Origin of the sequence: Staphylococcus argenteus (assembly GCF_000236925.1) — a bacterium.
Lineage (GTDB): Bacteria > Bacillota > Bacilli > Staphylococcales > Staphylococcaceae > Staphylococcus > Staphylococcus argenteus.
Genome location: NC_016941.1, coordinates 230,685 through 692,057, shown reverse-complemented (window position 1 = coordinate 692,057; position 461,373 = coordinate 230,685). Strand labels below are relative to the sequence as shown.

The 461,373-nt window shown below is 33.1% G+C and carries 418 protein-coding genes, 8 tRNA genes, 7 rRNA genes, 1 other RNA gene, 11 pseudogenes, 1 riboswitch and 2 other annotated features (2 of these 448 running past the window's edge); of the genes and pseudogenes, 112 read left to right on the top strand and 333 right to left on the bottom strand.

Translation table 11 applies throughout. The features are described 5' to 3' along the window. The 3 genes in view from graS to graX are tightly spaced (at most 15 nt apart) and all read right to left on the bottom strand, a layout consistent with a single transcriptional unit that may run on beyond the window. On the bottom strand, nt 1–363 hold the start of the coding sequence (graS, locus tag SAMSHR1132_RS03200; RefSeq protein ID WP_001061266.1) for a histidine kinase GraS/ApsS. It extends 678 nt beyond the left edge of the window; 363 of the gene's 1,041 nt are visible here — the first part of the coding sequence; its start codon is at nt 361–363; its stop codon lies off the left edge, out of view. Then, nucleotides 356–1,030, bottom strand: a complete 675-nt coding sequence (gene graR, locus SAMSHR1132_RS03195; protein WP_001166502.1) for a response regulator transcription factor GraR/ApsR — start codon at nt 1,028–1,030, stop codon at nt 356–358. The genes graS and graR overlap by 8 nt, the downstream gene beginning before the upstream one ends. A 15-nt stretch (nt 1,031–1,045) precedes the next feature. Next, nucleotides 1,046–1,969, bottom strand: a complete 924-nt coding sequence (gene graX, locus SAMSHR1132_RS03190) for an auxiliary protein GraX/ApsX (protein WP_000802943.1) — start codon at nt 1,967–1,969, stop codon at nt 1,046–1,048. A 112-nt stretch (nt 1,970–2,081) separates the two neighbouring features. On the opposite strand from graX, the gene SAMSHR1132_RS03185 reads away from it, so the two are divergent. Next, a complete protein-coding gene (locus tag SAMSHR1132_RS03185; protein ID WP_000940136.1) occupies nt 2,082–2,588 on the top strand; it encodes a GNAT family N-acetyltransferase in 507 nt (168 codons plus the stop codon). A 205-nt stretch (nt 2,589–2,793) separates the two neighbouring features. Here the strand turns inward: SAMSHR1132_RS03185 and SAMSHR1132_RS03180 are convergent, their stop codons facing one another. The 14 genes from SAMSHR1132_RS03180 to SAMSHR1132_RS03115 form a co-directional block, all read right to left on the bottom strand. Continuing rightward, a complete protein-coding gene (locus tag SAMSHR1132_RS03180) occupies nt 2,794–3,222 on the bottom strand; it encodes a hypothetical protein (protein ID WP_000197549.1) in 429 nt (142 codons plus the stop codon). A gap of 318 nt (nt 3,223–3,540) precedes the next feature. Next, nucleotides 3,541–4,584, bottom strand: a complete 1,044-nt coding sequence (locus tag SAMSHR1132_RS03175) for an alpha/beta hydrolase (RefSeq protein ID WP_001078079.1) — start codon at nt 4,582–4,584, stop codon at nt 3,541–3,543. Between the two features lie 152 nt (nt 4,585–4,736). Beyond that, complete coding sequence (locus SAMSHR1132_RS03170; protein ID WP_000980135.1) at nt 4,737–5,804, bottom strand: YkvI family membrane protein; 1,068 nt, start codon at nt 5,802–5,804, stop codon at nt 4,737–4,739. 515 nt (nt 5,805–6,319) lie between these two features. Beyond that, nucleotides 6,320–6,817: a hypothetical protein gene (locus SAMSHR1132_RS03165; RefSeq protein ID WP_001164083.1), complete on the bottom strand. Its 498-nt coding sequence runs from the start codon at nt 6,815–6,817 to the stop codon at nt 6,320–6,322. Nucleotides 6,818–6,933: 116 nt separating this feature from the next. Further along, nucleotides 6,934–7,296, bottom strand: a complete 363-nt coding sequence (gene dhaM, locus SAMSHR1132_RS03160; protein WP_001062612.1) for a dihydroxyacetone kinase phosphoryl donor subunit DhaM — start codon at nt 7,294–7,296, stop codon at nt 6,934–6,936. Continuing rightward, nucleotides 7,289–7,873, bottom strand: a complete 585-nt coding sequence (gene dhaL, locus SAMSHR1132_RS03155; protein ID WP_001102074.1) for a dihydroxyacetone kinase subunit DhaL — start codon at nt 7,871–7,873, stop codon at nt 7,289–7,291. Before dhaL ends, dhaM begins: the two co-directional genes overlap by 8 nt. Nucleotides 7,874–7,917: 44 nt before the next feature. Then, on the bottom strand, nt 7,918–8,883 hold the full coding sequence (dhaK, locus tag SAMSHR1132_RS03150; RefSeq protein ID WP_000733756.1) for a dihydroxyacetone kinase subunit DhaK: 966 nt from the start codon (nt 8,881–8,883) through the stop codon (nt 7,918–7,920). Nucleotides 8,884–9,101: 218 nt separating this feature from the next. Then, the gene (locus SAMSHR1132_RS03145; protein WP_000610886.1) at nt 9,102–10,118 is read right to left on the bottom strand and encodes a FecCD family ABC transporter permease; all 1,017 of its coding nucleotides are present in this window, start codon (nt 10,116–10,118) and stop codon (nt 9,102–9,104) included. Then, a complete protein-coding gene (locus SAMSHR1132_RS03140; protein ID WP_000184751.1) occupies nt 10,115–11,119 on the bottom strand; it encodes a FecCD family ABC transporter permease in 1,005 nt (334 codons plus the stop codon). The genes SAMSHR1132_RS03145 and SAMSHR1132_RS03140 overlap by 4 nt, the downstream gene beginning before the upstream one ends. A gap of 31 nt (nt 11,120–11,150) precedes the next feature. Beyond that, nucleotides 11,151–11,948, bottom strand: coding sequence for an ABC transporter ATP-binding protein (locus SAMSHR1132_RS03135; protein WP_000088638.1), 798 nt, complete (start codon nt 11,946–11,948; stop codon nt 11,151–11,153). A 270-nt stretch (nt 11,949–12,218) separates the two neighbouring features. Beyond that, nucleotides 12,219–13,052, bottom strand: a complete 834-nt coding sequence (locus tag SAMSHR1132_RS03130) for a YitT family protein (protein ID WP_001044670.1) — start codon at nt 13,050–13,052, stop codon at nt 12,219–12,221. Nucleotides 13,053–13,227: 175 nt separating this feature from the next. Further along, nucleotides 13,228–13,320 carry a hypothetical protein gene (locus tag SAMSHR1132_RS03125; RefSeq protein WP_031787475.1) on the bottom strand — a complete coding sequence of 31 codons (93 nt, stop codon included), beginning with the start codon at nt 13,318–13,320 and terminating at the stop codon, nt 13,228–13,230. 274 nt (nt 13,321–13,594) lie between these two features. After that, nucleotides 13,595–14,824 carry a NupC/NupG family nucleoside CNT transporter gene (locus tag SAMSHR1132_RS03120; RefSeq protein ID WP_000479287.1) on the bottom strand — a complete coding sequence of 410 codons (1,230 nt, stop codon included), beginning with the start codon at nt 14,822–14,824 and terminating at the stop codon, nt 13,595–13,597. A 367-nt stretch (nt 14,825–15,191) separates the two neighbouring features. After that, nucleotides 15,192–16,919, bottom strand: coding sequence for an ABC transporter ATP-binding protein (locus SAMSHR1132_RS03115; RefSeq protein WP_000817961.1), 1,728 nt, complete (start codon nt 16,917–16,919; stop codon nt 15,192–15,194). Nucleotides 16,920–17,801: 882 nt separating this feature from the next. On the opposite strand from SAMSHR1132_RS03115, the gene pbp4 reads away from it, so the two are divergent. Continuing rightward, nucleotides 17,802–19,097: a penicillin-binding protein PBP4 gene (gene pbp4 / locus SAMSHR1132_RS03110; RefSeq protein WP_000793076.1), complete on the top strand. Its 1,296-nt coding sequence runs from the start codon at nt 17,802–17,804 to the stop codon at nt 19,095–19,097. Between the two features lie 83 nt (nt 19,098–19,180). Here the strand turns inward: pbp4 and tagD are convergent, their stop codons facing one another. From tagD to tagG, 4 genes are all read right to left on the bottom strand, one after another. Continuing rightward, complete coding sequence (gene tagD, locus SAMSHR1132_RS03105) at nt 19,181–19,579, bottom strand: glycerol-3-phosphate cytidylyltransferase (protein WP_000832260.1); 399 nt, start codon at nt 19,577–19,579, stop codon at nt 19,181–19,183. 56 nt (nt 19,580–19,635) lie between these two features. Next, on the bottom strand, nt 19,636–20,703 hold the full coding sequence (locus SAMSHR1132_RS03100; protein ID WP_001241204.1) for a glycosyltransferase family 2 protein: 1,068 nt from the start codon (nt 20,701–20,703) through the stop codon (nt 19,636–19,638). Beyond that, nucleotides 20,700–21,800 (bottom strand): teichoic acid glycerol-phosphate primase TarB, encoded by a 1,101-nt coding sequence (tarB, locus tag SAMSHR1132_RS03095; protein WP_042354780.1) that lies wholly within the window; start codon nt 21,798–21,800, stop codon nt 20,700–20,702. The genes SAMSHR1132_RS03100 and tarB overlap by 4 nt, the downstream gene beginning before the upstream one ends. A 98-nt stretch (nt 21,801–21,898) precedes the next feature. Continuing rightward, nucleotides 21,899–22,711, bottom strand: coding sequence for a teichoic acids export ABC transporter permease subunit TagG (tagG, locus tag SAMSHR1132_RS03090; RefSeq protein WP_001273061.1), 813 nt, complete (start codon nt 22,709–22,711; stop codon nt 21,899–21,901). A gap of 346 nt (nt 22,712–23,057) precedes the next feature. On the opposite strand from tagG, the gene tagH reads away from it, so the two are divergent. After that, nucleotides 23,058–23,852, top strand: coding sequence for a teichoic acids export ABC transporter ATP-binding subunit TagH (tagH, locus tag SAMSHR1132_RS03085; protein ID WP_001103230.1), 795 nt, complete (start codon nt 23,058–23,060; stop codon nt 23,850–23,852). Between the two features lie 63 nt (nt 23,853–23,915). Here the strand turns inward: tagH and tarA are convergent, their stop codons facing one another. Beyond that, entirely contained in the window at nt 23,916–24,680 is a 765-nt protein-coding gene (gene tarA / locus SAMSHR1132_RS03080) for an N-acetylglucosaminyldiphosphoundecaprenol N-acetyl-beta-D-mannosaminyltransferase TarA (RefSeq protein ID WP_000215397.1), read from the bottom strand. A 236-nt stretch (nt 24,681–24,916) separates the two neighbouring features. Between tarA and SAMSHR1132_RS03075 the strand changes: the two genes are divergently transcribed. Next, the gene (locus SAMSHR1132_RS03075; protein ID WP_001108579.1) at nt 24,917–25,669 is read left to right on the top strand and encodes a M50 family metallopeptidase; all 753 of its coding nucleotides are present in this window, start codon (nt 24,917–24,919) and stop codon (nt 25,667–25,669) included. Between the two features lie 74 nt (nt 25,670–25,743). On the opposite strand, the gene SAMSHR1132_RS03070 is transcribed toward SAMSHR1132_RS03075, so the two are convergent. Next, complete coding sequence (locus SAMSHR1132_RS03070; RefSeq protein ID WP_000954658.1) at nt 25,744–26,388, bottom strand: metal-dependent transcriptional regulator; 645 nt, start codon at nt 26,386–26,388, stop codon at nt 25,744–25,746. A gap of 121 nt (nt 26,389–26,509) precedes the next feature. On the opposite strand from SAMSHR1132_RS03070, the gene SAMSHR1132_RS03065 reads away from it, so the two are divergent. The 6 genes from SAMSHR1132_RS03065 to SAMSHR1132_RS03040 all read left to right on the top strand — a co-directional run bounded on the left by SAMSHR1132_RS03065 (nt 26,510) and on the right by SAMSHR1132_RS03040 (nt 32,749). Further along, complete coding sequence (locus tag SAMSHR1132_RS03065) at nt 26,510–27,253, top strand: metal ABC transporter ATP-binding protein (protein ID WP_000894468.1); 744 nt, start codon at nt 26,510–26,512, stop codon at nt 27,251–27,253. Then, nucleotides 27,247–28,083 (top strand): metal ABC transporter permease, encoded by an 837-nt coding sequence (locus tag SAMSHR1132_RS03060; protein ID WP_000889254.1) that lies wholly within the window; start codon nt 27,247–27,249, stop codon nt 28,081–28,083. Before SAMSHR1132_RS03065 ends, SAMSHR1132_RS03060 begins: the two co-directional genes overlap by 7 nt. After that, nucleotides 28,080–29,009: a manganese ABC transporter substrate-binding lipoprotein MntC gene (mntC, locus tag SAMSHR1132_RS03055; protein WP_000733765.1), complete on the top strand. Its 930-nt coding sequence runs from the start codon at nt 28,080–28,082 to the stop codon at nt 29,007–29,009. The genes SAMSHR1132_RS03060 and mntC overlap by 4 nt, the downstream gene beginning before the upstream one ends. Nucleotides 29,010–29,924: 915 nt before the next feature. Next, complete coding sequence (locus SAMSHR1132_RS03050; protein WP_000464786.1) at nt 29,925–30,917, top strand: YqcI/YcgG family protein; 993 nt, start codon at nt 29,925–29,927, stop codon at nt 30,915–30,917. Nucleotides 30,918–30,949: 32 nt separating this feature from the next. After that, nucleotides 30,950–31,591, top strand: a complete 642-nt coding sequence (locus tag SAMSHR1132_RS03045; RefSeq protein ID WP_000277595.1) for an HAD family hydrolase — start codon at nt 30,950–30,952, stop codon at nt 31,589–31,591. Nucleotides 31,592–31,594: 3 nt separating this feature from the next. After that, a complete protein-coding gene (locus SAMSHR1132_RS03040) occupies nt 31,595–32,749 on the top strand; it encodes an MFS transporter (protein ID WP_001285416.1) in 1,155 nt (384 codons plus the stop codon). Between the two features lie 93 nt (nt 32,750–32,842). Here the strand turns inward: SAMSHR1132_RS03040 and SAMSHR1132_RS03035 are convergent, their stop codons facing one another. From SAMSHR1132_RS03035 to SAMSHR1132_RS02995, 9 genes are all read right to left on the bottom strand, one after another. Further along, nucleotides 32,843–34,885, bottom strand: a complete 2,043-nt coding sequence (locus SAMSHR1132_RS03035; RefSeq protein ID WP_000402176.1) for a cation:proton antiporter — start codon at nt 34,883–34,885, stop codon at nt 32,843–32,845. A gap of 331 nt (nt 34,886–35,216) precedes the next feature. After that, on the bottom strand, nt 35,217–35,657 hold the full coding sequence (gene mnhG2 / locus SAMSHR1132_RS03030) for a Na+/H+ antiporter Mnh2 subunit G (protein WP_000406610.1): 441 nt from the start codon (nt 35,655–35,657) through the stop codon (nt 35,217–35,219). Continuing rightward, nucleotides 35,632–35,934 (bottom strand): Na+/H+ antiporter Mnh2 subunit F, encoded by a 303-nt coding sequence (mnhF2, locus tag SAMSHR1132_RS03025; RefSeq protein WP_000616120.1) that lies wholly within the window; start codon nt 35,932–35,934, stop codon nt 35,632–35,634. The genes mnhG2 and mnhF2 overlap by 26 nt, the downstream gene beginning before the upstream one ends. Next, a complete protein-coding gene (gene mnhE2, locus SAMSHR1132_RS03020) occupies nt 35,931–36,413 on the bottom strand; it encodes a Na+/H+ antiporter Mnh2 subunit E (RefSeq protein WP_001071974.1) in 483 nt (160 codons plus the stop codon). The genes mnhF2 and mnhE2 overlap by 4 nt, the downstream gene beginning before the upstream one ends. Continuing rightward, the gene (gene mnhD2 / locus SAMSHR1132_RS03015) at nt 36,414–37,910 is read right to left on the bottom strand and encodes a Na+/H+ antiporter Mnh2 subunit D (RefSeq protein ID WP_000950630.1); all 1,497 of its coding nucleotides are present in this window, start codon (nt 37,908–37,910) and stop codon (nt 36,414–36,416) included. Further along, a complete protein-coding gene (gene mnhC2, locus SAMSHR1132_RS03010) occupies nt 37,900–38,244 on the bottom strand; it encodes a Na+/H+ antiporter Mnh2 subunit C (protein WP_001048984.1) in 345 nt (114 codons plus the stop codon). The genes mnhD2 and mnhC2 overlap by 11 nt, the downstream gene beginning before the upstream one ends. Then, nucleotides 38,241–38,666, bottom strand: a complete 426-nt coding sequence (gene mnhB2, locus SAMSHR1132_RS03005; RefSeq protein WP_000661903.1) for a Na+/H+ antiporter Mnh2 subunit B — start codon at nt 38,664–38,666, stop codon at nt 38,241–38,243. Before mnhB2 ends, mnhC2 begins: the two co-directional genes overlap by 4 nt. Continuing rightward, entirely contained in the window at nt 38,653–41,055 is a 2,403-nt protein-coding gene (gene mnhA2 / locus SAMSHR1132_RS03000) for a Na+/H+ antiporter Mnh2 subunit A (protein WP_000060791.1), read from the bottom strand. The genes mnhB2 and mnhA2 overlap by 14 nt, the downstream gene beginning before the upstream one ends. Before the next feature lie 15 nt (nt 41,056–41,070). Then, entirely contained in the window at nt 41,071–41,631 is a 561-nt protein-coding gene (locus SAMSHR1132_RS02995; protein WP_001044919.1) for a tyrosine-type recombinase/integrase, read from the bottom strand. A 152-nt stretch (nt 41,632–41,783) separates the two neighbouring features. On the opposite strand from SAMSHR1132_RS02995, the gene sroA reads away from it, so the two are divergent. The 4 genes and pseudogenes from sroA to sarA all read left to right on the top strand — a co-directional run bounded on the left by sroA (nt 41,784) and on the right by sarA (nt 44,656). Continuing rightward, nucleotides 41,784–41,987, top strand: a complete 204-nt coding sequence (gene sroA, locus SAMSHR1132_RS02990) for a sigS mRNA-stabilizing protein SroA (protein ID WP_000047746.1) — start codon at nt 41,784–41,786, stop codon at nt 41,985–41,987. Between the two features lie 16 nt (nt 41,988–42,003). Beyond that, a complete protein-coding gene (locus tag SAMSHR1132_RS02985) occupies nt 42,004–42,228 on the top strand; it encodes a DUF2922 domain-containing protein (protein ID WP_000047659.1) in 225 nt (74 codons plus the stop codon). A 181-nt stretch (nt 42,229–42,409) separates the two neighbouring features. Then, nucleotides 42,410–43,339: pseudogene (locus SAMSHR1132_RS13725) on the top strand (DMT family transporter). Nucleotides 43,340–44,281: 942 nt separating this feature from the next. Then, entirely contained in the window at nt 44,282–44,656 is a 375-nt protein-coding gene (gene sarA, locus SAMSHR1132_RS02970; RefSeq protein WP_001018678.1) for a global transcriptional regulator SarA, read from the top strand. Between the two features lie 286 nt (nt 44,657–44,942). Here sarA and SAMSHR1132_RS02965 read toward each other — a convergent pair whose 3' ends face one another. The 20 genes from SAMSHR1132_RS02965 to SAMSHR1132_RS02870 all read right to left on the bottom strand — a co-directional run bounded on the left by SAMSHR1132_RS02965 (nt 44,943) and on the right by SAMSHR1132_RS02870 (nt 63,938). Further along, nucleotides 44,943–45,731: an alpha/beta fold hydrolase gene (locus SAMSHR1132_RS02965; protein WP_001045431.1), complete on the bottom strand. Its 789-nt coding sequence runs from the start codon at nt 45,729–45,731 to the stop codon at nt 44,943–44,945. A 167-nt stretch (nt 45,732–45,898) separates the two neighbouring features. Then, a complete protein-coding gene (locus SAMSHR1132_RS02960; protein WP_001222142.1) occupies nt 45,899–46,615 on the bottom strand; it encodes a hypothetical protein in 717 nt (238 codons plus the stop codon). A gap of 164 nt (nt 46,616–46,779) precedes the next feature. After that, complete coding sequence (locus tag SAMSHR1132_RS02955) at nt 46,780–47,286, bottom strand: SA0570 family protein (protein ID WP_000735552.1); 507 nt, start codon at nt 47,284–47,286, stop codon at nt 46,780–46,782. Between the two features lie 135 nt (nt 47,287–47,421). Further along, nucleotides 47,422–48,222, bottom strand: a complete 801-nt coding sequence (locus tag SAMSHR1132_RS02950) for an alpha/beta fold hydrolase (protein ID WP_000362979.1) — start codon at nt 48,220–48,222, stop codon at nt 47,422–47,424. After that, a complete protein-coding gene (locus SAMSHR1132_RS02945; RefSeq protein ID WP_000365356.1) occupies nt 48,206–48,925 on the bottom strand; it encodes an HAD family hydrolase in 720 nt (239 codons plus the stop codon). The genes SAMSHR1132_RS02950 and SAMSHR1132_RS02945 overlap by 17 nt, the downstream gene beginning before the upstream one ends. Before the next feature lie 54 nt (nt 48,926–48,979). After that, entirely contained in the window at nt 48,980–49,930 is a 951-nt protein-coding gene (locus SAMSHR1132_RS02940) for a FecCD family ABC transporter permease (RefSeq protein ID WP_000145153.1), read from the bottom strand. Between the two features lie 146 nt (nt 49,931–50,076). Further along, nucleotides 50,077–50,961, bottom strand: a complete 885-nt coding sequence (locus SAMSHR1132_RS02935; RefSeq protein WP_000749064.1) for an ABC transporter substrate-binding protein — start codon at nt 50,959–50,961, stop codon at nt 50,077–50,079. A 674-nt stretch (nt 50,962–51,635) separates the two neighbouring features. After that, nucleotides 51,636–52,271: an endonuclease III domain-containing protein gene (locus SAMSHR1132_RS02930; protein WP_000901748.1), complete on the bottom strand. Its 636-nt coding sequence runs from the start codon at nt 52,269–52,271 to the stop codon at nt 51,636–51,638. Nucleotides 52,272–52,611: 340 nt separating this feature from the next. Continuing rightward, nucleotides 52,612–54,273, bottom strand: coding sequence for an arginine--tRNA ligase (argS, locus tag SAMSHR1132_RS02925; RefSeq protein WP_001021156.1), 1,662 nt, complete (start codon nt 54,271–54,273; stop codon nt 52,612–52,614). Further along, a complete protein-coding gene (locus tag SAMSHR1132_RS02920) occupies nt 54,270–54,686 on the bottom strand; it encodes a DUF1934 domain-containing protein (RefSeq protein WP_000359086.1) in 417 nt (138 codons plus the stop codon). Before SAMSHR1132_RS02920 ends, argS begins: the two co-directional genes overlap by 4 nt. Before the next feature lie 92 nt (nt 54,687–54,778). After that, the gene (locus SAMSHR1132_RS02915) at nt 54,779–54,886 is read right to left on the bottom strand and encodes a hypothetical protein (protein WP_000655098.1); all 108 of its coding nucleotides are present in this window, start codon (nt 54,884–54,886) and stop codon (nt 54,779–54,781) included. A 74-nt stretch (nt 54,887–54,960) separates the two neighbouring features. After that, nucleotides 54,961–55,971: an alcohol dehydrogenase AdhP gene (gene adhP / locus SAMSHR1132_RS02910; protein ID WP_001200748.1), complete on the bottom strand. Its 1,011-nt coding sequence runs from the start codon at nt 55,969–55,971 to the stop codon at nt 54,961–54,963. Between the two features lie 499 nt (nt 55,972–56,470). Then, nucleotides 56,471–56,992, bottom strand: coding sequence for a YwhD family protein (locus SAMSHR1132_RS02905; protein ID WP_001788287.1), 522 nt, complete (start codon nt 56,990–56,992; stop codon nt 56,471–56,473). Nucleotides 56,993–57,019: 27 nt separating this feature from the next. Beyond that, complete coding sequence (locus tag SAMSHR1132_RS02900; protein ID WP_000180234.1) at nt 57,020–58,315, bottom strand: HD domain-containing protein; 1,296 nt, start codon at nt 58,313–58,315, stop codon at nt 57,020–57,022. 39 nt (nt 58,316–58,354) lie between these two features. Next, complete coding sequence (locus tag SAMSHR1132_RS02895) at nt 58,355–58,831, bottom strand: GNAT family N-acetyltransferase (protein WP_000477508.1); 477 nt, start codon at nt 58,829–58,831, stop codon at nt 58,355–58,357. 168 nt (nt 58,832–58,999) lie between these two features. Then, complete coding sequence (locus tag SAMSHR1132_RS02890; protein ID WP_000633789.1) at nt 59,000–59,536, bottom strand: flavodoxin family protein; 537 nt, start codon at nt 59,534–59,536, stop codon at nt 59,000–59,002. 211 nt (nt 59,537–59,747) lie between these two features. Further along, nucleotides 59,748–60,686, bottom strand: a complete 939-nt coding sequence (locus SAMSHR1132_RS02885; protein WP_000808887.1) for an aldo/keto reductase — start codon at nt 60,684–60,686, stop codon at nt 59,748–59,750. 452 nt (nt 60,687–61,138) lie between these two features. Then, nucleotides 61,139–61,768: a DUF443 family protein gene (locus SAMSHR1132_RS02880; RefSeq protein WP_000882189.1), complete on the bottom strand. Its 630-nt coding sequence runs from the start codon at nt 61,766–61,768 to the stop codon at nt 61,139–61,141. Nucleotides 61,769–61,907: 139 nt separating this feature from the next. Then, entirely contained in the window at nt 61,908–62,531 is a 624-nt protein-coding gene (locus tag SAMSHR1132_RS02875) for a DUF443 domain-containing protein (RefSeq protein ID WP_000923048.1), read from the bottom strand. Then, nucleotides 62,532–63,938 (bottom strand): T7SS effector LXG polymorphic toxin, encoded by a 1,407-nt coding sequence (locus SAMSHR1132_RS02870; RefSeq protein WP_000020784.1) that lies wholly within the window; start codon nt 63,936–63,938, stop codon nt 62,532–62,534. A 601-nt stretch (nt 63,939–64,539) separates the two neighbouring features. On the opposite strand from SAMSHR1132_RS02870, the gene hypR reads away from it, so the two are divergent. Together hypR and merA are read left to right on the top strand one after the other, a co-directional pair. Beyond that, the gene (gene hypR / locus SAMSHR1132_RS02865) at nt 64,540–64,980 is read left to right on the top strand and encodes a redox-sensitive transcriptional regulator HypR (RefSeq protein WP_001047234.1); all 441 of its coding nucleotides are present in this window, start codon (nt 64,540–64,542) and stop codon (nt 64,978–64,980) included. Further along, entirely contained in the window at nt 64,967–66,289 is a 1,323-nt protein-coding gene (gene merA / locus SAMSHR1132_RS02860) for a hypothiocyanous acid reductase MerA (protein WP_000860605.1), read from the top strand. Before hypR ends, merA begins: the two co-directional genes overlap by 14 nt. 53 nt (nt 66,290–66,342) lie before the next feature. Here the strand turns inward: merA and SAMSHR1132_RS02855 are convergent, their stop codons facing one another. The 6 genes from SAMSHR1132_RS02855 to pta form a co-directional block, all read right to left on the bottom strand. Next, complete coding sequence (locus SAMSHR1132_RS02855; RefSeq protein ID WP_000798967.1) at nt 66,343–66,684, bottom strand: DUF1450 domain-containing protein; 342 nt, start codon at nt 66,682–66,684, stop codon at nt 66,343–66,345. A gap of 176 nt (nt 66,685–66,860) precedes the next feature. Then, nucleotides 66,861–67,937, bottom strand: a complete 1,077-nt coding sequence (locus SAMSHR1132_RS02850; protein ID WP_000616887.1) for a phosphomevalonate kinase — start codon at nt 67,935–67,937, stop codon at nt 66,861–66,863. 12 nt (nt 67,938–67,949) lie between these two features. Then, entirely contained in the window at nt 67,950–68,933 is a 984-nt protein-coding gene (mvaD, locus tag SAMSHR1132_RS02845) for a diphosphomevalonate decarboxylase (protein WP_000597322.1), read from the bottom strand. A gap of 4 nt (nt 68,934–68,937) precedes the next feature. Beyond that, entirely contained in the window at nt 68,938–69,858 is a 921-nt protein-coding gene (gene mvk / locus SAMSHR1132_RS02840) for a mevalonate kinase (RefSeq protein WP_000197037.1), read from the bottom strand. 579 nt (nt 69,859–70,437) lie between these two features. Then, on the bottom strand, nt 70,438–71,274 hold the full coding sequence (locus SAMSHR1132_RS02835) for a lipoate--protein ligase family protein (protein WP_014373789.1): 837 nt from the start codon (nt 71,272–71,274) through the stop codon (nt 70,438–70,440). 2 nt (nt 71,275–71,276) lie between these two features. Beyond that, the gene (pta, locus tag SAMSHR1132_RS02830; RefSeq protein ID WP_000774292.1) at nt 71,277–72,263 is read right to left on the bottom strand and encodes a phosphate acetyltransferase; all 987 of its coding nucleotides are present in this window, start codon (nt 72,261–72,263) and stop codon (nt 71,277–71,279) included. A gap of 166 nt (nt 72,264–72,429) precedes the next feature. On the opposite strand from pta, the gene hemQ reads away from it, so the two are divergent. From hemQ to SAMSHR1132_RS02815, 3 genes are all read left to right on the top strand, one after another. Further along, nucleotides 72,430–73,182, top strand: coding sequence for a hydrogen peroxide-dependent heme synthase (gene hemQ, locus SAMSHR1132_RS02825; RefSeq protein WP_000075707.1), 753 nt, complete (start codon nt 72,430–72,432; stop codon nt 73,180–73,182). A 544-nt stretch (nt 73,183–73,726) separates the two neighbouring features. After that, nucleotides 73,727–74,491 (top strand): threonine/serine exporter family protein, encoded by a 765-nt coding sequence (locus SAMSHR1132_RS02820; RefSeq protein WP_000354093.1) that lies wholly within the window; start codon nt 73,727–73,729, stop codon nt 74,489–74,491. A 13-nt stretch (nt 74,492–74,504) separates the two neighbouring features. Beyond that, complete coding sequence (locus tag SAMSHR1132_RS02815) at nt 74,505–74,957, top strand: threonine/serine exporter family protein (RefSeq protein ID WP_000498576.1); 453 nt, start codon at nt 74,505–74,507, stop codon at nt 74,955–74,957. A gap of 140 nt (nt 74,958–75,097) precedes the next feature. Here SAMSHR1132_RS02815 and SAMSHR1132_RS02810 read toward each other — a convergent pair whose 3' ends face one another. The 4 genes from SAMSHR1132_RS02810 to SAMSHR1132_RS02795 form a co-directional block, all read right to left on the bottom strand. Further along, nucleotides 75,098–76,582, bottom strand: coding sequence for an APC family permease (locus SAMSHR1132_RS02810; protein WP_000412507.1), 1,485 nt, complete (start codon nt 76,580–76,582; stop codon nt 75,098–75,100). 120 nt (nt 76,583–76,702) lie between these two features. Beyond that, a complete protein-coding gene (locus SAMSHR1132_RS02805) occupies nt 76,703–77,071 on the bottom strand; it encodes a DUF423 domain-containing protein (RefSeq protein ID WP_000765185.1) in 369 nt (122 codons plus the stop codon). 108 nt (nt 77,072–77,179) lie between these two features. Then, nucleotides 77,180–77,554 carry a DUF5327 family protein gene (locus SAMSHR1132_RS02800; protein ID WP_000247404.1) on the bottom strand — a complete coding sequence of 125 codons (375 nt, stop codon included), beginning with the start codon at nt 77,552–77,554 and terminating at the stop codon, nt 77,180–77,182. Next, a complete protein-coding gene (locus SAMSHR1132_RS02795; protein WP_000455263.1) occupies nt 77,555–78,211 on the bottom strand; it encodes a uracil-DNA glycosylase in 657 nt (218 codons plus the stop codon). Between the two features lie 302 nt (nt 78,212–78,513). Between SAMSHR1132_RS02795 and SAMSHR1132_RS02790 the strand changes: the two genes are divergently transcribed. The 3 genes from SAMSHR1132_RS02790 to vraX all read left to right on the top strand — a co-directional run bounded on the left by SAMSHR1132_RS02790 (nt 78,514) and on the right by vraX (nt 81,700). Then, nucleotides 78,514–79,713 (top strand): IS110 family RNA-guided transposase, encoded by a 1,200-nt coding sequence (locus tag SAMSHR1132_RS02790; RefSeq protein ID WP_304363309.1) that lies wholly within the window; start codon nt 78,514–78,516, stop codon nt 79,711–79,713. Between the two features lie 490 nt (nt 79,714–80,203). Then, on the top strand, nt 80,204–81,034 hold the full coding sequence (gene thiD / locus SAMSHR1132_RS02785) for a bifunctional hydroxymethylpyrimidine kinase/phosphomethylpyrimidine kinase (protein ID WP_001185454.1): 831 nt from the start codon (nt 80,204–80,206) through the stop codon (nt 81,032–81,034). A gap of 498 nt (nt 81,035–81,532) precedes the next feature. Next, nucleotides 81,533–81,700: a C1q-binding complement inhibitor VraX gene (gene vraX / locus SAMSHR1132_RS02780; RefSeq protein ID WP_000587957.1), complete on the top strand. Its 168-nt coding sequence runs from the start codon at nt 81,533–81,535 to the stop codon at nt 81,698–81,700. Between the two features lie 202 nt (nt 81,701–81,902). Here vraX and SAMSHR1132_RS02775 read toward each other — a convergent pair whose 3' ends face one another. The 9 genes from SAMSHR1132_RS02775 to nagB all read right to left on the bottom strand — a co-directional run bounded on the left by SAMSHR1132_RS02775 (nt 81,903) and on the right by nagB (nt 90,245). Beyond that, entirely contained in the window at nt 81,903–82,172 is a 270-nt protein-coding gene (locus SAMSHR1132_RS02775) for a hypothetical protein (protein WP_001211992.1), read from the bottom strand. Next, on the bottom strand, nt 82,162–82,539 hold the full coding sequence (locus tag SAMSHR1132_RS02770; RefSeq protein ID WP_001165049.1) for a hypothetical protein: 378 nt from the start codon (nt 82,537–82,539) through the stop codon (nt 82,162–82,164). Before SAMSHR1132_RS02770 ends, SAMSHR1132_RS02775 begins: the two co-directional genes overlap by 11 nt. Beyond that, nucleotides 82,514–83,653, bottom strand: a complete 1,140-nt coding sequence (locus SAMSHR1132_RS02765) for a thiolase family protein (RefSeq protein ID WP_000806448.1) — start codon at nt 83,651–83,653, stop codon at nt 82,514–82,516. The genes SAMSHR1132_RS02770 and SAMSHR1132_RS02765 overlap by 26 nt, the downstream gene beginning before the upstream one ends. After that, the gene (locus SAMSHR1132_RS02760) at nt 83,654–85,030 is read right to left on the bottom strand and encodes an AMP-binding protein (protein ID WP_042354742.1); all 1,377 of its coding nucleotides are present in this window, start codon (nt 85,028–85,030) and stop codon (nt 83,654–83,656) included. Nucleotides 85,031–85,567: 537 nt separating this feature from the next. Continuing rightward, nucleotides 85,568–86,968: an MFS transporter gene (locus SAMSHR1132_RS02750; RefSeq protein ID WP_000347077.1), complete on the bottom strand. Its 1,401-nt coding sequence runs from the start codon at nt 86,966–86,968 to the stop codon at nt 85,568–85,570. 500 nt (nt 86,969–87,468) lie between these two features. After that, complete coding sequence (locus tag SAMSHR1132_RS02745) at nt 87,469–88,116, bottom strand: HAD family hydrolase (protein WP_000667391.1); 648 nt, start codon at nt 88,114–88,116, stop codon at nt 87,469–87,471. A gap of 111 nt (nt 88,117–88,227) precedes the next feature. After that, complete coding sequence (gene hxlB, locus SAMSHR1132_RS02740; protein WP_001051608.1) at nt 88,228–88,776, bottom strand: 6-phospho-3-hexuloisomerase; 549 nt, start codon at nt 88,774–88,776, stop codon at nt 88,228–88,230. A gap of 1 nt (nt 88,777) precedes the next feature. Beyond that, complete coding sequence (gene hxlA / locus SAMSHR1132_RS02735) at nt 88,778–89,410, bottom strand: 3-hexulose-6-phosphate synthase (protein WP_000422873.1); 633 nt, start codon at nt 89,408–89,410, stop codon at nt 88,778–88,780. Nucleotides 89,411–89,486: 76 nt separating this feature from the next. Continuing rightward, a complete protein-coding gene (gene nagB, locus SAMSHR1132_RS02730) occupies nt 89,487–90,245 on the bottom strand; it encodes a glucosamine-6-phosphate deaminase (RefSeq protein WP_000866406.1) in 759 nt (252 codons plus the stop codon). A gap of 277 nt (nt 90,246–90,522) precedes the next feature. Here nagB and SAMSHR1132_RS02725 point away from each other — a divergent pair, with 277 nt between their 5' ends. The 4 genes from SAMSHR1132_RS02725 (at nt 90,523) to sdgB (ending at nt 94,490) form a co-directional block, all read left to right on the top strand. Further along, on the top strand, nt 90,523–90,885 hold the full coding sequence (locus SAMSHR1132_RS02725; protein WP_014373787.1) for a YojF family protein: 363 nt from the start codon (nt 90,523–90,525) through the stop codon (nt 90,883–90,885). A 13-nt stretch (nt 90,886–90,898) separates the two neighbouring features. Further along, nucleotides 90,899–91,564, top strand: coding sequence for a bacillithiol biosynthesis deacetylase BshB2 (gene bshB2 / locus SAMSHR1132_RS02720; protein WP_000129077.1), 666 nt, complete (start codon nt 90,899–90,901; stop codon nt 91,562–91,564). A gap of 12 nt (nt 91,565–91,576) precedes the next feature. Beyond that, nucleotides 91,577–92,455 (top strand): GTP cyclohydrolase FolE2, encoded by an 879-nt coding sequence (gene folE2 / locus SAMSHR1132_RS02715; RefSeq protein WP_000134237.1) that lies wholly within the window; start codon nt 91,577–91,579, stop codon nt 92,453–92,455. A gap of 544 nt (nt 92,456–92,999) precedes the next feature. Beyond that, nucleotides 93,000–94,490: a serine-aspartate repeat adhesin O-glycosyltransferase SdgB gene (sdgB, locus tag SAMSHR1132_RS02710; RefSeq protein ID WP_001106094.1), complete on the top strand. Its 1,491-nt coding sequence runs from the start codon at nt 93,000–93,002 to the stop codon at nt 94,488–94,490. Between the two features lie 115 nt (nt 94,491–94,605). Here the strand turns inward: sdgB and sdgA are convergent, their stop codons facing one another. From sdgA to tadA, 7 genes are all read right to left on the bottom strand, one after another. Beyond that, a complete protein-coding gene (gene sdgA / locus SAMSHR1132_RS02705; protein ID WP_001106746.1) occupies nt 94,606–96,072 on the bottom strand; it encodes a serine-aspartate repeat adhesin O-glycosyltransferase SdgA in 1,467 nt (488 codons plus the stop codon). A 118-nt stretch (nt 96,073–96,190) separates the two neighbouring features. Next, nucleotides 96,191–99,736, bottom strand: a complete 3,546-nt coding sequence (gene sdrE, locus SAMSHR1132_RS02700) for an MSCRAMM family adhesin SdrE (protein ID WP_000610339.1) — start codon at nt 99,734–99,736, stop codon at nt 96,191–96,193. 475 nt (nt 99,737–100,211) lie between these two features. Then, a complete protein-coding gene (gene sdrD / locus SAMSHR1132_RS02695) occupies nt 100,212–104,489 on the bottom strand; it encodes an MSCRAMM family adhesin SdrD (protein ID WP_000934504.1) in 4,278 nt (1,425 codons plus the stop codon). A 357-nt stretch (nt 104,490–104,846) separates the two neighbouring features. Next, nucleotides 104,847–107,999, bottom strand: coding sequence for an MSCRAMM family adhesin SdrC (gene sdrC / locus SAMSHR1132_RS02690; protein WP_001060522.1), 3,153 nt, complete (start codon nt 107,997–107,999; stop codon nt 104,847–104,849). A 453-nt stretch (nt 108,000–108,452) separates the two neighbouring features. After that, a complete protein-coding gene (locus tag SAMSHR1132_RS02685) occupies nt 108,453–109,019 on the bottom strand; it encodes an NADPH-dependent FMN reductase (protein ID WP_000677254.1) in 567 nt (188 codons plus the stop codon). Nucleotides 109,020–109,038: 19 nt separating this feature from the next. Further along, a complete protein-coding gene (locus SAMSHR1132_RS02680; RefSeq protein ID WP_000593374.1) occupies nt 109,039–109,908 on the bottom strand; it encodes a Cof-type HAD-IIB family hydrolase in 870 nt (289 codons plus the stop codon). A gap of 147 nt (nt 109,909–110,055) precedes the next feature. Continuing rightward, nucleotides 110,056–110,526: a tRNA adenosine(34) deaminase TadA gene (gene tadA / locus SAMSHR1132_RS02675; protein WP_000180285.1), complete on the bottom strand. Its 471-nt coding sequence runs from the start codon at nt 110,524–110,526 to the stop codon at nt 110,056–110,058. 66 nt (nt 110,527–110,592) lie between these two features. Between tadA and SAMSHR1132_RS02670 the strand changes: the two genes are divergently transcribed. Continuing rightward, a complete protein-coding gene (locus SAMSHR1132_RS02670) occupies nt 110,593–111,210 on the top strand; it encodes a deoxynucleoside kinase (protein WP_001039515.1) in 618 nt (205 codons plus the stop codon). Beyond that, nucleotides 111,203–111,865 (top strand): deoxynucleoside kinase, encoded by a 663-nt coding sequence (locus SAMSHR1132_RS02665; RefSeq protein WP_001067251.1) that lies wholly within the window; start codon nt 111,203–111,205, stop codon nt 111,863–111,865. Before SAMSHR1132_RS02670 ends, SAMSHR1132_RS02665 begins: the two co-directional genes overlap by 8 nt. Nucleotides 111,866–111,981: 116 nt before the next feature. Here the strand turns inward: SAMSHR1132_RS02665 and SAMSHR1132_RS02660 are convergent, their stop codons facing one another. The 6 genes from SAMSHR1132_RS02660 to SAMSHR1132_RS02635 form a co-directional block, all read right to left on the bottom strand. Continuing rightward, a complete protein-coding gene (locus SAMSHR1132_RS02660) occupies nt 111,982–112,665 on the bottom strand; it encodes an HAD family hydrolase (RefSeq protein ID WP_000454776.1) in 684 nt (227 codons plus the stop codon). 250 nt (nt 112,666–112,915) lie between these two features. Next, complete coding sequence (locus SAMSHR1132_RS02655) at nt 112,916–113,992, bottom strand: branched-chain amino acid aminotransferase (RefSeq protein ID WP_000082513.1); 1,077 nt, start codon at nt 113,990–113,992, stop codon at nt 112,916–112,918. A gap of 334 nt (nt 113,993–114,326) precedes the next feature. After that, nucleotides 114,327–115,292 (bottom strand): NAD-dependent epimerase/dehydratase family protein, encoded by a 966-nt coding sequence (locus SAMSHR1132_RS02650; protein ID WP_000723309.1) that lies wholly within the window; start codon nt 115,290–115,292, stop codon nt 114,327–114,329. A gap of 232 nt (nt 115,293–115,524) precedes the next feature. Then, complete coding sequence (locus tag SAMSHR1132_RS02645; RefSeq protein ID WP_000122330.1) at nt 115,525–117,159, bottom strand: ribulokinase; 1,635 nt, start codon at nt 117,157–117,159, stop codon at nt 115,525–115,527. Nucleotides 117,160–117,315: 156 nt separating this feature from the next. Further along, the gene (gene hchA / locus SAMSHR1132_RS02640) at nt 117,316–118,194 is read right to left on the bottom strand and encodes a glyoxalase III HchA (RefSeq protein ID WP_000189894.1); all 879 of its coding nucleotides are present in this window, start codon (nt 118,192–118,194) and stop codon (nt 117,316–117,318) included. A 258-nt stretch (nt 118,195–118,452) separates the two neighbouring features. Next, entirely contained in the window at nt 118,453–119,640 is a 1,188-nt protein-coding gene (locus SAMSHR1132_RS02635) for a glycine C-acetyltransferase (protein ID WP_000250811.1), read from the bottom strand. Nucleotides 119,641–119,810: 170 nt separating this feature from the next. Here SAMSHR1132_RS02635 and SAMSHR1132_RS02630 point away from each other — a divergent pair, with 170 nt between their 5' ends. Further along, nucleotides 119,811–120,983 (top strand): M20 family metallopeptidase, encoded by a 1,173-nt coding sequence (locus SAMSHR1132_RS02630; protein WP_042355870.1) that lies wholly within the window; start codon nt 119,811–119,813, stop codon nt 120,981–120,983. 230 nt (nt 120,984–121,213) lie between these two features. Here SAMSHR1132_RS02630 and tuf read toward each other — a convergent pair whose 3' ends face one another. The 28 genes from tuf to SAMSHR1132_RS02495 form a co-directional block, all read right to left on the bottom strand. Next, nucleotides 121,214–122,398: an elongation factor Tu gene (gene tuf, locus SAMSHR1132_RS02625; RefSeq protein ID WP_001040566.1), complete on the bottom strand. Its 1,185-nt coding sequence runs from the start codon at nt 122,396–122,398 to the stop codon at nt 121,214–121,216. 218 nt (nt 122,399–122,616) lie between these two features. Next, nucleotides 122,617–124,698, bottom strand: a complete 2,082-nt coding sequence (gene fusA / locus SAMSHR1132_RS02620; RefSeq protein WP_000090313.1) for an elongation factor G — start codon at nt 124,696–124,698, stop codon at nt 122,617–122,619. A 122-nt stretch (nt 124,699–124,820) separates the two neighbouring features. Continuing rightward, nucleotides 124,821–125,291 carry a 30S ribosomal protein S7 gene (gene rpsG / locus SAMSHR1132_RS02615; RefSeq protein ID WP_001137495.1) on the bottom strand — a complete coding sequence of 157 codons (471 nt, stop codon included), beginning with the start codon at nt 125,289–125,291 and terminating at the stop codon, nt 124,821–124,823. A gap of 65 nt (nt 125,292–125,356) precedes the next feature. Further along, the gene (rpsL, locus tag SAMSHR1132_RS02610; protein ID WP_001142337.1) at nt 125,357–125,770 is read right to left on the bottom strand and encodes a 30S ribosomal protein S12; all 414 of its coding nucleotides are present in this window, start codon (nt 125,768–125,770) and stop codon (nt 125,357–125,359) included. A gap of 98 nt (nt 125,771–125,868) precedes the next feature. Beyond that, on the bottom strand, nt 125,869–126,123 hold the full coding sequence (locus SAMSHR1132_RS02605) for a ribosomal L7Ae/L30e/S12e/Gadd45 family protein (protein WP_000031894.1): 255 nt from the start codon (nt 126,121–126,123) through the stop codon (nt 125,869–125,871). A 136-nt stretch (nt 126,124–126,259) separates the two neighbouring features. Further along, complete coding sequence (rpoC, locus tag SAMSHR1132_RS02600) at nt 126,260–129,856, bottom strand: DNA-directed RNA polymerase subunit beta' (protein WP_078377644.1); 3,597 nt, start codon at nt 129,854–129,856, stop codon at nt 126,260–126,262. 165 nt (nt 129,857–130,021) lie between these two features. Next, nucleotides 130,022–133,573, bottom strand: coding sequence for a DNA-directed RNA polymerase subunit beta (gene rpoB / locus SAMSHR1132_RS02595; protein WP_000918683.1), 3,552 nt, complete (start codon nt 133,571–133,573; stop codon nt 130,022–130,024). Between the two features lie 214 nt (nt 133,574–133,787). Beyond that, complete coding sequence (locus SAMSHR1132_RS02590; protein ID WP_000020309.1) at nt 133,788–134,396, bottom strand: class I SAM-dependent methyltransferase; 609 nt, start codon at nt 134,394–134,396, stop codon at nt 133,788–133,790. A 187-nt stretch (nt 134,397–134,583) separates the two neighbouring features. After that, the gene (gene rplL / locus SAMSHR1132_RS02585; RefSeq protein ID WP_001273586.1) at nt 134,584–134,952 is read right to left on the bottom strand and encodes a 50S ribosomal protein L7/L12; all 369 of its coding nucleotides are present in this window, start codon (nt 134,950–134,952) and stop codon (nt 134,584–134,586) included. A gap of 43 nt (nt 134,953–134,995) precedes the next feature. Further along, nucleotides 134,996–135,496: a 50S ribosomal protein L10 gene (gene rplJ / locus SAMSHR1132_RS02580; protein ID WP_001273087.1), complete on the bottom strand. Its 501-nt coding sequence runs from the start codon at nt 135,494–135,496 to the stop codon at nt 134,996–134,998. Nucleotides 135,497–135,533: 37 nt separating this feature from the next. After that, nucleotides 135,534–135,680 (bottom strand) — a sequence feature (ribosomal protein L10 leader region). Nucleotides 135,681–135,767: 87 nt separating this feature from the next. Beyond that, a complete protein-coding gene (gene rplA, locus SAMSHR1132_RS02575; RefSeq protein ID WP_001074615.1) occupies nt 135,768–136,460 on the bottom strand; it encodes a 50S ribosomal protein L1 in 693 nt (230 codons plus the stop codon). 207 nt (nt 136,461–136,667) lie between these two features. Beyond that, nucleotides 136,668–137,090 (bottom strand): 50S ribosomal protein L11, encoded by a 423-nt coding sequence (rplK, locus tag SAMSHR1132_RS02570; protein WP_001085792.1) that lies wholly within the window; start codon nt 137,088–137,090, stop codon nt 136,668–136,670. Between the two features lie 180 nt (nt 137,091–137,270). Further along, on the bottom strand, nt 137,271–137,819 hold the full coding sequence (nusG, locus tag SAMSHR1132_RS02565; protein ID WP_001288299.1) for a transcription termination/antitermination protein NusG: 549 nt from the start codon (nt 137,817–137,819) through the stop codon (nt 137,271–137,273). A 12-nt stretch (nt 137,820–137,831) separates the two neighbouring features. Continuing rightward, the gene (gene secE / locus SAMSHR1132_RS02560) at nt 137,832–138,014 is read right to left on the bottom strand and encodes a preprotein translocase subunit SecE (RefSeq protein WP_001074473.1); all 183 of its coding nucleotides are present in this window, start codon (nt 138,012–138,014) and stop codon (nt 137,832–137,834) included. A gap of 55 nt (nt 138,015–138,069) precedes the next feature. Then, complete coding sequence (rpmG, locus tag SAMSHR1132_RS13705) at nt 138,070–138,213, bottom strand: 50S ribosomal protein L33 (protein WP_014373786.1); 144 nt, start codon at nt 138,211–138,213, stop codon at nt 138,070–138,072. A gap of 115 nt (nt 138,214–138,328) precedes the next feature. Further along, the gene (locus SAMSHR1132_RS02555; protein ID WP_000817291.1) at nt 138,329–138,898 is read right to left on the bottom strand and encodes a sigma-70 family RNA polymerase sigma factor; all 570 of its coding nucleotides are present in this window, start codon (nt 138,896–138,898) and stop codon (nt 138,329–138,331) included. Nucleotides 138,899–138,978: 80 nt separating this feature from the next. Then, the gene (locus SAMSHR1132_RS02550) at nt 138,979–139,503 is read right to left on the bottom strand and encodes an NYN domain-containing protein (protein WP_000664733.1); all 525 of its coding nucleotides are present in this window, start codon (nt 139,501–139,503) and stop codon (nt 138,979–138,981) included. Next, nucleotides 139,503–140,249 carry a 23S rRNA (guanosine(2251)-2'-O)-methyltransferase RlmB gene (gene rlmB, locus SAMSHR1132_RS02545; RefSeq protein WP_000390335.1) on the bottom strand — a complete coding sequence of 249 codons (747 nt, stop codon included), beginning with the start codon at nt 140,247–140,249 and terminating at the stop codon, nt 139,503–139,505. The genes SAMSHR1132_RS02550 and rlmB overlap by 1 nt, the downstream gene beginning before the upstream one ends. Nucleotides 140,250–140,256: 7 nt before the next feature. Next, nucleotides 140,257–140,661, bottom strand: a complete 405-nt coding sequence (locus SAMSHR1132_RS02540; RefSeq protein ID WP_000370188.1) for a Mini-ribonuclease 3 — start codon at nt 140,659–140,661, stop codon at nt 140,257–140,259. Then, a complete protein-coding gene (cysS, locus tag SAMSHR1132_RS02535; protein ID WP_000631959.1) occupies nt 140,654–142,054 on the bottom strand; it encodes a cysteine--tRNA ligase in 1,401 nt (466 codons plus the stop codon). The genes SAMSHR1132_RS02540 and cysS overlap by 8 nt, the downstream gene beginning before the upstream one ends. Beyond that, nucleotides 142,038–142,685: a serine O-acetyltransferase gene (gene cysE, locus SAMSHR1132_RS02530; protein WP_014373785.1), complete on the bottom strand. Its 648-nt coding sequence runs from the start codon at nt 142,683–142,685 to the stop codon at nt 142,038–142,040. The genes cysS and cysE overlap by 17 nt, the downstream gene beginning before the upstream one ends. A gap of 416 nt (nt 142,686–143,101) precedes the next feature. Next, complete coding sequence (gene gltX, locus SAMSHR1132_RS02525) at nt 143,102–144,556, bottom strand: glutamate--tRNA ligase (RefSeq protein WP_001283783.1); 1,455 nt, start codon at nt 144,554–144,556, stop codon at nt 143,102–143,104. Between the two features lie 489 nt (nt 144,557–145,045). Continuing rightward, nucleotides 145,046–146,119 carry a PIN/TRAM domain-containing protein gene (locus SAMSHR1132_RS02520; protein WP_001028364.1) on the bottom strand — a complete coding sequence of 358 codons (1,074 nt, stop codon included), beginning with the start codon at nt 146,117–146,119 and terminating at the stop codon, nt 145,046–145,048. A 24-nt stretch (nt 146,120–146,143) separates the two neighbouring features. Beyond that, on the bottom strand, nt 146,144–147,508 hold the full coding sequence (gene radA, locus SAMSHR1132_RS02515) for a DNA repair protein RadA (protein WP_001085214.1): 1,365 nt from the start codon (nt 147,506–147,508) through the stop codon (nt 146,144–146,146). A gap of 476 nt (nt 147,509–147,984) precedes the next feature. Beyond that, entirely contained in the window at nt 147,985–150,441 is a 2,457-nt protein-coding gene (locus SAMSHR1132_RS02510) for an ATP-dependent Clp protease ATP-binding subunit (RefSeq protein ID WP_000897144.1), read from the bottom strand. 14 nt (nt 150,442–150,455) lie between these two features. Next, nucleotides 150,456–151,463, bottom strand: coding sequence for a protein arginine kinase (locus SAMSHR1132_RS02505; RefSeq protein WP_014373784.1), 1,008 nt, complete (start codon nt 151,461–151,463; stop codon nt 150,456–150,458). Continuing rightward, a complete protein-coding gene (locus tag SAMSHR1132_RS02500; protein ID WP_000882064.1) occupies nt 151,453–152,019 on the bottom strand; it encodes a UvrB/UvrC motif-containing protein in 567 nt (188 codons plus the stop codon). Before SAMSHR1132_RS02500 ends, SAMSHR1132_RS02505 begins: the two co-directional genes overlap by 11 nt. An 18-nt stretch (nt 152,020–152,037) precedes the next feature. Beyond that, nucleotides 152,038–152,499, bottom strand: a complete 462-nt coding sequence (locus SAMSHR1132_RS02495) for a CtsR family transcriptional regulator (RefSeq protein WP_000551760.1) — start codon at nt 152,497–152,499, stop codon at nt 152,038–152,040. A 158-nt stretch (nt 152,500–152,657) separates the two neighbouring features. Here SAMSHR1132_RS02495 and SAMSHR1132_RS02490 point away from each other — a divergent pair, with 158 nt between their 5' ends. Continuing rightward, nucleotides 152,658–153,872 carry a NupC/NupG family nucleoside CNT transporter gene (locus SAMSHR1132_RS02490; RefSeq protein WP_000547791.1) on the top strand — a complete coding sequence of 405 codons (1,215 nt, stop codon included), beginning with the start codon at nt 152,658–152,660 and terminating at the stop codon, nt 153,870–153,872. 193 nt (nt 153,873–154,065) lie between these two features. On the opposite strand, the gene pdxT is transcribed toward SAMSHR1132_RS02490, so the two are convergent. After that, on the bottom strand, nt 154,066–154,626 hold the full coding sequence (gene pdxT, locus SAMSHR1132_RS02485; RefSeq protein ID WP_000690443.1) for a pyridoxal 5'-phosphate synthase glutaminase subunit PdxT: 561 nt from the start codon (nt 154,624–154,626) through the stop codon (nt 154,066–154,068). A gap of 3 nt (nt 154,627–154,629) precedes the next feature. Next, nucleotides 154,630–155,517 (bottom strand): pyridoxal 5'-phosphate synthase lyase subunit PdxS, encoded by an 888-nt coding sequence (pdxS, locus tag SAMSHR1132_RS02480; RefSeq protein ID WP_000034728.1) that lies wholly within the window; start codon nt 155,515–155,517, stop codon nt 154,630–154,632. A 103-nt stretch (nt 155,518–155,620) separates the two neighbouring features. Between pdxS and pdxR the strand changes: the two genes are divergently transcribed. Next, nucleotides 155,621–157,000, top strand: a complete 1,380-nt coding sequence (gene pdxR / locus SAMSHR1132_RS02475; RefSeq protein WP_000799260.1) for a MocR-like pyridoxine biosynthesis transcription factor PdxR — start codon at nt 155,621–155,623, stop codon at nt 156,998–157,000. A gap of 319 nt (nt 157,001–157,319) precedes the next feature. On the opposite strand, the gene rrf (SAMSHR1132_RS02470) is transcribed toward pdxR, so the two are convergent. The 63 genes and pseudogenes from rrf (SAMSHR1132_RS02470) to gltB form a co-directional block, all read right to left on the bottom strand. Further along, nucleotides 157,320–157,434: ribosomal RNA gene (gene rrf / locus SAMSHR1132_RS02470) — 5S ribosomal RNA — on the bottom strand. A gap of 72 nt (nt 157,435–157,506) precedes the next feature. After that, nucleotides 157,507–160,429 (bottom strand): 23S ribosomal RNA (locus SAMSHR1132_RS02465). Nucleotides 160,430–160,720: 291 nt separating this feature from the next. Beyond that, nucleotides 160,721–160,797: transfer RNA gene (locus SAMSHR1132_RS02460), tRNA-Ile, on the bottom strand. Between the two features lie 96 nt (nt 160,798–160,893). After that, nucleotides 160,894–162,445: ribosomal RNA gene (locus tag SAMSHR1132_RS02455) — 16S ribosomal RNA — on the bottom strand. 120 nt (nt 162,446–162,565) lie between these two features. Then, nucleotides 162,566–162,641: transfer RNA gene (locus tag SAMSHR1132_RS02450), tRNA-Ala, on the bottom strand. A gap of 22 nt (nt 162,642–162,663) precedes the next feature. After that, a tRNA-Pro gene (locus SAMSHR1132_RS02445) sits at nt 162,664–162,737 on the bottom strand. A gap of 20 nt (nt 162,738–162,757) precedes the next feature. Beyond that, nucleotides 162,758–162,834 (bottom strand) — tRNA-Arg (locus tag SAMSHR1132_RS02440). Nucleotides 162,835–162,839: 5 nt separating this feature from the next. After that, nucleotides 162,840–162,928: transfer RNA gene (locus tag SAMSHR1132_RS02435), tRNA-Leu, on the bottom strand. Between the two features lie 7 nt (nt 162,929–162,935). Next, nucleotides 162,936–163,010, bottom strand: a tRNA-Gly gene (locus SAMSHR1132_RS02430). Nucleotides 163,011–163,043: 33 nt separating this feature from the next. Continuing rightward, nucleotides 163,044–163,116: transfer RNA gene (locus SAMSHR1132_RS02425), tRNA-Lys, on the bottom strand. Nucleotides 163,117–163,304: 188 nt separating this feature from the next. Continuing rightward, nucleotides 163,305–163,419: ribosomal RNA gene (gene rrf / locus SAMSHR1132_RS02415) — 5S ribosomal RNA — on the bottom strand. Together the 16S, 23S and 5S rRNA genes with 7 tRNA genes alongside form the textbook arrangement of a ribosomal RNA operon. A 604-nt stretch (nt 163,420–164,023) precedes the next feature. Continuing rightward, entirely contained in the window at nt 164,024–165,511 is a 1,488-nt protein-coding gene (gene lysS, locus SAMSHR1132_RS02410; RefSeq protein WP_001288209.1) for a lysine--tRNA ligase, read from the bottom strand. Between the two features lie 511 nt (nt 165,512–166,022). Continuing rightward, nucleotides 166,023–166,502 carry a 2-amino-4-hydroxy-6-hydroxymethyldihydropteridine diphosphokinase gene (gene folK, locus SAMSHR1132_RS02405; RefSeq protein WP_000613713.1) on the bottom strand — a complete coding sequence of 160 codons (480 nt, stop codon included), beginning with the start codon at nt 166,500–166,502 and terminating at the stop codon, nt 166,023–166,025. Then, nucleotides 166,499–166,864 (bottom strand): dihydroneopterin aldolase, encoded by a 366-nt coding sequence (folB, locus tag SAMSHR1132_RS02400; RefSeq protein WP_000389574.1) that lies wholly within the window; start codon nt 166,862–166,864, stop codon nt 166,499–166,501. Before folB ends, folK begins: the two co-directional genes overlap by 4 nt. Further along, complete coding sequence (folP, locus tag SAMSHR1132_RS02395; RefSeq protein ID WP_000167712.1) at nt 166,842–167,645, bottom strand: dihydropteroate synthase; 804 nt, start codon at nt 167,643–167,645, stop codon at nt 166,842–166,844. The genes folB and folP overlap by 23 nt, the downstream gene beginning before the upstream one ends. A gap of 238 nt (nt 167,646–167,883) precedes the next feature. Next, a complete protein-coding gene (gene cysK / locus SAMSHR1132_RS02390; protein ID WP_000057598.1) occupies nt 167,884–168,816 on the bottom strand; it encodes a cysteine synthase A in 933 nt (310 codons plus the stop codon). Nucleotides 168,817–168,994: 178 nt separating this feature from the next. Continuing rightward, nucleotides 168,995–169,876 (bottom strand): Hsp33 family molecular chaperone HslO, encoded by an 882-nt coding sequence (gene hslO, locus SAMSHR1132_RS02385; protein ID WP_000148609.1) that lies wholly within the window; start codon nt 169,874–169,876, stop codon nt 168,995–168,997. A gap of 242 nt (nt 169,877–170,118) precedes the next feature. Further along, the gene (gene ftsH, locus SAMSHR1132_RS02380; RefSeq protein WP_001167894.1) at nt 170,119–172,212 is read right to left on the bottom strand and encodes an ATP-dependent zinc metalloprotease FtsH; all 2,094 of its coding nucleotides are present in this window, start codon (nt 172,210–172,212) and stop codon (nt 170,119–170,121) included. Nucleotides 172,213–172,470: 258 nt separating this feature from the next. Further along, nucleotides 172,471–173,010: a hypoxanthine phosphoribosyltransferase gene (hpt, locus tag SAMSHR1132_RS02375; RefSeq protein WP_000551279.1), complete on the bottom strand. Its 540-nt coding sequence runs from the start codon at nt 173,008–173,010 to the stop codon at nt 172,471–172,473. Nucleotides 173,011–173,014: 4 nt separating this feature from the next. Further along, on the bottom strand, nt 173,015–174,310 hold the full coding sequence (gene tilS / locus SAMSHR1132_RS02370) for a tRNA lysidine(34) synthetase TilS (protein WP_001176734.1): 1,296 nt from the start codon (nt 174,308–174,310) through the stop codon (nt 173,015–173,017). A gap of 178 nt (nt 174,311–174,488) precedes the next feature. Beyond that, nucleotides 174,489–174,890, bottom strand: a complete 402-nt coding sequence (locus SAMSHR1132_RS02365; RefSeq protein ID WP_000021446.1) for a S1 domain-containing RNA-binding protein — start codon at nt 174,888–174,890, stop codon at nt 174,489–174,491. A gap of 104 nt (nt 174,891–174,994) precedes the next feature. Continuing rightward, on the bottom strand, nt 174,995–175,387 hold the full coding sequence (gene divIC, locus SAMSHR1132_RS02360) for a cell division protein DivIC (RefSeq protein WP_000792416.1): 393 nt from the start codon (nt 175,385–175,387) through the stop codon (nt 174,995–174,997). A gap of 17 nt (nt 175,388–175,404) precedes the next feature. Continuing rightward, nucleotides 175,405–175,668, bottom strand: a complete 264-nt coding sequence (locus SAMSHR1132_RS02355; RefSeq protein WP_001234984.1) for an RNA-binding S4 domain-containing protein — start codon at nt 175,666–175,668, stop codon at nt 175,405–175,407. Continuing rightward, a complete protein-coding gene (locus SAMSHR1132_RS02350) occupies nt 175,665–176,858 on the bottom strand; it encodes a MazG nucleotide pyrophosphohydrolase domain-containing protein (protein WP_000024110.1) in 1,194 nt (397 codons plus the stop codon). The genes SAMSHR1132_RS02355 and SAMSHR1132_RS02350 overlap by 4 nt, the downstream gene beginning before the upstream one ends. After that, nucleotides 176,858–178,384, bottom strand: coding sequence for a polysaccharide biosynthesis protein (locus tag SAMSHR1132_RS02345; protein WP_000680758.1), 1,527 nt, complete (start codon nt 178,382–178,384; stop codon nt 176,858–176,860). The genes SAMSHR1132_RS02350 and SAMSHR1132_RS02345 overlap by 1 nt, the downstream gene beginning before the upstream one ends. Beyond that, nucleotides 178,374–181,880, bottom strand: a complete 3,507-nt coding sequence (gene mfd, locus SAMSHR1132_RS02340; RefSeq protein WP_000154207.1) for a transcription-repair coupling factor — start codon at nt 181,878–181,880, stop codon at nt 178,374–178,376. Before mfd ends, SAMSHR1132_RS02345 begins: the two co-directional genes overlap by 11 nt. Further along, on the bottom strand, nt 181,880–182,452 hold the full coding sequence (gene pth, locus SAMSHR1132_RS02335; RefSeq protein WP_000649796.1) for an aminoacyl-tRNA hydrolase: 573 nt from the start codon (nt 182,450–182,452) through the stop codon (nt 181,880–181,882). The genes mfd and pth overlap by 1 nt, the downstream gene beginning before the upstream one ends. A 309-nt stretch (nt 182,453–182,761) precedes the next feature. Beyond that, complete coding sequence (locus SAMSHR1132_RS02330; RefSeq protein ID WP_000157650.1) at nt 182,762–183,415, bottom strand: 50S ribosomal protein L25/general stress protein Ctc; 654 nt, start codon at nt 183,413–183,415, stop codon at nt 182,762–182,764. A gap of 149 nt (nt 183,416–183,564) precedes the next feature. Continuing rightward, on the bottom strand, nt 183,565–184,530 hold the full coding sequence (locus SAMSHR1132_RS02325; RefSeq protein ID WP_000933774.1) for a ribose-phosphate diphosphokinase: 966 nt from the start codon (nt 184,528–184,530) through the stop codon (nt 183,565–183,567). A gap of 150 nt (nt 184,531–184,680) precedes the next feature. Continuing rightward, a complete protein-coding gene (gene glmU / locus SAMSHR1132_RS02320) occupies nt 184,681–186,033 on the bottom strand; it encodes a bifunctional UDP-N-acetylglucosamine diphosphorylase/glucosamine-1-phosphate N-acetyltransferase GlmU (protein WP_001252513.1) in 1,353 nt (450 codons plus the stop codon). 22 nt (nt 186,034–186,055) lie between these two features. After that, nucleotides 186,056–186,127 (bottom strand): annotated as a pseudogene (locus SAMSHR1132_RS14205) (hypothetical protein); the annotation flags it as partial. Between the two features lie 434 nt (nt 186,128–186,561). Then, nucleotides 186,562–186,864 carry a septation regulator SpoVG gene (gene spoVG, locus SAMSHR1132_RS02310; RefSeq protein ID WP_000868993.1) on the bottom strand — a complete coding sequence of 101 codons (303 nt, stop codon included), beginning with the start codon at nt 186,862–186,864 and terminating at the stop codon, nt 186,562–186,564. Between the two features lie 69 nt (nt 186,865–186,933). After that, nucleotides 186,934–187,314 carry a RidA family protein gene (locus SAMSHR1132_RS02305; RefSeq protein ID WP_000691764.1) on the bottom strand — a complete coding sequence of 127 codons (381 nt, stop codon included), beginning with the start codon at nt 187,312–187,314 and terminating at the stop codon, nt 186,934–186,936. A gap of 18 nt (nt 187,315–187,332) precedes the next feature. Next, nucleotides 187,333–188,157, bottom strand: a complete 825-nt coding sequence (purR, locus tag SAMSHR1132_RS02300; protein WP_001269645.1) for a pur operon repressor — start codon at nt 188,155–188,157, stop codon at nt 187,333–187,335. 13 nt (nt 188,158–188,170) lie between these two features. Further along, nucleotides 188,171–189,019 (bottom strand): 4-(cytidine 5'-diphospho)-2-C-methyl-D-erythritol kinase, encoded by an 849-nt coding sequence (gene ispE / locus SAMSHR1132_RS02295; protein ID WP_000638880.1) that lies wholly within the window; start codon nt 189,017–189,019, stop codon nt 188,171–188,173. 307 nt (nt 189,020–189,326) lie between these two features. Further along, on the bottom strand, nt 189,327–189,590 hold the full coding sequence (gene veg, locus SAMSHR1132_RS02290; protein ID WP_001126664.1) for a biofilm formation stimulator Veg: 264 nt from the start codon (nt 189,588–189,590) through the stop codon (nt 189,327–189,329). 99 nt (nt 189,591–189,689) lie between these two features. Further along, nucleotides 189,690–190,601: a 16S rRNA (adenine(1518)-N(6)/adenine(1519)-N(6))-dimethyltransferase RsmA gene (gene rsmA, locus SAMSHR1132_RS02285; RefSeq protein WP_072292039.1), complete on the bottom strand. Its 912-nt coding sequence runs from the start codon at nt 190,599–190,601 to the stop codon at nt 189,690–189,692. Beyond that, nucleotides 190,594–191,130, bottom strand: a complete 537-nt coding sequence (rnmV, locus tag SAMSHR1132_RS02280; RefSeq protein ID WP_000700070.1) for a ribonuclease M5 — start codon at nt 191,128–191,130, stop codon at nt 190,594–190,596. The genes rsmA and rnmV overlap by 8 nt, the downstream gene beginning before the upstream one ends. Nucleotides 191,131–191,298: 168 nt before the next feature. Further along, complete coding sequence (locus SAMSHR1132_RS02275; protein WP_000904318.1) at nt 191,299–192,072, bottom strand: TatD family hydrolase; 774 nt, start codon at nt 192,070–192,072, stop codon at nt 191,299–191,301. A 28-nt stretch (nt 192,073–192,100) separates the two neighbouring features. Continuing rightward, a complete protein-coding gene (gene metG, locus SAMSHR1132_RS02270; protein WP_001051125.1) occupies nt 192,101–194,074 on the bottom strand; it encodes a methionine--tRNA ligase in 1,974 nt (657 codons plus the stop codon). Between the two features lie 283 nt (nt 194,075–194,357). After that, on the bottom strand, nt 194,358–195,197 hold the full coding sequence (rsmI, locus tag SAMSHR1132_RS02260) for a 16S rRNA (cytidine(1402)-2'-O)-methyltransferase (RefSeq protein ID WP_000279916.1): 840 nt from the start codon (nt 195,195–195,197) through the stop codon (nt 194,358–194,360). A 1-nt stretch (nt 195,198) separates the two neighbouring features. Continuing rightward, nucleotides 195,199–195,447 carry a GIY-YIG nuclease family protein gene (locus SAMSHR1132_RS02255; RefSeq protein ID WP_000377062.1) on the bottom strand — a complete coding sequence of 83 codons (249 nt, stop codon included), beginning with the start codon at nt 195,445–195,447 and terminating at the stop codon, nt 195,199–195,201. Then, nucleotides 195,440–196,165, bottom strand: a complete 726-nt coding sequence (locus SAMSHR1132_RS02250; RefSeq protein ID WP_000917704.1) for a tRNA1(Val) (adenine(37)-N6)-methyltransferase — start codon at nt 196,163–196,165, stop codon at nt 195,440–195,442. Before SAMSHR1132_RS02250 ends, SAMSHR1132_RS02255 begins: the two co-directional genes overlap by 8 nt. A gap of 283 nt (nt 196,166–196,448) precedes the next feature. Then, nucleotides 196,449–196,796: a DNA replication initiation control protein YabA gene (gene yabA, locus SAMSHR1132_RS02245; RefSeq protein ID WP_000375684.1), complete on the bottom strand. Its 348-nt coding sequence runs from the start codon at nt 196,794–196,796 to the stop codon at nt 196,449–196,451. 16 nt (nt 196,797–196,812) lie between these two features. Continuing rightward, complete coding sequence (locus SAMSHR1132_RS02240) at nt 196,813–197,616, bottom strand: PSP1 domain-containing protein (RefSeq protein ID WP_001134202.1); 804 nt, start codon at nt 197,614–197,616, stop codon at nt 196,813–196,815. After that, the gene (locus SAMSHR1132_RS02235) at nt 197,617–198,543 is read right to left on the bottom strand and encodes a DNA polymerase III subunit (protein ID WP_000344320.1); all 927 of its coding nucleotides are present in this window, start codon (nt 198,541–198,543) and stop codon (nt 197,617–197,619) included. Between the two features lie 214 nt (nt 198,544–198,757). Beyond that, nucleotides 198,758–199,087 carry a cyclic-di-AMP receptor gene (locus SAMSHR1132_RS02225; protein WP_000781981.1) on the bottom strand — a complete coding sequence of 110 codons (330 nt, stop codon included), beginning with the start codon at nt 199,085–199,087 and terminating at the stop codon, nt 198,758–198,760. A gap of 27 nt (nt 199,088–199,114) precedes the next feature. After that, entirely contained in the window at nt 199,115–199,732 is a 618-nt protein-coding gene (tmk, locus tag SAMSHR1132_RS02220) for a dTMP kinase (protein ID WP_001272121.1), read from the bottom strand. Nucleotide 199,733: 1 nt separating this feature from the next. Next, nucleotides 199,734–201,071: an aminotransferase class V-fold PLP-dependent enzyme gene (locus tag SAMSHR1132_RS02215; protein ID WP_000812826.1), complete on the bottom strand. Its 1,338-nt coding sequence runs from the start codon at nt 201,069–201,071 to the stop codon at nt 199,734–199,736. 777 nt (nt 201,072–201,848) lie between these two features. Then, nucleotides 201,849–201,963, bottom strand: a 5S ribosomal RNA gene (gene rrf / locus SAMSHR1132_RS02210). Nucleotides 201,964–202,035: 72 nt separating this feature from the next. Continuing rightward, nucleotides 202,036–204,958, bottom strand: a 23S ribosomal RNA gene (locus SAMSHR1132_RS02205). 380 nt (nt 204,959–205,338) lie between these two features. Next, nucleotides 205,339–206,890, bottom strand: a 16S ribosomal RNA gene (locus tag SAMSHR1132_RS02200). Between the two features lie 851 nt (nt 206,891–207,741). Beyond that, the gene (gene recR, locus SAMSHR1132_RS02195) at nt 207,742–208,338 is read right to left on the bottom strand and encodes a recombination mediator RecR (RefSeq protein ID WP_000559158.1); all 597 of its coding nucleotides are present in this window, start codon (nt 208,336–208,338) and stop codon (nt 207,742–207,744) included. 6 nt (nt 208,339–208,344) lie between these two features. Then, the gene (locus SAMSHR1132_RS02190; protein ID WP_001213992.1) at nt 208,345–208,662 is read right to left on the bottom strand and encodes a YbaB/EbfC family nucleoid-associated protein; all 318 of its coding nucleotides are present in this window, start codon (nt 208,660–208,662) and stop codon (nt 208,345–208,347) included. A 90-nt stretch (nt 208,663–208,752) separates the two neighbouring features. After that, complete coding sequence (gene dnaX / locus SAMSHR1132_RS02185) at nt 208,753–210,450, bottom strand: DNA polymerase III subunit gamma/tau (RefSeq protein ID WP_001109030.1); 1,698 nt, start codon at nt 210,448–210,450, stop codon at nt 208,753–208,755. A 68-nt stretch (nt 210,451–210,518) separates the two neighbouring features. Next, nucleotides 210,519–211,043 (bottom strand): GNAT family N-acetyltransferase, encoded by a 525-nt coding sequence (locus SAMSHR1132_RS02180; protein WP_001167836.1) that lies wholly within the window; start codon nt 211,041–211,043, stop codon nt 210,519–210,521. A 323-nt stretch (nt 211,044–211,366) separates the two neighbouring features. Then, nucleotides 211,367–211,636: signal recognition particle sRNA large type (gene ffs, locus SAMSHR1132_RS13695), an RNA gene on the bottom strand. A 61-nt stretch (nt 211,637–211,697) separates the two neighbouring features. Beyond that, nucleotides 211,698–212,426, bottom strand: coding sequence for a trehalose operon repressor (gene treR, locus SAMSHR1132_RS02175; protein WP_000977610.1), 729 nt, complete (start codon nt 212,424–212,426; stop codon nt 211,698–211,700). Nucleotides 212,427–212,450: 24 nt separating this feature from the next. Then, nucleotides 212,451–214,091 carry an alpha,alpha-phosphotrehalase gene (gene treC, locus SAMSHR1132_RS02170; protein ID WP_000931228.1) on the bottom strand — a complete coding sequence of 547 codons (1,641 nt, stop codon included), beginning with the start codon at nt 214,089–214,091 and terminating at the stop codon, nt 212,451–212,453. Nucleotides 214,092–214,154: 63 nt separating this feature from the next. Then, the gene (gene treP, locus SAMSHR1132_RS02165) at nt 214,155–215,582 is read right to left on the bottom strand and encodes a PTS system trehalose-specific EIIBC component (RefSeq protein ID WP_000279383.1); all 1,428 of its coding nucleotides are present in this window, start codon (nt 215,580–215,582) and stop codon (nt 214,155–214,157) included. A 469-nt stretch (nt 215,583–216,051) separates the two neighbouring features. Further along, nucleotides 216,052–216,144: transfer RNA gene (locus SAMSHR1132_RS02160), tRNA-Ser, on the bottom strand. A 276-nt stretch (nt 216,145–216,420) separates the two neighbouring features. Further along, nucleotides 216,421–217,884: a glutamate synthase subunit beta gene (locus SAMSHR1132_RS02155; RefSeq protein WP_000503603.1), complete on the bottom strand. Its 1,464-nt coding sequence runs from the start codon at nt 217,882–217,884 to the stop codon at nt 216,421–216,423. 17 nt (nt 217,885–217,901) lie between these two features. Then, the gene (gene gltB / locus SAMSHR1132_RS02150; RefSeq protein ID WP_000551333.1) at nt 217,902–222,401 is read right to left on the bottom strand and encodes a glutamate synthase large subunit; all 4,500 of its coding nucleotides are present in this window, start codon (nt 222,399–222,401) and stop codon (nt 217,902–217,904) included. A gap of 180 nt (nt 222,402–222,581) precedes the next feature. Here gltB and gltC point away from each other — a divergent pair, with 180 nt between their 5' ends. The 3 genes from gltC to SAMSHR1132_RS02135 all read left to right on the top strand — a co-directional run bounded on the left by gltC (nt 222,582) and on the right by SAMSHR1132_RS02135 (nt 225,464). Then, complete coding sequence (gltC, locus tag SAMSHR1132_RS02145) at nt 222,582–223,466, top strand: glutamate biosynthesis transcriptional regulator GltC (protein WP_000403901.1); 885 nt, start codon at nt 222,582–222,584, stop codon at nt 223,464–223,466. A 100-nt stretch (nt 223,467–223,566) separates the two neighbouring features. Further along, nucleotides 223,567–224,685, top strand: a complete 1,119-nt coding sequence (locus SAMSHR1132_RS02140; RefSeq protein ID WP_096001306.1) for a YibE/F family protein — start codon at nt 223,567–223,569, stop codon at nt 224,683–224,685. Continuing rightward, entirely contained in the window at nt 224,682–225,464 is a 783-nt protein-coding gene (locus SAMSHR1132_RS02135) for a YibE/F family protein (RefSeq protein WP_000994682.1), read from the top strand. The genes SAMSHR1132_RS02140 and SAMSHR1132_RS02135 overlap by 4 nt, the downstream gene beginning before the upstream one ends. Nucleotides 225,465–225,645: 181 nt before the next feature. Here the strand turns inward: SAMSHR1132_RS02135 and SAMSHR1132_RS02130 are convergent, their stop codons facing one another. Next, nucleotides 225,646–226,131 carry a GNAT family N-acetyltransferase gene (locus tag SAMSHR1132_RS02130; RefSeq protein ID WP_001133487.1) on the bottom strand — a complete coding sequence of 162 codons (486 nt, stop codon included), beginning with the start codon at nt 226,129–226,131 and terminating at the stop codon, nt 225,646–225,648. Continuing rightward, nucleotides 226,118–226,516 (bottom strand): NUDIX hydrolase, encoded by a 399-nt coding sequence (locus SAMSHR1132_RS02125; RefSeq protein ID WP_000588515.1) that lies wholly within the window; start codon nt 226,514–226,516, stop codon nt 226,118–226,120. The genes SAMSHR1132_RS02130 and SAMSHR1132_RS02125 overlap by 14 nt, the downstream gene beginning before the upstream one ends. Before the next feature lie 144 nt (nt 226,517–226,660). Here SAMSHR1132_RS02125 and SAMSHR1132_RS02120 point away from each other — a divergent pair, with 144 nt between their 5' ends. Further along, on the top strand, nt 226,661–226,930 hold the full coding sequence (locus tag SAMSHR1132_RS02120) for a hypothetical protein (RefSeq protein ID WP_001129538.1): 270 nt from the start codon (nt 226,661–226,663) through the stop codon (nt 226,928–226,930). A 132-nt stretch (nt 226,931–227,062) separates the two neighbouring features. On the opposite strand, the gene aaa is transcribed toward SAMSHR1132_RS02120, so the two are convergent. The 10 genes from aaa to SAMSHR1132_RS02070 form a co-directional block, all read right to left on the bottom strand. Continuing rightward, nucleotides 227,063–228,070, bottom strand: a complete 1,008-nt coding sequence (gene aaa / locus SAMSHR1132_RS02115) for an autolysin/adhesin Aaa (RefSeq protein WP_001170278.1) — start codon at nt 228,068–228,070, stop codon at nt 227,063–227,065. Between the two features lie 332 nt (nt 228,071–228,402). Beyond that, the gene (gene gmpC / locus SAMSHR1132_RS02110) at nt 228,403–229,245 is read right to left on the bottom strand and encodes a dipeptide ABC transporter glycylmethionine-binding lipoprotein (protein WP_000733358.1); all 843 of its coding nucleotides are present in this window, start codon (nt 229,243–229,245) and stop codon (nt 228,403–228,405) included. 40 nt (nt 229,246–229,285) lie between these two features. Continuing rightward, nucleotides 229,286–229,945, bottom strand: a complete 660-nt coding sequence (locus SAMSHR1132_RS02105) for a methionine ABC transporter permease (RefSeq protein WP_000468000.1) — start codon at nt 229,943–229,945, stop codon at nt 229,286–229,288. Nucleotides 229,946–229,948: 3 nt separating this feature from the next. After that, complete coding sequence (locus SAMSHR1132_RS02100; protein WP_000569291.1) at nt 229,949–230,974, bottom strand: methionine ABC transporter ATP-binding protein; 1,026 nt, start codon at nt 230,972–230,974, stop codon at nt 229,949–229,951. 326 nt (nt 230,975–231,300) lie between these two features. Then, nucleotides 231,301–232,443, bottom strand: coding sequence for a bifunctional cystathionine gamma-lyase/homocysteine desulfhydrase (locus SAMSHR1132_RS02095; protein ID WP_001036656.1), 1,143 nt, complete (start codon nt 232,441–232,443; stop codon nt 231,301–231,303). Continuing rightward, complete coding sequence (locus SAMSHR1132_RS02090) at nt 232,427–233,341, bottom strand: PLP-dependent cysteine synthase family protein (RefSeq protein WP_000634116.1); 915 nt, start codon at nt 233,339–233,341, stop codon at nt 232,427–232,429. The genes SAMSHR1132_RS02095 and SAMSHR1132_RS02090 overlap by 17 nt, the downstream gene beginning before the upstream one ends. A 218-nt stretch (nt 233,342–233,559) precedes the next feature. Then, nucleotides 233,560–234,897: a sodium-dependent transporter gene (locus SAMSHR1132_RS02085; protein WP_000744676.1), complete on the bottom strand. Its 1,338-nt coding sequence runs from the start codon at nt 234,895–234,897 to the stop codon at nt 233,560–233,562. Nucleotides 234,898–235,154: 257 nt separating this feature from the next. After that, nucleotides 235,155–235,889, bottom strand: coding sequence for an alpha/beta hydrolase (locus SAMSHR1132_RS02080; RefSeq protein ID WP_001220800.1), 735 nt, complete (start codon nt 235,887–235,889; stop codon nt 235,155–235,157). Between the two features lie 35 nt (nt 235,890–235,924). Continuing rightward, on the bottom strand, nt 235,925–236,599 hold the full coding sequence (locus tag SAMSHR1132_RS02075) for a phosphatase PAP2 family protein (protein WP_000565827.1): 675 nt from the start codon (nt 236,597–236,599) through the stop codon (nt 235,925–235,927). A 150-nt stretch (nt 236,600–236,749) separates the two neighbouring features. Further along, the gene (locus SAMSHR1132_RS02070) at nt 236,750–237,436 is read right to left on the bottom strand and encodes a GNAT family N-acetyltransferase (protein ID WP_096001304.1); all 687 of its coding nucleotides are present in this window, start codon (nt 237,434–237,436) and stop codon (nt 236,750–236,752) included. 12 nt (nt 237,437–237,448) lie between these two features. On the opposite strand from SAMSHR1132_RS02070, the pseudogene SAMSHR1132_RS14200 reads away from it, so the two are divergent. Further along, nucleotides 237,449–237,855 (top strand): annotated as a pseudogene (locus tag SAMSHR1132_RS14200) (hypothetical protein). Nucleotides 237,856–238,117: 262 nt separating this feature from the next. Here the strand turns inward: SAMSHR1132_RS14200 and SAMSHR1132_RS02060 are convergent. The 3 genes from SAMSHR1132_RS02060 to SAMSHR1132_RS02050 form a co-directional block, all read right to left on the bottom strand. Next, nucleotides 238,118–238,480 (bottom strand): DUF2294 domain-containing protein, encoded by a 363-nt coding sequence (locus tag SAMSHR1132_RS02060; protein WP_000831497.1) that lies wholly within the window; start codon nt 238,478–238,480, stop codon nt 238,118–238,120. 154 nt (nt 238,481–238,634) lie between these two features. Further along, nucleotides 238,635–241,346 carry a DUF2309 domain-containing protein gene (locus SAMSHR1132_RS02055; RefSeq protein ID WP_000211522.1) on the bottom strand — a complete coding sequence of 904 codons (2,712 nt, stop codon included), beginning with the start codon at nt 241,344–241,346 and terminating at the stop codon, nt 238,635–238,637. A gap of 12 nt (nt 241,347–241,358) precedes the next feature. Then, on the bottom strand, nt 241,359–242,843 hold the full coding sequence (locus SAMSHR1132_RS02050; protein WP_000950176.1) for an NADH dehydrogenase subunit 5: 1,485 nt from the start codon (nt 242,841–242,843) through the stop codon (nt 241,359–241,361). A 518-nt stretch (nt 242,844–243,361) separates the two neighbouring features. Between SAMSHR1132_RS02050 and SAMSHR1132_RS14085 the strand changes: the two genes are divergently transcribed. The 4 genes from SAMSHR1132_RS14085 to SAMSHR1132_RS14070 all read left to right on the top strand — a co-directional run bounded on the left by SAMSHR1132_RS14085 (nt 243,362) and on the right by SAMSHR1132_RS14070 (nt 243,770). Next, nucleotides 243,362–243,427 (top strand): phenol-soluble modulin PSM-alpha-1, encoded by a 66-nt coding sequence (locus SAMSHR1132_RS14085; protein ID WP_014373781.1) that lies wholly within the window; start codon nt 243,362–243,364, stop codon nt 243,425–243,427. Nucleotides 243,428–243,458: 31 nt separating this feature from the next. Then, the gene (locus SAMSHR1132_RS14080; RefSeq protein ID WP_014373780.1) at nt 243,459–243,524 is read left to right on the top strand and encodes a phenol-soluble modulin PSM-alpha-2; all 66 of its coding nucleotides are present in this window, start codon (nt 243,459–243,461) and stop codon (nt 243,522–243,524) included. Nucleotides 243,525–243,575: 51 nt separating this feature from the next. Further along, complete coding sequence (locus tag SAMSHR1132_RS14075) at nt 243,576–243,644, top strand: phenol-soluble modulin PSM-alpha-3 (RefSeq protein ID WP_014373779.1); 69 nt, start codon at nt 243,576–243,578, stop codon at nt 243,642–243,644. Nucleotides 243,645–243,707: 63 nt separating this feature from the next. Further along, complete coding sequence (locus SAMSHR1132_RS14070) at nt 243,708–243,770, top strand: phenol-soluble modulin PSM-alpha-4 (RefSeq protein ID WP_014373778.1); 63 nt, start codon at nt 243,708–243,710, stop codon at nt 243,768–243,770. A gap of 406 nt (nt 243,771–244,176) precedes the next feature. On the opposite strand, the gene SAMSHR1132_RS02045 is transcribed toward SAMSHR1132_RS14070, so the two are convergent. Further along, nucleotides 244,177–245,379: a GTP-binding protein gene (locus SAMSHR1132_RS02045; RefSeq protein WP_001062980.1), complete on the bottom strand. Its 1,203-nt coding sequence runs from the start codon at nt 245,377–245,379 to the stop codon at nt 244,177–244,179. 133 nt (nt 245,380–245,512) lie between these two features. Between SAMSHR1132_RS02045 and SAMSHR1132_RS02040 the strand changes: the two genes are divergently transcribed. After that, nucleotides 245,513–245,773 (top strand): hypothetical protein, encoded by a 261-nt coding sequence (locus SAMSHR1132_RS02040; RefSeq protein ID WP_072507918.1) that lies wholly within the window; start codon nt 245,513–245,515, stop codon nt 245,771–245,773. A 292-nt stretch (nt 245,774–246,065) separates the two neighbouring features. On the opposite strand, the pseudogene SAMSHR1132_RS02035 reads toward SAMSHR1132_RS02040, so the two are convergent. From SAMSHR1132_RS02035 to SAMSHR1132_RS01980, 13 genes and pseudogenes are all read right to left on the bottom strand, one after another. After that, nucleotides 246,066–246,303 (bottom strand): annotated as a pseudogene (locus SAMSHR1132_RS02035) (hypothetical protein). Nucleotides 246,304–246,405: 102 nt separating this feature from the next. Beyond that, nucleotides 246,406–246,525: pseudogene (locus tag SAMSHR1132_RS13685) on the bottom strand (tandem-type lipoprotein); the annotation flags it as partial. 2 nt (nt 246,526–246,527) lie between these two features. Then, on the bottom strand, nt 246,528–247,328 hold the full coding sequence (locus tag SAMSHR1132_RS02030) for a tandem-type lipoprotein (protein WP_000455741.1): 801 nt from the start codon (nt 247,326–247,328) through the stop codon (nt 246,528–246,530). Nucleotides 247,329–247,360: 32 nt separating this feature from the next. Then, complete coding sequence (locus tag SAMSHR1132_RS02025) at nt 247,361–248,155, bottom strand: tandem-type lipoprotein (protein WP_072467298.1); 795 nt, start codon at nt 248,153–248,155, stop codon at nt 247,361–247,363. Between the two features lie 183 nt (nt 248,156–248,338). Then, complete coding sequence (locus SAMSHR1132_RS02020) at nt 248,339–249,115, bottom strand: tandem-type lipoprotein (protein WP_000649615.1); 777 nt, start codon at nt 249,113–249,115, stop codon at nt 248,339–248,341. 68 nt (nt 249,116–249,183) lie between these two features. Next, nucleotides 249,184–249,975 carry a tandem-type lipoprotein gene (locus SAMSHR1132_RS02015; protein WP_000540320.1) on the bottom strand — a complete coding sequence of 264 codons (792 nt, stop codon included), beginning with the start codon at nt 249,973–249,975 and terminating at the stop codon, nt 249,184–249,186. Between the two features lie 51 nt (nt 249,976–250,026). Then, nucleotides 250,027–250,806 (bottom strand): tandem-type lipoprotein, encoded by a 780-nt coding sequence (locus SAMSHR1132_RS02010; RefSeq protein WP_001256625.1) that lies wholly within the window; start codon nt 250,804–250,806, stop codon nt 250,027–250,029. An 18-nt stretch (nt 250,807–250,824) separates the two neighbouring features. Further along, nucleotides 250,825–251,625, bottom strand: a complete 801-nt coding sequence (locus SAMSHR1132_RS02005; protein WP_014373775.1) for a tandem-type lipoprotein — start codon at nt 251,623–251,625, stop codon at nt 250,825–250,827. Nucleotides 251,626–251,685: 60 nt separating this feature from the next. Further along, the gene (locus SAMSHR1132_RS02000) at nt 251,686–252,465 is read right to left on the bottom strand and encodes a tandem-type lipoprotein (RefSeq protein ID WP_000540910.1); all 780 of its coding nucleotides are present in this window, start codon (nt 252,463–252,465) and stop codon (nt 251,686–251,688) included. Nucleotides 252,466–252,512: 47 nt separating this feature from the next. Beyond that, entirely contained in the window at nt 252,513–253,307 is a 795-nt protein-coding gene (locus tag SAMSHR1132_RS01995; protein WP_000540882.1) for a tandem-type lipoprotein, read from the bottom strand. A gap of 30 nt (nt 253,308–253,337) precedes the next feature. Next, nucleotides 253,338–254,111 carry a tandem-type lipoprotein gene (locus SAMSHR1132_RS01990; RefSeq protein WP_042355860.1) on the bottom strand — a complete coding sequence of 258 codons (774 nt, stop codon included), beginning with the start codon at nt 254,109–254,111 and terminating at the stop codon, nt 253,338–253,340. A gap of 28 nt (nt 254,112–254,139) precedes the next feature. Beyond that, nucleotides 254,140–254,925, bottom strand: coding sequence for a tandem-type lipoprotein (locus SAMSHR1132_RS01985; protein ID WP_000540883.1), 786 nt, complete (start codon nt 254,923–254,925; stop codon nt 254,140–254,142). A gap of 47 nt (nt 254,926–254,972) precedes the next feature. Then, the gene (locus tag SAMSHR1132_RS01980) at nt 254,973–255,755 is read right to left on the bottom strand and encodes a tandem-type lipoprotein (protein ID WP_042355858.1); all 783 of its coding nucleotides are present in this window, start codon (nt 255,753–255,755) and stop codon (nt 254,973–254,975) included. A 365-nt stretch (nt 255,756–256,120) separates the two neighbouring features. Between SAMSHR1132_RS01980 and spn the strand changes: the two genes are divergently transcribed. Next, nucleotides 256,121–256,429 carry a myeloperoxidase inhibitor SPIN gene (gene spn / locus SAMSHR1132_RS01975; protein ID WP_000669519.1) on the top strand — a complete coding sequence of 103 codons (309 nt, stop codon included), beginning with the start codon at nt 256,121–256,123 and terminating at the stop codon, nt 256,427–256,429. A gap of 106 nt (nt 256,430–256,535) precedes the next feature. On the opposite strand, the gene SAMSHR1132_RS01970 is transcribed toward spn, so the two are convergent. The 10 genes from SAMSHR1132_RS01970 to SAMSHR1132_RS01920 all read right to left on the bottom strand — a co-directional run bounded on the left by SAMSHR1132_RS01970 (nt 256,536) and on the right by SAMSHR1132_RS01920 (nt 268,198). Then, entirely contained in the window at nt 256,536–258,041 is a 1,506-nt protein-coding gene (locus tag SAMSHR1132_RS01970) for an FKLRK protein (protein ID WP_001208889.1), read from the bottom strand. Nucleotides 258,042–258,062: 21 nt separating this feature from the next. Next, nucleotides 258,063–258,755 carry a superantigen-like protein SSL11 gene (locus SAMSHR1132_RS01965; protein WP_000769148.1) on the bottom strand — a complete coding sequence of 231 codons (693 nt, stop codon included), beginning with the start codon at nt 258,753–258,755 and terminating at the stop codon, nt 258,063–258,065. Between the two features lie 399 nt (nt 258,756–259,154). Continuing rightward, entirely contained in the window at nt 259,155–260,333 is a 1,179-nt protein-coding gene (locus tag SAMSHR1132_RS01960; RefSeq protein WP_000072614.1) for a restriction endonuclease subunit S, read from the bottom strand. Next, nucleotides 260,326–261,882, bottom strand: coding sequence for a type I restriction-modification system subunit M (locus SAMSHR1132_RS01955; RefSeq protein ID WP_000028593.1), 1,557 nt, complete (start codon nt 261,880–261,882; stop codon nt 260,326–260,328). The genes SAMSHR1132_RS01960 and SAMSHR1132_RS01955 overlap by 8 nt, the downstream gene beginning before the upstream one ends. Nucleotides 261,883–262,139: 257 nt before the next feature. Next, entirely contained in the window at nt 262,140–262,823 is a 684-nt protein-coding gene (locus SAMSHR1132_RS01950) for a superantigen-like protein SSL10 (RefSeq protein WP_000425389.1), read from the bottom strand. 339 nt (nt 262,824–263,162) lie between these two features. Further along, complete coding sequence (locus SAMSHR1132_RS01945) at nt 263,163–263,858, bottom strand: superantigen-like protein SSL7 (protein WP_000769810.1); 696 nt, start codon at nt 263,856–263,858, stop codon at nt 263,163–263,165. Between the two features lie 465 nt (nt 263,859–264,323). Continuing rightward, nucleotides 264,324–265,028, bottom strand: coding sequence for a superantigen-like protein SSL5 (locus tag SAMSHR1132_RS01935; RefSeq protein ID WP_000784259.1), 705 nt, complete (start codon nt 265,026–265,028; stop codon nt 264,324–264,326). Nucleotides 265,029–265,385: 357 nt separating this feature from the next. Further along, on the bottom strand, nt 265,386–266,246 hold the full coding sequence (locus SAMSHR1132_RS01930) for an exotoxin beta-grasp domain-containing protein (RefSeq protein ID WP_000784041.1): 861 nt from the start codon (nt 266,244–266,246) through the stop codon (nt 265,386–265,388). A gap of 288 nt (nt 266,247–266,534) precedes the next feature. Further along, nucleotides 266,535–267,218, bottom strand: a complete 684-nt coding sequence (locus SAMSHR1132_RS01925; protein ID WP_000782830.1) for an exotoxin beta-grasp domain-containing protein — start codon at nt 267,216–267,218, stop codon at nt 266,535–266,537. Between the two features lie 299 nt (nt 267,219–267,517). Next, complete coding sequence (locus SAMSHR1132_RS01920) at nt 267,518–268,198, bottom strand: exotoxin beta-grasp domain-containing protein (protein WP_000673432.1); 681 nt, start codon at nt 268,196–268,198, stop codon at nt 267,518–267,520. A 461-nt stretch (nt 268,199–268,659) separates the two neighbouring features. On the opposite strand from SAMSHR1132_RS01920, the gene SAMSHR1132_RS01915 reads away from it, so the two are divergent. The 4 genes from SAMSHR1132_RS01915 to SAMSHR1132_RS14195 all read left to right on the top strand — a co-directional run bounded on the left by SAMSHR1132_RS01915 (nt 268,660) and on the right by SAMSHR1132_RS14195 (nt 271,111). After that, nucleotides 268,660–269,505 carry an SDR family oxidoreductase gene (locus SAMSHR1132_RS01915; RefSeq protein ID WP_001024394.1) on the top strand — a complete coding sequence of 282 codons (846 nt, stop codon included), beginning with the start codon at nt 268,660–268,662 and terminating at the stop codon, nt 269,503–269,505. A gap of 18 nt (nt 269,506–269,523) precedes the next feature. Continuing rightward, entirely contained in the window at nt 269,524–269,883 is a 360-nt protein-coding gene (locus SAMSHR1132_RS01910) for a DUF1304 domain-containing protein (RefSeq protein ID WP_001021617.1), read from the top strand. A gap of 549 nt (nt 269,884–270,432) precedes the next feature. After that, nucleotides 270,433–270,585 carry a hypothetical protein gene (locus SAMSHR1132_RS01905; protein WP_000248846.1) on the top strand — a complete coding sequence of 51 codons (153 nt, stop codon included), beginning with the start codon at nt 270,433–270,435 and terminating at the stop codon, nt 270,583–270,585. Next, nucleotides 270,566–271,111 carry a hypothetical protein gene (locus SAMSHR1132_RS14195; RefSeq protein ID WP_014373774.1) on the top strand — a complete coding sequence of 182 codons (546 nt, stop codon included), beginning with the start codon at nt 270,566–270,568 and terminating at the stop codon, nt 271,109–271,111. The genes SAMSHR1132_RS01905 and SAMSHR1132_RS14195 overlap by 20 nt, the downstream gene beginning before the upstream one ends. A gap of 642 nt (nt 271,112–271,753) precedes the next feature. On the opposite strand, the gene SAMSHR1132_RS14350 is transcribed toward SAMSHR1132_RS14195, so the two are convergent. Then, nucleotides 271,754–271,888, bottom strand: a complete 135-nt coding sequence (locus SAMSHR1132_RS14350; protein ID WP_014373773.1) for a hypothetical protein — start codon at nt 271,886–271,888, stop codon at nt 271,754–271,756. 731 nt (nt 271,889–272,619) lie between these two features. Here SAMSHR1132_RS14350 and SAMSHR1132_RS14060 point away from each other — a divergent pair. From SAMSHR1132_RS14060 to SAMSHR1132_RS01880, 3 genes are all read left to right on the top strand, one after another. Then, nucleotides 272,620–272,877 (top strand): hypothetical protein, encoded by a 258-nt coding sequence (locus SAMSHR1132_RS14060; RefSeq protein WP_160149168.1) that lies wholly within the window; start codon nt 272,620–272,622, stop codon nt 272,875–272,877. A gap of 124 nt (nt 272,878–273,001) precedes the next feature. Continuing rightward, nucleotides 273,002–273,481 (top strand): hypothetical protein, encoded by a 480-nt coding sequence (locus tag SAMSHR1132_RS01885; RefSeq protein ID WP_000705124.1) that lies wholly within the window; start codon nt 273,002–273,004, stop codon nt 273,479–273,481. A 21-nt stretch (nt 273,482–273,502) separates the two neighbouring features. Beyond that, a complete protein-coding gene (locus SAMSHR1132_RS01880) occupies nt 273,503–273,895 on the top strand; it encodes a hypothetical protein (protein WP_000888762.1) in 393 nt (130 codons plus the stop codon). A gap of 313 nt (nt 273,896–274,208) precedes the next feature. On the opposite strand, the pseudogene SAMSHR1132_RS01875 reads toward SAMSHR1132_RS01880, so the two are convergent. The 5 genes and pseudogenes from SAMSHR1132_RS01875 to xpt all read right to left on the bottom strand — a co-directional run. After that, nucleotides 274,209–274,561 (bottom strand): annotated as a pseudogene (locus SAMSHR1132_RS01875) (terminase small subunit); the annotation flags it as partial. Nucleotides 274,562–274,626: 65 nt separating this feature from the next. Further along, a complete protein-coding gene (guaA, locus tag SAMSHR1132_RS01870; protein ID WP_000366938.1) occupies nt 274,627–276,168 on the bottom strand; it encodes a glutamine-hydrolyzing GMP synthase in 1,542 nt (513 codons plus the stop codon). Between the two features lie 24 nt (nt 276,169–276,192). Next, nucleotides 276,193–277,659: an IMP dehydrogenase gene (guaB, locus tag SAMSHR1132_RS01865; RefSeq protein ID WP_000264071.1), complete on the bottom strand. Its 1,467-nt coding sequence runs from the start codon at nt 277,657–277,659 to the stop codon at nt 276,193–276,195. Nucleotides 277,660–277,696: 37 nt separating this feature from the next. Next, nucleotides 277,697–278,965, bottom strand: coding sequence for a xanthine permease PbuX (gene pbuX / locus SAMSHR1132_RS01860; RefSeq protein WP_000793030.1), 1,269 nt, complete (start codon nt 278,963–278,965; stop codon nt 277,697–277,699). Beyond that, nucleotides 278,965–279,543: a xanthine phosphoribosyltransferase gene (xpt, locus tag SAMSHR1132_RS01855; protein WP_000421410.1), complete on the bottom strand. Its 579-nt coding sequence runs from the start codon at nt 279,541–279,543 to the stop codon at nt 278,965–278,967. The genes pbuX and xpt overlap by 1 nt, the downstream gene beginning before the upstream one ends. 233 nt (nt 279,544–279,776) lie before the next feature. Then, nucleotides 279,777–279,879: riboswitch (purine riboswitch) on the bottom strand. A gap of 179 nt (nt 279,880–280,058) precedes the next feature. Between xpt and SAMSHR1132_RS01850 the strand changes: the two genes are divergently transcribed. From SAMSHR1132_RS01850 to SAMSHR1132_RS01835, 4 genes are all read left to right on the top strand, one after another. Continuing rightward, nucleotides 280,059–280,466 carry a general stress protein gene (locus SAMSHR1132_RS01850; RefSeq protein WP_000763776.1) on the top strand — a complete coding sequence of 136 codons (408 nt, stop codon included), beginning with the start codon at nt 280,059–280,061 and terminating at the stop codon, nt 280,464–280,466. Between the two features lie 144 nt (nt 280,467–280,610). Continuing rightward, nucleotides 280,611–281,273, top strand: coding sequence for a hypothetical protein (locus SAMSHR1132_RS01845; RefSeq protein WP_000394708.1), 663 nt, complete (start codon nt 280,611–280,613; stop codon nt 281,271–281,273). A 117-nt stretch (nt 281,274–281,390) separates the two neighbouring features. Then, complete coding sequence (locus SAMSHR1132_RS01840; RefSeq protein WP_000956129.1) at nt 281,391–282,326, top strand: prolipoprotein diacylglyceryl transferase; 936 nt, start codon at nt 281,391–281,393, stop codon at nt 282,324–282,326. An 849-nt stretch (nt 282,327–283,175) separates the two neighbouring features. Then, a complete protein-coding gene (locus tag SAMSHR1132_RS01835; RefSeq protein WP_001091366.1) occupies nt 283,176–284,564 on the top strand; it encodes an L-cystine transporter in 1,389 nt (462 codons plus the stop codon). A 79-nt stretch (nt 284,565–284,643) separates the two neighbouring features. Here SAMSHR1132_RS01835 and nfsA read toward each other — a convergent pair whose 3' ends face one another. Beyond that, nucleotides 284,644–285,399 (bottom strand): oxygen-insensitive NADPH nitroreductase, encoded by a 756-nt coding sequence (gene nfsA / locus SAMSHR1132_RS01830; protein ID WP_001279736.1) that lies wholly within the window; start codon nt 285,397–285,399, stop codon nt 284,644–284,646. Between the two features lie 490 nt (nt 285,400–285,889). Here nfsA and ahpC point away from each other — a divergent pair, with 490 nt between their 5' ends. The 5 genes from ahpC (at nt 285,890) to SAMSHR1132_RS01805 (ending at nt 291,089) form a co-directional block, all read left to right on the top strand. Next, nucleotides 285,890–286,459, top strand: coding sequence for an alkyl hydroperoxide reductase subunit C (ahpC, locus tag SAMSHR1132_RS01825; RefSeq protein WP_000052780.1), 570 nt, complete (start codon nt 285,890–285,892; stop codon nt 286,457–286,459). Nucleotides 286,460–286,474: 15 nt separating this feature from the next. Continuing rightward, complete coding sequence (gene ahpF / locus SAMSHR1132_RS01820; RefSeq protein WP_000930491.1) at nt 286,475–287,998, top strand: alkyl hydroperoxide reductase subunit F; 1,524 nt, start codon at nt 286,475–286,477, stop codon at nt 287,996–287,998. A 114-nt stretch (nt 287,999–288,112) separates the two neighbouring features. After that, nucleotides 288,113–289,732: a hypothetical protein gene (locus tag SAMSHR1132_RS14055; RefSeq protein WP_000567596.1), complete on the top strand. Its 1,620-nt coding sequence runs from the start codon at nt 288,113–288,115 to the stop codon at nt 289,730–289,732. Between the two features lie 72 nt (nt 289,733–289,804). Beyond that, complete coding sequence (locus SAMSHR1132_RS01810) at nt 289,805–290,431, top strand: NDxxF motif lipoprotein (protein WP_000746684.1); 627 nt, start codon at nt 289,805–289,807, stop codon at nt 290,429–290,431. A gap of 274 nt (nt 290,432–290,705) precedes the next feature. Continuing rightward, a complete protein-coding gene (locus tag SAMSHR1132_RS01805) occupies nt 290,706–291,089 on the top strand; it encodes a hypothetical protein (RefSeq protein ID WP_000868258.1) in 384 nt (127 codons plus the stop codon). 65 nt (nt 291,090–291,154) lie between these two features. Here SAMSHR1132_RS01805 and SAMSHR1132_RS01800 read toward each other — a convergent pair whose 3' ends face one another. Continuing rightward, nucleotides 291,155–291,736 carry a histidine phosphatase family protein gene (locus SAMSHR1132_RS01800; protein WP_000158386.1) on the bottom strand — a complete coding sequence of 194 codons (582 nt, stop codon included), beginning with the start codon at nt 291,734–291,736 and terminating at the stop codon, nt 291,155–291,157. A gap of 181 nt (nt 291,737–291,917) precedes the next feature. Here SAMSHR1132_RS01800 and SAMSHR1132_RS01795 point away from each other — a divergent pair. Next, nucleotides 291,918–292,126, top strand: a pseudogene (locus tag SAMSHR1132_RS01795) (hypothetical protein). A gap of 41 nt (nt 292,127–292,167) precedes the next feature. Here the strand turns inward: SAMSHR1132_RS01795 and SAMSHR1132_RS01790 are convergent. Then, complete coding sequence (locus SAMSHR1132_RS01790; RefSeq protein WP_000466751.1) at nt 292,168–292,419, bottom strand: GlsB/YeaQ/YmgE family stress response membrane protein; 252 nt, start codon at nt 292,417–292,419, stop codon at nt 292,168–292,170. A gap of 298 nt (nt 292,420–292,717) precedes the next feature. On the opposite strand from SAMSHR1132_RS01790, the gene SAMSHR1132_RS01785 reads away from it, so the two are divergent. Next, nucleotides 292,718–292,981 carry a helix-turn-helix domain-containing protein gene (locus SAMSHR1132_RS01785; RefSeq protein ID WP_001055897.1) on the top strand — a complete coding sequence of 88 codons (264 nt, stop codon included), beginning with the start codon at nt 292,718–292,720 and terminating at the stop codon, nt 292,979–292,981. A gap of 135 nt (nt 292,982–293,116) precedes the next feature. On the opposite strand, the gene SAMSHR1132_RS01780 is transcribed toward SAMSHR1132_RS01785, so the two are convergent. The 3 genes from SAMSHR1132_RS01780 to selX all read right to left on the bottom strand — a co-directional run bounded on the left by SAMSHR1132_RS01780 (nt 293,117) and on the right by selX (nt 295,221). Beyond that, nucleotides 293,117–293,689, bottom strand: a complete 573-nt coding sequence (locus SAMSHR1132_RS01780; protein ID WP_000769717.1) for a PepSY domain-containing protein — start codon at nt 293,687–293,689, stop codon at nt 293,117–293,119. A gap of 177 nt (nt 293,690–293,866) precedes the next feature. After that, nucleotides 293,867–294,238, bottom strand: coding sequence for a YxeA family protein (locus SAMSHR1132_RS01775; RefSeq protein WP_000644325.1), 372 nt, complete (start codon nt 294,236–294,238; stop codon nt 293,867–293,869). Nucleotides 294,239–294,609: 371 nt separating this feature from the next. After that, nucleotides 294,610–295,221, bottom strand: a complete 612-nt coding sequence (selX, locus tag SAMSHR1132_RS01770; protein ID WP_000473145.1) for an enterotoxin-like toxin X — start codon at nt 295,219–295,221, stop codon at nt 294,610–294,612. Between the two features lie 478 nt (nt 295,222–295,699). Between selX and SAMSHR1132_RS01765 the strand changes: the two genes are divergently transcribed. The 3 genes and pseudogenes from SAMSHR1132_RS01765 (at nt 295,700) to SAMSHR1132_RS01755 (ending at nt 298,689) form a co-directional block, all read left to right on the top strand. Then, nucleotides 295,700–296,899: an IS110 family RNA-guided transposase gene (locus SAMSHR1132_RS01765; RefSeq protein ID WP_304363310.1), complete on the top strand. Its 1,200-nt coding sequence runs from the start codon at nt 295,700–295,702 to the stop codon at nt 296,897–296,899. Between the two features lie 387 nt (nt 296,900–297,286). Continuing rightward, nucleotides 297,287–297,712 (top strand): annotated as a pseudogene (locus SAMSHR1132_RS14190) (hypothetical protein); the annotation flags it as partial. Between the two features lie 38 nt (nt 297,713–297,750). Continuing rightward, nucleotides 297,751–298,689 (top strand): Abi family protein, encoded by a 939-nt coding sequence (locus SAMSHR1132_RS01755; protein WP_096001338.1) that lies wholly within the window; start codon nt 297,751–297,753, stop codon nt 298,687–298,689. A 264-nt stretch (nt 298,690–298,953) separates the two neighbouring features. On the opposite strand, the gene rpsR is transcribed toward SAMSHR1132_RS01755, so the two are convergent. From rpsR to rpsF, 3 genes are read right to left on the bottom strand one after another with little or no spacing between them, the layout of a single operon-like run. Continuing rightward, complete coding sequence (gene rpsR / locus SAMSHR1132_RS01750) at nt 298,954–299,196, bottom strand: 30S ribosomal protein S18 (RefSeq protein WP_000897044.1); 243 nt, start codon at nt 299,194–299,196, stop codon at nt 298,954–298,956. 51 nt (nt 299,197–299,247) lie between these two features. Continuing rightward, nucleotides 299,248–299,751, bottom strand: coding sequence for a single-stranded DNA-binding protein (gene ssb, locus SAMSHR1132_RS01745; protein WP_000934799.1), 504 nt, complete (start codon nt 299,749–299,751; stop codon nt 299,248–299,250). Between the two features lie 20 nt (nt 299,752–299,771). Then, a complete protein-coding gene (gene rpsF / locus SAMSHR1132_RS01740) occupies nt 299,772–300,068 on the bottom strand; it encodes a 30S ribosomal protein S6 (protein WP_001261459.1) in 297 nt (98 codons plus the stop codon). Nucleotides 300,069–300,311: 243 nt separating this feature from the next. Here rpsF and SAMSHR1132_RS01735 point away from each other — a divergent pair, with 243 nt between their 5' ends. After that, entirely contained in the window at nt 300,312–300,503 is a 192-nt protein-coding gene (locus SAMSHR1132_RS01735) for a hypothetical protein (RefSeq protein ID WP_001046951.1), read from the top strand. Between the two features lie 85 nt (nt 300,504–300,588). Here the strand turns inward: SAMSHR1132_RS01735 and ychF are convergent, their stop codons facing one another. The 4 genes from ychF to SAMSHR1132_RS01715 form a co-directional block, all read right to left on the bottom strand. Continuing rightward, complete coding sequence (gene ychF / locus SAMSHR1132_RS01730) at nt 300,589–301,686, bottom strand: redox-regulated ATPase YchF (RefSeq protein ID WP_001218728.1); 1,098 nt, start codon at nt 301,684–301,686, stop codon at nt 300,589–300,591. Between the two features lie 11 nt (nt 301,687–301,697). Next, nucleotides 301,698–301,901, bottom strand: a complete 204-nt coding sequence (locus SAMSHR1132_RS01725) for a DUF951 domain-containing protein (RefSeq protein ID WP_000157345.1) — start codon at nt 301,899–301,901, stop codon at nt 301,698–301,700. Between the two features lie 29 nt (nt 301,902–301,930). Next, nucleotides 301,931–302,812, bottom strand: coding sequence for a mechanosensitive ion channel family protein (locus tag SAMSHR1132_RS01720; RefSeq protein ID WP_000373078.1), 882 nt, complete (start codon nt 302,810–302,812; stop codon nt 301,931–301,933). 145 nt (nt 302,813–302,957) lie between these two features. Further along, nucleotides 302,958–303,803, bottom strand: a complete 846-nt coding sequence (locus tag SAMSHR1132_RS01715; RefSeq protein WP_014373770.1) for a ParB/RepB/Spo0J family partition protein — start codon at nt 303,801–303,803, stop codon at nt 302,958–302,960. 229 nt (nt 303,804–304,032) lie between these two features. Continuing rightward, nucleotides 304,033–304,403: a binding site (T-box leader), on the top strand. Nucleotides 304,404–304,466: 63 nt separating this feature from the next. On the opposite strand from SAMSHR1132_RS01715, the gene SAMSHR1132_RS01710 reads away from it, so the two are divergent. The 5 genes from SAMSHR1132_RS01710 to SAMSHR1132_RS01690 are packed head-to-tail and all read left to right on the top strand — an operon-like array spanning nt 304,467 to nt 311,557. Then, on the top strand, nt 304,467–305,570 hold the full coding sequence (locus tag SAMSHR1132_RS01710; RefSeq protein ID WP_000655711.1) for an aminotransferase class I/II-fold pyridoxal phosphate-dependent enzyme: 1,104 nt from the start codon (nt 304,467–304,469) through the stop codon (nt 305,568–305,570). Then, complete coding sequence (gene metC, locus SAMSHR1132_RS01705; RefSeq protein WP_000175840.1) at nt 305,567–306,727, top strand: cystathionine beta-lyase MetC; 1,161 nt, start codon at nt 305,567–305,569, stop codon at nt 306,725–306,727. Before SAMSHR1132_RS01710 ends, metC begins: the two co-directional genes overlap by 4 nt. Beyond that, nucleotides 306,696–308,537 (top strand): bifunctional homocysteine S-methyltransferase/methylenetetrahydrofolate reductase, encoded by a 1,842-nt coding sequence (locus SAMSHR1132_RS01700; protein WP_000077332.1) that lies wholly within the window; start codon nt 306,696–306,698, stop codon nt 308,535–308,537. The genes metC and SAMSHR1132_RS01700 overlap by 32 nt, the downstream gene beginning before the upstream one ends. Further along, the gene (gene metE / locus SAMSHR1132_RS01695) at nt 308,534–310,762 is read left to right on the top strand and encodes a 5-methyltetrahydropteroyltriglutamate--homocysteine S-methyltransferase (protein ID WP_000207635.1); all 2,229 of its coding nucleotides are present in this window, start codon (nt 308,534–308,536) and stop codon (nt 310,760–310,762) included. Before SAMSHR1132_RS01700 ends, metE begins: the two co-directional genes overlap by 4 nt. Before the next feature lie 42 nt (nt 310,763–310,804). Then, nucleotides 310,805–311,557, top strand: a complete 753-nt coding sequence (locus tag SAMSHR1132_RS01690; RefSeq protein ID WP_000195905.1) for a cyclase family protein — start codon at nt 310,805–310,807, stop codon at nt 311,555–311,557. Nucleotides 311,558–311,650: 93 nt separating this feature from the next. Here the strand turns inward: SAMSHR1132_RS01690 and SAMSHR1132_RS01685 are convergent, their stop codons facing one another. Continuing rightward, nucleotides 311,651–312,829, bottom strand: coding sequence for an acetyl-CoA C-acetyltransferase (locus tag SAMSHR1132_RS01685; RefSeq protein ID WP_000170233.1), 1,179 nt, complete (start codon nt 312,827–312,829; stop codon nt 311,651–311,653). Between the two features lie 522 nt (nt 312,830–313,351). Between SAMSHR1132_RS01685 and SAMSHR1132_RS01675 the strand changes: the two genes are divergently transcribed. Then, nucleotides 313,352–314,485, top strand: a complete 1,134-nt coding sequence (locus tag SAMSHR1132_RS01675; protein WP_000248404.1) for a low temperature requirement protein A — start codon at nt 313,352–313,354, stop codon at nt 314,483–314,485. A gap of 397 nt (nt 314,486–314,882) precedes the next feature. Here SAMSHR1132_RS01675 and SAMSHR1132_RS01670 read toward each other — a convergent pair whose 3' ends face one another. From SAMSHR1132_RS01670 to SAMSHR1132_RS01655, 4 genes are read right to left on the bottom strand one after another with little or no spacing between them, the layout of a single operon-like run. Next, nucleotides 314,883–315,512 (bottom strand): ABC-2 transporter permease, encoded by a 630-nt coding sequence (locus SAMSHR1132_RS01670; RefSeq protein ID WP_000677806.1) that lies wholly within the window; start codon nt 315,510–315,512, stop codon nt 314,883–314,885. After that, nucleotides 315,512–316,354: an ABC transporter ATP-binding protein gene (locus SAMSHR1132_RS01665; protein WP_000209545.1), complete on the bottom strand. Its 843-nt coding sequence runs from the start codon at nt 316,352–316,354 to the stop codon at nt 315,512–315,514. Before SAMSHR1132_RS01665 ends, SAMSHR1132_RS01670 begins: the two co-directional genes overlap by 1 nt. A gap of 24 nt (nt 316,355–316,378) precedes the next feature. Continuing rightward, nucleotides 316,379–317,092, bottom strand: a complete 714-nt coding sequence (locus SAMSHR1132_RS01660; RefSeq protein ID WP_000698748.1) for a DUF3169 family protein — start codon at nt 317,090–317,092, stop codon at nt 316,379–316,381. Next, nucleotides 317,089–317,292: a helix-turn-helix transcriptional regulator gene (locus tag SAMSHR1132_RS01655; RefSeq protein ID WP_001246008.1), complete on the bottom strand. Its 204-nt coding sequence runs from the start codon at nt 317,290–317,292 to the stop codon at nt 317,089–317,091. The genes SAMSHR1132_RS01660 and SAMSHR1132_RS01655 overlap by 4 nt, the downstream gene beginning before the upstream one ends. Nucleotides 317,293–317,565: 273 nt before the next feature. Here SAMSHR1132_RS01655 and SAMSHR1132_RS01650 point away from each other — a divergent pair, with 273 nt between their 5' ends. From SAMSHR1132_RS01650 to tatC, 3 genes are all read left to right on the top strand, one after another. Then, a complete protein-coding gene (locus SAMSHR1132_RS01650; protein ID WP_000886006.1) occupies nt 317,566–317,955 on the top strand; it encodes a DUF1398 domain-containing protein in 390 nt (129 codons plus the stop codon). Nucleotides 317,956–318,054: 99 nt separating this feature from the next. Then, nucleotides 318,055–318,282: a twin-arginine translocase TatA/TatE family subunit gene (locus tag SAMSHR1132_RS01645; protein ID WP_096001300.1), complete on the top strand. Its 228-nt coding sequence runs from the start codon at nt 318,055–318,057 to the stop codon at nt 318,280–318,282. 19 nt (nt 318,283–318,301) lie between these two features. Next, complete coding sequence (gene tatC, locus SAMSHR1132_RS01640) at nt 318,302–319,003, top strand: twin-arginine translocase subunit TatC (RefSeq protein ID WP_072467280.1); 702 nt, start codon at nt 318,302–318,304, stop codon at nt 319,001–319,003. Between the two features lie 91 nt (nt 319,004–319,094). Here tatC and SAMSHR1132_RS01635 read toward each other — a convergent pair whose 3' ends face one another. The 4 genes from SAMSHR1132_RS01635 to SAMSHR1132_RS01620 form a co-directional block, all read right to left on the bottom strand. Beyond that, entirely contained in the window at nt 319,095–320,807 is a 1,713-nt protein-coding gene (locus tag SAMSHR1132_RS01635; RefSeq protein ID WP_000683613.1) for an FTR1 family iron permease, read from the bottom strand. After that, on the bottom strand, nt 320,788–322,017 hold the full coding sequence (efeB, locus tag SAMSHR1132_RS01630; RefSeq protein WP_000186233.1) for an iron uptake transporter deferrochelatase/peroxidase subunit: 1,230 nt from the start codon (nt 322,015–322,017) through the stop codon (nt 320,788–320,790). The genes SAMSHR1132_RS01635 and efeB overlap by 20 nt, the downstream gene beginning before the upstream one ends. After that, nucleotides 322,014–322,868 (bottom strand): iron uptake system protein EfeO, encoded by an 855-nt coding sequence (gene efeO / locus SAMSHR1132_RS01625; protein ID WP_000736705.1) that lies wholly within the window; start codon nt 322,866–322,868, stop codon nt 322,014–322,016. The genes efeB and efeO overlap by 4 nt, the downstream gene beginning before the upstream one ends. Before the next feature lie 265 nt (nt 322,869–323,133). After that, complete coding sequence (locus SAMSHR1132_RS01620) at nt 323,134–323,679, bottom strand: GNAT family N-acetyltransferase (protein ID WP_000467647.1); 546 nt, start codon at nt 323,677–323,679, stop codon at nt 323,134–323,136. A 282-nt stretch (nt 323,680–323,961) separates the two neighbouring features. Between SAMSHR1132_RS01620 and SAMSHR1132_RS01615 the strand changes: the two genes are divergently transcribed. Continuing rightward, nucleotides 323,962–324,957, top strand: a complete 996-nt coding sequence (locus tag SAMSHR1132_RS01615; protein ID WP_001218506.1) for a YeiH family protein — start codon at nt 323,962–323,964, stop codon at nt 324,955–324,957. A gap of 58 nt (nt 324,958–325,015) precedes the next feature. On the opposite strand, the gene SAMSHR1132_RS01610 is transcribed toward SAMSHR1132_RS01615, so the two are convergent. From SAMSHR1132_RS01610 to SAMSHR1132_RS01600, 3 genes are read right to left on the bottom strand one after another with little or no spacing between them, the layout of a single operon-like run. Continuing rightward, nucleotides 325,016–325,582, bottom strand: a complete 567-nt coding sequence (locus tag SAMSHR1132_RS01610; protein ID WP_001028437.1) for an NADPH-dependent FMN reductase — start codon at nt 325,580–325,582, stop codon at nt 325,016–325,018. A 13-nt stretch (nt 325,583–325,595) separates the two neighbouring features. Further along, nucleotides 325,596–326,657, bottom strand: a complete 1,062-nt coding sequence (locus SAMSHR1132_RS01605; protein ID WP_001086057.1) for an LLM class flavin-dependent oxidoreductase — start codon at nt 326,655–326,657, stop codon at nt 325,596–325,598. Between the two features lie 13 nt (nt 326,658–326,670). Continuing rightward, entirely contained in the window at nt 326,671–327,597 is a 927-nt protein-coding gene (locus SAMSHR1132_RS01600; RefSeq protein ID WP_001028197.1) for a VOC family protein, read from the bottom strand. 312 nt (nt 327,598–327,909) lie between these two features. On the opposite strand from SAMSHR1132_RS01600, the gene glpT reads away from it, so the two are divergent. Further along, entirely contained in the window at nt 327,910–329,268 is a 1,359-nt protein-coding gene (gene glpT, locus SAMSHR1132_RS01595; RefSeq protein WP_001010117.1) for a glycerol-3-phosphate transporter, read from the top strand. Between the two features lie 112 nt (nt 329,269–329,380). Here the strand turns inward: glpT and SAMSHR1132_RS01590 are convergent, their stop codons facing one another. From SAMSHR1132_RS01590 to SAMSHR1132_RS01580, 3 genes are all read right to left on the bottom strand, one after another. After that, a complete protein-coding gene (locus SAMSHR1132_RS01590) occupies nt 329,381–329,821 on the bottom strand; it encodes a MepB family protein (protein ID WP_000278295.1) in 441 nt (146 codons plus the stop codon). 102 nt (nt 329,822–329,923) lie between these two features. Next, nucleotides 329,924–331,279: a multidrug efflux MATE transporter MepA gene (gene mepA / locus SAMSHR1132_RS01585; RefSeq protein WP_000651064.1), complete on the bottom strand. Its 1,356-nt coding sequence runs from the start codon at nt 331,277–331,279 to the stop codon at nt 329,924–329,926. A gap of 107 nt (nt 331,280–331,386) precedes the next feature. Continuing rightward, nucleotides 331,387–331,806 (bottom strand): MarR family winged helix-turn-helix transcriptional regulator, encoded by a 420-nt coding sequence (locus SAMSHR1132_RS01580; protein ID WP_000456871.1) that lies wholly within the window; start codon nt 331,804–331,806, stop codon nt 331,387–331,389. A 210-nt stretch (nt 331,807–332,016) separates the two neighbouring features. Here SAMSHR1132_RS01580 and SAMSHR1132_RS01575 point away from each other — a divergent pair, with 210 nt between their 5' ends. Genes SAMSHR1132_RS01575 through SAMSHR1132_RS01560 form a run of 4 tightly spaced genes read left to right on the top strand, consistent with a single transcriptional unit; the run spans nt 332,017 to nt 336,067 of the window. After that, nucleotides 332,017–333,972, top strand: coding sequence for a BglG family transcription antiterminator (locus tag SAMSHR1132_RS01575; protein ID WP_000948612.1), 1,956 nt, complete (start codon nt 332,017–332,019; stop codon nt 333,970–333,972). Between the two features lie 4 nt (nt 333,973–333,976). Further along, complete coding sequence (locus tag SAMSHR1132_RS01570; protein ID WP_001162341.1) at nt 333,977–334,420, top strand: PTS sugar transporter subunit IIA; 444 nt, start codon at nt 333,977–333,979, stop codon at nt 334,418–334,420. 1 nt (nt 334,421) lies between these two features. Further along, nucleotides 334,422–334,706, top strand: coding sequence for a PTS sugar transporter subunit IIB (locus SAMSHR1132_RS01565; protein ID WP_000699543.1), 285 nt, complete (start codon nt 334,422–334,424; stop codon nt 334,704–334,706). A 14-nt stretch (nt 334,707–334,720) separates the two neighbouring features. Continuing rightward, nucleotides 334,721–336,067 carry a PTS ascorbate transporter subunit IIC gene (locus tag SAMSHR1132_RS01560; protein ID WP_001190702.1) on the top strand — a complete coding sequence of 449 codons (1,347 nt, stop codon included), beginning with the start codon at nt 334,721–334,723 and terminating at the stop codon, nt 336,065–336,067. Nucleotides 336,068–336,151: 84 nt separating this feature from the next. Here the strand turns inward: SAMSHR1132_RS01560 and SAMSHR1132_RS01555 are convergent, their stop codons facing one another. From SAMSHR1132_RS01555 to SAMSHR1132_RS01530, 6 genes and pseudogenes are all read right to left on the bottom strand, one after another. Continuing rightward, nucleotides 336,152–337,177 carry an SDR family oxidoreductase gene (locus SAMSHR1132_RS01555; RefSeq protein WP_001060931.1) on the bottom strand — a complete coding sequence of 342 codons (1,026 nt, stop codon included), beginning with the start codon at nt 337,175–337,177 and terminating at the stop codon, nt 336,152–336,154. A 315-nt stretch (nt 337,178–337,492) separates the two neighbouring features. Further along, nucleotides 337,493–338,515 (bottom strand): lipoate--protein ligase, encoded by a 1,023-nt coding sequence (locus tag SAMSHR1132_RS01550; protein WP_000280835.1) that lies wholly within the window; start codon nt 338,513–338,515, stop codon nt 337,493–337,495. A gap of 1 nt (nt 338,516) precedes the next feature. After that, nucleotides 338,517–339,421 (bottom strand): annotated as a pseudogene (locus SAMSHR1132_RS01545) (SIR2 family NAD-dependent protein deacylase). After that, nucleotides 339,408–340,211, bottom strand: a complete 804-nt coding sequence (locus SAMSHR1132_RS01540; protein ID WP_000854323.1) for a protein-ADP-ribose hydrolase — start codon at nt 340,209–340,211, stop codon at nt 339,408–339,410. Before SAMSHR1132_RS01540 ends, SAMSHR1132_RS01545 begins: the two are co-directional and overlap by 14 nt. After that, entirely contained in the window at nt 340,212–340,544 is a 333-nt protein-coding gene (locus SAMSHR1132_RS01535; RefSeq protein WP_000731881.1) for a glycine cleavage system protein H, read from the bottom strand. Between the two features lie 34 nt (nt 340,545–340,578). After that, nucleotides 340,579–341,580, bottom strand: a complete 1,002-nt coding sequence (locus tag SAMSHR1132_RS01530) for an LLM class flavin-dependent oxidoreductase (RefSeq protein WP_000229980.1) — start codon at nt 341,578–341,580, stop codon at nt 340,579–340,581. A 299-nt stretch (nt 341,581–341,879) separates the two neighbouring features. Here SAMSHR1132_RS01530 and SAMSHR1132_RS01525 point away from each other — a divergent pair, with 299 nt between their 5' ends. Both SAMSHR1132_RS01525 and SAMSHR1132_RS01520 read left to right on the top strand, forming a co-directional pair. Next, complete coding sequence (locus tag SAMSHR1132_RS01525; protein WP_000286457.1) at nt 341,880–343,079, top strand: NADH-dependent flavin oxidoreductase; 1,200 nt, start codon at nt 341,880–341,882, stop codon at nt 343,077–343,079. Between the two features lie 73 nt (nt 343,080–343,152). Then, nucleotides 343,153–343,980 (top strand): alpha/beta hydrolase, encoded by an 828-nt coding sequence (locus SAMSHR1132_RS01520; RefSeq protein WP_000136029.1) that lies wholly within the window; start codon nt 343,153–343,155, stop codon nt 343,978–343,980. A gap of 244 nt (nt 343,981–344,224) precedes the next feature. Here SAMSHR1132_RS01520 and lip read toward each other — a convergent pair whose 3' ends face one another. After that, entirely contained in the window at nt 344,225–346,300 is a 2,076-nt protein-coding gene (gene lip / locus SAMSHR1132_RS01515; RefSeq protein WP_000617616.1) for a YSIRK-targeted triacylglycerol lipase, read from the bottom strand. Between the two features lie 410 nt (nt 346,301–346,710). Between lip and SAMSHR1132_RS01510 the strand changes: the two genes are divergently transcribed. Further along, the gene (locus SAMSHR1132_RS01510; protein WP_001064755.1) at nt 346,711–348,024 is read left to right on the top strand and encodes a YjiH family protein; all 1,314 of its coding nucleotides are present in this window, start codon (nt 346,711–346,713) and stop codon (nt 348,022–348,024) included. 119 nt (nt 348,025–348,143) lie between these two features. On the opposite strand, the gene SAMSHR1132_RS01505 is transcribed toward SAMSHR1132_RS01510, so the two are convergent. Further along, the gene (locus SAMSHR1132_RS01505; protein WP_000936730.1) at nt 348,144–348,815 is read right to left on the bottom strand and encodes an N-acetylmannosamine-6-phosphate 2-epimerase; all 672 of its coding nucleotides are present in this window, start codon (nt 348,813–348,815) and stop codon (nt 348,144–348,146) included. Nucleotides 348,816–348,954: 139 nt separating this feature from the next. On the opposite strand from SAMSHR1132_RS01505, the gene rpiRa reads away from it, so the two are divergent. Continuing rightward, entirely contained in the window at nt 348,955–349,755 is an 801-nt protein-coding gene (gene rpiRa, locus SAMSHR1132_RS01500; RefSeq protein WP_000667376.1) for a pentose phosphate pathway transcriptional regulator RpiRA, read from the top strand. A gap of 342 nt (nt 349,756–350,097) precedes the next feature. Here the strand turns inward: rpiRa and SAMSHR1132_RS01495 are convergent, their stop codons facing one another. Continuing rightward, on the bottom strand, nt 350,098–350,958 hold the full coding sequence (locus SAMSHR1132_RS01495) for an ROK family protein (RefSeq protein ID WP_000291448.1): 861 nt from the start codon (nt 350,956–350,958) through the stop codon (nt 350,098–350,100). 157 nt (nt 350,959–351,115) lie between these two features. Between SAMSHR1132_RS01495 and SAMSHR1132_RS01490 the strand changes: the two genes are divergently transcribed. Then, the gene (locus tag SAMSHR1132_RS01490; protein ID WP_001030731.1) at nt 351,116–351,997 is read left to right on the top strand and encodes an N-acetylneuraminate lyase; all 882 of its coding nucleotides are present in this window, start codon (nt 351,116–351,118) and stop codon (nt 351,995–351,997) included. A 39-nt stretch (nt 351,998–352,036) separates the two neighbouring features. Then, the gene (locus tag SAMSHR1132_RS01485; RefSeq protein ID WP_000665717.1) at nt 352,037–353,569 is read left to right on the top strand and encodes a sodium:solute symporter; all 1,533 of its coding nucleotides are present in this window, start codon (nt 352,037–352,039) and stop codon (nt 353,567–353,569) included. Between the two features lie 146 nt (nt 353,570–353,715). Here the strand turns inward: SAMSHR1132_RS01485 and SAMSHR1132_RS01480 are convergent, their stop codons facing one another. The 4 genes from SAMSHR1132_RS01480 to SAMSHR1132_RS01465 all read right to left on the bottom strand — a co-directional run bounded on the left by SAMSHR1132_RS01480 (nt 353,716) and on the right by SAMSHR1132_RS01465 (nt 358,299). Next, nucleotides 353,716–354,936, bottom strand: a complete 1,221-nt coding sequence (locus SAMSHR1132_RS01480; RefSeq protein WP_000025421.1) for a NupC/NupG family nucleoside CNT transporter — start codon at nt 354,934–354,936, stop codon at nt 353,716–353,718. A 10-nt stretch (nt 354,937–354,946) separates the two neighbouring features. Continuing rightward, complete coding sequence (locus tag SAMSHR1132_RS01475) at nt 354,947–355,870, bottom strand: pseudouridine-5'-phosphate glycosidase (RefSeq protein ID WP_000002058.1); 924 nt, start codon at nt 355,868–355,870, stop codon at nt 354,947–354,949. Then, on the bottom strand, nt 355,845–356,963 hold the full coding sequence (locus SAMSHR1132_RS01470) for a carbohydrate kinase (RefSeq protein WP_001283982.1): 1,119 nt from the start codon (nt 356,961–356,963) through the stop codon (nt 355,845–355,847). The genes SAMSHR1132_RS01475 and SAMSHR1132_RS01470 overlap by 26 nt, the downstream gene beginning before the upstream one ends. A 349-nt stretch (nt 356,964–357,312) precedes the next feature. Then, entirely contained in the window at nt 357,313–358,299 is a 987-nt protein-coding gene (locus SAMSHR1132_RS01465) for a PTS sugar transporter subunit IIC (RefSeq protein ID WP_231845228.1), read from the bottom strand. Between SAMSHR1132_RS01465 and SAMSHR1132_RS14185 the strand changes: the two are divergent. Further along, nucleotides 358,253–358,407: pseudogene (locus tag SAMSHR1132_RS14185) on the top strand (hypothetical protein). The gene SAMSHR1132_RS01465 and the pseudogene SAMSHR1132_RS14185 sit on opposite strands and share 47 nt — an antisense overlap. 142 nt (nt 358,408–358,549) lie before the next feature. Here SAMSHR1132_RS14185 and SAMSHR1132_RS01460 read toward each other — a convergent pair. The 3 genes from SAMSHR1132_RS01460 to SAMSHR1132_RS01445 form a co-directional block, all read right to left on the bottom strand. Beyond that, nucleotides 358,550–359,227, bottom strand: a complete 678-nt coding sequence (locus SAMSHR1132_RS01460) for an ABC transporter ATP-binding protein (RefSeq protein ID WP_000911026.1) — start codon at nt 359,225–359,227, stop codon at nt 358,550–358,552. A 12-nt stretch (nt 359,228–359,239) separates the two neighbouring features. Beyond that, nucleotides 359,240–360,289 (bottom strand): ABC transporter permease, encoded by a 1,050-nt coding sequence (locus SAMSHR1132_RS01455; RefSeq protein ID WP_000477922.1) that lies wholly within the window; start codon nt 360,287–360,289, stop codon nt 359,240–359,242. Between the two features lie 248 nt (nt 360,290–360,537). Further along, nucleotides 360,538–361,428 carry a 5'-nucleotidase, lipoprotein e(P4) family gene (locus SAMSHR1132_RS01445; RefSeq protein WP_001033946.1) on the bottom strand — a complete coding sequence of 297 codons (891 nt, stop codon included), beginning with the start codon at nt 361,426–361,428 and terminating at the stop codon, nt 360,538–360,540. A gap of 584 nt (nt 361,429–362,012) precedes the next feature. Here SAMSHR1132_RS01445 and brnQ2 point away from each other — a divergent pair. Both brnQ2 and SAMSHR1132_RS01435 read left to right on the top strand, forming a co-directional pair. Further along, complete coding sequence (gene brnQ2, locus SAMSHR1132_RS01440; RefSeq protein WP_000745097.1) at nt 362,013–363,320, top strand: branched-chain amino acid transport system II carrier protein BrnQ2; 1,308 nt, start codon at nt 362,013–362,015, stop codon at nt 363,318–363,320. Nucleotides 363,321–363,555: 235 nt separating this feature from the next. Beyond that, nucleotides 363,556–364,380 (top strand): formate/nitrite transporter family protein, encoded by an 825-nt coding sequence (locus tag SAMSHR1132_RS01435; RefSeq protein WP_000659770.1) that lies wholly within the window; start codon nt 363,556–363,558, stop codon nt 364,378–364,380. Nucleotides 364,381–364,628: 248 nt separating this feature from the next. Here the strand turns inward: SAMSHR1132_RS01435 and SAMSHR1132_RS01430 are convergent, their stop codons facing one another. The 30 genes and pseudogenes from SAMSHR1132_RS01430 to esxA form a co-directional block, all read right to left on the bottom strand. After that, nucleotides 364,629–365,027 carry a DUF4064 domain-containing protein gene (locus tag SAMSHR1132_RS01430; protein WP_000415778.1) on the bottom strand — a complete coding sequence of 133 codons (399 nt, stop codon included), beginning with the start codon at nt 365,025–365,027 and terminating at the stop codon, nt 364,629–364,631. 153 nt (nt 365,028–365,180) lie between these two features. Next, nucleotides 365,181–365,555: a DUF4467 domain-containing protein gene (locus tag SAMSHR1132_RS01425; RefSeq protein WP_000822166.1), complete on the bottom strand. Its 375-nt coding sequence runs from the start codon at nt 365,553–365,555 to the stop codon at nt 365,181–365,183. A 619-nt stretch (nt 365,556–366,174) separates the two neighbouring features. Continuing rightward, a complete protein-coding gene (locus SAMSHR1132_RS01420) occupies nt 366,175–366,663 on the bottom strand; it encodes an antitoxin YezG family protein (RefSeq protein ID WP_000142088.1) in 489 nt (162 codons plus the stop codon). A gap of 10 nt (nt 366,664–366,673) precedes the next feature. Continuing rightward, nucleotides 366,674–367,174, bottom strand: coding sequence for a TIGR01741 family protein (locus SAMSHR1132_RS01415; RefSeq protein ID WP_001008481.1), 501 nt, complete (start codon nt 367,172–367,174; stop codon nt 366,674–366,676). A gap of 10 nt (nt 367,175–367,184) precedes the next feature. Beyond that, entirely contained in the window at nt 367,185–367,685 is a 501-nt protein-coding gene (locus tag SAMSHR1132_RS01410; RefSeq protein WP_001008480.1) for a TIGR01741 family protein, read from the bottom strand. A gap of 500 nt (nt 367,686–368,185) precedes the next feature. Next, complete coding sequence (locus SAMSHR1132_RS01405) at nt 368,186–368,578, bottom strand: DUF5084 family protein (RefSeq protein WP_014373767.1); 393 nt, start codon at nt 368,576–368,578, stop codon at nt 368,186–368,188. Nucleotide 368,579: 1 nt separating this feature from the next. Beyond that, nucleotides 368,580–368,969 carry a DUF4064 domain-containing protein gene (locus SAMSHR1132_RS01400; RefSeq protein ID WP_000413095.1) on the bottom strand — a complete coding sequence of 130 codons (390 nt, stop codon included), beginning with the start codon at nt 368,967–368,969 and terminating at the stop codon, nt 368,580–368,582. Nucleotides 368,970–368,986: 17 nt separating this feature from the next. Next, nucleotides 368,987–369,361 (bottom strand): DUF4467 domain-containing protein, encoded by a 375-nt coding sequence (locus tag SAMSHR1132_RS01395; RefSeq protein WP_014373766.1) that lies wholly within the window; start codon nt 369,359–369,361, stop codon nt 368,987–368,989. Nucleotides 369,362–369,375: 14 nt separating this feature from the next. Beyond that, nucleotides 369,376–369,849, bottom strand: a complete 474-nt coding sequence (locus tag SAMSHR1132_RS01390; protein ID WP_000411370.1) for a DUF5083 family protein — start codon at nt 369,847–369,849, stop codon at nt 369,376–369,378. Between the two features lie 10 nt (nt 369,850–369,859). Next, entirely contained in the window at nt 369,860–370,105 is a 246-nt protein-coding gene (locus tag SAMSHR1132_RS01385) for a hypothetical protein (protein WP_042354692.1), read from the bottom strand. A gap of 43 nt (nt 370,106–370,148) precedes the next feature. Then, nucleotides 370,149–370,640 (bottom strand): TIGR01741 family protein, encoded by a 492-nt coding sequence (locus tag SAMSHR1132_RS01380; protein WP_000141991.1) that lies wholly within the window; start codon nt 370,638–370,640, stop codon nt 370,149–370,151. A 10-nt stretch (nt 370,641–370,650) separates the two neighbouring features. After that, nucleotides 370,651–371,151 carry a TIGR01741 family protein gene (locus tag SAMSHR1132_RS01375; RefSeq protein ID WP_000141992.1) on the bottom strand — a complete coding sequence of 167 codons (501 nt, stop codon included), beginning with the start codon at nt 371,149–371,151 and terminating at the stop codon, nt 370,651–370,653. Between the two features lie 358 nt (nt 371,152–371,509). Next, a pseudogene (locus tag SAMSHR1132_RS14050) lies at nt 371,510–371,623 on the bottom strand (DUF5080 family protein); the annotation flags it as partial. A gap of 104 nt (nt 371,624–371,727) precedes the next feature. Next, complete coding sequence (locus tag SAMSHR1132_RS01365; protein ID WP_000201519.1) at nt 371,728–372,411, bottom strand: DUF5079 family protein; 684 nt, start codon at nt 372,409–372,411, stop codon at nt 371,728–371,730. 206 nt (nt 372,412–372,617) lie between these two features. After that, nucleotides 372,618–373,109 (bottom strand): TIGR01741 family protein, encoded by a 492-nt coding sequence (locus tag SAMSHR1132_RS01360; protein ID WP_001008479.1) that lies wholly within the window; start codon nt 373,107–373,109, stop codon nt 372,618–372,620. 10 nt (nt 373,110–373,119) lie between these two features. After that, complete coding sequence (locus tag SAMSHR1132_RS01355) at nt 373,120–373,620, bottom strand: TIGR01741 family protein (RefSeq protein WP_000575673.1); 501 nt, start codon at nt 373,618–373,620, stop codon at nt 373,120–373,122. A gap of 198 nt (nt 373,621–373,818) precedes the next feature. After that, a complete protein-coding gene (locus SAMSHR1132_RS01350; RefSeq protein ID WP_000394917.1) occupies nt 373,819–374,430 on the bottom strand; it encodes a DUF5080 family protein in 612 nt (203 codons plus the stop codon). Between the two features lie 145 nt (nt 374,431–374,575). Next, nucleotides 374,576–375,259, bottom strand: a complete 684-nt coding sequence (locus tag SAMSHR1132_RS01345; protein ID WP_000208408.1) for a DUF5079 family protein — start codon at nt 375,257–375,259, stop codon at nt 374,576–374,578. Between the two features lie 207 nt (nt 375,260–375,466). Then, a complete protein-coding gene (locus SAMSHR1132_RS01340) occupies nt 375,467–375,970 on the bottom strand; it encodes a TIGR01741 family protein (protein ID WP_000142164.1) in 504 nt (167 codons plus the stop codon). 10 nt (nt 375,971–375,980) lie between these two features. Next, nucleotides 375,981–377,825, bottom strand: a complete 1,845-nt coding sequence (locus tag SAMSHR1132_RS01335; protein ID WP_042355851.1) for a DNA/RNA non-specific endonuclease — start codon at nt 377,823–377,825, stop codon at nt 375,981–375,983. Between the two features lie 9 nt (nt 377,826–377,834). Continuing rightward, nucleotides 377,835–378,152, bottom strand: coding sequence for a type VII secretion system extracellular protein EsxD (esxD, locus tag SAMSHR1132_RS01330; RefSeq protein WP_000175722.1), 318 nt, complete (start codon nt 378,150–378,152; stop codon nt 377,835–377,837). Beyond that, entirely contained in the window at nt 378,152–378,826 is a 675-nt protein-coding gene (locus SAMSHR1132_RS01325) for a DUF5081 family protein (protein ID WP_000655876.1), read from the bottom strand. Before SAMSHR1132_RS01325 ends, esxD begins: the two co-directional genes overlap by 1 nt. Continuing rightward, on the bottom strand, nt 378,826–379,140 hold the full coding sequence (gene esxB / locus SAMSHR1132_RS01320; protein ID WP_000509668.1) for a WXG100 family type VII secretion effector EsxB: 315 nt from the start codon (nt 379,138–379,140) through the stop codon (nt 378,826–378,828). Before esxB ends, SAMSHR1132_RS01325 begins: the two co-directional genes overlap by 1 nt. 15 nt (nt 379,141–379,155) lie before the next feature. Further along, entirely contained in the window at nt 379,156–379,548 is a 393-nt protein-coding gene (gene esaC, locus SAMSHR1132_RS01315; protein WP_001010289.1) for a type VII secretion substrate EsaC, read from the bottom strand. Between the two features lie 29 nt (nt 379,549–379,577). Continuing rightward, nucleotides 379,578–384,017, bottom strand: a complete 4,440-nt coding sequence (gene essC / locus SAMSHR1132_RS01310; RefSeq protein WP_000549314.1) for a type VII secretion protein EssC — start codon at nt 384,015–384,017, stop codon at nt 379,578–379,580. Between the two features lie 21 nt (nt 384,018–384,038). After that, nucleotides 384,039–385,373: a type VII secretion protein EssB gene (gene essB, locus SAMSHR1132_RS01305; protein ID WP_000240332.1), complete on the bottom strand. Its 1,335-nt coding sequence runs from the start codon at nt 385,371–385,373 to the stop codon at nt 384,039–384,041. Nucleotides 385,374–385,385: 12 nt separating this feature from the next. Next, entirely contained in the window at nt 385,386–385,628 is a 243-nt protein-coding gene (gene esaB / locus SAMSHR1132_RS01300; protein WP_001071606.1) for a type VII secretion protein EsaB, read from the bottom strand. After that, nucleotides 385,600–386,058 (bottom strand): type VII secretion protein EssA, encoded by a 459-nt coding sequence (gene essA, locus SAMSHR1132_RS01295; RefSeq protein WP_000928940.1) that lies wholly within the window; start codon nt 386,056–386,058, stop codon nt 385,600–385,602. Before essA ends, esaB begins: the two co-directional genes overlap by 29 nt. Then, nucleotides 386,058–389,087: a type VII secretion protein EsaA gene (esaA, locus tag SAMSHR1132_RS01290; RefSeq protein WP_000728925.1), complete on the bottom strand. Its 3,030-nt coding sequence runs from the start codon at nt 389,085–389,087 to the stop codon at nt 386,058–386,060. Before esaA ends, essA begins: the two co-directional genes overlap by 1 nt. 83 nt (nt 389,088–389,170) lie before the next feature. Next, on the bottom strand, nt 389,171–389,464 hold the full coding sequence (gene esxA, locus SAMSHR1132_RS01285) for a WXG100 family type VII secretion effector EsxA (protein ID WP_001240826.1): 294 nt from the start codon (nt 389,462–389,464) through the stop codon (nt 389,171–389,173). Between the two features lie 247 nt (nt 389,465–389,711). Here esxA and SAMSHR1132_RS01280 point away from each other — a divergent pair, with 247 nt between their 5' ends. Next, nucleotides 389,712–390,605: a CHAP domain-containing protein gene (locus SAMSHR1132_RS01280; RefSeq protein ID WP_000751194.1), complete on the top strand. Its 894-nt coding sequence runs from the start codon at nt 389,712–389,714 to the stop codon at nt 390,603–390,605. Between the two features lie 142 nt (nt 390,606–390,747). On the opposite strand, the gene SAMSHR1132_RS01275 is transcribed toward SAMSHR1132_RS01280, so the two are convergent. Together SAMSHR1132_RS01275 and SAMSHR1132_RS01270 are read right to left on the bottom strand one after the other, a co-directional pair. Then, nucleotides 390,748–391,335 (bottom strand): DUF5080 family protein, encoded by a 588-nt coding sequence (locus SAMSHR1132_RS01275; protein WP_000583201.1) that lies wholly within the window; start codon nt 391,333–391,335, stop codon nt 390,748–390,750. Between the two features lie 33 nt (nt 391,336–391,368). Continuing rightward, entirely contained in the window at nt 391,369–392,016 is a 648-nt protein-coding gene (locus tag SAMSHR1132_RS01270; RefSeq protein WP_000403079.1) for a DUF5079 family protein, read from the bottom strand. Between the two features lie 269 nt (nt 392,017–392,285). Between SAMSHR1132_RS01270 and SAMSHR1132_RS01265 the strand changes: the two genes are divergently transcribed. The 4 genes from SAMSHR1132_RS01265 to SAMSHR1132_RS01250 all read left to right on the top strand — a co-directional run bounded on the left by SAMSHR1132_RS01265 (nt 392,286) and on the right by SAMSHR1132_RS01250 (nt 396,633). Beyond that, on the top strand, nt 392,286–393,809 hold the full coding sequence (locus SAMSHR1132_RS01265) for a DUF6583 family protein (protein ID WP_000038509.1): 1,524 nt from the start codon (nt 392,286–392,288) through the stop codon (nt 393,807–393,809). A 67-nt stretch (nt 393,810–393,876) separates the two neighbouring features. Beyond that, on the top strand, nt 393,877–395,043 hold the full coding sequence (locus SAMSHR1132_RS01260; protein WP_000848775.1) for an ABC transporter permease: 1,167 nt from the start codon (nt 393,877–393,879) through the stop codon (nt 395,041–395,043). Further along, entirely contained in the window at nt 395,040–395,960 is a 921-nt protein-coding gene (locus SAMSHR1132_RS01255; protein ID WP_000806129.1) for an ABC transporter permease, read from the top strand. The genes SAMSHR1132_RS01260 and SAMSHR1132_RS01255 overlap by 4 nt, the downstream gene beginning before the upstream one ends. Before the next feature lie 13 nt (nt 395,961–395,973). Next, entirely contained in the window at nt 395,974–396,633 is a 660-nt protein-coding gene (locus tag SAMSHR1132_RS01250; protein WP_000570083.1) for an ABC transporter ATP-binding protein, read from the top strand. 55 nt (nt 396,634–396,688) lie between these two features. Here the strand turns inward: SAMSHR1132_RS01250 and SAMSHR1132_RS01245 are convergent, their stop codons facing one another. Then, nucleotides 396,689–397,651 carry a M23 family metallopeptidase gene (locus SAMSHR1132_RS01245; RefSeq protein WP_000736807.1) on the bottom strand — a complete coding sequence of 321 codons (963 nt, stop codon included), beginning with the start codon at nt 397,649–397,651 and terminating at the stop codon, nt 396,689–396,691. 303 nt (nt 397,652–397,954) lie between these two features. After that, nucleotides 397,955–398,947 carry a choloylglycine hydrolase family protein gene (locus tag SAMSHR1132_RS01240; RefSeq protein ID WP_000337358.1) on the bottom strand — a complete coding sequence of 331 codons (993 nt, stop codon included), beginning with the start codon at nt 398,945–398,947 and terminating at the stop codon, nt 397,955–397,957. A 234-nt stretch (nt 398,948–399,181) separates the two neighbouring features. Between SAMSHR1132_RS01240 and SAMSHR1132_RS01235 the strand changes: the two genes are divergently transcribed. Beyond that, a complete protein-coding gene (locus SAMSHR1132_RS01235) occupies nt 399,182–400,558 on the top strand; it encodes an MFS transporter (protein WP_001016949.1) in 1,377 nt (458 codons plus the stop codon). A gap of 127 nt (nt 400,559–400,685) precedes the next feature. On the opposite strand, the gene SAMSHR1132_RS01230 is transcribed toward SAMSHR1132_RS01235, so the two are convergent. Beyond that, nucleotides 400,686–401,078 carry a hypothetical protein gene (locus SAMSHR1132_RS01230; protein WP_001159762.1) on the bottom strand — a complete coding sequence of 131 codons (393 nt, stop codon included), beginning with the start codon at nt 401,076–401,078 and terminating at the stop codon, nt 400,686–400,688. 358 nt (nt 401,079–401,436) lie between these two features. Between SAMSHR1132_RS01230 and rbsR the strand changes: the two genes are divergently transcribed. The 5 genes from rbsR to SAMSHR1132_RS01205 all read left to right on the top strand — a co-directional run bounded on the left by rbsR (nt 401,437) and on the right by SAMSHR1132_RS01205 (nt 406,681). Continuing rightward, complete coding sequence (gene rbsR, locus SAMSHR1132_RS01225; RefSeq protein ID WP_042354681.1) at nt 401,437–402,435, top strand: ribose utilization transcriptional repressor RbsR; 999 nt, start codon at nt 401,437–401,439, stop codon at nt 402,433–402,435. Nucleotides 402,436–402,662: 227 nt separating this feature from the next. Further along, the gene (gene rbsU / locus SAMSHR1132_RS01220; RefSeq protein WP_000029213.1) at nt 402,663–403,544 is read left to right on the top strand and encodes a ribose/proton symporter RbsU; all 882 of its coding nucleotides are present in this window, start codon (nt 402,663–402,665) and stop codon (nt 403,542–403,544) included. Nucleotides 403,545–403,558: 14 nt separating this feature from the next. Beyond that, nucleotides 403,559–403,963: a D-ribose pyranase gene (rbsD, locus tag SAMSHR1132_RS01215; protein WP_000753818.1), complete on the top strand. Its 405-nt coding sequence runs from the start codon at nt 403,559–403,561 to the stop codon at nt 403,961–403,963. Nucleotides 403,964–403,990: 27 nt separating this feature from the next. Beyond that, on the top strand, nt 403,991–404,908 hold the full coding sequence (rbsK, locus tag SAMSHR1132_RS01210) for a ribokinase (protein WP_000792456.1): 918 nt from the start codon (nt 403,991–403,993) through the stop codon (nt 404,906–404,908). Nucleotides 404,909–405,316: 408 nt separating this feature from the next. After that, nucleotides 405,317–406,681 (top strand): amino acid permease, encoded by a 1,365-nt coding sequence (locus SAMSHR1132_RS01205; RefSeq protein ID WP_000180596.1) that lies wholly within the window; start codon nt 405,317–405,319, stop codon nt 406,679–406,681. 114 nt (nt 406,682–406,795) lie between these two features. On the opposite strand, the gene SAMSHR1132_RS01200 is transcribed toward SAMSHR1132_RS01205, so the two are convergent. Together SAMSHR1132_RS01200 and SAMSHR1132_RS01195 are read right to left on the bottom strand one after the other, a co-directional pair. Next, the gene (locus SAMSHR1132_RS01200; protein ID WP_000208604.1) at nt 406,796–408,253 is read right to left on the bottom strand and encodes a 6-phospho-beta-glucosidase; all 1,458 of its coding nucleotides are present in this window, start codon (nt 408,251–408,253) and stop codon (nt 406,796–406,798) included. Nucleotides 408,254–408,265: 12 nt separating this feature from the next. Then, entirely contained in the window at nt 408,266–409,057 is a 792-nt protein-coding gene (locus tag SAMSHR1132_RS01195) for a PTS sugar transporter subunit IIA (RefSeq protein WP_000037453.1), read from the bottom strand. A 142-nt stretch (nt 409,058–409,199) separates the two neighbouring features. On the opposite strand from SAMSHR1132_RS01195, the gene SAMSHR1132_RS01190 reads away from it, so the two are divergent. Then, complete coding sequence (locus SAMSHR1132_RS01190; protein WP_000922314.1) at nt 409,200–409,904, top strand: GntR family transcriptional regulator; 705 nt, start codon at nt 409,200–409,202, stop codon at nt 409,902–409,904. 110 nt (nt 409,905–410,014) lie between these two features. Here the strand turns inward: SAMSHR1132_RS01190 and lrgB are convergent, their stop codons facing one another. The 21 genes from lrgB to SAMSHR1132_RS01085 form a co-directional block, all read right to left on the bottom strand. Then, nucleotides 410,015–410,716: an antiholin-like protein LrgB gene (lrgB, locus tag SAMSHR1132_RS01185; RefSeq protein WP_000607066.1), complete on the bottom strand. Its 702-nt coding sequence runs from the start codon at nt 410,714–410,716 to the stop codon at nt 410,015–410,017. Next, entirely contained in the window at nt 410,709–411,152 is a 444-nt protein-coding gene (gene lrgA, locus SAMSHR1132_RS01180; RefSeq protein ID WP_042354677.1) for an antiholin-like murein hydrolase modulator LrgA, read from the bottom strand. The genes lrgB and lrgA overlap by 8 nt, the downstream gene beginning before the upstream one ends. Nucleotides 411,153–411,264: 112 nt before the next feature. Beyond that, nucleotides 411,265–412,005, bottom strand: coding sequence for a response regulator transcription factor LytR (locus tag SAMSHR1132_RS01175; protein WP_000645458.1), 741 nt, complete (start codon nt 412,003–412,005; stop codon nt 411,265–411,267). Nucleotides 412,006–412,007: 2 nt separating this feature from the next. Continuing rightward, nucleotides 412,008–413,762 (bottom strand): sensor histidine kinase, encoded by a 1,755-nt coding sequence (locus SAMSHR1132_RS01170; RefSeq protein WP_014373763.1) that lies wholly within the window; start codon nt 413,760–413,762, stop codon nt 412,008–412,010. A 344-nt stretch (nt 413,763–414,106) separates the two neighbouring features. Then, nucleotides 414,107–415,831 (bottom strand): poly(ribitol-phosphate) beta-N-acetylglucosaminyltransferase, encoded by a 1,725-nt coding sequence (gene tarS, locus SAMSHR1132_RS01165; RefSeq protein ID WP_000238285.1) that lies wholly within the window; start codon nt 415,829–415,831, stop codon nt 414,107–414,109. A 32-nt stretch (nt 415,832–415,863) separates the two neighbouring features. Continuing rightward, on the bottom strand, nt 415,864–417,552 hold the full coding sequence (gene tarL, locus SAMSHR1132_RS01160; RefSeq protein WP_000240929.1) for a teichoic acid ribitol-phosphate polymerase TarL: 1,689 nt from the start codon (nt 417,550–417,552) through the stop codon (nt 415,864–415,866). 21 nt (nt 417,553–417,573) lie between these two features. Beyond that, nucleotides 417,574–418,599, bottom strand: a complete 1,026-nt coding sequence (locus SAMSHR1132_RS01155; protein WP_000610199.1) for a ribitol-5-phosphate dehydrogenase — start codon at nt 418,597–418,599, stop codon at nt 417,574–417,576. After that, nucleotides 418,592–419,308 carry a D-ribitol-5-phosphate cytidylyltransferase gene (locus SAMSHR1132_RS01150; RefSeq protein WP_000872487.1) on the bottom strand — a complete coding sequence of 239 codons (717 nt, stop codon included), beginning with the start codon at nt 419,306–419,308 and terminating at the stop codon, nt 418,592–418,594. Before SAMSHR1132_RS01150 ends, SAMSHR1132_RS01155 begins: the two co-directional genes overlap by 8 nt. Nucleotides 419,309–419,585: 277 nt before the next feature. After that, nucleotides 419,586–420,755 (bottom strand): teichoic acid glycerol-phosphate transferase TarF, encoded by a 1,170-nt coding sequence (tarF, locus tag SAMSHR1132_RS01145; protein WP_000598271.1) that lies wholly within the window; start codon nt 420,753–420,755, stop codon nt 419,586–419,588. A gap of 428 nt (nt 420,756–421,183) precedes the next feature. Beyond that, nucleotides 421,184–422,878, bottom strand: a complete 1,695-nt coding sequence (gene tarK, locus SAMSHR1132_RS01140; RefSeq protein ID WP_000161454.1) for a teichoic acid ribitol-phosphate polymerase TarK — start codon at nt 422,876–422,878, stop codon at nt 421,184–421,186. A gap of 21 nt (nt 422,879–422,899) precedes the next feature. Beyond that, nucleotides 422,900–423,925, bottom strand: a complete 1,026-nt coding sequence (locus tag SAMSHR1132_RS01135) for an alcohol dehydrogenase catalytic domain-containing protein (protein ID WP_000610194.1) — start codon at nt 423,923–423,925, stop codon at nt 422,900–422,902. Next, nucleotides 423,918–424,634, bottom strand: a complete 717-nt coding sequence (locus tag SAMSHR1132_RS01130) for a D-ribitol-5-phosphate cytidylyltransferase (RefSeq protein WP_000638461.1) — start codon at nt 424,632–424,634, stop codon at nt 423,918–423,920. The genes SAMSHR1132_RS01135 and SAMSHR1132_RS01130 overlap by 8 nt, the downstream gene beginning before the upstream one ends. Before the next feature lie 503 nt (nt 424,635–425,137). Next, on the bottom strand, nt 425,138–426,181 hold the full coding sequence (locus tag SAMSHR1132_RS01125) for a galactitol-1-phosphate 5-dehydrogenase (protein WP_000645591.1): 1,044 nt from the start codon (nt 426,179–426,181) through the stop codon (nt 425,138–425,140). Between the two features lie 23 nt (nt 426,182–426,204). Beyond that, on the bottom strand, nt 426,205–426,351 hold the full coding sequence (locus SAMSHR1132_RS01120; protein WP_000230468.1) for a hypothetical protein: 147 nt from the start codon (nt 426,349–426,351) through the stop codon (nt 426,205–426,207). A gap of 13 nt (nt 426,352–426,364) precedes the next feature. Beyond that, nucleotides 426,365–427,408 (bottom strand): zinc-binding dehydrogenase, encoded by a 1,044-nt coding sequence (locus SAMSHR1132_RS01115; protein ID WP_000646189.1) that lies wholly within the window; start codon nt 427,406–427,408, stop codon nt 426,365–426,367. A 17-nt stretch (nt 427,409–427,425) separates the two neighbouring features. Next, entirely contained in the window at nt 427,426–428,685 is a 1,260-nt protein-coding gene (locus SAMSHR1132_RS01110) for a PTS galactitol transporter subunit IIC (protein WP_000120103.1), read from the bottom strand. 117 nt (nt 428,686–428,802) lie between these two features. Continuing rightward, nucleotides 428,803–429,081 (bottom strand): PTS sugar transporter subunit IIB, encoded by a 279-nt coding sequence (locus tag SAMSHR1132_RS01105; RefSeq protein WP_000815795.1) that lies wholly within the window; start codon nt 429,079–429,081, stop codon nt 428,803–428,805. Nucleotides 429,082–429,103: 22 nt separating this feature from the next. After that, nucleotides 429,104–429,571 carry a PTS sugar transporter subunit IIA gene (locus tag SAMSHR1132_RS01100; protein WP_000509972.1) on the bottom strand — a complete coding sequence of 156 codons (468 nt, stop codon included), beginning with the start codon at nt 429,569–429,571 and terminating at the stop codon, nt 429,104–429,106. Beyond that, nucleotides 429,556–431,652 (bottom strand): BglG family transcription antiterminator, encoded by a 2,097-nt coding sequence (locus SAMSHR1132_RS01095; protein WP_001012719.1) that lies wholly within the window; start codon nt 431,650–431,652, stop codon nt 429,556–429,558. Before SAMSHR1132_RS01095 ends, SAMSHR1132_RS01100 begins: the two co-directional genes overlap by 16 nt. Before the next feature lie 130 nt (nt 431,653–431,782). Beyond that, a complete protein-coding gene (locus SAMSHR1132_RS01090; RefSeq protein WP_042354669.1) occupies nt 431,783–431,881 on the bottom strand; it encodes a hypothetical protein in 99 nt (32 codons plus the stop codon). 113 nt (nt 431,882–431,994) lie between these two features. Continuing rightward, the gene (locus SAMSHR1132_RS01085; protein ID WP_000726945.1) at nt 431,995–432,930 is read right to left on the bottom strand and encodes a nucleoside hydrolase; all 936 of its coding nucleotides are present in this window, start codon (nt 432,928–432,930) and stop codon (nt 431,995–431,997) included. A 370-nt stretch (nt 432,931–433,300) separates the two neighbouring features. Between SAMSHR1132_RS01085 and SAMSHR1132_RS01080 the strand changes: the two genes are divergently transcribed. After that, nucleotides 433,301–434,830: a PTS transporter subunit EIIC gene (locus SAMSHR1132_RS01080; protein WP_000838213.1), complete on the top strand. Its 1,530-nt coding sequence runs from the start codon at nt 433,301–433,303 to the stop codon at nt 434,828–434,830. Nucleotides 434,831–435,154: 324 nt separating this feature from the next. Here the strand turns inward: SAMSHR1132_RS01080 and SAMSHR1132_RS01070 are convergent, their stop codons facing one another. Then, nucleotides 435,155–436,108 carry an L-lactate dehydrogenase gene (locus SAMSHR1132_RS01070; protein ID WP_001031876.1) on the bottom strand — a complete coding sequence of 318 codons (954 nt, stop codon included), beginning with the start codon at nt 436,106–436,108 and terminating at the stop codon, nt 435,155–435,157. 561 nt (nt 436,109–436,669) lie between these two features. Between SAMSHR1132_RS01070 and SAMSHR1132_RS01065 the strand changes: the two genes are divergently transcribed. From SAMSHR1132_RS01065 to nikA, 4 genes are all read left to right on the top strand, one after another. Further along, nucleotides 436,670–437,815, top strand: a complete 1,146-nt coding sequence (locus SAMSHR1132_RS01065) for a globin domain-containing protein (protein WP_000954796.1) — start codon at nt 436,670–436,672, stop codon at nt 437,813–437,815. 25 nt (nt 437,816–437,840) lie between these two features. Then, complete coding sequence (locus SAMSHR1132_RS01060; RefSeq protein ID WP_000867784.1) at nt 437,841–438,014, top strand: hypothetical protein; 174 nt, start codon at nt 437,841–437,843, stop codon at nt 438,012–438,014. Between the two features lie 110 nt (nt 438,015–438,124). After that, nucleotides 438,125–438,481, top strand: a complete 357-nt coding sequence (locus tag SAMSHR1132_RS01055; RefSeq protein ID WP_000150971.1) for a DUF488 domain-containing protein — start codon at nt 438,125–438,127, stop codon at nt 438,479–438,481. Between the two features lie 197 nt (nt 438,482–438,678). Further along, nucleotides 438,679–440,157, top strand: a complete 1,479-nt coding sequence (gene nikA / locus SAMSHR1132_RS01050) for a nickel ABC transporter substrate-binding protein (RefSeq protein WP_000669673.1) — start codon at nt 438,679–438,681, stop codon at nt 440,155–440,157. A 371-nt stretch (nt 440,158–440,528) separates the two neighbouring features. Here the strand turns inward: nikA and SAMSHR1132_RS01045 are convergent, their stop codons facing one another. Next, the gene (locus tag SAMSHR1132_RS01045) at nt 440,529–441,431 is read right to left on the bottom strand and encodes an alpha/beta hydrolase (RefSeq protein ID WP_000416914.1); all 903 of its coding nucleotides are present in this window, start codon (nt 441,429–441,431) and stop codon (nt 440,529–440,531) included. 12 nt (nt 441,432–441,443) lie between these two features. Then, nucleotides 441,444–442,088 carry an SDR family oxidoreductase gene (locus SAMSHR1132_RS01040; RefSeq protein WP_000412505.1) on the bottom strand — a complete coding sequence of 215 codons (645 nt, stop codon included), beginning with the start codon at nt 442,086–442,088 and terminating at the stop codon, nt 441,444–441,446. Nucleotides 442,089–442,241: 153 nt separating this feature from the next. Between SAMSHR1132_RS01040 and SAMSHR1132_RS01035 the strand changes: the two genes are divergently transcribed. Continuing rightward, the gene (locus tag SAMSHR1132_RS01035; RefSeq protein WP_000361244.1) at nt 442,242–442,799 is read left to right on the top strand and encodes a TetR/AcrR family transcriptional regulator; all 558 of its coding nucleotides are present in this window, start codon (nt 442,242–442,244) and stop codon (nt 442,797–442,799) included. Between the two features lie 120 nt (nt 442,800–442,919). On the opposite strand, the gene SAMSHR1132_RS01030 is transcribed toward SAMSHR1132_RS01035, so the two are convergent. Both SAMSHR1132_RS01030 and SAMSHR1132_RS01025 read right to left on the bottom strand, forming a co-directional pair. Next, nucleotides 442,920–444,179 (bottom strand): PrsW family intramembrane metalloprotease, encoded by a 1,260-nt coding sequence (locus SAMSHR1132_RS01030; RefSeq protein WP_000398696.1) that lies wholly within the window; start codon nt 444,177–444,179, stop codon nt 442,920–442,922. A 135-nt stretch (nt 444,180–444,314) separates the two neighbouring features. Continuing rightward, a complete protein-coding gene (locus tag SAMSHR1132_RS01025) occupies nt 444,315–444,989 on the bottom strand; it encodes a type 1 glutamine amidotransferase (protein ID WP_001222414.1) in 675 nt (224 codons plus the stop codon). Nucleotides 444,990–445,361: 372 nt separating this feature from the next. On the opposite strand from SAMSHR1132_RS01025, the gene fadX reads away from it, so the two are divergent. The 5 genes from fadX (at nt 445,362) to SAMSHR1132_RS01000 (ending at nt 453,435) form a co-directional block, all read left to right on the top strand. Further along, nucleotides 445,362–446,924 carry a fatty acid degradation protein FadX gene (gene fadX, locus SAMSHR1132_RS01020; RefSeq protein ID WP_000810057.1) on the top strand — a complete coding sequence of 521 codons (1,563 nt, stop codon included), beginning with the start codon at nt 445,362–445,364 and terminating at the stop codon, nt 446,922–446,924. A gap of 25 nt (nt 446,925–446,949) precedes the next feature. Continuing rightward, complete coding sequence (gene fadD / locus SAMSHR1132_RS01015) at nt 446,950–448,458, top strand: long-chain-fatty-acid--CoA ligase FadD (RefSeq protein WP_001008413.1); 1,509 nt, start codon at nt 446,950–446,952, stop codon at nt 448,456–448,458. Between the two features lie 102 nt (nt 448,459–448,560). Further along, nucleotides 448,561–449,772, top strand: coding sequence for an acyl-CoA dehydrogenase FadE (fadE, locus tag SAMSHR1132_RS01010; RefSeq protein ID WP_000667220.1), 1,212 nt, complete (start codon nt 448,561–448,563; stop codon nt 449,770–449,772). 187 nt (nt 449,773–449,959) lie between these two features. After that, entirely contained in the window at nt 449,960–452,221 is a 2,262-nt protein-coding gene (gene fadB / locus SAMSHR1132_RS01005; RefSeq protein ID WP_000154500.1) for a 3-hydroxyacyl-CoA dehydrogenase/crotonase FadB, read from the top strand. 29 nt (nt 452,222–452,250) lie between these two features. Then, the gene (locus tag SAMSHR1132_RS01000) at nt 452,251–453,435 is read left to right on the top strand and encodes a thiolase family protein (protein ID WP_001154641.1); all 1,185 of its coding nucleotides are present in this window, start codon (nt 452,251–452,253) and stop codon (nt 453,433–453,435) included. A gap of 635 nt (nt 453,436–454,070) precedes the next feature. Here the strand turns inward: SAMSHR1132_RS01000 and coa are convergent. Next, nucleotides 454,071–456,044, bottom strand: a complete 1,974-nt coding sequence (gene coa, locus SAMSHR1132_RS00995; protein WP_000744051.1) for a staphylocoagulase — start codon at nt 456,042–456,044, stop codon at nt 454,071–454,073. 189 nt (nt 456,045–456,233) lie between these two features. Between coa and SAMSHR1132_RS00990 the strand changes: the two genes are divergently transcribed. After that, entirely contained in the window at nt 456,234–456,578 is a 345-nt protein-coding gene (locus SAMSHR1132_RS00990) for a complement inhibitor SCIN family protein (RefSeq protein WP_000207187.1), read from the top strand. Nucleotides 456,579–456,690: 112 nt separating this feature from the next. Here SAMSHR1132_RS00990 and SAMSHR1132_RS00985 read toward each other — a convergent pair whose 3' ends face one another. From SAMSHR1132_RS00985 to pflB, 3 genes are all read right to left on the bottom strand, one after another. After that, the gene (locus SAMSHR1132_RS00985) at nt 456,691–458,454 is read right to left on the bottom strand and encodes a glycerophosphoryl diester phosphodiesterase membrane domain-containing protein (RefSeq protein WP_000822239.1); all 1,764 of its coding nucleotides are present in this window, start codon (nt 458,452–458,454) and stop codon (nt 456,691–456,693) included. Between the two features lie 313 nt (nt 458,455–458,767). Then, nucleotides 458,768–459,523, bottom strand: a complete 756-nt coding sequence (gene pflA / locus SAMSHR1132_RS00980) for a pyruvate formate-lyase-activating protein (protein ID WP_000911654.1) — start codon at nt 459,521–459,523, stop codon at nt 458,768–458,770. Between the two features lie 22 nt (nt 459,524–459,545). Continuing rightward, nucleotides 459,546–461,373, bottom strand: partial view of a formate C-acetyltransferase gene (gene pflB, locus SAMSHR1132_RS00975; protein WP_000894657.1) — the 3' portion only. It continues 422 nt past the right edge of the window; only the last 1,828 of its 2,250 coding nucleotides appear in the window; its start codon lies off the right edge, out of view; it ends in the stop codon at nt 459,546–459,548.

The window sequence follows — 461,373 nt, the reverse complement described above, 5'->3', positions numbered from 1 at the left end:
TTCATGCATATTCAATTGTAACTGTTGATCAACAACTTTATCTTTATGCGCTAAAATTTGACGATATAAATAATCCACAGTATGACGTTGAAATGGTGTCTCTGCTAAATCTTTATGTTTAATCTCCTCAATTTCTTTATCTTTATCAAAATGCTTATATAATTTTACTTCTTTAAAATACGTTATGATTAAAAAAATCAATGTCAAACTTAAATTAAGCGAAACAATATAAAACACACTATCAATTGGAAAATCATAATCAATTAGACTAATACCTAACATTATAAAATTCAAAAATAATATCCAAAATATCCAATTCATACGTGATTTAAGGAAATATCCTACCCATTTCAAATTATTCATGTGCCATATACCCTTTTCCTACTTTTGTTTCAATCGCACTATCCATTCCTATTTCAGACAATTTCTTTCGTAAACGATTCACATTAACCGTTAAAGTATTATCACTGACAAACGCTTCATCATCCCATAATGCAGTAATAATTGTATCTCTAGAAACAATTTGATTCTTTTTAGTAATCAATATTTCTAATATAATCATTTCCGTTTTTGATAAAAATATAGTTTCATCACCTTTTTGAATACTATCTTTTGATAAGTCTACTACTGCATCTTGCCATGTAAGTGTACGTTTTTCTTCTGCAGTAAATTCGTAAACGCGACGATAAATCGCTTGTAATTTAGCGATTAAGACATTGGTATAAAAAGGCTTTTGCATGTAATCATCTGCACCTAATTCCATGCTCATCACTTGATCCATTGGATTATCACGAGATGATAGGAATAATATTGGCACATTGGATACCTCTCTCATTTTTCGGCACCAATAAAATCCATCATATTTAGGCAATTGAACGTCTAATATCACAATTTCAGGATTGAAGCTTTCAAATGTATCCATCACTTTACCGAAATCTTCTATACCTGCAACGTTAAAATCCCATTGTTCTAATTCTTTTTTCAATTCTTGAAATAAAGTATTGTCATCTTCAACTAATAATATTTGCATTCATACCACCTGATATCATTTAGTATATTTCATATTTTCTCCTGATTTTAAACGACTTTGAAAATCTTTAATACGACAATCTACTTCAAAGCCATGTATCATCATTTTTTGCATTGGTGCTTGTATAAAATAATAAATTGGCCAAAATACGCGAGGAATATAATCATACAGATGGATATAAACTACTGCAGATTCTTTAATAAACCTAAACTCAAGTTTTCCTTGCGTGACTGCTTTATTTTTAACTAGGCTCCCGTTTATTAATTTTAAAGTTATTATTCCTTCTGCCGTTTCAATTATTTTAAATACCGCAAGCGGTCGTGCTTTATTCTTTATATAAACTTTAACTAAATCTTGTACTTTCTCCGTTTTCACAAATGTTCCTTTTGTATATCCCATCCATGCGATAAAGTGATTAACCAAATGTTGTAGTGTCCATCCTTTTGGCAACGGCACTTTCATTGTTGACCTAACATCATCATATTTAGATACTTGTAACTCTACATTGACCAAAGCGCGTTTAAAAACTAAGTTTGTTGTTTCAACAGTAATACCATATGCCCCTAAACGTTCAATCGTTTCATTATCATATCGACTTCCAGGAATATATATCACTTTTTTAACTTGATTTATAGCAGCTGCTCGACCAAAATTATCTGCTGCAATTAACGTTAAGTCTCTTGCTGAAGACTGGGTTATCTTAGCAGAATTTTTCGTTGGATCTATAAAAAATACTGCAATATCTATTTGATTCATTGCATTTACGACTTGATCGTAGTGATAAATATCACATTGAATCCAAGTCATATCGACATCGTCTGTTTTTTTATTTTCAGGATATTTTGAAATAACATAAAGATCCGCATCGTTTTCAATAACTTCACTTAAATATTTACCGATATATCCCGTTCCACCTGCTAATAAAACTTTAGGTTTCATATAAAATACTCCTTTAAACTGTAACCAAAAAACATATTACTCCACCTTTTAGTCACATATATATTATAATAGTAGCAAATGTTTTAAAATTTCAAAATACTGGAGGCTTTTCATGGCCCATATCATACGAAGAGTTAGTATCAAAGATGTTGAGAACTTTATTTCAATGTTATCAAAAATTTACGACGAATCTCCATATATGTTTTATACACCTGGAGAATATGACCCTAGTGTCACGTCAGCTAGTAAACAATTAGAAGAATATATTACTTCTCCGCATAAAGTCATATTTGTAGCTGAGAGTGATGAACAACTTGTTGGCTTTGCATTTGTTAACACGATGCATTTCAAACGAATTAAACATGTTGCTAAAATCGATTTAGGTGTTAAAAAACTTTACCAACATCGCGGTATTGGTCAAGCGCTTTTAGATGCTATTATGGCATGGTGCTTAAACAATCAAATACATCGCATTGAAGCAAATGTACCACTCAATAATCAGCCTGCACTTGAACTTTTTAAAAGTGCTGATTTTCAAATTGAGGGTGTTTTGAAAGATAAATTATTTATCGACGGTAAATATTATGATGACTACATGATGGCTAAAATTCTTAATTAAAGCTATTTTATCATAATCTTGAATTAGAATCGCATAACAACAATTGTCTATTCACTTTCTACATTCAATTTAAAATGCTAAATTTCAAATTAGAAAATACTTGAGGATTTCGACATGACAAATCAATATATAATAATAAAGCACCACTAATGTGTAATTGATTTATAATCAAATACCTTTAGTGGTGTTTTGCTATTTTTTATTTTTAATTTTCTTTACTAAAGAAATCTTCAAGCTTAAAATCTATATTTGGTAATTTTTCGTAAATCGAACCCTGTCCTTGATTATTTTGATTGTATTTCTCTTCAGATATCAATTTACTTTTACGTTTAATTCCATAATCTTGTACAAAAAGATTATTACTTTTATTAATCTTATAATACGGCACAACATGAGCGCTAAATTTCACACGACGATAAATGAGTTCCATTGCCAATGCGTAATATTTATTTGTTTCGTATAACCATATATGATCTATATAAACCCCTGCGATGACCACATCTTTTAATAATATTCGTACATTTGGTTTAAATGTACTATGCCGATCTAAATAATTTTTATATACCACTCGCTGAATACGTCCACTTACTATTACACGTTTATTTTTAAATGGTTTTAATGATAATCTAGTCATTTCCTTTCACTACCTTATTTCAAATCACTTTGTACTCAATCTATATTTTTATATTTTCGTTTTAAATTCATTTCATATTATCAATTTATTATATCACGTCTGCGATATTTTTTGATTATTTAGTTGTAAAAAGTTATTTTATGTAAAAATACGTATTCCTTCCGAATAAAAAAACTACGTCATCTTAATTGAAATTAATTAAAACGACGTAGCTATGTTCATATGCGTAATCCTAACTGACAACAGTATTTTCTATTAATATGTCTAGATATTGTTAAATGTAATTAATGAGAAGAGATTTGAAAATCTATCTCTATTTTAATTTAACGGATTTAATGGCACCTCATTACCTGGGCTTTCTATTTGAGGCTTCTCTTCGGTTTGAACTCCTGAAGAAGAAGTATTACGACTTAGGAAAAGTAATACTTTTTTGATGTTTTCAATTGATTCAGGTTTATCCAGATGAAATTGGTATTGATGATGTAAATGATGCGTACCATCATAAAACAATGTATCTACAGGCACTCCTAATTCGTCTAACCTTTTACTAAATTCAACGTTTTGACTCTCAAAAGGATCGCTATCTCCTACAGATAAATATGTTGGTGGATAATCACTTGTAGCCTGTTTAACTGTCGACATTTGAGAAATATTTTTAAATCCTTTTTCCCAGTCCTGTTCACCAGTATAGCTTTTCATAAATAACTCTATTCTAGGAAATTCAGTTTTTCTAACAGTTTGCATGTTATAAAAACCACCGAAAAATATAGCTCCTTTAATTTGTGATGGTTTAAAAGCTTGATCAAATTGCATTGCTTTTCTTAAATGATTGTTTGTTTGAATAGCTGTAAATTGACTAGCTAACTGAGCCCCTGCTGAATCACCACCTATGATTACTTGGTCAAAGTCGATTGGTAAATTCATCTTATTTTCTTTAATAAACTTAGTGGCTTGGCTCATTTGGATTAATGGTGTCGGATATTTATACTGTGGTGCTAAAGCATAATTTACATTAACTACGATATAACCTTGTTCAGCAATTTTTGCTAGCAATGGATTTTTATATTGCTTATCACCTGCAATGTACCCACCGCCATGCATCCAAAAAATGACTGGCAATTTAGTATTAGAGGACATATCAGATGGCGTAATAATATCTAACTTGCTATTTGGAAATACTCTGCTATATGTAATATTTTGATAAATGTGCACATTTTTATTCTTAATATTGATTTTATCTTTATTGGATTGATTCTCTATTGTAGCTTGATCATAATGTTGTTTTAAATGAAGTGCTAACAATACACCTACGACAGCTATAATGAGTGCTGTAATTATCGTCCATTTGTTATCTCTATTCATTACATCTTACCTCTCTATTTCTATAGACACTAATGTTAGAAGACTTAGTAAAAATAAAAAGCAATTCGTCTAATATTGAGTAGAGACGAATTGCTTTTAAGGTTAAAACAAAGTGATTCAATTGTAAAGTTTGGAACATCAATCATACACTGTTAAGCAATATGTTTTTTGTCCGCATTTTTACGTTTGAAATATTTTATTATTACAGCTACAACAATAAATAGACCTACATATCCCATTATTGTGTAAAGCTTATTAATTAATTCAGCAAATCCTACGAAACTTAATAAATAACCTGCTACCATCATTACTATAATAAAAATATGATATTTTTTACTATATGGTTCTGTAAAACGCGCAGCAAATGAATACATAAGCCCTAAAATAGTATTATACATAACTGCAAGCATAATAACTGATAGTACCGTTGCTATTAATGGGTGAATGTTATTTGCTAATGTCAAAGTTGGAATTGAAGCATTTTTAATTGTAGGATATTCACTTTGTAAAGCAAAGTTAATTAATGCTAGCAATACAGTATAGATAATACCGCCAAACATTGCACCTGCACCAGACACTGTACGTTTTTCAGTATCTCCACCAATTGCAACAATAGTACTAAAACCTACAGAAAATGCTAAACCACCATAGATTGTACCAAACCAAATACCTTTCCAAATACTTGCATCAGGAACTACTTGATTCACTTCTGCTAGTGACACATGGCCTTTAAATAAATAAACGCCAGCAATTAGTACAACGAGCACAATTAAAAATGGTGTAACAATACCAAGTGCACGTACTATTTTGTTAAAGTCCAATAGCAATGTAATATATATCGCTACTGTCATAATTAAAGCACCTAGCCAAGTAGGTATGTTATAACTTTCTTCAAATGTTGCACCAGCACCTGCAATCATAGTTACAGCGATACCAAATAAGAAGAAAATTAAAATATAATCAAAGATTTTACTAAACTTTTCACCGAATACGTATTGTAGCGTCGATTCATGGTTAGTCGCTTCAAATGCGGTACCAATTTTTGCTACTTGGCGCCCAATAAAAGCTAAAATAAAACCAGATATAATCACACCTAAATAAGCCCACAAGCCATATTTAGTGAAAAATTGCATAACTTCTTGTCCTGTTGAAAATCCTGCGCCCACTACAATGCCGACGTAGGCAAATCCAATTTTTGTTGCTTCCTTATTCATCATCATGTGAAGAATAGACCTCCTTAATTTTGCACAGTGTGCATTATAACGTACTCAAAATTAATTGCAAGTCGCATATGTTCATTTTTATTTTTATAAAATCGCTCAATCCATTCACATTATCACGTTCAATGACATTTAAAATTTTTATAAATTTTTCCTTTTATAATGCTGTCATGCGAAATTTTTATATCCACAAACCTTTCAGAAAAACACTATTTTGAAACCTAATTCAAGATATATTTTCAAATTGATTATACGGCTAAATGATAATCACTTTACCACTACTATTATCTAAATTGACAAAAAAACATTCCATTTATACGGGTTTCATTAAATTCATATCATTGATTTATATCAATTGGATAGCAGTTGTATAATCTTTTAAAATATTGCATAAAAACATTTTAGGATTCATGTTTTTCTAATATCAGGATTTGGGTATTAAAAAAGGCTGGAACCAATGTCCCAACCCAATCAAATGTTAAAACTATTATTAAGCTAATATAATTGAAATAAGATTAACGTGCATTACGTTGGTGCAATTCATTTATATCAACAACAACGTTGTCCATACGTTTGGCAGTATCTTTTAAGACGTTACGAGCAACATTATTATTAGGATCTAATTTTAAAATTTGTTTGGCGATATCAAAAGCCTTCTTATCTGAAATAACAGGTGTTGGTATCGCATGCAATAATAACATTTGTAACAAACTTTTAACTTCTTTGCCGTCAGTAAGTTTTATGGAAGCGTCTGCATGGTAATAAGCAGAATCCAAAGCACCTTCATATTCACTTAGTGGATACACAAGCAATAAAAATGCTAGGTCATGCATTTCAGATGATTCTTCATGTTTAATCATATCTAAAATACATGTATAAAACATCATACTTTCTACTTCATGCGCACTTGAAATATATGCTTCTTCAAATTCCATAAAATCTGTTTCGGACATCAATTGTCGTACTAAATCAAACTCGCCATTCAATACATGTTTTTTTATAAGGTGTTGCATGGCAATGTCCTCCTATTTTCTCCAGATTTTATTAAACATTTACATATATACTATCATATTTTTTATAAAGTTTCATTTGAAAAAGGTTTACTTTTTTCATTATTAGTAAGATTTAACTAAAATGATTGTTTAATTTCGGCTAATGCATCATCGACAGTACCACCAACAGACAATCTTACAGCTGCAATAAAACTTCCTTCAACAATTGGTGCATCAACTTTAATTACACGATAGTCTCCGTCATACATTTCAATTGCCATATCAACATTCATCTCAGATGACCCAATATCGTAAAAACATAATGCATCATCGTCTAAGTCAGTCAAAGCTTCTTGAATTAAATCAAATGAAGTACCAATAGATCCATCTGTCAATCCTCCAAGTGCTAAAATATCAACGTCACCTGCCATTTGTTGTAACAATGCTTTCGTACCATTTGCTATGTCTTTACTATGACTCACTAATATGATTTTAGCCATTATTTTCATCTCCAATCAAAGCGTTTAGTACAAAAACCATACTTTGCGCACCTGGATCAATATACCCTTTTGATTCTTCACCAAAATATGCTGCTCTTCCTTTAGTTGCAACCATATCTTTAGTATTATCAGCTAATTGCTGTAATTGATTCAGCGATAATGTTTCGCCATTTTCAAGCTTTTCAGCAGCACGAGCCACAACATCATACATTGTCTTTTCATTTAAATTAACTTTTCCACGCGCCGAAATTGCTTCTGCAAATGTTTTAATTAAGGTGATAATGTCCTGGTGATTCATATCATCTTTTGCAACGGAAGCCATTTTCACAAAGCTAAATCCATATAATGGTCCTGAAGCCCCTCCTACATTAGATATTAATGCCATACCTGTTGACTTTAGTAGTGCTTGCATTGAACTATCATCAATTTTATCTTTAACATTGCTAAATCCACGAACCATATTTACACCATGGTCACCATCACCTATTGCTCTGTCTAATTCTGTAAGTTCTGATTCATGTGTTTTAAATGTTTCTTCTAATTGTAATAATCGTGTTTTCATATCGTTAACATTCATTTGTGACACCTCGTTAATGTATATTTATTCATTCATATTTGATATCATTTGAAATATCGACTAGTTGTTGGCGCTAAAAATGCTTCTAAATATTCTGGTTTATTAGGTAATATAGTAATTGAAAAGCCTTGCATATCTAGTGATGTCATATAATCACCAACAAACCATTTTGCAACATTAACTTTTCTCGTTACTAAATGATGTTGTATATATTTAGTAACAATATTTAATTCAGATAATGGCGTTCCACCCATACCATTAACCATTAAAATAACATCATCGTAGTTTACTTCTTTAAATAATTCATTAAACAGCGCTTCTACAATATGTTCAACATCTTTCATTTCTTCTCTATGAATACCTTTTTCACCATGTATACCAATTCCAATTTCCATTTTGTCATTTTCAATATCAAAACCATATTTTCCAGTTGTCGGAACAAGTGGTGGTTCAATTGCCATTCCTATACTTTTTATTTCTGGTAAAAATGCTTCCACTCGAGTTTTAATATCTGATAAAGAATGACCTTTCTCGGCAAGGTAACCTGCTAATTTATGCACAAATACTGTACCTGCTACACCTCGACGCTGTTCTTCATTTGCAACAGCGATATCATCTCGAACAATCACTGTCTCTACTTTAATACCTTCCATTTCAGCAAGCTCTTGTGCCATCTCAAAATTCATGACATCTCCAGCATAATTTTTCACAACAAGTAGCACGCCATCTCCAGTATCTACTGCTTTAATCGCTTCTAATATTTTATCTGGAGTAGGTGATGTAAATACTTCGCCACATACTGCTGCATCTAACATTCCTTCAGCAACGAATCCAGCGTGTGCAGGTTCATGTCCGCTTCCACCGCCAGATACAATTGCAACACCATTTTCTTTTTTGGCTTTTTTTACTACAACTGTATTTGCCACCACATCTAGTTCTGGATGTGCAATTAATAGTCCTTCAAGCATATCAGTTAAAAATGTTTCTTTTTTGTTGATTAACTTTTTCATCTTGTTGTACCTCCTTGATATTGTCAGTCATAGTATAAAACAGAATAAATGAATGCGCTATCATAACGAGTTGTAATCCTACCCTTTGTCTTTAAAAGTTTTCTGATATCAAACTACTAACAATTCGTTTTAGTTTCTATACTTCATCATTTGCAAACTAAAAAACTATGAAAAGTCTTTTGATAAAGACCTTTCATAGTTTTATTGTTTTAATGACACTATACATTTTTTGTTTTGTACATTAAATATAAGAAATATGGTGCACCAATGATTGCTACAACAATACCGGCTGGTATTCCGCCCGGTTGCAATGCAATTTTACCAATTGTATCTGCTATAACTAGTAGACATGCACCAACTAAAATTGCTATAGGTAAAAACAATTGATGGCGTGGTCCAACGATACGCTTCGCTATATGCGGTCCCATTAAGCCAATAAATGAGATTGAACCTGCCACTGCAACAGCCGCAGATGATAGCGTTACTGCTATAAAGAATAAAATTAACCTTTCTCTGCTTAATTTTACACCTAGTCCACGTGCAATGTTATCACCTGTATGAATAATATTAAGTGTATTAGATTTAATTAATAGATATGGAATAATGATGATAATCCAAGGTAAAAAAGCAATAACGAACGGCCATTCATCACCCCAAATATTACCAGCAAACCACGCAGCAATAAATTCAGATTGATTGTCATCAAATTTAGACATAATTGTAATTGAGCCGCCATATAATGCGGTTTGTAATCCTACACCGATTAATACCATACTTGCAGGTGTTACGCCTTCATTTTTATTAAAACTGAAAATAAAAATAATCAGGGCTGTAGTAATTCCACCTAATATACTAATTAGAGGTAATACATAGACGAAATTATCAGCATTAATTTTACCAATCGCAATAAATAATGCAATGGCAAAACCACCACCTGCATTGATACCTAGTATTCCAGGTTCAGCGATTGGATTCTTCGTAACACTTTGCACAATAGCACCACTTATACTCAGTGCAGCACCAGCTAAAATTGTAATTAACATTCTAGGTAATCTAAAATCTAGTAAGATTAATTCATCTGTAGGATCACCTTGTCCAATTAATGTTTTGAAAAATCTCTCGACAGGAATATTGTATTCCCCAGAAGTAATACTCCAAGTGCATCCTAAAAACAGCAGAACGCTAAATACAACTAGAGCAATCCATTGCTTACGTATATTATTTGAATTTATCATATTGTGCGTCCTCCTTTTTTAACTAAATATAAAAAGTAAGGAACGCCAATAAATGAAATAATTGCACCAACTGGCGCTTCTCCTAGATAGCGAGCTATAACATCAGCAACTAATACAAGTAATCCACCTAATAGTGCTGTTAATGGAAGTATTTTAGTATAATCTGTTCCAATTAAAAATCGTGCTATATGCGGTACCATTAAGCCTACAAAAGCGACTTGACCCGCAATTGCAACTGAAATGCCTGCAAGAATCATAGCAATAATCAAGCATATCCCTCTTATTACTGTTACATTTTGACCAAGTCCTGTGGCTAATGATTCACCAAGATTTAAAATAGTTAACTGCTTGCTAAACATTAATATAACGAGTAGCGCTACACCTATTAAAGGGATTGCCCACTTAAGGTGCGTCCATGTCGTGCCTGCTACACCACCAGCAGTCCAGAATGTGACAGTCTGATTTAGTCTAAATGCTAATGCAATACCTTGACTTAGCGCAGTTAACATTGCACTTACAGCTGCACCTGCTAAAATTATTCGCATCGGGTTAAACCCGTCACGTCTCGAACGTCCCATCATTAAAACGATGGCACCACCTAAAATTGCGCCTAAAAATCCTGCAAACATCAGTACTAAAAACGAAGTACCTGGTAAAAGTGCATAGGTTAATGCTAGCGCAAAGGATGCCCCCGAATTTAAACCTATTAGTGCTGGATCAGCAAGACCATTTCGAGTAACACCTTGTATAATTGCCCCAGAAACCGCCAATGCCATACCTACAATGACTGCTGCAATATTTCTCGGAATTCTAATTTCATTGATAACATTTTGTTGCTGATTAGTAGGATCATAATTAAAAACAGCCTCTAAAATTGTAGAGGCTTGAATTTTGGCATCACCTAATAATGTGGAGATAAATAATGCTATTACTAATAAAATGCTCAAACCTATTACATAGGTTATGAACTTTAATGAGGTTTGATTCTCTCTATTTGTCATTTTTATTTTCCTTTTAATCATATTAACTTATTTAAGAATAAGCTCTGCGACATAAATCATAAGTTACAAGTAAAGGTTTACCAGTTTTTGGATCTTTACTTAATACGACATCAATGTTGAAAACTTTTTCTAAAATCTCTTGTGTTAATACGTCTTCTGTAGAACCATGCGCAACAATATCACCAGATTTCATTGCAATAAGATGGTCTGAGAATCGAATGGCTTGATTAATATCATGCAATACCATGACTATTGTACAACCTTGCTCCTGATTTAACTTTTGAACTAATTCAAGGATTTCTAACTGGTGACAAATATCTAAATAAGTTGTTGGTTCATCTAAAAAGATAATGTCAGTTCTTTGAGCTAAAGCCATCGCAATCCACACGCGTTGTCTCTGACCACCACTTAAATCATTAATTGAACGATGACGAAACGCATCCGTACCTGTCACTTCCATTGCCCAATCAATTTCTTTTTTATCTTCTTCTGTTAACCTACCAAATCCTTTTTGATGAGGGAAGCGTCCATATGACACTAATTCTCCGACTGTTAAGCCATCTGCTACTTCAGGTGATTGAGGTAAAATAGCAATTTTTTTAGCAATTTCTTTAGTAGATTGTGTATGAATGTTTTGTCCATCTAAAAATACTTCGCCTTCTTTAACTGCTAATAGACGTGACAAAGCTTTTAATAAAGTTGATTTTCCACAACCATTAGGACCAATAATGGACGTAACTTTTCCATCTGGAATTTCAACATCTAATTTATTTATAATCGTGCTATCCCCATAACCAATTTTAACTTGTTGTCCATGCAAGCGACTCATAATTTCCCTACTTTCATTAAAAATACTTTATCTTTATATAATGATTTCTATTTAAATTTTTATATTATCAAGGATACCCCAATTGATAATGATTATCATGAACATCATTATAACATTTTTCATTCTTAATGACTAACATTACTTTTTAACTTGATAAATCAACTTGCATTATACTTTTCTAATAATTGTATATACAAAGAAGCCACAGCAAGTTGATTGCATATGATAACTTTGCTGTGGCACTATATTTAATATGATTCGAAATTTTATTTATTCATCTGCAAGAAAACCATTTCCATAAACATCACGTACATCATGTATAACTAAGAAGGCATCTTTATCAATGTTTTTAATCAAACGTTTAGCTTTTGATACTTGCGTTTTAGAAATAACAACATATAATACATCTTTTTCTTCACGAGTATAGTATCCGTGGCCGTTTAAAATTGTTAAACCTCTACCAATTTGTTCATCAATCGCTTTAGCTAGTTTATCAGGATTTGTAGAGATAATTGTCATCGCTTTTTTCGTATTTAAACCTTCAATGACATATTCCATTACTTTTGTACCTATATAAAGTGAGATTACAGTTACTAATACTTTGTCGAGTGGAATAACTGTAAGTGAAATTGCTACAACAATCATATCAAAAAAGAGCAAGGCATATGGTGTGCTTACATCTAGATATTTCGTAGCAATTCTCGCCAAAATCGTTGTTCCAGCTGTAGTACCTCCTGCTAGTATAATCACTCCGATTCCTAATCCAACACTTAAACCACCAAAAATAGCATTTACAATACTATTCCCAGTTTCGACTTGCCATGATTCGGTTAAACTCAAGAAGATCGAGATGAGTACTGTAACTAAAATTGTTAAATACATACTTCTTTTACTTAAAAATTTGTAACCAATTGCAATTAATACTGCATTTACCACAAAGTTTGTGATGGCTGGCGAAAGATGAAATGCATAATATAAAATAATTGCTAAACCGGTAACCCCGCCTTCACCTAAGTTACCAGAAATAATAAATGCATTCACACCAGCAGCAAAGATAAATGAACCTAAGACAACTAGAATTAAATCTTTAACTGTTTTATTCACGAAACCATCCCCTTTGTTTTTATTAGACTATAAAAATAGTAGCACATCAAAAATACTGTCACAACTCTATTAAAGTAGTTCCTTGAAATAGAGGCAACTTAATTTAATTTTGTTTTGTATGTTTGAATCAATTAAATATGACGTGCAATATAATAATTGAAAATATTCTGAATTTTTAATTTACTTTCATTTCATTCTCTGCTATAATGTTTTTAACTTCTTCAATAGAGAAGTTATCTCCTTTGTGTTGTTTATAATAACAAAACAAATTTTGCTCGAAGTACTATGACTGTACCTAGTCCTTACTGTCATATGTACAATAATATTCATTTCCCATAAAAGCCAAGTGTATTACCATGTACACTTGGTTTTTATAATGTTTAATTTAAATACTTTTAAGAATCCTCCCACCTATTCTTAAACTGTTATTCCACATAAAAAACCCAAGTGAAATCATCTATATCAATGTCTGATTACACTTGGATTTGCTTATTTTTTAATATGCATTAACGCCGTAATACATTAATTAATTCATCAATACATTACCATGCAAATAAACCAACGAATGCTGCTGTTAATAATGAAACTAGGATACCTGATAACAACATCATAGGAACATATTTAGATACAAAATCTGATGTCTTCTTATCGACTATACCTTTCAATGTACCAATTATCATACCAATCGTTGAGAAGTTTGCAAATGAAATTAAGAATGTTGTAATAACTGCACGATGGTGTGGTGTATATGAAGCGATATCTTTAGATATTTCGCCCATCACAACAAATTCATTTGTGACAATTTTCTTAGCCATTTGTTGTGCTACTAACCACGCTTCATCAAATGGTAAACCTAGTAATAGCGCAAATGGATACATAAATACACCTAAAATTTGATCAAGACCAAAACTTCCTTTTATGCCAATCCATCCAGCTACTAATCCTGTAATCAAGTTTATAAGTCGATCAAAAAGATCGGCTAATGCTACAAAACTGATAACAAATGCGATGATAATTAATACTAATTTACCCGCTGCTAGAACTGAATCACCTAAGAATGAGAAGAACGGCTGACGTTCTATTTCATTATTTTTAAGGCTGTATATTATATCTTCTTTTTCTTCTACGCTTACAGGGTTTAATAAACATGCCACAATAATCGCGTTAACGATATTTAGTGGTATCGCTGTTAATACAAGTTCGCCTGGTACCATTTGCACATATGCACCTACAATAGCCCCAGATACAGAACTCATCGACATCATTGCAATAGTTAACACACGCATTTCATTCATGCGCTTTAATTGTTCACTTGATACTGCTAAAGCTTCTGTATTTCCTAAAAACATCATTTCTATCCCAAAGAATGACTCAAATTTAGGTTGTCTTGTTACTTTAGCTAGTAACCAACCGATACCCCCAATAATTTTCGGTAAAATATTAAAGTACATTAAGATATCGAATAATGGCACAATTAATAAAATTGGAAACAAAGCTGTAACTGCCATATCCATCATTTTAACGTTTATAAAACTTGCAAATGCGAAACCTGTGCCGGCATGTGCAGATTGAACTACCCATGCGATACCATTAGCTGCACCTTTAACTACTATTTGACCCCACTCAAAATAAATAAAGAACCATGCTAAAAACAGGTTTAAAACAACTAAGATCCCAATTGATGTCCATTGAATATTTTTGCGATCTCTTGAAAAGAGTACCGCAATACCAAGAAATACAATTAGACCAATAATGTTGATTAATAAAAACATTTGGCACCCACCTATGATTTAATTTTTTAAAAATTTAGAAACATTGAAATATCAAATATCTGAACCTTGAACTATATAATCGGTTGATTTACACGTGCTATGTAATTTATGAAAAATTACGACATTGGGTTACAGTTTTAATATATGTATGTTTGCTTACAACTTGTATTATACCACGCGTCATTTTTTCTTAAAATAACGATTTCATTTATTTAATAATTAAAATGTCACTCTACTTAAAAATATTTAAAACAGACAAAAGCTTGAAGCAAATTGTAAACATTTTCAACCAATAAAGTTTAATAACTTTACTATATTAGTTGTATTCATGCTTTTGCTCCAAGCTTAGTATTATAATTATATGAAATTAATCTGTTAATTTTTGAGACACAACGAAGTTTTTATATTTATCATGTGATGCCATTAACTCTGAATGTGTACCTTTACCAGTAACTTGTCCTTTATCCAAGAATATAATTTGACCTGCTTTTTTAATTGTAGATAAACGATGGGCAATAACAATTGTCGTTCTACCTTCCATTAATGTTTCTAATGCTTCTTGGATTTTCAATTCACTTTCACTGTCGAGATTTGCTGTTGCTTCATCGAGCAGTAAGATGTCTGGATTTTTCACAAAACTTCTAGCAATATCAATACGTTGACGTTGACCCCCTGAAAGTTTCAAACCACGTTCACCCACGAGTGTGTCGTAACCTTCATCAAATTGCATAATAAAATCATGACAGTTTGCTAGTTTAGCATAGTTAATTAGTTCCTCATCAGTTACATGTCGATTGATACCGTATAAAATATTATCTCTAATTGTGCCATTCATCATCGAATTAGATTGCATAACATATCCAATTTTACGACGCCATTTAGATAATGGAATATCATATACACTTTCAAGTCCATATTTAATATCTCCTGATTCAATTTCATACATACGTTCTATCAAATTGAATATTGTACTTTTACCAGAACCTGATGGTCCTACAAAAGCACTGACTTGTCCTTGAGGAATTTGGAATGATACGTCATCCAAAATTTTCTTAACATCATATTTAAAGTCTACATGTTCAAATGACAATACGCCATCATCTATTAAGACATTTTTAGAATCCTCAAGATCTTCCGTTGGTTCTATTGGCTCTTGCATTATTTCATAAATTCTACTACTTGCACCAACAGCTTTTTTATAATCTGTAACTAATGTTGATAAATTAATCAGCGGCATAGACAATTGAATAACATAAAATATCATTGCGATTAAAGTACCTGCAGTGATAGCCCCTGTCGCAATTTCTAATGCACCAAACCCTAAAATAATCGCAATGGTTAATAGCATAACGATTCCTGAAATTGGTTGTACAACTGCTGCAATTTTAGCCTGTTTTAAACCTAATTTATAGATTTCATTAAGATTTTTATGGGCATTATCCAATTCAAGTCTCTCTGTATTTGATATTTTAACTAGTCTCATTTCAGTAAGCACTCGACCTAGCAACCCACTAAAGTTTGCAATTTCTGATTGTGTACTTGTTGAAATCTTTTGCATTACACGACCCAAAGGAATCATAATAAGCACAAAAATCGGAATTGTTATAAATGTTAATAGTGTCATTTTCCAATCTAAAATAAACAACATAATTAACGATCCAATTAAAGTAACAATTGATGGTAACAAGTTAGGAAGCTTTTGCGAAATAAATTCGTTAATCACTTTTGTATCGTCAGTTAAACGACTCATTAATTGTCCACTTTCATTTTTATCAAAAAATGGCATTTTTAATTGTATAATATGTTCCCATAAAACTGAGCGAATTGCATAAATAATCTTTTCACCAATTTTACTTAATAAATATAAACCTAATCCACTTAATAACGCATTGAGGACAAAGATACCACCAAACAATGCGATTAGATTCCAATTGATATGACTCACGGAAAACTTATCTACAATTCGTCCAGTAAACAGTGGTACTAATAGTCCACTTAAACTCCCTAGTGATGAAATAGTGATAGCTGCAACGATAAGACCCACTGGCCATGTAAGTTTTTTAAATAAGAAAAACAATGGATTTTCTCGTTTCATAGTAATACCTCTTCTGTTTGAAATTTATAGTTCATTAATGTTAGATAGATACATGTAATCCTATCAATTTCTTTTCTCCCAATAATTTTTTAAAAATACAATAAAGCGTTGCCCCAAAATACCGTTCATAACATTTATATGGTAGAATATTTCTATTGCAATTTTTGTAATACAACATACATAGCTGTTATTACTATATGAAAATTAATCGCTTTTAAGTAATTTTGTTCTTCGTATAAACATTATAACACCTTTAGCTACACGAGTAATATAATTGAATTATTTTTTCAAATTAACTGTAAAAAACTTAATTTACAGCAATTTAATTTACGGGGAGTAACATCACGTCTAGGACATAAAGCAATGTTCTAAGCTCTACAATATATTTGAGCAGTAGTTGACTGAATAAAAACGTACTTGTAACAAGCTATTTTCAATACAAGCGGGGCCCCAACACAGAGAAATTAGATCCACAATTTCATCAGGCAATGCAAGTTGGCGGGGCCCCAACACAGAAGCTGACGGAAAGTTATCTGACATTAATGTGCAAGTTGGCGGGGCCCCAACACAGAAGCTGACGAAAAGTCAGCTGACATTAATGTGCAAGTTGGGGTGCGGGCCTCATCATAGAGAATTTCAAATAGAATTCTACAAACAATGCAAGTTATTGGGGTGGGACAAAGATAAAGAAATACTTTTTCTTTAGAAATTAGGATTTCTTATGCATGAGTTTTACTCATGTATCCCTATTTTTAAGTACACATTAACTGTGGCTAATGTGTAAGAACCACTACATAATAAATCATTAGTGGCTCTTTATCGTTTCTGTCCCACTCCCCATAGGGAATATTTAAAGAATGGAAAAGGGAAGATTAACGTTTTATGAAAAATTTAATATCAATCATTATAACCATATGTTTAATAGTAAGTATTATGACACCAAATGCACAGGCTGCTAATAGTACGGAAACACCAGTACAAGTAGCAAATCAATATGGTTATGCAGGCCTATCAGCAGCATATCAACCAACTAGTGCTATCAACGTAAGTCAAACTGGACAACTGTTGTATCAATATAATATAGATACAAAATGGAACCCAGCTTCTATGACAAAATTGATGACGATGTATTTAACATTGGAAGCTGTAAATAAAGGGCAACTTTCATTAAATGATACTGTTACAATGACAAACAAAGAATATATTATGTCTACATTACCTGAGTTAAGTAACACGAAACTTTACCCTGGACAAGTTTGGACAATTGCAGATTTATTACAAATTACAGTATCTAATTCAAGTAATGCAGCAGCATTAATTTTAGCTAATAAGGTATCAAAAAACACAAGTGATTTCGTTGATTTAATGAATAATAAAGCTAAAGCTTTAGGTATGACGAATACGCATTTTGTCAATCCTACAGGTGCTGAAAATTCGAGATTACGTACATTTGCTCCAACGAAATATAAAAATCAAGAGCGTACAGTTACAACAGCTAGAGACTATGCAATTTTAGATTTGCATGTATTAAAAGAAACACCTAAAATATTAGATTTTACTAAACAATTAGCTCCAACTACACATGCAGTAACGTATTATACATTCAACTATTCACTAGAAGGCGCAAAAATGAGTTTACCAGGTACAGACGGTTTAAAAACCGGATCAAGTGACACAGCAAATTATAATCACACAATAACAACTAAACGTGGTAAATTTAGAATTAATCAAGTAATCATGGGTGCAGGTGATTATAAAAATCTTGGCGGTGAAAAACAACGAAATATGATGGGAAATGCATTGATGGAACAATCATTTGACCAGTACAAATATGTAAAAATACTATCTAAAGGCGAGCAAAAGATTAACGGTAAGAAATACTATGTTGAAAATGATTTATATGATGTTTTACCAAGTAGTTTTAGTAAAAAAGATTATAAATTGGTAGTTGACGATGGCAAAGTACATGTCGACTATCCAAGACAATTTATTAATAAAGATTATGGACCTCCTACAGTAGACGTTCATCAGCCTATTATTCAAAAAGCAAATGCTGTTGCTAAAAATATGTGGACAGAGCATCCTATATTCACCATTATTGGTGGTGCTTGTCTTGTCGGCGGTTTAGCACTTATCATTCATATGCTTATCAAGCTTATATTTAGAAAAAGAAAATAATAACGTCAAAAAGGACGAGTTGCACATTTAAAAGTGTAACTCGTCCTTTTGGATTATATCTTCGATAAAAAATGAATAGATTATTATTTTGCGTCTTTTCCATATAATTCTTGCTTAATTTTTGTAGTTGAAATACCTTCTGTTCGTTTTAAATAAATTACTTCACATTTATCTTTTAAGAAATCGAATTCGCCTTCCCAATCATGGCCCATCACGAAGACATCTACATCAAACTTTTCTACATCATCTTCTTTTTGTCCCCATCCTTTTTCAGGAATAACTAAATCGACGTAACGAATTGATTCAAGCATCATTTTACGTTGCTCATAATCATAATATGATTTTTTATGCTTAATTTGGTTAAATTCATCAGTAGATAGTGCCACGATTAAATAATCGCCCATCTCTCTTGCGCGACGAAGTAACTCAATATGACCATAATGAAGTAAATCATAGGTGCCGTATGTTATTACTCGTTTCATTAAAATGTCCTCCTCTTATTGCTACATCATTTAATTGGTAATGTATATCATCAATTTTAATTTAGTATTTTTAAAATTGATTTTGTTTGATGAACAATCTTTCTCCCTTTAAGTTGTATTAAAAACTTTCTATATCTAGGTCTATTAATCCCTACTTGAATTAACATTTCACGCCACTTTTCATAAGTTTCTTTATTCCAATTAACACCTAAAAATTCTACAGTATTTATTATTTCAAACATATTGTGTGATAAATAATCTGAATGTTGCATTGACATGATGTAGTCACTAACTAATGAAATCATTGTTTCCGTCATCTCTGGATGTAACAATAAGTATCGTTTTAAATGTGCATTAAATAATTGTCGATCAACCAAATCACTATAAATCAATCTTTGTTCAAGTAATAACAACATTTCCATGACACGCTGTCTTACTGACATTATTTCCTTCGAATATTGATAAAGCTCTATAGTATTATTAAAATCCGCTTCATTCACTTGATTATCACCAATAACAAGTTGGCTTACTAATTGAATATCCGTAGCCTTTTGTAATGCTTTAACAAGCATCTCATGGTTATAAACATTTTCAACACTTTCATCACAACGTAAATCAGCAAATTTTACACTTAATAATTTATTATCGAATGTCAAAGATGATAATAACTCAGGTTGTTGTGGCAAAGTAACTATATGATTATTTTTAATATAACTGTCAATATCATTTAATTTCCATTCTCCATGATAATCAATTGCTCTTTGCCCTATAACTATATCAATATTCTCATTATTTTTAAAAGTTGAAGTTAACAAGTCTAATTTATTAGGTAATAAGATTGAGGTTGGATTTAAAACAATAAAAGCGTCACTATAATGTCCTTCAGTTATTTCAATTTCTTTTATGCCTTTATTAATACAACTTGCTTTTGAAGCATTTTGTAATTGGATTAATGTAATATGCTTTAATTCTTTTTGTAATTTTTCAATTAAGGGTATTGTTTGATCTGTAGATCCCCCATCAATGCACAAGAAACGGTAATGCTCTTTACTATCGATTGATACCAACAATTGTCGAATCGTTGTTTCATTATTTAATGTTGGTATGATTATCGTTAATCTCATTTTGTCACCATCTTATCTATATATTCTAACAATTGAGGAAAACTATGTTCAGTATTATAAATATGCCAATCTTTAAATAACGGTTTCAACGTATGCTTATTTGCTTTAATCGCAGTAATTAAATCGGCCTCAGAATATACTTTATAGTTTTCAGGTATGCCAAAATAATATTTATTTAAGCCTCTTACTTTATCATATGTTGATTCATCGTACACATAAAAAATAGTTGGAATATTTAACAAACTTGCTTCAATTGGTAACGAACTATAGTCACTAATGATTAAATCTGCCATCAGCATAAGCGTAGACGTATCAATTGAGGTCAATTGATCACTTTCTGAAACTTCAATCGATGGGTGTAATTTATTCAATAAGGTATATCCTGGAAGTTCATTTTCAAAATACGTTTTATTTATCTCCCTATTATCCGCACTATCTTCTCTATACGTTGGAACATATAATGCTAGTTTATTCTTTATTCCATATTGTTCTTTCAATTGTGTTTTTATCGCTTCTCTATCTACTGTAAAATATTTGTTAATTCTTGGAATACCAAAATATAGCATTTGATCATCACGTGCAGCTAAAGACTGTTTAAAACAATGCGCCATATACGGACTGCCTACTAAGTAGAAATCCGTTGCTTGATAAACTTGACGATATTGTTGGATCATCGCTTTATTAGATAGATCTACCTGATTATCAGTTAAACCAAAATTTTTCAATGCGCCACTTGCATGCCATGTTTGAATGACACGTTGGTGTGGCGCTTTTTTATATCCACCTAATAGCAAGTAGTAGTTGTCGATAATTATGAGTTGTGCGCTTTTTAAAGCTTTAATTTGTTTTACTAGAGTCTTATTTGACATTTCTACAACATTAAGATTATTAATTGCCGATAAATGAAATTTATTTTTTGGTGCTGTTAAAACAGTTACATCATACAACGATGTATTTAAAGACTTAATGATAGGTAAAATATCTTCTGGAAAAGTCATCATGAAAACAATATGCGGTTTATTACTCTTTTGAGTCGAAATTATTTTACATAGCAATCGAATTAGCAAATGATACAATCTCTTTATTAAAACGTTCATAATACACCAACTTAATATGTTATTTTATTAAATTATAAACAAAAATGTACCCCACTTCCATTTATTAATGGTTAGTAGGGTATCATCTTGTATTCATTTTATAAGAAATCTGCAAATTGATCTCTATATTTCATGTGTAAATATGAACCAATCGCGAAGAAAATGGCAACAATACCGAAATTGTACAACATTAATTTCCAGTGATCCATAAAGTACCATTCGTGATATAAAATCGCAGCACGGTATGACTCAGCAATGAAATAAACCGGATTGTATTTCATAATTTCATGAATTACACCACTTATACCATGGTTTTTCGGTAGCCATAAAATTGGTGAAAAGTAAAATAATATTCTTAATATCGCTTGCATTAACATTTGCGTATCTCTAACTAACACACCTAGTGTTGATGTTAATAACGTCACTGAAGCAGTTAAGAAAAAACAAAACGGTACATATATCAATAATTGAATGATATGTATTGATGGATAAATACCTGTAAACATACATGCGATGATAACAAGTAAAAGCAAACCTAAATGTCCATAAAATCTACTTGTAACAATATATGTAGGTATAATTGATAAAGGGAAATTCATTTTCGAAACTTGATTAAACTTTTGCGTAATAGCTTTTGTTCCCTCTAAAATACCTTGGTTGATGAAGAACCACATACTAATACCAACCAATAACCAATATACAAAAGGTACGCCATGAATCGGTGCATTACTTCTTATTCCTAATCCAAAAACCATCCAGTAAACCATAATTTGCATAACTGGGTTTATTAATTCCCACGCTACACCTAAATAGTTACTATGATTGATAATTTTAACTTGAAATTGCGCCAGTCTTTGAATTAAATAAAAGTTCTTTACGTGTTCTTTAAAAACTGTTCCTATTGCTGACATTCCATTAAACCACACTTTCAAATGTTTAACTATTTCTCTACTTAACTTAATAGTATTATAATAATTGTTGTAAATACTATCACTATACATTGGTGTTATCAAAATTATTGTCTAGTTCTTTAAGATATTAGTTTATTACAAGTACATTATAGTATACAATCATGTAAGTTGAAATAAGTTTAGTTTTTAAATATCATTGTTGTCACTAATGATTAAAACTTTGTGTCATATTACCAACTTTGATAATAACAAAATCTTCTATACACTTTACAACAGGTTTTAAAATTTAACAACTGTTGAGTAGTATATTATAATCTAGATAAATGTGAATAAGGAAGGTCTACAAATGAACGTTTCGGTAAACATTAAAAATGTAACAAAAGAATATCGTATCTATCGTACGAATAAAGAACGTATGAAAGATGCACTTATTCCCAAACATAAAAATAAAACATTTTTCGCTTTAGACGATATTAGCTTAAAAGCATACGAAGGTGATGTGATTGGGCTCGTTGGCATAAATGGATCTGGTAAATCAACGCTAAGCAATATTATAGGTGGATCATTATCACCTACCGTTGGAAAAGTTGACCGTAACGGCGAAGTAAGCGTAATTGCCATTAGCGCTGGATTAAGCGGACAATTAACAGGTATTGAAAATATTGAATTTAAAATGTTATGCATGGGGTTTAAACGCAAAGAAATCAAAGCAATGACACCTAAGATTATCGAATTTAGTGAACTAGGTGAGTTCATTTATCAACCAGTTAAAAAGTATTCAAGTGGTATGCGTGCAAAGCTTGGATTCTCGATTAATATTACAGTAAACCCAGATATCCTAGTCATTGACGAAGCTTTGTCTGTTGGTGACCAAACGTTTGCTCAAAAATGTTTAGATAAAATATACGAATTTAAGGAACAAAATAAAACCATTTTCTTTGTTAGTCATAATTTAGGCCAAGTTAGACAATTCTGTACAAAGATAGCGTGGATTGAAGGCGGTAAATTAAAAGATTATGGTGAACTTGATGATGTTTTACCTAAATACGAAGCTTTCTTAAATGACTTTAAAAAGAAATCAAAAGCTGAACAAAAAGATTTTAGAAACAAACTTGATGAATCACGCTTTGTTATTAAATAGAAAACAAACCGAGAATCCACCTCTTCTCTAGGTAATTCTCGGTTTATTTTTTATATTCCAATCTTATTTTGACTTTTTATTTTTTCTTTTTATCTTTGCTATTTTATACATAAATATTGGAATGCTCTTAAGTCTACCAATTCGTTTCCAATCAATTAATGCTCGGTACACCCACTCAATGTTTAATTTTCTGAAGATAAATGGTGCTCTCTTTTTAGCTCCTGCAAATACTTCTAAAGAACCACCAACTCCCATCATAACAGTAGAAACAAATTGTTGTTCATGTGTCATAATCCACTCTTCTTGTTTAGGGAATCCCATACCTACAAATATATAATCTGGTTTAAATAATTCAATGCGCTTAACCACAGTTTCATCTTCTAAATCAATATATCCATGATGATGTGCAAACGTAATATTTGGGTATCTTTGTTGCAATGCATATTGCGCCGCTTCAACAATTTCATTTGTTGCCCCAAGTAAAAATACTTTTTGATGATTTACATGTGCAATTTTTAAACATTCATCCATCAACTCAATACCTGGTATACGTTGAGATAATGAACGATTCAAGCGATGTGAGGCTTTTACTACACCTGTTCCATCGGCAACAATATAACTTGCTCGATTAATTAATTCTAAATATGCTTGATGTGTTGTTGCATAATTAACTATTTCAGGGTTAGCTGTCACTATAAAAAGATTATTTGTTGATTGATGCGCAAAAAATGTTTTAATGTTTTCGACCATCTGTAACATTGTTGTATTATCAAAATTGACCCCTAAAATATCAACTTTAGATGTGTTGCTTGTTTCTTCAACAGTCATAAAAGGAATCTCCTATCTTTTATCATTATTATATTAGTGTAATTAAAATTAACAAGAATCATACTTATCCCATTTATATCGAAATGATTTTGCTTTATTTTAACACATTATTTCCTTCACAAAAATTAAAATTAGTTTAACTAACGTAAGTCTAAAGTCTAACGCCAATTATGACATTTTCCTTTATAATAAGAGAGCATGAATTTCTAATCTATAATCTTATATGAGGTTACACAATGAATTACTTAACAAATTTTCTTAATACAACAACAGAACTAAATATATACATTATTGTTTTCGTTGCAATAATCTATATCGTCATCCACCATTTTAGACATAAACCTTTATTGAATTATTTGGATATCATATTAAATTATATCCCTGTGCTTACACACGAGTTTGGACATGTGCTATTTAATAAAATAGCTGGAGGACGAGCAAAAGATTTAGTTATTGTTACAAGCCCAAGAGAACGGCAACAAACGCTACAACAAGGATTTGCTGTTACGCAATCCAGACATTTAGCAGGTCAATGGCTTACAACGCTAGGTGGTTACTTAATGCCCCCATTGATGTTGCTCATAGGTTTAGCATCAAGTCACTATCAAATACCTAGTATATTTATTTTTAGCTACTTATTGATATTTATCTATTTTCTAATATTAACATCTAGAAAAGGTTCACCTATTATTGTTATTACATTAATTTCAATTATGCTTTACTTTATATTAAAAGATGACAATATATTAGCAATCCAAATGATTGTCACTATTAGTTATCAATTTATATTAGGTGTTTTACTAGGCGAAGTCCTTCAATCTAGTTGGACAATTGCAAAATTAACTATACAGCGTCCAAGCCCACAATGGGACGGAAGTGCACTTAAAGATCTTAGTCATGTTCCAATCTTTATTTACAGTACAATTTGGATTATCTTTAATCTTTATGCAGTAAATATTTTACTTAAATACACTCATCTAATAAGTTAATAAAAAGAAGCCTTAAATTATAATCCGTCAATGTCTACTAGTTCATTAACGTATAACTTTAAGGCTTCTTTATTTTATTTTTCAGCGAACATGTTCATAGCATTTTCATAGCTAATAATTATAACATTGTCGTTGCGTTTAATAATAATCACTTTATTCATTTCATCTTTAGAAACGATTTCAACTTCATTACCTATCGATATATCTTTACTAGACAGGTACACTAATAAATCCGTTTTATCTCTCACGCGTTTGATAGTTACAAGATCACCCGGTTCATAATTTAAAATAGTTGTAACATATTTCTCTTTATATTCATTATTTCTTGGTATAACTCCACCATGTGGACACGTTTCAGGAAAATTTAATAGACTATCTAATCTCTCTACAAATAAATTTGAGATTCGATGTTCTAAAATTTCTGCTTCTTGATGAACTTCTTCCCAATTATATTTCAATATTTCTATTAAAAATAATTCTAATAGTCGATGTCTCTTAATAATATCAAGTGTATGCGTTAAACCATCTTCTGTTAATCTAACACCTTTATATGGTTTTGTTTCGACATAACCAGCTTTTTCAAGACGACCTACCATTTCACTTACAGATGGAGGCTTAATATTTAAAAATTGAGATAAGATTTTATTTGTTACAAAATTTTTATCGCCATTATTCGTAAGAATTGCCTTTAAATAATCCTCTTTTTCTTCAGTTAACATACTTTCACCTCACATACATTCACTTTATTATATCACGAATTTACTTGACATGATAAATATTCTCAGTTTATTATACAATTAATTAGGTTAGCCTAAACTTTTAATTAGGAGGTATAAACGTTTGTTAGAAACAAAAGATTTAAATTTGTTTTTAGGTAATAAGCATGTACTTAAAAACATTTCTTTATCGATACCAGTTCGCGGTGAAATCATTGGTATCATGGGCCCAAACGGTGCTGGTAAATCTTCGCTAATCAAATCTTTAATTGGCGAATTTAACGCTACCGGTACAAAATTGTTATATAACAAACCTATACAACAACAACTGCAACACATTACATATATTCCACAAAAAGCACATATTGATTTAGATTTTCCAATAAGTGTGGAACAAGTGATTTTATCAGGTTGCTATAAAGAAATTGGATGGTTTAGACGACCTAATAAATCAGCAAGGGATAAACTTAAACAGTTATTAAGCGATTTGGAATTAGAAACTTTACGTCATCGACAAATTTCAGAATTAAGTGGTGGACAGTTACAACGTGTATTAGTAGCGAGAGCATTGATGTCCGAAAGTGAAGTATATTTTCTAGACGAACCGTTTGTAGGAATTGATTTTAGTAGCGAAAAATTGATTATGACAAAAATAGAAAATTTAAAACAACAAGGAAAACTTATCCTGATTATCCACCATGATTTATCAAAAGCAAAACAATACTTTGATCGCATTATTCTATTAAATCAAACATTACGATACTTTGGTGATAGTGAAGAAGCTATGAGTGTCACTCGCTTAAATGAAACTTTTATGAGTAGTACAGACTGTAGTGACCCTAGTCAAAGGAGCAATATAACATGTTAGAGTTTGTCGAACATTTATTTACATACCAATTCTTAAATCGAGCATTGATAACTTCAATTATTGTAGGGATTGTTTGCGGTACAGTTGGTAGTTTGATTGTATTACGAGGTCTTTCGTTAATGGGAGATGCAATGAGTCACGCTGTATTGCCAGGTGTTGCCCTATCATTCTTATTTGGTATTCCAATGTTTGTAGGTGCACTTGTAACTGGTATGATTGCCAGTATTTTTATCGGTTATATCACATCTAGTAGTAAAACGAAACCAGATGCCGCGATTGGAATTAGTTTTACCGCTTTCTTAGCTTCAGGGATTATTATTATAAGCTTAATAAACACAACGACAGATTTGTACCATATTTTATTTGGTAACTTACTAGCAATCACAAATAGTGCTTTTTTAACAACAATTGTGATTGGTTCAATCGTCCTTATATTGATCATTATTTTCTATCGACCATTAATGATTTCTACGTTCGATCCAACGTTCAGTAGAATGAGTGGTCTAAATACTACACTGCTACATTACTTTGTAATGTTATTACTTTCATTAGTAACAGTCGCAAGTATTCAAACGGTTGGTATTATTCTTGTAGTTGCTTTATTAATTACACCTGCATCTACAGCATTTTTAATAAGTAAAAAACTGTATTCAATGATGATTATAGCGAGTTTAATAAGTGTCATAAGTTCAATTGTCGGACTTTATTATAGCTATATTTACAACATTCCTAGTGGTGCAACAATTGTACTTTGTACATTTGTAATTTATATCATCACATTATTTTTTACAAAATTTACGAATAGAAAGAAACGAGGAAGTTTAACATGAAAAAATTAATACCTTTATTATTAGCCTTTTTACTTCTAGTAGCTGCATGTGGTACTGGTGGTAAACAAAGTAGTGATAAGTCAAATGGCAAACTAAAAGTTGTAACGACAAATTCAATTTTATACGATATGGCTAAAAATGTTGGTGGAGACAACGTCGATATTCATAGTATTGTCCCAGTTGGTCAAGATCCTCATGAATATGAAGTTAAACCTAAAGATATTAAAAAGTTAACTGACGCTGACGTCATTTTATATAACGGCTTAAACTTAGAAACAGGTAACGGTTGGTTTGAAAAAGCCTTAGAACAAGCTGGTAAATCTTTAAAAGATAAAAAAGTTATCGCAGTATCAAAAGATGTTAAACCTATCTATTTAAACGGTGAAGAAGGCAACAAAGATAAACAAGACCCACACGCATGGTTAAGTTTAGACAACGGTATTAAATACGTAAAAACAATTCAACAAACATTTATCGATAACGACAAAAAACATAAAGCAGATTATGAAAAACAAGGTAATAAGTACATTGCACAATTGGAAAAGTTAAATAATGATAGTAAAGATAAATTTAATGATATTCCAAAAGAACAACGTGCCATGATTACAAGTGAAGGTGCATTTAAATACTTCTCAAAACAATATGGAATTACACCTGGTTATATTTGGGAAATTAACACTGAAAAACAAGGTACACCAGAGCAAATGAGACAAGCAATCGAGTTTGTAAAAGCACATAAATTAAAACACTTATTAGTTGAAACAAGTGTTGATAAAAAAGCAATGGAAAGTTTATCAGAAGAAACGAAGAAAGATATCTTCGGTGAAGTGTACACAGATTCAATTGGTAAAGAAGGCACTAAAGGTGATTCTTACTATAAAATGATGAAATCTAACATTGAAACTGTACACGGAAGCATGAAATAACACGCTGAGTTTAATGAAGTATGATGAATTGATGTTGATGCAACCTAAAATATTGGTTTTGCCAATATTTTAGGCCATACATCAACATAACAAAGTCGAAGACTAATAGTCCCATATCGTGCGTTAAATATATATTACCCTCCTATTAATATATATACCGTTCCCGATCGCACGATATGGTGGTATTAGAACTTCTCTTTGAACGAGAGAGAAAAGCTAGAAGTTCTAAGAGAAAAGCTAGAAGTTCTTATGCAGTTTAAATAAACTGTCGTTCCCTTCATCTCTTTTAACCACAGAGATGCGTTAGAAGTTCTTCTAATACAATTTATGTAACGCCATTCCCTACACACTCTTTTAAAGAGATTCACACGCGCGAATAAATTGTATTACATACTAACTTTAAAAAGGCTTTTCTTAATCGTAGCAACAAAGTTTGAGGTTCTTATGTGATTGGACAACTGTTCTCCCTACTAGACTTTTAGCATAGCTGGTTAAAAGTACTATTACAGATTGTTCAATTGTATGCCCCTTTCCTTTGAACGGAATACTAAAAGTTATGTGCAGTAACTTTTAGTAGGCATACCACTTTTGCATCAAGCTATAAATAATCGCATACTTTGATATTTAATCTGGCCTATCAAAGTAAACATCTATGGTTTCCTCCCCCCATAGATCCTTAAGCCACACTCATCCGATGTCATATGAGTGTGGCTATTTTTTTATTCATGCTCCTATTTCCTTTAATCAATAATTTTTACCTCTTGAAAAATCATCCTATAATAATAATAATAATTCAATCAAATAAAATGTAAATAACTAACTTTATTTTCTTAAAAAACTTTACATAAACATTATTTGAATATTCTATATTTTCATTTATAATTCAAATGTACACTACTATTTTGAGGTGATGGAATGTTCTTTTTTCAAAACAATTTAAACCAGCTGCCTAAAGATTATAAATGGTTAGAAACCGAAACTCACAAATCTATAGAAGTCATTGAATCTAAAGGTTTTCCGTGTGTATTTGGCGTTCAAGGTCACAAAAAAGAAGTACATTTTTATTCTGCATTAAACTATCCATACAATCCTAAAGAGCTATCGACCGATATTGACCAATATTTAAATGAATTGGATAAAATGAAAAAGAATGAGCGAGGGATTTCTGGCTTATTAGTATATTTTGAACCAATTGGTGATATGACTATTCATGCGAAACAATTTTTAGCTTGGCAAGTGCTCTCCACAATGAAAAATTTATATGGCAATAAGAATGATAGTATTGATAATGACCCCTTTACTGATGAATATGCCTTTAAATTCAAAGATGAATTATGGTTTATTAATTTCAGCTCAAGTAGTTATACTCATAGAAAATCTAGAAACTTAGGTTCTTTTATTACATTAGCTATGCAAACGCTTAGTAAATCTGATGAGTATTTTAATTCAAATATTGAAACAAAAGCTAAAGCACAGAAATTAGTTAGAAATCTAGCTGAAAAGTATGATGGTTGTCCTGTTCATTCTGGTTTAGGTCCAGTTATAGGTTCAGGTGAATTTTCTCCTGCAAAATTATCATACTTTATTGGAGATAAAAATGATGACCCATCATATGAACCTTGGAAATTCTCCCCTTTCAAACCTCAAAGAATAATCATAGACTATGCCTTACAGCTCGATTATCTCAGTCAACTATATAACAACATAACTTTTTCAACACTTACAGAATCTCATAATAATAATGATATTAATAAAGATAATGTCTTAATCACTAATAACCCACGTCATATTGAAAAATATAAAAATAAAATTAAAGTAGCTACATTTAATAATCGTTATGAAACCAATAAGAATATTTGTAAAATTGACTATATCAATGATTTAATTGCCTTACGATATTTAAAATAAAACACGACAAATAATTTGAGAGGTGTAGACTTTTGTATAAGAATATTATATTTGATTTTGATGGTACTATCGCTGATTCAAAAACATGTAGTCTAATTGCTACTAAAAAGGCTTTTAACGACTATGGTTTGAACATACCTAGCGATGAACAAATAGAATATTATATGGGTATCCCGATTGAAGAGTCTTTTAATTTAATGAGTGCTATTAAATTGAATGACAAAGAACTCACCGAACTAATGACATTGTTTAGAGAAAATTACAAAGAGACTGAAGCACATCATTTAAAAATTTATAAAGGCATGCAAGAACAGCTAGAATCACTTCATCAAAACTATAAGTTATTCGTAGTTTCTAGTAAAAGAACAAATGTATTAGAAAGAAACTTGTCTAAATTAGGCGTAGCTAAGCTATTTGTTGAAGTCATTGGTTCAGATAAAGTAAAGAAATATAAACCTTCTCCTGATGGAATTATATATATTTTACAAAAATATGATTTACAGAAGAAAGAAACTATTTATGTTGGAGATGCCGTTTTTGATATTAAAATGGCTAAAAATGCCGATATTGATTCTTGTGCTGTAACTTGGGGAAGTCATAGTATTGAAGTATTAAAAGCTGAAAATCCGAATTTTATAATTAATAATGTTAAAGAACTTAATTTTGAGGAGTAATATATGTCAGATACTAAAATTGTAACTTTGATTGGCTTTTTTACAATGTTTATTGTTGGTGTTTCAGATTTAATTGTAGTAGGAATGTTAAATGAAATGAGTAATGAATTTCATGTTAGCAATGCTTTAATAGGTCAGCTAGTAACTTTATATGCTGTTGCATTTTCAATTCTCAGCCCTATCCTAACAAAAATGACTAGTAATATTAATGACAAAAAATTATTAGTAACCTGTTTGTTACTCTTTATTATTTTCAGCTTACTCACAACTGTAATGACTAATTATTTCCTTCTATGTCTAGTTAGAATAATCATGGCTGGCATTGCTTCATTAATCACAGTAAAACTCATGTCTACTGGTGCAAATATTGTTCCAGAAGAATACAAAGCATCGGTTATCGCTAACATATACGTAGGCTTTAGCGCAGCAAATATACTAGGTATACCCATAGGTACATTAATTGCTTCCCATTACAATTGGAAAATTCCTTTTTATATCATTGCGGTCATTACTTTTTTATGTCTACTAGGTGTGATGCTATTTATCCCGAATAAATCACACTATAGTGTTACTAATCAATCTAAATACCAATTAGTAAATATAAAAGGCACATTAATCATGTTGAGCTTTTTATTAATCATGATGATTTCTAATAGCATGTTGTTTACATATATTGAGCCTTTAGTAAAAAGTAAAGGCCATAGCATCTGGATAGTAAGTTTATGTTTATTTTTCTCAGGTGTTGCAGGTGTTTTAGGTTCAAAATTAGGAAATAATTTAGCTGAAAAGAAAGGATATAGGATTGCTGGAAATATCATTATAATTGTCTATGTTATTTCGATTATGGTTATCTTATTGACTGGACAAAATGTCATACTTTTAATTTTATCTATCTTTACATGGAATTTATTTCATTGGGGAACAAATCCAACAGTCCAATATGCTTTACTTAAGTTTTTAAAAGGTGATCCAAGTCAAATATTGAGCTATGATATTTCAATATTAAATTTAGGAATCGGATTAGGATCATTAATTGGTGGTATATTATTCTCTATCGATAATCAGTTTAACTTATCAATTGTTGTTGCTATTTTATTGGCAATGCTTTCATCCATCTTATTAAAAATAGCTGTTCATAGCGAAACAACTACTAAGTAACTATTCATAAACAAGTTATATCGTGTAAACATAATTCATATCAAAAGAGCATGATGAAAAATAAAATAATTTTTCATCATGCTCTTTTTTCAACTATGTCATGCTATCTACAATAACCATTTCATCGTAATTGATTGCCTCTCTTAATTTCAAAGCAGTTCCTTCAGATACTTCATCTGTATCAATTAATTCACGTAAAATGCGACGTTGTTCTCTTAAAGCATTTAATTTAATTTTAGTGATCGTATCTTCACTTGCTGAGTTAAAGAAATTAGATGGTGTTAAATTTTCAATCCTCATTAAATAACCATCACAAACCATCCCTACTTCAAGTGTATTATCTTTAGTCGTCTCTTTAGATAATCGACTTACAACATTATAATGAACTAACTTATTGATTTTATTTAATTCCATTAAGTTATCCGTAACACTTAACGAAGAAGCAGAGTTGACTTTCGTTTGAACTCGTCGTTTCAATAATGCACCACGTAATAACACTATCATTCTTCTAATTAAAGATGCCTGTCTATATACCTGCGTTCGTTCTGCATAACGCATATAGTTTTCAAGCACACTATTTGTAATTTGTCCTTCATCTACTAAGGATTCTAGTGTTTTCGTTTCAACATTAAATGCGATTTTTTGCAATCGTTCTAATTCTTTTGAGTTTTCATCATCTTTTTCTACTGTTTTTAAAAATGCTAACTTATCATGATACTCTTTAATGACATTGCCATATTTATAACTCGTTTCAAATGTTGATTTCTGATTTAAGTAGTCAATAACATGTTCAAGTATATAAATTCTAGCGACTTTAAACGACATATTGCCAATAACAGTTTTAGGTGCTGGTTTTGTTAACATTGGTAACAAGACTTGAGCAACTACTAAACTAATAATTACCATGCCTGATGCTATAAATAATAAGTCATTTCTATACGTAAACGCATGATGTCCTGCTAAAAAATACGGCAACGTTAGTGCGATTGCTAAAGAAATTGTTCCATGCACACCACATAAAGTCATAATTAAAGCATATAAACTGCGCTTCGGTGGCTTCTCAGTCGTCGGATTATCATCATCATTTTTAGACATCATTTTTTGGAATGGACTGATGGCTAAATAAAAATATGGATATAAGACATAAACCCAAACAAATCTAAATAAGTATACGGCTAATGCAACAACAATTGTTATACCAATTAAAAAGATCAAATTGTGTGGTTCTGTTTTAATAATTTTAATGACAACTTCAGGAACTAAAAAACCTAGTATTGAAAAGACAAAGCCATTCAAAACATAGCCTAAAATATTCCATGTATGATTGTAACTCATTTGTAATTGTGTACGTACTTGCATAATTCTATCTCGTTCAAATCCATGGACTAGACCAGCAACTACTGCTGCAATGATACCTGATGCATGGAATAATTCAGCAATTAAATATGTAACGAACGGTGTTAACAATTGAATTATCGTAAACATATTAATGTTTTCATATCCCCGACGCATCAATGTCAATCGGAATCTTACTAATGCCATACCTATAAGCAAACCAACGACTGCACCACCTAATGATGCAACTAAAAATAACTGCACTGCATCTACAAGTGAAAATGCACCTGTTACTAATACGCCAACAGCTATTTTAAAAGAAATGATACCAGCGGCATCGTTTAATAATGATTCACCTTCAAGGATAGTCATTGCGCCTTTTGGCAATACTTTTCCTTTAGTGATTGCTTGTACAGCTACTGCATCGGTAGGACAAAGTATTGCTGCAATTGCAAATGCTGCCCCAATAGGTAAGTCCGGCCATATCCAATGTATAAATAAGCCAACACCTATAACAGTAGTGATTACTAAACCTAATGCCATCATCATTACTGGTTTAATGTACTTTCTCAAATGTACTCTAGATACATTAACACCTTCTACAAATAACAAAGGCGCGATCATTGTTACCATAAATAATTCAGAATCAAAATTAAATTGAACAGGGATTGGGGTAATAAATAGTAACATGCCCAAGAAAATTTGTATAAATGCTAGGGGTACTTTAGGTATGAAAGTATGGACGAAAGAACTTAGTATCACAACAGCTATAAATATAAGTATTGTTTCAAATATTTCCAAACTTTCACCTCTCTAAAAAGTATTGTTTAATTGAAAATTAAGTATCACATCTCGTTGTAATAATACTTTTGAGGATAAATTTAATTAACGACCACGAAAGTACCTTAATATAGATTTTGCTCTACGATTGCAGTACTCAAATTTGCAATTATTTAATTTTATTTTATCACTAATTGTTTGAATAAATAAACATCTTGCTTTTGTGTATCGTATCGTTACCAGCGATTAATTAACAAAATGAGCACTTCGACAAAACATTACATGTCTCAAAGTGCTCATTTGATTATTTATTTTAATATAATAAGTGGGATTACCAATCTTTTCACTATAGTCATCGGTCTTTCTGGTACCAAGATTTTCGATGGGCTTCTCTTTTTTGTGCCCGGGCTTTCAATGCTTCGCTAGAATTTTGTTCATTAGAACTTAATAGTAATGAAGTGTGTGTTTGGTCATCATTTTTTCTATACATGTAAGCCCCATTTCGATATGCGGCTCGAGCTACTAAATGCATGCCTACTGGTGAAGTTAAATTTATAAAAACAAGAGATAGTATCAACCGTACGCTGAAAAAACCTGTATTCACAATAAAATAAATAAGTACACCTATTAAAGTAAGCAATACAGACAATGTTGAACTTTTAGTAGCAGCATGACTCCTTAAGAATACATCTTGGAATTTAACAATTCCAATTGCACTAATAAGCGCAATAATACTACCTAACAAAAGCATCATAGCAGCAATAAGACTAAAGATCTCTTTTGTTATTTCCATTAAACACATACCCCCCGCCAATAAATCTAGAAATCGAAACAGAACTTACAAATGATATTATGGCGATTAGCATGATGGAATCTAGAAAGGATACCGTACCCATCAATACACTTAACACTCCAACGATTGACATAACGACTGCACTTGTAGTATCAAATGTAACTACTCGATCTGCTGTTGTCGGACCTTTTATTAGTCTAAATAAACAAACGATAAATGCGATACCAAAAATAATAAGCGCACTAATTATCATCATATGTGTTATTGACTGAATCATCGCGACACCTCCAATATTAAGTCTTCATAATGCTTAATACTTCTAACTAAGCTTTCTTTTTCCTTCTCAGATACATCAATACTATGAATAAAAAACTTTTTAGAGTCTTGAGAAATTCTTATAACAGTAGATCCAGGTGTAATGATAATTAATATGGTTAAAAATGTAATTGCCCAATCACTTGAGAGCCTTGTTTCATAAGACAATAATCCTGGATTCATATCTTTAGTTTTGAAAAGAATATAATTAATTGTGCTGATACTAGATGTCAATAATTGATATAAATAAACACCTACAAATTTGATTGCCACCCATATTTTTCGAACATAAAAATCATCACTAAAAAATCTGTGTAATATATATATGACAATTAAACCAATCAGATATCCAGAAAAGAAAGTCGAGAATTTAAAATGATCTTCATCTTGAAATAACACCCATAAGAATGCAATGATAATATTTAAAACAATTTGATTCATTTAGTCTTCTCCTTTCAAATGCGGATTAACAAGTTGATGATATAATTGGTCATTTGTATTAAGTTCTGTTGCATCATTTGTAATTTTCAATAATATAGGTGAAGCTATTCCAATAGCAATTACAACGAAGACTAAAATACTAAGTATACCTTTACGATATCTCGGTATCTTCTTAAAATGAACTTCTTCGCCATCTTTATCTCCAAAATACATATAGAATAAAATTCTAAACAAACTATACATAGCAATTAAGCTTGTAATAATCATCAAACCTAGTCCTACATAATTGCCGTTTTGCAATGCACCTTGGAAAATAAGTACTTTTCCTGGGAATCCACTAAACGGTGGCACGCCACCAATTGCAAATATCATTATAATAAATGCGACACCAAAGAAAGGTTCTTTTTTAGCTAAGCCATTTAAATATTGATATTGACGATAACCAGTTATATAAACTAAGCTACCAATAATAAAGAATAGTAGTGTTTTTACAACAATATCGTTTACTAAATAAAAGATGGCACCATTAATACCTGCAAATGTATTTGTTCCTAAACCCAAAATGATAAATCCTATTGAAATAACGACTTGGTATGCTGCAATCTTTTTAATGTCTTTATATGCTAAAACTCCTATCGCTCCTATAATCATTGTTATTGAAGCCATAACAGCTATCAACGGATGTATCAAATTGTTATGTTGATCAAATATTAATGTAAAGAAGCGAATCAATGCATAGGCACCAACTTTAGTCATTAAAGCTGCAAACAATGCTGCTAATTCAGTATTTAGCACTGCATATGCTTTAGGTAACCACATAAATAAAACAAGTGCTGCTTTACTACTAAATGCGACTAAGAAGATAAGCGAAATCATCGTTACTGTTTTATTATCACCCATTTCATTTAAGCGTAAAGCAATATGTGAAAAGTTAAGTGTGCCTACAGTCTTATATAACAAGCCTATTCCTAATAAAAATAACCACGAACCGATAATGTTTAATACGACGTAGATAATAGCCGCCCTTAATTGCTCAACAGATTGTCCAAGTGTAATTAATACAAATGAAGCGAGTAACATAATTTCAAACATGACATATAAATTAAATAAATCAGATGTCAGAAATGATCCAATCACACCTACACTTAAAAACAATATAAAAGATGGTAAGTGATAACGATTTGCTCTCTGTTCTCCACGACCAAATCCGTATGCCATGATTAATGTAATGACAAAAGAAGCGGTCGTAACCATGATTAAACTTAAAGAGTCTCCTAAAAATTGTATGCCGAACGGCGCCGTCCAACCACCAAAATCTAATGTAATCGGTCGATGATTTTGAACATAAATTAATAATATTAATGAAATCAATGTTGTAACAGTCATCGTGCTTAGATACAAATATTTAGATATACTGTCATTATTTTTTAAAAACACAAGAATCAAAGCACATAGGAATGGTAATAGCATCGGTAAAATCAGTACATTACTTAGCATCATCATCCCCCCTTAAACCATCAATTTCATCTTCTTTCGTTACTCTATACGTTCTATAAACAAGTACAAGTAAAAAGGCAGTCATACCAAATCCAATAACAATTGCAGTAAGTACAATTGCTTGTAGTAATGGATCTACAAATAATTGGTTTCCGCTTGTGATCAGTGGCTCTGATTTATTAGAACCGTATGTCCCCATGCTCATAATAATTAAATTGCCTGCATGCGTGTAAATTGAAATACCAATGACAATACGTATTAAATTAATAGATAAAATCATGTAAGTACCAATAAACACTAAAAATCCAATAACTAATAATAATATTAAATTCATGACCTACCTCCACTAAGTGACAACATTACAGTGACAATAACACCAACTACAGAGAATAATATGCCTAATTCAAATAGCGTTATTGTGGACACATGGATTTTCCCTAAAATTGGAAGCGCCCAAGTCGTTTCATATTGAGATAAGAACGGCTTACCAAAAAATGCCGGTATAATAGCTGTCATAGAAGATACCAATGCACCAACTATCATTAATACTCTAAAATCAATTGGCAAACTTTTTAAAACTTCATCAACATCAAATGCAAGAAACATTAATATAAATGCTGAACTAAATATCAATCCACCAATAAAACCGCCACCTGGATTATTGTGACCGGCAAAGAAAACATAGAATCCGAAAGTCAATAATATAAATACAACTAGTTTAGTAACAGTTTTTAATACAACATCATTCTCTTTCATCTTGTCCCCTCCGATCTTGATAATTTAATAATGTGTAAATACCTAATCCAGTAATAATCAATACTAATCCTTCAAATAAAGTATCTAATGCTCTAAAATCACCAAGTATGGCATTTACAATATTTTTACCACCTGTTAATTTATCAGCTTTATGGTAAAAATCTGATATCGATGATAGTCCATCTGCTTGTTGAGCAATAAAAATAAGTGATACAACTATAATTGCCATCAGCAAAGATACAACAATTTTGATAGTTTCTCTTGTTATATTCGCTTTAGACCTTGGTACGTTTGGCAACCTTGAAAAGCTAACAATAAATAGTATTGTCGTAATCGTTTCAACTACAAGTTGAGTCAAAGCTAAATCAGGGGCCTTCATAACAATAAAGAATAATGTTACAACAAAACCTATAACACCATTTAAAATTACCATCGTCAGTCTTTGACGAATAAAAATCAACGACATACCAATGATGACAGTAACAATTGCTAAAATAATTTCCATAGGCCCGAATTCAGAAACATGTAATTGATGCACTTTAGGAAATCCTATACGGATATAACCATATCCGATAATCATCATAAAAATAGATAAAGTAATGATAATATATTGATTTAAGCGATCTTGCATGATTCGTTTAAAGGTCTTCGTAGCAAATTTTTCAAAATATCGATAAACATGTTCATATCCTTTTGAAACTGAAATCTGTCTTATTTTTCCAGGTATAATACTTGTCCAGTCAACTTTTAATGCCATTACCAGTCCAACTAAAATAATAATTAACGTTAATAAGAATGGTAAATTAAAGCCATGCCATTGTGATACATGTGGTACAAATTGATTAATTTGATGACCGACACCAGAAACTGCTCTTAATGCCGGAACGATAACTGTTTGGCCAAAAATGTTTGGAATAAAAAATATTAAAGGTATTAGTACTGTTAATACGATTGATGGAATACTAAACGGCCATGGTTCATGTATATTTTTTTTAGTACAAACTGAGGTGTCGTATTTCCCCCAAAATACTTCTTTAATCATGTAAAGCGCATATGTGAAAGTAAATATGCTCGCAATAACACCGACAATAACTAACATAATCATCAATACGAAATTAAATTGAGGTAACTGAGCTGCTTGTGTTAAAACATCTAAAAACATTTCCTTACTTAAAAATCCATTTAAAAATGGTACACCTGCCATAGATAAAGCAGCAATTGTCATGACTATATTTATTTTTGGAAATAGATGACGCATCCCACTTAAAATTCTGATATCTCTAGAACCTGCTTCATGATCTAAAATACCCACACCCATAAATAGTGCGCATTTAAAAATTGCATGATTCATTAAATGGAATAACGCAGCAAACAAGGTAAATGAATAGATTGTAGTCAGTTCATCATGTGGATGTTGAGCAAAACCGCCACCAATGCCAACTAAAGTCATAATCATTCCTAATTGACTAATCGTTGAATAAGCTAAAATTCCTTTTAAATCCCATTGCTTTAATGCTGTTATCGATCCAAATAGCATTGTAGTTAAGCCAACAATCGTCACAATATATATGTACAAATTACTTAACCCTAATACTGGCGTAAATCTAAGTAATAAAAATATACCTGCTTTAACCATTGTGGCAGAGTGTAAATAAGCACTCACTGGTGTTGGTGCAGCCATAGCTTTAGGTAACCATATGTGAAACGGAAATTGTGCAGACTTTGTAAAGGCTCCGAGTAAGAACATGAAAATCATTGGAATAAATAAGGCATGATTTTTAATATGATCTGCTTGAGCTAATATGTCAGATATAGTGTTTGTTCCAGTCACTATATATAACATGATAAAACCAATTAATAGTGCTAATCCTCCAAATACAGTAATCATAAATGATTGCAACGCACCAAATTGACTTTCACCATTGTTATACCAATATGAGATTAAAAGAAATGATGACACGCTCGTTAATTCCCAAAATACATACATCAATATCGTATTATTAGACAACACAATGCCAATCATACTAAACATGAATAGCGTTAAATAAAAATAAAATCTTGGTAAATTATCTTTTCGAGAGGATAAATACTGTGTTGCGTAGAAGAAAACAGCCATTCCTATAATTGAAATAATAAGTGCAAACATTAAACTCAAGCCATCTAAGCGTAATTCTAAATTAATATCTAATGTAGTGAGCCACGGTATGAAGACAGACATATATTTTTGCTTAATCACTGATGGTATTTGAATTAAAAAGTAACAAGATGATATAACAGGTGCAATAAGCGCGATATAACCTGCATAGTTAGCCAAAGAACGATGACTAACAGTTACTAAAATCATAGCCATAATAACTAATAAGGCTATTAATAAATAAACCAAACTCATTATTTTCCTCCTTTTTTATAAATTTAATGTGATATAAATACTGTGTTCACATTCATTTTCTAGCCCTATAAAATTCAATGTTTCTATAGTCGATTGATGTCCTAAATATTTTTGAATAATCACTATTGGTATTCCCTTTTGATATGCATGGAAAGCAAATGTCTTACGGAGTGTCGTTAAACCTACATGCTCAATGTTGGCTTCTTTGGCAGCCCTGTGAATAATTCTATACGCTTGTTGTCTAGAAAGTACTTGATTTGTTCGTAATGATTGAAAAAGAAAATCTTCATTTGACAAATTTTTTTGCTTAATATAATACAGTAATTCTTTTGATAATGATTCTGGCAATTTTATTTTAATCAACGAATGATAATGTGTTTTACACAATTCCGATAACCTACAATTATCAATAAGAATTTTCACTTGTTCAACTTTGAGCGCTAATAAGTCTAACACTTTCAAACCACTATGTATAGCTAGCTTAAAAAATAAATAATCCCGTTCCGACTTGTGTTTGAGTACTTGATACATTTTGATAATATCTTCATTTTTCTTAATTGCCTCTACTTTATTCATTGTTACCTCCTCACTTGAAGTGTCTTAATCATAAACAAACGATATTTTAGTCACATATAACTATTTCCTTTTTTATAGATTTTAAACATAAATAAAATAATTAACCCTTTTTAAAATTCATTTCGATATATAGAGTGAAAGGAGGTATTAAAATGAGTAAAACCAACCACATTACAATTGTCTTATCAATGACAAAAACGGACGTAAATGGCAAACAAATAGAATATAAACGTCGATTTGCAAACATTAGCCCTGAAGCAACAAACGACCAGATCAAAACATTTAGCAAAATTATCGAAAGACTTACTGGAGAATCTTACAGTAATATCGAAGTTATCAAATCTTTCTCAATTTAACTAGGAGGCACAACTAATGAGCAAAACACTTGAATTAAGTTTTAAATCTACATCTGACAAACCAGTCAAATTGCAATTACCTCAATTGAATAATCTCGTAACAGAGCAAATTGCACGTGATAGTATGAACGCATTAGTAGGTTTAAACATATTACAATCTAATAGCGGTGCAATTACAAAAGTACATGCTGCTCAAATTGTTGATAAAACAACAACTGTATTATTCGAAGAAAAGAAATAGCATTTTTTGATGATAAAATAATCTAAATCATCACATAAACACCCCAGTTTTTCATAATGAAATTCTGGGGTGTTCTTTGATATCAATCATTCAACTCTTAAAACACGTTTGTAAATTTTAACTTTAATGCTAAGATATCCTTATCACTCATTTATCAAATAGAAAGCGTGGTTTATCAAAAATGCTATTACTTTATTTTTTAGGCATTATTGTAGGAATGCTTATCCCTATTCAAACATCAGTTAATTCGAGATTATCTCTTTATACGAAATCACCTTTTTATACTTCATTAATTTCATTTTCAGTTGGGACATTGTGTTTAGTCATTTTAAATATTGTAATTAATCCAGAAGTATTTACGACTCATTTTTATAGTAATCAAACGTTTAATTACACATGGATCGTTGGCGGGATATTAGGCGTTAGTTTCTTAACTGGAAATTTATTATTATTACCAAGATTAGGTGCAACATTAACTGTTATTGCCACTGTAGCAGGCCAAATTATAATGGGTGTCCTTATTGATACCTTTGGCTTATTCGGTGCTTCTATTCATGAATTTAATTTAATAAAAGCATTTGGAGTATTATTGTGACTTTTCGGGATAATATTAATGAACCAATTTAATAAAAATAACTTATTATTAGTAAACCAAAATCATATAATATTATGGTTAGTTCTCGGCTTTATATTCGGATTTTTGCCACCGATTCAAACAGCCATTAATAGTACCCTTGCCTACAATACGCATTCACCAGCATTCGCTTCACTCGTTTCTTTTTCAATCGGAACGATAACGTTATTTGTTTTAACAATTATTCTCAACCGTTCATTAAAAATATCTACAAAACATAAACAATTTGGGAATTTGAAACCCATTTATTTCGTCGGCGGTATTCTTGGTATGGCATTTGTAACAGCTAATATTATATTAATGCCCCATCTAGGTGCAGCATTGACCACAATTATCGGTATGTTTGGGCAAATTCTAATGGGTATATTGATTGACCATTTTGGATTATTTGGTTCTCCAAAAATAACTATGACATTAAGAAAGTCAATTGGTTTACTAAGTATCATATCCGGTATTATACTTTTGAGATTATTTTAAAATTTAATCTAGCTTATCATTTTAACTTGTAATTTTTTCTAAAAATGATAAGCTATTTTTTTGTGCTCTAAAAATGTTTGAATAAGCTATGATTCTAAATCAAATGATATGTAACAACTATTATTAATTTGTAGATTTTAATAGACAACTCATTCTTTAGTCCTAAATTTATGTTATTTTGCAATAATGTGCACCATATTAATAGCAAAATTTATGTTATTCGTGCTAATATTTCATAGTTGGTTATTCAATTAATTAAAAATAAGTCAAAATATGCAACATTTTATAATTCATTGAGTCGAAATTATAAATTGAAGATGTTCTTAACAATTATAATAATCGTACTTTCTACTATTGATTACTTACTATCAATCGGATTACTAATTAGTCACTTTAACGTGTTATAGTTTGATTTTTTGATGAAAATTAAGGAGTTTTCATTTAAATCGAACTACTATGGGAATTACTAAATTAAAAAAATTATAATAAATTTTCTTTTTTAGTGATAAAAGTTCGAAAAATGGGTATAAATAGTAGAAGAAGTTAACTTGAAAGAAAGATTCTATGACAAGAGATTACTTAGATCCACATTGAATATTGGAACATTTAATTGCGCTAAATCGTTTCATTAAAAAAATAACCTTTTCAAACTTATTAAATTAAGGCAAATTTTAAAAAATGGTAATATTTTTGACTGTACAAATTGCTACCTCGAAAATACAATCAATGTGTCTAATGAATAATTTGTTTTATAAACACTTTTTTGTTTACTTCTCATTTTTAATTAGTTATAATTAACTAAATAATAGAGCATTAAATATATTTAATAAAACTTATTTAATGTAAAATTATGACTAACATATCTATAATAAATAAAGATTAGATATCAATATATCGGGCAAATGTATCGAGCAAGATGCATCAAATAGGGAGGTTTTAAACATGGCAATTACAAAAATTAATGATTGCTTTGAGTTATTATCAATGGTAACTTATGCTGACAAATTAAAAAGTTTAATTAAAAAGGAATTTTCAATTAGCTTTGAAGAATTCGCTGTATTGACATACATCAGCGAAAACAAAGAAAAAGAATACTATCTTAAAGATATTATTAACCACTTAAACTACAAACAACCACAAGTTGTTAAAGCAGTTAAAATTTTATCACAAGAAGATTACTTCGATAAAAAACGTAATGAGCATGACGAAAGAACTGTTTTAATTCTTGTTAATGCACAACAACGTAAAAAAATCGAGTCATTATTAACTCGAGTAAATAAACGAATCACTGAAGCAAATAACGAAATTGAATTGTAATTTTGTTTAGCGCAATTTGGTGGAGTTTGATAGATGATACATTCTATTAAACTTCCTTTTTTTATGCCCTTTTTTATCTTTGAGTGGTAAGTCTTTAGTGAGGTTTGCTTATAATCTTATAATTCAAACAATAACGGCACATTCACATATATGAATACATTTTGAATAAATTGAATAAAATTCACATAACATTTTCTTAGTTCTCTCAATCAAAGAAAAATTCACCACATAAAAATATACCCCATAAATTAGATCGTAGTCTAACTTATGGGATACATGTCACAAATCACGATACACTTTTAATGAAATCCAAATAGTAATCTAAAAATACTTCTGGTTCTTCAATATGTGGTGCGTGACCAGAATGATCAAAGATTTTTTTAGTTACATTTAAAAAGTGAGCTTCTAATTTAAAATGCAATTTATCTTGAATTAATGGATCATGTTCACCATTAATTAATAAAGTTGGTACACACGTGCGCTTTTTCATATATATTGGTTCATCTTGGTGTAAAATTAATGAACGAATTGCCGCCGCACTATCATCTTCAGACTTAGTACTATATATTTTTTGCTTTTGATACCACTTCATCGTATTTTCTTGGTTCTTAAACAGCTTTGAGAACAATAAAATATAAGCTTCTGATTTATTAAATCCAGCGACTTCATCTTGGTATTTAATTAATAACTGTGTAAAGCTGTGTATCAAATCATCCTTTTTTGCAGCTATGGTGGTTAATGATTTGACACGATAGGCATATTTATCTGTAAACAGCTTAGCGACCACACCACCTAAATCATGTCCAAGTATGTGTGCCTCATGAATATTTAATTTCTCCATTAAAATTTTCAAATCCTCAACGTGATCATTCAATTCATATGATTCACTTTTAGAAGACTTACCGTGACCTCTTAAATCATAACTAATAACTTTAAATGATGTTGCAAGTTGATGTTGTAAATCTTCAAATCCAGCTAAATTACCATCTAAGCCGTGTAATAAAATAATTGGTTCCCCTTTACCCTTCATTTGATAAGTTAATTGGATTTGAGGATTAATAGTGACTTTATTCATTGTGACACCTCCCTCAATAAACTATATACCCAATCTGTTTCTATGTACGCTTTCATTTTATAAACAATTTTTTTAAATTATTTATAAATTCCTAAATACTACTCCACTATTAAAAAAACTATTCATCTAAATTTATACATTAAATCAGATGAATAGTTAAATAATATTTATATTTTTGTACGTGAAGATAAACGAATTGTAAAATAAATGACTAGGATAACTAGTAACATCCATATTATGAGTGAAAAAACTTGTGCAGTTTGCGGATTATGAATCATTGCATCAATTGTTTTCTGACAGAATAATAATCCGATTCCTGAAAATTCAAGGTGTTTATAAAAAATACCAACAATAACTAAAATAATACCAACAAAAAAGAAAAATTGATGACCAAAATTAGTAATTGGTATAATTCCCCAAGTAACATTAAACGCTTGTAGTACAATTAGAATTAGTGAAATTATAGCGATTACTGTTCCCATAATCATTTCTAGTTTATTACTACGCAAATAGTTCTTTTTCGACACCCTTAAACAAACAACGATTGTCATCGGAAAAATAATTAAACAATAAAATAAACTCATACCTGTTATGGCTTGAAATTGCACATATTGCTTATCATATAAATATGAAATAAGGATAAAGTTAAGGATAAAGAATATAACTGGATTCAACTGTAGTGCAAATAAATTTCTTTGGATCATTAATATTATTTGAGCCGGTGATTTACCTTTATATTCTATATAATCTTGGTCTTGCTTTTCAGAATTTTTAATATCTGTATTTACTTTCTCTTTAATATCATCAATCAAATGCGGTGATAAACCTTTATGATTAAAGTAATCTTCTATATTTTCTAGTAAAATTTTATCATTAATGCGCATAGGTAATACTCCTTTAAAATGAAACATCTTTATTTATTCTATACTTTGAATATCCCCTTCGTAAATCTTAAAATTTAGCATTTACTGTAGTATTATGACATGTAAAAAAATAACCGACAAGCGTTGCGATTTAACTTGTCGGTTAAGCACGGTTTATTTAATTATTATTTTTCCAAATCAATACGATATAATTTTATGTTTTTATCTTTTGGTGCTGAGGCAAATTGATAAGTCGTTTTCCCTTTTTCAATATAGCCAAAATTACCAGTAACTTTACTATATTCAGTATGTGTCACTGCTTTGCCAACATAATTTTTAACAGCTTGATACGTTGGACCATTTGCATCGTTATACATCATTGATACACGTATGACTTTACCGTCATTTTTCTTACCATCAGTTGTTACAAGTAACATACCTTTGTTAGTGTGGAACTCATAATAATGTTCAGTTCCATTTTCATTGTAAGAGTACATCGGATTTTTGTACTTAGTTAAAACATCTTTAATAGATTCGCCAATTTTCACTTTTTCTAATGACTGGTCACCCTTAGTTAATTGTTTAACAGTATCAATAGAGTTGCCACTTGCTGCTTCAGCGTTAGTATTTACTAAGCCTACTCCCAATACAACAGAACATGCAATTATACTTGCCGTTAGTAGCTTTTTCATAAGCACTCTCTCCTTTTATTTATATCGTCTTGTGCTCAAAACCATTATACAACAATCATTTCTAAAACAACAGTCATATTACAATTATATTACAAATAATAATTACTACTTTTATATTTCACTTATTGCTAAAAATTAAACATGCTTATTTTCATGATGTTCATTGATAAATATTGTTGCATCCTCAACAAATTTTTCTTGTTCTTCCACAAATGGAAATGCACTTGATTCTTGATATACTTTAAAGTCAACATGTTGTATCAAATCTGCAACTTCTTTAGCTTCAAGTCTTGTTGTTCTTTCACCAAATTCACCTGCTACTATCATTGTAGGGACTTCAACATCACCATAGACTTTTGAAATGCCCTGTCTTTTAAATACATCTTTAACAGCTTGTATTTCTTCTTTAGTTGAAATTTCATTTGTATCTTCAACATGTTTAAGAAAACGATTCATTTTACGAGGACGATAATACTTACGCTTATTTAAAAATTTATCTTGTTTTTCAGGATCCCAATTGCGAATAATATGTGCATATTTTCTAAATAAACGTTCTTCAGGTAATTCACTTTCTATTGAGGTTGGGTTTACTAAAACAAGTGATGACGTATGCTGTGGGTATCGAGCTGACATATCCGCTCCAATAAAGCCACCCATTTCATGGCATATCAATGCTACCTCTTCAATATATAAATATTTAAGTAATCCTACTATATCATCTGCAAAATCATGTATATCAATGTGTCGTGGTTTATCAGAGTAACCATGTCCTCTTAAATCTATTAATACCACCTGAAATGATTTGGCTAGTTCTGCAGCTAATTTATTAAATACCGAGTAATTATCAAGCACGGTATGAATCAACACGATAGGATAACCTTCACCTAACGTACTATAGTGTAATGATGTTCCATCTTTTCTAGTAAATAGATCCATAATTATCTCCTTTATTGTCATTTTTTATAGGTAAAATAGTTAATAATTCTTCAACTGTCGTTATTGTGAAGTCCACTTCTTCTTCGAGTGGTTCAATTTCTGCATCTTCTTGCTTATACCAAACACTGACCATACCCATTGCTCTTGCTGGCGCTACATCATTCAATGCATCGTCACCCACATACATAATATCTTCAGGTGAAACGTCCAGTTGATCAATCATATCTTCAAATATTTTAGGATGTGGTTTACGAAACCCTACTGTTTCTGAAGTTGATAAATAATTAATCACATGCATTAGACCTAATGAATGTAAACGGAACTGTTTAATTTTTGATTTGCCATTAGCTATAACACCAATTTGATAGCCTTCTTGAGACAATTTTTCTAACGTATATAACGTATCGTAATAAGGAAATACATAACGATAAAAATGCATTTCAAAATCACTAAAAAGGTCTTTCCAAGTCAATCTATCTACATGGAATCGTTTAATGATTTCTTTATATAAATCAGGTTTATCATTATCTTCATCGTCATCAAGCTCAATAAATGCCTTTTTAAAATCTGCAAGTTGAACATGGATTAAATAATCATGAAATCTTTCGTATTGTTCTTCGATAAATTTCTCCCTAGACTTAACCCTATCCAACAAAGTACCTTCTAAATCAAATACTACTGCTTTAATTTGATTCAAATCCATCGCTTATGCCCTCTTTATGTTTATAGTTAATCCTATTTTAGCAAATGTCATGTGCTAGTGTAACTGTTTCGACTGAGATATTAACATGTAAAATAAAACTGGTATACCGATTAGTGCAATAATAATACTTGCTGGTATTTGTATCGGTGATAATACATGACTTCCTATAAAATCAGCTATAACCATAGTTTGTCCACCAATGATACAATTCAACGTTAACTGTCGTCCTAAGGTTTGTCGCCATTGCCATTTTTTTATCAACTGTGGAATAATCATGCCAATAAATCCAATAATACCAACATACGCAACATTAATTGCGGTCATCATTGAAGCTAAACATAACGCTATAAATGCAATAATTTGTACATTTAGACCTAATGACTGGCTTTTTAACTCTCCTAATTGTAATAATTTAAGCTGATTGAGTATTAAAATAATGGCACATAGCCCTACTATAAATACAGTTGTAATCACTGTTACATTTGAATATTCAGCATCACCAAAACCACCAAATAAATAATTGGCAATCGTGTTTAATTGTCTTGGTTTTAATAAAATTAGAAAATATAATAAAGAATTAAATAAAGCACCAACCATTAAACCGCATAATATTAGAATCCTTATCGGATATCCACGGCTTAATATTGAAGTTATGAAAAGGACGATTAATAATGTAATAAAACTAAATACTACAGAAAATATAGGAATCCATAATGCAGTTAAACCTAGAAATAACGCCAACCCTGAACCAAATGTTGCACCACTTGCTAAACCTAGCGTAAAACTATCAGCTAATGCATTATTTAATACTGTTTGAAAAATTAATCCTGAAACTGTTAATATCATACCTGTTAACAATGCCTCAAAATACCTTGGCAACCTTACATTCATTAATATGGATTGATTAAATGGGTCATTGATACTACCCAGTTGCCAAAACAAATACATGGCAGAAGTTATTATTAATATAACAATCCAACTTAATATAGTTTTATAAAATGTCATAGTATACTCTTTTCTTTAATAGATAATTACATACATTATAGCAATCACTCACAAACGTTTCTATGTGTGGTGAAAATATATTTTAAAATCCCTTATAACTCTACATAAATGATTTTATATAGCTATAAGGGATTCTTAATTATGTTTTATTTTTTATAGATTGCATCTCTTAATTCTTTTAAACCTTCATCTATACGTGGACCTGGTCTAGAAACTTCATCGCCATTTACAACTTCAATACGTGTATTTTTTACGGCATTAGTTTTATTAAATCCGCCTCTTTTTTTGATGATATTCATATAATCTGATTTTGTTTTAGATTCAGTAGAAATTAAAATATCTGGATTCTTTTTTATAATGCTTTCTTTTGTAACAGCCTGCCAACCATCTATATCATTATAAATATTTTGCGCGTCAAGTTTATCAAGCATATCGTTAAAAAATGTATGCTTACCAGCTGTATATATTTCAGGTTTTGATGATACTTCAATAAATACTTTAGACTTTTTGTGATGCGCTGGAATCGAGTCAATTATTTTTGCAACATTATCCTTAGTTTCCTCGACAAGCTGTTCAGCCTGTTTGTCACGATTAGTTAATTTACCAACTTGTTTAAACGTATCATATGTTTCATTAATTGATTGAGCATCTTTTACATAGACTACTTTGATACCTTGTTTCTCTAATGATGACAATACTTTATTGGCAGTTGTTTTCTGCGATTCATGCGCAAGAATTAAATCAGGCTTTGCCTTTAAAAGTTCTTCTTTATTTAGATTCAAGGCATCAAATTGTTTTTTGCCCTTTTTAACATCTTTCGGATAATCATCAACCGTTGAAACACCAACTATGTATTTACCTAATCCCAGTTCATATAAAATTTCTGTATTACTAGGCATTAATGAAACAATTCTATGATAAGGCGTTTTAGACGTTTCCTTTTTATCACTATCATGTTTTTCATTATTATTGCCACAAGCACTTAAAACAAGTACAAACATTAAAATAAAAGCAATTAACGATTTCTTCACACTATCCATCTCCTTTTAGAGCCTCTTGAGCTTTAGCGATTAGAGGCTCTTATGCAGTTGCGCGCATGCAAACCAACTGTATTCCTTTAATCCCACTTTTCGCTTTAGCGATTAGAGGGATTTATGCAGTTGTGCCTTAGCTTCCAACTGCGTTCCTTTAACCCTTATTAATTTATTAATTAGGGGCTTTTATGCAGTTGTGCGCATGCAAACCAACTGCGTTCCTCTACACTCTTGAGCTTTAGCGATTAGAGGCTCTTATGCAGTTGTGCGCATGCAAACCAACTGTATTCATTTAATCCCACTTTTCGCTTTAGCGATTAGAGGGATTTATGCAGTTGTGCCTTAGCTTCCAACTGCGTTCCTCTACACTCTTGAGCTTTAGCGATTAGAGGCTCTTATGTAGTTGTGCGCATGCAAACCAACTGTATTCATTTAATCCCACTTTTCGCTTTAGTGATTAGAGGGATTTATGCAGTTGTGCCTTAGCTTCCAACTGCGTTCCTCTACACTCTTGAGCTTTAGCGATTAGGGGCTCTTATGCAGTTGTTCACAAGCAAACCAACAGTATTACTTTATTCACATCTATTTATTATATAAGTCCACATACTAAAAGAAAATAGTAAATTATTTTTTATATTTCATATAAACTCATCTATCTAACTTCACAGCGTTTAATTTTTAAAGTATGGCTCTAAAAAGTCATAATTCGTTGTATCTTTATCTCTAAAATAATATTTACCAAATACGTCTAATAATGCATGAAATTCATTTGCATCTTGATTTGTAAAATAATTTGGTAAGGTTATTACTTTTTTTAATTGTTCATAGCTCTTCGTATTTTCGTATCCTAACTTAGCATATATTTTTCTAGTATAACTATCAGGGATGAATTCAATACGTCCGAATATGTAAACAAGTAAGACATCTGCTGTTTCACTTCCAATACCTTTCAAAGATAATAATTCATTTCTTAATTTATCTTTATATCGCTCATTAATCTCTTGGTAATTGAAATGATGTCGTCCTAACCATGTTAATAATGATTTAATCGTCAATGATTTATTTTTATAAAAGCCACTTGAACGTATCAATGATTGTAACGTTTCAATAGGTAATTCTAATATATGTTTTGGATTAAAATGCGTGTGTTCTTTAATCTGATTCAATGCAATTTCTGCATTTCGCCACCTTGTATTTTGAACTAAAATTGCACCTAACATCATTTCAATGTCATTCTCTGCAGGCCACCAATTTTGCGGTCCAAGATGTGCATATAAAATTTTATATAAATCATCAGTTCCTAACATTTAAATCCTCCCTTTTAGAGCCCCTTGAGCTTTAGCGATTAGGGGCTCTTATGCTGTTGCTGCGCAAGCAAGCCAAATGTATTCCTTTAATACCCTTGAGCTTTAGCGATTAGGGGCTCTTATGCAGTTGCTGCGCAAGCAAGCCAACTGTATTCTTTAACACCCTTGAGCTTTAGCGATTAGGGGCTCTTATGCAGCTGCTGCGCAAGCAAGCCAACTGTACTCCTCTTCACCTTATTCATAAATTAAGCATTCCCCAACATGTCACATACCTAATAAAAAACACTCCAACACAAAGTATCTTTCGAGAAACTCTACGTTGGAGTGTATATAAATGTTCTTACATTGATTCAGGTGCGCTTACACCGACCATTGCCAATGCATTTTTCAATGTAATTCTGACCGCTTCAATCATAGCAACATGTGCTTTTGTTTTTTCAATATCATCTGTTAACACTTTTTCAGCATTATAGAATTTGTGGAAATGAGAAGCTAAATCTTGAATATAATTAGTAATTCTATGTGCTGATCTATGCTCAGCAGCACTTTCAATTGTAGGTTCGAAATCAGCTACTTTTTTCAACAATTCAATCGCTTTTTCATTTGTAATTGTTGTAAAATCATTCGCAGCAGTCACTTCAATACCTTGCTCTTTTGCTTGTTTTAAAATTGAACAAATACGTGCATGTGCATATTGAGCATAATAAACTGGGTTATCTTGAGATTGCTCTTTCGCTAATTCCATATCAAAATCAAAGTGACTATCAGGACTACGCATAGTTAAGAAATAACGTGCAGCGTCAACGCCAACTTCGTCCATAATTTCTCTTAATGTAATCGCATTACCAGTACGTTTACTCATCTTCACTTCTTTACCATTTTCCATTAAACGAACCATTTGCATGATTTGAATTTCTAAACGATTACTATCTACACCAAACGTTTCAAGAGATGCTTTCAAACGATTAATATAACCATGATGATCAGCACCAAATAAATCGATTAAAATGTCATTACCACGTTTAACTTTATCAAAATGATACGCAATATCAGGTAAGAAATACGTATATGTGCCGTCATTTTTAATTAACACTCTGTCTTTGTCATCTTTAAAATCAGTTGTACGTAACCATGTAGCACCATCAGCTTCATACGTATAACCTAATTCTTTCATTTTAGCTAAAACTTCAAGAATTTCACCTTTTTCATATAAAGATGTTTCACTAAACCAATTATCAAAATGCGTATTGAACTCTGCTAAATCATTTTTCAGTTTAGCCATTTCGTATTCTACGCCTAATTTTCTAAATTCTTTCAAACGTGCTTCTTCAGAATAATCTTTGATTTCAGGGTGTTTCTCTGCTAAATCTTTACCTATTTCAATAATATCTTTACCATTATAGCCATCTTCTGGCATTGAATAACTATTGTCACCTAAAGCTTCAAAAAAACGTGTTTCAATTGAACGCGCTAAGTTAGTAATTTGATTACCAGCATCATTAATATAATATTCACGTGTTACATTATAGCCAGCTGCAGTTAAAATATTAGCTAAAGCATCACCAACTGCTGCATTTCTAGCATGACCAATATGTAAATCTCCTGTAGGGTTAGCTGAAACATACTCAAGCAATACATTTTGACCTTTTGATTCATTTACATGTCCAAATTGGTCACCTTTTTCAATTGCTTCAGGAATAATTGCTGTTAAATACTGATTATCTAAGTAAAAATTAATGAATCCTGGACCAGCAATGTCAATTTGTCTTACATGTGCTTTTTCAGTATCCAAGTTATCAACAATCGCTTGAGCAATTTCACGAGGATTACGCTTTGCAATCTTAGTCAGTACCATCGCAATGTTAGTAGCATAATCTCCATTTTTTGTATCTTTAGGAACTTCAATTTTAATATCAGGAATCTCTTCTGCTAATCCTGCTTTGTTAATACTTGCTGCAATTTCTTCTACTAATGTTTGTTTCACTTGATCAATAATATTCATTCGCCTATCTCCTTATAGTTAATTTCATATTGATAAGAACCCATTTTTTCATTATCTTGATATAATTCATAATGAATCTTTAGCTTGCCACCGTCTCCACTTACGAAATGTAAAATGCGTAATGTTTTAACTTCTAGTGGAATTCGTCCAGCCGATATATCGTAAAAAGTTGTTGTCGTTTGTCCTTCAACAAAATGCAAATTCATATTAATGTCGCCCTTACGAATCAACTTAACGCTATCATCATCCACTTTTATTGTAACATTAACTGTTGCATCCTCAATTTGTTCTACATACCGAATAAAGTTAGATTGTCTTTGTTGCCAAGTACCTTCAGTAGTAAATTCAAATTTTTCTTTTTCGTTGTGCTGTTTCAACACTTGTTTTGTTTGAATGCTTACTTTTTTATCCAATTTACTACTCACCTTAATCATCGCATAATAGAAATATTATAGCATAAAATAAGGTCATCTTGTTATGCCTTCTTAAAGCTAAATTGGTTCAATTAATTAACAATTCCATTCTTAATCAACGCTTCATATATGTAAGCCATTTTATAAAATTCAAACAACTCCTCAAAACCAAAAAACACGAGATTTTCACTATCTTTCATGAAAACCTCGTGTTTGATTATAATGATAGTGTTCAGAGCACTACCTTCTTTATCTATATAGTCATTTGATATTTTTAAAATTTAATAACCATTCTACCAGTTATTGTACCATTTTCCATTTCTTCAAAAATATCATTGATTTCTTCTAATTTTCTTAATTGAACTTTAGGTGTTACTTTATTTTCAGCAGCAAATTCAAACGCTTCACGTAAGTCTTGTCTTGTACCAACAAGTGAACCTACTACTTCAATACCATCAAGCACTAATCTTGGGATATCTAAGTTCATTTTATCAACAGGTAAACCAACGGCAACAACTCTTGCACCAGCTTTTACAACATCAACCGCTTGGTTAAATGGTGTCTTAGCAACTGAAGTTACCACTGTTGCATCTAATCCTTTGTTATCAGTTAATTTCATAACTTCTGCAACTGGATCAACATCTTTAGAATTAATAATAGCATCAGCACCTAATTCTTTCGCGAATGCTAATTTATCATCATTGATGTCAAAGGCAACAATTTTAGCCCCCATAACGTTTTTAGCATATTGTAAAGCTAGGTTACCTAAACCACCTATACCAAAAACACCTAACCATTGTCCAGGTTTTACATTACTTACTTTTACAGCTTTATAAGTAGTCACACCTGCGCATGTAATAGAAGACGCAGCTGCTGGATCTAATTTTTCAGGTACTTTCACAGCATAGTCTGCAGTAACAATAACTTGTTCAGCCATTGCACCATCCACTGTATAACCAGCATTTTTCACACTACGGCAAAGTGTTTCACGACCTGTTGTACAATATTCACATCTTCCACAGCTTTCGAACATCCAAGCGATAGACACACGGTCTCCAATTTTTAATGATTCTACATCTTCTGCAACTTCGATGACTTTACCAATACCTTCATGACCTAAAGTAACGCCTGTAACATCACCAAAATCAGCATTCTTAACATGTAAATCAGTATGACAAACGCCACAATATTCTGTTTGTACCAGTGCTTCACCAGGTTTTAAAGCTCTTAACTTTTTGTCCTCAATACTTACTTTGTGATCTTTCGTTACAACTGCTGCTCTCATAATAATGTCCTCCTTATAGTCACTCCAGTATGTATGATATTAATTGGCGATTACTTTCCAAAAATGAAAACGAATAATTATAGATGTAATTTTTATTTGTAATAGACGCCAGATTAAAACATACTACTGTGACCTTGTTTTTAGTTAGATATCAACAGTTAACTTTTAACGTTTCCCTAGTTAATATGTTAAAAGAAATGACATAATCGATATGCTAACGTGTAATTTTTACTTCACATATATTTATTTAAAGATAATTTATAATACTCTTATCTTCACTCTTATTATAATGTGAATTAATTCACAAAGTATATAGCTATGATCAAAAAAATGTGTCAGTTATTCAAATTTTTTATTAACTACAGATTAATTTAATTTCAAAAAAATTAAAAAAATCCCCAATCAATCTAAGACTTCATTTTCACCTCACGATTTACATCGTCATTGAAAAATGAATCATATCTTTATAGATTAATTGGGAAATTTTGGTTTCTAATTTTTAATTAAATGCTTGATGTAAAGCATCAGAAGAATGCTTCCACATACCTTCATCATGGTTCATTAAAAAGTCTTTTAAAATAGCTTTATTCTCGTCACCAATTTGATCAATGATAATATGATGTTTCATTGATTTATCCATCATATTAACATGTTCAGGCATACTTTTATAACCACGGCGAATTGCTTTATTCACTAATAAATAGCACGCTGTTAAACCAGCATAATATGGTCCTTGTTCATTACGTTCTGTTGTTACCCAACACAACCAATATTCTTTAGCTTCATCGCCTTCAACAGCAGCTTTATCAGTAATCCATTTCACACCTTTTTCAACTTTGGCACGAGCATGCATGCCTCCAATATCAATAAATGCTTCTTTGTTAGCAACATCGATAAAAACTGGTGCAATATTGTCTAAGCTAATTGAACCAATATTTGTACCTTTATGACCATCTAGAGGGTCATTTTTTATGATATTAAAATTAAAGCCTTTTTTCTCAGACAATGATATAACCTCCATATTTAACGATAACAATTTTAGCCCTGTTTAATTAAGCTCATTAATCAAATTTTCAATAGCTTCTCTAATTGTCTTATCTTTAATCTTTGCAACCATTTCTCTAGGATAATATAATTTATAGTCTTGGCGATTAATGCCTGTAATACTATGAATGACTAAAGATTGATTGCTTATTTCTCTAATCGTACCATCTTGCCTTAATAAATGAATCGGTTTGCGATTTGACCCCGGTCGATCATAGTCATATGGCAAATCCGAAAATGCTTCACTCACAAAATAATAATCTGGATTAATACCACCTGCTTCAAACAGTTCTTGCAGTTCTGATATTGTAATAATTGACCCATCAAATGGAATATATTTAAATAAGTCTCGATTAATAAATCGACTTGCTAAATCACTTAAAATGGCATCATCTTCTTTTGTCCATTTTTCCAAATAATACGTAACTACCGCTTCATCGAGTTCAACATATTGTTCAATCGTAACTGTCTCTTCAAAAAATGGAATAAAATCATGTGGATGCAACTTAAATTCATAGCCTTCATTATAAAGCTGTTTTGCGCGTTTCAAACAATTATTAAGCAGCACTTCTCCACCACGACTAACTGGGTGGAAATAAATCTGCCAATACATTTGATAACGACTCATAATAAAGTTTTCAACTGCATGCATACCACTTTCTTTGATTAGTACTTCATCTTTAGAAGGTCGCATTAATCTTAAAATACGTTCCATATCAAAAGCACCATATGATACACCTGTGAAATACGCATCGCGTTGTAAATAATCCATTCTATCCGCATCGATTTGTGACGAAATCATCGAAATGACCAATTTATTGTGATGTGTTTTATTAATTACTTCCGCAACTTCTCTTGGAAACTCAGGCGATACTTTACGTAATACAGCATTCACCTCAGTATCTCCAGTAATAATCGCTTGTGTGTAAGCTTCATGGTCTGTATTAAATATTTTTTCAAAACTATGTGAAAATGGACCATGTCCTAAATCATGTAATAATGCAGCACATAATGCTAACGGTCTATCTTTATTGTCCCATGCATCATGACCAATAAATGACTCATCAATTAATCGTCTAACTATTTCATACACACCTAAAGAATGTCCAAAGCGACTATGTTCTGCTGTGTGAAAAGATAGGTACAGTGTTCCTAGTTGTCTAATTCGACGTAACCTTTGGAATTCCTTAGTTTTAATTAAATCCCATATCAATTGATCTTCAACATGAATATATCGATGTATCGGGTCTTTAAAAACTTTTTCTTCTACTAATTTTAAATCTACATATGCGTTAGTCATTATTCCCCTCCTTTTCGTTTAATATAATATTTAATTTACTTAAAATGCTTTGTACATAAGTGCTAAGTCTAACTTTTCGCCATACATTTCTGGCTGATAAGAGCGTAAGATTGTAAAACCTTGCTCTTTATAGTAAGCTACTGCTTCTTCATTTTTATTATCTACTTCTAAGTAAACACCTTCAAATTTACCTTCAAAACGTGATAATCCCTCATTTAATAGTGCTGTACCATATCCTTTATGTTGAGATTCAGGTCTAACATAATGCGCTGATAGATATAACTCTTCTCCGTAAATAAAGTTAGCAAAGCCGACGATGTCATTACCCTCTTCGACAACTAAGAACAATTGCTCTTGTAGTCTCTTTTTCAAATGATGTTCATTATATGAAGCTTCTAATAAGTGATTAACTGTTGTCGCTGCATATATATTTAAATATGTATTAAACCAAGCTTTTGTTGCGACATCTCTAATTTGAACAACATCTTTTTCCGTTGCTTGTCTTACCTTGAACATGACTTTCTCCCCTTATTAACAAGTTTTAATAACGGCATTATACCACAACTTGCTCAATACTTAATAAACAATGATTGTCTATTCAATTCATATATTTATATTTTTCGTTAAAATTAAAATAAAAAATAACGAAGCAAAAATTCACTTCGTTTTGTAATGAGGTATTACTTATTGCAATAGTTGATTCCATTCTGTCGCACGTGCTAGTGCATAATTATCTTTCATGACATCGCCAGGTTTATCTGCGGTTCCAATAATATAACCATTTAAAGTTGCACCTAAAAAGTCCAAACTATATTTCATTTGCGTTATTGCAGGCTTCGCTTTTATTTTTGGGCAATCTCCACCGACTAAAATGACTCTAAAATCTTTTTGAGCCATTTGTGCCTTAAAATTAGGATAACGTTTATCTTGTAATGTTTCTGACCAATGTTCGATAAATGCTTTTAATGGTGCTGAAATACTATACCAGTACACTGGTGAAGCAAAAATAATTGTATCACTTGCTAATACCTTATCTAAAATTTCCTGGTAGTCACCTTCATAATTTGCGATACTTTTTTCAGTATGTCTGACATCACGAATTGGTTTAAATTGATGCTGCGTCACGTCAATCCATTGATAATCTAATCCTTGCAAAGCAAATTTTGTTAATTGCGCAGTATTACCGTTTGGTCTACTTCCACCAAACAAAACAGTAATCATTTTAGCCTAACCTCACTTTTGATTGAAAATTATCTTTTGTGATATTGTTACCTAATTATACTATCATAAGCTTTGCCTACCGAATAGTAAAACGCTTACAACTTTTATGGAAATTTGACAAAATTTCGTCATGCCATATATGACGTTGCTTGTGATAAAGGGCTTATTCATGATGCATTGGATAATTAAGTCACTTTTAAAAATAATTCATTTAGCCTTCAATTGGAAACAGTTCGTCGATATATTGAATCTCATCATCTGATAAAACGATATCTGCAGCTTTAATATTTTCAATGACTTGTTCTGCACGTTTTGCGCCAGGAATAATCACATCAATAGCTGGTCTCGTTAAATAAAATGCTAATACAATGTTCGCAATTGAAGTTTGATGTGCTGCAGCAATCTTTTCCAAAGCTTTTACGCGACGCACATTCTCTTCAAAAACACCTGGTATAAAATCACGACGTGTAGCACGATGGTCACTAAATTTAGTATTCTCATTATATTTTCCAGCTAAAATACCGGATGCTAACGGGAAATATGGAATAAATGTAATTTGATGATCAACACAATATTGTAATACTGCCTCATTATCGCGATGCAATAAATTATATTCTAACTGTACAACATCAACGTAACCGTCTTTATTCGCTTCTTTAAGTTGATCTAATGTGAAATTTGATACACCAATTGCTTTAATCTTTCCTTGTTCTTTAAGCTCTTGTAATGCTGCAACTGCTTGATCTTTCGGAGTATTGTCATCCGGAAAATGAATATAATATAAATCGATATAATCAGTTTGTAGACGTTTCAAACTATTCTCAACTTGTTGTTTTAAATATTCCGGTTGATTGTTCTGATGTACTTCTTGATTTTCATCAAATTCATGAGACCCTTTCGTAGCAATTTTAATTTGCTCTCGCGGATATTCTTTAACAACTTCACCAACCAATTCTTCTGAACGCTCTGGCCCATAAATATATGCCGTATCTAATAAATTAATACCATGATTAATAGCTTGACGAACAACATCTTTTCCTTGTTCTTCATCTAAGTTCGGATATAAATTATGCCCACCTACTGCGTTCGTCCCAAGTGCGATTGGAAACACTTCAACATCAGATTTACCTAAGTTTACAAATTGCTTCATTAGACCCAGCTCCTTATCTTTATAACTTTTCCACTATCACACTACCATGATTTAATACAACTTCCAAATGTTAGAATTAGGGTTTGAATTTAGGCGGTGTATTAGAAAAATGTTATGTAGAACTCAGTTAAAATAAGTATTACTTAAGTCGATATTCACATAGTGCGATTGCTAGTCAGCCTTTAAATTACATGTACTTTTAAATCAGAAATTAAAAAAACATTTAAGAACGACAACATTAAAGCCATTACAAGTTCAATTAGAAATACTATAATGTTTTGATTTGCATAACAAAGAAATTAAAACTGTTAATATTAACATGGGATATCCATTATAAAATATTCATCTTTGTAGTTGATAATTCTATATTTCGGATTTTTATTCATTCTATCTATGAGTCAAATTTTTATATTAAATTTAATAATTTTAGATTTAAAAAATTCCTTTATTATTCAGCTTTTTTTAAGAAGTATTACATGAGCTTTTTTAATGCCAATGGGAACAATGTTTATAAAAAAGAAAAACATAGTTACTGCACCCCAACAGATAAATATAATTATATTTTGAACATCTATAGTTATCAGGGCATATAAAGTGAAAAATGAAAAACCACCGAAATATAAATATGCAAATATTATAAAGAAAAAATGTTTTAAATTAGGTAGCAATATCATTTTCTGACTTTTTTCTTTATTCATAGTAAAAACACTTAATGCTAACCTACGATTTAAATTTAGGTAGAAAAATAAAATACCAAGAAATACAACAAAAAATATGGCTATTACTATTGTTTTTTCCAATCTAACATTAAATAAAGGCATATACTTTCTAAAAGTCACACTAAATAAAACTGAACTACCTAATGCTGGCCAAAATGCATTGTTTTTAGCAGGTTTGAAAGTATTTAAATTTTCTAATTCTTCTTGACTGATCTTGATGTATCTTTTTGGTGTCAACCAATTAAGCAATGGAATAAATAAAACTAACCAATTATTTATTATATTCACCATCAAATATTCATCATTATATTTAATAATTCTATATTTGGGATTTTTGTATATAGCTATTACCTCGCAAAGCAATGTCTCCACATCCCTTTAATTTTATGTGTAATACATTTTTCGATACTTCAAAAGACATTAAAATATTATCAACTTACTATCATCAAAATTTTAATTAATTGTTATTTGCATATCTTTAATCTGAATTTATTACTACCATTTAATTTTTAAGTATGACATGAATGTTTTTATCTATAATTAAAGCTATATTCACTAGAAAAAAACCCATCATAACTGCAATCCAAGCAAAATATACTATTATGTTTTGGTAACTCATTGATAATAGTGCATCTAGGAATAGCATAGTCAATCCGCCAAATAAAATATATCCAAATAATGTGAAACAAACATTTTTTAGTGTAGGTATTAAAAAAATTTTTGACCTTTTATTTTTAGTATTATAAATATTTAAAGATGATTTTTTAATTAGGCGTACATAAAATATTAAAATCCCTATAAATGTGATGCAACATATGGCAATAACTAATTTTTTATCAAGTTGAACGTCAAGTAAATGTGTATATTTTCTTAATGCAACTCCCAGCAAAGCAGAGCTACCTGCAACTGGCCAAAAAACATTCTTTTTAGCAGGTTTAACAATATTTAAATTTTCAAACTCTTCTTTACTAATTTTGACGTATCTTTTTGGGATGAACCAATTAATAAATGGAAAAAACAAACTAATCCAAGTGCTTATTATATCGACCATTAAATACTCATCATTATATTTAATAATTCTATATTTAGGATTTTTATTGATGATTTTAGATTCGCACAGCAACATTTACCAGCTCCATTTCATAGGGTTTATTTGATTAGAAATACTTTTTGTAGCTTCACCAACAACATTCCCAACACTATCTACGGCTTTTTCTGTAGATTTTTTAACACCATCGATACCGCCATCTATTTTATGTCCTACCCAGTCTGCTTTATCTTTTATTCCCCATTTATTATTTTCATATGCCCAACCGAGCCCAATTGAAACACCTGTTGCTACAGCAAAGCCTCCTAATACAGCCCATCCTACTGGATTGCTGACTAGCGCAGTTATACCAGCAGACATCATAATCCCAGCTCCAGTACTTAAAGCAAGCGTCATACCATTATGCGACAACGCCTCACCAAATGTTTTATCATCGTTTGCCATATCATCATACATACCTATACCAAATCCTACACCTGCAACACCTTTACCTAGATATTTTCCGCCTTTTGCAAATTTACTACCATTTTCTATAAACACATTACCTGATGTACGTTTGACTTCTACAAATGAATTTGGACCAGCTGGGCCTTTCACTCCACCTGCTGTATTGATAAATACACCGAATTTACTTGCATTTATACCGCCTTGCTCTAAAAGTGTTGACGTGATATCTAATCCTATATCTCGTTTAATACTATCTTTATTGTCATTTATATATTTCATTATACTTTTCGGGATATCGTCTTCTGGATGCTCTTTGGCATATGCCTTTATAACAGCAAAGTCTGCTTTATTTAAAGTTTCTTTCTCTGCTTTATGTTCAATTTTCCCCATAGCAACTTTCAAATATTTTTCATGACTTGCTTTGGCCCAATCAAGTTCTTTACCTGAAGGAATATTAAATTGATTTGTTGAAAAGTTCCAAAAATTTTGTGCTTGGGTAAGTCCTTGTTGTACAATTTTTTGAAATTCTTCAACTTCTTTAAATATTTCTGGTGATTTTTGATTAAACTCACGCAATTTGCGTAGCTTCTCTTCTAATTCATGTTTTTGTTGACCCAGTGTTTGTATTATTTGTTGGTTCGATGAAATGGCTTGCTGATTATCGGAAGCATGCTTTTTCAAATTGTTATTTAAATTTTCATATTGCGTAATTTGTTGACTTAATGATCTGATATCTTCTTCAAGCTCTGATTCTTTTAAAGATATGCTATCAACCTCACTCGTATAACGTGACACGAAATTATCGCAAGCTTGCTTCGTTAAATCACTCAATGTTTTCATACTTGTTGATAATGGAATTAACACCGTACTGAAAAATTGCTTAGCTGACGTATATGCTTTACCTTTAAGTGCATCATCATTGATAAATTGAGTAATCGCTTTTTCCAACGCATCATAATTTGAATTCATTGATTGACTCAAATTACCAACACTTGAAGCTTGGTTTCGAGATCTGTCTAAATACATGTCAATACTCATCGGCATGCTCCTTTTCCAAAAATATGTGATTTTCAAACTATTTAAAATCAAATGCTTTTTACATCTAAAAAATTGTAAAATTTTAAAACTCGGCGATGATTATTTCTTATGTAAAGGAGTCTAGATGCAGGTAAATTGAGATAACATGTCGCCTTTTTTCTTATTTTAGCATATGGATATAATGGTGTCTTTGTATATTCGCAATTAATCAATAAAAATTATCTTTCAATATTTTAATTTTATTGTGACAACATCCTTAACCTAATATATATTAATACCTTGAAATATATTTACGATTTAAATAAGTATTCAATAACTTTAATCATTCTTCATAATGACGTATTTGTAAACTTCAAAAATCAAAAGTCAATCAAAACAATTACACATAACAAAACGATTTAAACCTTTACTTTCACCAATTTTGAAACGAGCATCCTTTATATCTCTCTAACACTTAAATCAACATTCTGTCATTTCAAACCATTCTAAAATCACATCTGATTCATTACATTTTCTACAAAAATAGTCATAAGTATTGACACATTGAGCAAAATGACTTTTAATTGTAACTAATAAAGTTACAATTACGAGGTGAGAAACATTGAACTTGGAATTTAACATTGCCGTGCATGTATTAGCTTTTTTAACTAAGCATCATTCAGAAAAATTCAATAGTAGTTCATTAGCAGAATTAACTTGTTTAAATCCGGTGCAATTACGACGTGTAACAAGACAACTTGTCGATTTAAAAATGATTGACACAATAAGAGGCAAAGATGGCGGTTATTTAGCAAATGATCAAAGTGCTGATGTCTCTTTAGCAACATTATATAAACATTTTGTCTTAGAAAAAGAAAATAAGACGCGACTATTTACTGGCGACGAAGGAAGTCATTGTCAAATTGCTCGTAATATTGCAACTACCATGTCACATTATCAACTAGACGAACAGAATATCATTATTAATTTTTATAAAGGAAAAACAATCAAAGATGTCATTGAAGACATTCAAAAGGAGGAATTATGTAATGAAAACATATGATTTAATTGTAATTGGATTCGGGAAAGCCGGTAAAACTTTAGCGAAATACGCTGCATCAACAGGTCAACATGTCGCAGTTATCGAACAATCTTCGAAAATGTACGGAGGCACTTGTATAAACGTAGGATGTATTGCTTCGAAGACACTTGTACATGATGGGTTAGAAGGCAAATCTTTTGAAGCAAGTTATAACCGTAAAAACGATGTTGTCAATGCGCTAAACAATAAAAATTACCACTTATTAGCAGACGATAGCAACATTGATGTACTGGATTTTAAAGCGCAGTTTAAATCTAATACTGAAGTGAATTTATTAGATCAGCATGGCGATATCGCCGATAGTATTACTGCACCTCATATCATAATTAATACAGGTGCTACATCTATCATTCCTAATATTAAAGGACTTAATCAAGCTAAACATGTCTTTGATTCTACAGGTTTATTAAACATTAGCTATCAGCCTAAGCACCTCGTTATTGTAGGTGGCGGTTATATCGCCTTAGAATTTGCTTCAATGTTTGCGAATTTAGGTAGTAAGGTTACTGTATTGGAACGCGGTGAATCATATATGCCACGCGAAGATCAAGATGTCGTTGAACATGCTATTACTGACTTAGAAAATAAGGGCATTTCATTGCATACAAAAGTTGAAACGACTGAATTGTCATCTGACGATCATCATACAACAGTCCATACTAACGTTGGTAACTTTGAGGCTGATGCAGTACTTTTGGCTATCGGTCGCAAACCAAATACAGATTTAGCTTTAGAAAATACTGATATCGAATTAGGCGACAGAGGCGAAATTAAAGTCAATGCTCATCTTCAAACAACTGTGCCGCATATTTATGCTGCGGGTGATGTTAAAGGCGGACTGCAATTTACGTATATTTCATTAGATGATTTTCGTATTATCAAATCAGCGTTATATGGTAATCAGTCACGTACGACTGACAATAGAGGCAGCGTGCCTTATACAGTATTTATAGATCCACCATTATCACGTGTTGGATTAACTAGTAAAGAAGCTGCCGCTCAACATTATGATTACACTGAACATCAACTTTTAGTAAGTGCTATACCTCGTCACAAAATCAACAATGATCCAAGAGGTTTATTTAAAGTTGTCATTAACAATGAAAATAACATGATTTTAGGTGCTACATTATATGGTAAACAATCTGAAGAATTAATTAATATAATTAAACTTGCAATTGATCAAAATATTCCATATACCGTATTACGAGATAATATTTATACGCATCCTACGATGGCTGAATCATTTAATGATTTATTTAATTTCTAGATAAAACATAAAAACCTGTTGGCACGCATAGAATGAAATGCTGCCATCAGGTTTTATTGTTGTGCTTTTCGCTTTTCCAATTTTTCTTTAAGCTTTCTATCTTGTTCTTCTTTACGACGTTTACGTTCTTCATGTCGTTTTCTTAAACGCTCTTCTTCTTCAGGATCACGTGGTTTCTTTAATTGTTGAGAAACTTTTTCGATCAATTCTTCTTCAGTAAGCGCAGCCAGTGGGCGGTTATTTACAAAAGTGAATGTTTTACGGCGTCCAGGTCCACAATAAGATTGACAACCTATAACGATTTCAGCATCGGGATCTAATTTTTCCAACTTCTTTTGTAACGTTCTAATATTGACTGCCTGACATTCATCACAAATAAGGAATGTATTTTTCATATTGCTACCCACCTTTCTTTATCATATCTATATCGTTGATTTCATTAATTTTTTCGTTAACTCTATCTATTTTACTCTTTTTAATATTTTTTTCAAGATACGTAACACGGCTGACAATAAAAAATGGAGCATTTATCTTCTAATTAAATTAGATGATTGCTCCCCTATCAATTCATTTATTGCCCATGATAAATATTAAATTTTAAAGGCTTAATACCATGTTTTGTCCATTCGTCATATATTTTTTCTTTATCTACATCTTTATCAATAATTGTAATACCACAGTCTCCACCACCAGCGCCTGATGTTTTAGATGCGCCGTGATACTTTTCAGCGATATCACATAAATATTTTAGCTTTTCAGTTTCAATATCAACTGTAGCTTCTTTATCCATACGTTGAATAATAGTACGATTCTGGCGTACCATCTTTTGCACACCTTTAATGTTATTTGTTTTAAAAGCATGAATAAGCTTTTCAACACAACGATGTGAATCTTCTAAGAAGTCTCCGTAAAATGAAGGATCTGATTTTAAACGTTTCACTTCACTAACAAAGTGTGGTGATGACGCCGGTGAGCCAGTCCAACCGATAAGTACTTCCATATTTTCAGGAGCTTGTAATGGTTCGATGTGTAATCCAGGCCAGTTTTTGATTAAAACTTCTTCCACAGTTGTATCTTCAATTTGATGTTTAACCCATTCATGGTCAAAAGTACTATATGCTAACCATCCACTATATACACTCACAGCAATATCTCCGCATGAACTTAAACTTTGTAACTTCATATTTGCAATCACTGCCAGTTTATAAATATATAAATTAGATAACTTCATATCATAAAATTCATTTAATACTTTTATAACTGAAACAAGTACTGCTGCACTTGAACCTAATCCATATTTATGGCCATTTGAATCATCTAAATTACTATCAATAGTCAGATGAAAATGCTTCATTGCAATATTGCAACTTTTAGCGTACTGTTCAAATATTTCAATAGCTGTAACCACATAATTTAATTGTTTTGCAGCATGTGGATCTGAGATGACAATGCTATCTTCATCTCTACTAAATGTTACTGGGTTATGATGTAATGCTTTAGAATGAATGGTACCTTTGTATTGATCTGCTTCCTCAATAGTAGCAGTTACAAAGCGATCTAACGCAATAAGTACAGATTTATATCCTGGTTCTGTTACAGCATATTCTCCAGCAATATAAAGTTTTCCGGGTGCTTTGACCTGAATCATGTTATCTCTTCCTTACTCAATTATTTCAATTCCTGTGGCAATAATGTCACTATCAATAATTTGGTTAATATCAAACTGTGTTAATAATTTATTTATAATCTGTTGCTTGTTTTTCTTTTCTACAAGTATTTTCACATTAGGACCCGCATCCATCGTAAAATAACACGGATACCCCGCTTCTCGGCATTCGTGAACAAGCGCCATGACATCATAACTTTCTTGCACAAGGTATGTGAACGGCGGTGTTGATCCCAGATTCGTGGCATGCATACGCAAACCATTTTCTTCAATTACTTCACCAAGGCGTTTAAAATCCTTGTCTTGTATCGCTGCTTTTGCTTCAACCAAGTCTTCATCAATATGATCTAACCAGTATTGATAAAACCTTGATGTGTTTCGTGTCAACGACATTCCATAACGACTTGGTACTTTTTTAGATTGTTGATTAATCACAACAAATATCATAGCAAGCTCATCTTCGAAATGATTCGATTCAAGTGGAACGGCATATGACGTCTCATCACTATACCCTTTTTCCCATTCTGCAAATCCACCATAAATACTACGCGACGCAGAACCCGAACCGATTCGCGCCAATCTCGATAAATCCTTATCTGACAGCTGCATGTATAGTGCTTTATTACAAGCAGCTGCTAAAGCTGCATATGCGCTTGCTGATGAAGCCAACCCTGCAGCAGTTGGTACAAAGTTTTCACTTTCAATTTTGGCATAGCACTCAATGCCCGCTCGTTCTCTGACAATATCCATATACTTTGAAATTTTCTCTAATTCTTTGCCACTAATCTTTTCGCCATTCAACCAAAATTGATCCTGTGTTAACTGATCGTTAAAAGTGACTTTCGTTTCAGTATAAAATTTTTCTAATGTAACAGATATACTATTATTCATTGGAATGATAAGTGCTTCATCCTTTTTACCCCAATATTTAATAAGTGCAATATTCGTATGTGCACGTGCTTTGCCACTTTTGATCAACGCATTAACCTCCTAAATTCTCAATCCATGTATGTGCTGCACCAGCTTTTTCTACAGCTTTTACAATATTTTTCGCTGTTGGTAAATCTTTGGCAAGCAATAACATACTTCCGCCACGACCAGCACCGGTAAGTTTTCCAGCAATGGCACCATTTTCCTTACCAATTTTCATTAATTGCTCTATTTTATCATGACTTACTGTCAACGCTTTTAAATCCGCATGACATTCATTAAAGATATCGGCCAACGCATCAAAGTTATGATGTTCAATCACATCACTCGCACGTAAAACTAAATCACCGATATGTTTTACATGTGACATGTATTGAGGATCCTCACAAAGTTTATGTACATCTTCGACCGCTTGTCTTGTTGAACCTTTCACACCAGTATCAATTACAACCATATAGCCATCTAAACTTAATGTTTTCAATGTTTCAGCATGCCCTTTTTGGAACCAAACAGGTTTTCCAGAAACAATCGTTTGTGTATCGATGCCACTCGGTTTACCATGTGCAATTTGTTCTGCCCAATTAGCCTTTTCAATAAGTTCTTCCTTCGTTAATGATTTCCCTAAATAATCATAACTTGCACGAACAAAAGCTACCGCAACAGCTGCACTTGATCCTAATCCACGTGATGGTGGTAAATTTGTTTGAATCGTCACTGCTAGTGGCTCTGTAATATTATTTAATTCTACAAAACGGTTCACCAAAGACTTAAGATGTTCAGGCGCATCATATAACATACCATCGTAGACATCACTTTTAATAGACGAATAGTTCCCGCTCTCTAACGCTTCTATTAAAACTTTAATTTTGCCTGCGTTAAACGGTACTGCAATCGCCGGCTCTCCAAACGTAACAGCATGTTCCCCTATTAAAATAATCTTTCCTGTCGATTCCCCATATCCTTTTCTTGTCATGTCAATATCACCTTTTATATTTATCCTATACTTGAATCATTATTTTTTAATAGTAAAAGACGTCATATTCTAAGTTGTTTACGCAAATGCGTTTATTGTATTTTACAGTCTTTTGCTTGCATTATTATTACTATGTATAAAACTTTATTTTCAGTTCATAATTGATTTAACTTGATTAGTATAAATCTAACTTTCAATAACTTCAAAGTTTATATCTTATCAAGTGATATCTCAGATTGTTATATTTTTATAAAATAGCCCTACAATTTATAATTTTCCACCCTAACTATAATACTACAAATAATTATTGGAATATATAGATTTACTACTAAAGTATTAGAACATTTCAATATATAGTATGATTACCTAACTATTCGCATTCATTCTTTATACCCATTTCTCAGCACATTTAATGTCACAAGTTAAAAATTTAATTTAAAATATTATCATTTCAATCATATCATTACTTTCAATTGAATGACGTTTCATTTTAAAATTAATTCCATTAACTCTTTTATGTTTAATATGAAAAATAACAGCCCCAAACATTTATATGAAAGGGACTGTTATTTATCGAGACTACTGCATATTGTCTGTCATTTTTTTATTTCTATCGATCATTTTATCGAAATATTTATCAAATCTTTGCCACTCTTCATTCGTTACAGGTGTCATATTTAATAAACCGCCAAGATCTTTGATTGCATAAAGTAATGAAAACATAACATCTTGAACTGTAATTTTTTTATTTAGTAATGTTTCCAAAGATGCCATACATGATGGTTCAATTTCAGGATACTTAAATTTGGTCACTTCACCTTTTAAAGCATGTTCATAAAATGTTTGCATCATCAGTGCACGTTCTGAACCTGAACCTTCAACACAGAGATAAATTTGTACAGCAATACCGCCTCTAACTCTTCGTTGTGATATACCAGCAAATTTTTTACCATCGATACTTAAGTCGAATTTTCCTGGGCAATATGAATGTTCAATTTCCATCGTATCAATATCAATGTTCTCATCTTCAAACATTTTACTAATTAATAAATACATCACAGTAAATGCTTCATCTATAGTTGTCTCTGTCTGCCCTTTAAACATAAGTGAAATATTTAATACACCTTGATCGAGGACAACTCCTAAGCCACCAGAATTTCTAACAATGGCATTATATCCAATTTCATTCGTCAAATAATCAATGCCATCTTTTAAAAACGGCAATCTCGAATCATGAATACCCAATATAACTGTATGTTGATGTACCCAAGTGCGAACAACATTATCCGATAAATCTTTTCCTACACTTTCACAAAATGTATCATCAAATGCAAAAGATTGCATAGGTTCTAATCCGGAAGAATGGTCGATGTATCGCCAATTGACACCATTAAAATATTTACTTGCTAAATCCATCGTTATTGTAAAGCTTGCGCTGCTGTTATAATTGATAGATTGTATACATCTTCAATTGAACAGCCACGTGATAAGTCATTTACTGGAGAATTTAAACCTTGTAATACCGGACCAACTGCATCATATCCGCCTAAACGTTGTGCAATTTTATATCCGATATTACCAGCTTCTAAACTTGGGAATACAAAGACATTTGCATTACCTTGTAATTTAGCACCTGGTGCTTTTTTCTCAGCAACACCTGGGACAATCGCAGCATCAAATTGGAATTCACCATCAATGATTGCATCTAATTTTTCTTCTTCCGCTTTTTGTTGAGCTAATTTGACAGCTTCTTGAACTTTAGTTACATCGTCTGACTTAGCAGACCCTTTTGTTGAAAAGCTTAACATTGCAACTTTTGGATCCATACCAAAGCTTAATGCTGATTTAGCACTTTCTACTGCAATTTCTGCAAGTCCTTGTGAATCAAGTTCTGGATTGATTGCACAATCACCAAAGATGTATTGTTCATCACCTTTAATCATAAAGAAGATACCTGATGTTCTTGATACACCTGGTTTCGTTTTGATGATTTGTAAAGCTGGACGTACAGTATCACCAGTTGAATGTGCTGCACCACTTACTAAGCCATCAGCTTTACCGGCATATACTAACATCGTTCCGAAGTAATTTACATTATTTAGTAATTCTTGCGCTTGTTCTTCAGTAGCTTTACCTTTACGACGTTCAACAAATGATTGAACTAATTCAGCTTTTAACTCACTTGTTGCAGGGTTAATCAACTCAATATTAGTAATATCAAGGTTTAGTTTTTGTGCTAGAGATTGAACCTTTTCTACATCACCCAACACGATTGGTGTTACGTAATCTGTTTGTTGCAATTGTGTTGCTGCAGTCAGAACACGTTCGTCCTCTCCTTCAGGTAACACGATTTTAACGTTTTTACCAGAAAGTTTGTCTTTTAATACATTTAATAAATCAGCCATAATATCCTCCTTGATTGATGTTTTATTAATAATTCACGGTATAATTATACGCCATTTTATTTTATAATGCCAAGTCACCATTTTGTAATCATTATTTTATCGTTCATACTATTGTTTATGATAAAATTTATAAAGAACTGATGATTTTTGAAAAGGAGCGATTCACATGAGTCAAGCAGCCGAAACTTTAGATGGTTGGTATAGTCTACACTTATTTTATGCAGTTGATTGGGCATCATTACGCCTAGTACCAAAGGATGAACGTGATGCACTTGTCGCTGAATTGCAGTCATTTTTAGAAAATACAGCAACTGTAAGGTCATCAAATGCTGGTGATCAAGCAATTTATAATATAACTGGACAAAAAGCAGATCTATTATTATGGTTCCTACGTCCAGAAATGAAAACATTAAACCATATTGAAAATGAATTTAATAAATTACGAATTGCCGACTTCTTAATCCCAACTTATTCATATGTATCTGTAATTGAATTGAGTAATTATTTAGCTGGTAAATCAGATGAAGATCCATACGAGAATCCACATGTAAAAGCTAGACTTTATCCTGAACTACCACATTCTGATTATATATGTTTCTATCCGATGAACAAACGTCGTAACGAAACTTACAACTGGTATATGTTAACTATGGAAGAACGTCAAAAATTAATGTATGACCATGGTATGATTGGTCGAAAATATGCTGGTAAAATCAAACAATTTATCACAGGTTCTGTTGGTTTCGACGATTTCGAATGGGGTGTAACATTGTTCTCCGATGATGTGTTACAATTCAAAAAAATTGTATATGAAATGCGTTTTGATGAAACAACAGCACGCTATGGTGATTTCGGAAGTTTCTTCGTAGGTCATATTTTAAATGCAGACGAATTTAACCAATTCTTTGCGATTTCATAACATACAATAATGACTATAAGTTAATAAAAAATTCCAAGCTTAAATGAATAGGCTTGGAATTTTTCGTTTATCTTCAGTATATTCCCGTATACATAAGATGTGATTTAGTAAATAGTTGAAATCTTTATGTTTGAACTTCTAATAATGTGCTATTGTATTATCAATAACAAGGTACACTTTGCACATAGCAAAGTGTACCCGAGTAGTCTTCCTTGGGAGAACTTTAACTACTATCACTACATATAAACGTTAACCTCAATAGAAATTATACAGTCGCTACTCTATACAATTTTTGTAATGGTTAACTAATATTATTTTAACCTATTTGAAATATTTGAAACATATTTTTGTCAGATTTTTTTCAATAAATTTTCCTTTTTATCATTTAAGAGAATTTCGTCTACAAAGATTTCCGATGATTATTATTATAATAGTATCATATATTAGTTTTTTAAAATCAAAATCAACTTTTCAATAGCTCATATGGTTATTTTATAGTGTATAAACTATAATGAGTATTAATTCTTAAAACAATGGTGATGACATGGATATAAATTCAGAAGAATATAAACAAGAAGTATTAATAAAAGATGTTGTGATGCTCGCTGCCCGCATATTATTAGAATCTGGTGCAGAAGGTACACGTGTGGAAGATACAATGACACGTATTGCAAAAAAACTTGGCTACAGTGAAAGTAACAGTTTTGTTACAAATACTGTCATCCAGTTTACACTACATTCGGAATCGTTTCCGAGAATTTTTAGAATTACTTCTCGGGATACTAACTTAATTAAAATATCACAGGCGAATAAAATTTCACGCCAAATTACAAATAATGAAATTACATTAGAAGAAGCAAAATTACAGCTCGAAAAAATATATGTAGCTAAGAGAGACAGCAGTCTTCCTTTTAAAGGTTTTGCTGCAGCAATGATTGCAATGAGTTTCTTATATTTACAAGGTGGCAGATTGATAGATGTCTTAACTGCAATATTAGCAGGTAGTCTAGGATACTTAGTCACTGAAATTCTAGATCGTAAGTTACACGCACAGTTCATCCCAGAATTCATAGGATCCTTAGTAATTGGGATTATCGCTGTTATTGGACATACACTTATTCCAACAGGTGACTTGGCAACAATTATCATTGCAGCGGTTATGCCTATTGTCCCTGGTGTATTAATAACAAATGCAATTCAAGATTTATTTGGTGGACACATGTTGATGTTCACAACGAAATCATTAGAAGCATTGGTTACTGCGTTTGGCATCGGTGCTGGCGTTGGTAGCGTATTAATTTTAGTATAGGAGTATCATGACTATGTTTTGGATATTAAACTTTATCTTTAGCTTTTTAGCATCAACGTTCTTCTGTGTCATATTCGATGCACCTAGAAAATTATATTTATCTTGTGGCTTCGTTGGTACGTGTGGATGGATGGTTTACATACTGTTTTTCAACGGTTTAAATGTACACACAATATATTCTAGTTTCTTTGGCAGTTTAGCATTAGGATTGTTAAGTCATTATATGGCTCGGAAACAAAAAGAACCTGCCATCATTTTTATGGTAACTGGAATCATTCCATTAGTACCAGGTGGTTTAGCATACGATGCTACAAAAAATTTAGTCTTATTAAATTTCAGCACAGCAATCAATACAATGTTAGAAGTAACACTTATTGCGGGCGCCATTGCACTAGGCTTATTATTTGCAGACCAAATTTCCAAATTAATTGTTTCAGGGTTCGTGAAATCTTTCAAAAGATTATAGATGTTGTTGAACATGGCTTAACCCTAACTTTTAGCAATTATAATATGGTTTAACCATCTCGTCTTAAATGCCAATTTTACAATACAAAAAATCGCACGATATCCCTCCAAATTAAGAAGGTATATTGTGCGATTCTTTTATTATTTAGTTATTTCTTTTTCAGGTTCTTCAATCATATCATCAACTTCATTTTCACTTTTATTTAAAATTAAACGGCTCAATTCATCATTGTCCATATTTTTCAACTTAGGATATCGAATTATAAAGAATATTAATCCAATGATTAACCATCCAATTAATGCAATATAAGATGGTGCCGTCAACGCTGCTGGTGATCCTGGTACTAATAACAATGCTAAGAAAATGAATGATACAACTGAGCCTATAATGGCAAACGTTTTATATACAGGTGCATACGTATTACTTTGTTTGTTATAACTAAATAATTTAGCAGCAGACAAACATGTAATAAAGTAAGCAATTGATACGCCTGTAGAAGACATATTAACTATCCATGTCAATGCTGTTCTTCCTAACCAAGGTGCAATTAATGACACGCCTACTAAGAAAATGATGGCAACATAAGGCGTTTTGTATTTACTATGTAATTTACTGAACATTGTTGGCATAATGCCTGAACGCCCCATTGAAAATAGCAAACGACTTGAACTCATTAAGAAACCATTTAAACCTGTAAATATACCCATCATAATTGCAATAGCTAGTATACCTAATCCAATATAACCAAAAGCTGTTTGTGTAACTGCACCAGTTAACCACAATTGCCCATTTAAACTTTGATGGTTTGTTGATAACCAACCAGTATATAGAATCATTACAACATACGTTAATGACGCTGCTAATAAACTATATACGATAAGCTTAAATGTCTTATTCGGTGCAAAGTTAAACTCTTCCGCTGTTTGAGGTATATTATCAAATCCAACATACGCCCATGGAGCGACAGATACAATAACGATAATGGATACAAACCATCCTTTGTTAGGTTCAGCTAAAGGTTGTAAATTTTCAAGAGCAAAATTATTACCGAAAAATGAACCAAAGAACATTAATAATACGACGATAACCATCGCCACACAGAAGTAATATTGTAATGATCCTGATACACTCGCACCACGAATTGTCACTAGCATAAATACGAGTAACAACACAGTAGCAATAATGATTTCCGTTATATAAACGTCCCAACCTGCAATAGTGTATAATTTTCCGTTATTTAAGACGTCTGGCAATAAGAATTTAACTAATAAACTGAATGCGGTCGCATTTAAAGCAACTACACATACATAACCAAAAGTTAAAAACCATGATGAGAAGAAACTCACATATCTGCCAAAACTTAAGAAACTAAAGGCAAATGCGCCCCCTGATACTGGAAATCTTTCTACTAATGCGCCATAACTTACCGCAATTAATATCATTAACAATGCACCAATAATAATGCCAATTGATGCTGCAATCGGACCTGATTGCTTAATCCAGTCTCCTGGTAAGATGAATGCGCCCCATCCAATACATGAACCATATGCAATAGCCCATACAAATTTTTCAGATAGGTTTTGTTTTAAATCGCCTCTATCTATTTGCTTATTCTTTTTTTCCATAAATAAAAACTCACCTCGAAGGTATTCTATACCCAAAAGATGAGTTTGTAACTCTTTTTCTTGATTATTTTTATTAAAAATTTAATGTTTAGTTACATAGGTACTCTAAAATTTTAAAATTTAACCAGCAAATTTGAATGTCGCAATGATGAGCATGATCCATCCAATAATGAATAACACACCACCAATTGGCGTAATGGCACCTAATATTTTAATTTGTGTTAATACTAAAATGTATAATGAACCACTAAAGAAAATAATACCGGCAAATATTAACCAACCTGCCCAATTAACATTGATAGATGTTGTGCCACTAATCACACCTAAAATCAATAATGCTAACCCATGATACATTTGATATGTCGTTGCTTTTTCCCATACTGATAAATAGTGGTCACTTACTTTACCTTGTAAACCATGTGCACCAAATGCACCTGTTCCAACTGCCATCATAGCGTTTAATGCACCTAAAATAATAAATAATTTCATCGTTACCTCTCCTTGAATAATTCAGTATATATTAAATATATGAATGTAACTTAATTATTAACATTCAGATTTAAAATCGTTTAAATAAACAAAGTTCATCACTGCTTTTTAAAAATCAAAAATTGATTCACCGTTACCGATTTCATCATCAGTTGTTAATCTTTGCTGTTGTGTTGTAGTTTGTGTATACGGCCTACTTTGGGATTGTTGCGCACTCACCTTACCACCCATCGCTTCTATTTCAGCAGCAGTTACTTGATGCGTTGGTTGTGTTATTTGTGATTGTGACACTTGATTTTGGTTGTCAATACGATGATTCAATGGTCGTTCATCAATATATGCTGTATTTGAAGTTGAAGCATAAAAAGATGTTAATATATGTATGGCATACATATGTTTTTCAAAATCATGGTCATGTTGCGCCTGCTCGGCTTGTACTAGTTCTTGTTCAATTCGTGCTATTAATGTTTCTTTATTCACCATCTATGCCTCACTTTCACACCATTTGATTGGTGTTTTACCTACTGATTCAAGATACGCATTCGCTTTGGAATACGGTTTTGATCCAAAGAATCCTCTATATGCTGAGAGCGGACTTGGATGCACTGATTTTATAATACAATGTTTTGATGTATCAATTAGTTTTATTTTTTGCTGCGCGGGTTTTCCCCATAAAATAAATACTACATGTTCCTTATATTGCGAGACAGCTTTTATGATTTCATCGGTAAATGTTTCCCAACCAATATCACGATGCGAATTAGCTTCACCCTGTCTCACAGTTAAAACAGTATTTAATAACAGAACGCCCTCTCGTGCCCAATCTTGCAAATGTGGTGTTTTTCTGACACATCCAATATCATCAGCTAACTCTTTATACATATTACGTAATGAAGGTGGAAATTTAGCATTAGGTTGCACTGAAAATGCTAATCCATGTGCTTGGTTTGGACCATGATATGGATCCTGGCCTAATATCACAACTTTTATGGTATCAAATGGAGTTAAATCAAATGCTTGATAAATATTTTCCCTATCAGGATAAACAATTGAAGTCGTATATTCTTTTTCTAAAAAATCATGCATAGCTTTAAAATCATGTTTAGTCGTTATATCATGAAAAATTTGTGACCATTCCATTCTATCTCACCTCAGGACATATTTTAACATATACAATATCCTTATAGAGAAACATACTAAGATTAGCTATGAAGAAATCTATGACGATAGATTTTTTCATAGCTATTTTTTATAGTTATAGAGAGGAGTAGACTGTGCATTCCCTTGGGTCTTAAACCCGTTAAAAAAACAAGTCAGCTTTACTCTCGCCTTTTGAAATTCGTTTGAAGTATGTTGGGTTCTTGAAACCGTGTAGAGGAAAATGAAATGAGAAAGGTTAAGTAAAGTTCTCACTTCTCAATTTTTTAAAGGAGGCTATATTTATCAATTACTTAGGTGTTGATATTAGTAAAAGAAGTAGTGTCGTAGCTCATTATCATAACGATCAATTTCAAAGAGAATTTACCATTCAAAATAATAAAAATGGTTATAATTATTTATTAAAGTATTTGAATAATTTAGACCACCTACAAATCATTTTTGAATCTACTGGTATTTATTCAAGAGGTATGACTCGATTTTGTCGCGTAAATCAAATTAATTATATTGAGATGAACCCGTTAGAAGCTAAATTCAGAACAAGTTCTTTAAGATCATGGAAAACCGATCAAGCTGATGCACATAAACTTGCGCAATTAGCACCTACTTTAAAAGCAACGGAAACCATATCTATGTATGGAGATATCTTCTTTGAGTTGCGAGAGCGTGCACGTTTTCATCTAGAAATTGAAAATGAACAAAATCGGCTTAAATTTGAAATTGTTGAACAGCTTCATCAAACTTTTCCTGGTTTAGAAAAATTATTTAGTAGTCGATATTCTATCATTGCACTTAACATCGCAGAACGATTTACTCATCCAGATATGGTGAGAAATATGGATATTGATACCCTTATTTCTTATATATTCAATTCGACTGATAAAGGTCTATCTATGAATAAAGCTGAAAATCACGCACACCAATTGGTTAACATTGCTCGGGAAAGCTATCCGAATGTCGATAGACATTCATTTCTTGTAGAAAAAGCACGGTTGTTAATTAGACAATTAAAACAATCTATACAACATCTTAAACAATTAGATGAAGACATGATTCAATTGGCGCAACAACTTGATTGTTTTGAAAATATTCATTCAATACCAGGCATTGGAAAACTATCTGCAGCTATGATTATTGGGGAACTTGGAAATATTACGCGATTTAAATCTAATAAACAATTAAATGCATTTGTAGGCATCGATATCAAACGATATCAATCAGGTAGTACGCAAAGTAGAGACACAATTAATAAGCGTGGCAATAAAAAAGCAAGAAGATTACTGTTTTGGGTGGTTATGAATATAATAAGAGGGCAGCATCATTATGACAATCATGTAGTCGATTATTACTATAAGCTAAGAAAACAGCCTCATGAGAAAGCTCACAAGACTGCCGTCATCGCTTGTATTAATCGTCTCTTAAAAACGATTCATTATTTAGTAATGAATCAAAAATTGTACGATTATCAAATGTCCCCACATTAGCCAACCGTACAATCAAATACAGTGTAACACCTTATTCAAAAAAATTAAATTGAACGGGCTAATTTAGTAATGCTTACTTTAAACATAAAGACTTGACTAATCGTAGGAAAGGGAGTGGGACAGAAATGATATTTTCACAAAATTTATTTCGTTGTCCCACCCCAACTTGCACATTTTTGTTAGCTGACTTTCCGTCAACTTCTATGTTGGGGCCCCGCCAACTTGCATTGTCTGTAGAAATTGGGAATCCAATTTCTCTGTGTTGGGGCCCCGCCGGCAAGGTTGACTAGAATTGAAAAAAGCTTGTTGCAAGCGCATTTTCATTCAGTCAACTACTGCCAATATAATATTATAGAGCTTAGGACATTGTTTTATGTCCCAAGCTAATATGAGTAATAAATTAATTACAAGTACTTTCAGGCTTATTATTTTTCAAATGGATTAAACATGATATGATGTAGACAATATTATAATGTAGGAGTGAAGCTCAATGGCTTTAAAGAAAGTTTTAACAATTGCCGGTTCCGACACAAGTGCGGGTGCAGGTATGCAAGCAGATTTAAAAACATTTCAAGAATTAGATACTTATGGCATGGTCGCTTTAACTGCCATCATTACCATGGACAAAGATACATGGTCACATGATGTCACACCTTTACCAATGGATGTATTTGAAAAGCAATTACAAACAGCATTATCAATTGGTCCAGATGCAATAAAAACAGGTATGCTTGGTACAGAAGAAATTATTAAACGTGCAGGAGAAGTATACGAAGCATCTAATGCTAAGTACTTTGTAGTAGATCCTGTTATGGTTTGTAAAGGTGAAGACGAAGTACTTAACCCTGGTAACACTGAAGCAATGATTAAATATTTACTTCCTAAAGCAACAGTAGTTACACCAAACCTATTCGAGGCAGGCCAATTATCAGGATTAGGTAAATTAAGTTCAATTGAAGACATGAAAAAAGCTGCGAAAATTATCTTTGATAAAGGTGCTCAACACGTCATCATTAAGGGTGGAAAAGCTTTAGATCAAGATAAATCATATGACTTATACTATGATGGACAAACATATTATCAACTAACAACAGATATGTTCCAACAAAGTTATAACCATGGTGCTGGTTGTACATTTGCTGCAGCAACAACTGCATATTTAGCTAATGGTAAAACACCAAAAGAAGCAGTAATTAGCGCGAAAGCTTTTGTCGCTTCGGCTATTAAAAATGGTTGGAAGATGAACGATTTTGTAGGTCCTGTTGATCACGGTGCATACAATCGTATTGAACATATTGACGTTGAAGTAACCGAAGTATAACGGCTCTTCTATAAATCATCGATATTAACCACATCACATAAATTGGTTACAAACTCAATTTATGTGATGTGGTTATTTTTTATAACTATCATGCTCTGTATATCATTTGAATTTATAAGGGATATATAAGCAATATTAACTTTTTTTAAAAATCTCATACATATCAAGCAATACATACAAATATTTCCTATACATCTGTACCCATGACTAATTAAACACTTTATTTTCAAGATGAACTTATACTCATCAATATGCTCAACGCCTCAATAATTACCATTACTTCACGATAAATGCATATCCAACCATATTTGTTATATTTTCCAAATGACTCACAGACGACTTTATAAATATATATTTCTTTTGACCTTTTATACATAAATAGTCCTAGTAAAAAATACGTTCAATGTCTGATAAAAAATTGATACTTAAGATTGATGTAGTGCGCATAGACATTATTTATAATATGACTATAGAGTAGCAAAGGAGGTAATATAGGTTATGATTATTTATCGACAGTATCACCATGAAGGTGCACCAGTGTTTGAAATTATAACCAAAACATTTCAGCATGTTTCTATTAAATGTGACGATTCATTTAGTGATACTGAAATTTTTAAATTGCTCTCTTTATTACAAGACGATATAGATCATATGAAAGTTAGTTAGATTGACTAATCGTTCCAATAATCCAGAATTTATTAAACATTTCATAAAGTTGTTATTATTATTTTCAAAATAATGCATCCCCGTGCAAAAGAAATACCTTAACCTATATTTATCTCTGATTACAATAATAATAACAATATATAACTGATATTAGCTGTCCTTTCATCTCCTAATTAATATGCGTTCATGCAGCTAATATCGGTTATTTTTTTGTAGTCAAAGAAATTCTTATTTTAATCTCTCCGTCATCATTTATTGCTATAATATCACGCTCGCTTTGTTCAATAAATTCGATATTTTCATCAATTAAAATCGGTTTAATGTAGTTAATGCAATACTGATATGCATCTGCGGAGATAGTCAGTAACATCTTCTGACTTACTAATTGACCTGGTACAATTTTGTTATGTATTGGATTGGCATCATTTACAAGTGCTAAATATTCGTTTACCAACGCTTGATTAAATCTCACTTTGATTCATCACCTTAATAAAAGTTTGTGTAATTGTTATGACATGTTGATTATTTTTAAATAAAGTTAACGTCATTGTATACCGAGTGATATGACGTATCTGTTGTCGCTTAACTTCTTCTAGACACGCGACATAAGTCATATCTGTTTCAATTTTCTCTGATTGATCAATTACTGTCTTTGTTAAAATTAATTCACTTTCACTGTATTGTTTAAATATCTCAAACTTAGGCCATAATGATGCACACATTAATGGTGGTACTTCATTTATAAAAGGTTTATTAAAACATTGATAATATACAGCCACACTATCCTTAGAAAATATCACATTCAATCTTTGATTAGAATCTGCTAAATAATGCTGCATTACCTAAACCTCCTCCAATCCCCATTGAAGCAATTAACGTATCTTTTTCATACATATAAAACAAACGCGTCACCAATTGCGCACCACTTGCGCCATATGGATGTCCTGTCGCTAATGCACCACCCCAAATATTCAATTGACTATTTTTAATGTTTAACGCTTGCTGACAAGCAACGACTTGTGCACTAAATGCTTCATTTATTTCAATAGCGTCAATATCTTCAATGTTTAATTGATTTCTTTTTAATAATTCGGAAATTGCTGGAACTGGACCGATACCAGGTAACGTAGAATCAACACCTATCGTCACATTATCCTTAAATAATAATCCTTGCTTAAATCCCAAAGCATTCGCAATATCTTTTTCCATAATAAGTAATAAAACTGCCCCATCGTTTTTCATACAACTATTCGCAGCTGTAACTGTTCCACCTTTTATAATTGGCTTAAAACGACGATAATTTTCTCTAAGTATATGTGATTTTATGCTTTCGTCTTTTTCGAATATTTTACCTTTTACTGTCAGTGGTAGTATTTCCTGAGAAATATTATGATTTTGTACATTTTCCTCAGTAAGTTGATGACTTCGAAATGCAAAGTCATCTTGTAATTCTCTGGTTACACCATATACTTTTGCTACATTTTCTGCGCCTTCAATCATCGAAGGGTCGCTCATTTCTGGTGCAAAAGATGCTCGTTCATAAAATTCTGGTAGCGACGTCTCGTATACAGATTGTGGACGTTTAATTTTCCATGGTGCTCTACTCGTACTTTCTACACCACCTGCAAAATATATCTTACCAGCACCAGCTTGAATCATTCGACATGCATATTGAATACTTTCAAGACCGGAACCACATTGACGGTCAATTGTCACACCAGGTATCGATTCTTGCAGACCCGCTTCAAGTAACGCTTTTCTAGCAATATTACCACCATTTCCTACAACATTACCTAAAATAACATCATCAATTTTAGATATTACCTCTGGATATTGCTTTTTATAATATTGGAATAATGGTTTAAGTAATTGCTCAGGTTCTAGATGTTTTAAAGTCCCACCATACTTACCAAATGCTGTCCGTTTGGCTGCAACTATAACTGCTTGTTTCATTTAAATCTCACCTCTTAAATACATCGTCGTCATGTTCTCTCTTGCGATTTTGCCACTTGCAGTATAAAACATCTTGTCTACATGATGAATAATTGAAGGTATTTCATAACGTTTCACTTTATAACTTAAAAAGTGTTTCACTTCTTTGTGCGTGAGCTTGCTCTCACTTGTGTATAGTAATACAGCAATTTGGCCAAACTGCTCATTCGGAATTCCAATTACAATTGCTTCATCAATTTTATCCCATTGTTTTAACATATGCTCTACACTTGATGGATAAACGTTATGACCACCAATAATAATCATGTCATGTTTTCGCCCTGTTAAGAATAAGTATTGTTGATTTACAAAGCCGACATCACCTGTGACTATCCATTCGTTATCATTTAAACATTTATCTCCAACATAACCACTAAATGTCATATTACTTTTCACACATATTTGACCTATACCATTTTGATCACGATTTAATGTTTTCAATTCAACATTTGGAAATAGTATACCTACAGATTCCAATGGCGCTTCTTGGTTAAAGTTATAACTAATAAAACTTGTTTCTGAGGTACCAAAAAATTCAATTAAATTTATATCAGGCGCCTTATTTTTAAGTTTTTGAAAAACAGTTGAGTGTAGTTTATCACCACTGCTAAAAATCGATTGAATTGCATATGTAGAATTGAATAAAGTTACTAAAGATTTAATCATTGTTGGCACGACGAACAAGGCGCTTTTATATAAATTATTATCCAGACATTGATTAAGTAATTTTGTAGGATCAAATGTTGCTTGACCTATGAAAGTACGTCCAGTGCTTAACGCATATAATAATGCATAAAGTGTTAAAGAATGTGCAAGTGGTCCAGGTGCTACAATGGCATTTTCTCCACGCTTCATTAACATTTCATTTACTTCAAATGAAGCTATCCAAGAGTTTTCATCACGATAATAAGCTTTTGGCATGCCGGTTGTCCCAGAAGTAAAGCCAATATGCAATAAATTTTGATGATGATGTAATTGCGATGCATCTATAAATGACGGTGAATCTATTTTTTGTATGAGTCCATTATTTCCAATAACATCCTTAATATTATATTTTTCAAATAATTGGTGATGAATCGTACTTTGCCATTTAGGTTCTATCATCATTGGAATTCTATGTAAGCGATGCAAAGCTAGGTAATACACAATAGTTTGAATTGGTGATGTCATATTTAATGCTACTACAGCGTCTAATGATAATGATTTTAATGATTCAACCACCTTCGAAACATTATCTTCTAATTGTTGATATGTGAATGCTTGATCATCTATTTGAATAGCTATAGCATTGGGTTTGTTTTGTATATGCGCTTCTAACATGTTTAATATTTGATTCATCAGTATACCTCGCTCATTGTAAACTTCAATAACATTTTCGTTAACATTATATAATGAATTAGCTTTTTTATCAGTCATTCTACATTCTCCAGTTTATCAAACTTAAGCCCTAGATAAATTTGATACTGAGGTACCATGTTTTTTAATAATGAACAAGTTATTATATGTATATAGAGAAAAGAAGTTATGGCAATCGCAATAACTGACACAAATAAGTCACCCAATCTATTTAAATTTGTGTTCTCTATAAAGCTAATATTGAAGGTTAGAGTCTCAATATTAATTGCGTTGGACAAAATACTCTAAGACATATTTACATCCTAACATTTCAATAGCAAAGAGAATTTTAAGTATTCAAAGCTAAACATATGCTTTAAGTCCCCTCTTCCCCCATTGTGATCATTATTACAGTGGGGGTTTATGTTATGTATTTATAAACACATTGTTTTTCAAATTAAAAAGCACTTTAAAGTTAGCAAAATTTACTATCTTTAAAGTGCTTATATACGATTGATTTAAACATATTTATTAAAATGTTTAATCTTTTCTTTCTTCAATCCACCATAATGCTTCTTTAGGATGTTCAGCATAATACGCTCTATCTTTTTCATTATCTACATTAGGATACGAGCCTTTAAGTGATTTTCCAGCTGTACTCAAATGTAAGAACGTAATTACTAAAAAGCCAATTAAGCTAATCGCTGTTAAATAATATGCTGGTGCCAGTGGATTGCCTGTTTCAGCTACTAACCATGAAGCCACTAATGGTGTTGTACCACCAAATATAGAAACAGAGATATTAAATGTAACTGATAATGTACGATATCTTATATGACTGTAAAACATCGTTGGTAGTGAACCTGGCATCGTTGCTTCATATGTTGATAAGAAGAAACCTAAAATAAATATGCCAATTACTATAACAATAAATGATTGTGAATGTAATAATACGAACGCGATAATGCTAAATACCGTCAATCCGCCAGTACCAATAAGAAATACTTTCTTTTCGCCAATTTTATCGGCTATCTTACCAAACATTAATGCTAGTGGAATCATTATTGCCATTACACATGTGATTAATACACTAGTAGTAGTGGCATCTAATTTGATGACTTGTTCTAAATAAGTTGGTAAGTATGCAGTTACCATGTAATTCGTAACGTTGAAGAACACGACTGCTATAAAACATACAAATATGTCTTTGTAATAAAATCTAATGATTTGTAAAAAGTTAATATTATCTCTTTCTGGTTGAGTTGCAACATCATTTTCAAATACTGGAGATTCTTCTAATCTACGACGTAAATATAACCCAAATAACCCTAAGAATAATCCTAATAGGAAAGGAATTCTCCAACCAAATGATGCCATTTGCTCATCTGTTAAAAAGAAAGTTAATAATGCAATCATAATTGAAGCTGCAATATAACCTGATAGTGTTCCGATTTCAAGACCACTACCTAATGCATTACGATGTTTATCTGGTGATGACTCTGCGACATATGTCATTGCGCCTGCATATTCCCCACCAGTTGAAAAACCTTGTAATACTCTAGCAAGTAATAACAATATTGGAGCCCAAAGTCCAATTTGATCATAACTTGGCAATAAACCAATAGTTAATGTTGAAAATGCCATTAAAATAATAGTTGATGTTAATACAACTTTACGTCCATATTTGTCACCAATAATACCAAATACAACTCCACCAATTGGTCTTAATAAAAACGCAATTGCTAACGCTGCAAATGTTAGTATTTGTCGAATATCTTGACTTTCCACTGGAGAAAAGAAATTCGCGCCTATGTACGCAGTTGTATATGCATAGACACCAAAGTCGAACCATTCCATTGCATTCCCAATGCCGGTTGCAACAACAGTCTTTTTGGCTTTCTTTGCATCCACCATGTTAATATTCTCTTTATTAAAATCCATGAATTCATACACTCCCTCTTGTATGTTTCATAATTATACGGAGTTAATTAGTTTTGTCAAATTTATACAAATTTAAACCTTTATATAAATACAAAAGTATGTTTTATGAAAATTTTCATTTTAGCGAAATAAATACATCTATTTTATACCCATAACGATTTGAATCAAACTATTATAATTCATAAATTTCAGATCCTTAAACATTTTCAACTTATAACTAAAAATGGCGATAGCATACAACTTCGTAATAGTCATATACTATCGCCATAATTTAACTGAATTGAAATGATTCCAATTCCACTAATATATTTTTGACACTCGTTTTTCTACTAAAATTCACAATAGTAAATCTGTTGCTAAAACCTTTATTAGTGTTATTAAACATTCAAAATTATTTATAAATATTTATTTAGACTGTCAAGAATTTGCAATGATAAATCAACTTCATTGGATATTAATCTCTTTTATTTTCAGCACTAAAATATTTCATCTTATACGCTTTATAATACTGTATTTATTTCTGATGGATCATTGATAATAAAATCAGGATTCGAATGAAGTAATATTCTTGCATCATGTGCACCCCATGTCACTACTGCCGATTGCACACCAGCTCGTTGTCCCATCTCAACATCAAATGTTGAATCTCCAATGTAAACAGTATGTTGACTATTTAAATTATAACGTTGCAAAATCGTATGTATGCCTTCAGGATCCGGTTTATATTTACTTACTTGATCAGAACCAACAGCTTCAGTAATTAAATGATTTAACCCAATTGCTGATAAATTTCTTTCTAGTACATCACTTTTTTTACTAGATACCACGAAAAGCTTTTTCCCTTGGTTATGTAAACTTGTAATAGCCTCTGTAATTCCGGCAAATTCATAGATATAGTCTTTTTCTATTGTTTTATATGTATTTCTAAATGTTTCAATTAATTTTGTCAAAGAAGCCTCATCTAATTGTCTATCTGCCAATTTTAAAAATGATTCTTCAATAGGTATTCCCATATAATGTGTGATATCTTTTGATGATGGTTCCGATAATCCGCATGTTTTAAATGCTCTTTGTGTAGCTATTTCTCCACATTTTTTCGTATCTGCTAATGTGCCATCGAAATCAAAAATATAATTTTCAAACTTCACTATTAACACCCCTATCCTTTTATTAACAATATTATACTATAATTTAATATTTAAATAAAAAATAGTCGATAATATTATCATAGAAACATAATATTACCGACTATCATTTATTTATTCTAAATTAGCATGATTCTGTTGCATCGTTTGTTCTGACACATCCAACTCAGTCATTAAACCCATCACGACACTATCCAAAAATAATTGTGATGCTTGTTCAAACAAGCTTCCTAATGGTTGTGCTGAACCTTGTTCGTCATACTTCGTTCCTGCTGGCAAAACAACTTTTGTGTTAGCCAATTTACCAATTGCAGAATCTTCTTTCGTAGTAATTAATACAATATTAGCACCTACAGATTTTGCTTTGTCAGCTAGTAATCTCAAATGTTCTGTTGAACCTGAACCTGAAATGATTACGAATAAATCATCACGCTTAATTGCAGGTGTCGTTGATTCACCAACTACATGCGCTAGTTTACCTAGTTGATTTAAACGCATTGCAAAACTATTAGCTACGAATCCCGAACGACCTTTACCAGCAACAAAAATTTGATTTGCATTTAATATTTTATTAGCAAAAACTGAAAATTCATCCGTTTCCACATGAGATAACGTTGTCGTTAATTCATCAAGAATTAGATGATAGTTACTAAATTTAGCCATATTATTTACCTTCAATAGCCGCGCGACATTGTTTTGCTGCTTCAACTGGATCGTCCGCATTTGCGATTCCGCCACCTACAATGACAAGGTCAGGGTTTTCAGCAACAATCGTTTTAATTGTATCTGGTTTAATACCACCAGCTACTGCAACTTTTGAATTTTTAATTACTGATTTAACAGTTCTTAAACTTTCTAGAGGAGATTGACCTTCAGCTTGTAAATCGTAACCAGTGTGTACTGCAATATAGTCAGCACCCATTTCATCTAGTTCTTTTGCACGTTTTTCCAAGTCTTGAACTGCAATCATATCAACTAGTAATTGTTTATTATTTTTATGTGCTTCTTCAATGGCTGCTTTAATTGATGCATCTTCTGCAACACCTAAAATTGTAATTACATCAGCACCAAATTTAATTGCTTGGCTCACTTCATAATCAGCGGCATCCATAATTTTCATGTCAGCTAATACTTTTACATTATCGATATTGTCTGCCATATGTTTAACTGCTGGTAAACCTTCGTTATAAATGATTGGTGTACCGATTTCTACAATATCCACATAATCTTTTACTTTATTTGCTAACTTAGCCGCTTCTTCTTTGTTTAATAAATCAATTGCTAATTGTAATTCCACTAAAAATCATCCTTCCAATGCTTTTTTTCTTTCTATTGGAAACTTTCCCGACGCATTTCTTATTTAAACATTGCAATCAATTCATTTCGTCAACATGAATTTTCGCAACATTTTTAGGACAAGCTTCGTCGTCTAAATATATCTCAACATTCGGGTGTTTGTGAAGTAATGTGGCTGGTACATCAATAGAAATTTCTTGATTTAATAAATGTGTAATAGCTGCACGTTTCTTTTCACCAAATGCGAGTAAAATGATACGTTTTGCTTGCAAAATATTTGCGAGTCCCATCGAAATGGCTTGTTTCGGAACATCATTTTCATTTTTAAAATATCGACTATTAGCCTTAATTGTGCTCTCAGTCAAATCAACTATATGTGTAATACTATCAAATGGCGTCCCCGGTTCATTAAATCCGATATGTCCATTTTCACCAATACCTAAAATTTGAATGTCACGTTCACCTTGCTGAGCTAAAAGATTATTGTACCTTGTCACTTCCACATTCATATCATTCGCATCACCATTTGGAATGTGTATGTTGTTCTTATTAAAATATGGATATTGTTTAATAAGCATTTCATCCATATAATTGTGATAACTTTGAGGATGCGCTGAGGACAAACCTACATATTCATCTAAATTAAATGTAGTTACATGATCTACATTAAGTTGATTTTTATTTAAAAGTTTAACGAGTTGATGATATAAATCTGTCATTGTTCCACCCGTTGCTAATCCGAGTGTACAATCTTGATTAAAAGCCATTTCTTTATATAATTCACATGCAACGTAAAATGATGCTTGTTCTTTTGATCCTAAGTTTAATACTTTCATTGTTTACATGCCTCCACAAATTTAATACATTTTAAAAACTTATGAATTCATTCATACACCATTAATATAGCATCATTTTTAATGTTTAACACTTTTTAAATTCCAACAATTTATTTGATTTTTAAAAGGGTGAAATGTGAAAGTTTGCATCTGTTCATATGAATTATTTATCTCCTATCAAAAATTAATTTCCAAATAATTGAGCAATCGTATACAATTATTGAATAGTTTTTAGTAAAATAGAAAGATAAACACATTGATAGTGTAAGGAGTGAACGTGTTGGAACCAATTAAAGAACAAGAAGTTTTAGAATTACTTGCTTCTTATGAACATAAACCTGTGTATCTACATGTTGAAACGACAAATGGTGCCTATGCGAACCATTTCGATCAACGTGTTTTTAATGCTGGTACTTTTTTAAGAAATATTCAAGTAACATATACACATGCTCAGTTAAAAGGTGGCAATAAAGAACCTTATCGCATTGGTCTTAAACTATCAAATGGTGGCTGGGTTTATGTACAAGGTCTAACGCATTTTGAAGTTAACGAGCATGATGAATTTTTAATTGCAGGTTTTAATTATGAAGGTCAACTCGCTGCAGCGCTTGAAATTAGCGAGCAACCATTTAATTTATAGAGGAGGCATCAACATGACTGATGAAAGACATGTATTAGTAATATTTCCACATCCTGATGATGAAACCTTCTCATCTGCAGGGACACTAGCAAGTTATGTCCAAAGAGGCGTACCAGTAACATATGCATGTTTAACTTTAGGTCAAATGGGACGAAACTTAGGTAATCCACCATTTGCAACTCGTGAATCATTACCAAGCATTCGCGAACGTGAACTTGAAGAAGCATGTAAAGTTATTGGCATTACTGATTTAAGAAAAATGGGTTTACGCGACAAAACAGTCGAATTTGAACCTTATGAACATATAGATAGTATGATTAAATCTTTAATTGATGAAACTAATCCATCATTGATTATTTCATTTTACCCTGGTTACGCTGTACATCCTGATCATGAAGCAACTGCCGATGCAGTGATTAGAACTGTTGAACGCATGCCTGAAGAAGAACGTCCACGTTTAACTTTGGTTGCTTTTAGTAATGATGCTACAGACGCATTAGGCGAACCTGATATTCAAAATGATATTACAGATTTTAAAGACCTAAAAATTAAAGCATTTGAAGCACATGCTTCACAAACAGGTCCATTTTTAAAACAATTAGCAAGTCCTGAAATCGATGGTAAACAGCACAGCTTTTTAACTGTCGAACCATATTGGACATATCACTTTAAATCTTAACGGAGGAAAATAATGACTGAATTTGATTTATCGACACGAGAAGGTCGTTGGAAACACTTTGGTTCAGTAGACCCTATCGAAGGTACGAAACCTACTACTAAAAATGAAATGACTGATTTACAAAGCACGCATAAAGATTTCTTATTTGAAATTGAAGAAGTTGGTATAAAAAACTTAGTATACCCTGTACTTGTTGACCAGTATCAAACAGCTGGTACATTTAGTTTTTCAACTAGCCTAACTAAAGATGAAAAAGGTATTAACATGAGTCGTATTATCGAAAGTGTTGAAAAGCATTATGATAATGGTATTGAACTCGAATTTAATACGTTATACCAAGTCTTACGAACTTTACAAACAAATATGAAACAAAATGCTGCTGGTGTTGACGTTTCTGGAAAATGGTTCTTTGATCGATATAGTCCAACAACAAATATTAAAGCGGTTGGAAATGCTGATGTCACTTATGGATTAGCTATTGATGGTGACCAAGTGACACGTAAAGAACTTACAATTGAGGCTACAGTTACAACACTATGCCCTTGTTCAAAAGAAATCAGCGAATATTCAGCACACAACCAACGTGGTGTTGTTACTGTTAAAACATATATTAATAAAGACCAAGACATTGTTGATGATTATAAAAACAAAATTTTAGATGCTATGGAAGCAAATGCAAGCTCAATTCTATATCCTATTTTAAAACGTCCTGATGAAAAACGTGTCACAGAGCGTGCATACGAAAATCCTCGTTTTGTTGAAGATTTAATTCGATTAATCGCGGCTGACTTAGTTGAATTTGATTGGCTAGAAGGTTTCGATATTGAATGTCGCAATGAAGAGTCAATCCATCAACATGATGCGTTTGCCAAATTAAAATACCGTAAATAATTTCATATTTTATAATAAAGCGCGTAACAGTAGTTGCGCGTTTTTTATTTTGTATGTTTTCTGTAATGTCAGTATCGTTGGAATAATGTTTTGTTGGCTTTTGTATAAATTCAGTTTTATTCATTTTTAAAATGGCTTAACACATGAGAAACAGCATTTTATATTTTTGAGAATAGTAATGAGATGTGGAATCTGTCGTTAAACTTTAATTCCATTTGCTCAAATAATGATTATTCATCAAATTTAAGATTTTACATCAGCCTTAGTGCTCCAGGATTTACAATGTTAAAGAAATACTTTTTATTTAGAAATCAGTATCTCTTATACATGTTTTTTACTCATGTATTCCTATTTTTAAGTACACGCTAGCTGCGACTAATGTCACAGAACCACTACATAATAAATCATAAGTGGTTCTTTACTGTCCCACTCCCTTCAAACCTTAAAACTCATTATTTTTAAAAACATTTCTTTTTCTATTTAAAAGAGTTAATTAAATGTTATGTGATATAATTATAAAAAACAGACATAAGTGGTGTTAAAAATGAATTATTTTGTAGGTAACAGTTTAGGTGCAAATTTAACCGGCATTGAAAAAGCAATTATTAATCGATTGAAATTATTTAAAGAAATGGGACGACCAGCGCAGTGTGTATTTCTGTCATGGAATAGATTTTTATATAGAAATGCTCAAAATTATTTATCGGATGGCGATTACATCAATATGTATGATTACTTTCAAGAAGCTTTATATGTAGACCGTAATGAACCTTTTGATTGGTTATCCTATTGGACTGATGAATGCCATTATATTTTAAAACCCGTTGAGAATAGTAATGATTTTAGAATATATGATCAAGATCGTTTTTTAATGTATGCACATTTTCAAGATCCAAAACATCGGATATTAGATTATGTGAATCATTTTGATCGACAAAGACGAAAAGTGAAACGTGACTTTTACGACGTACGTGGCTTTTTAAGTTGTAGTCGAATTCTTGTCGGTAAACAACAAACACTTTGTGAGTTTTTCTATAATCCAGATGGAAATACAAAAATTGAAAAATATTACACGTATATTAATGACAAACCGGAAGTACAAAAAATCATTGTTTACTATGCAAATAAATCATACTTCTTTAATAGTGATACCGATTTAGGCGCGTTTTTTATAACAAACATCTATCGTGAAGGTGATTTATTCTTCAGTGATCGCAATGTTTATACTGCACCTATTTTTAATTTAACACCTGACACAATTCCTGTAGTTGCAGTGTTGCACAGTACTCATATTAAAAATATTGATGAATTAGATTCTTCACCTTTTAAAAATGTATATAAAGCAATGTTCGAAAATTTATCTCGATATCGTGCAATTGTTGTTTCTACAGAACAGCAAAAAATCGATGTTTCAAAACGTATTCATAATGAAATTCCAGTTGTTAATATACCAGTCGGATACAGTGAACCTATAGATACGCCAATTCAAAATTTAGATCATCGAAAAATAAAATTAATTTCCGTTGCTCGTTATTCACCTGAAAAACAATTACATCAACAAATTGAATTAATAAAACGCCTAGTGCCATTAGTTCCAAATGTTGAACTACATATGTATGGATTTGGTTCTGAAAGTAAAAAACTAAATGAGTTAATTCAGAAATATGGATTGGAGAATCATGTCTATTTGCGCGGATTCTTAAGTCAATTAGATCAAGAATATAGCGATGCTTATTTAAGTTTAATCACTAGTAATATGGAAGGATTTTCTTTAGCCTTACTCGAATCATTGTCCCATGGTGTTCCTGTAATTAGTTACGATATTAAATATGGTCCTAGTGAATTAATTTCGTCTGATATTAACGGTTATTTAATTCCTAAAAATGATGAAGATGCGCTTTTTGAAAAAGTAAAATATGTAATTGAACATCCAGAAGAGCAGCAACGCCTTTCTGTTGGCAGCTTAACTAAGGCACAACAATATAGTAAAGCATCATTGATTAATCAATGGGATCAATTTATTCGACTTATTTAAATGTAATTTTCATTAATCTATAAAAAATGCATTTTCCTATGCTAACTAATCAAACATAAATGTTCAGATTGAACTTGTTTTGTTTAATTTCGTTTTTAGGAAAATGCTTTTTATTTTAACTTAAAATATTTTGCCATTTCGTACCAACAGTTGTCGTGTTAAACTGCTGAGCTGATTGAATACTATTCATTGAAAATTGTTCTATCTTTTGACTGTCATTCAACAATTGGTCTACCTTTTCAACCATTTTATCAATATCACCTTCAGAGACTAGATAACCGTTGAAACCATCTTGAATAAGTTCAGCTGGGCCATAATCAACATCATAACTTATTACTGGTGTGCCTAGTGACAGAGATTCTAAAATTGCTAATCCAAAACCTTCCATTTTACTTGTAGACAACATAAGTTGTGCTTTAGCAATTGCTTCACTAACTTGTGTCTTAAATCCATGAAACTTAACATGCCTTACTAATTGATACTTTTCTACAAGTTGTTGATATTCTGCTAAACCATTTCCATGTCCATATATATTTAATTGAATATCAGGATATTTTTCAACTAAACGTTTAATTACTTCAATTTGGTGTTTGATTTGCTTATTTTCTACTAAACGCGCAACTGATATGATATGCCCTTTTTCTTTATTATTAAAGTCGATGTTGTTTGGTAGATTTTCTACATGACCAACCGGAATATTGACTACTGGGATTTCATTTTCAATATACGCAGCGATATCTCGACGTTGTTTATCTGTAGAGACAACAATAGCTTTATAACGTTTTAAATGATTGAATACTGGTTTGTAAAAACTTTTTATCTCATTCCCAGTTAAATGCGTACTATGAAGAACTACGATAACCGGAATTTCTTTGCGAAGTTCTGTCATTACATTTCCTAATTCGTGTGGTCTATCTAATATTAATTGATCATTATTTTTACATAATTGATTTAGAAAATAGTGGACTAATTCTTCTTCACTATCAAAATATTGCTGATGCTGTCCTTCATTTACGACAACCTTTGTCAGAGTATTTTTACCTTTAACGTCATCAAAATACTTTTGAATTACAATTGTACCGTCTGTAGTAAAATAGTTTTCCAGAACAATACGTTGCCCTTCTCCTAAAATTCTAGAGCAACTAAGAAATCCCCTACCATCAAATAATTCTCGTTTAACCTTTCTTCTTTGATGATCAAAATAATTCACATAGTTTAAGTCTCGATATTGCTTGTCTAAAAAATGTGCGTACATGATAAATTGTTCTTCGTCATATATTCTAACGTCATTTGAATTCTCCACAAATTTCAATGTATAATTGCATGCCTTTTCCCAATATTGTAACCAATTCACTTGTTTTGTCTTTTTGTAATTAATTGTCTTTTGAAAATAATCATACATTGTAAATACATCGTTTTCTATTCGATGTTGCTTCGCATATGTATACAAATAAGGATTCCATTTAATATATACACATTTTGAAGGGATTTCTTGCTGTTTAAACAACTTTAGTCTATTAATTTGCGCTTTTTCTACACCAGTAATTTTACTTTCTAAAATTGTTCCTAAAATGTAATTCATATTATCGCCTCATATAATTTTTATTACGTATCTTTATTGTTTATTTTATATGAAAAATACATCTATTGCATGTTTTATCATTAAAAAACCAGGCCCTTATGGCCTGGTTCAGGTTATTTTATTTATCTTGTTTTTTACGACGACCGAATAGTAATAATGATCCTAATGCCGCAAATAATCCACCGAATAATGTAGCGTTATTTGTACCATTGTCTTCACTACCTGTTTCTGGTAATGCTTTTGCTTTGTTGTGATGATCTTTAACCGTACTCATTGGTTTAGCCGGTGTATGTTTACCTGCATCTGAGTCTGAGTCGTTGTCTGAATCTGAATCACTATCTGAGTCTGAGTCGCTGTCTGAGTCTGAGTCACTGTCTGAATCTGAGTCGCTATCTGAATCTGAGTCACTATCTGAATCTGAATCGCTATCTGAGTCTGAGTCGCTGTCTGAATCTGAATCGCTATCTGAGTCTGAGTCGCTGTCTGAATCTGAATCGCTATCTGAGTCTGAGTCGCTGTCTGAATCTGAGTCACTATCTGAGTCTGAGTCGCTATCTGAATCTGAGTCGCTGTCTGAATCTGAATCGCTATCTGAGTCTGAGTCGCTGTCTGAATCTGAGTCACTATCTGAGTCTGAGTCGCTGTCTGAGTCTGAATCGCTATCTGAGTCTGAGTCGCTATCTGAATCTGAATCGCTGTCTGAATCTGAATCGCTATCTGAATCTGAATCGCTATCTGAATCTGAATCGCTGTCTGAATCTGAATCGCTGTCTGAATCTGAGTCGCTATCTGAATCTGAATCACTGTCTGAGTCTGAGTCGCTGTCTGAATCTGAGTCGCTATCTGAATCGCTGTCAGATGTGTCTTCTTCGTAGTAGCCGTTATCAAGTGTGAAATCATCATGATCCGTAATTGTTACGTCAACTTCTCCACCATCGGCATCTTTATCATCTTCAGTTGTATTTGTACCTGTTTGTGTTAAGCCAGCAGGTTTTTCAAAGATAACTTTGTATTTACCGCTGTCTAAATTATCAAAGCGATATTTACCATTTTCATCAGTTTTTGTAGTACCAATTACTTCGCCTTTTTCATTTTGCAATGTAACTGTCACATCTTTAATACCTTTTTCAGTTGGATCTTGTTTGCCATCTTTATTACTGTCGTACCAAACGTAATCACCTAAACTATATTTCGGTGTTTTGTAGAAACCACTATCTAATGTCCAATTATCAGCATCTTTAATGACACCAGTTGTTGTTAGTCCATTAGAATCTTTATCTTCAGCAGTTGTATTTTTAAGCGTTGGTGTATAACCTGCTGGTGTTTCGAATTCAACAGTATAATTGCCATTATCTAAATCAGTAAATTTATATTTGCCTGATGCGTCTGTAGTTGTAGTACCAATTATTTTTCCAGTACTATCTTTTAATGTAACTTTAACATCTTTGATACCAGGTTCATTAGCATCTTGGATACCATCTTTATTTGTATCTTCCCATACGTAGTCACCAAGATTATATTTAGGTTCTTTATAGAAACCACTGTCTAAAGACATATCATCTTTACCATTAATTTTAACTGTAACAGAGCTACCATTTGAGTCTTTTTCGCCATCAGTAGTTCCATTTTCTTTTGTTGGAAGATATCCAGCTGGTGTTTCAAATTTAACTGTGTATGTTTCTCCATCTTTCAAACCACCGAATTCATAATGACCATTAGCATCAGTTCTAACTGATTTTGTTGTACCGTCTGGGTAAGTTAATGTAACTAAAACGTTTGCCATTGGTTTTTCTTTAGAATCTGTACCTTGGACACCGTCTTTATCAACATCTTCCCATACGTAGTCACCAATTTTATATAATTTTTCTTCAGGTTTAACAGTACCGTCACCACCGCCAGAGTCAGTAGTTGATAAAATAGTATTAGTGTAACCAGCATATGATGAATAATTATATTTGTTTGTTGTAGTCATTCTTACACCTTGTTGAACTGCTAAGTCATCCTCAGCACCCGGTGTATATTTACTAACAACTTTAACTATATATGCAGAATCAATGTCACCAAAATTAATATTGGCCATGTTAGCACCATAATTTTTATTAATAGTTACTGAATTGGTAACATCTTCATATTGACTATAATCATAAATTTTATTACTTTGAGGTAATTGTTGACCCGATGCAACTTTATAGACTTTAATTTCCGTATTACTATCAATTATAGTACTACCGTCTCCAGTATAATAATCACCATTATCTGCTACACCACCACTTTTTATAGTAACATTTGTGTTTTTAGCATTTAATTTTAATGGATTCACATAAATAGTCTGTTCTACCTCATGCTTAGTAGTATCTAAATGGCTAAATATAGATTGAATATTTGACTCATCTTTTACAATAGGCTTTTGATATTCAACTTTAACATTTTTACTAGTCTCTTTATCTGCTGTAGCAAATGTTAAATTCAAATTTGTTTCATTTGGGACTTCTTTCTTATCAATATATGAGTTTAGTTCTAATTTTGCATTGACATTCTCATATCTATCAACATAATCAGTAAATTTGTAAGTAATTGTTTTCGTATTTAAATCAAATGTTCCCTTTGCAATCACTTCACCTGATGGATCTGTAATATCGACTGGTGTGAAATCATCCGTGATATCTGAAGGAATTGTATGCTTATCATACTTAACTGTCATTGTATCCCCAGCTTTTACAGCATTATCAATTTTAAAATCAGATGTATAAATAATATGTTCACCGTCATGCGCTTGAATAACACCATCATCTTTAATACCTTCAGTAATCGTTTGCTTTGTCACTGTAATTAAATCGTTTACATTATTCGAAGCAACTGCTGCTGGTTGTGCAACTGCAAAACGCATTTTCGCATTTAATCGTTTCGGCGCAACACTTGTTGGTGCTGTAGCAACTGGTTTAGTTGAATGATCAGTGTTATTTTCACTTCTAACTAATTCTTTTAATTTTTCAGGATCATTTTTAAGATCTTCTTTTGATACATTTACCGTTTGTTTTGGATTAGTTGCATCTGTAACTTGATTGTCTACTTTTGAAGGTGTTGATTGTGGTTGTGAAGTTTCATTATTTGTAGGTTCTTGTGGTGTTTGTTGTGTTGGTTGAGTTTCACTTGTAGATTGATTTGTAGTTACATCGTTATTTTTATTATTTGGTGCTGTCTTCTCTTCTAAAATAACAGATGTATCTTCTGTTGCAGTTTTATCAGTTGAAGGTTTTACATTATTATTTTCATTAGTTTGAGGCTTAGTTTCAGTTGAAGTTGTAGTATTATTTTGCTGTTGTTGTGTAGTAGATGTTTTTGGTTCTTCTTTAACTTCAGTTTGTGAATCAGTATTTGTTTCTTCCTTAATTGAATCCGTTGTATTTTTTTCTGTTGTCGAATTATTTTCGGTATTTGACATTACTTCCTTATCAGCACTAGTTGATGCTTCGTCTTGCTTTGCATTTTCTGTACTAGTATTTTCAGCAGCTTTAGCTTCTTGGTTCCCTAGACCAAAAATCAATGTCGTACCTACTAAAATCGATGCCGTTCCTACAGTATACTTTCTAATCGAAAATTTGTTTAAGCGATTTGAAATCATACCCTTTTTTGTTATTGCCTTCTTGTTATCCCTGTTAATCATATAAATCTCCTTTAAAATATCAATATTTGCAAAAAATTAATATTTTTACATATAAAAATTTGTATTCCCATCGTAATACATTTTTAGATAAAGCACAATACTTTAAATAAATTTATTTATCTCCAGCTGTTATTTTACACTTTTCATTGAATAACTTAATTTTAAATATTTTTGTTTATTTGTTTGATTTTTATACCAATTGTTTTAAATGGTTTGAAACTGAATTTAATTGTTTTTCTTGTTTATTTATACTTTTAATACATCGACGAATTAAATTAACATCTATTAAATAAAGACGTTTATTAACATTGCACCATTTACAGTATTTTTTATTTATAAAGATATATTTTTTATACTTAAGAGGAGTATTCTTATTTTTAATTTAAATATACCGTGAAAGTTCATCTCCAAATTTATGCACTTTATTTTCTAGAATAAAAAACCAGGCCACACGGACCTGGTTATACCAATCAAATTATTTGTTTTGTTTTTTACGACGACCGAATAGTAATAATGATCCTAATGCCGCAAATAATCCGCCGAATAATGTAGCGTTATTTGAACCATTATCTTCACTACCTGTTTCTGGTAATGCTTTTGCTTTATTGTGATGCTCTTTAACCGTACTCATTGGTTTAGCCGGTGTATGTTTACCTACTTCTGAGTCACTATCTGAATCTGACTCACTGTCTGAATCTGAATCACTATCTGAGTCTGAGTCACTGTCTGAATCTGAATCGCTATCTGAATCCGAGTCGCTATCTGAGTCGGAGTCACTATCTGAGTCTGAATCGCTATCTGAATCTGAGTCGCTATCTGAGTCGGAATCACTATCTGAATCTGAATCGCTGTCTGAGTCGGAATCGCTATCTGAGTCTGAATCGCTGTCTGAGTCTGAGTCGCTGTCTGAATCTGAATCGCTATCTGAGTCGGAATCGCTATCTGAGTCTGAATCGCTGTCTGAGTCTGAGTCGCTGTCTGAATCTGAATCGTTATCTGAATCTGAGTCACTGTCTGAATCTGAGTCGCTATCTGAATCTGAATCGCTGTCTGAGTCTGAGTCGCTGTCTGAGTCTGAGTCGCTGTCCGAGTCTGAGTCGCTATCTGAATCTGAGTCGCTATCTGAATCTGAGTCGCTGTCTGAATCTGAATCGCTATCTGAGTCTGAGTCGCTGTCTGAATCTGAGTCGCTGTCTGAATCTGAATCGCTATCTGAGTCTGAGTCGCTGTCTGAATCTGAATCGCTATCTGAGTCTGAGTCGCTGTCTGAGTCGGAATCACTATCTGAATCTGAATCGCTATCTGAGTCTGAGTCGCTGTCTGAGTCGGAATCACTATCTGAGTCTGAGTCGCTATCTGAATCTGAGTCACTGTCTGATGTTTCTTCTTCGTAGTAGCCGTTATCAAGTGTGAAATCATCATGATCCGTAATTGTTACGTCAACCTCGCCACCATCGGCATCTTTATCATCTTCAGTTGTATTTGTACCTGTTTGTGTTAAGCCAGCAGGCTTTTCAAAGATAACTTTGTATTTGCCACTATCTAAATTATCAAAACGATATTTACCATTTTCATCAGTTTCAGTAGTGCCAATTACTTCGCCTTTTTCATTTTGCAAAGTAACTTTAACGCCTTTAATTCCTTTTTCAGTTGGATCTTGTTTGCCATCTTTATTACTGTCATACCAAACGTAATCACCTAAACTGTATTTTGGTGTTTTATAGAATCCACTATCTAACGTCATGTTATCAGCATCTTTGATGACACCTGTTGTTGTTAAACCATTTGAATCCTTTTCAGTATCATTTCCAGAAGTAACAGTAGTCGGTGTATAACCTGCCGGTGTTTCAAATTCAACTTTATATGTTCCATTATTTAAATCAGTGAATTGGTATTTACCATCAGCATCTGTTTTAACTGTTTTTAAAATTTTGTCGTTTTCATCTTTTAAAGTAACTGTTACACCGGATATACCTTTTTCATCTTGATCTTGGATACCGTTTTTATTTGTATCTTCCCAGACATAGTCGCCTAAGTTGTATGTTGGTTTATAGAACCCAGAGTCAATTGTATCGTTGTCTTTATCTTTAATGATACCTGTTGTTGAAGTACCATTTGAATCTATACTTTCATCACTACCTGACCCAACTTGTGTTGGTGTGTAACCTGTTGGTGTTTCGAATTCAACTTTATAAGTTCCGTTTTCTAATCCAGTAAATTGATATTTACCATCTTTATCTGTTTTAGTTGTTTGTAAAACTTCTCCATTTTCATTTTTCAATGTAACTGTTACGCCGGATATACCTTTTTCTGTTGAATCTTGCTTACCATCTTTATTTGTATCTTCCCATACATAATTACCTAAATTATATTTCGGTGTTTTGTAAAATCCACTATCTAGTGTCATGTTATCTGCACCATTAATAACACCTGTAGTAGTTAAACCATTAGAATCTACAGTATCATTTCCACCTGTATTTTGAGAAGTCGGTGTGTAACCTTCTGGTGTAGTAAATTCCACCTTGTAATTACCGTTTTCTAAATCAGTGAATTTATACTTGCCGTCAGCATCTGTTGTTACTGTTTTTAAGATTTTGTCGTTTTCATCTTTTAAAGTAACTGTTACACCGGATATACCTTTTTCATCTTGATCTTGGATACCGTTCTTATTTGTATCTTCCCAGACATAGTCGCCTAAGTTGTATTTAGGTTTGTAGATACCTAAATCAGCAGAAAGGTTATCTTTTCCATTAACTGTAATCACTGAAGATACGCCATTGGAATCTAATTCTTCATTATTTCCTTGCTTTGATGGTGTTACTTCATAACCTTGTGGTATATTTGAAAATTCTACACGATAATCTCCATTAGGCAAGTTTGGAATTAAATAACCACCTTTTTCATCAGTAATTGTTCTTCCAACTTCTTTATTAGTTTTGTTGTCATAAGCAACCACTGTTACACCTTTTACTCCAACTTCTCCTAATTCTTGAATACCATTCTTATTTGTATCTTCCCAAACATAGTTACCAATTTTATATACTTCTTGACCAGCGCCACCACTTTGGTTGTTGGTGAATCCTAAAGCATTACCAGTAGAAACTGATTTATTTCCATCAGAAGACAAAGTTGCCATTTGAACAAGTGTTGGACTTTCACTAGTTGTATATTCAAATTTCGTATCCACCACAACTACATAAGAATTGTTTATGTTACCAAAATCAACATTGACACTGTCATTAGCTCCATATGTAATCTTATCCTTAAATTGTTCTGTTACATCTATTAGCTGATTTGTATTAACATCATAACCTTTGTTTAAAATATAGTCTTTTGGCGCTTGATAAATTTTAATTTTAGTTACATCTTTATTTATTTGACCTACATTATCAGGATAATCTTTATGATAAGCTTCAACTTTTAATTTAGCATTTGTTAAAGATTTTTCTGATGGATTTACATAAACAGTCTGTTTATAATAACCAGGATCTTCTGCATTACCTGCATGTGAAACAGTTTCAGTAAACGCTGAACCTATAGAATTATTATCTCTAGTAACATAATCTGGATATTGAATGTTTGCAGTAGTTTTTGTTGTGTCATTCCCTATAGTCACATTAAACTCAACATCGTTTTTACTAACAGGAATGGTATCTGCATCCATATAAATTGAGTAATTAATTCCCATTTTTACTGAATTAAATCGATCTACATAATCTGTAAATGTATATGTAATTAAATTATTTACAGTATCGTGTTTGGCCGTAGCAATTGTTTCCCCATTATTTGGATCTTTTATATCACCAATATTTTTAATATCTTCTGGATTCAAACCATACACTTGTACAGTATCTGAATATTTAATTGTGAAATAATCACCCGATTTAACTTTGTCATCAACTGAAATTTGAGATTTTAATGATAAATAATCTTGTGCAGGCACAATTTTATTATTTTTATCTGCATCGACCACAGTTAAAGATGTCGTTGATGTAATTAAATCATTAACATTTTTAGAGTCTGCTGATGAAGGTTGTACTGCTGCCATACGCATTCTTGTATTCAAACGTTTAGGCGCTGTGCTTTTCGGCAAAATTATATCTGCATTATTTTCATTATTTGAATTACTATTGTTATCAACAAGAGTTTCAGTATTACTCTTTATAGCATCACTTTTAACATTTAATGTAGTTGGTGCAGTTTTGACTTCTGTATCTTTGTTTTCCTCATTAGTTGATTGAACATTTACCTCTGACTTTTTCTCTTGGAAATCAGATTGCGACACTTCTTGATTACTTATTGTTTGTTTAGTATTCGAAGAGATATTCGTAGATTTTGGTAAAGCTTGCTCATCTGATTTGGCAGTTGAAACTTCAGCTTTATTTCCAGTAGAAGATTGTACGCTTTCTTTTTCTAATGATTGAGTTTTATTTTCATTTGAAGTCTTTTCAGTACCTTGCGATGATACCATTTCTTTTTGATATTCATTTTTAGTATTTTCTTCTTGATTTAGTTGCTGGTTATCAACTTTACTACTCGATTGATTGTCACTTGCTGAAGTTGTCGCTTCGTTCAATTCTTTATTGGTACTTTCTGCAGCTTTTGCTTCTTGGTTCCCTAGACCAAAAATTAATGTTGTACCTACTAAAATTGATGCTGTTCCCACTGTGTACTTCCTAATCGAAAATTTATTTAATCGATTAGATACCATGCCTTTTCTTGTCATTGCCGTTTTGTTTTCTCTGTTTAGCATTAGATTACTCCTAATTCATCAAATTTTTAAATAATACAATTGTTTAAAATACAAAAATGTATATCAATATAGTATTACATTTTTGTATAAAGCACAATACTTTAATTATTTTTCTTTATCGTAAAGCGATATTTAATATTTGAGTTTAAATAAGGTTTTTTATAAGTTTTGTAGTATTTGTTTGATTATCATGAAAATAGTATTATTCAACCGTAAAATAAATAACTTTTCTTTTCTAATTCATAGACACTTACATTTTTACATCGAATTAAATTGTATCTGCTACTTACATTTTTTATGTCTGTGTATTACTAAATACAAAAACCAGGTCACACGGACCTGGTTATGCTAAACATATTATTTGTTTTGTTTTTTACGACGACCGAATAGTAATAATGATCCTAATGCCGCAAATAATCCACCGAATAATGTAGCGTTATTTGTACCATTGTCTTCACTACCTGTTTCTGGTAATGCTTTTGCTTTATTGTGATGATCTTTAACCGTACTCATTGGTTTAGCCGGTGTATGTTTACCTGCATCTGAGTCTGAGTCGCTGTCTGAATCTGAGTCGCTATCTGAATCTGAGTCACTATCTGAGTCAGAATCGCTATCTGAGTCGGAATCGCTATCTGAATCTGAATCGCTATCTGAATCTGAATCGCTATCTGAATCTGAATCGCTGTCTGAATCTGAGTCGCTATCTGAATCCGAGTCGCTATCTGAGTCGGAGTCACTATCTGAGTCGGAATCGCTATCTGAATCTGAGTCGCTATCTGAATCTGAGTCACTGTCTGAATCTGAGTCACTATCTGAATCTGAATCGCTATCTGAATCCGAGTCGCTATCTGAATCTGAGTCACTATCTGAATCTGAATCACTATCTGAGTCTGAGTCGCTATCTGAATCTGAGTCACTATCTGAATCTGAATCGCTGTCTGAGTCGGAATCGCTGTCTGAGTCTGAGTCGCTATCTGAATCTGAGTCACTATCTGAATCTGAATCACTATCTGAGTCTGAGTCGCTGTCCGAGTCTGAGTCGCTGTCCGAGTCTGAGTCGCTATCTGAATCTGAGTCGCTATCTGAATCTGAATCGCTATCTGAGTCTGAGTCGCTGTCTGAATCTGAGTCGCTGTCTGAGTCTGAGTCGCTGTCTGAGTCGGAATCACTATCTGAATCTGAATCGCTATCTGAGTCTGAGTCGCTGTCTGAATCTGAATCGCTATCTGAGTCTGAGTCGCTATCTGAGTCTGAGTCGCTATCTGAATCTGAGTCGCTATCTGAGTCTGAGTCGCTGTCTGAATCTGAATCGCTATCTGAGTCTGAGTCGCTATCTGAATCGGAGTCACTGTCTGATGTTTCTTCTTCGTAGTAGCCGTTATCAAGTGTGAAATCATCATGATCCGTAATTGTTACGTCAACCTCGCCACCATCGGCATCTTTATCATCTTCAGTTGTATTTGTACCTGTTTGTGTTAAGCCAGCAGGCTTTTCAAAGATAACTTTGTATTTACCGCTGTCTAAATTATCAAAACGATATTTACCATTTTCATCAGTTTCAGTAGTTCCAATTACTTCGCCTTTTTCATTTTGCAAAGTAACTTTAACGCCTTTAATTCCTTTTTCAGTTGGATCTTGTTTACCGTCTTTATTACTATCGTACCAAACGTAATCACCTAAACTGTATTTTGGTGTTTTGTAGAAACCACTATCTAACGTCATGTTATCAGCATCTTTGATGACACCTGTTGTTGTTAGTCCATCAGAATCTACAGCATCATCAGTCCCTGCGTTTGCAGTTGTCGGTGTGTAACCGGTTGGTGTTGAAAACTCTACACTATATGTTCCATTGCTCAAACCTGTGAACTGATATTTACCATTTTCATCTGTAGTAGTACGATCTAGTTCTTTACCGTTACTATCTTTAAGAATGACATAAACACCTTTAATTCCTTTTTCATTGGCATCTTGTTTACCATCTTTATTAGTATCTTCCCATACATAATCACCTAGATTATATTTCTTTTGATCGCCATTTGCAGTAGAAGAACCATTTACATTGGAATAACTATTTGACCAACTATACTTAGTTTTATCAGTATCTAAAATATAATCAATTTTCCCATTATCAGTTGAAGTATTATCTGGATATGCAACTTGTTGAATAATATATTGTTTATTACTGCTGGATTGTCCTTTCATTAAGTCAACTGTAGCAGTTTTATTATCATTACTATATTTAATATCGAACTGATCAGTGACATCTTTAAGTTTTGAAGTATCTGGTGTAAAACTATCAACAAATTGATTTTGATCTGTCACTTCATATATTTTAAAGTTTTTTGCATTTGGATTAAATTTATAACCTGTTAAATTAGTTACAAATGTTTCTTTTGTATATGTATTTTTAGGTTGGTTTACATACGCAGTCATATTACGTGATAAATCTTCATTATTAATATAATTAGTACTAGAAATAAGTGGTTGTGTTTTCTTATTCCCATAGTCTACAATGACATCTTTACTATATGAGTCATTACCTAGAGTTACTTCCATTTTATAAGTTGCTTTGTCAGTTGTTGCATTTTCACGTTTCGCAAATGAAACTTGCTCAATACTACCACTAACATTTGTATATTGATCAACGTAATTCGTAAATGTATATGTTGTTGTATTTGTTGCACTATCATAAATACCTTTGGCAATAATGTTACCTTGAGCATTATATAAATTTTGTGTTTGTGATGGTAATCTTACAGAACCCGGACGGAAATATTGTCCATATTTAAAAGTAAATGTATCTCCCTCTTTAACAGAATCATCGATTGTGTAATTTGCTTTTAATTTTAAAACGTCACTTGAAGTTGCCCAAAACTCAGTATTACCAGTATCTTTATTTAAGTGTCCTTTATCAATCGCAATATCAATATTTGAAAAATGAACTTTATCGTTAACATTTGTACCTGTTTGTGGTGCTGCAACAGTATTTACTGCCATACGATTTAACGTTCTTGGTTTAATAGTCGTTGTTTTAGGCGTAGTTGAAACGTCTTTTGCCTGTGTTAAATTACTTTTACTAGATTCGTTACTATATGTAGTTGCTGCTTTATCATTTGTAGTTACTTTATTATTTGTTTGTGTAGTAGATTGATTAGCAGTAGCGATTTGTGGTGATTGCGTATTTCCACTAGTTTTTTTAACTGACGTATCATTACTCATCGTTACTTTAGGCTGTTCTGAAGTTTTTGTTTGTACATTGCCATTTTGTTGACTACTATCAACTTTTTCACTGACCTGCTTCTCATTTGTTCCAGTTGCTTCATTTTTCGCCTTATTTATTTCTTCACTTGTGCTTTCTGCAGCTTTTGCTTCGTGATTACTTAACCCAAAAATTAATGTCGTACCTACTAAAATTGAGGCTGTACCTACTGTATATTTTCTTATTGAAAACTTGTTTAATTTACTTGGCATCATGCCATTTCTAGTTGTTGTTGTCTTTTTATTATTCATAATAATACTCCTTTAAAATATCAAAATTTGATAAATATAATAAATTGCATATATAAATTTCTGCCTTACTATCGTAATACACTTTTTAATAAAGTACAATACTTTAATTATTTTTCTTTATTTTATAATGCATTTTTACTTAATAATTTAATTAAAAACCTTTTAAGACCGCGCTATTTTTAATATTTATTTTCTTAGATTGATTTAAATTAGTTGTATATTATTTTTAATGATATTTTTAATTCATTTGCATATTCAATTCAACACTACATTGTATTTAATTAAATAACATTGCTCTCAATTACCAAAGATAAACCTATTTGTTTTTGTACTTTTATACAAAAAAATGAATAAAAAAAGGTATGCCACCTCAAAGCAAACATCTCTCAAGTTAGACTTAAAAGTTACATACCTGAATATACAATGCGTATTTTCTTATTTTATTTACTCGCTTTATTTTAAATGTTCGTAAGGACTATTATGTGCAAACGATACAATTTGGTCGACAAATAATCTCGCACGTAATTGGAACTCACTATCGTTTAAATAATAAGTACCATCTTCATTTTTTGCAAAATCAGAATCATGTGTCGCAATTTGAGTTGGTACAGCAATACCTAACAAACTTCTGACAATAACTCTTAAATGTGACAGTGGCTCTGAACTTACAATTCCTCCACTATTACCAATTAATCCTACTGGCTTCATTTTAAAATAATCCATATTTAAGTGGTCTAGTGCATTTTTTAAAATACCTGAATATGAACCGTGATAATTTGGTGTACCCAAAATTAAAAAATCTGCCGCCATTGCTTTATCTTTTAAATTTTTAATATTTTGTTTAATTTCATCTACAGAAGGAGTTGTTCCAGAAAAATCTAATTGATTTAATGGGTTTTCAGCTAAATCAAATATTTCCGCTTCAATATTATGTGTTTTAAAATGTTCTGTTAAATATGTTGCTAGTGCATTTGTGTGTGAGTTCACTTGTGCACTTCCAATAATTATTAATCCTTTCATGATTGACCCCTCTTTTTTATTAATCTTGTTGTTCACGCAATAATTTCATGATAGCTTTACCTACACCACTATTTTCATTAGTATCTGTGATATATTTTGCAATTTCTTTTACTTCATCAGCACCATTTTCCATAGCAACTGGGTAGCCAGCTTTAGCTAACATTGATACGTCATTTAAATTATCACCTATGGCCATAACATCTTTCATTTCAATACCTAATCTTTCAGCTATCGTTTCTAATGCTATGCCTTTTTGAGCATCTGAATGTGTAATTTCGATATTACCTCTTGATGACGATGATACTGCTAAGTTTGGAGATTCAGCTAAAATTTTACTCGCTTTGTCTATTTTTTCTAAATCTGCATCAAATGCTAAAATTTTCATAATTAACTCGCCAGGTATATCTTCAATCGCATCATAATTATCAACGACTTTTAACGTACCATTATCGATGCGTCTTTGAATACCATTTCTAATACGTTCAACGTTTGCATGTTGACCTGCACGTTCAGCAATATCGATATAAATTTCCAAATCTCTTTGAGGATCTTCCGTATAAATTGCTCGACTCGTGTATACTTGATAATAAATATCTGCATCTTTTAATACTTTAGTAATCTTATGTACTAATGATTTATTAAGGTGTGATGTGCTCATTACATTAAATGTTTCATCACGTACTTCTGCACCATTCAAACAAATATAAGGTACTACTAAATCCGTATCTGCAACAGGTGCTTGTGCTTCATAAAAAGCTCGACCAGTCGCAATTACGACTGTTATTCCTTGTTCTTGTGCGTATTTAATTGCATCAATGTTAGGTTGAGAAATTTCATGTGCTGCATTTAGAAGTGTACCATCCATATCTGTGGCTATTAATTTTATCATTATGTTACCTCGTTTCGTTATTTTAAAATCATGTTATGAAATTCAAAAAATATTCTCAGCGCACATACTTTTCTATTTACATTTATATTGTCATTAATTTATCTTATAATGTAATTCTAACAAATTTTAATTAGTATGTACTATCGTCTACTTGGTGGATTTCTTATTGGCTCTTAAGTTTTTGAAAAATGTTGTTAATAACGTACTGCATGTTTCTTTAAGTACACCTTTATCAACAATTGCACGATGATTAAAATCAGACTGTTGCAATAAGTTCATTAAACTACCACTACAACCACCTTTTGGATCGTCTGCACCATAAACTACTCTTGGTATACGACTCATTACAATCGTACCTGCGCACATAACACAAGGTTCTAAGGTTACGTATAATGTACAGCCTTCCAAACGCCAACTACCTAATACTTTTGCTGCACGTTCAATTGCAATATGTTCAGCATGTGCTGTTGGTTGTTGAAGTGTTTCTCTTAAATTGTGTGCTCTAGCGATAACTCCATCATCTTTAGTAATGATGGCACCTATAGGCACTTCGCCTAATTGTGCAGCTTTTTTAGCTTCTTCTATCGCTAACGTCATAAAATATATATCATTTGTCATTTATGTCCAGATACCTCACTTATGGTACAATACTCAATGTCTATTTTAACATTTGGAGATGTGAATATGAACAAACCTTTTATTGCAATTGAAGGACCTATTGGCGTAGGAAAATCTTCACTTGCACACAAACTAAGTCAAACTTTAGATTTTTATGAAGAAAAAGAAATTATCACTGAAAATCCATTTTTATCAGACTTTTATGAAGATATCTCTAAATGGAGTTTTCAAACTGAAATGTTCTTTTTATGTAATAGATATAAACAATTTCAAGATGTAACACAACTCAATCAAGGCGTTGTTAGTGATTATCATATACATAAAAATAAGATATTTGCTAAAAATACTTTAAATAAAACTGAGTTTCAAAAATTTAGTAAAATCTATGATATTTTAACAGAAGATATGATTATGCCGAATATGATTATCTTTTTAGATGCAGACCTTGATGTGTTAAAAGCAAGAATCGCTAAACGAAATCGTAGTTTCGAACACCAAATAGAAGATGAGTATCTTTTAAAGTTAAAAAAGGACTATCGTGAATATTATGATTCATTACAAAATAATGGTGCGAACGTTGTTTTAATTGATACAACTTCTATTGATTTTCTAAAAAACGAGCAAGATTATGAAGATATACTACATATTATATTACCTATGATAGGAGATATTACAAATGAATAATTACGGTATTCCACAAAATGCCATTATAACCATTGCAGGTACTGTTGGTGTTGGTAAATCGACACTAACAAAAGCACTTGCTGATAAATTGAATTTTAAAACTTCTTTTGAAAATGTAGATCACAATCCATATTTGTTTAAATTTTATAGTGATTTTGAACGTTGGAGTTTTCATTTACAAATTTATTTTTTAGCAGAACGTTTTAAAGAGCAAAAACGCATGTTTGAATATGGTGGAGGCTTTGTCCAAGACCGCTCGATTTATGAAGATGTGGATATTTTTGCAAAAATGCATGAAGAAGAAGGTACAATGAGTCAAGATGATTTCAAAACATATTCTGACTTATTTAATGCCATGGTCATGACACCTTATTTTCCAAAGCCAGATGTATTAATTTACTTAGAATGTGATTACGATGAAGTTATTGACCGAATTATTGAACGTGGTCGTGAAATGGAAATGAATACAGATCCTGAATACTGGAAAAAATTATTTAAACGTTATGATGATTGGATTAATAACTTTAATGCATGTCCCGTTGTACGTATCAATATCAATGAATATGATATTCACGAAAATCCTGATTCATTAAATCCTATAATTGATAAAATATCACGTATTATACAAACATATCGTCAAGTAGATACGCGATAAAAGATTTAAGACATAGTATAAATGCTTTACTTTAATGTATATTCCATAGAAATCATCTATTACCATATTGAATTTCTATGCGTACATTGTTCTGCATTTACACTATGTCTTTCTTTTTATTTTAATACTTCTAAAATATCTTTCGCACTGTTTAAAATTACATCCGCTTCATGCAATTCCTCTTTAGTTGCTACACCTGTTAATACACCTATTGCCATCCCTATATTTGCATTGCTAGCTGTTTTCATATCGTTGGCCGTATCACCTACAATAGCCACTTGATGAGGCGCCACTTGATGATTATCAAATAATGGTGCTAAAACTTTAGGATCGGGCTTCTCATAGGCATGGGCTTCTGTCGAGATAATAATATCGAATAATGATGTTGCATTCGTATGAGCCAAAAATTGCTCTACACCTTTTTTAGTATCACTCGTTACAACACCTAGTTTGTATCCTCGTGATTTCAACTTTTGAAGTGTTTCCTCAACACCATCTACCCAATTAATTTCAGGAATTCGTTCATCTACAAGTTTTTGACTTGTCGACTTTGACCATTCAGTTGTATCTTGTCCTGTCACATCATTAAATGCCGCTATAATTTGCTGTAATGAACCAGATCCCATTACTGATTTTGGATCAATAGACTCTTTAATAACACCTAATTGTCTAAGTGCTTCTTCTTTATTTTGTACTGGAAATGTATCTAGTAACGATTCTACAAATCTTACGCCTATTTTTTCCCAACTTCTATCAAATTCAATTAAAGTTCCATCTTTATCAAATAATATCCATTCCATTAATATCAATACTCCTGTTTATTTATTCGTATTGTGCTTAATCTAAGATGATTGTTGCTTTTGCGAAAAATGAACACGCAGACGCAATGTTTTGTGATTACTTTTTTTAATATAATAAGTGAAATCCCCTTCAATGCTAAACAATAATCATTGTAAACTTTACTTTGTTACCATGCTTCGCTTAATTGAAAGGGATTTTGGTCATGATTAACTTTTATATATTGTTGTCATGATCATATTTAATTTTCGATTAATATTTAGGTACGATGACTCTCCAACCATTTTTATCTTCTAAAGAGCCATTTTGAATACCAGTGTAAACATCATATAATTTTTGAGTAATTTCACCAGTTTCATTATTATTAATTACAATTTCACGATCTTCGTATCTTAAAGTACCAACAGGTGAAATAACTGCTGCTGTTCCACTACCGAATACCTCTGTTAATTCGCCTTTATCATATGCCGCAAATAATTCATCAATTGAAACGCGACGCTCTTCAACTTCATATCCTAAGTTTTTAGCTAATTCGATAATAGACTTACGAGTAATACCTGGTAAAATACTACCATTTAATTCTGGTGTAATCACTTTACCATTTTCAACGAAGAAAATGTTCATACTACCAACTTCTTCAATATACTTCTGTTCAACACCATCAAGCCATAATACTTGGTCATAGCCTAATTTATTTGCATTCGTTTGCGCTAATAAACTTGCTGCATAGTTACCAGCAACTTTTGCAAAACCTACACCACCGCGAACAGCACGTACGTATTCATCTTCAACATAGATTTTAGTTGGTTTTAAAGTTTCACCACCATAATATGCGCCTGAAGGTGATAAAATAATTAGTAGTTTATATTGATGTGACGCACCTACGCCTAGTGCACCTTCTGTAGCAAAGACGAATGGACGAATATATAAAGATTGTCCTTCTCCTTCTGGTACCCATTCTCTTTCCAGATCAACTAATTGTTTAAGACCTTCTAACAATTCAGCTTCGTTAACTTGAGGCATTTCTAAACGCGCTAATGAGTTATTTAGACGTTTAAAGTTTTCTTCAGGACGGAAAAGAGCTACTTCTCCATCTTTTTTATATGCTTTTAAACCTTCGAATACTGATTGTCCATAGTGAATACCTTGCGCAGCTGGTGAAATTTCAATCGGACCATAAGGCACAATTTTTAAATCATGCCATCCTTTATCTGCATGATAATCATAACTCAACATATAATCAGTAAAATATTTACCAAATCCTAATTGAGATGTATCAGGTTTTTCTTTTAATGTTTCGCGTAATTCAACTTTAACTGGTTGTGACATGATGATTGCCTCCTAATAATATAGTTTAAGAATTTGTTTAACTTAAATTATAACAATCCCTAATTTACTGTTCAATAAATTTTCTAAAAATTCAAAATTAATTAACACTTTTTCAGAAAGCCTATATCTTTTAGTATAAACGTATTAATTTCATAGAAACAAGTAATCTGTGTTTTAATAATATCTTTTAAATACAAAAAACTCTTTATTTAAAAATGAACTACACCTATAAATCCATTGTCTATAAGAAGACAAATAAGAAATCATGCAATAGTTTATTTAAATAAAGAGTAATTTAAAATGATATAACGTGTATTATAATACGTGGAATTAATTAGTTATTAATTTTAGTATTATCTTTTTGTTCGATAGCTTCTAACATTAATTTTGTCGTGCTTGCTAAATCATATTTTGGATCAAAGCCCCATTCACCACGTGAACAACTAGTATCAATAGAATCCGGCCAACTATCTGCAATACCTTGTCTAATTGGGTCTACATCATAATCTAACTTAAATTCTGGATAATATTCTTGTATTGCCTCTTTTACCATTTCAGGATCAAAGCTCATTGCACTTAAATTATAACCATTTCGAGTTTCTAACTTAGCATCGTCAGCTTCCATTAATTTAATTATTGCATCGATCGCATCATCCATATACATCATGTCCATATATGTTCCTTTATCTATGAAACTTGTATAATGACCATCTCTCACTGCTTTAAAGTAAATCTCGACTGCATAATCGGTCGTGCCACCGCCTGGTTCTTTAACATGAGAAATTAAACCAGGGAATCTTACGCTCCTAGTATCCACACCAAAACGTTTAAAATAATACTGACATAACAATTCTCCAGCTACTTTATTAACACCATACATGGTAGTAGGTTGTTGAATTGTAACTTGTGGCGTATTAACTTTAGGCGTTGAGTCTCCAAATGCACCAATTGAACTTGGCGTAAAGAAATGTAAGTTATATGTTCTTGCTGCTTCTAAAGCATTCATTAAGCCACCCATATTTAAATCCCATGCAAGAATTGGATTTTTCTCTGCAGTCGCCGATAATAGAGCAGCCATATGCATTAAACTGTCAGCTTCAAAGTCCCTAACCAACTCAAACATACGATCACGGTCTGTAACATCTAAAATTTTAAATGGTCCATTTTGAACTGGAGAATCTGCTTCAGGCTCTCTAATATCTGTAGCAAGAACATTGTCTGTACCATAGATTTCTCTACATTTAACAACTAATTCAGTGCCAATTTGTCCTAATGCACCAGTTATCATAATTTTTTTCATAGAAATATCTCCTTTGTCTCTTCTATATAGCCTAAGTCCATCATGTATGGACATAATATTCATTTTCACATTAATTATAATATAAAAGCGCTTTCTTGTATATATGACATGCACATAAACATATACAACTGTTTTATTGAAATAGTGTTTTTACAAATTTCAACTTTCATAAATGTTTTTATAAGAATAAATGATTATATACTTATTAAATTTAACTGTTTTAAAGATATGCTCACATATTTCTTAACTGTTGAACTTCTTTCATAATATTAGCCTTTTTATAACCATGAATATCATGTAATGACTTATATGCTTTGAATAATTGTTCATATCGTTGCACTTTCTCCGTTTCCGGCTCTATTTCGTATAATATTGGCTCTTTCATCGCATCAATAGCTTCATGTATAGAGTTGTGTGCTCCACCACAAACAGCTCCTAGTATTGCAGCACCTATTGCTGGTGCGTATTCACTGTCCATAACGACTAATTTTTTATTTAAAACATTGGCATATATATCCATCATAATTGCATTCTTTTTAGGTATGCCACCACATGCAAATACTTTCTCCACTTCCATATGCCAATCTTGATATTGTTGCATAATCATCTTTGTTCCAAACGCAGTTGCTTCTAAATACGCTCTATAAATATCTTCGTGTTTTGTTTGTAAAGTCAAACCAAAGATAGATCCTGTTAAATTACTATCACTTAAAACACTTCGATTTCCATTATGCCAATCAAGTGCAATAATTCCGTTTTCTCCTGGTAGTTGATGTTCAATTTTTTCATTCATTAATTCGAAAACTGTAATACCTCTTTTTTCTGCTTCTTCAACATATGATTTAGGTGATTGTTTAGCAACATATTCAAACAAATCACCTACTGCTGACTGACCAGCTTCATATGCATATAAATCTGGTATAATAGCGCCTTTAACAGAACCTGAAATACCAGGAACTTGATGTTGTTTTTCATTCAACATAAGATGGCACGTACTCGTACCTATTACCATCGTCATTTCTTTGTCTTTTTCTGATCCTATACCTAATAAACTCGCGTGTGCATCAATGATAAACGGACTTACCATCGTTTCTTTTGACAATCCTAATTTTCGGGCCATATTTTCAGATATTTTCCCTACAGTTTGACCAATATTTACGATAGGCGCAGACACTTTTTCTCTAATCACTTCAGACAACTTGGGATCAATTTTATCAAATAAATCATAATGAAATCCTACATTTTCTTCCCAAAATGATTTATATCCTAGTCCACAATTTGAGCGTATATTTTTATTAGTTAACTTATTAACAATCCAGTCTCCCGCTTCCATAATATAAGCTGTTTTCTCAATAATTTCTGGTGCTTGGTTCATAACTTCCATAATTTTGGGAATCATCCATTCACTGCTCACATTATAACCATAATGTCCCAACCACTCATTTTTGTTTTCTAATGCTGTTTGATACAATTTTTCTGCTTCTTTATATGCGCCATGGTGTTTCCATAATTTTACATAAGCATGTGGATTATTTTTAAATCGCTTTAAATTATGAATAGGATTAAGATTCTTATCAGTAAAGATAACAGTAGATGAGGTGAAATCTATACCAATACCAACAATCTTAGCTGGATCTATTTTGGAATCAGTTATTAAATGCGCTATACCTTCATCTATGATTTCTAGATAATCATTACTATTTTGCAATGCATATGTATGTGGTATTTTTAAACCATTGAGTTCATTTTCAATTACACCATGTGTATAATTTTTTACAAATTTTGAAACAACTTGACCATTGGCTGTATTTATTAAAAATACACGCCCTGATGCAGTTCCGAAATCTATTCCAATACTATAAGACATTTTCTTTCCCCCGAATCTCTTTTAACCACTTCTATTATCGTAAGCGTTTTCTTAAATCATACTCGTATTGGATACTATTTTACAAGTCATGCCTTAAAAATCAGCATAAAAAAAGAGCTCTCATAAAAATGAGAAACTCTTTTAATCAATAAACAATTATTTATCTTGAATAGCCTTTAACATTTCATTAACTGCTAATTTGCCTAATTCATTTGAAGCTAACGGACTGTCACCTGTAAGTAGCTTGCGATCTTTTAAAGTTTTACCTGTCATGTCATCATTAACAACTTTTAATCCTTGTTTAGTTAATAAATCAGCAACTAACCATTTTAAACGACCAGGTAAGTATCCTATTTCAATATTTGCACCTTCATCTAGTGAATCTGGGAAGACACAAACAGAATATCCTTCTAATGGAGATTTATCTCTGTTAAGTCCTGCTGAAAGTAGTGCCGCTGGTCCATGACATAATGTAATTATAAATCGATCATTTTCCAATGCCCAATCTAATGTTTGTTGAACATCTTCACTTTCTGAAATACCAACAACTGCAGCATGTCCACCCGGAATAAATACTGATAAGTAGTCAGAATCTGGACCTAAATCATTTTTGATTACGTCAGCTAATTTTTTAGGTTGCTTTAATTTTTCTTTTAATTTGTTATATGTGCTGATTACTGCTTCGTCTTCAGTCGGCATTGCCCATAGTTCCAATTTAGCAGGATAACCTGATAAAGTTGCAACATCAACATCAAAACCAGCTTCCATCAAATGATGTAAAGGTAATAACATTTCGACTGGATGATTACCTGTTGAGAACATTTTGCCATTTCCTAACAACACATATCTTTCTTCTGCAGCAATCATTAAAACTTTCCATTTGCCTTCTTTATATGCATCTTTATGTTCTACACCATCAAAATCCGTTTTTGGCGCAGTATATTGACTTAATGAATATGGTGAAGGGAAAAACGCATTATCTTCTGCTTTATCTGGTGTTGGTTGCTTACTTAAATTATTTACATCTTGTGTCATAGTTAATTCCTACTTTCTCTCTATATTTAATATTGGTATAGACAAATAATACGCTCACTAAACATTTATAGCAATGAATCAGCTTTAAACTTCATCTCAGCTTACTTAACTTTTTCTATGAGCATTTGATATTATTAAATCTAAAAAGCTATTTAAACCTTGTTAAATGATTTCTTGAAAATTTAAAATCTTTTCACTGTATTATTAAAATAAAAAGAAACCCACGCTATATTTTCGTGAGTTTCTACTGGAGTGATACTAAATTAAATTCATTTCTTTTCCAACTTTTTCATAAGCTGCAATTGCTTCGTCTAACATTTCTTTTGTATGTGCTGCTGTTGGCATATTTCTAACGCGTCCAGTACCTCTTGGCACAGTTGGAAATACGATAGACTTAACATAAACGCCTTCATCTTTTAATCGTTTACTAAATTCTTGTGTTGTTTTTTCGTCACCAATAATCACTGGTGTAATTGGTGTTTCAGACTCACCCGTATTATATCCTAATTTTGACAAACCATTTTTTAAATACTTGGCATTGTCCCATAACTTGTCATGTAATTCAGTTGATGCCATTAATTTTTTAACTGCTTCTGTAATTGCTTTAGTATCTCCAGGTGCTAATGATGTTGAGAATAAAAATGGTCGAGACTGAGCTTTCAACCAATCGATTAATTCTTTTGTACCTGCAACATAACCACCAACGACACCAATCGCTTTAGATAATGTACCAATTTGGAAATCAATTTTATCTTGTAAACCAAAATGTTTAACTGTTCCAGCACCTTTACCCATTACACCTGAACCATGAGCATCATCAACATATGTTAATAAACCATATTCCTCAGCAATTTCTACAATTTCAGGTAATTTTGCCACATCACCATCCATGCTAAATACGCCATCAGTAATATACATCACCTTATTGTATTGACCTGATTCAACAGCTTCTTTAGCTTTAGCACGTAAATCATCCATATCTGAATGGTTAACTCGAATAATTTTAGCTTTAGATAAACGACATCCATCAATAATAGATGCATGATTAAGCTCATCAGATAAAATCGCATCATTTTTGTTCATTACAGCTGAAATAGCCGCCATATTACAATTAAAACCTGATTGATATGCAATCGCAGCCTCAGTTCCTTTAAATTTTGCTAATATTTCTTCTAATTCATCGTGTAAATCTAAAGTGCCATTGATTGTACGAACAGCACCAGCCCCTACACCATGTGAGTCAATTGCAGCTTTAGCAGCATTTTTTAAATCTTCATTTGTTGCTAGTCCTAAGTAATTGTTTGAAGATAAGTTAATATACGATTTCCCATTGATTTTAATTTTTGGTCCGTTTGCACCTTCAATTGTATCAATTTCATTGTACAAACCATTATCTTTTAGATAATTTATATTTTCTTCTAAAAACTCATGTAATGATTGAACCACAGTGTGTAATCCCCCTTTAGTATTGTTAGGTAATAACTTAATCATACAGTAATTTCAATAAACTTGAAAGCCTTATCATTTAATGACAAATGTGTTAAAGCAATCATTTGGAATGATGAATTCATTAAATGTTATACTATAATCAATATTTTGAGAAAGTAGTGATTAAGGTGTTAGATTGGTTTCAATTAGCGAATAGCAAAGAAAATAAAACCATTCAACTGAGAAGGTATTTACATCAATATCCTGAGTTGTCATTTGAAGAATTCCAAACACATGATTATATTGTTAACCAATTAAGCCAACTATCATGTGATATCGAAACACCTATTGGACGCAATGGTATTAAGGCAACATTTAAAGGCAATGGTGATGGTCCTACAATTGCGTTGAGAGCAGATTTTGATGCATTGCCTGTCGAGGAATTAAACGATGTTCCTTATAAATCTAAAAATCCTGGATGCATGCATGCTTGCGGCCATGATGGGCATACAGCTATGTTATTGACTGTAGCAGAAATACTAGATGAACATAAGCAATTATTGAACGGGAACGTTGTATTAATATTCCAATATGGTGAAGAAATAATGCCAGGTGGCTCACAAGAAATGATTGACGCTGGATGTTTAGAAAATGTAGACAAAATATATGGAACACATCTATGGAGTGGTTATCCTACGGGTACCATTCATTCACGCGCGGGCGCTATTATGGCATCACCTGATGAATTTAGTGTCACTATTAAAGGTCGTGGTGGACATGGCGCAAAACCACATGAAACGATTGACCCAATTGTAATCATGGCAGAATTCATCTTGAGTTCACAAAAAATTATATCTCGCACCATTGATCCAGTAAAACAAGCCGTACTCTCATTTGGTATGATTCAAGCAGGTACATCAGATAGTGTTATCCCAGATCAAGCATTTTGCAAAGGGACAGTTCGTACTTTTGATTCAAGTATTCAAGAACATGTAATGCAGAAAATGGATAAATTACTACAGGGCTTAGCAATTGCAAACGATATTGAATATGACTTGAATTATATTAAAGGTTATTTACCAGTTCATAATAACGAAAATGCATATAATGTTATTAAAACAGCAACGAATGACTTACATTTACGCTTTAATGAATCAGATTTAATGATGATTGGGGAAGATTTTTCACATTATTTAAAAGTTAGACCTGGAGCCTTTTTCTTAACTGGATGTGGTAATGAAAGTAAAGGTATTACAGCACCACATCATAATCCAAAGTTTGATATCGATGAAAAGTCGTTGAAATATGGTGTTTCAGTTTTCTTAAAAATATTAGAACTAGAACACGTATTTAAAAGTTAACCAAATATAAAAGACTTTAAGATGTGTTTTATTTTAACAGATAAAATAAAGCGCATCTTATTTTTATCTAGTTACTTAATTATTCAGTCACATTTAACACTAGCGATTTATTATAAATATTAAGTGTGGAGTAATATTTTATATTTGATTATGTATACGTATTCTAAAAAGCAAAAAAAGACCCCTCAAATGAGGGATCTTCTTTTATATAAATTCTAAGAAATTAGAAATTATTTAATGATTTCAGTAACAACGCCTGATCCTACAGTACGTCCACCTTCACGGATTGAGAAACGAGTACCGTCTTCAATCGCGATAGGAGCGATTAATTCTACTGTCATTTCAACGTTATCACCAGGCATTACCATTTCAGTACCTTCTGGTAAGTGTACAACACCAGTTACGTCAGTAGTACGGAAATAGAATTGTGGACGATAGTTTGAGAAGAATGGAGTGTGACGTCCACCTTCGTCTTTTGATAATACGTAAACTTCTGCTTTGAATTCAGTATGTGGTGTAATTGAACCAGGAGCAGCTAATACTTGACCACGTTGTACGTCTTCACGAGCAACACCACGTAATAATGCACCGATGTTGTCACCAGCTTCAGCATAGTCTAATAATTTACGGAACATTTCAACACCTGTAACAGTTGTTTTAGATGTGTCATGTAAACCGATGATTTCAACTTCTTCACCAACTTTGATTTGACCACGTTCAACACGGCCTGTAGCAACAGTACCACGACCAGTGATTGAGAATACGTCCTCAACTGGCATCATGAATGGTTTGTCAGAATCACGTTCTGGAGTTGGAATGTAAGTATCTACAGCTTCCATTAATTCTAAGATTTTTTCTTCGTATTTAGCATCGCCTTCTAAAGCTTTTAATGCTGAACCAGCGATTACAGGTACGTCGTCACCTGGGAAGTCATATTCGCTTAATAAGTCACGAACTTCCATTTCTACTAATTCTAATAATTCTTCATCGTCAACCATGTCAACTTTGTTTAAGAATACTACTAATGCTGGTACACCAACGTTACGTGATAAAAGAATGTGTTCACGAGTTTGTGGCATTGGGCCGTCGGCAGCAGATACTACTAAGATACCGCCGTCCATTTGAGCAGCACCAGTGATCATGTTTTTAACGTAGTCAGCGTGTCCTGGGCAGTCAACGTGAGCGTAGTGACGTTTGTCAGTTTGGTACTCAATGTGAGAAGTATTGATTGTGATACCACGTTCTTTTTCTTCTGGAGCGTTGTCAATCATGTCATATGATTGTGCAACTGAGTCACCATTTTTAGCTAATACAGTAGCGATAGCTGCTGTTAAAGTAGTTTTACCATGGTCAACGTGACCGATAGTACCGATATTGGCATGTTCTTTAGAACGATCGAATTTTTCTTTTGCCATTATAAAATCTCTCCTATTCTGATTAAAAATAATATTTAAATTTATCTCTCATGATAGTTTCTCACCATCATGAGAAGATCATTTATAGCGATTGCAAAAAGAATTTTACAATTCTTTTATAATGCATTCACCCCAAAAAATCAAACTATAAAGATGATAGCTTAGAATTAAGCTCACCTTGTATTTTAACCTAGGCTAGCTAGTCAAAACAAGTTATATTATTCACCTTTATTTTTCTTGATAATATCTTCAGCGATTGATTTTGGAACTTCAGCGTAGTGATCGAAGTACATAGTGTAAGTACCGCGACCTTGAGTGTTAGAACGTAATGATGTTGCATAACCGAACATTTCTGAAAGTGGTACATAAGCGTTAACAACTTGTGCATTACCACGTGGTTCCATACCATCAACACGTCCACGACGAGATGTTACGTCACCCATGATGTCACCCATGTATTCTTCAGGCATTTCGATTGTTACTTTCATCATTGGTTCTAAGATAACAGGATCACATTTTTTAGCAGCTTCTTTAAGTGCTAATGATGCAGCAATTTTGAAGGCCATTTCAGATGAATCGACATCATGGTATGAACCATCATATAATTTAGCTTTAACATCAATTAATGGATAACCTGCTAAGACACCATTTTCCATAGCATCTTTAAGACCAGCTTCAACTGATGGAATGTATTCACGAGGAACTACACCACCAACGATAGCGTTTTCGAATTCGAAACCTGCGCCTGTTTCGTTTGGTGTGAATTCAATATGAACATCACCGTATTGACCACGACCACCAGATTGACGAGAGAATTTACCTTGAACTTGTGCAGATGATTTGAAAGTTTCACGATATGAAACCATTGGAGCACCTACGTTACATTCAACGTTGAATTCTTTCTTCATACGGTCTACTAAGATGTCTAAGTGAAGCTCACCCATACCACCGATGATAACTTGTCCAGTTTCTTCGTCAGTGTGTGCATGGAATGTTGGGTCTTCTTCTTGTAATTTAACTAAAGCTTGAGTCATTTTATCTTGGTCAGCTTTAGATTTTGGTTCTACTGATAAGTGAATAACTGGCTCTGGGAATTCCATTGATTCCAAGATAATGTCATTTTTCTCACCACATAAAGTATCACCAGTACCTGTATCTTTAAGACCTACCGCAGCAGCGATATCTCCAGAGTATACAGTATCGATTTCTTGACGTGAGTTAGCGTGCATTTGTAATAAACGACCTACACGTTCACGTTTACCTTTAGTTGAGTTCTTAACGTATGAACCAGATGTCATTGTACCTGAGTACACACGGAAGAATGTTAACTTACCAACATAAGGGTCAGTCATAACTTTGAACGCTAATGCAGCAAATTCAGCTGAATCGTCTGCTTTCGCAATTACTTCTTCTTCAGGGTTGCTAGCACGGTGACCAATAATTGGTTTAACGTCTAGAGGTGAAGGTAAGTAATCAATTACAGCGTCAAGCATTAATTGAACACCTTTGTTTTTGAAAGCTGTACCACAAAGTACTGGGTAGAATTCTACGTTTGTAGTAGCTTGGCGGATAGCTTCTTTTAATTCAGCAACTGAAATTTCTTCGTCACCAAGATATTTTTCCATTAATTCGTCGCTAGTTTCTGCAACTGCTTCGATTAAGCTAGCACGAGCTTCTTCAGCTCTATCTAAGTGATCTTCAGGAATTTCAATTTCTTCAATTTCAGTACCTAAATCATTTGTATATTTGAAACATTTCATTTCAACTAAGTCAATGATTGCTTCGAATTCGTCTTCCGCACCAATTGGTAATTGGATTGGAGCAGCGTTAGCTTGTAAACGATCATGTAATGTACTTACAGAGTATTCGAAGTTAGCACCTAATTTGTCCATTTTGTTTACAAATACGATACGTGGAACACCATAAGTTGTAGCCTGACGCCAAACTGTTTCAGTTTGAGGTTCAACACCTGATTGTGCATCAAGTACTGTAACTGCTCCGTCAAGTACACGTAATGAACGTTCAACTTCTACAGTGAAGTCTACGTGTCCAGGTGTATCGATAATGTTTACACGGTGACCTTCCCAAGCTGCTGTTGTTGCAGCAGATGTGATAGTAATACCACGGTCTTGTTCTTGTTCCATCCAGTCCATTTGTGAAGCACCTTCGTGTGTTTCACCAATTTTGTGGATACGGCCAGTGTAATAAAGAATACGTTCAGTCGTAGTCGTTTTACCAGCATCGATGTGAGCCATGATACCGATATTACGAGTTTTTTCTAATGAAAATTCTCTAGCCATGTATTTTTTCTCCTTCCAGTTTATATTACTGAATAAATACGATAGATATGGCGATGCCCTAAGCATGAACGCTTAATGATAAATCATTAATATAGAACACACTCAGGGTAAAAGCTTTTATCTTACCAACGGTAGTGAGCAAATGCTTTGTTTGCTTCAGCCATTTTGTGAGTGTCCTCACGTTTCTTAACGGCACCACCTGTATTATTTGCTGCATCTAAAATTTCGTTAGCTAAACGATCTTCCATCGTTTTTTCACCACGAAGACGTGCATAGTTAACTAACCAACGTAATCCTAAAGTAGTACGACGTTCTGGACGAACTTCTACAGGTACTTGATAGTTAGAACCACCTACACGACGAGCTTTAACTTCTAATACTGGCATAATGTTGTTGATTGCTTCTTCGAAAACTTCTAATGCATCACGACCACTGCGTTGTTCAACTAAGTCGAATGCTGAATAAAGAATTCTTTGTGCTGTTCCACGTTTACCATCTAACATAATTTTGTTAATTAATTTAGTTACTAACTTTGAGTTATGAATTGGATCTGGTAATACGTCTCTTTTAGGTACTGATCCTTTACGAGGCATAATGTAAATCCTCCCTTCCTTATATTAAATATTTTAATTGTAAGATTTAGCTATGAACTAAATGCTTAGTTTTTAGGTTTTTTAGTTCCGTATAATGAACGACCTTGTCTACGTCCGTCAACACCTGAAGTATCAAGTGCACCACGTACGATATGGTAACGCACACCTGGTAAGTCTTTTACACGTCCACCACGTACAAGTACAACACTGTGTTCTTGTAAGTTATGTCCGATACCAGGGATGTATGCGTTGATTTCAATGTTGTTTGATAAACGCACACGTGCATATTTACGTAACGCTGAGTTAGGTTTTTTAGGTGTCATTGTACCTACACGAGTACAAACACCACGTTTTTGTGGTGAGTTCAAGTCAGTAAATTTTTTCTTTTTACTGTTGAAACCTTTATTTAAAGCTGGAGAATCTGATTTTTTGATTTTGCTTTGTCTTGGTTTACGTACTAATTGGTTAATAGTTGGCATGTGATATGTCCTCCTCTCTTCACTTTTTAATCCCACACATCCAGGTGGTTCATTTTTAAGTTAAATAAAATTTAGTAAGTAAAGATACTTACTAATTCTCATTTAATCAATGCAACAATTGTCGCATTGACATTAATACCTACATATTTGCCTAAAGCATGCTTGCTTTCGAAAAATGATACAGGTATATTTTTCTGATTGATTTGGCTTAACACGCGAGTCATTAAATATACTTCTACGTCTTTAGCAATAATCAAAGATGTAACTTGATCCTTCTTTAACGCTTTAAGCGTTTCTTTAAGACCAACTACAAAATGTTGTTTGTTAAAGCGTGCAACTTTTTCCTTAGACAATAACTTATCCTCCAAAGTTCTGCTTGCATCAACTTTTAATATATTAACATTGAACAACAGAATTCGTCAACATTAAATCAAATAATTTACATAAAAATAACAAGAGGCTAACGAATTAGCCTCTGTTATATAAATGTTATTCAGTCACTTCTGTTTGAGTTTCAACTTCAGCAACTGGTTTAGCAGTCTTTTCGTATTTAACGTCACTATAACGTCTCATACCAGTACCTGCTGGAATTAATTTACCAATAATTACGTTTTCTTTAAGACCTAGTAAGTCATCACGTTTACCTTTAATCGCTGCATCTGTAAGTACTCTAGTTGTTTCTTGGAATGATGCTGCAGATAAGAAACTTTCTGTTTCAAGTGATGCTTTCGTAATACCTAGTAATACTGGTTTAGCTGTTGCTGGACGCTTACGGTGTTTAAATGCTTCTCTGTTTGCATCTGTAAAGTTATGAATATCTACTAATGAACCTGGTAATAACTTCGTATCACCTGCTTCAATAATTCTTACTTTACGTAACATTTGTCTAACCATAACCTCGACGTGTTTGTCGTCGATTTCTACCCCTTGCATACGGTAAACTTTTTGTACTTCTTTTAATAAGTAGCTTTCAGTAGCATTTAATCCAGCAACTGATAAGTAATTCTTAGGTTCAATAGAACCTTCAGTTAATACTTCACCACGTTGTACTGGTTGACCGATTTCTACAATAATTCTTGAAGTACCTGAAGCTAGGTATGATCTTGTTTCATTAGCACCTTTTACAACAATTTCTTGTTGTCTATCTTTTGCTAATTTAATATCTTCAACTACCCCTTCGATTTCCGTAATCACTGCTTGACCTTTAGGGTTACGTGCTTCGAAAATTTCTTGGATACGAGGAAGACCTTGAGTGATATCGCTACCGGCTACCCCACCTGTATGGAATGTACGCATTGTAAGCTGCGTACCTGGTTCACCAATTGATTGTGCAGCGATTGTACCAACTGCTTCACCAACTTCAACCTTTTCACCAGTCGCAAGGTTTTTACCGTAACATTTTTCACAAACACCGTGTCTCGCATTACATGTAAAGGCTGAACGGATATACATTTGTTCGATGCCAGCATCTGTAATTTTCTTAGCGATTTCAGGTGTAATTAATTCGTCAGGACGAATGATTACTTCATCAGTTTCAGGATGACGAATTGTTTCTTTAGAATAACGACCTTCGATACGTTCGATAAATGGCTCAATCATTTCTGTACCTTCTTTAATATCAGAAACTAATAAACCTCTATCTGTACCACAGTCTTCTTCACGAACAATAACATCTTGTGCCACGTCAACAAGACGACGAGTAAGATATCCTGAGTCAGCTGTTTTAAGTGCTGTATCGGCAAGACCTTTACGCGCACCGTGAGTTGAGATGAAGTACTCAAGTACTGTTAAACCTTCACGGAATGAAGATGTAATTGGTAACTCGATAATTTTACCTGATGGCGCAGCCATTAAACCACGCATACCAGCTAATTGTGTAAAGTTAGAAGCGTTACCACGGGCACCTGAATCACTCATCATGAAGATTGGGTTTGTTTTATCAAGTGATTGCATCAATTCACCTTGTATTTGATCTTTTGCATCTGTCCAAATTTCAACAACTGCATTATATCTTTCTTCTTCAGTGATTAAACCACGATTGAATTGTTTTGTAATTCTGTCGACTAGTTTTTCATGTTCATCAAGGATTTGTTGCTTATCAGGTAATACAACGATATCAGCAACACCTACTGTAATACCAGCTTTAGATGAGAATTTGAAACCTAAGTCTTTCATACGGTCTAACATCATTGATGTATCAGTGATACTAAATCTATTGAATACTTCGGCAATGATATTACCTAAGAATTTTTTATTGAATGGTTCAATTAACTCTTCTTTGTCAAAGTATTCTTTTAAGCCACCTTCTCCTAATGTCGTAGGATCGATGAAATATCTATCAGGTGTTTTTCTTTCTAAGTTTTCTTGCGTAGGTTCATTTATATAAGCGAATGAATCTGGAATAATTTCATTGAAAATAATTTTACCTACTGAAGTAGCAAGAATCTTTTTGTTTTGTTCTTCAGTAAATGTAGGATTGTTAAATGAGCTTGCATGTACACCAATTCTTGTGTGTAAATGAACAAATCCATTTGCATATGCTTTTAATACTTCATTTGTATTATTAAAGATTGCACCTGTATTTACTGCATCTTTTCTTTCTAAAGTAAGGTAATAGTTACCAAGTACCATATCCTGAGATGGTGTTACTACTGGTTTACCATCTTTAGGATTCAAGATGTTTTGTGCAGCTAACATTAACATTCTTGCTTCAGCTTGAGCTTCTTTTGATAACGGAACGTGAACAGCCATTTGGTCACCATCAAAGTCAGCATTATAAGCTGTTGTTACAAGTGGATGAAGACGAATTGCACGACCTTCAACTAATGTCGGTTCAAATGCTTGAATACCTAATCTGTGAAGTGTTGGCGCACGGTTAAGTAAAACTGGGTGTTCTCTAATCACTTCTTCTAAAACATCCCATACTTCGTCATCCATGCGTTCGATTTTACTCTTAGCATTTTTAATGTTAGTAGCAATTTCACGTTGAACTAATTCTTTCATAACAAAAGGTTTAAATAGCTCAAGTGCCATTTCTTTAGGTAAACCACATTGATACATTTTTAAGCTTGGACCTACAGCGATAACCGAACGACCTGAATAGTCAACACGCTTACCAAGTAAGTTTTGACGGAAACGACCTTGTTTACCTTTTAACATATGTGATAAAGATTTCAACGGACGGTTACCTGGACCAGTAACTGGACGTCCACGACGACCATTGTCAATTAAAGCATCAACTGCTTCTTGTAACATACGTTTTTCATTTTGAACGATAATACCAGGTGCACCTAAATCTAATAAACGTTTTAAACGATTATTTCGGTTTATTACACGACGGTATAAATCATTTAAGTCACTTGTTGCGAAACGTCCTCCATCTAATTGAACCATTGGACGAATTTCTGGCGGGATGATTGGAAGTACGTCTAAAATCATCCATGAAGGTTTATTACCTGAGTTACGGAATGATTCAACAACTTCTAAACGTTTAATTGCACGAGTAAGTCTTTGTCCAGTAGCTGATTCTAACTCGTCACGCAATAATTTAAGTTCTTCGTCTAGATCAATCTCTTCAAGTAAATCTTTGATACCTTCTGCACCCATTTTAGCAACAAATTGACCAGGGTATTTATCATAGTATTCTCTGAATTCAGCTTCAGATAATAAAGTTTTCTTTTCTAAGCCAGTTGGACCTGGATCTACAACAACATAAGAAGCAAAGTAAATAACTTCTTCTAATGCTCTTGGTGACATATCAAGCAACAATCCCATACGACTTGGAATCCCTTTGAAATACCAAATGTGTGAAACTGGAGCAGCAAGTTCAATGTGTCCCATTCTTTCACGACGTACTTTAGATTTAGTTACTTCAACACCACATCTGTCACAGACCATGCCTTTGTAGCGAACACGTTTGTATTTACCACAACTACATTCCCAGTCTTTTGTAGGTCCGAAAATTCTTTCACAGAATAGACCATCTTTTTCAGGTTTTAATGTACGGTAGTTGATTGTTTCAGGTTTTTTAACCTCACCAAATGACCATGAGCGGATTTTTTCAGGTGAAGCTAAGCCTATTTTCATATAATGGAAATTATTTACATCAATCAAGGAGCCTACCTCCTTCAATTTAGATTAGCTGTGCTATTTGATTGATTTGCATTTATTTAAAATGGCTAAAAGTACTAAACTGAATCATTTATATTATTCAGTTTAGTATCTTTGTTGCCGAATTTTGTAAATTGCGTATTAATCAGTAACTTCTTTTTGTGTTTCAGGAGCATCGTTTTGTTGTAAATCTACTTTACGTTCTACAACATCATCGTCGTCAACGTCTGTCATTTCGATTTCATTATCTTGTTCATCCATAACTTTTACATCTAATCCTAAACTTTGTAATTCTTTCATCAATACTCGGAATGATTCTGGAACACTTGGTCTAGAGATATTTTCACCTTTAACAATAGCTTCGTATGTTTTCACACGTCCTACTGTATCATCAGATTTATAAGTTAAGATTTCTTGTAATGTGTATGCAGCACCATATGCCTCAAGTGCCCATACCTCCATCTCACCGAAACGTTGTCCACCGAATTGTGCTTTACCACCAAGTGGTTGTTGTGTAACTAATGAGTATGGTCCTGTTGAACGTGCATGTAATTTATCATCAACCATGTGCGCAAGTTTCAACATGTACATAACACCTACTGAAATACGATTGTCAAAAGGCTCACCTGTACGTCCATCATAAAGTACAGTTTTACCATCACGAGCCATACCAGCTTCTTCAATCGTTGACCATACGTCGTCATCGTTGGCACCATCGAATACAGGTGATGCAACATGAATACCAAGATTTTTAGCAGCCATACCTAAGTGTAGCTCTAATACTTGTCCGATATTCATACGAGATGGTACACCAAGTGGGTTTAACATGATATCAATTGGACGCCCATCTGGTAAGTAAGGCATGTCTTCTTCAGGAACAATCTTAGAGATTACACCTTTGTTACCATGTCGACCACACATTTTGTCACCAACATGAATTTTACGTTTTTGAACGATGTATACGCGTACTAATTGGTTTACACCAGGTGATAACGTATCATCACCCTCTTCACGATTAAACACTTTTACATCAAGAACGATACCACCAGCACCGTGAGGAACACGTAATGAAGTATCTCTAACTTCACGTGCTTTTTCACCAAAGATTGCATGTAGTAATCTTTCTTCAGCAGTTAATTCAGTCACACCTTTAGGCGTTACTTTACCAACTAAAATATCTCCATCTTTAACTTCTGCACCAACATAAACGATACCACGATCATCCAAGTTTTTAAGTGCACTTTCAGAAACATTAGGAATATCTCTTGTGATTTCTTCAGGTCCTAACTTAGTGTCACGAGCTTCTGATTCATATTCTTCGATATGAATAGATGTATATACATCATCTTTTACAAGTCTTTCACTCATGATTACGGCATCCTCATAGTTATAACCATCCCAAGTCATGAAACCGATAACAACGTTTCTTCCTAATGCCATTTCACCTAATTCCATAGATGGGCCATCTGCTAAGATTTCGTTGTACTCAACAACATCTCCAACAGCAACGATTGGACGTTGGTTGTAACATGTACCTGAGTTTGAACGTTTAAATTTAGCCAAAGGATAACGATCTAATTCACCTTCATGTTCAACGCCATTTTCTTCAACAAGACGACGTACAAGGATTTCATTAGATTCAACATGTTCGACACGGCCTCTATGCTTAGCTGTAATAGCTGCACCAGAGTCACGTGCTGCAACGTGTTCCATACCAGTACCAACAAAAGGTGCTTCTGGATTCATCAAAGGTACTGCTTGACGTTGCATGTTCGCACCCATCAATGCACGGTTAGAGTCATCGTTTTCTAAGAATGGAATACATGCAGTCGCTGCTGAAACTACCTGTTTAGGAGATACATCCATGTAATCCATTTTTTCTTTAGCCATAACTGTATTGTTACCACGGAAACGACAAACTACTTCATCATCCATGAAACGACCATTTTCATCTAATTTAGAGTTCGCTTGTGCTACCACATAGCTATCTTCTTCGTCAGCAGTTAAATAGTCAATTTGATCAGTAATTGCATGCGTATCTAAGTCTACTTTACGGTATGGTGTTTCAATGAATCCAAATTCATTTACACGTGCGTAACTAGACAATGAGTTAATTAAACCAATGTTTGGTCCCTCAGGTGTTTCAATTGGACACATACGACCATAGTGAGAATAGTGAACGTCACGTACTTCCATTTGAGCACGTTCACGTGTTAAACCACCCGGTCCTAAAGCTGATAGACGACGTTTATGCGTTAACTCAGCTAATGGGTTAGCTTGGTCCATGAATTGTGATAATTGAGAGCTACCAAAGAATTCTTTAATAGATGCAATTACAGGACGAATATTAATTAATTGTTGAGGTGTGATAGATTCTGTGTCTTGAATTGACATTCTTTCACGTACAACTCTTTCCATTCTTGATAAACCGATACGGAATTGGTTTTGTAATAATTCCCCAACTGAACGTAATCGACGGTTACCTAAATGGTCGATATCATCTGTATATCCAATACCACTTAATAAGTTAAAGAAATAACTCATTGAAGCGATAATATCTGCTGGCGTAATACATTTAACTTCCGAATCAGGGAAAGCATTACCAATAACTGTTGTAGTACGACCTTCATCATCATTAGGTACATAAACTTTGATAGATTGAATTTCAACAGGTTCATCAATAACACTACCATGTAATTCAAACACTTCACTGTTTGCGTTTGATTCAAGAACATCCATGATTTCATCTAGTTTGCGACGATCAAGTACCGTACCTTCTTCAACAACAATTTCTCCAGTTTCAGTATTAACAATTGGCTCAGCTAATTTTTGATTGAACAAACGATGTTTTAAATGTAATTTTTTGTTTGTTTTATAACGACCTACGCTTGCTAAATCATAGCGTTTTGGGTCGAAGAAACGTGAATACAATAGACTCTTAGCATTTTCAACCGTTGGTGGTTCACCTGGACGTAAACGTTCATAGATTTCTAATAACGCTTGTTCAGTGTTTTCAGTGCTATCTTTCTCTAAAGTATTACGTAAATATTCATTGTCACCTAAAAGGTCAACAATTTCTTGATCACTTGAAAAACCTAATGCACGTAATAATACTGTTAAAGGTAATTTACGTGTTCTATCGATACGAACATAGACTACATCTTTTGCGTCTGTTTCATATTCTAACCATGCACCACGGTTAGGAATTATTGTTGCATCATAGTTTTCGCGACCATTTTTGTCGATTTTTTCATTAAAATAAACGGATGGTGAACGAACTAATTGAGATACGATTACACGTTCAGCACCATTGATTACGAACGTACCAGTATCAGTCATTAATGGGAAATCACCCATGAAAACTTCTTGCTCTTTAACTTCACCAGTTTCTTTAATTATTAGACGCACTTTTACACGAAGAGGTGCAGCATAAGTAGCGTCACGGTTTTTAGATTCTTCTAAATCATATTTTGGTTCTCCTAAACGGTAATCCACAAATTCTAATGATAAATTACCAGTAAAGTCTTCAATTGGCGAAATGTCTCTAAACATTTCGATTAAACCTTCTCTAAGGAACCACTCGTAAGATTTAGTTTGAATTTCTATTAAGTTTGGTAATTCTAATACTTCTGAAATTCTCGCGTAGTTTCTACGTTTACGATGTCTTCCATATTGGACAACTTGACCTGCCAAACAGATTCACCCCTCAAAAATTATGTGATCCGCTTTTAGCTAAATAACATAAGCATATTAATAAAAAGACAAAAAGAAAACGGCAACACTAATGATGACACCATTTTCGATTCTATATTCATTCCTAATTAACTTATCTATTTAACGTAAAAGTACACACTTATTGAACATAAATTTTTACATTATATAACTATAACAGAATATCGAATTCTTTTCAAGCTTTTATACTTCTTAGAATATAATATCCTTTATCTTTATTCAGTACCTCTACATTTCCAAAAAGTGCTTCCATTTTTTTCTTTGCAGATGGCATGCCTTGTTTTTTTTGTATCACAACAAATAGTTCTCCATTTGCATCCAATTTATAAAATGCTTGTTCGAAAATACGATGTACAGTCTCTTTACCTGCCCTTATCGGTGGATTAGTCAATACAAAGTCTAAACTTTCATTTTCTACCGCAGTTAAAGCATTACTTTCTTTTACAATCACATTCTCAATATCATTTAATTTTTTGTTTTTTTCAACTAAAGTAAGTGCCCTGTGATTTACATCAAGCATAGTAATCGTATGGTGTGGAGATACTTTTGCAATCATCAAACCTATAGGACCATATCCACAACCAACATCAGCTATTCTTTTGCTTGGTCCAGGCGGGTGCGCTTTTAAAAAAGTTTTAATGAGAACGTCTGAGCCGTAGTCTACTCGATCTTTTGAAAAAACGCCATTGTCAGTAATTAAATGGATAAGATGATGATTCACTTGATATTGGATTTGTTGTTCATTGCTACTTACACTCGGATCTTCATCATAGTAATGACTCATTATTCCACCTCATCTTCATTTTGTAACTCGTCATTATTATAACATTACATTACGTGTTTACATGAATAAAACCCCGTTATCAAAATAACGGGGTTTTAATTTCTCAAAGAATCATTTCATTATAACAATCATCCACATTGGCTATGGTTGTTATAAAACTTTGACTATTAAGTTTAAGATACTAGAATTATTTTAATTCTACAGTAGCTCCAACTTCTTCTAATTGTTCTTTAAGTTTTTCAGCTTCTTCTTTAGGTAAAGCTTCTTTGATTACTTTAGGAGCTCCGTCTACTAATTCTTTAGCATCTTTTAATCCTAAGCCAGTTGCTTCTTTAACAGCTTTAACAACTTTGATTTTAGATGAACCAGCTGAAGTTAACTCAACGTCAAATTCAGTTTTTTCAGCTGCAGCGTCAGCGCCACCAGCTGCACCTGCTACTGCTACTGGAGCAGCTGCAGTTACACCAAATTCTTCTTCAATTGCTTTTACTAAGTCGTTTAATTCTAATACTGACATTTCTTTAATCGCTTCAATGATTTGTTCATGATTAGCCATTTTATAATTCCTCCATTATTTTTAAGTTTTTTTACGCTAAAAATTATTCAGCGCTTTCTTCTTTTTGTTCTCCAATAGCTTTAACCGCATAAGCGAAGTTGCGTACAGGAGCTTGTAATACTGATAAAAGCATAGATACAAGACCATCGTGTGAAGGTAATGAACCAACAGTTTTAACTTCTTCTGCTGTAATAACATTGCCTTCCATAACGCCTGATTTAATTTCTAATGCTTCATGATCTTTAGCAAATCCAGAAATTACTTTCGCTGCAGCTACAGCATCTTCACTAGAAGTTGCAATAGCAGTTGGACCTGTTAAGAATTCATCTAAGCCTTCGATACCAGCTTTTTCAGCTGCACGACGTACCATAGTGTTTTTGTACACTTTATACTCAACACCAGCTTCACGTAATTGTGAACGTAAGTCAGTAACTTCAGCTACTGTTAACCCACGATAGTCAACGATTACTGTTGAAACTGAATTTGATAGTACCTCAGCAATTTCATCAACTAATTGTTTTTTAGCTTCAATGATAGCAGACATTCAGACACCTCCATTTAAATTTTTGGTGCTTTTTTTAAAATTAATAAAAAAAGCACTTTCTACCTACGGCAAAAAGTGCTTGAAAGATCATTAATCATCACGTTCAAGTCAATTTTAGCCTCGGTAGGATAAATTTTAAGTTATAAATAACTCCTACTGTCTTAGGTAAAATAATCACAATAAGTAATATAACTTGTAAACCACTCATTGTCAATATATTTTTACAGACTGAAAGTAATTTCTTTCAGCCTGTAATCATTTATCTCATTTATTATTTAAAACTTGCAGTATCAATTTTAACTCCAGGACCCATTGTTGTAGTTACAGCAACAGATTTGAAGTAAGTACCTTTAGCAGATGATGGTTTAGCTTTAGCTAATACATCTTGTAAAGTATTGAAGTTTTCGATTAATTGCTCATCAGTGAATGAAACTTTACCAATTGATGCATGTACGATACCAGCTTTTTCAGCGCGGTATTCTACTTTACCAGCTTTGATTTCTTCAACAGCTTTTTTAACATCCATTGTTACAGTTCCAGTTTTAGGGTTTGGCATTAAACCTTTAGGTCCTAATACACGACCTAATTTACCAACTTCACCCATCATGTCTGGTGTAGCAACTACTACATCGAAGTCAAACCAACCTTGTTGGATTTTTTGAACGTATTCTGCTTCACCTACGAAGTCAGCACCTGCTGCCTCAGCTTCAGCAATTTTGTCGCCTTTAGCGAATACTAATACACTTTGTGATTTACCAGTTCCGTTTGGTAGCACTACTGCACCACGGATTTGTTGGTCATTTTTACGTGTATCAATTCCTAAACGGAATGCAACTTCAACAGAAGCGTCAAAGTTAGCAATGCTTGTTTCTTTAGCTAATTTAATTGCTTCTTCAACACTGTAGTGCTGAGTACGGTCAACTTTACTAGCTGCTTCTTGATACTTTTTACCTTTTTTAGCCATTTATAGTTCCTCCTTTAGTGGTTTTAGCGGAATTTCCTCCCACATTACTTGCTTGATGCAAGTTAAGAGCAGACAACAGAAGAACTAATCTTATGAATAAATCAATCATTAATCTAGTCATACAGATTATATTTATAATTCATCATTATTATCTCTGTTATCTGCTTCATCGTTTAAATCTTTTAATCAAATTTAATATTCGAATTATTATTCTACAACGATACCCATACTACGTGCAGTACCTTCGATAATACGCATAGCTGCTTCTTCGTCTGCAGCGTTTAAGTCTTGCATTTTGCTGTTAGCAATTTCGCGTACTTGATCTTTAGTTACTGTAGCAACTTTAGTTTTGTTTGGTTCACCAGAACCTTTTTCAATACCAGCCGCTTTTTTAAGTAATACTGGAGCCGGTGGAGTTTTTGTAATGAATGTAAATGAACGATCTTCATAAACACTGATTTCTACCGGAATAATTAAACCTGCTTGATCTTGAGTACGTGCATTGAACTCTTTACAGAATCCCATGATGTTCACACCTGCTTGACCTAATGCTGGACCAACTGGTGGTGCTGGATTCGCTTTACCTGCAGGAATTTGTAATTTAACAACTTTATCTACTTTTTTAGCCACGATGTGCACCTCCTTGATATCGTGATGTGGTCACAGGGCTCAGTTTTGCCCTCCCACTCTTAACATTTCGTGACGAAATGGGCGCTCTAAAAGCGCGACCACATAATTTTAACACTTTTCTAATTAAAAAATCAATACTCTTTTTTATCTTTTGGTTAGTTTAATTACTTTAATATTAAATTAAAGCTTTTCAATTTGGTCAAATTCAACTTCAACTGGTGTTTCACGTCCAAACATATCTACTAAAACTGTTAACTTAAACTTATCTGTTTCAATTTCTTGAACTTCACCAACTTGATTTGCAAACGGACCAGATTTAATACGGACTTGTTCACCAACTTCGAGTTCTACATCGATTGTTTTTTCTTTAAGTCCCATTTGTTTTAGAATAAAACGTACTTCATCTGGCAATAATGGATTTGGTTTTGATCCTGCACCAGCAGATCCAACAAACCCAGTAACACCTGGCGTATTTCTAACTACATACCAAGATTCGTCCGTCATTATTAATTCCACTAAAACATAGCCAGGAAATGTTTTCTTAACCGTTGTTTTAGCTTTACCATCTTTTACTTGAGTTTCTTCTTCTTCCGGTATGACTACTCTAAAGATTTGTTCAGTCATATTCATAGATTCTACTCTTTTTTCTAAATTCTTTTTAACTTTGTTTTCATATCCAGAATATGTATGCACTGCATACCAACGCTTTGCGCCAACTTCTTCAGACATGTCTTCACTCCTCTAACCAAATAATAAATTTTTCAATGCTGTAATCCCTAAATCTAAGGCATAGAAAAAGACTAAGAAGAATATAACAGTAGAGACTACAATTACAGTATATTTAAATAGCTCTTCTTTCGTCGGCCAACTTGTTTTTTCCATTTCAGACTTAACGCCTTTAAAGAAACTTTCTTTTTTAGCCATCTGTTCAACCTCCAAATCCTTTGAACATATTTTCAAAGTATTATTTTGAATGTATTTATTTCGATTCTTTATGAATTGTGTGCGCGTTACATTTCGGACAATATTTCTTTAAAGTTAATCTTGTTGCCGAGCCTTCTTGCTTAGGAACATTGTAATTTCTATTGCCACAAACCTCACAATTTAAAGGTATTTTCCTCACAATACTTCACCTTTATTCATTATAATACCAGTATACTATACATAAAATTTATAACAAATGTCAAACTATCCAAGAACAATCGCGCGCTTATTTAACCCTTTTACTGTACTGAATTTTAATACATTTTAAAATGCTGTCTTATTTTACTTTTACACCGTTGAATTGCATTATAAATAGTTTTTTCTTTAACATTCATCAATTGGGCAATCTCTCTTGGTTTATATTGGTCGCATATAAAATACATTACTTCTTTTTCAAATGCACTTAAATATTTAAATTGACAAATCAACTCTCTGACATTCAGTTTATTTAAATAGTTTCTTTCAATGTCATGATACTTTAATGCACAAGGATATATAACTTTATATTCATTTACTAAACTATCCATTCTTCTAGAAGATGCTAAACACTTCCTTAGGTAATCGTATTTAACTGAAGTGATTAAACATTGAACATAATTCACGAATGGTTGCTCACCTTTAAAATCGAATGTTTTAGTTGCCCTATATATCTTTATTAGTATCTCTTGATATAAATCTTCCAAATCATGGTATTTAAAACCAAACCTTTTCATACGTCGAATGATTAATGGTTTCAAATCTGTAATTAACTTTTCAAATTCATTATCGTCAACTATATTGCTGTGTTTTCCAACATTATTATGTACTGATATACATCTTTTCAAAAATTAAACTAACCCCTTCTACCTTAAGATTATGGTTAGTTTAATACTGTTTCATTTAGATTTTCAAGGTGACAATAATCTTACTTTTTATGATGTCCTCGTCGAATTTTTTCGAATTCTGCAAGTATCTCAGAAGAAAGCGGAATTCTAGTTCTTGGCTTATTTTCACTAATATCATCTAACGATTTACTTACATCAATTTCATTTTCTTTCAAATCTCTCCACATTTCTCTTGAAGAAATTCGATATGCACCCGATCCGAAAATTGCATGTTGCTCACTCATATCACTAGTAACAACTGTAATGTGTTTTGTGTGCTTGTCATAAAGTTCATACACATATCTTTCAATGAAACTATCCGCAGTCTCTTTTTCCTTTGTGAAAATCGTTTTAACACCATGGTACATATATTCTCTCTCAATACCAGATTGTTCATAAGCATCGAAAACACAAATAATTTCATCTGAAATAACTGCATTATAGTTTGCAATTGCATCAATTAATTGTAACCGTGCTTCTTCCAAATTTTCTTTTGCAATAGCGCTTAATGTTGGTGATTGACCAATCATATTATACCCATCAATGATTAAGTAACGTTCCTTCATTATATTTCTCCAACGTCATGTCTTTTACGAAACACTTCGTACATCATTAAACTGGCTGCAACTGACGCATTTAGACTGTTTACATGTCCTACCATTGGTATTTTAATGTAGAAGTCACATTTATCACTTACTAGGCGGCTCATACCTTGCCCTTCACTACCAATGACAATTGCTAATGACATATCCGCTTCAAGATTTCTATAGTCCGTAGCATTATTTGCTTCTGTACCTGCTACCCAAAAACCATTTTCTTTAAGTTCATCAATTGTCTTAGCTAAATTTGTTACACGTATCACAGGAATATGTTCTATAGCGCCAGTTGATGCTTTAGCAACAGTTTGCGTCAAAGTAACTGATCGTCGTTTAGGTATAATCACACCATCAACACCTGTTGCATCTGCAGTTCTTAAAATTGATCCTAAATTGTGTGGATCTTCTAATCCATCTAATATAAGTACTGTCGATAAACCATCTTTTTCTTTTTGCTGTTTTAAAAATTGTCCAAAATCTGCATATTCATATGGTGCAATGAGGGCTGCTACACCCTGGTGAGGTGCATTTGCTAAAAAATCTAATTTAGATTTTGGCACTGTTTGGACAATGATTTTTTGATCTTTCGCATTTTTTAAAATTTCATTGATTTGTTGTTTTTTTATACCTTCTTGAATCAATATTTTATTTATAGGGTGTCCAGTAATAATTGCTTCTCTGACAGCATGCCTACCAACAATAACTGTATCTTCCATGTCGCCACTACCTTTCATTAACTATGGTTATAATTTTATTTAATAATGCTTCTAATCGTTCTTCTCTCTTATCCAAATAAAGGAAACCGATAACAGCTTCCAATGCAGAACTTTTACGATAAGTTTGAACATCGGTATTCTTTGCTTTAGTATGACTTTTCGCATTACGTCCTCGCTTTAAAATCGCCATTTCTTCTTCTGTAAACCATTTATGTTCAATTAGAAGTTCTAGCGTCTGAGCTTGGCTTTTTGCAGATACATATTTTTTTGACATTTGATGTAATTTATTCGGCTTACTTTTAAGTTTCATAACAATATAGTTACGTACATATTGATCTAAAACTGCGTCTCCCATATATGCTAGAGTTAATGGATTTAATAACTTTATTTGATAATCTTGTTGGTTATCCACGTTTAAATCTAACCCCTTGAGGTGTGTCTTCTAAAATAATATTTTGCTCTTTCAACATATCTCGGATTTCATCAGCTCTTGCAAAATCTTTATTTTTTCTTGCTTCATTACGTTCTTCGATTAGTTTTTCAACATCTTCATCTAATAATTCATCTGCATTTTTAGATTTCAAAGGAACGCCTAACACATCACTAAAAATTTGATACACCGCTTTAAATTTATCTATAACTTCCGTTGATGTCGTATTCTCAAGTACATATTTATTTGCTAATTTCGCTAAATCGTACCACGCTGTAATGGCATTAGCCGTATTAAAATCATCATTCATAACTGTTTCAAAACGATTTAAAATTGTATCAATTTGTTCAATATAAGATTGTTGATTTTCAATATTAGTAGCAATTTCTGCGCGCTCTTCGATTAACTGATAGCTATTACGAATACGCTCAAGTCCACTACGAGCTGATTCTACTAATTCTAAATTGTAATTAATCGGACTTCTATAATGTACACTGATCATAAAGAATCTTAGTACATCTGGATCTACTTCTTTAATAATGTCGTGTACTAATATAAAGTTCCCTAATGATTTACTCATTTTTTCATTATCAATATTAATAAAACCGTTATGCATCCAATAATTAGCAAATGGCGCATGATTATGTGCTTCAGATTGCGCAATTTCATTTTCATGATGTGGAAACTGTAAATCCGAACCACCTGCATGAATATCTATCGTTGCACCTAGTTCATGAAATGCCATAACTGAACATTCAATATGCCACCCTGGACGACCTTCGCCAAACGGGCTATCCCAGCTTATCTCACCTGGCTTAGCTTTTTTCCACAATGTAAAGTCCAATGCATCTTCCTTATATTCACCTGCATCTATACGCGCACCAACTTTTAAATCATCAATTGATTGATGACTTAATTTACCATAACCGTCAAATTTACGCGTTCTAAAGTAAACATCACCACCGCTTTCATAAGCATATCCTTGATCAACTAAATCTTTAATAAACTTGATAATGTCATCCATATGATCCATAACACGTGGATTCGATGTAGCTTTCTTAACATTTAAAGCACCAACATCTTCGTGAAATGCAGCAATGTATTTTTCTGCTATTTCAGGAACTGATTGGTTTAATTCTTGAGAACGTTTAATTAATTTATCGTCTATGTCCGTAAAGTTAGATACATATTCTACATCGTAACCTTGATATTCAAAGTAGCGTCTTACTACGTCATAGTTAATAGCTGGTCTCGCATTCCCTATGTGGATATAGTTATATACGGTCGGACCACACACATACATTTTTACTTTCCCTGGTTCTATTGGTTTGAACACTTCCTTTTGACGCGTAAGTGTATTATATAATGTAATCATCTTGAATCTCTCCATTCCTAGTCTTTTCAAGTTGTCGTTCTAAATGCTTAATTTGTTCATAAATTGGATCTGGTAGGTTACGGTGGTCGAATGTTTTGCCGACTCTAACACCATCTTGCTTAACAATATGTCCTGGTATACCAACGACTGTTGAATAACTTGGTACAGATTGTAAAACTACTGAATTTGCACCAATATTTACATTTGAATTTATTTTTATATTCCCTAAAACTTTAGCCCCTGCTGCGATTAAAACATTATCTCCGATATCCGGATGTCTTTTCCCTTTTTCTTTCCCTGTACCGCCAAGTGTAACGCCTTGATAAATTGTTACATTATCACCGATTGTGCATGTTTCACCAATCACTACGCCCATACCGTGATCAATAAATAGACGTTTACCAATTTTGGCTCCTGGATGAATTTCTATACCTGTAAAAAATCTTGAAATTTGAGATATTGCGCGTGCTGCAACATATTTTTTTTGATTGTATAATTTATGTGCAATCAAATGACTCCATACTGCATGTAACCCGGCATATGTTGTAATGATTTCTATTGTTGAACGTGCCGCTGGATCCTGCTCAAATACCATTTTTATGTCGTCTCTCATTCTTTTTAACAAGATCATTTCCTCCTCAATGATTGAACTACGTAAATATATAATTAACTTATCTTTAATTTAAATGATTAAAAAAACGCCACTAACATTCAATTTGTAATGTTAGAGGCGCTTCCGCACGGTTCCACTCTGAATTCAGTAAACGGCACCTTAAAAGATTAACAAAGTTGCAATGTTTGCAAACATCTTCTTTAAAATACCAATTACTCTCATTATATATTTAGTTAAGTATACGAAGGTGCATTCATTAATTTTACGTTGTACTCTCAGCAACCGTACACTCTCTGAATCGTAAAAATTTAATTACTAATCCTTCAACTTTATTAAAACTTTCAATCTTTATGTTGTAATTTGTTAATACAACTTTATCATAGGCGCTTACGTCTTAAAATTCAAGTATATGCTACTTCAATTTTATTTAATGCTTAAATGTACTGTTTTAGACGATTCAATACTTTTTCTTTACCAAGTACTTCAATAGTATTAGGTAATTCAGGTCCATGCATTTGACCAGTTACAGCAACACGAATAGGCATAAATAATTGTTTACCTTTAATACCTGTTTCTTTTTGAACTTCTTTAATTGTCTTTTTAATTTCTGCCGCTTCAAATGGTTCAAGCGCTTCTAGTTTACTATATAAGTGAGTCATTAATTCTGGAACTTGTTCGCCATCAATTACTTGTTGCTCTTCTTCACCTAACGCCGGCATTTCTTTAAAGAACATTTCTGATAAAGGTACAATTTCACCTGCATAGCTCATTTCTTTTTGATAAAGACCTATAAGCTTACGTCCCCATTCTAAATCTTCTTCAGATGGATTTTCAGGTATTAAATTTGCTTTAACTAAGTCTGGTAATGCTAATTGGAATACTGTTTCAGTATCTTTTTGTTTCATATATTGATTATTTACCCAAGCCAATTTTTGCTTATCGAAAAATGCTGGTGATTTTGATAAACGCTTTTCATCAAAGATTTTGATAAACTCATCTTTTGAGAAGATTTCTTCTTCGCCTTCTGGAGACCATCCTAATAACGCAATAAAATTAAATAATGCTTCTGGTAAATAGCCTAAATCACGATACTGCTCAATAAATTGTAAAATTTGTCCATCACGCTTACTTAACTTTTTACGTTCTTCATTTACAATTAAAGACATATGACCAAAACGAGGTGGTTCCCATCCAAATGCTTCATAAATCATGATTTGTTTAGGTGTATTAGAAATATGATCATCGCCACGAATGACATCTGAAATTTCCATATAGTGATCATCAATAGCTACCGCGAAGTTATATGTTGGTATTCCGTCTTTTTTAACGATTACCCAGTCTCCAATACCATTTGAATCAAATGAAATATTTCCTTTAACCATATCATCAAATGCAAAAGTTTGATTTTGAGGTACTCGGAAACGTATAGAAGGCTGACGTCCTTCAGCTTCAAATTGTTGACGTTGTTCTTCAGTCAAATGTGCATGCTGTCCGCCGTAACGAGGCATTTCACCACGTGCGATTTGAGCTTCACGTTCAGCTTCCAACTCTTCTTCAGTCATATAACATTTATAAGCTTTGTCTTCCGCTAATAATTGATCTATTAATGGTTGATAAATATGTTGACGCTCAGATTGACGGTATGGTCCGAATCCTTTATCTTTATCTACTGACTCATCCCAATCTAAACCTAACCATTTTAAATTATCAAATTGTGATGCTTCACCGTCTTCTAGGTTACGTTTTTTATCCGTATCTTCAATACGGATAACGAAATCTCCATTGTAATGTTTAGCAAATAAGTAATTAAATAACGCAGTTCTTGCGTTACCAATATGAAGGTATCCAGTTGGACTTGGTGCATATCTTACTCTTATGCGGTCACTCATTATATTCACTCCTATTTTCATAATCATGCATTTAATTTGTTCATTTGTTAGCTTCGACCGTAATAACAAATGTTCTTATAGTCTTATTGTTAAAATTTGAAACCACGCTTTTAACACGACTTTTAAAATAATTTCATTGTTATATCATAACATAATTTCCTAGGTAATACGCTTAAATTTTTAATAGAATCTTGGTGTTTTTCAACACTTTAAAAAAGCTATTCTTAAGAAACAAGACTACTTATCTTTTACATTTTAATTATCTTAAAATGTATGATTGTACTGCATAATCAATTTAAGACTTAACTGTTAAATCATGTCATCATTAATTCTGCTTTTTAATGTCTTAATTTCTATAAGAATAACTTTGATATTTTTTAAACAATCATATCACCAAATGTATGTTTTTCAGTGATATTTTAGCACTATTTATAAAGTTTGATAATTCATTTGCTTTAAGGTTATTAATATATGATAGTCAGCACCCTATTATAAAGTGACAGTATCATCTAATTTTTTAGCAAATACAATTCTTCCTGAAGATGTTTGCAATAGACTCACTACTTCTAAATGAACGTGACTTCCAATTAAATTTTTAGCATTATCAACAACAACCATCGTTCCATCATCTAAATATCCAACAGCTTGACCAGGTTCTTTGCCCATCTTTGTTAATAAAATATGTAGCTGATCTCCTTGATGTACATTTGGTTTAATTGCTTCTGATAGATCATTAACATTTAATGCTTTTATACCATGTACATGACAAACTTTATTCAAATTAAAATCTGTTGTAATAATGCTTGCGTGATATTGTTTGGCCAATTTTAATAACATCGTATCGATATCACTATGTGATTTAGTTGGATGTATAACTTTTGTTGGATAATCCAAGTCATACAATTCATTTAATATGTCCAACCCTCGTTTACCTTTCTCACGTTTGACACTATCATTTGAATCTGCAACAATTTGCAATTCATTAATCACACCTTGTGGAATTAATATATTGCCATCGATAAAACCGCAACGAATAACTTCTAAAATTCGTCCGTCAATAATTGCGCTTGTGTCGATAATTTTTGGTGTTGCACTTTTAGTGTGCTGAGACATAGAGCGTGCGATATTTTCAGGTAAAAACATTAACATTTCATCTCGTTTTTTAAGTCCGAATTGAAAACCAAAATAGCATAATAGTATGGTAATTATAACTGGAATGAAATGATTGAAAATTGAATTACCAATTGACTCTAAAATAAATGAAACCATGACAGATATAAGTAATCCAATGATTAATCCTATTGTAGCAAATAATATCTCGACAGCGCTTCTACGCATTATAAAATGTTCTAACCCTCTTATAGCATTTGCAAATCGTCTAATAAATATTCCAAAGACTAAGAAAATAAAAATACTTCCAATTATGCCATCAACATAATGATTTTTTAACAAATTTGAGTCTTGCAATCCAAGATCATTGGCAATTTCGGGAATAATAATAATTCCTAATGCACTCCCAATAATTAAGTAAATAATAATAACAATTAGTTTAACGATATTCACACAATGTCCTCCTTTCTAGATGTTTTATGAATGTAGAGCGAATGATAGTGCTTCATGTACAGAAGTTACGCCAATTACTTGAATCCCTTCTGGATATGTCCATCCGCCAATATTATTTTTAGGAATAATTGCACGTTTGAAGCCTAACTTTGCAGCTTCTTGTACGCGCTGCTCTATCCGAGATACGCGACGTACCTCACCCGTTAAACCAACTTCTCCAATGTAACAATCTAAACCATCAACTGCTTTATCTTTTAAGCTTGATGCGGTAGCCACAATTACACTTAAATCAACAGCTGGCTCTGTTAATTTCACACCACCTGCGACTTTGATATAAGCATCTTGTTGCTGTAATAAATAATTTTCTTTCTTTTCTAAAACAGCCATTAGTAAACTAAGTCGATTATGATCAATTCCCGTTGCCATTCTTCTCGGATTATTAAATGTTGTCGGTGTCACAAGCGCTTGTACTTCTATTAAAAGTGGTCTTGTACCTTCCATTGTTGCAACAATTGTAGACCCAGGAACATTTGTAGAACGTTCTTCTAAAAACATTTCAGACGGATTATTAACACCTTTTAATCCGCTTTGTTTCATTTCAAAAATACCCATTTCATTTGTAGAGCCAAAACGGTTTTTAACAGCACGTAAAATTCGATATGCATGATGTTCATCACCTTCAAAATAAAGCACTGTATCTACCATATGTTCCAATAATCTAGGACCTGCAATTTGACCTTCTTTCGTTACATGTCCAACAATAAAAGTTGCAATATTCATTTGTTTAGCAATGTTCATTAAACTTTGTGTACTTTCACGAACTTGTGAAACAGAGCCCGGTGCCGAACTAATTTCAGGGTGATAAATCGTTTGAATAGAATCAACTACTAGTAAGTCTGGTTGTTCTTCTTTAACTGTCTGATATATAACTTCTAAATCTGTTTCTGCTAATACTTGTAATTCACTAGAGTCTTCATCTAAACGCTCTGCTCGAAGTTTCGTTTGATTAAGGGATTCTTCCCCAGTAATATATAACACTTTTTTCTTTTGTGATAAAGAAGCACAAATTTGTAAAAGTAACGTTGACTTACCAATACCTGGATCTCCACCTATCAGGACCAGTGATCCGCTAACAATACCGCCACCTAATACGCGGTTGAATTCTGCAGAATCCGTTAATACTCTAGGTGTCGTTTCATGTTTAATACTATTTAATTTTTGTACTTTACCAGCTATTTCTTTTGTTTTTACTCCATGCTTTGGATTGGCAGCTTTTTCAACAATTTCCTCCATTTGATTCCAAGCACCACAATTGGGACATTTTCCCATCCATTTAGGAGATTGATAACCACAAGCCATACATTCAAAAATCACTTTTTTCTTGGCCAAAATTGCACCTCCACTTTCCTTTGAACAAATCTATTTTAAACGCACAACCTCATTATGACAAATTAAATGTGAGTTACATTTGTTTGTATTTTAACATGAGTACTAAGGCAAACTGTTTTATTAGTTTTATTTTTTACGAATATTATAAAATAAACTTGTATAATGTTGATAGAAGTTGACTTTCTATACTAAAATCTTAATACTTTCTTATTAAATTAATTCAACTCAACTTGTCACAATATTGTAGAAAATAATTTTAATTTGATATACCTTAATGTTACATCAAGTAGCAATATTTTTATAACCTATAAATTTTACTATATTGCATAGTTCAGTTTATACAACATCAGTCAACAAACATCGTTAGAATATTCGAGCTTCAAACACTATTCTAACTTAATGATTATAGTTATTTAATTAATCTGCGTATAAAAAGACAGTCCAAAACAAATTAATGTTTCAGACTGTCTTTATTATTATGCTTGTGATGTTTCTATAGTTTCAGAAGATTCTTCATCGATGTCGTATTTGAATTTTTTACCATCATGATCCACCGTAACTTTTTTACCTTCTATTTTATTGCCATCTAAAATTAATTCACTTAAATTATCCTCGATAGTTTTTTGAATCGCTCTAATCAATGGTCTTGCACCATATTCAGGATCATATCCTTCTTCAGCGATTTTATCTTTTGCTTTATCTGTAACTACAATATTAATATTTTGTTCAGATAATCGATTAGTTAATTTATTAACCATCATTGTCACGATTTCTTTTAATTCTTCTTTTGTCAATTTGTGGAATACAATAATATCATCAACACGATTTAAAAATTCTGGGCGGAATGAGTTTTTCAATTCTTTCAACATTGTTTTGCGAATAGTTTCATAATCTTGTTCATCACTTGATCCACCGAACCCTGCAAAGCGTTGATCTTGTAATTCTTGAGCGCCAACATTTGAAGTCATAATTATAATCGTATTTCTAAAATCAACTGTGCGACCTTTCGTATCTGTTAAATGCCCATCATCAAGAACTTGTAATAAAATATTAAATACATCAGGATGCGCTTTTTCAATTTCATCGAATAAGATTACAGAATATGGTTTACGTCTAACTTTCTCAGTTAACTGTCCACCGTCATCATGTCCAACATATCCTGGAGGTGCGCCAACTAAACGGCTCACAGCGTGTTTTTCCATAAATTCACTCATATCTACACGAATCATTGCATCATCATCACCAAACATTGATTCTGCTAATGCTCGAGCTAATTCTGTTTTACCAACACCAGTTGGACCAAGGAATATAAAACTACCAATTGGACGTTTTGGATCTTTCAATCCTGCACGTGCACGTCTAACTGCCTTACTAATAGAATTAACTGCATCTTTTTGACCGATAACTCTTTCATGTAACGTATCTTCAAGACTAAGTAGTTTTTCAGATTCTGTTTCATTGATTTTAGTTAATGGAATGCCTGTCCATCCAGCAATGACTTCTGCAATATCTTCTTCTGATAAGGACGTTGACATACCATTTTGAGTATTCTTCCATTCATTTTTGGCTTCTTCATATTGTTTCTCAAGTTTTGTTTGTTTATCACGTAAATTAGCAGCATTTTCAAACTCTTGCGCATGTACAGCTGCATCTTTTTCATTTTTCACTTTTTCAATTTCTTGTTCAATTTCTTTTAAATTGTTAGGAGTCGTATGACTTTTAAGCCTAACTTTAGAACTTGCTTCATCAATTAAATCGATTGCTTTGTCCGGTAAGAAGCGATCTGAAACATATCTATTACTTAATTTAACAGCCGCTTCGATTGCTTCATCTGAAATATTGATACGGTGATGCGCTTCATATCGATCTCTTAAACCTTTTAAAATTGCTACTGTATCTACAACAGAAGGTTCATCAACTTGAACTGGTTGGAATCGACGTTCTAAGGCTGCATCTTTTTCAATGTTTTTACGATATTCATCTAGAGTTGTAGCACCAATACATTGCAATTCACCGCGAGCTAATGCTGGTTTTAGAATATTAGACGCGTCTATTGCACCTTCTGCGCCACCAGCACCAACTAAAGTATGCAATTCATCAATAAATAGAATTACATTACCTGCTTGTTGGATTTCTTCCATTACTTTTTTTAAACGTTCTTCAAACTCACCGCGATATTTTGTACCTGCAACAACAGTACCCATATCTAATGACATAACTCTTTTATCTTTTAACGTCTCAGGAACTTCGTTATTCACAATTGCTTGTGCCAATCCTTCAGCGATAGCAGTTTTACCAACGCCTGGTTCTCCAATAAGTACTGGATTATTTTTAGTACGTCTACTTAATACTTCGATAACACGTGTAATTTCTTTATCACGTCCAATAACAGGATCTAATGTGCCATCTTTAGCAATGACAGTTAAATCACGCGCTAAACTATCTAATGTAGGCGTATTATTGGCTTTAGTTGCTTGTGCATTTTTATTACTCATTTCCGGATTTCCTAAAGCTTTTACAACTTGCGCACGTGCTTTTGTAATATTCAAATCAAGATTTGCAAATACTCTTGCAGCAACACCTTCATTTTCACGGATTAAACCTAATAAAATATGTTCTGTTCCGACAAAATTATGATGTAACTTTCTAGCCTCATCCATAGATAATTCAATAACTTTTTTAGCTCTAGGTGTATAATGCAAAGTTCCGACATGATCTTGACCATGTCCAATTAACTTTTCAACTTCTTCTACTACTTTATCTTCAGTAATGTTAAAACTTTCTAATACTTTTGCAGCAATTCCTTCAGGTTCTTTCATTAAACCTAATAGTAAATGTTCTGTACCTATATTTGAATGGTTTAAACGAATTGCTTCTTCTTGAGCATGTGCTAACACACGCTGCGCACGTTCAGTTAATCTACCAAATAGCATAATATAATGACCTCCTACTTTATGTGTTCTCTTAGTATATCTGCTCGTTTTTCTTTCACAAATTTGTCATCTTCTTCATCTAATAAAAATGGTGATTGTATACCAACCATTAATTCATTAAACTTAAAGTTTTGTAATTTAATATAATCTAAATCTATACCAAGTTTAACTTCGCTTAATCTATAAGAAGCCTCTTCCATAGTTATCATTCTACAATTTTGTAAAATGCCTAGCGAGCGAAAAACACGGTCTTGAGTTTCTAATTGATTATAAGTGTCTAATTTTTGTCTTATCTGTTTTTCTTCATGAATAATTTGATTAACAACTTCAGTTAATGTTTCAATTATTTCTAATTCTGATTTACCAAGTGTAAGTTGATTAGAAACCTGATAAGTGTGCCCATAAACTTGTGATCCTTCACCATATATACCTCTAATCGTATATCCAAATCTATTAATTGTTTGAGCAATTCGAGTCATTCTTTTCATAATAGATAAACCAGGTAAATGTAGCATCACACTTGCTCGCATCCCAGTACCTATATTTGTAGGACATGTTGTTAAATATCCAAGTTTTTCATCATAACTAATATCAAGGTTACGATCTAATTCATCATCAATTGCTGAAGCCTGATCATATAACGCTTGCAACGTCGAATTAGTCCCCATCGCTTGAATACGAATATGATCTTCTTCATTTATCATTACACTTAAAGATTCATCATTATTTACTAACACTGCTGCTGCAGGTTGTTTTATTAACTCTGGGCTAATTAAATGTTTAGCAACCATCTTCATTTTACTTTGCTGATCCATTTGATCTAGTCGCATTAATTGAAAATGTGGTAAAGCATCTTGTACTTCATTAATTACCCTAAAGCCATCATTTTCAGAAGCATACATTAATGGATGCACATGATTTTCCAAATTGCGCGCTAATCGTATTCGTGAAGACATCACAATCGGCGCTTCTTCTTCGTTTCTCATCCATTCGCTGATATTATCGTGAATGTTATGCGTCATCATGTTGCACCTCACCTTCAGACTTTAGCGCCTTTATTTCATCTCTGACAATAGCCGCTTGCTCAAAGTCTTGCACTTCTATAAGTTGCTTTAAATATTTGTTTTTCTCTTCAATTTTCTTCTTTAATGCAATTTTTTTATGTGAAGAATGTGGTGTCTTTCCTACGTGTTCAAATTGTCCCCCTTGAACTCTGCGGACGATATCAATGATGTCATCTTTAAATGTCGCATAACAATTAGCGCAACCAAATTTACCCACATGTGCGATATCCTTTAATGTCATATCACATGTTGGACAACGTTTTTCTTCTTTAAATGCCACATCCTGAAAATTAATACCATGCTTCGTTGCTAAATGTTGTAAAATTTGTTTAACAACAAATGCTTCTTCAATATCATCTTGATGTTCTTGATAATCAGGTTGGTCATTCGCTTGATTCCATGGATAATGACCTTCTGCACAAGTTTGACACACCATTTTTTCTTCTGTCTTATTTTTACTTGTAACTTTGATTTTTAATTCCGCTTCATTAAGTTGACAATTTTCACAGAGCACTTCAACACCTCATTTCATTTAGTAATAGTTTATAACTGGTAACAATCGTTTTAAAATATTTGCTCTAATAATGTCTCTTGAAACCATATCCATTGACAGTGTTTCTCTATCAATAACTGCTTGAATCATTTTAGCTTCTCGCTCATTTATTAGTAATTTATCTAAAAGCCCATCAATAATATAATAAGCTTGTTGTTGAGAAATAGAAGGTCCTATCAACTGAAGCAAATGATTAATATAACCTGTTGCATCTTTGTTTTCAATTTTAGTGATGCGAATGTATCCACCGCCACCACGTTTACTTTCAATTTCATAACCATGTTCATTAGTAAATCGAGTTTTGATAACATAGTTCAATTGTGAAGGTACGCAATCAAATCGCTGCGCAATGTTCGCTCTTTGAATTTCAACTACATCTTCGTTTGACTCTTCAAATAATCGTTTGATGTATTGTTCTATGATGTCCGACATATTGTGCATAAATATCACCCCTTTTTGACCTTCTTTGACTATATTATATGACCTATTTTGACCTTTTTCAATTAATTTGTTTTTATATTTTCAAAAATTTATGATGTTAGCCCTTCCATTTTATTGTATGATAGATTGTAGAAAAAACTAAAGGAATGAAAAAATATATGCATATTCTAATTGGGATTATCGGAATTATCTTCTTTTTAGCACTTGCGTTTTTATTTAGCTCAGATAAGAAAAATATACGCTGGCAATATGTAGGAATTTTGCTTGCTATTCAACTTGTCTTTGCCTTTATTTTACTTAAAACTACAATGGGTATCACAGTTATTGGTGGTATATCAAACGGTTTTAATTACTTATTATTAAAAGCAGCAGACGGTGTTAACTTTGTTTTTGGTGGTATTCAATATATCAATCCTAAACAACCTCCATTCTTCTTTAGTGTATTATTACCTATCGTGTTTATTTCAGCGATTATTGGTATTTTACAATACACAAAGATTTTACCTTTAATCATTAATGTTTTAGGCTTCTTGATTTCTAAAATTAATGGTATGGGTCGTTTGGAATCATATAATGCTGTTGCGGCAGCCATTTTGGGACAATCTGAAGTATTTATTTCAATTAAAAAACAATTGCCATACATACCTAAGCAACGTCTTTATACATTAACAGCTTCAGCAATGTCAACGGTATCAGCTTCAATTATTGGTGCATACTTTACCTTAATTGAACCTAAATATGTTGTAACTGCAGTTGTATTAAACTTATTTGGTGGATTCATTATTGCTTCAATCATTAATCCATATAAAGTTAATGAAGAAGATGACAAATTACTTGTTGAAGAAACTGAAGAAAAGCAACAATCATTTTTTGAAATGTTGGGCGAATACATTTTAGATGGATTCAAAGTAGCTGTCATAGTAGGTGCAATGTTAATTGGATATATTGCAATCATTGCACTATTAAATGGTATTGTAAGTAATATCTTTAGTACAGTATCTGGTGGCGCAATTTCATGGGATTTCCAAACATTAATTGGATTTGTATTTGCACCATTTGCATTCTTAGTGGGTGTACCATGGCAAGATGCTGTACAAGCTGGATCAGTTATGGCTACAAAATTGTTATCAAATGAATTTGTTGCAATGCAAGCACTAGGAAAACTTGGCGATTTATCTGAACATGCCAAAGGTGTTACTTCAGTATTCTTAGTATCATTTGCAAACTTTAGTTCTATTGGTATTATCTCAGGTGCTATTAAATCACTTAATGATAAAAAAGGTGATACAGTTGCCCGTTTTGGATTAAAACTATTATTCGGTGCTACACTAGTATCATTCATTTCAGCTGCAATTGCTGGATTCTTTATTTAATAACTAAATCAATTTTAAATTATTTATCCCTTCAAAGTAGACTCTATGAAGTCATTACTTTGAAGGGATATTTTTATAATTGTTATTTTAAAGGTAGTATAGTAACCCCCTCCAAATAAGCCTTGAAGGGGGTCTATATTGCAAAATTAATTCAATTAATAATTATTTTAAAACCTGTATGGTTGATATAGAACTACTCTTTACCTACAATTTGATTAATAAAGTACGCAGTTACTCTATAATCATCAGTTAATTCAGGATGGAAAGAGACACCTAAATATTTGCCTTGTTGAACAGCGACAATTTTATCATTAACTTTACATAAGATATCAACATCTTGACCTACTTTTTCAATATGAGGCGCCCTTATAAAAACACCCTCAATATCAGTAGCAATCCCTTTAATATCTAATTCTGTTTCAAAACTGTCAACTTGTCTACCAAATGAATTACGTTGAACTGTAATATTTAACTTATTAAGATATCCTTCTTCACCGATAATATCTTGTGCAAGTACAATTAAACCTGCACACGTGCCAAACATCGGTAATGAAGAATTTTGTAAAGCTTCTTTAAAACCATATAAATTCATTAAGCGACGTAATGTAGTTGATTCACCACCCGGTAATATCAATCCATCTATATCTTGTAATTGTTCTACTTTTTTTATCGCCACACCTTCGTGACCACTTAATTCAATATGTCGAATATGTTCACGAACTGCACCTTGTAATGCTAATACACCTATTTTCATATCTTACCAACCACGCTCTTGCATACGTTCTTCTAATGATAATTGGTTAATATCTAGCCCTTTCATAGCAGTACCTAATTCACTTGCTAATCTTCCAATTAATTCATAATCTTGGTAATGTGTTGTTGCTTGAACAATTGCCTTAGCAAATTTTTCCGGATCTTCTGATTTGAAAATACCTGATCCAACGAATACACCATCAGCACCTAGTTCCATCATTAATGCTGCATCTTGAGGTGTCGCAACACCACCTGCTGCGAAGTTAACTACTGGTAAACGACCATTGTCTTTAATTTGTTTTAAAATTTCATATGGTGCACCGATATCTTTCGCAAAAGTCATAATCTCATCATCATTCATTACAGTTAATCGACTTACTTCTGAATTAACTTGTCTCATATGTCTTACAGCTTCTACAATATTACCTGTACCAGGTTCACCTTTAGTACGTAACATAGCAGCACCTTCACCAATTCTACGCGCAGCCTCACCTAAATTACGGCAACCACAAACAAATGGTACTGTAAATTGATCTTTTCTTAAATGATACTCTTCGTCAGCAGGAGTCAAAACTTCTGATTCATCAATGTAGTCTACACCCATTGCTTCTAAAACTCTTGCTTCCGTAATGTGTCCAATTCGTGCTTTTGCCATAACTGGGATAGAAACTGCATTCATAACTTCTTCTACAATTTTAGGGTTTGCCATACGTGCAACACCACCTGCTGCTCTGATATCAGAAGGTACACGTTCTAATGCCATTACTGCTACTGCACCAGCTTCTTCTGCTATTCTTGCTTGTTCAGCATTGACAACGTCCATAATAACGCCACCTTTTTGCATTTCTGCCATACCTCTTTTGACTCTATCTGATCCAATAATTTTACTCATTATATATAAAACCCCTTTTCAAGTTGATTAAATTCATTGTAATGTATAAACTGATATTTAAAAAGGTACAAAATAACATAAATTTAGGAGGTCAGTTATTAAATTGAAAAACACTTTATACCATCAACTTTATGAAAAATTAAAAAAACAAATAATAGAAGGACAATTTAAAGAAGGTGATAAATTTTACTCTAAGAGACAATTAAGCAAACATTTATCTATTAGTCAAACAACTGTAGAGCATGCATACCAACTTCTATTAGACGAAGGTTACATTTATTCAAGACCACGTTCTGGTTATTTTGTATCTGAAATTGAATCTTTAACAATCTTGAATACTCAACCTATCCCTTCTCTTTTAAATGATATATATAAACCAAAAGCTAGTGATGAAGCTTATGATTATGCTTTTAATTTGGATGAAATAGACACGAAACATTTCCCTATAGAACTTTTCAGAAAGTATTCAAAAGATCTTTATGATACAAATCATTTAAACAATTTACTTAGAGGTCACTTTCAGGGAGAATTACATTTACGGTTTCAACTGGCATTTTATTTATTTACTAATCGGGGTGTGATTTGTGATCCAAGTCAAATTATAATTGGTTCATCTACCGAACAATTAGTAAACCAACTAGTCGATTTACTTTTTACTTCTACGTTTATTATTGAAAAACCTAGTTATCCACCAATCAAAAATATTTTAGATAAAAAGCAAGTTGAATATGAACAAATTGAAGTTGAACATAATGGAATAAACGTCGATGAAGTAATAAAATCCAAAAAAAATATAGTATATATAACGCCTTCCCACCAATTTCCAACTGGATATGTGATGGATTTAAAAAAACGGACTCAATTAATTCAATGGGCTCAAGAAAAAGAAGAACGTTTTATTATAGAAGACGATTATGATTCTGAATTTAGATATTTCGGTAAACCTATTCCAGCGATTCAAGGTCTATATTCAAGAGGAGAAAAAGTAATTTATATCAGTACATTTTCAAAGTCTATTTTTCCTAGTTGCCGTGTTGCTTATATGGTTCTACCATTTTCAATAATGAAAAAATATCACTCCCAAAATCACATTGAAGGTAATACTGTACCAGTTCATATGCAAGACCTTATAGCAACGTTCATATCTACCGGTAGTTTTGAAAGACATTTAAATAAAATGAGGAGGATTTATCGTAGAAAACTGACATATATTTTAAAGAGATTGAAACCTTACAAAAATCAACTTGATATCCAAGGTGCTGAAACAGGTATGCATTTTACAATTACAGTAAAGAATGGATTAACATTGCAAGAGTGTCTTAATAGAGCTAATAAAATGAAGTTAAAATTACAAGTTTATAATTTTGATGATGAACAAGACTATAAAAAAACACCTAAATTTATATTAGGATTTGGCGGTATAGATGATGATGCCTTAAAACCACATGTAGATGCTCTAATAAAATCATTAATTATAAAGTAACACTTCTTTGACAAAAGTTAGTGTTACTTATACAATAGCTTGCCTATTGTATAATAATTAATTGCCTTTTTGTGTTCAATTTAAAATATATTAGGCATAAAGTCTAAAAAACAGCAGTAAGATGACTTATAATTAAAAACTATCTTGCTGCTGTTCACTTTTTTATAGTACTTCGTATTGAATATCTTCACTTATACTTCTAGTTATGGATTCAAACGTTTTCACTTCGCCAAGCCATTCTTCTTCGTATCTACTTTTTTATTTGGCATAAAAAAAAGAGACCTTGCGGTCTCAATGCGGCTCATCGCATCCATTTTCTGCCTGGCAACGTTCTACTCTAGCGGAACGTAAGTTCGACTACCATCGACGCTAAGGAGCTTAACTTCTGTGTTCGGCATGGGAACAGGTGTGACCTCCTTGCTATAGTCACCAGACATATGAATGTAGATTATACATTCAAAACTAGATAGTAAGTAAAAGTGATTTTGCTTCGCAAAACATTTATTTTGATTAAGTCTTCGATCGATTAGTATTCGTCAGCTCCACATGTCACCATGCTTCCACCTCGAACCTATTAACCTCATCATCTTTGAGGGATCTTATAACCGAAGTTGGGAAATCTCATCTTGAGGGGGGCTTCATGCTTAGATGCTTTCAGCACTTATCCCGTCCACACATAGCTACCCAGCTATGCCGTTGGCACGACAACTGGTACACCAGAGGTATGTCCATCCCGGTCCTCTCGTACTAAGGACAGCTCCTCTCAAATTTCCTACGCCCACGACGGATAGGGACCGAACTGTCTCACGACGTTCTGAACCCAGCTCGCGTACCGCTTTAATGGGCGAACAGCCCAACCCTTGGGACCGACTACAGCCCCAGGATGCGATGAGCCGACATCGAGGTGCCAAACCTCCCCGTCGATGTGAACTCTTGGGGGAGATAAGCCTGTTATCCCCGGGGTAGCTTTTATCCGTTGAGCGATGGCCCTTCCATGCGGAACCACCGGATCACTAAGTCCGTCTTTCGACCCTGCTCGACTTGTAGGTCTCGCAGTCAAGCTCCCTTATGCCTTTACACTCTATGAATGATTTCCAACCATTCTGAGGGAACCTTTGAGCGCCTCCGTTACCTTTTAGGAGGCGACCGCCCCAGTCAAACTGCCCGCCTGACACTGTCTCCCACCACGATAAGTGGTGCGGGTTAGAAAGCCAACACAGCTAGGGTAGTATCCCACCAGCGCCTCCACGTAAGCTAGCGCTCACGTTTCAAAGGCTCCTACCTATCCTGTACAAGCTGTGCCGAATTTCAATATCAGGCTACAGTAAAGCTCCACGGGGTCTTTCCGTCCTGTCGCGGGTAACCTGCATCTTCACAGGTACTATGATTTCACCGAGTCTCTCGTTGAGACAGTGCCCAAATCGTTACGCCTTTCGTGCGGGTCGGAACTTACCCGACAAGGAATTTCGCTACCTTAGGACCGTTATAGTTACGGCCGCCGTTTACTGGGGCTTCGATTCGTAGCTTCGCAGAAGCTAACCACTCCTCTTAACCTTCCAGCACCGGGCAGGCGTCAGCCCCTATACATCACCTTACGGTTTAGCAGAGACCTGTGTTTTTGATAAACAGTCGCTTGGGCCTATTCACTGCGGCTCTTCTGGGCGTTAACCCTAAAGAGCACCCCTTCTCCCGAAGTTACGGGGTCATTTTGCCGAGTTCCTTAACGAGAGTTCGCTCGCTCACCTTAGAATTCTCATCTTGACTACCTGTGTCGGTTTGCGGTACGGGCACCTATTTTCTATCTAGAGGCTTTTCTCGGCAGTGTGAAATCAACGACTCGAAGACACAATGTCTTCTCCCCATCACAGCTCAGCCTTAATGAGTACCGGATTTGCCTAATACTCAGCCTTACTGCTTAGACGTGCAATCCAATCGCACGCTTCGCCTATCCTACTGCGTCCCCCCATCGATTAAAACGATTATAGGTGGTACAGGAATATCAACCTGTTATCCATCGCCTACGCCTGTCGGCCTCAGCTTAGGACCCGACTAACCCAGAGCGGACGAGCCTTCCTCTGGAAACCTTAGTCAATCGGTGGACGGGATTCTCACCCGTCTTTCGCTACTCACACCGGCATTCTCACTTCTAAGCGCTCCACATGTCCTTGCGATCATGCTTCAACGCCCTTAGAACGCTCTCCTACCATTGTCCAAAGGACAATCCACAGCTTCGGTAATATGTTTAGCCCCGGTACATTTTCGGCGCAGTGTCACTCGACTAGTGAGCTATTACGCACTCTTTAAATGATGGCTGCTTCTAAGCCAACATCCTAGTTGTCTGGGCAACGCCACATCCTTTTCCACTTAACATATATTTTGGGACCTTAGCTGGTGGTCTGGGCTGTTTCCCTTTCGAACACGGACCTTATCACCCATGTTCTGACTCCCAAGTTAAATTAATTGGCATTCGGAGTTTGTCTGAATTCGGTAACCCGAGAGGGGCCCCTCGTCCAAACAGTGCTCTACCTCCAATAATCATCACTTGAGGCTAGCCCTAAAGCTATTTCGGAGAGAACCAGCTATCTCCAGGTTCGATTGGAATTTCTCCGCTACCCTCAGTTCATCCGCTCACTTTTCAACGTAAGTCGGTTCGGTCCTCCATTCAGTGTTACCTGAACTTCAACCTGACCAAGGGTAGATCACCTGGTTTCGGGTCTACGACCAAATACTAAACGCCCTATTCAGACTCGCTTTCGCTACGGCTCCACATTTACTGCTTAACCTTGCATCAAATCGTAACTCGCCGGTTCATTCTACAAAAGGCACGCCATCACCCATTAACGGGCTCTGACTACTTGTAAGCACACGGTTTCAGGTTCTATTTCACTCCCCTTCCGGGGTGCTTTTCACCTTTCCCTCACGGTACTGGTTCACTATCGGTCACTAGAGAGTATTTAGCCTTAGGAGATGGTCCTCCCAGATTCCGACGGAATTTCACGTGCTCCGTCGTACTCAGGATCCACTCAAGAGAGACAACATTTTCGACTACAGGATTATTACCTTCTTTGATTCATCTTTCCAGATGATTCGTCTAATGTCGTCCTTTGTAACTCCGTATAGAGTGTCCTACAACCCCAACAAGCAAGCTTGTTGGTTTGGGCTCTTCCCGTTTCGCTCGCCGCTACTAAGGGAATCGAATTTTCTTTCTCTTCCTCCGGGTACTAAGATGTTTCAGTTCTCCGGGTGTGCCTTCTGATATGCTATGTATTCACATATCGATAACATGACATAACTCATGTTGGGTTTCCCCATTCGGAAATCTCTGGATCAAAGCTTACTTACAGCTCCCCAAAGCATATCGTCGTTAGTAACGTCCTTCATCGGCTTCTAGTGCCAAGGCATCCACCGTGCGCCCTTAATAACTTAATCTATGTTTCCACCATTTTTATAAGTCAAACGCTCACATACTGTTTCGTTTTCATTATTTAAAATGCTCATTTACAGAAGTAAACTCCGCTTTCAAATAATTTAACTCATTGTCTGCTAAACGTTTTCTTTTATAAAAAGATTTAAACGCGTTATTAATCTTGTGAGTGTTCTTTCGAACACTAGCGATTATTTCTTATGAATTCAAGCTTATTTAAAACTCTTTATTCACTCGGTTTTGCTTGGTAAAATCTATATTTTACTTACTTATCTAGTTTTCAATGTACAAAATAATGGTGGGCCTAAGTGGACTCGAACCACCGACCTCACGCTTATCAGGCGTGCGCTCTAACCAGCTGAGCTATAGGCCCATTATCATTTGAATGTTAAATAAACATTCAAAACTGAATACAATATGTCACGTTATTCCGCATCTTCTGAAGAAGATGTTCCGAATATATCCTTAGAAAGGAGGTGATCCAGCCGCACCTTCCGATACGGCTACCTTGTTACGACTTCACCCCAATCATTTGTCCCACCTTCGACGGCTAGCTCCTAAAAGGTTACTCCACCGGCTTCGGGTGTTACAAACTCTCGTGGTGTGACGGGCGGTGTGTACAAGACCCGGGAACGTATTCACCGTAGCATGCTGATCTACGATTACTAGCGATTCCAGCTTCATGTAGTCGAGTTGCAGACTACAATCCGAACTGAGAACAACTTTATGGGATTTGCTTGACCTCGCGGTTTCGCTGCCCTTTGTATTGTCCATTGTAGCACGTGTGTAGCCCAAATCATAAGGGGCATGATGATTTGACGTCATCCCCACCTTCCTCCGGTTTGTCACCGGCAGTCAACTTAGAGTGCCCAACTTAATGATGGCAACTAAGCTTAAGGGTTGCGCTCGTTGCGGGACTTAACCCAACATCTCACGACACGAGCTGACGACAACCATGCACCACCTGTCACTTTGTCCCCCGAAGGGGAAGGCTCTATCTCTAGAGTTGTCAAAGGATGTCAAGATTTGGTAAGGTTCTTCGCGTTGCTTCGAATTAAACCACATGCTCCACCGCTTGTGCGGGTCCCCGTCAATTCCTTTGAGTTTCAACCTTGCGGTCGTACTCCCCAGGCGGAGTGCTTAATGCGTTAGCTGCAGCACTAAGGGGCGGAAACCCCCTAACACTTAGCACTCATCGTTTACGGCGTGGACTACCAGGGTATCTAATCCTGTTTGATCCCCACGCTTTCGCACATCAGCGTCAGTTACAGACCAGAAAGTCGCCTTCGCCACTGGTGTTCCTCCATATCTCTGCGCATTTCACCGCTACACATGGAATTCCACTTTCCTCTTCTGCACTCAAGTTTTCCAGTTTCCAATGACCCTCCACGGTTGAGCCGTGGGCTTTCACATCAGACTTAAAAAACCGCCTACGCGCGCTTTACGCCCAATAATTCCGGATAACGCTTGCCACCTACGTATTACCGCGGCTGCTGGCACGTAGTTAGCCGTGGCTTTCTGATTAGGTACCGTCAAGATGTGCACAGTTACTTACACATATGTTCTTCCCTAATAACAGAGTTTTACGATCCGAAGACCTTCATCACTCACGCGGCGTTGCTCCGTCAGGCTTTCGCCCATTGCGGAAGATTCCCTACTGCTGCCTCCCGTAGGAGTCTGGACCGTGTCTCAGTTCCAGTGTGGCCGATCACCCTCTCAGGTCGGCTATGCATCGTTGCCTTGGTAAGCCGTTACCTTACCAACTAGCTAATGCAGCGCGGATCCATCTATAAGTGACAGCAAGACCGTCTTTCACTTTTGAACCATGCGGTTCAAAATATTATCCGGTATTAGCTCCGGTTTCCCGAAGTTATCCCAGTCTTATAGGTAGGTTATCCACGTGTTACTCACCCGTCCGCCGCTAACATCAGAGAAGCAAGCTTCTCGTCCGTTCGCTCGACTTGCATGTATTAGGCACGCCGCCAGCGTTCATCCTGAGCCAGGATCAAACTCTCCATAAAAAATTATGATGTTTGATTAGCTCATAATACTAAATAATGTTTGTAACTAATAGTTACGTTTTTGGAATTAACGTTGACATATTGTCATTCAGTTTTCAATGTTCATGCTTTAAAATAAAATGGTGGAGACTAGCGGGATCGAACCGCTGACCTCCTGCGTGCAAAGCAGGCGCTCTCCCAGCTGAGCTAAGCCCCCATAAAATGGAATTAAGAAGTAATCGGGAAGACAGGATTCGAACCTGCGACCCCTTGGTCCCAAACCAAGTGCTCTACCAAGCTGAGCTACTTCCCGTTATTCAAATGATTAAAAAATGGCGCGCCCGATAGGAGTCGAACCCATAACCTCTTGATCCGTAGTCAAACGCTCTATCCAATTGAGCTACGGGCGCTAAAATGGTGCCGAGGACCGGAATCGAACCGGTACGGTGATCTCTCACCGCAGGATTTTAAGTCCTGTGCGTCTGCCAGTTCCGCCACCCCGGCAAAATAATGGAGCAGAAGACGGGATTCGAACCCGCGACCCCAACCTTGGCAAGGTTGTATTCTACCGCTGAACTACTTCTGCATTATTTTGCTAATTTTTAAAAATAAATCGTAATGAGCCATAGAGGATTCGAACCTCTGACCCTCTGATTAAAAGTCAGATGCTCTACCAACTGAGCTAATGGCTCAAAATATGGTGCCGGCCAGAGGACTTGAACCACCGACCTTCTGATTACAATCAGCAGCTATACCATAGAATGAAGCCGGCAGTATGCAAGTATAAAAGGCGGATAATGATCGGGATTCGAATCCGCCGAACCCTGCAGCTAGTAAGGCAGCTGCTCTGCCAGATGAGGTAATTTTGCGATTTATCATTGCCTGGCAACGTTCTACTCTAGCGGAACGTAAGTCCAACTACCATCGACGCTAAGGAGCTTAACTTCTGTGTTCGGCATGGGAACAGGTGTGACCTCCTTGCTATAGCCACCAGACAAAATAACTTACTTATTTATGATACACGCTTAATTAATAAGGTGCAATAGTTAATTTTACACTTTGATGCGAAGATTGTCACATCAACCTTTAATACGTTTCGTCTGTTTTTGACGACTTTTATATATTACTTCATTCGATCAATAAAGTCAACACTTTTTATCAACTTTTTCAATCATCAAAACTGACGTTTCTCGTGTTTTCTAATTCATAACACTTTTAGTATTCTATCATATACATATATACAAAACCATACACATTCTATACAATTTTAAAGTACTTTTATAGCTCATTAAGATAAATTATACTATAATAGCAAATTTTGTTATACGATATCTCAATATCCACCATTTACACTTCTCTTAAGTATAATTTTATATACATACTTCCATCTTTATTTACCTAACGGCTAACTAACTCGTTCAACATTTTAAAATAGCACCTTTATCGTTAATCATTACTATTCTAAAAATAAATCGTAATTGAATTGCCCTATTTGAGAAAAATCCCTGCATACACAACTAATCAACTCCATTAAATATAATTAAAAAGAACCCTCGCATACACTTTATGCAAAGAGTTCTTTCTAACAATCAATAATAACTATTTTTGTCTCATATATGGGAATAATAATACGTCTCTGATTGATGGGGAGTCAGTCAATAGCATAACCAATCTATCAATACCGATACCTAATCCACCTGTTGGAGGCATACCATATTCTAAAGCTTCAATGTAGTCTTCATCCATTTCATGTGCCTCATCATTACCCTGAGCTTTTTCAACAAGTTGCGCTTCAAAACGTGCTCTTTGATCAATAGGATCATTTAATTCTGTAAATGCATTTGCATGCTCTCTACCAACAATAAACAATTCGAAACGATCAGTAAATCTAGGGTCCTCTGGATTCTTCTTCGCAAGAGGAGAAATATCAGTAGGATGACCATATATAAATGTTGGCTGAATAAGAGTCTCTTCTACCTTTTGTTCAAAGAACTCATTTAAAATATGTCCATACTTCATTGTATCTTTTATTTCGATGCCATGTTCTTTCGCTAATTCTTTAGCTTCTTCATCACTAGTTACATTATAAAAATCTACACCTGTAGCTTCTTTAACAGCATCAACCATATGCAATCGTGTCCATGGAGATTCTAAATCAATCGTTTCTCCTCCATATTGTACTTTAGCAGATCCTAATACTTCATTAGCAATATGTCTTACCATTGATTCAGTTAAATCCATAATATCATTATAATCTGCATATGCTTCATATAGCTCAATCATTGTAAATTCTGGGTTATGTCTAGTTGATACACCTTCATTACGGAATACTCTTCCAATTTCATATACTTTCTCAAGTCCACCAACAATCAAACGTTTTAAATGTAACTCTATTGCAATACGCATGTATAATGTTGCATCTAACGCATTATGATGGGTTACAAACGGTTTAGCAGCTGCACCACCAGCAATTTGATGCATCATAGGTGTCTCAACTTCTAAGAAACCTTTATTATTTAAATAATTTCGCATTTCTTGAATGATTTTACTGCGATTTATAAATGTACGCGTACTATTTTCATTAGTAATTAAATCCAAATATCTTTGACGGTATCTTTGTTCAATATCTTGCAAGCCGTGGAATTTATCCGGTAATGGTCTTAAAGATTTAGCAAGCAAGGTAAATTTTTTGGCTTTAACGGACAATTCACCTGTGTTTGTTTTAAACATTACACCTTCAACACCAACAATGTCTCCTAAATCTGCAATTTTCCATATATCAAATTGCTCATCACCAACTTGGTCTTTACGAACATAAATTTGGATTTGTCCAGCTAAATCTTGAACATGTGCAAATCCAGCCTTACCTTTACCACGTTTTGTCATAAGTCGTCCAGCTATAGATACGTGACTTTCCTCTTCTTTTTCAGCCAATTCTTCTTTAGAGTATTTATCCCATTCTTCTTTCAAATCACTAGATAAACCTGAACGATTAAATTTAGAGCCAAACGGATCTATCCCCAAATCATATAATTCTTGTAACTTTTGACGTCTTACTAGCATTTGGTCATTCATTTCTTCTGACATAACATTCTCTCCTTTAAACTTGTTGTAAACCTTTGTATTTCAATTGATAAGCTCAAACATTCTTCTTGAAAGTTTTGTAAAATACCAATCTTTTATTGCTCAGTATTCACCTTATTAGAGGTTCTATGCGTTTCATCATATTTAACTTAAGATATGATAGTAGACACATCTTTAAATCTATAACTCCAATTTTATCACTTTTTAATTTTACAAGACGATTTAAATGTAATAAAGTAATTTCTATTGTTCTAATATGATTTATTTACTTAATAACACTTGTCTACTCAAAATAATACAGATATTCCACTACCTCTATATCTAAAATACAAAGAAACAGTTATATTCTATTTATAGCAACCATTTATTACATACTGTAATATTCATATACTAATTCTGTAACGAATAACTATACAGCTAATCAAAAACTAATATTTTCATTTTAATTAATGATATAAAATTAATAACAAGACCGGTACAATATTCACAATTTTCGATTGAGATTATTCTTTAGTTACAGCTTATACAATACTACGCTTTCATCATTAGGTACTAAATCCTTTATTTTCAGATTCGAACGAGGTTCTATAACATCTGTAGCAATATCATTTAAAGGAATTAAAACAAATGCACGTTCATTCATTCTTGGATGTGGTACTGAAAGATTCGGCAATTCTGTAATTTCATTCCCGTATAATAAAATATCTACATCTATTGTCCTTGGACCCCATCGCTCTTTCCTAACACGATGTAAACGCGCTTCGACATCTAAGCAACGTTCTAATAATTCTGATACTGAAAGTGTTGTTTCAATTCCAATACATAAATTCAAAAAGTTAGGCTGCTCGGTATAGCCTACTGGTGCAGTTTCATATATCGAAGAAACCTTTAATACATCGATACCATCATATTCGTTCAACATCTTTATAGCTTCATTAAGTTGATTTTCTCTGTCACCAATATTACTACCTAAACCTAAATATGCTTGAATCATAAATTCACCCTCACTATTTCGATACCAACACCATCATAATGTCCTGGTATTGGTGGATTTTCTTTAGTGATTTTCACTTTCGTTTCCATTACACGATTATATTGTGAATTTATTCGTTTTGCAATACGTTCAGCTAGATGCTCAAGTAAATTTACCGGCTCACCTTCCATGATCAATTTAACCTCTTCAAAAACTTCACCATAATGAACTGTGTCAACAACATTGTCAGTTCGTCCTGCTTCAGCCAAATCTACTTTCAACGTTACATCTACTTTGAAAATTTGTCCGATTTCATTTTCAGCTGATAAAGCACCATGATATCCATAAAAGCGCATTCCTTTAAGAAAGATTTTGTCTTCCATTTTCATTCTCCTTTAAAAAATCTATACCTTTAGCTAGTTTCGCATTTAACCCAACATTGTGTACGCGTACTGCTTTAACGCCTTTCATAATACCATAAGCTGTCGTAGCAGCAGTCACTTCATCTCTTTCAACTGGCGTTGTATCATAACCCATCATCTCTTTTGTAAATCTCTTTCGGCTGGTTGCTAATAAAATAGGATACTCCGTAGCTACAAGTTCATCCAGTCTTGACATTACTTCCGCTTCTTCATCTCTAGTTTTAGCGAAACCAATTCCCGGATCAAGCCATATTTTATCTGCACGAATTCCTGCAAGTTTAGCTTGATGCGCCTGGGCCAACAATGAAGTAAGCATTTCTTCGATAACTGGTTCATCACGCTCACCATTACCATTATGCATTAAAACTATTTCTGCATCATATTTAGCAACAACTTGAAACATTCGTTTATCATAGAGCCCCGCCCATTGATCATTAATCATATCTACGCCTAACTTCAAGCATGCCTCAGCAACTTCACTTCTAAATGTATCAACTGAAATTTTTACATCAAAACCAACAATTGCCTCAACGACTGGTAAAACTCTATTAATCTCTTCTTCCAAAGTAATCATTTCATGTCCTGGTCGTGTCGAAACACCCCCAACATCTATGATATCAACACCTTCATCCATCATGCACTTCACCCTATTTATTGCAGATTCAACATCGTTAAATTTACCACCATCTGAAAATGAATCAGGTGTAACATTTAATATGCCCATAATTTCTGTTTTAGTCATCTTAATCATCCTTTAATTATGTATGTAATTTAACTTTAAGGTTAAGTCTATATATTCTGACTTACACCGTTTAATATGTACGTCTATTATATTAACATTCACTAAGCAGTTTTTTCAGAAAAATGTTTTAATGAAGGTATATCTTTTCAAATGCATCAAATAAATCCGAGAATTAAAGCTCCATAAAAAAAGAGCAAGCAATCCTCAAAGGACAGCTCACTCATATAATTGATATTAATTAGTCATCGAAAGAATATAAAGGTGTTGATAAGTAACGTTCACCATTACTTGGTAATACAGTTACTACCGTTTTTCCTTTACCTAATTCTTTCGCTTTTTGAATAGCGGCATATATCGCAGCACCAGATGAAATACCTGCTAAAATACCTTCTTCTTTAGCAACACGACGAGACATTTCCATCGCTGTGTCATTACCTACTTTAATAATACTATCATATATTTCTGTATTCAAAGTACCTGGAATAAATCCAGCACCTAAACCTTGTAATTTATGCGGACCAGGCTCACCACCACTTAAAACTGGAGATGCTTCAGGCTCTATAGCAACAATTTCAATATTAGGGTATTCTTTTTTTAGAACTTTACCAACACCAGATAACGTACCACCAGTACCTACACCAGCTAAGAACGCATCGATATTTTTACCTTCAAATTGTTGTAACAACTCAGGACCTGTAGTCAACTCATGTACCTCAGGGTTTGCTGGATTTTCAAATTGTTGCGGTTCAAAATAACCATGTTCTTCTTTTAATTCTTTAGCTTTTTTAATTGCACCTTTCATCGCTTCTGATCCAGGCGTTAAAACTAATTCTGCACCATATGCTTTTAATAAATTACGGCGCTCTTGACTCATTGTTTCAGGCATTGTAAATACTGCTTTATATCCTTTAGCAGCACATACAAATGCTAAACCGATACCTGTATTACCACTAGTTGGTTCTACAATTGTGTCGCCAGGCTTAATTTTGCCTTCTCGTTCAGCTTTTTCAATCATCGCTAACGCAATTCTATCTTTAACAGAACCACCTGGATTTTGATATTCCAATTTCACATAAACGTCTGCTGCATTTTCATCTACTACATTTCTCAATTTGACTACTGGTGTACCACCAATAATTTGAGTAATATTATCTACTGGTTTTTGTGCCATTAAAACCACTCCTTTTTAGTTAGTTGTCGAAATCTTAGTTTGTTTATCGGATATAAAATTATTTTATCAAATAAAATCTAGAAAGCAAACAAAAATACTAAGAATTATACAACTATTTAGTTCTACATTTCACTAAACCGCTAAAAATAAACATTTTAGCGTATTGCTTTAAATTAAATTATGCTAAACTTTCTAGCAACTGGTTCAATTCTTCCTCAGAATATTTATATTTATTTCCACAGAAATGACATACTGCTTCTGCGCCATGATCTTCTTTAATCATATTTTGAATTTCTGCCTCGCCTAATCCTTTAATAGCATTTAAAAATTTCTCATGACTACAGTTACATTCAAATTGAACTGGCATTTTTTCTAAAATTTGTACATGCTCTTCACCTAAAATTTCATTTAATAACCCTTCAGGTGTTAAACCTTGTTCAATTAATTTAGACACTGGTGTCATTTCACTAATAGCTTTTTCTAGCTTCACAATAGTTTCTTCTTTTGCACCAGGCATTACTTGAATAATAAAGCCACCAGCTGCCTTAATCGTGTTATCAGGATTTACAAGTACACCAAGTCCTACTGATGAAGGCGTTTGTTCACTTGTAGCATAATAATAAGTAAAGTCTTCACCTAGTTCACCCGAAACAATCGGACTCGCTCCAGAGAAGTAATCTTTCATGCCAACGTCTTTTACAACCATAATAGATCCATTTGTACCAACTGCTCGTCTAACATCAAGTTTACCTTGCTCATTTAATGGAAAATGCGTTTGTGGGTGATCTACATATGCGCGCACCTCACCTTTAGCATTAGCGTCAGCAATGATACGCCCAATAGGCCCTTGACCATCTACCGTGACTGTTAATTTTTGATCACCTTTTAACATGGCGCCCATCATTGCTGTTGCTGTCATTGTTCGTCCCATTGCAGCAGATGCTGTCGGCCATGTATAATGTCTCGTTTGTGCTTCTTGAACTGTTTCAGTAGTCAAAGCTGCATATGCCCTAATTTCCCCATCAAATGCTAACGCTTTAACAATATAATCATGTGTCATTATTTCAATCTCCTCTATTACTCTATATTTTAAAAATTATTTTACTTCCTAAAATGCAACAATTGTATATATTCTACACCCATCATTATAAATAATGAAGTAACTTGTTTGATAGTCACTTCATCCTACAACGATTTTATCTTTTACTATAAAACTGCTAAACAACTTTCTAACTATTTAAAACACTAAAAAGTACCTCTTCCTATTACATAATCATAGAAAGAGGTACTAAATATAATTAATTATTTATTGTCTGGGTGATTTGGATCATAAGGTTTTTCGATATTAGGCGCTTGTTGATGTGCTGGCTCATCATTGTCATGAGATTTATCAGCTTCTTTTCTATCTTCAGCAATATCTTTTTCTTCTTTACGATCTTCTTTTTCTTCACGTCGACCTTCTTCTAATTGCTCTTTACGAATTTCTTCATAAGATTTACCAAATTTACCATCGTTAAATTCAGAACCCTCATCTTTAACAACTTTAGCTGCATCATAATCTATTTCAGGTAATTTACCTTCATAGAATAATGATTGAATTTGTTCAGCAACTAATGTTTCTTCTGTTAATAATGTTTCAGCAATTAAAATTAACTGTTCTTTGTGCTCTAATAAAATTTGTTTACAACGTTCGTATTGTTCTTTAACGATTCGTTGAACTTCTTTATCTATTTCATAAGCAATTTGACTTGAATAATTAGGTTCACCTTGCATGTCTTTACCTAAGAACACTTGTCCGTTGCTATGACCGAATTGTAATGGTCCTAGCTTTTTACTCATACCATATTGTGTAACCATTGATCGTGCAATTTGTGTAGCACGTTCAAAGTCATTTGACGCACCAGTTGAAACTTCATTAAAGTTAATATCTTCTGATACTCGTCCACCAAGTAGACCACAAATTTTATCTAATAACTCTTGTTCAGTCATTAAGAAGCGATCTTGTTTTGGTAACATCATAGCATATCCACCAGCTTGACCACGTGGTACGATAGTAACTTTATGAACAACCTCTGCCTCATCAAGTACCATACCGATAATTGTATGACCAGCTTCATGATGTGCAACGATATTACGTTCTTTCTTAGAAATAACACGAGATTTCTTAGCAGGACCAGCAATAACTCTATCCGTTGCTTCTTCGATATCTCTCATGTCAATTTTCTTCTTACCTTCACGTACAGCAATTAACGATGCTTCGTTTAACAAGTTTTCTAAATCAGCACCAGAGAATCCTGGTGTGCGTTGTGAAATAGCTTTTAAGTCTACAGTTTCATCAAGTGGTTTATTCTTAGCATGGACATGAAGAATTGCTTCACGACCTTTTACATCTGGACGACCAACTTGAATTTGTCTATCAAAACGACCTGGACGTAATAACGCTGGATCTAGAATATCTGGACGGTTTGTAGCAGCTATCATAATGATACCTTCATTTTCACCAAAGCCATCCATTTCAACTAATAATTGGTTTAATGTTTGTTCACGTTCATCATGACCGCCACCTACACCAGCGCCACGTTGACGACCAACAGCATCAATTTCATCGATGAAAATGATACAAGGTGCATTTTTCTTAGCATTATCAAACAAGTCACGTACACGACTCGCACCAACACCAACGAACATCTCAACGAAGTCTGAACCACTAATTGAGAAGAATGGGGCACCCGCTTCACCAGCAACCGCTCTTGCTAGTAATGTTTTACCTGTACCTGGAGGTCCAACAAGTAAGACACCTTTAGGTATTCTTGAACCCATTTCTTTAAATTTCTTGTTGTCTTTTAAGAAATCTACAATTTCAATTAGCTCTTGCTTTTCTTCATCAGCACCTGCTACATCAGAGAAGCGAACTCGACGTTTATTATTATCGTACATTTTCGCTTTGGATTTACCAAAGTTCATCATACGACCGCCACTACCGCCACCTTGTGCTTGGCTTAGGAAGAAAATAAATAATAACGCGATAACAACAACTGGAATTAATGTTGAAAGTGTACTTACAAAGACACTTTGTTTTTCTTCTTCTTTAATCGTTAATTTTACACCGTTTTGCTTCTTAGCAGCATCTGTAATTTTTTGTAATTCTTTTTCATTGTTATATAAAATAGTTGATGAATAATCTTCATCATTTTTCGTCTTACCACTTACCATATACACATTTTGTTGTGGTTGGATTTCTAATGTTTTAAGGTCACCCTTTTCCAACTTCTCAGTAAACTGATTATATGTAAGCTGTTTCGGCATATTTCCATTACCGTTTAAATATGAAAATAGACCAAAAATAATAACGCCTATTATTACGATAACTAGCACATTGCGAAAAGCTTTCTGCATGCGTCATTTCCTCCTACTTCCCATAATAAAACTAACAAGAATTGTAACACATTACATATTTTGTAAGCTAGTAATTGAGCTTACTATCAATAACATTCACATCTTTTGTCAATTTTATCAATTTCTATATTTTTCCAACTTTGTAAGACATATGTCTTGTTTAAAATTAAATATTTATGAAATACATTTTTCATATTTTTGAGTCTACACTATTCTTACTCAAAGGCATAGTAATAATAACTGAAATTGATTAAAAATTTAATTTGAATATACTTCAGGTTTTAACGTACCAATATATGGTAAGTTTCTATATAACTCGCGATAGTCTAAACCGTATCCAACAACAAATTCATCCGGAATTTTTTTACCAACGTACTTAGCTTCAATATCAGCTTTACGACGATTCGGCTTATCTAGTAATGTAACTATTTCTAATGAATTAACTTTTCTAGATTGCAATAATTCAGTAATTGACTTAAGTGTCGTACCAGTCTCTAAAATATCTTCAATGATTAAGACATCTTTATTTTCAATAGAAGAACCTAAATCTTTAATAATTTGTACCTCACCAGTTGATTCAGTACCACCGTGATAACTTGAAACATCCATGAAATCAATTGATAGATGTGTATCGATGCGCTTAATTAAATCTGACATAAACATTGCTGAACCTTTTAAAATTCCAACACATACTAATGGTTTATCTTTGTAGTCCTTTGTTAATTGCGCTCCCAATTCTTTACAGATATTTTGGATATCTTCTTCAGTTAACAATACTTCCTTTAAATCATTATGCATAACGCTATTCATCTCCATTTTTACTAATTATAATCCATTGCTTTAATTGTTGTTGTTGATATAAATCCCCTACCGCAATAATGCGTTGCTGTTTATCCAATATAACTGGAATTTGATCACGAAACCACTGAGGTACTTTCTGATCTATAAACAAGCGATTAACTTTCTTATAACCATCACGCCCATTAAGTTTAAATGTATCACCACTTTTTCTTGTCCTCACTGTAAGTGGAAATAAACTTTTTGGTAAATTAGAATGTATCTCTAATAGATATTTGTCAAAAATATAATTACCTGGCTTATCAATAATTTGAACTCTAAAATATGTATCGCCATTATTTTTAGCCATTATTATTAATTTACCATATGCGATTTGAATTATCCATTTTTCTGTAAGATTAATGCTGAATTGCGCTTTCTTACTTTTAAATTGTTGAAACCAATCATCATACGTTCTATCACTAATATTAAATAACTTGAAATGTTTAGATAAAACGCGATCAAATATAACCATTTTTAAATGCTCCGGTAAATCATTAAAAACTTGTCTCGGCATTTCTAATTTCATTAACTGTTCGTCAAACTTCACAAACTCTGTAATAAATTGCGTCGCTTTACGTTGTAAAATATCATACTGCTCATCGTGCCAATGTTTTAATTTTAATAAATGCGAAACTTTAAGTTGCTCATTTTCATCAATAGCTGGAATGATTCTATTTCGTATGTCATTTCTAACATATTTATTATCTTGATTAGACGCATCTTCATAATATGGTATTTCGTTCTCAACCTGGAATTGTTGAATTTCATTTTTAGAAACAGTTAATAACGGACGATAAATATAATAACCTTCCCGTTTAGAAAGTTCATCTATACCCAACCTATTACGCGTTGATTTCCCACTAAAAACACGGTACATGATTGTTTCAAGTTGATCGTCTAGGTGATGTGCTGTTAATAAGACATCCGCTTCTAAAGCCACCATCATCTCATCAAACCATTGATATCGTTTAATTCGAGCTTCATTTTGTATACTTATATTTCTATCTAAACTATGGGATAAATCTAATTTCTTAATATGTAAATCTATGTGATGTCGTTTACAATATGCCGTTAAAAATTGACCTTCTTCTTCTGATGCTAACCTAACACCATGATTAACATGTAAACAAGTCAACCGTCTATAGCTATCTTTGTATTCATTTAGGAGTTGGTACAATAAGCACATACTATCAATTCCTGTAGAAACAGCAACAACAAGATGATCATCTCTATGCCAACCACTACTATTCAACTGCATATCCACACCTCATTCTTTACAATTTTCAAATGTTCGAATTTCTATTTATATCATAACAAATAAAAAGAGACTGCTCCTTATTTAAGAAACAGTCTTAGATGTTCTTTATACGCAATCACTGTCATGATGCATGCATTCTAAATTTATTCCTTATCGAAACAGTCTTTATTTATTTTAATTAACGTCTAGAACCTTTACCACCGCGTCTAGATTCTGTTTGACGTTTGATTGAAGTTAATTTGTCTTCACTATCTTTTAAGAAATTGCTTAATTTCTTTTCAAAATCTTCGGCTTTTTGTACTGGTTTATGATGACTTGGTTTACTTGTATGTTGTCTTCGTGGACGATCTTTCGCTTTTTTAATTGAAAGACTAATTTTGCCATCGTCAGCAATTGATAATACTTTTACGTCGACTTCATCACCTACAGTTAAGTGCTCTTCTACGTTTTCAACATAATTATCTGCTACTTCACTAATGTGAACTAAACCACTTTTTCCTTCAGGTAATTCTACGAATGCACCAAACTTTTTGATACCAGTGACTTTACCTTTAAGCTTATTTCCAACTTCGATTGACATATGCTAAATAAATCCTCCCGATTTGATTCGATTTTTCCTTATTATATCCTTGTTTGAGTTTTTTCACAATGTCTATACTCGTATATTTTTTGTTCATTTTCGAATTATTTTTTTGACGAATCAGAGTTTGACGAACCCTTGTCATTAGGAAGTCTAAATATTACTTCCCCTTTATTGCTTAGATAATAATCATCACGGGCAATTTTTTCAATATAATCTTTGTCATTTAGATTATTCAATTTCTCTTTTAATGCTATTTCTTCATTTTGTTGTTTTTGAAATTGCTCTTCTTTCGCTTTTCGTTCTTGTGCATCAACATCATTACGGTGTTTTTGGACAACAAGCAAGATTGATAAAATAATAATTATCGCAAGTAATACACCCGCGAAAACCGTAATTCGCCTACGAACAACACGCATTTTCATTTTTTGACGTTGTTTTTTCTTATTTTCTTGTGATGTATACTGATTTTCTATATGTTCTACTTTATTTTTCATTGCTTGTCACCTCCAATTTACACTTCATTAAGTCTTTGCTCTTCAATAATTTCATACATCCCCTTTGCATTATCTTTAGATGCATGTTCATTTAATGCTGTTACTTTTACAGTTACTAATTTTTGACCGAAGCGAATCGTTAAGACGTCTTCCACTTTGACATCAGATCCAGCTTTAGCAATATTACCATTGATTGTAATTCGTCCTTGGTCGCTTACTTCTTTAGCTAACGTACGTCTTTTAATTAGTCGCGAAACTTTCAAATATTTGTCTAACCTCATTTATTGCGCTCCCCCTTCTCTAACCATTGTTTCAACTCAGCTTCATCTAATGATTTATCTTTAGTCTCTTCGTATAAGTTTAAAAAATGCTCAGCAAACACTTTTTCAAATTTAACTCTTGATTGCTTACCTTCAGCTTCTTTAGCCTTAGTCCATATCTCTTTTAAATCTTCAATCGATTCAGCATGTGCATTGCCAAATATATGTGGATGCCTATGAATCATTTTAGTATTTAAACCCGTAATGACTTCTTTTATATCCATATACCCTTCTTTTTTACCAATACTTGTATGCAATAACACTTGTAATAAAATATCTCCTAGCTCTTCAATCATATGCCAATCATCTTCATTGTCAATAGCTTCGAATAATTCAAAGGTTTCTTCAAGTAAATATCGTTTTAAAGTATCGTGCGTTTGCGCTTTATCCCATGGGCAACCTTTTTCATCATCAACTAAAGTATCAATCACCTCAGTTGCGAAATCAAAGTCATTATACAAATAAGATTGTGTTGTTATTTTGGGAATAAATACACTAGTTAAATTATTGAACGCCTTTTCATCGTGATCTAATTCATATAAAGGGCAAGTCACAACGTTTTCAGCACCATTGCTGTGTGCACCCGTGACAATTTGAACAGGATAATCATCAGGATAACGTTCCATTAACGTAATTTTTAAATCAGCAGCTACCATCGCACTGTACACTTGAGTAATCAATGTATGAGTTCTAACATTCAATGTCACTTCTTGCAAAGATGTAGCATCTAACAAGGTAAATCCATCGTTCGGATCAATATTTACTGCTTCAAACACGTCATCTATAAAGCTTTTCCCACCTAAAATCTCTACATTAATATTAGCATGATTATCCGCAAATGCTTGCAATTTAACTGTCGTTGTCTCAGCAACCCTAGGATGTCCCGGAACCGCATAGACAATATCTTTTTCAGAAGAGAGCGCGACCAATTTCTCTACAATTTCATCATAGACATCTTCAAACTGATCATGTTTTTCATAAACGTGATCAAAACTTTCAAATGCCAATTCATCTTTCAAAGACTGAACAACCGGATGGTCAATCGTCCTAGCATAGACAATGTCCTGTGCCTTCAAAAATTTATAAATACCTAGTGGTAAATCGTCTATATCATAATTACCTAAGCCAACAATCGTAATGGTATTTGCCATCAACGTCTTCCTTTCTTCATCTGATACAATTTTGAACCGAATGGTAAATAAGTCAACTCTTTGTACGTCAGTACATTGAATTTAAAAATATAGTAAAACAATGCTGCAATACCTAAAAAAGCTGCACATAATAATTCAATAAGTCCAGTTATTCGACCGTGTGTGACCACGATAAATAAAACGAGTTGGACAACTATTGACATGAATATCATGCCGATAACGACATTTATGAAAAATCGTCGCATCGCATACAGATGATACTTTTTAGTTACAGCAATGTGAATAATTGCACCGAATATAATTAATGATACAACAGTACTTATACTTGCACCAATAATGCCACTTGAACGAATTAAAATTATATTAAATAAAAATTTAACTATTAATCCTGAAGTCATACCAATAAATATAGGTCTCACAGCATGTTGTGCTTGTAGCAATGCCATATCCATCATAATTAAAGATACACAAATCACTGTAAGCATATAAATACTTAATGTTAACGTTAAATCATTTGTTTTAAAAAATACGCTATTCATCAAAGGTAATAAATTGATTAATCCGATACCGGCTGCTGTACTAATTAAAATTGTAATTTTCAAAGAAGCATTTGCATAACGATTCATTAATACATGCTTTTTCATTTTAATCGCATCACTTAGCAAAGGGATTAACGCAAAACTAAACGTTGTCGTTACAATTAAGCCCATTTGAATAAATGAGGCGCCTCGATCATAAACACCTTTTTCAGTAATAGCAATATTAAATGGCACACGCGTTGCTTGTAATGAATGAATGATCGTTACACTATCAATTACTTGCCACAAAATAACTATGAGTTGACTTATCGCAAAAATTAGAATTGAAAGCATAAGCTGCTTCCAAGCTATCTTGGCATTATTATTTACTAATTTGAATTTAAAAGGTCTATGTGCAATTAAGTATATCGATGAACCTAGAAATCCAATTGTTGATGCTAAAATAGCAATGGTACCAGCTTCATAGATATTCCACCCTTTATCTATAAAAATAACGATAGTTCCGATAATGATACCTACTCGAATCACTTGTTCTATAACCTGGGAAATAGCTGGAACCGTCATATTATTTGCAGTTTGGTAATATCCTCTTAAAACACCTAGCATACCTATAAATATAAAGCTTAAACTTGCAGCCTGTATCATTGAAGTCAAATGAATGTCTCCCATAATCTGAGCAATATGTTTTGCAAACGCAAAGATTAAAACAAATATCGATATACCAATCATTTGAATGTATATGCACGCTTTCGCAAATGCATGGTCATTATGATTTTGACCTATGCTTTGTGTAATTGCACTTGGAATAGCATTCATGGACAATATCATACCTAATGCTACGATAGGATACACTTGTTGATAGGCATATAAACCTGTATCACCTAATATATTTTGATATGGAATCCGATACACAGCACTTAGAATTTTTATAACAATTAATGCAGCAGTTAATACAACAACGCCATTAAATGCCTCTTTATGCTTCATCACTTATTCTCATACTTTCTTCGATACATCTCACTAGAAACTTAAGACTATCTAGCCATTGATTTTGTTTCGTTAATGTTATCGTCATTTCATTATTTTGTACGCCAACTTTCATTGTTCTACCTAGGGGTTGTGTGGCTTTAAACAACACTTCACCATCAATGTTTTCAGTAGCTTTTACAGATAAATGAATATCAATTGTTTTTCCTTTATCTTTAATTAACGTAATACCTGCATGCAGTGCATGTACTTTTATTTCTACAATATCGAGTAAACGTTCAACTTCAACCGGATAATCATTAAAACGATCGATCAACTCATCTTTAATATCCATGATTTGCTCATGTGTTTCTGTTTTACGTAGTTTTTTATAAATTTCAATCTTAGCTTGCTCATTTGTTATATACTCAGTAGGTAAATATGCATCTAAGTTTAAATCAACTTCAACTTCTGGCACATCAGGTTCCGGTTCTTTAATACCGCGTTTTTCATTTACAGCTTCTTCTAACATTTGGCTATATAAATCAAATCCAACTGTGTCAATAAAGCCATGTTGTTGCTTACCTAATAAGTTACCTGCACCACGTATATTTAAGTCACGCATTGCAATCTTAAATCCAGAACCCAATTCTGTAAACTCTTTAATAGCTTGCAATCGGTCTTCAGCCGTTTCAGTTAACACTTTGTTTGCTGGATGTAAGAAATAGGCATATCCAATTCGACTTGAGCGCCCAACACGACCTCTTAATTGATACAATTGACTTAATCCAAAACGATCTGCGTCTTCAATGATTAAAGTATTCGCATTTGGAACATCGACACCAGTTTCTATAATCGTTGTCGTAACCAAAATGTCATATTCATTATTGATAAAACTTAACATCGTTTCTTCTAAATCTCGTTCCGTCATTTGACCATGAGCAACTGCGATATTAGCATCAGGCATTAACATTTGAAGCTGTTCACGCTTTTCATAAATAGATTGCACTTTATTGTACAAGTAAAACACTTGTCCGCCACGAGACAATTCTCTCTCTAACGCTTCTTTAATAAAACTCATATTTTGTTCTAACACATATGTTTGTACTGGAAAACGATTTTCAGGTGGCGTTTCAATTACTGACAAATCACGTACACCTAACATACTCATATGAAGTGTTCTCGGTATAGGCGTTGCCGTTAAAGTTAATACATCAACATTGTGTTTTAATGTCTTGATGCGTTCTTTATGACGAACACCAAAACGCTGTTCTTCGTCGACAATTAATAACCCTAAATCTTTATATTGGATATCTTTGCTGAGCAACTTATGTGTACCAACAACAATGTCAACGAAACCAGTCTTAAGTCCTTCTTTTGTTTGTTTGATTTCTTTAGGCGTTCTAAAGCGACTCATTAATTGAATTTCAACTGGAAAATCCTGCATACGCTCAATTAATGTTTCATAATGCTGTTGCGCTAAAATAGTTGTAGGTACTAAAAACGCAACTTGTTTCCCTTCCATTACAGCTTTGAATGCTGCTCGAACTGCGACTTCGGTTTTACCATAACCAACATCACCACATAATAGGCGATCCATTGGGCGTGATTTTTGCATGTCCTCTTTAATTTCATCAATAGATTTTGCTTGGTCTGGCGTAAGTTCATACGGAAAATCTAATTCAAATGTAGTTTGCTCAGCAGTGTCAGGTCCAAATTGATAACCTTCCGCCATTTCTCGTTCTTTATAAAGATCGATTAACTCTTCAGCAATATCTTCAACGCTTTGTTGAACTTTAGCTTTCGTTTTTTTCCACTCACTACCGCCAAGTTTGTTTAATTTCGGCGTCTTATCTTCTGAAGCTACATATTTTTGAACTTGATCCATTTGATCAACAGGTACAAACAATTGATCCGTACCTTTATACTGTAATTTAATGTAATCACGATGTGTTTGTCCGACTTCTAGAGTTTCAACACCTAGATATCTACCCACACCATGATGTACATGGACAATATAATCCCCTACATTTAAATCTTGGTACGACTTTATTTTTTCAGCATTTGAAATAGCTTTTGTACGTTTTCGTTGCTTTTTCTGTTTCGATTTAAAAAGCTCTCGTTCAGTTATAACAACTAGTCCCATATCTGGTAATTCGAATCCTTCTGACAAACTACCTTCAATAATGACGGCCTGCCCTGCCAACATTGAGCTGTGCATGTTTGTAACTGAAGGAATATGCATTTCACTTAACATTGCTTGCATGCGTTCAACTTTCGTTTCAGTCTCAACTAACACAACGATACGGTAATTCTGATTGACATAACGTTGGAATTCTGAGCGCATAATATCATATTGACCATAAAATTGTTGTACAGGTTTACATGAAAATTTAATAATATGACTTAGTTTTATCGGCATTGTTGTTGCAAATAATGAAAAATAAGTAGCCGGATAGCCTTCAATCAATGTTTCAAAATCATCATATTTTATAAAACTTTGTCCAATAAAGCCATTACCACTTTCAATAATATTACTTATAAATGCATCTGATTCTGTAGTAAGACTTTCCTCAGTTTCTTTTATGCGATTAAATTCATCAATAGCAACAATTGCATCTTTTTGAAAATAATCTATAATTGTCGAAGGTTTATCATACATAAATGCCACTAAACGTCGTAGTATTTGATGATCAAAATAAGTACTTTCGAACAATTTAAAACTCTCATATGTTTCTTTCAAATCATTACGTACTGATTTATCAATTTTTGGTCTCGTATTTTCATAAGCCGCTTTCAGTTCTGCTTTAAGATGATTAATCACTTCATCTGTAATGATATAATCACTTGCAGTTGTAATATCAACTTCCTCTGTATTATCTTTTGAACGCTGTGTTTCAACATCAAAATCTCGAATCGAATCAATTTCAGTATCGAAAAGTTCAATTCTAACAGGTTGCCCAATAAGTGGAAAAATATCAATGATACCACCGCGCAATGAAAATTCGCCGATATGAGAAACAACCGATTCTCGTTTATACCCCATATTAACCAATTTATTAAGCAATTGATCCACGTCGATATCATCGCCAACTCGCAATGTCATTTGATGACTTTGCCACATTTCTACTGGCGTCAACCACTTTTTCAAGCCATTAAGAGGAACGATAAATAACCCTTTCTTACCTTGAGCTAACGCAGTTAATGTTCTAATACGTTCACTCATCAGTTGAGGGCTTTGTGTTGAAAATTCTTCAGTCATAATATCCTGTACTGGATACTTATATAATTCCTCTGCATCTACGAATTGTAACAAGTCTGTTTCTAATTTATCCGCTTGATATAAATTGTTAGTAATTAATAGTAACTGTTGATTGCTTTGTGTATATTTTTCAGCAATCATCGCCACTTTTGCTGACGGGGAAAGTCCAGTTACTAATGTATTTTCTCGTCCAAATACCTGATTAAGTTCTTGAAAATGATTATTTTCTTGAATAAACGTTGTTAATATTGTCATTACTTTACTTCACCATTGAATTCATTCATTACGCGATCAAAACGTGATGTTTCAATAAACGTTTCAATGGCACGCGCTGAATGTTCGATAACTTTTTCCATTGTTATCATTTCATCTTGTGAAAATCGTTGCAACACATAATCAGGAACAGACATACCGTTCGTTGGTCTTCCCACACCAATACGAACACGTTTAAATTGATCTGTACCAAGCATTTTGATGATTGATTTCATACCATTATGTCCGCCGGCACTACCTTTATGTCTTAAACGAACCTGTCCTTGTTCCAAATCTAAATCATCATATAGTACAATTAAATCTTCCGGATCAACATTGTAATAATCCATAATCGGTGCAACTGCTTCACCTGACAAATTCATCATTGTCATTGGTTCGATAAATAACACTTTATCTCCATTCATTCGTTCAATTGTATATGCACCTTTAAACTTTTGTTTATCTAATGTAAAGTTATTTTTCTCTAAAATATAATCAACGACTTCGAAGCCGATATTATGTCTTGTAAGTTCAAATCGTTTACCTATATTACCTAGACCTACAATACATTTCATGCGTGTTTACCTCCAACATAATTGTTTCATTTATTATTATAATGACAACATCTATTTTCCGCCATTGCCATCAATTATCATTATTCTTCAACTTAGTAAGTATGTATTTTAAAATCAAATACATTAAATTTTTATGATGTATCATTGTTAAGTGTAATGTCTCTTACTTACTAAAATTAATTTAACTTTGATACAAATCAATAAAGTTTAATTAAACCTTATAATAACACAAAAAGCACCATGCTTATATTAAAATAAGCACAGTGCTTGTTCAACAAAGTATAAAAACTTTTTAGTAATGAGTTAAAATTACTCTTCAGTTTTCTCTTCGTCTTCTTTGCTTTCGCCAACAACTTCTGGTTCTTCAGTTTGTTGTTCGCCTTCCATTGCTTCGATTTCTTCTTCAGTTGGTTCTTCAGTTGGAGCAACTACTGTTACAACTGATTCAGCTGAATCATTTTCGATTTTGAAGTCGCCAGTTACTTTAACATCAGCAACAGTTAAGCTGTCGTTAATGTTTAATTCAGTAATGTCTACTTCAATAGCTTCTGGAATATTGTCAGGAGTAGCAGTTACTTCTAAGTTGAATAATGGTTGTTCAACTACGCCGCCTTCTTTAGCGCCTACTGCTTCACCAACTAATTGAACTGGTACTTCAACAGTACGTTCTTCACTCATATTGATTGCTAAGAAGTCAATGTGAGTAATTTGGTTTTTAAGTGGATCGAATTGGTAGTCTGCAACCATAACTTTGATAGTTTTAGAGCCAACGCCTAATTCGATAACACCGTTACGACCTACTTCACGGATAACTTTGATGAATTCTACTTCATCAACTTTAACTGACACGTTTTTAGTACCGTAACCGTATACTACTGCTGGTACTTTACCAGATTTTCTTAATTGTTTAAGATCTGAACGTGTTTGTTTACCTTGACGGATGATTGACTTTAATGAAGCCATTCTCATTTCCACCTTTCATTTTCGCTCAACAAGAGCACCTCACTTACCCATCAACATGAATGTTGCTTGCAAGTGTTTATTTATTCGTATAATCACGAACGAAACTATTATACACGTTTGATATTTGTTCGTCAAACGGCTATTTAAAATTAGTCAAATAATACGCTAACTGATTCTCTTTCATAAACACGTATGATAGCTTGTGCAATTAAACCAGCAACTGATAATTCTTTAGTGTTAGAAGGTTTACGATCTTCATCTAAATGAATTGAGTTTGTCACGATTAATTCTTTAATTGCAGAATTTTCGATGCGTTCTTTTGCAGGTCCTGATAAAACAGGGTGCGTACAGCATGCATAAACTTCTTTAGCACCTTTATCTTTTAATGCTTGTGCAGCTAACGTGATTGTACCTGCAGTATCAATAATATCGTCAATAATAATTGCTGTACGTCCTTCAATTTCACCAACAATGTTCATAACTTCAGCAACATTTGGTCTAGGACGACGTTTATCTATAATTGCAATTGGAGTTTTTAAAATGTCCGCCAATTTACGAGCACGTGTAACACCACCGTGGTCAGGTGACACAACAACACACTCTTCTGGGTTAATGTTTGGATCATCTTTAAAATGTTTAGCAAGAATTGGTACACCCATTAAGTGATCAATTGGAATATCAAAGAACCCTTGAATTTGAGGTGCATGCAAGTCTAACGCAATCATACGTGTTGCGCCTGCTGTTTCGATTAAGTTTGCTACTAACTTAGCTGTGATTGGTTCACGGCTACGTGCTTTTCTATCTTGTCTAGCATATCCATAATATGGCACTACAATATTGATTGTTGCTGCTGAAGCACGCTTACAAGCATCAATCATAATTAATAATTCCATTAAATGTAGGTTTACAGGATATGATGTTGGTTGAATAATAAATACGTCACAACCACGAATACTCTCTTCGATATTAATTTGAATTTCTCCATCACTAAAACGTTTAACTGAACATTTACCTAGTTCAATACCTACTTGGTCAGCAACTTCTTGCGCTAATGCTTCGTTTCCTTTCAATGAAAAAATCTTTAATGACGAATTCTTATATTCATTATTTAACATTTATAGTCCTCCAATTATTTACTTACGCAATTACTATTATATATAAAATGCAATCTCATTACTATGCGAATCCTTAAATCATAAAGATTACATTATTATTACATAGGATTTTCATTTTATCCTAGGCACTATAGATACATACGCAAATGATTATTTCCTATATCCTTCTTTTGTTGTTTGTCTTGCTCTTGCTACAGCTAAACTATCATTTGGAACGTCATCTGTGATTGTTGAGCCTGCTGCTACTAACACTGCATCTCCAACGGTTACTGGTGCTACTAAGTTAACATTACATCCGATAAAAGAGTCTTTACCAACTACAGTTTTAAATTTATTTATTCCGTCGTAGTTAACCGTAATCGTTCCGCAACCAATATTAGTACGTTCTCCAATGACAGCATCACCAATATAACTTAAATGTGAAACTTTAGAACCATCTTTAAGATCTGCCTTTTTAATTTCTACAAAATTACCAACTTTAACATCTGCACCTAAATTTGCACCTGGTCTCAATTGCGCGAATGGTCCAACTTTAGTGTGCGCACCAACATATGCATCATTTACAACTGATTGTTGAATCAATGCTCCATTTTCAATCTTACTATTGTTGATTTCAGAATATTGACCAATAACAACATCTTCACCAATTTCAGTTTTACCATTAATTCTTACACCTGGTTCGATTACCGTATCACTACCAATTGTTACGTCAGGCCCTATAAATGTACTGTCAGGATCGATAATTGTAACACCATTTATCATATGTTTATGATTTGTACGACGTTGCATCGCCTTTTCAGCTTGACTAAGCATAACACGATCATTCACACCCATAATTTCTTCAATATCATTGGTACGATAAACTTCTACAATTCCATCATTTTCTAAAATTAACGCTAACACATCAGGAAGATAATATTCACCTTGAGCATTATCATTTTTCACTTGTGCTAATTTTTCAAACAAAACTTTGTTATCAAAAGCAAAAATGCCAGAACTAATTTCATTGATTTCTTTTTCAGAATGCGTTGCATCCTTCTCTTCAACAATGCGTTCTAAACGTCCCGATTGATTACGTACAATTCTTCCATAACCATATGGATTTTGAACTAAAGCAGATAATACAGTAGCTTGTGCATTATTATCCTCATGATGCGTAATTAGTGTTTCTAACGTTTCTTTGGTAATGAGTGGTGTATCGCCACACACTACAATTGTTGTACCTTCCTCACCATCTAAATGTGATTTCGCCATTAGTACTGCATGCGCTGTACCGAGTTGTTCTTGTTGAAAACTGTATAAAGAACGTTCGCCTAAATGTCCTTTTACACTTTCAGCACCATGTCCTACGATGGTTACAACTTGATCGACACCTGATCCTTCAACACTATCTAATACATGTTCGACCATAGGTTTACCAGCAACCTCGTGTAGCACTTTATATTTTTTAGATTTCATTCTTGTGCCTTTACCTGCTGCCAAAATTATCGCATGTCTTCGCATGAACATTAACCCCCATTAAATTTTACACTTCGTCATTATTATAATTTAATCTGCAATGCTCTTTCAACTTATAAAAGGCATTGTTTTCATTTCGTTACTTTTTAAAATGAATTTCTACATATCTTATAAAAACATGCGTTACTCTTGTTCGAATTAAATCATGATTTTTTGTTGAATAAAATCATGGCGTCAAAGTATCGTCCTAATTCAAATGATAATTCCCCAAACCAATATGTAACTTTTGCGTTGAGCATTTTCCTTCCTAATATTTAAACTAGCGATTGTATAAAACAATTTAAAATCTGTTTTAAAAGAAACAAGCACACTACGATTAGCAGTTCAAAATTTTATGTATCAAATAAATTGATATTTAATGACAATATATTTCAATGAAGTATCATTACACATAATGGTTAAACTTATAATCGAAGCGTAAAAAATAAAAAACTGTCGACAAAGCATTATACTTCATCGACAGTTTTATAAATACTCATTGCGAGTTACTAACATCATTGGATATTGAATTTATTAAGCTTCTTCTGAATCTTCTGATGTAGCGTTTTTATCTGGTACTACTTCATCTGTTTCATCATATACTTTCATCACAGCATCTTGAATTTCTTGTCTCATATCTGAATTGATTGGATGTGCGATGTCGCGGAATTCACCATCTGGTGTACGTTTGCTCGGCATTGCGACGAACAGACCAGAGTTCCCTTCAATTACACGTAAATCATGTATTACGAAAGCTTCATCTAATGTAATGGAAACGAGCGCTTTCATTCGTCCATCTGTTTCTATTTTTCTAAGTCTTACATCTGTCACTTTCATGTAGTGAGCCCCCCTATAGTATATATATCTGTGTTATTTAGAAGCTTGATTAAACTTATTAATCGAAAATTATAATTCCTTAACTTTACTTACTAATTCTATTTCTACTTTTACATCTTTTGGCAAACGCGCAACCTCTACACAACTACGCGCTGGTTTGTGTACATCAAAATATTGACCATACACTTCATTGATTTTTTGGAAATCATTCATATCCTTAATGAAGATAGTTGCCTTTGCAACAGAATTCAAATCAGAACCTGATTCCTTCAAAACAACTTTTAAATTTTCCAAAACTTGTTTTGTTTGTTCTTGAACATCATCACTAACAATAGTTCCATCAACATCCAATGGAATTTGCCCTGAAGTATAAACCATTCCATTTACAACAGTTGCATGAGAATATGGTCCAAGTGCTTCTGGCAATTTTGTTGTGTTAATTATTTTCATAATATTAAAAACTCCTTTTTATGAAAATTTAGATAAACTGTTACCAGGTTCTACGTTAAACTCTTGATTATATTCGTCAACATCTGACAATTTCACTAAGGAAGTATAATCTTCAATTAATCGCTGTTTAACTTCTTTCGATTCTACAAGTACTGATACCCCTTTTACGTGGGCTTTAAACTCATTCATTAAATTCATTACACCATTTATAGAACCACCGGCTCTCATAAAATCATCAACAACTAAAACATTTGAATTTTCAGCTAATGTTCTCTTTGAAAGTACCATCGTCTCTATTTTTCTCGAAGATCCTGACACATAATTAATTGAAACTGTAGAACCTTCAGTTACCTTATTATCTTTTCTAATAACTACTACAGGTAAATTTAAAATATTAGCAACAGCATTTGCTAATGAAATACCTTTTGTTGCAATAGTAACAACTGCATCTAATTTTTCATCCATGTAAATACTGGCAATTAACTTACCAACTTTATTAAGTAGCGTTGGATTACCTACCAAATCTGATAAAAATAAATATCCACCAGGTAACAAACGTTCTTTCTCTTCTAATAGAGTAATGACTTCATTAACAACTTCTGTTGCTTCCTCTTTACTCATCATTGGTTTATACGTAACACCACCACTTGCACCAGCAGTAGTAATTACTGTACCTAACTTTTCTTTTTGGAATGTATTTTTTATAATTTGGACATCTTCACTTATTGAAGACTTCGCTTGCTTAAATTTTTTCACAAAAAAAGTTAATGGAATTAATTTATTCGGATGGTTCATCAAATATTGCGTCATAAAAACAATTCTCTCGCTTCGTTTATATCTCATCTTTTCAACCCTTCTATCCTAATAGTCTAACTAAGTACACTTCATTACAACAACCGTTTACTGCATTATAAATATTTTTTGCTTGGCTTTCTTTTCGTGCTAGCCCATACACAGTTGGTCCGCTTCCACTCATTAACGCACCGTCTGCACCACTTTTCAACATATTATTTTTCAACTTATCGATTTGTGGATGTTTCGAAACAGAAATTGGCTCTAATCGATTAGACAAACTTTGACATAATTGTTGATAATCACCTTTTTCCAACGCCTCATAGCACAATTTAGTATGCACTCTATATTGCTTATCTAAATTGATCAACTTAAATATATCTGGTGAAGATATGCCTAAGTTTGGTTTAGCCAGAATCACCCATGCTGATGGTGGTTTATTTAAAAACTCGATTTTTTCGCCTCTTCCAGTGCATAATGCAGTTTTATTATAAATACAAAACGGAATATCCGTTCCAATTTCACTGCCTAGTTGAGCTAATTCATCTAAACTCGCCTCAATATTAAAAAGTCGATTCAATCCTCTTAATGTTGCTGCTGCATCTGCTGAACCGCCAGCTAGTCCTGCTGAAACAGGTATTTCTTTATCAATCGTTATAGTCACACCATGCTTTAGTTGATACCGCTCAATAAATAATTGTGCTGCACGATATGCAAGATTTTTATGATTCGAAGGCACATAATTGTGTTCAATTTCAACAACTATTTTTCGATCCTTTCTTTTACGAAAAGTTAAACGATCATTTAAATCAACTGTTGTCATTATCATTTCAATCTCATGATAGCCATCATTTCTTTTAAAAAGTGTATCGAGCGTAAAATTAATTTTGGCTGGTGCCGTTTCATATATCATTTTTGCGCCCTCTTTTCGTTATCTTAATATGATGATTTTAACATAAAGAGAATTAATATTTGACATTTTAATTTGTTTTTTAGTGTTTTTTTAATAAAAAAGTAATTTTTTCCATCTAATCACATAACATTTACTTGTATTTTTATGTGTAAATGCATTATCCATTTACTTAAAACTAAAAGCGAAACACAGACTTAAACGTGTCGTAAATAAAAAGAGTATTGAACATAATGCCCAACACTCAAATAATTATCATAATATTTACTTCTTATACTTAAGAAACGTTTAACATCTCTATGTGTCTTATTTAGTGTGCAATTGATTCGTGATGATTATCCTCTTCAAATGAAACTTGAACATTTTCAGTCAACACATCAGTGTATGTATACGATACTCTCTCAAAATTGTGTTTATCTTGATCTAACTCAACAATGAAAACTGACGGATATGTTTCTTTTAAAATTCCAGAACGTTTTATTGTTTTCTTACGGCCTCCATTGGCTTTCAGTACAATACGATTTCCTACATGACAATCAATAGAATTTTTGATGTCCAAAATTGATTTTGGCATATTGCTCCACCTCGCTACAAGTTACATAATACCATATTTGCAGCGTTTTCGTCAAACAAAATTCAAATTTTATCAATAGTGGTTTGCTTTGTCAATCATTTAATTTTCTAATTGAGGGAATTTTTTCTTTTCTTCGTACAATTTAGCAAAATCTTGAATAGTTAGTGTTTCACCACGTCGTCTTGGATCAATTCCCGCTTGCTCTAACCATTGTAAAATCGCTTCTTTATGTTGTTTACCATCTTTAAAGAAATTCTGATAGTTGTTGTTAATCGTCTTTCTTCTTTGAGCAAATGCCGCTTTTGCCAATTTAAAAAATGCTTCTTCATTATCAATTTTTACTAGCGGTTCTTTTCTTTGCATCAGTTTTACAACAATTGAATCTACGTTTGGCGGTGGCATAAATACAGATTTAGGTACTGTTAATACTTTGCTTGTTTCAGTGTAGTATTGAACAACAATTGATAAAGAGCCATATGCCTTTGATCCTACTTCAGCATTTAAGCGTTCTCCTACTTCTTTTTGCATCATCACTACATAACCATCAATAGGTATGTCTTGTTGCATCAAATTTAAAAGTATCGGCGTTGTAATGTAGTATGGCAGATTCGCGACAACCATTATTTTTTCACAGTCTTGTAAGTGGTTTTCAACTGCAGCTTTAATGTTTGCTTTTAAAATATCTTCGTTAATCACCGTCACGTTATCATATGGTGATAATGTGTCCTTAAGTACAGGTATCAAGCGTTGGTCTATTTCAAATGCCAATACTTTTTTAGCGTGTTTCGCCAACTGTTCAGTTAATGACCCCATACCTGGTCCAATTTCAATAACACCTGTACGTTCATCAATATTACTTGCATCGATAATATTATTTATAATATTAACGTCTATTAAAAAGTTCTGACCTAAACTTTTCTTAAAATTAAATCCATATTTATCTAATAATGCTCGTGTTCGAGATGGCGTTGCAATATCTTTATTATCCAACTGATTCACTTCCTTATTCATCTTTTAAAGCTTGTCTTACATCCGTTTCCGTATAACCGAAAGCATTTAGCTTCTTCAATAATTGCTTTCCGTTTGAGTGACCGATTCGTAATTTCCTACTTAAAATTTCACGACGACGTCTAGCATCTTTGCCGACAATTAGCCCCAACTCTATTAACACCGTTTTATCAATTGACTCAAATGCTTCTTCAAATGGTGAACTCACATGCATTAGCGCTTCTTTTATATCTTCTAATTTAGCGTGTTCAACACCGATTTTCCCTTTTTTATTTTTAGCTTTGTCTCTATCAATATATGCGTGTTTCACACCTTTAACATGCTCTGTAATTGTACTTCTAATTTTGTCTCCCGGAAAATCTGGATCTGTCAGTACAATGACACCACGACTTTGTTGTGCATTTCTAATTACTTCCAAAGTTTGCTCATTGATTGCACTGCCATTAGTTTCAATCGTATCACATTCTACAGCTCGTTTAACACGCTCAGTATCATCTCGACCTTCTACAACAATAAACTCATTGATTTTCATTTAAAACGCCTTTCTTTACTATATAGTTTTTAATACCAAAGACCATCTTTTTTCGATTCATTTAACCGCATTAATATTCCAATTTAAAAAAGCGAGAAAGAACCATAGCATATTTAACGAACATAATATCGTATCATTTAATGGCGATGTTCTTTCCCACTTTTAACTTTATGAATTTAAATTAAATAATTTTTCAGCATTTTTTGTAGTTTGTACACACACTTCTTCATAAGATAAACCTTTTAATTCAGCAATTTGTTCAGCTACTAATGTCACTCTTGCCGGCTCATTTCGCTTACCTCTATATGGATGTGGTGATAAATATGGTGCGTCAGTTTCTACAAGCAATCGATCTAATGGCACATGTTTCGCAACTTCTTTAGGTTGCTTCGCATTTTTAAATGTCACGGGTCCACCTAATGAAATGTAAAAATTCAACTTATTAATTACAACATCTGCAATTTCTGGAGAACCACTGAAACTGTGCATTATGCCCCCAACTTCTTCAGCATGTTCTTCCAATAAAATATCGATACAATCTTGTGTCGCTTCACGATTATGAATGATAATTGGTAATTTCAAGCGCTTTGCTAATGCAATTTGCTTTCTAAAAACTTCTTTTTGAACATCAGCAGGTGATTTATCCCAATGATAATCTAACCCCATCTCACCAATTCCAATCACTTTTGGATGTTTGGCTAAAGTTTCAATCCACTCGAGACGCTCTTCTGTAAAATCAATTGCATCAACTGGGTGCCAACCAATAATAGCATATAGGAAATCATACTCATCGATTAATTTCATTGCACGTTCAATTGTAGGGGTATTAAAACCGACAACAAACATACGATCGACACCCGCTTCTTTAGCACGTGTAATCACTGCACTTAAATCTTCATCATATTGTTCATCATTTAAATGTACATGTGTATCGATTAACATAATTATCTCTCCTAATATAAAAATACTGTTATTTAATCACTGCACCATTTGGAATCGCACTAGGTAAACTTACTAAAGTAAGAACGCCATCTTTTTCAGCAGATAAAATCATACCTTCAGACTTTTGTCCCATCAATTTAGCTGGTTTTAAGTTTGTAACAACGGCTACTTTTTTACCAATAATGTCATCTGGAGTATAGAACTTAGCGATTCCTGATACGATTTGTCTTTGTTCAGAGTCTAAATCAACTTGTATTTTTAATAATTTATCTGATTTTTTGACATGCTCAGCATCAATAATTGTAGCAGCCTTAATTTCAACTTTATTGAAGTCTTTGATATCAATTTCTGGCTTGCTAGGTACTTCTTCTTTTTCCTCTTTAGTAGCAGGTGGTTGCATTGATTCTTTAATATACGCGATTTCCGCTTCACTATCTAACCTTGGGAAAATAGGTCTTGGTTGACCAGTTACCATAATCGGTTCAGTTAACACACCATATTGTTCTAAGCTACCAAATTCCATAAATACTGGGTTGTTTATGTTTAATTGTTCAAAGATTTCTTTAGGTGCATGTGTTAAAAATGGACGTAATAACACTGCGGCAAATCGAATATTTTCGACTAAATGCGCCATAACATTGCCTAACATATCTTTTTGACTCTCATCTTTAGCTAATACCCACGGTGTTGTTTCATCGATATATTTATTCGTTCTACTAATGAACTTCCAGACCGTAGATAACGCTACTGAAAATTGTAAACTTTCCATACTTTCTGTATAGCTCTTCACAGTATCTATAGCCATAGCTTCCATTTCTTCATCTAATTCATGACGCGGACCTTGGTATGCAGGTAATTCACCATCAAAGTATTTATTAATCATTGAAATCGTACGGTTTACTAAGTTACCTAAGTCATTAGCTAAATCGAAGTTTGTACGTTCCACAAAAGCTTCAGGTGTAAATACACCATCTGAACCAAATGGTAGTTCACGCATTAAATAGTAACGTGTAGCATCAAGACCATAACGATCAATTAAAATGTTAGGGTCTACAACATTGCCTTTAGATTTACTCATTTTGCCATCTTTCATCAAAATCCATCCATGTGCAAAGACTTTTTTAGGTAATGGTAAATCTAATGCCATTAATAAAATCGGCCAAATAATTGAGTGGAAACGTACAATTTCCTTAGCCATTAAATGGATATCCGCTGGCCAATATTTGTTAAATAATGACTCATCATCTGATAAATAACCTAAAGCTGAAATGTAGTTAACTAATGCATCAATCCATACATATACAACATGCTTGGGATTAGATGGAACATGAACACCCCAGTTAAATGATGTACGAGAAACAGCTAAATCTGCAAGTCCTGGTTTAATAAAGTTGTTAATCATTTCATTTTTTCTTGATGGTGGTTGAATGAAATCAGGGTTTTGATCATAGAATTCCAATAAACGATCAGTATATTTACTAATATTAAAGAAATAACTTTCTTCTTTAACTAATTCAACCTCGTGTCCTGAATCTGGACTTTTACCACCTATAATTTTACCGTTTTCGTATTGTGGATCAACTAATTGTGACTCAGTATAATATGTTTCATCCGGAACAGAATACCAGCCTTCATATTCACCTAAATAGATATCGCCTTGCTTTAATAGACGTTCAAATACTTGTTCAACAACATGTTTATGACGTTCTTCAGTAGTTCTAATAAAATCATCATTTGAAATTTCAAGTTTTGCCCAAAGTTGTTTAATGCCAGCAATCATTTCATCTAAATATTCAATTTCAGTTTTACCAGCTTTTTGTGCTTTTTCTTGAATTTTTTGACCATGTTCATCTGTACCTGTTAAGTAACGAACATCATACCCTTGCATTCTTTTATATCTTGCAATAACATCTCCGGCAACAGTAGAATATGCATGCCCTATATGTAAATTCCCACTAGGATAATAAATTGGGGTTGTTATATAAAATGTTTCTTTCGCCATAACTGTTCCTCCTCGTAATGTTTCACTTCAAATAATATCTAAGATTTTCAAGCATTTCAATGGACGTGGTCATATATCTTACTTTCCCATTTTCATCTTGTTCATTGTTTTATTATTTATTGCTATCAATATATTTATTTTACATTAAAAATCGACGATGTCATTATTTTTTTATCATAGTTAACATCATTTTATTAGTAGCAAATCAAATTGTTGTCTTACTATTTAAAATTATAACTTTCGTTATCCGATAACGTAAAAATTTAGTCCATCAATACCTTGGTTAACTTATTTGATGATAAATATTATAAACTTCATTTGTTTTAAGTTGTCGTTCCTCCGCAACTTTCTTGATTGCCTGCTTTGGCTTCATCCGTGAAGTTTCAATATAATGATCAACATGCTCTACAATAGACAAATCATCAAACCAAGCCGTTTCAACATTTGCTTTTGCACCTTCAATCAAAATAACAAACTCACCTTTTAACGGAACGTCACCTTGTTGAATTAGTGCTATCATTTGCGTTACATCATTTGTGACTATTTGTTCAAACTTCTTAGTTAACTCACGTCCTAACGATACTCGTCGCATTGCATCTATCTTTGCAATTGTTTTTAAAGTATCTGTTACACGATGTGGCGATTCATATAATATAAGCGTGCTATTTTCATACATGCGTTGTTCTAGTACGACAGTTTTTTCTTTTTCTTTTCTAGGTAGAAATCCTAAAAATGTGTATACATAAGAAGATAGACCACTAGCCATCAAAGCAGTTAAACCGGCATTCGGCCCAGGTACAGTTTCCACTTTAATATTAGCTTTTCTAGCTGCAACTACTAATTCATATCCTGGATCACTAATCAATGGCAAACCTGCATCCGATACAAGTGCAACATTTAATCCAGATTGTAATTGTTCAATAATAAACGTAGTCTGCTTATCCTTATTATGCTCATGGTATGACTTTAATGGTGTTGAGATATCATAATGATTGCATAATTTACTTGTTACACGTGTATCTTCACAGGCAATCATATCGACACGATGTAGCACATCAACTGCTCGATAAGTTATGTCTGCCAAATTTCCAATAGGCGTTCCTACTAAATATAATACAGCCATGCTATCGCTCCTTAATCAATCGCAATTTCTTTTGTCTAGAATACGTTTTAATTTCATATTCACGCTTCAATGCTTCAGACTTTGTCTCATACGTTTCTTGGTAAACTAACTGTACCGGTCGTCTTATTTTTGTATATTTAGCACCTTGACCGCGATTATGTTTCTCAATCCGCGCATTTACGTCTTTAGCATATCCTGTATATAAACTACCATCACTACATTTTACTATATATACAAAGTGACTATCCATAATATACTTCCTTCATTTCATCGCTATATTTTCCACTTTCATCATAAATATAAAACGGAGGCATAATTTCTAATCCTTGATTACCACCTTTACGACCTTCAACAACTATTGTGTGTGCTGACTTGCCTACTTTACTATATATAAAAACTACTTTCTTAGGCTCGATATTTACTTTTCTCATTTCAAATAAGACATCCATCAGTCTATCCGCACGATGTACCATATTTAGCCTGCCACCTTCTTTTAATAAATGACGTGCTGCAATCATACAATCTTCAAGTGTACACATAATTTCATGTCTCGCAATTTTGTGAGCCTCTATTTGATGTTGATGCTGCTGATTCTCTTTAAAATACGGAGGATTACATGTTACAAGATTATATTGTGAAGGTTTAAATGTTTTCGTGACATCTTTCAAGTCCATATGATGCATCGTTAAATAATCGTCAACCTCGTTAAATTGAAATGTGCGTCGCGCCATATCTACGAGAGTTTCTTGAATTTCGATACCCTCTATTTGATGGTGATGTTTTGCGAATAATAGTAAAGGTATCACGCCGTTGCCAGAACATAAATCTAGTACTTTGTCTTTTGCTCTTGGATTTGTAAAATGCCCCAATAATAACGCATCTGTTGAAAATGAAAATACATCGTCATTTTGAATAATACTAAAATTTTCTTTGATTAGTTGATCAAATCGTTCATTTTGCTTTAACATTTTAAACTCCTATGAAAATGTGCTTATTTACTTAATACGTGAAAGTTAAATTTTAATAATGTTTGCACATCACATACCTATTCTAAATATTTTCGAATCATGTTTTACACATTAATAAACCTTATTATATTGCATACTGACTTAATATTAAAAACTTAATTTTAAGTAGTAAGTCAGAACATTGTTTAAAACTAATACATAAGTAAAGTCTGAAACACGTACTGTCTCAGACTTAACATAACTTTATTTATTCATTATTATAACACTATTTGTGATTGAATGATTAATCACTTAAAACTTCTAAACAGAACAAACAATCTTCACCATGTCTATGTTTTCCAAATAGCTCACCTTTACAAATATGAAAACCTTCACCATATAATATAGCTAGGTTATCTTTACTAGGTAATGGTTTTTTAACTACTTTTGTTGGCACTGTATTTATTGCATCTTGAGTACTTGGCTCATCATTCCCTAATACTTTTTTCAAATTATCATTTTCAATTTGTAAAGCTACGTTTTCTTCTACAAGTTCAACTGCAAGTGCTTTTAACTCTGATGTTTCTTTTGAAAGTTGATTGACATTCATTTCTAAACGCATTATTTTTTCAAATATCTCATTGCGATCCAAATGTAATAATGCCTCCTTAATGCATAGTTTCTATTTCTTCTAATTTATATTCAAGTGGCTGTTCATGACCTTCGAGCTTCACTTGCATAGAAATATCTAATATATTTAAAGCAATAACTTTTCCATTACCATCGGGCGTTTCAATTGCTTCACCGACATCCGGCAATTGTGCACGTACTTCTTCATAATAATCATTTTCATATTTTAAACAACACATCAATCGACCACATGCACCAGAGATTTTTGTTGGATTTAATGATAAATTTTGATCTTTGGCCATTTTTATTGATACCGGTTCAAAATCACCTAAAAATGTTGAGCAACAAAGTGAACGACCGCATGGACCAATACCTCCAAGTAATTTAGCTTCATCCCTTACACCAATTTGTCTAAGTTCAATACGTGTTTTCAAATGTTGCGCTAATATTTTCACTAATTTTCTAAAGTCTATTCGATCATCCGCAGTAAAATTAAAGATAACTTTTGATTTGTCTAATGTATATTCACAGTTGACTAATCTCATATCCAAACCTTGTTCTCTTACGATATCCTTACATAACTCCAATGCATTAGCAGCGTCTCGCTCATTACAATAATATTTTTCAATATCATTTTCATCAGCAATACGAATAATGCTTTTAAGAGGTAAACAAATGTCCTCTTCTTCAATATCTATCATTGGATTTTTGACGATACCTATCTCTATGCCTCTTTTAGATTCTACGACAACCCAGTCCTCTAAATCTATCTGTATATCACTAGGTGTATAATATTCTAATTTCCCCGCTTTTTGGAACTGAACACCTATTACATTTGGCATCTAACTCACACCCTTAATTACGATTTGTTCGAATACTAGCGTTGGATTAACATTTTGATTCAGTTTCTTATGTGCATCTGTAAGCTGATCAAACATTAAAATCAATTGATTAAATGTTAACTTTTGCGCATACTGATTAATGTCACTTATCAAATCACTGTATATTCGTTTATCATCTACATTTACCTTTGTATGTATGATATCTTCAAAGAATCCATTAACTGCTGCAATCGTTAAAGTTTGCAGTTTTTTATTTTTAGCCTGTTTCAATAAATCAATAACCCCAATCATTGCCATTGGTTTGTTAGTAAGCAACAATTCACACCAACGAATAATTGTTTTTCTTAAAGTTAATAAATCAAACTCTTCATTTAAAGCCATTGCATTATCTATTTGTGTAGTATATGTACTTATCATTTCAGCTACTGGCTTTGCAATGTCCTGTTCAACCAACCTATTTACAAACTGTTCTTTATCAATCGGTTTGAAATAAACATGCTGACATCTTGAATGAATGGTATCTAGTATTTGTTCGGGCTTTGTAGACAATAAAATAGCAATCGTATTGTCCGGTGGCTCTTCGAGAAATTTTAATATACTGTTTTCCCCTTGAACAGTTAACTTTTCAAAATCTTCGATAATATACACTTTATATTTACTTTCTATAGGAAGTTGATTCATATGGCGCACAAGCTGTTCAATTTGTTCTTTTTTAATTGAACTGTCATTAGTCGATATATACATAAAGTCTGGATGATTAAATGTACTAACCTTCGCTTCGCATTGGTTATCTGTTTGACATAAAATGAGCTTTGCAAAATTAATCGCAACTTGTTTCATCGTTTGTGCGTCATCACCTTCAAATAAATAGGCATGCGATAATTTATTTGAATGATATGCATTTGTCAATTGTTGCTGTTCATCCATTTATTACAAACTCCCTTTTACTTTTATATAAAAAGGTTGCCAAAGAGCAACTAATTACTGCAACAATAGCAACTATGATTCGTGAAGCACTTTGCAACCACATAAAATCATATCTATTTGCATCAGAACTAGTCGCAGTCAAGCAACCCAAAATTGTTAATAACTTATTAATACATTGTTTTAAGTATTTCAAATTGATGATTGTATTATAGAATTAAAATTGATGGAATGCGTCAACTGGCATAACAAATACAGTAGCACCGCCAACTTCAACTTCTACTGGATATGGAATATACGAATCCGCACTTCCTCCCATAGGTGTAATAGGTGAAACCAACTGTTCTCTATTACCACATGTATTATTAATAACAGTTAATATTTCATCTACGCGGTCATCGTTGACACCACATAAGAAGGTCGTATTACCTGCTCTTAAAAATCCACCTGTCGTTGCCAATTTTGTTGCTCTAAAGTTATTTTTAACGAGTTGATCTGCAAGTTCCTGACTATCTTGATCTTGTACGATCGCTATAATCATTTTCATTTTATAACACCTCTTCTAGCAATTATATCATATCTTTTCTAAATATTTGATGATAGTTTGATACGTGTCTTCAACAACATTTTCAAGAGGTTGATCTGCATTAACGCTTTTGAACCGTTGTGATTCATTATGAATGATTTCTTGGTAACCTTCAATTACTTTTTCATGAAACTTTAAATCTTCTTGATCTAATCTATTTTGATTTCTTGAATTTTTAATTATACGTTCGCGACCTACCTCAGCGCTTACATTTAAATAAATCGTTAAATCAGGATACAACCCATTAATTGCAAACTCATTAATTGCCTTTACTTCATCAACGCCAATACCTCTAGCATAACCTTGATAAGCTAGTGAACTATCAATATAACGATCACATAATACAATCTTTCCTTCGTTTAAAGCAGGTACGACCTTTAATACAAGATGTTCCCTTCTAGAAGCAGCAAATAGCAACGCTTCTGTTCTAATGTCCATGTCATTACCCTCTAAGAGTATCCTGCGTATTTCTTCACCAGTAGGTACGCCACCTGGTTCTCTTGTCATAATGACATCATAATTTTTTAATAATCTATGATAAATTTCATTAATTACTGTCGTTTTCCCTGAGCCTTCTGGGCCTTCAAAAGTTATAAAAGCTGACATTCTATTCATCCTCAACTAAAATTTTATTGTTATTTATTCCTTCAACTATTACTCCAGTTTCCAGATATTCATTCATCAATTTTATCATACTTTCTGTTATCGTTTCGCCCTTAAATATAATAGGAACACCTGGAGGATACGGGACAATGTGTCGTGCCACCACTTTCCCGTGTGCATGTTGTAATTCACACCAAGTAACATGCTCAAAATGATTCGGTTTGTAGTTACCTTCATTTGTTAAAAGTTCCGTCTGCTTAACTTTAGAAAACTTCTTTTCTGGTAAAACCATATCTTCAATTTTACGCAAAAGCAAATCAAATAAAAAAGCATCTCCTTCATGCCACAATGGTAATATTGCTAAAGACTGATAGCCATCTGCTAACTCAAAATAAATATGATTATTCATAAACCATTTTTGAATTTCATGTCCAGTATACCCTTCATATTTTAAAAGTAACTTCAATGGATCATCCACTTGAATAATTTCAAATCCTTTATTTTCCAAACATTTGATTAATTGCGCTCTCTTTTCAAAAAATACGGTACTATCATATGTTTTATAGAACTGGGCAGCTGACTCTAAACTAGCCATAATCAAATATGAAGGGCTAGATGTTTGGAAGTAGCTTAGATATTCTATAATATTTTCTCTATAAAGTGCATTTTTATGGATATAAAGTACCGAGCCCATCGTTAATGCTGGTAATGTTTTATGAAACGATTGAACAACATAGTCAGCTTGATAGTTTAATGTAGAATTTGGAAATCCTTGCAATCCAAAGTGGGCGCCATGTGCCTCATCAATGAGTACAGGAATGTCTAACTGGTGCAAAAATTTGATAACCTCTTCTACATTAAACGTTTCACCGTAATAGTTTGGATAAGTCAACACAGCAAGTTTGTGACCGTCATTATTCAAACTGCTTAAATTAACTTTATTATAATGATTCGTTAACAAACTTTGATGCGTTTCAATAAAATGCCCTTCTTGTTGGCTAATATCGAGCGCATGTAATACAGATTTATGTACATTTCTTGCCATTAAGATATCGCCTTTTTTCTGTGAAAAAGACTGGATGACAGATAATATTCCTGAAGTGGTGCCATTCACTAAGAAATAAGCATCATAATCTGAATGCTTCTCCACTTGTTTCATACTTTCCAAAATGATTTCTTCTGGATGATGCATATCATCTAAACCAGGTATTTCAGTTTTATCCATTGTGATTGATAATTGAGATAAATGACCGATAGTCATATTTTTATGACCTGGAACATGCAAAGAAATCGCTTGTTCTTGATTTAAATTTTCTAATTTATTTAAAATAGGTTGCTTCATTATATACGCTTCCTTTATTTATATTGTTTTACAATTAGTTACTTTCAAAAGTATTAATTATATAGTAACACTTCTTTGACAAAAGTTAGTGTTACTTATGCAATAGCTTGTCTATTGTATAATAATTAATTACCTTTTTGTATTTTCACAATACTTCGTATTGAATGATATCATTTTAGACTTATCTAAACACAATATTAAAATTGTACATACTTAAACAATCAAAAATGTACATTATTAAATTATCATTTTGGCCTGGCAACGTTCTACTCTAGCGGAACGTAAGTCTGCTACCTTCGACGCTATGGACCTTTCTTGACTTGTGACAATCGCTTGCTTCTTTCCTCTTCTTCGGCTCTCGCTTACTCATTTAGCTCAACTAAAATCGTTGCGCTCGTTTCTCGTTTCGTCAGATTCAAACGCTTTCACTTCGCCAAGCCATTCTTCTTCGTATCTACTTTTTTATTTGGCATAAAAAAAGAGACCTTGCGGTCTCAATACGGCTCATCGCATCCATTTTGGCCTGGCAACGTTCTACTCTAGCGGAACGTAAGTCTGCTACCTTCGACGCTATGGACCTTTCTTGACTTGTGGCAATCGCTTGCTTCTTTCCTCTTCTTCGGCTCTCGCTTACTCATTTAGCTCAACTAAAATCGTTGCGCTCGTTTCTCGTTTCGTCAGATTCAAACGCTTTCACTTCGCCAAGCCATTTTTCTTCGTATCTACTTTTTATTTGGCATTTTAGACATAAAAAAAGAGACCTTACGGTCTCAACTTGCCTGGCAACGTTCTACTCTAGCGGAACGTAAGTTCGACTACCATCGACGCTAAGGAGCTTAACTTCTGTGTTCGGCATGGGAACAGGTGTGACCTCCTTGCTATAGTCACCAGACATATGAATGTAGATTATACATTCAAAACTAGATAGTAAGTAAAAGTGATTTTGCTTCGCAAAACATTTATTTTGATTAAGTCTTCGATCGATTAGTATTCGTCAGCTCCACATGTCACCATGCTTCCACCTCGAACCTATTAACCTCATCATCTTTGAGGGATCTTATAACCGAAGTTGGGAAATCTCATCTTGAGGGGGGCTTCATGCTTAGATGCTTTCAGCACTTATCCCGTCCACACATAGCTACCCAGCTATGCCGTTGGCACGACAACTGGTACACCAGAGGTATGTCCATCCCGGTCCTCTCGTACTAAGGACAGCTCCTCTCAAATTTCCTACGCCCACGACGGATAGGGACCGAACTGTCTCACGACGTTCTGAACCCAGCTCGCGTACCGCTTTAATGGGCGAACAGCCCAACCCTTGGGACCGACTACAGCCCCAGGATGCGATGAGCCGACATCGAGGTGCCAAACCTCCCCGTCGATGTGAACTCTTGGGGGAGATAAGCCTGTTATCCCCGGGGTAGCTTTTATCCGTTGAGCGATGGCCCTTCCATGCGGAACCACCGGATCACTAAGTCCGTCTTTCGACCCTGCTCGACTTGTAGGTCTCGCAGTCAAGCTCCCTTATGCCTTTACACTCTATGAATGATTTCCAACCATTCTGAGGGAACCTTTGAGCGCCTCCGTTACCTTTTAGGAGGCGACCGCCCCAGTCAAACTGCCCGCCTGACACTGTCTCCCACCACGATAAGTGGTGCGGGTTAGAAAGCCAACACAGCTAGGGTAGTATCCCACCAGCGCCTCCACGTAAGCTAGCGCTCACGTTTCAAAGGCTCCTACCTATCCTGTACAAGCTGTGCCGAATTTCAATATCAGGCTACAGTAAAGCTCCACGGGGTCTTTCCGTCCTGTCGCGGGTAACCTGCATCTTCACAGGTACTATGATTTCACCGAGTCTCTCGTTGAGACAGTGCCCAAATCGTTACGCCTTTCGTGCGGGTCGGAACTTACCCGACAAGGAATTTCGCTACCTTAGGACCGTTATAGTTACGGCCGCCGTTTACTGGGGCTTCGATTCGTAGCTTCGCAGAAGCTAACCACTCCTCTTAACCTTCCAGCACCGGGCAGGCGTCAGCCCCTATACATCACCTTACGGTTTAGCAGAGACCTGTGTTTTTGATAAACAGTCGCTTGGGCCTATTCACTGCGGCTCTTCTGGGCGTTAACCCTAAAGAGCACCCCTTCTCCCGAAGTTACGGGGTCATTTTGCCGAGTTCCTTAACGAGAGTTCGCTCGCTCACCTTAGAATTCTCATCTTGACTACCTGTGTCGGTTTGCGGTACGGGCACCTATTTTCTATCTAGAGGCTTTTCTCGGCAGTGTGAAATCAACGACTCGAAGACACAATGTCTTCTCCCCATCACAGCTCAGCCTTAATGAGTACCGGATTTGCCTAATACTCAGCCTTACTGCTTAGACGTGCAATCCAATCGCACGCTTCGCCTATCCTACTGCGTCCCCTCATCGATTAAAACGATTATAGGTGGTACAGGAATATCAACCTGTTATCCATCGCCTACGCCTGTCGGCCTCAGCTTAGGACCCGACTAACCCAGAGCGGACGAGCCTTCCTCTGGAAACCTTAGTCAATCGGTGGACGGGATTCTCACCCGTCTTTCGCTACTCACACCGGCATTCTCACTTCTAAGCGCTCCACATGTCCTTACGATCATGCTTCAACGCCCTTAGAACGCTCTCCTACCATTGTCCAAAGGACAATCCACAGCTTCGGTAATATGTTTAGCCCCGGTACATTTTCGGCGCAGTGTCACTCGACTAGTGAGCTATTACGCACTCTTTAAATGATGGCTGCTTCTAAGCCAACATCCTAGTTGTCTGGGCAACGCCACATCCTTTTCCACTTAACATATATTTTGGGACCTTAGCTGGTGGTCTGGGCTGTTTCCCTTTCGAACACGGACCTTATCACCCATGTTCTGACTCCCAAGTTAAATTAATTGGCATTCGGAGTTTGTCTGAATTCGGTAACCCGAGAGGGGCCCCTCGTCCAAACAGTGCTCTACCTCCAATAATCATCACTTGAGGCTAGCCCTAAAGCTATTTCGGAGAGAACCAGCTATCTCCAGGTTCGATTGGAATTTCTCCGCTACCCTCAGTTCATCCGCTCACTTTTCAACGTAAGTCGGTTCGGTCCTCCATTCAGTGTTACCTGAACTTCAACCTGACCAAGGGTAGATCACCTGGTTTCGGGTCTACGACCAAATACTAAACGCCCTATTCAGACTCGCTTTCGCTACGGCTCCACATTTACTGCTTAACCTTGCATCAAATCGTAACTCGCCGGTTCATTCTACAAAAGGCACGCCATCACCCATTAACGGGCTCTGACTACTTGTAAGCACACGGTTTCAGGTTCTATTTCACTCCCCTTCCGGGGTGCTTTTCACCTTTCCCTCACGGTACTGGTTCACTATCGGTCACTAGAGAGTATTTAGCCTTAGGAGATGGTCCTCCCAGATTCCGACGGAATTTCACGTGCTCCGTCGTACTCAGGATCCACTCAAGAGAGACAACATTTTCGACTACAGGATTATTACCTTCTTTGATTCATCTTTCCAGATGATTCGTCTAATGTCGTCCTTTGTAACTCCGTATAGAGTGTCCTACAACCCCAACAAGCAAGCTTGTTGGTTTGGGCTCTTCCCGTTTCGCTCGCCGCTACTAAGGGAATCGAATTTTCTTTCTCTTCCTCCGGGTACTAAGATGTTTCAGTTCTCCGGGTGTGCCTTCTGATATGCTATGTATTCACATATCGATAACATGACATAACTCATGTTGGGTTTCCCCATTCGGAAATCTCTGGATCAAAGCTTACTTACAGCTCCCCAAAGCATATCGTCGTTAGTAACGTCCTTCATCGGCTTCTAGTGCCAAGGCATCCACCGTGCGCCCTTAATAACTTAATCTATGTTTCCACCATTTTTATAAGTCAAACGCTCACATACTGTTTCGTTTTCATTATTTAAAATGCTCATTTACAGAAGTAAACTCCGCTTTCAAATAATTTAACTCATTGTCTGCTAAACGTTTTCTTTTATAAAAAGATTTAAACGCGTTATTAATCTTGTGAGTGTTCTTTCGAACACTAGCGATTATTTCTTATGAATTCAAGCTTATTTAAAACTCTTTATTCACTCGGTTTTGCTTGGTAAAATCTATATTTTACTTACTTATCTAGTTTTCAATGTACAAATAAAAATGAATGTTAAATAAACATTCAAAACTGAATACAATATGTCACGTTATTCCGCATCTTCTGAAGAAGATGTTCCGAATATATCCTTAGAAAGGAGGTGATCCAGCCGCACCTTCCGATACGGCTACCTTGTTACGACTTCACCCCAATCATTTGTCCCACCTTCGACGGCTAGCTCCTAAAAGGTTACTCCACCGGCTTCGGGTGTTACAAACTCTCGTGGTGTGACGGGCGGTGTGTACAAGACCCGGGAACGTATTCACCGTAGCATGCTGATCTACGATTACTAGCGATTCCAGCTTCATGTAGTCGAGTTGCAGACTACAATCCGAACTGAGAACAACTTTATGGGATTTGCTTGACCTCGCGGTTTCGCTGCCCTTTGTATTGTCCATTGTAGCACGTGTGTAGCCCAAATCATAAGGGGCATGATGATTTGACGTCATCCCCACCTTCCTCCGGTTTGTCACCGGCAGTCAACTTAGAGTGCCCAACTTAATGATGGCAACTAAGCTTAAGGGTTGCGCTCGTTGCGGGACTTAACCCAACATCTCACGACACGAGCTGACGACAACCATGCACCACCTGTCACTTTGTCCCCCGAAGGGGAAGGCTCTATCTCTAGAGTTGTCAAAGGATGTCAAGATTTGGTAAGGTTCTTCGCGTTGCTTCGAATTAAACCACATGCTCCACCGCTTGTGCGGGTCCCCGTCAATTCCTTTGAGTTTCAACCTTGCGGTCGTACTCCCCAGGCGGAGTGCTTAATGCGTTAGCTGCAGCACTAAGGGGCGGAAACCCCCTAACACTTAGCACTCATCGTTTACGGCGTGGACTACCAGGGTATCTAATCCTGTTTGATCCCCACGCTTTCGCACATCAGCGTCAGTTACAGACCAGAAAGTCGCCTTCGCCACTGGTGTTCCTCCATATCTCTGCGCATTTCACCGCTACACATGGAATTCCACTTTCCTCTTCTGCACTCAAGTTTTCCAGTTTCCAATGACCCTCCACGGTTGAGCCGTGGGCTTTCACATCAGACTTAAAAAACCGCCTACGCGCGCTTTACGCCCAATAATTCCGGATAACGCTTGCCACCTACGTATTACCGCGGCTGCTGGCACGTAGTTAGCCGTGGCTTTCTGATTAGGTACCGTCAAGATGTGCACAGTTACTTACACATATGTTCTTCCCTAATAACAGAGTTTTACGATCCGAAGACCTTCATCACTCACGCGGCGTTGCTCCGTCAGGCTTTCGCCCATTGCGGAAGATTCCCTACTGCTGCCTCCCGTAGGAGTCTGGACCGTGTCTCAGTTCCAGTGTGGCCGATCACCCTCTCAGGTCGGCTATGCATCGTTGCCTTGGTAAGCCGTTACCTTACCAACTAGCTAATGCAGCGCGGATCCATCTATAAGTGACAGCAAGACCGTCTTTCACTTTTGAACCATGCGGTTCAAAATATTATCCGGTATTAGCTCCGGTTTCCCGAAGTTATCCCAGTCTTATAGGTAGGTTATCCACGTGTTACTCACCCGTCCGCCGCTAACATCAGAGAAGCAAGCTTCTCGTCCGTTCGCTCGACTTGCATGTATTAGGCACGCCGCCAGCGTTCATCCTGAGCCAGGATCAAACTCTCCATAAAAAATTATGATGTTTGATTAGCTCATAAATACTAAATAATGTTTGTAACTAATAGTTACGTTTTTGGAATTAACGTTGACATATTGTCATTCAGTTTTCAATGTTCATTTTTCTTACCGACAAGAATTAATTATACATTTTATTAACATTTAAGTCAACAACTTTTTGAAATTAATTTTTGTTAGTAATTCAAGTTATTTCTTAAGTTGAGTTGTTTTGTTTGCCTCAACAAATAAATACTATACAGGCTTTCAAACTGCTTAACAACAGTAAAAATTACACCATTACTATCCGTTCTGAACACTTCCATCGAAGAAGTCGAACTTAAAGAAATCATAATTAAAAATAGTACGTTTTTTAAAACAAATAAGCGGGATATTTTTTATGGAACGATAGCAAAAAACCCGCAAAACAGAACGTTATTTTTTTACCAGAAATTAAAAATAAATTTACAAGTTTTTAATAATCTCTCAAAACGCCGCTATACATGCTGATTTAATAAGTTTTAGACCTACGAAGTACAACCACTAAGCCAGCATCTATCATTTCAATAACAAAAGAAATTCATTTGCATTGTCATTAACCATCAATCACAATCATTAAATTAATAACCCAACACAGCCGCAGACCTACTTCAATCATCCAATTCACATCATTACTATTAGAAGTAACAAATCACAACCAACGACTTGCTTCCTTAAGATTACCCATCCCTATCCCACTCCAGTAAAACAATGCAACCGCCACACCACAAATAAAGTAGTACAACACCTCAAAATAAAAAAGCCACAACAGCTACATTGTGACTTTTCCTTCTATAGTATTAAATTCAAAATCGTTTAATAGAAAGCATTACATTTCTGTTCTACCAGCAATCGCCTTAGATAGCGTTACTTCATCTGCGTATTCTAAATCTCCACCTACAGATAACCCTTGTGCTAATCTTGTTACTTTAATACCTATAGGCTTAACTAATCTAGAAATATACATCGCTGTCGATTCCCCTTCTAAGTTAGGGTTCATAGCTAAAATGAGCTCATTAACTTCATCACTTTTCAAGCGTTCAATTAATGAAGGAATATTAATGTCTTCTGGTCCAATTCCATCCATAGGAGAAATAGATCCATGTAATACATGATATAAACCTTTGTACTCTCTCATTTTTTCCATTGCAATAACATCTTTATCATCTTCGACCACACAAATAACTGAACGATCCCTTTGTTTATCTTCACAAATATAACAAGGATCATTTTCAGTAATGTGACCACATACACTACAATATGTTAACTCTCGTTTAACATCCACTAAAGCTTTAGCGAATTGAACAACATCGTCTTCTTTCATATCTAAGGTATGAAAAGCCAGACGTTGGGCTGTCTTAGGACCAATGCCTGGCAATTTCATAAAGCTATCAATTAGTTTTGATATAGGTTCTGGATAATGCATCTACTATCACATTCCAGGGATGTTTAAGCCTTGAGTGTGTTTACCTAAACGTTCTTGAGTAAGCTCATCAGCTTTGTTCATCGCTTCATTAGTAGCAGCTAACACTAAGTCTTGTAGCATTTCAATGTCATCTGGATCTACAGCTTCTTCTTTGATTTCAACGTCAACAACTTCTTTATGACCAGTTACAGTAACTGCAACCATGCCACCACCAGCTGTACCTACAATACGCTCTTCTTTAAGTTTTTCTTGTTCTTGAGCCATTTTCTTTTGCATTTTTTGCATTTGTTTCATCATTTGTTGCATGTTTCCGCCACCGCGCATATTCCATTTCCTCCTTGAAAATCAATAAATTATTTATCAATAAAATGATGTTTCTTCCATTATACATACGATTATATCGCTTGTCATGTATCACTCTTCATCAATAACATGTACCGTTTCTTCACCAAAAAGGTCTTTTGCTTTTTGAGCAATGTCAGTTTGTTGTACTTGTTGCTTTGGCATTTCGTCATTATCATGTTTACGGTTTTGTAAATATTCCGTTCTAACTCTTTGCCATTGATCAGACGGCACACCAACCACTTTAACGTTTTTATTAACGATATTACAAACGACACTTTCTATATTATTGCGCTTCTCATCGTCTTTATTAACGATTTCGCAATGAATCTCTTCTTCAAACTTAACAAGTACATGATCTTCACTTGCTGCAACAGGTTCAGAGTTTTGCAATAAACTAACAAGCGATTTCTTATCATTGTTTTTAGCATGATCAATCACTTCTTGCCAGTGATCTTTCAACAATTTGATATCGGCCTTATTCGCTCTATCTAATACTTTCGCAATTTGTTGCATTGAAAATGCATTTTTAGATTTTTGCATACCTCTTATAGGTTTTTTCGAAGTTTTTTGTGTAGGTGCTGCAGTTACACCTTGCGCTTTCAATACCTTAAGTTCTTGCTCTAACTGTTCCATACGTTGCAACAACACATCTGAACTAGGTGTTGCAGCAATTTGTACCGGTTCAGCTACATTCGTACCAACTTGCGATTGACCTTTAATCAATTCAGCTAATTTCACTAACAACACTTCAAAATGAACATTTTGATTCACACTAAAACGTATCGAAACTAACGTATCATTAATAAGGTCTATCATATGATATAGCATTTCTAAATCCAAGTTCATTAATGCACGATAATCACTATCTTTATCAGCCGTCTTATTCATAATCGTATCTCTGACAAAATAAATCATGTCATTAATTAAACGATTCACTTCTTTACCTTCTGATATAAATTGATGATATTTTTTAAAAGATGACTGCACATCACCTTGTACGATATCTTCAAACAAATGATTAAGTGCTTCATCATGTACACTACCCGTAACATTCAAAGCATCTTGCAATGTTAGCGTACCGTCACCAAATGCAATAGCTTGGTCCATAATACTTAACGCATCACGCATACCACCTTCAGATGCTTTCGCAATAAACGCCAATGCTTCTTCTTCATATTCAAGCGCTTGTGCATCTGCTACAAATTTCAATCGTTCAACAATTTGATCCAAACTTATTGCTTTAAAATCAAAACGTTGTGCTCTAGATATAATTGTTGGAGGGATTTTGTGTGGTTCAGTTGTTGCTAAAATAAAAATAGCGTGTGCTGGAGGTTCTTCTAACGTCTTTAAAAGGGCATTAAAAGCACCAGTTGTTAGCATGTGCACCTCATCGATAATATAAACTTTATATTTTGATTCACTCGGTGCATATTTAACTTTATCTCTAATATTTCTAATTTCATCAACACCATTGTTACTAGCTGCATCAATTTCAATAACATCGGAATTAGTTCCTTGTGTAATACCTTTACATATGGCACATTCATTACAAGGTTCTCCATCACTACTATTCAAACAATTGATTGCTTTAGCAAACACTTTGGCAATACTCGTTTTCCCCGTACCTCTTGGGCCACTAAAAATATAAGCATGCGACTGTTTCTCTTTTGAAATCGCATTACGTAACGTCTTCGTTACATGTTCTTGCCCGACTACGTCATCAAAGCTTTGGGGTCTATACATACGATATAAGGCTTGATAATTCAAGTTAGCACCTCCATAAACAATTACTTTTCATTATATCATGATAATACGATTACTTCTCAATCGAACATTTAATAAAAATGTTCTGGAAACTTTACAATTCCATGTGGTGCATCCGTTAAGTTATCCCATAAAAATTTCACAAGTAACGGCGTATCACTATTTTCTAATAAAATGCCTTGTGTCGAAGCATCTTCGTATCCTAACTTTTCAAAGTAGTCAAAACAATGATCTACAACAACCGTACTATACTCTTGTGCTTTGGCACGTTCTTCTACTGCTTGAACCAATCCACGACCTAATTTTTGTCCACGTAATTCAGGGTGGACTGATAAAGAAGCAATCGCCAAACCATAATACGTCTTATCATCACTATTAATTTCTACTTCTATTAACAATATATGACCCACCACATCATTGTTTTCATTTTTAGCTATTACTTCTAATTCAAAATTATAATATGGCGACTTCCGTAAATTCTTCACTTTCCCACGTGCCTGCCAGCTCATTTCTGGATTGATATCAAAACTTTCTTCTATACTATTTAAAGATTTATCATAATCAAGTTCTGTAAGTGTACTTAAATATATTTGCATAAGTCCTCCAAACGCATCGCTTTACAATTAACGTAAAATAATGGATCAAATTAATACTTCCATTGTAAGACACTATAGTTTATTTCACCATCATTACTTTATTAAAAATAATCTTACATAAAAAATCTCAAATACGTAATTCAAACAACATAATAGTAATATCCCTATTAACTCTTTCACTTAATCAATATAAAAAAAGCTACTGCCAATAAACGTTTACTCAAGAGCGTTAACGCTGAGTCGTTTATAGAAAGTAGCTTTTGCTATTATGTATAATGTGTTCAAGTCTAAATCAATGATATTTATGTTTAAAAATAAAAAAACCGTGCACCTAAGAATCGAACGTAATTCACGAACGTAACCAAAGTCGTTAGCTAAATCTCGGCTACCCTACGGCACATATGATGATCCACTTAATGCTGCTTCCGTCAGGACCTGACATGGTTCATGGGTTCATATTGCATAGGACCGAAATCTTCAAACACTACGTGCTTTGGGCAGACTTCGCAAAAATACGGCCTCAACAAAGGAATTAAGCCTCGCATAAAGCGGATTTCGAGTACAGGGAACCGCTACCTCCCCACCTAGCACGGCAAGATATATATTACTATATTTTAATAGTTAATTGCAAGTATAAATGTTTTATATCATTGTTTACTTAGAACGACGTCTTGAGAAGTCGTTAAATTTAAATTCATTAGCCAGATGCTTCGATATACTATATTGAAACGGAGATGTATTTTCTAAGTACACAACACTTCTAACCGTTGCTGAAAAGGGAATAGATACATCACCAAACAATTGATATGCCTGTTCATCAAATGGTTCGAAAGTAATCGACTTACTTGAATAACTTATATTAAGACCTAATTCATTTTCTAAATAATCATAAATAGAGTTACTAGCAACCTCATTACTAATACTACTAACAAATGTCTTTAAAAAATAATCTTCATCAACAATCTTTACATGTTGATTAAGTCGACGGGTTCTCACTATATGAATAAGTTGCTCACTGGAATCTATGTTCAATGCGCGCTGAACTTCTGGAACATCACACGCCTCAACCATTTCATTGACAACAACTTCAGTTGAATAAGAAACGCCCATTTCTTCTTGCATTTCTCTAAAACTAACTAATTCTGAAAATGGGAATTCTGTCATTTCTTGATAAATCACAAGCGACCCTTTACCGTGAATCTTCTGAATCATACCATCTAAAGCCAATAAATCTAATGCTTTACGTACAGTTTCTCGCGAAGAACTATATAACTTCATCAATTCGTGTTCAGATGGAATTTGTTCTCCATATTGAACCTTTCCATTCAATATATCAGCTTTCAATGCTTCATAAATTTTAATAAACTTCTTTTGCTTCATCATATATACGCATCCACTTAATTTATTTTACGCGTTCGTTTCGACTACAATCGCTCCAAAACCGCTTATCATATTATTATCAATCGTACCTGTTTGAATCACAACGTCACCTTCACAATGCAATCCGTCAGGTAATGTAACATTGGAAGATGAGAAATTCACAATCACCAACCATTGTTGACCTTTGTAATGACGCTCATAAACAAACAAACTATCATGATCCATATAACGTGGCACAATATCTCCATACGTAATGATATCATGCGTATGTCTTAATTGTATTAATTTTTGATACGTATAAAAAACAGAATTTTTATCTTGAATCGCTTTTTCAACATTAATATTACGATAATTTGAAGGGATATCTATCCAAGGTTTACCAGTTGTAAACCCAGCATTTATATTATCATTCCATTGCATTGGTGTTCTTGAATTATCTCTCGATTTTTGTCCTAATATCTCTAACACTTCAACTTCAGAATGTCCCTCACTTAACAATTGATGATATGCATTGATTGATTCAACATCACGATACTGTTCTATTGAAGTAAAGTGCGGATCCGTCATACCAATTTCTTCACCTTGATAAATATATGGCGTTCCTTGAAGCATGTGCAATGCAATAGCTAACATCTTAGCACTTTGCACTCTCATTTCTTCCGACGTATCATCACCGAACCTTGAAACCACCCTTGGCTGATCATGATTACACCAAAAAATTGCGTTCCATCCGCCACCTTCATAAATACCTCTTTGCCATTTCATCAGAATTTCCTTTAACTTATGAAAATCAAGCTTCGCATTCGTCCATTTTTCACCATCAATATAGTCCACTTTTAAATGGTGAAAGTTAAATACACTATTCAATTCTTGGCGTTCAGGTTTTGTGTATTGAATACAATTTTCAATCGTTGTGGAAGACATTTCGCCAACCGTCATCATATTCGTTTTTCCAAAAGTTTGTCGATTCAATTCATGCAGAAACTCATGAACTCTAGGACCGTCTGTATAAAATTCCTTACCTATTTTGTCAGAGTCTTTAAATTCTCCTTTAGAAATTAAGTTAATGACATCAAAGCGAAAACCGTCAACACCAAAGTCTATCCAATGATTGACAATACGATATAACGATTGACGAACTTCAGGATTATCCCAATTCAAATCAGCTTGACTCACATCAAATAAATGTAAATAATATTCATCTGTTACCGGATCATACTGCCAAGCATTACCCCCAAATTTAGAATGCCAATTCGTTGGCGGTCCATCTTCAGACGCTTTAAAAAAGTAATAATCTCTATATGGATTGTCTTTAGATTTGCGTGCCATTTTAAACCATTCGTGCTCCGTCGATGTATGATTGATTACAATGTCTAACATCACTTTCAAACCTTTTTCATGTGCAACATTAATCAACTTTTCAAAATCATCCATCGTACCGAAGTCTTCATTGATTTCTAAATAATTGCTGATATCGTAACCATTATCATTCATTGGCGATTCATACACTGGTGTTAACCAAATATAATCAACACCCAACAATTTGATATAATCTAATTTTTCTATAATACCATTGATATCACCTATACCATTTCCTGTCGTATCATTAAATGACTTAGGATATATTTGATATACTACTGACTTTCTCCAATCTATTTCGTTCAACACACGATGACCACCTTATAACATAATAAAAGGCGTCCAAATAACGAACGCCCCTTTTTTATTTTATTAATCTTCAACAATTTCTTTTGCTTTTTGTTTACTAAAATTAGACATCACAATCGTTAATATACATGGTACAACAATTGCAATTCCTGTTACAACAAGATATACAGGCCAAAATTCTTTTTGAATTGAAATGAATGCCGGTACGCCACCAACACCAACTTTTCCAAGTACATTATTCATACCAACGATTGCCCCCAATACACAAGACGTTGATATTGCAGCGATGAATGGATATTTCAAAGGTAAGTTCACACCAAACATAGCTGGCTCCGTAACACCTAACATACCAGAAATACCAGATGTTAATGCTAAACCTTCTTCTTTAACCATTTTACGACGTTTATAGATAAACCATGCACCAAATGCTGCTGAACCTTGACAAATATTTGAGATTGCAACGATTGGCCATAAATATGTACCGCCTAAACTGCTACCCATCAATTGAAAATCTACTGCTAAAAACATATGATGCAAGCCAGTAATTACAAGTGGTGCATATAACAATCCATAAATCGCACCACCAAGCCATCCTGCATGTTGGAAAATAAATGTAACACCTGATGTAATTCCAGTTCCAATCATTAAAGCAACTGGTCCAATTACGATAAAAGCTAAAAATCCAGTAACTAATAATGCTACAGGTCCTACAACCAACATTTTAATAGAATCATGGACAACTTTATTTAATCCTTTTTCAATTTTAGCTAGAACATAAGCTGCAATTAAAACAGGCAATACTTGACCTTGGTAGTTCAACTGCTTAATCTCTAAGCCAAATAAGTTCCACGTCGGAATATTCCCTTTCGCCAAATCATACTGCGAAACTAACTGTGGATTCATTAATATTAACCCCAGTACTAACCCTAAAATCGGACTACCACCAAACACACGCATACTACTCCAACCAATCAATGCTGGTAAGAAAATAAATGCCGTACTCGCAATCACATTAATGATGTTTGAAATATCAGCAATTTGCGGGTACATTTCAATAAGTGCTTTTGGACCAAATAATCCTTTCATTGTAAGCAAATTATTAATCCCCATTAATAAACCTGCTGTCACAATCGCTGGTAAAATTGGTATGAAAATATCACCCAATAACTTTATCAAACGTTGCACTGGATTCCCCTTTTGAGCTGCAGCATGTTTAGCGTCATCTTTCGAAGCCTCTTGTGCACCAGTTTCATCAATAAATTGTTTATACACTTCATCCACTGTCCCAGGACCAATCACAATCTGATATTGATGATCTGCTTTGAACTGCCCCTTGACTAAAGCGTTATTACTCAATGATTCCTTATCAACTTTACTTTCATCTTTAAGCACTAAACGCAATCTTGTTACACAATGCGTTGCAGCTTCTAGATTTTCCTTTCCCCCAATAGCGGTAACGATGGCTTTTACATCTTCTCTTTTTACAGCCATGAACTTCACTCCCTTAATGTCTTAAAATGAGTATAACTTGTCTAGACAAGTTATGTAAAGGCTTTCACGGAAATATTTTAATATTGTCACAATTGTCTAATGTAGCCATTTTAGAAAATCAATGGCCATAACTACATATGTAGCAATAACTTCTCGCTACAATCGCGTTAATAACACTGCCTCAACAGCCTCTCGATATTAGAAAGAATAGTTGCATATCAACTTCTAAATTAAAAAAGATATTGCTATAAATAGTAAGCTTTCCCAAACAAGCACCCCATTATATTTCACAAAATAAAAAAAGACATTTAGCTATGTGTAATACATAAGCCAAACGCCCTTCCTATCTTAATGCCTTATCATTTCTATAGTCAAAATACGAATCATTCAAAGACATGTAAAAAAGGTAAATACTCAAAATTTGAGCACTTACCTTCATTATATGTATAGTGTTGAATATTAATATTGATGGCGGAGGAAGAGGGATTCGAACCCCCGCGAGCCGTTAAGCCCCTGTCGGTTTTCAAGACCGATCCCTTCAGCCGGACTTGGGTATTCCTCCTAAACACAATATTTATCATATATGAACGTTCTGTAAAAGTCAATATTGTTTTTAACCATTCTATGTTCACTTTAAACATTGCCGTTTAGCTATAAACGCAATTGTAATTAAAAAAATTCTCTACTTTTACCATACAAAAAATATTGGCTAGACCATTTTAAATTCATATACGAAATGACGAGCATTGACGTTAAATGAGTAAAATATACTTTAAATTCTAAATCATTTTAACAACTCTACAACGTCAACGCGAATACCGTCATTTTTTCACAATAATTATACACAAACTTTACTCGCTAAAAACTGATCTACTGCTTTCGCTACGCCTCTGCCTTCTTTAATCGCCCATACAACTAAACTTTGACCGCGTCTAGCATCTCCAGCAGCAAATATCTTTTCATTATTAGTTTGATAATTTGTGTCATCCGCAACAATTCGATTCCGATCCGTTTTAATGTTAAATGCGTGAGGGACAGTTGGTTCCGTTCCTTCGAAGCCGATAGATAATAATACAAGGTCAGCAGGCCAAAATCTTTCAGGTCCTTCTTTCATTACCATACCACTGTCACCTTGCTCTAATATTTGTGTATACAAACCACGAATGTGACCCTTATCATCTATATCATAACGCATTGTTTGAACACCATATGCACGTGGTTCTTTACCAAACTTAGCTTCATATTCTTGATGTGCATAATCCATTTTAAATACTGGCATCGCTAATGGCCATGAAGCATTTTCTTTAAATGTAATAGCTTCAGGTAATTTCGTATACTTATTGAATTGAACAATTGATTTACAGTTTTCTCTTAATGCTGTTGCTACACAGTCTGCACCTGTATCACCAGCACCAATAATGATGACATTTTTATCCTTCGCTGTAATAGTAATATCTTCAATTTCACCATTTAAAAGTTGTGTTTGTTCAGTCAAATAGTCCATAGCAAAATGTATACCTTCACCCATGCGACCTTCCAAAGGTAAATCCCTACCTTTTTGTGCACCTGTACATAAAATAATAGCATCATACTCAGATTCTAAAGTTTCTTTATCAATATCAACACCAACTTCAACGCCGTTAATGAAAGTAATGCCCGCTTCTTCCATTAATTTAATGCGACGTCGAACTACATCTTTATCAAGTTTCATATTCGGAATACCATACATTAATAAACCACCTGATTCTCTAGCACGTTCAAAAATTGTCACTTGGTATCCTAATAAATTCAGTTCTTCTGCAGCAGTCAATCCTGCAGGACCACTACCAATGATTGCAACTTTTTCATTTCTACGGTGTCTCGGAATTTTCGGCTCGACCCAACCATTTTCAAAAGCTTCATCAATAATCGTGCGCTCAATTCCTTTAATCGCTATCGATTCTCTATTAATCTTCATTACACAAGCACTTTCACATGGTGCAGGGCACACACGTCCAGTAAAATCTGGAAAGTTATTTGTTTCGCTTAAACGTTCATAAGCAGATTTAAAGTCGTGATGATACACCAAATCGTTCCATTCAGGAATATAGTTTCCAATTGGACAGCCAATTGTTTCCCTACCATACTGTTGGCCTGTTTGACAAAATGGCGTTCCACAATCCATGCATCGTGCACCTTGGATAGAGGCATCCTCTTTAGTAAATCGTTGTTGGTAAGCTTTATGATGTTTTAAACGTTCTACAAGTGATAGTTCACCTAAATACTGTTTGTCATACTTCATAAATCCTTTAAATTCACCCATAGTATCTCCCCCTTTCCTTAATACACAACAGCTGGTTTATATTTAGCGTCGATTGCCTTACTCTCATCGTAAAATGCAGCTAGCATCGCTTCATCTTCATTGTCCTGCAATGATTTGTGTAGATGAATTTTTTGCATCATCAATTGATAATCTTTTGGAATAACTTTAACCACAACATCTTCAATACGATCAAAATGTTTTAAAATCTGAATCGCTCTTGTACTATTTGTATGAGTTACATGTTCTTCTAACATTTGTTTAATCAAGTTTTTCTCTTCATGATGTTTAATTTTTGTGAATAATAAAGTATCTAATTGGTTATTTTCCACAAACCTTTCTACATCAGATGGAATAACATATGCAATACCACCACTCATACCTTGACCGAAGTTCTTACCAACATCACCTAAAATAACAACATGTCCACCAGTCATATACTCTAACCCGTGGTCACCGATCCCTTCTACGACGACATCTACACCACTATTTCGAATACAGAATCGTTCTCCAGCACTACCATTAATGAATGCTTTACCACCTGTAGCACCATAAAATGATACATTACCAGCAATAATTTCATTTTGTCGTTCTTCAAAAGGCGCTTTGACAATCACTGTTCCACCAGACAATCCTTTACCGACATAGTCATTAGCATCACCTGTATGATGAACCATCAAACCTTTCGGTGCATAGGCTGCTAAACTTTGCCCAGCATGTCCATTTGTATAAATATTGATTGTATTTTCTGGAAGTCCTTCTTCTCCATAACGTTTCGATATTTCGCTACCAGTAATCACACCTACATCACGTTGCTCGTTATTTACTGTGAAACTACCAGTATATCTGCGTCCTTCAGCAATATAAGGTTTAGTCACTTCATAAACATTCGATAGATCAAATCCATATTCTAAGCGATGATCCTGTTGAATTTCTTTTGTATTCGGTCCATCAAATGGGCACAATAATTTTTCAACAGCTAAAGTAGCTGCCTTACTATTCGGTTTTACAACTGATGATCGTTGTAATAAATCAGTTCTTCCAACTAAGTCTTCTACACGTTTCAAACCTAAAGATGCTAATATTTCTCTTAATTCTTGTGCAATAAAATGCATAAAATTAACGACATGGTGTGCCTTACCTTTATATAAAGCACGTAAATCTTTATTTTGAGTTGCAACTCCTACTGGACAAGTATCTTTATGACATACACGCATCATAATACAGCCCAACACAACTAATGGTGCCGTTGCAAATCCAAATTCTTCCGCTCCAAGCGCACATGCGTACGCTACATCTTTACCAGTTAATAACTTACCGTCCGTCTCCAACTTAACGCGGCTTCTTAAGTCATTAAGTTTTAATGTTTGATGTGTTTCTGCTAAGCCAATTTCCCAAGGAACACCGGCATGTTGAATACTCGTTTTAGGTGAAGCCCCTGTACCACCATCGTAACCACTGATGACAATTTTATCAGCAAATGCTTTTGCCACCCCAGATGCAATGGTACCAACACCTGTTTTCGAAACTAATTTTACTGCGATGTCTGCATCTTTATTCGCATTTTTCAAATCATGTATCAATTGTGACAAATCTTCTATCGAATAAATATCATGATGTGGAGGTGGTGAAATCAGACCGATACCCGGTGTCGATCCTCTCGTCTTCGCAATCCACGGATAAACCTTTGTACCTGGAAGTTGACCACCCTCGCCTGGTTTTGCACCTTGTGCAACTTTAATTTGAATTTCTTTGGCATGTTGTAAGTAATCACTGGTTACCCCGAAACGTCCAGAAGCAACTTGTTTAATTGCACTTACTTTATTACTTCCATCAACTTGCACTTCATATCGTTTGGCATCTTCGCCACCTTCACCACTATTACTCTTACCACCTAATTGATTCATTGCTTGTGCTAATGTTTCATGCGCCTCTGCTGAAATCGATCCATAACTCATTGCCCCAGTGTTAAAACGTTTTACAATCTCGCTTACTGGCTCAACTTGATCAATATCAATTGGAGTACATGCTTTAAATTCAAGTAAATGCCTAATATGATCCGTTCTATTTCTATTCACTGCTTCAGAATAAGCTTTAAATTGCGCATAGTCATTTTCCTTACAAGCATGTTGTAGCAAGAAAATCGATTGCGGATTAAACGCATGATGCTGACCTTGTTGTCTCCACTGGAACGTACTACCCGACGCGAGATAATTATCGTTACTTTGTTGACGTGCTTTATTTTCAGCGTCAATTTGTTCAATTGTTATGCCAGATAGCTTAGATTGCGTTCCTGTAAAATAACGGTCAATAACATCATCCGATAACCCAATTGCTTCAAATATTTGTGCACCTTGATAACTTTGCACTGTCGAAATTCCCATCTTAGCCATTACTTTAATGACACCTTCTGACAATACATCCGTATATGTCTTAACATTATCGACAACAGTACCTTGTAATCCTTCTACCAATGTTAATCGCTCAACCGTACGTTGCGCTAAATATGGCACTATCGCATTAGCACCGTACGCCAGTAAACAAGCAACATGGTGCACTTCTCTTGTCTCACCAGATTTAGCAACCAAACTTGTAGACATTCGTAAATTCTCTTTTATTAATAATTGATGCACATGGCTAATTGCTAATAAAATAGGCATTGCATAACCATTTTCATTAACTAAACCACTATCATCTAATACTAGAATTTGAGCACCTTGCTTCACTGCATTAACTGCATTACGACCTATTGTTTCAAGCGCATCTTCCAAATTACCCTCATATAATGTTGATAAATAAGTCAATTTAAATTGGTCTTGATCAATAGAAGCTAAATGTTCTTCATTTAATACTGGTCGTTTCAACTGAATACGATCTAAAACAGCTTCATCCGGTGCTAATAAATTCCCTTCTCCACCTAAATAAGATAATTCACTCGTAACAATTTTTTCACGATATGCGTCAATTGGCGGGTTTGTTACTTGTGCAAATAGCTGTTTAAAATAATTAAACAATGATTCTGGTCGCTCGTTTAATACTGCGATTGGTGCATCATACCCCATCGCACCAATAGGATCTTTTTTCCCTTCTACAAGTTCTTGAATATATTTATGAATATCTTCTTTCGTATAAGCGAATTGTCGTTGCAATTTAAATAACGTATCATCTTGCCACTCGGAAGGTTGATACGCTATATTTTCAAAATCAAAGTTAATTTTATGTGTATCAATCCATGTTTTATATGGTAGTTCTCCTGCAATCGCACCTTTTAAATCATTATTTTCAATAACTTTATTCGCTTTAAAATCAACTAACAATAACTTTCCGGGATTCAATTGTCCTTTAAAAGCAACATTACTTTCAGGGACATCTACAACACCCACTTCAGATGAAAAGACTATAAAGTTATCTTTAGTTATTGTATATCGACCAGGACGTAAACCATTTCTATCTGTAAGCGCACCAAGTTTGTCACCATTACAGAACGAAATCATTGTTGGGCCATCCCACGGTTCCATTAAATAGCTATAATATTCATAAAATGCACGCACATTTTCATCATTCGCTTCATTGTATAACCAAGGTTCAGGAATCAGTAACATTGCTGCTTTTTCTGGCTCCATCGCTAATGACAAGAATTCTAATGCATTATCTACAATTGCAGAGTCACTTCCGTCTTCATCCACAATTTGAAAAACTTTGTGTTTCTCATCACCAAATAATGTTTCGATTAATTTACGCTGACGTGCTCTCATCCAGTTGACATTACCTTTAATCGTATTAATTTCACCGTTGTGCATTAGCATACGGTTAGGATGGGCCCTTTTCCAACTTGGAAATGTATTAGTACTGAACCTCGAATGTACTAAACCAAGCTTCGATTGATATAATTCGTTTGATAAATCTGTATAGAGCTTTTTAATTTGATCTGAACGTAACCAACCTTTATATACAATTGTTTTACGTGATAAACTCGTAAAGTACAATTCTAAATCGCACTGGGTAGAATAAAACTCTAATTGTTTTCTAGCTAAAAACAATCGTTTTTCAACATCAGCAATGTTTCTAATATCAACAAACACTTGTTGAATGACTGGCATACTGTCTGCCACATGTTTCGCAATCGCCTCTTTATTAACCGGTACATCACGGTAGCCTAGTATTGATAGGCCTTCACCTTCAAAATATTTTTTGAAAACCGCTTCATGTTCAGAACCTAATATGCGTTCTTTAGAAAAAAATAAACCCACGGCATATTCACCTTCACCTGGGATATCAAAGTCCGTTACATGTTGTTTAAAAAATGCAAAAGGTATTTCAGTCATAATACCTGCGCCATCACCAGTGATGCCATCTGCGCCGACCCCGCCCCTATGATCTAAGCGTCGTAACATTTCAAGTGATTTATCAATGATATCATGAGACCTTTTATTGTCCATATTCGCATAAAAACCAATACCACAAGCATCATGTTCCTCACGATAGTCATATAAACCTTTAATTAATTTCTCATTGTGCATGATGCACACCCCTTTTTTAGAATATTCTGATATTAGTTGTTAATGATAATTACTATAATGTAAAAAATTTATCTGTTCAATATATAAAATAGAAGATATTCATCTAAAAAATAGAACAATCACTAATATTATTGCTATAATAGTTACAAAACACTCATTTTTGGAGGTACAAATTTCGCTATGGAAATTAAACAATTACGATATTTTATAGAAGTTGCTAAAAGAGAACATATCTCCGAAACCGCACTAGAATTAAATATTGCACAATCAGCGATTAGCCGACAAATTACTTTACTAGAACAAGAACTTAACGTGTCATTATTTAAAAAACACGGACGCAACATAACACTCACGTCAGAAGGTAAGTTACTATTTAATGAAGCATTACAAATTATAGAACATTTAGATAGCACAATTGAACAATTTCAAAGTCATGGTTTAACTAAAAATAAAAGCATTTACATTGGTTATGATGAAAGTGATGTATCTCATATGTTATTGCCACTTATCCAAACATTTCATTTACAAAATGATACACATGTTATCCCTAATTTATTACAACACGACACAATTATTAATAGCGTCTTAAACGGTAATATCGATATTGGTTTTACGGAGCTTACACCTGAAATTAATAAACATAAACAATTACATATGTTGCCTTTGTTTGAAGAACACTACCATTTGTATGCACCATCTGATGATCCTATTGCAATGACGACGCATCCACCGTTAGTGCAGTTTGAACATCATCATTTTTACTGCTTAGCACCATTTGCTGAAACTGTGAAAAAGCAATTGCAAAAGGTTATCAAATCAGACGTATACACTATTAGCAGCCAACCACTTGCGCAATACTTACTACGTCAAAAAGAAGGCTACATTATTTCATCACATAATACACATTTACCTGAATCTAAAGATTGGGTTGATATTAAACTAGACCATACCGAACTAAAAAGAACAATATGTGCCATAACAAAAGAACCTTATACGAAAAGTGACATCGGCATATTACTAACACTTATCCAACAATTAATGGCTAAAACATCAACATTTCATTAAATAAGTTTACTTTTCAAGTCATTCTTATTAGTAATATCTTTGAAAATAAAAAATTAAGGGCGTATAATCACCATATTAATTCATTCATAGAATTGGGGTTTTGTTTTTGAAATACAGAAAATTATTTACAAAGCCATTTAATATTATTTTAAGTATATTTTGCATCGTTTTTATCGGTGCGATTCTGTTCACATTACATAACGAGAATTTTTACAATAAACCTATTGGTCAAATTATAGATGTCAAACATGTTTCAACGACACCTACAAAAGATGCACAAAACAATCGTGATGTTAAATATAAAAATCAATTAAAAGTCAAAATATTAAATGGTCAATTTGCTGGAGAAACAACGACAATCAATCATCAATACGTTAAGTCTCAAGCAGATTCCGAGGCATTTCGCACACACGAAAAAGTGTTATTACATATTTCGGATAAACCTAGTGACGCTTATATTATAGAAAAAAAGCGTGATACATTAACTGTGGTCATTACTGGTTTGTTCTTATTGACCGTATTATTAGTTGGTCGCAAAGTCGGGCTTCAGTCCATTTTATCTTTAATTTTAAATTCGATTGCAATTTTAATCGCGATTTATATTCATATTCAACATACCAGTATCAATTTATTCTTACTTATGACGATTGCAATGATCTGTTCAACAATGCTTACATTACTACTTGTTACAGGTTGGCACATTCGTACGCTGATAACAGTTGCAAGCACAATTATCGGGACATTTTTAAGCATCGGCTTAACAGAGTTAATCATATTTATGACAGATGGTAAGGGTATTAAATATGAAACGATGAATTTTTTATCATTACCGCCAAAAGACATCTTTTTGGCATCAGTGTTAATCGGTTCACTAGGTGCAATTATGGATGTTGCAATTACGATTGCCAGTGGCATGCATGAAATTTTGCAACGTACTCCTGATATTTCAATGAAACGATGGGCACTTGCTGGACGTAACATTGGGCAAGACATTATGGGAACGATGACGAACATTTTATTATTTTCATATTTATCAGGCGCTTTACCTATGTTTTTAATTTACTTAAAAAATGCTAATACAGTAACATATACCATTTCAATGAACTGGTCTTTAGAAATTGCTCGAGCATTAACTGGTGGAATAGGTATCGTCTTAACTATACCTATCACGATATTATTTATGGAAATATTTGAAACATTAAGGAGGGCGAAACAATGAATGCTGTATTTATATTAGCGTTATTGCTCCTCTTGTTAATGGTTATTTTCGGAGGAAAAAAGGGACTTGTCTCTTACCTAACATTATTTTTAAACTTTGCAATTTTACTTATTAGCATTATTTTCATTATCTTTGGTGTACCGATTTATGTCGTGACATTTATTTTCTGCATCATAATCGCAGCTTGTAATTTATTCGTACTAAATAGTTACAATGTAAAAACGCAAGCTGCATTTATCAGTACTGTTGTTACAACAATCTTATTAATCACACTTATTTATTTATCAGTGTATATTGGACACTTACAAGGTTTTTCAACCGAACAACAAGACGAAACTTATGTGTATTCAATGAATATCGGTATTAATATGATTCAATTCATGGTATTTACTATTATTCTTGCTGTCATTGCAGCCGTGATAGATTTAGCAATTACAATCAGTTCACCTATCTACGAATTACATCAAGTAAATCCAACACTTACACAATATGAATTGTTCCAATCGGGCATGCGAGTCGGCAGAGAAATTTTAGCTACCTCAGCTAACACGATTTACCTCGCCTTTTTCGGTGGTCAACTCGCCTTGTTTATTTGGTTTTTCAAACTCCAATATTCATTCGGCCATATTATCAACTCGAAAATATTCGCACAAGAGTTTATATCTATTTTACTAGGTGGTATTGCTGTAGCAGTGAGTATTCCGATTACTGCATGGATTACAGCATTTTTAATCAAAAGACCATCTCGTCGACGTCAAAATGATGAGACAATAAATTAAATCGAAGTAACTATATTATTTAAGCGACCAGTGAATCATCCATATGATGGCACGAGGTCGCTTTTCAATGTTTTTAAATTAATCAATCTAAAATAAGCTATACAAAAAAGCATCTTTACACATCATTGCTGAAATTTCCAATAACCATCAGCATTTGAAGATAATAAAGATGCTTTTATTTTCAAGTTAAAATACGTGTCATAATATGAACAGGTCTTCCAACAAATACACTATCTCCAACATATTGATATCCTTGTTGACGATAAAGTGTCATTGCATGTGGGTTGTCAGTATTAACTGTTAATACGATTTCATTAATATCTTGGAATGTCGCAGCTATAAATGACGGGAGCTTTTCCATTACCAACTTACCTACCCCTTGATTACGAAAACGTCGATCCACACTAAATGATCTAAAAAAGATTGCACCTGAATGATCACTGAATGGTTCGACACCTTTACCACAATGTAATGTGAAAAAGGCAACACATTGTTGATTTCTCAATACGACGATTGGATATCTTTCGTCATCAGACAATGCTGCTGTAATATTTTCCTTTGGTGTTTTAACAAATTTTAAATCTTTGTCGCTTAATTGAAAGTCTTCAATCATAGGTAAATCTTTCGGGACATAACTGCGTAATACAAGCGTGTTATTGTTTGGCATATTTTCCACCATTCTCTTCAATCCAAACTTTAACAGCAGGCGCAATCAATTTGTCATCCTTTTTATCAATCCAACGAATATCTGTAATTTCATTATTAATCGTTATATGATTCCAATCTATTTTAGTTAATGAACGATAACCATTTAATTCTGTAAGCATATCATGTTGAGGATATGCAGGTCCTACAATTGTTCCGACATATTCAATGTCATTCTCTGTTAATGTTAAATTAAGCTCTTCTTGAATTTCTCGTAATAATGCATGTACTTGTGTTTCCCCTTCTTCAATTTTACCACCTGGGAAATAATACTTTTCTCGATGTCTTACTTGTACTAGTAAAATTTTATCTGCTGTTTCTTCAACTAAACAAACACATTTAATCATCTATGCCACCCCGAATTTGTTCACTCAATTATACAAATTGTATTGTACAATTATGTTATCATATATGAGTAGTCAACGTTCACACTGAAATATATTGCACTCATATTTCACAAAGAAACAGAACATATTAGGGGGAATATTACTATGGCAAAACGTACAAAATCACAACGTTTATCAAGTTTAATAAATATCGCAGGATTTGTAGTTGATGGTTATAATGGCTATAAATATCATGCTAAAAATAAAAAATTAGTCTATATTTCATTAGGTTTAAGTACTGTTGGAACATTATTAGATTTTTACATTTCAATCAAATCACCACGTAAATTCAAAAAGGCAGTCGCAATTATTACATTAATAACTAATGGTGCCAGACTATTTACAAGTCTTCGTAAAGTAAAGCATGAATACTAAGTAGTAAAGGGTTAGTCGAACATAGAACATGAAAAGTTCATTCGACCAACCCTTTTTCTTATATAAAATAACTCCTATCACACACGTCACGAATGTAATAGGAGTTCATAATATATAAATATGCGTAAGACTTTAGTGAATATATCTATAATTGTTTACTTGGTAAGCTGGTACTGTTCTGTAAGTTAAAATACCTGGTGCAGCTGAATAGTTCATTTCTGAAACTAAAATACTACCATCATTATTTACACGTTCTACAAACATAACATGTCCATAGTAACCTACATCAGTTTGCGCAATAGAACCTACTGTTGGTCTATTATCGATAGTGTAACCATCTGCTGCTGCAGCGTTATCCCAGTTATTAGCATTCCACCAATAAGTGCTAATACCTTTACCAATTTCAGCACGGCGATTAAATACATGATAAGTACATTGACCCCATGTATATAAGTTTTGATGATTGAAAATAGGTGTTCTATAACCACTGTTTGTAGTTGTTGCAGACCCGCTATTAGACGTAGATGCTGTACCTGTTACTTTTAATTTTTGACCCGGATAAATAAAGAAGTTATTTAAGCCATTTAAGCTCATAATTTTTTGATATGTTGTTCCATATTTTGATGCGATTAATGACAATGAGTCTCCTGCTTGTACTGTATAGTATGATCCGCCACCTGAATTCGTTGATGGACGACTACTATTGCTCGTAGAATTACTTGAACTTGCAGTACCTGATACTTTTAATTTTTGACCAGGATAAATAAAGAAATTATTTAAGCCATTAAGACGCATAATGTTTTGATATGTTGTTCCATATTTCGATGCGATTAATGATAATGAGTCTCCTGCTTGTACTGTATAGTATGATCCACCACCTGAATTTGTTGATGAGCGACTACTATTGCTCGCAGAATTACTTGATCCCGATACTTTTAATACTTGATTGGGGAAGATAAGATTTGATGTTAAACCATTTAATGATTTTAATTTAGCAATCGAAATCCCATACTTATTTGAAATTGCCCACACTGATTCACCCGGTTGTACTGTGTGAGTCGTAGCCGCATTTGCTTGAGTTGCCGCAACAGCGCTTATCGCGCTTGTCCCAATAATAGCTGCAATTACTTTTTTTTGCACTTTAAAAATCCTCCTCTTGCTTAACTTTCCTAACATTCTTTTTATCCGAATTTATGAATACTACATCATTATACGATTTAATTATGTATAATAGGTTGATGTTTGATGACATTATCATTACAAAAAAATCATATACTGTGTCATCAAATTTTATAATTACTCCTTAAAATTATTACAACTTATTAGATTTTACAATATCTAAATTATTACAATTTCATAATATTTAACTATAAAATGGTTACAATCCCTATCTCACTTTGAAATATTTTATTAGTCAAACAAAAATGTCCTGCAAACATAAGTGTTAACTTTGCTTGTAGGACATGCTTAACTTATTTCTCTAATGATGTTTCAATTGCCTTTATTTCATCTTTGGATAAATTAACAGGTTTCTCTCCGTCTTTCACATCTTCTTGCAACGCTTTTTGCGCTTCTTTAGAGTGATACAATTCAACAATTTTTGCATAAGTTTTATTGTCTAAATCTTTGTCATTAACAGCGACAATATTAATATAAGGTTTCACGGCATCTGAATCAGATTTTTCTAAAAATATCGGATCTTTCTTTGGATCTTTTCCGGCTTTAGTTGCGACACCATTATTAATGACAGCAATATCAACATCTGATAATGCACGTGCTGTTTGTTGTGCATCAACTGCTGTAATTTTCAAATGTTTAGGATTAGAAATGATGTCCTTCGTTGTTCCTGCCAAACCAAAATCTTTTTTCAATTTAATTAATCCTGCAGCCTCTAATAACTTCAATGCACGCGCTTGATTAGATACATCATTAGGAATAACAACTTTGGCACCATCTTTCACACTTTTAACATCCTTGATTTTATCTGAATAAATACCTAAAGGTGCCAACACAGTTGTACTTAATGCCGAAATATTAGTTCCTTTATGCGCTTTTTTATATTGATCTAAAAATGCAAAATGTTGGAATGCATTCATATCAATATCACCATCATTTAAAGCCTTGTTAGGCAAATTGTAATCAGAAAAATGCTTGATTTCCACATCAATGTTATCCTTTTTAGCTAATTCTTTAACCTTTTCCCAAGCCTTAGTATCATTAGATGCGACACCAATCGTTACTTTTTTATCGTTATTACTACCACATGCCGCCAATAACAATAATGCCACAATGACTAATCCAATTAATTTCTTCATTTTATCAATCCCCTTCAAATTAATACTTTTATATCAATCGTTAGTGTCTACGTATAAATCTAGCTAAGACATTTCCTAACGTTTGAATCACTTGAACAATAATAATTAATACAACAACCGTAATAATAATGACTGTTGTATCAAAGCGTTGATAGCCATATACTAAGGCTAAATCGCCGATACCGCCTCCACCAACAGCACCAGCCATCGCTGTACTTCCAATAAGTCCAATAATCGCAGTTGTAATTGCCAATACTAACGAGCCCAATGCTTCAGGTATTAAAAAATATCTAATGATTTGTAGCGGTGAAGCTCCCATCGCTTTTGCCGCTTCAATTATCCCTTCATCTACTTCCAACAGAGAATTTTCAACAAGTCGGGCGATATAAGGTGCTACATATACTGTTAACGGTACAATTGCAGCAGTCGTACCAATCGAAGTGCCTACGACTAATTTAGTGAATGGTACAATCGCGATAAGCAAAATAATAAATGGTAATGACCTTAAAATGTTAACTAATGGATTTAAAATTTGATGTATGAACATGTTAGGCCATATACCTTTTCTTCTAGTCACCACTAATAAAACACCTAAAGGAATTCCTATCACTGCACCTAAAAATAATGCAACCGACACCATATACAGCGTTTCATATAATGCTTGCAAAAGCTGCGCGCTATCTAAATCAGAACCAAACATACGCTATTGCACCTCCTCAAACTGAATATCATTCATTTCAAAATAATGCTTTATTTTAGTGTCGTTAAAATGCTGATTCGCATCAAATCTCAGCCACAAATAGCAAACTGTTTTCCCTTGTATTTCAGACATAGAAGAAAACAATATTTTAACCTGTCCTTGATTAATTTGAATCAGATCATTCACAATAGGATGTGGCAACTGAGTTTCTTCTATAAAGAGTTTATAATCTCTATAGTCACCAACCTGCTTGTCATTTAAATTTTGTAGTAATTGCGAGCTTGGTTCGGTTTGAATTACAGTAGATACAAAGTTTTGAGCAATCGTCGTTTTCGGATGACTAAATACGTCCGTCACTGTTCCAGTTTCAACAACTTGCCCCTTTTCCATAACAGCAACACGATTACAAATATCTTTAATGACACGCATTTCGTGGGTAATTATCATAATCGTTATTCCAAACGTTTGATTTACATTTTTTAATAATGCCAATATTGAAGCGGTCGTTGCTGGATCTAGTGCACTTGTCGCTTCATCACATAGTAATATTTTTGGATTAGTAACTAACGCTCTTGCAATAGCTACCCGCTGCTTTTGCCCACCAGACAATTCATCAGGAAATTGATCTTTTTTATCGCTCAAACCTACAAATTCAAGCATTTCCGTCACACGTTGCGTGATTTCTTTTTTACTTTTCTTACTTAAAATGAGTGGCATTGCTACATTTTTAAATACAGTAGCTGAATTCAACAAATTAAAATGTTGAAAAATCATTCCTATATCTTTTTTAATTTCTCGCATCGCTTTTTCACTATAATCTGTAATATCATGTCCATCTACAATCACTTGACCACTTGAGGCAGCTTCAAGATGATTTACGAGTCTTACTAACGTACTTTTTCCAGCACCACTATATCCAATCACACCAAAAATATCGTTCCGATTAACCTTAAATGACACATCTTTCAAAGCATGTATTTTTTGCTTCTTTTTATTAAATGTCTTACTTACCTGTCGAAACTCAATCATGCAAAGCCCCCTCCTACAAATTCTTATTAATCCACTAGGAATAAGAGCATTATATGTAACTTTGATGCCACCGTCAATACAATTTGCCGAATTTTCTAAAAAATTAAAAAATAACTTTCTCATACTAATACTTTTCAAAAATAATTCACTTTGTTTACTGAAATTTTTGCTACTATAACCTAACTTAACAAAAATCTAATAACTTCCTACAACTGCAATTCAATACAAGTAGTATGACGCTCTACATAAAAATAAAAGCACTAGCATTTTCAAGAACAATTTAAGTTGATCTTAAAATATATGCCAGTGCCTTTAAGATCTATAATTTATAACGTATCTAACGCTTGTTTTAAATCTTCTACTAAATCCTCTGTATCTTCAATACCTACAGAAATTCTAACCAGCCCATCTGTAATACCTTCTTTAGCTCTAATATCAGCTGGAATTGATGCATGCGTCATCAATGCAGGTACTGAAATTAAACTTTCAACAGCACCTAAACTTTCAGCTAATGTGTAATATGATGTTGCTTTTATTAATTGTTTCGCACTCTCAGTATCTTTCACTTCAAATGCAATCACACCCGTATGACCGTCTGCTTGAGCCACATGTACATCATGATTCAAATGACTTTCAATACTTGGATGAAATACTTGTTGCACAGCTGGATGTGCTTGTAGCATTTTAATGATTTCAATAACACTACGATTAATTTGTTCCATACGTAACCCTAACGTTTTAATACCTCTTACTAGTAAGTAACTATCTTGAGGTCCTAAAATGCCGCCTGTTGAATTTGAAATAAATGCTAAACGTTCAGCAAGGTTATCATCTGATGTGGCAACTAAACCAGCAACGACGTCACTATGTCCACCTAAATATTTCGTTGCAGAATGTAAGACAATATCGATACCTAAATCTAGTGGATTCTGATAATAAGGTGTCATAAATGTGTTATCAACAACAGAAATCAAACCATGTTTTTTCGCAATTTCAGCAGACTTTTTAATATCTGTAACACGCAATAATGGATTAGATGGTGTTTCAATAAACAACATCTTTGTCGTTGGGCGAATCGCTTGTTCGATTGTATCTGTATATGTCGTATCTACAAAATCAACTTCAATACCGAATCGCGTAAATACTTTTGTCAATGCACGATACGTACCACCATATACATCAGAATTTAAAATAATGTGATCCCCTTTATCTAATAACATCACTACTGCGCTGATTGCTGCAACACCTGAACTAAATGCAAAGCCATATTTACCATTTTCTAATGCCGCAATGACGCTTTCAACAGAACTTCTCGTTGGATTCGCAGTACGTGAATATTCGTATCCTTGACGTAAATCACCAATATCATCTTGTAAATATGTGCTCGTTTGATAAATAGGCGTTGTAACCGCACCTGTATAGTCATCTGTTGTGTGTCCACCGTGAATTAATTTAGTTTTTTTGTTCATTATTATTCTCCTCATATTCAAATATTTGCTTAGACATATAGCGATCACTACCATCTGGAAACACAACAACAATCGTGCCTTTAGATAGTCGCGACTTTAAATTCAATGCACCTTGTAACGCTGCCCCTGAAGAACTACCTACTAACAACCCTTCATGCTTTGCCAAACTTTTGACATTTCGAAAGGCATCTTGATCTTTAATCGTAAATATCCCATCTACAAGACTTCTCTCTAAAAATATTGGCCACTTCTCAGAACCAATGCCTTCAGTGTCGTGCGCATGGGCTGGCCCTCCATTTAATACAGACCCTTCTGGTTCTACTGCATAACATTGCACTTGGTGTTGCTTTAAGTAACGAGCTGTACCTGTAAACGTACCACCAGAGCCAATACCAGCAACAAAATAATCGATATTTTGCAATTCTGATACCAATTCAGGTCCTAACGTATAAAAGTACGTATCTGGATTATGAAACGATTCAAATTGATTCATATAAACAGCATTATATTTCTCAGCATAAGCACGTGCCGCATTTTGTGCACCAAGCATCCCTTCAGACTGACTCGTTCTTGAAACATCCGCACCGAGCGCTATCATTATATTGATTTTTTCTTCTGAAAATCCATACGGTGCAAAGATTTTGCATTTCAAGTGATGTCTATTCGCAGCAATTGCTAAACCTATACCAGTATTACCAGCAGTAGCTTCAACAATAGTTTGACCTGAACGCACACGGCCATCTTTAATTGCCATCTCTACTAAATATTTCCCAAGTCTATCTTTCACACTGCCTCCAGGGTTCCATTGTTCAAGCTTGGCATAAATTTTAACTTTTTCGTCACTAAAATGTTGCAATAGTACTAATGGCGTATTGCCGATTAAATCATACGTAATCATTGATGTATCTTCATCTGACCTTCTTCTACCAAATGAATGAAACCTTCTTTCATATCGATTTTTAATCCTTACTTTTCAGATAAGAATTATAAACGACATTTTGCTTTTTTGCAATTATCTAAGATTCTTTTAATTCAAAACAGACCCAATCATTCTCAAGCTCAAATCAAAAAGCACCTGAACAACACAAATACTTGTGTGCCAGATGCTTCTATATATTAACTAAATAACTGAACAATAAATACTAAAATAATTACGACGGGCATCGCATACTTTATTAAGTAATACCAGCCACTGAATAATCTGAATCGATCCTTACCAAAGTGTTGCTGCAATAATTTTTTATCTAATAATTGTCCTACGACCAGTGTAGTACCTAATGCGCCTAATGGCATTAATACATTCGAAACGATGAAGTCCATATTGTCAAAAATGGTTCCTGCTCCAAATCTTACGTCTTTTAAAATACCAAATGATAACGTTGCTGGAATACTAATGATAAATACTAAAATACTGCCAATAACTGCTACCTTTTTACGCTTCGAATTGTCATTCTTCGTAAAGTTAGAAACATTCAATTCTAATAATGAAATTGATGATGTTAAAGCTGCAAATAAGAATAGTATTAAGAATCCTAAGTAGAATAATGTACCTAGATGCATTTGACTGAAGACCATTGGCAATACTTTGAATAATAGTCCTGGTCCCTCTTGTGGCTCATAGCCGAAACTATGCAATGCGGGAAATATCGCTAAGCCGGCTAATAGAGATACGAAGATGTTCATGACAACAATTGAAATAGCTGATGACTTAATCGTCATTTCTTTAGAGGCATAACTCGCATATGTAATCATTCCCGTTGTACCTAATGACAAGGTAAAAAAAGATTGTCCTAATGCAAATAAGATACCCTGACCTGTAATCTCTGATACTCTTGGCTGTAAAATAAATTTCACACCGTCTAACGCACCGTCTAATGTTAGTGATTTAATTGCGATAACGATTAAAAAAATAAATAATAATGGCATCATCACTTTAGAGGCTTTTTCTAATCCCTTTTCGACACCTAACATCACAATGATCATCGTAGCTATAATGAATAATCCTTGTCCTAACACAGTTAACCATGGATTTGTAATTATCGCTTCAAAATTTATTTCTTGGAGATGATTAATACGTTGAAATGCAATCAATTGCCACAACACTTGACCGATATAGATTACAATCCAACCACCAATGACACTATAGAAACCAAACAAGACAAATACAGCTAAGTTACCATTCCAACCAATGATATTCAGCCATTTCTTACCTGTCAATTTACTGTAAATTTGCGTTGTATATGTTCGTCCCATTTTTCCAACTATAAATTCCATAATAAGCAGAGGTAGACCTACAAATATAGTGAAAATTAAGAACATAGCTAAAAATGCGCCACCACCATATATACCAGCCATATATGGAAATTTCCACATGGCGCCTAGTCCAATTGCTGATCCGGCACTCGCTAAAATAAATCCAGTTGAGGTTTTCCATTGTGATTGTTGTTTTTTCATCATTCATATCTCCTTTAAAGCGTTAAAGCGTCTACGTGTTTAAGTATCACTCTAACATGTATGCAATTAACATGCAATACACCTGTTTCAATACTTCATATTATTAAAGAGACGCGTGCAAATCGAAAAATCATCTTTAAACTGACATAATAACCTCATTGGGAGTGGGACAGAATTGATATAGAGCCACTCAAAAAACACTTAAATGACAGATGCAAGTACATCGTCACTCAAGTGTCTAATTTTAAAATCTTCAATTATTTTAATTTATTAAAGAAGCGAATGATATTGGCCTCTAATAACTCTCTACCCTCTCCATGCGTCATCAAATGATGTGAATCTTCAAGACCATTTAATTCTTTCTCTTCTGAGCCTAAATGTTCATATATAAAATGAGCACTTGTTTCATAAGATGGATCATCTTTGCCACCGAATAATATATTGGCCGGTATTTTAATCGTATATAAATGCGACATGATATCATCAATAAAATGTTGGAACTTCGTAATCTCAGCATTATAATCTTTGATCGCCGCTAATTGTGCATCCGCTGCTTGCTGATCTAAATTTAAAATATTAGCCATGCGTTGACTATAATAAACTAAATGTTCAATTAAGCCATCGTCACTCTTTTCTTTCGGTGCTGACATCACAGCAATACGAGCCAATGGATAATGTTGTGCTAATTTTAATGTCATTAGACCACCTAATGAGACGCCTGTAGCACTAATAGATTGATAACCTTCATTGACTAAAAATTGGTAAGCTTGCTCAACTTCTTGCCACCAATCGTCCACATTATATGCCATAAAATCTTTTAACAATAAACCATGTCCAGGATAATTGGGAGCATAACAGCTAAATCCTTGTTCATTTAATTCTGCTGCAAGATGCTTCACATCTCGATTTGTACCTGTGAATGAATGCAGTAATAATATTGCGTGTCCGTTTGTTCCTTTTAAATAAGCAGGACTCGGTGTTTTAATTCTCATTTTCTATATACCTCCACTATGTCTAAAGATGTTTGCTAAACGCGTTGTCGTCGATGATTAATAAAGTATGGATATACCATTAAGAATAACGCTACCCAAATGATTGCTAGTGACGTGCCGCCAATGACATCTGAAAAATAATGCGCGTGAAAATAAAGTCGACAAAATAGTATGCTGAGCCACAATATCCCCATAATCAGTGCACTCAACACTTTTGTTATTGTCTTCGCTGCTAATGAAATAATAATGATCATCAATGCGAAATACAACAAGGTACTTGCATTTGAGTGTCCACTTGGGAATGAAAAACCTGTATCAACCGCTAAATGATTATATGGTCTTGGACGTAAAACAGTATCTTTAATCAATTTATTAATAACGACACCTGATACCAAATACGTCACAAACCAGATAGCTAAATGCCTCTGTTTGATAAACAGTATGATTGTGACAATTAGCGAAATCAGTACAACACCTTTGACGTCACCTATTTCTGCGCTAAACGTCATATAATAATTAAACAAGCCATTAACATATTGACGTTGTGGCTCACCAAAGTAATCTGTAAACCATGCTAATGATCCCATATCTATATTTTTAAGCCATTCTTGATTAGTCACAACACTGTAAAACACACCTATAAATATGACAAGTGATATTAAAAATAATGGCACTGTCATTTTAGGAGATGTTAATTTTTTATCTATCATCTTACAAACTCCTCTTATTTTAAAATTCTCTTTTCAATATAAAACTTGCACTTATAAATTCACATTAATTATAACTATTTCATCCATAATCAGTTCAGGACAATGGAAATATCATATTCAGTTGTAATATCGTAATATAATATTTCTTTTTCATGGATTTAATTTACTAAATTGATGACCATTACTGTCGAAATTACTAGGATCTAACCAAACTAGTAAACGTTCTTTAATTTCTGGCCACTCATCGTCAATCATGGCAAACCAAGCTGTATCTCTATTTCTACCTTTGTAAATAATAGCTTTTCTAAACAAACCTTCGTATGTGAATCCAAGTCTTAAAGCCGCCTTTTTAGAAGGACTATTCAAATTATCACATTTCCATTCATAACGTCGGTATTGAAGCGTTTCAAATACATATTGCGCTAATAAATATTGTGCTTCTGTTGCCATACGACTACGTTTTAACATGTGTGAATAATGTACATTACCTACTTCAATACTGCCGTGCATTGGATTCACCCTCATTAATGAAAGATAACCCACTGCTTTATTCGAATCTTTATTGATAATAGCATAATAGATATCTTCTTTGGCTATTAGTTCTAATATATAGGATGCAAATTTCTTTTGATCATGAATTGGTGATGCAAATAAGTATGTCCAAGAATCATCATATTCAGGTAATGCTAAACTTTGGTACAAATCCTCAATATGTTCAACATTTAGCTTTTGCAATATTACATAACGTCCATTCAATGTCTCTGCGGTAGGACTCTGAAACATGCCACTTTGTAAAACAGGTTCCCCTATAGGTTGATTAAATTCATTTTCCAATATGTTATCCCCTTAATGTTAAATCACTTTAATTTTCACTTTATCGACAATATCAAAATTATATACTTCATATTGTTATGTATATTGCAAATAAAACATTGTATAATTAGAAATAACAACATTTTGCTATTTTTAATATTGTACAATTCATATTTAATATACAGAGGGGGGTATGGCGTATCAATAGAGTAATATTTGTCTATATAGCATTAATTATTACATTAGTTCGATTCTTTACCCCTATTCATCCATCATTCTCCAATTTAATTTATTGGATTTTCATCTTATATCTAATCCCCATTATCTTATGCGTAATTGGTTTTAAAGCGGAAAAACTCATTGCGACAATGGTGATTATACCTAACTTTTTAGGTATCTTATATCGACTTTACGCTTATATCGTTCACATTATTTTCATGTGATACATGGATAAAGCATACAGTATATAAAACAAAAGTTCCACTGCTCCATACTAAGACACATATGGTAGTGAAACTTTTGCGTTTATATTCAATTGTTTATTATAATCAACTACACTTTTCACACATATAATTGTCATGTAACAATATGCTTATACAAATGAAACCTCAATGACATTACATTCAACAAGAATACATCATCATCTTCATATGCTTAAGATTTAGACAGCCTCTTACACTTTCGCAATGACCAATGACGTCACCACTAAATGTGCTTTTCCAAATTATCCTCAAGTTTGAATACGATAATACGTTCACCTGTAACTGTACTTAAATCACTATGAAAGCTCATGACTTTAATACCTGTAATTTTAAAGATAATTTCATTTAAATCTTGCTCACCTGATTCAACTAATTCAGAACGTGTGCGTTTAATATTTAATAAGCCTTCATTCGTGCTGCAAACACGATATTCTGCAGGCGTCAAAATACCTTGCAAACTAATTATTACCATGTCTCTTAAAATATCTGACTTCACTGACAAGGAACCTCTACCAAGGAAATCTTTTTCCCATTGTGTTATGGCTTTGCTAATTTCTGCTTCGATTTCACCTTTCGTTCTTTTCATATCACTAACTCCATTAATATTAAAATTGATTACTTAATTTGGCATCATCATCACGATGACATCTATCACATTAAGTTTATCATTTTTGGCTATTATAAAGAAGTTAGAACGTTACATACGCAATGAGATTCCAGACATTTCACACCACATCATTTTATTTTGAAATCCAATTTTTAAAATGACCTTCCTCATCGATACTCATTAAACGTAACCAGTGATTAGACATTTTTCTCGCAAAATGATCGTTACTTTCAAGCAGTCTAGCTACAACATAATCTGGTGCCTGAATAACGATAAGCAAGCGAATTGGCGAATGATGCATCGTTCGATCAGCAGCCATAACAGATTGCCATGATAATCCGTACATTAAATCACTAGCATTACCTTGCATTACACCAACACCTGAGGTAACCGTTTGCGTCGCTTTATTTCCACTTCCGTAAAAATGCGGAGCTACCGTCGACGCGTAATATTGCAGATTAATCCATTGTGCTACAAGTGCTGGACCAGAAATAATAGTATTCAACAGTGTTCCGTCTTCATCCTTATGCCAATCGTAATTATGTAAAAAAGTTCGACCTTCTAAATCAATACCTTTTGTCAATCGGCGTCTCCCTATAATAAATGATGCATTTTTAGCTAGACCCCATTCTGGACGTACCTCACTCCAATCACTTGCAAATCGTTCTGCTTCTTCCACTGGATGAGCGACATTACCAATCGTTGGCAATTTAGCTAAACGTTCACGATTCGCATGTTCAGAGATTAATGGCATTGCATCATTCAAAGCTTCATACGCATTTAACGCTTCAGGTGACAATGTATCTGGTTTGTATACCCATGCCAATGTATCTGTTGATGTATGATGTTCTGCTGCCGCAAAAACAGTTGACTCTGGAATAACTACACCAGATTGTTTTAACCCTTGTCTGACATTTGGGCGATTACATATTATCGCTAATAACTTGGCATTAAAACCGCTTGACGCACCACCACAGGCACCACATTCAAGTGATGCATGATGTGGATTATTGTGAGAATGACTGGCATGTCCTGCTAACACAACTAACGGCGCAAATGCTTCGGTTAAATCCATCAATTTCAACGCTTGTAACGCGAAATCAATTTGCTCTTGCTCTGTAAAACCTATAGGTAAATCTGACTTACGATCAAACTCTCGATCAACGGTTAACTTGGTTTCAGGTTTCTTTAACCATTTTTGTTTAATTTTTTGTAGTGACGCCCGACTTTTTCTAGGCATAATCGTATTGACAATTGTACTCAAACTTAAAAATGGACCACTTAATTCAGGCAATAACAAACTAGGCATGACATTATTTTTCATCAATTTAAATGTGTAAAACATCGAAGACATTGTCTGTTGTTGCTGGCGATAAACATTCATATCATAACGATCCGCAAATTCTTTAATGCGATATGCTGGCGGTACCATTACAGGTAATGAATCATGTTTAAATTGCTCATCGACAGCTTCTTTTTGAATAGGCAACCCAAAGAAACCGGCAATACCGATCGTTTCAAATGGTCCTGCCGCTTCAATATGTCTACGAAACGGTTCTGAACGGACATCTATACAAAATGCAATTTGCGCTTTCGTTGATGTATTCGACTGATTGGCATGCCCTTCATTTATTGCAGCTATTTGTGTAGAATCTCGCATTACTACATCTGACAGATTAGTTTGCTGATTTCTTTCAACACGTGTTTCTTTCGATTCCATTGTTCCATCAGTCATATTTTCACTATTTGCTTTAATTTTATGTTTTAATTGCGTTTCATAAGTCATTTCCCAGGCAATCAGCCATAAATTTTTAAATACATTCTGATTCATTGTCGTTGCAAAATGAATGAATTCTTGTATTTCATTTATATTATGTTGTAATAATACATCAATAGGCATATCACTGTAATAACACCACGATGCGATTGTTTCTTTGTACCAACTTTTTGAACGTGAAGCACTATCTTCACTTATTGATATAACATAATCTCCTACTACCAATTGTTCAATTACTAATCGAATCGCTAAATACTCTGTAAGTAATTGTTGTTCAAAGTGATGTTGTTGTGAACGGTAATATAACATACCTGCCCACCCCGGTAACGCCAAAAGATGTCCTTCAAAATAAGCTTGGTAATCCTCTTGCGCTATTGAAAAATGATTTAACACTGATTCTATAGTCACTTGTGGATTTCTCGGCAAATGTTTAATCATTTGACGTTGTTCTTTAGAAAAACTTCGATCATGTTGTGCTAAATGTAACCATGCATGATAAAAGCTTTGCTCACGCTTCGGCATTGTCCAACTTGATAAAAATTGATCAATATATAGCTTCGTCCATTTAATCATTTGTCGATTTACATGTTCGCTAAGTGGTTCACCTTGTTCATCTTTGACTGCATCACTAACAGGACGGACATTATATTGATGATAAGATTCAGACGTATCATGTACTGATTTTTCCAACAGCAAATCGACAACATTAGCATTTGATTGATTAATATACGATACTGGAACGTCTTCTAACGTTTTGATGTTATCAATATAACGTTTAATGTAATGTTGAGGAATATTGTAATGATGTTCAAGCAACATATCAGTTACTAGTTGATTAAAGATACTTTCGTCTAGTTCACCACGTTTTACAGCACTTTCAATTAACGCTTTATCAGGAAAAATATCCACATTTTTAAGTTCACGTAACCATTCAGCCACATCTTCAAATGTATCTGCTTCTAATCCTTCCCAGGGATTACGTGCAGCAAAAATTGAAATCGGTGATAACGGTGTAATAACACGTTTAGCATTTTCAATAACTTCATTTATATTTAACTGTGTTGTCATACACTTTACCTCCTATAAATACTTCTTCAAATAACTTGGATGACTTTCTATCGCTTTTGAACGTGCTTCACCTAAATTTACTAACCACACATATAACACTGCAAAAGCCGTAGAATATCGACGACGTGCAACCCAGATACTTAATAAACTACCAAAGATTAATATGACAACACTAATGATGACACTAATTGTAGGCGGTGTTGCCGCATGTGTTGTTATATTTTGTAATACATCGTAAAAATAATTATGTGTAATGATGTAAATGAATGTCACGATTGCAATCAAAATCATACCAACAAGACGCGCCATGCGCCCTTTACTAAATGCTACCATTTGGTTCCACGACACTAGTAATGACCAAGCTAGAATTAGCGCACTTAACACTTCATACGCACTTCTATCACTACTTACCCAAAATAAAAATGCCACAATAATAGCTAATATACGCCCAATGACAATCCAGCCATATGCATCTTTAGCCGAAGCTTGTTTAGGAATATTGAATCGCTTCACGATAGAACCCGACTGTAAAAATAACGTTGCTTTAAAGATACCATGCAGTAACAAATGAATGATTGCTGCTGAATAGACACCTAATGCACACTGAACTAACATAAAGCCCATTTGACTCATCGTAGAACCGACTAATTGTCGCTTATAGTCTACTTGGACCAAGCTAATACCAGAACCTAACAATACAGAAATGCTAGAAAGAATAAGTAATAATGATAAAGCAAAACCATTATCAAATATCGGTGCAAATCGAGTTAGAATAACCCCACCTGCGTTCACAATACCTGCATGCATAATTGCTGATACTGGCGTTGGTGCCGTTGCAGATTCGATTAGCCATCGATGAAATGGAAATTGTGCTGCTGGTATCATGACAGCTAATACAAGCAGTACATCAGTAATCAATGACCACATTGAGTTAGACATATGTTGTGGTACATGCCACTCTCCAGTCGCAATATAAATGGAAACAATTGCACCAACAAATGCAAGCCAACCACATAGAAATGTCATACTAGATAATTTGGCAGACTCACGCGGCACTTTCCAAAAACGATTAACGTTCATCAGCAATGTTAAACATAATAATGTCATTCCCCAGCACAGTGCCATCAGTCTTAAATCTGCAGACATCCATGCTAAAGATGCAAAAGAAGTAATTGCCGTAAACAACGGAAAGTAATGTCTATGATGATGATCACCTAATAAATATCGCATTGAAAACTTTTGAATAATAAAGCCTAGCGCCATTACAAAGCCAGCTAATAACCAAGATAATCGATCAATTTTAAAAGGTCCTAAGATATATTGACCATGAAAAACGAAAAAACCAATTACTGCAAATAAAACCGGCATTATTAATATGTATAAATGTAATTTAATATATTTAATTGGCATGGCTGGTACTAAAAGCAACAAGCCACTTATCAATGCAATGATAAGCGTAATAATAAATAGTGAAAATAGCAGTTGTAAACTTAACACTGCATAACCTCCTCATTTCCAATTCTTGCAAAATCGCTAATTTATAAAAATAAAAACCTACAATAGTAGATTCTGTACATAATTGCAGAAAATTTACTATTGCAGGTTTCAGTTTAACTAGGCAATGCAGCATGGTATGTTGATATACCTTGTTACATTGTTCTCTTTAAGCGTGCTTCCTTGCACATATGTATATGTCATGTTACTTCTGTCTGTTCAATTCACTTTTATAAAATGCATTGCCTAGACGAGACCTAACTTGTTATTCATTTTTAAACTTATAACTTAAAATATAATTAAATTTCTTCTTCATGTCAACTTCATGAGCTTATCTCTGTTAAATCAATGTTTGTAAAGCTTTTGTAAATGTACCTGTACAGTTAGGCAGTATTTCCCGTCCTTTTAAAATAAAAACATCGCAGTTATGATCATAACAATTCAAGTTAGGAAAAAAATCAATTACGCACAAGATAACTATGTACAATGAAGTTAACTCATAAGCAAAGGAGGTAATCTTAATGGGTATCATCGCTGGCATCATTAAAGTTATCAAAAGCTTAATCGAACAATTCACTGGTAAATAAGTTTTCATAACAAACAAAGGAGGTTTTTCAAATGGGTATCATTGCAGGAATCATTAAATTCATTAAAGGATTAATTGAGAAATTCACTGGTAAGTAAGTTATAAAAATCTCATAAACATGAAATCTTCATTTAAAGGGGGCCACTCACATGGAATTCGTAGCAAAATTATTCAAATTCTTTAAAGATTTACTAGGTAAATTTTTAGGAAATAACTAATAACCATTATTAATGAACATCAACTCATCACTATTTTCAAATAACATACAGGAGGACAAAACAATGGCTATTGTAGGTACAATTATTAAAATCATCAAAGCAATTATCGACATTTTCGTAAAATAATTTAAACGAATTGAATACTTAAAATTCTCAGGCCACTGTACCAATAGGGATGGTGGCTTTGCTTTGTGTTGTTTTATTTGTGAAGAGCGAGAACGCCACGACTTATACCATATGAATGAAATATTAATGGTTATGATAATCATCACTCGTTTTTATGATTGTATCTTCATTTGACGAATGGCGAGATTATGTCGTTACCTTCCATCGACACATACATAAAAAAGAGCCAAGACAAATACATGTCTCGACTCTATTGGATAAAATGCAAATTTCTGCTTTATCAAAACTATCACACTTTGCATAGATTGAAAACAAAAACATCTTCCAATCATCTAAACTTTTCATTATTTTCTATGAATAGCAAGCAACAAAGCTACAATTTAAAAATGATTATACTTTATTCAACTTAGCGTGCTGGTCTAATTTGCCATTGATATGGATCTTCAAATTGTTGCCAGTCTGCATCAATTTCTTGCGCGTTGACTAAACACGCATCGAGTTCTTTTGTTAATGTTCCTTCATCTAAATCCGTACCAATAATGACAAATTGCGTATGACGATCCCCATATTCTGGATCCCATTCAGCTGCGACGTCTTGACGTTCTGCTAATATTTGAGTTTGTTGCGCTTCAGACATACTAGCCACCCAATATGTTACTGGATGTATATTACAAGATGACCCTGCTTGAGATAATAAACATGCTACATGATTGTATTGTGCTAACCATACAATACCTTTTGAACGTACGATATTGCTCGGCATACTTTCTAACCAGTCATTAAACCTTTTAGCATGGAAAGGTAGACGACGTTTATATACAAACGACGATATGCCATACTCTTCTGTTTCAGGTGTATGCGATGCATGCCCACCAGACTCAAGTTCTTTGATCCATCCTGCTGACTCACTCGCTTTTTCAAAATCAAAACGCTGCGTATTTAAAACTTCTTTTAAATCTACTTCAGAATTTGTTGTCTTAATAATTTTAGCAGTCGGTTGCAATGCACTTAACACTTTTTCTAACTTCGCTAGTTCTTCTTCACTAATTAAATCAATTTTATTAATAATCAATACATCACAAAATTCAACTTGGTCAATTAATAAATCAGCAATCGAACGCTCATCTGTTTCATCAACATTTTGATCACGATCCATCAATAAATCTTCTGAGTTGATGTCATGAACGAAGCGGTTAGCATCAACAACTGTAACCATTGTATCTAAACGGCAAATCGCTGTAAGGTCAATGCCAAGTTCATCATCAATATATGAGAAAGTTTGTGCAACAGGTACTGGCTCTGAAATCCCTGTTGACTCAATAACAATTTGATCGATGCCACCTTTTTTCACTAAACGCTCTACTTCTTTTAATAAATCATCTCTAAGTGTACAACAGATACAACCGTTAGAAAGTTCGACTAATTTTTCATCTGTGCGCGATAGTCCCCCACCATCTGCGACAAGATCTTTATCGATATTCACTTCACTCATATCATTTACAATAACTGCGATACGTCGACCTTCACGATTTTGTAAAATATGATTTAACAACGTTGTTTTCCCCGAGCCTAAATAACCACTTAATACCGTAACTGGAATTTTAGCCATATATATATACCCTCACTTCAATTTATTTGTTTCGTCCATCTGCAAATAGGAATAATTCCGTTTTAAATTATATAGGAGCGTTTCATCTTTCGCAATCTTCGATAATAAAAAAATAGTATACTTAATTAAATTATTGAGCACTTTACTTTATAATGGAGACAAAGATATATCTCACGAAAGAGAATCGAGGTGTATAAACATGTTATTTGTTATTTTAGCTTTATATATTATTGGCATTACATTTATTCTACTGAGTGTTTTTGGTTCTAAGACGGAAGGTTTATCTACGAAACATACTTTATATACAATCGGCAGTGCTATTATAACGATTGCTATTTTCATTTCAATTGGCTATGCCATTCAATACTTAACTGCAGCGCTTTATGGTTTGTAAGGTGAGGATGATTTATGGCGGGTAGTTCGGGAGAGCTTAACTTGCATTGATTTCGACAAAGTGGTCATAGCTTTTGGAACTTGAGGATTTTTATTGTTGCTGTTACGAATGTGGTTATGTTTAATGCGGGACAGTGATTTAAGTTACGTTTTTACAATTGTAAGTGTGATATTTCGATTAAGATAGCGTTACTTTATATGGGGTTAAAGTTAATTAAGAAGAAGCGGCCAAATATCAGTTGTGGTTATGCACTGAAACATTGGTCGCTTCATTTAGTGATACGGTATGTAGCTTAGCTATTAATTTTTTTCAAATCATCCTTAATACTGTCTATCTCAGACATGGCACTTTTAACCCAATCTCCTTGAGCTGCGCCTTTAAAATTAGCTTTAAAAGCTTCGCAATGCTGCGCCATTTGTTCAATTAATACTTTTTCTTCACCTTTTAATCCGTTTTCAATATCTTTATATTTATGCTTATGTTCAGATGCAATAACTGTGCGAATGTTTTTTTTGATGCTTCTTCTCCATTGACTTTATACCAGGTTCTATAAGTGGTCCTATAAGGGGTTCAATAAATGGACTCATTTAATCGCCTCCAAATTATCAATCACTTAGTTTATCTAACTGCAAACTCTTTTTGATTTGTGTTTCTTTCGAATCTCTAGTGATCTTATTACCACCACAAGATGTCACAAAAATGATTAAAATCAATAGACTTATGCACAATCCAATCCTTTTTATAGACTTTATTGTTACACACCATCTTCATCCACCTTCGCCGGCTGGAAATTTAAAGAATCTATTACTGACAAATCGCTTTTTTCACCTTTTGAAAAGTCAATTTCCAACTTTTTATAACCCACAGAACTTCCTTTCAAATTACCATCAATATGCATTTTTAATACCGGTGCTTTATCAGTAGGGATATTATAACGACTTCTTAATTCCTTAACCATTTCATCTTTATTACTCATTTTATATTTCACGTCATAACTTGGAACATTCCAATTAATTGAAACGTCGCCGTTGTTGTAACTTTTCAACTCCTCAAGATTTGAATATTGTCCGAAAAATTTAAAGTTTTCTATTCTCTTTTTTAGATTTGGATCTTCTACTTTATCTAATAAAACGATTTTATTATTTTTCATTTCAACTTTATATTTTTTTCTGTCCGGGAATTTGCCCTTATCATAAAATGTCTTAACAAAATAATGTCCCTTTGCTGTCCGTGTATTTCTATCTAAGTATAAGACCATACCTTCATTACTCAATTCACCTTGTTTATTACTTTTGGCGAAATCTGTATATATCGTCCACATCCCTTTATCCCCCTTTTTAAATTCGCCATCTCGGTATCCTTCTTTGTCGTATAAATCCTCGAGATTCTTAATTGGATACATATCTAATGTTTTCTCAAAGCTCTTTTTGATTTGTGTTTCTTTTTGATCTTCTTTTGATTTTTCTGCAGTATCGCTTGAACTATCACACCCTATTATAAAAACACTCAAAACTAGAATGCTTATGAACAATACAAGCCTTTTTATATATTCCATTTTTTTCACACCCTAATATTTCCTTATCGATACTATTTTCTCGCTGGCTTATAACTTAAATAATCAATGACTGATATATCTCTATCTTCTTTTGAAAAGTCTATTTCTAACCTTTTGTATCCAACGGAGCTGCCTTTTAAGTCCCCATCAATATGCATTTTAAGTATTGGCGCTTTATCATTAGGAATGCTATAACGATTTCTTAATTGCTTAACATTTTCATCTTTATTACTCATTTTATATTCCACATCATAACTAGGAACATTACTATTAATTGAAACATCACCATTGTTGTAATTTTTTAAATCTTTGAAATTAGCATACTGACCGAAAAACTTAAAATTCTCTATTCTTTCTTTAAGATTTTGATCTTCAACTTTGTCTAATAAAATAATTTTATTATTTTTCATTTCAACTTTATAATTTTTTCTATCAGAAAGTTTATCATTTTCATAAAATGTCTTAACAAAATAATATCCCTTAGCTGTCCGAGTGTTTCTATCTAAGTGTAAAACCATACCTTCATTACTTAATTCGTCTGCTTTGTTACTTTTGGCAAAATCTGTATATATCGTCCACATACCTTTATCGCCCTTTTTAAATTCTCCATCTCGATATCCCTCTTTGTCGTATAAATCCTCTAGGTTCTTGATTGGATACATATCTAATGTTTTCGCAAAGCTCTTTTTGATTTGTGTTTCTTTTGAATCTGTTTTATTTGTTTGTTCTTCTTTTTTCTGTTCATCTTTCATATTTCGACATCCAACAATAAAAATGATTAAAAGTAATACACTCATGTACAAAGCCATTCTTTTTATATACCCCATCATTTCACATCTCTCTGCTTTAATTTTTTATAAATATTTGTATGGTTCATACAACCTGTTAAAATAGTAATTTTTCTACTATTATGTCATCAAACAAAACTGAATATATGAATTTAATACAGAATGTTAATTTAACTTTATCATTAAATATTCTAACTACAATTTTTATAAAACTAATTATAGTTATTTATCCTTAGTTGGATTGAAATTGATACTATCTGTGAAGTAAATGTTTTCTTCCTTGTTTTCAACAAAGGTAAATTCAATATTTTTATATCCGACTGAGGATCCTTTTAAATTACCTGAACCTTTCAATAATAATTTAGGCGCCTTTTTCGTCGGGATATTATATCGCTTACGTAGTTGTTCTACATTATGATCACTGTTTTTCAATTGATATTGTGCAGAGTATATTGGTACTTCTGGGTTATATGTCACTTCACCGTCTTTATAGTTTTCCAATTCTTCAAAATTCCCATATTGTACAAAGAATTTAAATTCTTCAATTTCTTTATTTACTTTTTCGTCATCGATTGGTTTTAATGGAATAATTTTATTATTTTCAATTTTGACTGGGTATTTTCGTTCATCACTATATACCTTGCCCTCACTGTCTTCTTTAATTATCCTAACAAAATACTCACCTGTAGTTGTTCTAGTATTTCTATTTAAACGTACGACCATACCTTTGGATTCCATATTTTCATCTTTTAATTCTGTTGTCATTTCAGATCTAATAACCCAAGTACCTTTGTCGTCTTTTTTAAATTCTCCATCTCGATATCCCTCTTTATCATAAAAGTCTTCCAGATTTTCAGTAGGATACATATCTAACGTTTTCGCAAAGCTCTTTTTGATTTGTGTTTCTTTTGAATCTTTGTCATCATTATTACTTTCGCATCCTGTGATTAATACGATTAAAATTAATATAAACAAATATAATTTCTGAAAGCACTTCATCTTGTCACATCTCTTTGCACATTTTTGATATTTGATCATTTCATCAAACCACACATTGTAATTTAATTTTACTTACTTGGTATGAATTCAACACTATCGTTAAAATAAATATTCTCACCTTTTCTTTCAACAAATGTAAATTCAATATCTTTTTGACCAACTGAGGAACCTTTTAAATCCCCACCACTTTTTAAAAGTAACTTAGGCGCTTCTTTTGTTGAAATGTCATATTTTTTACGTAGTTGCCTTACATTGTAATCGTCGTTTTGTAATTGATATTTAGCCGAATAAATTGGTGCTTCAGGATTATATGAAAACTCACCATTTTTGTATTTTTCAAAATTTTTAAAGTTCCCATATTGAACAAAAAACTTGAAGTTTTCAATTTCTTTTTTTATTTTCTCGTCATTAATTTGTTCAGTAGGAATAATTTTATTTCCTACCATTTTCACTTCATATTTTTCTTCCTTATCTTTATTTACACGATTATTATTTTCACTTATTTCTTTCAAAACAAAGAAACCTTTGGCTGTTTTGGTATTTCTATTAATATATAATTGCATACCTCTTGTTTTCATTACTTTGCCCTTTGGCTGTTTAACTATTTCAGATCTAATTAGCCAAGTACCTTTATCATCTTTTTTAAATTCTCCATCTCGATATCCCTCTTTATCATAAAAGTCTTCCAGATTTTCAGTAGGATACATATCTAACGTTTTCGCAAAACTCTTTTTGATTTGTTCTTCTTTTGAATCTTCTTTTGGCTTTTCTGAAGTATCGTTTGATTTATTGCAACCTATTATAAAAACACTCACAACCATAACAATTATGTAAAGTACAACTCTTTTAAAATATCCCATCTTTTCACTTCTCTCTTGTTTTAAATTAGTTTATGCCCCTGGTTTTATTTACTATTTACTGTGTGATGGACCGAAGTTCAAAAAATCACTCATAAAAGTCTCATCATCTTTATCCTTAGAAAATGTGTATTCTATCTGTTTATATCCAACTGAGCTACCTTTAATATCGCCGTCTATATGCAGTTTTAATATTGGAGACTGCTTGGTTGTAATTGGGTAATGTTCTCTAAGTTTTTTTACATTTCCATCACTATTATTCCTTTTGTACTCGGCTTCATAATAAGGAACATTTTCATTGCTAGATATTCTTCCATTTTTATAATTTTTCAAGTCTTTAAAATCGGCATATTGCCCGAAAAATTTGAAATTTTCTATTTTATGTTTAAGATTTTCATCTTCTACTTTATCTAAAAGTACTATCTTATTATTTTTAAATTCAACACGGTAATTTTTTTCGTGTGTCAACTTATCCACTTCATCATAAGTTGTTCTTACAGTATAATATCCTGTTGCTGTCCTCGTATTTCTATTAAAATGTAGTACCATACCTTCGCTATTCATTTCACCTTGTTTGTTGCTTTTAGCAAAATCTGTTGATATCGTCCATGTACCCTTATCGCCCTTTTTAAATTCCCCATCACGATACCCTTCTTTATCATATAGGTCCTCGAGATTTTTAATTGGGTACATATCTAACGTTTTCGCAAAGCTTTTTTTGATTTGTTCTTCTTTCGAATCTCCAGTGATCTTATTACCACCACAGCAAGATGTTACAAAAATGATTAGAATCAACAGGCTTATGCACAATATAATCCTTTTTATAGACCTCAATGTTTCACACCATCCTTATCATTCATCATCTTTATTAGTTTTCGCTGGCTGGTAATCCAAAGAATCTATTACTGATAAATGGCTATTTTCGCGTTTTGAAAAATCAATTTCTAACTTTCTATATCCAACAGAACTTCCTTTCAAATTACCATCAATATGCATTTTTAATACCGGTGCTTTATCAGTAGGAATATTATAACGACTTCTTAATTGCTTAACATTTTCATCTTTATTACTCATTTTATATTTCACGTCATAGCTTGGAACATTCTCATTAATTGAGACATCACCATTGTTGTAACTTTTCAAACTCTTGAAATCGGCATATTGTCCGAAAAATTTAAAGTTTTCAATTCTTTCTTTAAGTTTTTGATCTTCCACCTTGTCTAATAAAATAATTTTATTGTTTTTCATTTCAACTTTATAATTTTTACTATAAGAATTTTCATGATTGTCATATATAGTATCTACAAAATAATATCCCTTGGCCGTCCGTGTATTTCTATCCAAATTTAAAACCATACCTTCATTATCTAATACACCTGATCTATTATTTTTGGCGAAATCTGTGTATATCGTCCACATACCTTTATCGCCCTTTTTAAATTCGCCATCTCGATATCCTTCTTTATCATATAAATCCTCGAGATTCTTAATAGGGTACATATCTAACGTTTTCGCAAAGCTCTTTTTGATTTGGTCTTCTTTTGAGTCTTCTTTTGGTTTTTTTGCGGTATCGCTTGAACTATTACACCCTATTATAAAAATGCTCAAAGCCATAATACTTATGTACAATGCGACTCTCTTTAAAAATCTCATTTCTCCACTTCTCTCTATCATGTTAATATTTGTTGAACACTATCAACCTTTGTGTTATTTTTAGTCACTTGGAATTAAGTTTAATCCATCTGAAAAATATATGTTTTCTTTTTTATTTTCTAGGAATATAAATTCAATTTCCTTATATCCAACTGAAGACCCTTTCAAATCCCCCGAACCTTTCAACAACAATTCGGGCGCCTTTTCTGTTGGAATATCATATCTTTTGCGTAATTCTTTAACATTATAATCATCATTTTTCAGTTGATATTTCGCTGAATAAATAGGAGCTTCAGAATTGTAGGAAATGTCACCATTTTCATAATTCTCTATTCCTTTAAAACTTCCATATTGCACAAAAAACTTAAAATTTTCAATTTCCTTTTTCAACTTTTCATCTTTTATTTCCTCAGTTGGAATAATCTTATTGTTTTTCATTTTCACAGGATACTTTTTTTCTGTTTCTCTTTCATCAAGACTTTTTCTTGAATCTATCTCTTCTATTGAAAAATAACCGGTTGTGGTCCTAGTATTTCTATTCATGTATAATATCATGCCTCTTGAAGTTAAACTCTTACCTTTTGGTTGAATTATCATTTCAGATCTAACAACCCACGTCCCTTTGTCTCCCTTTTTAAATTCGCCATCTCGATATCCTTCTTTGTCATATAAATCCTCGAGATTCTTAATTGGGTACATATCTAATGTTTTTGCAAAGCTCTTTTTGATTTGGTCTTCTTTTGAGTCTTCTTTTATTTCATTATCTTTGCCACAACCTGCTATAACAACTATTAAAATAAAAGTACTTATGTACAATCCAATCCTTTTTAAATACCCCATCTTTTCACGTCTCTCTGTTTTAGAATTATTTCTACATCTAATTATCTTTAGCTATCTTCATCAGATGGTCCAAAATTCACAAAATCTCTTACAGCTGTTTCTTCGTCTTTTACTTTTGAAAAATTATATTCTATATTTTTGTATCCAATTGAACTTCCTTTTATGTCACCATCTATATGTAATTTCAATACTGGAGATTTTTTTGTTGTAATTGGATAAACTTCTCTAAGTTTTTTTACATTTTCATCACTATTATTCAATTTAAATTCTGCTTCATAGCTCGGTACATTTTCATTAGTTGTTATACTTCCATCTTGATATTTTTTTAAATCTTTAAAATCCGCATACTGACTAAGAAATTTAAAATTTTCAATTTTTTGTTTAAATTTTTCGTCTTCTACATTATCCAAAAGAACTATTTTATTATTTTTAAGTTCAACATGATATTTTTTTTGATGGTCTTTTTCATTAAATTCATCATGAACTTTGCTTATGTAATAATATCCTGTTGCTTTCTTTGTATTTCTATTAAGAAATAAAACCATACCTTCGTCATCTATCTCGCCTGGTTTGTTACTTTTAGCAAAACTTGTGAGTAAAGTCCAAGTCCCCTTATCGCCTTTTTTAAATTCGCCATCTCGATATCCTTCTTTGTCATATAAATCCTCAAGATTCTTAATTGGATACATGTCTAATGTTTTCGCAAAACTCTTTTTGATTTGTTCTTCTTTTGAATTTTCTTTTGCTTTTTCCGCAGTATCGCTTGAACTATCACAACCTATTATAAAAATGCTCAAAATAATAACACTTATGAACAGTGCAAGCTTTTTTAGATATCCCATTTTTTCACACCCTAATATTCCTTATCAATACTATTTTTTCGCTGGTTTATAACTTAAAAATTCAATGACTGATAATTTGCTGTTTTCACGTTTTGAAAAGTCAATTTCTAACTTTCTATAACCTACAGAACTACCTTTCAGGTCCCCATCAATATGCATTTTTAATATAGGTGATTTTTCAGTTGAAATATTATAACGACTTCTTAATTCCTTAACTATTTCATCTTTATTGCTCATTTTGTATTCAACATCATAACTAGGAACATTTTCATTAATTGAAACATCAGCATTATTATATTTTTTCAATTCTTTAAGATTTGCATATTGACCGAAAAATTTAAAGTTTTCTATTTTCTGCTTGAGCTTATCATCTTTTACTTCATCTAATAAAATAATCTTATTATTTTTCATTTCAATTTTATAATTCTTTTCATCTGGTAGTTTACCATTCCGGTAAAATGTAGTAACAAAATAATGGCCTTTAGCGGTTCTAGTATTCCTATCCAGATTTAAAACCATACCTTCATCATTCAATTCACCCGGTTTATTACTTTTGGCGAAATCTGTATATATCGTCCACATCCCTTTGTCACCTTTTTTAAATTCGCCATCTCGATACCCTTCTTTGTCATATAAATCCTCGAGATTCTTAATTGGGTACATATCTAACGTTTTCGCAAAGCTCTTTTTGATTTGTGTTTCTTTTGAATCTTCAGGAGTGTCAGATACGCCACTGCAACCTGACACTAATAGAATTAAGACCGACGTACCTATACACAACGCGCATTGCCTAAAATTATTCATTGTTCCGTATCCCCTTTTTTCATCATAGTTAATAGTCCTCACTTGGGGTAAACTCCAAACTATCAGTAAAAAATACATTCTCTTCTTGATTCTCAACGAAGGTAAACTCAATGTCCTTATGTCCGATTGATGAACCTTTTAAATCTCCAGTACCTTTCAACAACAATTTAGGAGCTTTTTTAGTTTGAATATCATACCTTTTTCGTAATTGTTGAACGTTATAATCATCATTACTTAATTGAAATTTAGCAGAATATGTAGGTGCTTCTGAGTTATATGAATAGTCACCATCTTTATATTTTTTTAATCCTTTAAAATCACCATATTGTGAGAAAAACTTAAAGTTTTCAATTTCTTTTTTTATGCCTTCGTCATTAATTGGCCCAATCGGTATTATTTTATTATTTTCCATCTTTACTGGATAACGCTTTTCTTTATCTTCTGTCTTTTTTAATGTATCGTTACTTATTGCATCTACAATAAAATATCCTTTTGCCGTTCTTGTATTTCTATTTAAAAATAGATACATACCTCTTGATTCCATAATTTTACCTTTTGGCTGTTTAACCATTGCTGAACTGATAACCCACGTCCCTTTGTCTCCCTTTTTAAATTCGCCATCACGGTAGCCTTCTTTGTCATATAAATCCTCAAGATTTTTGATTGGGTACATTTCTAACGTTTTCGCAAAGCTCTTTTTGATTTGTGTTTCTTTTGATTTTTCTACAGTATTACTTGATTTATCACAACCTATTATAAAAACACTCATAACCATAATAACTATGTACAATCCAAGTTTTTTTAAATAACCCATCTTTTCACGTCTCTCTGTTTTAGAATTATTTCTACATCTAATTATCTTTAGCTATCTTCATCAGACGGTCCAAAATTCAAATACTCTCTTAATGTTGTCTCTTGACCTTTAACTTTTGAAAATTTATATTCTATTTTTTTATATCCAATTGAACTTCCTTTTATATCACCATCTATATGTAACTTTAATATTGGAGCCTTTTTTATTGTAATTGGATAAACTTCTCTAAGTTTTTTTACATTACTATCACTATTTTCCATTTTGTATTCTGCTTCATAGCTCGGTACATTTTCATTAGTTGTTATACTTCCATCTCGATAATTTTTTAAATCTTTAAAATCGGCATACTGACTAAAAAATTTAAAATTTTCAATTTTTTGTTTAAGGTTTTCGTCTTCTACATTATCCAAAAGAACAATCTTATTATTTTTAAGTTCAACACGGTATTTTTTCTCATTCTGATTTTTGCTAATATCATCATAAATTTTATTTACAAAATAATAACCTGTTGCCTTTTTGGTATTTCTATTTAGATATAGCACCATGCCTTCATCATCTATTACTCCTGGTTTGTTACTTTTAGCAAAACTTGTGAGTAAAGTCCAAGTCCCCTTATCGCCCTTTTTAAATTCACCATCTCGATATCCTTCTTTGTCGTATAAGTCCTCGAGATTCTTAATTGGATACATGTCTAATATTTTCGCAAAACTCTTTTTGATTTGTTCTTCTTTTGAACCTTCTTTTGTATCATCACCTTTGCCACAACCTGCTATAACAACTATTAAAATTAAGATACTTACGTACATTCCAACCCTTTTTAAATATCCCATCGTTTCACGTCTCTCTGTTTTATACTTCATTTATATTCTCTTTTCATATAAATAATTAATTATTTTGTATATTTCTCTTTTACGTTACCAAAATATACATATACAATCAATTTAATTTCTTAATTAAATTTGTACTTATTATTATGTTGCATTATTTTTTATTATTGTTTCATTTGATTTAAAATATCTTCGAAATCTACTTATAAATACGAAGGGACATAAGCATTACACTAAAGATTAATTGCATTTTAACAATATTTGTCACTTTAACCATTTATTAAAAATTATTAAATCGACTTAATAAACGTAATTTTCTTAATATTCAGTGTTATGATGGAGTTACAATTTTTAGAGGAGTGATAGATATGAAATTTAAAAAGGTTTTAGTAGCTACGGCAATGGTAGGTGTATTAGCAACTGGCGTTGTTGGATATGGTAATCAAGCAGATGCGAAAGTTTATTCTCAAAATGGGCTCGTACTACATGATGATGCAAACTTCTTAGAACACGAATTAAGCTATATCGATGTGTTATTAGATAAGAATGCTGACCAAGCTACAAAAGACAACTTAAGATCATACTTCGCCGATAAAGGACTACATTCAATCAAAGACATTATCAACAAAGCTAAGCAAGACGGCTTTGATGTTTCAAAATATGAACACGTAAAATAAATTCACTAATGCTTTGTAACGAAGCACAAAAAACAGCTCAATGACGTTGAAGTCAGTGATTAACTCACTAATTTCATTACATCATTAAGCTGTTTTATTTAATTAATTATTTTTCTAATTTTGGTGTTGTACGTTCAACTTTCTTTTCACCTAATGGATAGAACCAAGTAATCGGGAATCCATTAGTATCGTAGCCAACAATTTTATCACCATGTAATTTATGATATGCAGGTGTGTTTTCCATTCTTTCATCAAACTCACGATCTGCTTTTTCTTCAGGAGATTCATAAATATCTATGTTTTTAGAAACAAACCCTTTATGTAATAGCTCACCTGTAATCGGATCAACTACCGTAAAGTTTAGTGTTTCCCCATTTTGTAATCTAAATCCGGCTTGATCTACATCAAAGCTGAATTCACCTTTTTCATCGACTTGCAAATCAGGGAATTCTTGACCTTCACCTAGTTCAGAGTCTACCTTCACAACTGCATTTGCGAATTTAGTCTTCCCTTTAATTACTTTAGTACCTTCTTTATCAAGAATACCTTTACCTTTTTCTGTATGATATAAGCTTCCGTAAATTTCATCTACATGTAAATCTTCTTTAACATCTTTCAAGATTTTTACTTTGTTAACTTTAGTATGGTCGTATTTAGTTTCTGCTTTATCAATATCTTCTAAACTTGTTACTTTAGTTTTAAAAATTAAAGGTTTTAATGCTTCGTCTTCTTCATCATCAGGTGCAAATGTTAATGAAATATCATTACCTTCTTTTAACTCTAAGTTATCGAATCGTTTTGTTTTGAAGTCAAAGTTAAAGTAACCTTTGTCATCAATAGGCATCCAGATACCCTCTGATCCAGATTTCGCTTCTTCTTTATTTGGACCACCATTAGCATTTGTTTCAAAGTTAATAAATTTATTATTAATAGATAGCGCAACTTTACCTTTTACAGAAGTATGGCCTTTAATAATACCTGAACCTTCAGTAATAGGTTCAATGAAAACTTGATGGTGTCCACTTTCCTCTTTTAATCGTTCTTTTGGTATTTCATACGCTTTTTCATAGCGTGGTATTGTATATTTAGCCTTAGCATCTGAACTTTCTTCCTCAACACTTGCTTTTTCAGTTGTAGCTTCTTCTAATTCTTCATCCTCTTCATCTTCACCTAAATTTGGATCTGATGAAGACACTTCAATTTCTTGATTATGAACTATCTTACGATCTTTAAGTGGATACTCGAATCTTCCATTTTCATCAGCAAATACTAAATCACTGCTTCCTCCATCTACTGAATCAGCACTTTTTCCGTCTATATTCATTAGAATAATATGGCTCGGTAATGTAGTCCCTGTGACTTTTTGATCACCTGGTTTAATAGAATCCAATGTAACAAAATTCTTTTTCGTTTCATCTGAACTTGCTTCTTTATTATTTTGAACAGGTTGCGCTACATCTTTAGTTTCTTGAATTGTATTTACCTTTTGGTTTCCAGCAGTTTTGCTAGTTTCTGATGCTTCTGCTTGTTCGTTTGTCATGATATATAACATAGTAATTGCAACTGATACTAAACCGACTTTCATTTTACGTAATTTAAAGTTTTCCCTCATGATTTACTCCCTCGAATAATTTTATAAATTCACTTCAATTTTCTCTATATTTCTACCATTAATAACATCGCCCATACGGTGCTCTTGTAATTTTTTATTTAATTCAAATGTATAATATCCGCCATCTTTCATAGTAATTCTAATTTTACTGTCTTTAGGTTCTGTCTTATAAAGATCATGTTTATCAATTAAATGCTTTCTTAATTTAAAATCTAATTCTTTTAATGAGATATTCTCTTTACCTATACTGTAATAAGATGAAGTTACAGTTTCAGCATTACTACTAATTTTTTTAGTTATTTGCATGTTCACGCTTTTGACATTATCTATGTTATCTTGACTATTTGTCTTTGTTATCCCACCTATAGAAAAAGTATTCCCTGATTTATCAGAATTTTCTCTAACTACAAATACATCAACATTAGATACTACATCTTCATCATTAAATTCAAGGTTTTCTTTTCCAGTTAACTTAACACTAACTTGTTGCATATTCGGAGTAAATATTACTTTGTCTTCCTCTTTATAGCCACTTATATTTTTATGACTGAACGTTGGTCCATTATAATAATCTTTTAAGTCTTTTGTATTTTTGGTTATAATCGACAACCTGCTACTTTCACTTGCTTTTACTGGCTGAGCAGTAGTTGTAATCATCCCTGTTGTTAAAATCCCTAGTGCTAAACTTGCTTTAGCAATATTTTTTAATTTCATAATTCTATGCTCCCAATTTTTAGTCTATTTGATTTATTCTATTACACAATACGAACAATCCTCATTCATTATAATGAGCAACGGTCGTGCTTCACATTAAACTTACTTTAACTAAAAATTAATCATTATTAAGTAATTTAATAAATAGTTAACTAATATCATTTAATTCCTATCAATCTACTCTCTTTTATTTACGAATAACACTTTATCTCAACTTAATCTTTATTTAACCACTTATTCTGTACACATTTTCGACACAAAAAAGACACTGCGCTATCACAGTGCCTAAATTTAATGTTCGTTTTTGATTACTTGATTTTGCAGCTTTCATAATTAAAATCCACTTATTAAACGAGTAATATAACATCACCATTACTTATAAAATAAACTCCTACAGATTTAAATAAACATAGATTGTAGCAATCCTTGTTTTAATTGTTTTAAACAGTTTAATTTAAGGTTTTTATTTTCAATCAACTTATCCAAATTTGAAATAAACATACCAATCTTTGCTTGTTCTTGAATGCTTGAAGGTATATATAAAGTTTCTTTAGAATAGTCTTTGAAGTACAAATGCGGTATAGTACTTCCAATTATATACTTTTTAAAATCTACTACTTTCATTCGATAATAAAGGAATTCAATATCTACATTATTTGACTGTATGTAGCCCATAGTTCCAATTACGGATGATTTTCCTGGCCTTAAATTTAATCGACCAACTCCTGCTCCATCCTTCAAAATAGAAATATACGATTCTTCTATATCATAATTTGAATCTTTACCAATCTCTTGAACGGCATCATAAACTGGATAACCTTTAGAATTATCCTTGTCAGCATATTGATTAGAAGACTTCTTCGAACTGGTATATTTTGTAATATTTTGTATAGTAGTAACTTCCCAATCCGGATAATCTTCACCATTCTCATCTTTGAATCGCAATTCCTGCGAGAAGATTTTCTGCATATAGCCTTTCTTCTGTTGTTGAAGTAATTCAAGTTTTTGTTCTTCTAACTCGATTTGGTGGTCAATTTTACTGAAGAATTCGCCTATTTTTTGCTGTTCATTAATACTAACATAAGGAACTTTAAATTGTTCTATGTCTTTTTTAGTTATATTCGGGTCTTTTCTGCTACTTGCTGCATATCGCTTCCAACCCTTAACTTGATAATTTAGAAATGCTTGTATAAATTCTGGATTCGTTTCATGATTCATTAATAAGGCTGAAATTGCTTGATTTATTGTGGCATCTATTTTTAACAAACCTGTTCTACCAATTTGATTAAAACCACCATACATAGCTATAAGTACTGAATTTTTAGGCACTAATTTTAATTTCAAACTTTTCATAGCATATTCAGTTATTTTTTCTTTACTATGCGTAACTTTAGAATTATTTAAATCTGTCGTTTTGACCCAATTAATATTACCATTTTCATAAAACTCTTTATTTGATTTTAGTGGTGTTGAACCAGAAATTATTTGAAAAATTTCCCCTAATTCCTTCTCTTCCCATTCGCCTTCAAACCCTGGGAATCTCAACTCTGGCACATTTTTCGTTTGTGTATTACTCATCTTTCAACACCCCAAGTTCTTTCAGGTATGCATTGATTTCTTGTTCAACTTCTGCGATTTCTTTGTCGATATTTTTCAAATCTTGTTGGACTTGATCTAAATCAATCGGTGCTTCTTCTTCGAATGTATCGACATATCTCGGTATGTTTAGGTTGTAATCGTTATCGGCAATTTCTTGTAATGTCGCGCTGTAGCTATATTTATCAATCGTTTCTTTACGCTTATATGTGTCAATAATGCGATCGACTTGGGCGTCGCTTAAATGGTTTTGATTTTTTCCTTTTTCAAAATCATTGGATGCATCGATAAATAGTACGTTGTCATCTTGTTGGCGACATTTTTTAAATACTAAAATACATGTTGGAATACTTGTTCCATAGAAAATATTGGCTGGTAAGCCAATCACGGCTTCTAAGTAGTTCTTTTCTTCAATTAAATAACGACGAATGACGCCTTCCGCGGCACCTCGAAATAATACACCATGTGGTAGTACAACGGCCATGGTACCTTCATCATCTAAGTAATGTACCATATGTTGAATAAAGGCAAAGTCGGCTTTAGATTTTGGCGCAAGTTTGCCGTAACCACTAAAGCGTTCGTCATTTTCAAATTTTGAATCTGCTGACCATTTCGCACTGTATGGCGGGTTCGCTATAACCGCATCAAATGTATTGCCTAAAAAGGCTGGATTTTCCAACGTATCATCATTACGGATATCGAAGTTCTCATAACGCACATCATGTAACAACATGTTCATACGCGCTAAGTTGTATGTGGTATTGTTACGTTCTTGACCAAAATAACGATACACTTTCGTCTCTTTACCAACACGTAAAAGCAATGAACCTGAACCACATGTTGGGTCATACACGTGGCGTAATTTGTCTTTGCCGTCTGTGACAATCTTCGCCAGTATCTTAGATACTTGTTGTGGTGTATAGAACTCGCCTGCTTTTTTACCTGCTGTTGCCGCAAAACGCCCGATAAGGAATTCGTATGCATCACCTAACATATCAATTTCCATGTCGCTGTGAACAAATGGTAAGTCGTCAAGATTAATCATGACTTTTGAGATTAGTGCAGTACGTTCTTTAACATTGTTACCTAGTCGCGTTGAACTTAAGTCCATATCGCTAAACAGCCCGATAAAGTCATTTTCACTTTCTTCACCTAGTGTTGATGTTTCAACTTTACGAATTGCCGTCGCCAGATGTTCGATATCGAAATCTTGCATTTCAATTTCACGAATCATCGCGCTGAATAAATCTTGTGGCTCAATGAAGTAACCGACTTGGTCAATTAACTCTGCTTTTAAATCTTCACGATATTCTTCATCTGCCCATGCTTCTTGATACGTGATGTCTTCACCTGCCAATGCATCTGCATATTCTTGTTCCGCTTTTTCAGATAGGAAGCGATAGAAAATCAAGCCTAAAATGTAATTACGGAATTCACTCGCATCCATATTCCCTCTTAAATCATTCGCAATCGACCATAATTTTTTATGTAATTCAGCTTGTTGCTGACGTTGTTTTTCAGTAATAGACATGTGATTCCTCCGCCTTTGAATAAGTAATTTATCTCTTTGTGTAATAGATTTATTATAACATTTGGTTATATTGCGATGTGGAGAATTTTGATGTTGGAGGTTAGGAAATTTAGAATATGCAAGAATTGGGTGCAACTTCACAGCACACAAAAACGGCTTACCGATGTCGATTGATACATCCTTTTTTGTAAGGTATGCGCACCAATTTACATTTCATCGTTAAGCCGCTTCAATTACTTTTTATTATTCGTAATTATTTACTTTAAGTTAACTTCAATATTTTTAATTTGTTTACTATCTATGACTTCCCCCATATATTTGAAATCTAATTTGTATCTTAAATTAAGGTTATAAAAACTGCCATCTTTCAAACTAATTTTGGCTCTACCATCTTTTAAAGTTGTTTTATACAGACCGTATTTTTCAATTAAATGCTTTCTCAACTTAAAATCTAACTCTTTCAGTGATATTTCTTCTTTTTTAATATCATAAGGGTAACCTTTCACAAAAGCATCTTCACCCTTTTCTTTTGTAACATTTAACATTGGTTTACTAACAAATCCCGATGTTTTATTCGTCTTTGTTACACCACCAACAGTATATGATATGTCGTGCTTGTCTCTTCTTTCTTGAACAAAAAACACATCTAAGCCCGTATGTCTTCGCTGTTGATATTTTCGGTACTCATCTCCAGGCAATAATACTTGAGTCTTCATTCCTCTATATTTAAAACGTAAGTTGTTTTTACCATGTCTCAAAGCATTTATGTTTTTCATTTCCTTAAAGTTTCCAGTGTAGTATCGGTGTAATGCTTCTTTGTCATGTTTGTTTACTGACTTTTGAGTTTGTTTTGCATGACCTGAATGGGTCTCTGTTGTTAAAGTTCCTGTTGTTAATAGTCCTAATGCTAATGTTGCTTTTGCTAATGTTTTCATTTCCATATTTTTTTACTCCAATCTAAATGTATTGGATTGTTTTCATTACGCAATTTGAATCATATACCTTTATTATAAAGGGCATTGAAACAGACTGACATTAACCCTCTTTTAATTAAACTTAAATCATTGTTAATGAAGAGCCAATTAACATTCAATAGCTATCACTTTCAGGAGCAATGTGACTTTTTAGTATGTTCATAGTCTGCATTATAAAACGCAAAAACAGCCTAACGACTGAGTTGTTTTTGATACACTTGTTATTTCTTTTCTATGCGTATCTATTCAACATTTCATCGTTAAGCTGATCAAAAATTATTACTTTAGAGTCATTGTTTGCTTGGTTTAAATTTGATTAATAGTGACTGATATACCACTAATGTCTTTACTATTCAACACATCACCCATGCGCTCGAATTGTAATTTATCACTTAAATCAATTACTTCTCTTTTCTCGTCTTTCAAATTGATAGTAATCTTACCGTATTTAGACGTACCTTGATATAAACCGTATTTTTCAACTAATTGTTGTCTAAGTTTGAAATCAAGTTCTTTCAGTGAAACTTCTTCTTTTTGAGTTAAAAATGAGTCAATTGATGCATCTAAATTTCCGCCATACACTTTATTAACTAATAAAGGTATTTTAGTTTCAGAAGTTTTGTTATTTTTCTTCGTTACACCACCAACAGTAGATAGTCTGCCATTCGGATCAATTAATTCTTGTACTACAAAGACATCTTTACCTTCAATACCTTCTTTATATTGCTCTTTATCTTTTCCTAGTAAGAATAATTGGTGTTTTTGATCTTTTTGGTTAAAGCGTACAACGTTAGAACCATTGTAGTTTTCAACTTTACCACTAATATTGCTGTATTCAAAACTATCTGATGAGTAGTATCTGTGCAAGTCTCTAATATCGTATAAGTGTTGGACTCTTTCTTGCTTTTCTTTTGCTTGAACTGCTTGACCTTCTGATGTAATTACACCTGTAGCTAGCAATCCTAATGCTAATGTAGCTTTAGCTAATGTTTTCAATTTCATAGTAGTATGCTCCCAATCTATTTATAATTTTTGTTTGTATATATTTGCATATGATTAATTCAATTACGTAATACGAACAATCTACTTTCATTATATTAGTGAGTTGCTGAGCTATGAATTAACCCTATTTTAACTAATTTTGAACCTACGTTAAGGGAGTTAATAAAAATCTAACAGCATTAATCATTTTTTATAACCTGTTGCTGTTTTTTTCACATTTCACACTTCTTATCAATTTAATTGGCAATTTGACAAAGTTTCATGTCACGGGAACGACACCACGCGACTATATGTATCAACTGTTTCCACAATATTTCATGTTGTTATTTAAATTTAATAATGCCTCCATCACGCTTCAATTTTTATAAAGCATCTACTTTAAAATAAAAAGCAGCTAGACAATGTATGATGCCTAACTACTTTATATACTATCCAAATTTTTATTAATGACCATGTTTCTTACAACTATCTTATATTTGCTTCTATCTTTTCAATGTTTCTACCATCTATGACGTCGCTCATACGATTTGTTTGTAATTTTTTGTTTAATTCAAATGTATAATAGCCGCCATCTTTCATAATTACTTTTATCTTGCTATCTTCAGGAAATTTTTTATACAAATCAAAATTTCGAATTAAATACTGTCTCAGTGTGAAGTCTAGCTCTTTAAGTGAAATTTCTTCTTTATAAATGTAATGGACTCTACTATATACAAGTGTACTTTTACCTTGTTCGTTTTTTATTAAAAATCTTGGTGCACTTATATAATCATAATAAGTACCTTGATTTCTCTTAGTTACACCACCATAAGAATATACAGTGCCGTTTTTGTTTTGCGATTCTTTAACAACAAAAATATCTAGACCTGGATTTTTACGCGCTTTAAAGCGTTCGATGTCTTTACCGAAAACCTGTACTCTTGTAAACTTTCTATTTTTATCAATAACAAGATAGTGTCTTCCACCTTTACTATAATGATAACCTATAACATTTTTAAGTACATTACTTGCACCACTATAGTAATCTCTCAAATCGAAAACATCTTTTGTCACATTTTCATATTTCGATTCATGTTCACTCGCATTCACGGTTTGAGAAGTTGATGTAATAACACCTGTAGCTAAAATACTTAATGCTAAACTTGCTTTTGCAATTGCTGTCATTTTCATAATTGTATGCTCCAATCGTAATTATTAGATTAGTTCGATTACGCCCATTGAATCATACAGCTTTATTATAGTTTCCATATTGTTTCATTCACATTAATCCATGTTTAACTATCATTGAATCATTGTTAAGGTAATTAAGGAATCTATAATGTTCGTTAAATAAACATAACTTTGTTGATACTTAATATCTGATGCACTTGGATTTTCGACATAATTAAGACATAAGGATGTCACTTTTAAATATTCTCAAATGTTCGACTTCTCCTATTTAGAATCATGAAAAAAGGAGTCAAACAACACAGTGTCGCTTAACTCCTTGATTTGTCGATGATAGATTCTTTTTATGAACCGTCACGATTATTTTATATTTACCTCGATTTTATCAATATTAGTGCCATCTATGACATCTGCCATACGATGTTCTTGTAGTTTTTTGTGTAATTCAAACGTATACTTTCCATCGTTTTTCATTTTAATAACGATTGTTCCTGAACCAATATTACCGTACAGATTATGTTGTTCAATTAATTGTTTTCTCAATTTAAAATCAAGTTCTTTCAAGGAAATCTCTTCTTTAGTAATCTTGTATTCTGAAACATCGCGTGAAATCGCAACTTTATTATCTTCTTTAGTGATGTTTAATTCTACCTTTCGATCAACTTTTTTACTGTTAGTCTTCGTAATACCACCGACAGAATATTTTTTCAATCCATATTTATTGTCTTCTAAAACGATAAATGCATCGATATGATCGTACGGGCCGTTTTTATATTTTTTATCGTCTTTTCCAACTAAAGCTATTTTATAAATAAACCTTTCCGGTATGATATTCATAAATCGCACAGTTGTCCATGGTTTCAACATAAATCCAAACTGGTTTTCGAATTCTAAACTCGGTTTAGTATAATATGATCTTAAACCTTTGTATTTAGGGTTTATTTCTGAAGGTGGTGTTGGATTTGTAGATTGTGGTTGTGAGGTTTCTACTTTAGTTGAAGGTGTTGTTGATTCGTTTAGTGGGGATGCTTTTTCTACGTTAGGTTTTGGAACCTGCTCTATTTTACCGGGTAGTGCTTTTTCTGCGTTTGTTTTAGGAACCTGCTCCGTTTTAACTGAGGGCGGTGTCGATGCGTTCGCTGATTGTGTTGTCGTTGTGATTATGCCTGTTGTTAAAAACCCTAGTGCTAAACTTGCTTTAGTAATTGTTCTCATTTTCATAGTTGTATGCTCCAATCTATTATATTTGATTGTTTTATTACGTAATTTGAACCATACAACTTCATTATAGATGACGGTCTTAGTTATTCACATTAAACGTCGTTTAACAGTTTTTGAAGTATTATTAAGTAATTTAAGTAAAAAATAATGAGTAATTTCAAGATTTGTGTGGTCTTTCTATACACTTTTGAATGCTTTTAAGGAATAAAAAAGAAGTTAAGCAACGTATTGTCATCACTTAACCTCTCCTTTTTCAATTTCAAATTATGCTGACAACTAGTTTGTGTGTCATGCTTTTTTCACTACTACTTCAATTCTTTCAATACTCGTGGCATCGATGATATCAGACATACGGTCTTCTTGTAATTTTTTATCCAATTCAAATGTATACCTTCCATAGTTTTTCGTTTGAACGATTATTCTTCCTGAACTCATTTCACCGTAAAGACCGTAATTTTCAATGAGATATTTTCTTACTTTAAAATCAATCTCTTTCAATGACATATCTTCTTTATCTACTTTAAATGGGAAAAAGTCATATTCATATTCACCCCTATGATCTTCTTTAACGACTCTTACTTCTGCTATTTGGTCGACAGCTTTATCGTTTGCTTTTGTGATACCACCAATAGAGTACTTTCCACCATTAAAATGCTTATCTTCAGCCACGTAAAATATATTAAGATTACGATGTACACCCGCATGATAATGTTGATTATCTTTACCTACTAAAGCTATATTATTGACAGTATTATCCTGTATGACATTCATAAATTTAATATTTGGTTGAATGCTACTGATATAACCTGTTGTGTTTTTATATTCAACACTAGATTGAGTATAATACGATTTTAATTTTTTACTATTTTGGCTAATTTCAACAGCATTTGCTGGCTGTGCGGTTGTAGTTTGTACACCTGTTGCTAAAATACTTAACGCCAAACTTACTTTTGCAATTGATTTCATTTTCATAGTTGTATGCTCCAATATATTAGATTAGATTGTTTTATTACGTAATTTGAACCATACACACATATTATAGGAGCTGTACTGTGATATTCATATTAACTCTTATTTAACTATTCATGAAATATGATTAAGCTATTTAAGTAAAAGATAATGTGTAGTGTGCGCAATATTTTTGTGCGTTTCTTTGTGTATCCAGGAAACTTTGACCCACGTAAAAAAAGAAGCTAAGCAACGTTATGTCGCTTAACTTCCATAATTTAGTGACAGTAATATTTAACATGGCACTTAGGTGTCACAATATATTATCGTATTTCTATTTGAATTTTTTGAATCTGAGTTCCGACGATTGAGTCGCCCATGCGCTCTTTTTCAAGTTTTTTACTTAAATCGATTTTATGTGTTGTGCCATCATTCATTGTAATTGTAATTTGACCTTGTTTAAGACCATTTGAATATAAGCCACTTTGGCTAATTAATTGCTTTCTCAATTTAAAATCAAGTTCTTTTAATGAAATATCTTCTTTGAAAATTAAATGATAGCCTTTATAAAGATCTTCACTACCTTTTTTGATTTCTAAAATTGGGGAGTTAATTTGATCAAAATATGGCAAGCTATTAGTCTTTGTTACCCCACCAATTGAATAATTATCAGCTTGTCTTCCTGCACCTTCTCTAACAACATATACATCTAAATTAGAGTTTTTTCCTTCTTTAAATTTGTCTTTATCAGACCCAAGTAGAGAAATTTTATTAAATTGTCCTTTATCAATAAACTCGAAAAAGCTACCTTTTTCGTCACTATACTTAAACCCCGTTACCTTTTTATGTTCGAAACTCGGTCCATTATAATAAAGTTTTAAATCTGACTCACTTTGTTGTGTTACTGCACTTTTCGCATGTGCTGATTGTGAAGTTGATGTCATTGCGCCTGTTGCTAAGATTCCTATCGCTAAACTTGCTTTTGCTATTGTTGTAAATTTCATAATTTTAAGCCCCAATCTATTTAAATTTGATTATTTCAATTACGTAATATGAACAATCTACCCACATTATATTCGTGCCGGCACACCATTCAAATTAAACCTCGTTTAACTAATCTTGAATCATTGTTAAGGTAATTAATAAAATGCTAACTGTAATTAAGTAATTCTTATCCATCAAGATTCCTTTTTATACAATTCACACTTTATTCCAATTTAATTTTAAAAACTGTAAAACTTTCAGACACAAAACAGACACCTTATTGATGTAGTATCTTGATAAAATTTTCAAAGGTTTTAGTGACAAACATCAACTAAAACGCGTCATTACGGCGTTTCCAATGTTAAGTGTCTAATAAACATTATGACCTTAAATGCAGACTACATTTTTTATAAAATCAAATATTTTGAAAATCATCAAATAAGTATTATGTTATGTATATCAATATTAGGAGATGACGCAAATGAATATTATGCTAACAGGAGCTACAGGCAATTTAGGCAAACATATTACGAAGCAAGCCATTGATAATCACATAGATCATTTTCACATTGGCATTAGAAATATTGAGAAGGTACCAGAAGAATGGCATGGAAAAGTTTCTGTACGACAATTAGATTATTTTAATCCAGAAAGTATGGTAGAAGCATTTAAAGGAATGGATACCGTCGTATTTATTCCAAGTATTATACATCCATCATTTAAACGTATTCCAGAAGTAGAAAATTTAGTATATGCTGCAAAACGAAGTGGTGTATCTCACATTATTTTCATAGGATTTTACGCGGATCAGCATAATAATCCATTCCATATGAGTCCTTATTTCGGATATGCAGAACGCTTATTAGCAACAAGTGGCATTGACTATACGTATGTAAGAATGGCGATGTACATGGATCCACTCAAACCATATTTGCCAGAACTGATGAAGATGCAAAAACTGATTTATCCAGCTGGTGATGGTCGCATAAATTATATTTCTAGAAATGATATTGCTAGAGGTGTCATTGCAATTATTAAAAATCAAGATACTTGGGGCAAACGCTATTTATTATCAGGGTATAGCTATGACATGAAAGAACTTGCCGCTATTTTATCCGAGGCATCAGGCACTGAAATTAAATATGAACCCGTTTCATTAGAGACGTTTGCAAAAATGTACGATGAGCCTAAAGGTTTTGGTGCATTATTGGCATCAATGTATGACGCAGGAGCAAGAGGATTATTAGACCAAGAATCCAATGATTTCCAACAATTAGTCAATGATCAACCACAGACACTGCAATCATTTTTACAAGAAAATATTTAATAATAAAGGAGCATTACAGTGAATATCATCTCGACAATTTTAATCATATTTGTGGCATTAGAGTTTTTCTATATTATGTATCTCGAAACATTCGCAACAACTTCAAGAAAAACAAGTGAAACATTTAATATTAGCGTTAACAAATTGAAAGACAAAAATATTAAAGTGCTTTTGAAAAATCAAGGCGTTTATAACGGTTTAATCGGAGTTTTGTTATTATACGGTTTGTTTTTCAGTAGCAACCCAAAAGAATTATGCGCAACTATTTTAGTGTATATCATTGGTGTAGCTATTTATGGTGGCCTTTCAAGCAATATTAGCATCTTTTTCAAACAAGGCACATTGCCAGTGTTGGCACTCATATCAATGCTTTGGTAAGTATTGGTGTTGGGGGCTTTGGAGGATTTTAGTTGTAGACGGGGTTTGGAGGATTTGAGCGATTTGGGTGTGGACGTTCATAAACTCAGAGTATTACATTCTAATTATTTCAAGCAGAGGTGACAATAGCGTTGCCTCTGTTTCTATATGGAAAAATTATTTTATGCAGAAAACTCATATCTGTTTTAATTTTTAGTTGATAAATTCTCCATATATTTGAATAGTTACTTTATCTATTGCATCAATCCTTTAAAACAAAAAACCCATGATTTTGAAATTCCCGTATGGTTGGGTTCCTACTCTCATGAGTCCGTTAACTATATTGCCTGTAATTAAATATTAACACTATAAGTTTATAATTTCAATATTATTAACAATATATGTAGTAGCAAAAGGAATGAGGACATAAAGACTTTGGTGTTGATTGGTATTACATAATGCCTCCAAAAAAAGTTATTTGGTAACAATAAGAAACTATTTACACAACCTATTTTGTATAGTAAAATTATTTTATAAGATTTAAATCGAATTGTACAAGGAGTGAATATCATGGTACCAGAAGAAAAAGGTTCTATTACTTTGTCAAAAGAAGCAGCTATCATATTTGCAACCGCAAAATTCAAACCATTTAAGAACAGAATTAAAAATAACCCACAAAAAACAAATCCATTTCTTAAATTACATGAAAACAAAAATTCTTAATCACTTTATTTATAGCATTTCTGATCTTAGAAATGCTATAAAGGACAACGCCCTCTTTCATAACTATATAAGTCAAGAAACCAAGAAATTCCAAACATCTTTAAACCCTTCAATAGCACATTTCCTAAAACATAAAGCAATAACATTGAACGATCAAAATTCCATACGTACGTATTTAATTATAGATAAATCAGACCTTGAAATAATGGGATACTTCTGCTTAAAAATTGTAAATATAAAGCTTGAAAAAGACGCTAGTGGAAAAACGAAAAGAAAAATCTCGTCTGATGCTAAAAAGAATGGAGAATTTCAAGCATTATTAATAACTAAATTAGGTAGGAGTGATAAACACAAAAAGCATATACCAGGAGAAATTGTAATGGACTATGCCTTATCTATTGGTTCTGAAATTTATGATCGTACTGCACTAAGACATATTTGTGTTGATTGGTATGATAATAAGAATTTGAAAGAATTTTATTGCAATAATTGTGGTTTTAAAATATACCAAGAAAAAAATAACTAAAAATGGGAAACTTATTTCTGCATTTTACAAACTTAAGTAAGGGTTAAAACAGACTATGTATGACTTATTTTAGACAATCCAAAACAACGTAAAAATAAAAAACTCAGTTATTTCAAGATTTATAAAAGACGGAGTTGTTGAAGAATATTTCAAACCTGTAGGTTCGTAAGCTTTACCCTGGCATATAAAATATATACCATGTTACGCATGATTTTTTATTTGCACGTTACTTACATGTTATTTTCGTTAGACAATTTCAGTATCAAATAAATACGACCTAATCCTTGTTTTTAAAGGGATTTAGGTCGTTTTTTTATTTACGCGTTACTTGCACGCTATTTTCGCTTCATAAGTAAAATTTTTGTAGTATATTAGATTAAAAAATGATAAACTACTCATTTTTCATATGCTATCACAATTACGTTTTGGTCAAAAAACGTATTTTCATCTTTTTTTGAAACGAATGAACTTAACTAAATATAGTATATAAGCGATAAATATAAACAGATTTGAAATTAATATTTGAGTCGTGCTGATATTACCAAATTTTATACTAATTATCACCCATGATATTATTACTAAAAATAAGAACGAACATACCCATATATTTAAAAATTTTTTCATGGTATCACTCCTACAATATTAGCAGAATGTGGCTCCACCGGTTAGACCTCCACCAACAGCTCCAACTACACCGCCACTAACGGTTCCAATTACTGGAATGGTAACTGTTCCGACTCCAGCACCCGCAAGATCTAAGGTAGTACCTCCTGTCACTGCACCACCTGCTATACCAGAAACGCATTTTCCTACTCCTCGTTCTTTTTGTTCTTTCTGTACATAAAAAGCAAATTTACCGTCTTTTTCAAAATAAATTAACGTAACATTTTTACCATTTTTATCTTTTCCAGTTTATGGCAAAATTCCCTTTTTACCAGTCTTCACATCTTTTAGTGTTGCCACTCCGAACTCCTTTTATATATAAAGAAAGAACCCCACATATACTCAAAAGGCATAATAGAGTTCTCTACATGATCTATAGACTCATTGTAACCTTTTACAATATACAAGTAAATAAATCAAATAAACCTTTTCGTTTTTAGTAAGTTTTTATTTCTCCGAAAAATTTTATTAAACGATATGCATGATTTCAATCTAGATTGATTTTTCAATTACTTATCGAGCTTTCCATAAACTATGTCATTTTCTTACATATGTTTCAATCTTCAACCAATCTCAAAGATAGATTGGTCCTCGATGTTTGAAGTCGTGTTTCACGACGCCACATTTACGATTAACATATCTAGTTACACAAATTCATCTTCCACTGTAACAGTGGCGTTTCTCAGCGCATAATAATCTCTAACAATCTTAATGGATTTAAATAAATTAACGACTCTTAACAGTTAAGAATAATATTCTGACACTTATGCAAAACAATTAAATTTAATAGCAATCTCTTCTAAACTATTTTATGAACGGGATGACAATATGGTAATCAAGTTCATGTGCAAAATTTATTAGTTACTGGCTACACAACTGGAATTTTGAAAATCATAGGGCTAATGTTACTTGCTGTAGCAATTTTTTCACTAACTATTTATTTTGCTTATATAATGAAATCTTTACTTTTTGGGTTCTTACAAATAGTCACTTCATTAGTACTTTTAATATGTTCACTTGTATTAGCTTGGACTTCTTTCATAGTTACATTACTTTTAATAATTGTGTTAAGTGGCATTTTCTATTTTGGTGCAAACGATTAATTAAATTATTAAATGCTAGTTATACGAATTAGGACCTTTCACTCACTTTGTTTTTTAATGATTATTTACTTATATTTCAATCATTTGGCTTTGCAAATTCACTATTAAAGGAGATAAATGTATAATGAAAATCACAAAAACTATTGGTTCACTAGTCTTGACTGCCGTTATATTAACGTCTGTTTCACCTTTAACTAACGCAAATGAAATACAGCCAAACAATACAAAAACTGCTCACCAAAGTTATGAAAATATAAATGGCGTGAAAATTAATCGCAATCCAAACTTGACAATGAATCCAGAAGCACAACAACGAATTGGCGGAACAAAAGTAGTTAAAACTGCTATAAAGCTAATTATTAATAATAGGGGCAAAGCAAAAAATGTCATACAACAAGTTGGTGGCAAAAAAGCTGCAACTATTTTTGATAAAGGGTATTCAGGTATTGTAAAAGAATTGAAACCATTGCTAAAATGGTCAGAAGTACCAGCTAACTCTGTCGGCGATGCGGTTAAACGAGGCGCAATAAATGCCGGTCTAAGTAAAGGTGATGCTGGAATAATCTCAACTGTAGTCAAAGAAGCCATTGCATGGTTATTCTAAAATGATAAAGGAGTGTTTCATATGCTTGAAGATAACGGCGATATCAGATTGCTATATCAATCAATAGAAGAACTTGCTTCAGTTTTGGGTCAAAGTCAATTCGAAACTAAAACTGTCAGCTTAATATTTGTACAAATGGACTTAAGATATAGCGTTTTCGAAAAAGTGCAAACTGATTTTATGAAGTATTTAGCACATAAAAATTCTGATGAAATAAAATATATAGACTTAATCACAATAATAGAAAATGCATTACCTGAAGATAAAGAACTTAGTATCAATGTGATTAATTCCATTATTATTGGTTTCGCTAATAACTATTACCCAATATTGCAAAGTTTAGTTCCGGAAATACAAAGTAGTTATGGCATAACCATAAATAAAAATTTCAATATAAATAGTATAGATTTTTAATTACTATTTAATAAGAATAAGAAACCAAGCCCAGGACAGAAAATCAAAATCGTAGGCTCTACAATCTTATATTGTTAGTAGTTGACTGCGGGGCCCCAACACAGAGAATTTCGTAAAGAAATACTACAAACAATGCGAGTTTGGGTGAGGATCCTAACATAGAAGCTGACGAATAGTCAGCATACAATAATGTGCAAGTTGGCGGGCAACATAGAGAAATTGGAACGCCAATTTCTACAGACAATACAAGCCGGAGTGGGACAACGAAATGAATTTTGTAAAAATATCATTTCTGCCCCACTTCCTTTTCATTTCAATCCTCTAACGGAATATCATCCACTATCACAGGGTGACTTGGATTAGCGGCAGAAACTTCTTTTACAGCTTTATTTAACTCTTCGCCAACTCCGTCCCATTCTCTGATATTAATGAATATAGGTAAATTCCCACTTACATCATGCTTATCTGTAAATAGTTAATGGTACTTACCTAACACATATCACGAGCTTCTATACAATCACTAAGCTTAATAGGTACCTCTATCAGTTCAACATGTTCATTATAAATCAACTGTACTTTGCCACTTTGTGTATTCTCTTTATATTCTCCACGCTTTACTACAACTTCTTTCGTTTCTGTTTCATCACCAACTTCCGCATTCGTTAGATCACCAAAAAAGGCTGGAAACCGCATAATAACGGTAACTCCAGCCTATCATTTGCTATATATAATTATTCCCACTCAATTGTGCTTGGTGGTTTTGATGTAATGTCATAGACTACGCGGTTGACGTGGTCTACTTCGTTTACGATACGACTTGAAATCTTTTGTAAGACTTCCCAATCGATGCGTGCAAAGTCGCTTGTCATGCCGTCGATAGATGTTACTGCACGGATACCTACTGTGTGGTCATACGTACGGTAGTCTCCCATAACACCTACTGATTGAATGTTTGGTAGTACTGTGAAGTATTGCCAAATTTCTCTTTCAAGACCTTCTTCTCTAATCACTTGGCGTAAAATTGCGTCTGATTCTCTAACGATCTCTAATTTATCTTCAGTAATTTCTCCAAGTACGCGGATACCAAGACCAGGTCCTGGGAATGGTTGTCTCCACACTAAGTGTTCTGGAATACCTAATTCAATACCTAATTTACGTACTTCATCTTTAAACAATGTATTGATTGGTTCGATTAATTCGAATTCCATATCTTCTGGCAATCCACCAACATTGTGGTGTGATTTGATTGTTTGTGCTGTTTTTGTACCTGATTCGATGACGTCTGTATAAAGTGTTCCTTGCGCAAGGAAGTCTACACCTTTAAGTTTTGATGCTTCATCATCAAACACATATACAAATTCATTACCAATGATTTTACGCTTTTGTTCAGGATCTGAAACACCTTTTAATTTATTCATAAAACGATCTTTCGCATTAACGCGAATAATATTCATGTTGAAACCTTCACCGAATTGCTCCATAACCATGTCGCCTTCACCTTTACGAAGCAAGCCATGGTCTACAAAGATACACGTTAATTGATCACCAATTGCTTTATGCAATAGTACAGCTACAACAGATGAATCTACGCCGCCACTCATCGCACATAATACACGGCGGTCGCCTACGCGTTGACGAATCTTTTCAATTTCGATTTCGATAAAGTTTTCCATCGTCCATTGACCTTTACAATCACAAACACGACGTACGAAATTGTTTAATAAATCATTACCATATTCTGTATGACGTACTTCTGGATGGAATTGCACACCATAAATGCGACGTTTCTTATCTTCAATTGCTGCATAGTCTGTGCTTGGGCTATCAGCGATAACTTCGAAGCCTTCTGGAATTTCAATAACTTTATCAGAATGACTCATCCAAACTGTTTGTTCTGCTGGTAAGCCAGCGAATAGCTCATCTGACTTCGCATTAATGATTGCTTTACCGTATTCACGTTCATTAGCACGCTCAACTTTACCACCTAATAATTTAGTAGTTAATTGCATGCCGTAACAAATACCAAGTACTGGAATTCCTAAATTATATATTTCCGGATCAATTGTAAATGAACCTTCTTCATAAACTGAATTTGGACCACCTGATAAGATGATACCTTTTGGATTCATTTTCTTAATTTCTTCAATTGAAATTTCATGATCATGTAATTCACTATAAACGCCCATCTCACGAATTCGGCGTGTAATTAATTGATTGTATTGGCTACCAAAGTCTAAGACAAGGATTAACTCTTGTTCTTTTGCCATATCCATATTTGTCGTTCTCCTTTATCTTAATTAGAATGAGTAGTTCGGTGATTCTTTCGTAATTTGAATATTGTGCGGATGGCTTTCTGCTAAACCAGCAGGACCCATACGTGTGAATTGTGCTTCTTCACGTAATTCTCTTAAATCGTGTGAACCAGTATAACCCATACCAGCACGCACACCGCCCATTAATTGGTAAATTGTATCTTGTAACGCACCTTTATATGCCGTACGTCCTTCAATACCTTCAGGAACAAATTTCTTAGGCGCTTTGTCTTCTTGGAAGTAACGGTCGTTTGAACCTTTTTCCATCGCACCTAAAGAGCCCATACCACGGTATACTTTGTACTGTCTACCTTGGAAGATTTCTGTTGCGCCTGGACTTTCTTCAGTACCTGCTAATAAGCTACCTAACATAACCGCATGACCACCAGCAGCTAATGCTTTAATGATATCTCCTGAGAATTTAATACCACCATCAGCAATAATAGCTTTACCATGTTTACGTGCTTCCGTTGCACAATCATAAATTGCTGTAATTTGTGGTACGCCAACACCAGCTACAACACGTGTTGTACAAATTGAACCTGGACCGATACCGACTTTAACAATGTCTGCACCCGCTTCAAATAAATCCTTTGTTGCTTCTGCAGTTGCTACGTTACCTGCTACTAGAGTGATTTCTGGGTAAGTCTTCTTAATATGTTTCACTTGATCGATAACACCTTTAGAGTGACCATGTGCTGTATCGATAACTAAGACATCCACACCTGCTTCGACTAATTTTTGAGCACGAATATCAGTGTCTTTTGAAATACCGATTGCTGCGGCTACAAGTAGACGACCATGTTCATCTTTTGCTGCATTAGGGAATTCGATAACTTTTTCAATATCTTTAATAGTAATAAGACCTTCTAGACGACCATCTTTAACTAATGGTAACTTTTCAATCTTATGTTTTTGGAGAATTTTTTCTGCTTCTTCAAGTGTTGTATTTACTGGAGCTGTAATTAAATTTTCTTGCGTCATTACATCTACAATTTTAATTGAGAAGTCTTCAATAAAACGTAAGTCACGATTTGTTAAAATACCTACTAAGTTGCGATCTTCTTTATTATCAACAATTGGTACACCTGAAATACGGTATTTACCCATTAATGCTTCCGCTTCATAAACACTTTCTTCTGGTGTTAAGAAAAATGGGTTTGAAATGACACCATTTTCTGAGCGTTTTACTTTTTGAACTTCGTCCGCTTGTTCTTCAACGCCCATATTTTTATGAATAACACCTAAACCACCTTGACGAGCCATAGCAATCGCCATTTTAGATTCAGTTACTGTATCCATACCAGCAGAAATAACTGGAATGTTTAATTTAACTTTGTCTGATAATTGTACGCTTAAATCAACGTCTTTCGGTAAAATATCAGATTGTGCTGGAATTAATAACACATCATCAAACGTTAATGATTCTTTTGCAAATTTACTTTCCCACATTAAAAACAGCCTCCATTTTTCAAATTAATTAGTTATATTATTTCACATTTTCTTCTGTTTGTTTATACTTTATTCCATTAAAAAAGAAATTAAGAATAATTGCTGCGATTGCTCCTAAAACAATACCGTTTTGAGTCAACCATGCAAATTGTTCACCTAAACCTTTAAACGCTTGTGGTACCGCACTTATACCAGTACCTAATCCTACTGATACAGCGATAATTAATAAATTGTTTTGATTTTTAAAATCAATATGTCCTAATATACTAACACCATATGCCATTACCATGCCAAACATAGCTATCATGGCACCGCCTAACACAGGTAGCGGAATGATGTTCGCTAATGCCCCAAGTTTAGGTATACACCCACAAATAAGTAATAGCACGACCATGCCGTATATAACATTATTTTTCTTCGCACCGGATAAAGAAACAAGTCCTACATTTTGCGAATAGGCCGTATACGGAAATGAATTGAATATAGAACCTAACACAATCGCTAGACCTTCCGCAGTATAACCTTTACGAAAATCTTTTCTTTCTAACTTTTTACCGGTAATTTCACTTAATGCATGATAGACACCTGTCGACTCAATCAAGCTAACGATAGCTACAATAAAGAACACTAACGTCGATGTCACATCAAAACTAAATCCTGAGAACCTAAACGGTACTGGAATCCCTAACCAACCGGCATGATTGACTTGACTTACATCTACCATTCCTAGTAAACCAGCACCTATCGTTCCGATTACTAAACCAATTAATATAGCAATACTTTTAATAAATCCAGTTGTAAATCGTTGTAAAATAAGAATAATGATTAATGTCATTAAACCTAATAAAATGTTCTTAACATCTCCATAGTTTTTAGCACCTTGACCTCCAGCTAAGTAATTCATAGCTACAGGCATTAAATTGATACCAATGATTGTCACAACACTTCCCGTTACTACTGGTGGAAAGAATTTTACTAGATGTGAAAAGAAAGGCGCGATGATAATAACTAATATCCCTGATAAAAATAGCGATCCGTATAACACATCGATGCCTTTTGTTTGACCGATTAATATCATGGGTGCCACAGCCGTGAATGTACATCCAAGAACAATTGGTAATCCTGTTCCTGTTACTTTATTGGCTTGTAAAAATGTGGCGACACCACACATAAATATATCTACTGTAACTAAGTAAGCGATTTGTTCAGGTGTAAATTTCAAACTTGTACCAACAATAATTGGAACTAAGATGGCTCCTGCGTACATAGCTAAAAGATGTTGAACACTTAGGATTAAATTTTTCATTATTCTTCTCCCACCAATGTCACTTTATTTCCTTCTAGTGAAGCCACCTTGCAGAGAGAAGATACTGTTAAACCTGCTTCTTCTAGACGTTGATGCCCATTTTGGAAACTCTTTTCAACAACGATACCAATACCAGCAGTCTTAGCATTCGCTTGTTGTGCAATATCATATAAACCTAAAGATGCATCACCATTTGCTAAAAAGTCATCGATAATGAGTACTGTGTCTTCTTCAGATAAAAATTCTTTCGAAACAATGACTGTACTTGTTTTATTTTTCGTAAATGAATGAATAGATGTTTCATAATAACCATCTGTTAAAGTACTAGGCTTCGCTTTTTTCGCAAATAAGCATGGCACATCAAAATGAAGTGCAGCCATAATTGCTGGTGCGATTCCTGAAGCTTCAATGGTTAAAATTTTAGTGATTCCTTTATCTTTAAACTGCTCGTAAAAGGTACGACCTACTTCATTCATTAACTTTGCATCAATTTGATGATTTAAAAATCCATCGACTTTTAATATCTTCTCATCAATGACAACGCCGTCTTCTTTTACTTTTTGTCCTAGTAACTCCACTCTTAAAACCTCCTCAGATTTGTGTGAAACATTTTGCTCTTAAAATTGGTGCTAGATACAAAAAAATCCCCAAACTATATAATAGTTTCAGGGTTTATGAGTGAACGAACATGCATCACGAATTCGTCATGCAATCAATGTAAAAGAAGTTTCATCAAGTAAACTGTCTCCAATCTTATAAAATGATATAAATCATCCATTCATGGTTACAATTTAATGGCTGAAGCTACTCCTTATATTGTGTTGTTACTCATAGTCATGTCGTTCAAGGCAACATGGTAGAAACTTCTAAAGCCATATTCTTTAGATTATATGAGTTTATGTAAATTATTTAACGATAATAGCAAATTTTCGGCATTTTTTCAATAACTGCTTAAGTAATCTTTTAATAGATTTATAAACATGCAAATGCATATGGTGAAAATGAGAGCTTATAATTTAATAATGAAAGGGTTTTACTTTATAATAAGAAGGGTAAAAGATTAAATAAACAAATTTTTAAAGGGGCGACAATTATGGCAGATATAACTGTAGTAAATGACACTGGCGAATTATACAATGTAATCAATCAAAAAAAGTCTGAAGGTTATTTAGAAACAGAATTAGCAATTATTAGCAAAAGTAAATTACATTTAAATGACTTACACGATTCTGAAATCTCCCTTATCTCAACAAGCGGCACATTTAGCGATAGAATGACTAAATTGTTAACAGGTGAAGATGGTGAACACGCAGTTTTATCACGCTACAATTTAGCACCTGATGAACTAGAAAAATATAAACAACCTATTTTAGACAATAAAATGTTAGTTGTAGCTGTACGCGACCATTCATCACATAAAGAAGTACAAGAACATAATTCAGCTTATGAAGAAGTTGATATTACACATTTTGCTGAAGCGTCTAAAGGTCCTAAAGCTTAATTAATCAAACTATAATTCATGAAAGCATTACTGTACTGTCAGATGATTGATAGTACAGTTTTTTTATCATTTTAAAAGTAAATGAACCGTCTATTACAACAGTCAATTATGCTATAATATTAAATAAATTGGGGAGGTGTTCTTATGGAATTTAAAACCATTCAATCTGTCAAAGATCCACATTATAATGAAGCGCTTCAACTTTATGATACTAAGTTGAATCTATCGTTAACTGAAGATAAACGTATGATTAAGCACTCATTAGAAAACAACAAAACTGAAAACGATTATGTCTTTATCGTAGGCTTAGAAAATGATGCTGTAGTTAGTTTAGCAACCGCACATTATGAAGCTACAACCAATGCAGCATTTTTAATTTATTTATTTGCAAAAGACCTACCCAACCACGACGAGTTAATGACACAAACACTCCATCAAATTGAGCATGAACTAAATGTATTATCAAATATTGTTCACTCAAGAGATATTAATTTTTTAATGATGGAAGTTCCGAAAGAACCAGCAGACTTAACAAAAGAAAATGGTCTCATCATCGAACATCGCAGACAATTCTTGTATGAACACCAGTTCGAAAGACAAACTGAAATTGACTACATTCACCCAAGCAATGATGGTCATGCTAAAAAAGTTGATTTGTTTTTAAAGAAAAACATTAAATTAACTAAAGATATATATGGTACAAGTGTGAAATCAAACTATATTTTAAAGTATGTGTTTGCTAATGGTATTTCACGCGATATTATTTATGCATTATTAGAGGAAATGGATTTACGCAAGCCATTTTAAACAAACTTGAAATCACTAACAATAACGTTTAAACTATGTATGAAGCAAGACTGACGTTTCACTGCCCGTAGACAAACGTCAGTATACATAAAGTATATGCAGAAAGGACTTTAAAGTATGTTAACAAAAGAATTTGCACAACGCGTTGAACTAAGTGAGAAACAGGTTCGTAAAATCGTCCAACATTTAGAAGAACGTGGTTACCAATTAAGCAAGACTGAATACCGCGGTCGTGAAGCAACAGACTTCAAAGAAGAAGATATCGAGCTTTTCAAAGACATCGCTGACAAAGTAAAACAAACAAATAGTTATGATTTGGCGTTTGATGAATTGGAAAAAGAGAAGGACTTCCTGCAAGTCATTGTTAAAAACGATGATAAACATTTACCTACCAATCAAAATGTTGCACAACTGGTAGAAGATTTACGTCTAGAAATTCAAAAAATGCGAGAAGAGCGTCATTTACTAGGTCAAATGATGAATCAAGTACATCAACAACAACAAGAATTAAAAGAACTTCAAAATCAACTTACTACTAAAATTGATTCTAATAGCGAATCATTAAAAGCGATTCAAACATCACAAGAAGCCATTCAAGAAGCTCAAGCTTCTCAAGCTAAGGTTTTAGCAGAATCAACAGCTAAAGCTGAAACAAATGTGGCAACTGATGAAAAAGTTGAAAGTAAAGATCCAGCAACTTCTGAAGCAAGTGTTGCAACGGATGCTAAAGCTGACAAGGCAAATGATGATACTGCTACCAAAGTAGATAAACACGATCAAATTTCTGCAACAGAAGCCATTGAAAAAGCAAATGTTGAACAGTCTAAAAATGAAAAGGCAGCTGAAGCTTCAGACAATGGCGCTGCAGTTGAGGCACAACATGATGCCGAACAACAAGTAGCTGAAGCACACGCCGATGCGTCTGAACAAGCAGCATCAAATGATTCAGCAGAATCGAAATCAGAAAAAGATAATGGTTCAGAATCTGAAACTACAGAATCTAAACCGCAAGAAGAGAAAAAAGGATTCTTCGCACGTTTATTCAATTTATAATGTTGTAATAACGACAAGCAGTTTGAGCGCAAATGCAATATTCAATCCTTAAAGCTGATATTTAACCATAAATTTAATAATCAATTCATTGAACCTGGAACAAGTTAATTTGTTTCAGGTTTTTAATTATTCATTATGATTAAAATTTAATTTTGAATAAATTTTTGTAGTATGTTACTTTTGAGTGGGATGGCTTAATTGAACTTATTTATAAATTCAATCTTTATAAGCCTATTAAATTTAGATGTTTGGCTGCGATAGTTATTTAGCAATCACGCACGCTCATATTCACATTCACAACAAACGCCTTTTGCTGAAATCAAATTATTTGTTTACGGTAGCTTTCGAACTGCCACCTGCACAGCATAATACTTTTAATTAAACAGTATTGTCACACTTTATTAGATTGGAGCTTTTAATTGAAGGCTTTTCATAGGTATTATTTTATTACCTTATGATTCATTAACATGTTGTGTTAGAAACGTCGTTTATATTACATTCTCTTCAATTCTATTCGAAGGTTACGTTTGTATACATGACAGACTTTCTTTCTTCTATTCCGTACAAATATTTTATCGTTACTTCTTTAACTAACATTTTTCTTTATTACAATTAATACACTATTACAATTTCCTACCATCAACTTTAATTGACTAACTCATCACTCCATTCACTTTTCCATTCCTCTCTACCAAATTTATGATTATTGATTCTTCCATCCCCTATGCCATTGGTCTAATTTCATTATAATTAAGTTAATTTACAAATGCCCTCTTGAAATATTTTATAAACAATATTATTCTTAGTACAATAGTCGGAATTATATTTTAAATTTAAGGAGTGTCGTTCATGAATACTTTTTTAACCGTTGTTAATATTGTTGCGTTAGTCATTTTCATCATAGTATTACATTTAATGGCTCGAAAACATGTATCATTTGCCAAACGTGTATTCACAGCTTTAGGTATCGGCATTGTATTCGGTGTGTTATTGCATCTGGTTTACGGTACAAACTCGAATATCATTACATCCACAAGTGATTGGTACAACATTGTAGGTCAAGGGTATGTCGCATTATTGCAAATGATAGTAATGCCTTTAATTTTTATCTCTATCGTAGCTGCTTTTACTAAAATTCAAATTGGAGAAAAGTTCGCAAAAATTGGTAGTTTCATTTTTATGTTTCTAATCGGTACCGTAACAATTGCTGCAATTGTCGGTGTCGTATATGCTTTACTATTTGGTTTAGATGCGTCAACTATTAATCTTGGCAACGCTGAACAAGCACGAGGCAGTGAAATTGCCAAACAAGCTAAAGATTTAACAGCGCATACGTTACCACAACAAATTTTGGAGCTATTACCGAAAAATCCATTCTTAGATTTTACAGGGCAACGTGCAACTTCAACGATTGCAGTAGTTATCTTTGCATCATTTGTGGGATTCGCTTATTTACGTGTAGCTCGCAAACAGCCTGAACACGGCGAATTGCTTAAACGTGCTATTGATGCTATCTATTCATTAGTTATGGCGATTGTGACGTTTGTCTTAAGATTAACGCCATACGGAGTATTAGCAATTATGGCTAACACATTATCTACGAGTGACTTTGGAGCAATTTGGACTTTAGGAAAATTTCTAATCGCATCGTACGCTGCATTAATCACTATGTATATTATCCACTTAATCATCTTAAGTGTGTTAGGCATTAGTCCTATCCGTTATGTTAAAAAGACTTTAGAAGTATTAATCTTTGCATTCACATCTCGTTCAAGCGCGGGAGCCTTACCGCTGAATGTTCAAACACAAACAAGACGTCTAGGTGTACCGGAGGGAATTGCCAATTTTGCAGCAACATTTGGCCTATCTATCGGGCAAAATGGTTGTGCTGGCATTTACCCTGCCATGCTTGCAATTATGGTCGCACCTGTTGCTAATGTAGAAATTGATTTACAATTTATTGTCACGTTAATTGCTGTCGTGATCATCAGTTCATTTGGCGTTGCTGGCGTCGGTGGCGGTGCGACATTCGCATCTATATTGGTATTGTCAACGTTAAACTTACCTGTTGCTTTAGCCGGTGTGCTCATATCGGTTGAACCATTAATTGATATGGGTAGAACCGCATTAAATGTGAACGATGCAATGCTAGCTGGTACAGGTACCGCTAAGTTAACTAAACATTGGGATAAAGATACATTTGAATCTAACGATGATGCTGCATTAACTTCACATTAATTCATTGCAAGAAATACCCGCCCCCACAAGCTATACTTATCATTTTAAGCTTGTGGGGGCGGGTCATTTTTGTATCTTGTTATCGCTGGATAAGGCCAGCTTTTTTCAATTGTTCTAACATATCAAGTCTTGTTTTGTTTCCTAAGAACATTTCAATTTGTTGTGACCATGTTTCCTTGCGGGCACCATTTGTACGCTTGTCATAATATTGGCTAATTGTCTGATCATAATCTGCCATTTCTGCATATTGTGTTTCTTTAGTAGCATCATACTTATTATGATGGAAGACATGTTCAAACGGTAAGCGTGGTTTTGCTGCCCCATTTTCATCATCTGTAGGTTCCCCAACTGCCATACCGAACAATGGGAAGACATAATCAGGTAAGTCTAATATTTCACGGACACGTGCAACATCATTTCTTAATGAACCTAAAAAGACAATGCCGTACCCCATATCTTCAGCGGTAACCGCAATGTTTTCAGCCACTAATGCTGCATCAATCGCGCCTACTAATAAACCTTCCGTTGAGCCGTATGCATTTTCCATATCAGTCTCAGCATGCTGATCAACTAAATGATGACGATAATAATCAATTACAAAAACAAATAAGTAACCATTTTCTACAACATAAGGTTGCCCTGAAACTTCTTGTAAGTTTTCTTTAATTTTTTCATCATCAATTCCAATAATTGAATATGCTTGTAAGAAACTTGATGTCGAAGCACTTTGACCTGCTTCAACTAATTTTTTTACAACACCTTCACTTAATGGTTTATTTTTAAACTTTCTTACTGAATGATGTTTTCTCACGAGATTATAAACATGATCTGACACATTACCCACTCCTCGACATTTTACATTTTATTAAAAATCTTCATATTGCAATTGTACACGTACAAAGTTTTTTATAGCAATTATTTGCTTATACGATAATAATTAAACTAATCAAAATATTGCGCATCACTTTAATGTACAGTCGTTGTCTTCATATTCTATTTATCTCTAACCAATATTCTCACACCATTATCAATAAGGTTGACTTAGTTGAGAATACTCAATTTATTTCTTTACATATTTTACATTAAAGTCACGGTATTAATTATATTCGTTAATATTCGCTGATTTCACTGTAAAAACCATTCTCAAAGCACTTTTTAATATATTACCCCAATTTAAAAGTAATCATTTATTTTACAAAGTTATCCAGTTGACTATTCTGAATCAAAATGTAATAATGCTAACTAAGAGATTAGAATTATTATAATTAAGCACAATCAATTAAATAGTTCTAATTCACACTTAAATTCTTAGGAGGAAGATATTTATGTCATTAATTAACAAAGAAATCTTACCATTTACAGCGCAAGCTTTTGATCCAAAAAAAGATCAATTTAAAGAAGTTACAGAAGAAGATTTAAAAGGTTCATGGAGCGTAGTATGTTTCTATCCTGCTGACTTCTCATTCGTTTGTCCAACTGAATTAGAAGATTTACAAAACCAATATGAAGAATTACAAAAATTAGGCGTAAATGTATTCTCAGTTTCAACTGATACACACTTCGTGCACAAAGCATGGCATGACCACTCTGATGCAATCAGCAAAATTACTTACACTATGATTGGTGATCCATCACAAACAATCACTCGTAATTTTGATGTATTAGATGAAGCTACTGGTTTAGCTCAACGTGGTACTTTCATTATCGACCCAGACGGTGTTGTACAAGCATCAGAAATTAATGCTGACGGTATCGGTCGTGACGCTAGCACATTAGCTCACAAAATCAAAGCAGCTCAATACGTACGTAAAAACCCAGGCGAAGTATGTCCAGCTAAATGGGAAGAAGGCGCTAAAACATTGCAACCTGGTTTAGATTTAGTAGGTAAAATCTAAGGAGGCATTACAAACATGCTTAATGCTGATTTAAAACAACAACTTAAACAACTATTAGAACTAATGGAGGGCAACGTTGAATTCGTTGCCAGCCTTGGTTCAGATGACAAATCCAAAGAACTTAAAGATTTATTAACAGAAATAACTGAAATGTCACCTAGACTATCACTTTCTGAAAAATCTTTAAAACGCACACCAAGTTTCGAAGTCAATCGTCCTGGCGAAGAAACAGGTGTAACATTTGCAGGTATTCCATTGGGTCATGAATTTAACTCACTTGTTTTAGCAATTTTACAAGTTAGCGGTCGTGCACCTAAAGAAAAACAATCTATTATTGATCAAATTAAAAACTTAGAAGGTTCATTCCATTTCGAAACTTTCATCAGTTTAACGTGTCAAAAATGTCCTGATGTCGTTCAAGCACTTAACTTAATGAGTGTGATTAATCCGAACATCACGCATTCTATGATTGATGGTGCAGTGTTCCGTGAAGAATCTGAAAACATCATGGCAGTTCCTGCTGTCTTTTTAAATGGTGAAGAGTTTGGCAATGGTCGTATGACAATTCAAGATATACTTTCTAAATTAGGTAGTACAGCAGACGCATCTGAGTTTGAAAATAAAGAACCTTATGATGTCTTAATCGTTGGTGGTGGCCCGGCTAGTGGTAGTGCAGCCATTTACACAGCACGTAAAGGTTTACGTACTGGTATAGTTGCTGACCGCATTGGTGGTCAAGTAAATGATACTGCTGGTATCGAGAACTTCATTACTGTTAAAGAAACTACTGGCTCTGAATTTTCTTCTAACTTAGCAGCGCACATTGAACAATATGACATTGATGCAATGACAGGCATTCGTGCTACAGATATTGAAAAGACTGACGAAGCAATTAAAGTTACGTTAGAAAATGGTGCTGTATTAGAAAGTAAAACAGTCATTATTGCTACTGGTGCAGGATGGCGTAAGCTAAACATTCCAGGTGAAGAACAGTTGATTAATAAAGGTGTTGCATTCTGCCCGCACTGTGACGGACCTCTATTTGAAAATAAAGACGTAGCAGTAATCGGTGGCGGTAACTCTGGGGTTGAAGCAGCAATTGACCTTGCTGGTATCGTTAATCATGTTACATTATTCGAATTCGCTGGCGAATTGAAAGCTGATAACGTGTTACAAGATCGTTTACGTTCATTATCAAATGTTGACATCAAAACAAATGCCAAAACTACTGAAGTTGTTGGAGAAGACCATGTTACTGGTATACGTTACGAAGACATGAGTACTGGCGAAGAACATCTACTTAACTTAGATGGTATCTTTGTTCAAATTGGTTTACTTCCAAATACATCATGGTTAAAAGATGCTGTTGAATTAAACGAACGTGGTGAAATTGTTATTGATCGCAACAATAATACAAACGTTCCTGGTATATTTGCAGCTGGCGATGTCACAGATCAGAAGAACAAACAAATTATTATTTCAATGGGCGCAGGTGCAAATGCAGCATTAAATGCCTTTGACTATATTATCAGAAACTAAAGTTTTCTTTGTTTCGCTGACAGTATCTTACATTTGTTAAGATGCTGTTATTTTTTTATCCTGACATAAAATCATGTTATGATAAACTTAATATATACAACGAGGTGCGCAAAAATGATTGACGTTCATTTTATATACCCTGAAAAATTACAAAACGCATGTGAATATTTTAATTTATCGAGCCAAAAAGAAGGATTTGAAGTCACAATACATGCTTTTCGTACTGAAAATATACATAAAATTTATCATGATATGGATAATTCAGAACAAAGATTTATAGAAACATTAATATCTAAGGGTAACCCTGTCACAATCGTAAATAGCCGTGATGTTAATATTTTAAAGCTAACAAATCACCTAGGTTTTGTTTATCAACTTAACGAAGATGAGTTCTTTGTAAATAATTTCTTTTTAAGATATATCAATTCAGAGGTACTAGATAATGCATATGGTGAATTCGAATCGTTAGATACAATAAACCATATGAATTTAAATGAAAAAGTGTTTCGTGTAAGACAACATACGCGCTTAAACGACGTCACATTAGAACAAGCTTTACTGTTAAAAACTAATAACGAGCTAAAGTCAATTTGCAGACAGTATGGTATCAAGGGATTTTCTAATAAAAATAAACAACATCTTGTTGAATTAATTATGTCAGCATTTTTCAACAATAATCATATCATTGAACAAGTGTTTTCTAATGCTACTCTATTTGAGTTTGACATTCTTTCTAGCATACTTGAAAATGATGCTAACTACCGATTAAACAATGAACTAATTGAATTTGAAAAGCTACAATTAATAAACTTCGATAACTTTTTAACTAGTCATTTTTATTATTATTACGACTTTGAATATGATTGTCTTATTTTACCAAATGACGTGCGTAAACATATTGAAAATTTCGTGAATCAAGTCGGCAATGGTGATATTAAGAAAGCTGTAAATCAATTTGTTAATGAACAAACAATTGAGAATAGTTTATCAGAGTTTGAAAACGCGTTAAAATTATCAATGATGGATGACGAAGTTGACTTAGATATGTTAATTAAAGATGACGATTTTGAAGACTTTGGTACAACTGATAGCTTAAGAAATGATGCAATCACTCAATTGATTTCTGAAATTAAAAAAGGATTAATAGATAAAAAAGATATTTTACCTCTTCGTATTATACTTGGTTCTGTAAACTTGTATGGTATTTTATCAACTAATCATCTACTATATCTATTACAACGATTTTATGACGCTACTTTTAGTAAAGAAGAGTTACAATATAGCTTAGATACTTTAGCTGGTACTGAGCTATATTATATTGAAGATGACTTCGTTTTTCACCCTGTGTTATTTGATGTTGTCGAGTCTGAGGCGTCAGGCATTGATATTTCTGATGAAGGATACTATGTACCAGCTTCTGTTGAAGAATTAATCTATTATGATAGACATCACTATTTGAAATCTGATAAAGCGATTAAAGAGTTTACCAGTTATCTACGCAAGCAAATCAACATGGCAAATGATATTGAGAAGGAAAAGTATGTGAATGAAATCATTATGCTTTTACGTACGATACCTACGCCTGAATTGATTCAACCAATTATGCAGTTATTTATAGATAATGCTATCCTTAACAACGTTCAAAACGACGCATTATTGATAGAAAAAGCAACTCATGCACGTAATTATTTACGTCTATGGTCATTGCAAGGTCATCGTGACATTCCACACTAATTCAACGTTACTCTATTAAACATGAATACACATTTTTTCAATTAAAGATAAACTAAGGAGTTATATTACATTATGAAAAAGAGATTACTACTAAGTACATTTTTAGCATCGACATTAATTCTTACAGGTTGCGCGTCCGATCAATCTGATAACGAAGATCATCATTCTAGTACTGGCATCCATGCACCTAAAAGTGCTAAAAAATTAGAAACAAAAGATATCTTTAACTCAGATAAGAAAAATAGTGATATTAGTGATGCAGAGATGAAGCAAGCTATAGAAAAGTATTTGTCTGTAAATAGCGATATACTTGATAACAAATATATTATGCAACACAAACTCGACAAACAAATTGACAGTCAAACAAAAGTAACTGAAAAACAAGCAGAAACATTAAGTCACTTGTCTAATTTAGCTGTTAAAAACGACTTACATTTCAAGAAATTTGTAACTGAAAACAATATTCCTAAAGAATATAAAAAGCCTGTCGGTTTAATTATGAATTATTTCAAAGCATTAAATAGCACTATCGCAAATGTTGATGAAGATATCGAGAAACTTAATTATCAGCCACAAAATAAAATCAATGTGGTCGACGTTCCAACAAAATATGCCGGTGATGTTAATAAAAAGCAACAAGATAAAATTAAAGATTTCTTAAAATCTAAAGGTATCAATAGCGATGTAATTGATAAGTAACGAAATAATATCGTTCCGACATGTAACACATCATTACATTAACCATAATTCATGACGACTCTTTATCTTTTAAAGCGACTCATCTATGTGACAACACATTTCAATCAAAACTATACCAATTGCATCAAGCAGCATATTACTGTTTGGTGCATTTTTTATTTATATGGATCTTAATTTCTCTATCCATGCTAAAATCCCCATTAGTTGACGCATTTGACTATATATCTAACATATCTCATACTTATATTGACTCTATAAACAAAGGATGGTCATGATGAAAGTTCGAATTACTTTTATTATTTTAGCAATTTTATCGACGATTGTTTGCTTGTTCTTAGCAGCCATGCATCCAACAGGACCAAACACAGTAACTTTTCAACAGCCATATTTATTCACCCTAAACATCATTATGATGATATTAGTCGCATTACCTGCACTTGTTTTAGCTATATACGATAATATGAGTTTTAGAGTTTCTTCTGCTATTTTACAAATTCTAGGTGCTATCTCTTGGTTCTTTTTATCATTTATATTATCGCTCTCACAGTTTACATCTTTTACAGTAGGATCATTTATAACATCGATTATTTTGTTCGTAAGCTCAATTATCACATTAGCTATTGGTGGTAAGTCTGTTGATAAGAATGATTCCCATTAAATTCCAAGTACAAAAAAGGTTCTGAAGGCCGCTATAAAACACAGCTTTTCAGAACCTTCACACTTCTATTCAATGATATATGGTTTGCAATTTTCTACTTTTAAATCGACAGCTTCTTCTCTTGAAACTTTGTTAAAATAAACCATCAAACAACGAATGACAACTTGATGTGCAACAATGACGATATCATCTTCTTCAGTATCTTCACTAACAACATGATTCATAAAATGGGACACACGTTGATATACGTCTTCATAACTCTCTCCTTCAGGCGCTTTTTGAGAAAAACTATGACGAAAATCTTTAAACTTAGGATCATTAAAATATTTTTCATATTTCGAATTAACACTGACATCATCTTTATATTCACCCTCGAATACACCTAATGAACGTTCTCTTAATAAAGGTGTTGTCGTAGATGGAATGTCATATGGAAAAATATGTTCAAATGTTTGTTGTGTCCTTAATAAGTCCGACACATATACATGTGCTATATTTTTTTCTTTAAAATACTGGCATAAACCGTCTGCACTTTCTTTACCAGTATTCGTTAACGGTACATCTAATTGACCACAAAAATACGATCGCGAATGTTTATTATCATAATTCGACTTCGATTCTCCATGTCTAACTAAATAAATCGTCATGTTATTACTCCTCTTCTTCTATATTTCATATTTACCATAACATTGCTAATAACCAAATGGAAATGATGTTCCTCAATATTTTTCTAATAATATTTAATTAATTTGCTTTTAAAATAAATAATAATGAAAATAGTATTGTCTTTAGTCTAGTGATGTGTTACTATATGGGTGTAGTTCTTAAATGACTACACAGTCTTTTATATTCATGAACATAATACTCCTGGATGGCGCAACCCAACGTCATCCTTTTTTTATTTGTCTTATACTCACTTTTATTATTCCAACCTTTCCTCATATCAATTCATTACGCTTTATCCTATCTTGCCTATTTTTTTCAACATTATAATACATATCGAACATTTTCACGCAAATAAAAAAGATGACAACTAAATGCCATCTTTATATTAACTCAACCTACGTTGAATATTTGATTATTTACGCATAGCTCTTAAAATTAAAGTTACGATTGCGATTAAAATAATTGAACCAATTAATGCTGGTAAGATGTAAATTCTACCTATTTCAGGACCCCATTGTCCTAATAATGTTCCACCTAACCATGATCCAATAATACCTGCGATAATATTACCTAAAATACCTCCTGGGATATCTTTACCCATAATGCCACCAGCAGCCCATCCAATTAAGCCACCGACAATTAACATTCCAATAAATCCAAACATAATTCTCAGTCTCCTTTTTCTATTTATTTTGCGTTATTCTATGTAGTACCCATTAATCGCAATTCTAAAACAAAGCTAAAATATTTTTATTCAAATTTTTTTCCAGTCATTGATTTAATTTCAAAATTATTCAATGTAACGATAGCTAATTGTTATTTGTTACTCAGAAAATATTATATTTTGTGTCATTTTCTTAATTACGATTTCTTAGCTTGATTATTTTTTATCTTAGGAATAGAATATACACATATTATTAGCATCCTTGATGAGTAAAGCATAGAAATGAGGTTAAATAACAATGAATATGCATATTTTATATAACTTACGAACTAAACATAATTTAGAAATTGATGAATTAGCACAACAATTAAATGAAAAATATGGTACTAAATATGAAGCACATCAAATTTGGGAATGGGAGAATCATCACCATGAGCCTAAATTTAAAGATGCCATGCATTTAGCCGACTTTTTTGATGCACCATATGAAATGTTTTTAGAAAGTAAAGTTAAAGAATATCAGAAACATCTTGAAGAAGTCGATATTCGCATGGATAAATAAATATTATTAAACCCTCACAATATGTATGTCATATATCCTTTTATGTCAGACAGGACTTATGCATAATATTGTGAGGGTATTTTATTAATTAATATAAATTAAGACATTTTACATCCGTTAATGCAACGAAATTTTTTAGTGATCTTGTTCACTCTTTAATACTTTCCCGTTTTTAGCATCAACAGTAACTTCTTGTTTTTTATTACCTTTTTTCAAATCGATGTTGTAAACAAGTTTGCCATCATCTTTTTCAAGTGACCATTCTTTAATATCACCATCAAATTCTTTTTGTCCTTCTTTGATAGCTTTTTTGTAATCTACGGCATCACTATATTTAAAGTTATCATTTCCATTTACTGTATCTTCTTTTTCAGTCTTTTTATTGATTACTTTTTGGTTTTTATCAGCAATCAGTACTTCTGATTCTTCACCTGATTTTTGTTGTGTCACTTTATAAGCCCATTCACCATTAGAATTTTCAAATGAAATTCCTTTCAACTTTTGACCTTTATATGTTTCTTCTGCTTTTTTCACAGCTTCCTCTGGGCTTGTCTTAACATCTTTTAATGCAATAACGTCTTTTGTTGTATTAGTGTCTTGATTAGTATTTGACTCTGTCGATTTTGTTTCATCTTTCGGAGTATTATTGCCACATGCTGTAAGCATCACCGCTGACATTGATAACACTGCTAATGATTTTAATTTCATACTATCACTCTCTTTTCCTTTTTTTGAAACTCTTAACAAAAGCTTATATGCTATATAGAATGTATTACCCCTTGTTTTTAATTATATTCATAATTATTACAAATTTTTTTATATTTATTGTTAGACGTTGTTTTAGTTCGTTCTCACTTTTAAAATGAATATTGTAATATAAGCACACTATGAATGGCTCAATTTCTCCAATATTTTACTAGGTACTTCTTTCTTTTCAACTTCTTCAAAAGCTTCAACATGATGACCTTTATGTGTAATTTTCAAATATCTATTCGGTTTTATATCATATGTTGCAGTATATGTTAACTGTGTCATCTCACCTGTTTTGTTATAAGCATTTTGACGATAACTTCTAAGATGCTCATCAATCCTACTAGACACCGCTGTCGTTTTAACATAAGAATCATCTTCCTTTACTAATGGGTTAAATTGATCCGTGACACCATGAGAATCTATCGTTTTTAAAATAAATAATGCAGCATAAGCACCAATAAAAATAAGAGCGATATATGTAAGTATTTTTAATATTGCTTTCAAAAAATCACCTCTGTCAAAATATAAAATAGGATATCACTGAAAACAACTTACATAATTGTAATTAAAGTGTAAGTATTAGGAGATAATGATGGTATTTGAATCTGAAAGATACGAATCGTTTTTAAACTAAGTTATTTTATAGAGACTTTATTATGGAATTGAAAGAAGTTAATTTTAAGGTTGCCGAATGTAAAAACATATTGATTAACCATAAAAGAGAAATTATTTTTGTAGATTTCGGCATAAACGTCATTAAAGAATTTTCTATATGATGACGGTGAAGGTCATAACAAAGAAAGCTAGGCACCTTTAGTTACCTAACTTTCAAAGTATTAGCGATAAAACGCTGTATATACTAATTTAACTTAATTTCAAGCTTGTTCAATGTCATTAACACTTTTCACAAGTTCGAAAGTTACATTTTTTATATCAGCAGTATTAATTTCTACATTTTCCCTATCTTTTTGTAGCTCTTTATGCGACTCTAATGTATATTTACCGCCATCTTTTGTATTTATTACGATGTTACCTTTAGGCAAATGCTCTCCCATATATAAGCCATAAGAAATATGAGCAAATCTTACGATATGATCCAATTCTTTTAAAGTGACAACTTCTTTATTAAGCGTAATGTTCCTCTTAGGTGTATACACTCTGCCAGCAACTGTGTAAGTCCCTTCTAAATGTATACGAACTTGGTTTTCATTTAAAGGTCTCTCTGAATAAACCCAATTCCTAGATTTATTAGATTTTCCGTTTATTGTATTTTGGCTGTATCTATCGTACAGTTTTTTAACCAAAGCTTTTTCTGAATTATTTGGTACTTCTTCAACTTTTTGGAATTGTTTATCATGTACACTTGAGGAATCCTGTATCGATGCATCTGCTTTTGAATTTATTCCAAATATTCCCGAATAGATGATACCTAGCGAAAGAATAGATTTTAATACGATTGAATTTTTAGAATGATGTTTTTTGAACATATTTAATTACCTCCTTGATGTAAAGCTTTATTTGCTACAATTATAAAAATAATAGTCGTGTTCATGAATTAAATTCATCTTAACTCTTGATTAACTTTAATTTGCTACCACTCTGAATTTAATAACTATAAATCGTCTACACTTAATTGAACAAAATCTATGAGAATAGAATTTGTTAATTTAAAATAGTATGCAATTCAAAGTTATATGTGTAATAGATAAAATAAACATACTAAGATTAGCTATGAAGAAATCTATGACGATAGATTTTTTCATAGCTATTTTTTATAGTTATAGAGAGGAGTAGACTGTGCATTCCCTTGGGTCTTAAACCCGTAAAAAAAACAAGTCAGCTTTACTCTCGCCTTTTGAAATTCGTTTGAAGTATGTTGGGTTCTTGAAACCGTGTAGAGGAAAATGAAATGAGAAAGGTTAAGTAAAGTTCTCACTTCTCAATTTTTTAAAGGAGGCTATATTTATCAATTACTTAGGTGTTGATATTAGTAAAAGAAGTAGTGCCGTAGCTCATTATCATAACGATCAATTTCAAAGAGAATTTACCATTCAAAATAATAAAAATGGTTATAATTATTTATTAAAGTATTTGAATAATTTAGACCACCTACAAATCATTTTTGAATCTACTGGTATTTATTCAAGAGGTATGACTCGATTTTGTCGCGTAAATCAAATTAATTATATTGAGATGAACCCGTTAGAAGCTAAATTCAGAACAAGTTCTTTAAGATCATGGAAAACCGATCAAGCTGATGCACATAAACTTGCGCAATTAGCACCTACTTTAAAAGCAACGGAAACCATATCTATGTATGGAGATATCTTCTTTGAGTTGCGAGAGCGTGCACGTTTTCATCTAGAAATTGAAAATGAACAAAATCGGCTTAAATTTGAAATTGTTGAACAGCTTCATCAAACTTTTCCTGGTTTAGAAAAATTATTTAGTAGTCGATACTCTATCATTGCACTTAACATCGCAGAACGATTTACTCATCCAGATATGGTGAGAAATATGGATATTGATACCCTTATTTCTTATATATTCAATTCGACTGATAAAGGTCTATCTATGAATAAAGCTGAAAATCACGCACACCAATTGGTTAACATTGCTCGGGAAAGCTATCCGAATGTCGATAGACATTCATTTCTTGTAGAAAAAGCACGGTTGTTAATTAGACAATTAAAACAATCTATACAACATCTTAAACAATTAGATGAAGACATGATTCAATTGGCGCAACAACTTGATTGTTTTGAAAATATTCATTCAATACCAGGCATTGGAAAACTATCTGCAGCTATGATTATTGGGGAACTTGGAAATATTACGCGATTTAAATCTAATAAACAATTAAATGCATTTGTAGGCATCGATATCAAACGATATCAATCAGGTAGTACGCAAAGTAGAGACACAATTAATAAGCGTGGCAATAAAAAAGCAAGAAGATTACTGTTTTGGGTGGTTATGAATATAATAAGAGGGCAGCATCATTATGACAATCATGTAGTCGATTATTACTATAAGCTAAGAAAACAGCCTCATGAGAAAGCTCACAAGACTGCCGTCATCGCTTGTATTAATCGTCTCTTAAAAACGATTCATTATTTAGTAATGAATCAAAAATTGTACGATTATCAAATGTCCCCACATTAGCCAACCGTACAATCAAATACAGTGTAACACCTTATTCAAAAAAATTAAATTGAACGGGCTAATTTAGTAATGCTTATTTTAAAGATAAAGACTTGACTAATCGTAGGAGATGGGAGTGGGACAGAAATGATATTTTCACAAAATTTATTTCGTTGTCCCACCCCAACTTGCACATTTTTGTTAGCTGACTTTCCGTCAACTTCTATGTTGGGGCCCCGCCAACTTGCATTGTCTGTAGAAATTGGGAATCCAATTTCTCTGTGTTGGGGCCCCGCCGGCAAGGTTGACTAGAATTTAAAAAAGCTTGTTGCAAGCGCATTTTCATTCAGTCAACTACTGCCAATATAATATTATAGACTCTAGAACATTGATTTATGTCCCAGCCTGGAGTTACTAGCTAAACGTAATAACACATTAGAAGATAATGAAGTTAAGGAGTTACTGGATTGTTTCGACTATGTAATTAAGTATAAAAAAACATCCAACGATAAAACGCAATTATAAAATGGTAAAAGCTATAGTGCAGCTGGTGGCCCTATCGACTCGAACAAAATTAGCAACATTATTAAAGGGGGCACTATCAAAGAGACAACTGAATTTAGTTCCATTAAGAAGTCTGTAACAACGCACACATTACATCGCACACATTACATCACACACATATATCTACACTTGCTCAATTAGGAATTAAGTTAAAAGCAATGCAAGAGCATGTAGGTCATTCAGATTATAAAAAATCTAGAGATATACACACATGTTACTAATCAGATGGCGAAAGATATGATGAATAAATTTGAACGATTGGGGAGTTAATATTGGAAAAAGATGATACACTAGCAGAAATTAAGCCTATGCTCAATTTTGATGAGCAAATAGCGAAATTAAAACAGATGAATATATTTTTTAATATTATTGACACCGAAAAAGCAAATGAAATTCTTAGAAAAAATAATTACTTCTTCAAACTAGCTTATTTCCGAAAAAATTTCGAAAAAAAGAATGGTGGCTATTTCATAGAATTTGCTTATTTATCAGATTTAGCAACTATAGATATGAAATTAAGATACACAATGTTGCATATAACTTTAGATATTGAACATAGTTTAAAGTGTCTAGTCTTAAAACTAATAACAGAAAATAACCAAGAAGATGGTTATAAAATAATAGATGAGTTCTTATGTATTGATAAATCATATAACAATTCAAATTTTGACACAAATTCAAGAACACCAGAAGAAGTTATGGAAACCAAAATCAAAAATAAAAACGAAATATTCAAGCATATGAATAAAAGAGGGCAACTACCCGAGAAGTTGAATAAATACTATCAAAATCCACCCGCATGGGTTTGCATTGAATTCATGCAACTAGGTCAATTCGTTTCGTTTCTCAACTTCTATTACAAGAAGTACAATGACGAAGAATTGAGAATTGCTAATATTTTAATGCCTTTAGTTAAAAACATAAGAAACAAATCAGCTCATAACCAACCCATCATAGCAAATCTAAATTATGACAGTAGATCTCCTCAATATTTATTTGAAAAAGGGAATAATATAGGCATATCTAGAAACATGTTCGGAATAAAAAATTTCATAGATACTTTCGCTACGCTAGAATTACATAATCAAGTTTGTAGTAATGCAATTATCCAAGCAAGATATCACGATTTGGACCAACTTCAAAAGCGATATAAAAGAAACGAAAGCTATTATAATAATGCATTAGCTATCAAAAGATTTTTTATAGCTTTAGATAAAATTATTGACTTCAACAGACCAAAAGTATAAACTATCTAGTGAGGAAAGAGACTTATAGGTCTCGCGAGTTATTTTAATTCGTATGCAAGAAAAAGAAGAGCTATGCATTTTATTTAAAATGCGTAGTTCTTTTTTATGCATCTAAATTCATATTATTTTTGCGATATTAACATATCTTTGTGCAAATTCCGAACACAAAACACTCACATCATCCTTTTTTGCCCTTTTTCTATATCCCAAAACACAAAAAGCCCCGCAAGCCTATGCCTGCGGGGTTTGACAATAAATTATATATTATTGTTCTTCTTTAACATATGGTAATAATGCCATATGACGAGAACGTTTGATAGCTGTAGTCAACATACGTTGATATTTAGCTGAAGTACCAGTTACACGACGTGGTAAAATTTTACCGCGTTCTGAGATAAAACGTTTTAATAATTCAGTGTCTTTGTAGTCGATATGTGTAATACCATTTGCTGTGAAATAGCATACTTTTTTACGACGACGTCCGCCTCTTCTTGGTCCACCTGCCATGATTGTGTGCCTCCTTTGATAATTTTTTCGCTTTAATTTCGTTAATTTTTATTAGAATGGTAAGTCATCATCACTTATATCAATCGGTCCGTTTGCATTTGCAAATGGATTATCAGATTGTTTCGTGTTTGATGAGTTATTATACGAATTGTTTTGTCCTGATTGTTGACCACCGAATCCTTGACCGTAATCTTGGAATTCATTTTGTTGACGTTGGCCACCATTTTGTTGTGCATTTTTAGGTTCAAGGAATTGAACGCTATCACACACAACTTCAGTAACAAACACACGACGACCTTCTTGATTTTCATAATTACGGGATTGTAAGCGACCATCTACACCAGCTAAACTACCTTTAGATAAGTAGTTATTTACATTATCTGCTTGTCTTCTAAAAACAACACAGTTAATAAAATCTGCTTCGCGCTCCCCTTGAGCATTCGTGAATGTACGATTTACTGCAAGAGTGAATGTCGCTACACTCACACCTGAGGGAGTGGTTCTGTATTCCGGATCTTTCGTTAAACGACCTACTAATACAACTCTATTTAGCATTTAAACGCCCCCTCTAATTATTACTTGTCTTCGTCTTCACGAATAACCATGTAACGAATGATATCGTCATTGATTTTAGCTAGACGTTGGAATTCGTCAGTAGCTTTGTTGTTATCAGATTTAACACGTACGATGTTGTAGAAGCCATCTTTGAAATCATTGATTTCGTAAGCTAGGCGACGTTTACCCCAGTCTTTTGCTTCTAAAACTTCTGCACCTTCAGTAGCTAAGATACCGTTGAAACGTTCAACTAACGCTTTTTTAGCATCTTCCTCAATGTTTGGGCGTACGATGTACATAACTTCATATGTTCTCATTTTATATTTGCACCTCCTTGTGGTCTATACGGCTTATCAATATTAAAACAGATAAGCAAGGAATAATTTTCATTACTCACAATAAAGAATTATATCATGCGCCATTACTTTTTACAATAATAATTCAAACTACTCTCCATATCATTTTTGACATTAATGCATTTGAAATTTTCTATGATATTTTTAAAAATATACTTCACAAATACGAACACATGTTCTATAATGGTTGTGAGGTGGTAAGGAATGAATTTAGATATTGATTGGTCTAAAGATTTTCAAGAATTCCAAGAGATACTTAATAGTGGCGTTCACCCTGAATGGCTTTATTGTGCAAAGGCAAATCTTGTTTTAGAGCCTGCTTATACCGGCGAAGGCAAACAATTTTTCAGCACTCAAGATATTATCAGCGCTAGTAAAATTATTCCATTCTTTTAATAGATTATAAACATAATTAAAAGAGGCGAACTTTTGATTCCGCCTCTTTTACGTAGCTAATATTTAATTAACCTCACTATATCGTTTATACATTAAATCTGAAATGAACGATATCGCCATCTTGCATAATGTATTCTTTACCTTCTAATCGTTGTCTACCCGCTTCTTTAGCACCACTTTCGCCACCATATTGTACATAATCATCATAGCTTGTTACTTCTGCACGGATAAATCCACGTTCGAAATCAGTATGAATGATACCAGCACATTGAGGTGCAGTCATACCTTGTTTAAATGTCCAAGCACGAACTTCTTGCACACCAGCAGTAAAGTATGTTGATAATCCAAGTAATTCATAAGTTGTTCTAATTAATCGATCTAATCCTGGTTCTTCAATACCTAAGTCTTCTAAGAACATTTCTTTATCTTCATCATCTAATGTAGCAATTTCTTCTTCAATTTTCGCACTAATAACGATTACTTCTGAATCTTCTTGTGCTGCATATTCACGAATCGCTTTTACTTTGTCATTATCGTCATCACCAATCTCATCTTCACCAACATTAGCGATATAAAGCATTTTTTTAGAAGTCAGTAGTTGCGCTTGATTAACCCATTTTTGATCTTCTTCATTAAAGTCAATACTGCGGGCAGGCTTTCCATTTTCTAAAGCTTCTTTAATTGTGTTTAAAATGCGTACTTCCATCTCAGCAGTTTTATCTTTTTGACGTGCCAATTTTTCAATTCTAGGCAAGCGTTTCTCAACAGATTCTAAGTCTGCAAGTACTAATTCCATATTAATAACTTCAATATCATCAATAGGGTCTACTCGACCAGCAACATGAGTTACGTTATCATCATCAAATGCACGAACAACCTGACAAATCGCATCTACTTCTCTAATATGTGATAAGAATTTATTGCCTAATCCTTCACCCTTTGAAGCACCTTTTACAATACCAGCGATATCAGTAAATTCAAATGTAGTTGGCAGTGTCTTTTTAGGTTGAACCATTTCTTCTAATTTAAGTAGTCTAGCATCTGGCACTTCTACAATCCCTACATTAGGGTCAATCGTAGCGAATGGATAGTTCGCTGCTAAAGCGCCTGCTTTTGTTATTGCATTAAATAATGTTGATTTACCAACGTTTGGCAATCCAACGATACCTGCTGTTAAAGCCATTAATCATTCTCCTATCTTTGTGTATCATCATGAGATTCGATGATTTTTTTAAGTTTTTTATCAAACGTTTGACGTGGAATCATAATACTTCTTTGACAATTTTCACATTTAATTCTTATGTCTGCACCCATTCTAATAATCTTAAAACGGTTTGTTCCACACGCATGTTGTTTTTTCATTTCTACTATATCATTTATTCCATATTTTGACGCCATTAAATATGACCTCCATGTATTATAAACTACTAAACACCGTTTTCACTATGATTATAAGCAGTCATAATTGGTTGAGGTGTTTTAATACCTTCTTGTAAAAACATTTTTTGTACTTCTTTACGAATAATACGAGCACCGGAGAACCCTTCACCCGGTATTGTTTCTGCTGAAACTCTTAATATTACTCTAGTATCTTCAAAGGCATCAATACCAATCACAACAGGATCACTTACAAATAAATAGTATTTACTTCTCAGTGATGTAAATAATTTATTTAATTTCTTCTCAACATTATCAATATTTTCATCGACAGACACGGGAATTTTAACGATAGCTGTACCATTTGTAATTGAGTAGTTCGTTATTTCTCCCATACTACTATTTGGTAAAATTGTTAATTCTCCCGAAATTGTATTGATTCGTGTTGAACGAAGTCCTATTGATTTAACCGTTCCCTCTGCCACAGTCGTACCACCATTGTTTATTTTAACATAATCACCTACATCGAATTGGCTTTCAAATATAATAAAAAATCCAGTAATAACGTCTTTAACAATGGTTTGAGCACCAAAACCTACTGCTAAACCTACGACACCAGCACTTGCAATAACACCTTCAACACTAATACCAAATTTACTTAAAATCGTCGTAATAACAATAAACCAAACGATATACTTCACTACATTTTGAACAAGTGATATTAAAGTTTTAGAGCGCTTTTTATTACTCTTTTTACTTTTATTTTGTATTTTAAATCCCTGTTCAATCATTTTATCAAGTATTTTAATTACGATTAATGCAACGATAATATATATAATTATCATCGCTAATTTAGTAGCGACACTTTCATATGTTTCAATTTTAGTTAATGGTTCGAATAGTGATGAAATAATACTCATAACTTGATCCATAATAAGCGTTACTCCCTTCTATATGATATATCAATATTGTATTCATAATTTTATATACTTCCAACCTACCGAAGTCTCAATATATATAGAGTCAAATGCTAACTGATTAAACTTGCACAAAGAGTTATTATATAAAATTGTGTAACTATTTACCATACCTTCGATTTAATTGTTCAATTATTCTCAGAAAATCTTCTTGTGAATCAAACTCAAATGAGATTTTACCAACTGATTTTTTTATTGATATATCTACTTTGGTACCATACTGTTCTCTCAGTTGACGTTCTTGTTGCTTAATAAATTTAGGTTTAGATACATCCACATTACTTGTTTCGAGTTTTGAAGTCATTTTCTTCATTTCATTAATATAATTTTCTAAAAACCTAACACTCCATTTTTCTTTAACGACCTTTCTCGCCAGTTTCAGCATTTGTTGTTCATCTTTAATAGCCAACAACGTGCGTCCATGTGCACTTGTAAGTCGTCCATCTTTTACCATATCTGAAATCTTTTTAGGGAGATGCAATAATCTCAGCATATTTGCTATATAAGGGCGTGACTTACTTAACCGTTTAGCTACTTCTTGTTGTGTAATTTTTAAATCAGTCATCAAGCGTTGATAACTTTCAGCTTCTTCAATCGCATTTAGATCCTCACGTTGTAAATTTTCTATTACTGCAAGTTCCATCATATCTTCATCTGTTAACTCTTTAATAATCGCAGAAACATGTTTAAGACCCGCAATTTTCGAAGCCCTAAATCTTCTTTCACCTACGACAATATAATAACCACGCACTGTTTTTCTGAGCACAATCGGTTGTAAAATACCATATTGTTTAATTGAATCAGCTAAATCATTTAAATGATTTTCATCAAATGTTTTTCTCGGTTGATATGGATTCGGTTTAATTTCAGTTATATCTATTTGCTTTATTTGCTCACCTTTTGTTTTTGTAATACGTTGATCTTCACTTTTTGACAATTCAATCACATCACTTTTTATTTAATAACAACAGTTAAATATATTTTATGTATTCTAAATGAGTCAGACAACCATTAACCACACTTTATTTTTTAAAACCTTTATTTTTACAACTCCACAATACCAAACACAATTTCATAAACAAATTAACTTTTAAATCAAAATTTTCTGAATAATTGTTGACAAATCATTTTTTACTCTGTAAGCTAATTAATATCTTATAACAGTTTAATGAAACGTAAACACTATAAAGAGGAAAGTAAAACACACCCTGCTTATACAGAGAGTCTTTAATAGCTGAGAGAAGATTTTGAAAGCGTGTTTGAAAATGGCCTTGGAGTGTTGATACCAATATGAGGTGTCTACGGGTTCGCCCGTTATAGCGATACAGTATTAACATTGATGTTAAATGGCGTACTGGATTCTTTACGCACAATTTTTGTTTAATAAGTATGAGATATCACGATACTATCCCCTTACTTAGTAACTTTAAATTGTGATAATTGTTCAGTAAGCATATTTACATTAAATGCGTACTGAATAAGGTTATTTCAGCGATGGAATAACAAATAAAGGTGGTACCGCGAAACTCAAGCTTTCGTCCTTTTTATCCGATTCATTCGGGTACGAAGGACGGAAGCTTTTTTATTTTAACTTACAGGAGGTATTAATATGAAGGATACTCAGTTAGCACAAATCACATTAACAGATGATTCAACTGGTGCTATAGCGAATCCAATCCATCTATCAACTGCATACAAACATCCTAAACTAGGACAATCAACTGGATTTGATTACACACGAACTAAAAATCCCACCCGCTCAACATTTGAAACCTGTTTTGCAAAGTTAGAACAAGGTGTTGCATCATTTGCCACATCAAGTGGAATGTCTGCAATCCAATTAATATGTAATTTATTTAAGCCACACGATGAAATCTTAGTTTCATTTGATTTATATGGAGGCACATTTAGATTATTTGAATTCTACGAACAACAGTATGATATCAAATTTAAATACGTTGATTTTACAGACTATGAACAAGTTCTAAATCATATAACAGATAAAACTGTAGCGTTGTTCATTGAACCAATATCTAATCCACAAATGATTGCCATCGACGTGAAGCTATATTACCAGCTTTGTAAAGAAAAAGGTTTATTATCTATTATCGACAATACCTTTTTAACACCTTATCTTTCGACGCCTTTAGCAGATGGTGCGGATATCGTCTTACATTCAGCTACAAAATATATTGGCGGACATAACGATGTGCTAGCTGGTGTAGTCACAGTTAAAGATGATGACTTAGCACAACAATTGTTTGATTTTCACAACATGACTGGCGCAACACTCTCGCCAATAGATAGCTATTTGTTGTTACGTGGTCTTAAAACTCTACATCTACGAATTGAACGTGCACAATCAAATGCAAGAAGGCTTGCTGAAAAATGTAAATCTTTACAAGCAATTGACGAAGTACTATATAGCGGACAAACAGGAATGCTTAGTTTACGGCTTAACAAGGCCTATAGCGTCGCTAAATTATTAGAAAATTTAGATATTTGTATTTTTGCAGAAAGTTTGGGAGGAACAGAAACATTTGTGACATTTCCCTATACACAAACACATGTTGATATGCCAGATGCTGAGAAAGATAAACGTGGCATTGATGAGTATTTAATTCGCTTATCATTAGGCGTTGAAAATTATGAAGACATCGAACGCGATATCATCCAAGCATTAGAAAAGGCTCAGATTGGAGAGATTGTATGACACTTTCAAAAGAAACAGAAGTGATATTCGATTGGCGTAGAGGTGTGGAATATCATTCAGCTAATCCACCACTATACGATTCTTCAACATTCCATCAAAAACGTCTTGGTGACAATGTTAAATACGATTATGCAAGAAGTGGTAACCCTAATCGCGAGCTTTTAGAAGAGAAACTAGCACGATTAGAACACGGAAAATTTGCTTTTGCTTTTGCATCAGGAATTGCAGCAATCTCAGCTGTACTTCTAACGCTTAAAGCCAGTGATCACGTTATTTTACCAGATGATGTATACGGTGGTACATTCCGTCTCACCGAGCAAATTTTAAATCGTTTCAACATCGAGTTTACAACTGTTGATACAACAAAGGTTGAACAAATCGAAGGTGCCATTCAATCCAACACTAAATTAATTTATATTGAAACACCATCGAATCCCTGTTTTAAAATTACCGATATCAAAGCTGTTTCTAAAATAGCCAAAAAGCATCAACTACTTGTTGCCGTTGACAATACATTTATGACGCCGTTAGGTCAATCGCCCTTATTACTAGGAGCTGACATCGTTATACACAGTGCCACTAAATTTTTAAGCGGACATAGTGATCTCATTGCCGGCGCGGTTATTACTAATAATGAGGCAATTCGTGAGGCACTATATTTAATTCAAAATGGAACTGGAAACATGCTATCAGCTCAAGATAGTTGGATGCTAGCTAAACATTTAAAAACATTCCCGATTAGATTTAAACAATCAGTCGAAAATGCTCAAAAAATCGTGTCATTTTTAATAGAACAAGAAGAAATTTCAGAGGTTTATTATCCAGGTCTCAATTCTGCTCATTTAGAACAAGCAGAAAATGGTGGTGCCGTTATCGGTTTACGTTTAAAGGATGAATCTAAAGCTCAACAATTCGTTGATGCTTTAACATTACCACTTGTCTCAGTAAGTCTTGGAGGTATCGAAACGATACTATCACATCCAGCAACAATGTCACATGCAGCATTACCTGAAAAAGTAAGAGAAGCACGTGGTATTACATTCGGATTATTCCGATTGAGTGTAGGCTTGGAAGATCCTGATGAGCTTATTGCTGACATCAAATACGCATTAAAGGAGGCATTCAATGAGTCAATTCCTCACACAATTGAAAGATAATGTTTTGGTAGCTGATGGCGCTATTGGAACCATATTATACTCTGAAGGTTTAGATACCTGTCCAGAGGCATATAACCTTAGCCATCCTGATAAAGTTGAACGCATCCATCGTTCTTATATAGAAGCTGGTGCTGATGTCATTCAAACGAATACTTACGGCGCAAATTTCGAAAAATTAAAGCGCTTTGGTCTTGAAGATAAAGTCAAAGATATTCATCAAGCTGCAGTACGTATCGCAAAGAAAGCTTCAAATAAAGATACGTTTATATTAGGTACAGTCGGTGGTTTTAGAGGTATAAAGCAAGAAGATATCAGTTTACAAACAATTCTTTATCATACAGAAATCCAAATAGACACATTGGTGGAAGAAGGCGTTGATGCTTTACTTTTCGAAACTTATTATGACTTGGAAGAGTTAACGAATGTCATCACACGTACAAGAAAAAAATATGATATCCCAATCATTGCTCAATTAACCGCATCAAACACAAATTATTTAGTTAATGGTCAAGCAATCAACGAAGGATTAAAACAACTCGTACAATGTGGCGCAAACATCGTAGGGCTCAATTGTCACCATGGTCCCCACCATATGCAAGAATCCTTTACACACATTGAATTACCAGAGCAAGCATACTTATCTTGCTATCCAAATGCTAGCTTATTAGATATTGAAAATAGTGAATTTAAGTATAGTGACAACGCACAATACTTCGGTCAAGTTGCTCAAAATTTAATTCGTGAAGGCATTCGCTTAATAGGTGGATGCTGCGGTACAACACCAGAACATATTAAATTTATTAAAGAGTCTATTCAGTCACTTAAACCAGTTAATGATAAGAAAGTGATTCCGATACCAACGAAAGCACTTTTCAATCCATCTCAACATAAAGTGAGACAATCTTTAACATCTAAAGTTCAAGAACGCCCAACAGTTATTATCGAATTGGATACACCGAAGCATTTAGATACTGATAGATTTTTTGAAAATATCGCTAAACTCGATAAAGCTAATGTAGATGCGGTAACACTAGCCGACAATTCATTAGCGACTGTCAGAATTAGTAATATTGCTGCCGCTAGCTTAATTAAACAATATTACAATATCGAGCCACTCGTACACATTACATGTCGAGATCGTAACTTAATTGGCTTACAGTCCCACCTACTTGGATTATCGCTCATTGGCGTTAACGAAATTTTAGCAATAACTGGTGATCCTTCAAAAGTTGGTCACTTACCTGGTGCAACAAATGTTTATGATGTTAATTCTAAAGGATTAACTGAACTCGCACTTAGATTCAATCAAGGTATTAACACTGATGGTGATGCGCTGAAGAAACGTACACACTTCAACATCGCTGGCGCCTTCAATCCTAACGTTCGAAAATTAGATGGCGCCGTGAAACGTTTAGAGAAAAAGATAGAAAGCGGAATGTCTTATTTTATAACGCAACCCGTGTACAGCAAAGAGAAAATTATTGAAATTTACCATGCCACTAAGCACTTGAACAAACCATTTTTCATAGGCATTATGCCTATCGCAAGTTACAAAAATGCACTCTTTTTACATAATGAAGTGCCAGGCATCAAGATGTCAGACGAAATTTTACAACAGTTTGAAGCAGTTAAAGATGATAAAGCCAAAACACGTGAACTAAGTTTAAAACTATCTAAAGACTTAATTGATACTGTTCACGAATATTTCAATGGTTTATACATTATTACACCGTTCCAAAATGTCGAAGATTCATTAGAACTTGCAGCATACTCAAAATCTATTACTGCTCACAAGGAGGCAATATTATGACAACTATTAAAACATCAAATTTAGGATTCCCAAGATTAGGTAGAAAAAGAGAATGGAAAAAGGCCATCGAAAGTTATTGGGCAAAAAAGATTTCTAAAGAAGAATTAGATCAAACTCTTACTGACCTTCATAAAGAGAACTTATTGTTACAAAAATACTACCATTTAGATAGTATCCCAGTTGGTGACTTCTCTTTATATGATCATATTCTAGATACGTCATTACTATTCAACATTATTCCAGAACGTTTCCAAGGAAGAACTATCGATGATGATTTACTATTTGATATTGCTCGTGGTAATAAAGAGCATGTTGCAAGTGCACTTATTAAATGGTTTAACACAAACTATCACTATATCGTACCTGAATGGGACAACGTTGAACCTAAAGTAAGTCGCAACGTATTACTAGATCGTTTTAAATATGCACAATCTCTTAACGTTAACGCTCACCCTGTCATTGTTGGTCCAATTACTTTTGTTAAATTATCAAAAGGTGGTCATCAAACTTTTGAAGAAAAAGTTAAAACATTATTACCACTTTATAAGGAAGTGTTTGAGTCATTAATTGATGCAGGTGCTGAGTATATTCAAGTGGATGAACCTATCTTAGTTACTGATGATAGTGAAAGCTATGAAGATATTACACGCGAAGCTTATGATTATTTTGAAAAAGCTGGCGTTGTTAAAAAATTAGTTATTCAAACATACTTCGAACGCGCTCACATTAAATTTTTAAGTTCATTACCTGTGGGCGGTTTAGGTTTAGACTTTGTTCACGATAATGGCTATAACCTTGAACAGATTGAAGCTGGCGATTTTGATAAGTCAAAAACATTATATGCTGGAATCATTGATGGACGTAATGTATGGGCAAGTGACATTGAAGCTAAAAAAATCTTAATCGATAAATTATTAGCGTATACTAATGATCTTGTTATCCAACCTTCTTCTTCATTATTACATGTCCCAGTATCATTAGATGATGAAACATTAGATGCAAGTGTTGGCGAAGGATTAAGCTTTGCGACTGAAAAATTAGATGAACTAGATGCATTACGTCGATTGTTCAACCAAAGTGATAATGCAAAATATGATAAATTTAAAGCGCGATATGAACGATTCCAAAATCAATCATTTAAAAACTTAGATTATGATTTTGATAGTGTACGCACTTCTAGACAATCACCATTTGCACAACGTATTGAGCAACAACAAAAACGTTTGAACTTACCAGATTTACCAACAACAACAATTGGGTCATTCCCGCAAAGTCGTGAAGTTCGTAAATATCGTGCAGATTGGAAAAACAAACGCATTACAGATGAAGCTTATGAAACATTCTTAAAAAATGAAATTGCTCGATGGATTAAAATTCAAGAAGATATCGGCTTAGATGTGTTAGTACATGGAGAATTTGAACGTAATGACATGGTTGAATTCTTTGGCGAAAAATTACAAGGCTTCTTAGTAACAAAATTTGGTTGGGTTCAATCATATGGTTCACGTGCAGTAAAACCACCAATTATTTATGGTGATGTTAAATGGACAGCACCATTAACTGTGGACGAAACAGTATATGCACAAAGTTTAACTGACAAACCTGTTAAAGGTATGTTAACAGGACCTGTAACGATTCTGAATTGGTCATTTGAACGTGTCGACTTACCACGTAAAGTTGTTCAAGATCAAATTGCTTTAGCAATTAACGAAGAAGTGTTAGCACTTGAAGCTGCAGGAATCAAAGTTATTCAAGTTGATGAACCTGCTCTGCGCGAAGGTTTACCATTACGCTCTGAATATCATGAACAATACCTTAAAGATGCCGTGTTATCATTTAAACTTGCAACGTCATCAGTTCGAGATGAAACACAAATCCATACACATATGTGTTATTCTCAATTTGGTCAAATCATTCATGCTATTCATGATTTAGATGCCGATGTTATTTCAATTGAAACATCTCGTAGCCATGGTGATTTAATCAAAGACTTTGAAGATATCAACTATGATTTAGGTATTGGATTAGGCGTATATGATATTCATAGCCCACGTATTCCAACAAAAGAAGAAATTACGACAGCAATTAATCGTTCATTACAACAAATCGACCGCTCATTATTCTGGGTTAACCCTGACTGCGGTTTAAAAACAAGAAAAGAAGAAGAAGTTAAAGATGCATTGACTGTACTTGTGAATGCAGTTAAAGCCAAACGTCAAGAATAATCGGCACAATTATCATATAATATTCTAAAAACGGGTGATTTTATGACACAATATCCTTTATGGCAACAATTAAATACTTTAAAACAAGCAACTTGGGTAGATTTAACGCATACGTTTGATCCTGAAATTCCACGTTTTAGTGAATTTGAAAAAGGCGAAGTATCAACTTTATTTACTGTTAAAGATCATGGTTTCTATGTACAACGTTGGAATATTGTAACGCAATATGGCACACATATTGATGCGCCCATACATTTCGTTGAAAACAAACGATATTTAGAAGATATTGATTTAAAAGAATTGGTATTACCTTTAATCGTATTAGACTTTTCAAAAGAAGTAGCGAATAACAATGATTTCATCGTAACACGTGCATATATAGAAGCATGGGAAAAAGAACATGGCACAATTGAACCAGGTACATTTGTTGCTCTTCGCTCAGATTGGTCAAAACGTTGGCCTAATATCGAGAAATTTGAAAATAAAGATGCTAATGGACAACAACATGCACCAGGTTGGGGATTAGATGCTTTGAAGTATTTGATTGAAGAACGTCAAGTTGAAGCTGTTGGTCATGAAACATTCGATACTGACGCATCTCTGGACGTTGTAAAAAACGGCGATTTAGTTGGCGAACGCTATATTCTTGGTCAAGATAAGTATCAAGTTGAGTTGTTAACTAATTTAGATCAATTGCCAACTCGTGGCGCCATCATTTACGCCATCAGTCCTAAACCAAAAGATGCGCCTGGATTCCCAGTTAGAGCATTTGCAATCAAACCATCAAATAACTAATGTACACTACTAAATCAGTGAATCCATAAACAAATAAAAACAGGTTATTTCAACGTGTATCCAACACTGTTGCTATAACCTGTTTTCTAATTATTAATATTTCGAAACAACTGCAGCGATTGCTTGTCCGCCACCAATACATAATGATGTTAATCCAGTTTCAACTTCATCATTTAATTGATGTAATAACGTTACTAATACTCTAGCACCTGATGCCCCTATTGGATGCCCTAATGCAATGGCACCACCCTTAACATTTACTTTTTCTTTTGGCAATTTCAACTCACGATCTACAGCTAATGATTGAGCTGCAAATGCTTCATTTAATTCAAATACATCAATATCGCTCAGCTCTTTATTACTGCGTTTTAATGCTTTTTCTACAGCTCCTACTGGTGCAATACCCATAACTGAAGGATCTACACCATGACTTCCAAAACCATCAATTACTGCTAATGGTTCAATATTTAATTCTTTGGCTTTGTCTTCTGACATTACCAACATCATAGCAGCCCCATCATTAATTCCTGATGCATTACCTGCTGTAACCGTCCCATCTTTTTTGAAAGCTGGTCTTAAACGACTTAATTTTTCAATAGAGACATTTCCTCGAACACCTTCATCTTTTGAAACAACGATTGGTTCACCTTTACGTTGTGGAATTGATACCGGAACAATCTCACTGTCAAATCCACCATTTTGTTGCGCATTTGCCGCCTTTCTTTGAGAATTAACAGCAAATGTATCTTGTTCTTCTCTTGTAATTTCATATTGTTCTACTAAATTCTCAGCAGTAATACCCATATGGTATTGGTTAAATACATCCGTTAATCCATCATATACCATGCTATCAATCATCGTTTGATGACCCATCTTAAAACCAAAGCGACCGTTATTGACAAGCATTGGTGATTGAGACATGTTCTCCATGCCACCAGCTATCACGACATCATTTTCACCAGTCAAGATAGATTGATACGCTAGTTGAATTGACTTCAATCCTGAACCACATACTTTATTCACCGTAAATGCAGGTACTGTTTCTGGCAAACCGCCTTTCATAGCAGCAATACGAGCTGGATTTTGTCCTTGTCCTGCTTGAAGTACATTACCAATAATGACTTCATCAATGTCACTAGGATTCAAACTAGTTTCTTTAATAATATGTTCTATTAAAGTCGCACCTAAATCATAGGCTGGTACATCTTTGAATGCTCCTCCAAAAACGCCAATTGGTGTTCTATATGCTGCTGCTAATACGACTTTCGTCATGGAATATTCATCTCCTTATGATATATACAATTTTTATAACTAACATGTCTTATGAACCAACACTTCATTAACATACAATTAATGAATCCTATTGCTACCGATATTACATTTTCAATCCTTGTTATTCATTCAACAAGACATATTATACAATGTAGTAATTTGATTGGGCAATTAGAAACGCAACCGTTTTCATCCTAACAATTCACACTTTAATTTTTGCTCTATCATCCTCATCTATAGTACAAAATTATTAATTAATTTACCACAAATTTTCATTACAATCAGGTACAACGCTATGATTATTTTCCAGTTAATTATGGCGCCACTTTATGACTGTTGACTTCGTTATACCTTCACATCCATCGTTACAACAACTATAATGTCATCAATTTCGAAACTATCTCCATATCAACTATTTCAAACGTTTCATCGATACTGAAATTTAAAAAGCCCCTTTTCACTATAATAGAAGCATAGTATACTTAAAAAATTAATTATACATCCAAAAGGAGTTAAATTTTCATGGTTAATACATTAACGCCAAAACATTTATCTGAAAAACGTGCAGGATTTCATGAACTATTCTTTGATTTAATCTTCGTTTATGCAATTCAAAAAATAGCACATGTGATTTTAACAACACAAAATGGTTCTATTTCAGCTGAATTATTTTTCAAATATATCGTCATGAGTTTATTCTTATGGTTAATGTGGTCTCACCAAACATTTTTTACAAATCGATTTGGTCAAGTCACATTTAAAGACGTTTCGTTTATGATGTTCAACATGTTTATCATGGTCTTTCTATCTAATAGTTTATATCCAGACTTTGAAAAAACATTCTTCCCATTCTTCTTATGTGTTGCAATTATGTATCTAAGTATTGGTTTACAGTACTTGTTACATATACGTACCGGTTTAGATTATGGCGAGAAGCGTACATGCCAAGCCTTTGCTACTGTAGCTTTTGTAATTTCATTCTTATCATTTTTATCATTAGTACTGCCACAAAGTATCCATTATATCCCTGGATTTTTAGGCGTATTCATTGCAGCAACTGGACTTATTCCATTCCAGAAGTATCTCGTGCTATCACCTGTTAATATGATGCACCTAGTAGAACGTTTTTCTTTATTAACAATTATCATTTTTGGTGAAGTGCTTGTTGGTTTAGCTTCGTCATCATTTAGCATTGATCATTTTAGTTATATTTATATATTCCAATTCATGATTTTAATTAGCCTTTTTGGTGTATATTGGATTATTACTGAAAATTATATTAATCATAAATTAACTTCTATTGGCTTTCGTTTGTCATATACGCATTTATTAATCAATATCGCTTTAGGTGTGATTAATGCTGCAATTGTTTTTAGTAATAACAATAAACTAAATGACTTTTTTGAAATTAATATGATGTACATTAGCGTTTTAATTTTCTATATTGGTTTATGGTTAATCACACCTTATTTCCATAACGAACTAACCAACGCAAAATATATTACTTATTCACTAGGTATACTCATTGTGTCTTATATTATCAGCCTTTTATTTAAAGGACATGATCAAGTAATGATTATCTCGGTATCAATTGCAACCTTCTGTATCATGCTGATTTATTTTAAAAATCAACGTTTACGTAATAAACATGACTAAATAGTATTTACCTCGGTCAAAGTATTTGAACTGAATCCAAAAGTGTCGAACTTCACATTATACTTTTTTGACAAATTTCAGTTGTGATACATGATCGAGGTTTTTAAATATTTCCAAGGAAATCATTAACGTATATAATCATCAAATGATACGTGTAGTTAAATTAACTATACAAACAAATTAATTGCTATATAAACTTCAATTCCCATAAATCATTCGACAAATTTTAATCTGTATTTAAAAATTGGACGACAGATGACAATTATAAAGATATGACACATGCACCTATCAATCTCTACACATCATTCCTCAACAAAAAGAACAGATGACTATCGTACTGATTTATCACCTGCTCTAAATATTATTTCACCTACTATCATCACGCTAAGGTCGACAATTATAGTTCTTGCTTGTTAAAAATTTTAATAGACAATATATAAGAAACACTTGTTATAACTATACCAATGACCGCATATGCAATGACAACTAGCCACCCTTCAGTGCTAATTTTTTCAAATTCTAATGCAGATGCACCACTAACCATACCATATATAAAGAAAAAGACCACGAAAGAAATAAGTAGTAGTATAGATGCAAATATCATAATGACATTGGAGTTTTCAGCGCCAAATTTAAATGTCAATGGGAAAATGATAGAGTACGCTCCTATGATTCCAAAACTCATTAAACATGACATAATACCAATCATCACACTTTGGGTCACAATCGTAGTCACAACTAATCCAATCATTAAACTTGCACCGAATAAGATTAAATAAAAGACAAAGTATGACTTAATATAATCACTTCGTTTAACTGGCAAAGTAGATACATAGTACATCCATCTAGAGTCTTTTTCATGTTTAATATTATCAGTAATGGGTGTGATTAACATAACCCCAGCCATTGCAGAACTCATAAACGGATTAAATACTGCAAAGTATCCCGCAGCTATGATAGCGACTATAAAATAAATATATGTTTGCTTTCTCGTTGCATAAAAACTACTTAGTAACATACCTTTCATTATACTTCACCTCGCATTATGATTTTTGTTGCGTCATCTATGTGTTTTAAAGGCTCTACATTTTCAATTTCTGCATAATCTTTAACTAAAACTTGATATTTACCCTTTGATAATCTAGAAGCAATAACTAAATGATCGGGAATTTTAACATCTTTATCTTCCGTCGTTACAATTCCATATTGTGCTAGCAGTATATCTTTTTGTTCAGTTAAAATCATTCGTCCATCTTTCATAAACACTAATTTATCCGCTAAATGTTCAATATCTTCAGATATATGAGATGAAATTAAGATACCTCCACCTTGCGCAACAAAATCTTCTAAAAGCTCCATTACTTCTTCTCTTCCTGAAACGTCCATACCCGCTGTTGCTTCATCTAAAATTAATAACTTCGCATCATGAGAAAGTGCAATCGTTAAAGCAACTTTCATTCGCATTCCTCTTGAAAAAGTTTTAATTTTAGTTTGTAGTGGTAACTCAAAATACTTAATTAAATCAAAGAATTTGTTACTATTCCAACTTGTATAAATAGTTTGAAATACTTTATCAATATCTTTAATAGTCAATTTATTAGGTACTCTCAAATCATCAAATACGACACCTATATGTTCTTTATATTCGACATCACCCGCACCATGTTCTTCTCCAAAAAATATAATACTACCGTTATCTTTATGGCGATTACCTACTAATATATTAATTAATGTCGATTTACCTGAGCCATTTTTCCCAATTAATCCTACTGTCTCATTAGTAGAAATCGTTAAAGATGCATCTTGTAATTTAAAATCCGAAGCTTTGTATTGTTTATTCACACGATCTACATTTAACAATGTTGTCATATCCATGCTCCTCTTTGTTTAATTTTAATAAAAACGTCTTCTCTTCAATAAATAACTAAAGGCGTTATATATGAAAATAGCGATGATAAGTAGCAAACTGAAGCTTTGATTAATTCCTGTAGCAATTGAATAAGACCCTATAAAAATAATTGCTAATATTAATAACGATAAGTTAATCGCATAAGTTTTAAATAATGCAATTAATTCTATATGGCGTTCACCTTCATCCAATATTTCCAATCGCTTTTCAATGTAATTCTTATCTGCAATTTTTGGCATTCTATCATCAAATTTTCTATCAAACAGCGTAAATTGTGTATTGAAAATAGCACTAACAAAAAATGGTATTAAAAAGAATAGCATTCCATCTGCTTTAGCGTGCCCTATCACAAAAATAAGCAATACTAAAAAAGCAATAACTGTCTGCAGAATACTTAATATACTTCCATTTAAAACATAACGATTCGCAAGCAATTCATATTGATCTGTTGCATCGATATCTACCTCTTCATCTACAAGTCGCTTATACTTCAATGCACGTCTTTGATTCATCAAAACAATGGCTTCTACCAATATGATGACAATAGTCGCAACAATCGATATTACAACGACATTGTTATATGTCGCAAACGTCATGTTCTCAATACCAAATCCATCAAAGTTACCTAAAATTCCACCAATGATACCACCTACAATTCCACCCAGTAAAAGATATCCGATATATCTTAGTATTTTCATGCTTCATCCTCCTCAATAATGAAAACCGTTTCCACAGTTTCATTGAAAATGCGAGCAATCTTTATTGCCGTTAATACTGATGGCATAAAGTTGTTTCGCTCAATTAGCGAAATGGTTTGTCTTGAAACACCAGCTAGTTTGGCAAGCTGCGTTTGATTTAAGCCATCTCGTGCTCGTAACTCTTTCAATCGATTACGCACATCGCATCAACTCCTTAATCCTAATGTAAATGATATTAGTCTTTTTGACAACTACATTTGTCAAATTTACACAAAAAATTCCACCGCGCATCAATTTATTAAATACTGATTCGAATTTCTCAACACCTGTAAGTCATATTTTTTTACTTTCGTTACACCTTGCTTCATAATTAACAACATTCTAATTTTAGTAATATGCACGTTATGCACGCATTTTTAAACAGTAATTCAATAGCGCATTTCACTAAATTAAACCATTCAAAGGAGATTATTATGGCATTTACATTATCTGCAATACAACAAGCACATCAACAATTTACTGGTGTGGATTTCCCGAAACTATTCAAAGCATTTAAGGATATGGGTATGACGTACAATATTGTTAATATTCAAGATGGCACAGCAACATACGTACATCAATCAGAAGATGATATTGTTACTTCCTCTGTGAAAAGTACAATTCCTGTTGCTAAAAAATCAAACAAAGCAATGGTTCAAGACGTCTTAACTAGACATCAACAAGGACAAACAGATTTCGAAACATTTTGTGATGAAATGGCTGAAGCTGGCATTTATAAATGGCATATCGATATTCATGCGGGTACTTGTACTTATATCGATTTAAAAGAACAAGCTGTCATTTCAGAGCTTATTCCTCAATAAACTATATTTACAACAATATTTCAATTATTTTATAAAATATTATTGATAATCATTATCGTTCGGTATAAAGTAAGTACTATATACTACTTTTGAGTGAGGTTGATTATCATGATAACTAACACTTTAATTTTAGGCATTACAGGTCCAACAAGTCTTGTAGTCATAAGCATTATCGCTTTAATTATTTTTGGCCCGAAAAAATTACCGCAATTTGGACGTGCCATTGGTTCTACTTTAAAAGAATTTAAATCAGCAACCGAAGATTTAGACAAAGAGTCTCACGATACACCCAGTAAGGAATCGAAGCAACAACGAGATCGAGATTAATAACACTGATCACACGTTAATGGTTCACTTTAGTGAACTACGTCATCGCTTAGTTAAAATACTATTGTCGTTTATCATCGCAGTCATCATCGTTTATGTTTCATCATTTTGGTGGATGACATTGGTCATATCATATATTACTCGAGCACATGTGACTTTACATGCTTTTTCATTCACTGAAATGATTCAAATATATGTGATGATTATATTTTTCATTGCATTTTGTCTCATTTCACCGATTATGTTTTATCAATTGTGGGCGTTTGTTGCGCCCGGTTTACATGACAATGAACGTCAATTTATATATAAATATAGTTTATTCAGCGTACTGTTATTCAGTTTCGGTGTCGCCTTTGCATTTTATATTGGCTTTCCAATGATTATTCAATTCGCTTTAAAATTATCAAGTACTTTGAATATTTCGCCTGTGATTGGCTTTAAAGCATATTTAGTTGAACTTATTCGTTGGCTTTTCACTTTTGGCATTTTATTCCAATTGCCAATATTATTCGTAGGTCTTGCAAAATTCGGTCTCATAGATATCGCATCATTGAAACATTATCGAAAATATATTTACTTCTCTTGCTTTGTATTAGCAAGTATTATTGCACCACCAGACATAACATTAAATATATTACTCACATTGCCACTCATACTGCTCTTTGAGTTCAGTATGTTCATTGTTAAGTTCACATGCCGAGCTGAACCGCCAACACATTGACCTTATACGAAACAATACTGCGATAATCGTGATACAACAATACCGTAAATTACCGATATCACAACAAAAAAACAGGCACTCGGCCTGTTTTTTATTTTTTAAATTTAAAGATTAAGAAAGCTACTGTAATAATATATACAACTTGTGCTATCAACGTTTCATAACTTGGATATAATCCTAACCAGTTAATCGTTGGGAATCCTTCAATGACATGTCTCGGCATAGCACCTAATAATTGTAACTTTTGAATACTTACGCCAAGCATTTTGAATCCCATAATAAAAATAAATATCGACAACACTCTAAATATATAGAAAATAGGTATTAATTTGACAATAAATCTAAATAATAGCGCAAAGATAATTAATATAACGATGGCTAAAGCAATACCTATGATAAAATCTTTGGTCGCTAGTTCGCCTATCATCCCCATATAGAAAATGATAACCTCGACACCTTCACGCAACACAGATATTAAACCATTCGTCGCTAACAATACTAAATTACCATTACTAATCGCATTGGCATACATATTTTTAATCATATCATTCCAGCGTTTCGCATTTGAACGTTTATGCATCCAAACACCAACGATAAACATTAATATAACCGCAACGATACCTAATCCCGCTTCCATACTTTCTCGAAGAATACCGCTATTTCCTAGTGTTTCTACGAATGTAATTGCTAAAACGATACTTAATACAAGTCCGGCAATTGCACCACCAATCACACTTGCAGTACCCTTCTTATCTTTGACATTACGCGTCATAGTAGTCAATGTCATTACAATTAACAATACTTCTAGTCCTTCACGTAAAAAGATAATCATTACATCGACAAAGCTATAACTATGGCCAACAACCTCTTTAATTTGATTGTTTATATCTACTAAACCATCTTTTACATGCGATTTATTATGTTTGTCTAAAACACTTTGATAATATGGAATCTTATCTTCAATTTTAGTATATAAAGCACCATTTTTAGTTTGAATCTGACCTTCAACATATGGCCAAATTTCTATAAAATGTGTAAGTGCTGTATCAGCATCTGACAATTGATTATCGTCGATTGCTTTAATCGCTTTATCTAATTCATCATTCAACTGCGATACATGATATTGATTGTTTTCAGACGTATCACTTTTCTTATCGACATGATCAATATTTGATTTAAAAGTTGTCCATGCATGTGTTACTTTTGTCGTATCTAAAGGCTCCTTATGGATCGAAATTCTAAGTTGCAGAAGTGCAACCTCAATTTGTCCATATTGATTTGCGTCATAATTACGAATCACTGTTTCATTGCTAGTCCATATCTGATTCAAACTATTGTTCAAGGATTCTAATTCTGCTTTATTTTTGTCTTTAATAGCCTTTGTCATCGCTGCATCTTTGGCATCGACTTGCTGTTGCAACAGTTTAATTTTAGAACCCGCATCTTTACTAGCTAACTTCTCCTCATAAGCAATTAATGACTTCGTCAATTGTGACAATGCATCTATTTGATCAGCATTCGATTTTGCATCTTTAAGTTTTTTCACGTCTGATTTAACAGCATTTCCTTCATTGTTGTCATCAAGCGATAGTTTCTCCACACTACTTACAACTTTTTTAACTGCATCTTTTTTACTGTCTCTAGACATAGATGAACTCGAAAGTGCAGACTTTGCATCCGTTATTACACTATATATATCACTAACACTTTGTTGCTCTGCCGCCTGACTTTTCAATAACCCAAAGCTAAATACCGTTACTACAGTAATTATCGTCGCTACAATTTTAATCAAATAATGTTTCACCAAGGTATCCTCCCTTACTAACACCTGGTAATACTAAAAATGAAGCAGAACCTCTATGTGTAATGTATTCATTTAACTTATCATTACTACCTAAATTATTTTGTATATCGATAAATTGTTTTGTCGCTTTTTGAAAAGCAATGAAAAGTAAGCCTGTCTCAAAATTACCAGTACGTTCATCTGTACCATCAACATAATTAAATGCTCTACGTAATATTGACGTATTGGCTTCTTTCGCTAGTCTCGTATGGGCATCTTTATCAATAATATACTCGCCATGACTATCTTTCGCTTTTAAGTCGATTTCATCAAACTCTTTGCCACCTGTTAACGGCGCACCGCTATGTCTCTTGCGCCCAAATGTCGCCTCTTGTTCTTCAAGCGCTGTACGGTCCCACGTCTCAATATGTATTTGAATACGTCGAATTATACAATATGTGCCATGCTTCGCCCATCCATCATCAATGAACACATAATCTTTCAGTTGATTATTTTTTCTAGGATTAATAGTTCCATCTTTAAACGCCATTAAATTTCTAGGTGTTTCCTTACCTTTAGCAGAAATAAAACCAGATTGCGCCCAGCGTACCTTGACGATATCTCTAAAAGGTCGTACTAAATTATGGACTGCATGAAATGAAACTTGCGAATCATTAGAACAAGCTTGAATCATAATATCCCCATCACTGAAATCCTCTTCCAATTGATCATTTGGAAAATGCGGTATATCTTTGAAAGTATCAGGAATTTTACCGGAAAATCCTATTTTCTTCATCATCGATTTACTAATACCAAATGTAAGAGTCAATTTACTCGCACCAAGACCTATAGCTTCACCAGTGTCTATTGGTGGCATTAGCGGATTCTTACTTGCTTTACCAACCGTATCTCCGTCCATCATTCGATCGGCCATCACAGTCCACTTTTTAAACATCGACTTAATCGCATCACGATCTTTTGATTTCAAATCTAATGCTACAAAATGACATGTTTTTTGAGTAGGCGTCGTTACCCCTGGTTGCACTTTCCCATGGAATTCATATGCATCCTTTTCTGGATCTTCGGGAGTATTAAACATCGATTTGAAAGACCAAACACTACCCACACCACTTGCTCCAATAGCAACACCGGCACCACCAATGCCTAACATTTTTAAAAATGTCCGTCTTGAAAATTGTGTGCTGTCATTCACTTGTTCGTAATTTGTCATTCAGTAATCACAGCCATTTTACTTAATGGCTCTCCTAATGCATTAACCGCATCGGCAAATGCTTTACGATCTTTCTTCGATACTTTTTCAAATGATTCATAGCCACCATTCTTATCTTTATATTTATCTAAAAGTTGGTTTACTTTATCGAAGTTTGTTTGAATATCATCACTTAATTTTTTATCTTTTTTCTCTAAAATTGGCTTGAATAAATCATAAATTTTTTGTGCACCTTCAACATTCGCTTTAAAATCATATAAATCTGTATGTGAATAAACCTCTTCTTCACCTGTAATTTTAGAAGTTGCAACTTCATTTAATAAGTCTACAGAACCTTGTAACATTAATTTTGGTGTAATATCTAATGTGTCTGCTTTCACATGTAACTCTTTAGCATCTTTTAATAATTGTTGTGCATCTTTTTTAGTCATATCATCAATTTTGTTATCTTCATATAAGTCTTTTTCAATCTTATGATATCCTGACCATTCTTTTTCTTTTTTCTCTTCTTTCATGTCTGCTAGACGCGCATCAATTTTAGGATCTAAGTCACCAAATGCTTCAGCAACCGGTTCTGAACGCTCATAATACATACGCACTTTTGGATATAATGATTTTGCTTGAGCCATATCATTATTTTCGATTGCTTTAACAAATTGGTCTGTTCCTTTTAAAAATTCGTTCAACTGTTCATCCGTATATTTATCATATGCTTTAGTTGCTTGTTTTAACTCTGCTTTAATACCGTCATCTTTTTTCGATGCCTTTGAATCATCTTTCTTACTATCGTCGTTCCCACATGCAGCAATTAATAACGTTGATGCTAATAATAGCGTTGATAATTTTTTCATTTTGACACCTCATTATAGAAATTCTATTATCTCCATAGATATGTTCTCATTTGTATTATCAAGCATTCCCTACACGCTGAAATAATACACTGCACTTAAAACGGTTGTTTTAAAGCATCCTCCCATGAACATCATCTAGTTGATAATAATTATCAAAATCATTATATTGTTATAAAATAATACTGTCAACAACCTTTTATTTTTATATAATAAATAAAAGAGCGATACCATTTTAAATGTCATCACTCTTTTATTACTCAATTTGTTATTTTTGATTATATTCTGATTTTAATAAGCTATAGACGTAACTCGATGAATAAACACCATTTAATAATTCATTATCCCGTAACTTACCTTCTTTAGTGAAACCCAATCGTTCAGGAATAGCTTGGCTTTTTTCATTATTAACTGCGGCACTTATTTCAATTCGATTTAAGTCAATCTCTTCGAAGCAATACTTTATCAACGCCTCTACAGCTTGTGTCATAACACCTTGACCCTCAAATTGTTTATCCAAATAATAGCCTAACGATGTTTTTCTGTGCATTTGATTAATTTCATGTAAACCGACAACACCCGCTAGCGTTCCTTCATACCAAATGCCACACTGAAATCCATTACCACCCGCAAATTGCAACAGCCCTCTTTTAATAAACGCACTTGTATCTGATGATTGCTCAGTTGCATCTACCCAAGGTAACCATTCCCTAAGTGAATCTCTTGAACGATTGATTAAATTGAAAAGTGCTTCTGTGTCATGAGCTTCTAAAATTTTTAATGTTATTTGTTCATTCACTTTCATTCCAAACATACCATCACACCCTCATTTGTTTTTTTCATATAATTCTGTAAATTATCACTATAATAACATATTGATATTGCACCTTGCATATTAAATTTGTTTTCTATCAACTAAGGGAGCGAAATAGAAATGATAAAGAACCACTAATGATTTATTATGTAGCGCTTCTTACACATCACCCTATTCCCTATCACACAACTTAAACTGAATATCTATTTATTAATTATTCCAATTTTATATTTAAAAACACGACAAAACAGTGCTAAAATGCTATTAAAGGGGGCACAGCACATGGCACTATCGAAAAACAAGCATTTTATTGTTGGACTATCATTAACATTTATTGTGGCTTTATTTAGTTTTTTAGTAGCTAAATTACCAATATTAGATAAAGTCGGTGCATTAACTATCGCGATATTAATCGCTATTCTATATCGACATTTTAAAGGTTACCCAGAAAAATATAGCTCAGGTATTACATTCTCATCTAAATACTTATTGAGATTTGCAATTATTCTATATGGACTTAAACTCAATATATTCGACATTATCGGTCAAGGTAGTAAACTATTGGCCATTGATGTAGGCGTAGTAATTTTTAGTATTGTAATGATGCTCTTCGTTAACAAATTATTACATGGCGATAAAAATATCGCATTATTACTTGGTGTCGGTACAGGTGTTTGTGGTGCTGCTGCCATTGCTGCAGTTGCGCCAATATTCAAATCACGCGAAAAGGATACGGCTATTAGTATCGGCATCATCGCATTGATTGGTACGATATTTTCACTTATTTATACAGCAATCTACGCTATCTTCTCAATGTCGACAAACGTTTATGGCGCTTGGTCTGGAGTAAGTCTTCATGAAATTGCACACGTAGTTTTAGCAGGCGGATTTGGTGGTAGTGACGCTCTTAAAATTGCACTTCTAGGTAAACTTGGTAGAGTATTCTTACTGATTCCATTAACCATCGTACTCATTTTAATTATGCGTTTCCGTTCATCAGAATCATCTAGCAATGGCCGTATTAGCATTCCATACTTTTTAATTGGGTTTGTTATTATGGCATTAGTAAATACATATGTAACTATTCCACCAGCATTGTTAAATATTTTAAACACTGTATCAACAATTTGTTTGTTAATGGCAATGGTTGCTTTAGGGTTAAATGTGGCATTTAAAGACCTTAAAAATCGTGCACTCAAACCACTTATCACTATTGTTATTACTTCAATATGCTTGTCTTCACTTGCCCTTATCGTAGTTCATTGGTTATATAGTTAATATAAAAGACGCTCAGGGAATCACTAATTTGGTGTACCGAGCGTCTTATTTTTATATTTTAAAAGTCATACTGGTTATTTTCTTCTTCAATCACTTGCTGCTGTACTTTAGCAGTTCGCATTGTCGATTGCGCTAACGCTTTTAAACGAAATACAACATCATCATTAACGATTTGTTGATTCGAAAAGTCTTTCTCTTCAATAAATACATAAGTTTGCATCGTATGTGCTTTCATATAACTAAGGATTGGTTTTAAATGCATCTCAGGAATTAAGTAATGTTTGCTAGAACCTGCTGTAGCTACCAGTCCAATTATTTTGTCACGAAATGCATTGACTGGAAGTAAATCAAACACATTTTTCAAAGCACCAGGTATGGAAGCTTGAAAAATTGGAAAACCGATAAAAATCACATCAGCCTGCATTAAAGATGTCGTCAATTTGTATACATCACCTGAAGTATCTAAATAGTTCTTTCCGACACTAAACTCTAATTCAAGATCTCGTAAATCCATCAACTCTATTTGATGCCCCTCGTTATTTACTTCTAATTCATTTTTCAAATAATCCATAGCAATTCTCGTTTTGGAACCGACTGTTGAACCAGACAATAATACAATATTCATCATGACACCCCTCCTATTTTGATAAATGCTTTTTAATGGCTGGTATGATTTCGTTACCAATTAACTCAATATTTTTCATAATATTTTCAAAAGGTACACCACCAAAATCTAACTGTGCCATAAAGCGTTGATGACCATACAATTCGTGTTGATACAATATCTTTTCAATAATTTGTTGAGGACTTCCAACCATTAATGCTTCACGATAATCCGGAGAATTAGCAAACTGTTGTTTTGGATATCCAACACCACGAATAAATGACATTCCCGTATTCAAATGTGGATAAAATTCTCTCATAGCACTTTGAGTTGTTTCCGCTGTATAAAATAAACTTGCTGTACTTACAGGCAGTGACTCAGGAGAAGCATCAAAACCTGCTTCAGTTGCCGCTTGACGATATGCATCTATTGAACCTTTAAAATTCATTGCTGGACCACCAAGAGTAGTAATCATCATAGGCACACCTTGTTTACCAGCTTTAATTGCACTTGCAGGAGGTCCGCCAACAGCACGCCATATTGGCAATGTATCATCGATAGGTCTTGGGAATATTTTCATATTTCTAAGTTCTGGTCGATATTTTCCAGACCACGTAATGCGATCTGTTTTATTTAACTCTAAAAGTAGATTTAACTTTTCTTCAAATAATTCATCATAATCTTTTAAATCATAGCCAAATAATTCAAAGATACCTGTTCTTGATGCTCTACCCGCAACAATTTCAGCTCTGCCATGCGAAATTAGATCTAATGTCGCAAAATCTTCAAATACTCGTACAGGATCTGTTGCACTAATAATAGTTGATGAGCTTGAGACTTTAATATTTTTTGTAGCTTGAGCGATGGCACCTAATACTACTGTATGGGCTTGCGTCGTAAAATGTTCCTGATGACTTTCACCAACTGCAAAGACATCAATGCCCGCTTCATCAGCTAACTTACTTGCTTCAATAATTTCATTAATACGTTGCTCATAACTTATTTTTTCACCTTTGAATGGATTTAATAAATGGTCGCCTAATGAATATATTCCAAATTCTAACGGTGTTCGTTTGTTCATATCTAATTTAGCCATATGATATGCTCCTTTACCTTTCGTCTAGCTTACGCTCTATTTGTTCACGTTTCTCTTCTAAAAAATCCGGCAAGTTTAACTTATTTCCTAAATTTTCAACAGATGTATCTACAGTGAATCCAGGTTCTTCAGTCGCGAATTCATACATAATTGAATTATGTCGATAATATAAAGATTTAAAGAAATAACGATCTATAATACCTGAATTATTTTGTGGTTGTAGCTGTAATTTCTTGTAAATTGCATTTAAATCACTCAATTTCGGTGTATTTACTGCAATATGATGGATATAACCACGTCCAGGTCTTTCACGTTCACCTTGTTGTTCAACAACTACAAAATCAGAATATAGCCCTTGCGGTGCAATAGTCATTACACTATGTTCAAATCCTTTTTTCATTTGATATCCTAATATGTTTTCTAAAAATTCAATCGTACGTTTCGCATCTCTTACTCTTAATTCCACTGGTCCTAACCCTAAAATTTGATACTGCTCAGGAATGTCACTATAAGTATTAGCCTTCCATTTATGCGGGATTTCATAATCATCATTTGCAATTAAAAGCACTTCTAAATCATCTACATCTTTAAAAGCAATTGCCTCTTGTCCAAGATAGTTTAAACGTTCTGTCTTGATACTATTTTCATGAAGACGTGATTCATAAAATTGAAGTGCTTCAGCATCTGGTACTAATAAAGACAATCTATAAATAGACTCAGTACCTTGGCGCTTATGACCTGCATCTCGAATTTCAAAAAATGTTAAAAGTGTGCCAGCTGATCCAATTTCATCACCGTAAAATAAATGATACATCGTCGGACTATCTTGATTAACCGATACCTCTACTAACCTTAATCCGAGTATATTTGTGTAAAAATCCTTATTAAGTTTTGCGTCCTTTGTATACATAGATATGTGATGATGCCCTACTATATTCATATAATCCCTCCTATTAGTATAAATTTTATACCAACGTGCATATAAAAGATAGTTTTTTGCTATTTACCTCATTAATACATCTTCAAACTACTATTTTACTTTCCTCATCGCAGAACATATTTAAGTAATCTTTCAAAATAATTGCATAATTATAACTTTAAGTCAGACAACAAATTATATTTTAAAATTTATTCACAGCTATATTTCACTTATTCTTCGCTATTTTAAAAAGTATGTTGACAACGCTTTCATACATGTCTACTATTAATTTATCTCACAAAATGCATATAAATACATATTAAGGAGGATTTTATGAATTTTCTTAAACCTGCAAAGCATATTAAGCCTTTGCCAGAAAATCAGGTAGATGATACCTATAAACGATTACGTCTCCAAGTATTCCTTGGTATATTCATCGGTTATGCTGGATACTATCTGTTACGTAAAAACTTTTCACTTGCCATGCCAGCATTACAAGAGCAAGGCTTTACAAAAGCAGAACTTGGATTTGCATTATCTGCTGTTTCCATCGCATATGGATTCAGTAAATTCTTTATGGGTACTGTGAGTGATCGGAGTAATGCGCGAATTTTCTTAGTTCTTGGGTTAGCTCTGACAGCTATCGTCAATTTATTAATGGGATTTGTACCGTTTTTCACATCAGGTATAGGCATTATGTTTATCCTATTATTTTTAAATGGATGGTTCCAAGGTATGGGATGGCCACCATCAGGCCGTGTGCTCGTTCACTGGTTTAGTGTTAGTGAACGTGGAAGTAAGACTGCCCTTTGGAATGTTGCACATAATGTTGGTGGCGGTATTATGGCACCAATTGCTGCTTGGGGTATCACAACAACTGCATTCATCAATTTCGGTTATTTAAAAGGCTTTGAAGGTGTATTTATTTATCCTGCACTTTTAGCACTTATCATAGCTGCAATTTCATACATGCTGATTAGAGATACACCACAGTCTCAAGGTTTACCTCCAATTGAAGTTTATAAAAATGACTTTGCAACAAGCGATAAAAAGACGCTAGAAACAGAATTAACAACAAAAGAAATTTTATTTAAATATGTACTAAACAATAAGTGGGTATGGGCTATTGCATTCGCGAATATCTTCGTTTATTTCGTGCGTTATGGTGTACTTGATTGGGCACCTGTATATTTAAGCGAAGAAAAACACTTTGACTTAAAAGCATCAGGATGGGCGTACTTCCTTTATGAATGGGCTGGTATCCCAGGTACATTATTATGTGGATATATTTCTGATAAATTATTCAAAGGCCGCCGTGGACCAGCAGGTTTCTTCTTTATGCTAGGAGTTACAGTGTTTGTATTAATTTATTGGTTAAACCCACCAGGCAATGCTTGGTTAGATAATGTTTCATTAATTGCCATTGGATTCTTAATATATGGACCAGTTATGTTAATTGGTTTACAAGCTCTAGACTATGTTCCTAAAAAAGCTGCAGGAACAGCTGCAGGATTAACAGGCTTATTCGGATATCTATTTGGTGCTGTTATGGCTAACATAGTCCTAGGTGCCGTAGTAGATAAATTCGGTTGGGACATTGGTTTTATACTATTAACAGCGATTAGTGTATTTGCAATGTTAAGCTTTATCCTAACTTGGAATAAAGTCGGTCAAGAAACCGTGCATCATTAAAACTAATTAAAATAAAGTCATATGGTTCACATTACCGAATGAAGTCGGATAGAAATAAATTTTGTAAAAATATCATTTATGTCCTAGACTTCAGTAATACCATATGACTTTATTAACATTCAAAAAAATAATTGCATTGCCATTTTTGTGAACGTTGTGCCGTTTTGTTCAAATCATTGCACCATATAGGATAAACTCTAAAAGCCATTTTCCCTTTATGCCTAGATGAAGCTAAAATACCTTTTTCAACCAATACTTCTTTAGGAAATAGAAAGTAGCCATTTAATTCACCATCGATAACAGCGACAATCAGGCAATCTGCAAATTCATCTATTTTGTATGGTCGATTATAATTATCTTCGTCTTTAGTCCAACATGTCACGAAATATCCTGATTTATTCGGCGTTTTCTTTGCTAATCTATTTTTGTATACCGTTCCTTTATAATTAAATGTTAATGCTTCATATTCTTTATTATATTTTTCTTCAACGATGTCTATGACATTCATTTCCACATTTAAAACTTTTTCTAATATCTCTATTGATTTATACATTAATTAACCCCGTTTAATATCTTATTATCGTAACGTGTCCTTATATTTTAATAATAAAACACTCCCAATGGCAATATACCAAATTGGAAGTGTATTAAGAGATTAACCTTCTATTAATTCAGATGTATCAACAGTTAAACGATTACGTAATAAATAAACAATTAACATTGCAGCAAATGCACAAAGTGACTCAGCAATTAGCAATGACCAAATTACACCAGTTAATCCGAACAAACCATTCATGATAAACAATACTGGAATGATAATTGCACCTTGTAAAATAGCCATAATTGTAGCTCCACGACCTTGACCAGTCGCTTGAAGCATACCAGTGAATAAGAAGCCTATACCATTTAAAAGTAATGATGTCATTGTAACTTTTAAAATGAATGTAGCCATCTCAACAATTTGTTGATCAGTAGTAAATAAACCTACCATATGATGTCCAATTGTAAATACAGCAATCATACAAACAGCAAAAATAACACCAATTGACATAATAACTACTTTAATGACATCTTTCATACGACCTTTGTTTGCCATAAAGTTATATGCAATTAAAGGTACAACACCTTCACATAATCCCATGATAATAAGTTCAGGGAATTGAACGAGTCTAAATGAGATACCATAACTTGCAATTGCAAAGTTACCATAATGTGCCAAGAATAAATTTAATACTAAACCTGTGAATCCCATTAATATACTCATTAAAAATGCTGGAACACCAATTTTGAAGATTTCTGAAAGCATTTCTTTATTAGGTTTCGCAAATTTAAAATTCACAGATACAACATCACTATTTTTCATAAAGTAAACAATAAAGAAAATAGCCGCTGCAACATTACTGATAGCAGTACCCAAAGCTGCACCAACAACATTTAAATCAAAACCAAAAATTAAAATTGGATCTAATATAATATTTAATCCTACACTAGCTAACATACCAATCATAGATATAATTGGTGCACCAATTGCACGCGCAAATTGTTCTAAAATAAAGAATAAAATAACAAACGGTGCACTTAAAAACATTACTTTCAAATAATTACTTGTTAATGCTAATGTTTCGCCTTTTGCTCCTAAAATCATCGCAATTTGATCACTAAATGGAATTGTAGCTAAAATAACTATAATTCCTAATACAATACCACCATAAATCGAAAAGCTACTTACAAACTTACTTTTACTATAATCTTTAGCGCCTAATAAACGTGAAATGTACGTGCCGCCACCAATACCAAATAAATTACCTAGACCCATTAAGATGGCAAATATCGGCAGTGTAAGTGAAATAGCAGAAATCATATGGCTATCTCCTATAAATCCTATAAAGTAAATGTTTAAAATCCCATAAACAACACTTAATAAAGTTCCTATCATCATTGGTAATGAGAAATGCATCATTGCTTTAAAAACTGGTGATTTCTCAAAATAATATAATTGTTCGTCTTTCATTGTTCAATACTCCTTGTCCTTTTAAATAATTAGCTCACTAATAATTAGATATCTAACTATACTGTCAAAGATAAAGCGACTGTTTTTTTACCAGTCACGTTTATCATTTATTTTAAACTAGATAACATTTTAGTTAGATTTTCTTTTATGCGTTCGTTTTCTTCTTTAGAAAACTGTGATACAAGCGTTTGTTCCATTTCATCAAATATCGAAGTAAATGCTTCTACAAGCTTAATACCAGAAGTTGTCAGTCCAATATTCTTTCTTCGCGTATCTTGAGCATCAACGTAACGATAAATAAGTTTTTTTCTTTCAAGGTTCTTTAGTAAATTGCTTACGGTCGCTCCTGTTCGTTGCAATGCTTTAGCAATATCATTTTGCGTAAGTCCGTCTTGCTGATGCGCATAAAGATAACCTAAAGTGTGGCCTTGTTCATTCGTTATATCAAATTGCTCAAGTCTTTGATCTGCTTTTTGTTTCATTTCGTGACTTATCATTCGAAATAAATAAGAATAAGTGTACTCCATGAATTGCACCACCATTTCGTTAGATGTCTAACTAAATATACAACCATGATTTCTAATAGTCAACAAAATTTGAGAATTTATTTTAAAAGTTTTCATAAAATCTAGTATTTTAACATTTTGATATGCAATTTTTCGGATTAAAATATGAAAGAGATTGCATATCTACACAATTAAGTAATCGCTTACAATTATACATAGGAGGAAATTACGTTGCTAAGTCATAGACAAATTGAAATTTTGTATCTTTTAGTTCAAGAACAAACGTTTATCCCAATCAACAGTATTGCTGACCAACTCGGTGTAACGCCACGTACCATTCAATATGATATATCGTACATCGAACAATATGCAGAAACATACCAATATCAAGTCATTCGCAATAAAGCAGCTGGCATTAAAATAATAACTAATGAGACAACACTTTTAAATGAGTTAGAACAACGCATAACAAATCAAATTCACTTTTCAAAAGATGAACGACTGACTCATATTGCTTTAAAATTATTCGAAACAACTGAGCCAATTTCAACAAAACAGCTTGCCCACGACGTCAATGTTTCTCGTCGTACCATTGCTGATGACATTAAAATTATTCAAAAACGATTAGCACATTATCATTTGAAGCTAAATTATATTCATAATAAGGGATTTATTATTATTGGTGAAGAAGATCAATATCGGAAAGCTTATGCTCATTTTATTCGTCAATACATGAAACAAGCAGCGCCATTTATCGAAGCAGATATTTTCAATTCGCAATCTATTGCAATTGTAAGACAAGCTATAATTACTACATTAAATCGTGAAAATTATCACCTGGTTCAGTCGGCCATTGACGGCTTAATTTATCATATACTCATTGCGATCCAGCGACTAAACGAAAATTTTTCATTCGATATACCTACAAAAGAAATTGATAAATGGCGCCATACTAAACAGTATGCTATAGCTTCAAAAATTAAAGAAAACTTGGAAAACAGTTGTAATGTCAAATTTCCAGAATCTGAAATTATCTTCATCACGTTACATTTACTTGGTTCAAAAATGACTGATTGTACTATAACTACCAATATAAATGAACAACATGTTTTATCAGAAAACATCCAAGAATTCATCACTTGTGTTAGCCAAGAATTAGGAATTGACATGTCAAATGACCATAAACTGCATACTAGTTTACTTACACATATAAAGCCGGCTATACACCGAATTAAATACGATATGATACAAGCTAATCCGTTAAAACAAGAAGTGCATAAACGCTACCCTCAAGTTGTCGATGCAATTAGCAAACATATTAGTACGATAGAAAAAGATACAGCTATTAGTTTCAATGAAGATGAATTAACATTTATTGCAATTCACTTTGCATCAAGTATGGAACGCGGCGCAACAAATAAACAAGTAATGATTAAAGTTGTCTTACTTTGTGGATCAGGTATTGGCACATCTCAACTTTTAAAATCCAAATTAAATCATCTTTATCCTGAATTTAATATTTGGGACGCTTATTCTATCTATCAGTTAGATGAAAAGCAGTTAATTCAAAATAACATCGACTACGTGATTTCAACCGTACCGTGTGATATTTCAGTAGTACCAGTTATAAACGTCGACCCATTCATCAATGGGCAATCACGTCAAAAATTAAATCAAATCATAAATGATGCTAGAGAAAAGCGTGTGATAAAAATGGTAAATGACGGCGAGTCATTAGCTGATTTATTACCTGAACACCGTATTAATAAAAACACACAATCTCTATCAATTAATGAAGCAGTTACTGTATCAGTACAACCTTTAATTAAAGATGATATTGTTGGACCTAATTATATAGAAGCAATTTTAAATCAATTCGAGCAATTTGGATCATATATGGTGATTAGTCCACACATTTCTCTAATTCACGCTGGAACTGATTATGTACACAATGGTGTCGGTTTTTCATTAACTTATTTTACTGAAGGTGTTGAATTTGGTAGTAAAGCTAACGATCCCGTATACCTTGTGATTACATTGGCAACGGATCATCCCAATGCACATTTAAAAGCACTAGGACAACTAAGTGAACTATTAAGCAACGACTTATCGCGTCAAGATTTCTTAGATGGGAAAATTTGTAAAATTAAGCAACACATCGCTGTAACTAAGTCAAAGGAGGTTTAACATCGTGGCATTAGATATTTTGTCCACAAAACGCATAATTGTAAAAGAACAAGTCAATAATTGGAATGAAGCCATTACTATTGCTTCTCAACCTTTATTACAAGAACAAGTTATTGAACAAGGTTATGTTGAAGCAATGATTGAAAGTGTAAATGAACTAGGACCATACATCGTTATCGCACCTGAAATTGCAATTGCACATGCACGTCCCAATAATAACGTGCATCAAGTTGGATTAAGTCTATTAAAGTTGAATCAACACGTGGCATTTTGCGATGAAGATCATTACGCATCTCTCATATTCGTATTAAGTGCCATCGACAATCATTCACACTTATCTATATTGCAAAATTTAGCAACAATATTGGGCGATAATCAAATAGTCCAGCAATTATTAAATGCAAAGAATGTACAAGAAATTACAACTATTTTAAAGGAGCATGATTAATATGAAAATTTTAGTAGTATGTGGCCACGGCTTAGGTAGTAGTTTTATGGTAGAAATGAATACACAAGAAGCACTTAGACAACTTAATGCACCATCTGATATAGAGGTTGAGCACAGTGACATTATGACGGCTAGTCCAGAAATGGCAGACTTATTTATTTGCGGTAGAGATTTAGCTGAAAATGCCGAACGTCTAGGGGAAGTCTTAATCCTTGATAACATTTTAGACAAAGCAGAATTGCAGCAAAAGCTTGAAGAAAAATTACAACAACTTAACATTATTTAAAGGAGGTTAGACTTATGCAATCAATCCTTAATTTCATTGTCGATATTTTAAGTCAACCAGCAATTCTTGTTGCCCTTATTGCTTTTATCGGTTTAATTGTTCAGAAAAAACCTGCCGCTACAATTACTTCAGGTACCATTAAAACAATATTGGGATTCTTAATTTTAAGTGCCGGTGCCGACGTAGTTGTTCGCTCACTTGAACCTTTTGGAAAAATATTCCAGCACGCTTTCGGTGTTCAAGGCATTGTTCCAAATAATGAAGCTATTGTTTCCCTTGCCTTAAAAGATTTCGGAACAACAGCCGCACTTATTATGGTCTGTGGCATGATAGTGAATATCTTAATTGCACGTTTTACTAACTTAAAATATATCTTTTTAACAGGACACCATACATTTTACATGGCAGCATTTTTAGCAATTATTTTAACAGTGAGTCATATTAAGGGATGGCTAACGATTGTTATCGGCGCACTCGTATTAGGCTTAATCATGGCAGTCTTACCTGCATTACTCCAACCTACGATGCGTAAAATTACTGGCAATGATCAAGTGGCATTAGGGCATTTCGGTTCAATCAGCTACTTTGCTGCAGGTGCCGTAGGTCAATTATTCAAAGGGAAATCTAAATCAACAGAAGATATTAAATTCCCTAAAGGATTAAGTTTTTTAAGAGAAAGTACAATTAGTATTTCTATTACAATGGCATTACTCTATTTCATTGCTTGTTTATTTGCAGGTGTCAGTTATGTACATCAATCAATTAGCAATGGACAAAACTTTATTGTTTTCTCATTAATTCAAGGTGTAACATTTGCCGCTGGTGTATTTATCATTTTAACAGGTGTGCGGTTAATCTTAGCTGAAATCGTTCCAGCATTTAAAGGTATCTCTGAAAAACTTGTACCAAATTCTAAGCCTGCATTAGACTGCCCTATTGTGTTTCCTTATGCACAGAACGCTGTCTTAATTGGGTTCTTTGTCAGCTTTATTACAGGTGTCATTGGTATGTTTATCCTATTCTTATTTGGTGGCGTCGTTATTTTACCAGGCGTTGTGGCCCACTTCTTCTTAGGTGCAACTGCCGCAGTCTTCGGTAACGCAAGAGGTGGTATTAAAGGTGCTGTTGCAGGCGCTGCTCTTAATGGTATCTTGATTACATTCTTGCCATTATTATTCTTACCATTTTTAGGTGAATTAGGTGGTGCCGCAACAACATTCTCCGATACAGACTTTTTAGCTGTCGGCATTGTATTTGGTAACGCAGTAAAATATATGGGATTATTTGGTGCTGTTCTATTTATTATCATCGTTGGAGCTACAGCGATTTTATTAAAAGGCCGTCAAAAAGCACAACAATAATATACAAACAAAAACACCGTCACAAGTAACGTGTACTTTCCTTCTATCAAAGGCAAGCCACTTATTTTTGGACGGTGTTTTATATTATATTAAATGATATTTAGCCATACTATCTACAGCAGCTAAAATAGCTTCTTCTTGAGTGGCAATCGGTTCCCACCCAAGTAATGTTTTTGCACGTTCGTTACTCACATTTCGATTCATGTCTAATAAAAGTTTACCTTCTTTAGCTTGATGATTAAATTTAGAACCTAGACTCAAAATAAAGTCTGGTAATTTTTTAACAGAAACTTTTTGAGCTATTTCAGGTCGTTTTTCTTTAATTAATTTTGCAATTTCCAACAAATTAATTTGTCCATCAGCCGTAGCAATAAATCTTTTACCATTAGCCTGTTCATTTGTCATTGCCAAAATGTGTAGTTCAGCTACATCTCTAACATCAACAACATTTAATGGAATTTGCGGTACACGTTTCATCGAACCATTTAATAAGTTTTCTAACAAATGGAAACTTCCTGAAACATGTGAATCTAATGATGGACCATAAATAGCAACTGGATTTATTGTAGCAAATTCTACTGTAGTATTTTCATTCTCAACAAAATTCCATGCCGCCTTTTCAGCTAACAATTTTGATTTTTCATATACTGATAAGCCTGGTTCATCTTGATTTGTCCAATTACTTTCGTTTGTGATTGAATTTTTATCTTTATTACTAAAACCAACTGCACCAAAGTTTGCAGTCATTACCACACGTTTAACACCCGCATGTTGCGCCGCTCTCAATATACGTTGTATACCTTCAATGGCAGGCTTCGCCATCACTTCTGCATCGTCTGTTTTACCGAAAAACACCGGAGATGCCACACTCAAAACATACTTGCAACCTTTCATTGCTTCATCCCAATGTTCATCTTGTGATAAATCCGCTTCAACAAATGCAAGTTTATCTGTTGAAACACCATTGTCTTGCATCGTTTTAATTACTTTATCAGCTTTACTTAAATCACGTATCGTCGTTTGCACATCATAACCTTGTTCTAATAATCGCGAAATAATACGCATACCAACAAAACCAGTACCACCTGTTACCAACACTTTATTATTCATGATATAATCTCCTCTTTGTCTCTATAGATTGTCCATTATAACAGTCATTAAATTTTTGTATATCTCAATAGACTTATATTACTTAATATTCTATATGAATTGTAAAAGTAAAAATTATTATATTCCTTAAAATATTAAACTCATCTATTTTCAAATACCCAATCATTCAGAAACAAAAACCAGATAAATATCATATTTTGAATAGTTAAATGCAATAATTTACATTCATATGTTCAATCCTTACCAAATACTATGGTCACCTTTTCAAGATTAAACAAACACCTTCAACGATTCACTATACATACAATAGCAATATTAACTTAAAATCATATCCACTAATACTTCGGCAGTGACATCACCAAAATAATAAGTAATGTCTATATTATTTAATTGATGCAATAAATCTTCTCTTGTCATTTTTGTACCTTGTAGCGCTTGTTCCACATCTTTAATATCACCTTGTCCAAAGAAATCCCCATAAATACGACAATCTACGATACGATTTTGTTCAACAGAAATTGTAATGTCTACCGTACCTGATGATAATCTTTCACTTCGATTGTATTCATATTTAGGTGACTTGCCATAATTCCAATCCCAATTTTTATACTTTTTATCAGCTAATTCATCAATCGCTTCCCAATCTGTATCCGTTAATTCATATCGTTTCGCCTCTTTAATGTCATTGATTCCCAAAATCTGTGTCACCATTAAATTTTTGAATGCTTCAATTGTTATATCACGATATGTTTCATCAAGTGCTTCTCGAAGATGACCTACGCGTGCTCGTACTGATTTAATACCTTTCGATGCAATCTTTTTACGATTTGGTTTTAACACCTTATCCATCGCCTCATAATTGACATCAAGCAATAAAGAATAACCGCCATAAATACGATTATTCATTAATGTCATTGCCGCACCTGATACTTTTTTACCGTTAAGTGTTAAATCATTTCTGCCACTCTGTATAACATCTGTTGCACCTAGTTTATGCAACGCCTTTATTGCCGGCTGATAAAATCTTTGAAAATCACCATAAATCGATGTATCTTGTTCTAAAATACAACACATATTGACGGCACCTTTATCAACATATACAGCGCCACCACCAGTATCTCTGCGAACTACTTGAATATGGTGTTCATCTATATAATCTTGATTCACTTCGATTGCTGTATTTTGAAAACGACCAATTTCCACTTTTGGTTCACAATAATAAGGGAATAAAATATCTTCCCCTAAAAAAACATTCTGATTAACATACACTTGCATTGCTAGCGCAACCGCACCGTCAGTAATATATTTTCCGTTTCGAATGGGTTCTATTAAATACATCTTATGTTTCTCCTAAGTTGTTATTTTTCGTTGTGCTGTTGTAATTAAAGTTGAAATATCATCGGTTAAATGGATTGTACGACCTTGAATCGAATTTGGAATTCGATACGCTTTTTTATTCATTGTCATATAAAGTGCATTTTCATTTTTACGTGTCATACGCTGAAAAGGATGTTTTACAAACTGTGGGGTTGTATAACCAATTCCGATTTCCAAATACAATACTTTATTACCTTGATGCTGCTCTAGAAATGCATTATAACGTTGTAACTGCAACTGAAAATCTGCATCTTCAACCATACCAACTTCTGCTTTACGTTTATTGACTTCCATTGGTGCATCACATTTTGGACATCTTGGAATCATATCCCAAGGTATACGCATGTCTTGTTGTGCCACGACCATTTTACGAATTAAGTCATCATTACGATATGTTTGCGCGTGACAATGCTGACTACATTGCTGCAAAATATACTCTCCTTGTATATGAAATACATGAGTCATATCATAGTCAGCAACCTCAAAAGCATTATCTGCATTCGTAGTTATGATGTGATATTGTTTATCTTCCATTAATGCTTTTAAAGCGAGGTAAGACTGACCTACAGGTTGATCTAAATAATTCAATTTGATAAAGCGACTCTCAAATGCCCAATATTCTTGCCAACTACCGTACGAATACAAACTCGCTTGCAACATATCAAAGAAACGATACTTTTCAATAAAGTCTGGAAAGTTTTTCGTAAAACGCTCTCCTACATATGTAAAACCGTCAGATGCAGACATACCTGCACCAATACCAATAACTATTGCCTCCGCTTCCTCAATTGCAGTACGTAATACATTCGCCTGTGTTGTATTTTCATTTGTAAACAGAGACATCGCTTGCCATTTACTTCTCTGTATCACGATTAAATGCCTCCTCATACAATTCTAAATCCTTTTCTGTAAAGACATTAAATACAACTTTCAATTTTGATTTTGTATCAGTGAGATACTGTTGTACTGTTTGAATCGCTATTTCTGCTGCTTCATCTTGAGGAAAAGCAAAAACGCCTGTTGAAATACAACAAAATGCAATATGGTTTAGCCTTTCTTGATCAGCTAGTTTAAGACAACTCAAATAGCATTTAGCTAACAAGTCACGATTCATCTGTGAAACAGGCAATCGACGTATTTGTGGTCCTACCGTATGAATAATATACTTTGCAGGCAAATTGTATGCGCGCGTCATTTTAGCGTTACCAACGCTTTCTTTGCGCCCTTGTCGTTGAATAATATCTGCACAATCTAATCGAACTTGGACGCCTGCTTTTGTATGAATAATATTATCAATACAATCATGATTTGCTTGCATACATCCTAAGAAGCGGCTATTCGCGGCATTGACAATTGCATCAATTTTCAATGTTGTAATGTCACCTTGCCAAACAAAAATGTTGGCATCTTTTCTTGGCGACAAATCATTAATATCCATCACATGTTGCTGATTTAATTCACTTAACAAAGCATCTTGAACAGCTAAATAGGTCTCGCTAACAGGTAAAGCTGGTCTTACGTTAGCCAAACCTCGATAAAGTTCCCACAATGCTTCAAATGATGTTGGCATTTCTAACTCATCATTGTCATTTCGCTCTCGTCTCATATAATCGATTAAATATTCTAATCGTTCTTCATTTGTCTTCAACGTCTTCATTTACGCCTCCGGTAATGCATTGAACGCTTCTTTATCCACATCATCCAACTTGAACAGCCAATTTTCTTCTGGCTTTTCAGAATTTAAAATGTTTGGTTCGTCTTCCGCTTTCGTATTACGCTCAACAATCGTTCCTGACAAAGGCGTCTGTACATCAATCACCGTTTTCGATGCTTCAATACTAACGATTTCATCATCGACTTTTACCTCATCTGGACTTACAAATTCTACGTAACCCACCGTTCCAATGTCATCTTGTAATTCAGGCGTCATACTAAATACATATAGATCCCCAACTTTTTCTACCCATAAATAATTGGCTAACTTTTTCATCTAAGCCTCATCCTTTCTCTTCTACTTAAAAGTGTTATAAATAAACCTCTGCTAGTAATTCTAATGTTTTGCAACGCTGCTCAATGCCAGGAATTAATGGTGCTACTAACATTTCATCAACTTCAAACGTAGCAATAAAATCATCTAGTTGTGCTTTAACTTGATCTTTTGTCCCTGCCATTATACGTGCACGATGCGCTTGAATCATCTCTTTATCCCGCTCGTTCAATTTATAATTTAGTGCTGTTTTCACTGAAGGAAAGTGGTCAAACTCTGCAAATTGTAATTTTCCCAATAACCAGACGTCTAAGGCATGTTGTAATTCATCAACATCTTCTTCCTTATCAGCTACGATAACAAACACTGATGCCATCACCTTTGCATTCATTTTAAGTGTTGACTCTTGGAAATCCGATTTATAAATGTCAATGTTATGCTTTGTAGACTGGATCATTTCTTTATTTGGCAGTAAAAATGTTCCGACAGATAGTCCTATACCTTGTTCTGCTGCTATTTTGGCAGATGATAGACTGCTACTTAATAACCACATTTCAGGAAAATGAAGCACATGTGGCTGTACACCTAAATTATGTGCACTTGCTTTGTCTGTTGTGGTAACAAATTGACGCAATAACTTAATTGATTCCCCGTAATTATCATAGGTTGGATTTTCACCATCTAATGCTTGTTTTACCATCGAAGTACCTGGATTATTTCCAATACCTAAATCAACGCGATTGGGGTATAAGGCTGACAACATTCTAAAATGCTCAGCAATTTTATAAGGACTATAATGCGGTAACATCACACCACCAGAACCAACACGAATTCGTGATGTCTGTGACAAAATATGCATCATCATCAGTTCTGGACTGCTACATGCAAACGCAGGCACATTATGATGTTCAGTAAACCAAATACGTTTATAACCAAGTCGATCTGCTAATTTCGCAAGTGTTACTGAATCTTGCAATGCCATTTGCGCATCCTTCCCTTCATCTATTAAGGCATAATCTAATACGCTTAACTCAACCAAACCCTCATCTCCAAACTATTATTTGATATAAAAGTGACATAACATTATAACTTTCTATTAACCATTCCCATTTATGATACCCACGTATATGATAACGTTTTTCAATTAGATTTTATATCTTTTCGCTTCATTTTTTCATAATATGACTCACATTTTTCATATATTAATATCGTACTGTAAATTCCCTACTATTATAAAATTCTAATTAACACGCTACATGAGAATTCTTACTCATGTTTGATTATTCAAGCTTTACATGGTACTTTGAAAACAATATCGAATAGAAAAGGAAAAATTGCATGTACCGATACAAACCACTTTTACAACCACTCCAATTACCTAATGGCATCAAAGTAGCAAATCGTTTTGTATTATCACCGATGACCGTAAATTCATCTACAAAAGATGGCTATATAACTCAAGCAGACTTAGCTTATGCTGCACGTCGCTCTAATTCAGCTGGCATGCAAGTAACTGGTGCTGCCTACATTGAGCCATATGGTCAACTATTTGAATATGGATTCAACATTGATCATGATGCATGTATTCCAGGATTAACCGACATGGCAACTACCATGAAACAACATGATAATCTCGCTATAATTCAACTAGCTCATGCTGGTCGTTTTTCAAATCAAGCGATTTTAAATTATGGAAAAGTATATGGACCTAGTCCAATGACATTACATTCGCCCATTCAACATGAAGTCATAGCTATGACACAAGATAAAATCAATGAAATCATTCAACAATATCGCGACGCTACATTACGAGCGATTAAAGCAGGATTTGATGGTGTGGAAATTTCAATTGCGCAACGTTTACTCATCCAAACATTTTTCTCAACATTTTCAAATCAGCGTACAGATCAATATGGTTTTGACACATTAGAAAATCGCGCAAGATTGTGCCTAGAAGTTATGCGTGCAGTACAAGATGTGATTGATAAAGAAGCACCTGCCAACTTTATTTTGGGCTTTCGTGCAACACCAGAAGAAACAAGAGGTAGTGATTTAGGATATACCATCGATGAATTCAATCAACTATTAGATTGGGTAATGGAAGTTGCCAATATCCAGTATTTAGCAATTGCTAGTTGGGGACGACAAATTTATCAAAACACATCAAGGACACCTGGCAAACATTTTGGTCGTCCTGTAAATCAAATTGTCTACGAACATTTAGCAGATCGCATCCCATTAATTGCCAGTGGAGGTATAAATTCTCCAGAATCTGCATTAGAAGCTTTACAACATGCAGATATGGTCGGTATGTCTTCACCTTTTGTAACGGAACCTGACTTTGTACATAAACTTGCAGCGCAACGACCAAATGATATTGATCTTGAATTTTCTATGAATGATTTAGAAGATTTAGCTATTCCGCGTGCTGCTTTTAAAGATATTGTTAAAATGATGGATTATGGTGAGGGGCTTAAAAAGAATACACGCGATGCCTTACGTCAATTAGAACAAAATTATAATGATTCATCCTCCTAAGCCGATGTTGCATAGACAATTGAAGACAGTGTTATAATTGAACCATTATTAAAAGCAAGGAGTTTATTAAATCGTGACTGAAATTAAAGATAAAGTAACTACTACAGATGCTTTTACATTACCTTATACAATTATTAAAGCGAAAAAACAGCCGACAAAAGGAGCTATTGTGTATATACATGGCGGTGGTCTAATGTTTGGCAATGCAAATGATTTATCACAACAATATATCGATATACTTACTGAACAATACGACTTAGTTCAATTGAGTTATCGTTTATCTCCAGAAGTAAGTCTAGATTGTATTATTGATGATATTTTCACATCTTTTGATGATATTAAATTACTATATCCTAATACCCCTATTTTCACATTTGGCAGATCATCTGGCGCATATTTGAGTTTATTAATTGCAAGAAATAGAGACATTGATGGCGTTATTGATTTTTATGGCTATAGTCGAATCGACACGGAACCTTTTAAAATTCAAAATGATTACTACGCTAAGATAGCCCGAAGTGTAAATGAATCTATGGTTAAACAACTAACTTCACCAACACCAATTATTCAAGATCAAATCGCACAAAGATTCTTAATATACGTTTATGCGCGTGGTACTGGAGAATGGATGAATATGATTAATGTCACTGATTATACTGATTCAAAATATAATATAGCTTCACATGAGCTTAAAACATTACCACCAGTGTTTATTGCGCATTGTATTGGCGACTATGATGTTCCTATTGAGGAAAGTGAACATATAATGAACCATGTTCCAAATACTACATTTGAACGATTAAGTAAAAACGAGCATGATTTTGACCGTAGACCAAATGATGAAGCAATAACCGTTTATCATAAAGTCGTTGCTTTCTTGAACGCTATAATAACGAAGTAAGATCCAATCACTTTTTCAAAAAATCAATATGTCATTATGATAAAGGGTAATCCGACAAACACTATTAACAATACAATTTATCCCAATCATAAGCAAAAACGCCTATCCCTTTGATTTTCTAATGAGATAGGCGTTTCATTTTTCTTATATCATTTAATTTATAGCTCAATAATGCGAATCAATCTATATACCTAAACATGATTTTCAAAACACATTTAACGTGTCAATCATCATTTCAAATAAATTAACTTGCTTTCAATTGCGCGCCTTTTTCATCAGTTGCTTCAACACGCAACAAGTCATTAATAATACCTGTATAGAAGTTTGCGAGTTCTGCACCTTTTCGTTTAAAATCCGCAAAATCTATCCCGATAAAGTCGACGTGATCCCAACCTTGTAAAATTGGTTTGACTTGCCAAATACCTCTTCGTGTCGCCGGCTCTTCAGATGTAACATTTACAAATGGCTGATTTGATGGATGTAACGATGAAATCACCGGCACAACACCATCATTTTTACGCCACTCTTCTCTTGCATCATGTCCGATAATTCTACTTGTTGCATCCATTAAAAAGAATGTACCTATATCCGGATTTTCATATCCTAATGGTCCAGTATGCGAAGACACACCTGTATAAGTCATATACGTAATATTAGGATTCATACTCGTCATTGCATTCAATTTGGCAGATCCATCTAATGTTAAATCATATGCTGCGTTATCTGTTGTCGTCCAAATTTTACTGTTACCTACGCGCTTCATATAGTCAATATAACTTTCATTCGGCAACTGTTTAAAGCCCCATTGCGTTAAACCTAAATCGATATTTGAATATTTATTACCTGCAATTCGATTCAATGCATACATAATTTTTCTAACAGTCTCTGTATTTCCAAATTTATCTGCCGCTTGTGAACCGTTATGTGGCGTACCTAATGTTGTAATCGAGGCAACCATATTATTCTTACCTCCAACAAATAATGGTGATATTTCGCCACCATGCGCTTTATGGTAAGCAATTTCTTCTTGATTACCATTCCTTAAAAATTCTTCCATTAAACGAATGGTTTGACCACCCATACTATGTCCAACCAGATGTACTTTTTTGCCTGGTTCCCAATCAGGCATAATACCTTTGTATGTTTTGCCATATCGTTCATGTCCGTATTTTGCGGCATGAGCTGCACCATAATCAACGCGTCCACCTTTAATATAATAATAAAGTTCTACAGCGCGATCATGATTACTACTAAAAGCTCCGACACTTGCTTGATGTACGTTATAGCCTTGTTTTTTCAGTTCTTCTATAACTTTAAACTTATTACCACCCCAGTAATTCGGATATAATGCTGGTGCATTGTCACCAACTAATCCTAAAAAGCCATGTACAAATACAACTGGATACTTGTTGAGTGGTTGAACTTGATTTGCTTTAAGCGGATGTATCTTTTTAGCATCTGCTGTTGCTACCTTTGTTGTCGCACGTGTTTTAGGTGCTAAAAGCGCATCTTTAATTAATCTTTGATTATCCGTATTTTTATCTGTCGGTATTGTTGGGGAGTTTTGAGTATTGTTATGTTTACTTAAATCATTAACTAGCGGTTTATCTTGTCTTTGGCGAACAGCATCATCTTGCTTAGCATCCTTAATTTGCTGTGATACTGGATGTGTGTCCTGTTGATTTACATTTTTATTTGTGGATGCATCTTGTACTTCCGATGCAGTTGTAGTCTTTTCTTTTGATGAGGGTGTAGTTGAAGCTGATGTTGCTTTATCATCTTGCGTTGTCGATATTTGTGTCTGAACAGATGGTTGTGATTTATCAACTTCTTTTGCATCTGCATTTGATTTTAAATTGTCCTGTTCTGCACGACTATCATTTTGTTTAATAGCATCTTGATTTTTAGTATTTTTATTCGAATTATCTTTAGATAATTGTTTGACATTTTGTTGATTAGCATTTTGTGTTACTTTGTTATTATTTTGTGATTTATCTGTTTTACCGTCTTTTGTCGGTTGTTGTTTTGATGATTGAAGCGCATCGTTAGCTTGTCTGCCAATTTGACTTTCACTATCTATTTTGTGCGCATCGTTTAATTGCCTTAATGACTGTTCATCTTGTTGTAATTGATGGATATTCCTATGTTCTCCCGATTGATTCAACTTTTCTTGTTGTGTCCCTGACTGTGATGTTGGCATTTTTTCTGCAGCTTTTGCATCATGTGTTGATACAACAAACACTGTTGCTGCTAGCACTGACACCACACCAATAGAATACTTTCTGATACTATACTTTCTTCTCTCTTGTTCTCTTATCATATAATCACCTCAAAAGTATTTTTTAGACCCCCTATTGAGAATGAAAAACAACTGCACATCCAATATAACATGACATATATTTGTTTTTAATTCATATTACAAAATTAATAAAAAGTTAATAATATGTTCTTATAATCTCACCATTTTTTTCAAATCATCTCTTTATAGAATTTATAATGTTTTGTTTTTTCACTTTCAAATCCTATTCAACAATTAAATGCCCTTCATATTTTAAGATTCAATATAGTTTTAAGTTATATATAATTAGTTAATTTGTATTGGTCGGTAAATGCATCAAATTATACAATTAAAATAAGTTTTCAGATTTTTCTAAATTAGAATGTTGCTGTAATAAAGGGGCATATGCATCACTTATCTTTTATATTCACTTAAACAAAGGGGTTGTTTTAATGAATAATCAACGTTTAAATGCACAACAACCAAGTGCATGGCGTTTTTATGTCTATAGCTTGATTGGTATACTTTGCTTTTTCGTACCTTTTACTATCAGTAAAAACAATACAATATTAGTAGATCATGTTCATCTAGCAATTCGCTCATTATTAGGTTCACTCATGCCATATGTAGCACTTATTATGATACTTATTGGTGCAGCATTACCATTAGTTAGACGTACTTTTATGACTTCTATAACTAACTTTATCATTACATTATTTAAAGTCGCAGGGGCAGTTATTGGTATTATGTACGTATTTAACATAGGTCCCTCATTATTATTTAAAGCAAACTATGGTCCATTTCTGTTTGAAAAATTAATGATGCCACTTAGCATTTTAATTCCTGTTGGTGCAATTGCACTTTCTCTATTAGTAGGTTATGGATTACTTGAGTTTGTCGGTGTCTATATGGAACCCATTATGCGACCTATATTTAAAACGCCTGGTAAGTCAGCAATTGATGCAGTTGCTTCATTTGTTGGTAGTTATTCTTTAGGATTATTAATTACAAATCGAGTATATAAGCAAGGTATGTATAACAAAAGAGAAGCAACAATTATCGCAACGGGTTTCTCAACAGTTTCAGCAACATTTATGATTATCGTTGCTAAAACTTTAAATTTAATGTCTCATTGGAACTTATATTTCTGGGCGACATTGGTTATTACATTTATCGTAACTGCCATTACAGCTTGGTTGCCACCAATTGCTAATGAATCGACGGAATATTATAACGGCCAAGAAGGTGACAAAGAAGTAGCTATAGAAGGAAGTAGACTAAAAACTGCTTATGCAGAAGCAATGAAACAAAACACATCAACACCGTCTCTATTGAAGAATATTGGGGATAACCTTAAAGATGGATTAGAAATGACTGTCGGTATTCTACCTTCAATTTTATCGATAGGGTTTTTGGGACTGATTGTAGCAAACTATACACCACTTATCGATTGGCTAGGCTATATTTATTATCCATTTATTTATATTTTCCCAATACCAGATCAAGTATTGCTCGCAAAAGCTTCAGCAATTTCAATTGTAGAAATGTTTTTACCATCATTATTGGTTGCTAAAGCTGCTATGAGTACAAAATTTGTAGTTGGTGTTGTAAGTGTTTCAGCAGTGATCTTTTTCTCAGCTTTAGTGCCATGTATTTTAGCAACAGAAATTAAAATTCCTGTCTGGAAGTTAGTCATTATTTGGTTTTTACGAGTAGCATTATCCCTATTAATTACAATTCCATTTGCGTTATTCATATTTGGATAAGCTCATTTTAATGTTACAGTTAACACAATAAAGCGAGATGGCCATTACCTAATCATAAACCGCTCTTATATTAACAGGTTTATTTATATAATCACTGGCATCTCGCTTTTTATTTTCAATTATTCATCTTCCATAACTTGTACAAATCGTTTCGTAATTTCTTTTGGTCGCGTAATTGCACCACCTACAACTGAACAATGAACACCTAAATCCATAACACGTTTGTACATATCTGGCGTAATAACATTGCCTTCTGCAATAACTTTCGCTTCAACACTATTTAGTACATCTTTTAAAAATTGGAAATCATCTTGATATAATAACTGCCCTTTTGTATAGCTAGTATATCCGTGTAACGTCGTACCAATATAATCAAAACCAAGACGTTCTGCGTTTTTCGCTTCTTCAACCGTTGCGATATCAGCCATAATTTCAACATTAGGTGCATGTTGTCTAATGTAAGCTACCAATTCGTCTAACGTTTCTTTTGGACGTCGCTGCATCGTAGCATCCAATGCGATTACTTCACATTGACTTTCAATCAATTCGTCTACTTCTTTGGCAGTTGCTGTAATGAAAACATTTGATCCATCATAATCACGCTTTACAATACCAATGACTGGTAAATCTACTGTCTTTTTAATTTCTAAAATATCTTCTTTAGTATTTGCTCTAATACCTACAGCCCCACCTTCATACGCAGCTAATGCCATTTTAGACATTATAAACGATGAATGTAACGGCTCGTCAGGTAGCGCCTGACAAGATACAATTAAACCATGTGGTAACATTATTCTTCACTCCATAATCATTTTTTTCACTTAAAGTCATCTAAAATATATCATTAAGATAATTTTTATCAATGCTTTTTACTATCTTGAAAATATTTTTCATATATAATAGTAATCATCAATATTAAGGGGTGACACAATGAAATTTGAGAATCGCGTTCAGCGCCATCAACATTTATTTACAAAAACAGACAAACAAATAGTCAACTATATTAGAAAACATGGATATAGTGATGCCTTTTCAACCATCAACTCCTTAGCACATGCCATTGGCACATCTCCAGCTACAATGACACGCTTTAGTCATAAACTGGACTACGAAAATTTTCAAGATTTAAAATTTAATATCCAACAAGAAATGACAGAAACAGTTATAGAAAATAGTCCAATCATTCAAAGGATTCATAAATACCATCAACAAATGCTTCAACAAACAGGTGAATTTATTGATAATGACATTATCCAAACTTTTATTGATAAATTACAATCAAGTCGTCAAATATTGTTCGCGGGATTAGGTAGTTCTGGACTATCTGCTACAGAATTTTATTATCGAACAATTCGTATGGGGCTAAGAGGTAATGTCACAACCGATTCACATTTAATGAAAATATCGGCATCCCTACTATCTAATTCGGACATGTTTATCGCTATGTCAAATAGTGGTAATACTTCAGAATTAATTTCAGCAGCGGAAGTAGCCAAATCTCATGGTGCATATGTCGTTGCCATCACAAATTTCGAAGGTAGTAAACTGACAGATTGTGCTGATTTAGTATTATTAACAACTGATCAATCTCGTAATACCGACCATCGATTTATTAACACACAAATTGCGACACTATTTTTAATCGATATTGTGAGCTATCATTTATTAGAAAATAGCCATCTAAGTGACACATACCAGCATACAAAGTCCATTATTTTGGACAATAAATAATTGTTAATATATATAACTACACCTGTAACTGATGGCAATCACGGTTGTTGCTATTTCATGTTGACAGGTGTTTTTCAGTTTTAAAAAATACTTCATATATTATTGGTGTTACTTCAGCATATCATTCATATTATTGAGTTTTATCCATCCCGTACTTGAAATAGGCGCAAATAAAATCTTTCCATGCCATTTCCTCAAACCGCTATAAGCTTTTGCGTTATCATGATACGTCATACTACTAATTATCTTCACTCTATATAACCGCGTTTAAATCCCCTTTTCATTTAAATGAATCTCTAACAACATCGCTTCTAACAACGCAATGTCCTTATCGCTGAAATATTATTGCAAACAGCCATATAATGCTGCGTCATTTTTACTTTTTGTAGTTCTAATTGGCGCATATTTATAGTCAGCTGGTAGATAATTAGCAACTTTAGGCTCTATATATTTGATTAATTTATCTCCTTGTGCTGAAATACCACCACCTATTAATATCAAACCTGGATCATAAATAATCTGTATTTGTGCTATACCTTCTGCAACATCTTCCGCCCATTCATCTAATATATGCTTTGCGATATCATCACCTTCCTCAGCTGCTTCAAATAATACTGGTACGTGCGTACTTCTCGTAAACCCGCCATCAATCATTCGCTTCTTTAAAGCACTTGTCGCAGCTCGTTCCTCAAATGTTGTATTATCCGATGGTCGATATAATAAGTAACCCACTTCATTAGCCTTATGTAGCTCTCCATTATCAATATGTCCTTGGTCATTTTTATATGCACCACCAATACCAGTACCTAGTGTCATACAGAAAATTCGCTCAGCTGGGTATTGATATAGTTTCAATTCTCCTAATAACGCTGCGTTGACATCATTTCTCACTTTGACATATGGCGATAATGCTTTTAGTAATCGTTTGAAATTCGTACCTTTATAATTCGGTATAGTTGGCCCAGCATAAACAATTTCCCCTTTTTGCTCGTCAACAACACCCGCTGTCGAAATACCTATAACAGGCTGAATCAAGCGGTATTTTTCCATAAATTGTGTTACAATTTCGTATACTTTTTCAGTAATAAGCACGGTTTTATTATCCGGTGTTGGCATTTGTTGATAATCAAACATATTCAACTGCTTATCAATGACTGCTGACTTAATTTGTGTTCCCCCAATGTCAATTGCTATGTAATACACCTTATTCACTCCAGTTCTTTTGATTATGAAAAATATTTTCATTAATTATACATAAATATGACCATCATTTTCAAAAATGTATTGTTACATTTCATGATAGCGTTTACAATTATAACTGTAAACTATATTATTAAATGATTTTTGGAGGGACTTCATAATGAACAAAGATTTAAAAGGTTTGTATGCAGCATTACTTGTTCCTTTCGATGCAAACGGTCAAGTAAATGAAAAAGGCTTACAACAAATCGCTAAAAACGCCATAGAAACTGAAGAATTAGACGGACTTTATGTAAATGGTAGCTCTGGTGAAAACTTTTTATTAAACACTGAACAAAAGAAGCAAATTTTCAAGATTGCAAAAGAAGCCGTTGGTGACAACGTTAAAATGATTGCTCAAGTAGGTTCATTAGACTTAAATGAAGCCATTGAACTTGGGAAATATGCGACAGAATTAGGTTATGATGCCCTATCTGCCGTAACACCATTCTACTATCCATTTACTTTTGAAGAAATTAGAGATTACTATTTCGACATTATTGAAGCCACACAGAACAATATGATTATTTATGCTATTCCAGACCTAACTGGCGTCAATATTTCTATAGAACAATTCAGTGAACTATTTAACCATGAAAAAGTAGTAGGTGTTAAATATACAGCACCGAATTTCTTCTTACTTGAACGTATTAGAAAAGCATTTCCAGACAAATTAATTTTATCTGGTTTCGATGAAATGTTAGTTCAAGCTACTATTTCTGGCGTAGATGGTGCAATTGGTTCTACATATAACGTTAATGGTCGCCGCGCTAGACAAATCTTCGACTTAGCACAACAAGGTCAAATTCAAGAAGCTTACCAACTGCAACATGATTCCAATGATATTATTGAGACTGTTTTATCAATGGGAATCTATCCTACATTAAAAGAAATATTACGTCATCGAGGTATCGAAGCTGGATTACCAAAACGACCTTTCAAACCTTTTAACGAAGCGCATCGACAAACATTAAATCAACTCATTGCAAAATACGATTTATAGACATCAAAGAATCAATACATTGTAAAGGGGAAGTTGCCCATGAAAGAAGTTGGATTTGGCACATTGAACTGGGTTGCCGTTATTATTTATCTATTAGCTATGTTATTCATTGGCGTTTACTTTACCAAGCGTGCAAGTCAAAGTACAAATAGTTTCTTTACTGCAAGTGGCCGCTTGCCATCTTGGGTAGTTGGTTTTTCCATTTATGCTACTACGTTAAGTGCGATTACATTTATGTCGACACCAGAGAAAGCATTTTTAACAGATTGGTCATACATTGCAGGTAACATTGCCATTGTCGCAATAATTCCATTACTTATTTATTTCTATGTACCTTTCTTTAAAAAGTTAAAAGTAACATCTGCATACGAATATTTAGAAGCTAGATTTGGCCCTAGCATTCGCGTTATCGGCTCATTATTATTTGTCATTTACCATCTAGGACGTGTTGCAATCGTCATATATTTACCAACATTAGCGATAACATCTGTATCAGATATGAATCCATACGTTGTTGCATCACTCGTTGGTTTGTTATGTATTTTATATACATTTTTAGGTGGATTCGAAGGTGTTGTATGGAGTGATTTCATTCAAGGTGTCATATTATTAGGTGGCGCTTTAGTAATTATCATTTTAGGTATTATGCACATTAAAGGTGGATTCGGTACTGTCCTTGCAGATGCAATTGAACATAAAAAGTTAATCAGTGCTGACAACTGGAAATTAAATACTGCTGCGGCTGCAATACCTATCATTTTCCTTGGAAATATTTTTAATAACTTGTATCAATATACCGCGAGTCAAGATGTCGTACAAAGATATCAAGCTTCTGATAGCTTAAAAGAAACAAATAAATCTTTATGGACAAATGGTATTCTAGCATTAATCTCAGCACCGTTATTTTATGGTATGGGTACAATGTTGTACTCATTTTATGCACATGAAGCTGTTTTACCAAAAGGCTTCAACACATCATCTGTTGTACCATATTTCATTTTGACTGAGATGCCACCTTTTGTTGCCGGATTACTCATTGCAGCTATTTTCGCTGCTGCACAGTCTACCATTTCATCTAGTTTAAATTCTATTTCTGCTTGTATTTCAATTGATATTAAACAACGTTTCTTTGGCAAAGGTAGCGAGCGACATGAAGTTAACTTTGCTCGTTTGGTCATCATTATCGCAGGTATATTTGGTTTTGGTATGTCATTATACTTAATTGCTTCAAATTCAAATGATTTATGGGACTTATTCTTGTTTGTTACTGGGTTATTCGGCGTTCCATTAGCCGGTGTATTCGCTGTCGGTATTTTTACAAAACGTACAAATACATTCGGTGTTATTTGCGGATTAATTTTAGGTATCATCTTTGCGTACATATATAATGGCGTCGGTAAAGGCAACTCACCTTTCTATGTATCAACTATTTCATTTACTGTTGCTTTTGTCTTTGCTTATGTAATTAGCTTTATCGTCCCTTCAAAACATAAAAAAGATATTACGGGATTAACAATATTTGAAAAAGATAAACCATCAACATACATTTCAAAAACTGCTACGAAAAAGTAATGTTAGTTGGAAACCCTATCAGTAAGGTATCATGCACTATTGTGCCACCTTGGTGATGGGGTTTAATTTTGTTATAAAAAACGTGATTCAGTTCCGACTGTTATGTCATCTGAATCACGTTACTATATTTCACTACTTTAATTAATTTATAGTACTAAGCCAATGATTGATCCTGAAATGATTGATGCTAATGTTGAACCAAGTAGCAACCTCATGGCAAATGATGCAACTTTTTCTCCTTGCTTATCACTAATACCTTTAATCGACCCAACGATGATGCCAACAGTACCAAAATTAGCAAAGCTCACTAAATAAACTGAAATAATACCTTGTGTTCGAGCTGATACGTCACCTAGGACATTTTTAAAATCTAACATTGCTACAAACTCATTTGTAATTAATTTTGTGGCCATTAATGAACCAGCTGGTACTGCTTCACTCCAAGGAATCCCCATTATGAATGCAATTGGTGCAAACAAATAGCCAATAAGCTGTTTAAAATTCAAACCAACACTACCAAAAATGATATTGATTGCTTCCATTAATGAAATAAACGCTAACAACATCACTGCTACTACAACAGCTATTTTAAATCCATCCATTGCACTGTCACCTATCATTTGGAAAAAGGCGACTTTCTTAGGCTTCCCTGTTTTTTCGTTCACTGATTTCGTTTCCGTTGATTTGGTTAAATTATCAATTTCAACATCATTATCATCAGATTTATATGGATTAATAACACTCGCAATTATAAGTGCACTAAAAATATTCAACATTACAGCTGTAACTACAAATTTAGGTTCAATCATTTGCATATATGAACCTAGCATTGCCATACTAACAGCACTCATACCAGACGTCGCAATTGTATATAATTTCGCTCTAGACAATCTTGGAATAATATCTTTTATAGTTAAATATACTTCTGGCTGTCCAAACATTGCTGTTGAAATAGCAAAGTAACTTTCTAAGCGCCCCATTCTAGTTATTTTGTTAATTGCTATACCTACATATTTGATAATAAATGGTAATACCTTTATATAATTAAAAATGCCTATTAATACAGAAATAAAAACTAATGGTAATAACACGTTTAAAAAGAACGTAAAGCCATTTTTATTTTGTATATCGCCAAAAACAAAATTTATCCCTGCTTTACTAACATTTATTAACCCTTCAAAAAAAGAACCTAGCGCAGTTAGTATTGTCAAACCAATCGTTGTGTTCATCATAAATAACACAATCAACACTTGGACGAAAATCATAATTAATGTTTTTCTGAAATCTATATTCTTGCGATCAAAGCTGAATAAAAATGCTACAAATAGCGCAAATGCTACCCCTATGATAGCGAATAAAATAGACATGTATCATCACCTACAATAGTTTATTAACAGCGACAGCAATTTTAGCCCCCAACACAGCATTGTTTTCAACAAGTTTTATATTTGCTGCTAAACTTTCGCCATTTGTTTTTTCTACAATTTTCCCTAACAAGAATGGTGTTGAATCCTTACCTTTAATTCCTTGACTTTCCGCTTCGTCAACAGCTTCATTAATGATTGTCTCAATGTATTCTTTTGACAAAGCATATTCGCGTGGAATTGGATTAGCAACGACAATCCCACCTTCAAGATTCAATGCTTGCTTCGTCATATGAATGTCAGCTAGTCGTTCCGGCGTTTCAACCGAACTGGTTAACTTAACACCGCTTTCGCGAGTGAAAAATGCTGGCAATTCATTCGTTTGATAACCAATGACTGGAACACCTTTTGTTTCCAAATATTCCATCGTTTTAGGTAAGTCTAAAATTGATTTTGCACCTGCACAGATAACAGTGACATTCGTTTTAGACAATTCATCTAAGTCTGCTGAGATGTCCATTGTATGTTCTGCACCTTTATGGACTCCACCAATACCTCCAGTAACAAAAAATTGAATACCAGCCATTGCAGCACATATCATCGTCGTCGCTACAGTAGTAGCACCAATACGCTTCATCGCAACAATTTCTGCTAAATCTCTTCTAGACACTTTAGCAACGTCTTTACTAGTTGCCAGTATTTCTAAATCTTCACTTTCTAAACCAATTTTAATTTTGCCGTCGATAATTGCTATAGTTGCTGGAATGGCACCATTATCTCTGATAATTTGCTCTACTGTTGTTGCCATTTCAACATTTTGTGGATACGGCATACCATGTGAAATAATTGTTGATTCTAATGCTACAATCGGTTGATTGTTATCCCTTGCTTGCTGAACTTCTCTGGAATACTCAATATACTTTTGTAAATTCGCCATTTTTATAATCCTCCATATCGTGATAAAGTTGCTTTTGATCTAGATTCTGTCTAACTGTATATTTTGTTTCTATTGTTTTCTTTGCATTAACCATGCCTGCAATTAATATATTTTCTGTAGACATTCCATTTAGCCAGCTATACACTACAGCAGCACAGAATGAATCACCTGCACCTGTAACATCTTTTACATTGTTTGATGGTATAACTGGTTTTATAATTTCTTCATCACTACTTCGATAAATGAGTTCTTTCACGCCATTTGTAACAATAATATTTTTAACGCCTAAATCATTCCACCGTTTAGCAGCTACTTTCAAATCTTCAGTAGTTTCAATTTTCATATTTAAATATGTCTCTGTTTCATCTTTATTTGTGATAATCCAATCAACAGCATGCAATGAATCTGGCATGTTTTTCATTTTCGGGGAAGATACTGTAGTAATAACTAATTTGATTTGATGTTTCGTGGTATAAGCACACAAGAAATTCAGTGCTTCTTTGCCTAAATTTAAATCAACAATGATGCATTTTGCTTTTTTTAACAAATGTGAACGCTTAATTAAAAACTCAGGTGTAATGTAGTCGAACACTTCCATATCAGCTAAACCATATGTCATGTCACCGTCTTTACTTATTAAAGCTGTATACGAACCCGTATTTGTATTTTCAAATTGTTGAACATGATCCGTATTCATAAAAGGGCTGGACAATCTTTTAATCATTTCCCACTCACTATCTTGTCCGCTAGCTGATAAAAATGCGACTGTTTCACCAAGTCTACCTAAGTTTTCAGCAATGTTTCTTGCTACGCCACCAATGGAACGCGTTGATGTTACAGGGTTTGATGTTTCTGCAACTAGAGCTGTATGAATATAAAACTTTCGATCTACATTCGCTGCACCAATACAAACAATAGGATATTCTTCATTTAAGACATATGCCTTTCCCATAACATATTCCTTTTGTATTAATCCTGAAATGATGTTTGCAACACTTGGTCTGGATAATCCAATTGCTTCAGCAAGTTCACGTTGCGAAATAAATGGATTTTCTTTAATTCTCTTTAAAATTTCTTTCTCAGAATCACTCATAACATCCCTCCTCAAATTGACTTAAAATATTTAAATCAGTGAATTTACAAAAACATCGTAGCATGTGACCATTTTTGTTGTAAACGCTTACATTAAGCGTTATATCAATGATATTTGTTTATAAAATACGCATAATTTCGTAAAAAGTAAGTTCATTCCATAAAGTAAAAGGCACCTGAGAAAATGATAAATGTTTATGTAGTATGATATTTGTCGACTTTAAATTATGACATTTTTATGTCTTGAATTTTGCTATAAAAAAACGCGACTCAATATCGACTGTTACGTCGACTGAATCACGTTACTATAGTTAATATTTAATTTATCTTTAATGTTCGATACTATGATGTTATGCATCTACTGCGCCTCTATTAATCATATCTTGCTTAGTAACAATCGGATATTTTTTAAATACAATAGAACCAAGATAACCTGCAAGCGCACCTACAATCGCCATTACTACACCATAAATTACAATGGTCATTGGATGATTAAATCCAAACATTACTAAAAATCCTGCAATCGGTGTTGCTGTACCTGTTGCATCGTTAACTAAACCTGAAATAGCGATGATTAGGCCGGCAACGGCACCGCCAAAGAAATTTGTTACATATATCGGAATTGGATTGGCTGATACGATATCTGCTTGTGATAAAGGCTCAATACTAACTGCTATCGTTGACTTACGATCGCTTAATTTTAAACGATGGAATAGCGTCCCATTCATAAATGCTGAACTAAATGCTGCCATCGCACCTATAGCCATAGGGACACCTGTTAAACCTAATAATGCGGTTAAGGCCATTGAACTTAAAGGCGCTGTTCCAACAACCGTAATAATACCCCCTAAAATGATACCCATGATAATTGGATTCGTATTCGTACCGCTTTGAATAATATCACCAATTCGAATCAATGTACTATTCACTACTGGTGTTAACAATACAGCAATAAGACGGGCTAGTGGTGCTAGGATAACAATAGATCCAATTAAGTCGACACCATCCGGCACATATTTTTCTGTATATTTCATCACATATCCAATAATATAACCCGCAAAGAAACCTGGTAATAAATCCATACCACCGCATGCGGCTGCTATAACTAATGCATATACTGGTGATACACCGATAGCTAATGCTGTTAATCCAGCGGCAGCAACACCACCAAGACTACCGGCAGCATCCCCTAGCTCTCCTAAAAATTTAATACCAAATACTTCGCCACCAACATATTTATTAAATGCTTCCACTAAAAATGTTGCGATTGCTGCATTTGCTAATGCCCCCATGGCACGCATACCATTCGGTGCCTTATATGTAAATAATGTAAAAATAACTAAGACTAAAAATAAAAATAAAGTACCTATTAATAAATCCATTAAGCATGACCCCCATTATGATAATTTATATTCAATCCCCATAGTCAAATATTGAATACTTAGAGGCCATTTTACTACAAAAAATATTATATTTCACGGAATATTTCTAATTTTCGATAATAATTATTATTAATTGAATGCGAAAGTTTATTCAAATAATACATAAACATAAAAATACCGACACACAATGTGCCGGCTTAATAAATTATTCTACTGTTTCATTTTCAAGATTAAGGACGCCATCTTTCATATGATACGAACGGTCACAATATGCCTTAAGCCTTTCATCATGTGTAACGATAATACATGCTTTTTCTCTTTGTTTAGCTTGATCACGTAGAATTTTAATGACTTCAATCGCATTTTCAGTATCTAACGCTGCGGTAGGTTCATCCGCTAAAATAATCGATGGATTTGTATACAATGCTTTTGCAATTGCCACACGTTGTTTCTGACCACCTGAAATCTCTGACGGCAATTTATTAAGCAATGACGTTAGCCCTAATTGTGACATGAGTTGCTGATAGTCTTCATTAGACATAACATTCTTATTTTTCTTTTTCAATAATGTAAATTGTTGTCTTACCGTTAAAAATGGCACAAGATTTGTAGCTTGTAAAATAAAACCTATCTTTGACATTCTAACTTTTGCCAATGCTTTTTGCTTCATTGCCGTAATATCTTGGTTATTGATTAAAATGTGCCCAGATGTCGGCGTTTGTAAAGCACCTGCCATAGTTAGAAATGTACTTTTACCAGAGCCAGAAGGTCCAACTAATGCTACAATATCACCTTTATTTATCTCAAAATTTGTATCTTTAACCGCTTCAATTGTACGATTACCATCTTTAAATGACTTTGTTACATTTTCAAATTTCAACATTTGCTACACCTCCTACCCAATCGCCTTTAACGGATCTATTTTTCTAATAGTTAAAATAGAGAACAAACTTCCTAATACAGAGACAATCATTAACACAACTGCAAATACGAGCAATGTTAGTACATCAAATTTGACCGGTACTGCATCAGGTAAAAATGCACCTGTAATGCCTGTGAATAGTAATCCCAATGCCGTACCGAATAACGCTAATATGACCGTCTGCGAAATAACTACGTTCGCTAAATAGCCATTCGTAAATCCTTGAGCCTTTAATATGCCAAATAAACTCGTTTTTTGTAATGTCATAACATATAAGAATATACCTATAACTGTAGCTGAAATGACAAATAAGAATGAAATCATAAAGTTTAATGTTAAGTTCTGTGGTTTATAACCAGGTAAATTTTCAATAAAGTCATTAATACTAACCGCTTCAAGCTTTTGATTTAATTTTTTGTCTTTCCAATTTGTATCGCGTACAACGACTGCATTGATTTTATCTCCAGTCAATCTAGGATTGATCTTGGCAATGGTAGCGTCATTCGTGAAAATGACTGGTGACGCATTATATTTTGCACTTTCTGTAAAACCTACGATATGCAATTTTTCATCTGATTGAGATAGTGTTAATGTGTCACCAATCTTAAACCCTTTATTTTTAAGTGTTTCATCTGCTAACACTTCATTATCTTTAGTTACTTTATGCCCATCGATTAGACTCGGAACTAAAAATGATGACTTTTCAACACCGAAAACTAAAACATTGTCTTTTTGATGACCATTAGAAACTATTTCCCCTGTTTGCTTCAATGTTGCTTGTTTCTTGTATTTATTTTCAATATCTTTTTTATTAAAAACAGATTGTTGCACAGTTTGATTGGCATCTTTATTTAGAACAATGGCATTCGCATGCCACTTATCAATGCCTTCTTTATTCATATTGATTAAACCATTAGCTAATCCCGACAATAGAAAAAGTAAGTAACTTATCATTGCCAACACACCAATGATCAGTCCAAACTTCAATTTGTTGCGCCGTATTTCATTCCAAGCTAAAAACATGGATTCCTCTCCCTACTACTATGATTTAAACATTATTTATATTCTTAGATACACGTGCGTCATGTTGCGCTATGTAATGTTATATATACACTTATTCTTCATTATACCCGAACTTTTTATATTAAAAGCAAATTTATGGAAAATGCAATTAATTGTCTATTATTTTTGTACGGTACATTTAAAATTAAGGATCAATTTAAAAACGCCTACATATACCTTTAAGTACATGTAGACGTCCAATTCATATATTATTTAACTTCGCCTGTTTTAGGATCGAATTGCTTAATAACATTTTTACGTAATTTATCTTTTGATTTGTCACTTGCTTTATAGTTATTGTTATAAATTGTAGCTTCCCAACTACCATACATTGGGTTAGGGAAAATGATATATTTCTTACCAAAATCATCTTTATGTTTTTCGATTAATGCTTCACGAGATTCAGCTGTTGCTTCTTTTGGATCTGTAAAGTCTAATAAATTATCTCCAAATAGCATGACAAGTTTATGATCTTTTTGAACCATTTGTCTGCGTGGTTCTTTACTCTTATCATCTTTACCTTTTAGTAAAATATGACTCTTCTTAGCTTGAGGGATACCTTGTTGTTTTAAGTTCTTTTGTGTTGCCTTTAAATCTTTTTCTTTATCTCTATCAGAAATATAGTAGATATCGACACCTTTTTCATCAGCATATTTCAAGAATTCTTTTGCGCCATAGACAGGTTTAGCTTTAGCAGCTTGTACCCATTCATGCCAACCTTCTGGGAAAGGTTTATTATGTATTGATGCATAGCCTTGATACGGAGAATTATCTAAAACTGTTTCATCTAAATCCAAAGCAATAGCTAACTTATGTTTACCTTTATTCTTTTTAATCTCTTTATCTAACTGAGTCTTTGCACTGTTATAACCTTGTAAATATAATGCTTTTGCTTCAGCTGAATTTTGATACCAAGCCACTGCCATAATATTTTGATTACCAAGATTCACCTTTTGTGATGCTGGAATAGAAGCTTGTTGCGTTTGTTGAACTTCAGCAGAACTTTTGGCAATCGCAGTAGAATTTGTCGTTTGTGGTGCTGAAACTGTAACCGCTACCGATAGCGATGCTATTGCAATATACTTTGTAATTTTATTCATCCTATCACCTCATTATTAATATTAAAATACAGTTAAAATTATAAATGTATTTATTTAACATTGCTATACTATGCAATGATATTTAATATTATTTCTTGAAAAGCTAACAAATATGTGAACATTTCATATAAGCATGATTTAATGGGAGACCTATCACATGAGAGAGATTTGTGATTTATCACGTAATAAACTTGAATTCATTTGAATGACTAGGCCTTTCTATCAGACATATTCACTCATCCACGTATCATTATGTGTACAGTGTGCTATCTCATATTTACCTATTGGAGCAACCATAAACTCATCCATAGTTTACCTTTTATAAATAGCAGTCCTCACTCATACAATTTCTCATAAAAAAATTACAACGCTCCAACGTATTTCTAACTTACTTTCACCTATTTTAATTCATAAAAACGACACTTTAATTGTCATTATCCAATAATAGCAAGACGTTATCATTGCAATATTTTTTATAAAATAATAGAATCATAGTATTGTCATTTAAAGATAAAGTAAGTACGTTTTTATTTTTCAGATTTTTTAAATTATTATGAATATCTAGTTTTAGGAAGGAAATTACATTGAAAAAACAAGTTATTATTTCGGGCCTCATGTTATTTTCACTATTTTTTGGAGCCGGAAATTTAATATTCCCGCCCATGCTCGGCCATACAGCGGGTCAAAATATGTGGATTGGTATGCTAGGATTTGCCCTCACAGGCATATTACTCCCCTTTATTACTGTTATCGTTGTCGCATTTTATGATGAAGGTGTTGAAAGTGTAGGCAATCGTATACATCCCTGGTTCGGGTTTATTTTTGCTGTCGTGATTTATATGTCTATCGGCGCATTTTATGGTATTCCACGTGCCGCTAATGTCGCGTACGAAATTGGTACAAGACACATTTTACCTGTGCACAACCAATGGACTTTAATTATATTCGCGGCAATCTTTTTTGCCATTGTTTACTGGATTAGTTTAAATCCGTCGAAAATCGTTGATCATTTAGGAAAATTATTAACACCGTTATTACTATTAATGGTCGCTCTATTAAGTATTGCAGTCATTTTCAACCCTGAATCTGCATTAAGTGCACCTAAGGATAAATATATAACGCATCCATTCATTTCAGGAAGTTTGGAAGGCTATTTTACAATGGATCTCGTTGCAGCATTAGCTTTTTCCGTAGTCATTGTCAATGGCTATAAGTTTAAAGGTCTCACAGATCGCATGAAAATATTAAAATATGTCTGCTTTTCAGGATTCATTGCAGCTATATTACTTGGTATGATTTACTTTGCGTTGGCATATGTAGGTGCGTCAACAGCTCCAGGAAACTTTAAAGATGGTACAGATATATTAACGTACAACTCATTACGAGTATTTGGTTCGTTCGGTAACCTCGTATTTGGAATGACAGTAATACTTGCATGTCTAACAACATGTATTGGACTCGTCAACGCATGCGCAACATTTACTAAGAAACACGTACCTAAGTTTTCTTATAAAATATTCGCACTTATCTTCTCTATCATAGGTTTCTTATTTACAACACTTGGTTTAGAAATGATTTTGAAAATTGCTGTACCTTTGCTGACATTAATATATCCCGTGTCAATTGCACTTGTACTCATATCATTTGCTAATATGTTTAGCAAATTCCGATTTAGTTGGGCATATAGACTCTCAACTGTTATTACACTGATTATTTCAATTTTACAAATACTAAACAGTTTCGACTTATTACACGGTACCATTTTGAAATGGTTTATGATGTTACCTTTAGCAGATATCGATTTAGCTTGGCTTGTACCATTCATTCTTTTGGCAATCATAGGTTTCATCATCGATGTAGTTATACGCCGTCCGAAACAAGTGACAACTTAATAAATGCTCAGTACCCTAGTAATGATTGATCTATCATTACTAGGCTTTTTTATATGAAGATTGTTTTTTCAACGATACTGTCTGCCTATTGATTATTTTAAAATAATTGATTTGCCAAAAAATCCTATCTGTTATTCAAAAATATTAGTTTTTAAAATTAGTTTTGTGAAATTATTCACAAATAAGAAAATTCATAGTATACTCTGATTAACAAATGAAAAGTGAGGATATCATTGTGAAGGAGAAACATATTAAATGGGATAAGATTTTTTATGGGGACGATTGGGTAAATAACGTAGTCGAAACAATAAGAACGAAAGATATATTACAAAGCGTTTATTTAAAACGTTATTTATTACGCGCGATGATGGCAGGATTTATTATCGGCATTATTACAGTTTTCGTATTGTCAGTTAAAGCAACACACGAACCAGATTTACCACCAGGTATTGTGAATATGGCCAGTGCCATTACATTCAGCTTTGCGTTAGTACTCATTTTATTTACAAACTCCGAACTACTAACCAGTAACTTCATGTACTTTACTGTAGGGCTATATTATAAAGTAATTAAACCAACTAGAGTATTGAAAATATTTTTATTATGCTTTGCAGGGAATATTTTAGGTGCCGCTATTTTATTTAGTTTCATGCGTTTTTCAAATGTAATGACACCTGATATGTTAAATCAATTATCAGCAGTTATAGAGCATAAAACGTTGTCTACTGGTTTTGTAAGTATATTAATGAAAGCGATATTCGCCAATTTCTTTATTAATATTTCATTAGTTATCGCCATGCAAATTGACGATGTACTCGCAAAAATGTTTGTCATGATGTTCGGTGTTACCATTTTCGCCTTTATGGGTTATGAACATGTAGTTTACAATAGCTGCTTATTTATGGGTGGCTTAATTTATCAAGTTGATACATTGCACTTCATTCCTGCTATTTCGAATATTGCTGCTGCTTTTATCGGTAACTATATCGGAGGCGGTCTCATTATAGGTTTATTCTATGCTTACTTGAATGATCATCATCAATTTTATAAAAATAATTAACTATATATGAACAATGCGTTAGTCGATGCCTTTAATATTTAGAAGTGCATTGTCTAACGTGTTTTTTTAAGTTCGTCAATGCTTTTTGTCCGATGGCATGAGCATTGTCAAACACAAAATGCTCCCTTAAAAGCAGTTATTGACTGAACATCTACTTCTAAGAGAGCATTTTATTTAATTAGTTAATTTATTAAAAACTAACAGAAATATAATTACTTAAGAAATCTTGAAATTTCAATATACGATGTTTATGATAAGTCGCTTATTTCATCTTTAGGTTTTTTATTAGTAAGTAGTTTAATACCACTGATTAACCATAAAGCAAATGCAATTATGTTACCACTTATTACTGCTCCAATAATCAACAAGATACCACTCATTTTTTTGTTTTTAGATGCTTTAAACATACCGATTGCACCTAAAATAAGTGAAATGATTCCAAATATAAATAGGAATAAGAATAATACAGTGAAAATTGCTGCTGCTGTTTCTGCATCAACTGGCTCAACCTCACCATTAACTGTTGTTGACACATCTGTAGTCAATAAACCTGATGCTGCTAAAACCATAAATAGTAAACTAAATACCGTTGCTAAACCTTGAACTGAAATACCTATTATTGTCATTATTTTGACCGATTTTTCCATTGTCTTACTCCTTTTTTATTAGTATTTACAAACTTACGTTTGTATTCTTATATATAAACATTTAAATTTATATCGCGTTTATTGTAAAAAATATTGTTTCTAAAGCTCATTTATTTTTTTGAAAATGGTTAAAAGTTTTAAAGAAAGCATACGTTATTTTTTTTCCACTTCTACATTTTCATCTTCATAATCTGCTTTATGGTCTTTCATATACTTAATTGGGTCTATTTCTCTATTGATCTCTGCCTTACCATCTTTTATTTCATATGCGAAATAATACATTTTTTCACGATCTTTAAACAATTGAATACCAATAACAATGACTTTACCATCTTTATAAACATGTGTATTACTGTCTTCTTGTTTAATGTCTGTTTTAATAGTGTTTTGTACTTTCGAGGCAATTTTATTCATTTGATTCTGTTCTTTGTACACTTTATCAATATCTTTTTGATACTTTTCACCTTTATTAGAACAACCTGCCAAGACAATTGCTAACATTAAAAAGACTACCAATATTCTTTTCATCATTTTTCTCCTTAGATGGCTGTCATTTTCCACTCACTAGAAATCTGATAATATTCTTTATCATAGTGATGTTTGAACAATGTATCGCCAATTAGTTTAAACTTAATGTTTTTTTAAAACTTAATGCAAATGTTTGTTTTACTACGATAAAAAGGTTTCATAGTATAAATACTATTTCAGTAATATTTTATAAAAAACTACTGAAAATTCTGTCATCACTACAGATAATGTAATAACTATTTGATACCTTTACATTGCTATGTATCTCTAAATATTGCCTCCTATACATTTATTTTATTCCCAAATATTTAACTATTTATAATTATAGTAAAAAACATTTTAATAGTATATACTTTTCTCATATTTTTTTGATATAAGTTTTTAAAAATAAGTCAATGTGCATCAACTTTATAAAATACACTACAATAACCTTTTCAATTAATGACAATTTTAAATTTATATCGTGATTTGTTAATTAGTTGAACTCATTTATCCATGATGTATGGATAACGATAAGCTAATTGACTTTTTAAGTTGCAAATAATCTTATTTTTTAGCTTCTTCTTTGAATCAAAAGTAAAACGAGGTTGGTTTTGCTCAGCCTTCCATAACATGTCTGCTACTCTTGTTCTTTAACATACTTCTCTACTTCTCGAATTTCTTCCATTTCATATTCCATTTCTGGTAAAACACCAAACTTTTTGTACATATAGTAGTTTTCTTTTCCGGATGGACCAAAACCTAATTTAATCCAATCTATATAATCAAACGATACGTATAATTTACCTTCTCTTGTAAAATCAAATTCACATGATGTCCATAGTTCATGTCCTTCTTTTTTAAAAGTTTCTCTTAACTCATCAAACATTCGATAAACTTTAAACCATGAATTCTTAAAAATATCTTTTGAGACATTGCAATCTTTAGGAATATCTGAATAATAATTCAAACCTTCACTTCCAGGTTTAGTATAATTAAAAACAACCTCTCCACCTTCATCATCTAGGTAGGCAATTGTATATACCTTTTCCCACTCTACCGGTATCATTCCACTGATTTCATTTGCAATTTCATTGTACATTTGACTTAGTTTTTCTTCGAAAGTCATGTTATCTCCCCTATAGTTCAGCTTCATCTCGCTCTTTAATATATTGTTCGATTTCTTTAATTTCTTCCATTTCATATTCCATTTCTGGTATAACCCCAAATTTTTTGTACATATAATAATTTTCACGGCCTAATTGATCAAACTCTGTATTTATCCAATCAATATAATCAAATGAAACTTTTAATTTACCTTCTCTTGTAAAATCAAATTCGCATGAGGTCCATGGTTCATGTCCTTCTTCTTTAAATGCGTTTCTTAACTTCTTAAACAATCTATATAAATCCGTCCACAAATCATAAAATACTTTTTCAGAGACATTATACTCTCTAGGGATATATGTGTAATAATTCAAACCTTCACTTCCAGGTTTAGTATAATTAAAAACAACCTCTCCACCTTCATCATCTAGGTAGGCAATTGTATATACCTTTTCCCACTCTACCGGTATCATCCCACTGATTTCATTTGCAATTTCATTGTATATTTGACTTAGTTTTTCTTCGAAATTCATGTTATCTCCCCTATAGTTCAGTTTCTTCTTGCTCTTTAATATATTGCTCGATTTCTTTAACTTTATTAATTTCATATTCCGTTTCTGGTAAAATTCCAAATTTTTTGTACATATAATAATTTTCTTTTCCAGATGGGCCAAAACCTAATTTAATCCAATCTATATAATCAAATGATACTTTCAAATTACCATCTCTTGTAAAATCAAATTCACATGAGGTCCATGGTTCAAGACCTTCTTTTTTAAATAAATCCCTTAAATCCATAAACAAGTAATACAGATTCATCCATAAATCATCAAATATTTCTTCTGAAATATTATAATCTCTAGATATATCCGTGTAATAATTCAATTCATCGCTACCTGGTTTAGTATAATTAAAAACAACCTCTCCACCTTCATCATCTAGGTAGGCAATTGTATATACCTTTTCCCACTCTACCGGTATCATTCCACTGATTTCATTTGCAATCTCATTGTATATTTGACTTAGTTTTTCTTCGAAATTCATGTTATCTCCCCTAATCTCTACTTTAATAATAACGATATATTTATAAATACATTCAAATAATTTAAAATTCTATTTTTACAATTCAGTAAAATCTAAATATATCCCTCCATTTAAATTTTCATCATAAATTGGTTCATCATCTTGAAACTATATAATCGCCTTAGATTCTTCAGAGTTTGTATATACTAAGCTCGTTTCCATTTTTCGGAAATGGAAACAGGCTCGTGATTTTCAACGCAAATAAATGCAGGGGCAAATTAAACAAACTCGTTTGAGTTACTCATGTTCATCTACCTTTCATTTATCGTTATTAAAATTTAGATTCGCTTTCTAAAACATTACATTTTTTTATTTTAATATTGAAAAGGTCACATTTTACATTCATTGTCATTATCTTTTTATCTTCAAAGTATTTGAAGTCTTTTAGATTCAGCTACATCTATTATGTATAAATCATTAGGACGGATTTCTTTTAAACCCGTCCTTTAAATTAATATATTCTATTGCTTTAATCTTGATTGCTGTATTTTATAAACGAATACTGTACCGATTGTAAATAAAATAATGGCAATAATGAATAATGGTATTCCAAACATATTAAAAGATTCACCGTAAAGTTTTATTCCAATTTCCATAAACCTAGCTTTCATTACGAAGTAAAATAAGATAGACATAAATATAAATACTGCATATGTCCCAATGATTGATAAAATTATCGTTGGTTTTGATATAGATTCAAGTGCTTTAGAATTTTTATGCGGTGTATAAACAAATAGCCACATGACATTCATTGCCAACATTCCAAAACTACCTAAACATAAAATAAATCCATAAACACTTGTTAAACTTAAAATCCCTGCAATTGTCAAAAGTATCCACCAAGTATATTTCATGCTATGACACTTCTTTTCCTATTTTGTTATACCTTAAAACAGAAATTCCACTTATTAACCAAGCAATAAATGTTAATAAATTGGCACTGATCACTGCACCAATAATATACAAAATACCACTCGCTTTATTATTCACAAACAACTTTTTCATAGCTATAATGCCTAATAAATCTGAAACTAAAGAAACAGCAAACAATATTGCAAATATTGTCACGAATGTTGCTTGAGCAGTTTCTGGACTTTGTATAGTTTGTTCACCATTAACAGTTGTGGTCAATTCTGGCTGTATAATCCCTGTTGCTGATAAAATTAAAAATATTAAAAATAACAATGTTAAAAAACTTTGAATAATAATTCCAATTAAAGACGTCACTTTGATTAACTTTTCCATTTTCCTACTCCTTAAAATTAATTTACTTTAATATCTTTATAATCTGATTTGTGTTCTTTCACGTATGTTTTAGGATTAATATCTCTCTTATAATAAATTTTGTCGTTTTTAAACTCGTAAGTCGCGTAAAACATTTGATCTTTATCTTTAAATAACTTATAGCTGATGATAATTAATTTGCCATCATTAAATACATAAGTATTTACTTTATCCTTATTAAATTCAGGATTAACTTCATTACTCTTTTTAACCATCTCTTTATGAGTTTCTTGTTGAATTTTCATTACTTTATTAATTTGACTTTGATATTTATTTTCATTTTGCTCATTACCACAACCATAATTGATTATACTCATCATTATAATTAACACTCCTATAATTAATCTTTTCATTGGTTACTCCTTAATTATCTATTTTTAATAAAAAAGTCTTTCAACTCTATCGGTTTGCGATTAGGTTTTATAAAAAATTCCCAAAAGTGATAGGCCGGCTGTCCGGATTTTTTATTTTCTCTAAATGAACGAACATGTAAAAATCTAAAATAGAATGGAATCGCATATAATCCTGGAATCATATACAAAATCGACAGTACTTTTGTAACTTTCACTCTATTAGCTAATTCAATATTACTTTGATCATATTGATAGCTTTTCAATAAAATAAAGTAAAAAATAATTTCTAACAATATGGTAATTGCATATGCAGCCATAATTGAAATATAACAATAAAAGCTTACTCTATCATAGAAATCTCTACCATACTGCAAACGATTATTAATTAGACTTGCAATAATTGGTGGAAATGCTAGCAAAATCATCATTGCAAATGGAATAACTTCAAATGATAAAAATATTTTGTTTATTCTCTTTATTTTTTCCATTTCTGCTCCTTTAATTAGTTAATTTTTCAATAGCAGAAGCTTTTGAATTTATTGCATTTTCTAGTACAGATAATGTACTACCTAATGAATTAACTTCATTTTGCATCTCGGTAATTTTATCGATGAGTCTATCGATATTATCATCAATATTTTTTATACAATTTGTTAATGAGCCACTTATGAGTTCATTCTCACTTTGATCTTCCAATTTCGAATGATTCTTCCTAGAAATATCAACAATTTTAAATTGCAGCAAACTAAGATTAAACAAATCTTATTGCTTAACCTCTTTCCCATAATTAACTTTCTTGGCTTTTAATATATTGCTCGATTTCTTTAACTTTATTAATTTCATATTCCATTTCTGGTAAAACACCAAACTTTTTATACGTATAGTAATTTTCTTTTGCTAATGGTCCAAAACCTAATCTAACCCAATCTATATAATCAAAAGATACATTCAATTTGCCGTCTCTTGTAAAGTCGAATTCGCATGAGGTCCATGGTTCTAAATCTTCTTCTTTAAAAGTTTCTCTTAACTCATCAAACATTCGATAAACTTTAAACCATGAATTCTTAAAAATATCTTTTGAGACATTGCAATCTTTAGGTATGTCTGAATAATAATTTAATTCATCACTAGCTGGTTTAGTATAATTAAAAATGACTTCCCCAGCTTGGTCAGTTACGTAGGCAATTGTAAATACTTGCTCCCATTCTACTGGAATCATCCCACTAATCTCATTCGCAATCTTGTTGTATATTTCACTTAGTTTTTCTTCGAAAGTCATGTTATCGCCCCTAAAGGTTAGTTTCTTCTTGCTCTTTAACATAATTTTTTATTTTTTCAACCCAATTTATGGCATATTCTTTTTCAGGCCAAATCCCAAATTTTTTATACATGTAATAATGTTCTCTTCCCATTTGTCCAAACTCTGAATTCGCCCAATCAATATAATCAAATGAAACTTTTAATTCACCTTCTTTTGTAAAATCAAATTCACATGATGTCCATGGTTCGAGTCCTTCTTCTTTAAATAAATTCCTTAAATTCTTAAACAAATCATATAAATCCATCCATAAATCATCAAATACTTGCACAGAAACATTATACTCCTTAGGTATATCAGTGTAATAATTCAAATCTTCACTTCCTGGTTTAGTATAATTAAAAACGACCTCTCCACCTCCATCATCTACATAAGCAATTGTATATACCTTTTCCCACTCTACCGGTATCATACTGCTAATCTCATTCGCAATCTTGTTGTATATTTCACTTAGTTTTTCTTCGAAAGTCATGTTATCCCCCCTATATTTTCAAAATAGATATTGGTTTCATTTCCGTTAAATAAAAAGCACTAAACAACACCTCTACGTCGCTTAATGCTTCTTCAAATTAATATTACTCATTTTATACCTAAATACACTAATAGAACTAAAATAACTGAAACTATTGTTACGATAACTGGAATTCTAAATAATTTCGAGTCTTTTTCAGTATTATATTATTTGTAAATAATAGCCCTAAAACTCCTACTCATTATTTTGTCTTTCAATTTATTTAACCATTTATAATTATAGTAAAAAAGATATTAATAGTATATACTTTTTTACAATTTCGTAAATAAAAATTTACCAACACCTATATGTAATACAATTATAATAATCTTGATAAAATCATATTCAGAATAAATAACCAACAACTGAAAAATATTAGATTTATTACAACAAAAGCAAACGTTCCTTTTCTAATTCTAATAATCAAATCCCATTAATATCAATCCACTCAAATTCTTTCACATCATTGAGTAAAAAATAATGTGTTGAAGTTGATTTTTTATATAAGTATACTCCAATAGTAATTTATAAAATTATTTAGTCATCATCTTCAGTGTTTAATTCAAAAATATAGAATCTACTGTATTGCATAATAAATTGAAATGCCACAAATTGTGATCCAGCGATAACCAACATACTTACAATAATTATAAACTTGGATTCTACGACATTAGGAACCAATATATATTCGATAATTTTTTCAATATATATAAATGAGCTCAACGCAGTTAATAATAAACCGAAATGTGTTTTAGTTTTACCACCCCAACGTTTTGTTACTTTAGGTAATTTTAACAACGTAAACATTCCTCCAATTACTAATAATAAATAGCTAATTATGATTGAAATCGTACCCATTAACCAATAATTGAATAAATCATAATGGTTTTGTACAGCTGCAAAATAATAAAGGTTACACAGTGCAAATACTACAGTGATAGTAGTTAACACATTTATAACAACTAAAAATCGAGCATATATTTTTTTATATTTCTGTGCACTTTCTTTTTCGAAATCTATAAATCTAATCCATTGAAGCAAACTAATTATGATAATTATTAATTCTATAATTGTCGTTATCTTTAAATAATTAGGAAACCTTTCATAATCTAAACCAAAAAAGAAAGTTAGACATGAAAAAAGTATCAAAAACAATGATGCTAAACTTAAGGCTTGTGCACCTGGCTTTCGAAGAATGTCTATATTTTCCTTAGTAGCCATATTTACCTATCTCCTATACATTGATTTTGTAATAGCATATTACGTATTTAAAGTTATATATACTTAGATTTTCATCTACTAAAAGCATAAAATTATCTTTATATTATTATTTGATGAGTATCAACTTTACGGTCTATATTGTTTTTTACTTAACTGCCAAAAAGACTAAACAAAGCTTTATTGTTTAGTCTTACAATTAAAATAGTTTATTCTTCCTGTTCTTTAATATATTGCTCGATTTGTTTAACCTCCTCCATTTCATATTCCATTTCTGGTATGACACCAAACTTTTTGTACATATAATAATTTTCAAGACCCAATTGATCAAATTCTGTATTTAACCAATCTATATAATCAAAAGATACATTCAGTTTACCTTCTCTTGTAAAATCAAATTCACATGATGTCCATGGTTCTAAATCTTCTTTTTTAAAAGTTTCTCTTAACTCATCAAACATTCGATAAACTTTCATCCATAAATCCATAAAAATATCATTTGAGACATTACAATCTTTAGGAATATCTGAATAATAATTCAATTCTTCACTTCCAGGTTTAGTATAATTAAAAATGACCTCTCCACCTTGATCATCTACGTACGCAATTGTATATATCTTTTCCCATTCTACTGGTATCATTCCACTGATTTCATTTGCAATTTTATTGTACATTTCACTTAATTTTTCTTCGAAATTCATGTTATCTCCCCTACAGGTTAGTTTTTTCTTGCTCTTTAATATACTTCTCTACTTCTTTAACTTTATTAATTTCATATTCCGTTTCTGGTAAAATTCCAAATTTTTTGTACATATAATAATTTTCTTTTGCTATTTGTCCAAATTCTGAATTCATCCAATCTATATAATCAAAAGATACGTTTAATTTACCCTCTCTTGTAAAGTCAAATTCGCATGATGTCCATGGCTCGAGTCCTTCTTCTATAAACAATTCTCTTAAATTATCAAATTGCTTATATAATTCATATACTGAGTCCATAAATTCTGATCTTGGTATATTATATTTATTTAACACGCTCGTATAGTAAAATAATTCATCACTGCTTGGCTCAGTATAATTGTAGAAAACTTCTCCATTTCTTTCACTTATATAAGCCATTGCATATACCTTTTCCCATTCTACCGGTATCATGCTGCTAATCTTATTCGCAATTTTATTGTACATTTCACTTAATTTTTCTTCGAAAATCATGTTATCACCCCTATATTTTCATTACCGTTAAATAAAAAGCATTAAACAACACTTCTACGTGGCTTAATGCTTCTTCAAAATAATATTACTCATTTTAAACCTAAATAAACTAATGAAACTAAAATAACTGAAACTATTGTTACAATAATTGAAATTCTCAATGATTTTTCACATTACAATTTATTCAACTTCTTATCATTATACTAATCTTGATAAAATCATATTCAAAATAAATAACCAACAACTGAATAATATTGGCCTTATTACAACAAAAGCAAACGCTCCTTTTCTAACTCTAATAATCAAATCCCAAACTGCAAATATAATAATGATAAATAAGCTGAGTATGAAAAATGAGATACTTAAGTCACGTGTTTCCGCAGTAATTTGAGGTGTTGACTTTAATGTCATTAATACCGTTAGTACTATAGCTACTATCAAAGAAATAATCCCTTTATACTTAGCTATTTCAATATTTATACGTAAGCTTTCAACTGAATTGTATTCAGATTTATTAACTATTCCACTTGAACTATCTGTAATGTTCTTATATTTTAGTAATAGTGGTCTGTTCCAAAGATTTCTAAAAGCCATCCATGCATAAAACAAACTCCCCATATACAAAATCACATTGAAATTTGTTAACTGATCATAGCTGTCACCTATAAAAATATAAGTGATACCAATTACTACAAACACAATGGCATAGATGATTATAGGCAATACTACTATTTTTTCAGAATACATCACAGCAGTTAAATATATAATATAATACAGTCCGGCTACGACAATTAATAATAAGAACTCCATATTCGCACCTCAATATTCCATAACTTTTACTTTAATATCGATCCATTTAAATCCATTCACATCATTGAACATAAAATAATATGGTGATATACGTTGAAGTTGATTTTTTATATAAGTATACTCCAATAGTAATTTACAAAATCATTTAGTCATCATCTTCTGTGTTTAATTCAAAAATATAGAATCTACTGTATTGCATAATAAATTGAAATGCCACAAATTGTGATCCAGCGATAACCAACATACTTACAATAATTATAAACTTGGATTCTACGACATTAGGAACCAATATATATTCGATAATTTTTTCAATATATATAAATGAGCTCAACGCAGTTAATAATAAACCGAAATGTGTTTTAGTTTTACCACCCCAACGTTTTGTTACTTTAGGTAATTTTAACAACGTAAACATTCCTCCAATTACTAATAATAAATAGCTAATTATGATTGAAATCGTACCCATTAACCAATAATTGAATAAATCATAATGGTTTTGTACAGCTGCAAAATAATAAAGGTTACACAGTGCAAATACTACAGTGATAGTAGTTAACACATTTATAACAACTAAAAATCGAGCATATATTTTTTTATATTTCTGTGCACTTTCTTTTTCGAAATCTATAAATCTAATCCATTGAAGCAAACTAATTATGATAATTATTAATTCTATAATTGTCGTTATCTTTAAATAATTAGGAAACCTTTCATAATCTAAACCAAAAAAGAAAGTTAGACATGAAAAAAGTATCAAAAACAATGATATTAAACTTAAGGCTTGTGCACCTGGCTTTCGAAGAGTATCAATATTTTCTTTAGTAGTCATATCTATCTCCTATACATTGACTTTGTAATAGCATATTAAGCATTTAAATTTATAAGTAATTAGATTCTTTTCGATTAAAAGTATGAAAACCTAAAATTACCTTTATATTATTATTTGATGAGCATCAACTTTACGGTATCTATTGCTTTTTACTTAACCGCCAAAAAAAGACTAAACAAAGCTTTATTGTTTAGTCTTGCATCAAGATTATCTATCTTCCGCTTCTTCCTGTTCTTTAACATACTGTTCGATTTCTTTAACCCAATTTATGGCATATTCTTTTTCAGGCCAAATTCCAAATTTTTTATACATATAATAATGTTCTCTTCCCATTTGTCCAAACTCTGAATTCGCCCAATCAATATAATCAAAAGATACGTTTAATTTACCATCTCTTGTAAAGTCAAATTCACATGATGTCCATGGTTCGAGTCCTTCTTCTATAAACAACTCTCTTAATTTATCAAATTGCTTATATAATTCATATACTGAGTCCATAAATTCTGATCTCGATATATTATATTTATTTAACACGCTCGTATAGTAAAATAATTCATCACTTCTTGGTTCAGTATAATTGTAGAACACTTCTCCACTTCTTTCATTTACATAAGCCATTGCATATACTTTTCCCCACTCTACTGGTATCATGCTGCTAATCTTATTTGCAATCTCGTTATACATTTCACTTAAATTTTCCTCAAAAGTCATATTATCGCCCCTATATATTTTTTACATGTTTTGCAAATTGTTTATTATCAATATAATATTCGACCATAAACTCAGTTGGCCTTTTACTATTACCGCTGTATTTCACTTCCATTTTAATATTTTTCACTTCATCTCCCGACTTTAGTGCATCTTTCCACTCTTTTTCCAACTGGTACCAATCACCATTTTCCTTAAATGGACGGTTGATATATTTACTTTGTGCTACAAGGTTATCTATGTCTTTTGACCCACCAAACATTCTAGCGATTAAGTGACCTCCATCATCGTCTGGTAATCTATCCTCTCCTCCCACAGTTCTTTGTGCATGGTTATTACGACCGCCATCTTTTAGAGAAAGATTGTCTACATAAACTTCTTTTATGCGCCCTTTATGATCAGTCCGATATATGTGACCAGTTGGTGTTGTATATTCTATATTTGCTTTTAGTTTCTTAGGTCTAAGTCTTGCATATTGCTCTCCATATTTGACCTTGGTGTAGTTTGGTGATTCAACATATTTTGATGAATTTATTTCATGGCTACTTACACTATGTTTACCTTCACTTCTCACCATACTATCTTTCGGACCATGTGTCACGTGATTTTGTGGTGTAACAGCACGTTTCATGTTTTGACCCATGTTTCTCAAAGTAGTTGTTTCAGCAAAGTTTATACCGCCTATTCCCGCCGATGCAAGTTGTTGTTTAGATGGAATTACAAATTCTTTATCAAGTCCATTATTCACTATTCGTTTGACATTTTGTGCTTGTTGTCCAATCCAATTTCTACTTTGTTGAACAGTATGAGTTGCTTGACCACGCATGTTACTCAGCATTTGTCCAACATGAGTATTTTGAGCAAAGTTACGAGATTGATTCAACACACTGTTTTTCATCATTCCCATTTTAGGTGAAATACGACTAACTGCTTGTTGCATTGTCTTTTGCAATCCTGTTTTAACTGCAAATTTTTCTCCGCCTTTGAAGCCTAATTTCATTAAACTTTTCCCAGCACCTTTGAGGAAGCCCATACCTGGCAATGGAATAAGCGAAAGTCCTTCCATGATGCGTTCTTCTTTAGATAGCTTTCTTCCAGTTATAATATTTTTTCCTGTGGCTGCATTGGCTGCTGAATAAGCGGTATATGCACCTGCTGCTACTGCACCTGCGACAGGGTTGACTATAGTTAAAGCTATAATTCCGACACCCGCTAAAATATCAACTGCCAATTCTTTTTTCTTTTGCTCCTCTATCTCTTCCGCTTCAGCTACTGTCATGTAATCACAAGAAGCGCCCTGAGTCATCATTTTTTCGAAATCACTCTTAGATAATTTCTTATCTTCTTTTTTCATTTCTTTGTAATGCTGATCAATTACTTTTACAAATTCTTGATCCGATTTTAATATTTCATCGATGCTATAAACATCGCTGTCACTTTTCTTGGCATCTCCCTTTGCAATTTTCCCAGAAGCCCCATAGGTATCTCTACCATGACCACCGCCATTTTTAATTAATATATTTTCCAATTTAACATTCGTTATACCTTTGAATGCTTTATCTATATCTTCTATAAATGGCGTGTCAATAATTTCTTTCATTTTCGAATCTAATTGAGATGCATAATCATATAACTCATTTTGATAATACCCCATTAATTTAGATCCTTGTGGACCTACTACACTACTCGTTAATGATATTGCGCCATCTTCGTCTAAAGAACTGACATCGCTTACCGCATCATCCATTGTTGTATCTACATCTAAGAAGTCTTGCCCCTCTATTGCATCTATTACACTTTGGATAGATGACTTTTCATTGTCATAATCAGCTGTTAGATATTCAATATCTTTTGTCATATCATGCACCTATCCCTCAATATTATAGTAAAGCTTGGCAAATTCCGTACCCCAATGTTCATCTGCTTCAAAGAACTTTTGTGCTGAATTCATGACGCCACCACCGAGTGTGCTCAGTGGACCTTTGAGACCACTAATGACTGTTGCAGCACTACTATAGCCATTTTCCATAGAATGTGCAGCTTTTTCACTACTGTAGTAATTTAATTGCGCTATTTTCCCAAAGTTTTGAGCTATTTCATCATACTTTTGACTAATGCTTTCTAATTCTTTTACAACATGTGCAATCGTTTCAGCTTTAACACTAATTTTTCCACTCAACGTCATTACTCCTCTGCTTTATTAATATGATTTTCATCAGTATCGAATCCAAATAATTCTCGTATAAATGTATTAATGACACCAATATGAACATTCAGCACTTTATCTTTTAATGGGTATCGAATGAGTAGCAAATCATTTTGTTCATAAATGTTATATAAACTTTGTTGAGGGTCACCTTGATGATTGTATATTTCAATTTCTAAAACACGCCCAATCGTATCGATACTTTCATTATTTAAGTTCTCCAATGTTTCATCGTCAATTTGTTTAAAGTCCCAATCATTAGACTTTTCTTGTCTCATCAATAAAGGATATGATTGTACAATCGACCACCATGCAATGTCTTTATTTATAATTCGTATTTGAAATCCATTATTTTTAAACCGGCTTAACAAAATATATTCATCTTTTTCATAGCTAAATGGTGCAAAATACATATCATTAATTCGAATATTTACAATTGCGCTAATATACTCTCTGACTAATGTAGCCACTTTAAAACCTGCATCAGTTAACTTGTCATTCTCTGTTACTAATTCCTTTTCAATTAAAGCAGCTTTAGCTTCTTCAAAATTTGATGGATCAAACAATTCAAAATTTACGAGAGGTAATTTACTACCACCTAAAATTGTTAATTCTTCGTAAGAAAAATAATCTATTCGCTTAACATCTTTCATCATGGGTTCACCCTATCAAGCCCTTGCTTAATTGATAATGTATCGTATTTCGCTAGATTTTGACTTAAGTTATCAATTGCTTTTTGATGGTCAGCCATCGGTTGTACTAATTCTTCTTGAAACTTTGCCATAATAAGTAACACATCTTTCACCTTATTGGCGAACTGTCCTTCCCAATCACTACCTTCGATATACTCAGCGAGCTGTTGCGTTTGCTTTTGACATGCTTCAATATCTTTAGCTGTTTTTGCCGCTAATTGTTTTGCTTGATCAACCTTGCCACCATCTGCTTTAATACCTTTATATCCACCCATATCTTCACCTCAATATTAATTCATTGCTTTATTAAAATATTCACTTGCCTTTTCGCCAGCAATTTCCTTAGCTTTTTGGAGGGATTCTTTATTTTTATCGATATCTTCACCCAACATTTCAAGCTTTTGTTTCATCAAATTTCTTTTTTCAATATATAACGTATTGGGCGCCTTTCCCTTAACAGTTACACTGTCCTTATTAGCACTAGATTTTGCAGTTTGTACGTCCTTTGCTGTGCTTTCAATATCATCTAGTGCAAAACTCAAATTAAATTCTAATCGCTTATATTGTTCAGCTTTTCTTAAATATCCAGAACGAACTTCAATTTCATGCGCAATCTCTTCTGCATGCTTTTTAATATCTTTAAATTTCGACTTAACCATTGTTTCAATATCATTAAAATTCATAACATACCTCCCTCCTATTTAATTCATTGCTATTTAAACCATCTAATCTTTTGATAAGCTTGGTTTGCGACCATATATGCTTCATTTTCTTTAATAACTGGTTCTCGTTGAATAAATCTAAATTTAAAGAATTGTTGGTCTGAAATACGAATACCTATACTAAATTGGTTAATCATTTTACGTGCAACATCAATCTGTTTATCATAAGCATCTATTAATTCTTTATGAATGCCGACAAATAAAATGTTCAAGCCAAGTTCTGGTCCTTTTGTAATAAGTTTTTTAACATCATCTTCCGGAATATACGTGCAATCAATAAATGTTTTAAAATCATTGATAATGTAAAGTGAATCTTTTTCAAACGGACCGTCCATTTCTCTTTGTTTTAAGTCTTCAATCATTAGTTGATGAATCGCTTTAATGTCTTCTCTTTCTTCGGCAAAGTTAGCCACTTGATGCCTATAAGCTTTAAACTCTCCACTTGAATCTGCGATACAAATCGCATATTTTTCATTTAATATGTCAATTTCTTTCATCATAATTTCAGCAATATGCGCAATTTCTCTCGGATTTTCTGATGAAATCATTGCTGGTTCAGTTAATTTAATTTTTTGTAGTGTAACACCTTCATAATCTAATCCAATTGGTAAAGCACCATTTGCAACTATATCCGGTAAGCTTAATGATTCTCTGTAATCTTCATATTTAATTTCATCTGGCATCATAGGAATATCACTTGGTGTTTCACCTTTATAAAATTCTGTCATCGCTGATACTTCATCATTAATTTGATCATTATATGATTTGGTCTCATCATGTTTAAATGGTTGGCCAATATGGAATGATACGTTGTCATCGCTACTTAACAATGCTCGACCCACTACATCTTTAACCGCAAATTTTTGCTGTCCTACTACGTTCGACACCTCTGATTTATCATATAAAAACATTGCGATACGCGTTTTCATATTAATGTACATTGGTGTTTTCATAGCGTTAGCTCTTGAAGCAGTTAAGGTTACTTGCATGTCTAATGCTAGCCCTTCACGCGTCATTTTAATCATCATATTTTCAAAAACTTCTTGGAAAGGTGAATCTTTTACTGCGTCAAAGTTATCAATAAGGATAAAGACATGCGGAATTGTTTCACCAGTTAATTTTCGATATTCAGAAATACTAGTGACACGATACTGACTTAAAATCTTCTTACGACGATCAATTTCATCATTAAATATACGTATCGCCTTCGCAATCTTGTCTTCTTGATCTACTGTAAAGTAATCAGCGACATGTGGTATGTCTGTGACTGGCATCAAACCATTAGTTCCGAAATCGAACAAGTACATGTGTGCTTGATCAGGACGATGGTGTCTTGCAACATCGAAAATAATGTTGTGTAAGAACGTTGTTCTACCATATCCTGGACTTCCGATTAACGCGATGTGACCAGCTTTTTTCAATTGTAATACCATCGGCCCTTGATATTGTTCTTCTGGTACGTCTTTAAGTCCTAATGTTAATTCCACTTCTTTTGCATCATCTGACCATAATTTTCTGAAATCTGTTTCTACTAAATCTTCTTGATATACATTTTCTGGCAATGGTGGTAGCCATGGACGCTTAACTTCTTCAATTTCTAATCGTGTTGTAATAGATTCGATATGATCGATAACCGCTTCTAACTCAGTTTGATTTTCTTTCGTTTCTTCATCTTCAAGTCCACTCAAGTCTTTGTTGATTGCTTGAAGTTGACCATAGTCATTAATCATGTAAATCGTCTTATCTTCAACTTCTAATTTATCGCCTTCGATATCATATGTTGCACCACTCCATGCAGATTGGAATAATTCATAAATTTCATTATTACCAACTTGTAAATACGCACGACCTGGTAATGTAATGTCTGCTGCATCTGGTGTTTTTAAAATTTCATTACTGTCTTGTCTATCTTGTACTTTTAATGCCAATTTAAATTTAGAGTTAGACCAAATTTGGTCATCAACAACACCCGATGGTTTTTGTGTCGCAAGTATTAAATGAATACCTAACGAACGTCCAATACGTGCCGTTGATACAAGTTCTTTCATAAAATCAGGTTGTTCTGATTTTAATTCGGCAAACTCATCGGAAATAATGAATAAATGTGGCATTGGTTCTGTCGCAATACCTTCTTTAAATAACTTATGGTATTGATTAATATGGTTAACATCATGCTCTCCGAATAAACGTTGACGTTTTCTCAATTCGGCTTTGATCGATGTTAAGGCACGCATCGCTTCATCACCATCTAAGTTTGTAATCGTACCAACTAAATGGACTAAATCTTTAAATAAGTTCGCCATACCCCCACCTTTATAGTCAATCAATAGGAACGCCACTTCATGTGGGTGAAAATTAATTGCTAAAGATAAAATGTATGATTGGATAATCTCAGATTTCCCCGAACCAGTTGTACCGGCAACTAAACCATGTGGTCCGTGTGCTTTTTCATGTAAGTTCAATGATAAAATATCATCTTTACCTCTTACACCTAAAGGTACTGCCATCGTTTTGTATGTTTCATTTTGTCTCCATCGATTAACTATATCGAGCTGGTCTACTTCTTTCACGTTATACATCTCTAAAAATGTAATACTATCTGGAATTGCATTTTTCAAATGTTCGACGTGTGTTAAATTTGCCAAACGTCGTGCGATATATTCTTTATCGACGTTATCAATATTTTCAGGTGTAAATTTCAATTGAACTAATTCTTTTTCTTTAGTAATCAGTTCGCCTTCAGTACGAGACTTGATATCAATAATGGTATCTACATGCTCTGGCAAACTTTCAATCACATCTTCAACAAAGATTAATGAAATACCATATTCTGATAAATCTTGGTTTACATATTCTAAAATGACATGATCAATAATTAATGACATATCTGTAATGACAAACACTAATTGCGGTGTAAAAATAATTTGCTCATTACTTCTGCTGCGTTCACGCACAGCTTGGATACGTTCTTTGATCATGCTATAAATTGACGTTAAAATTTGGTCACGTGTTCGTTGATTGTAAACAAACCCTCTAATGTTTTGACCTCTCAATGTCATATGTGGCAACCAACGTGCCCATTTCAATGTTTCAACTTCATCTTCACGTGTCACAAATAGAAACTCTAAATCATGATAACTATGGAATGTTGACAATTGGATTAGCATTTTCTCCAATTCTTCTAAAATGAGATGTCGTGCACCAATATATGCAATCGGTCCATGATTTAAATCATTGATTAATGGTGCTTGTTCTACATCTGTGTAAAATTCATACAATTCTTTAGCATCGTCGAATAATTCATCACGACGTTGGTTAAATTCTTCTTCTTGGTAATCTAATTTGAATGACTTTTCAACATTCGCAATACCTAACTTATAATGTAAGAAATCGTGATGATGTGATGTTTTTTCATATATTCTTGGTGCTTTCGTTTCGACGATATCTTTAATTTCAGCAACCGTTGGATAATGGTAATTCAAACTAAAACGTTGTGCTTTAATCGCTTTATTAATTTCTTTAGATTTATTATCCAAATAAGCTTTGTAATCTTTCTCTCGTTTTTCAACATCTTTGTTATACTTTTTCTTTTCAGAGAAATACGTTGTAATACCAAATACTATCGTTACTGTACTCATACCAATCATCATTAAAATATAAATACCAATTGGTCTCACTAAAAAGATGACAACAGTTAAAGCAATCATCACTAATGGCGGTATAATAGAACGCCATATCACTGTATTGTTCTTCTGTATTGGCTGTGGCGGTCTTTCAATCTTAATATCGTCAGTCGGTTCACGATGAATAATTCTTGGCGAACGATGGTACGTATTGTAGTCATCTGCCTGTGCATGTGGCATCTCTTGTGTTAAGCGAATTAATGACGATGTCACTGTACTCTGACTCAATACATTCAAACCATCGGCTTGTACTTCGAGCCATATCCCTTCAACATAAATATGATCACCAATGTAAGCTTTGTTCGTTAATTGCTCTTGTAGTTCATAGTTAACATACACATCTGTATTTTTATCGTGCACAATGCGCACATATTGTGATTCTTGTATTGATTGAAAATCTTTAATAATGATGGCATTTGTCAAACTTTGAATGACCATGTCATCATATGCATTTGGTCCAATCGTCATCGTATCTTGAATCGAAGGATACGCAAATGATGCATAATCAGCTTCCGTATAAAGCTGTAATGTAATGTCATCAAGGTCACCTTTTCTAACAAGCACCTTATTAATAGAAGTGTGATTTGCTTGCCAAGTGCCTTGATTATTTTGCTCTAAATGAATGACTTCGCCTAACGATTTCAACGTAACATCTGCACGCTCGTCTTCGCTAATAGTATATGTTTTACCATCTCGCAAATTGAGCATCTTCAATTGTTTGTTATATTTTATAATCAATTTATGCATTGTCTTTGCCTCAGTCCTATACTATTTTTTTCTTTCAGCTTCTTGACGTTTTTCCTTATCTTTTTGCGCTTGTTCTTTTTGCTTCTTTTCGTTCTCTTCTTGTTGTTTTAATTTTTCATCTTTCGCTTTTGCTTTCTCTTCTTCAGATTTCGCTTTTTCATCTTTAACTTGCTTTTCTTTATCTAAAATATCTTGCAATTTATCGTTATACTTTTTCGTTTCTTCAGAACGTTTATCATTCGATAAATCTCCGTTATTTTTAATCTCATTTAATTTATTAATCAACGCTAATTTTGTAATATCGTTATCATCTAAATAAGTTGCAATGTCAATCGCTTCATCAAGATGTCCTTGTCCTAATTCCATCCAATATAATAAGTAATCTTTGTTCGAATTTGGCGTCACATTATTAAGCAAGTTTTCTTTCTTATCTTTTTCTAAACCTTGTTTGTTCGTTTGGATATAACTTTTGGCATAAATGTAAAGCGCTTCTTTGTCTAATTTTTTACCATCTAAATCATCATACGTATTTAGTACTTGTGTATAATCATCCTTCACAAATGCTTGGTATCCTTTTTCAATGCGCTCATTATGCTTCATTACCGAAAAATATAAAAAGGCTAAAAATGCAATTAATAACACACTTAACGTTGTCATACCGATAGCAACCCATTTGAAAACGGTATGCCCTACTTTACGAACATATGCATAATTTTCACTATAATCTTTTTCTTGTTTCTGATATTGTTCATCTAAAAATGTCGTTAGTAATTCTAATGTTGCCGCTTCAATAACTTTAGTTTCAAATGGCGTTCCTTTATGTAGTTCTAAATTCCCTTCAACTAAAGCATCAAATGACTGTTTCTCATTGAATGCACAAATCACCAGTGCTTTATATCTTGTTAAAAATTCAGCTTCTGACATTGGCAAAGGATCAACAACATTTTGTAACCCTCTCGTTTTAGCAATCGGCAGTCCATCTCTTGTAAAAAATAATTCATCCGGCGCCAACACAAATGTGTAGCGTGTGCGATTTACTTCTTCTAAATTTTTGATATTGAGTAAGTAACGTAATTTTTCATTTTTAGTAAATGACTTAATATCATCAAAAGGTGTGTGGTTGTCAGTAATGTCATAATGTATTTGGAAACTGTCACGCAGCTCTGTTAGTTCAGCATCTAAAAAATATGGAGAATGTTGTTCTAATAAGTACATTAAATGAAAATGTTCTGGCTTAATTGAAGACTTAGGAATCTCTCTCATATCTAGGCGTAATTTTGTTTTAGCTGCTTCTTCGGCATCTAAAGGTGTTAACATATCTTGCATTTCATTTTTAGGGTCATGATTTTTAACCATCTATTTTTCCTCCTATAGTAACTTCAAAATATCTCCATCAGCGATTTGATAATCAATGAGTCGATCATTTTCAACAAGTAATTGACCTTTCGTCATCACTTTAATTTGTGTATTGACATCAAATATTGAAATGTCCAAACTATCCAATACTAAAGCTATTAAGTTCTTAATCGGTAAATATGCCGGTACAGCTAGGTCATATGTGCCGTAATTATAATTAGTAAAATCAAATGTTACTTTTACGTGCTGATTCATTTTTCGTTCGTCTCCCTTTATGAATTGAAAAAATGACAAATCCTAAAGTCAAAAAAGCCCCTACAGACATCAAAATGTACGGGAATATTTTTTTCTCCTGCTTGTTTTGAATATAGGGGCTTTTATCACTCTCCGAAGTCTTTTCTAAGTTAGATTTGGAAAATAACACTTTTTTAGTTTCATTCAAGCGAGTCGAGTGACTCGCTTGATTATGAAACATATCATTTTTTATTTGTTGTTGTCGTTCTTTTTTCTGTCTAGCAATCGCATCGTTGACTTCTTTACTATCTTTATTAAATAGCGTTGTATCATATTGATTTAAATCATTATTGATTCGCTTTTCCTCTTCTTGTTGCACATCAATATTAAGTCCGCCATTATTGCTAGATGCTGTTAAAAAAGTTAAAGCAATCACGCTATTCATCAACATTAGATTAATCTCTCTTTCTTAAAGTGTTTTATAAACATGTTCAGTACAAATCCAATAATTACGATTAACGTCAATATTACTAACGCTAAACCTATTGGATGTTCTGCATTTAAATAATTGAAGAACATATTATCAATATAAGATAATGGTGAAATTTTATTAGTAACACCTTGACCAGATGCTTTTAAATTATTCATAGCTACAAAGTATAAGCCTAATGTAGCAACCATTAAGAACATACCAATTGATTTAACTTGTCGTAATAAATACGTATTGATGAGTACAAAGACCATCATTGTTAAAATCACCATTAAGATGAATTTCATTCTATAGCCAGCTAATACATGGAACTTACTCATTGCAATTAAACCGACAATTAATCCTTCTACTAAACCAGTTGCACCAATAACACCAGACGTAATTGCATTATTCCAAAGATTGTTTTTACTACTGTAATCATCTTTGATGAAATTCATTTGCCCTTTAGCACGTTCATAACTATAGAAAATATATGCCGTAATCATTGATAGTAAATACATCAACAATACAAATAATGTTGGTGAAATTACATCTGTATTACCATTATTTGCTAGTACATTTTCTAAGTTTTTCTTTTGAACTGGATTACTCATAAATGCTTTTAATGCTTGGTTTTGTCTGTCACCATCTTTAGAATTTTGTAATACTTTTTTGAATTCTTTAGCGAACAACTCATTATCTTTATCGTTCTTAGCCATTTGACGGTTCAAGTCATTCGCTCTTACACCTAATGCGCGACCTGTCGCATGCAGTTTATTCACATTATTATCTAATTGATTTAATTGTCCACTAACTGAATCTGCAATTGATTTTGACTCCTGGGTATCAGATAACAACTGCGTACTCTTTTCAGAAATTCTACTAATTTCTTTATCTAAGTTAGAAGACATTGTATTAAATTCATCATTTTTGCCTTTGTCAATTTTTGGTTCTTGTGGTTCTTCAGCAAATGTCTTTTTAACGTTTTCTAACTGATCAACCAGTTTAGAAATATCTTCTTTATTTTTTGTTGTATTCTTTTTGTTATTTAAAATGTCATCAATCAGTTTGTCTGAATTGTCTTCCATAGTGTCGATTTGATGTAACACAGCTACTTTGTCGTCTTTGAAGCTTTCCATGTCATTAACAACTTGGTCAACCATCATATCAATTAAACGTTTATTATCGAATGGTTTATCTTCTCTACCTTTTGTATCTGTGTACATTTTATAATGTGCATCGAATCTAGATAATGCACTCAATTGCTGACTTAATGCATCTTTCGATAAGCGACCATCAAGGTTATGATTCAATGTTACGTCCACAACACTCGTTGATTTTTTATCATTCGGTTCATCTTGACGATTTGCTTGTCCGAATAATAATTGTAAATGCATTGTTTTATCTTTTAAGAAATCTTTTTCAGCATCTTTTTTCAATTTAGCGACACCATTAACTTCAACTTTATAATCTTTATTTGATGTATCAAGTTGTACGCTTTGATCTTTAATATCATACTTTTTACCATTTATTTTAATTTCACCTTCAAAATTAAAATTAGGATCAGTTGCAACAGTTAATTGATTAATATCATTACTTTTAATTGTTTCAGTTCGTTGAATTTTGACACCATCATTAATCAAACTACTTGTATCTTGCGCAACTTGGTTGTCATAATCTGTTAAATTAATGTGTTCTGCTAACGGTTTTTTCAAATTATATTCGTTTTTATAACGTTTAGCTTCTTTAACAATTGCTTCATATTTATTAGCTTCATCATCATTTAAACCTGCGGCTATAAAGTCTTGTTTAGACATGTTATAGATAAATGTTGTATCTGTATCAGGTTCTTTAACGATATCATCATGAAGTTGTTTCTCTAAGTTTTCAGCAAATTGAGCATTGTTCATTTTAATACTGTTTAGCGCATCTTGTAAGTCTTTGTTATTCGCAAGTTCATCTTGTAATGATTCAGTTAATTGCTTACGATAATCTTCAATCATCCCTTTTGAAAATGGAGATTCTTGTGACTTGATGATATCTCTTAATCTATCTAAATTTTCCTTAACTGTTTGTTTATATTCTTCTTTACCTGTATCTTGCATATTAGATTGTTGATCAATTTGACTATCCATCTGTTTCAACGCATTAATATAGTTATCAAGTTCTACACTATTTTTTTGCGACTTATAATCTTGTAAAACCTTATCCATCGCTGTATTCTGTTCATCGAATAGTGAACTTTGCTTTTCAATTAAGTTCGAAACATTATAATCTGTGTTTACTCTGAACGTATCTGAATTCGCACTTAATAACGATTTATTGTATGTTTGATACCATTTTGTAATGTCTTTATTGGCAGAAATTGAATTTACAAGCGTATCTGTAAATAATTCCGGAAAGTCGTTAATTGGATTTAATAAGTAATTCGAGAACTTACTATTCACACCATGTTCACGTGTCATAATAGCGCCAACATTCTTTTGTGCATTATGTAAATTATCAATAATACTCGTTAAATAAATTTCGACTAAGTTTTTGTTAAAGTCGTTAAGTACATTACTTACAACTTTTTCTGTATTTTTTGCTACTTCTTCTTTTTGTCCTACAGCTGTTTTATACTGTAATGATATTTTCGATGGTGTTTTAGCGTCTAATTGCATTGCCAATTTTGAAAAGTTTTCAGGAATAACAATCATGACTTGGTATCCACCATTTTTTAAGCCTGACTCGGCAACGTTTCTCGTTACTGTTTCAAATTTATAGTTTTTCTCATTTGCTAACCTTTTTATAAATGCTTGACCCAACTCAACCTTTTTACCGTTGTATGTAGTTGGTTGATCCTCGTTAACAATTGCGATATGTATTTTATTATTTTTATTACTTACATTGTGAGATTCTTTTTCAGATTGATCTCCATATTTTGTTTGAACAAAAAATATCATACTAACTATGGCAATTATAATAATTAAAGTGACAATTAATGCATAAATCCAATTTTTCTTTTTCATGCTTATTTCCTTTCAGTTATATTCTTAAAAAAATGATAGGCAAAGCCACATCATTGAGTGTGACTTTGCCAATTCCAGAATGCTTATTGCAAACCGAAATTATTAGAAAGTTGTTGGTCTTGTTCTTGAACAGCGTCAGCAGTGCTATTCAATTGTTGTTTGATTTCTTCTAACAATTGAGCGAATTTTTCTACTTTAGGACTTAATTGTTGGAATTGCTCTTCGAAACGACTGAAAGCTTGACCTTCCCAGTTTGCTGCAATTTCACCTTGTGCACGTGTTAAATCAGATAAAATTTGACGGATTTGGTCTGAACCTTGCCCGTAAGATTGTGATTTTGCTCTGATTTCCTCTGGACTCATCTTAATCATTGCCATAACTAGAAACCTCCTGAATATTTTAAGTTTATCAAAACTTTTTAGGGACACTATTATTTAGAAAAGTGTTCCTTACTCAAATAATATATAAATTATTAGTATATGTATATAGTTTTTTAAGTATTTTTAGCTTTTTTTAAATAAATATATTGAATATACCCATATATTTTTAATTAACCATTCATTTTTGTAATATAAATGTGTATACTAAAATTAAATTAAATACATAAAGGATTATATGGTTATTATGAAGAAAACAATTTTACTGACTATGACAACTCTTGCTTTTTTTAGTATATTGCCCCATTCGGCTATAGCTACTACGAATGACAATCAAACACTAGAAGAAGCACAAAAAGCCCACCCAAATGCACAATTTAAAGTGAATAAAGACAATGGCACATATACATACACTTACGACAAAAATAATATGCCAAATAGTAATCAACAATCACAGTCACGTACATCTGAGAATAATCAACGCACAAATCAGCGTGACCATAATACTAATCAGTACCATTCACCATTGAGTGATCAGTACACTAACATTAACGATGCAATTGATTCACACACACCGCCTCAAACGCCACCAAGCAATCCATTGACACCTGCAACACCGAATTTTGACAGTAGCGATGATGAATTAAATAATGCATTTTCAAAAGACAAAAAAGGACTCATTACAGGAATCGACTTAGATGAATTGTATGACGAATTACAAATTGCTGAATTTAATGACAAAGCAAAGACTGCAGATGGTAAACCTTTAGCGTTAGGAAATGGTAAAATCATTGATCAACCTTTGTTTACAAGCAAAAACAACTTATATACTGCTGGACAATGCACATGGTATGTCTTTGATAAACGTGCAAAAGAAGGGCATACAATTAGTACATTTTGGGGAGACGCCAAAAACTGGGCAGGTCAAGCTGCTAGCAATGGCTTTAAAGTAGATAGACATCCTACAAGAGGCTCTATTTTACAAACTGTAAATGGCCCCTTTGGTCACGTTGCTTACGTAGAGAAAGTAAATATTGATGGTAGTATTTTAATTTCCGAGATGAACTGGGTTGGTGAATATATCGTTTCATCAAGAACCATTTCTGCTTCAGAAGTGTCATCATATAATTACATTCATTAAATTAATAATGACATCAATAAAAAGCGACCAGTTTGCAGTTTACAATTCGTAACACTGCAAAATTGGTCGCTTTATTTTGTATGATATTCGATTATAAAGTTACAAAGAAATATTTTCTGAATTCCCTATTAATCAATATCGTTTATGAAAGTATAATTGTAGCGATAATAATCCATGTCGTAACAACTAATGGCACTATCGTCTTGAATAAGAATATACCGTATTTCTTCTTACGATATATATCTAGTATTAGCCAAATTAAAATGATAATAACACCTATAAAAATAAAAACTGGATTCATTGATACCGCATCTGCTTGTAATTCTGGTTGCATCCTTAATTTAGCGATAATTAACATCACTACTGCAATAATGAAAAAGTAGATACCTCTTATCTTTGATGTCTGTAAATCTAATTCCTGCTCTTCAATGACCTCTTTAGATTCATCCAATTCTTTTGCAATCAAATAATTTACTACCTTAGGTTTCACCCATAAACACTTAATTGCAAGGTACATAAAAATATATGATCCAATATCCATGAACATTAAAAAGTTACTTAAATCATTATCAACAAAGCGAGCGCCTATAAAATAGTAAAAAATCAACGTCCCCATTATAACAACATCTAATATTAAACCTATTATTGAAAATCCTTCACTCTTAAACAAACTAGCAATCATAGCTATATAATAAATAGCAAATATTGTTATTAAAATAAAAATTATCATGGTTAAACTCCTATTATTTTTTATATCTTTCCTTTACATTGTCTTACCTTCATTTTCGATATCTTTCTTAATACTCTTGTATAACGCGTAATTAAAATATGACCTAACAAGTAGAGCATCAACACCTAAATTTATTAGTATACTTATAAATATAAAGTTCTTTTCATCCGCAATACTAGGCGCAACCTTACTTATATAAAATAAAGTTGCTAAAGCAAATAATTTTATAATAATTGCTATAAAGTTAACTGCAGGATTAGGATTTTCACTATCAAATTCATTTTTGTAAAATAAAAATAAACCTAACCAAGAAATAAATAGCATCAAAGCTACTCCGCACCAATAATAAAACACATCTATATCATTTACTGCTGCACCAACAACATAAGTAGAAGCAATAAATAATGGCATTGAATAACCAGTTATAACATTTAGTGTCATATACCAAATCACATACTTTTTCTCAACTTTTACCTTCTCACTTTTTTCTTGTAAATACAGTAAAATTGACACTACTATTGCAAAAATTAAAAATACGACTAAATATAATGGCAACTTATCATAAAGTTTACTATTGAAAAACATAATCGCATCAAAAAACAATGAGAGCAAAATCGTAAATATTACAAAAGTTGTTAAGTAAGGCCTTTTTATATTTGCTACAATTTCCTTTATCTCCATTACACTAATCCCCCCAATATATCTTCAATATTTTCAATAAGTTAAATAAATCTTCTTCGTAAATAAAATGTTTCTTAGCAAGTTAATCAACACATTTCAAAAATCATTATGTAATCAAACTATTTTTTGTAGTTTATTAGATTTTCAATAACTTATTAAACATTATTATAACTAAAATTCTATTAATTTAAACAAAATTTAAAATAAACCATTTAATAAAATGTATTGTTCTGATATGATTAACTCATAAATAATTGGGAGGAAACAAAATGTCTAAAAAACTAAAAATTATAATTCCTATTATTATTGTCTTATTATTAATAGGTGGAATTGCGTGGGGAGTTTATGCATTTTTTGCTAATACACCGAAAAATACATACCTAAAAAGTGAACAACAAACAGCAAAAATGTATAAAGATTATTTCAATGATCGCTTCGAAAATGAAGTGAAATTCCAAGAAAAAATGAAAGATAATTCATTTTTATCTTCATTAGAACTAAGTGCAGATGCATCAGATGATCTCACTAAAAATCTTGATATTCCAAAATCTGTTGTTAATGCTTCTAAAATTAAAATGTCGTATGGCTATGATCCTAAAAAAGAGAAATCAATGATTAATCTTGAGCCAACATTAGCAGACACTGAATTAGGGAAATTCCAGTTAGCCGCAGATAAAGATAAGCACTATTTTGAATCACCTTTATTTAAAAGGAAATATAGTATTGATAATTCTGATTTACTATCAACTTATGCAAAACTTACAGGTGAAGATGAAGAAACAGCAAAAGAAAATGGTATTACAAATCAACAATTAAACTTAAATAGTATTTTTAGTAATGCTCAAACGCAACAAAGTGACTACGAAAAGATTGCTGAAAAATACTCAGAACTTATTGTCGACAAATTAAAAGACGACAATTTTGAAAAAGGCAAAAAAGAAGAAATTAAGATTAATGGCGAAAAGCACAAAGTTAGACCTGTCACATTAACACTTAGCAGAGCAGACACTAAAAAAATTACATTAGCTGTATTAGAAGAAGCTAAAAAAGATAAAGATATTAAAAAATTAGTTGAAAAACAAGGTACTAAAAAAGACTTTGATAAAGAGATCAAAAAAGCAATTGACAATATCAAAGAAACTAAAACAGATGAATTTGCTAAAATTCAATCTAAAATTTATACAGAAAAACATACAATTGTAAAAAGAGAAATTACAATTACAGACAAAGAAAATCATAAAACTAAAATCAAAGGTACTAACACTTTAGAAGACGATAAATTAAAAGTGGATTATGCAATTAACTTCGACCAAGATAAGTACTCGTATGATGAATCAAAATATACAATTAAAGGCGTATCTTCTAAAGAAAAAGATAATAAATATAATGATAAATACGAATTAGCTAAAAAGACAGAATATGATGAATCAAAAGTCACATTAGATAACCAAGAAAAAGTTGACGGCACAAAACGTCAAGATAAAGGTAAAATCACTTTTGCAATGGATAAATATAGCGATGAAAATGAAATTACGTTTGAAAATAATATAGATTCTGATGTTAAAAATAATACTCAGAAATCTACATTAAATATTGGTATCAAATTTGCTGAAGAACCTATTAACTTTATCTTAAAATCTAACACAAAATTAAAAACAGATATTGATTTTGATGCTAGTGGTGCTAAAGACTTCAATAGTTTATCTTCAAAAGACCGCGAAAAACTTGAAAAAGAAATCGAGAAAAATGGCGGTAAAATGTTTGAATCAATTTTAAAAAAGACATCTAAATAACTAAAATATAAAAATAAGATTGGAAGGTCATTTTGCCTTTCAATCTTATCATTGGAGGAGTGGTTAAATGAAAACAATACATTTGTTTCGTATCTACCACTCTTTTTTATTGAAAAAGTGGTATTTAATTATTTACTTACTATTTATCTTAGCGGCACTTCTCATTACATTAACGACCATTCAACATGTAACAGAAGATGACAACCATTTTAATATAGGTGTCGTGGATAAAGATCAATCTAGTGAAACGAAATTAATCTTAAACTCTATTGGTAAAGGGAGTAACCTAGGAAAAAATGTGAGTATTAAAGCTTATGATGAAAAGAAAGCACATGATTTGCTAAAACAGCAGAAACTTCAAGGCTACTTTGTCTTTGATAAAGGTATGACAAAGGCCTTTTATAAACAAGGTCAATTACCAATTTCAGTATATACATACGATCAACAATCAATGAAGAGTGTTGTGTTGTCACAGTTAACAGATTCTGTTTATCAACGTCTTATGCTATCGATGGGTGGTATTTTAGCTTTTCAAGACTTAGCACCGAAAGCATCACATTCTGACAGTATAAATGTCATGACAGATTTGCTGATTACGGGATTAAACCGTTCAGGCGCATTCAACTTAGAACCTATCCATTTATATGAAACGGCAAGTTACTATGCAATTACCGGATTTTTAGCAACGATATTTATCTTTGCACTATCTTTATTTACAGTTTTAAAAATGAACCAAGATACTGTACTTAAAGAGCGTTTGAAAATGTTTCATTTTGCTAAAGAGCGTTTGTTAATCATTCGTGCGCTTATTACATGGATATATACGATGCTATGGAGCATACTCGGCTTAATTTGGATTTTGTATCATATTCCAAATACGTTCGAACTATATAATTGGCCAACGTTAGCCATTCATTTAAGCTATTATGTTACCTTTTTAGTACTGTGTTTACTGTTAATCGAACTCTTAACAACCTATTTACTCAATAGTATTTGTAAGATCATATTAGCTATTATAGTTTTGATGCTATCTGGCATGACTATACCTACTATTTTTCTACAGCACGTAGCAAACGGCATTTTTACTATTCAACCATTTGCTATTGTTACGAATCAATTGTTAGAAATTATTTTAAACAACTATATTTTAGATTTACACCCTAGTTTCTACATAAGTATTATTACGTTGATTATTATTAACTTAGTTGTATTAGTTTGGAGGTATCGCAGATGAAACCTTATATCCAACTTGTTGTGTTAAAACAATGGCTGCAATACATCATGCTAGTTGCAATCATATTAATCACTCTTTTTCTATGCGGTCTTGGTTATCGTGCAGCGCATGAAAATTTTAAAATTCCTATCACCATTCAAGATTTAGACCAAACTAATGCATCAAAATCGTTAATTAATAAAATTAAAAAATCTAATTATGTAATCATTAAAACAGTTGATGAAAATGAAGGTTATATTGAAGATGATGTCACTAAAAAGGAATCTATTTTGAGTATGCAAATTCCTAAAGGGTTCTCTAAAAAGTTAAAAGAGAATCGTTTAAAAGAAGTCATACAATTATATGGTAGAGATGATTTTATCGGTAGCATTGCTGTAGAGATTGTTAGTAGTTCATTGTATCAACAACAAATACCAAATATCATTTATGAACATCTCGACGATATGAAACAACATCATTCTATAACAGATATCAATGAATCGTACTATAAACATACACCAGACTCTAAAATTAAATTTGTTTCACTTACACATCAAGCACAACACTCCATTTCAATCAGCTTAATATTTGCTGTAATTTTATGTGTAAGTGCTGTTCAAGTTGTACTTCACTATCGATTAAATCAACAAGCAGCATTGCAACGATTATCACAATATCATTTAAGTCGTTTAAAGCTATATAGCACCTATGTACTAACACATAGTACCTTGTTATTGTTGCTATTATGGGCAGTTAGTTTATACATGTCACAACCACTCACCTTAGTATTTTACTTGAAATCACTATTACTTATATTAGTTTACGAAATTGGTATTGTTTTTATCTTATTCCATATTCAAACATTAAGTCATCGTCTATTTATGACATTTATATATGCATTTGCTATGAGCATCGTATATTTGACCATTTTCATGTAAAGGAGCGTATCTAATGATAGAAATCAATAATCTTACAAAGCGATACCGCAATAAACAGATTTTCCACCACTTATCCATGTCATTTGATAGCAACCGCTTAACGATTTTACTCGGTGATAATGGCGCGGGAAAATCAACGTTACTTCGTATGATTGCTGGTATTGAAAAAGCTAACAATGGCAACATCACCTATTTTGGTGAAAAATGGAATCAAAGACAAATTCAAAATCATATCGGTTATGTTCCTCAAGATATTGCATTATTTGAGCATATGACAGTTGCTGAAAATATTAAGTTCTTTAAATCACTCTGTAAAACACCTATCTCTGATGCAACAATCAATGAATATTTACAACAATTAAACTTTGACGATACATCTGTAAAAGTATCTACACTATCTGGTGGAAACAAACGTAAAATTAATATATTAGTCGGATTATTAGGACAACCACGAATTCTTATTTTAGATGAGCCTACGGTTGGTATTGATTTAAAATCTAGACATGATATTCATCAACTACTTAACATTATGAAATCTAAATGCTTAATTATATTAACAACACATCATTTAGATGAAGTGGAAGCACTTGCTGATGAAATCAAATTAATCGGTCAAGATCCATTTTATCGACATGTCTTAGATGATAAACACTGGGCATATACCTATTATTAAAATTAAAAATCCCAAGTTACAACCATACAAATGTTGTATCTTGGGATTTGTTGTATTATCTACTTTGTAAGTATGATGTTGGGTCTACTGCATATTGATTACCAATGCCACCAGACATACGTTGGAAGTGTACGTGAGGCGCTGTTGAATTACCTGTACTACCTGAATATGCAATTTGATCGCCAGCTTTTACTTTATCACCAGCTGACACAGTTAAACGATTGTTATGCATATACCATTGGTAGTTATTACTGTTCGCTTCTTTAATCGTTACTTGATTACCACCACCATAATTACTCCAGCCTGCTTGTACTACTGTACCATCAGTCAGTGAGTATACAGGTGAATTTTCAGGCATTGCATAATCGACACCGTAGTGCGCGCCACCACCATGATATTGACCATACGGTTGTAATTGTTTATGGCTAGTTAGCCAACTTGCATCTGAGGCATTTCCAGTTGCTGTCGCTTTACTAGCTGATTCACCATTTTGGTTTGTTGTTTGATTAGATGTGCCATTTGGATAATTGACTTCTCCATTTCCATCATGACGCGTATATGATTGACCATTATTGTTCTGTGAATAATAACTCGCATCTGGCCCTACATTTGCTTTATAACCATATTGATTAATATGTTGTTGACTTTGACTCGTTGTATAGTCATTGTTATCTCCTGCAGTTAAAGGTTTTACATATGTTTGACCGCTTCCGTTAGCATCTGCATCGTTTGGATAACAGTTATAAAAGTAATGTGTATGTCCTTGTGCGTCTACTAATGTATAGCTATATTCTTTATTATCAAACATTGCTTGATTCCAGTTACCATCTGGCGTGTGATGATAATTCCCATTAGAATCAATTGTATAATAAGTACCATAAGATACGTCTTGTGATTGTGTTGACATTTGTGTATGTGCTTGTTGCGTATTCGTCGTTTCTGCTGCGTCTGCTTGATGTGCCATTGTAAATGTAGCGAAGCCCATCGTTGCTACTGCTGCTGCCGTTAATTTTTTCATGTATAAAACATCCTCCATTAAAGTTAATGTTAGTTTTCAATAAACTGTAATGCACATACTAAAATAATCAAACCACCTAGTAAAGTGTTTAAATCACATTTTCAAACTTTTTAATATTATAGAAATGTTTTGCCAAACTCATTGAAATACTATTACAAAAAATATACGTAATGATAATAAAATGACATATCTTTACTTCTAAATTGCACAAAAATAAGCGTAAGGACATTGATATCATCATACGCTTATGTATAAAGCAATATTTACTTCAAATTTGCAAAAAGCCAAATTGTTATATTTCACTTAATAATCTTCATTTAACTTTTTTACAATTAAATGAGTTTCTGGCTTAAAAATTGTCATATCCTCTTTGTGAATTAAATCATCCGTAAGTTTAAGTTCTACAATTTCATTACTTCCATAATATTTAATGTACAACGTCTTTGTAGTTAAATTTATGACCGTTTGATACATTGTATAATGACTATCAGCATCATGTGGACGTACAATGCCTATGGGAATGTTAACTGCATCTAATAAATAAAATGCATTCATTAAATCCATCTCTTTATCATTATTCTGAGAAATATGTGACTTCATAAATGCCATACGCACAAAACGCTCTGTGGACGTAAACCCACCTGGCAATCCAAATGTGCCTGATTCATTACCTAAAGGTTCAATCATTACATCTTCCAATAGTTTTGATGAAGAGGGAAAAGGAGAAACATTAATATATTGTCTTAAATTACTATAATGCCATGCTAAATCTGGATGATTTGTTAGTACACCAATCGGATTATCCGTTATAACTACCTCACCATTTTCAAATGACACTTCGACTGAGCGTCCTGTTTTATCGGAAACATGATAATGTAACGGGGGTACTTCACCAATATCATTTAAATAAACTGCGACGACATTAATTTGAGGTGCTTGTTGTTTAATATCTTCAATGCTCGCTGTATATCCTAAAATCCATGTCACAATTTCATTTTGTGTAATATTCATCGCTCCTGTTTTATGAGCGGAAGCATATGAACTATAACCTCGGAAATACTGCGTTGAAATCGCAACGCCATGCTCATTAACTCCATCACCATAAATAAAACCTTCCATATCTGTCCCAGTACCAATAAAGCCAAATTTAGTTTGACCTGTTGTTCCTGTACGTGATGTCCAATGGTAATTTCTAGGTGTCACTGCTGGCGAACCATCTAACGGATAATCGTAATCCATTGTACGACCAAGAATTATTTCATTATTTAATGTTTGTATTGTGAACCCTGTACACATTATATTCACTCCTCTATTATCGTTGTTTACTTAAAATGCCTTCAAATAACGCTACTTCATCTAAACATACTATAAAAAAATATGACTATAAGCAATTAATTGATATTCATTCTCAATAACTGTGGTATGATATGAAAGGAAATCATGACTTAACCGTAAGTGAACATTCAAATTCACATTTCCAAACTTAGGAGCATGACTTTCTATACTTAATTTTTACAAGGAGTGACATCTGTGAATCACACACAATCTTCAACACGCAGTCATATTATTATTGCAATTATGTTATCTGCATTAACATACTGGTTGTTTGCACAATCATTTATTAATATAGGACCACTTGTTGGTCAAACGTATCATACGTCACCTGCCATTTTAAATTTATCGATTAGTTTAACGTCTTTTGCAACTGGCATTTTTATGGTAGCCGCGGGTGACATAGCTGATAAAATAGGACAATTAAAAATGACATACATTGGACTCATAGCCAGCATTATCGGTTCTATTCTGTTAATTATTTCGGACATAACCGCTCTTTTAATTTTAGGTAGAATTTTACAAGGTTTATCAGCAGCTATCTTATTACCTTCAACGGTAGGTGTTTTAAATCATCAATTTAACGGTGATCATTTAAGACGTGCCATTAGTTACTTAATGATTAGTACCGTGGGTGGTATCGGCCTAGCAGGTGTCATTGGCGGTTTAATTGCCACAAATTTCGGATGGCAAACTAATTTCATTATAAGTATCGTAATAGCTTTAATCGCCATACTACTTCTTAAAGGGACGTCAGAAAAAGTAAGACAACATCGTACTCATCATCCTTTTGATTATAAGGGTATGACAGTTTTTGCTGTAATGATTGGAAGCTTCACATTGCTATTAACACAAGGTTTTGAACAAGGTTGGTTTAGTAAGTTTTCATATATTTGTCTTAGTACATTTATTATCTCTACAATTATATTTATTATCATTGAACGCCGTCTTACAGCACCATTTATTGATTTCGCAGTATTTCGTAACCGTCCATTTATTGGTGCTTTTTTAAATAACTTTGTTTTAAACAGTGGTCTCGGTGTAACGGTTGTCTTCTTTATATATGCACAAACTCACCTTGGATTATCTGCTGCTCAATCTGGTTTAGTTACATTACCTTATGCCATTGTAGCCATTGCGATGATTCGATTAGGTGAAAAGGCAACGTTACGCTTCGGTGGCAAGTTGATGCTCATCATTGGCCCATTGTTCCCAGTCATCGGCATCACTGTTATTAGTATGACTCAATTATCCGCATCACAATATGTCATGGCAGTTGTCATTGGTTTCGTCATATGTGCGATAGGTAATGGTTTAGTAGCAACACCAGGACTTACGATTGCAATTTTTAGTATGCCAAATGAAAAAGTTGGCTTGGCTACAGGATTATACAAAATGAGCGGTACATTAGGTGGTGCTTTTGGTATAGCATTAAGTACAACAGTGTTTAGTATGCTACAACTTAACTATGCACCTAGTGTAGCCGCAACCGTAACATTTATAGTCAGCATTGTATTGATGATCCTTGGCTCATTATCTGCCTTCATTATTATTCCAAAAACGGTTAAATCATAAATATAATAGAAGATTCACGCTTTTATAAATCTTTATATCTTTAAAGCTAGACGTATCAAACCCTATAAAAATAAGCGAAGAACGTTTTCCTCTGTTCTTCGCTTACTCTAATTATATTCACTATCAGTTAGACAAAATGGCCATTTTCAAATATCACGCGTTGTTTCTGACCTTGAATATATTTATCATAATTCTCTTTTTGAAAATCAGTTAACATTAATTTAGATGTACCGTATTTTAACACTTTTTGCATTGTTTCTATTCTCATTTTTCTAAATAACCATCCATCTTTTAACACAATACGATTAACAGCATCATATGATAATTCTACTGTTTCTTTAATTTCAAATGTTTTGAATGAAATAATCGTGCACATTAAAAACGTATCACCAAAGTAATAAACATCTAAATCATCTCGTTTATGTTGTCCAACTAACAAACGACCATATTCGAACTTTTTATCTGGATATTTCAATTCTAAAAAACTAATAATCTCTTCTTCTTTTAATTTGAATTGCATTAAAAAACATCCTCTCTTCGATTGTAGCTACCTTTTTCAAAAGCCAAACATTCATCTTACATAGTTAAATATACATTATTTTATTATATATTTTAAGACTTTTTTCAAAAATAAAAAATATCATAAACAAACAATAGATATAACATTTATATGCATTTCTATTATACTGAATTTTCTATGTATCTAATCTTTTAATTCATTTAAAGTTAACTCATTTTTCAAGACTATATTTGACCTCATTATTTGAAAATACACGATGTACGTATACGTATGTCATCGAATGTTTTCTCATGATATGATTAATGTAATAATTGGGTATATATAAGATGAATTACAAAATAAAGAGAAGGAATCGATGATGAAAAAGATATCAATTAAAGATGTTGCTAAAGAAGCTGGCGTATCAGTTACTACTGTGTCACATATTTTAAATCATAATGATAGCAGGTTTTCAGCAACTACAATTAAAAAAGTACATACTGTTTCAGAACGTCTAGGCTATGCCCCTAACAAACATGCGAAACAATTACGTGGTAGTAAGATTCAAACTATCGGTGTCATTCTCCCGAGCTTAACAAATCCATTTTTCTCATCACTCATGCAAAGTATCCATGATTATAAACCAGCTGACGTCGATTTATGTTTTTTAACTTCTACAGCACACGAATTATGTAATAATGTTAAACACTTAATTGATCGCGGTATAGACGGCTTAATCATTGCGCAATATATTGCTTCTCCTGATACACTTGATGATTATGTAAAAAAGCACCATATTCCATATGTTGTGCTAGATCAAAATGACCATCAAGGTTATACAGATTTTGTACGTACAAATGAATATCAAGGCGGACAACTTGCAGCTCAACATTTAATAGGATTAGGCCACAAAAATATGACGATTGTTGCACCATATGACATGATGGCAAATATGTCAGCACGTGTAACTGGGTTCATTGATACTTTACGCGCATATCAATTATCCGAACCTAAAATCATACGTACAGAACTATCTAAACATGGTGGTCTAACTATCGTTGATGACATTATGATTCAACCTGCTACTGCGATATTTGCTATTAATGATGAACTCGCCATTGGTATTTTGCGTGGCTTAATTGAACATGGAATTAATATTCCGAAAGATATCTCACTAATAGGTTACGATGACATCGACTATGCAGCATATGTAACACCACCGTTGACTACGATAGCTCAACCAATTACTGAGATTGGTAAAATATCATTGAATTTATTGCTTCAACGTATACATCAATTAGATAAACCCATTGAAATGGTTGAACTTCCGACGACATTAAAAATTCGATCCACGACCTCTTCAAATGTTTTACACTAAATGCACATACGATATATTTTTGAACACTTTTCCCTTAGCGTTGATTTAACGTTGAGGGTTTTTATTTACTATAAAGTCATTCTGAAATTTAAACAATATTCATTAAATTTCGAAATATGAATTAAACGTTATTAACATTTTATGAAAACGCATGCATTTTACAATTAAAAGTGTTACGATGGCACTGGTAAAACGTTTTACTAAAATTAAATCGTGAGGTGTATAACATGAGCATTGTTGCTTTACTTATTGGACTGGGACCTTTAATCGGCTGGGGGTTCTTCCCAACAGTTGCTTCTAAATTTGGAGGTAAACCTGTAAATCAAATTATCGGTGCAACTGTAGGTACATTAATCTTCGCTATTATTTTAGCCATGGTCACTTCGAGTAGCTTCCCTACTGGAACAAATTTACTGTTTGCCATTTTATCCGGTGCCGGTTGGGGTTTTGGACAAATTATTACATTTAAGGCATTTGAACTTGTTGGTTCATCTCGTGCTATGCCTGTTACAACTGCGTTTCAATTATTAGGTGCATCTTTATGGGGTGTTTTCGCCTTAGGAAATTGGCCAGGCATTGGTCACAAAATCATTGGATTCACTGCTTTAATCATTATCTTAATTGGTGCGCGTATGACTGTTTGGAGCGAACGTAAAGAAGCTAGTAACGCTAAAAACTTACGTCGTGCAGTTATACTTTTGTTAATTGGCGAGTTTGGATACTGGTTATATTCTGCAGCACCACAAGCAACATCAATTAATGGCTTAACCGCCTTTTTACCTCAAGCTATGGGTATGGTATTAGTTGCAGTTATCTATGGTCTAATGAATATGAAAAAAGAAAATCCTTTCCGTAACAAAATTACATGGTTACAAATTATTTCTGGATTTTTCTTTGCATTTGGTGCCTTAACTTATTTAATTTCTGCTCAACCCGATATGAACGGTTTAGCAACTGGCTTTATTCTTTCTCAAACATCTGTTGTACTTGCAACATTAACTGGTATATATTTCTTAAAACAACATAAAACATCAAAAGAAATGGTCATTACAATTATCGGCTTAGTACTCATTTTAGTAGCCGCTTCTGTCACAGTATTTATTAAATAAGGAGTGTCAATTTCATGAAAAAAACGAGCGTTTTAAATGAACATATATCGAAAGCAATCGCGACAATCGGACATTTTGACTTATTAACAGTCAACGATGCTGGTATGCCAATTCCAAATGATCATCGTCGTATTGATTTAGCTGTCACAAAAAATTTGCCACGCTTTATCGATGTATTAGCTACAGTATTGGAAGAAATGGAAATTCAAAAGATTTACTTAGCTGAAGAAATTAAAGAACATAACCCTGAACAATTACAACAAATTAAACAATTGCTTTCATCTGATATAGAGATTGTTTTCATTCCTCACGAAGACATGAAAGCAAATTTATCACATCCATTAAATAAAGGCAATATTCGCACAGGTGACATAACACCTTATTCCAATATTGCCTTAGAATCAAATGTTACATTTTAAAAATTTAAAACTGAAAGGAGTCATACAATGAAAAATAAAGTTGTTATATTAGGCTCTACAAACGTAGATCAATTTTTAACAGTTGAAAGATATGCTCAACCAGGCGAAACTCTACATGTTGAGGAAGCTCAAAAAGCATTTGGTGGCGGTAAAGGCGCTAACCAAGCGATTGCAACTGCACGCATGCAAGCAGATACCACATTTATTACGAAAATAGGAAATGATGGTGTTGCTGATTTCATCTTAGAAGATTTTAAAGAGGCAAATATAGATACATCTTACATTATCAAAACTGATGAAGCTAAAACTGGCCAAGCATTCATTACTGTTAATGCTGAAGGTCAAAATTCCATCTATGTATATGGTGGTGCAAACATGACAATAACACCTGAAGATGTCGAAACAGCAAAAGATGCAATTGTTAAAGCAGACTTTATTGTTGCTCAATTAGAAGTACCGATACCTGCCATTATTGCTGCATTTGAAATTGCTAAAGCACATGGTGTAACAACGGTGTTAAATCCAGCACCAGCGAAGCCATTGCCTGATAAACTATTATCACTCATTGATATTATCGTTCCGAATGAAACTGAAGCTGAATTATTATCCGGCATCAAAGTAACAGATGAATCATCCATGCAAGCGAATGCAGATTACTTTTTATCCTTAGGTATCAAAACTGTTTTAATTACATTAGGTAAACAAGGTACATATTTTGCTACACGAGACCATAGCCAACACATTCAGGCTTATAAAGTTAAAGCTATCGATACGACTGCTGCTGGCGATACATTTATCGGTGCTTTTGTGAGTCGTTTAAATAAGTCTCAAGATAATTTAGAAGAGGCTATAGACTTCGGTAACAAAGCAAGTTCGTTTACTGTTCAAAGACATGGTTCTCAAGCGTCCATTCCTCCATTAGAAGAAGTTGAAAATAAAGCATAAATTTATAGGAACAATCGTTATATTAATGGGCAAGTTGTGACAGCTGCTGTCATACTTCAATTGATATAGATTGTTCCTTTTTATATTCGCACACCTTGTTCTCTTAAAAAGTCCTCAAATAACACTTTGATTAATCTTCCTCATATGTAGCAACATTTTTTAATTTACTTGTAATACCGTTATAAATATATACATCTCATGAATTAATCGATGCATATTTAAATATATTCCGCACTTTATTATAAATAACATATAAAAACATTTATGCGAATAGTTGTAATTTTCAGACTATTAATGTATTGTATTTTTAACGACGTCGCATTTTATTGGGGTTTATTTTAAAAAGTATAGAAATTATCGTCTGCAGATTGACTTTAAATTTCTATATTAACCGGGGAGAATCATATTATGACAAATGAATTAAAGAGGGATTTAAGCAATCGCCATATTCAATTAATTGCAATCGGTGGTGCAATTGGAACAGGACTATTCTTTGGATCTGGCAATACTATTTCTAAAGCAGGCCCATCGATTTTATTTACGTATATGCTTGTTGGGTTCTTTTTATTTTTATTCATGCGAGCAATGGGAGAAATGTTATTAGCGAAAACTAAATTTAAATCATTTCCTGATATCGCACATGAATATTTAGGGCCATTTGCTGGTTTTATTGTAGGCTGGTCTTATTGGATGTCTTGGGTTATTACAGTCATGGCCGATGTCACTGCAATTTCCCAATACATTAAATATTTTAATCCTAATATTCCGACATGGCTCACTTGTTTTTCAATTATTTTATTGCTACTCGTACTAAATTTAACGAGCACTAAAGTATTTGGCGAATTAGAATTTTGGTTTGCAATTATCAAAGTTATTACAATCATTGCTTTGATTGCAGTCGGCATCATTATGGTCGTTTTATCATTTAAGTCACCTTCAGGTACAACTGCAAGCTTCTCAAACTTATATTCACATGGTGGTATGTTCCCACATGGTTTCTTTGGATTTTTAATGTCCTTCCAAATGGCGGTGTTTGCATTTACAGGTATTGAATTCATTGGTATTACAGCAGGCGAAACAAAGAATCCTCATAAAACATTGCCTCGTGCGATTAATAGTGTGCCATTACGTATTATTTTATTCTACGTTGGTGCCTTGGCAGTCATTATGATGATTGTTCCGTGGAATCAAATCAATCCTCAAAATAGTCCTTTTGTTGGCTTATTTGCTTTAGCTGGAATTCCATTTGCTGCAGGATTGATTAACTTTGTTGTTTTAACGGCTGCGGCATCTTCTGCAAATAGCGGTATTTTTGCTAATAGTCGCGTATTATTCGGTTTAGGCAATAAAAAACAAGCACCCGAAGCAATGCATCGTCTATCTAAACGAGGCATTCCTCAAAATGCTTTACTAGTTACATGTGCATTGATTTCAATCACAGTTATTTTAAATTTAGTGATACCGAATGGTGAAGAAGTGTTTGTTTACATTACTTCTGTGGCTACATCTATCACTTTAGTAGTATGGTCATTAATCGCTATTTCATACATCAGTTATATTAAAAAAGATAAGGCATTACATGACGCAAGTACATTCAAATTACCAGGTGGCATCGCATCTGCTTATGCAGTGGTCGCATTTTTCGCCTTCATCATTATTATTCTATTATTTAATGCTGAAACTCGAATCGGTATTATCTTATCACCTATTTGGTATGCTGGATTAATTATTGCTTATTTTTATAACAAGAAGAAATTGCATTTAAGCGAATAATATATTGAAGATCTTATATAAAGTTTATGATTGCATTGGCTCAACACGTCATCCAAAATTGTCATGTTACATAGCTCAGCATTCAATATTCCACTTATATAAGATCTTTTTTGATTAATTATCTTGATTATCAGTTAATATTTCACCATTCGTTTCGATTACTTGTTTATACCAATAGAAAGAATCTTTTTTCAATCGTTCCATCGTGCCATGCCCTTCATTATCTCGATCCACATAAATCAAACCATAACGTTTCTTCATTTCACCAGTTGTAAATGAGACAATATCTATAATTCCCCATGGTGTATAACCTATTAAATCAACACCATCTTGGTCTACTGCTTCGATTGCTGCTGTAATGTGAGATTTTAAATATTCGATACGATAATTATCGTGTATGTTCCCATCAACGACTTCATCGACCGCTCCAAAACCATTTTCAACGATAAACAATGGCACTTGATAACGTTCATACAATACATTTAAAATATATCTTAATCCATCAGGATCAATAGCCCATCCCCAATCACTTGTCTCAATATGAGGATTTTCAACAGAGTTGTTTAAACTACCGTTAACAATGTTATGCTCAACTTTAGCACCGGCATCGTGTTTTACAACAGTAGTCATATAATAACTAAAACCAATGTAATCCACTGTCCCGTCTTGTAAAATTTCGGCATCACCTTCTTGCCATCCAATATCATACCCTTTTCGAGCAAACATTTTTTTAGCATAAGCAGGATAATAACCTCTTACTTGAACATCTGGGAAAAAGAAACGTAAACGATTGGCTATTTGTGCTTCCATCATATCTTTTGGATGACATGAGTAAGGATAAATCGGCACAGGCGCAATCATCGCACCAATTTTAAATTCAGGATTTATTTCTTTACCAATACTAACAGCAAGTGCACTAGCTAAAAGTTCATGATGTGCAACTTGATACAACACTTCTTCTGCATTATCGTCTTCAGTTAATGCCACACCTGAATTTGTCCATAAAAATATAGGATTAGATGTATCCATTTGATTATTAATTTCATTAAACGTCATCCAATACGTTACTTTATCTTTATACCTTTCAAATACTACTCGCGCAAAGCGAATAAAATGTTCGACAACTTGACGATTTCTAAATCCCCCATAATTTTTTGCTAAATGGAGTGGCATTTCAAAATGTGATAACGTCACAACAGGCTCAATACCTTGGGCAATCAGTTCATCAAAGAAACGATCATAAAAAGCTAGCCCTTCTTCATTAGGTGTTTCTTCATCACCATTCGGAAATATACGTGTCCATGCAACTGATGTACGTAAACATTTTAATCCCATTTCCTTTAATAAGGCGATATCCTCTTTATATCGGTGATAAAAATCAATAGCAACATGATTGGGATAATACTGATTCGGGTCTATCGTTTCTGTAATTCGACGTGCTTTCCCTTGTGCACCACTTGTCATGACATCCATCACACTTAGCCCCTTACCACCTTGATCATATCCTCCTTCAAATTGATTAGCAGCAAATGCGCCACCCCACAAGAAATCTTTTGGTAATTTTGTTGTCATTATACAACACTCCTAGTTCTTAAATATTTTAAAAATAACATCTTTCGTTGTAATTATTTCATTCATTGTGAGTTCAACTTTCCCAAAATCAGCAGAATTACTGATTACAATAATAACGTCCGAATTATATCCTTGTTCTTCAATATAATTTCGATCAAATTTTAAAAGCGTTTGACCCGAATTAACATAGTCATCTTGATTTACAAGACATTCGAACCCTTCACCGTTTAGTTTAACTGTATTGACTCCAATATGAATGACTAAGTCAACACCTTCTTCTGAATGAATTCCAATGGCATGCTTGGTAGGTACTGTCATTGAAACTGTACCAGTAAACGGAGATATGATTTTAGACATATCATGTGCCTTAATCGCTAGTCCTTCTCCTACCATTTCTTCTCTGAAAATTGAATCTCTAACTTCTTTTAGCAAAATACGACGTCCTGAAATTGGGGCTTTTACTAATATAGGTGTTTTCACTTTTGTATTTGATGTTTGCTTTGTCTCTTTTGTTTTCGCGTTATCATTTTCTGAACCTGCTTGAGATTTGTCTTTTTCAATTAATAGCTGTAGTTGTTTATAAATATCTTCAACACTTTCTTTAAACATGATGATAAACTGCTCATCATGTTCCTCAACAGCTTTCACACCAGCTATCTGCTTTACTTCGTTTGCAGTAGAAGGAATAGCATGATTCATTTGAATCGTTAGACGATTTGTATCTCGCGAAACGTTAACAACATTCTCAATACCACCAACAGCTGTAAAAATATCTTGCGCTTGCTCGATATGTTTTTTACTCATAGCTACTACCTCCCTATGTAAAATAATGGAAACGTTTACTCACTACCATTATAATTGTACCGGTTCAATTTGTAAATACCGATACATTTATTAAATTTTATGCTATAATAATCACAATTGAAAATGAAACGAGGATAAAATATTGCTAAAGTATGAACATATTGCTGAACAACTTAATTCATTTATACATCAATCTAATTTCAAACCTGGCGATAAATTACCAAATGTGACACAGTTAAAAGAACGATATCAAGTTAGTAAAAGTACCATTATTAAAGCATTGGGGTTGTTAGAACAAGATGGCATAATATATCAAGCACAAGGTAGTGGCATTTATGTTAGAAATATTGCAGATGCAAATCGTATTAATGTTTTTAAGACGAATGGCTTTTCAAAAAGTTTAGGTGAACAACGTATGACGAGTAAGGTATTAGCATTCGAAGAAATTTTGACGCCTCCAAAGTCTGTTAAAGATGAACTACAGTTAAATGAAGGGGATACAGTTTATTATTTGAAACGACTACGTTATGTAGATGATGCCATTTTATGTATTGAATATTCTTATTTCCATAAAAACATCGTAAAATATTTAACACCTGAAATTGCTAAAGGCTCTATATTCGATTATTTAGAATCAAATATGAAGATACGTGTGGGATTTTCAGATATCTTCTTTAATGTGGATCAACTTCATATGCAAGAAGCAGAGTTATTAAAATTATCTGTAGGAGAACCTTGTCTACGTTATCATCAAACATTCTATACTATGACAGGTAAACCTTTTGATTCCTCTGATATTGTATTCCATTATCGTAATGCACAATTTTATATACCTAGTAAAAAATAACTTTCCGAGAACAATGAAAAACGCCTATAATCCAGGATAACTGGAGCATAGGCGTTTTTGTGATAACAACAATGGCTCAAATTGCTATTATCTTACTTAGGTTTTGATTATTAAAAGAATATTGCTACAAAGACAGGCACAACTGCTACGACAACCACACCTACAAGCACTAAAGCAATACTTGCCATTGATTCCTCTACAGGTCCTAATTCTTTAGCAGGCGCTACACCTAATGTGTGTCCACTTGTTCCAAGTGCTAAACCTCGGGCAATAGGGTTAGTAATTCGGAATAGTTTTAAGAATTTATTACCTAGGGCATAAATAATAACACCATTTAAAATAACTGCTAATGACGTCAATTCTTTTATACCACCGATTCCAGCTGACACTGGTAGTGCAATCGCTGTTGTTGCGGCTTGTGGTAACATTGATAAAATTACATCGTTCGCAAATTGCGCTAATTTCGCAAAAGTTAAGATAATTAATAACGCTACAACTGTACCGATACCAATACCTCCGATGATTCGATGCCAATGTTTAACAAGCACATCACGCTTTTTATATAACGGAATCGCAAAACAAATTGTTGCTGGTTCTAGGAAGAAGTAAATGATGTCTCCACCTATTTTGTATGTTTTATATGGAATACCTGTTAAATAAAGGAATGCTACACCAAACACCATGCTGACAAACAACGGCGCAAATAAGAAGAAACGATTTGTTTTTTCAAATAAGATTGTTGCTAAGAAGAATGGTATAACGGATAATAATATTCCGAAATATGGTGTGTTTAGCGCTAAATGGTTAATCATGAGCTTGTGCCTCCTCTATTTTGATCTTTTTTTGGGTTTTATCACCTTTAGATCTTGAAGTTACTTTCATAATAATTTGTGTCACATAGCCTGTACAAATTAGTAATAAAATTGTTGAGACGATAATTAGTCCAATGATTAAAAATGGTGCTTGGCTAATAACACCTAAAGAGTTAACTACTGAAATTCCGGCTGGTACGAAGAGTAACCCAATATTATTTGTTAGTGTCGTACCTACTTTTTCGACTTCGCCTAACTTAACAGCACCAGTACATAATAAAATAAATAATAATACTAAACCGATAACTGATGCAGGCATAGGAATTGGCATAAATGATTCAATTATTTTCGATACAAAGAGTACTAAAGCAATTACAATGACTTGGTGAAAGAAGTGAGCTGGTTTTGATGCGTCTTTTTGTTGTTTCACGACCATTGCCTCCTACGTTTGATTTAACTAAAGTATAGATGGCTTAGTTGGATTTGCGTAAATTTCAGTCTGAAATACAAAATATCATAGGTAAAATGCATAAAAAAAAGGATTACTGTTAAAGTAACCCTATCGACGATTTAAATTCTTTCATAAACGAACGCCCAACTTGCATTTTGACACCATTTGTCAATATTACCATATATGTGTAGTTAAACCATTGCTGTACTTCTTTAATGTGCTTAGTATTAATAATATATGATCGATGGATACGTATAAAATATGATGGATTTAATCGTTTTTCATAACGATTCAACGGTTCTGTTGTTTCATACTTATGATTTGTAGTATGTATTGTTGTTATACCATTATGCGTACCAATACCGATAATATTTTGTTGCTTAAGCATATGAATTTTATCATCGATTTCCACTGGCAAACTCTGATCAAAATTCACTGACATATCATTTATAATTGCACTAGAACTACTTTCATCTTTAGCTTTAGTCGCACGGACTTTATTGACTGCCTGTTCTATACGTTTTTGACCGAATGGTTTTAAAATATAATCTGTTGCATTTAATTCGAAAGCCTGTACTGCATATTGGTCATGTGCAGTCGCAAAAATAATTGCGGGTGGCTCTTTCATCTTTTGAATTTTAGCTCCTAATTCAATACCATTTTCATCCATTAAATTCACATCTAAAAATATAATGTCATATTGATTGATAAGTAATGCTTCCAATGTTTCTTTCACATTTTCCGCCTCATTAATTTCTTCAAATCCACCAATTTCATTAAGTAAATAGGTCAATTCATTACGCGCTAATGGCTCATCATCTATGATTAATGCTTTCATATTTATTCCTCCTCTTGCCTTTCATAAGGAAGTACACACCAAAAAGTGGTACCGCTTGATGTCGATTTAAATTGTAATGCTGCGGACTTTCCAAATAATCCTTTAAGGCGTAAGTTTAAGTTTTCTAAAGCACTACCAGTTCCGGATTCTGATTCTACAGATGTTTCTCCCAACAAATGCATTTTATCTTTAGAAATACCTTGGCCATTATCTTGTACTACAATGCAAACATGTGACGCATTTTCTTTAATAACAGACACATCAATGTCGTTGCCTTGTTTTCGATTCGTAAAAGCATGCTTAATTGCATTTTCAACTAAAATTTGAATTAAAAATGGTGGAACAAGAACGTGACGATATCGTTCTTCAACATTGATATTAATGTTAAATCTGCCTGGATATCGTGCTTGTTCCAATGATAAGTATGAACGAACTTGACTTAACTCTTTGTCTAAAGTAATTGTATGTTGCTTTGAGCCTTGTAAGTTTGCACGGAAAAAGTAACTCAATTCTAATAGCAACTCTCGCGCCTTTTCACTGTTAATTCTAACTAATGCTGAAATTGTATTAATTGAATTAAAGAAAAAGTGTGGACTAACTTGTGCTTGTAGTGATTTAATTTCCGCATCTTTCAATAATTTACTTTGTGTTTCTGCTTCACCTAGTTCAATTTGACTACTAAATATATTAGCTAAACCTTCAGCCAATTGACGTTCAACAAATGTTAAATCATTAGGATTGGTAAAGTACATTTTTAGCGTTCCGACAATTGAACCATGCATCTCCAGTGGGATAACAATGGCAGCTCTAAGTGGACAATTAGGATGGCTACAGCCAATTTCTTCTCTAGTATGCACTTCTTTTAAGCGCCCCGATTTCAATACATCTTTAGATAAGCTCGTTAATATTTCATTTGTTGGAATGTGATGATCACTACCTGCACCAACATGAGATAAAATTTCATTTTTACTAGTAATCGCTACGGCAGATACTTTCATTAAATCTTTGATAATCACGGCAATTTGCTGCGCTGATTCTCTATTTAATCCTTCTTTAAAATAAGGCAATGTTTGATTCATTAATTGCAACACGTCATGGGTTTGCACGGCTTTCATTTGTTCTTCTTGTTTCAATGTTGAAATAATAATTGACATAAAAATAGCTGTACCCACACTATTCACTATAATCATAGGCAAAGCGATTAATGAAATAAGTTCAATCGCATATGCTTTGTCATGTGAAAATGTTAAGATGCTCAACATCTGGATTACTTCCATAAATATACCAATCATGGCACTTTTCGCGATACTTGGATAACGTTTACGTCTCTGTGCTTGTAAACCATAATAGCCAGCGATAATACCGATGAACAATGAAGAAATTAAGTAAACTTGTGCATCTGCACCACCCATATAAACTCTAAAAATACCTGAAATAATACCTACAAATAGACCTACAAAAGGACCACCGACTAAACCTGCGACACCAATTGTTAACACACGTGTATTGGCTAAAGATACATCATCATCTAAGCGAAAATACACACTACCCGATAAGCTATGCTGATGATCAATGACTATACCTGTTAAATTGGACATTAAGGCAAATAGACTAAAAATGATGCATAACTGCCAACGTGCTTTCCATGTACGTCGACGATTCATTAAATTTTTAAAATACGGTATATTCATCAACACATAGGCTAAAATAATAATTAAACCTACACGTTCAAGTAATAACATTGTTAGCGATAGCACGATAGCACCTCAGTGAATTTTTAATTACGTTTATTTTATCACAATAGTACATGTAAAATTCATGAATAAATTATTAAAAAAATGCGCTAACATTTAATTATCATTCTTACTAATATTTGACATCATTTCTTTTTATAAAGTGGCATTTTAACATCAAATAATTATTATAGCTTTCACCATATCAATTTTGGTACAAAGAAAACTGCTGACATAATTTTGCCAACAGTTTTTGTATGTCTTTAATTTAGTTGCTTTGATTACACATTTAAACTTTCCACTCAAAACAAAGCCCTCAAATCATTGTGTATCATGGTTTGTGTCTACAATGATTTGAGGGGCCTTTGTTATTTGTTTATTTGATATGTTACATGTGCTGTGTTGAATTTTATGATATTTTTGAAGTCGCGCTTTTTAATATCTTCGCTGAGTAGGATTTCCACTTCATTGTCTGACGTTTGGCTTAACATACCCATAATCATTTGGTCTTTTAAGATAACACTTGCCATACCTTCTTCAAATACATAACCTCTATCAATACCGGTTAAGATAATTTTGTTTTTACCTTTTAACTTCATTGATATTGAATCCGCTAACGTAATAGCAGTAAAGTATAGTGAAATGTTATTAAAGTCTTTAGTGAAATAAGGTGTTAATCTATAGAAATCATTGTTTAAATGAATTAACGCACTTGTTTCAGCAGGATATGCATATTTATTACGTTGATTTCCAACACGAACCTCAAATACTTCAGTGCCTATTTGGACTTCTAAGAAAACATCCCAAATTTTTTCCTTTGGTAAATACGTTTTAATATCTTCTAACATAATGTTAAAACGATATTGTTTATTCGCATTAACACTTAAAGGTACATACATTGTATGTTTCTTGTTTCGTGAATGTAACTTAAGTCTGACATCATAATGCCCTTCGCCAATCATAAATTCATTTAATGTTAGTTCTGTAACAATTTTATGGTTATCAAATTTAAATGCTGTCATTTTCACTTTCGGTTTAGCAATATCAATACCTTCAAAGCTTGGCTCACCTTCATTGAATTGAATATTTAATTTGCCATCTACTATATCAAAGTGATAATACTGACCTTGGCGATAACTTTCTTCTACAGTTCTATAATTATCGATATCTTTGGTTCTAGCATAGTGTAATAATGGGCGCAATTTGCTTAACACTAATGCATCTACGCGTTCTGGCACTGCTTGTATAAAGTCTCCTAACGCATTAATCCATTGTGGTTGGTCTTCCAACTTAACTTTAAGTGAAAAACCATTCGTACGTGAAAAACTAAAATGACGATTTAAAAATTCTGCTAAGATTTGATCTTTATGGGATTCTTCTAAATCAGCTTTTAGAATTTCTAATGTAATCAATCTCATTACTTCATAAAAGTCTTCTGGTGAAACATATGCACTACTCATATGTTCCCCTTCACGTTTAGTAGCATAGTAATACGCTTTATCACTTAGCACACTAATTCGATTTGCATTTAAATATGCTTTCATAGTAAAAAGTTGATCTTCTGCACTCTTTAATTCTTCTGGAAAATAAATGTCATTATCTTTTAGTAAAGCTGTTCTATAGATTTTAGTTGGGCTCAAAGTATAGATAATTCTTGAATTTAACAAAGTGACTTCCGGTGCTGTTTCTTTAAACATCGATTGTGGTACACCACGACCATTAACACCTTTCATTTTAATCAATAATACATCGGAGTGATGTTCATCAATAAATGCTGATGCATCTTTCAATGTCTCTTTGCTAATGTAGTCATCAGAATCCACAAATAATACAAATTCACCTTCTGCTTGTCTTAACGCCACATTTCTCGGTTTACCTGGACCGCCTGAATTTGTTTCGAGTTGACTTACTTTCATATTTAATTTATTACGATACTTTTCAACTATTTGTAACGTTTGATCTGTTGAACAGTCATCAACGACAATCACTTCAAAATCAGTTTTCGGAAAATCTTGTTTCGCAAGGCTATTTAGCAATTCTGTTATATATTTTTCTGAATTGTATGTTGGAACTATTACTGAAAATTTTACCATTATACCTCTCCCACTGTGACCGCTATATAAACTTAGCTACCAAATAAATTTCTAACTAAACGTTCACTTGATCGGCCATCTTGATATTTAAAATGTTTATCTAAGAACGGAATAACTTTTTCTCCTTCATAATCTTCATTATCCAGGGCATCCATCAATTCATCAAATGATTGCACAATTTTTCCTGGAACAAATGATTCATATGGTTCATAGAAATCACGCGTTGTAATGTAATCTTCTAAATCAAACGCATAGAAAATCATTGGCTTTTTAAATACTGCATATTCGTATATTAAAGATGAATAGTCACTAATTAATAAATCTGTTATAAACAGTATATCGTTAACTTCTCTAAAGTCAGAAACATCAACAAAATATTGTTTATGCTTGTCAGCAATATTAAGTCTATTTTTTACAAACGGATGCATTTTAAATAATACAACCGCATTATTTTTCTCACAGTATCTTGCTAAACGTTCAAAATCTATTTTGAAAAATGGATAATGTGCTGTACCATGGCCACTACCTCTGAATGTTGGTGCGAAAAGAATGACTTTCTTATCTTTAATAATTGGTAATTCATCTTCCATCTCTTGTCTAATTTGTTTCGCATACGCTTTATCAAATAAAACGTCTGTACGAGGTACACCAGTAGGCACTACATTTTTCTCTTTTATACCAAATGCTTCAGCGTAAAATGGAATATCGGTTTCTGATGATACATAAGCTTTTGTATAGCTACGATGATTTAAAGAATCTATGAATGGTCCGCCTTTTTTACCAGTACGGCTAAAGCCGACTGTTTTAAAGGCGCCAACTGCATGCCATACTTGAATAACCTCTTGAGAACGTCTGAAACGCACTGTATAAATCAACGGATGGAAGTCATCAACAAAAATGTAATCTGCTTTACCAAGCAAATATGGCAATCTAAATTTGTCGATAATACCACGTCTATCTGTAATATTTGCTTTGAACACAGTGTGAATATCATACTTTTCATCTAGGTTTTGACGTAACATTTCATTATAGATGTATTCAAAATTCCCAGACATTGTTGGTCTAGAGTCTGATGTGAATAATACTGTATTGCCCTTTTTCAAGTGGAAAAATTTAGTAGTATTAAATATCGCCTTAAAAATAAATTGTCTTGTATTAAACGATTGTTTACGGAAATACTTACGTAATTCTTTATATTTACGAACGATAAACATACTTTTTACTTCCGGTGTTGATACAACAACATCAAGGACAAATTCATTAACATCGCTAGAAATCTCAGGTTTAACAGTATAAACCGTTTTCTTTGATACGCCGCCTTTTCTAAATTCTTTTAGATAAGTCTGCAATAAGAAGTTGATTTTACCATTTTGTGTTTCTAATTCGTTGTATTGTTCTTCTTGTTCTGGCTTTAAATTTTGATATGCATCGTTAATCACATCTGGATTTAACTGTGCTATATAATCAAGTTCTTGCTCATTAACTAATAAATACTTATCTTCAGGTAAGTAATAACCATTGTCTAAGATAGCTACATTGAAACGACAAACGAATTGATTACCATCAACTTTGATATCATTTGCCTTCATTGTGCGTGTCTCAGTTAAATTTCTTAATACAAAATTGCTATCTTTTAAATCTAGGTTTTCACTATGTCCTTCAACGAATAATTGAACACGTTCCCAATAGATTTTATCTATATATATCTTACTTTTAACCAACGTTAATTCATCCTTTTCTATTTACATAATCCATTTAAGTACTGTTTTACCCCAAGATGTAGATAAGTCTGCTTCAAAAGCTTCTGTTAAATCATTAATTGTCGCAATCTCAAATTCTTGCCCTTTTAACAGTGCTAATTTATCTACGATATCTGGGTATTTAATGTATAAGTCTACAACATCTTGGAAATCTTTTGATCCGCTTCGGCTGCTACCAATCAATGTCAAACCTTTTTCTAACACAAGACGTGTATTAACTTCAACTGGGAACTCACTTACGCCTAATAAAGCAATGCTGCCTTCAGGTGAAATGTAATCAATCATCTGATTAATTGCCGATTGACTACCACGTCCACCAACGCATTCAAATGCATGATCAAATGTTAAGCCTTCAGGTATTTTATTAATATAGAAGACATCATCAACAAATGAGAAATGGCTCAATTTATAATCTGTTTTACCAAAGACATAAATTTTAGACTCTGGATATAATTTACGCAGTAAAATAGCTGTGATATAGCCTAAGTTTCCGTCTCCCCAAATACCAAATGTATTTTTGTTGGAAATTGATTTCTTTTCAAATCGACGAATGGCATGTAGGCTAACTGTCACAAGTTCTGTGTATGAAATGATACTTAAATCAATATCGTCGGGTAGTGGTACAGCTCTATCATGATTTAGCAACACGAAATCTTGCATGAAGCCATCATGACCACTTGATCTGAAATAACTAGATTTTAAATAGTTTTCAGCAATGACATCGTCTGTTTCTGTTGGCGTATTAGGTACCATAACAACTTTCGTGCCCTTATTGAATATACCTTTACTATCAAATACTACTTCGCCTACACCTTCATGAATTAAAGACATTGGTAGTTTTTGAGATAAGACATTTTCATCACGGCTACCAGTGTAGTATCTTTGATCGGCAGCACAAATTGACATATATAAAGGACGTACAATGACATAATCACTGTAAATATCTACGTTGTTATACGTAACTTCAAATTGTCTAGGTGCAACTAATTGATATACTTGATTAATCATCGGCAATACCACCTCGAATAATAGCGTTAGCTACTTTTAAATCATACGGTGTTGTTACTTTAATGTTATATAATTCACCTTTTACAAGACGTACCGGTTTATTTGTTTCGACGATAATTTTACATGCATCAGATAAGATACTCTTTTGTTCATCACTTAACTGCGCATAGCTTTCTTTTAATAAATTAATATTGAATGATTGTGGTGTTTGACCTTGATACATTTCGTTACGCACTGGAATGGCATCAATTGTTTGATTATCTTTAGATGTAACAATTGTATCGATAGCATCAATAACTGTATCTACCGCGCCATACTCTAATGCAGCTTGAATATTTTCTTTAATGATACGATGCGTTAAAAATGGTCTTACTGCGTCGTGCGTTACAATAACGTCATCTTCATTTACACCGTTTGTAGATTCAATGTGCTTAACGATATTCATAATTGTATCGTTACGATCGCTACCACCTTGAATCACTTCAATTCTCTCATCAGAAATTTTGAATTTTCTAAGTGTATCTTTTGTATGCGTCATCCATTGTTGTGGTGTCGCAATAATAATTTTTTCAAAGTCATTAATTAAAATAAATTTTTCTAAAGTATGGATTAAAATAGGTTTGTTATCTAAATCTAAAAATTGTTTAGGTAAGGGTACATTACCCATTCTTGAACCTATACCTCCAGCTAGAATACCAGCGTATTTCATAAAATACTTCCTCCATTCAACTATATCTATATTTAATTATTTAAAATTCATTGCATATTTTTTGTGATAACTCGTTTTTAAAATCAAAATTCTAAACGTCAATGTAAAATATAAAATTACACACATTTTGCTTATATTTTAGCATATTTTGTTTAAGTCTATATTACAACATATCAGACGTTTTTATACACAAATAATAACACACAAGCAAACATTTCGTTTATTATTTATATCATTAAACCAATTAATTTATAATGTTTTATTGTTTTTTACGGAATCACTTAAAAAGTGTTTGGCAAATTCGCTGCGATGCATGTCCATCTTCTAATGAACAATATTTTTGATAAAAAGCTGTTCTTGCTGCAACATAATCATTTGCCGTTATATCTATATGTTTTAATGTCTCAATAAGTGCTGCTTGATTTTCAACAATTGGACCAGGCAACTCTTTCTTATAATCCATATAAAATCCTCTAAGTTCATCACCATATTTTTCTAAATCATAAGCATAGAAAATTTGTGGACGTTTTAAAACACCATAGTCAAACATAACAGATGAATAGTCCGTAATTAGCGCATCACTAATCAAATACAAATCAGTAATATCTTCATAATCCGAGACATCTTTTACGAAATCATCATGCTCATCTATACGTGTCACAACTAAATAATGCATACGTAATAAAATGACATAATTGTCATCCAGCGCTTGACGTAAAGCTTCGATATCAAAGTTAACATTAAAGTGATATGAACCTTCTCGAATGGCTTCATCATCACGCCAAGTTGGCGCATACATAATTATTTTTTTATCTAAAGGTATATTTAATCGCGTCTTAATACGATTAATATATTCAGTATCATTTTGTTTATGTGTTAATTTATCATTACGTGGATAACCTGTTTCCAATATTTTATCTCTGTTAACACGAAATGCATGTTGAAATATATCCGTTGAATACGGATTAGGTGATACTAAGTAGTCCCAACGTTGACTTTCCTTTTTAAATCCATCTTGGTATGCCGTTGTTGTTGTACCTAGCATTTTAACATTACTAATATCCAAACCAATCTTCTTCAGTGGTGTACCGTGCCAAGTCTGTAAATACGTTGTTTGAGATCCTTTATATAACCAATCTGGTGTGCGTGTATTAATCATCCACGCTTTCGCTCTTGGCATCGTCAAAAACCATTTCATCGAAAACTTTGTAACATAGGGTATATTGTGTTGATTGAATATGCTTTCATATCCTTTTTTGACACCCCAAACTAATTGCGCGTCACTATGTTCAACTAAATATTCATATAGCGCTTTAGGATTATCACTATATTGTTTACCATGAAAGCTTTCAAAATAAATTAGATTTTTATTTGGCAATTTTGATAGTAATTTAAAACTCGTATGTATACAACGTTCAATCATTTTTTTAATTGTAGTTTTAATCATGTCGTACCTCCGACGTGTCTTTGTTAATAATATTAATACGTATATGAAAACCTGTTGCAATCATGCTTATTATAGCATTTCATTATAAGATTCCTTTAACCATTACACTCGTCGCTATAAATTATACGAAATACATGATTAATGTTTCACTTTAACATAACAAAAAATCGTTATCCATTCATAAAGTATATGTCTATACAAAAATGAACTAGATAACGATTTAATTTTTTTACTTTAAATGTTATATCGACAAGTTTTCCTTTAATACATCCGAAAGTATTTGTGACATTTTCGAACGATATTACTTATTGTTGCATTATTACATTCGCCTCAGCCCAACGATTGATATATGCTACTTTCTTTAAGTAAATATCATTTACTTTACTTTCACATGTACTTTATCTTATTTATAACTTGCCATATTTTCATTAGCGTCTGAATAAGTCTTTGACTAAACGTTCACTTGAGCGACCATCTTGATATTTAAAATGTTTATCCAAGAATGGTACAACCTTTTCAGCTTCATAATCTTCATTATTTAAAGCATCCATCAATTCATCAAATGATTGCACAATTTTACCTGGAACAAACGATTCATATGGTTCATAGAAGTCACGCGTCGTAATATAATCTTCTAAATCAAACGCATAGAAAATCATTGGCTTTTTAAATACTGCATATTCGTATATTAAAGATGAATAGTCACTAATTAATAAATCTGTGACAAAGAGTATATCGTTAACTTCTCGATAATCTGAGACATCTACAAAGTATTCACGATGTGCTCGTGAAATATTCAACCTATTTTTAACAAATGGATGCATTTTAAATAATACGATTGCATTATTTTTCTCACAGTATCTTGCTAATCGTTCAAAATCTATTTTGAAAAATGGATAGTGTGCTGTACCATGACCACTACCTCTAAATGTTGGTGCGAAAAGAATAACTTTCTTACCTTTAATAATAGGCAATTCTTCTTCCATTTCTTGCCTAATTTGTTTCGCATACGCTTCATCAAACAATACGTCTGTACGTGGTACACCTGTCGGCACCACATTTTCTTCTTTAATACCGAATGCTTCAGCATAAAATGGAATGTCCGTTTCTGAAGATACATATGCTTTTGTGTAGCTACGATGATTTAATGAATCGATAAATGGCCCACCTTTTTTACCCGTACGACTGAATCCTACCGTTTTAAAAGCACCAACGGCATGCCAAACTTGAATAATTTCTTGTGATGGTCTAAAACGCACGGTATAAATCAACGGATGGAAATCATCAACAAAGATGTAGTCTGCTTTACCAAGTAAATAAGGTAATCTAAATTTGTCTCTCCATTTACGTCTATCTGTAATGTTCGCCTTAAATACGGTCTGTATATCATAATCATAGTCTACTTTTTGGCGTAGCAATTCATCATATACATATTTAAAGTTCCCAGACAAATTCGGTCTAGAATCTGATGTGAATAATATCGTCTTACTTCTTTTAATATGAAGTAATTTTGTAATATTGAAAATAGCTTTGAATAAAAAGCTACGACTTTCAAAAGATGCTTTATGTCCTTGTTTATGAATCCAATGTGCACCTGTCGCTATCATCCCTGATTTTTCTTGTGGAAAAGCAATCTGAATATCAAATACAAATTCATTTACATCACTCGCTATTTCTGGAGTAATTGTGTAAACCGTATGTTGTGATACGCCACCTTTGCGAAATACTTTGGCTTCATTAGCTAATAAATAATTGATTTTCCCATTTTGCGTCGTCAGCTCATCATATTCTTCAATCTGTTCCTCATTTAAAGATGCATAAGCTTGATCAATAATATTTGGATTTAGTTGTCCAATGTAATCTAATTGTTCATGGTAGATAAATAAATATTTATCCATAGGCAAATAGTAGCCATCGTCTAAAATTGCAACATTAAATCTACATTTAAATGCATTTCCATCTATAACTGTTTCATTCGCTTCTAATGTCTTCGTCTCAGTTAAATTTCTTAGTACAAATTGTCCAGCTTTAAAATCTATACCTTCACTATGTCCTTCAATATATAGCTGCACACGTTCCCAGTATATTTTATCAATATGTATTGCTTGTTTTATTTTTGTCATTGTCATTCCCCCATAGGTTTCTTAAATCGTCCATTTCAACACTGTTTTTCCCCAAGATGTCGATAAATCCATTTCAAATGCTTGAACGATATCTTGCATCGTACGTACATCGATTTCATGTCCTTTTAACAGCGCTAATTTTTCAACAATATCTGGATATTTACGATATAAATCAACTACTTGCTCGAAATCTTTAGAACCGCTTCGACTACTACCAATTAGCGTTAATCCTTTTTCAAGCACTAAACGCGTATTTACTTCTACAGGTAATTCACTCACACCTAATAAAGCAATACTGCCTTCTGGTGAAATGTGATCGACGATTTGTTGAAGTGCAACTTGGCTACCTTTGCCCCCAACACATTCAAATGCATGGTCAATCATTAAATCGTGTGGTATTTGATTTACTGTATAAACTTCATCTACAAACGAAAAATGGCTTAATTTGTAGTCCGTCTTACCAAATACATAAATTTTAGCTTCTGGGTATAACTTACGAAGCAAAATAGCTGTAATATAACCTAAGTTGCCATCGCCCCATATACCAAAACTATTTTTCAATGGAATAGATTTACGCTCAAATCGTTGAATGGCATGATAACTTACTGAAACTAATTCTGAGTACGAAATCGTACTTAAATCAATATCATCAGGTAATGGAACCACTCGATCATGCGCCATGACTACATAATCTTGCATAAAACCATCATAACCACTTGATCTAAAATAGCTAGAGGCTAAATAGTTTTCAGCTATGACATTATGTTGTTCTGTAGGTGTATTGGGTACCATAACTACTTTCGTACCTTTTTCAAATGATCCTTTACTATCAAATACGACTTCACCAACTGCTTCATGAATTAATGACATTGGCAATTTTTGGCGCAATACATTTTCATCTCTACGACCTGTGTAATATCTTTGATCTGCTGCACAGATTGACAAGTACAGCGGACGTACAATGACGTGGTTGCCATAGATATCAACATTATTATAAGTGACATCAAATTGTCTCGGTGCGACGAGTTGATATACTTGATTAATCATAGGCAATATCACCTTGAATAATGGCGTTTGCTACTTTCAAATCATAAGGTGTTGTCACTTTAATATTGTATAATTCACCACGTACTAATTTAACTGGATGACCTGATTCAACAATGATTTTACATGCGTCTGAAAGTATTTCTTTTTGAGCATTACTTAAGGCATCATAACTTTCCTGTAACAATTTAATATTAAAAGATTGTGGTGTCTGACCTTGATACATTTCATTGCGCACTGGAATGCTGTGAATATGTTCTTTATCTTTAGACATCACAATTGTGTCGATAGCTTCAATCACTGTATCCACTGCACCATGTTCCACAGCCACTTGAATATTTTCTTTAATAATGCGTTGTGTTAAAAATGGCCTTACAGCATCATGTGTCACAATCACATCGTCATCAGTAATACTATAATTATTACGTATGTGCTCAATGATATTCATGATTGTTTCATTACGATCTGTACCACCCGCAACGACTTTGACGCGTTCATCATTAATATTATGCTTCTTTAAAATATCTTGTGTATGTGAAATCCATTGTGCTGGCGTCGCAATAATTATCTCTTTAAAGTCATTTACTAAAATAAATTTCTCAATTGTATGGATTAAAATCGGTTTGTTATCGATATCCAAAAATTGTTTTGGCAATGGGACATTTCCCATTCTTGAACCAATGCCTCCTGCTAAAATACCTGCATAAATCATGTTGTCCTCCATTCTGTCATTACATCATTTTTCATCAAATGTTACCCACTATCTATTCTTGATTTAATTCAGTACATGATTTATCGAGTGTGAATCAAACGCACTGGGAATAGTTGTCACAATAGTGTGATAATTTTTGATAAAAATAATATTTTTGTAACTGACAATTCTAAGTTGTTATGTCGTGCAGTTAATTATTAACACCGACGATATTACATTGCTTATAAAGCTCATGCGTATTTATTTTTAAAATCATTATTACTGCCTTCATTTTAACATATATTATAATAAATTTATCTTATTATACGGCAATACCCGATTTTCAGTATTTAAAATATGAAAACCGCCATATTCAAAAGCTTCTTTTACATAGAATGAACCGATTCACAAGTATATGTTATACGAGTAAATCGGCTACTTTAAATGAACACTTAATCAAAAAATGAACTTTGAATACCGTATCTGTAATTCTTACAAAATAGATATCCATCAAGTTATTCTTTTCAATATATAGTAAACATCACTTTATCAAACGTTTCTTTTTTATTTACTAACTTATCAAACGTGTCTGGTCCTTTTTCTAAAGGTAAATAATGTGAAATTATTGGCTTAACATTTATATCTTTCGTTGCCATATAACTTAATGTTGCTGTCCATTCTCGTCCTGGAAAATGGCTAGATAAAGCGTTCCACGAACCATATACCGTTAATTCGTTACGTAGAATTTTTTCAAAATACACTCTTTCTATATCAATATCATCATAAGGAATGCCTAATAGTACTACTTCGCCACCTTTTTTTGGCAACGTCAGTATTTGACCAATTGTTACTTTTGCACCCGAAGATTCTATCGCTAAATCGATTTGGTTTGCATAATTATTTTCAATAAATGCCTCAAGATCTACATCTCTCGAATTAATTGTTTGATGTGCACCTAATGATTTCGCAATATCTAATTTATGTGCATCTATATCTATCGCAATGATATGTGTAGCACCAAAAATGCGTGCCCATTGAATTGCTAACAATCCTATGCTGCCACACCCCATCACTGCAACTGTCATCCCTGGTTTTATATTTGTCTTATAAAATCCATGCGCTACAACTGCTGAAGGTTCAATCATTGCCGCTTCAATAAAATCAACATTTTCAGGTACCTTTATAATATTTTGTGCAGGTAATTTCACATACTCAGCAAATGACCCGGGTTCATAAGATCCAATGACATATAGCTGTTCACATCGTGAAAATTCACCTTTCAAACAATAATCACATTCATAACATGGTATTGCTGGACACCCTGTTACTTTATCACCAACTTTTACATGTGTAACATTACTACCAATTGCTTCAACAACACCTGAAAATTCATGACCAAATGGCATACCTTTAATATACGGTCCCATCTTTTTATAACGTGATGTGTCTGAACCACATATACCAGTTGCTCTGACTTTAACAACGACATCATTCGATTTCTCAATATCTGGCTTGGCACAATCCTCATATCTTAAATCTTCCACACCATATAATTTCAAAGCTTTCACTTGTAAATCACCTCAAATTTGATTTAATTCACAACTTTTTTCTTTTTAATAATTCCTGTTGCAAAATAACCTGCAATGACGATGGAATTACTTACAAGCAAATGTTCCATATAGAAATCAGTAATTTGTCTCAATGGTCCAAGCATAAATGTTAACATTGTTTCAACCATATTAATTCACTCCTTATTTGTTATCGAAATCGAGTGGCTTTAGTAGTGCTTTAATACCTTCACCTGATTTTAAATGATGATAAGCGTCATCCCACTGTGAAATGTCATATACATTTGTCACTAATGCTTCAGTGTCAACTAACCCATCTGCCATCAGTTGTAATGAAGGTTCCCAATCAGCAGGCTTTTGACTTCTGCTACCGACAACTGTTAATTCTTTTTGGATTACTTTTTCCATATCGAATGGGATTTCAGCATCTTTAAAAATACCAATCTGGCTATATGATCCTTTTTTGCGCAAAATATCTAAACCTTGACGTGCTGCTGGTACTGCACCTGAACATTCAACAACTACATCTGCACCATAACCATCTGTCAAGTTATCGATATATGTCTTTAAATCTGTTTGTTGTAAATTAACAACATAATCCATTTGTAATTGTTCAGCTTTATCTAACCTTACCTTGTCGTTATCTAGACCCGTTACCACTACAACTGCACCTTTACTTTTCAATACTTGTGCTACAAGTAATCCGATTGGGCCAGGTCCCATTACCACTGCAACATCACCCGAATTTACTTGTATCTTTGAAACGCCATGATGGGCACATGCTAAAGGTTCGGTCATAGCCGCAGATTGGTACGATACTGCATCCGGTATATGATGCAAACTTTCTTCACGTGCAATCACATAGTTTGTAAATGCACCATCAACTTGTGTCCCAATACCTTTTCGATGATTACATAAGTTATAATCTTTTGATTTACAATAGTCACATTCATTACAAACGTAAAACGTTGTCTCAGATGTCACACGGTCACCAACTTTAAAATCTTTAACATCTTCGCCAACTTCAATAATTTCACCAGAAAATTCATGTCCTAATGTTACTGGAAAATTAACTTTATAATGTCCTTCAAACGTATGAATATCTGTACCGCAAATTCCTGCATAATGTACTTTAATCTTCACTTTATCATCTAGCGGTGTTGCCACTTCTTTATCAAGAAGTTCTAAGTTGCCATGTCCTTCTTTTGTTTTTACTAAAGCTTTCACCACAAACACCTCGATTTTTAATTAAATAAGCTAAACAGTTTAAAAATAAGATAGTTAACAATGTTACCGCCTTGGTCTATACTTGAAATTTCAGATGAACCTTTAGGCATTTGTACATTGGTACCTTTCGCCATATCTGTGAAAATAGGTGCAACGTCTGTCGCAATATATAATGAGATAGCGATCATAATCGTACCTACGATAACAGAATGGATAATATTACCTCTTGCTGCACCAACGATAAATGCTACAACAAATGGAATCGTTGCTAAGTCACCAAATGGTAGTACTTGATTACCTGGTAAAACGACTGCTAGTAATACTGTAATTGGTACTAAAATTAAAGCTGTTGAAATAACTGCTGGATGACCTAAAGCTACTGCTGCATCCAAGCCAATATAAATTTCACGTTCACCAAAGCGTTTATTTAACCACGTTCTTGCGGATTCTGACACAGGCATTAAACCTTCCATTAAGATTTTCACCATTCTAGGCATTAACACCATAACTGCTGCCATTGACATACCTAAATTAATAACATCTCCAGGTTTATAACCTGCTAACAAACCAATTCCCAATCCTAAAATCAAACCAACGAAAATTGATTCTCCAAATGCACCAAAACGCTTTTGAATCGTTTCTGGATCTGCATCTAATTTATTCAAACCAGGTACTTTTTGTAATAATTTAACTAAGTAGATACCTGGTGCATAAGAGATTGTACTTCCTGTAGCAATTGATACACCTGGTAAATCAAAGAATTCACTCATCATTGGTGCAGTCCAATCTGCTACTTTTAAGCAGATAACTTGGAAAATAACTGCTGCTAATAACGCTTGCCAAATACTGCCTGATACGGCATATACCATTGCTGCTGTAAACGTGTAATGCCAAAAATTCCAAATATCAACATTCATCGTTTTAGTCATTTTAGTTACTAGCAATACAACGTTGACTATAATACCGAGTGGAATGATAAATGCTGCTACTGATGATGCCCATGCAATAGATGATGTTGCCGGCCAACCTACATCAATTACATTCAGACTGACACCTAAATTTTTAACCATTGCTTGTGCAGCCGGCCCCAAGTTTTTCACTAATAAATCGATGACTAAGAAAATCCCTACAAAAGCCACACCTATAGTTAAACCAGACCTGAATGCTGCCCCAATTTTTTGTCTAAAAAATAGTCCAAGTAAGAATATGACAACCGGTAAAATAACAGTTGCACCTAAATCTAAAAATCCCCTTACAAAATCAGTGAAGTAACTCATATTTAAACCCTCCCTGTTATATCTGCATACTTACGCTACATTTGAATTGTGTTGGTTATTTATATGCAAATTGCATATAAATAAATGTCATTGACCATAATCACAAATCAATTCGTGCTATTTTTGTAACTCTGTTAAGATTTGTTGTTTTGTTTCTTCAATGCCGATACCAGTTAAAAAATTACGTGCATTAATGACTGGGAATTTATATTCTTTCTTCGTCATAGCTGTTGTAACTAATAAATCCGCTGTATCTTCATAAGGTCCTACTTCCGTAATCTTGATTTGTTTAATATCTACTTTAATATTGTGTTCCTTTGCCATTTCCTCAATTGCGTTATTTACTACCGTTGATGTTGCAATACCTGCACCACATGCTACTAATACTTGTTTCATTTTCAATTCCTCCAGTTTAATTTTAGTTATATTCTAAATATCCATTGATAATTGTTGCTAAAGCTGCTCGGTCTTTCGTTCTTAGAATCTGTTCTAGTTTTTCTTCACTTTGAAAAATTTGCATCAACTGTTGTAATAGCTTAAGTTGATCATCTACTTTATCCATAGCTAACATGAAGACAATTTTCACATCCGTCTGTTGATCAAGTGTCCCCATTTCAACAAACGGCACTTCTTTTTCTAAAATAGCTACACCTATCGTCCGATTATTAATGTGTTCGACATCTGTGTGTGGTATGGCTACAGAACAAAGATGTGTCGGTAATCCCGTCGCAAATTCTTTCTCTCTTTCAATGACTGCATCTTTAAACGTTGATTTAACAAACCCGTTTTGACACAACACATCTGACATTTGTGATAATACTGATTCTTTATCAGTTGCCGACAAATTGAGTATTATATTTTCTTCATGGATTAATCTGTGTCCCATCCATTTCCCCTCGTTTCCTTATTTGAAAATGTATTTAAAATCTGATTCACATCATAATTTTTACGACTTCGTATAATTTGATTAATTGCATCTTGATTTTGTGCTAAATCTCTTAATTGCAGTAATGCTCTTAAATGCGTTACTTTATCAACAGCAGCAATCGGTACAATGATATGAATCGCTGTGCCATCTGACATGTATAATGGTTCTTGTAATACGAGCATGCTCATCGCGGTTTTATGAACATGATGTTCAGAATAAGCGTGTGGGATAGCGATATTTTGCATGATGACCATATAGGAATCATCGAATGCTTGTTGCATCTCATGAATATACTGCTCATCAATAAGATGATTTCTGACCAAAATGTCACTCGCTTTTGTAATTGCTTCATCGATATTGTAAACTCGGTGAGCTCGCACTATATGTCTTGCTGGTATTAAATCTACTAAATCTAACGTCTTACTTTGGGTAACAATAGAACCATTAATTGTTGAAATAGAATTGTAATTCGCAACAAAATCTTCTAAACCATCACGTAGTTCTGTAATGTCATTAACTGTCGTAGTTCGTTCAATCAACGCCATTAGCTTATTAATTTCTTTCTCAATATCTTCCGATTCCTTATTAATGTATTTCATCACTTCTTTGCGTAACTTTCGTTGCTCATTTTCAGATAATGCTACTTTTGTGATAAACAATTTTTTATGCGTTAATATGAACATTGGTGAAAAGACGATGTCGTAATCCAGAGCATAATTTTCAAATGTTCTAAGTGAAATCGCATCTAAAAAAATGATTTCAGGAAATAAGTTTCTCAACTCGTATAACATCATTTGAGATACTGATGTACCTTGAGTACATACAATAATTGCCTTAATCTTTCCATCAAAATTTTCATCTTGGCGTCTCAAGCTACCTCCGAACAACATTGTTAAATACGCAATTTCATTGTCAGGCAAAGATTTTCCGAAATATTCAGTTAATGATTGACATGATTGTTTCACCATATGAAACAACGTTTTATAATTTCCTTGCAAAGGATCTATCAATTCATCACGATCCGTTAAGTTATATTTAATCCGATAAAAAGCAGGTGTTAAATGTAACAAGAGTTGCTGTGATAATTTCTCCTTATCTTCGATATTAATAAACGTTATTTGCTCGAAATGGTGAATCATTTGAGCGATGGCCGTCGTTAAATTTGATATATTATCTGATTCCTGCAAATCGGTCCATTGAACACTTGTTGAAAGTAAGTGTAATGTCAAATATAGCTTTTCCGCTTCTGGCAAATCTGGTTCATGTTGCGTCATGATTTCCGTTGCTTGATATTCTTTCGTATCCCTCAAATACTGATAATTAATATTTAATGGATTAATCACATGACCACTTTGAATTCGTCTACGAATCACACAAAGGACGTAAGGTAATGAACTAAGTGATTTGTCTATAAAGCGACTCTTCAAAAACTGTTCTACCTGTTTGATTTTGTCTTTTTGATATGCGATATCTTCGAATGTTAAGTTGAGTGCCTTTAAAACTTCACTTTTAGTAATATCATGATTCAACCTTTGATCAATCAATTTAATGAAGAAGCGACGAACTTCAAATTCATCACCAACAATTTCATAACCATGTTTTCGAGAATACTTAAGTGACAAACCATGATTTTCCAATTGCTCTTTCACATGATTTATATCGTGAATGACAGTATTTTTACTGACTTGTAAATCAATTGAAAAATGGTTTAGAGACATTGCGTTTTCCTTACTAAAAAGCATGAGCATTAAATAATAACGACGTGTTTCTATGCTAAATATGACATTGTTACCGTTTAACATTTGCTGCTCTGATACATCTCGCTTGAATAACGTCATGATTTCAGAACTTACAATAATATTTCCTTGACTTGTTCTCTCGAGTTTTGGATACCCCTCTTGTTCAAGCCACAAATTGATTTTTTGAATGCGATAACCTAGTTGTCTACGGGACAAGCCAAATATCGATTCAAGTTCTTTACCATGAATAGCAGGATTCAATACAATTTCTCTGAGTATTTGCTGATTATCCCCGTTCATGTCCGATCCTCCTTTGAGCATCTGTGCTCAATTTATCATCAATCATCACATCGATGTACACACATTGAACACATATTTTCAAAATGAGCATGTACATCATTGTGATGTTTCAATAACATTCCAATTATATCTATATTTTTTTAGATTTTAATCTTTTAAAATAAAGCAATTGAATTTTTCGCATATATTTTTGTATTTTGTATTTTTTGAGTACATTTTTAACATACACATCCCAATCTTTGCTAAATTGTCATGACCATTGAAATCAACTACAAAAACCCTAAGGGCACTTTTACTGTGCACCTTAGGGTTAACTGTATCTATCTATTTAATTAAATATGATCATCCGTATATTCGTAACTTATGATCCATCAAGTTCCACACTTCTTCAACATCAACCGCCGTAGCAAAATAAGCATTGGCAGGCTTACCTGTAACATGATTTAAATCGACAGCCATAGTGCCGTAAGTTAGTGGACTTTGATGTTCAATGTCGATATTAACGAGTTCCATTGTAAACAATTCTGGTTGTAACAAATACAAGATTGTACAAGCATCATGTATTGGACCACCGTCCATATTAAAGTGAGTCTTGTATGTCTTCTTAAAGAATTGCAATAGTTCTACGACGAACTGTGCAACAGGATTATTGATACTTTCAAAGCGTTCAATCACTTGATCGTCGGCTAAAACTTGATGTGTTACATCAAGACCAAACACATTTATAGTAATCCCACTTTCAAAAACACGCTTCGCTGCTTCAGCATCTACCCAAATATTAAATTCAGCTGTGGGCGTCCAATTTCCAAAAGTACCACCACCCATCAAAGTAATAGATTCAATATGCTCAGCAATTCTTGGCTCACGAATCAATGCCGTTGCCACATTCGTAAGAGGTCCTGTCGCTACAATTGTTACAGGTGTATCACTCGTCATCACTTTGTTAATAATCACATCTGATGCTGGCTTTGCAACTGCATGACGTGATGGTGTCGACGGTAATTTCGGACCATCCAAACCAGATTCTCCATGTATTTCAGACGCAAAGGCCGCCGGTTTAATTAATGGTCTATCTGCACCTTTGGCTACTTCTATATCTTGACGTCCCATGATATCTAATACATTCAAAGCATTGGTCGTATTCTTTTCAACTGCTTGGTTTCCTGCTACAGTCGTTACCGCTAATATCTCTAATGGACTATCGCTTGCGCCTGCTAAAATAAGTGCTATCGCATCATCATGACCTGGGTCACAATCCATAATAATTTTTTTCTTCATTTAAATCTCCGCCTTTCTTAAGTTGTCATCGAAGTGCTTATGTAAATTTATTTATATTAGTTGCGTATCATTGTCCTGAAAAATTGCCATACTAATATTCAAAATCGTAATTATATCGTTGCGATATTGTTATCTATTGTATGTTTCTTTATCAAATAATTTATATTACGGTTCATCAACACGCTTTTATAAATTGTATATGTGAATATTCCAGGCTTTTGAAAATAAACTTCCACAACAATGTAAATGCTGATTTATATGATTGTTACATGATTCAAACAATTTTTATGAAAAACATTTTCATACACAGAATATACATTGATATTAAATTTCTCAAAAGCTATATTGAGATTAATTAGGAGGGATGTTAATGAAATCTTTATTTGAAAAAGCACAGCAGTTCGGCAAATCATTTATGCTACCTATCGCAATCTTGCCAGCTGCAGGTCTATTGTTGGGTATCGGTGGTGCATTAAGTAATCCTAACACCGTGAAAGCGTACCCTATCTTAGATATTACCTTATTACAAAATATTTTTACATTAATGTCAGCTGCAGGAAGTATCGTCTTTCAAAATTTACCCGTCATATTTGCAATTGGTGTCGCAATTGGCTTATCTAGAAGTGATAAAGGTACTGCTGGTTTAGCTGCACTACTTGGATTTTTAATTATGAATGCGACGATGAATGGCTTATTAACAATTACAGGAACTTTAGCTAAAGATCAACTCGCACAAAGTGGACAAGGTATGGTTCTCGGTATACAAACTGTTGAAACAGGTGTTTTCGGCGGGATTATTACAGGTATAATGACCGCACTACTTCATAATAAATATCATAAAGTGACCTTACCACCTTATTTAGGCTTTTTTGGTGGTTCTCGATTTGTCCCTATTGTCACTGCCTTTGCTGCAATTTTTTTAGGCGTCTTCATGTTCTTTATCTGGCCAACGATTCAAGCAGGTATTTATCATGTTGGTGGCTTTGTAACAAAAACAGGTGCCATTGGTACATTTATATATGGTTTTATTTTAAGGTTGTTAGGTCCGCTTGGTTTACACCATATTTTTTACTTACCATTTTGGCAAACAGCACTTGGTGGCACGTTAGAAGTTAAAGGACATTTAGTTCAAGGTACACAGAATATATTTTTCGCGCAACTTGGTGATCCAGATGTGACTAAATACTATTCAGGTGTTTCAAGATTTATGTCAGGTCGATTTATTACAATGATGTTTGGTTTATGCGGTGCTGCACTAGCTATTTATCATACCGCTAAGCCTGAAAATAAAAAGGTGGTTGGTGGTTTAATGCTATCTACTGCACTCACATCATTTTTAACAGGTATTACTGAACCTTTGGAATTTAGTTTCCTATTTGTCGCACCAATTCTTTATGTGATTCATGCCTTTTTTGATGGTTTAGCATTTATGTTAGCGGATATTTTCAATATTACAATTGGTCAAACATTCAGTGGTGGCTTTATCGATTTCTTACTCTTTGGCGTGTTACAAGGGAATAGTAAAACAAACTATTTATATGTCTTACCTATTGGCATTGTGTGGTTCTTCTTGTACTATATTGTCTTCCGTTTCTTAATTACGAAGTTTAATTTTAAAACGCCAGGTCGAGAAGATAAAGAATTGCAACAGCAAGTTGAGGCTACTGAAAGAGCACAAACTATTGTAGCTGGTTTAGGTGGAAAAGATAACATCGAAATCGTTGATTGCTGTGCTACACGATTACGTGTCACACTCCAACATAACGATTATGTTAATAAAGAAATACTAGAAAGTACTGGCGCTAAAGGTGTCATTCAACAAGGCACCGGCGTTCAAGTCATCTACGGTCCTCATGTAACAGTTATTAAAAATGAAATTGAAGAATTGCTCGGGGATTAAGACTAACCGAAAATATTAACAGAACTAATAGCAACGATGCTCAGTGTAAGAATTGACATCGTTGCTTTTATTTTAAAGGTTGATTTTAAAATATTAGCTTCATATTGCATTACATAATAAGCTAGAAAATAACCTCTTCTCGACAATCATCTTAATGATATTATTAAAGCTCAAGTGCCAGATTTGATTTTAATTTTCAACAATGGCTTTTACTGCATTAAAAATAGGACTACTTGACACATAAGGTTGCATCAAATAGTCCTTTATACAATTTTTTGGGTAAGGTTTTACAATTTTTGGAATGGTATGGTTTTTAAATTAAAGTTATTTTAGTTCTTCGGCTTCAGCCATTATATCTTTTAATGTTTTAGCTGAATGCGCAAATTTACTGCGTTCTTCGTCGTTTAATGGGATTTCAACGACATTACGAATGCCGTTTCTATTGATGACTGCTGGAACACCAATATAAACATCTTCTTCTTCGTATTCGCCTTCTAATAATGCTGATACAGTCAATACGGCATCTTCATTTCTGAAAATCGCTTCAGTAATTCTAGCTAATCCCATCGCAACACCATAATAAGTGGCACCTTTAGCTTGAATTATGTCATATGCTGCATCACGTGTTTGAACAAAAATTTGCTCAATTTGTTCTTTGCCTTCTGGGCGTTCTTCAAGTAATGCTTTTAAAGGTTGACCTGCAATATTAGCGTGTGACCATACTGGTAATTCAGTATCACCATGTTCACCAATAATTTGAGCATCAACGCTACGTGGCGCAACATCAAATGCTTCACTTAATAATAATCTAAAGCGTGCAGAGTCTAAAATTGTACCAGAACCTATAACGCGTTCTTTAGGTAATCCAGAGAATTTCCATGTTGCGTACGCTAATATATCAACTGGATTTGTAGCTACCAAGAAAATACCATCAAATTTCGATGCCATCACTTCACCAACGATTGATTTGAATATTTTCAAATTTTTAGATACTAAGTCTAAACGTGTTTCTCCAGGTTTTTGTGCAGCACCAGCACAAATTACAACTAAATCAGCGTCATGACAATCGCTGTACTCACCAGCTTTTACACGTACCGTTGTAGGAGAATATGGTGTTGCATGTTTTAAGTCCATAACATCTCCTCGAACTTTTTCAGTGTCTAAGTCAATGATTACTAATTCATCGACAATACTTTGGTTTACTAATGAAAATGCATAGCTTGAACCTACTGCACCATTACCTATTAATACAACTTTGTTCCCTTTAAATTTGTTCATTACAAAAACTCCCTTATGATTAGTTCACTAAAATACCTCTTACAATAGATGGCATTTTAGTTAATTGCTGCTTAATGATGATACAAAAGCAAATAAACATCTCTTTGATTTTCAACGCATAACTTAAAAGGTCATGTGTCTTACACTTTTAAGTTTGTGATTTATTTCACATATAAAATGTAACATGCATAAATCGATTGGTCAACGATTTATTGTGATTTATTTCACATTTTATTTTAATTTTTACACCTTTTTTGTTTGTATCCGTTTACATTATAAAAATTTATTTATTACTTTGACTAAATCACATTCAAATACCGATTAACATCTATTAATAGTACTTTCATCAACGATTCTTTTGTAAATCACAAATAAATGAGTTCAATCGTTGAACTTCAAATAAATTATTGTACACAATACCTCTTGATTGAACATAAAAAAATTAAAAACGTCATACAATTATCAAATTTGTCAATTTATTTATATTTTCCAAAACCAATCAATTGAATATTAATTTTTTTAGTAGAATAATCAAATTACACAGATTAAAGGAGGAGTATCATGCTTACAGAACAAGAGAAAGATATTATTAAACAAACAGTGCCTTTACTTAAAGAGAAAGGTACTGAAATTACATCAATCTTTTATCCAAAAATGTTTAAAGCACATCCTGAACTTTTAAACATGTTTAATCAAACAAACCAAAAAAGAGGCATGCAATCTTCAGCATTAGCACAGGCTGTAATGGCTGCAGCAGTTAATATCGACAACTTAGGTGTAATCAAACCCGTCATTATGCCTGTTGCATATAAACACTGTGCGTTACAAGTTTATGCTGAGCATTATCCAATCGTGGGGGAAAATTTATTAAAAGCTATTCAAGACGTGACAGGATTAGAAGAAAATGACCCTGTCATTCAAGCTTGGGCGAAAGCATATGGTGTTATTGCGGATGTGTTCATCCAAATTGAAAAAGAAATTTACGACCAAATGATGTGGATTGGTTTCAAACCATTCAAAATTACCAATATTAAACAAGAATCTGAGGATATTAAATCATTTACAGTTGAAACTGATGAATATGATTTTAGTCAATTTACACCAGGTCAATATATCACAGTTGATGTTTCTAGTGATAAACTTCCATATAGAGCTAAACGTCACTATTCTATCGTATCAGGTGATAAAAATCATTTAACTTTTGGTGTTAAACGTGATGTTACGATTGACCATGAAGGTGAAGTTTCTACAATTTTACATGACGAAATTAAAGAAGGCGATATGATTAATTTAGCTGCGCCTGTAGGTGGTTTTGTATTAAAGAATACGACTGAACCACAACTCTTCTTAGGCTCTGGCATTGGTGTTACACCTTTAGTTGCAATGTTCGAGGCTGCTAGCGCTAAAGGTTTAGATACACAAATGGTTCAAGTTGCTAAAAATGAACAACATTTACCTTTCAAAGACAACTTCAACAGTATTGCAAGCAATCATGACAACGCTAAATTATATACACACTTAAAAGATACACAAGGCTATATTGGCGCTGAAGAACTAAAAGTATTTTTAGAGAATAAACCTGAAATTTATATCTGTGGTGGTACAAAATTTTTACAATCTATGATTGAAGCACTTAAGTCTTTAAATTACGATATGGATCGCGTCCATTACGAAACATTCATTCCTAGACTAAGTGTTGCAGTCTAATTATGGAAAGCGGTTTAGTGTCGATATGAAAGTTAACCAACGGTACATTAAAGTATTTGCATTATATTTCGCAAGTATTGTTACTGCAAATATTGTCGTTAAAAATAACAATTTAATTAAAACGTTGATGCAAACGATTACTGGCTATACTGTCTTCGCAATTGGTTTAAAGTATTTAACTAAACGTAAAAATAAATAACACTTATATAAAACAGCTATGACTTTACTTGTCGTGGCTGTTTTTTAACTTTAAAACATTTTTAGGATAAAAGAATGCGCATTGAATTTCATAAGAAAGGAGTTTACAAAATGACCATTGATATAGGACGAATTTACGATCACAAAGAACGGACCGATGCTATTCGTGTGTTAGTTGATAGAGTGTGGCCTAGAGGTATGTCGAAAAGTACTGCGAATCTTGATTATTGGTTGAAAGACGTTGCCCCCTCTACTGAGTTAAGAAAGTGGTTCCATCATGATCCTAAACTTTTTGGTGCTTTTAAAGAAAAGTATGAAAAAGAATTGCGTGATAATAGTGTTCAAAAAGCTGCTTTTACAGAATTAAAAGGTCTTGTCGAAAAACATAATCACGTTCTATTGTTGTATGCCGCCAAAGATACTGAGCATAACCAAGCTGTGATACTAAAACAACTGCTTAAAAATTAGAAATAATTATATGTCATGATTAACCATGTACACTGTCAAATCCATTTTCGATATCCACTTTCAAAAAAATATAATTATAACTACTAATTGTATTTTAAAAAATACTAAACTTAAACAATATTTTACTTTAAACAAACAAAGTTCTAAAATAATGTTTGCTGGGTTTAAATTAGTATTTAGAAAGAGAGTGTTATGAAATGAAGTTTAAAAGACTTGCGACAATCATCGCAGTAGCAACTTTAGTATTATCTGGATGTGGTTCAACACATTCATCTGGTAAAGATTTAAATATCTCGTTACCTTTAAAAACGAAGTCCATTGCGCCTTATGAAACAGATGTACCTGTTAAAATTGGTGCTGCAGAGTCCTTATTCAAAACAAATGATCAAGGTAAAATCGAAAAAGTATTAGTAAAATCATATCATCAACCAAATGATACGACATTAGATATAGAGTTAAAAGACAATATAAAATTTCAAAATGGTCAAAAACTAACTGCTGAAAAAGTAAAATCAAGTCTTGAAAATAGCATGAAGAAAAGTGATTTAGTTAAATTTTCATTACCTATATCATCTATGACTGCTAAAGGTCAAAAACTGACAATCAAAACGAAATCAGCTTATCCTGAACTTGTATCAGAATTAGCGAATCCTTTTATGGCTATTTATGACACGAATGCTAAATCAGATGTGAATCAAGCACCTGTTGGTACTGGACCATATGAAATAAAAGATTATAAACAATCACAAAAAATATCATTAGCAAAATTTAAAGACTATTGGCAAGGTAAACCTAAATTAGATCACATTACTGTAACGTATCAAGAAGATGGTAATAATCGCGTCAGAAATTTAGAATCTAAAAAAGCTGATTTAATTACCGATGTACCTGTTAATAAAGTAGAAGATATTACGAATGATAAGCATTTGAAAGTATCGAAAAAGTCTGGCTTTAGAACTTCTTTACTTATGTATAATCATACAAATAAGAAAATGACTAAACCCGTTCGCGAGGCACTAGACAATGTCATTGATAGACAAGGTATTGCAGACCATATTTATCAAGGTTATGCGAAACCTGCAACAAGTCCATTTAATGATAAAATCCCTTACATTAAGGAACCTAAAATGACTAAGCAAAATATTGATAAAGCCAAGGATTTATTAGCCAAAGAAGGTTATACAAAAAATCATCCATTAAAAATTAAATTAATCACTTATGACGGTCGTCCAGAATTGTCTAAAATTGCACAAGTACTACAATCAGATGCTAAAAAGGCAAATATTGATATTGATATTAAAAGTGTCGATGACATTGAAGGTTATTTAAAAGACCGTTCCGCATGGGATGCAACGATGTATAGTTTTGGTACAATCCCTCGTGGTGATACAGGTTATTTCTTTAACCAAGCCTATAAAAAAGATGGTGCCATTAATAAAGGAAACTATGATAATCATAAAGTTGATGATTTAATTAATCAGTTGAATCATACTGTTAATGTTGATGAACGCCATAATATTTCTAATGACATTATCAAATTATCTAGTCAAGATGTGCCAAATAGTTACATCGCCTATAACGATCAAATTGTCGCTGCGAATTCTAACGTTAAAAATTACAAAGTTACACCTGAGGGTATATATTTAATAGATTATCAAACAACGATTGAACGATAGACCTCCTATACGACACATCTAAACCTTAAAAAACCACATCACAGTCATTCGTAATGATTGTGATGTGGTTTAATTTGTTTATGTGATTGTATTGCTTTTTTGTTTTGACACTTCAATAATATTGAATATTACATACTTCCATGAATCATGTTCATTTTACATAAAATTAATTGTCACTAATTGTTTAACGTGAAACACTTTTTGAAAACAAAAGTGCTATTTATCAAGGTATTAATTTCCTAATCAGTCCCCTTGAGTTTGTTCCTCTTCACTTCGAATTGATTACTGATTATTAATCTTTTACTTTCACATTTACTATTTAATAATCTTCTCATTATAAAAATAATGTTATTTTAATCTCATGGAAACTTCTATAAATATTGACCATAAAATGATTTCATTTTTTCAACCGCTTCTGTTACAAATGGTTCTTTATCATACATATCAAAATGATTCGCGCCTTCTACAATGTGGATATCTTTCGGTTCTAGTGCACGTTCATATGCATTTTCACTTTGCCATAATGTACCAGCTTCACTTCCAGCGATAAATAGCACAGGTTGTGTTAATAATTTATCTACTAAATCAAATGCAGTAAATTCAATAATACGATCGAAACTAATAAATGGAAATTGATTAATTGAACGTTCATGTTGCGCTCTTGGCGTACGATAATATTCCCATCCATCTTTTGTTTCTTGATCCATATCTTCGGTAGGCTCTTCTGGAACGAAACCTACTAGCTTTTGTGGTGCGCCATTTTCTTCTGCCTTTCTTTGTTCTGCAACTTGTTCTAATAAAGTGTTAATGTCTTTTTCATCTTGATTACCCGTCCAACCTTTACGGAAATTTTGACCGATGTCAGCAGCACTAATGCCAACTACAGCTTTAATACGTTTTTCAGTTTGTGCTGCTTTAATTGTATAGCCACCACCTGCACAAATACCAAGCGCACCAATACGATTATTATCAATGAAATCAAGTGTATTAAAGTAATCCACAGCAGCTCTTACATCTTCTACGCGTGATGATGGATTTTCTAAATTATGTGGTTGTCCCTCACTTTCACCTTGATAACTTGCATCATAAGCCATCGTCACATAACCTAAAGTTGCTAGTCGTTCTGCATATAAGCCAGCTGTTTGTTCTTTCACACCTCCTGCTGGATGATTAACGACAATAGCAGGATATTGATTATTTTCATCAAAATTTTCTGGGAAATACATATTAGCTACTACATTTAAATTATTACTTTTAAAATTTACTTTTTCCATGACAAATACTCCTTATAACCAGCGTGGCTTATCGCCATCTGTATTTGGTTTGTTTACGCCTAAACTTTCTTTAACGTAGATTGAAGGGTTCTCAATAATTTCTAATCCTAATGCAGCAACACTTTTACGCGAAACTTCTGTGCCTTTAAAATCTTCACCTTTAACTGTTGTTTCATATTCAATCTCATCACTATTCGTCAACCATGCGGGACGTAGCAATGTATAGTCTAAGCTAGATAATTCAATAATGTCTGCTGCTTTCTTATATGGTGGAAGATACGGTCCAATATTGTCGTTATTCCATTTGCCAAATGTACCAGGCACCTCGTCATATATACCTAATGCAGTTACAAAAATAAGTCGTTGCACGTTTTTCCTTTCCATTGCTGATACAATTGCATGAGCTTGTTTATCTATGTTACCGGCTAAACTAGCGAATACAACATCAATTTGATCCAATGCATTTTCCAAGGCAACTTCATCTGTTGCATCTGCTTCGATTACTGTTACGCGTTTTCCATCTTCTATATTCATCAATTTCGCTTTATTTCTTAAGTATAGTGTTAAATGATGTTCTGTTTTATCTAATAGCAAGTGAATTAACTCTTGAGAAATTTGACCACTTGCACCTATGATTAAAATATTTTTCTTTTCCAACACACATCGCCCCTTTTATTACTCACTTGTGTTTTAAATAACAAGTGTTACACTAATATATACCTTCACTTATCATTTTTAAACTTATAAGCTAGTGAAAAAAGACTTATTGCACATGTACTTAATTTTCGAGCAATATTTAGGAGCTATATCATGGATAAACGTATTAAGAAAACACAACGCGCATTGAAACAAACAATGATTGCGTTATTAAAAGAGCAACACATCGAAGACATCACAGTGACAGATATATGTGATAAATCTGAAATCGTTAGAAGAACCTTTTACGCGCATTTCAATGATAAATATGATTTAGTTGAACATATTATGAGCGATTATATTTCAGATTTTATAGAAATATGTCATTTCAAAGAGCAGGTAAATTTTAAAATTGGTAATATTAAATGGTTTGAATATTTATATAACAACAAAGATATTTTCAGTTCATTATTTAAAAGTTCAATTTCAGCACTATTCAGTAAAAAACTAGAGACTGTCATTTACAAACAACTAGAAAATAAAATTTCTGAAACCGTTATTAATGATGGTATAAGTAAATCAACATTATTATGTTTTTTAACTTCGGCTATACTGGGTGTTATGGTGAATTTTGCATTAAACAGTGATTCAGATTATCAAAATAAAGCTAATGAAACCTTATTACTCTTAAAACCTTATTTAAAAGATGAAATATTCGACTCGTTAGTATAATACTTATAACTATGATGACATATAAATCTATATCATTTAATTTTGTACTTCATATTAAAATTTTACGACGTACGAAAAAAAGCTTATGCCGCTAACACTAGCAACATAAGCTTTAATTTTTTATTCTTGTACTTTATTCTGTTGTTCTTTGAATTCTTTTTGTAGTGTATTAACTTGTTTCAACCCTGCACCCATTAAAATAAATACGAGTATCCATACGACAACGATTAAAATAAATATTTTTAAAGTATCACTGCCAAGAATCGTTAATGATGTATCCCAAATGCCATGTAACCCAACAGCTGTTAAGAAGAATATTAAAAATCGTTTATCTAAAATATCTTTAAACTCGAAACCATGTTGTTCTTTGGCAATAACAATAGCAGCTCCGACTATAGCTGACCACACTAAGTGACCACCAATTGCAGTCCATGCACGTGTGAAGACAATATCTAATAACGGTACATTTTCACCTAGAGCAAAATTTAAAATATAACCTGCCGATTCAAAAACTGCAAACCCAGCTCCAATGGAAGCACCGATTAATAAACCATTCAAAATCTTGTTCGTTTTCAATTTATTGACAAAATAAACAATAATAAGTGCTTTACCTGTTTCTTCAACCAATCCGACTAAAAATGCATCGAAAAATGTTAATGACCCAAACTTTTCAAATTGATCACTGAACACGACAAATCTATATAATACCATTGTACTTAATAATGAAAATACGCCACCAATAAAGAACATGATGATGACTTCAAAAATGCTTATGTTTTTAAAAGCATTTGATTCATAGAAGAAGAATAAACCTGATAATGGTACTGTTAATGCACCAATAAAAATGAGTCCAGGAATCGCATTTGTATTATTGAAAAATGCAGCCATGACCCATAATGCAATAAATGTCACTGTAAAAGCAATAAACACACGTGAAAAGAGCCAAGGTTTACCCCACTCTTCTGAAATATCACAAATAGCTGGCGTTGTTTTTGCCGTTCCCGCGATAAATATTTCATCTGCTTCATTTTTAGTATGTGGCTTAAAAACTTCTGAAAACATATCTTTCAAATTAAGGTTTAAGCTTTCATCATTACCTGCTAGTCTACCGATAGATTTTGTCGCATTATCAAACAAACTTCTTGCTTCGTGCTTTAAATCTGCATTTTGTGCTGTCTCATATGCTTTTTCGTCCATTTGTTTTTCTATAGATTCATTGTTATGTATATCCGCTGTCTGCTTTGTTTGTACACTATGATGAACAGCTTCCTGTTTTGTTGTTGATGCGCCTTCTTCCTTTGTCATATCTTGATCTAGAATCGATTGATCTTTTGTTGTTGTTTCTTTTTCTGTGTCTCTTCGATGATTAAGACCTTCCATAGACTTACCTACTCTCATTTTCATAATAAAACTATTTTAATTGAATATGGATGGATTTTCCATTATTTAATATAAATATTTTGTGCAATTGAACACATTCCAATTCGACATTTGTTATATGAAAATTTATCCTAGTCATTGCACTTTTACTATAAAATCTAATAGTTTAAAGATTATTACTCTATTTTGTTCTGGTACCTCAAAGGATAAAATGTCATCCACTGACTGTTGCAAAACAGAATTAGCAATATACTTGTGATCATTTATAACAATTTCCCTAACATCATCTGGGCCAGGTTCGAAGTGAAACTGTAATCCAATTACAGTATTTCCAATGATAAATCCTTGGTTTTTAATATGATTCCCGGAAAATAGTAATGTCGCTTGTTCCGGTATCTGAAACATATCCTCATGCCAATGCAGCGCCATTAATTGATTTGGTATATCTGGAATAATGTCAGACTCTAAATAAACGTTATCCCATCCCACTTCTTTAACTGGTGATTTCAAAACTTCATTGCCTAATGCTTTAGAAATTTGTTGCGCTCCAAAACAGGCGCCATATATCGGCTTATGTTTAGCCATCAATTCCAATATTAATTGTTGTTCATTTTTAATCCAAGGCATATTATCATTAGGGTTCATTGGTCCTCCAAGAATGACTAACATATCTGTTTCATCTGCACGGGGCAACACACCTTCATAACAATATGGATGATAAATATAAACAGTATGTCCTCTTTCTTTAGCCCACTCCCCAATATATCCTAAGCCTTCATTCGGTGTATGTTGTAAAACATTTATTCTCATTACATCTTCGACTCCTTACATTCAAACCAATTCATCCAGTTACATTATACACCATAGAAACTTAATGATTCTCCGATTCTATTCACGCCAATTGCTTATTTTATTTTACACACATATTTTAAAATTAAACCTAGTTAACTTTTTATGTTCCGAACAATATTTTTATTTAAACATTTTAATAACGATCAATCGATTTCAAACCCTTGATTTTACAATCATTACACACTTTATATTTATGTCTATAATGTGTCTGTTGTCAGAATAAAAAGATATTTATAATTGCATTTAAACCTCTTTATGTTATATTTCTTGTAAGGGTTTACACAAAGTGTAAAAACGCTATATTTTTTAGATGCGATGGAGGTGAATTTCTTGAAGCAAATCACATGGCACGATTTACAACATATCATTAAAGACGGTGATGTGATTGGTTTGTCGGCTTTAGCTGTTGCCAATTTACCTGCCGAAGTTCTACGTGCTGTGTTAGCGCAACACGATAAATACCAGACGCCTAATGATTTAACCTTTATTTTAGCGAATGATATCCATAGTTTGGGTGTCGCACCCGATCTAGATGACTTTATTGAACGTGGCATGATTAAGCGTGTCATTATGAGTATATTAACTGCTTCATCAAAAACAGCACAAGCTATGAAAAACAATGAGATAGAAGCATACTTTTTACCACAAGGTGTCATTGCTACTCATTATCGTCAAAGCAACCATCTTTTACCTGGTGTGCTTACAAAAATTGGTTTAAACACGGCTGTTGATCCCAGATATGGAGGCGGCAAAGTAAACAAGTGTACTACAGAAGACTTAGTTTCTATAGTCAACATGCGCGATGAAACATATTTGCATTACACATTCCCTAGCGTTGATGTGGCATTGCTGAGAGGAACCTATGCAGATAAACAAGGCAATATATATTTAACACAAGAAGCATACTTGAGTGAATGTTATCATGTCGCTTTAAATACTAAGGCCAATCATGGCACCGTTATCGTACAAGTCAAAGCTATAGTTGATGACTATCAACTAAAACCACATGATGTTATTATTCCTGGAAGTATTGTTGATTATGTATATGTTACCCAAGAAGATCATAATCATCGTCAAGTAATTCAAAGTCATTATTTACCTGCATTGTCAGGTCAAGAACGGATTGATTGTATTCCTGAAAAACCGTTGCCATTTAATAATCGCAAACTCATTCTTAGACGTGCCGCTCAATTTTTAACATACGGCGATACGATTAGTATTGGTTATGGTATTAACAATGAACTTTCAAATTTACTTTATGAAGAACGTGTCGCACATGACGTACAACCCATTCTAGACGTCGGCATTTTCGGTGGATTTGTAGGTAGCCGTGAGCGTTTTGGTATGAACTATAACGCAGATGTACGTATGCGTCATGATCAAGCTTGGGATTTTATCTATAACAATGGTGTATCTGTTGCTTATCTTAGCTTTGCAGAAGTAGACCAATATGGCAATGTCAATGTGTCCTACTTTAATGACCGACTCAATGGTTGTGGTGGTTTTATAGACATTACACAATCGGTAAACAAAATTATTTTTTCAGGAACGTTCGTCGCAGGGAGTACGCTATCATGTTATAAACATAAATTAGATATTGAAAGCGAAGGTCATACTAAAAAATTTGTATCAGAAGTAAGCCATATAGACTTTAATGCACAGTATTCGCGATCACTCAATCAAGAAGTATACTTTGTTACTGACCGTGCCGTATTTGAATTAGTTGATAAAGGTTTAAAGCTGATTGAAATCGCACCAGGTCTTGATTTGCAAAAAGATATATTGAATCAAATGTCATTTAAACCAATCATTGCTGACAACATAAAATTGATTGATAGTAGCATTTATCAAAAACAATGGGGACAACTTAAACAATCAATTCATAAAGTATGAAAGTGAAGCTAAAGGGGGTATACTAATGAATTTCGATTGGATTAAAACGCGTTCAGATTTCGATGATGACAAACCTGCCGTCATTGATCACGCAAAACAGACGTCTTGGACATACCAACAACTTAACGCCCGGGCTGATAATATGGCGCATTATTTAACCTCTCAAGGTGTTAAAAAAGGTGATGTCATAGGTGTTTTTGCTCCAAATGATATTGCAATATTAGATTTACTATTTGCTTGCTTTAAAACAGGTGCTGTATTTTTACCGATGAATTGGAGACTAAATCCGAAAGAGATAGCAGCTATTGTGGAAGATGCACAATTAAAGCTTCTCTTTTATGCCAAAAAGCACCTAAGTTCTTTAACAAACATTAATCAAAAGTTACTGCACATGGATATTGATTCACGTCAATATGATGAAATTGTAGATCCAGATCATCACCAACCTTTTCAAGCAACACCGGTCGAACCACATGATCTTGCAGCGTTAATTTATACAAGTGGTACAACTGGATCACCTAAAGGCGTGATGTTCTCGTATGAATCATTTGTTCATAATGGTGCAAACTTAGAACTGACATATAAGTTTAATTCAAATTATATTACGATTGTATCTACACCTATGTTCCATGTCTTAGGATTTAATGATACAGTGTTGCCCGTCTTGATGTCAGGTGGCACATTGATTCTTCAACGTTATTTTAATGGAGAAGAATTGAACGACATGATTGCACAGTACAAGCCTACTTTTATTATCATGATTCCAACGATGTATTATAGTACGCTACGTGCCAGTAATTTTAATCCCGATAATTTCAAAGCAATGGATTACATCATTCAAGGTGGTTCACAGCCATTACCAAGTATTCAAGCAGCATTTAAACAATATGGTATTAACATTATCAACGGTTACGGCTTAACTGAAGCGCCTCTAGTACTCGTTAATACACCGGAAAATTCGAAACGCAAACCGATGAGTATTGGTAAAGCAGTCATGTTTGTTGATGCACGAATTCTTGATGAAAATGGTCAAGAAGTCCCTACTGGCGATATCGGCGAGCTAGCTATTAAAGCGAAAAATGTAACACCTGGATATTGGAACAAACCTGAAGAAACTGCTCAGTCGTTTCATGGTCGTTATTTATTAACAGGTGATTTAGCAAAAATGGATGAAGATGGTGATATTTTCATCATTGATCGTAAAAAAGAACTTATCATTACAGGTGGCGAAAATGTCTTACCATCGGAAGTTGAAAATGCTTTAGCTGAGCACCCACTAATTGACCGATGTGTAGTCGTAGGCTATGACCATCCAAAATATGGTGAGTCGATAGCAGCAGCCATCATACTTCGAGAAGATGATCCTAACTATGCTGAAAAGTTAGATCAACATATGCGAAATCGTTTGGCAGGATATAAAGTACCAAGAATGTATGTACCTGTGACACATATGCCGTTAAATAGTACACAAAAACCAGACAAACTTGCAATTAGACAAATGATGAATAACAAAGCAACGGAAATAATAGAGTAAAAAAATTTTGCGCTTGTTTGTAAGCGTTTCCAAAAATCTTCGTTTAGGTTTTTATGTGTGTAATTTCCATAAATATTCATATTATTTTTAGGAGGAATTTATATGAAATTTGAAAAAGAAAAAGTTTTAAAATCATTATTCCCTGAAGATGTGCTTAGTATTGCTAAAGGTTTAACAGATGGTGAAGTTGAATTTTTACAACAAGTGAACCATTTACTCGAAAGCAAATATCGACCAGATATCAATCAGCATTGGATAGATGCCACAGTACCTGAAGATTATTTTAAAGATTTAGGAGAATTAAATTACTTTAACAACCCATTACTTTATAAAGATAGACCAAATGCCAAAATGCCGAGTCAACTATTTCAATTTTTCATGTCTTACCTACTCGCTCGTTTTGATATTTCACTTGCAACCCTTCTTGGTGTCCATCAAGGTTTAGGGCATAACACTTTCTTTTTCGGGGGTAGCAAAGAACAAATTGCGAAATATGTACCAAAATTACAGTCTCATGAATTGCGTACATGCTTTGCATTAACCGAACCTGAGCATGGCTCTGATGTTGCAGGAGGCTTAGAAACTGTCGCAGAGCGTCAAGGTGACACTTGGGTTATTAATGGTGAAAAGAAATGGATTGGTGGTGCACATGTTTCTGATGTAATCCCTGTATTCGCTGTAAATAAAGAGACCGGTAAGCCTCACTGCTTTGTTGTCCGCCCAGAGCAAGACGGTGTAGATATTGAAGTCATTGATAATAAAATTGCCCTTCGTATCGTGCCAAATGCATTGATTAAATTAACCAATGTTAAGGTTGATGAATCTGATCGCTTACAAAATATTACAAGCTTTAAAGATATTGCCAAAATCCTTTACTCAACACGAGCAGGTGTCGCATATATGGCTACGGGTGGTATGGCTGGTGCATTACGTGCCACACTAGACTATGTCACTGAGCGTAAACAATTCGGCAAACCAATTAGCAAATATCAATTAATTCAAGAAAAACTAGCGATGATGCAAGGTAATCTAGCGCAAGCAATGGCAACATGTGCTCAATTAGCTAACATGCAAGCACATGGTGAGTATGATGAAGTTGCAACTTCTACAGCTAAAATGATGAATGCCTTACGTTTACGCGAGACGGTAGCAATGGGACGAGGTATTACAGGTGGCAACGGTATTCTTGCTGATGATTATGATATTGCACGTTTCTTCTCAGATGCAGAAGCAATTTACACATACGAAGGTACACATGAAATTAATGCGTTAGTAATTGGACGTGCCTTAACTGGTGATTCTGCATTTGTTTAAGCTAATAAATATTTTGCAAAATATCGATGTATCACATCACTAGACAATTATTTTAAATACGATGCTTTCCTTAAATCAGAGGCTAAGATAGCTGACAAAGATACTTTTCATTCATTTTACGAAATAGTAAGACTGTCCCGATAATCTAAGAGGTTATCTTATCTTCAACTAAATTGGAGGAATAACTATGACAATTAATAAAGTAACAGTTCTTGGTGCAGGTACGATGGGTGCACAACTTGCAGCGCTCTTTGTAAATGCCGGACTTAAAGTAAAATTATTAGATATTGTAGTAGACGAAAATGATCCAAATCTGATTGCTAAAAAATCATACGACAAAATCGTCAACAAAAAACGTCCGCTTCTATTCGACTTAAATTTAGCAAGTAATTTAACATATGGTAATTTTAACGATGACCTAGCTAATGATGATGCTGACTTATATATCGAAGCTGTTAAAGAAGACATTGAAATCAAACATGCGGTATGGCAACAAGTCGCTCAACATGCTAAAGAAGATGCTTTATTTGCTACTAATACATCAGGTATACCTATTACAGCAATTGCAAAAGCATTGAACAATGCGGATCAAGAACGATTCTTTGGTCTACATTTCTTTAACCCACCACGCATTATGAAATTAGTAGAGCTAATACCTACCTCATATACGAAACATGCTATCGTATCAGAGGTGAAATCTTTTGCGCAAAATGTATTAGGCAAAGGTGTCATCGTTGTTAATGATGTACCAGGATTTGTTGCAAATAGAGTTGGTACACAAACGATGAATGATATTATGTATCGCGCTGAAGAGCAAAATTTAAACATTACAGATGTGGATGCTTTAACTGGTCAAATTATCGGTCGTCCTAAAACTGGAACATATGCACTATCTGACTTAGTCGGATTAGATATTGCAGTATCTGTAATTGAAGGTATGCAGCAAGTTCCTGAGGAAGCACCCTATTTCCACGATGTCAAAGTTGTAAATACATTGTTTGATAATGGTGCACTAGGTCGTAAAACAAAACAAGGATTTTATAAAAAAGATAAAGATACTAAAGAACGTCTTGTTTACGATAAAGAAAAGCAAGAATATGTCCCTGTATCACAACCACAATTACCAATTTTAAATGAATTTAATAAAGATTTAGCGCATAACCTTGATGTCATTTTTAATGCACAAGATGAAGCAGGACAATTTTTATGGGAGACCTTACGTAATAACTTCTATTACTCTGCCATCAATGTTCCTAAGGCTACCGATGACTTCCGTGACATTGACCGCGCACTTGTTTGGGGATTTAACTGGAAGCTTGGACCTTTCCAATTATGGGATGCAATGGGATTTGAACGTGTTAAATCGCGCATGGAAGATGAACTTGGCGACCTACCACAATGGATTAATGAATTAGACGGTGGCTTTTATAAACAGGATGAAACGATTGAATATGCAACACCTGTGTCTCACTTCATAAGTGACGAACTTTGGGATAAAGGTGATGCTAAACTTTCTGCAACTCACGATGATCAACTTTTACTAAAATTACAGAGTAAAAATAATGTCATTACCGATGAATTTAATGATGCTTTAGTTGAGGCGATTGATTTGCTGGAAAATGAACATTATACAAGTATGGTTATTTATGCTGATGGTAATAATTTCAGTGTCGGTGCCAACCTTTTCTTAATGAAAAAGGCGCATGAAGAAGGTCTTGTGGATGATGTCGTTGCACAATCAATTGATAAATTACATTATAGCTTTAATCGTTTGAAGTATAGCTTAAAGCCGATCGTCACAGCTGTACAAGGTCGTGCCCTAGGCGGTGGATGTGAACTTGTACTTTACTCGCCTATCGTTGTAGCAGCAAGTGAAACGTATATCGGTCTGGTTGAAGCGGGCGTCGGTTTACTACCAAGTGGAGGCGGACTTGCAGAAATGGCGGATCGTATTTTACACACATCACATAAATTCGATGATAAACAAGCTTCAATGACTAAAGTACTAACAAACATCGCATTTGCAAAAGTATCTACTAATGCATTTGAAGCTCGCCGTTATGGCTATTTACGCGATACAGATACAATCATTTTTAATACAGCGCAACGTGTCGAAGTTGCACTTAAACGTGCGAAATACGAAGCAGAAACAAACTATATCCCTAAACCAAAATATCAATATATCGGCTTAGGAGAAAATTATAAAGTATTAATTGAAGGACAATTAGACGCGCAAAGACTAGGTCATTTTATTAGTGATTATGATTATCATATTGCCTTAGAAATTGCATATGTTTTATCTGGTGGCGAACTACTTCGTAACACATATATTAACCAACGTTATATCCAAAAATTAGAGAAAATCAGTTTTATTGAGTTACTAAAATCTAAAAAAACATACGACAGAATTACACATATGTTAGAAACTGGTAAGCCATTACGTAATTAAAAGATATTTATTAAGAGAGGATGATAAGCATGCAAGAAGCATACATTGTAGCTTATGGACGTTCAGCTACTGCAAAGGCAAAACAAGGGTCATTATTTTATGAAAGACCAGATGATGTTGCTGCTAAAGTATTACAAGGTGTGTTAAGTCGTGTTGGTGGAAAGTTTAATAATAATATGGTTGAAGATGTCATTGTAGGTACTGCTTTTCCTGAAGGATTACAAGGGCAAAACATTGCAAGAACGATTGCATTACGTACAGGCTTATCGCACTTTATTCCTGGACAAACTATAAACCGTTACTGTTCATCTGGGCTACAAACAATAGCAACTGCAGCCAATCAAATTATGGCTGGCCAAGGAGATATACTCGTGGCAGGTGGCGTAGAATTAATGAGCGCTGTCCCTATGGGTGGAAACGAACCTACTAACAATCCAATATTACAATATGATAAAGTGGGTGCGTCATATCCAATGGGACTAACAGCAGAAAACGTAGCGTTACAATATGGCGTATCTAGAGAAGAACAAGATACCTATGCTGTTCAAAGTCATCAACGCGCATATGAAGCACAACGTGCAGGTCGCTTTGAAGATGAAATCATTCCAATAAGAGTTGAATACGTTGAATACACTGAAGACGGAGTCGACTTTAAAGAAGGTATATTTGAACAAGATGAGTTAATTCGCCCCGACACAACAAAAGAGGCATTAGCTAAATTGCCGACAGTGTTTAAGGCTGACGGCACAGTTACTGCAGGTACATCTGCCCCACTATCTGATGGTGCAGCATTTGTAGTCTTAATGTCAGGAGACAAAGTAAAAGAACTAGGCGTGACACCCATTGCACGATTTGTTGGTTTCAAAGCTGTCGGCGTGGATCCGAAAATTATGGGTATTGGTCCTGCATATGCGATTCCTGAAGTATTGTCACTCAGCAATTTAACAATTGAAGACATCGACTTAGTAGAACTAAATGAGGCATTCGCATCTCAAACTATCGCTTCTATGAACGCGGTAGGTCTAGATTCATCACGTACTAATGTAAATGGTGGTGCCATTGCTTTAGGTCACCCATTAGGTGCAACAGGTGCGATCTTGACTGCACGCTTACTTTCCGAAATGAGTAGACGTCCCGATAGTCGTTACGGCATGGTGACAATGTGTATTGGTGTCGGTATGGGCGCAGCTGCAATATTTGAGTATATTCATTAGATTGTTAGATAGAGGTTGAAGCGGATTAATGTTATCACTGTACGCAATTTGGCGACTAAATAAATTGTGGATTCAGTTGTATAGTGTGACATATCGTTAAATTAGGATAAATTAGTTTTTGGGGATTATATTGAAGTCACATAGTATTTTGTTAAGGATTGTGTAGCATGTTGATTCAGGAGCGTATAGAGTTGCTTGGCATTCATGTGATTGTTATGGTTGGAGAACTTTAAATCCCATAATACTCGTTTGAAATATGCTTCAATTTACGTAATTTATTTTTGAAAATGAAGAAAACCACCCACATTATTGTGCTTTCGAAATGAATTTGAAATGTTGAATGTTCACTTCAATATTTCTTAATCCGTATTCGAAGCGACTTTCATAGCAAATGTTGCTAATGCTATCGTCGCATTTCACAATGATGTGTGTGGTTTATTTAAATAGGTTGATGATGTGTTAGGTCATGTTTATTTTGTGTCTAAAATGATGAATAATAAAAAGATATAATTTTGTCTGTGCGATGTATTAACCTGGTGGGGAAACCATTAAATACATGATTGCTTATTTTTAAGATACATATCGTTTTATTTTAATTATATTGCTTTATATTAATGATGCATTAAGTTACAAAATTATTTTGTCACTCTAGGTCCATAAGTTGCAGTACCATCTGCATGCGTTGTTACATTGTATGCGTTTGTTTTGCTCGGCTTGTTTTGTGCTGGACGAGCGCCGTATGTTACTTGGCCGTTTGCATGCGTTGTTACGTTATATGCATTTGTTTTGCTCGGCTTGTTTTGTGCTGGACGAGCACCATATGACACTTGGCCGTTTGCATGCGTTGTTACGTTATATGCATTTGTTTTGCTTGGCTTGTTTTGTGCTGGACGAGCACCATATGACACTTGGCCGTTTGCATGCGTTGTTACGTTATATGCATTTGTTTTGCTTGGCTTGTTTTGTGCTGGACGCGCTCCATATGACACTTGGCCGTTTGCATGCGTTGTTACGTTATATGCATTTGTTTTGCTTGGCTTGTTTTGTGTCGGACGGGCACCGTATGTTACTTGGCCGTTTGCATGCGTTGTTACATTGTATGCGTTTGTCTCACTTGGTTTGTTAAATCTAGGTCTTGCTTCATATCCAAATGTTCCATCGTTGTATTCACGGATACCAGTGCCAGCATCTCTATATTTAACATACTTAGGTGTTTTGTTAAATTGTGGTCTCGTACCATATTGAGAAACTTCTCTTGTTTCAGATACTTGAGGTTTAATCTCAATATTACTTGATTCTCCTTGAATACCTTTTAAAGTCGATTCAATAGGATTTTCCACTTTACTCTCACCTGTAATTGTAGGTAAAGCAATAGTAGGTTCTGTATAATTTCCGCTTAATGAAGGTGTTACAATAGGTGCAGATTCGTTACTTTGTTCCATTGTTGGGAAGTCTGGTCCTTTAACGATTTCACCTTGAATAGTTTTTTGTTCCATCGTCGGATATTTTGGACCTTGTACGATTTCACCTTGAATTGTGCCTTGTGGAATTTTAACTAGTGGCTGTGCAACTGGAAGTGGTGCTTTTTCAGTTTCACCAACAATATTTTGAGCTTTAGGCTGTTGAATTTCTTCAACTTTCTTCTCTTCTTTTGCTATTGGTAATTTTGTTTCAGATTCACCATAATTTTTGACTGTTTTAGTCTTCCAAGATTCATCTGCTTCAGCAACCGCTTCTTTAGTTTCTTTGACTAATTTATCGAAGTTCGCTTTATTTTCCGGCTTTTTAGTATAATCATGAATATTAGGATTATACTTACTTATATTAGAAGGTCTATTTAAGTTAGAATCCATAAAGAAGTCTTCGATGATTGAATTTAAATCATTCATCATTTCTTTTCTAATGCGTTCATTTGTTATTCTGACAGGGTCTTTTATATCCCCAAGAATCAAGTCTAATTTTGCCCTTAATTCTCTCGCATTTTGACCATGCTGATTATCATTATAATACGTCGCATAAAGTGTATCTATCTCACAAACAAAGTCATATATTTCATTTGTTACACGCTTTTCAGTTTCTTCATCAAATGGCACTAAATCCTTATTCTTAGATTGAATATCCTTAACCTCATTGTTAAACTCATCAACAGCATCCTTTAAAGATCTTTGAATATCATTATATTCATTCATTGTTAACTTATACATTTCAAAATCATGAAATTTTGTCATCTTCAAATCTGATTGTGGATTTTCAGTTTTATATTTTTGATACCATTTTTTATATACTTCGTACTGTTCTTTCTTTTTTTCTAATAAATATTGGTCTTCTCCTAAAACTCTTGTCATCAATTTATCTGATGCTTGTTTATAGTCTTTTTCACCATATTCATATCTGTTAGTTAATTCTTTTGCATTATAAATTTGATCCCCTAATTTTTGTAACATGTCATTTAAATACCAACTTGAAATATTCGCCCCATACTTACTTTCTTCTTTAACCCTTGATTCTTTACTATAGTCCTTACCCACTATCGCATCTGCTTTGTTATCCCATGTAAATAAGCTAGATGCAACTGCTAATGCGCCTAGCGAAATTATTTGCTTTTTCATAATTTTTTATTTCCTCCAAAATGTAATTGCCCAACCTACTCTAAAGAAACAAAATATTAAAAGACATTAACTATATATTAACTAGAATAAACGAATCATTAACTATCTTTTTGTTAAAGTTAATTAGCATTACAATATATAATAGTGTATAATCTTTTTGATTCATGTACATCGAAGGAGAAATATAACATGACAACACACATGAAAATCAAAAATTATTTAGTAACTGGCATTAAAGCTGCGCTCCTTGATACGACTGGGATCACAATAACTCGCAAGTCCGAAACGACAGCTCATACGTATCAACATCAAGCGCTTGTAGACCAATTACATATGTTAATCACAAATACTGATATAAATAAATTAGCGCATCTACATTTAGATGCATATCAAAAACGTGATATTATGGCAGCACATTATATTGCTAAGTCTGCTATACGCACTAAAAATTTGGATCAAATGACTAAAGCAAAATATAGATTGGAAAATATTTATTCATCACTAACTAGTAATATTCATTCCAACAACCTTTAACATATCATTATTACTAATGTTCCATATACTTTCATACGAATGCTTAATTCACTATGACATATTTAAAAGACCTCTAAAAGTATCATCGCGATAACTTCTAGAGGTCTTTATATTATTCAAATAAAATTCTTATTGAGCGATCGAAGTATGTTTCATCTTTTTTAGCTTCTTTTATATCATCAGCTAATGCTGGATCATCTGTAATAATGCCATCTACATTTGTTTGTAAATATTTCGTAAGGTCTTCCTCTCCATTAATTGTCCAAGTATACACTTCTTTATTTTCCAAATGAGCCTGATTAACTAGTCTTGGTGTATATGAAAAATCTTCAATAACAAAGAAATCTAATGATGTCTCTTTAAAATGTCCAAATTGTAATGGGATGATATAACCACACTTAATATACGGTGCTTCTTTTTTCAATTTAGTCATTATATCGTAATCCAACGACATCACTTTGTATTCATGTTCAACATTATGCTTTTTCAAAATATCAATTACACGTTCTGTATAATCACTTGGTTCTTTGCCGTGTGGCTTCAACTCTACTAACAACTTCACATTTTCTTTTTTAGCCGTTTCAATAAACGCTTCCAATGATACAAGTTTCGCTTCATGTCCATTTTGACGCATTTTCAATCCAACTACATCTTTAAAATTAGATTCAGAAATGTTTTTATTAATACCTGTTAAACGCTTCAAATTATTATCATGACTAACTACAAATCTTTTATCTTTAGTCATTATCGTATCTAGTTCAACGTATTCAACCTTTGCTTTAGCCGCGGCTTTCAATGACGGAATTGAATTTTCAACACCTTTATCTTCAAAACCACGGTGCCCGATAATCGAAATGTTTTGATTAATTGAATTATTGTATAACAAATACATATTATAACCGATAAAACATATCACAGCTAACAGCATAGATATAATAAAGAATTTAGACTTACGCTTCGGTTTAGGGTGTTTAAACTCTAATGTCGGTTGATACAATGCATTTTCCTGTTTTAAATGAAGGACTAACACACTAATCAACGACAATTTTGTAAATAAATAGTAGAAGAATAGTGCACTTTTCAAGACGACAAACAATACAGATGAAATTATAAATTTATTGCCATCTTCATCTAAATATATTGCAATGAAAGTTGCTGCTGAAACAACGAGCGTTAAAATCGCGGCGATAATAATCTCTAATATAACAATTTCTATTACTAGTCGAAATTTATTCCGCTTCGTAATTTGCCAGCTCAATCTCATATTTTTAAATAATGATTGCCTATTTAAAATCGTCAGCGGCAAAGTGAATATTAGCTTGAAGTTTAAAATAAAAACAGCAACCATAAAGGTTCCATATATGATAATACCCTTTGTCGTTTTCATAAGTTCTTCCGTTAAAAATTTAGGTATATAAATGTTTTTCGTCAGTACGGAACTTAGACCTAAATTGGCAATTGGTATCATTAAAATTAAATATATAACAAAGAAAATAATCGGCACACCAACAAGTTTGCGTACATTAACAAAAGCATTTTTAAAAATGGATTTGAACGTAATAATTTGTCGATCAAAACCTGCATAAACCATATAAACTAATAATGAAAATTCAACATAAATTAAAAAAGCTACACTTAAAATAAATATGATAAGCAGTATCACACTTGCTGGATGACTTACTATTTCAATCCAATTGTTAATCGTGAGTTGGCTTTGTCCAGCAACTTTTAACATCAAATTGAAGAGTAAAATTAAATATGTGCTACTGATAAATATCATGATTAATTGCAATAGTAAGGCATTGATACTAAAGCGCCCTTTATTGTGATACAGTAATTTAAATACTGTCCATATATCTCTCATTATTCTCTTCATAATCACGCTCCACATTGCTTTAATATTAATTTTCATATTAATATTTTTAATTGCTAAGGGTCAATAGAATATTAAAAAAGTTAAACATAAATATGTAAATACCAATCATTTGAGCTATTGGTTACCTTACTCATCTTTTAGAAATGATTTTCTACCAACTGCCATGTTAACAAAGTTAAACATCAATGTAGCTTCTATAATCTTTTAAAACATATGATATTGCCATTTAATCCATATATCACAACTGAAAAAAGAAGCATATGCCGCTTCGCTCATGAAGTTGCATATGCTTTCTTTTCGGTCTGAATTGTATTTATAATTCAACGGGAATTTTCCCTTTGAAGTTAACATAACGGTAGGCTGCTTTAACAGCTTCATCATCGGGCGCTTCTACATCTTCTAATTCATATGCAATACCCAATGTCTTCCACTTATGAACACCTAACTGATGATATGGTAAAATTTCAAACTTTTCGACGTTATCTAGAGAATTAATAAATTCACCTAGTTTAATTAAATCGTCTTTATCATCAGAATAACCAGGCACAAGGACATGACGAATCCATACAGGTTGTTTCATATCTGACAGTTTGCGCGCGAAGTTAAGGATGTGTGTATTAGGCTTTCCTGTCAATTTGATATGTTTTTCATTATCGATATGTTTAATATCTAACAATATTAAGTCTGTATGTCTTTGTAATTCTTCAAAATGTCTTTGAAACGCTTTAGTATCATTGGCACAACCAGCTGACGTATCTAAGCAAGTATGCACACCATTTTCTTGTAACTCTGCAAACAGTTTTTCTAAGAATGGCATTTGTAATAATGGTTCGCCACCACTCACTGTTACGCCACCACCTGATGCATCAAAGTATGGTTTGTATGGTAAAATTTCATCCACCATTTCATCAACTGTAACTTCTCTTGATGGCTCATTGATTTTCCAAGTATCTGGATTGTGACAATACAAGCATCGAAGTAAGCATCCTTGTGTAAATAATATATATCTTAATCCCGGACCGTCGACAGTACCCAAACTTTCGACGGAATGTAAGTGTCCCTTTAGCATAGTGCTCCCACCTTAAATTTTGTTACATACTTTCATGGAATGTACGAGAAATTACATCTAATTGTTGCTCACGTGTTAATTTAATGAAGTTAACAGCGTATCCAGATACACGGATTGTTAATTGTGGATATTCTTCTGGATGTTCCATTGCATCTATTAATGTTTCACGGTTAAATACGTTAATATTTAAGTGGTGACCACATTGCATTGCATAACCATCTAACATACTTGTTAAGTTACGATTTTGATCTTCTGGTTCTTTACCTAATGATTTCGGTACGATACTGAATGTATTTGAGATACCATCTTTACAGCAATCATAAGGAATCTTAGCAACAGAACTTAATGAAGATAATGCACCTTTTTGGTCACGACCATGCATTGGGTTTGCACCTGGTGCGAATGGTTCGCCAGCTTTACGTCCATCTGGTGTATTACCAGTTTTCTTACCGTATACAACGTTTGAAGTAATTGTTAATACACTCATTGTATGTTCTGAATCACGATATGTTTTATGGCTACGTAATTTAGTCATGAAGCGTTCTACTAAATCAACTGCGATATCATCTACACGGTTATCATTGTTACCGTATTTAGGGAAATCGCCTTCAATTTCAAAGTCTACTACAAGACCTTCTTCGTTACGAATTGGTTTAACTTGTGCATATTTAATTGCAGATAATGAGTCAGCAGCTACTGATAAACCAGCGATACCTGTTGCCATTGTACGTACAATTTCTGTATCATGTAATGCCATTTCAATACGTTCATAGCTATATTTATCATGCATGTAGTGAATAACATTTAATGAGTTAATGTAAACACCTGCAAGCCAATCCATCATTTGATCGAATTTCTTGAATACTTCGTCGTAGTCTAATACTTCACTCTTAATGCCTTCGAAGTTAGGACCAACTTGTGCGCCAGATTTCTCATCTTTACCACCATTGATAGCGTAAAGTAATGTTTTAGCTAAGTTCGCACGCGCACCGAAGAATTGCATTTGTTTACCAATTGTCATCGCTGATACACAACATGCGATACCATAGTCATCGCCATAGCTTTCACGCATAATATCATCATTTTCATATTGGATAGAACTTGTTTTAATACTCATTTTTGCACAGTATGTTTTGAAGTTATCAGGTAAACGTACTGACCATAATACTGTTAAGTTTGGCTCTGGTGCTGGGCCTAGGTTATCTAATGAATGTAAGAAACGGAATGAGTTTTTCGTTACAAGTGGACGTCCGTCGATACCTACACCACCGATAGATTCAGTTACCCAAGTTGGGTCTCCAGAGAATAATTCATTGTAATCAGGTGTACGAGCAAATTTAACAATACGTAATTTCATGATGAAGTGGTCAATGATTTCTTGAACTTCACTTTCAGTAATTACACCTGCTTTAAGGTCACGTTCAGCATAGATGTCTAAGAATGTAGAAGTACGTCCTAAACTCATTGCTGCACCATTTTGTTCTTTAATTGCAGCAAGGTATGCTAAGTATAACCATTGAACTGCTTCTTTAAAGTTTTCAGCTGGACGGCTTAAATCGAAGCCATATTTTTGTCCAAGTTCTTTTAATTCTTTTAATGCACGGTATTGTTCTGATAATTCTTCACGTAAACGAATTACATCTTCAGACATTTCCGTAGACATTGTATTGAAGTCATGCATTTTTTCTTCCATTAAGAAATCTACACCGTATAATGCTACACGACGATAGTCACCGATAATACGTCCACGTCCGTATGCATCAGGTAAACCAGTGATTACACCTGCTTTACGACAGTTCAACATTTCTCTTGAATATGCATCGAATACACCTTGGTTATGAGTTTTACGA

Excerpts from the sequence above, each read along its gene's own strand:
- graR (WP_001166502.1), bottom strand. The coding sequence starts at position 1,030 with ATGCAAATATTATTAGTTGAAGATGACAATACTTTATTTCAAGAATTG.
- graX (WP_000802943.1), bottom strand. The coding sequence starts at position 1,969 with ATGAAACCTAAAGTTTTATTAGCAGGTGGAACGGGATATATCGGTAAA.
- SAMSHR1132_RS03185 (WP_000940136.1), top strand. The coding sequence starts at position 2,082 with ATGGCCCATATCATACGAAGAGTTAGTATCAAAGATGTTGAGAACTTT.
- SAMSHR1132_RS03180 (WP_000197549.1), bottom strand. The coding sequence starts at position 3,222 with ATGACTAGATTATCATTAAAACCATTTAAAAATAAACGTGTAATAGTA.
- SAMSHR1132_RS03175 (WP_001078079.1), bottom strand. The coding sequence starts at position 4,584 with ATGAATAGAGATAACAAATGGACGATAATTACAGCACTCATTATAGCT.
- SAMSHR1132_RS03170 (WP_000980135.1), bottom strand. The coding sequence starts at position 5,804 with ATGATGATGAATAAGGAAGCAACAAAAATTGGATTTGCCTACGTCGGC.
- SAMSHR1132_RS03165 (WP_001164083.1), bottom strand. The coding sequence starts at position 6,817 with ATGCAACACCTTATAAAAAAACATGTATTGAATGGCGAGTTTGATTTA.
- dhaM (WP_001062612.1), bottom strand. The coding sequence starts at position 7,296 with ATGGCTAAAATCATATTAGTGAGTCATAGTAAAGACATAGCAAATGGT.
- dhaL (WP_001102074.1), bottom strand. The coding sequence starts at position 7,873 with ATGAATGTTAACGATATGAAAACACGATTATTACAATTAGAAGAAACA.
- dhaK (WP_000733756.1), bottom strand. The coding sequence starts at position 8,883 with ATGAAAAAGTTAATCAACAAAAAAGAAACATTTTTAACTGATATGCTT.
- SAMSHR1132_RS03145 (WP_000610886.1), bottom strand. The coding sequence starts at position 10,118 with ATGATAAATTCAAATAATATACGTAAGCAATGGATTGCTCTAGTTGTA.
- SAMSHR1132_RS03140 (WP_000184751.1), bottom strand. The coding sequence starts at position 11,119 with ATGACAAATAGAGAGAATCAAACCTCATTAAAGTTCATAACCTATGTA.
- SAMSHR1132_RS03135 (WP_000088638.1), bottom strand. The coding sequence starts at position 11,948 with ATGAGTCGCTTGCATGGACAACAAGTTAAAATTGGTTATGGGGATAGC.
- SAMSHR1132_RS03120 (WP_000479287.1), bottom strand. The coding sequence starts at position 14,824 with ATGTTTTTATTAATCAACATTATTGGTCTAATTGTATTTCTTGGTATT.
- SAMSHR1132_RS03115 (WP_000817961.1), bottom strand. The coding sequence starts at position 16,919 with ATGAAACGAGAAAATCCATTGTTTTTCTTATTTAAAAAACTTACATGG.
- pbp4 (WP_000793076.1), top strand. The coding sequence starts at position 17,802 with ATGAAAAATTTAATATCAATCATTATAACCATATGTTTAATAGTAAGT.
- tagD (WP_000832260.1), bottom strand. The coding sequence starts at position 19,579 with ATGAAACGAGTAATAACATACGGCACCTATGATTTACTTCATTATGGT.
- SAMSHR1132_RS03100 (WP_001241204.1), bottom strand. The coding sequence starts at position 20,703 with ATGAGATTAACGATAATCATACCAACATTAAATAATGAAACAACGATT.
- tarB (WP_042354780.1), bottom strand. The coding sequence starts at position 21,800 with ATGAACGTTTTAATAAAGAGATTGTATCATTTGCTAATTCGATTGCTA.
- tagG (WP_001273061.1), bottom strand. The coding sequence starts at position 22,711 with ATGTCAGCAATAGGAACAGTTTTTAAAGAACACGTAAAGAACTTTTAT.
- tagH (WP_001103230.1), top strand. The coding sequence starts at position 23,058 with ATGAACGTTTCGGTAAACATTAAAAATGTAACAAAAGAATATCGTATC.
- tarA (WP_000215397.1), bottom strand. The coding sequence starts at position 24,680 with ATGACTGTTGAAGAAACAAGCAACACATCTAAAGTTGATATTTTAGGG.
- SAMSHR1132_RS03075 (WP_001108579.1), top strand. The coding sequence starts at position 24,917 with ATGAATTACTTAACAAATTTTCTTAATACAACAACAGAACTAAATATA.
- SAMSHR1132_RS03070 (WP_000954658.1), bottom strand. The coding sequence starts at position 26,388 with ATGTTAACTGAAGAAAAAGAGGATTATTTAAAGGCAATTCTTACGAAT.
- SAMSHR1132_RS03060 (WP_000889254.1), top strand. The coding sequence starts at position 27,247 with ATGTTAGAGTTTGTCGAACATTTATTTACATACCAATTCTTAAATCGA.
- mntC (WP_000733765.1), top strand. The coding sequence starts at position 28,080 with ATGAAAAAATTAATACCTTTATTATTAGCCTTTTTACTTCTAGTAGCT.
- SAMSHR1132_RS03050 (WP_000464786.1), top strand. The coding sequence starts at position 29,925 with ATGTTCTTTTTTCAAAACAATTTAAACCAGCTGCCTAAAGATTATAAA.
- SAMSHR1132_RS03040 (WP_001285416.1), top strand. The coding sequence starts at position 31,595 with ATGTCAGATACTAAAATTGTAACTTTGATTGGCTTTTTTACAATGTTT.
- mnhG2 (WP_000406610.1), bottom strand. The coding sequence starts at position 35,657 with ATGGAAATAACAAAAGAGATCTTTAGTCTTATTGCTGCTATGATGCTT.
- mnhF2 (WP_000616120.1), bottom strand. The coding sequence starts at position 35,934 with ATGATTCAGTCAATAACACATATGATGATAATTAGTGCGCTTATTATT.
- mnhE2 (WP_001071974.1), bottom strand. The coding sequence starts at position 36,413 with ATGAATCAAATTGTTTTAAATATTATCATTGCATTCTTATGGGTGTTA.
- mnhD2 (WP_000950630.1), bottom strand. The coding sequence starts at position 37,910 with ATGCTAAGTAATGTACTGATTTTACCGATGCTATTACCATTCCTATGT.
- mnhC2 (WP_001048984.1), bottom strand. The coding sequence starts at position 38,244 with ATGAATTTAATATTATTATTAGTTATTGGATTTTTAGTGTTTATTGGT.
- mnhB2 (WP_000661903.1), bottom strand. The coding sequence starts at position 38,666 with ATGAAAGAGAATGATGTTGTATTAAAAACTGTTACTAAACTAGTTGTA.
- mnhA2 (WP_000060791.1), bottom strand. The coding sequence starts at position 41,055 with ATGAGTTTGGTTTATTTATTAATAGCCTTATTAGTTATTATGGCTATG.
- SAMSHR1132_RS02995 (WP_001044919.1), bottom strand. The coding sequence starts at position 41,631 with ATGAATAAAGTAGAGGCAATTAAGAAAAATGAAGATATTATCAAAATG.
- sroA (WP_000047746.1), top strand. The coding sequence starts at position 41,784 with ATGAGTAAAACCAACCACATTACAATTGTCTTATCAATGACAAAAACG.
- SAMSHR1132_RS02985 (WP_000047659.1), top strand. The coding sequence starts at position 42,004 with ATGAGCAAAACACTTGAATTAAGTTTTAAATCTACATCTGACAAACCA.
- sarA (WP_001018678.1), top strand. The coding sequence starts at position 44,282 with ATGGCAATTACAAAAATTAATGATTGCTTTGAGTTATTATCAATGGTA.
- SAMSHR1132_RS02965 (WP_001045431.1), bottom strand. The coding sequence starts at position 45,731 with ATGAATAAAGTCACTATTAATCCTCAAATCCAATTAACTTATCAAATG.
- SAMSHR1132_RS02960 (WP_001222142.1), bottom strand. The coding sequence starts at position 46,615 with ATGCGCATTAATGATAAAATTTTACTAGAAAATATAGAAGATTACTTT.
- SAMSHR1132_RS02955 (WP_000735552.1), bottom strand. The coding sequence starts at position 47,286 with ATGAAAAAGCTACTAACGGCAAGTATAATTGCATGTTCTGTTGTATTG.
- SAMSHR1132_RS02950 (WP_000362979.1), bottom strand. The coding sequence starts at position 48,222 with ATGGATCTATTTACTAGAAAAGATGGAACATCATTACACTATAGTACG.
- SAMSHR1132_RS02945 (WP_000365356.1), bottom strand. The coding sequence starts at position 48,925 with ATGGATTTGAATCAAATTAAAGCAGTAGTATTTGATTTAGAAGGTACT.
- SAMSHR1132_RS02940 (WP_000145153.1), bottom strand. The coding sequence starts at position 49,930 with ATGACATTTTATAAAACTATATTAAGTTGGATTGTTATATTAATAATA.
- SAMSHR1132_RS02930 (WP_000901748.1), bottom strand. The coding sequence starts at position 52,271 with ATGTTAGGAACTGATGATTTATATAAAATTTTATATGCACATCTTGGA.
- argS (WP_001021156.1), bottom strand. The coding sequence starts at position 54,273 with ATGAATATTATTGATCAAGTGAAACAAACATTAGTAGAAGAAATTGCA.
- SAMSHR1132_RS02915 (WP_000655098.1), bottom strand. The coding sequence starts at position 54,886 with ATGAAAGATAGTGAAAATCTCGTGTTTTTTGGTTTTGAGGAGTTGTTT.
- adhP (WP_001200748.1), bottom strand. The coding sequence starts at position 55,971 with ATGAGAGCAGCAGTTGTAACGAAAGATCACAAAGTAAGTATTGAGGAC.
- SAMSHR1132_RS02905 (WP_001788287.1), bottom strand. The coding sequence starts at position 56,992 with ATGGAGGTTATATCATTGTCTGAGAAAAAAGGCTTTAATTTTAATATC.
- SAMSHR1132_RS02900 (WP_000180234.1), bottom strand. The coding sequence starts at position 58,315 with ATGACTAACGCATATGTAGATTTAAAATTAGTAGAAGAAAAAGTTTTT.
- SAMSHR1132_RS02895 (WP_000477508.1), bottom strand. The coding sequence starts at position 58,831 with ATGTTCAAGGTAAGACAAGCAACGGAAAAAGATGTTGTTCAAATTAGA.
- SAMSHR1132_RS02890 (WP_000633789.1), bottom strand. The coding sequence starts at position 59,536 with ATGATTACTGTTTTGTTTGGTGGAAGTAGACCAAACGGTAATACTGCG.
- SAMSHR1132_RS02885 (WP_000808887.1), bottom strand. The coding sequence starts at position 60,686 with ATGAAGCAATTTGTAAACTTAGGTAAATCTGATGTTGAAGTGTTTCCA.
- SAMSHR1132_RS02875 (WP_000923048.1), bottom strand. The coding sequence starts at position 62,531 with ATGTTGCTGTGCGAATCTAAAATCATCAATAAAAATCCTAAATATAGA.
- SAMSHR1132_RS02870 (WP_000020784.1), bottom strand. The coding sequence starts at position 63,938 with ATGAGTATTGACATGTATTTAGACAGATCTCGAAACCAAGCTTCAAGT.
- merA (WP_000860605.1), top strand. The coding sequence starts at position 64,967 with ATGAAAACATATGATTTAATTGTAATTGGATTCGGGAAAGCCGGTAAA.
- SAMSHR1132_RS02855 (WP_000798967.1), bottom strand. The coding sequence starts at position 66,684 with ATGAAAAATACATTCCTTATTTGTGATGAATGTCAGGCAGTCAATATT.
- SAMSHR1132_RS02850 (WP_000616887.1), bottom strand. The coding sequence starts at position 67,937 with ATGATTCAGGTCAAAGCACCCGGAAAACTTTATATTGCTGGAGAATAT.
- mvk (WP_000197037.1), bottom strand. The coding sequence starts at position 69,858 with ATGACAAGAAAAGGATATGGGGAATCGACAGGAAAGATTATTTTAATA.
- SAMSHR1132_RS02835 (WP_014373789.1), bottom strand. The coding sequence starts at position 71,274 with ATGGATTTAGCAAGTAAATATTTTAATGGTGTCAATTGGCGATACATC.
- pta (WP_000774292.1), bottom strand. The coding sequence starts at position 72,263 with ATGGCTGATTTATTAAATGTATTAAAAGACAAACTTTCTGGTAAAAAC.
- hemQ (WP_000075707.1), top strand. The coding sequence starts at position 72,430 with ATGAGTCAAGCAGCCGAAACTTTAGATGGTTGGTATAGTCTACACTTA.
- SAMSHR1132_RS02820 (WP_000354093.1), top strand. The coding sequence starts at position 73,727 with ATGGATATAAATTCAGAAGAATATAAACAAGAAGTATTAATAAAAGAT.
- SAMSHR1132_RS02815 (WP_000498576.1), top strand. The coding sequence starts at position 74,505 with ATGTTTTGGATATTAAACTTTATCTTTAGCTTTTTAGCATCAACGTTC.
- SAMSHR1132_RS02810 (WP_000412507.1), bottom strand. The coding sequence starts at position 76,582 with ATGGAAAAAAAGAATAAGCAAATAGATAGAGGCGATTTAAAACAAAAC.
- SAMSHR1132_RS02805 (WP_000765185.1), bottom strand. The coding sequence starts at position 77,071 with ATGAAATTATTTATTATTTTAGGTGCATTAAACGCTATGATGGCAGTT.
- SAMSHR1132_RS02800 (WP_000247404.1), bottom strand. The coding sequence starts at position 77,554 with ATGGTGAATAAAGAAACATTAATAGCACGAATTGAACAAGAACTAGTA.
- SAMSHR1132_RS02795 (WP_000455263.1), bottom strand. The coding sequence starts at position 78,211 with ATGGAATGGTCACAAATTTTTCATGATATAACGACTAAACATGATTTT.
- thiD (WP_001185454.1), top strand. The coding sequence starts at position 80,204 with ATGGCTTTAAAGAAAGTTTTAACAATTGCCGGTTCCGACACAAGTGCG.
- vraX (WP_000587957.1), top strand. The coding sequence starts at position 81,533 with ATGATTATTTATCGACAGTATCACCATGAAGGTGCACCAGTGTTTGAA.
- SAMSHR1132_RS02770 (WP_001165049.1), bottom strand. The coding sequence starts at position 82,539 with ATGCAGCATTATTTAGCAGATTCTAATCAAAGATTGAATGTGATATTT.
- SAMSHR1132_RS02765 (WP_000806448.1), bottom strand. The coding sequence starts at position 83,653 with ATGAAACAAGCAGTTATAGTTGCAGCCAAACGGACAGCATTTGGTAAG.
- SAMSHR1132_RS02760 (WP_042354742.1), bottom strand. The coding sequence starts at position 85,030 with ATGAATCAAATATTAAACATGTTAGAAGCGCATATACAAAACAAACCC.
- SAMSHR1132_RS02750 (WP_000347077.1), bottom strand. The coding sequence starts at position 86,968 with ATGGATTTTAATAAAGAGAATATTAACATGGTGGATGCAAAGAAAGCC.
- hxlB (WP_001051608.1), bottom strand. The coding sequence starts at position 88,776 with ATGGCTAAATTTAGTAACTATCATCTAATTCTTGATGAATTAACGACA.
- nagB (WP_000866406.1), bottom strand. The coding sequence starts at position 90,245 with ATGAAAGTATTAAACTTAGGATCAAAAGAACAAGCATCATTTTACGTT.
- bshB2 (WP_000129077.1), top strand. The coding sequence starts at position 90,899 with ATGACTGATGAAAGACATGTATTAGTAATATTTCCACATCCTGATGAT.
- folE2 (WP_000134237.1), top strand. The coding sequence starts at position 91,577 with ATGACTGAATTTGATTTATCGACACGAGAAGGTCGTTGGAAACACTTT.
- sdgB (WP_001106094.1), top strand. The coding sequence starts at position 93,000 with ATGAATTATTTTGTAGGTAACAGTTTAGGTGCAAATTTAACCGGCATT.
- sdgA (WP_001106746.1), bottom strand. The coding sequence starts at position 96,072 with ATGAATTACATTTTAGGAACAATTTTAGAAAGTAAAATTACTGGTGTA.
- sdrE (WP_000610339.1), bottom strand. The coding sequence starts at position 99,736 with ATGATTAACAGGGATAACAAGAAGGCAATAACAAAAAAGGGTATGATT.
- sdrD (WP_000934504.1), bottom strand. The coding sequence starts at position 104,489 with ATGCTAAACAGAGAAAACAAAACGGCAATGACAAGAAAAGGCATGGTA.
- sdrC (WP_001060522.1), bottom strand. The coding sequence starts at position 107,999 with ATGAATAATAAAAAGACAACAACAACTAGAAATGGCATGATGCCAAGT.
- SAMSHR1132_RS02685 (WP_000677254.1), bottom strand. The coding sequence starts at position 109,019 with ATGAAAGGATTAATAATTATTGGAAGTGCACAAGTGAACTCACACACA.
- SAMSHR1132_RS02680 (WP_000593374.1), bottom strand. The coding sequence starts at position 109,908 with ATGATAAAATTAATAGCCACAGATATGGATGGTACACTTCTAAATGCA.
- tadA (WP_000180285.1), bottom strand. The coding sequence starts at position 110,526 with ATGACAAATGATATATATTTTATGACGTTAGCGATAGAAGAAGCTAAA.
- SAMSHR1132_RS02670 (WP_001039515.1), top strand. The coding sequence starts at position 110,593 with ATGAACAAACCTTTTATTGCAATTGAAGGACCTATTGGCGTAGGAAAA.
- SAMSHR1132_RS02665 (WP_001067251.1), top strand. The coding sequence starts at position 111,203 with ATGAATAATTACGGTATTCCACAAAATGCCATTATAACCATTGCAGGT.
- SAMSHR1132_RS02660 (WP_000454776.1), bottom strand. The coding sequence starts at position 112,665 with ATGGAATGGATATTATTTGATAAAGATGGAACTTTAATTGAATTTGAT.
- SAMSHR1132_RS02655 (WP_000082513.1), bottom strand. The coding sequence starts at position 113,992 with ATGTCACAACCAGTTAAAGTTGAATTACGCGAAACATTAAAAGAAAAA.
- SAMSHR1132_RS02650 (WP_000723309.1), bottom strand. The coding sequence starts at position 115,292 with ATGAAAAAAATTATGATAACTGGTGCATTAGGACAAATTGGCACTGAA.
- SAMSHR1132_RS02645 (WP_000122330.1), bottom strand. The coding sequence starts at position 117,159 with ATGTCTTATAGTATTGGAATAGATTTCGGAACTGCATCAGGGCGTGTA.
- hchA (WP_000189894.1), bottom strand. The coding sequence starts at position 118,194 with ATGACACAAGATGTAAATAATTTAAGTAAGCAACCAACACCAGATAAA.
- tuf (WP_001040566.1), bottom strand. The coding sequence starts at position 122,398 with ATGGCAAAAGAAAAATTCGATCGTTCTAAAGAACATGCCAATATCGGT.
- fusA (WP_000090313.1), bottom strand. The coding sequence starts at position 124,698 with ATGGCTAGAGAATTTTCATTAGAAAAAACTCGTAATATCGGTATCATG.
- rpsG (WP_001137495.1), bottom strand. The coding sequence starts at position 125,291 with ATGCCTCGTAAAGGATCAGTACCTAAAAGAGACGTATTACCAGATCCA.
- rpsL (WP_001142337.1), bottom strand. The coding sequence starts at position 125,770 with ATGCCAACTATTAACCAATTAGTACGTAAACCAAGACAAAGCAAAATC.
- rpoC (WP_078377644.1), bottom strand. The coding sequence starts at position 129,856 with ATGAAAATAGGCTTAGCTTCACCTGAAAAAATCCGCTCATGGTCATTT.
- SAMSHR1132_RS02590 (WP_000020309.1), bottom strand. The coding sequence starts at position 134,396 with ATGAGTCATTACTATGATGAAGATCCGAGTGTAAGTAGCAATGAACAA.
- rplL (WP_001273586.1), bottom strand. The coding sequence starts at position 134,952 with ATGGCTAATCATGAACAAATCATTGAAGCGATTAAAGAAATGTCAGTA.
- rplJ (WP_001273087.1), bottom strand. The coding sequence starts at position 135,496 with ATGTCTGCTATCATTGAAGCTAAAAAACAATTAGTTGATGAAATTGCT.
- rplA (WP_001074615.1), bottom strand. The coding sequence starts at position 136,460 with ATGGCTAAAAAAGGTAAAAAGTATCAAGAAGCAGCTAGTAAAGTTGAC.
- nusG (WP_001288299.1), bottom strand. The coding sequence starts at position 137,819 with ATGTCTGAAGAAGTTGGCGCAAAGCGTTGGTATGCAGTGCATACATAT.
- secE (WP_001074473.1), bottom strand. The coding sequence starts at position 138,014 with ATGGCTAAAAAAGAAAGTTTCTTTAAAGGCGTTAAGTCTGAAATGGAA.
- SAMSHR1132_RS02550 (WP_000664733.1), bottom strand. The coding sequence starts at position 139,503 with ATGAAGGAACGTTACTTAATCATTGATGGGTATAATATGATTGGTCAA.
- rlmB (WP_000390335.1), bottom strand. The coding sequence starts at position 140,249 with ATGGAAGATACAGTTATTGTTGGTAGGCATGCTGTCAGAGAAGCAATT.
- cysS (WP_000631959.1), bottom strand. The coding sequence starts at position 142,054 with ATGATTACATTATATAATACACTTACGCGTCAAAAGGAAGTGTTCAAA.
- cysE (WP_014373785.1), bottom strand. The coding sequence starts at position 142,685 with ATGATCTTGTTAAAAAGAATGAGAGACGACATAAAAATGGTATTTGAG.
- gltX (WP_001283783.1), bottom strand. The coding sequence starts at position 144,556 with ATGAGTGACCGCATAAGAGTAAGATATGCACCAAGTCCAACTGGATAC.
- SAMSHR1132_RS02510 (WP_000897144.1), bottom strand. The coding sequence starts at position 150,441 with ATGCTATTTGGTAGATTAACTGAACGTGCGCAGCGTGTGTTAGCACAT.
- SAMSHR1132_RS02505 (WP_014373784.1), bottom strand. The coding sequence starts at position 151,463 with ATGACGCATAACATTCACGATAATATCAGCGAATGGATGAGAAACGAA.
- SAMSHR1132_RS02495 (WP_000551760.1), bottom strand. The coding sequence starts at position 152,499 with ATGCACAATATGTCGGACATCATAGAACAATACATCAAACGATTATTT.
- SAMSHR1132_RS02490 (WP_000547791.1), top strand. The coding sequence starts at position 152,658 with ATGCATATTCTAATTGGGATTATCGGAATTATCTTCTTTTTAGCACTT.
- pdxT (WP_000690443.1), bottom strand. The coding sequence starts at position 154,626 with ATGAAAATAGGTGTATTAGCATTACAAGGTGCAGTTCGTGAACATATT.
- pdxS (WP_000034728.1), bottom strand. The coding sequence starts at position 155,517 with ATGAGTAAAATTATTGGATCAGATAGAGTCAAAAGAGGTATGGCAGAA.
- lysS (WP_001288209.1), bottom strand. The coding sequence starts at position 165,511 with ATGTCAGAAGAAATGAATGACCAAATGCTAGTAAGACGTCAAAAGTTA.
- folK (WP_000613713.1), bottom strand. The coding sequence starts at position 166,502 with ATGATTCAAGCATATTTAGGTTTAGGTAGTAATATTGGTGACAGAGAA.
- folB (WP_000389574.1), bottom strand. The coding sequence starts at position 166,864 with ATGGAAGACAAAATCTTTCTTAAAGGAATGCGCTTTTATGGATATCAT.
- folP (WP_000167712.1), bottom strand. The coding sequence starts at position 167,645 with ATGACTAAAACAGAAATTATGGGCATATTAAATGTTACACCTGATTCA.
- cysK (WP_000057598.1), bottom strand. The coding sequence starts at position 168,816 with ATGGCACAAAAACCAGTAGATAATATTACTCAAATTATTGGTGGTACA.
- hslO (WP_000148609.1), bottom strand. The coding sequence starts at position 169,876 with ATGACACATGATTATATTGTTAAAGCGTTAGCATTTGATGGGGAAATT.
- ftsH (WP_001167894.1), bottom strand. The coding sequence starts at position 172,212 with ATGCAGAAAGCTTTTCGCAATGTGCTAGTTATCGTAATAATAGGCGTT.
- hpt (WP_000551279.1), bottom strand. The coding sequence starts at position 173,010 with ATGCATAATGATTTAAAGGAAGTATTGTTAACTGAAGAAGATATCCAA.
- tilS (WP_001176734.1), bottom strand. The coding sequence starts at position 174,310 with ATGCAGTTGAATAGTAGTGGTTGGCATAGAGATGATCATCTTGTTGTT.
- SAMSHR1132_RS02365 (WP_000021446.1), bottom strand. The coding sequence starts at position 174,890 with ATGTCAATCGAAGTTGGAAATAAGCTTAAAGGTAAAGTCACTGGTATC.
- divIC (WP_000792416.1), bottom strand. The coding sequence starts at position 175,387 with ATGAAAAATAAAGTAGAACATATAGAAAATCAGTATACATCACAAGAA.
- SAMSHR1132_RS02355 (WP_001234984.1), bottom strand. The coding sequence starts at position 175,668 with ATGAGGTTAGACAAATATTTGAAAGTTTCGCGACTAATTAAAAGACGT.
- SAMSHR1132_RS02350 (WP_000024110.1), bottom strand. The coding sequence starts at position 176,858 with ATGGCAAATACCATTACGATTGTTGGCTTAGGTAATTATGATATAGAC.
- SAMSHR1132_RS02345 (WP_000680758.1), bottom strand. The coding sequence starts at position 178,384 with ATGAAGCATAAAGAGGCATTTAATGGCGTTGTTGTATTAACTGCTGCA.
- mfd (WP_000154207.1), bottom strand. The coding sequence starts at position 181,880 with ATGACAATATTAACAACGTTTATTCAAGAAAATAATCATTTTCAAGAA.
- pth (WP_000649796.1), bottom strand. The coding sequence starts at position 182,452 with ATGAAATGTATTGTAGGTCTAGGTAATATAGGTAAACGATTTGAACTT.
- SAMSHR1132_RS02330 (WP_000157650.1), bottom strand. The coding sequence starts at position 183,415 with ATGGCTTCATTAAAGTCAATCATCCGTCAAGGTAAACAAACACGTTCA.
- SAMSHR1132_RS02325 (WP_000933774.1), bottom strand. The coding sequence starts at position 184,530 with ATGTTAAATAATGAATATAAGAATTCGTCATTAAAGATTTTTTCATTG.
- glmU (WP_001252513.1), bottom strand. The coding sequence starts at position 186,033 with ATGCGAAGACATGCGATAATTTTGGCAGCAGGTAAAGGCACAAGAATG.
- spoVG (WP_000868993.1), bottom strand. The coding sequence starts at position 186,864 with ATGAAAGTGACAGATGTAAGACTTAGAAAAATAGAAACAGATGGACGA.
- SAMSHR1132_RS02305 (WP_000691764.1), bottom strand. The coding sequence starts at position 187,314 with ATGAAAATAATTAACACAACAAAATTGCCAGAAGCACTTGGACCATAT.
- purR (WP_001269645.1), bottom strand. The coding sequence starts at position 188,157 with ATGAGATATAAACGAAGCGAGAGAATTGTTTTTATGACGCAATATTTG.
- ispE (WP_000638880.1), bottom strand. The coding sequence starts at position 189,019 with ATGATATATGAAACGGCACCAGCCAAAATTAATTTTACGCTCGATACA.
- veg (WP_001126664.1), bottom strand. The coding sequence starts at position 189,590 with ATGCCAAAATCAATTTTGGACATCAAAAATTCTATTGATTGTCATGTA.
- rsmA (WP_072292039.1), bottom strand. The coding sequence starts at position 190,601 with ATGAATAAGGAAGTGAATCAGTTGGATAATAAAGATATTGCAACGCCA.
- rnmV (WP_000700070.1), bottom strand. The coding sequence starts at position 191,130 with ATGAAAATCAATGAGTTTATTGTTGTAGAAGGTCGAGATGATACTGAG.
- SAMSHR1132_RS02275 (WP_000904318.1), bottom strand. The coding sequence starts at position 192,072 with ATGTTAATCGATACACATGTACATTTAAATGATGAACAATATGATGAA.
- metG (WP_001051125.1), bottom strand. The coding sequence starts at position 194,074 with ATGGCGAAAGAAACATTTTATATAACAACCCCAATTTATTATCCTAGT.
- rsmI (WP_000279916.1), bottom strand. The coding sequence starts at position 195,197 with ATGGCTGTATTATATTTAGTAGGAACGCCTATTGGAAATTTGGCAGAC.
- SAMSHR1132_RS02255 (WP_000377062.1), bottom strand. The coding sequence starts at position 195,447 with ATGGATAGTCACTTTGTATATATAGTAAAATGTAGTGATGGTAGTTTA.
- SAMSHR1132_RS02250 (WP_000917704.1), bottom strand. The coding sequence starts at position 196,165 with ATGTTAAAGCAAAATGAACGATTTGATCAACTAATCAAAGAAAATTTT.
- SAMSHR1132_RS02240 (WP_001134202.1), bottom strand. The coding sequence starts at position 197,616 with ATGCCAAATGTAATAGGTGTTCAGTTCCAAAAAGCGGGGAAATTAGAA.
- SAMSHR1132_RS02235 (WP_000344320.1), bottom strand. The coding sequence starts at position 198,543 with ATGGATGAACAGCAACAATTGACAAATGCATATCATTCAAATAAATTA.
- SAMSHR1132_RS02225 (WP_000781981.1), bottom strand. The coding sequence starts at position 199,087 with ATGAAAATGATTATAGCGATCGTACAAGATCAAGATAGTCAGGAACTT.
- tmk (WP_001272121.1), bottom strand. The coding sequence starts at position 199,732 with ATGTCAGCTTTTATAACTTTTGAAGGCCCAGAAGGCTCAGGGAAAACG.
- SAMSHR1132_RS02215 (WP_000812826.1), bottom strand. The coding sequence starts at position 201,071 with ATGAAGCAACCTATTTTAAATAAATTAGAAAATTTAAATCAAGAACAA.
- recR (WP_000559158.1), bottom strand. The coding sequence starts at position 208,338 with ATGCATTATCCAGAACCTATATCAAAACTAATTGATAGCTTTATGAAA.
- SAMSHR1132_RS02190 (WP_001213992.1), bottom strand. The coding sequence starts at position 208,662 with ATGCGCGGTGGCGGAAACATGCAACAAATGATGAAACAAATGCAAAAA.
- SAMSHR1132_RS02180 (WP_001167836.1), bottom strand. The coding sequence starts at position 211,043 with ATGCAAATATATTTAAGTACACTTACAGAACTTGATTATGATAAATCT.
- treR (WP_000977610.1), bottom strand. The coding sequence starts at position 212,426 with ATGATGAAGCAAAAGAAGTTTATTAAAATTTATGAAGCATTGAAAGCT.
- treP (WP_000279383.1), bottom strand. The coding sequence starts at position 215,582 with ATGGCTGTAAAAAGAGAAGATGTAAAAGCCATCGTTACCGCTATTGGG.
- SAMSHR1132_RS02155 (WP_000503603.1), bottom strand. The coding sequence starts at position 217,884 with ATGGGTGAATTTAAAGGATTTATGAAGTATGACAAACAGTATTTAGGT.
- gltB (WP_000551333.1), bottom strand. The coding sequence starts at position 222,401 with ATGCACAATGAGAAATTAATTAAAGGTTTATATGACTATCGTGAGGAA.
- gltC (WP_000403901.1), top strand. The coding sequence starts at position 222,582 with ATGGAAATTAAACAATTACGATATTTTATAGAAGTTGCTAAAAGAGAA.
- SAMSHR1132_RS02135 (WP_000994682.1), top strand. The coding sequence starts at position 224,682 with ATGAATGCTGTATTTATATTAGCGTTATTGCTCCTCTTGTTAATGGTT.
- SAMSHR1132_RS02130 (WP_001133487.1), bottom strand. The coding sequence starts at position 226,131 with ATGCCAAACAATAACACGCTTGTATTACGCAGTTATGTCCCGAAAGAT.
- SAMSHR1132_RS02125 (WP_000588515.1), bottom strand. The coding sequence starts at position 226,516 with ATGATTAAATGTGTTTGTTTAGTTGAAGAAACAGCAGATAAAATTTTA.
- SAMSHR1132_RS02120 (WP_001129538.1), top strand. The coding sequence starts at position 226,661 with ATGGCAAAACGTACAAAATCACAACGTTTATCAAGTTTAATAAATATC.
- gmpC (WP_000733358.1), bottom strand. The coding sequence starts at position 229,245 with ATGAAGAAATTAATTGGATTAGTCATTGTGGCATTATTGTTATTGGCG.
- SAMSHR1132_RS02105 (WP_000468000.1), bottom strand. The coding sequence starts at position 229,945 with ATGTTTGGTTCTGATTTAGATAGCGCGCAGCTTTTGCAAGCATTATAT.
- SAMSHR1132_RS02100 (WP_000569291.1), bottom strand. The coding sequence starts at position 230,974 with ATGATTGAGTTTCGACAGGTAAGTAAGACATTTAATAAAAAGAAGCAA.
- SAMSHR1132_RS02095 (WP_001036656.1), bottom strand. The coding sequence starts at position 232,443 with ATGAACAAAAAAACTAAATTAATTCACGGTGGACACACAACAGATGAC.
- SAMSHR1132_RS02090 (WP_000634116.1), bottom strand. The coding sequence starts at position 233,341 with ATGATTACGTATGATTTAATCGGCAATACGCCATTAGTACTATTGCAA.
- SAMSHR1132_RS02085 (WP_000744676.1), bottom strand. The coding sequence starts at position 234,897 with ATGAAAAAACAACAATCACAATGGAAAACCTCAACTGGATTTATTTTA.
- SAMSHR1132_RS02080 (WP_001220800.1), bottom strand. The coding sequence starts at position 235,889 with ATGAGAATTAAAACACCGAGTCCTGCTTATTTAAAAGGAACAAACGGA.
- SAMSHR1132_RS02075 (WP_000565827.1), bottom strand. The coding sequence starts at position 236,599 with ATGATAGATAAAAAATTAACATCTCCTAAAATGACAGTGCCATTATTT.
- SAMSHR1132_RS02060 (WP_000831497.1), bottom strand. The coding sequence starts at position 238,480 with ATGAAAAGAACGAAAGGTGAAATCGAAGCAGAAATTAGCAAAGCCATA.
- SAMSHR1132_RS02055 (WP_000211522.1), bottom strand. The coding sequence starts at position 241,346 with ATGACAACACAGTTAAATATAAATGAAGTTATTGAAAATGCTAAACGT.
- SAMSHR1132_RS02045 (WP_001062980.1), bottom strand. The coding sequence starts at position 245,379 with ATGGCTAAAATTCCAGTTACGGTATTAAGTGGTTATTTAGGCTCGGGG.
- SAMSHR1132_RS02030 (WP_000455741.1), bottom strand. The coding sequence starts at position 247,328 with ATGGAATATATAAAAAGGCTTGTATTGTTCATAAGCATTCTAGTTTTG.
- SAMSHR1132_RS02025 (WP_072467298.1), bottom strand. The coding sequence starts at position 248,155 with ATGGGGTATATAAAAAGAATGGCTTTGTACATGAGTGTATTACTTTTA.
- SAMSHR1132_RS02020 (WP_000649615.1), bottom strand. The coding sequence starts at position 249,115 with ATGAAGTGCTTTCAGAAATTATATTTGTTTATATTAATTTTAATCGTA.
- SAMSHR1132_RS02015 (WP_000540320.1), bottom strand. The coding sequence starts at position 249,975 with ATGGGATATTTTAAAAGAGTTGTACTTTACATAATTGTTATGGTTGTG.
- SAMSHR1132_RS02005 (WP_014373775.1), bottom strand. The coding sequence starts at position 251,625 with ATGAGATTTTTAAAGAGAGTCGCATTGTACATAAGTATTATGGCTTTG.
- SAMSHR1132_RS02000 (WP_000540910.1), bottom strand. The coding sequence starts at position 252,465 with ATGGGGTATTTAAAAAGGATTGGATTGTACATAAGTACTTTTATTTTA.
- SAMSHR1132_RS01995 (WP_000540882.1), bottom strand. The coding sequence starts at position 253,307 with ATGGGATATCTAAAAAAGCTTGCACTGTTCATAAGTGTTATTATTTTG.
- SAMSHR1132_RS01990 (WP_042355860.1), bottom strand. The coding sequence starts at position 254,111 with ATGAATAATTTTAGGCAATGCGCGTTGTGTATAGGTACGTCGGTCTTA.
- SAMSHR1132_RS01985 (WP_000540883.1), bottom strand. The coding sequence starts at position 254,925 with ATGGGTTATTTAAAAAAACTTGGATTGTACATAGTTATTATGGTTATG.
- SAMSHR1132_RS01980 (WP_042355858.1), bottom strand. The coding sequence starts at position 255,755 with ATGGGATATTTAAAAAGGGTTGGAATGTACGTAAGTATCTTAATTTTA.
- spn (WP_000669519.1), top strand. The coding sequence starts at position 256,121 with ATGAAATTTAAAAAGGTTTTAGTAGCTACGGCAATGGTAGGTGTATTA.
- SAMSHR1132_RS01970 (WP_001208889.1), bottom strand. The coding sequence starts at position 258,041 with ATGAGGGAAAACTTTAAATTACGTAAAATGAAAGTCGGTTTAGTATCA.
- SAMSHR1132_RS01965 (WP_000769148.1), bottom strand. The coding sequence starts at position 258,755 with ATGAAATTAAAAAATATTGCTAAAGCAAGTTTAGCACTAGGGATTTTA.
- SAMSHR1132_RS01960 (WP_000072614.1), bottom strand. The coding sequence starts at position 260,333 with ATGAGTAATACACAAACGAAAAATGTGCCAGAGTTGAGATTCCCAGGG.
- SAMSHR1132_RS01955 (WP_000028593.1), bottom strand. The coding sequence starts at position 261,882 with ATGTCTATTACTGAAAAACAACGTCAGCAACAAGCTGAATTACATAAA.
- SAMSHR1132_RS01950 (WP_000425389.1), bottom strand. The coding sequence starts at position 262,823 with ATGGAAATGAAAACATTAGCAAAAGCAACATTAGCATTAGGACTATTA.
- SAMSHR1132_RS01945 (WP_000769810.1), bottom strand. The coding sequence starts at position 263,858 with ATGAAATTGAAAACATTAGCTAAAGCTACATTAGCATTAGGATTGCTA.
- SAMSHR1132_RS01935 (WP_000784259.1), bottom strand. The coding sequence starts at position 265,028 with ATGAAAATGACAGCAATTGCAAAAGCAAGTTTAGCATTAAGTATTTTA.
- SAMSHR1132_RS01930 (WP_000784041.1), bottom strand. The coding sequence starts at position 266,246 with ATGAAAATGAGAACAATTACTAAAGCAAGTTTAGCACTAGGGTTTTTA.
- SAMSHR1132_RS01925 (WP_000782830.1), bottom strand. The coding sequence starts at position 267,218 with ATGAAAATGAAATCAATTGCAAAAGTAAGTTTGGCGTTAAGTATTTTA.
- SAMSHR1132_RS01920 (WP_000673432.1), bottom strand. The coding sequence starts at position 268,198 with ATGAAATTTACAACAATAGCAAAAGCAAGTTTAGCGATAGGAATCTTA.
- SAMSHR1132_RS01915 (WP_001024394.1), top strand. The coding sequence starts at position 268,660 with ATGAATATTATGCTAACAGGAGCTACAGGCAATTTAGGCAAACATATT.
- SAMSHR1132_RS01905 (WP_000248846.1), top strand. The coding sequence starts at position 270,433 with ATGGTACCAGAAGAAAAAGGTTCTATTACTTTGTCAAAAGAAGCAGCT.
- SAMSHR1132_RS14195 (WP_014373774.1), top strand. The coding sequence starts at position 270,566 with ATGAAAACAAAAATTCTTAATCACTTTATTTATAGCATTTCTGATCTT.
- SAMSHR1132_RS01885 (WP_000705124.1), top strand. The coding sequence starts at position 273,002 with ATGAAAATCACAAAAACTATTGGTTCACTAGTCTTGACTGCCGTTATA.
- SAMSHR1132_RS01880 (WP_000888762.1), top strand. The coding sequence starts at position 273,503 with ATGCTTGAAGATAACGGCGATATCAGATTGCTATATCAATCAATAGAA.
- guaA (WP_000366938.1), bottom strand. The coding sequence starts at position 276,168 with ATGGATATGGCAAAAGAACAAGAGTTAATCCTTGTCTTAGACTTTGGT.
- guaB (WP_000264071.1), bottom strand. The coding sequence starts at position 277,659 with ATGTGGGAAAGTAAATTTGCAAAAGAATCATTAACGTTTGATGATGTG.
- pbuX (WP_000793030.1), bottom strand. The coding sequence starts at position 278,965 with ATGAAAAATTTAATCCTAAGTGTTCAACATCTTTTAGCTATGTACGCA.
- SAMSHR1132_RS01850 (WP_000763776.1), top strand. The coding sequence starts at position 280,059 with ATGGCAGATATAACTGTAGTAAATGACACTGGCGAATTATACAATGTA.
- SAMSHR1132_RS01845 (WP_000394708.1), top strand. The coding sequence starts at position 280,611 with ATGGAATTTAAAACCATTCAATCTGTCAAAGATCCACATTATAATGAA.
- SAMSHR1132_RS01840 (WP_000956129.1), top strand. The coding sequence starts at position 281,391 with ATGTTAACAAAAGAATTTGCACAACGCGTTGAACTAAGTGAGAAACAG.
- SAMSHR1132_RS01835 (WP_001091366.1), top strand. The coding sequence starts at position 283,176 with ATGAATACTTTTTTAACCGTTGTTAATATTGTTGCGTTAGTCATTTTC.
- ahpC (WP_000052780.1), top strand. The coding sequence starts at position 285,890 with ATGTCATTAATTAACAAAGAAATCTTACCATTTACAGCGCAAGCTTTT.
- ahpF (WP_000930491.1), top strand. The coding sequence starts at position 286,475 with ATGCTTAATGCTGATTTAAAACAACAACTTAAACAACTATTAGAACTA.
- SAMSHR1132_RS14055 (WP_000567596.1), top strand. The coding sequence starts at position 288,113 with ATGATTGACGTTCATTTTATATACCCTGAAAAATTACAAAACGCATGT.
- SAMSHR1132_RS01810 (WP_000746684.1), top strand. The coding sequence starts at position 289,805 with ATGAAAAAGAGATTACTACTAAGTACATTTTTAGCATCGACATTAATT.
- SAMSHR1132_RS01805 (WP_000868258.1), top strand. The coding sequence starts at position 290,706 with ATGAAAGTTCGAATTACTTTTATTATTTTAGCAATTTTATCGACGATT.
- SAMSHR1132_RS01800 (WP_000158386.1), bottom strand. The coding sequence starts at position 291,736 with ATGACGATTTATTTAGTTAGACATGGAGAATCGAAGTCGAATTATGAT.
- SAMSHR1132_RS01790 (WP_000466751.1), bottom strand. The coding sequence starts at position 292,419 with ATGTTTGGATTTATTGGAATGTTAATTGTCGGTGGCTTAATTGGATGG.
- SAMSHR1132_RS01785 (WP_001055897.1), top strand. The coding sequence starts at position 292,718 with ATGAATATGCATATTTTATATAACTTACGAACTAAACATAATTTAGAA.
- SAMSHR1132_RS01780 (WP_000769717.1), bottom strand. The coding sequence starts at position 293,689 with ATGAAATTAAAATCATTAGCAGTGTTATCAATGTCAGCGGTGATGCTT.
- selX (WP_000473145.1), bottom strand. The coding sequence starts at position 295,221 with ATGTTCAAAAAACATCATTCTAAAAATTCAATCGTATTAAAATCTATT.
- SAMSHR1132_RS01755 (WP_096001338.1), top strand. The coding sequence starts at position 297,751 with ATGCTCAATTTTGATGAGCAAATAGCGAAATTAAAACAGATGAATATA.
- rpsR (WP_000897044.1), bottom strand. The coding sequence starts at position 299,196 with ATGGCAGGTGGACCAAGAAGAGGCGGACGTCGTCGTAAAAAAGTATGC.
- ssb (WP_000934799.1), bottom strand. The coding sequence starts at position 299,751 with ATGCTAAATAGAGTTGTATTAGTAGGTCGTTTAACGAAAGATCCGGAA.
- rpsF (WP_001261459.1), bottom strand. The coding sequence starts at position 300,068 with ATGAGAACATATGAAGTTATGTACATCGTACGCCCAAACATTGAGGAA.
- SAMSHR1132_RS01735 (WP_001046951.1), top strand. The coding sequence starts at position 300,312 with ATGAATTTAGATATTGATTGGTCTAAAGATTTTCAAGAATTCCAAGAG.
- ychF (WP_001218728.1), bottom strand. The coding sequence starts at position 301,686 with ATGGCTTTAACAGCAGGTATCGTTGGATTGCCAAACGTTGGTAAATCA.
- SAMSHR1132_RS01725 (WP_000157345.1), bottom strand. The coding sequence starts at position 301,901 with ATGGCGTCAAAATATGGAATAAATGATATAGTAGAAATGAAAAAACAA.
- SAMSHR1132_RS01720 (WP_000373078.1), bottom strand. The coding sequence starts at position 302,812 with ATGGATCAAGTTATGAGTATTATTTCATCACTATTCGAACCATTAACT.
- SAMSHR1132_RS01710 (WP_000655711.1), top strand. The coding sequence starts at position 304,467 with ATGAAGGATACTCAGTTAGCACAAATCACATTAACAGATGATTCAACT.
- metC (WP_000175840.1), top strand. The coding sequence starts at position 305,567 with ATGACACTTTCAAAAGAAACAGAAGTGATATTCGATTGGCGTAGAGGT.
- SAMSHR1132_RS01700 (WP_000077332.1), top strand. The coding sequence starts at position 306,696 with ATGAGTCAATTCCTCACACAATTGAAAGATAATGTTTTGGTAGCTGAT.
- metE (WP_000207635.1), top strand. The coding sequence starts at position 308,534 with ATGACAACTATTAAAACATCAAATTTAGGATTCCCAAGATTAGGTAGA.
- SAMSHR1132_RS01690 (WP_000195905.1), top strand. The coding sequence starts at position 310,805 with ATGACACAATATCCTTTATGGCAACAATTAAATACTTTAAAACAAGCA.
- SAMSHR1132_RS01685 (WP_000170233.1), bottom strand. The coding sequence starts at position 312,829 with ATGACGAAAGTCGTATTAGCAGCAGCATATAGAACACCAATTGGCGTT.
- SAMSHR1132_RS01675 (WP_000248404.1), top strand. The coding sequence starts at position 313,352 with ATGGTTAATACATTAACGCCAAAACATTTATCTGAAAAACGTGCAGGA.
- SAMSHR1132_RS01670 (WP_000677806.1), bottom strand. The coding sequence starts at position 315,512 with ATGAAAGGTATGTTACTAAGTAGTTTTTATGCAACGAGAAAGCAAACA.
- SAMSHR1132_RS01665 (WP_000209545.1), bottom strand. The coding sequence starts at position 316,354 with ATGACAACATTGTTAAATGTAGATCGTGTGAATAAACAATACAAAGCT.
- SAMSHR1132_RS01660 (WP_000698748.1), bottom strand. The coding sequence starts at position 317,092 with ATGAAAATACTAAGATATATCGGATATCTTTTACTGGGTGGAATTGTA.
- SAMSHR1132_RS01650 (WP_000886006.1), top strand. The coding sequence starts at position 317,566 with ATGGCATTTACATTATCTGCAATACAACAAGCACATCAACAATTTACT.
- tatC (WP_072467280.1), top strand. The coding sequence starts at position 318,302 with ATGGTTCACTTTAGTGAACTACGTCATCGCTTAGTTAAAATACTATTG.
- efeB (WP_000186233.1), bottom strand. The coding sequence starts at position 322,017 with ATGACAAATTACGAACAAGTGAATGACAGCACACAATTTTCAAGACGG.
- efeO (WP_000736705.1), bottom strand. The coding sequence starts at position 322,868 with ATGAAAAAATTATCAACGCTATTATTAGCATCAACGTTATTAATTGCT.
- SAMSHR1132_RS01620 (WP_000467647.1), bottom strand. The coding sequence starts at position 323,679 with ATGTTTGGAATGAAAGTGAATGAACAAATAACATTAAAAATTTTAGAA.
- SAMSHR1132_RS01615 (WP_001218506.1), top strand. The coding sequence starts at position 323,962 with ATGGCACTATCGAAAAACAAGCATTTTATTGTTGGACTATCATTAACA.
- SAMSHR1132_RS01610 (WP_001028437.1), bottom strand. The coding sequence starts at position 325,582 with ATGAATATTGTATTATTGTCTGGTTCAACAGTCGGTTCCAAAACGAGA.
- SAMSHR1132_RS01605 (WP_001086057.1), bottom strand. The coding sequence starts at position 326,657 with ATGGCTAAATTAGATATGAACAAACGAACACCGTTAGAATTTGGAATA.
- SAMSHR1132_RS01600 (WP_001028197.1), bottom strand. The coding sequence starts at position 327,597 with ATGAATATAGTAGGGCATCATCACATATCTATGTATACAAAGGACGCA.
- glpT (WP_001010117.1), top strand. The coding sequence starts at position 327,910 with ATGAATTTTCTTAAACCTGCAAAGCATATTAAGCCTTTGCCAGAAAAT.
- SAMSHR1132_RS01590 (WP_000278295.1), bottom strand. The coding sequence starts at position 329,821 with ATGTATAAATCAATAGAGATATTAGAAAAAGTTTTAAATGTGGAAATG.
- mepA (WP_000651064.1), bottom strand. The coding sequence starts at position 331,279 with ATGAAAGACGAACAATTATATTATTTTGAGAAATCACCAGTTTTTAAA.
- SAMSHR1132_RS01580 (WP_000456871.1), bottom strand. The coding sequence starts at position 331,806 with ATGGAGTACACTTATTCTTATTTATTTCGAATGATAAGTCACGAAATG.
- SAMSHR1132_RS01565 (WP_000699543.1), top strand. The coding sequence starts at position 334,422 with ATGAAAATTTTAGTAGTATGTGGCCACGGCTTAGGTAGTAGTTTTATG.
- SAMSHR1132_RS01560 (WP_001190702.1), top strand. The coding sequence starts at position 334,721 with ATGCAATCAATCCTTAATTTCATTGTCGATATTTTAAGTCAACCAGCA.
- SAMSHR1132_RS01555 (WP_001060931.1), bottom strand. The coding sequence starts at position 337,177 with ATGAATAATAAAGTGTTGGTAACAGGTGGTACTGGTTTTGTTGGTATG.
- SAMSHR1132_RS01550 (WP_000280835.1), bottom strand. The coding sequence starts at position 338,515 with ATGTATTTAATAGAACCCATTCGAAACGGAAAATATATTACTGACGGT.
- SAMSHR1132_RS01540 (WP_000854323.1), bottom strand. The coding sequence starts at position 340,211 with ATGAAGACGTTGAAGACAAATGAAGAACGATTAGAATATTTAATCGAT.
- SAMSHR1132_RS01535 (WP_000731881.1), bottom strand. The coding sequence starts at position 340,544 with ATGAAAAAGTTAGCCAATTATTTATGGGTAGAAAAAGTTGGGGATCTA.
- SAMSHR1132_RS01525 (WP_000286457.1), top strand. The coding sequence starts at position 341,880 with ATGTACCGATACAAACCACTTTTACAACCACTCCAATTACCTAATGGC.
- lip (WP_000617616.1), bottom strand. The coding sequence starts at position 346,300 with ATGATAAGAGAACAAGAGAGAAGAAAGTATAGTATCAGAAAGTATTCT.
- SAMSHR1132_RS01510 (WP_001064755.1), top strand. The coding sequence starts at position 346,711 with ATGAATAATCAACGTTTAAATGCACAACAACCAAGTGCATGGCGTTTT.
- SAMSHR1132_RS01505 (WP_000936730.1), bottom strand. The coding sequence starts at position 348,815 with ATGTTACCACATGGTTTAATTGTATCTTGTCAGGCGCTACCTGACGAG.
- rpiRa (WP_000667376.1), top strand. The coding sequence starts at position 348,955 with ATGAAATTTGAGAATCGCGTTCAGCGCCATCAACATTTATTTACAAAA.
- SAMSHR1132_RS01490 (WP_001030731.1), top strand. The coding sequence starts at position 351,116 with ATGAACAAAGATTTAAAAGGTTTGTATGCAGCATTACTTGTTCCTTTC.
- SAMSHR1132_RS01485 (WP_000665717.1), top strand. The coding sequence starts at position 352,037 with ATGAAAGAAGTTGGATTTGGCACATTGAACTGGGTTGCCGTTATTATT.
- SAMSHR1132_RS01480 (WP_000025421.1), bottom strand. The coding sequence starts at position 354,936 with ATGTCTATTTTATTCGCTATCATAGGGGTAGCATTTGCGCTATTTGTA.
- SAMSHR1132_RS01475 (WP_000002058.1), bottom strand. The coding sequence starts at position 355,870 with ATGGCGAATTTACAAAAGTATATTGAGTATTCCAGAGAAGTTCAGCAA.
- SAMSHR1132_RS01470 (WP_001283982.1), bottom strand. The coding sequence starts at position 356,963 with ATGAGTGATTCTGAGAAAGAAATTTTAAAGAGAATTAAAGAAAATCCA.
- SAMSHR1132_RS01460 (WP_000911026.1), bottom strand. The coding sequence starts at position 359,227 with ATGTTGAAATTTGAAAATGTAACAAAGTCATTTAAAGATGGTAATCGT.
- SAMSHR1132_RS01455 (WP_000477922.1), bottom strand. The coding sequence starts at position 360,289 with ATGTTTTTAGCTTGGAATGAAATACGGCGCAACAAATTGAAGTTTGGA.
- SAMSHR1132_RS01445 (WP_001033946.1), bottom strand. The coding sequence starts at position 361,428 with ATGAATAAAATTACAAAGTATATTGCAATAGCATCGCTATCGGTAGCG.
- SAMSHR1132_RS01430 (WP_000415778.1), bottom strand. The coding sequence starts at position 365,027 with ATGGAAAAATCGGTCAAAATAATGACAATAATAGGTATTTCAGTTCAA.
- SAMSHR1132_RS01425 (WP_000822166.1), bottom strand. The coding sequence starts at position 365,555 with ATGAAAAGAATATTGGTAGTCTTTTTAATGTTAGCAATTGTCTTGGCA.
- SAMSHR1132_RS01420 (WP_000142088.1), bottom strand. The coding sequence starts at position 366,663 with ATGACTTTCGAAGAAAAACTAAGTCAAATGTACAATGAAATTGCAAAT.
- SAMSHR1132_RS01415 (WP_001008481.1), bottom strand. The coding sequence starts at position 367,174 with ATGAATTTCGAAGAAAAACTAAGTCAAATATACAATGAAATTGCAAAT.
- SAMSHR1132_RS01410 (WP_001008480.1), bottom strand. The coding sequence starts at position 367,685 with ATGAATTTCGAAGAAAAACTAAGTCAAATATACAATGAGATTGCAAAT.
- SAMSHR1132_RS01405 (WP_014373767.1), bottom strand. The coding sequence starts at position 368,578 with ATGAAATATACTTGGTGGATACTTTTGACAATTGCAGGGATTTTAAGT.
- SAMSHR1132_RS01400 (WP_000413095.1), bottom strand. The coding sequence starts at position 368,969 with ATGGAAAAGTTAATCAAAGTGACGTCTTTAATTGGAATTATTATTCAA.
- SAMSHR1132_RS01395 (WP_014373766.1), bottom strand. The coding sequence starts at position 369,361 with ATGAAAAGATTAATTATAGGAGTGTTAATTATAATGATGAGTATAATC.
- SAMSHR1132_RS01390 (WP_000411370.1), bottom strand. The coding sequence starts at position 369,849 with ATGGAAAAAATAAAGAGAATAAACAAAATATTTTTATCATTTGAAGTT.
- SAMSHR1132_RS01380 (WP_000141991.1), bottom strand. The coding sequence starts at position 370,640 with ATGACTTTCGAAGAAAAACTAAGTGAAATATACAACAAGATTGCGAAT.
- SAMSHR1132_RS01375 (WP_000141992.1), bottom strand. The coding sequence starts at position 371,151 with ATGACTTTCGAAGAAAAACTAAGTGAAATATACAACAAGATTGCGAAT.
- SAMSHR1132_RS01365 (WP_000201519.1), bottom strand. The coding sequence starts at position 372,411 with ATGGCTACTAAGGAAAATATAGACATTCTTCGAAAGCCAGGTGCACAA.
- SAMSHR1132_RS01360 (WP_001008479.1), bottom strand. The coding sequence starts at position 373,109 with ATGAATTTCGAAGAAAAATTAAGTGAAATGTACAATAAAATTGCAAAT.
- SAMSHR1132_RS01355 (WP_000575673.1), bottom strand. The coding sequence starts at position 373,620 with ATGATTTTCGAAGAAAAATTAAGTGAAATGTACAATAAAATTGCGAAT.
- SAMSHR1132_RS01350 (WP_000394917.1), bottom strand. The coding sequence starts at position 374,430 with ATGGAGTTCTTATTATTAATTGTCGTAGCCGGACTGTATTATATTATA.
- SAMSHR1132_RS01345 (WP_000208408.1), bottom strand. The coding sequence starts at position 375,259 with ATGACTACTAAAGAAAATATTGATACTCTTCGAAAGCCAGGTGCACAA.
- SAMSHR1132_RS01340 (WP_000142164.1), bottom strand. The coding sequence starts at position 375,970 with ATGACTTTTGAGGAAAATTTAAGTGAAATGTATAACGAGATTGCAAAT.
- SAMSHR1132_RS01335 (WP_042355851.1), bottom strand. The coding sequence starts at position 377,825 with ATGACAAAAGATATTGAATATCTAACAGCTGATTATGACAATGAAAAG.
- esxD (WP_000175722.1), bottom strand. The coding sequence starts at position 378,152 with ATGACGTTGAGTGGAAAAATTAGTGTTAAAGCTGAAACGATTGCACAT.
- SAMSHR1132_RS01325 (WP_000655876.1), bottom strand. The coding sequence starts at position 378,826 with ATGAAAGATGTTAAGCGAATAGATTATTTTTCTTACGAAGAATTAACA.
- esxB (WP_000509668.1), bottom strand. The coding sequence starts at position 379,140 with ATGGGTGGATATAAAGGTATTAAAGCAGATGGTGGCAAGGTTGATCAA.
- esaC (WP_001010289.1), bottom strand. The coding sequence starts at position 379,548 with ATGAATTTTAATGATATTGAAACAATGGTTAAGTCGAAATTTAAAGAT.
- essC (WP_000549314.1), bottom strand. The coding sequence starts at position 384,017 with ATGCATAAATTGATTATAAAATATAACAAACAATTGAAGATGCTCAAT.
- essB (WP_000240332.1), bottom strand. The coding sequence starts at position 385,373 with ATGGTTAAAAATCATGACCCTAAAAATGAAATGCAAGATATGTTAACA.
- esaB (WP_001071606.1), bottom strand. The coding sequence starts at position 385,628 with ATGAATCAGCACGTAAAAGTAACATTTGATTTTACTAATTATAATTAC.
- essA (WP_000928940.1), bottom strand. The coding sequence starts at position 386,058 with ATGTTGATGAATAGCGTGATTGCTTTAACTTTTTTAACAGCATCTAGC.
- esaA (WP_000728925.1), bottom strand. The coding sequence starts at position 389,087 with ATGAAAAAGAAAAATTGGATTTATGCATTAATTGTCACTTTAATTATT.
- esxA (WP_001240826.1), bottom strand. The coding sequence starts at position 389,464 with ATGGCAATGATTAAGATGAGTCCAGAGGAAATCAGAGCAAAATCACAA.
- SAMSHR1132_RS01280 (WP_000751194.1), top strand. The coding sequence starts at position 389,712 with ATGAAGAAAACAATTTTACTGACTATGACAACTCTTGCTTTTTTTAGT.
- SAMSHR1132_RS01275 (WP_000583201.1), bottom strand. The coding sequence starts at position 391,335 with ATGATAATTTTTATTTTAATAACAATATTTGCTATTTATTATATAGCT.
- SAMSHR1132_RS01270 (WP_000403079.1), bottom strand. The coding sequence starts at position 392,016 with ATGGAGATAAAGGAAATTGTAGCAAATATAAAAAGGCCTTACTTAACA.
- SAMSHR1132_RS01265 (WP_000038509.1), top strand. The coding sequence starts at position 392,286 with ATGTCTAAAAAACTAAAAATTATAATTCCTATTATTATTGTCTTATTA.
- SAMSHR1132_RS01260 (WP_000848775.1), top strand. The coding sequence starts at position 393,877 with ATGAAAACAATACATTTGTTTCGTATCTACCACTCTTTTTTATTGAAA.
- SAMSHR1132_RS01255 (WP_000806129.1), top strand. The coding sequence starts at position 395,040 with ATGAAACCTTATATCCAACTTGTTGTGTTAAAACAATGGCTGCAATAC.
- SAMSHR1132_RS01250 (WP_000570083.1), top strand. The coding sequence starts at position 395,974 with ATGATAGAAATCAATAATCTTACAAAGCGATACCGCAATAAACAGATT.
- SAMSHR1132_RS01245 (WP_000736807.1), bottom strand. The coding sequence starts at position 397,651 with ATGAAAAAATTAACGGCAGCAGCAGTAGCAACGATGGGCTTCGCTACA.
- SAMSHR1132_RS01240 (WP_000337358.1), bottom strand. The coding sequence starts at position 398,947 with ATGTGTACAGGGTTCACAATACAAACATTAAATAATGAAATAATTCTT.
- SAMSHR1132_RS01230 (WP_001159762.1), bottom strand. The coding sequence starts at position 401,078 with ATGCAATTCAAATTAAAAGAAGAAGAGATTATTAGTTTTTTAGAATTG.
- rbsR (WP_042354681.1), top strand. The coding sequence starts at position 401,437 with ATGAAAAAGATATCAATTAAAGATGTTGCTAAAGAAGCTGGCGTATCA.
- rbsU (WP_000029213.1), top strand. The coding sequence starts at position 402,663 with ATGAGCATTGTTGCTTTACTTATTGGACTGGGACCTTTAATCGGCTGG.
- rbsD (WP_000753818.1), top strand. The coding sequence starts at position 403,559 with ATGAAAAAAACGAGCGTTTTAAATGAACATATATCGAAAGCAATCGCG.
- rbsK (WP_000792456.1), top strand. The coding sequence starts at position 403,991 with ATGAAAAATAAAGTTGTTATATTAGGCTCTACAAACGTAGATCAATTT.
- SAMSHR1132_RS01205 (WP_000180596.1), top strand. The coding sequence starts at position 405,317 with ATGACAAATGAATTAAAGAGGGATTTAAGCAATCGCCATATTCAATTA.
- SAMSHR1132_RS01200 (WP_000208604.1), bottom strand. The coding sequence starts at position 408,253 with ATGACAACAAAATTACCAAAAGATTTCTTGTGGGGTGGCGCATTTGCT.
- SAMSHR1132_RS01195 (WP_000037453.1), bottom strand. The coding sequence starts at position 409,057 with ATGAGTAAAAAACATATCGAGCAAGCGCAAGATATTTTTACAGCTGTT.
- lrgB (WP_000607066.1), bottom strand. The coding sequence starts at position 410,716 with ATGATTAACCATTTAGCGCTAAACACACCATATTTCGGAATATTATTA.
- lrgA (WP_042354677.1), bottom strand. The coding sequence starts at position 411,152 with ATGGTCGTGAAACAACAAAAAGACGCATCAAAACCAGCTCACTTCTTT.
- SAMSHR1132_RS01175 (WP_000645458.1), bottom strand. The coding sequence starts at position 412,005 with ATGAAAGCATTAATCATAGATGATGAGCCATTAGCGCGTAATGAATTG.
- tarS (WP_000238285.1), bottom strand. The coding sequence starts at position 415,831 with ATGGTAAAATTTTCAGTAATAGTTCCAACATACAATTCAGAAAAATAT.
- SAMSHR1132_RS01155 (WP_000610199.1), bottom strand. The coding sequence starts at position 418,599 with ATGATTAATCAAGTATATCAATTAGTTGCACCTAGACAATTTGAAGTT.
- SAMSHR1132_RS01150 (WP_000872487.1), bottom strand. The coding sequence starts at position 419,308 with ATGAAATACGCTGGTATTCTAGCTGGAGGTATAGGTTCAAGAATGGGT.
- tarF (WP_000598271.1), bottom strand. The coding sequence starts at position 420,755 with ATGATTAAAACTACAATTAAAAAAATGATTGAACGTTGTATACATACG.
- tarK (WP_000161454.1), bottom strand. The coding sequence starts at position 422,878 with ATGACAAAAATAAAACAAGCAATACATATTGATAAAATATACTGGGAA.
- SAMSHR1132_RS01135 (WP_000610194.1), bottom strand. The coding sequence starts at position 423,925 with ATGATTAATCAAGTATATCAACTCGTCGCACCGAGACAATTTGATGTC.
- SAMSHR1132_RS01130 (WP_000638461.1), bottom strand. The coding sequence starts at position 424,634 with ATGATTTATGCAGGTATTTTAGCAGGAGGCATTGGTTCAAGAATGGGA.
- SAMSHR1132_RS01120 (WP_000230468.1), bottom strand. The coding sequence starts at position 426,351 with ATGGTTGAAACAATGTTAACATTTATGCTTGGACCATTGAGACAAATT.
- SAMSHR1132_RS01110 (WP_000120103.1), bottom strand. The coding sequence starts at position 428,685 with ATGAGTTACTTCACTGATTTTGTAAGGGGATTTTTAGATTTAGGTGCA.
- SAMSHR1132_RS01105 (WP_000815795.1), bottom strand. The coding sequence starts at position 429,081 with ATGAAACAAGTATTAGTAGCATGTGGTGCAGGTATTGCAACATCAACG.
- SAMSHR1132_RS01100 (WP_000509972.1), bottom strand. The coding sequence starts at position 429,571 with ATGGGACACAGATTAATCCATGAAGAAAATATAATACTCAATTTGTCG.
- SAMSHR1132_RS01095 (WP_001012719.1), bottom strand. The coding sequence starts at position 431,652 with ATGAACGGGGATAATCAGCAAATACTCAGAGAAATTGTATTGAATCCT.
- SAMSHR1132_RS01085 (WP_000726945.1), bottom strand. The coding sequence starts at position 432,930 with ATGAAGAAAAAAATTATTATGGATTGTGACCCAGGTCATGATGATGCG.
- SAMSHR1132_RS01080 (WP_000838213.1), top strand. The coding sequence starts at position 433,301 with ATGAAATCTTTATTTGAAAAAGCACAGCAGTTCGGCAAATCATTTATG.
- SAMSHR1132_RS01070 (WP_001031876.1), bottom strand. The coding sequence starts at position 436,108 with ATGAACAAATTTAAAGGGAACAAAGTTGTATTAATAGGTAATGGTGCA.
- SAMSHR1132_RS01065 (WP_000954796.1), top strand. The coding sequence starts at position 436,670 with ATGCTTACAGAACAAGAGAAAGATATTATTAAACAAACAGTGCCTTTA.
- SAMSHR1132_RS01060 (WP_000867784.1), top strand. The coding sequence starts at position 437,841 with ATGAAAGTTAACCAACGGTACATTAAAGTATTTGCATTATATTTCGCA.
- SAMSHR1132_RS01055 (WP_000150971.1), top strand. The coding sequence starts at position 438,125 with ATGACCATTGATATAGGACGAATTTACGATCACAAAGAACGGACCGAT.
- nikA (WP_000669673.1), top strand. The coding sequence starts at position 438,679 with ATGAAGTTTAAAAGACTTGCGACAATCATCGCAGTAGCAACTTTAGTA.
- SAMSHR1132_RS01045 (WP_000416914.1), bottom strand. The coding sequence starts at position 441,431 with ATGGAAAAAGTAAATTTTAAAAGTAATAATTTAAATGTAGTAGCTAAT.
- SAMSHR1132_RS01035 (WP_000361244.1), top strand. The coding sequence starts at position 442,242 with ATGGATAAACGTATTAAGAAAACACAACGCGCATTGAAACAAACAATG.
- SAMSHR1132_RS01030 (WP_000398696.1), bottom strand. The coding sequence starts at position 444,179 with ATGGAAGGTCTTAATCATCGAAGAGACACAGAAAAAGAAACAACAACA.
- SAMSHR1132_RS01025 (WP_001222414.1), bottom strand. The coding sequence starts at position 444,989 with ATGAGAATAAATGTTTTACAACATACACCGAATGAAGGCTTAGGATAT.
- fadD (WP_001008413.1), top strand. The coding sequence starts at position 446,950 with ATGAATTTCGATTGGATTAAAACGCGTTCAGATTTCGATGATGACAAA.
- fadE (WP_000667220.1), top strand. The coding sequence starts at position 448,561 with ATGAAATTTGAAAAAGAAAAAGTTTTAAAATCATTATTCCCTGAAGAT.
- fadB (WP_000154500.1), top strand. The coding sequence starts at position 449,960 with ATGACAATTAATAAAGTAACAGTTCTTGGTGCAGGTACGATGGGTGCA.
- SAMSHR1132_RS01000 (WP_001154641.1), top strand. The coding sequence starts at position 452,251 with ATGCAAGAAGCATACATTGTAGCTTATGGACGTTCAGCTACTGCAAAG.
- coa (WP_000744051.1), bottom strand. The coding sequence starts at position 456,044 with ATGAAAAAGCAAATAATTTCGCTAGGCGCATTAGCAGTTGCATCTAGC.
- SAMSHR1132_RS00990 (WP_000207187.1), top strand. The coding sequence starts at position 456,234 with ATGACAACACACATGAAAATCAAAAATTATTTAGTAACTGGCATTAAA.
- SAMSHR1132_RS00985 (WP_000822239.1), bottom strand. The coding sequence starts at position 458,454 with ATGAAGAGAATAATGAGAGATATATGGACAGTATTTAAATTACTGTAT.
- pflA (WP_000911654.1), bottom strand. The coding sequence starts at position 459,523 with ATGCTAAAGGGACACTTACATTCCGTCGAAAGTTTGGGTACTGTCGAC.